Annotated in this window: 359 protein-coding genes, 1 other RNA gene, 1 pseudogene and 1 riboswitch (2 of these 362 running past the window's edge); of the genes and pseudogenes, 169 read left to right on the plus strand and 192 right to left on the minus strand. The window is 72.7% G+C overall.

What is annotated here, in order from left to right; genetic code table 11:
• The 3 genes in view from mukB to mukF are tightly spaced (each overlapping or abutting the next) and all read right to left on the minus strand, a layout consistent with a single transcriptional unit that may run on beyond the window.
• A protein-coding gene (mukB, locus tag WMF43_RS32360) for a chromosome partition protein MukB (protein ID WP_437670685.1) crosses the window boundary here: on the minus strand, window positions 1–1,245 show its 5' end (the start). The gene continues 3,177 nt to the left of window position 1, outside the view; 1,245 of the gene's 4,422 nt are visible here — the first part of the coding sequence; it begins with the start codon at window positions 1,243–1,245; the stop codon falls past the left edge of the window.
• Window positions 1,242–1,931: a chromosome partition protein MukE gene (locus WMF43_RS32365; RefSeq protein ID WP_437670687.1), complete on the minus strand. Its 690-nt coding sequence runs from the start codon at window positions 1,929–1,931 to the stop codon at window positions 1,242–1,244. Before WMF43_RS32365 ends, mukB begins: the two co-directional genes overlap by 4 nt.
• A complete protein-coding gene (mukF, locus tag WMF43_RS32370; RefSeq protein WP_437670688.1) occupies window positions 1,928–3,253 on the minus strand; it encodes a chromosome partition protein MukF in 1,326 nt (441 codons plus the stop codon). Before mukF ends, WMF43_RS32365 begins: the two co-directional genes overlap by 4 nt.
• Window positions 3,254–3,856: 603 nt before the next feature.
• Between mukF and WMF43_RS32375 the strand changes: the two genes are divergently transcribed.
• On the plus strand, window positions 3,857–4,252 hold the full coding sequence (locus WMF43_RS32375; RefSeq protein ID WP_437670690.1) for a hypothetical protein: 396 nt from the start codon (window positions 3,857–3,859) through the stop codon (window positions 4,250–4,252).
• Between the two features lie 521 nt (window positions 4,253–4,773).
• On the opposite strand, the gene WMF43_RS32380 is transcribed toward WMF43_RS32375, so the two are convergent.
• On the minus strand, window positions 4,774–5,109 hold the full coding sequence (locus WMF43_RS32380) for a DUF6968 family protein (protein ID WP_437670692.1): 336 nt from the start codon (window positions 5,107–5,109) through the stop codon (window positions 4,774–4,776).
• A gap of 872 nt (window positions 5,110–5,981) precedes the next feature.
• On the opposite strand from WMF43_RS32380, the gene cas6 reads away from it, so the two are divergent.
• The 4 genes from cas6 to WMF43_RS32400 all read left to right on the plus strand — a co-directional run bounded on the left by cas6 (window position 5,982) and on the right by WMF43_RS32400 (window position 13,161).
• Window positions 5,982–6,902 carry a CRISPR system precrRNA processing endoribonuclease RAMP protein Cas6 gene (cas6, locus tag WMF43_RS32385; protein ID WP_437670694.1) on the plus strand — a complete coding sequence of 307 codons (921 nt, stop codon included), beginning with the start codon at window positions 5,982–5,984 and terminating at the stop codon, window positions 6,900–6,902.
• Between the two features lie 2,561 nt (window positions 6,903–9,463).
• Window positions 9,464–9,775: a hypothetical protein gene (locus tag WMF43_RS32390; RefSeq protein ID WP_437670696.1), complete on the plus strand. Its 312-nt coding sequence runs from the start codon at window positions 9,464–9,466 to the stop codon at window positions 9,773–9,775.
• Window positions 9,776–9,958: 183 nt separating this feature from the next.
• Window positions 9,959–11,299, plus strand: coding sequence for an endo-1,4-beta-glucanase (locus tag WMF43_RS32395; RefSeq protein WP_437670698.1), 1,341 nt, complete (start codon window positions 9,959–9,961; stop codon window positions 11,297–11,299).
• Window positions 11,300–11,649: 350 nt separating this feature from the next.
• Window positions 11,650–13,161 (plus strand): hypothetical protein, encoded by a 1,512-nt coding sequence (locus WMF43_RS32400; protein WP_437670699.1) that lies wholly within the window; start codon window positions 11,650–11,652, stop codon window positions 13,159–13,161.
• Window positions 13,162–13,424: 263 nt separating this feature from the next.
• Here WMF43_RS32400 and WMF43_RS32405 read toward each other — a convergent pair whose 3' ends face one another.
• On the minus strand, window positions 13,425–14,684 hold the full coding sequence (locus WMF43_RS32405) for an outer membrane protein assembly factor BamB family protein (RefSeq protein WP_437670701.1): 1,260 nt from the start codon (window positions 14,682–14,684) through the stop codon (window positions 13,425–13,427).
• Between the two features lie 59 nt (window positions 14,685–14,743).
• On the opposite strand from WMF43_RS32405, the gene WMF43_RS32410 reads away from it, so the two are divergent.
• From WMF43_RS32410 to WMF43_RS32425, 4 genes are all read left to right on the plus strand, one after another.
• The gene (locus WMF43_RS32410; protein WP_437670703.1) at window positions 14,744–16,051 is read left to right on the plus strand and encodes an SGNH/GDSL hydrolase family protein; all 1,308 of its coding nucleotides are present in this window, start codon (window positions 14,744–14,746) and stop codon (window positions 16,049–16,051) included.
• Window positions 16,052–16,536: 485 nt separating this feature from the next.
• Window positions 16,537–16,908 carry a hypothetical protein gene (locus WMF43_RS32415; RefSeq protein WP_437670705.1) on the plus strand — a complete coding sequence of 124 codons (372 nt, stop codon included), beginning with the start codon at window positions 16,537–16,539 and terminating at the stop codon, window positions 16,906–16,908.
• Window positions 16,909–17,096: 188 nt separating this feature from the next.
• A complete protein-coding gene (locus tag WMF43_RS32420) occupies window positions 17,097–18,020 on the plus strand; it encodes a 1-acyl-sn-glycerol-3-phosphate acyltransferase (RefSeq protein ID WP_437670707.1) in 924 nt (307 codons plus the stop codon).
• Between the two features lie 253 nt (window positions 18,021–18,273).
• Window positions 18,274–18,804: a hypothetical protein gene (locus WMF43_RS32425; RefSeq protein ID WP_437670708.1), complete on the plus strand. Its 531-nt coding sequence runs from the start codon at window positions 18,274–18,276 to the stop codon at window positions 18,802–18,804.
• A 110-nt stretch (window positions 18,805–18,914) separates the two neighbouring features.
• Here the strand turns inward: WMF43_RS32425 and WMF43_RS32430 are convergent, their stop codons facing one another.
• Window positions 18,915–19,982 carry a glycosyltransferase family 4 protein gene (locus WMF43_RS32430; RefSeq protein ID WP_437670710.1) on the minus strand — a complete coding sequence of 356 codons (1,068 nt, stop codon included), beginning with the start codon at window positions 19,980–19,982 and terminating at the stop codon, window positions 18,915–18,917.
• A gap of 267 nt (window positions 19,983–20,249) precedes the next feature.
• On the opposite strand from WMF43_RS32430, the gene WMF43_RS32435 reads away from it, so the two are divergent.
• Window positions 20,250–21,839, plus strand: coding sequence for a sigma 54-interacting transcriptional regulator (locus WMF43_RS32435; RefSeq protein WP_437670712.1), 1,590 nt, complete (start codon window positions 20,250–20,252; stop codon window positions 21,837–21,839).
• 31 nt (window positions 21,840–21,870) lie between these two features.
• On the opposite strand, the gene WMF43_RS32440 is transcribed toward WMF43_RS32435, so the two are convergent.
• From WMF43_RS32440 to WMF43_RS32450, 3 genes are all read right to left on the minus strand, one after another.
• Complete coding sequence (locus WMF43_RS32440; RefSeq protein ID WP_437670713.1) at window positions 21,871–22,548, minus strand: hypothetical protein; 678 nt, start codon at window positions 22,546–22,548, stop codon at window positions 21,871–21,873.
• 141 nt (window positions 22,549–22,689) lie between these two features.
• Window positions 22,690–24,516 carry a sigma 54-interacting transcriptional regulator gene (locus tag WMF43_RS32445; protein WP_437670715.1) on the minus strand — a complete coding sequence of 609 codons (1,827 nt, stop codon included), beginning with the start codon at window positions 24,514–24,516 and terminating at the stop codon, window positions 22,690–22,692.
• A 185-nt stretch (window positions 24,517–24,701) separates the two neighbouring features.
• Window positions 24,702–25,781 (minus strand): hypothetical protein, encoded by a 1,080-nt coding sequence (locus tag WMF43_RS32450; RefSeq protein WP_437670717.1) that lies wholly within the window; start codon window positions 25,779–25,781, stop codon window positions 24,702–24,704.
• A 696-nt stretch (window positions 25,782–26,477) separates the two neighbouring features.
• On the opposite strand from WMF43_RS32450, the gene WMF43_RS32455 reads away from it, so the two are divergent.
• Window positions 26,478–26,966 (plus strand): hypothetical protein, encoded by a 489-nt coding sequence (locus tag WMF43_RS32455; protein ID WP_437670719.1) that lies wholly within the window; start codon window positions 26,478–26,480, stop codon window positions 26,964–26,966.
• Window positions 26,967–26,970: 4 nt separating this feature from the next.
• Here the strand turns inward: WMF43_RS32455 and WMF43_RS32460 are convergent, their stop codons facing one another.
• On the minus strand, window positions 26,971–27,396 hold the full coding sequence (locus WMF43_RS32460) for a hypothetical protein (protein WP_437670720.1): 426 nt from the start codon (window positions 27,394–27,396) through the stop codon (window positions 26,971–26,973).
• Between the two features lie 429 nt (window positions 27,397–27,825).
• On the opposite strand from WMF43_RS32460, the gene WMF43_RS32465 reads away from it, so the two are divergent.
• The gene (locus WMF43_RS32465) at window positions 27,826–28,488 is read left to right on the plus strand and encodes a glutathione S-transferase family protein (protein WP_437670722.1); all 663 of its coding nucleotides are present in this window, start codon (window positions 27,826–27,828) and stop codon (window positions 28,486–28,488) included.
• Window positions 28,489–28,497: 9 nt separating this feature from the next.
• Here WMF43_RS32465 and WMF43_RS32470 read toward each other — a convergent pair whose 3' ends face one another.
• Window positions 28,498–28,671, minus strand: coding sequence for a hypothetical protein (locus WMF43_RS32470; RefSeq protein WP_437670724.1), 174 nt, complete (start codon window positions 28,669–28,671; stop codon window positions 28,498–28,500).
• Between the two features lie 55 nt (window positions 28,672–28,726).
• On the opposite strand from WMF43_RS32470, the gene WMF43_RS32475 reads away from it, so the two are divergent.
• Window positions 28,727–30,208, plus strand: a complete 1,482-nt coding sequence (locus WMF43_RS32475) for a hypothetical protein (RefSeq protein ID WP_437670726.1) — start codon at window positions 28,727–28,729, stop codon at window positions 30,206–30,208.
• A gap of 31 nt (window positions 30,209–30,239) precedes the next feature.
• Here WMF43_RS32475 and WMF43_RS32480 read toward each other — a convergent pair whose 3' ends face one another.
• Window positions 30,240–31,148 (minus strand): NmrA family NAD(P)-binding protein, encoded by a 909-nt coding sequence (locus tag WMF43_RS32480; RefSeq protein ID WP_437670728.1) that lies wholly within the window; start codon window positions 31,146–31,148, stop codon window positions 30,240–30,242.
• A 101-nt stretch (window positions 31,149–31,249) separates the two neighbouring features.
• Between WMF43_RS32480 and WMF43_RS32485 the strand changes: the two genes are divergently transcribed.
• Complete coding sequence (locus tag WMF43_RS32485) at window positions 31,250–31,900, plus strand: TetR/AcrR family transcriptional regulator (protein WP_437670730.1); 651 nt, start codon at window positions 31,250–31,252, stop codon at window positions 31,898–31,900.
• 72 nt (window positions 31,901–31,972) lie between these two features.
• Here the strand turns inward: WMF43_RS32485 and WMF43_RS32490 are convergent, their stop codons facing one another.
• Window positions 31,973–34,165 (minus strand): hypothetical protein, encoded by a 2,193-nt coding sequence (locus tag WMF43_RS32490; RefSeq protein ID WP_437670732.1) that lies wholly within the window; start codon window positions 34,163–34,165, stop codon window positions 31,973–31,975.
• Window positions 34,166–34,276: 111 nt separating this feature from the next.
• Between WMF43_RS32490 and WMF43_RS32495 the strand changes: the two genes are divergently transcribed.
• Window positions 34,277–34,516, plus strand: a complete 240-nt coding sequence (locus WMF43_RS32495; protein ID WP_437670733.1) for a hypothetical protein — start codon at window positions 34,277–34,279, stop codon at window positions 34,514–34,516.
• A 13-nt stretch (window positions 34,517–34,529) separates the two neighbouring features.
• Here the strand turns inward: WMF43_RS32495 and WMF43_RS32500 are convergent, their stop codons facing one another.
• The 4 genes from WMF43_RS32500 to WMF43_RS32515 all read right to left on the minus strand — a co-directional run bounded on the left by WMF43_RS32500 (window position 34,530) and on the right by WMF43_RS32515 (window position 37,793).
• Window positions 34,530–35,255: an SDR family oxidoreductase gene (locus tag WMF43_RS32500; protein ID WP_437670735.1), complete on the minus strand. Its 726-nt coding sequence runs from the start codon at window positions 35,253–35,255 to the stop codon at window positions 34,530–34,532.
• A gap of 313 nt (window positions 35,256–35,568) precedes the next feature.
• On the minus strand, window positions 35,569–36,150 hold the full coding sequence (locus WMF43_RS32505) for a hypothetical protein (RefSeq protein WP_437670737.1): 582 nt from the start codon (window positions 36,148–36,150) through the stop codon (window positions 35,569–35,571).
• A gap of 548 nt (window positions 36,151–36,698) precedes the next feature.
• A complete protein-coding gene (locus tag WMF43_RS32510) occupies window positions 36,699–37,088 on the minus strand; it encodes a nuclear transport factor 2 family protein (protein WP_437670739.1) in 390 nt (129 codons plus the stop codon).
• 114 nt (window positions 37,089–37,202) lie between these two features.
• Window positions 37,203–37,793 (minus strand): helix-turn-helix transcriptional regulator, encoded by a 591-nt coding sequence (locus WMF43_RS32515; RefSeq protein ID WP_437670741.1) that lies wholly within the window; start codon window positions 37,791–37,793, stop codon window positions 37,203–37,205.
• 341 nt (window positions 37,794–38,134) lie between these two features.
• Between WMF43_RS32515 and WMF43_RS32520 the strand changes: the two genes are divergently transcribed.
• Both WMF43_RS32520 and WMF43_RS32525 read left to right on the plus strand, forming a co-directional pair.
• A complete protein-coding gene (locus WMF43_RS32520) occupies window positions 38,135–39,607 on the plus strand; it encodes a serine/threonine protein kinase (protein ID WP_437670743.1) in 1,473 nt (490 codons plus the stop codon).
• Window positions 39,608–39,900: 293 nt separating this feature from the next.
• On the plus strand, window positions 39,901–41,193 hold the full coding sequence (locus WMF43_RS32525; protein ID WP_437670745.1) for a serine/threonine-protein kinase: 1,293 nt from the start codon (window positions 39,901–39,903) through the stop codon (window positions 41,191–41,193).
• Window positions 41,194–41,356: 163 nt separating this feature from the next.
• Here WMF43_RS32525 and WMF43_RS32530 read toward each other — a convergent pair whose 3' ends face one another.
• Entirely contained in the window at window positions 41,357–41,857 is a 501-nt protein-coding gene (locus WMF43_RS32530; protein ID WP_437684135.1) for a winged helix-turn-helix transcriptional regulator, read from the minus strand.
• Between the two features lie 92 nt (window positions 41,858–41,949).
• Between WMF43_RS32530 and WMF43_RS32535 the strand changes: the two genes are divergently transcribed.
• Together WMF43_RS32535 and WMF43_RS32540 are read left to right on the plus strand one after the other, a co-directional pair.
• The gene (locus WMF43_RS32535; protein ID WP_437670747.1) at window positions 41,950–42,612 is read left to right on the plus strand and encodes a glutathione S-transferase family protein; all 663 of its coding nucleotides are present in this window, start codon (window positions 41,950–41,952) and stop codon (window positions 42,610–42,612) included.
• Window positions 42,613–42,841: 229 nt separating this feature from the next.
• Window positions 42,842–45,658, plus strand: a complete 2,817-nt coding sequence (locus WMF43_RS32540) for a protein kinase domain-containing protein (protein ID WP_437670749.1) — start codon at window positions 42,842–42,844, stop codon at window positions 45,656–45,658.
• A gap of 39 nt (window positions 45,659–45,697) precedes the next feature.
• On the opposite strand, the gene WMF43_RS32545 is transcribed toward WMF43_RS32540, so the two are convergent.
• The 4 genes from WMF43_RS32545 to WMF43_RS32560 form a co-directional block, all read right to left on the minus strand.
• On the minus strand, window positions 45,698–45,985 hold the full coding sequence (locus WMF43_RS32545; RefSeq protein WP_437670751.1) for a hypothetical protein: 288 nt from the start codon (window positions 45,983–45,985) through the stop codon (window positions 45,698–45,700).
• Between the two features lie 812 nt (window positions 45,986–46,797).
• Complete coding sequence (locus tag WMF43_RS32550; protein WP_437670753.1) at window positions 46,798–47,598, minus strand: Uma2 family endonuclease; 801 nt, start codon at window positions 47,596–47,598, stop codon at window positions 46,798–46,800.
• A 188-nt stretch (window positions 47,599–47,786) separates the two neighbouring features.
• Window positions 47,787–48,233 (minus strand): hypothetical protein, encoded by a 447-nt coding sequence (locus WMF43_RS32555; RefSeq protein ID WP_437670755.1) that lies wholly within the window; start codon window positions 48,231–48,233, stop codon window positions 47,787–47,789.
• A 32-nt stretch (window positions 48,234–48,265) separates the two neighbouring features.
• A complete protein-coding gene (locus WMF43_RS32560; RefSeq protein ID WP_437670757.1) occupies window positions 48,266–49,438 on the minus strand; it encodes a M48 family metallopeptidase in 1,173 nt (390 codons plus the stop codon).
• Window positions 49,439–49,832: 394 nt separating this feature from the next.
• Here WMF43_RS32560 and WMF43_RS32565 point away from each other — a divergent pair, with 394 nt between their 5' ends.
• Complete coding sequence (locus tag WMF43_RS32565) at window positions 49,833–52,562, plus strand: hypothetical protein (protein WP_437670759.1); 2,730 nt, start codon at window positions 49,833–49,835, stop codon at window positions 52,560–52,562.
• Between the two features lie 525 nt (window positions 52,563–53,087).
• Window positions 53,088–54,803 (plus strand): hypothetical protein, encoded by a 1,716-nt coding sequence (locus tag WMF43_RS32570; protein WP_437670761.1) that lies wholly within the window; start codon window positions 53,088–53,090, stop codon window positions 54,801–54,803.
• Window positions 54,804–54,836: 33 nt separating this feature from the next.
• Here WMF43_RS32570 and WMF43_RS32575 read toward each other — a convergent pair whose 3' ends face one another.
• On the minus strand, window positions 54,837–55,799 hold the full coding sequence (locus tag WMF43_RS32575) for a hypothetical protein (protein WP_437670763.1): 963 nt from the start codon (window positions 55,797–55,799) through the stop codon (window positions 54,837–54,839).
• A 178-nt stretch (window positions 55,800–55,977) separates the two neighbouring features.
• Between WMF43_RS32575 and WMF43_RS32580 the strand changes: the two genes are divergently transcribed.
• Window positions 55,978–58,494, plus strand: coding sequence for a hypothetical protein (locus WMF43_RS32580; RefSeq protein WP_437670765.1), 2,517 nt, complete (start codon window positions 55,978–55,980; stop codon window positions 58,492–58,494).
• Between the two features lie 70 nt (window positions 58,495–58,564).
• Here the strand turns inward: WMF43_RS32580 and WMF43_RS32585 are convergent, their stop codons facing one another.
• Window positions 58,565–59,995: a right-handed parallel beta-helix repeat-containing protein gene (locus WMF43_RS32585; RefSeq protein ID WP_437670767.1), complete on the minus strand. Its 1,431-nt coding sequence runs from the start codon at window positions 59,993–59,995 to the stop codon at window positions 58,565–58,567.
• A gap of 295 nt (window positions 59,996–60,290) precedes the next feature.
• Here WMF43_RS32585 and WMF43_RS32590 point away from each other — a divergent pair, with 295 nt between their 5' ends.
• Both WMF43_RS32590 and WMF43_RS32595 read left to right on the plus strand, forming a co-directional pair.
• The gene (locus WMF43_RS32590; protein ID WP_437670769.1) at window positions 60,291–62,996 is read left to right on the plus strand and encodes a right-handed parallel beta-helix repeat-containing protein; all 2,706 of its coding nucleotides are present in this window, start codon (window positions 60,291–60,293) and stop codon (window positions 62,994–62,996) included.
• A gap of 29 nt (window positions 62,997–63,025) precedes the next feature.
• Window positions 63,026–65,728, plus strand: a complete 2,703-nt coding sequence (locus WMF43_RS32595) for a hypothetical protein (RefSeq protein ID WP_437670771.1) — start codon at window positions 63,026–63,028, stop codon at window positions 65,726–65,728.
• 81 nt (window positions 65,729–65,809) lie between these two features.
• Here the strand turns inward: WMF43_RS32595 and WMF43_RS32600 are convergent, their stop codons facing one another.
• From WMF43_RS32600 to WMF43_RS32610, 3 genes are all read right to left on the minus strand, one after another.
• A complete protein-coding gene (locus tag WMF43_RS32600) occupies window positions 65,810–67,240 on the minus strand; it encodes a right-handed parallel beta-helix repeat-containing protein (RefSeq protein ID WP_437670773.1) in 1,431 nt (476 codons plus the stop codon).
• An 80-nt stretch (window positions 67,241–67,320) separates the two neighbouring features.
• A complete protein-coding gene (locus tag WMF43_RS32605; RefSeq protein WP_437670775.1) occupies window positions 67,321–71,736 on the minus strand; it encodes a protein kinase domain-containing protein in 4,416 nt (1,471 codons plus the stop codon).
• 296 nt (window positions 71,737–72,032) lie between these two features.
• Entirely contained in the window at window positions 72,033–72,401 is a 369-nt protein-coding gene (locus WMF43_RS32610) for a 6-pyruvoyl trahydropterin synthase family protein (protein WP_437670777.1), read from the minus strand.
• Window positions 72,402–72,628: 227 nt separating this feature from the next.
• Between WMF43_RS32610 and WMF43_RS32615 the strand changes: the two genes are divergently transcribed.
• A complete protein-coding gene (locus WMF43_RS32615) occupies window positions 72,629–72,919 on the plus strand; it encodes a putative quinol monooxygenase (protein WP_437670779.1) in 291 nt (96 codons plus the stop codon).
• A 59-nt stretch (window positions 72,920–72,978) separates the two neighbouring features.
• Here the strand turns inward: WMF43_RS32615 and WMF43_RS32620 are convergent, their stop codons facing one another.
• Window positions 72,979–73,779, minus strand: coding sequence for a GNAT family N-acetyltransferase (locus WMF43_RS32620; RefSeq protein ID WP_437670781.1), 801 nt, complete (start codon window positions 73,777–73,779; stop codon window positions 72,979–72,981).
• Window positions 73,780–74,582: 803 nt separating this feature from the next.
• On the opposite strand from WMF43_RS32620, the pseudogene WMF43_RS32625 reads away from it, so the two are divergent.
• Both WMF43_RS32625 and WMF43_RS32630 read left to right on the plus strand, forming a co-directional pair.
• A pseudogene (locus WMF43_RS32625) lies at window positions 74,583–75,552 on the plus strand (IS110 family transposase).
• Window positions 75,553–75,899: 347 nt separating this feature from the next.
• The gene (locus tag WMF43_RS32630; protein ID WP_437670783.1) at window positions 75,900–76,769 is read left to right on the plus strand and encodes a hypothetical protein; all 870 of its coding nucleotides are present in this window, start codon (window positions 75,900–75,902) and stop codon (window positions 76,767–76,769) included.
• A 34-nt stretch (window positions 76,770–76,803) separates the two neighbouring features.
• On the opposite strand, the gene WMF43_RS32635 is transcribed toward WMF43_RS32630, so the two are convergent.
• Window positions 76,804–77,910: a zinc-binding dehydrogenase gene (locus WMF43_RS32635; protein ID WP_437670785.1), complete on the minus strand. Its 1,107-nt coding sequence runs from the start codon at window positions 77,908–77,910 to the stop codon at window positions 76,804–76,806.
• A complete protein-coding gene (locus tag WMF43_RS32640; protein ID WP_437670787.1) occupies window positions 77,894–78,583 on the minus strand; it encodes a RibD family protein in 690 nt (229 codons plus the stop codon). Before WMF43_RS32640 ends, WMF43_RS32635 begins: the two co-directional genes overlap by 17 nt.
• A 350-nt stretch (window positions 78,584–78,933) precedes the next feature.
• On the opposite strand from WMF43_RS32640, the gene WMF43_RS32645 reads away from it, so the two are divergent.
• Window positions 78,934–79,623, plus strand: coding sequence for a hypothetical protein (locus WMF43_RS32645; protein ID WP_437670788.1), 690 nt, complete (start codon window positions 78,934–78,936; stop codon window positions 79,621–79,623).
• 123 nt (window positions 79,624–79,746) lie between these two features.
• On the opposite strand, the gene WMF43_RS32650 is transcribed toward WMF43_RS32645, so the two are convergent.
• Window positions 79,747–81,027: an alginate lyase family protein gene (locus WMF43_RS32650; protein WP_437670790.1), complete on the minus strand. Its 1,281-nt coding sequence runs from the start codon at window positions 81,025–81,027 to the stop codon at window positions 79,747–79,749.
• A 447-nt stretch (window positions 81,028–81,474) separates the two neighbouring features.
• Between WMF43_RS32650 and WMF43_RS32655 the strand changes: the two genes are divergently transcribed.
• Together WMF43_RS32655 and WMF43_RS32660 are read left to right on the plus strand one after the other, a co-directional pair.
• A complete protein-coding gene (locus WMF43_RS32655) occupies window positions 81,475–82,059 on the plus strand; it encodes a TetR/AcrR family transcriptional regulator (RefSeq protein ID WP_437670792.1) in 585 nt (194 codons plus the stop codon).
• Between the two features lie 98 nt (window positions 82,060–82,157).
• Window positions 82,158–82,910, plus strand: coding sequence for an SDR family oxidoreductase (locus WMF43_RS32660; protein ID WP_437670794.1), 753 nt, complete (start codon window positions 82,158–82,160; stop codon window positions 82,908–82,910).
• Between the two features lie 15 nt (window positions 82,911–82,925).
• Here WMF43_RS32660 and WMF43_RS32665 read toward each other — a convergent pair whose 3' ends face one another.
• Together WMF43_RS32665 and WMF43_RS32670 are read right to left on the minus strand one after the other, a co-directional pair.
• Window positions 82,926–83,057, minus strand: a complete 132-nt coding sequence (locus tag WMF43_RS32665) for a hypothetical protein (RefSeq protein ID WP_437670796.1) — start codon at window positions 83,055–83,057, stop codon at window positions 82,926–82,928.
• A 141-nt stretch (window positions 83,058–83,198) separates the two neighbouring features.
• Window positions 83,199–83,819, minus strand: coding sequence for a winged helix-turn-helix transcriptional regulator (locus tag WMF43_RS32670; protein ID WP_437670797.1), 621 nt, complete (start codon window positions 83,817–83,819; stop codon window positions 83,199–83,201).
• 87 nt (window positions 83,820–83,906) lie between these two features.
• Between WMF43_RS32670 and WMF43_RS32675 the strand changes: the two genes are divergently transcribed.
• Window positions 83,907–84,476 carry a dihydrofolate reductase family protein gene (locus WMF43_RS32675; RefSeq protein ID WP_437670799.1) on the plus strand — a complete coding sequence of 190 codons (570 nt, stop codon included), beginning with the start codon at window positions 83,907–83,909 and terminating at the stop codon, window positions 84,474–84,476.
• 253 nt (window positions 84,477–84,729) lie between these two features.
• Here the strand turns inward: WMF43_RS32675 and WMF43_RS32680 are convergent, their stop codons facing one another.
• Together WMF43_RS32680 and WMF43_RS32685 are read right to left on the minus strand one after the other, a co-directional pair.
• Window positions 84,730–86,712, minus strand: coding sequence for an ATP-binding protein (locus WMF43_RS32680; RefSeq protein ID WP_437670801.1), 1,983 nt, complete (start codon window positions 86,710–86,712; stop codon window positions 84,730–84,732).
• A 127-nt stretch (window positions 86,713–86,839) separates the two neighbouring features.
• Window positions 86,840–87,676, minus strand: coding sequence for a substrate-binding periplasmic protein (locus WMF43_RS32685; protein WP_437670803.1), 837 nt, complete (start codon window positions 87,674–87,676; stop codon window positions 86,840–86,842).
• A 1,006-nt stretch (window positions 87,677–88,682) separates the two neighbouring features.
• On the opposite strand from WMF43_RS32685, the gene WMF43_RS32690 reads away from it, so the two are divergent.
• Window positions 88,683–89,810 (plus strand): response regulator, encoded by a 1,128-nt coding sequence (locus WMF43_RS32690; RefSeq protein WP_437670804.1) that lies wholly within the window; start codon window positions 88,683–88,685, stop codon window positions 89,808–89,810.
• Here the strand turns inward: WMF43_RS32690 and WMF43_RS32695 are convergent.
• Both WMF43_RS32695 and WMF43_RS32700 read right to left on the minus strand, forming a co-directional pair.
• Complete coding sequence (locus WMF43_RS32695; protein WP_437670806.1) at window positions 89,797–90,915, minus strand: lipase family protein; 1,119 nt, start codon at window positions 90,913–90,915, stop codon at window positions 89,797–89,799. The genes WMF43_RS32690 and WMF43_RS32695 overlap by 14 nt on opposite strands.
• Window positions 90,916–91,273: 358 nt before the next feature.
• Window positions 91,274–91,513: a ComEA family DNA-binding protein gene (locus WMF43_RS32700; protein ID WP_437670808.1), complete on the minus strand. Its 240-nt coding sequence runs from the start codon at window positions 91,511–91,513 to the stop codon at window positions 91,274–91,276.
• 295 nt (window positions 91,514–91,808) lie between these two features.
• Between WMF43_RS32700 and WMF43_RS32705 the strand changes: the two genes are divergently transcribed.
• Window positions 91,809–93,437 (plus strand): long-chain fatty acid--CoA ligase, encoded by a 1,629-nt coding sequence (locus WMF43_RS32705; RefSeq protein ID WP_437670810.1) that lies wholly within the window; start codon window positions 91,809–91,811, stop codon window positions 93,435–93,437.
• A gap of 28 nt (window positions 93,438–93,465) precedes the next feature.
• Here WMF43_RS32705 and WMF43_RS32710 read toward each other — a convergent pair whose 3' ends face one another.
• Window positions 93,466–93,951, minus strand: coding sequence for a hypothetical protein (locus WMF43_RS32710; RefSeq protein ID WP_437670812.1), 486 nt, complete (start codon window positions 93,949–93,951; stop codon window positions 93,466–93,468).
• Window positions 93,952–94,167: 216 nt separating this feature from the next.
• Here WMF43_RS32710 and WMF43_RS32715 point away from each other — a divergent pair, with 216 nt between their 5' ends.
• The 3 genes from WMF43_RS32715 (at window position 94,168) to WMF43_RS32725 (ending at window position 96,760) form a co-directional block, all read left to right on the plus strand.
• Entirely contained in the window at window positions 94,168–94,629 is a 462-nt protein-coding gene (locus WMF43_RS32715) for a PaaI family thioesterase (RefSeq protein WP_437670813.1), read from the plus strand.
• A 32-nt stretch (window positions 94,630–94,661) separates the two neighbouring features.
• Complete coding sequence (locus WMF43_RS32720) at window positions 94,662–95,729, plus strand: pyridoxal-phosphate dependent enzyme (RefSeq protein WP_437670815.1); 1,068 nt, start codon at window positions 94,662–94,664, stop codon at window positions 95,727–95,729.
• A 221-nt stretch (window positions 95,730–95,950) separates the two neighbouring features.
• Window positions 95,951–96,760 carry a fibro-slime domain-containing protein gene (locus WMF43_RS32725; protein WP_437670817.1) on the plus strand — a complete coding sequence of 270 codons (810 nt, stop codon included), beginning with the start codon at window positions 95,951–95,953 and terminating at the stop codon, window positions 96,758–96,760.
• Between the two features lie 44 nt (window positions 96,761–96,804).
• Here WMF43_RS32725 and WMF43_RS32730 read toward each other — a convergent pair whose 3' ends face one another.
• The 4 genes from WMF43_RS32730 to WMF43_RS32745 form a co-directional block, all read right to left on the minus strand.
• A complete protein-coding gene (locus WMF43_RS32730; RefSeq protein ID WP_437670819.1) occupies window positions 96,805–99,084 on the minus strand; it encodes a M20/M25/M40 family metallo-hydrolase in 2,280 nt (759 codons plus the stop codon).
• Between the two features lie 120 nt (window positions 99,085–99,204).
• Window positions 99,205–99,966, minus strand: a complete 762-nt coding sequence (locus WMF43_RS32735) for a glutathione S-transferase family protein (protein WP_437670821.1) — start codon at window positions 99,964–99,966, stop codon at window positions 99,205–99,207.
• A complete protein-coding gene (locus WMF43_RS32740) occupies window positions 99,963–100,658 on the minus strand; it encodes a helix-turn-helix transcriptional regulator (protein WP_437670823.1) in 696 nt (231 codons plus the stop codon). The genes WMF43_RS32735 and WMF43_RS32740 overlap by 4 nt, the downstream gene beginning before the upstream one ends.
• 125 nt (window positions 100,659–100,783) lie before the next feature.
• Window positions 100,784–103,069 carry a hypothetical protein gene (locus WMF43_RS32745; RefSeq protein WP_437670825.1) on the minus strand — a complete coding sequence of 762 codons (2,286 nt, stop codon included), beginning with the start codon at window positions 103,067–103,069 and terminating at the stop codon, window positions 100,784–100,786.
• Between the two features lie 351 nt (window positions 103,070–103,420).
• Between WMF43_RS32745 and WMF43_RS32750 the strand changes: the two genes are divergently transcribed.
• Window positions 103,421–103,711: a hypothetical protein gene (locus WMF43_RS32750; RefSeq protein WP_437670827.1), complete on the plus strand. Its 291-nt coding sequence runs from the start codon at window positions 103,421–103,423 to the stop codon at window positions 103,709–103,711.
• Window positions 103,712–103,757: 46 nt separating this feature from the next.
• On the opposite strand, the gene WMF43_RS32755 is transcribed toward WMF43_RS32750, so the two are convergent.
• Both WMF43_RS32755 and yedA read right to left on the minus strand, forming a co-directional pair.
• The gene (locus WMF43_RS32755; RefSeq protein ID WP_437670829.1) at window positions 103,758–104,798 is read right to left on the minus strand and encodes an SMP-30/gluconolactonase/LRE family protein; all 1,041 of its coding nucleotides are present in this window, start codon (window positions 104,796–104,798) and stop codon (window positions 103,758–103,760) included.
• Between the two features lie 428 nt (window positions 104,799–105,226).
• The gene (gene yedA / locus WMF43_RS32760; RefSeq protein WP_437670830.1) at window positions 105,227–106,411 is read right to left on the minus strand and encodes a drug/metabolite exporter YedA; all 1,185 of its coding nucleotides are present in this window, start codon (window positions 106,409–106,411) and stop codon (window positions 105,227–105,229) included.
• A gap of 211 nt (window positions 106,412–106,622) precedes the next feature.
• On the opposite strand from yedA, the gene WMF43_RS32765 reads away from it, so the two are divergent.
• The 6 genes from WMF43_RS32765 (at window position 106,623) to WMF43_RS32790 (ending at window position 114,597) form a co-directional block, all read left to right on the plus strand.
• Window positions 106,623–108,071: a PLP-dependent aminotransferase family protein gene (locus tag WMF43_RS32765; protein ID WP_437670832.1), complete on the plus strand. Its 1,449-nt coding sequence runs from the start codon at window positions 106,623–106,625 to the stop codon at window positions 108,069–108,071.
• Window positions 108,072–108,279: 208 nt separating this feature from the next.
• A complete protein-coding gene (locus tag WMF43_RS32770; protein ID WP_437670834.1) occupies window positions 108,280–110,013 on the plus strand; it encodes a hypothetical protein in 1,734 nt (577 codons plus the stop codon).
• Between the two features lie 83 nt (window positions 110,014–110,096).
• On the plus strand, window positions 110,097–110,543 hold the full coding sequence (locus WMF43_RS32775; protein WP_437670836.1) for an Rrf2 family transcriptional regulator: 447 nt from the start codon (window positions 110,097–110,099) through the stop codon (window positions 110,541–110,543).
• Window positions 110,544–110,757: 214 nt separating this feature from the next.
• The gene (trxA, locus tag WMF43_RS32780; protein ID WP_437670838.1) at window positions 110,758–111,081 is read left to right on the plus strand and encodes a thioredoxin; all 324 of its coding nucleotides are present in this window, start codon (window positions 110,758–110,760) and stop codon (window positions 111,079–111,081) included.
• A gap of 172 nt (window positions 111,082–111,253) precedes the next feature.
• Window positions 111,254–112,201 carry an STAS domain-containing protein gene (locus tag WMF43_RS32785; RefSeq protein WP_437670840.1) on the plus strand — a complete coding sequence of 316 codons (948 nt, stop codon included), beginning with the start codon at window positions 111,254–111,256 and terminating at the stop codon, window positions 112,199–112,201.
• Window positions 112,202–112,611: 410 nt separating this feature from the next.
• The gene (locus tag WMF43_RS32790; RefSeq protein WP_437670842.1) at window positions 112,612–114,597 is read left to right on the plus strand and encodes a serine/threonine-protein kinase; all 1,986 of its coding nucleotides are present in this window, start codon (window positions 112,612–112,614) and stop codon (window positions 114,595–114,597) included.
• Between the two features lie 93 nt (window positions 114,598–114,690).
• On the opposite strand, the gene WMF43_RS32795 is transcribed toward WMF43_RS32790, so the two are convergent.
• The 9 genes from WMF43_RS32795 to WMF43_RS32835 form a co-directional block, all read right to left on the minus strand.
• Complete coding sequence (locus WMF43_RS32795; RefSeq protein WP_437670844.1) at window positions 114,691–116,244, minus strand: hypothetical protein; 1,554 nt, start codon at window positions 116,242–116,244, stop codon at window positions 114,691–114,693.
• A gap of 13 nt (window positions 116,245–116,257) precedes the next feature.
• The gene (gene sat / locus WMF43_RS32800; protein WP_437670846.1) at window positions 116,258–118,003 is read right to left on the minus strand and encodes a sulfate adenylyltransferase; all 1,746 of its coding nucleotides are present in this window, start codon (window positions 118,001–118,003) and stop codon (window positions 116,258–116,260) included.
• A 113-nt stretch (window positions 118,004–118,116) separates the two neighbouring features.
• Entirely contained in the window at window positions 118,117–118,686 is a 570-nt protein-coding gene (locus tag WMF43_RS32805; protein WP_437670848.1) for a Mov34/MPN/PAD-1 family protein, read from the minus strand.
• Window positions 118,680–119,630 carry a PLP-dependent cysteine synthase family protein gene (locus WMF43_RS32810; protein ID WP_437670850.1) on the minus strand — a complete coding sequence of 317 codons (951 nt, stop codon included), beginning with the start codon at window positions 119,628–119,630 and terminating at the stop codon, window positions 118,680–118,682. The genes WMF43_RS32805 and WMF43_RS32810 overlap by 7 nt, the downstream gene beginning before the upstream one ends.
• Window positions 119,627–119,971, minus strand: a complete 345-nt coding sequence (locus WMF43_RS32815) for a hypothetical protein (RefSeq protein ID WP_437670852.1) — start codon at window positions 119,969–119,971, stop codon at window positions 119,627–119,629. Before WMF43_RS32815 ends, WMF43_RS32810 begins: the two co-directional genes overlap by 4 nt.
• Window position 119,972: 1 nt before the next feature.
• On the minus strand, window positions 119,973–120,251 hold the full coding sequence (locus tag WMF43_RS32820) for a MoaD/ThiS family protein (protein WP_437670854.1): 279 nt from the start codon (window positions 120,249–120,251) through the stop codon (window positions 119,973–119,975).
• Window positions 120,244–121,041, minus strand: coding sequence for a HesA/MoeB/ThiF family protein (locus tag WMF43_RS32825; RefSeq protein WP_437670856.1), 798 nt, complete (start codon window positions 121,039–121,041; stop codon window positions 120,244–120,246). Before WMF43_RS32825 ends, WMF43_RS32820 begins: the two co-directional genes overlap by 8 nt.
• A complete protein-coding gene (locus WMF43_RS32830; protein WP_437670858.1) occupies window positions 121,038–122,120 on the minus strand; it encodes a PLP-dependent cysteine synthase family protein in 1,083 nt (360 codons plus the stop codon). The genes WMF43_RS32825 and WMF43_RS32830 overlap by 4 nt, the downstream gene beginning before the upstream one ends.
• An 11-nt stretch (window positions 122,121–122,131) precedes the next feature.
• A complete protein-coding gene (locus WMF43_RS32835) occupies window positions 122,132–122,587 on the minus strand; it encodes an RrF2 family transcriptional regulator (protein ID WP_437670860.1) in 456 nt (151 codons plus the stop codon).
• Between the two features lie 316 nt (window positions 122,588–122,903).
• On the opposite strand from WMF43_RS32835, the gene WMF43_RS32840 reads away from it, so the two are divergent.
• Together WMF43_RS32840 and WMF43_RS32845 are read left to right on the plus strand one after the other, a co-directional pair.
• Window positions 122,904–124,589, plus strand: coding sequence for an acyl-CoA dehydrogenase family protein (locus tag WMF43_RS32840; RefSeq protein WP_437670862.1), 1,686 nt, complete (start codon window positions 122,904–122,906; stop codon window positions 124,587–124,589).
• A 481-nt stretch (window positions 124,590–125,070) separates the two neighbouring features.
• Window positions 125,071–125,877, plus strand: a complete 807-nt coding sequence (locus tag WMF43_RS32845; RefSeq protein ID WP_437670864.1) for a helix-turn-helix domain-containing protein — start codon at window positions 125,071–125,073, stop codon at window positions 125,875–125,877.
• 57 nt (window positions 125,878–125,934) lie between these two features.
• Here the strand turns inward: WMF43_RS32845 and WMF43_RS32850 are convergent, their stop codons facing one another.
• The 10 genes from WMF43_RS32850 to WMF43_RS32895 form a co-directional block, all read right to left on the minus strand.
• A complete protein-coding gene (locus tag WMF43_RS32850; RefSeq protein ID WP_437670865.1) occupies window positions 125,935–128,031 on the minus strand; it encodes a hypothetical protein in 2,097 nt (698 codons plus the stop codon).
• Between the two features lie 45 nt (window positions 128,032–128,076).
• A complete protein-coding gene (locus WMF43_RS32855) occupies window positions 128,077–129,552 on the minus strand; it encodes a hypothetical protein (RefSeq protein WP_437670866.1) in 1,476 nt (491 codons plus the stop codon).
• Window positions 129,549–131,828, minus strand: a complete 2,280-nt coding sequence (locus tag WMF43_RS32860; protein WP_437670867.1) for a bifunctional metallophosphatase/5'-nucleotidase — start codon at window positions 131,826–131,828, stop codon at window positions 129,549–129,551. Before WMF43_RS32860 ends, WMF43_RS32855 begins: the two co-directional genes overlap by 4 nt.
• A 101-nt stretch (window positions 131,829–131,929) precedes the next feature.
• Complete coding sequence (ptsP, locus tag WMF43_RS32865; RefSeq protein ID WP_437670868.1) at window positions 131,930–134,089, minus strand: phosphoenolpyruvate--protein phosphotransferase; 2,160 nt, start codon at window positions 134,087–134,089, stop codon at window positions 131,930–131,932.
• Window positions 134,086–134,370 carry an HPr family phosphocarrier protein gene (locus WMF43_RS32870; protein WP_104983917.1) on the minus strand — a complete coding sequence of 95 codons (285 nt, stop codon included), beginning with the start codon at window positions 134,368–134,370 and terminating at the stop codon, window positions 134,086–134,088. Before WMF43_RS32870 ends, ptsP begins: the two co-directional genes overlap by 4 nt.
• A complete protein-coding gene (gene rapZ / locus WMF43_RS32875; RefSeq protein WP_437670869.1) occupies window positions 134,367–135,437 on the minus strand; it encodes an RNase adapter RapZ in 1,071 nt (356 codons plus the stop codon). The genes WMF43_RS32870 and rapZ overlap by 4 nt, the downstream gene beginning before the upstream one ends.
• On the minus strand, window positions 135,434–136,726 hold the full coding sequence (hprK, locus tag WMF43_RS32880; protein WP_437670870.1) for an HPr(Ser) kinase/phosphatase: 1,293 nt from the start codon (window positions 136,724–136,726) through the stop codon (window positions 135,434–135,436). Before hprK ends, rapZ begins: the two co-directional genes overlap by 4 nt.
• Window positions 136,723–137,202, minus strand: a complete 480-nt coding sequence (locus WMF43_RS32885; protein WP_437670871.1) for a PTS sugar transporter subunit IIA — start codon at window positions 137,200–137,202, stop codon at window positions 136,723–136,725. Before WMF43_RS32885 ends, hprK begins: the two co-directional genes overlap by 4 nt.
• A gap of 361 nt (window positions 137,203–137,563) precedes the next feature.
• Window positions 137,564–137,929, minus strand: a complete 366-nt coding sequence (gene hpf / locus WMF43_RS32890) for a ribosome hibernation-promoting factor, HPF/YfiA family (protein ID WP_437670872.1) — start codon at window positions 137,927–137,929, stop codon at window positions 137,564–137,566.
• Between the two features lie 211 nt (window positions 137,930–138,140).
• Entirely contained in the window at window positions 138,141–138,485 is a 345-nt protein-coding gene (locus WMF43_RS32895; RefSeq protein ID WP_437670873.1) for a hypothetical protein, read from the minus strand.
• Window positions 138,486–138,762: 277 nt separating this feature from the next.
• On the opposite strand from WMF43_RS32895, the gene WMF43_RS32900 reads away from it, so the two are divergent.
• Window positions 138,763–139,629 carry an oxygenase MpaB family protein gene (locus tag WMF43_RS32900; protein ID WP_437670874.1) on the plus strand — a complete coding sequence of 289 codons (867 nt, stop codon included), beginning with the start codon at window positions 138,763–138,765 and terminating at the stop codon, window positions 139,627–139,629.
• 87 nt (window positions 139,630–139,716) lie between these two features.
• On the opposite strand, the gene WMF43_RS32905 is transcribed toward WMF43_RS32900, so the two are convergent.
• The gene (locus WMF43_RS32905; protein WP_437670875.1) at window positions 139,717–140,772 is read right to left on the minus strand and encodes a serine/threonine-protein kinase; all 1,056 of its coding nucleotides are present in this window, start codon (window positions 140,770–140,772) and stop codon (window positions 139,717–139,719) included.
• A 203-nt stretch (window positions 140,773–140,975) separates the two neighbouring features.
• On the opposite strand from WMF43_RS32905, the gene WMF43_RS32910 reads away from it, so the two are divergent.
• Window positions 140,976–142,007 carry an isocitrate/isopropylmalate dehydrogenase family protein gene (locus WMF43_RS32910; RefSeq protein WP_437670876.1) on the plus strand — a complete coding sequence of 344 codons (1,032 nt, stop codon included), beginning with the start codon at window positions 140,976–140,978 and terminating at the stop codon, window positions 142,005–142,007.
• Window positions 142,008–142,115: 108 nt separating this feature from the next.
• On the opposite strand, the gene WMF43_RS32915 is transcribed toward WMF43_RS32910, so the two are convergent.
• On the minus strand, window positions 142,116–143,777 hold the full coding sequence (locus WMF43_RS32915; protein WP_437670877.1) for an ATP-binding protein: 1,662 nt from the start codon (window positions 143,775–143,777) through the stop codon (window positions 142,116–142,118).
• A gap of 152 nt (window positions 143,778–143,929) precedes the next feature.
• Window positions 143,930–144,373: a gamma-glutamylcyclotransferase family protein gene (locus WMF43_RS32920; RefSeq protein ID WP_437670878.1), complete on the minus strand. Its 444-nt coding sequence runs from the start codon at window positions 144,371–144,373 to the stop codon at window positions 143,930–143,932.
• A gap of 175 nt (window positions 144,374–144,548) precedes the next feature.
• Here WMF43_RS32920 and WMF43_RS32925 point away from each other — a divergent pair, with 175 nt between their 5' ends.
• From WMF43_RS32925 to WMF43_RS32935, 3 genes are all read left to right on the plus strand, one after another.
• Window positions 144,549–145,721 carry a hypothetical protein gene (locus WMF43_RS32925; RefSeq protein WP_437670879.1) on the plus strand — a complete coding sequence of 391 codons (1,173 nt, stop codon included), beginning with the start codon at window positions 144,549–144,551 and terminating at the stop codon, window positions 145,719–145,721.
• Window positions 145,722–146,056: 335 nt separating this feature from the next.
• Entirely contained in the window at window positions 146,057–146,482 is a 426-nt protein-coding gene (locus WMF43_RS32930) for a YciI family protein (RefSeq protein ID WP_437670880.1), read from the plus strand.
• A gap of 54 nt (window positions 146,483–146,536) precedes the next feature.
• Window positions 146,537–147,811 (plus strand): RNA polymerase sigma factor, encoded by a 1,275-nt coding sequence (locus WMF43_RS32935; RefSeq protein WP_437670881.1) that lies wholly within the window; start codon window positions 146,537–146,539, stop codon window positions 147,809–147,811.
• A 422-nt stretch (window positions 147,812–148,233) separates the two neighbouring features.
• Here WMF43_RS32935 and WMF43_RS32940 read toward each other — a convergent pair whose 3' ends face one another.
• Both WMF43_RS32940 and WMF43_RS32945 read right to left on the minus strand, forming a co-directional pair.
• Entirely contained in the window at window positions 148,234–148,971 is a 738-nt protein-coding gene (locus WMF43_RS32940) for a DUF2378 family protein (protein WP_437670882.1), read from the minus strand.
• A gap of 307 nt (window positions 148,972–149,278) precedes the next feature.
• Window positions 149,279–149,824: a DinB family protein gene (locus WMF43_RS32945; RefSeq protein WP_437670883.1), complete on the minus strand. Its 546-nt coding sequence runs from the start codon at window positions 149,822–149,824 to the stop codon at window positions 149,279–149,281.
• A gap of 150 nt (window positions 149,825–149,974) precedes the next feature.
• On the opposite strand from WMF43_RS32945, the gene WMF43_RS32950 reads away from it, so the two are divergent.
• Together WMF43_RS32950 and WMF43_RS32955 are read left to right on the plus strand one after the other, a co-directional pair.
• Window positions 149,975–150,370 carry a VOC family protein gene (locus WMF43_RS32950; protein ID WP_437670884.1) on the plus strand — a complete coding sequence of 132 codons (396 nt, stop codon included), beginning with the start codon at window positions 149,975–149,977 and terminating at the stop codon, window positions 150,368–150,370.
• Window positions 150,371–150,592: 222 nt separating this feature from the next.
• Complete coding sequence (locus tag WMF43_RS32955; RefSeq protein ID WP_437670885.1) at window positions 150,593–151,351, plus strand: M15 family metallopeptidase; 759 nt, start codon at window positions 150,593–150,595, stop codon at window positions 151,349–151,351.
• Between the two features lie 7 nt (window positions 151,352–151,358).
• Here WMF43_RS32955 and WMF43_RS32960 read toward each other — a convergent pair whose 3' ends face one another.
• The gene (locus WMF43_RS32960; RefSeq protein ID WP_437670886.1) at window positions 151,359–151,847 is read right to left on the minus strand and encodes an acyl-CoA thioesterase; all 489 of its coding nucleotides are present in this window, start codon (window positions 151,845–151,847) and stop codon (window positions 151,359–151,361) included.
• A gap of 81 nt (window positions 151,848–151,928) precedes the next feature.
• The gene (locus WMF43_RS32965; protein WP_437670887.1) at window positions 151,929–154,757 is read right to left on the minus strand and encodes an ATP-binding protein; all 2,829 of its coding nucleotides are present in this window, start codon (window positions 154,755–154,757) and stop codon (window positions 151,929–151,931) included.
• Window positions 154,758–154,868: 111 nt separating this feature from the next.
• On the opposite strand from WMF43_RS32965, the gene WMF43_RS32970 reads away from it, so the two are divergent.
• Window positions 154,869–155,960: a hypothetical protein gene (locus tag WMF43_RS32970; RefSeq protein WP_437670888.1), complete on the plus strand. Its 1,092-nt coding sequence runs from the start codon at window positions 154,869–154,871 to the stop codon at window positions 155,958–155,960.
• A 16-nt stretch (window positions 155,961–155,976) separates the two neighbouring features.
• On the opposite strand, the gene WMF43_RS32975 is transcribed toward WMF43_RS32970, so the two are convergent.
• Both WMF43_RS32975 and WMF43_RS32980 read right to left on the minus strand, forming a co-directional pair.
• Window positions 155,977–156,606: a hypothetical protein gene (locus WMF43_RS32975; RefSeq protein ID WP_437670889.1), complete on the minus strand. Its 630-nt coding sequence runs from the start codon at window positions 156,604–156,606 to the stop codon at window positions 155,977–155,979.
• A 160-nt stretch (window positions 156,607–156,766) separates the two neighbouring features.
• On the minus strand, window positions 156,767–158,179 hold the full coding sequence (locus WMF43_RS32980; RefSeq protein ID WP_437670890.1) for a penicillin-insensitive murein endopeptidase: 1,413 nt from the start codon (window positions 158,177–158,179) through the stop codon (window positions 156,767–156,769).
• Window positions 158,180–158,269: 90 nt separating this feature from the next.
• Here WMF43_RS32980 and WMF43_RS32985 point away from each other — a divergent pair, with 90 nt between their 5' ends.
• From WMF43_RS32985 to glmM, 7 genes are all read left to right on the plus strand, one after another.
• Window positions 158,270–159,271, plus strand: coding sequence for a 2-hydroxyacid dehydrogenase (locus tag WMF43_RS32985; protein ID WP_437670891.1), 1,002 nt, complete (start codon window positions 158,270–158,272; stop codon window positions 159,269–159,271).
• 164 nt (window positions 159,272–159,435) lie between these two features.
• Complete coding sequence (locus WMF43_RS32990; RefSeq protein ID WP_437670892.1) at window positions 159,436–160,194, plus strand: CoA transferase subunit A; 759 nt, start codon at window positions 159,436–159,438, stop codon at window positions 160,192–160,194.
• Window positions 160,195–160,216: 22 nt separating this feature from the next.
• The gene (locus tag WMF43_RS32995) at window positions 160,217–160,882 is read left to right on the plus strand and encodes a CoA transferase subunit B (protein ID WP_437670893.1); all 666 of its coding nucleotides are present in this window, start codon (window positions 160,217–160,219) and stop codon (window positions 160,880–160,882) included.
• 11 nt (window positions 160,883–160,893) lie between these two features.
• A complete protein-coding gene (accD, locus tag WMF43_RS33000) occupies window positions 160,894–161,751 on the plus strand; it encodes an acetyl-CoA carboxylase, carboxyltransferase subunit beta (protein WP_437670894.1) in 858 nt (285 codons plus the stop codon).
• Entirely contained in the window at window positions 161,748–163,121 is a 1,374-nt protein-coding gene (locus WMF43_RS33005) for a bifunctional folylpolyglutamate synthase/dihydrofolate synthase (RefSeq protein WP_437670895.1), read from the plus strand. The genes accD and WMF43_RS33005 overlap by 4 nt, the downstream gene beginning before the upstream one ends.
• 83 nt (window positions 163,122–163,204) lie before the next feature.
• The gene (locus tag WMF43_RS33010) at window positions 163,205–164,260 is read left to right on the plus strand and encodes an SDR family NAD(P)-dependent oxidoreductase (RefSeq protein ID WP_437670896.1); all 1,056 of its coding nucleotides are present in this window, start codon (window positions 163,205–163,207) and stop codon (window positions 164,258–164,260) included.
• A 257-nt stretch (window positions 164,261–164,517) separates the two neighbouring features.
• The gene (gene glmM / locus WMF43_RS33015; RefSeq protein WP_437670897.1) at window positions 164,518–165,957 is read left to right on the plus strand and encodes a phosphoglucosamine mutase; all 1,440 of its coding nucleotides are present in this window, start codon (window positions 164,518–164,520) and stop codon (window positions 165,955–165,957) included.
• A 192-nt stretch (window positions 165,958–166,149) separates the two neighbouring features.
• Here glmM and WMF43_RS33020 read toward each other — a convergent pair whose 3' ends face one another.
• On the minus strand, window positions 166,150–167,151 hold the full coding sequence (locus WMF43_RS33020) for an ATP-binding cassette domain-containing protein (protein WP_437670898.1): 1,002 nt from the start codon (window positions 167,149–167,151) through the stop codon (window positions 166,150–166,152).
• Complete coding sequence (locus WMF43_RS33025) at window positions 167,148–168,575, minus strand: sigma-54-dependent transcriptional regulator (protein WP_437670899.1); 1,428 nt, start codon at window positions 168,573–168,575, stop codon at window positions 167,148–167,150. Before WMF43_RS33025 ends, WMF43_RS33020 begins: the two co-directional genes overlap by 4 nt.
• A gap of 362 nt (window positions 168,576–168,937) precedes the next feature.
• On the opposite strand from WMF43_RS33025, the gene WMF43_RS33030 reads away from it, so the two are divergent.
• The 5 genes from WMF43_RS33030 (at window position 168,938) to aat (ending at window position 175,942) form a co-directional block, all read left to right on the plus strand.
• A complete protein-coding gene (locus WMF43_RS33030) occupies window positions 168,938–171,772 on the plus strand; it encodes a carboxypeptidase regulatory-like domain-containing protein (RefSeq protein ID WP_437670900.1) in 2,835 nt (944 codons plus the stop codon).
• Between the two features lie 124 nt (window positions 171,773–171,896).
• Window positions 171,897–172,622, plus strand: a complete 726-nt coding sequence (locus tag WMF43_RS33035; RefSeq protein ID WP_437670901.1) for a hypothetical protein — start codon at window positions 171,897–171,899, stop codon at window positions 172,620–172,622.
• 66 nt (window positions 172,623–172,688) lie between these two features.
• Window positions 172,689–174,011 carry an ergothioneine biosynthesis protein EgtB gene (egtB, locus tag WMF43_RS33040; RefSeq protein ID WP_437684137.1) on the plus strand — a complete coding sequence of 441 codons (1,323 nt, stop codon included), beginning with the start codon at window positions 172,689–172,691 and terminating at the stop codon, window positions 174,009–174,011.
• Window positions 174,012–174,155: 144 nt separating this feature from the next.
• Window positions 174,156–175,157, plus strand: coding sequence for a glycosyltransferase (locus WMF43_RS33045; RefSeq protein WP_437670902.1), 1,002 nt, complete (start codon window positions 174,156–174,158; stop codon window positions 175,155–175,157).
• 62 nt (window positions 175,158–175,219) lie between these two features.
• Window positions 175,220–175,942: a leucyl/phenylalanyl-tRNA--protein transferase gene (gene aat, locus WMF43_RS33050; RefSeq protein ID WP_437670903.1), complete on the plus strand. Its 723-nt coding sequence runs from the start codon at window positions 175,220–175,222 to the stop codon at window positions 175,940–175,942.
• 54 nt (window positions 175,943–175,996) lie between these two features.
• Here aat and rbfA read toward each other — a convergent pair whose 3' ends face one another.
• From rbfA to WMF43_RS33085, 7 genes are all read right to left on the minus strand, one after another.
• On the minus strand, window positions 175,997–176,371 hold the full coding sequence (gene rbfA, locus WMF43_RS33055) for a 30S ribosome-binding factor RbfA (RefSeq protein ID WP_437670904.1): 375 nt from the start codon (window positions 176,369–176,371) through the stop codon (window positions 175,997–175,999).
• Window positions 176,368–176,763: a DUF503 domain-containing protein gene (locus WMF43_RS33060; protein WP_104983964.1), complete on the minus strand. Its 396-nt coding sequence runs from the start codon at window positions 176,761–176,763 to the stop codon at window positions 176,368–176,370. The genes rbfA and WMF43_RS33060 overlap by 4 nt, the downstream gene beginning before the upstream one ends.
• Window positions 176,764–176,773: 10 nt before the next feature.
• The gene (gene infB / locus WMF43_RS33065; RefSeq protein WP_437670905.1) at window positions 176,774–179,968 is read right to left on the minus strand and encodes a translation initiation factor IF-2; all 3,195 of its coding nucleotides are present in this window, start codon (window positions 179,966–179,968) and stop codon (window positions 176,774–176,776) included.
• A gap of 15 nt (window positions 179,969–179,983) precedes the next feature.
• Window positions 179,984–181,153, minus strand: a complete 1,170-nt coding sequence (locus WMF43_RS33070) for a DUF448 domain-containing protein (RefSeq protein WP_437670906.1) — start codon at window positions 181,151–181,153, stop codon at window positions 179,984–179,986.
• Between the two features lie 23 nt (window positions 181,154–181,176).
• The gene (gene nusA, locus WMF43_RS33075; protein WP_104983967.1) at window positions 181,177–182,820 is read right to left on the minus strand and encodes a transcription termination factor NusA; all 1,644 of its coding nucleotides are present in this window, start codon (window positions 182,818–182,820) and stop codon (window positions 181,177–181,179) included.
• Between the two features lie 30 nt (window positions 182,821–182,850).
• The gene (rimP, locus tag WMF43_RS33080; protein ID WP_437670907.1) at window positions 182,851–183,465 is read right to left on the minus strand and encodes a ribosome maturation factor RimP; all 615 of its coding nucleotides are present in this window, start codon (window positions 183,463–183,465) and stop codon (window positions 182,851–182,853) included.
• 320 nt (window positions 183,466–183,785) lie between these two features.
• Window positions 183,786–184,994 (minus strand): phosphoglycerate dehydrogenase, encoded by a 1,209-nt coding sequence (locus WMF43_RS33085; RefSeq protein ID WP_437670908.1) that lies wholly within the window; start codon window positions 184,992–184,994, stop codon window positions 183,786–183,788.
• On the opposite strand from WMF43_RS33085, the gene WMF43_RS33090 reads away from it, so the two are divergent.
• Window positions 184,993–186,045, plus strand: a complete 1,053-nt coding sequence (locus WMF43_RS33090; RefSeq protein ID WP_437670909.1) for an FG-GAP repeat domain-containing protein — start codon at window positions 184,993–184,995, stop codon at window positions 186,043–186,045. The two genes, WMF43_RS33085 and WMF43_RS33090, sit on opposite strands and share 2 nt — an antisense overlap.
• Here the strand turns inward: WMF43_RS33090 and WMF43_RS33095 are convergent.
• From WMF43_RS33095 to WMF43_RS33105, 3 genes are read right to left on the minus strand one after another with little or no spacing between them, the layout of a single operon-like run.
• A complete protein-coding gene (locus WMF43_RS33095; protein ID WP_437670910.1) occupies window positions 186,008–187,864 on the minus strand; it encodes a hypothetical protein in 1,857 nt (618 codons plus the stop codon). The two genes, WMF43_RS33090 and WMF43_RS33095, sit on opposite strands and share 38 nt — an antisense overlap.
• Before the next feature lie 12 nt (window positions 187,865–187,876).
• A complete protein-coding gene (locus WMF43_RS33100) occupies window positions 187,877–188,518 on the minus strand; it encodes a hypothetical protein (RefSeq protein WP_437670911.1) in 642 nt (213 codons plus the stop codon).
• A gap of 15 nt (window positions 188,519–188,533) precedes the next feature.
• Window positions 188,534–190,219 (minus strand): FHA domain-containing serine/threonine-protein kinase, encoded by a 1,686-nt coding sequence (locus tag WMF43_RS33105; protein ID WP_104983971.1) that lies wholly within the window; start codon window positions 190,217–190,219, stop codon window positions 188,534–188,536.
• A 392-nt stretch (window positions 190,220–190,611) separates the two neighbouring features.
• Here WMF43_RS33105 and WMF43_RS33110 point away from each other — a divergent pair, with 392 nt between their 5' ends.
• The 5 genes from WMF43_RS33110 to WMF43_RS33130 all read left to right on the plus strand — a co-directional run bounded on the left by WMF43_RS33110 (window position 190,612) and on the right by WMF43_RS33130 (window position 202,022).
• On the plus strand, window positions 190,612–191,790 hold the full coding sequence (locus tag WMF43_RS33110; protein ID WP_437670912.1) for a hypothetical protein: 1,179 nt from the start codon (window positions 190,612–190,614) through the stop codon (window positions 191,788–191,790).
• Between the two features lie 543 nt (window positions 191,791–192,333).
• Window positions 192,334–194,028: a serine/threonine-protein kinase gene (locus tag WMF43_RS33115; RefSeq protein ID WP_437670913.1), complete on the plus strand. Its 1,695-nt coding sequence runs from the start codon at window positions 192,334–192,336 to the stop codon at window positions 194,026–194,028.
• Between the two features lie 46 nt (window positions 194,029–194,074).
• Window positions 194,075–196,684 (plus strand): TonB-dependent receptor domain-containing protein, encoded by a 2,610-nt coding sequence (locus tag WMF43_RS33120; RefSeq protein WP_437670914.1) that lies wholly within the window; start codon window positions 194,075–194,077, stop codon window positions 196,682–196,684.
• 8 nt (window positions 196,685–196,692) lie between these two features.
• On the plus strand, window positions 196,693–198,222 hold the full coding sequence (locus tag WMF43_RS33125) for a hypothetical protein (protein WP_437670915.1): 1,530 nt from the start codon (window positions 196,693–196,695) through the stop codon (window positions 198,220–198,222).
• Between the two features lie 122 nt (window positions 198,223–198,344).
• The gene (locus tag WMF43_RS33130; RefSeq protein ID WP_437670916.1) at window positions 198,345–202,022 is read left to right on the plus strand and encodes an FG-GAP-like repeat-containing protein; all 3,678 of its coding nucleotides are present in this window, start codon (window positions 198,345–198,347) and stop codon (window positions 202,020–202,022) included.
• Between the two features lie 100 nt (window positions 202,023–202,122).
• Here the strand turns inward: WMF43_RS33130 and WMF43_RS33135 are convergent, their stop codons facing one another.
• Entirely contained in the window at window positions 202,123–204,507 is a 2,385-nt protein-coding gene (locus tag WMF43_RS33135; protein ID WP_437670917.1) for a protein kinase domain-containing protein, read from the minus strand.
• Between the two features lie 836 nt (window positions 204,508–205,343).
• Here WMF43_RS33135 and WMF43_RS33140 point away from each other — a divergent pair.
• The 5 genes from WMF43_RS33140 to WMF43_RS33160 all read left to right on the plus strand — a co-directional run bounded on the left by WMF43_RS33140 (window position 205,344) and on the right by WMF43_RS33160 (window position 210,728).
• Window positions 205,344–207,998 (plus strand): vWA domain-containing protein, encoded by a 2,655-nt coding sequence (locus WMF43_RS33140; RefSeq protein ID WP_437670918.1) that lies wholly within the window; start codon window positions 205,344–205,346, stop codon window positions 207,996–207,998.
• Window positions 207,999–208,059: 61 nt separating this feature from the next.
• Window positions 208,060–208,395, plus strand: coding sequence for a hypothetical protein (locus tag WMF43_RS33145; protein WP_437670919.1), 336 nt, complete (start codon window positions 208,060–208,062; stop codon window positions 208,393–208,395).
• 160 nt (window positions 208,396–208,555) lie between these two features.
• The gene (locus WMF43_RS33150) at window positions 208,556–208,684 is read left to right on the plus strand and encodes a hypothetical protein (RefSeq protein WP_437670920.1); all 129 of its coding nucleotides are present in this window, start codon (window positions 208,556–208,558) and stop codon (window positions 208,682–208,684) included.
• Between the two features lie 259 nt (window positions 208,685–208,943).
• A complete protein-coding gene (locus WMF43_RS33155; protein WP_437670921.1) occupies window positions 208,944–209,678 on the plus strand; it encodes a high-affinity nickel-transport family protein in 735 nt (244 codons plus the stop codon).
• A gap of 84 nt (window positions 209,679–209,762) precedes the next feature.
• Window positions 209,763–210,728: a hypothetical protein gene (locus WMF43_RS33160; RefSeq protein ID WP_437670922.1), complete on the plus strand. Its 966-nt coding sequence runs from the start codon at window positions 209,763–209,765 to the stop codon at window positions 210,726–210,728.
• Between the two features lie 115 nt (window positions 210,729–210,843).
• Here the strand turns inward: WMF43_RS33160 and WMF43_RS33165 are convergent, their stop codons facing one another.
• From WMF43_RS33165 to WMF43_RS33175, 3 genes are read right to left on the minus strand one after another with little or no spacing between them, the layout of a single operon-like run.
• The gene (locus WMF43_RS33165) at window positions 210,844–211,530 is read right to left on the minus strand and encodes a hypothetical protein (protein WP_437670923.1); all 687 of its coding nucleotides are present in this window, start codon (window positions 211,528–211,530) and stop codon (window positions 210,844–210,846) included.
• Entirely contained in the window at window positions 211,527–212,774 is a 1,248-nt protein-coding gene (locus WMF43_RS33170) for an MbnH family di-heme enzyme (protein WP_437670924.1), read from the minus strand. Before WMF43_RS33170 ends, WMF43_RS33165 begins: the two co-directional genes overlap by 4 nt.
• 11 nt (window positions 212,775–212,785) lie before the next feature.
• Window positions 212,786–213,760: an MbnP family copper-binding protein gene (locus WMF43_RS33175; protein WP_437670925.1), complete on the minus strand. Its 975-nt coding sequence runs from the start codon at window positions 213,758–213,760 to the stop codon at window positions 212,786–212,788.
• A 259-nt stretch (window positions 213,761–214,019) separates the two neighbouring features.
• Here WMF43_RS33175 and WMF43_RS33180 point away from each other — a divergent pair, with 259 nt between their 5' ends.
• From WMF43_RS33180 to WMF43_RS33190, 3 genes are read left to right on the plus strand one after another with little or no spacing between them, the layout of a single operon-like run.
• On the plus strand, window positions 214,020–216,221 hold the full coding sequence (locus WMF43_RS33180) for a TonB-dependent receptor (RefSeq protein WP_437670926.1): 2,202 nt from the start codon (window positions 214,020–214,022) through the stop codon (window positions 216,219–216,221).
• Window positions 216,222–216,230: 9 nt separating this feature from the next.
• On the plus strand, window positions 216,231–217,187 hold the full coding sequence (locus WMF43_RS33185; protein WP_437670927.1) for a hypothetical protein: 957 nt from the start codon (window positions 216,231–216,233) through the stop codon (window positions 217,185–217,187).
• Window positions 217,184–218,041, plus strand: a complete 858-nt coding sequence (locus WMF43_RS33190; protein WP_437670928.1) for a hypothetical protein — start codon at window positions 217,184–217,186, stop codon at window positions 218,039–218,041. The genes WMF43_RS33185 and WMF43_RS33190 overlap by 4 nt, the downstream gene beginning before the upstream one ends.
• Before the next feature lie 31 nt (window positions 218,042–218,072).
• Here the strand turns inward: WMF43_RS33190 and WMF43_RS33195 are convergent, their stop codons facing one another.
• From WMF43_RS33195 to WMF43_RS33225, 7 genes are all read right to left on the minus strand, one after another.
• A complete protein-coding gene (locus WMF43_RS33195; RefSeq protein ID WP_437670929.1) occupies window positions 218,073–219,818 on the minus strand; it encodes a protein kinase domain-containing protein in 1,746 nt (581 codons plus the stop codon).
• A 74-nt stretch (window positions 219,819–219,892) separates the two neighbouring features.
• The gene (locus WMF43_RS33200; protein WP_437670930.1) at window positions 219,893–221,122 is read right to left on the minus strand and encodes an NAD(P)/FAD-dependent oxidoreductase; all 1,230 of its coding nucleotides are present in this window, start codon (window positions 221,120–221,122) and stop codon (window positions 219,893–219,895) included.
• 31 nt (window positions 221,123–221,153) lie between these two features.
• Complete coding sequence (locus WMF43_RS33205) at window positions 221,154–221,918, minus strand: class I SAM-dependent methyltransferase (RefSeq protein ID WP_437670931.1); 765 nt, start codon at window positions 221,916–221,918, stop codon at window positions 221,154–221,156.
• A gap of 80 nt (window positions 221,919–221,998) precedes the next feature.
• Window positions 221,999–223,024: a dipeptidase gene (locus WMF43_RS33210; protein WP_437670932.1), complete on the minus strand. Its 1,026-nt coding sequence runs from the start codon at window positions 223,022–223,024 to the stop codon at window positions 221,999–222,001.
• 53 nt (window positions 223,025–223,077) lie between these two features.
• Entirely contained in the window at window positions 223,078–223,395 is a 318-nt protein-coding gene (sugE, locus tag WMF43_RS33215) for a quaternary ammonium compound efflux SMR transporter SugE (protein WP_437670933.1), read from the minus strand.
• Window positions 223,396–223,414: 19 nt separating this feature from the next.
• Window positions 223,415–223,485, minus strand: a riboswitch (guanidine-III (ykkC-III) riboswitch).
• A 118-nt stretch (window positions 223,486–223,603) separates the two neighbouring features.
• Window positions 223,604–224,965: a pectate lyase family protein gene (locus WMF43_RS33220; protein WP_437670934.1), complete on the minus strand. Its 1,362-nt coding sequence runs from the start codon at window positions 224,963–224,965 to the stop codon at window positions 223,604–223,606.
• Window positions 224,966–225,685: 720 nt separating this feature from the next.
• Window positions 225,686–226,423 (minus strand): pyridoxine 5'-phosphate synthase, encoded by a 738-nt coding sequence (locus WMF43_RS33225; protein ID WP_437670935.1) that lies wholly within the window; start codon window positions 226,421–226,423, stop codon window positions 225,686–225,688.
• A gap of 214 nt (window positions 226,424–226,637) precedes the next feature.
• Between WMF43_RS33225 and WMF43_RS33230 the strand changes: the two genes are divergently transcribed.
• The gene (locus WMF43_RS33230; RefSeq protein ID WP_437670936.1) at window positions 226,638–227,747 is read left to right on the plus strand and encodes a THUMP domain-containing class I SAM-dependent RNA methyltransferase; all 1,110 of its coding nucleotides are present in this window, start codon (window positions 226,638–226,640) and stop codon (window positions 227,745–227,747) included.
• Between the two features lie 34 nt (window positions 227,748–227,781).
• On the opposite strand, the gene WMF43_RS33235 is transcribed toward WMF43_RS33230, so the two are convergent.
• Window positions 227,782–229,848 carry a protein kinase domain-containing protein gene (locus tag WMF43_RS33235; protein WP_437670937.1) on the minus strand — a complete coding sequence of 689 codons (2,067 nt, stop codon included), beginning with the start codon at window positions 229,846–229,848 and terminating at the stop codon, window positions 227,782–227,784.
• Between the two features lie 444 nt (window positions 229,849–230,292).
• Between WMF43_RS33235 and WMF43_RS33240 the strand changes: the two genes are divergently transcribed.
• The 3 genes from WMF43_RS33240 to WMF43_RS33250 all read left to right on the plus strand — a co-directional run bounded on the left by WMF43_RS33240 (window position 230,293) and on the right by WMF43_RS33250 (window position 237,799).
• On the plus strand, window positions 230,293–235,278 hold the full coding sequence (locus tag WMF43_RS33240) for a hypothetical protein (RefSeq protein WP_437670938.1): 4,986 nt from the start codon (window positions 230,293–230,295) through the stop codon (window positions 235,276–235,278).
• 389 nt (window positions 235,279–235,667) lie between these two features.
• Entirely contained in the window at window positions 235,668–236,240 is a 573-nt protein-coding gene (locus tag WMF43_RS33245; RefSeq protein ID WP_437670939.1) for an N-acetyltransferase family protein, read from the plus strand.
• 356 nt (window positions 236,241–236,596) lie between these two features.
• On the plus strand, window positions 236,597–237,799 hold the full coding sequence (locus WMF43_RS33250; protein ID WP_437670940.1) for an MFS transporter: 1,203 nt from the start codon (window positions 236,597–236,599) through the stop codon (window positions 237,797–237,799).
• Between the two features lie 101 nt (window positions 237,800–237,900).
• Here WMF43_RS33250 and WMF43_RS33255 read toward each other — a convergent pair whose 3' ends face one another.
• A complete protein-coding gene (locus WMF43_RS33255; protein WP_437670941.1) occupies window positions 237,901–239,115 on the minus strand; it encodes a M14 family metallopeptidase in 1,215 nt (404 codons plus the stop codon).
• A gap of 106 nt (window positions 239,116–239,221) precedes the next feature.
• On the opposite strand from WMF43_RS33255, the gene WMF43_RS33260 reads away from it, so the two are divergent.
• The 3 genes from WMF43_RS33260 (at window position 239,222) to WMF43_RS33270 (ending at window position 242,539) form a co-directional block, all read left to right on the plus strand.
• Complete coding sequence (locus WMF43_RS33260; protein WP_437670942.1) at window positions 239,222–239,755, plus strand: hypothetical protein; 534 nt, start codon at window positions 239,222–239,224, stop codon at window positions 239,753–239,755.
• Window positions 239,756–239,822: 67 nt separating this feature from the next.
• Window positions 239,823–239,972, plus strand: a complete 150-nt coding sequence (locus WMF43_RS33265; RefSeq protein WP_437670943.1) for a hypothetical protein — start codon at window positions 239,823–239,825, stop codon at window positions 239,970–239,972.
• Between the two features lie 116 nt (window positions 239,973–240,088).
• Window positions 240,089–242,539 carry a fused MFS/spermidine synthase gene (locus WMF43_RS33270; RefSeq protein WP_437670944.1) on the plus strand — a complete coding sequence of 817 codons (2,451 nt, stop codon included), beginning with the start codon at window positions 240,089–240,091 and terminating at the stop codon, window positions 242,537–242,539.
• Between the two features lie 6 nt (window positions 242,540–242,545).
• On the opposite strand, the gene WMF43_RS33275 is transcribed toward WMF43_RS33270, so the two are convergent.
• Both WMF43_RS33275 and WMF43_RS33280 read right to left on the minus strand, forming a co-directional pair.
• Window positions 242,546–243,355, minus strand: a complete 810-nt coding sequence (locus WMF43_RS33275; RefSeq protein ID WP_437670945.1) for an OmpA family protein — start codon at window positions 243,353–243,355, stop codon at window positions 242,546–242,548.
• A 15-nt stretch (window positions 243,356–243,370) separates the two neighbouring features.
• Window positions 243,371–243,526, minus strand: coding sequence for a hypothetical protein (locus tag WMF43_RS33280; RefSeq protein WP_437670946.1), 156 nt, complete (start codon window positions 243,524–243,526; stop codon window positions 243,371–243,373).
• Between WMF43_RS33280 and larE the strand changes: the two genes are divergently transcribed.
• Window positions 243,525–244,385 carry an ATP-dependent sacrificial sulfur transferase LarE gene (gene larE, locus WMF43_RS33285; RefSeq protein WP_437670947.1) on the plus strand — a complete coding sequence of 287 codons (861 nt, stop codon included), beginning with the start codon at window positions 243,525–243,527 and terminating at the stop codon, window positions 244,383–244,385. The genes WMF43_RS33280 and larE overlap by 2 nt on opposite strands.
• A 39-nt stretch (window positions 244,386–244,424) precedes the next feature.
• Here the strand turns inward: larE and WMF43_RS33290 are convergent, their stop codons facing one another.
• From WMF43_RS33290 to WMF43_RS33300, 3 genes are all read right to left on the minus strand, one after another.
• The gene (locus tag WMF43_RS33290; RefSeq protein ID WP_437670948.1) at window positions 244,425–245,270 is read right to left on the minus strand and encodes a pyruvate, water dikinase regulatory protein; all 846 of its coding nucleotides are present in this window, start codon (window positions 245,268–245,270) and stop codon (window positions 244,425–244,427) included.
• 103 nt (window positions 245,271–245,373) lie between these two features.
• The gene (dnaJ, locus tag WMF43_RS33295; protein ID WP_437670949.1) at window positions 245,374–246,474 is read right to left on the minus strand and encodes a molecular chaperone DnaJ; all 1,101 of its coding nucleotides are present in this window, start codon (window positions 246,472–246,474) and stop codon (window positions 245,374–245,376) included.
• 88 nt (window positions 246,475–246,562) lie between these two features.
• Window positions 246,563–248,311, minus strand: a complete 1,749-nt coding sequence (locus tag WMF43_RS33300; RefSeq protein ID WP_437670950.1) for a class I adenylate-forming enzyme family protein — start codon at window positions 248,309–248,311, stop codon at window positions 246,563–246,565.
• 48 nt (window positions 248,312–248,359) lie between these two features.
• Between WMF43_RS33300 and WMF43_RS33305 the strand changes: the two genes are divergently transcribed.
• The 3 genes from WMF43_RS33305 to WMF43_RS33315 all read left to right on the plus strand — a co-directional run bounded on the left by WMF43_RS33305 (window position 248,360) and on the right by WMF43_RS33315 (window position 251,787).
• Complete coding sequence (locus WMF43_RS33305; protein ID WP_437670951.1) at window positions 248,360–248,764, plus strand: PilZ domain-containing protein; 405 nt, start codon at window positions 248,360–248,362, stop codon at window positions 248,762–248,764.
• 58 nt (window positions 248,765–248,822) lie between these two features.
• Window positions 248,823–251,069 (plus strand): hypothetical protein, encoded by a 2,247-nt coding sequence (locus WMF43_RS33310; RefSeq protein WP_437670952.1) that lies wholly within the window; start codon window positions 248,823–248,825, stop codon window positions 251,067–251,069.
• 154 nt (window positions 251,070–251,223) lie between these two features.
• Window positions 251,224–251,787, plus strand: coding sequence for a hemerythrin domain-containing protein (locus tag WMF43_RS33315; protein WP_437670953.1), 564 nt, complete (start codon window positions 251,224–251,226; stop codon window positions 251,785–251,787).
• 15 nt (window positions 251,788–251,802) lie between these two features.
• On the opposite strand, the gene WMF43_RS33320 is transcribed toward WMF43_RS33315, so the two are convergent.
• Window positions 251,803–252,912, minus strand: a complete 1,110-nt coding sequence (locus tag WMF43_RS33320) for a hypothetical protein (RefSeq protein WP_437670954.1) — start codon at window positions 252,910–252,912, stop codon at window positions 251,803–251,805.
• Between the two features lie 68 nt (window positions 252,913–252,980).
• Here WMF43_RS33320 and WMF43_RS33325 point away from each other — a divergent pair, with 68 nt between their 5' ends.
• A complete protein-coding gene (locus WMF43_RS33325; RefSeq protein WP_437670955.1) occupies window positions 252,981–253,292 on the plus strand; it encodes a PilZ domain-containing protein in 312 nt (103 codons plus the stop codon).
• 43 nt (window positions 253,293–253,335) lie between these two features.
• Here the strand turns inward: WMF43_RS33325 and WMF43_RS33330 are convergent, their stop codons facing one another.
• Window positions 253,336–254,637, minus strand: coding sequence for a FecR domain-containing protein (locus WMF43_RS33330; protein WP_437670956.1), 1,302 nt, complete (start codon window positions 254,635–254,637; stop codon window positions 253,336–253,338).
• Window positions 254,634–255,590, minus strand: a complete 957-nt coding sequence (locus tag WMF43_RS33335) for an RNA polymerase sigma factor (protein WP_437670957.1) — start codon at window positions 255,588–255,590, stop codon at window positions 254,634–254,636. Before WMF43_RS33335 ends, WMF43_RS33330 begins: the two co-directional genes overlap by 4 nt.
• A 121-nt stretch (window positions 255,591–255,711) precedes the next feature.
• Between WMF43_RS33335 and WMF43_RS33340 the strand changes: the two genes are divergently transcribed.
• A complete protein-coding gene (locus tag WMF43_RS33340; protein ID WP_437670958.1) occupies window positions 255,712–255,834 on the plus strand; it encodes a hypothetical protein in 123 nt (40 codons plus the stop codon).
• A 133-nt stretch (window positions 255,835–255,967) separates the two neighbouring features.
• On the opposite strand, the gene WMF43_RS33345 is transcribed toward WMF43_RS33340, so the two are convergent.
• Complete coding sequence (locus WMF43_RS33345) at window positions 255,968–256,354, minus strand: hypothetical protein (RefSeq protein WP_437670959.1); 387 nt, start codon at window positions 256,352–256,354, stop codon at window positions 255,968–255,970.
• A 101-nt stretch (window positions 256,355–256,455) separates the two neighbouring features.
• Here WMF43_RS33345 and WMF43_RS33350 point away from each other — a divergent pair, with 101 nt between their 5' ends.
• Together WMF43_RS33350 and WMF43_RS33355 are read left to right on the plus strand one after the other, a co-directional pair.
• Window positions 256,456–257,304 (plus strand): purine-nucleoside phosphorylase, encoded by an 849-nt coding sequence (locus WMF43_RS33350; RefSeq protein ID WP_437670960.1) that lies wholly within the window; start codon window positions 256,456–256,458, stop codon window positions 257,302–257,304.
• Window positions 257,301–257,765, plus strand: a complete 465-nt coding sequence (locus tag WMF43_RS33355) for a cytidine deaminase (RefSeq protein ID WP_437670961.1) — start codon at window positions 257,301–257,303, stop codon at window positions 257,763–257,765. The genes WMF43_RS33350 and WMF43_RS33355 overlap by 4 nt, the downstream gene beginning before the upstream one ends.
• Window positions 257,766–257,808: 43 nt before the next feature.
• Here the strand turns inward: WMF43_RS33355 and WMF43_RS33360 are convergent, their stop codons facing one another.
• Together WMF43_RS33360 and WMF43_RS33365 are read right to left on the minus strand one after the other, a co-directional pair.
• Window positions 257,809–261,060 carry a response regulator gene (locus WMF43_RS33360; RefSeq protein ID WP_437670962.1) on the minus strand — a complete coding sequence of 1,084 codons (3,252 nt, stop codon included), beginning with the start codon at window positions 261,058–261,060 and terminating at the stop codon, window positions 257,809–257,811.
• Window positions 261,061–261,263: 203 nt separating this feature from the next.
• On the minus strand, window positions 261,264–262,403 hold the full coding sequence (locus WMF43_RS33365; protein ID WP_437670963.1) for a 6-phosphofructokinase: 1,140 nt from the start codon (window positions 262,401–262,403) through the stop codon (window positions 261,264–261,266).
• Between the two features lie 380 nt (window positions 262,404–262,783).
• On the opposite strand from WMF43_RS33365, the gene WMF43_RS33370 reads away from it, so the two are divergent.
• Complete coding sequence (locus WMF43_RS33370; RefSeq protein WP_437670964.1) at window positions 262,784–264,055, plus strand: lysylphosphatidylglycerol synthase transmembrane domain-containing protein; 1,272 nt, start codon at window positions 262,784–262,786, stop codon at window positions 264,053–264,055.
• A gap of 60 nt (window positions 264,056–264,115) precedes the next feature.
• Here the strand turns inward: WMF43_RS33370 and WMF43_RS33375 are convergent, their stop codons facing one another.
• Window positions 264,116–265,591 carry a Do family serine endopeptidase gene (locus tag WMF43_RS33375; protein WP_437670965.1) on the minus strand — a complete coding sequence of 492 codons (1,476 nt, stop codon included), beginning with the start codon at window positions 265,589–265,591 and terminating at the stop codon, window positions 264,116–264,118.
• 310 nt (window positions 265,592–265,901) lie between these two features.
• Here WMF43_RS33375 and proC point away from each other — a divergent pair, with 310 nt between their 5' ends.
• From proC to rnpB, 3 genes are all read left to right on the plus strand, one after another.
• The gene (gene proC / locus WMF43_RS33380) at window positions 265,902–266,759 is read left to right on the plus strand and encodes a pyrroline-5-carboxylate reductase (protein ID WP_437670966.1); all 858 of its coding nucleotides are present in this window, start codon (window positions 265,902–265,904) and stop codon (window positions 266,757–266,759) included.
• Between the two features lie 614 nt (window positions 266,760–267,373).
• Entirely contained in the window at window positions 267,374–267,652 is a 279-nt protein-coding gene (locus WMF43_RS33385) for a hypothetical protein (RefSeq protein ID WP_437670967.1), read from the plus strand.
• Window positions 267,653–267,820: 168 nt separating this feature from the next.
• Window positions 267,821–268,285, plus strand: an RNA gene (gene rnpB / locus WMF43_RS33390) — RNase P RNA component class A.
• 66 nt (window positions 268,286–268,351) lie between these two features.
• Here rnpB and WMF43_RS33395 read toward each other — a convergent pair.
• Window positions 268,352–269,203, minus strand: a complete 852-nt coding sequence (locus WMF43_RS33395; protein ID WP_104984020.1) for a sigma-70 family RNA polymerase sigma factor — start codon at window positions 269,201–269,203, stop codon at window positions 268,352–268,354.
• A gap of 503 nt (window positions 269,204–269,706) precedes the next feature.
• On the minus strand, window positions 269,707–270,030 hold the full coding sequence (gene erpA / locus WMF43_RS33400) for an iron-sulfur cluster insertion protein ErpA (RefSeq protein ID WP_437670968.1): 324 nt from the start codon (window positions 270,028–270,030) through the stop codon (window positions 269,707–269,709).
• A gap of 363 nt (window positions 270,031–270,393) precedes the next feature.
• Here erpA and WMF43_RS33405 point away from each other — a divergent pair, with 363 nt between their 5' ends.
• The 3 genes from WMF43_RS33405 to WMF43_RS33415 are packed head-to-tail and all read left to right on the plus strand — an operon-like array spanning window position 270,394 to window position 275,910.
• A complete protein-coding gene (locus WMF43_RS33405; RefSeq protein WP_437670969.1) occupies window positions 270,394–271,368 on the plus strand; it encodes a metalloregulator ArsR/SmtB family transcription factor in 975 nt (324 codons plus the stop codon).
• Complete coding sequence (metH, locus tag WMF43_RS33410) at window positions 271,365–275,090, plus strand: methionine synthase (RefSeq protein ID WP_437670970.1); 3,726 nt, start codon at window positions 271,365–271,367, stop codon at window positions 275,088–275,090. The genes WMF43_RS33405 and metH overlap by 4 nt, the downstream gene beginning before the upstream one ends.
• Before the next feature lie 13 nt (window positions 275,091–275,103).
• On the plus strand, window positions 275,104–275,910 hold the full coding sequence (locus WMF43_RS33415) for a class I SAM-dependent methyltransferase (RefSeq protein ID WP_437670971.1): 807 nt from the start codon (window positions 275,104–275,106) through the stop codon (window positions 275,908–275,910).
• 13 nt (window positions 275,911–275,923) lie between these two features.
• On the opposite strand, the gene WMF43_RS33420 is transcribed toward WMF43_RS33415, so the two are convergent.
• The 4 genes from WMF43_RS33420 to WMF43_RS33435 all read right to left on the minus strand — a co-directional run bounded on the left by WMF43_RS33420 (window position 275,924) and on the right by WMF43_RS33435 (window position 279,524).
• Complete coding sequence (locus tag WMF43_RS33420; protein WP_437670972.1) at window positions 275,924–276,628, minus strand: glutathione S-transferase N-terminal domain-containing protein; 705 nt, start codon at window positions 276,626–276,628, stop codon at window positions 275,924–275,926.
• 69 nt (window positions 276,629–276,697) lie between these two features.
• A complete protein-coding gene (locus tag WMF43_RS33425) occupies window positions 276,698–277,399 on the minus strand; it encodes a glutathione S-transferase family protein (protein ID WP_437670973.1) in 702 nt (233 codons plus the stop codon).
• Complete coding sequence (locus WMF43_RS33430) at window positions 277,396–278,394, minus strand: LysR family transcriptional regulator (protein WP_437670974.1); 999 nt, start codon at window positions 278,392–278,394, stop codon at window positions 277,396–277,398. Before WMF43_RS33430 ends, WMF43_RS33425 begins: the two co-directional genes overlap by 4 nt.
• A gap of 299 nt (window positions 278,395–278,693) precedes the next feature.
• Complete coding sequence (locus tag WMF43_RS33435; protein WP_437670975.1) at window positions 278,694–279,524, minus strand: DUF3025 domain-containing protein; 831 nt, start codon at window positions 279,522–279,524, stop codon at window positions 278,694–278,696.
• Between the two features lie 108 nt (window positions 279,525–279,632).
• Here WMF43_RS33435 and allB point away from each other — a divergent pair, with 108 nt between their 5' ends.
• Together allB and WMF43_RS33445 are read left to right on the plus strand one after the other, a co-directional pair.
• On the plus strand, window positions 279,633–280,991 hold the full coding sequence (gene allB / locus WMF43_RS33440) for an allantoinase AllB (RefSeq protein WP_437670976.1): 1,359 nt from the start codon (window positions 279,633–279,635) through the stop codon (window positions 280,989–280,991).
• Window positions 280,970–282,523, plus strand: coding sequence for an allantoicase (locus WMF43_RS33445; protein WP_437670977.1), 1,554 nt, complete (start codon window positions 280,970–280,972; stop codon window positions 282,521–282,523). Before allB ends, WMF43_RS33445 begins: the two co-directional genes overlap by 22 nt.
• 83 nt (window positions 282,524–282,606) lie before the next feature.
• Here the strand turns inward: WMF43_RS33445 and WMF43_RS33450 are convergent, their stop codons facing one another.
• Window positions 282,607–283,044, minus strand: coding sequence for a CHRD domain-containing protein (locus WMF43_RS33450; RefSeq protein ID WP_437670978.1), 438 nt, complete (start codon window positions 283,042–283,044; stop codon window positions 282,607–282,609).
• A gap of 271 nt (window positions 283,045–283,315) precedes the next feature.
• Between WMF43_RS33450 and WMF43_RS33455 the strand changes: the two genes are divergently transcribed.
• Window positions 283,316–284,005: a TetR/AcrR family transcriptional regulator gene (locus tag WMF43_RS33455; protein ID WP_437670979.1), complete on the plus strand. Its 690-nt coding sequence runs from the start codon at window positions 283,316–283,318 to the stop codon at window positions 284,003–284,005.
• A 264-nt stretch (window positions 284,006–284,269) separates the two neighbouring features.
• Here the strand turns inward: WMF43_RS33455 and WMF43_RS33460 are convergent, their stop codons facing one another.
• From WMF43_RS33460 to WMF43_RS33470, 3 genes are all read right to left on the minus strand, one after another.
• Window positions 284,270–285,511, minus strand: coding sequence for a formylglycine-generating enzyme family protein (locus WMF43_RS33460; protein ID WP_437670980.1), 1,242 nt, complete (start codon window positions 285,509–285,511; stop codon window positions 284,270–284,272).
• Between the two features lie 70 nt (window positions 285,512–285,581).
• A complete protein-coding gene (gene uraH, locus WMF43_RS33465; protein WP_437670981.1) occupies window positions 285,582–285,923 on the minus strand; it encodes a hydroxyisourate hydrolase in 342 nt (113 codons plus the stop codon).
• A 58-nt stretch (window positions 285,924–285,981) separates the two neighbouring features.
• Window positions 285,982–287,430, minus strand: coding sequence for a DUF6986 family protein (locus tag WMF43_RS33470; protein ID WP_437670982.1), 1,449 nt, complete (start codon window positions 287,428–287,430; stop codon window positions 285,982–285,984).
• Between the two features lie 277 nt (window positions 287,431–287,707).
• On the opposite strand from WMF43_RS33470, the gene WMF43_RS33475 reads away from it, so the two are divergent.
• Window positions 287,708–289,957: an alkaline phosphatase D family protein gene (locus WMF43_RS33475; protein WP_437670983.1), complete on the plus strand. Its 2,250-nt coding sequence runs from the start codon at window positions 287,708–287,710 to the stop codon at window positions 289,955–289,957.
• Window positions 289,958–290,031: 74 nt separating this feature from the next.
• On the opposite strand, the gene WMF43_RS33480 is transcribed toward WMF43_RS33475, so the two are convergent.
• Window positions 290,032–291,294: a hypothetical protein gene (locus WMF43_RS33480; RefSeq protein ID WP_437670984.1), complete on the minus strand. Its 1,263-nt coding sequence runs from the start codon at window positions 291,292–291,294 to the stop codon at window positions 290,032–290,034.
• Window positions 291,291–293,252, minus strand: coding sequence for a hypothetical protein (locus WMF43_RS33485; protein ID WP_437670985.1), 1,962 nt, complete (start codon window positions 293,250–293,252; stop codon window positions 291,291–291,293). The genes WMF43_RS33480 and WMF43_RS33485 overlap by 4 nt, the downstream gene beginning before the upstream one ends.
• 276 nt (window positions 293,253–293,528) lie before the next feature.
• Between WMF43_RS33485 and hisF the strand changes: the two genes are divergently transcribed.
• Genes hisF through WMF43_RS33500 form a run of 3 tightly spaced genes read left to right on the plus strand, consistent with a single transcriptional unit; the run spans window position 293,529 to window position 297,193 of the window.
• Window positions 293,529–294,359 (plus strand): imidazole glycerol phosphate synthase subunit HisF, encoded by an 831-nt coding sequence (hisF, locus tag WMF43_RS33490; protein ID WP_437670986.1) that lies wholly within the window; start codon window positions 293,529–293,531, stop codon window positions 294,357–294,359.
• The gene (locus tag WMF43_RS33495) at window positions 294,356–296,776 is read left to right on the plus strand and encodes a hypothetical protein (RefSeq protein ID WP_437670987.1); all 2,421 of its coding nucleotides are present in this window, start codon (window positions 294,356–294,358) and stop codon (window positions 296,774–296,776) included. Before hisF ends, WMF43_RS33495 begins: the two co-directional genes overlap by 4 nt.
• 33 nt (window positions 296,777–296,809) lie before the next feature.
• Window positions 296,810–297,193, plus strand: a complete 384-nt coding sequence (locus WMF43_RS33500) for a TerB family tellurite resistance protein (protein ID WP_437670988.1) — start codon at window positions 296,810–296,812, stop codon at window positions 297,191–297,193.
• Between the two features lie 60 nt (window positions 297,194–297,253).
• On the opposite strand, the gene WMF43_RS33505 is transcribed toward WMF43_RS33500, so the two are convergent.
• Complete coding sequence (locus WMF43_RS33505; RefSeq protein ID WP_437670989.1) at window positions 297,254–297,628, minus strand: hypothetical protein; 375 nt, start codon at window positions 297,626–297,628, stop codon at window positions 297,254–297,256.
• A gap of 447 nt (window positions 297,629–298,075) precedes the next feature.
• On the opposite strand from WMF43_RS33505, the gene WMF43_RS33510 reads away from it, so the two are divergent.
• Window positions 298,076–298,282, plus strand: coding sequence for a hypothetical protein (locus tag WMF43_RS33510; RefSeq protein WP_437670990.1), 207 nt, complete (start codon window positions 298,076–298,078; stop codon window positions 298,280–298,282).
• A 1-nt stretch (window position 298,283) separates the two neighbouring features.
• Here the strand turns inward: WMF43_RS33510 and WMF43_RS33515 are convergent, their stop codons facing one another.
• The 5 genes from WMF43_RS33515 to WMF43_RS33535 all read right to left on the minus strand — a co-directional run bounded on the left by WMF43_RS33515 (window position 298,284) and on the right by WMF43_RS33535 (window position 303,733).
• The gene (locus tag WMF43_RS33515; protein WP_437670991.1) at window positions 298,284–299,219 is read right to left on the minus strand and encodes an FAD binding domain-containing protein; all 936 of its coding nucleotides are present in this window, start codon (window positions 299,217–299,219) and stop codon (window positions 298,284–298,286) included.
• Window positions 299,216–299,701 carry a (2Fe-2S)-binding protein gene (locus tag WMF43_RS33520; protein ID WP_437670992.1) on the minus strand — a complete coding sequence of 162 codons (486 nt, stop codon included), beginning with the start codon at window positions 299,699–299,701 and terminating at the stop codon, window positions 299,216–299,218. The genes WMF43_RS33515 and WMF43_RS33520 overlap by 4 nt, the downstream gene beginning before the upstream one ends.
• Complete coding sequence (locus WMF43_RS33525) at window positions 299,698–302,043, minus strand: xanthine dehydrogenase family protein molybdopterin-binding subunit (protein WP_437670993.1); 2,346 nt, start codon at window positions 302,041–302,043, stop codon at window positions 299,698–299,700. Before WMF43_RS33525 ends, WMF43_RS33520 begins: the two co-directional genes overlap by 4 nt.
• Window positions 302,044–302,135: 92 nt before the next feature.
• The gene (locus tag WMF43_RS33530) at window positions 302,136–302,789 is read right to left on the minus strand and encodes a nucleotidyltransferase family protein (RefSeq protein WP_437670994.1); all 654 of its coding nucleotides are present in this window, start codon (window positions 302,787–302,789) and stop codon (window positions 302,136–302,138) included.
• Window positions 302,786–303,733, minus strand: a complete 948-nt coding sequence (locus tag WMF43_RS33535) for an XdhC family protein (protein WP_437670995.1) — start codon at window positions 303,731–303,733, stop codon at window positions 302,786–302,788. The genes WMF43_RS33530 and WMF43_RS33535 overlap by 4 nt, the downstream gene beginning before the upstream one ends.
• Window positions 303,734–303,920: 187 nt before the next feature.
• Between WMF43_RS33535 and WMF43_RS33540 the strand changes: the two genes are divergently transcribed.
• Window positions 303,921–305,843 carry a TRM11 family SAM-dependent methyltransferase gene (locus WMF43_RS33540; protein ID WP_437670996.1) on the plus strand — a complete coding sequence of 641 codons (1,923 nt, stop codon included), beginning with the start codon at window positions 303,921–303,923 and terminating at the stop codon, window positions 305,841–305,843.
• A 1,808-nt stretch (window positions 305,844–307,651) separates the two neighbouring features.
• Here the strand turns inward: WMF43_RS33540 and WMF43_RS33545 are convergent.
• The 11 genes from WMF43_RS33545 to WMF43_RS33595 all read right to left on the minus strand — a co-directional run bounded on the left by WMF43_RS33545 (window position 307,652) and on the right by WMF43_RS33595 (window position 322,972).
• Window positions 307,652–308,965 carry a hemolysin family protein gene (locus WMF43_RS33545; RefSeq protein WP_437670997.1) on the minus strand — a complete coding sequence of 438 codons (1,314 nt, stop codon included), beginning with the start codon at window positions 308,963–308,965 and terminating at the stop codon, window positions 307,652–307,654.
• Window positions 308,966–309,028: 63 nt separating this feature from the next.
• Window positions 309,029–310,360 carry a glutamate--cysteine ligase gene (locus WMF43_RS33550; protein ID WP_437670998.1) on the minus strand — a complete coding sequence of 444 codons (1,332 nt, stop codon included), beginning with the start codon at window positions 310,358–310,360 and terminating at the stop codon, window positions 309,029–309,031.
• A 72-nt stretch (window positions 310,361–310,432) separates the two neighbouring features.
• Window positions 310,433–311,374: a homocysteine S-methyltransferase family protein gene (locus WMF43_RS33555; RefSeq protein WP_437670999.1), complete on the minus strand. Its 942-nt coding sequence runs from the start codon at window positions 311,372–311,374 to the stop codon at window positions 310,433–310,435.
• A gap of 225 nt (window positions 311,375–311,599) precedes the next feature.
• The gene (locus WMF43_RS33560; protein WP_437671000.1) at window positions 311,600–314,422 is read right to left on the minus strand and encodes a VWA domain-containing protein; all 2,823 of its coding nucleotides are present in this window, start codon (window positions 314,420–314,422) and stop codon (window positions 311,600–311,602) included.
• A complete protein-coding gene (locus WMF43_RS33565; protein WP_437671001.1) occupies window positions 314,419–316,323 on the minus strand; it encodes a vWA domain-containing protein in 1,905 nt (634 codons plus the stop codon). Before WMF43_RS33565 ends, WMF43_RS33560 begins: the two co-directional genes overlap by 4 nt.
• Before the next feature lie 5 nt (window positions 316,324–316,328).
• Window positions 316,329–317,291 carry a DUF58 domain-containing protein gene (locus tag WMF43_RS33570; protein ID WP_437671002.1) on the minus strand — a complete coding sequence of 321 codons (963 nt, stop codon included), beginning with the start codon at window positions 317,289–317,291 and terminating at the stop codon, window positions 316,329–316,331.
• 18 nt (window positions 317,292–317,309) lie between these two features.
• A complete protein-coding gene (locus WMF43_RS33575; protein ID WP_437671003.1) occupies window positions 317,310–318,314 on the minus strand; it encodes an AAA family ATPase in 1,005 nt (334 codons plus the stop codon).
• A gap of 80 nt (window positions 318,315–318,394) precedes the next feature.
• The gene (locus tag WMF43_RS33580; RefSeq protein ID WP_437671004.1) at window positions 318,395–320,347 is read right to left on the minus strand and encodes a hypothetical protein; all 1,953 of its coding nucleotides are present in this window, start codon (window positions 320,345–320,347) and stop codon (window positions 318,395–318,397) included.
• 313 nt (window positions 320,348–320,660) lie between these two features.
• Window positions 320,661–321,560: a response regulator gene (locus WMF43_RS33585; protein WP_437671005.1), complete on the minus strand. Its 900-nt coding sequence runs from the start codon at window positions 321,558–321,560 to the stop codon at window positions 320,661–320,663.
• A gap of 147 nt (window positions 321,561–321,707) precedes the next feature.
• Window positions 321,708–322,367 carry a hypothetical protein gene (locus WMF43_RS33590; protein WP_437671006.1) on the minus strand — a complete coding sequence of 220 codons (660 nt, stop codon included), beginning with the start codon at window positions 322,365–322,367 and terminating at the stop codon, window positions 321,708–321,710.
• The gene (locus WMF43_RS33595; RefSeq protein ID WP_437671007.1) at window positions 322,367–322,972 is read right to left on the minus strand and encodes a hypothetical protein; all 606 of its coding nucleotides are present in this window, start codon (window positions 322,970–322,972) and stop codon (window positions 322,367–322,369) included. The genes WMF43_RS33590 and WMF43_RS33595 overlap by 1 nt, the downstream gene beginning before the upstream one ends.
• A gap of 452 nt (window positions 322,973–323,424) precedes the next feature.
• Between WMF43_RS33595 and groES the strand changes: the two genes are divergently transcribed.
• The 3 genes from groES to WMF43_RS33610 all read left to right on the plus strand — a co-directional run bounded on the left by groES (window position 323,425) and on the right by WMF43_RS33610 (window position 326,037).
• Entirely contained in the window at window positions 323,425–323,715 is a 291-nt protein-coding gene (gene groES / locus WMF43_RS33600) for a co-chaperone GroES (RefSeq protein ID WP_104984057.1), read from the plus strand.
• Window positions 323,716–323,747: 32 nt separating this feature from the next.
• Window positions 323,748–325,376 carry a chaperonin GroEL gene (gene groL, locus WMF43_RS33605; protein WP_437671008.1) on the plus strand — a complete coding sequence of 543 codons (1,629 nt, stop codon included), beginning with the start codon at window positions 323,748–323,750 and terminating at the stop codon, window positions 325,374–325,376.
• Window positions 325,377–325,494: 118 nt separating this feature from the next.
• Entirely contained in the window at window positions 325,495–326,037 is a 543-nt protein-coding gene (locus WMF43_RS33610) for a GNAT family N-acetyltransferase (protein WP_437671009.1), read from the plus strand.
• 51 nt (window positions 326,038–326,088) lie between these two features.
• On the opposite strand, the gene WMF43_RS33615 is transcribed toward WMF43_RS33610, so the two are convergent.
• Both WMF43_RS33615 and WMF43_RS33620 read right to left on the minus strand, forming a co-directional pair.
• A complete protein-coding gene (locus WMF43_RS33615; RefSeq protein ID WP_437671010.1) occupies window positions 326,089–326,616 on the minus strand; it encodes a TrmH family RNA methyltransferase in 528 nt (175 codons plus the stop codon).
• Between the two features lie 12 nt (window positions 326,617–326,628).
• Window positions 326,629–327,438, minus strand: a complete 810-nt coding sequence (locus WMF43_RS33620) for a PDZ domain-containing protein (RefSeq protein WP_437671011.1) — start codon at window positions 327,436–327,438, stop codon at window positions 326,629–326,631.
• Between the two features lie 64 nt (window positions 327,439–327,502).
• Here WMF43_RS33620 and asnS point away from each other — a divergent pair, with 64 nt between their 5' ends.
• From asnS to WMF43_RS33640, 4 genes are all read left to right on the plus strand, one after another.
• Window positions 327,503–328,843: an asparagine--tRNA ligase gene (gene asnS, locus WMF43_RS33625; RefSeq protein WP_437671012.1), complete on the plus strand. Its 1,341-nt coding sequence runs from the start codon at window positions 327,503–327,505 to the stop codon at window positions 328,841–328,843.
• 405 nt (window positions 328,844–329,248) lie between these two features.
• The gene (locus WMF43_RS33630; protein WP_437671013.1) at window positions 329,249–330,085 is read left to right on the plus strand and encodes a class II glutamine amidotransferase; all 837 of its coding nucleotides are present in this window, start codon (window positions 329,249–329,251) and stop codon (window positions 330,083–330,085) included.
• Window positions 330,086–330,179: 94 nt separating this feature from the next.
• Window positions 330,180–330,803, plus strand: a complete 624-nt coding sequence (locus WMF43_RS33635; RefSeq protein WP_437671014.1) for a hypothetical protein — start codon at window positions 330,180–330,182, stop codon at window positions 330,801–330,803.
• 41 nt (window positions 330,804–330,844) lie between these two features.
• Window positions 330,845–331,759 carry a patatin-like phospholipase family protein gene (locus tag WMF43_RS33640; protein WP_437671015.1) on the plus strand — a complete coding sequence of 305 codons (915 nt, stop codon included), beginning with the start codon at window positions 330,845–330,847 and terminating at the stop codon, window positions 331,757–331,759.
• 86 nt (window positions 331,760–331,845) lie between these two features.
• Here the strand turns inward: WMF43_RS33640 and WMF43_RS33645 are convergent, their stop codons facing one another.
• The 5 genes from WMF43_RS33645 to WMF43_RS33665 all read right to left on the minus strand — a co-directional run bounded on the left by WMF43_RS33645 (window position 331,846) and on the right by WMF43_RS33665 (window position 337,881).
• Window positions 331,846–332,331: a hypothetical protein gene (locus tag WMF43_RS33645; RefSeq protein WP_437671016.1), complete on the minus strand. Its 486-nt coding sequence runs from the start codon at window positions 332,329–332,331 to the stop codon at window positions 331,846–331,848.
• 115 nt (window positions 332,332–332,446) lie between these two features.
• Window positions 332,447–334,369, minus strand: a complete 1,923-nt coding sequence (locus WMF43_RS33650; protein ID WP_437671017.1) for a beta-ketoacyl synthase N-terminal-like domain-containing protein — start codon at window positions 334,367–334,369, stop codon at window positions 332,447–332,449.
• Window positions 334,366–335,280, minus strand: a complete 915-nt coding sequence (locus tag WMF43_RS33655; protein WP_437671018.1) for a hypothetical protein — start codon at window positions 335,278–335,280, stop codon at window positions 334,366–334,368. Before WMF43_RS33655 ends, WMF43_RS33650 begins: the two co-directional genes overlap by 4 nt.
• Entirely contained in the window at window positions 335,277–337,589 is a 2,313-nt protein-coding gene (locus WMF43_RS33660) for a beta-ketoacyl synthase N-terminal-like domain-containing protein (protein WP_437671019.1), read from the minus strand. The genes WMF43_RS33655 and WMF43_RS33660 overlap by 4 nt, the downstream gene beginning before the upstream one ends.
• Before the next feature lie 25 nt (window positions 337,590–337,614).
• Entirely contained in the window at window positions 337,615–337,881 is a 267-nt protein-coding gene (locus tag WMF43_RS33665) for a phosphopantetheine-binding protein (protein ID WP_044989135.1), read from the minus strand.
• Between the two features lie 86 nt (window positions 337,882–337,967).
• Here WMF43_RS33665 and WMF43_RS33670 point away from each other — a divergent pair, with 86 nt between their 5' ends.
• Together WMF43_RS33670 and WMF43_RS33675 are read left to right on the plus strand one after the other, a co-directional pair.
• Window positions 337,968–338,759: an enoyl-CoA hydratase/isomerase family protein gene (locus WMF43_RS33670; protein WP_437671020.1), complete on the plus strand. Its 792-nt coding sequence runs from the start codon at window positions 337,968–337,970 to the stop codon at window positions 338,757–338,759.
• Between the two features lie 263 nt (window positions 338,760–339,022).
• Window positions 339,023–339,874, plus strand: coding sequence for an RNA polymerase sigma factor (locus WMF43_RS33675; protein WP_437671021.1), 852 nt, complete (start codon window positions 339,023–339,025; stop codon window positions 339,872–339,874).
• 66 nt (window positions 339,875–339,940) lie between these two features.
• On the opposite strand, the gene WMF43_RS33680 is transcribed toward WMF43_RS33675, so the two are convergent.
• A complete protein-coding gene (locus WMF43_RS33680; protein ID WP_437671022.1) occupies window positions 339,941–341,566 on the minus strand; it encodes a flavohemoglobin expression-modulating QEGLA motif protein in 1,626 nt (541 codons plus the stop codon).
• Window positions 341,567–341,697: 131 nt separating this feature from the next.
• On the opposite strand from WMF43_RS33680, the gene WMF43_RS33685 reads away from it, so the two are divergent.
• The gene (locus WMF43_RS33685; protein WP_437671023.1) at window positions 341,698–342,732 is read left to right on the plus strand and encodes an AAA family ATPase; all 1,035 of its coding nucleotides are present in this window, start codon (window positions 341,698–341,700) and stop codon (window positions 342,730–342,732) included.
• A gap of 57 nt (window positions 342,733–342,789) precedes the next feature.
• On the opposite strand, the gene sixA is transcribed toward WMF43_RS33685, so the two are convergent.
• Window positions 342,790–343,311 carry a phosphohistidine phosphatase SixA gene (sixA, locus tag WMF43_RS33690; protein ID WP_437671024.1) on the minus strand — a complete coding sequence of 174 codons (522 nt, stop codon included), beginning with the start codon at window positions 343,309–343,311 and terminating at the stop codon, window positions 342,790–342,792.
• Window positions 343,312–343,430: 119 nt separating this feature from the next.
• Complete coding sequence (locus WMF43_RS33695) at window positions 343,431–345,290, minus strand: MopE-related protein (protein ID WP_437671025.1); 1,860 nt, start codon at window positions 345,288–345,290, stop codon at window positions 343,431–343,433.
• Between the two features lie 348 nt (window positions 345,291–345,638).
• Between WMF43_RS33695 and WMF43_RS33700 the strand changes: the two genes are divergently transcribed.
• From WMF43_RS33700 to WMF43_RS33710, 3 genes are all read left to right on the plus strand, one after another.
• Complete coding sequence (locus WMF43_RS33700) at window positions 345,639–345,836, plus strand: hypothetical protein (RefSeq protein WP_437671026.1); 198 nt, start codon at window positions 345,639–345,641, stop codon at window positions 345,834–345,836.
• 271 nt (window positions 345,837–346,107) lie between these two features.
• Entirely contained in the window at window positions 346,108–346,668 is a 561-nt protein-coding gene (locus WMF43_RS33705) for an SMI1/KNR4 family protein (RefSeq protein WP_437671027.1), read from the plus strand.
• 54 nt (window positions 346,669–346,722) lie between these two features.
• Window positions 346,723–347,760, plus strand: a complete 1,038-nt coding sequence (locus tag WMF43_RS33710) for an RluA family pseudouridine synthase (RefSeq protein ID WP_437671028.1) — start codon at window positions 346,723–346,725, stop codon at window positions 347,758–347,760.
• Here WMF43_RS33710 and WMF43_RS33715 read toward each other — a convergent pair.
• From WMF43_RS33715 to WMF43_RS33725, 3 genes are all read right to left on the minus strand, one after another.
• Window positions 347,741–348,004, minus strand: a complete 264-nt coding sequence (locus WMF43_RS33715; protein WP_012238561.1) for a hypothetical protein — start codon at window positions 348,002–348,004, stop codon at window positions 347,741–347,743. The genes WMF43_RS33710 and WMF43_RS33715 overlap by 20 nt on opposite strands.
• A gap of 85 nt (window positions 348,005–348,089) precedes the next feature.
• Window positions 348,090–349,670, minus strand: coding sequence for a hypothetical protein (locus WMF43_RS33720; RefSeq protein WP_437671029.1), 1,581 nt, complete (start codon window positions 349,668–349,670; stop codon window positions 348,090–348,092).
• Window positions 349,667–350,326, minus strand: coding sequence for a Maf family protein (locus tag WMF43_RS33725; protein ID WP_437671030.1), 660 nt, complete (start codon window positions 350,324–350,326; stop codon window positions 349,667–349,669). Before WMF43_RS33725 ends, WMF43_RS33720 begins: the two co-directional genes overlap by 4 nt.
• 225 nt (window positions 350,327–350,551) lie before the next feature.
• Between WMF43_RS33725 and WMF43_RS33730 the strand changes: the two genes are divergently transcribed.
• Both WMF43_RS33730 and WMF43_RS33735 read left to right on the plus strand, forming a co-directional pair.
• A complete protein-coding gene (locus WMF43_RS33730) occupies window positions 350,552–352,513 on the plus strand; it encodes a thrombospondin type 3 repeat-containing protein (RefSeq protein WP_437671031.1) in 1,962 nt (653 codons plus the stop codon).
• Window positions 352,510–353,382, plus strand: coding sequence for a PPC domain-containing DNA-binding protein (locus WMF43_RS33735; RefSeq protein WP_437671032.1), 873 nt, complete (start codon window positions 352,510–352,512; stop codon window positions 353,380–353,382). The genes WMF43_RS33730 and WMF43_RS33735 overlap by 4 nt, the downstream gene beginning before the upstream one ends.
• 64 nt (window positions 353,383–353,446) lie before the next feature.
• Here the strand turns inward: WMF43_RS33735 and WMF43_RS33740 are convergent, their stop codons facing one another.
• The 10 genes from WMF43_RS33740 to WMF43_RS33785 form a co-directional block, all read right to left on the minus strand.
• Complete coding sequence (locus WMF43_RS33740) at window positions 353,447–354,040, minus strand: polysaccharide biosynthesis/export family protein (RefSeq protein WP_437671033.1); 594 nt, start codon at window positions 354,038–354,040, stop codon at window positions 353,447–353,449.
• A complete protein-coding gene (locus tag WMF43_RS33745; RefSeq protein ID WP_437671034.1) occupies window positions 354,040–355,473 on the minus strand; it encodes a hypothetical protein in 1,434 nt (477 codons plus the stop codon). Before WMF43_RS33745 ends, WMF43_RS33740 begins: the two co-directional genes overlap by 1 nt.
• A gap of 36 nt (window positions 355,474–355,509) precedes the next feature.
• Window positions 355,510–356,085 carry a hypothetical protein gene (locus tag WMF43_RS33750; protein WP_437671035.1) on the minus strand — a complete coding sequence of 192 codons (576 nt, stop codon included), beginning with the start codon at window positions 356,083–356,085 and terminating at the stop codon, window positions 355,510–355,512.
• Between the two features lie 210 nt (window positions 356,086–356,295).
• Window positions 356,296–357,744: an AgmX/PglI C-terminal domain-containing protein gene (locus WMF43_RS33755; RefSeq protein ID WP_437671036.1), complete on the minus strand. Its 1,449-nt coding sequence runs from the start codon at window positions 357,742–357,744 to the stop codon at window positions 356,296–356,298.
• A 208-nt stretch (window positions 357,745–357,952) separates the two neighbouring features.
• Window positions 357,953–358,534: a hypothetical protein gene (locus WMF43_RS33760; RefSeq protein ID WP_437671037.1), complete on the minus strand. Its 582-nt coding sequence runs from the start codon at window positions 358,532–358,534 to the stop codon at window positions 357,953–357,955.
• 6 nt (window positions 358,535–358,540) lie between these two features.
• Window positions 358,541–358,789, minus strand: coding sequence for a hypothetical protein (locus tag WMF43_RS33765; RefSeq protein WP_104984087.1), 249 nt, complete (start codon window positions 358,787–358,789; stop codon window positions 358,541–358,543).
• A gap of 13 nt (window positions 358,790–358,802) precedes the next feature.
• The gene (locus tag WMF43_RS33770; RefSeq protein ID WP_437671038.1) at window positions 358,803–360,167 is read right to left on the minus strand and encodes a tetratricopeptide repeat protein; all 1,365 of its coding nucleotides are present in this window, start codon (window positions 360,165–360,167) and stop codon (window positions 358,803–358,805) included.
• Window positions 360,164–364,567, minus strand: coding sequence for a tetratricopeptide repeat protein (locus tag WMF43_RS33775; RefSeq protein ID WP_437671039.1), 4,404 nt, complete (start codon window positions 364,565–364,567; stop codon window positions 360,164–360,166). The genes WMF43_RS33770 and WMF43_RS33775 overlap by 4 nt, the downstream gene beginning before the upstream one ends.
• On the minus strand, window positions 364,564–366,972 hold the full coding sequence (locus WMF43_RS33780; protein WP_437671040.1) for a tetratricopeptide repeat protein: 2,409 nt from the start codon (window positions 366,970–366,972) through the stop codon (window positions 364,564–364,566). The genes WMF43_RS33775 and WMF43_RS33780 overlap by 4 nt, the downstream gene beginning before the upstream one ends.
• Before the next feature lie 37 nt (window positions 366,973–367,009).
• Window positions 367,010–367,951 (minus strand): hypothetical protein, encoded by a 942-nt coding sequence (locus WMF43_RS33785; RefSeq protein WP_437671041.1) that lies wholly within the window; start codon window positions 367,949–367,951, stop codon window positions 367,010–367,012.
• Between the two features lie 527 nt (window positions 367,952–368,478).
• On the opposite strand from WMF43_RS33785, the gene WMF43_RS33790 reads away from it, so the two are divergent.
• Window positions 368,479–369,099, plus strand: coding sequence for an RNA polymerase sigma factor (locus tag WMF43_RS33790; protein ID WP_104984092.1), 621 nt, complete (start codon window positions 368,479–368,481; stop codon window positions 369,097–369,099).
• Between the two features lie 21 nt (window positions 369,100–369,120).
• Window positions 369,121–370,143, plus strand: a complete 1,023-nt coding sequence (locus WMF43_RS33795; protein WP_437671042.1) for an anti-sigma factor family protein — start codon at window positions 369,121–369,123, stop codon at window positions 370,141–370,143.
• 12 nt (window positions 370,144–370,155) lie between these two features.
• On the opposite strand, the gene WMF43_RS33800 is transcribed toward WMF43_RS33795, so the two are convergent.
• A complete protein-coding gene (locus WMF43_RS33800; RefSeq protein ID WP_437671043.1) occupies window positions 370,156–370,617 on the minus strand; it encodes a TIGR02266 family protein in 462 nt (153 codons plus the stop codon).
• 184 nt (window positions 370,618–370,801) lie between these two features.
• The gene (locus tag WMF43_RS33805) at window positions 370,802–373,519 is read right to left on the minus strand and encodes a glycosyltransferase family 39 protein (RefSeq protein ID WP_437671044.1); all 2,718 of its coding nucleotides are present in this window, start codon (window positions 373,517–373,519) and stop codon (window positions 370,802–370,804) included.
• A gap of 710 nt (window positions 373,520–374,229) precedes the next feature.
• Between WMF43_RS33805 and era the strand changes: the two genes are divergently transcribed.
• Both era and der read left to right on the plus strand, forming a co-directional pair.
• Complete coding sequence (era, locus tag WMF43_RS33810; RefSeq protein WP_437671045.1) at window positions 374,230–375,165, plus strand: GTPase Era; 936 nt, start codon at window positions 374,230–374,232, stop codon at window positions 375,163–375,165.
• Complete coding sequence (der, locus tag WMF43_RS33815) at window positions 375,162–377,036, plus strand: ribosome biogenesis GTPase Der (protein WP_437671046.1); 1,875 nt, start codon at window positions 375,162–375,164, stop codon at window positions 377,034–377,036. The genes era and der overlap by 4 nt, the downstream gene beginning before the upstream one ends.
• A gap of 92 nt (window positions 377,037–377,128) precedes the next feature.
• Here der and WMF43_RS33820 read toward each other — a convergent pair whose 3' ends face one another.
• On the minus strand, window positions 377,129–378,328 hold the full coding sequence (locus WMF43_RS33820; RefSeq protein ID WP_437671047.1) for an ArsA family ATPase: 1,200 nt from the start codon (window positions 378,326–378,328) through the stop codon (window positions 377,129–377,131).
• Window positions 378,329–378,401: 73 nt separating this feature from the next.
• Window positions 378,402–378,947 (minus strand): hypothetical protein, encoded by a 546-nt coding sequence (locus WMF43_RS33825; protein ID WP_437671048.1) that lies wholly within the window; start codon window positions 378,945–378,947, stop codon window positions 378,402–378,404.
• Between the two features lie 71 nt (window positions 378,948–379,018).
• Here WMF43_RS33825 and WMF43_RS33830 point away from each other — a divergent pair, with 71 nt between their 5' ends.
• From WMF43_RS33830 to WMF43_RS33840, 3 genes are all read left to right on the plus strand, one after another.
• Window positions 379,019–379,753 carry a tyrosine-protein phosphatase gene (locus WMF43_RS33830; protein WP_437671049.1) on the plus strand — a complete coding sequence of 245 codons (735 nt, stop codon included), beginning with the start codon at window positions 379,019–379,021 and terminating at the stop codon, window positions 379,751–379,753.
• 70 nt (window positions 379,754–379,823) lie between these two features.
• Window positions 379,824–380,438, plus strand: a complete 615-nt coding sequence (locus tag WMF43_RS33835) for a TetR/AcrR family transcriptional regulator (RefSeq protein WP_437671050.1) — start codon at window positions 379,824–379,826, stop codon at window positions 380,436–380,438.
• A 215-nt stretch (window positions 380,439–380,653) separates the two neighbouring features.
• The gene (locus WMF43_RS33840) at window positions 380,654–382,777 is read left to right on the plus strand and encodes an ATP-binding domain-containing protein (protein ID WP_437671051.1); all 2,124 of its coding nucleotides are present in this window, start codon (window positions 380,654–380,656) and stop codon (window positions 382,775–382,777) included.
• Here the strand turns inward: WMF43_RS33840 and WMF43_RS33845 are convergent.
• The gene (locus WMF43_RS33845) at window positions 382,722–384,008 is read right to left on the minus strand and encodes a serine/threonine-protein kinase (RefSeq protein WP_437671052.1); all 1,287 of its coding nucleotides are present in this window, start codon (window positions 384,006–384,008) and stop codon (window positions 382,722–382,724) included. The two genes, WMF43_RS33840 and WMF43_RS33845, sit on opposite strands and share 56 nt — an antisense overlap.
• A gap of 457 nt (window positions 384,009–384,465) precedes the next feature.
• On the opposite strand from WMF43_RS33845, the gene recA reads away from it, so the two are divergent.
• The 4 genes from recA (at window position 384,466) to WMF43_RS33865 (ending at window position 388,565) form a co-directional block, all read left to right on the plus strand.
• A complete protein-coding gene (gene recA, locus WMF43_RS33850; protein WP_437671053.1) occupies window positions 384,466–385,659 on the plus strand; it encodes a recombinase RecA in 1,194 nt (397 codons plus the stop codon).
• 15 nt (window positions 385,660–385,674) lie between these two features.
• Entirely contained in the window at window positions 385,675–386,193 is a 519-nt protein-coding gene (locus tag WMF43_RS33855) for a SixA phosphatase family protein (protein ID WP_437671054.1), read from the plus strand.
• 387 nt (window positions 386,194–386,580) lie between these two features.
• Window positions 386,581–387,354 carry a hypothetical protein gene (locus tag WMF43_RS33860; RefSeq protein WP_437671055.1) on the plus strand — a complete coding sequence of 258 codons (774 nt, stop codon included), beginning with the start codon at window positions 386,581–386,583 and terminating at the stop codon, window positions 387,352–387,354.
• 239 nt (window positions 387,355–387,593) lie between these two features.
• Window positions 387,594–388,565: an HDIG domain-containing metalloprotein gene (locus WMF43_RS33865; RefSeq protein ID WP_437671056.1), complete on the plus strand. Its 972-nt coding sequence runs from the start codon at window positions 387,594–387,596 to the stop codon at window positions 388,563–388,565.
• 58 nt (window positions 388,566–388,623) lie between these two features.
• Here the strand turns inward: WMF43_RS33865 and WMF43_RS33870 are convergent, their stop codons facing one another.
• Entirely contained in the window at window positions 388,624–389,358 is a 735-nt protein-coding gene (locus WMF43_RS33870) for a hypothetical protein (protein WP_437671057.1), read from the minus strand.
• 138 nt (window positions 389,359–389,496) lie between these two features.
• Here WMF43_RS33870 and WMF43_RS33875 point away from each other — a divergent pair, with 138 nt between their 5' ends.
• The 5 genes from WMF43_RS33875 to WMF43_RS33895 all read left to right on the plus strand — a co-directional run bounded on the left by WMF43_RS33875 (window position 389,497) and on the right by WMF43_RS33895 (window position 394,748).
• The gene (locus WMF43_RS33875; protein WP_437671058.1) at window positions 389,497–390,924 is read left to right on the plus strand and encodes a hypothetical protein; all 1,428 of its coding nucleotides are present in this window, start codon (window positions 389,497–389,499) and stop codon (window positions 390,922–390,924) included.
• Between the two features lie 102 nt (window positions 390,925–391,026).
• Window positions 391,027–392,235: a serine/threonine protein kinase gene (locus WMF43_RS33880; protein WP_437671059.1), complete on the plus strand. Its 1,209-nt coding sequence runs from the start codon at window positions 391,027–391,029 to the stop codon at window positions 392,233–392,235.
• Between the two features lie 108 nt (window positions 392,236–392,343).
• Window positions 392,344–392,811 carry a peroxiredoxin gene (locus WMF43_RS33885; protein WP_437671060.1) on the plus strand — a complete coding sequence of 156 codons (468 nt, stop codon included), beginning with the start codon at window positions 392,344–392,346 and terminating at the stop codon, window positions 392,809–392,811.
• A gap of 276 nt (window positions 392,812–393,087) precedes the next feature.
• Window positions 393,088–393,630 carry a hypothetical protein gene (locus WMF43_RS33890; protein ID WP_437671061.1) on the plus strand — a complete coding sequence of 181 codons (543 nt, stop codon included), beginning with the start codon at window positions 393,088–393,090 and terminating at the stop codon, window positions 393,628–393,630.
• A 296-nt stretch (window positions 393,631–393,926) separates the two neighbouring features.
• On the plus strand, window positions 393,927–394,748 hold the full coding sequence (locus WMF43_RS33895) for an alpha/beta hydrolase (protein WP_437671062.1): 822 nt from the start codon (window positions 393,927–393,929) through the stop codon (window positions 394,746–394,748).
• Here the strand turns inward: WMF43_RS33895 and WMF43_RS33900 are convergent.
• The 3 genes from WMF43_RS33900 to WMF43_RS33910 form a co-directional block, all read right to left on the minus strand.
• Window positions 394,720–395,223 carry a metallophosphoesterase family protein gene (locus tag WMF43_RS33900; protein ID WP_437671063.1) on the minus strand — a complete coding sequence of 168 codons (504 nt, stop codon included), beginning with the start codon at window positions 395,221–395,223 and terminating at the stop codon, window positions 394,720–394,722. The genes WMF43_RS33895 and WMF43_RS33900 overlap by 29 nt on opposite strands.
• 37 nt (window positions 395,224–395,260) lie before the next feature.
• Window positions 395,261–395,914, minus strand: coding sequence for a metallophosphoesterase family protein (locus WMF43_RS33905; protein WP_437684139.1), 654 nt, complete (start codon window positions 395,912–395,914; stop codon window positions 395,261–395,263).
• A 134-nt stretch (window positions 395,915–396,048) separates the two neighbouring features.
• Window positions 396,049–396,786: a hypothetical protein gene (locus WMF43_RS33910; RefSeq protein WP_437671064.1), complete on the minus strand. Its 738-nt coding sequence runs from the start codon at window positions 396,784–396,786 to the stop codon at window positions 396,049–396,051.
• Window positions 396,787–397,172: 386 nt separating this feature from the next.
• Here WMF43_RS33910 and WMF43_RS33915 point away from each other — a divergent pair, with 386 nt between their 5' ends.
• Both WMF43_RS33915 and WMF43_RS33920 read left to right on the plus strand, forming a co-directional pair.
• Window positions 397,173–398,579 carry an NAD-dependent succinate-semialdehyde dehydrogenase gene (locus tag WMF43_RS33915; protein ID WP_437671065.1) on the plus strand — a complete coding sequence of 469 codons (1,407 nt, stop codon included), beginning with the start codon at window positions 397,173–397,175 and terminating at the stop codon, window positions 398,577–398,579.
• A gap of 76 nt (window positions 398,580–398,655) precedes the next feature.
• Window positions 398,656–399,009 (plus strand): DUF1801 domain-containing protein, encoded by a 354-nt coding sequence (locus WMF43_RS33920; protein WP_437671066.1) that lies wholly within the window; start codon window positions 398,656–398,658, stop codon window positions 399,007–399,009.
• Between the two features lie 9 nt (window positions 399,010–399,018).
• Here the strand turns inward: WMF43_RS33920 and WMF43_RS33925 are convergent, their stop codons facing one another.
• Together WMF43_RS33925 and WMF43_RS33930 are read right to left on the minus strand one after the other, a co-directional pair.
• Window positions 399,019–401,451, minus strand: a complete 2,433-nt coding sequence (locus tag WMF43_RS33925; RefSeq protein WP_437671067.1) for a substrate-binding domain-containing protein — start codon at window positions 401,449–401,451, stop codon at window positions 399,019–399,021.
• Window positions 401,452–401,600: 149 nt separating this feature from the next.
• Complete coding sequence (locus tag WMF43_RS33930; protein ID WP_437671068.1) at window positions 401,601–404,015, minus strand: substrate-binding domain-containing protein; 2,415 nt, start codon at window positions 404,013–404,015, stop codon at window positions 401,601–401,603.
• A 120-nt stretch (window positions 404,016–404,135) separates the two neighbouring features.
• Between WMF43_RS33930 and WMF43_RS33935 the strand changes: the two genes are divergently transcribed.
• The 4 genes from WMF43_RS33935 to WMF43_RS33950 all read left to right on the plus strand — a co-directional run bounded on the left by WMF43_RS33935 (window position 404,136) and on the right by WMF43_RS33950 (window position 408,244).
• Window positions 404,136–405,113 carry a fumarylacetoacetate hydrolase family protein gene (locus WMF43_RS33935; RefSeq protein WP_437671069.1) on the plus strand — a complete coding sequence of 326 codons (978 nt, stop codon included), beginning with the start codon at window positions 404,136–404,138 and terminating at the stop codon, window positions 405,111–405,113.
• Window positions 405,110–405,796: a maleylacetoacetate isomerase gene (maiA, locus tag WMF43_RS33940; protein WP_437671070.1), complete on the plus strand. Its 687-nt coding sequence runs from the start codon at window positions 405,110–405,112 to the stop codon at window positions 405,794–405,796. Before WMF43_RS33935 ends, maiA begins: the two co-directional genes overlap by 4 nt.
• A gap of 133 nt (window positions 405,797–405,929) precedes the next feature.
• The gene (locus tag WMF43_RS33945) at window positions 405,930–407,084 is read left to right on the plus strand and encodes a 4-hydroxyphenylpyruvate dioxygenase family protein (protein WP_437671071.1); all 1,155 of its coding nucleotides are present in this window, start codon (window positions 405,930–405,932) and stop codon (window positions 407,082–407,084) included.
• Window positions 407,084–408,244 carry a homogentisate 1,2-dioxygenase gene (locus tag WMF43_RS33950; RefSeq protein WP_437671072.1) on the plus strand — a complete coding sequence of 387 codons (1,161 nt, stop codon included), beginning with the start codon at window positions 407,084–407,086 and terminating at the stop codon, window positions 408,242–408,244. Before WMF43_RS33945 ends, WMF43_RS33950 begins: the two co-directional genes overlap by 1 nt.
• 46 nt (window positions 408,245–408,290) lie before the next feature.
• Here WMF43_RS33950 and WMF43_RS33955 read toward each other — a convergent pair whose 3' ends face one another.
• From WMF43_RS33955 to WMF43_RS33965, 3 genes are all read right to left on the minus strand, one after another.
• Window positions 408,291–409,394: a deoxyhypusine synthase family protein gene (locus WMF43_RS33955; RefSeq protein ID WP_437671073.1), complete on the minus strand. Its 1,104-nt coding sequence runs from the start codon at window positions 409,392–409,394 to the stop codon at window positions 408,291–408,293.
• A gap of 79 nt (window positions 409,395–409,473) precedes the next feature.
• Window positions 409,474–412,791 (minus strand): hypothetical protein, encoded by a 3,318-nt coding sequence (locus WMF43_RS33960; RefSeq protein ID WP_437671074.1) that lies wholly within the window; start codon window positions 412,789–412,791, stop codon window positions 409,474–409,476.
• Between the two features lie 567 nt (window positions 412,792–413,358).
• Window positions 413,359–414,411, minus strand: a complete 1,053-nt coding sequence (locus WMF43_RS33965; RefSeq protein WP_437671075.1) for a DUF72 domain-containing protein — start codon at window positions 414,409–414,411, stop codon at window positions 413,359–413,361.
• 419 nt (window positions 414,412–414,830) lie between these two features.
• Between WMF43_RS33965 and WMF43_RS33970 the strand changes: the two genes are divergently transcribed.
• Window positions 414,831–415,238, plus strand: coding sequence for a hypothetical protein (locus WMF43_RS33970; RefSeq protein ID WP_437671076.1), 408 nt, complete (start codon window positions 414,831–414,833; stop codon window positions 415,236–415,238).
• Window positions 415,239–415,392: 154 nt separating this feature from the next.
• Here WMF43_RS33970 and WMF43_RS33975 read toward each other — a convergent pair whose 3' ends face one another.
• From WMF43_RS33975 to WMF43_RS33985, 3 genes are all read right to left on the minus strand, one after another.
• The gene (locus tag WMF43_RS33975; protein WP_437671077.1) at window positions 415,393–415,725 is read right to left on the minus strand and encodes a hypothetical protein; all 333 of its coding nucleotides are present in this window, start codon (window positions 415,723–415,725) and stop codon (window positions 415,393–415,395) included.
• Window positions 415,726–415,751: 26 nt separating this feature from the next.
• Complete coding sequence (locus WMF43_RS33980) at window positions 415,752–415,934, minus strand: hypothetical protein (RefSeq protein WP_437671078.1); 183 nt, start codon at window positions 415,932–415,934, stop codon at window positions 415,752–415,754.
• A 164-nt stretch (window positions 415,935–416,098) separates the two neighbouring features.
• Complete coding sequence (locus WMF43_RS33985; RefSeq protein ID WP_437671079.1) at window positions 416,099–416,488, minus strand: RNA recognition motif domain-containing protein; 390 nt, start codon at window positions 416,486–416,488, stop codon at window positions 416,099–416,101.
• Window positions 416,489–416,944: 456 nt separating this feature from the next.
• On the opposite strand from WMF43_RS33985, the gene WMF43_RS33990 reads away from it, so the two are divergent.
• On the plus strand, window positions 416,945–417,226 hold the full coding sequence (locus tag WMF43_RS33990) for a cupin domain-containing protein (protein ID WP_437671080.1): 282 nt from the start codon (window positions 416,945–416,947) through the stop codon (window positions 417,224–417,226).
• Window positions 417,227–417,262: 36 nt separating this feature from the next.
• Here the strand turns inward: WMF43_RS33990 and WMF43_RS33995 are convergent, their stop codons facing one another.
• Window positions 417,263–418,159 carry an undecaprenyl-diphosphate phosphatase gene (locus tag WMF43_RS33995; RefSeq protein ID WP_437671081.1) on the minus strand — a complete coding sequence of 299 codons (897 nt, stop codon included), beginning with the start codon at window positions 418,157–418,159 and terminating at the stop codon, window positions 417,263–417,265.
• Between the two features lie 263 nt (window positions 418,160–418,422).
• Between WMF43_RS33995 and WMF43_RS34000 the strand changes: the two genes are divergently transcribed.
• Together WMF43_RS34000 and WMF43_RS34005 are read left to right on the plus strand one after the other, a co-directional pair.
• Entirely contained in the window at window positions 418,423–419,802 is a 1,380-nt protein-coding gene (locus WMF43_RS34000) for an AAA family ATPase (RefSeq protein WP_437671082.1), read from the plus strand.
• Entirely contained in the window at window positions 419,786–420,691 is a 906-nt protein-coding gene (locus WMF43_RS34005; RefSeq protein WP_437671083.1) for a hypothetical protein, read from the plus strand. The genes WMF43_RS34000 and WMF43_RS34005 overlap by 17 nt, the downstream gene beginning before the upstream one ends.
• A gap of 63 nt (window positions 420,692–420,754) precedes the next feature.
• Here WMF43_RS34005 and WMF43_RS34010 read toward each other — a convergent pair whose 3' ends face one another.
• Window positions 420,755–422,203 (minus strand): RNA polymerase sigma factor, encoded by a 1,449-nt coding sequence (locus WMF43_RS34010; protein WP_437671084.1) that lies wholly within the window; start codon window positions 422,201–422,203, stop codon window positions 420,755–420,757.
• 710 nt (window positions 422,204–422,913) lie between these two features.
• Between WMF43_RS34010 and WMF43_RS34015 the strand changes: the two genes are divergently transcribed.
• Window positions 422,914–423,972, plus strand: coding sequence for a hypothetical protein (locus tag WMF43_RS34015; protein ID WP_437671085.1), 1,059 nt, complete (start codon window positions 422,914–422,916; stop codon window positions 423,970–423,972).
• A 90-nt stretch (window positions 423,973–424,062) separates the two neighbouring features.
• Here the strand turns inward: WMF43_RS34015 and WMF43_RS34020 are convergent, their stop codons facing one another.
• The gene (locus WMF43_RS34020; protein ID WP_437671086.1) at window positions 424,063–425,094 is read right to left on the minus strand and encodes a hypothetical protein; all 1,032 of its coding nucleotides are present in this window, start codon (window positions 425,092–425,094) and stop codon (window positions 424,063–424,065) included.
• A 765-nt stretch (window positions 425,095–425,859) separates the two neighbouring features.
• Here WMF43_RS34020 and WMF43_RS34025 point away from each other — a divergent pair.
• Window positions 425,860–426,687: a hypothetical protein gene (locus tag WMF43_RS34025; RefSeq protein ID WP_437671087.1), complete on the plus strand. Its 828-nt coding sequence runs from the start codon at window positions 425,860–425,862 to the stop codon at window positions 426,685–426,687.
• Between the two features lie 122 nt (window positions 426,688–426,809).
• Here the strand turns inward: WMF43_RS34025 and WMF43_RS34030 are convergent, their stop codons facing one another.
• The 3 genes from WMF43_RS34030 to WMF43_RS34040 all read right to left on the minus strand — a co-directional run bounded on the left by WMF43_RS34030 (window position 426,810) and on the right by WMF43_RS34040 (window position 430,027).
• On the minus strand, window positions 426,810–427,559 hold the full coding sequence (locus WMF43_RS34030; protein WP_437671088.1) for a ferritin-like domain-containing protein: 750 nt from the start codon (window positions 427,557–427,559) through the stop codon (window positions 426,810–426,812).
• On the minus strand, window positions 427,556–428,815 hold the full coding sequence (locus tag WMF43_RS34035) for a hypothetical protein (protein WP_437671089.1): 1,260 nt from the start codon (window positions 428,813–428,815) through the stop codon (window positions 427,556–427,558). The genes WMF43_RS34030 and WMF43_RS34035 overlap by 4 nt, the downstream gene beginning before the upstream one ends.
• Before the next feature lie 255 nt (window positions 428,816–429,070).
• The gene (locus tag WMF43_RS34040) at window positions 429,071–430,027 is read right to left on the minus strand and encodes a DUF1028 domain-containing protein (RefSeq protein WP_437671090.1); all 957 of its coding nucleotides are present in this window, start codon (window positions 430,025–430,027) and stop codon (window positions 429,071–429,073) included.
• A 27-nt stretch (window positions 430,028–430,054) separates the two neighbouring features.
• Between WMF43_RS34040 and WMF43_RS34045 the strand changes: the two genes are divergently transcribed.
• A complete protein-coding gene (locus WMF43_RS34045; RefSeq protein WP_437671091.1) occupies window positions 430,055–430,756 on the plus strand; it encodes an ankyrin repeat domain-containing protein in 702 nt (233 codons plus the stop codon).
• Between the two features lie 42 nt (window positions 430,757–430,798).
• Here the strand turns inward: WMF43_RS34045 and WMF43_RS34050 are convergent, their stop codons facing one another.
• Window positions 430,799–431,293, minus strand: coding sequence for a VOC family protein (locus WMF43_RS34050; RefSeq protein WP_437671092.1), 495 nt, complete (start codon window positions 431,291–431,293; stop codon window positions 430,799–430,801).
• Between the two features lie 70 nt (window positions 431,294–431,363).
• Window positions 431,364–432,182 carry a helix-turn-helix domain-containing protein gene (locus tag WMF43_RS34055; protein ID WP_437671093.1) on the minus strand — a complete coding sequence of 273 codons (819 nt, stop codon included), beginning with the start codon at window positions 432,180–432,182 and terminating at the stop codon, window positions 431,364–431,366.
• Window positions 432,183–432,423: 241 nt separating this feature from the next.
• Between WMF43_RS34055 and WMF43_RS34060 the strand changes: the two genes are divergently transcribed.
• Window positions 432,424–432,837 carry a VOC family protein gene (locus tag WMF43_RS34060; RefSeq protein WP_437671094.1) on the plus strand — a complete coding sequence of 138 codons (414 nt, stop codon included), beginning with the start codon at window positions 432,424–432,426 and terminating at the stop codon, window positions 432,835–432,837.
• Here WMF43_RS34060 and WMF43_RS34065 read toward each other — a convergent pair.
• Window positions 432,831–434,030, minus strand: coding sequence for an ADP-ribosylglycohydrolase family protein (locus WMF43_RS34065; RefSeq protein ID WP_437671095.1), 1,200 nt, complete (start codon window positions 434,028–434,030; stop codon window positions 432,831–432,833). The two genes, WMF43_RS34060 and WMF43_RS34065, sit on opposite strands and share 7 nt — an antisense overlap.
• A gap of 189 nt (window positions 434,031–434,219) precedes the next feature.
• Window positions 434,220–435,401, minus strand: coding sequence for a sterol desaturase family protein (locus WMF43_RS34070; RefSeq protein ID WP_437671096.1), 1,182 nt, complete (start codon window positions 435,399–435,401; stop codon window positions 434,220–434,222).
• A gap of 545 nt (window positions 435,402–435,946) precedes the next feature.
• Here WMF43_RS34070 and WMF43_RS34075 point away from each other — a divergent pair.
• From WMF43_RS34075 to WMF43_RS34115, 9 genes are all read left to right on the plus strand, one after another.
• Window positions 435,947–437,605, plus strand: coding sequence for a glycoside hydrolase 5 family protein (locus WMF43_RS34075; RefSeq protein ID WP_437671097.1), 1,659 nt, complete (start codon window positions 435,947–435,949; stop codon window positions 437,603–437,605).
• Between the two features lie 83 nt (window positions 437,606–437,688).
• A complete protein-coding gene (xylF, locus tag WMF43_RS34080; protein WP_437684141.1) occupies window positions 437,689–438,789 on the plus strand; it encodes a D-xylose ABC transporter substrate-binding protein in 1,101 nt (366 codons plus the stop codon).
• Between the two features lie 446 nt (window positions 438,790–439,235).
• Window positions 439,236–441,227 carry a multicopper oxidase family protein gene (locus WMF43_RS34085; RefSeq protein ID WP_437671098.1) on the plus strand — a complete coding sequence of 664 codons (1,992 nt, stop codon included), beginning with the start codon at window positions 439,236–439,238 and terminating at the stop codon, window positions 441,225–441,227.
• A gap of 222 nt (window positions 441,228–441,449) precedes the next feature.
• Window positions 441,450–442,565, plus strand: coding sequence for a phosphotransferase (locus WMF43_RS34090; RefSeq protein ID WP_437671099.1), 1,116 nt, complete (start codon window positions 441,450–441,452; stop codon window positions 442,563–442,565).
• Window positions 442,562–443,092: an adenylyl-sulfate kinase gene (locus WMF43_RS34095; protein ID WP_437671100.1), complete on the plus strand. Its 531-nt coding sequence runs from the start codon at window positions 442,562–442,564 to the stop codon at window positions 443,090–443,092. The genes WMF43_RS34090 and WMF43_RS34095 overlap by 4 nt, the downstream gene beginning before the upstream one ends.
• Window positions 443,089–444,702, plus strand: a complete 1,614-nt coding sequence (locus WMF43_RS34100) for a protoglobin domain-containing protein (RefSeq protein ID WP_437671101.1) — start codon at window positions 443,089–443,091, stop codon at window positions 444,700–444,702. The genes WMF43_RS34095 and WMF43_RS34100 overlap by 4 nt, the downstream gene beginning before the upstream one ends.
• 101 nt (window positions 444,703–444,803) lie before the next feature.
• Window positions 444,804–445,364, plus strand: a complete 561-nt coding sequence (locus WMF43_RS34105; RefSeq protein WP_437671102.1) for a response regulator — start codon at window positions 444,804–444,806, stop codon at window positions 445,362–445,364.
• Between the two features lie 43 nt (window positions 445,365–445,407).
• On the plus strand, window positions 445,408–445,836 hold the full coding sequence (locus tag WMF43_RS34110) for a CBS domain-containing protein (protein WP_437671103.1): 429 nt from the start codon (window positions 445,408–445,410) through the stop codon (window positions 445,834–445,836).
• Window positions 445,837–445,997: 161 nt separating this feature from the next.
• A complete protein-coding gene (locus WMF43_RS34115) occupies window positions 445,998–447,392 on the plus strand; it encodes a sigma-54-dependent transcriptional regulator (RefSeq protein WP_437671104.1) in 1,395 nt (464 codons plus the stop codon).
• Between the two features lie 307 nt (window positions 447,393–447,699).
• Here the strand turns inward: WMF43_RS34115 and WMF43_RS34120 are convergent, their stop codons facing one another.
• The 3 genes from WMF43_RS34120 to WMF43_RS34130 form a co-directional block, all read right to left on the minus strand.
• Complete coding sequence (locus WMF43_RS34120; protein ID WP_437671105.1) at window positions 447,700–448,818, minus strand: branched-chain amino acid aminotransferase; 1,119 nt, start codon at window positions 448,816–448,818, stop codon at window positions 447,700–447,702.
• 260 nt (window positions 448,819–449,078) lie between these two features.
• The gene (locus WMF43_RS34125) at window positions 449,079–449,693 is read right to left on the minus strand and encodes an MBL fold metallo-hydrolase (protein WP_437671106.1); all 615 of its coding nucleotides are present in this window, start codon (window positions 449,691–449,693) and stop codon (window positions 449,079–449,081) included.
• An 81-nt stretch (window positions 449,694–449,774) separates the two neighbouring features.
• Entirely contained in the window at window positions 449,775–450,989 is a 1,215-nt protein-coding gene (locus WMF43_RS34130; RefSeq protein WP_437671107.1) for a hypothetical protein, read from the minus strand.
• Window positions 450,990–451,811: 822 nt separating this feature from the next.
• On the opposite strand from WMF43_RS34130, the gene WMF43_RS34135 reads away from it, so the two are divergent.
• Window positions 451,812–452,897: a serine/threonine-protein kinase gene (locus WMF43_RS34135; protein ID WP_437671108.1), complete on the plus strand. Its 1,086-nt coding sequence runs from the start codon at window positions 451,812–451,814 to the stop codon at window positions 452,895–452,897.
• A gap of 73 nt (window positions 452,898–452,970) precedes the next feature.
• Here the strand turns inward: WMF43_RS34135 and WMF43_RS34140 are convergent, their stop codons facing one another.
• A complete protein-coding gene (locus tag WMF43_RS34140) occupies window positions 452,971–454,857 on the minus strand; it encodes an amidohydrolase family protein (protein ID WP_437671109.1) in 1,887 nt (628 codons plus the stop codon).
• Window positions 454,858–455,830: 973 nt separating this feature from the next.
• Here WMF43_RS34140 and WMF43_RS34145 point away from each other — a divergent pair.
• The 4 genes from WMF43_RS34145 to WMF43_RS34160 all read left to right on the plus strand — a co-directional run.
• Window positions 455,831–457,978, plus strand: a complete 2,148-nt coding sequence (locus WMF43_RS34145; RefSeq protein ID WP_437671110.1) for a TOMM precursor leader peptide-binding protein — start codon at window positions 455,831–455,833, stop codon at window positions 457,976–457,978.
• 512 nt (window positions 457,979–458,490) lie between these two features.
• Complete coding sequence (locus WMF43_RS34150; RefSeq protein WP_437671111.1) at window positions 458,491–458,688, plus strand: hypothetical protein; 198 nt, start codon at window positions 458,491–458,493, stop codon at window positions 458,686–458,688.
• 230 nt (window positions 458,689–458,918) lie between these two features.
• A complete protein-coding gene (locus WMF43_RS34155) occupies window positions 458,919–461,066 on the plus strand; it encodes a TOMM precursor leader peptide-binding protein (RefSeq protein WP_437671112.1) in 2,148 nt (715 codons plus the stop codon).
• A 13-nt stretch (window positions 461,067–461,079) separates the two neighbouring features.
• A protein-coding gene (locus tag WMF43_RS34160) for a SagB/ThcOx family dehydrogenase (protein ID WP_437671113.1) crosses the window boundary here: on the plus strand, window positions 461,080–461,373 show its 5' portion. 480 nt of this gene lie beyond the right edge of the window; the window shows 294 of its 774 coding nt (coding positions 1–294); it begins with the start codon at window positions 461,080–461,082; the stop codon falls past the right edge of the window.

The following is a 461,373-nucleotide window of genomic DNA, read 5'->3' on the forward strand; positions in this document are numbered from 1 at the left end:
GACGGCCTGGTGGTAGGCGCCGGCGCGGCGGTGCAGCTCCTCGATGCCCCGCTGCGCGTGCGCGAGCCCGCCCGCCGCCCGCTTGTAGCCCTCCTGTGCGCGACGGAGCTCCTCGCGCCGTCGCTCCCGCTCCTCGTCGGCCTCGGCGCGCGCGTGCGCCGCGGTCGCGGCCGCCTCCTCGGCGCCGCCGAGGGCGGCGGCGCACCGCTCGAGCGCGCCCGCCGCCGCGAGCGCCTGCCGCACCCGCGCGTGCCACGCGCGCGCGGACTCGAGCACCTGGCCGAGCGCTCCGCGCCGGCGCTCCAGCGCGTCGAGCTCGGCGACGGTCTCCTCGAGCGCGCCCCGCGCGGCGTCCAGCGCGCCGGCGGCCGCGGCGCGCGCCGCCTCCGCGTCGACCACGCGGCGCGACAGCTCATCCGCGCGCTCGCGGGTCGCGAGGAACGCCGCCGCGAACATCGCCTGGCCCGCCTCGAACACGCGGCCGATCTCCTGCTCGAGCCGCCGCGACTCCTGCACCTCGGTCCGCGTGCGCCGGCAGGCGTCGAGGTTGGCGCGCATGCGCTGGAGCGTGTCGGCGAGGCCGCCCTCTTCCTTGAGCAGGAAGGCGCGCAGCTCGGAGGTCAGCGCCCGCGAGATGCCGCCCGTCATGCTCGTCCGGAGCATCTCGTTCAGCTTGTTGCGCTCCTCGTCGGTGCCGAGGCGCAGCGGCGTCACGCCCTGATCGAAGAGCGCGGCGAAATAGTCGCGGGCCGACGCGAACGACTGCAGCCGCCCGCCGAGGCGCGCCGCGCTCTCGCGGAGCTCGGGCAGCTCGGGCACCACCTCGCTGTCGCCCTGGCTCACGAGCAGGAGGTCCTGGAGGCGGACGTCCTCGCCGAGCCCCGACACGACGAAGGGTGTCGGCTCGACGGACGGCTCGCCCTTGCGCTCCAGGTGGACGCCGGCGAGGAGCCGGCGCCCCGACGAGAGGACGACGTCGAGCGCGGCGTACGAGGGGCGGCCGGGCTCCCCGAGCCGCCCCCAGATGCCCTTGTCGCCGCCGGTGGCGCCCGTCTCGCCGAGGTTCGTGAAGCGCAGGCGCGACATGTCCGGCAGGAGGACCACGTACGCGGCGATCATCACCGTCGTCTTGCCGGCGCCGTTCGCGCCCTCGAGCGCCGTGACGTGGCGGTCGAGGAGGTACCGCTCGTAGAAGACCCCCTTCCAGTTGACGAGGGCGAGCGCCGCCGCGCGGGCGCGGCTCATCGGGCGGCCTCCTCGTCCGGGGCGGCGTCCTCCTCGGCGCCCGGCTCGTCGCCGCCGCTCGCGTCGCCGAGGAGCACCTCGCCCCGCGCGACGAGCCGCTCCAGCGCCGCGCCCCGGTCGCCGAGGCCGCGCACGGGCTCGGCGAAGCGCATCAAGGCCGGGCGCAGGCGGAGGCGCGCCTCGTCGAGGACGTCCACGAAGCCGAGATCCGCGAGCCGGCGCAGCGCCTCCCCGACCTGCGCGCGCACCGTCTCCGCGGCGACGCGCTCGTCGTACTTGCGCTTGCGCGGGCTCAGCGTGCGGACGAGGATCTCCGCGCCGACCAGGCCGGAGAGGCGCCCGAGGAGCGCCTCGCGCGCGACGAGCCCGCCGTGCTGGAGCGTCGCCGGGTCGAGGTAGAGGAGCGCGAGCGTCTGGCCGACGAGCATCTCCCCCGACGAGAGCTGCCTCCGCCCGAGCCGATCGCCCGAGGGGAGGAGGTAGAAGTACCCGTCGCTCTGCTGGACGAGCTCGCAGCCGAACCGCCGGTAGAACCCCTCGAGGAGCGCCTGCGCGTCGGCGAGGTAGTCGTAGGCGGTGCCGTCATCGCGGCCGATGTGCCGCCCGCGGCGCAGCATCAGGTCGACCTCGGGGAAGTGCTCGTCCGCGATCGCCGCTTCCAGCGTGAGGAAGGTCGAGTCCCTCACGGCGCACCCCTCCCCTCGACGGCCCAGTCCTCGATCTCGATCCGCTCGAGCACGTGCGCCCAGGGCCGCTCGCGCTCGCTCCGCACCCGCGCGCGGCGGGCGACCGCGGCGGCGATGCGCCCCGCCGCCGCGTAGCGCACGGGCTCGGGCAGGCCGGGGAGGACGCGCGCCGACACCGCGGCGAGCGTCGCCGCGCCCTCGTCCAGGGCCCGCTCGACGAGCGCCTCGATGTCCGCGACGAGGCGCTCGGGCTCGACCCACGCGGGGGCCGCCTCGCGATCGGCGCGAGGTCGCGCCACGGGTGGGCGCTCGACGCGGGCCTCGAGCGGACGGAGGAGCCGGATCGAGGGCGCGCGCGCCGTCACGAGATGGAAGGGGCGCGAGGGCCACGCGGCGAGCTGGTCGCGCAGGCGCTGGCTGAGCGCACGCTCGGGGTCGAGCCGCACGACGTCCCGCAGGTAGCGGTGCACGTACTGGTAGTACTCGGACCACGCCCGCTGCCGCGCGGCTCCCCACGCCGCGATCCGATCGACGTGCTCGATGACGCGCTGCACCGTCGCCTCGGCGTCGGCGTTCGCGGCGGAGATCGCGAGCGTCTGGATCTCCTGCAAGAGGGCGACGAAGTGGTTCGTGTCCCTGAGCAGGATCTCGTTCAGCTCTCGGAGCGTGCTGGTCGTCGTGTCGAGCAGGCTTTGGCAGCGGTCGACGGCGCTGAACCAGTCGGCCGACAGCAGGGTCGCGATCTCGGCCTGCACCTCTTCCTGCTGGGCGTCGAGGCCGCGCTGCCTGCGCTCGATGCCCGAGACGAGGTCGGCGACGGTGACGCGGAGCGGCCCCGCGACCGTGGCGCGCCACGCGCCGTCGCCCTCGGCCTTCCTCGCGGCGGCGAGGATCTCGGCGAGCTGCGCGCGGAGGGTGCCGGTGAGCAGGGTCAGGCTCTCGCGCGTGAGCGCCTCGTCGGCGAGGAAGTACTCGACGACCGCCGCCGCGAGCCTGGTGAGCGCGTATTCGCCCGCGCGCACGAGGCCGGCGCCGTCGACGCGCGCGAGCATCCGCTGCTCGCGGAGCCGCTGGATCGCGTGCGTCGCGCGCTTGCGCGGGTTCTCGGCGCCGGGCTCGACGACGTCGCAGACCTGCTCGAACAGGTCGACGAGGGCGTCCTCCTCGAAGGACGCCAGGGCCGCCTTGTCCGCGCGCAGGTAGAGCCCCGCGAGGAAGCAGAGGTCGACCGTCTTCAGGTCGAGGTTCACCCGGTCGCGCGCGAGGGAGGCGATGACGCGGCTGGGGTCGGCGGGAGGCCTGGTGTCGTGTCCTGGTTCCACGTACCCGTGACCGGCGATGGGGTGGCGGTCATAACGTGGAAGGGATGAAGGGTCAACGTGCCGCCGGGCATGATGGCCTGTCCCGGGGCAGCCCGGCGGGCGCGGCTGCGCCCCACCGCGCCTCCTTCGCTATCACCGCCGGCGACGCGCGCGACCTCGGCCGAGGGCCGGATGCCGCGTTGGCGGCGCGGAGACGTCGCCCGCCGTTCCCATTCCCAGGACCTTGTGGTGGCGTGTCCGCCGCGCGCCTCGGACTCAAGGGCAAACGCCATCGCGGGTGCGCCACATGAAGAAAACGGCCGACTGGGTGTCGCGGTGAGAATTTCCAACACGACAATGGAATGCGACGAAGACTGCGCGCAGGGCTCGATCCCTCCACCTCGATGGCGGATGGAGGCGAGCTCGTGTTCGTCCCACGACCCACGCTCCAACAGGCATGCGGAGCGCCCCATCGGACGAGCGTCCTGAAAGGGATTCCGGCGGTCGCCGTCGCGGAATGACAAATTCGTCGACGGCTCCGGAATGCATGGCCCTGTCCGATCCGGCGCCGATTGAGCTTCGCGCGCGCATTGGGCGTCGCATCCGCTGTACGCTGCGGTCTGGATGCGCGAGAGGGTGTGCGCGCTGGAGACCTCCGCGCTCGTGGCTCGGCTCGAGCAGCTCGGTATCCGGGTGGACCACGACAGGTTCATCGCGGAGACGCCGCGGTTCGGCTCCGCCGTGCGGTGGGCTCGAGAGACATGGCTCCCGTTCGCTCCGGCTCACGCCGACGTGCATGCGCGCGACTTCGTCGCCCTTGCCGCGTGCGAGCTCTGGAAGCGCTGGCGCCCCGAGCCGCAGTCGCAGGAGGGGCTGCACGAGCTGCTGCTGCTCGGTGAGGATCACGCGGATCGTCATGACGACATCACGGCGACGGAGCACTGGATCCGCTTCTGGAGGTGTCTCCGGCCGCTGCTCACGCCCCACTCGTCTGCGATCGTGCCGAGGTGCTGTACGTGACGGGGGAGCGAATCGAGGCGGAGCGCATCCTGCGCGAGCAGATCGAGGCGCCCCCACGAGCGCAGGAGCCTACGTCAGGCTGGCCGAGCTCTGGGCCCCGCACGGAAGCGAGGATCGCGAAGCGATCACCCGCTCCCTCGCGCTCCTTGCTCAGGCAGCCGCGCGACCCGTCAAGGACGCCGCCGACTGGGATCTCGCCGCCCGCGTCAAGGAGCTGCGGACGCAGCTCCGGGCGTGCGGCGGTGACACAGGCAAGGCGGTCACGGCGTAGGCAGCGCATACACCACGGCGCGGTGCGCCGTGGTCGTGTGTTACCTGACGGTGAGCTCGCCGCGCGGGCGAGGCCCGCCTCTATCACCGCGCAGTAACGTCCGCCTGCTCAGTTTCCGGCTGCGCAGCATGCAGACTCGGACCCGGGGTCCGCCCGCCGGCCGGTGCGGGCAACGTGGTCGAGCTCGCCGGCCTGTGTTTCGACATCCCGACCCGGGGGTCGGCGCAGCATCGAGGCGCCTCGCGTACCACTACGTGGAGCGCTGCTTACCTGGCGTCGGCTTCGTCAGTAGCGGAATAGCCGGAAACCAGTGCCAGTCGTCCCCTTGGGCGCTCACCTGACCCAATGTGCCGAGGCCGTCCATCAGGATCGGTATCATGTGCAGCGCGCCGTACAAAGCTTGAAACGCATCTAGCCCTGACCCATGAGAGCGCGTGACCTCGCTACCCGGTCCTCGGATTTCAAAATCAACTTCCCAGCCGCGCTCATGCCTGAACTCCGGCTTCCACAGCAGAACACGGATCGCTTCTTCGGCACCGTCCGGCCGCTTCAGCGTGAGCTCTCGCTCTGCGATGGGGATCTGCATGCGCCGATGGTGCCACCGTCCTCGGCATCGTCAAGCGTCCGTCCTCTGCATACCGCAAGACACCTCCCGTTGCCGAACGTGCGTGCTCTGTCGCGCACTTTCCGGTGCTTACGTGGAATTCTCTCCGAGCAATACAGTTCCCATCGTTCATCGAGCGTTCTGCACGCGTTTTCGCAAGTGACAAATCGGCACGCGGCAACAGCCCTTGCGCGACCTTCATTGTGCTCGGCATGGCATTACCGTTTCGTCCTGGGAGGCGCCACCAGAGCGCCGCACATGAGTTGCCACACGTCCGCTCCATCGTTTACTGCGTTGTCGCATCGTGCTTGTGATGTACGTTCGGGTTCCGGATCCTCTGCTGCGAGTGCTCCAGGTCGAAGGGCACACAACAGCGTGGACGTTGCGAGCGCGGTTTTGAGCATGGCCTGTCCCCCGCTCGCTTATATGAAGCGCAGGTGTGGGAGCGGGAGGGGCATGCGGATTAGGGCGCCTTGCACGGTACCTATGTCCCCGTGAGACTGCCAGGTTATCCACTTGCGACCCGCGGGCTGGAGATATCCGCGGCCACGGCAGCGCGGGAGCGCGTCCTCGCGAGCACTGGCGTCGCCGAGCTGGACCGCTGGATCCGCCGGAGGGCTGTCATCCGCGCCGCCTCTTCGCGCGTTCTCGCGACTTTCGCGACCGGCTCTGCCGCGCGGGCGATCTGGTGAGCGCGGCCTGGTATCGCCCCGCTCCCGCGGTGCTGCCCGGCCCGTGGCAGCTCGCCGCCCAGGCCGTGCTCGGCAGGAGCCCCGTGAGCCGCCGAGGCACCGCTCCTTGACCCTCTTCCCGCGCGTCCCCCGATGGGCCACCCTCGCGCCATGAGGCTCCCCGTGACCGAGCTCGAGGCCGCCTACCGCCCCACCGGCGACTTCCGCCTCCCCCACCACAGCGGGAGCCTCCTGCGCGGCCTCCTCGGCCGCGCCCTCCGGCAGACCGGCTGCGCCATCTCCGACGAGCCCTGCCGCGCCGCGTGTCTCCGCCCGGGTCGCTGCACCTATTCGCGCCTCTTCGACCCTCCCCTCCCGGAGCCGCTTCCTCACCGGCTGCTGCGCGGCGCCACCGAGGCGCCTCCGCCCTTGCTCCCCCTCATTCCCCGCCCCGGCGAGACGCACGCCGATCCCCTCGTCCTCGGCGTTCGTGTGCTCGGCACGCTCGGCGACGACGACCTGCAGCGGCTGATCGCCGCCCTCATGGACATCCCGACCCTCCGGCTCGGCTCTGCCGAGGACCGGATCGAGATCGAGCAGCTCCGCCGGCGTCGCGAGCGCGACTGCACCCTCGAGATCGCCCCCGGCGAGCCGCGACAGGGCCAGCTGCGGGTCACCTTCGAGACGCCGGCGTGGCTCACGCACAAGGGTCGACTCCACACCGCGGCCGACCTCGACTTCTCGTCGCTCTTCCGCCACGTCTATCGTCGGCTGACCACGCTCTGCGCTCTTTACGGCGAGCTCCGTCCCGAGGACGAGGCACGCTTCTCGGAGCTCGATCGGCTCGCCGCGTCCGTGCGGGTTGCCGCCGCGGATCTCCGCGCCGTCCGGTGGGAGCGCCATTCCTGGGAGCGCGAGGCGCGTCACCCCATGATGGGGCTCCTCGGCTCGCTGCTCCTCGAGGGCGCTGTCGGCGTCTTCCAGCCGCTCCTGGAGGCAGCGGCGCTCACCTTCATAGGGAAGTGCACGAGCCATGGCCTGGGGCGGATGCGCATCGAGGTCCCGGACCTCCCGGCGCCGCCGCCACGACGATCTCGTGCGTGAGCGGCTCGCCCGCTATTCCTGAACGTGGATCTCGCGCCATCGGTGCGTTCCAGGGCGTGAGGATCCGACGCGACGACAGCAAGTAGGCATCAGCAGGGGTCAGACCTCTTCAGTGCCTTCTGAGCAGGCATGTCTCGTTCGGAGCAAATCGATCCTCCGCAACGCGAACACCGGCGACGTCTCAAATGCCCTTTGAGCAGGCATGTCTCGTTCGGGGCCTCGGCTGCTGGACAGGGCTCACCGGCCCTGGAAGGGCTTGTTTCAATTCCCTTTAGGCAGGCATGTCTCGTTCGGGGCGCTCGGAGCTCAGCGCCTCATTAAAGCGTTGAACAACGCCGTTTCAATGCCCTTTAAGCAGACATGTCTCGTTCGGGAGATTTTCGATGGGATGATCTGCCCCATGGTGGACCTGTTTCAATGCCCTTTGAGCAGGCACGTCTCGCTCGGGAGGCTCAGAAGTTCGCGGGCGACACTTTCGAATACAGCCTCTGGTTTCAATGCCATTTAAGCAGACATGTCTCGCTCGGGCAAGAGATGTAGCGTGAACCGGCGAGCGACCGTGCCATGGTTTCAATGCCCTTTAAGCAGGCATGTCTCGCTCGGGAGTTGAGCCACTTTTTCCCGCGTTCCTGCCCCCAAATCCCTATTTCAATGCCCTTTAAGCAGGCATGTCTCGCTCGGGGGATATTTTCAAGGTCTCTATCAGTGATTCCCGCATGTTGTTTCAATGCCCTTTAAGCAGGCATGTCTCGCTCGGGGCCGTGGGCGGATATCCCCGCCTACGACTTTCTACCGACCTGGTTTCAATGCCCTTTAAGCAGGCATGTCTCGCTCGGGTGATCGGCGCCTTCCTGCGGCCCGGGACACTGCACTCTCGTTTCAATGCCCTTTAAGCAGGCATGTCTCGCTCGGGGAAGATCCATTCCAGAGGAAGAGCGATCCCAACAAGCTGCTGTTTCAATGCCCTTTAAGCAGGCATGTCTCGCTCGGGCGCGAAACCAGGATCTACAAGGATTTTGGTCATTTTGTTTCAATGCCCTTTAAGCAGGCATGTCTCGCTCGGGCAGCAGAAACACAAAGCTTATGCGGAGTTCAGGAAGGCTGTTTCAATGCCCTTTAAGCAGGCATGTCTCTGTCTCGCTCGGTGCGTGGCACAGATCGGACTCTCCTATGCTAGGGCGGCTCAGTGTTTCAATGCCCTTTAAGCAGACATGTCTCGCTCGGGATTTTGCTTGCTATTGATAGCATGCATTCTGGGGTTCGTTTCAATGCCCTTTAAGCAGGCATGTCTCGCTCGGGTGGCGGAAAGAAGGAGGGCAACTATGTCCTTGTATAAAGGGTTTCAATGCCCTTTAAGCAGGCATGTCTCGCTCGGGCTCCGGTTTCGGGGGCGCGGGAGATTGCTGTGAATAATGTGTTTCAATGCCCTTTAAGCAGGCATGTCTCGCTCGGGTTCCCCTATGCAGGGACAGAGGGAAATGTCGCCGTATTTCAATGCCCTTTAAGCAGGCATGTCTCGCTCGGGACAAATCGCAGTTGGGATCATCATGGGGCCCAGGGTCCTGTTTCAATGCCCTTTAAGCAGGCATGTCTCGCTCGGGAGACCCCTCCAAATCCATAACCATTTCAACCACTTACAGGCAGCATTCCGCTAACCCCTCGCGAACGCAGCGTTCGCTCGCTTCACTTCCGCTCGTCCGACACGGACCACCACCCAAAAATCTTAGTAATTTCGCCCGCTTACGCGATCCGCTAACCCCCCGCCTCAAAACGCCTCTTCCCCGGTTAGCGTCAGCGGCCGACATCTGCCTTGTCAAGGAGCAGGCCCCGCGCCCTCCGTACGGCAGTGTCACCGGAGAACGCTCGGCCGTCAAGTCCCACCTGCCGCGCTCGACCGCCCGACATCCCACCACCGGCCCGGCCGGCGGCGCTTGGCCGCTCCTCCTCTGGTCTCCACCACACTCTTCCAGCTGCTCGCCGAGCCCTTGCGTCACCTCGCCGCTCCCCGTCCGCCCGTCCTTAACTCTCTCGGTCCCCGCAGCAGGCAGACCTCACGCGACGGACACGACCGCAGGACAGAACCGAAGCCGTCGACGCAAAGAGGAGGCCAGGCCTCACGGGGTGCTACTCGCCAGGGGGGCAACGGCCGCGCCGCCCGAGCCGGGAGCTCGTTACATCGTGGAGAGAGCACGAAGCTCATCGAGGCACCCCCTCGATCAACCAACGCAACGAGATGGCTTGAGCCGAGCCTTCCCCGCGCAGCGCCCCCCGCCTCGCCCGCCCCAGGCGCGCGCTACCCCCGCGCCCTCCCGCGCGCTACGTTCCCCGCCGTGAGCGCACCTCGTTCTTCCGGCCCCCGCACTGCGCTGCTCCTCTCCCTGCCCGTGCTCGCCGTCGCCGGGGCGGCCTTCCTTATCCTGAGCGGCAGCGACCGCCCCGAGCCTCCCCCAGCTCGGCCTGCAACCGCGGAGTCCCGCGCGACCCCGCCGCCCGAGAAAGCCGAAACGTCATCTCCCGCACAGCCGCCCCCGGCGGCCTCCGCCCCTCCGGAGGCCGCTGCAATGCAGGCAGAGGTTTCTCCTGACAGGGATCCGGAGTCCCTCGTCATCGAGCGGATGCGCGCCGCGTTATCGCAGAACGCCGAGGAGGTGCTCCGGCTCGACGACGCCGCCTCGCGCGACTTCGGCGCCGACAGCCCGCGCGTCGCCGAGCGGGGCCTGCTCCGCGTGCGCGCGCTCGTGCGCATGGATCGCATCGGCGAGGCCCGCAGCTTCGCGGAGGACCTCGTCGAACGGTATCCTGACGACCCGTCCGCAAAGAGTGCTGCGGCCTACATGGGTATTCACCCGAGGCCGCGCGGGCCGTCCCGCTGAGCCGCGCCGCCGCGGGGTCGCGCCCGAGCATGCTTGTAACGAGAGCGGATCATTTCACCACAACCGCTGAGCCGGGGGCTCGCCGCCAGACCAGGACGTTGCGCAGCAGTTTACGCGCCGAGTCACTGAACCGCTTAAGATTTCGGCTGGTAAATCGAGCGTCTCTTCGCGATAATCCCCTGCATGAAAACTTGGCTTCTCCTCGGGGCTCTCCAGCTCTCTCTGGTCGGAATCGGATGTGGCGGCACGCTCGACGGCGTCAACGACGACGGCGACGGCGGCGGCACGGCGTCGAGCGGCAGCGGCGAACCTGCCGGGAGCGGCAGCGGCGGCCCGGCGTCGAGCGGCAGCGGCGGCCCCGCGGCCACCGGCACCGGCGGCGGGTCTGGACCTGGCCCCGGAGGAACGGGCAGCGGCGGCCCCGCGTCGAGCGGCAGCGGCGGCCCCGTGACCACCGGCGGCGGGCCGGATCCGGGCAACACCTGCACCGAGGTGGACTCCTGTCCGTTCGAGGCCGGGGTCGAGATCGATTGCCGCAAGCGCTTCATGTACGGCGTGAACTACGCCTGGCGCGACTTCGGCGCCGACTTCAGCGGGCAGCGCCAGTGGAGCCAGGCCGGCGTCTCGGGCAAGCGGGACCGCGTGCTCGCGGACCTGCGCGACATGCGCGCGCACGGCGTCGATGTCGTCCGCTGGTGGATCTACCCGCGCATCTACGGCGACGCGCTCGTGATGGACGGGCAGGGCAACCCGACCGGGCTCGGCGGCACCTCGACCCAGGACATCCTGGCGGCGCTCGAGCTCGCCGATCAGGCCGAGGTCAACCTGATGTTCACGCTCTTCTCCTTCGACGGCTTCTACAAGACCTCACACAACCCGCCGAGCGGGCTGTCCGTCGCGAGCCTCGGGCCCATCGTCGCGGACGCGTCGCGGCGCGCCCGGCTCATCGAGAACGTCGTCCGGCCGATCGCGCGGACGGTCGCGTCGAGCCCGCACCGGCACCGCAATGTGGCGTGGGACGTCATCAACGAGCCCGAGTGGGCGATGACCGGGCCGAGCCTCTACGGCGGGGACCCCGCGTTCGAGGGGGACGCCAGCAAGTTCGACCTCGTCACACACGCGCAGATGGAGGCGCTCGCCAAGGAGTCGGCCGCCGTGCTGCGGGCGGAGACGGGCACACCCGTGAGCGTCGGCAGCGCCGCGATCAAGTGGGGCCAGGCGTGGACCCACGCGGACGTCGACTTCTACCAGGTCCACATGTACGGGTGGGTCAACGAGTGGTACCCGTACAACACGCCGCTCTCCGAGTTCAACCTCACCGACAAACCCGTCGTCATGGGCGAGTTCCCCATCAACCTGGTGGACATGGACGTCCAGTACGACAGGTTCGTGAGCGACCTCTACAACATCGGGTACGCGGGCGCGCTCTCCTGGTCATACACCGACGGGAACTTCCCGTGGGCGCCCGCGCGCAACGCGGTGAAGGCGTTCGCCGATCAGCACGCGTGCGAGACGCGCTACTGAGAAACGACCGCTGAGCTCGACAGGCACGCGGCTCCCCCGCGCCGCCACCCAATCCGAGCTCAGCTGTCATGCCGAGCACTCGTCCTGGACGGCGCTCGTTTCTGTCGCGCTGGCGGGATGTTTCACATCCTGGACGGTTTACGTTTCTCCCTTGTGACAGGCTGCCTCAGTGTGGCGCGTTGACACGACATCGGTCGGCGCGTCGCTCGTGAGCTCGCCTCGATTCGTGGATGCTGGTTGGCTGGTCGCACGGGCACGTGGGTTGCTCGGCATGTGGGCCCGCTGCTCACAGGCGCTGCGCGCCGGTGAGCCATCGAGAGTTGTTAACCAGCACCCAATGGGAGAGCGACATGGCAAACGATCGCTACGGATACCGAGGCTTCCGCGACGAGGGGACGCGCGACGAGTGGCGTCATCGGGAAGAGCAGGGCCGCTTCCAGGGACACCAGGATCAGCGCGGCCAGCGCGATCGTGACGACGACCAGGGGTCGTTCGGGCGGGGCTCGTACAGCCGCGGCAACTATGCGAACCAGAGCGGTGGCAGCCGGCAGGGCGAGTGGGGCCATGAGCAGCAGCACGGCCAGCAGCAGCACGGCCATTACGATGGGAGCGACGACCGCTGGCAGGCGGGCGGCCACCAGGGTCAGGATTACCGCGGCGGCTTTGGCGGGCGCGGCCAGGATCAGCACGAGCGTGGCCGCTTCGGCGGGCGCGACGAGGACGAGCGCCGCGGTTACGGGCGGGACAGCTCCTCCTGGCAGCGAGGCGGCCGCGACGAGCAGCACTTCAGCGGCCGGGGAGCGGATGACGAGCGCGGCGGGTTCGGCTCGGCGCACCGCGGGCGCGAGGAGCACCGCGGCTACTACGGCCGAGACGTGACCCGCGGTTACACCGGCCGAGACGAGGGCCAGGGCCGCGACTGGTACGGCCGCGACTACTACGGCCGCGAGGAGAGCCAGGGCCGCGGCTACTACGGCCGCGAGGAGAGCCAGGGCCGCGGCTACTACGGCCGCGAGGAGAGCCAGGGCCGCGGCTACTACGGCCGCGAGGAGAGCCAGGGCCGCGGCTACGGCCGCGAGGAGAGCCAGGGCCGCGGCTACGGCCGCGAGGAGCACCAGGGCCGCGGCTACGAGGGTCAGCAGGGCCGAGGCTTCGAGAGCCAGAACCGCGGTTACGGCCGCGAGGAGCACCAGGGCCGCGGCTTCGAAGGGCAGCAGGGCCGCGGCTACGGCCGCGAGGAGTATCAGGGCCGCGGCTTCGAGGGGCAGCAAGGCCGCGGCTTCGAGAGCCAGAACCGCGGTTACGGCCGCGAGGAGTACCAGGGCCGCGGCTTCGAGAGCCAGCAGGGCCGAGGCTTCGAGAGCCAGAACCGCGGTTACGGCCGCGAGGAGTACCAGGGCCGCGGCTTCGAGGGCCAGCAGGGCCGAGGCTACGGCCGCGAGGAGTATCAGGGCCGCGGCTTCGAGGGCCAGCAGGGCCGAGGTTTTGAAAGCCAGAACCGCGGTTACGGCCGCGACGACTACCAGAGCCGCCACTTCGGCCGCGGCGACGAGCGCGGCGGGTTCGGCGGCGGCCAGCGCGGTCGCGACGAGGACCACGGCTTCCAGGGCCGCGGCGACGAGCGCGAGGGCTTCGGTCGCGGCCAGGAACGCCAGGGCCGCGGCGATCTCTACAACCGCCCGGAGCGCCGCCCGAGCTCCGGCCGCTTCATGGGCGAGGAGATCCAGCCGGGCTACTCGACCCGGACCCACGAGCGCGACGACGTTCACGCGTCGCATGGCCGCGACCGCGACCGCGACCGCTCGTTCGGCGAGAGCCACGATCGCTCCGACCAGCACAACCAGAACCGAACCTGGAACTGACCCCCTCGCGCTGAAGCGTCACGCCCCCCAGCGCGTACCCATCAGAGGCACAGACGACGCCGCGCCCCCGACGCGCAGCCCCCTCCGTGCCTCCCCTTCTCCCTCTTCCTCTCCCCCCGCTCCCCAAGCCGCCCGTCGCCGAGCGGGGCTCGCCCGCACAGGAGACGGGCCCAGATCGGCGTTTTCGGCGCGGAGGCGTACTCCAGTACGCCGAGCACCGAAAACGCCGAGGTGGGCCCGTATCCGAAGCGGGCGAGCCCCGCTCAGAGTTCGGTGCCGAGGGCGTAGCGGATCTGGCCCGTCTTCAGCGAGAGCACGTAGAGCGCCGTCCAGGAGGAAACGAAGATGTCGCTCGCCGACACCGCGAGCCCGGCCACGCCCTGTGTCTTCTTGTGGATCTGCACGTCCCAGAGCCGCTTGCCGGTGGCGCCCTCGAAGCAGGCCATCCGCATCCCGCCGTCCCTGTCCTTCATGTCGTAAGGGATGACGAGCAGCCCGCCGGCATAGGCCGCCTGCTGCGTGGTCACGTTCACGCTGGTGGTGAGCGGATCGACGCCGGGCACGAGCGACATCCAGAGCACCTTGCCCCGGTCCACCGCGGCCACCATCGCGACCTGGCTGCCCTTGTCGCGGCTGCCCAGCAAGAAGCGCGGCCCGGGCTCGCTCGGGACGAGCGCGCGGTGCGCCATGATGCCCTCCACCGCGTGCAACGAGGGCAGCCCGAACGCCGCGAACTGGGACCAGCCGATGATCTGGTAGCCGGGCGCCTCCGCCCCGTCCGAGCTCGGGACCGGCTTGCACGGCGCGTCCTTCGCCAGCGCGCGCTTCGCTCCGCTCGCCGGATCCAGCCCGTGCCGCGCGTCGTCGAGCGTCTCCACCACGATCGTCCCGTCGCCCTGGCAGATCCGCCTCGCCTTCTCGCCGAGCTGCGCCGACCACGACGGCGCTCCGGTGCGCTGATCGTAGGCCTGCACCTTGCCGAGCGCGTCGACCGAGATCACCCGGCCGAGGACGATCGCGCGCCGCGCCTCGTGGCTCGCCGCGTCCTTGCTCAGCACCCCCGCCTTCCAGATCGGCTTCCCGTCGCGCCCGTCATAGGCCGCGATCCACTCGTCCCACTGGGTCCCGACGGGGAGCTTGCTCCGGCCGATCACGTCGGGCGCGCCATCGCCGTTCACGTCGGCCAGCATCGGCCGATCGCTGAAGTAGTAACGGGGATCGTCGCCGACGACGGGCGCGCCCGCGCGCGACGACCCCGGCGAACGCAGGAAGGCGGTCGCGGTCGCGACCGCCCCCGCCGCCAGCACGAGGCCGAGCACGAGCCCGAGCGCGCCCGCCCCCGACGAGGGCGGCGCGACCCGGACCACGTGCATGCCCGGCGGGGGCGGCGCGGCGGCCGGCTTCCTGCCGCGATCCACCAGCGAGCGCGCGCCGCAGTAATGACAGGCGACCGCATCGAGCTCCGGCGCAACCGGCAGCGGAGCGCCGCAGCGCGGGCACCTGGTATCGACGATCCTGGCCATCGCCGCGCATCCTACACGAGCTGTTGTCTACCGCGCCGGCCTGCAGCATCCTCCCGCGCATGACGACATCTGCTTACTCTCATCCCTTCCCCCTCCCGAAGCTCGCCGGCGTGTTGTGCATCGCCTGGTCGGCCCTGATAGGCGCGTGCGGGGACGACTCCACCGGCCAGACCAGCGGCACCGGCGGAGGGGCATCGACCTCGTCGGGCAGCGGCTCGGGCACCGGCGGCAACGACAACCAGGGCGGCAACGACAACCAGGGCGGCAACGACAACCAGGGCGGCAACGACAACCAGGGCGGCAACGACAACCAGGGCGGCAACGGGCCGTCGACCGGCGACACCGTCCGCTTCATCGGGCGCTTCGACACGACCGATCCCGCCGGCCCGCGCTTCTCCTGGCCCGGCAGCGCGATCGCGACGCGGTTCACGGGGACGTCCATAAGCGCTCGCTTCAACGACACGGCGCCCGCGAGCGCGCCCGACTACTTCCAGGTGGTGATCGACGGCAAGCCCGAGGGCGTCCTCGCGGTGAGCAGCGAGGAAGACACCTACGTCGTCGCCGAGGGCCTCGCCGACGGCGAGCACGACCTCTTGCTCCACCGGCGGACGGAGACGCTCGTCGGGGTGACGCAGTTCCTCGAGTTCATCCCGGAGCAGGGCGAGCAGCTCTTGCCGGCCCCGCCGGCGCCCGAGCGCCGGATCGAGGTGATCGGCGACTCGATCTCCGCCGGCTACGGCATCGACGGCCCCGACGAGAGCTGCCCGTTCACGAGCGCGACGGAGAACAACTACCTCGCCTACAGCGCCGTGACAGCGCGGATGCTCGAGGCCGACGCGACGATCATCGCCTGGTCCGGCAGGGGCGTGTACCGCAACTACAACGACGAGAACGCCGAGCCCATGCCGGCGATCTACGGCCGCACCATCGCCTCGGAGGCGCAGCCCGCGTGGGACTTCTCCTCCTGGGTGCCTCAGGTCGTGGTGATCAACCTCGGCACGAACGACTTCAGCATCAATGTCCCCGGCCCCGCGACGTTCAACGCGCCGTTCAAGCAGGCCTACGCGGGGCTCGTCGAGACGGTCAGGGGCCACTACCCCGAGGCCCACATCTTCTGCACCGTGGGCCCGATGCTGAGCGACGGGTACCCGGAGGGCGCAGAGGCGCTGACCAGGGCGCGGACCCTCATCACCGAGGTGGTCGACGAGCGGACGGACGGCGGCGACACGCACGTGCACTACGTCGAGTTTCCCACGCACGACGGCGCCACGAACGGGCTCGGCTGCGACTACCACCCGAGCGTCAAGACGAACCAGCTGATGGCCGAACAGCTCGCCGAGGCCATCAAGGACGAGGTCGGCTGGTAAGACGACGCCAGCGCGGCGCAGGGCCGTCGCGTCGCCCCGCGCCTCGCCGGCCGGCGCCGCAGCCCGGCGCCGACACTCCCCGCTCAGCGCCCGCGACGCCGCGGGCCCCTTCGAGCTCCTCCTCCGACCGAAGGCCCGAACCGAAGGCCTGCGCCTCGCGCTGGACCAGACGCCTGCGCCTCGCGCTGGACCAGAGGCCTGCGCCTCGCGCTGGAGCGAAGGTCTGCGCCTCGCCCCGGGCGTACGTGGCATCGTGTCCCCCCTCCCCATCCCCGGCTGTGGCACGTCGCTACACCTGCGCGCGATCCCGCTGCGGCACGGACGCGGCGGCGACGCCCCGTTGATCGAACCTTCGCCAGAGCGCAGCGCCGCGCTGACGAGGCGGCCTTGGTACATGCGGTGCATCTGTTGAACATCAGAACACCAGACAGGCGGCGCCGCCGAAGACGCGTGGGAGCGCGTGCCGCTGAACCAGGAGATCATCCATGTACAGCAAGCAAGACGGCTCCCCGCGGGCCACCTACAAGAGCCACAGCCGAGAGTTCCTGAAGGACGCGCGCGAGCGGGCGGAGAGCTCGGACGACCGGGACGCGTTCATCCCTGCCCCGAAGGACGGACCGGTGGAGGTGGTGGACGAATTCGCCGAGCAGATCGCCGAGCAGTACCTCGCCTCGGCGACCTCGGGCAAAGGGGACCTCACGGAAGACTACGAGGATGAGCTGGATCCAGAGGAGATCGGCGGCCCCTTCATCATCACCACGGCCGAGCAAGAGATCGCGTACAGCAGGGACTCGATGAACCCCGAAGACGCCGAGGTCGAGCCCTTCCCCCTCGTCACGCGCTCGCCGCTGCCCTGAGCCGCACCCCCTCGACCCGACGCAGGCTCGTGCCGGCAAAACCGACCCGCGACGCAGCGCCCACGCGGCCGGCCGAGCCGAGTCCCCCCGCCCCGACAGCGCCCCCGGATCCGTCCCTCGCCCGGCCCGCGCCGGGATCACCGGCGCGCGCTGGCGCGGCGGGCTGAGCAAAGGTAGAGACGGCGGGCATGGCGGAGTCGCTCGAGAGAGAGCTCGCGCGCCTGTCCGGCGAGGAGATGGTCGCGGCGCTCGGGCTGGGCAGGGCGCCCGCGTGGGTGCGGCGCGCCGGGCGCGCGGCGTTCGAGGTGCCCTCGCGCCCGCTCGGGCGGGTGCTCGCGCGCTTCGACCGGCGCACCGGCGAGGCGGGGATCCACGTGGCGGCGCGGGAGGCGCTCGCGGACTTCGGCGCGCGCTGGATCGCGGACGCGCCGCGGCCGGCGGCGGGCGGGGCGCTGCTCGTCCTGTCCAACCACCCCGGCGCTTACGACGCGCTGGCGCTGATGGCGGCGCTCGGCCGGGCCGACCTCATGATCGTCGCCGCCGAGCGGCGGTTCCTGCGCGCGCTGCCCCACGTGAGCCGGCGGCTGCTCTTCGTGCCGATCGACGGCGCCGGCGGCGCGCGCGAGCTCGCGGCGCGGACCGCCGGCGTGCGCCGCGCCGTGCAGCACCTGCGCGGGGGCGGCGCGCTCCTGCATTTCCCGGCGGGCCGCATCGAGCCCGACCCGGCCTTCCCCGCCGCGGGCGAGGCGCCGCTCGGGGCGTGGCACCCGAGCGCCGGGGCGCTCCTCCGCGCGGCCGCCGCGGCCGGCGGGCGCGTCGCCCTCGCGATCGTCTCGGGGGTGCACTCGCCCCGGGCGAAGCGGCTGGCGGCGACGCGGTGGGCCGAGCGGCGCGGGGTGACCACGCTGGCGCCGCTGCTGCAGATCGCGCTGCCAGGGTTCGACGACGTCGCGGTGAACGTGCGGCTCAGCGAGGCGCGGGACGCGGCGGCGGTGGTGGCGGACCGGCCGGGAGATGACGCGGCGCTGACCGGACGGCTCCGCGACAGGGCCGCGGAGATGCTCGCGGCGGCGGCGGGAGACGGGCCGCGCGCTCCTGGCGAACGCTGGTAAACCGGACACCACGGGAGCCGAGGTGCCCGGCCCCCCAGCGAAGGGGATCGCTCGGGCCTGCGTCCATTCCGGCGAGCAGGCACAAATTGCCACCGAGACAGCGCGTTTTTGGTCGAGCGCTGCAACGAGGGTGTCAAACGAGACAGCATTCCCGTTCGCCTGGGCAATTTGCCATGCACAGAAGCGTTTCCTGGTCGATTTGAAGATTGACGCGTGGATCTCCATCGCTGGATCCTCTCGAGTGAGGATATTCATGCGCAAGATGCTGCTCGCTGTCGTCATGTCGCTCGCGCCGCTCGGATGCGCGAGCGGCTTCGAGCCGCCGCTGGTCGCCGGGAAGATCGTGCTCACGCTGGGATCGCAGCAGCTCTTCCTCGACACGGGGAACAACGGAGAGACCGCGGTCGGCTTCGACGAAGACGAGCCGGGCAGCTGGTACACGGACTGCGGGCTGCGAGATGGCGAGTTCCAGGTGATGATCCACAACGAGGCGATCCGGGAGAAGAAGGGCTTCTGGGGTGTCAACATCCGCGCGGCCGTCGACGCACCTCAAGAGGACATGAACGTGTTCGTCAGCCTGGGCGAAGACTCGCTCAGCGGCGTGTGTCAACTGAAACACACGACGACGAGGGAGAGAGACCCTTATGAAGGCGAGCTCTCCGCCGAGGCGTGCCTCGTCAAGGACCGGAGGGAGGATCCGGACGGCCTGCAGGAGGCCCGCTTCGACGCCTTCATCCGCGCCAAGCAGTGCTTCCTGATCAACGCCGACGGCTCCGCAGACTAGCACCTCGCCCGAGCACCCCGTGTCGCCGCGCGCACCGTCAGGCCCACGGGAGGGGGCCGGACACCTCGCGAGACCCCGAGGCCCCACGACCGAGCTCACCCGGCGCGGCGCTACCCGCCGGACGAGGATCCCGCCCGCAACGCAACGGCGCGCGCGATCGCCGCCCGCACCGCCGCCGCGGTGCCGTCCCAGGTGGGCAGCCCAGCGGACCGGGCCACGGCCGCGCGGCGCATGCTCGCCCGCAGCGGCGCGTCCGAGAGGAAGCGGGAGAGCGCCCGCACGAGGCCCTCGCCGTCGTCCCAGAGCAGCGCCTCGGCGCCGTCCTGCACCACCTCGGCGACGGCGCCGGCGCGGGCGGCGAGCACCGGCACGCCGGCGCGGACCGCCTCGGTGAGCACCATGCCGTACCCCTCGAGCGACGAGGGCAGGATCAGCACGTCCGCCCGGGCAAGCTCGGCGGCGAGCGCGTCGTCGCCGAGCACGCCGAGCGCCGCGACGCGCGCCCGCAGGAAGGCCGAGCCGGCGATCGCCCGGCGCACCGCGCCGCCGTAGGCAGGATCCCGCGCGCCGTCGCCGACGAGCACGAGCGTCGCGGCCTCGCTCCCGATCCGCTCGAACGCCGCGAGGAGCTCCAGCAAGCGCTTGCGCGGGATGAAGCTCCCCACGAACACGATCCGCAGCGGGCCGCCCTCCTGCGCGGCGCAGGGGAGCAGGGCGAGCCGGTCCGCGCCCGGCGGCGCCACGTCGACCCGGGCGAGACCGTGCTCGCGACGGAGCCGCGCCGCGGTCGTCGCGCTCGTCGCGAGGTGCACGTCCGACAGCCGGCTCACCGCCCCCTCGAGCAGCGAGAGCGCCGCGCGCCGCGGGCCGGGCGGGAGCTCCCACGCGCTCAGGTGGTGCACCAGGAGCACGCGCGCGATCCGCCGCGGCAGCGCCGCGAACGCCGGGCCGAGCTCGCGGAAGCAGAGCTCGTCGCCGACCACCGCGGCGGGCGCCGTCCGCGCGAGGCGCCGCGACAGCGCGAGCCCCGAGAGGAGCCGCGAGCGCGGCGCCGGATCGAGCGACACGACCTCGACGTGGTCGCCCTGCGCGCGCAGCCGCTCCACGACGAGCCGGTCGTAGAGGTAACCGCCCGTGATCTGGTCGAGGGCGCCGTAGACGATCCAGGCGATACGCATGGGGCCGCGGTGCAGGAGGCCGGCGTGATAGACGGCCTCGCGGCGCCGGGCAACAGGCGGCCTCGCGGCGCCGGGCAACAGGCGGCCTCGCGGCGCCGGGCAACGCGCGGCCTCGTGGCGCCGGGCAACAGGCGGCCTCGTGGCGCCGGGCAACGCGCGGCCCCGCGCCCCGCGCGCCGCCGTACCCGCCCGGCGCCCCGACCGGGCTCTGCCGCGGGGCGGCGCGCACCGTGGCCAGAGAGCAGGCGCGGGGTGTAGAACGGTACCGTGACGACCCATCGTTCAGGCCGGCATCCGCAGGCCGGGGCGGAGCCCCCGGGCCACCGCGCCGCCGCCGGGCTCCCGCGGCCTCAGGTCGCGCGGGAGCTCACGGTCTTCGCCGGCGACGCGGTCGTCGTCCACCCCCTGCCCGCGAGCGGATCGGTCTCGATCGGGCGCGCCGCCGAGAACGACATCTGCATCAACCACCCCTCGGTCTCGCGCCGGCACGCCGTCCTGCACCTCGGCCCGCCGCTCCGGATCGAGGATCTCGGCGGCACCAACCCGATCTCCGTGCGCGCCTCGCGCGCGGGCCCGGGGCCCACGGCCGCCGAGGCGGGGAAGACCGAGGACATGCGGCAGGTCTCCCGGCAGGCCATCGAGATCGCGCCGGGCGACTGCATCACCCTCGGCTCCGCGCTCGTCGTCGTCCGCCTGGCCGAGGCCGCCGTGAGCGGGCCTCCCGCGGGCCGCGACCCCGCCGCGGCGCCGGGGGAGCACGGCGACATCATCGTCCGGGACCCGGCCATGATCGCGCTCTACGAGCAGGCCTACCTCGCCGCGCCGGGCCTCATCAGCGTGCTTTTGCTCGGCGAGACCGGCACGGGCAAGGAGGTGCTGGCCCGGGCCATCCACCGCCGGTCCTCCCCGGCCCGCGCGCGCGGCCCCTTCCTCGGGCTCAACTGCGCCGCCCTCTCGGAGACGCTCCTGGAGAGCGAGCTGTTCGGGCACGAGAAGGGCGCGTTCACCGGGGCGCTGCAGGCGCGGCCGGGGCTGTTCGAGGCCGCCGACGGGGGCACGGTGTTCCTCGACGAGGTGGGCGAGCTGCCCAGGGCCACGCAGGTGAAGCTGCTGCGCGTGCTGGAGGAGCGCCAGGTGCTGCGCGTCGGCGGCCGGGTCCCGCGCAGCATCGACGTCCGTTTCCTCTCGGCCACCCACCGCGACCTCGAGGCCGAGGTCGCGCGCGGGGCGTTCCGGCAGGATCTGTATTTCCGGCTCAACGGGGTCACGCTCACGATCCCGCCGCTGCGCGAGCGCGCCGCGGACATCGCGCCCCTGGTCCAGCTCTTCGCGGCGAAGGCGTGCAAGGCGTTCGAGCGGCGGCACGTCCCCCGCGCCTCGGCCGAGGCCCTCGCGCTGCTCGAGCGCTACCCGTGGCCGGGGAACATCCGGGAGCTGCGCAACGTGATCGAGCGCGCCGTCATGCTCTGCACCGGGGACACGCTGCTCCCGGAGCACCTGCCGCCCAAGATGAGCGCCGGCGCCGCGCCCCCCGCCGAGAGGGCCGGCGCCGCCGCGGCGGGGCGCGAGGCCGCGGGCGGGGCGCCGGAGCCCGCGGCCGCGGCCGACGCGGGGCCCGCGGCCGCGGCGGACGCGGGGCAGCCCGGCGCGGGGCAGCCCGGCGCAGGGCTGCCGAGCGCAGAGCAGCCCGGCGCGGGAGCGCCGAGCGAGAAGCAGCGGATCATCGAGGCGCTCGAGAAGTGCGCGGGCAACCAGACCTACGCGGCGAGGCTGCTCGGGATCTCGCGGCGCACGCTGGTGTCGCGGCTCGCCGCGTACGACCTGCCGAGGCCGCGAAAGCCGCGCGAGAGGCCCTGACGCCGCCGCTCCACGGCGCAGGCGCCCGCGGTCAGCCCGCGCTGCGGCGCGTAATCCAGCGGAGCACCCTCAGGATCGCGTCGGCCTCGGCGCGCTCCGCGTACTCGCGCGACCAGGAGAGCGTGACGGCGAGGCGCGGGGCGATGTCCGCCGGGCGGACCACGGCCTCGGCACGCACGAACGTCCAGATGTCGCCCACGGTGAAACACCCGAACGCCTCGAGGGGCCCCCCCTCGCCGGCGCGCGCGATGCCCGTCCAGAGGACCGCCAGCATCGCCGCGAGCAGCTGGGGCCGCGGATCGACCGCGTCGATCCCCCGCTTCGCCTCCACCACCAGGAGGAACGGCAGCCCCGGCGCTCCGGCGAGCACGCCCTCCGGCGCGAGCACGCCGTCGACGAGGCCCCCGATCTCGGTGTCCGAGTAGGGATCTTTGGCCGCGATCGGGACCTCGGCCCAGGCGCGCACGTGGTCCATCTCGGCCAGCTCCAGCAGGGGATAGACCGCGCGAGACCACAGCGTCGCCTCGTTGAGCGTCGTCGGCTGCGCGCGCGCGAGCTTCGCGGTCAGGTACCGCAGCTGGCTCAGCGCGGCCTCGTCCGGGGGCTCGACCGCCGCGTCCCACGGGTCGTCCGTCACGCCTCGGCTCGCCAGCGCCGCCAAGCGAGCGATGTCGTCGAGGGTCGCGGAGGCGAGCGACAGCTTCGTCATGGTGACCCAGTACGCTATATCGACGCACACCGGCGGCGGCAACTCGCGCTCTCGAGCCGGGGGGCAGGGCGCGGTCAGCGTGCCCGGCGCAACCGGTGGCGCAGGCGGCCCGGACGGCGCGGAGGTGCGCGCCGCGCCCGCTCACTCGTCGCGGAAGCCGAGGCCGAACCGATCGATGCGCCGCTTGATCATGATCCGGGTGATCCCGAGCTGCCGCGCCGCCTCCGACAGGTTGCCGCGCGCCGCCTTGAGCGCCTCCTCGATGAGCCGCCGCTCGGTCTGATCGAGCGCGGCGAACCGCTCGGCGAGCGACGCGCCCTCCCGCGCGGCCGGCGCCGCGTCCCTCGGGCCCTTGTGGAGGCGCGCGCTCAGGTTGTGCGTGTCCACGATCGGGAGCTCGGCGTCGATGGCGGCGCGCTCCATCTCGTTGCGGAGCTCCCGGACGTTGCCGGGCCAGTCGTACGCCTTCAGCGCGGCGAGCGCGGCCGGCGTGAGGTCGAGCTCCCGCTTCCCCATGCGCGACGCCGCCGCCCGGAGCAGCGCCCGCGCGAGGAGCTCGACGTCCTCGCCGCGCTCCCGCAGCGGGGGCACCGAGAGCTCCACCACGTTGAGCCGGTAGTAGAGATCCTCGCGGAAGCGCTTCTGCGCCATCTCCTCGGTGAGGTCCTTGTGCGTGGCCGACACGACCCGCACGCTGACGTGCACCGGCTTCTCGGCGCCGAGCGGCTGGATCTCCCCCTCCTGGAGCGCGCGGAGGAGCTTGGCCTGCGCGGCGAGGCCGAGGTCGCCGATCTCGTCGAGGAACAACGTGCCGCCGTCGGCCAGCACGAACTTGCCGCGCTTCCGCGCGACGGCGCCCGTGAAGGCGCCCTTCTCGTGGCCGAAGAGCTCGCTCTCGACCATCGACTCCGGGATGGCGGCGCAGTTGAGCGTCACGAACGGGGCCGCCGCGCGCGGCGAGACGTTGTGGAGCGTGCGCGCGACGAGCTCCTTTCCGGTCCCGCTCTCGCCCTGGATGAGCACGTTGGCCGCCGCGGCGCCGTACTTCTGGATCTGGGTCTTGAGCCGCCGCATCGGCTCGCTCGCGCCGATCAGCTCGCCGGCCGGGCCCTCCGGGCCGAGCGCCTCGGCGAGCGCCTCCATCCGGCGGTAGCGCTGCGCGCTCTCGAGCGCCGCGGCCATCAGGTGGCCGACGGCCAGCAGGAAATCGAGGTCCTGCGGGGTGAAGCGCGACGACGGCCGCCGCTCGTCGACGTAGAGGAAGCCGAGGAGGAGCGAGCCGGCGAGGAGCGGGACCGCCATCGCGGTGAGGATCCCCGCGCGCACGAGGGTCTTCGGGGCGTCGCGCTCGCCGCTGTTGTGGACGATGACGCCCTCGCGCCGCGCCGTGACCGCCTCGAGCAGGGTGCGGCTCACGGCGATGTCGTCGGGCCCTGGCTCGCCCGCGCGCGTGCGCGCGAGCCGGCGGAAGCCGCGCGCGCCCGGGTCGGCGAGGCCCACCAGGGCGCGCTCGCAGCCGAGCACGTCGAGGATGGACTGCAGCGCCCGGCCGAGCAGCTCGTCGCGGTCGTCGAGGGTGAAGGCGGCGCGGCTCAGCTCGTAGACGAGCTGGAGGCGGCGGTCGCTGTCGTTCCGCAGGGGCGCGAAGGCCGCCGTGGCCTGCTGGTGGACGAGCTCCGGCTCCTCGTCGTCCCGGAACGTGAGCAGGACGTTGCCGACCTGGACGCGGTCGCCGGCCCGGAGGACGTGGGTCGAGATCTTCGCGGCGTTGACCAGCGTGCCGTGCGTCGACCGGAGATCCTCGACCTGCCAGCCCTGCTCCGACCGGGTGAACCGGGCGTGGAAGCGCGAGACCTGGTGGTCGTCGAGCACGACGTCGTTCTGCTCGCTCCGGCCGAGGCGCAGGCCGTCGTGGAGCGGGAGCGTGTACGACACCTGGCCGGGTTCTCGGACGACGAGGTAAGGCATGGGCGCGCGCGGAGCATTGTCGCCCACGACCGCGGAGCGGCGCAACGACCGGGGATCCGGGCCCCGGCGCCGCCCGGCGCGGCGCCTCAGCCGGCGTCGCCGGCGTGGAGCCCGGAGGGGTCGCGCGCGCCGCCGCGAGCGCGGCAGGAGCTCCGGCGCGCGCGGCGGACGGCGCCGGCGACTGGCTAGTAGGTGGAGCAGCGTCCAGCGTTGCCGGTCCCCACGTTGTTGCAGTAGTAGCAGCCCGACGTGCCGGTGTAGTAGTTGCGCGCGTCGCAGATCTTCCTGCACGTGCCGCTGTAACACTGGTAACCGGCTCCGCAGGTCTCCCCGGAGCAGGCGGCCCCCGCAGGGGTCGTGCCCGGAACACCACAGGTCGCGAAGCTGCCGCCGGCGTACTGGCACGCTTCGCCGGCAGCGCAGCCCGTCTGCGCCAGGAGATCACAGGTCCCCTCCGGGGCCGGCCCCTCGAAGCCGATGTCGCTGTCCGGCAGGCCGAGGCTCATGCAGTTCACCCCGAACGTCCCGCTGCTCACGCGGCAGAACTTGACGCAGGTGCCCTGGTCCGGGTTTTCCGGATCCACCTTGAGGCACTGCGCGCCCTCGACGCACTGATCCGAGGTGCACGGCGAGCCCACCGGCAGCGACCCCGGAGACGCGCAGAACGTGCGGCCGGTCGAGTCGGCGAGGAGGCAGGTCTGCTCCGACGGACAGCCGTTGCCGTAGTAATAGTAATAAGGGATCAGCTCACACTGCCCCAGACCCTCGCTCGACGCGACGTCGAAGCGGATGTCGACCGCGCCGTCGCCGAGGGTGATGGCGCCCTGTCCGGTCGTGAACGTGAACGAGATCTCGGTCGTCGCGGCGGCGCCGACCTCGAAGCTCTGCGGGTTCTGCGAGACCAGGGCCGCCGAGACGGGGGACTCCGTGCCGTCCGCCTCGATCCGGGCGAGCGCCCAGCCGTCCTCCAGGCGGACCGTGTAGGGCCCCTGGAACAGGCTCGCCGTCAGCGCGGTCGCGTACGGATCGCTGTCGGACTCGAGGGTGGCCGCGTGGACCCCGTTCGTCGAGTGGATGGAGAACACGGCGCCCTGGAGGCGGAAGTCGCCGCCCGCCGAGGTCACGAGCGGCAGGCTGACCCTACCGACCTCCTGCTCGCTGTGCGAGTCCACAGGAGACATACATCCGATCGCCGTCATCGCTCCGACGGAGACAAGGAGCGAGAGCCCGAGATGAAACGGCCTGAACTTCATCGTGTGATCCATCCTTCTGCCTGCTCGGCGCGTGGCGTGAGGCCCGACGTCGACCGTCGATCGCGCCGAGGAAAAGGCGGCGCGATCACGCTCGCTGTCAGGCCAGCGTGAAGCGGTGAGAGCCCGTGGTGAAGCGCGGTGTGCCGCGGCTGCCGTCGAGGCGCGCGTGAGCGTCGCGCCTCGCGTGCGGCAGCCATCCCCGCCATCGACTACCGCATCTCGCAACGGCCATGCCAGCGCGGCGGCGGCGGTGACGGGGCCGCGGAGCGCGGCCGCGCAGCCCCGGGATTTCGTGCCGCGCGCGGCGAAGGCGCGGCCGCGCCGGGCGGGGTTCGTGGTCCCGCCGGGGTCAATCCGGAGGTCGGCGCGGGCCGCGCGGGATGCTGGAGTTGATCGTTTGATCGAGCGGATCGATCCGATCGATCCATCCGCCGCGGCCGCGCGACCCCGGGAGCCCACCAGAGGCCGGGCCGCGCGGGGCGCTCCGCGAGGGCGCTGCGCGAGCGCCGGCTCCGGTCGCGCTGGCCCGGCGGTTGCACTGAGATCGGCTCACGCGTGGTTGAAGAGCGGCGGCTGTGCCGCTGATGAACCCACGCGCGGAGAGCGCGGCGCGTTCCACCCCGAGGCGTCCACGATCACGCCCGCGGCGACGATGGACGCGCAGGCGCGCTGCCTGTCTCGGCTGACCCTCACCCGAAGGAGTTGTTCATGGCGATGAAACTGTCGATCCTCGGCCTCGTCTTCCTGACCGGCTGCGGCACCACGGCCACCATCACGCGCGTCAACGGGCCCACGCTCGAGGCCGACGTCGTCGGCGGCGACGCCATGAACGTCTATGTCGAGGGGCCTTCCGGCGTCAACGAGGCCATACCGCGATCCGACATCAAGGACATCGATCACCCTGGCAGCACCGCGGGCGTGCTCGGCGGCGTCCTCACCGCGTACGGCGCCCTCAACGTCGGGGTCGGGCTCCCGCGGTGCGAGACCGAGGGGGCAGCCTTCTGCACCGGCGTCTTCCTCCCGATCAGCATCGGTCTCCCGGTCATGATCTGGGGCATCGCCACGAACGTCGGGTCGAGGTCGGCGGCCAACGAGAGCCCCACCACCGGGCAGCGGGGGAGCCTCTTCGTGGTGCCCACCCATCAGTTCGCAGGGCGGCCGGATACCCCGGGGGTCTCGTTCGGCGGGACGTTCTGAGCCTTCACGAGCCCCCGGAGGCGAGCGCGCGCCGCTTCCATGCGCGGATCAGCCACCAGCCGAAGAGCGCATTGAGCGGGCCCGTGACCGGGAGCGTGGCCTTGGCGAACCACGTCACGTCGCCCGCCATGAGGACGTAAACGAGGTCGGTGAACACCTCCGTGAGGCGCACGCCCGCCACGACGAGCAACCACCATGTCTCCCGTCGCCAGCGCACAAGGGCGATGACCTGAATCAGCAGGAAACCGGTCCAACCGGCGGCCGTCCGGGGCAGGAGCGCCTCCGGGTCGACATAGGCCGCTCCGTGGAAGGCATCAAACCACGCCTGTGGAAAGAAGAACGCCCAGATCGAGAGGGTGAGATCGACGAGGACGAGGGCTGCGAGGAGCGCGGTGATGCGCCGCTCGAGCGCGCGATCGGATGGACTCATGCGCTTCAGTATAGTGCGCACTGGCGCAGGCTCGCGCGTTCAGAAGCAGCGGCGATCCGAGGTGAACATGGTCATTCGCCCTCGACATCCGTGAATCGTTTTGTTTCTCCTTCCCCCTCATCGCGAGCCGGTCGGACCACGCGCTTCCGAGCCGCTCGATGTACAGCACGGACGACGTCCACCCAGCGGCGTCGTCACCGCCGTGACCGAGCCGCCGAGCCGGGCTGCGTGTACAAACTCGAGCCGCACCGATCGAGCTCCGGCTGTGTGCGCCGTGACACGCGCCGAGCGAGGGCCCTGGTGCTTGGAGTTCCGCGCGCCTTGCCGTATCCTACTCCGCATCACGACAACGCCACATCGGCTTTGTCGAAATGCCCTGCGCCGGCGCGTCATCGGCGCATAGGGCCAGCTGGCAGGAGAGGACGATCCATGAAACTGTACTTCAGCCGAAACTTCAATCCACGGGTTGCCGTCGCCGTGGCGCGGCACCTCGATGCACCCGTGGAGTACGTCCACGCGGCTCCTCTCGACCCGTCACAGCAGGAGAAGTTTCGAGCGCTGAATCCGAACCTGCGCCTGCCCATCCTGGTCGAGGGGAGCCAGTCGCTCTGGGAGACGGACGCGATCGCGTGTCGCCTTTCGCAGCTCACGGGCTCGGACTTCTGGCGCACGGGCGCCGCACAACCGGAGATGATCCGCTGGTTGAGCTGGGGCACGCACAACTTCGTCGCCGCGTGCGACAAGGTCCACTTCGAGCGCGTGACGAAGCAGCGTTACGGGCTCGGTCCCATCCGCGACGACGTCGTGGCGGAGGGGCTTTCGGGGTTCGCCGAAGCGGCGACGCTGCTCGAAGAGGTCCTGAGCGGCAGGGACTGGCTCGTCGGCAGCGCGGTCTCGTATGCGGACTTTCGCGTGGCGTCGGTGCTCCCGTTCGCGGACCTCGCCGGGCTGCCGCTCTCGGACTACCCGCACGTCGCGGCCTGGCACGCGCGCCTGTGGCAGCTCGACGCTTGGCGCGATCCGTTCGCGGGGCTCGAGGCCCCGGAGCTCCCGGAGGTTCCGCGCTTCGATGCCGCCGGATCGAAGCGTTAGCCGCTCGGGTCATGGCTCACCCACCATCGCCGAGCGCACCGCCGCCTCGCCGCCAAAGGCCGCGATGCCGACGAGCGGGTTCCAGTACCCGCGGTAGCGGACGATGAGCCCGTCGCGCGCCTCGACGGCGCAGACGTAATGTTGCTCGCGCCATGTGAAGAAAGCGGACCAAAGCGCACGCATTCACGACACGCTCCGACACGAGCCGGTGCTCGCCGGCCGTCGAAGGCAAGCGCGGATGACCGGATGGCCGGATGGCCGGATGGCCGGATGGCCGGATGGTCAAAGCCGATGGGCGCGTGTCGTGATCGTGCTTCCTACGATCTTTCTTTTCCTGCGCAAGGGTCTCGGATATGAAGAAATCATGAGACACTTGCAACAAATCTTCGTATGTTCCATGCTGGCGGCTGTTGCGATGCAGGTGGGTTGTGGCGCGGAGGCGCCGGACGACGTCGAGCAGGCGTCCGAGGTCGGCTCGATCAGCCTCGCCCTCGTCGGGACCAGCGCCACGGGCGCGACGTACCGCCTGTCGAACGCGTGGTTCGATATCTACGGTCCGACGAACCGGCTCGTCTATGGATCGACCGAGACGCCGGTGATCACGGAGGTGCTTCCGGTCGGACGTTATGACGTGTACCTCGAGCAGCACTGGACCCTCGAGCGGTGGATCGGCGCCAGTTACCAGCCCGTTCAGGCGGTCCTGACGTCGCCGAATCCGCAGCCGGTCTTCATCAACGAAGGCGCGACAGCGACGGTCGTGTTCCAGTTCCGCGCCGACGGCGATATCATCACCGTCGGCCAGGGGAGCCTCGACATCGCCATCGGCGTCGACGACACGGCGGCGCCGCGCGAGGACAACGACGCGGCCTGCAGCAACGGCTACGATGACGACGGGGACGGGCTCGCGGATTGCGCCGATCCGGAGTGCCAGTGGATGCCCTGGTGCGTACCGTGGCGCGAGGACAACGACGCGGCCTGCAGCAACGGCTACGACGACGATGGGGACGGGCTCGCTGACTGCGCCGATCCGGAGTGCCAGTGGATGCCCTGGTGCGTAACGTGGCGCGAGGACAACGACGCGACCTGCAGCAACGGCTACGATGACGACGGGGACGGGCTCCCGGATTGCGCCGATCCGGAGTGCCAGTGGACGTCCTGGTGCGTAACGTGGCGCGAGGACACCGACGCGGCCTGCAGCAACGGCTACGACGACGATGGGGACTGGCTCGCGGATTGCGCCGATCCGGATTGCCAATGGCTGTCTGTCTGCGCACCGTGGCGCGAGGACACCGACGCGGCCTGCAGCAACGGCTACGATGACGATGGGGACTGGCTCGCGGATTGCGCCGATCCGGAGTGTCAATGGCTGCCTGTCTGCGCACTGCTGCGCGAGGACACCGACGCGGCTTGCAGCAACGGCTTCGATGACGACGGGGACGGGCTCCCGGATTGCGCCGATCCGGAGTGCAACTGGCTGCCTCTCTGCGCGCCGTGGCGCGAGGATACCGATGCGACCTGCAGCAACGGCTACGATGACGATGGCGACGGGCTCACGGACTGCGACGACCCGGAATGTCAGTGGCTGCCCTTCTGCGCGCCGCCCCGCATCTCGGCACAGTTCACCGACACGCTCGGCGACGACATTCCCGCGATGTGGCCTGCTGAGGAGCCCGCAGCCGGTCATCGCGTGATGGGGCGCGCGGCGCGCTCGGCACGTTGAGAAGGCCGCGCGCCGCGTCCGCGGAGGAGCGTCAGGCCGCCTGCGCTGCGAAGGTGCTCTTTTCCTCGCGCACGAAGGCTTCGAAGCTCTTGGGCCTCCGGCCGCCCAGCGTCTCGATCGTGTCCGTCACCTCGAACCGGACGGGCGTCGTGCGGAGCGCCCGCCACAGCTGGGACAGGTGCTCGACCGCGTGTTGGTTGAGGCCCCGCGCGAGCGCGCCGTCGCGCCACGAATCGTCCGGGATCTCCTGGTAACGGACCTCCCGGCCCAGGACCCGGCCGAAGGTCGCGACCATGTCTCGTAAGGACAGGACCTCGCCGATGACCGGGTAGGAGCTGCCAGGCGGCACCACGGGGCTGGTCAGCGCACCGACGGCGACGCGCGCCACGTCCTCGCCCGCGACCAGCGGGATCACCGTGCTGTCAGGGCCCCAGGGCAGCAGGATCTTCCCTTGCGTCGCGAGGCTCGAGCGGACCAGGGCGCGGACGTTCTCGTAGAACACCGTGGCCCGGATGTGCGCGGCGCCGACGCCGGCCTGCTCGAAGATCTGTTCGGACACGTAGTTCTGTCGCATCCGCGGGCTCGGCGCGTCCGGAGACGAGACCAACATCACCATGTCGATCAGCCGCGAGACGCCCGCCTTGCGCGCGGCGACAGCCATGATCGCGGTCGCGTCGAGCAACCCCGCCTCGACCGGGTAGGCGAAGTAGACGGACGAGACGCCTTGCACCGCGCGCTCCACGGACTGGACGTCGAGGAGGTCGCCGACCACCACCTCGGCGCCGAGGGCGCGGAGGTGGTCCGAGCGCTCGTCGAGCCTCCGGACGAAGGCGCGGACCGGGATCCCGCGCGCGCGCAACATCTCGGTGACGTATCGACCCGTCTTGCCCTGCTGACCACCCGACGCCCCAGTGACGAGAACCACGCCGTTGCTCACCATCGCAGCACCTCCTGTACATGCTCCCACGTCGCTTTGGTACCACCGGGTACCAATCGCTCGGGAACTATGGTACCGTCTGGTACCATGTCAAGGTCGCGGGGATGGCAGCCAGATCGGCATCGAAGCCGCGCCGCAAGGACGCCGACGAGCTTCCGGGCCGCGCGCGCGTCCTCCAGGCGGCGTTCTCGGCGTTCATCGAGAACGGCTACGCGCAGACGAGCACGCTCGAGATCGCCACGCGCGCGCGCGTCTCCAAGCGCGAGCTCTACGCGCTGGTCGGCAACAAGCAGGAGATGCTCGTGGCGTGCATCCGCGAACGCGCCACCCGGCTCCAGGCGCCCGCGGACCTACCCCGGCCGCGGGACCGCGAGACGCTCGCGAGCGTCTTGACCACCTTCGGGACGCAGCTCGTGCGCGAGATCAGCGATCCCGTCGTGGTCGCCGTCTTCCGGCTCGCGATCGCCGAGGCGACGCGCACGCCCGAGGTCGCACGCGCGCTGGACTCCATCGGCCGCGAGACGACCCGCGCAGCCTTGCACGGGATCATGGCCGAGGCCCACGCGCGCGGGCTGCTCGGCGGCCGCCCTGCCGAGATGGTCGAGCGATTCAACGGGCTGCTCTGGGGCGATCTGATGGTCGGTCTGCTGCTCGGCACCACCGATCCGCCGGCACCTCACGAGCGCGCCCGCGACGCCACGGCGGCCTTCCTGCGGCTCTATGCGCCCCCGGACAACGCCGCGACGGCGCGCTGAGGGCGCGGGGGTCCGCAGCGCGAACGCGCGCGGGCCCCGCGATCCGTGGGACGTGGTGGTGATCAGGTCAGCTCATCGGCGCCGGCGAGAGCGCGACGTGCGCGCGGTCATCGCGAGCGCGAGCGCCGCGGCGGCGAGGCCCTCCATCGAGCCGCGCTGCGCCGCGTTTCCCGGTGCAACAGCGCACCCGCCGGACGGCTGAGGTTCACCCGGCCCCGGCTCGGACGACCCTGCTGCTGAAGAGCCGGAGACGTCTGCTCCGCCGGTGCTCGAGGTGCCACCGCTCGTCGAGCTGCCCCCAGCCGTCGCCGAAGAGGCGCTCGTCGTAGCTGCTCCGCCTGTGCCCGCGTCGCCGCCGGCGCCGCCCGTGCCGCCGGCCCCGCCGCTGCCGCCCGTGCCGCCGGAGCCGCCACCACCAGAGCCGCCCTCACCCACGGCACCACCAGAGCCGCCCTCACCCACGGCACCACCAGAGCCGCCCTCACCCACGGCACCGCCAGAGCCGCCCTCACCCACGGCACCACCAGAGCCGCCCTCACCCACGGCGCCGCCAGAGCCGCCCTCACCCACGGCGCCGCCAGAGCCGCCCTCACCGGCGCTGCTCTCGCCGCCCGCGCCAGCGGCGCCACCGACGCCGCCCTCACCTCCAGCGCCGCCGGTTCCCCCCTCGCCGCCAGCGCCACCGGCGCCGCTGCCCCCGCCCGGATCGACGTCGACGCCGAGCAGCGTGTTGCCCTCGATGATGTGCCAGGCGCCGTCACGCCAGCGTGCCAGTCCGCTGTCCGAGCCGATCTCCCGCGGGAAGGCGCCGGGAGCACCCAGGTACCGCGCCGGCGGGTTCACGAACATCACCTCCCCCGTGTCGCTGATGTCGTGGTGCGCGCTGAGGTCGTTCTCGAGCCGGCTCGACGTCGCGAAGAGGCTGATCTGATGCTCCTCGCCCGTCGGGGTGCGCAGCCAGACCTGGTTCGCGCCCAGGGAGCGGCGGATGAAGGCGGCATACCCCGCGTGGAGATGATAGTCCTCTGCACTGCCACGACGCACGCGATCCGAGGTCGTGTCGCCGAGCGGGATGTTGCCGGATGGCGTGAACAGGAACGTGGTGCACGGGCTCCCCGACGGAGGGCACTCCGCCATGGCGATGTTGATCCCGTCCGTCAGCGGCCGCCCCCTGTCGGCCCCGCTCGCGCTCGCACGCGCGAGCTGCGTGCTCACCCCCGCCTCGTACACGTAGAGGGCCTCGTTCCCGTCGAGATAGACGACCCGGCCCGCCTCATCCACGTCGGCCCCGCGCGTCGTCCTGGAGACGAGCTCGGTCGTGCCCGAGATGAGCTCGCGCAGCTGGAGACCCGCGGGCGACGAGAAGACCATGTAGTTGCCCCTCGTGTGCGCGAAGCCGCTCTCCGATAGCGCGCGGAGCTCCCCGTCGCGCCACTCGAAGACGCCTTCCCTCAACTCCTCGTCCTCGATCGGCGTCGCCCTCACGACGGCCCCGGAGGGCGTGAGCGCGCCGGTCGGCGGCCAAACGAACTCGTAGTCCAGGGGGTGTGTCTCGAGGATCGGCGTGACGGCCCGCGTCGCCCGATCGAGCAAGGCGATCCCGCCCTCGGGGTACACGAACAGGAGCCGCGTCGCGTCGAAGTCGAGGATGCGGCCCGGCGCCTCGTCGAGCGCGGACAGCGCCGGGCTGTTCTCGATGAAGATCGGTACGCTGGTCGCGCTGGTCCCCCCCGAGGAGTCCTCGGCGATCACGGTGAGGATATGGTCGCCCGGGGCATGCGCGCTGAGGTCGGCCACCGTGTCGAGGCTCGCGGCGCCGCTCACGAAGTCGAGCACGCCATCGGTGTAGACCTCGATGGCGACGCACCCCTCCGGGCCATCGTCGGTGCACGACGCGGCGATCCGGAGCGCCCCGAGCCCGACCGCCTCGTACGCCGGCGCGGTGACCACGAGGTCGGGAGGGGCATCCTTCGTGAAGATGCGCTGCGACGACGCCGTGGCCCCGGCCGCATCCGTGGCCGTGATGGTCAGCGTGTGAGGGCCGAACGAAAGCGGCGCGGCCGTGAGGTACTCGCGGAAGGTGCTCCCCGAGACGTGCGCCAGCGGAACCGCGGCGCCCGCGTCGATCTGCGCGGTCACGCTCCGCAGCGCGAGCGTCGAGGTGACCTGCGCGCTGGCCTCGAAGATTGCATAATGCCTGGAATTTTCTATCGGCGATGTGATGGTCACCGTGATGGCTGCCCAGGCCAGGCGCGAGGGCAGCATCAGGAGCAAGCATCCCAGAATGACCAGTTGAACGCGTGATGGACGCATGTTCGCTCTTCTCCTCCGTGGCGCCTTGGGTGCGCGCAGGCGAACGAGCATTCAGCCGCTTCGGTGGAGCAGATCGACGCCGGGATCGCGGCGCTCGCCGCTATCCTCCGCGCCGGCCGCAACGCCTTCATCCAGCTCGTCCGCAGGCCGAGCACTAGAAGGCCGTTCACGTTGTTCGAGCGAGAAATGAGACGCCAAGGCGCCAAGGACGCCAAGGGCGCCAAGAAGAAGACAATGCCTGGGCGCCTTGACGGTTCGAAATTCCGCTCGCTTCAGGTGGGTTCAACCCGTTTGTCGCTCTAGGCACGAGGCGCGCTCACCAGGGCACTGGCCCCTTCGCGTCGAAGAACCCGCCTGTCGGACCTCCCTCGTCCAGCGTGGCGAGCCACACCGACGCCCGCGCGCCCTCCTCCACCGGCTGGCCGTGATGACGCGTCATGTCCGTGGCCGTGTAGCCCGGGTCCGCGGCGTTCACCTTGATGCCGGTCTCGCGGAGCTCCTTGGCGAACTGCACCGTCGCCATGTTGAGCGCCGCCTTCGCGGCCGGATAGGCGAGGACGTTGATCCGCGCGTGCTCCCAGCGGGGATCCGAGCTCTGGGTGAGTGAACCGGTCCCGCTCGACACATTCACGATGCGCGCTGCGGGGCGCGCGCGGCGGAGCAGCGGGAGCATCGCCTGCGTCACCGCGATGGTCCCGAAGACGTTCACCTGGAACAGGCTGCGCAGCTCGTCGAGGTTCGTCTCGCTCGGCTTGGTGGTGCCGATCAGCACGCCCGCGTTGTTCACCAGCACGTCGAGCCGCCCGAGGTTCGTCTCGATCCAGCGCGCGGCTTCGGCGATGCTCGCCGGCTCGGTCACGTCGAGGCGCACGAAGCGCGCGTCGAGCCCCTCGGCGCGGAGCCGCTGCGCCGCCTCCTCGCCGCGCTCCGGCGCGCGCGCGCCGACCAGCGCCGTCATCCCGCGCCGGGCGAGCTGCCGCGCCGTCTCCAGGCCAATCCCCTTGTTCGCGCCCGTCACGAGCGCCACCTGCTTGTCGTGCATACCCGTCCTCTGGGCACCACGATAATCTGCGTGGGTCGCCCGGCCGGGAAAAATCAGGCGACGCGCCGCGCGCAGGAGGCACGGGAGCTCGGCGAGGAGCCGATCGACGAACGAGGCGTGGGGAAACGTGGGCATGGGCTGGAGGGGAACGGGGAGGCTTCACGCCGCCTCGTGCCCCGGAGATCCCAGGACACGACGACCCCCGCGAAGAGTTCCCGACCACGCGGGAGCTCGGCGGCCACCCAGGCGGAGCGGCGGGCCCGTCCTTCAACCCAGCCCGGAAGGGCTCATGGAGCTGGGCAACCCGGCGAGATCACCCGTCTCGACGCCCGCCGACCGCGGGCGCGGGGACCGCCGCCGCCTCGGGCGCCGTCGAGCGCTTGTAGCGGCGGATCGCCGATTCCCCGATCGCCCGGGTCGCGGCGGGCGCGGCGAGCGCCCCTGTCGCCACGGCGAAGGCCGGGTTCATCGTCGCCGCGAGGACAGCCACCGGAGCGGCGGCGCAGGCAGCGCAGGTCGCCACCACGGCCGCGAGCTCCTTCACGCGGTCGGATTCGTCGATGTCCTTCCCAAAGAGCAGCGCTATCTCGAGGATCAGGTAGAGGTGCATCCTGGTGAGGATGGATGTGCCGGCGACGAACCCCAGGCCTTCGTACATGATGCCGAACCCGGGGATGATGGCGGGTATATGGACGACGCCGCCCGCGGCGAACGCGATCGCCGCGGTCGATCCGACCAGGTGGCGCGCCTGCTGCTCGGGTGACTCGTCCGGATACATGTGCCGCACGCGGTCCGCCACCTGGCGGATACGGGACTTTCGGAGCCTCAGGACGAAGTAGAGAAAATCATCGATGAACAGGCTCTGCTGACCCGCACGCTGCTGCGCGACTGCCATGGGTTGCTCCTTTTACAGGCCGCTACAGGAACGCCTCAGACGGATTGTGTCCTGACCAGGAGAACGTCGGCGCAACGCCGTTCCTCTGCACGCCGGCGGCGATCGCTGCCGCATGGCGCCGCGACGGCTTCCGCGCTGGTCCTCGCGGAAAGAGGATCGGCGCCACGGCAGACGGCGTTGCGTTCACACGTGATGGCCAGGACACCGAACACGTTGAAACCCCCGAGAAAATGGACCACAGAGGCACAGAGGGCACAGAGTTTTTTATTTTTGTTCCTCTGTGTCCTCCGTGCCTCCGTGGTTCAAATCTCGTCATTCCTGGACGTTCCAAGCTGATCGGTGCTCTAGCCGAGATCCTCCCGGCTACTTCTCTCTCATGCTCGGCCGCCGTGCGAGAGCTGTACCGGTTCTCGTCCACCGCTCCTGCTCTCTTCCTGGTCCCGCGTATCGAAGCAGGAAGAGCCCGCGAAGGCGGACGACGAGCCTGATCCCCAATGTAAGCGGGGCGGCTATCGCGCGCGCGCCGCCGTGCGTGCGAGGCGGCGCGCTCAGAACATGGCGCGGGGGTTCGGCGCGTCGGCCGGGATGTCCTGCAGCACGTCCCAGTGCTCGCAGAAGCGCCCGTCGGCGACGCGGAAGATGTCGACCACCGCGAGTCCGCGCGGACGCCGCGGGTTCACGAGCTTGTAGTGCACCACGGCGTACTCGGCGTCGGCGATCATGCGCTGGATCTCGACCTGCGCGCCGTCGAGCGGCGTCTCGCCGTCGCGGAAATAGGCGATGAAGGCCTCGCAGCCGTTCGTCCCGGGCGCGGCGCGCGCGTCGGGGTTGTGGTCGACGAAGTCGGCGGTCAACAGCGCGCGGACGGTGTCCCAGTGCCTGCCGACCACGGCGTCGTACAGCTCGAGCAGCATCTGCTTGTTGCGTTCGGGGTTCATACGGAGGGGGCGTGCCTTTCTGCACCGGGGGCATGGTCGCTCGCCGGTGCGTGCTCACCCTCGCATCGGGGCGCGCGGCGGGCTTGAACCTGCGCGCCAATCGTCGGGCGCGTGTTAGCGCGCGCGCGCGACCGCGCGGTACACGCTCGGCGGCATGCCCGACGCGGCGCGGAACTCGCGCGCCAGATGGGCCGCGTCGCTGAACCCGTACGCGTGCGCGATCTCGGTGAGCGGCCGGAGCGAGCTGGCGATCGCGACGGTGGCGTCGCGCATGCGCACGCGGCGCGCGAGCGCCGAGGCCGTGGTGCCGTGCGCCGCGAGCCGGCGTTGCAGCGTGCGGACCGACTGGCGCGTGGCGTGCGCGCGTCGAGCCCGTCGCCCAGCGCGAAGACGGCGCCGAGCCCACCGACACGTGCGCGCTCCGCGACGAGCGCCCGCAGCGGCGCCGCAGGGCTGAGGGCCTGCAGGGCGGGGTCGGGCGCGCGCGTGACATGCGCGACGTGCGCGTCGCGCGGGCGGGCGCGCTGCGCGAGGTGGAGCAGCTGCAGGTTGACGTTCTGCGACACGGCGTGTGGGCGCAGCGACAGGCGTGTGGACGGCCGCGCGCGCTCGCGCGAGTGTGGCACCTGCGCGCTCGGGCGGCCACGGTCGCGCTGCGCGCGCATCCAGATCTGGCGGGATCGCGACGATGTTCCCCTCGCGCATGGCCTCCTCGATGACGGTCCGACCCCTGGCCGTCGCGAGGACATCCCGCCGCCGAGCGTACCATGCTCGCGCCGCGGGCGTGTCGCTCCTCGATCACGACCACAGGCTCAGCGCGCACGCGGCCAGCTCGTCGAGCTGCTCCTCGAGGGGGGCTACTCGCAGCGGGCAAGGGCAAGTGGAATGGGAAGGGCATGAAGGCGAAGGTCATGAAGGGGAAGGGCTTTCACTTCAAGGTCTATTGCCGGCGCAGAACGTCTCATGCTATCGTCGAGCCCCCGCCAGGCTCAGCGGGGATGTTTCACCTATCCTCGCACCCGGCATACATTGGAACCTGAACCTCAATGAGCGACGATCCTCAGCTAGCACACTGCACAGCACGAATAGGAACGGTCCTCCGGGGCAAATGGCGCATCGATTCGCTCATCGGCGTCGGCGGGATGGCTGCGGTTTACGAGGCGACACACAGGATCGGCCGGCGCTGCGCGATCAAAATCCTCCATCCGGAAATCGCGGTCTCCAAGGAGCTTCGAGCCAGGTTCGAGCAAGAGGCGCTCGCAGTGAACCAGCTCGGTCACCCCGCAGCTGTCAATGTACTCGACATCGATACGAGCGAAGACGGCTCGCCGTTCATGGTGATGGAGTTGCTCGACGGTGAATCGCTCGGCAAGCGCGCCCGCGGCTCCGGCGGCATCGAGGAGCGCGAGCTGCTCCGCGTCGTCTCAACCGTGCTCGAAGTCCTCGATGTCGCGCACGGGCTCGGCATCGTTCATCGAGACATCAAACCGGACAATCTGTTCTTGACCTCTTCAGGCAGCGTCAAAGTCCTCGACTTCGGGATTGCTCGAATGAAGCAGGGCGGCTCCAACGTTCGTACGCGCATCGGCGCGATGCTCGGGACTATACCTTACATGTCGCCCGAGCAGATCGCCGGTGGCCAAATCGATGGGCGGGCCGACATCTTCGCCGTTGGTGCGACGATGTTTCGAATCCTGACAAAACGCCATGTGCACGAGGGCTCCATGGAAAGCGAGCTCCTCATCAAAATGGCGACGCAGCCTGCGCCTGCCCTGCGCACCGTTGCCCCCTCTGTCAGCCCAGAGGTCTGCGCGATCGTCGATCGCGCGCTCGCGTTCGATCCGTCGCGCCGCTATCCAACGGCCCGCGCCATGCGTGAAGACATCGAGCGAGTTTTGGGCGCAAATGCTACCCCTCACGCGCCAGCCCCGGTGTCGATCCGAGCCGACGTGTCGTCTGCGATCAGCGTCGATGACCCGACGATGGCTGCTCCTGCTCCCGGCCAAGCGATGCAGGCGCCCATGGTCGTATCCGTGCCGCCTCAACCTGCCGCGACCAGCCCGCGAGCGGGCTCGAGTTCGCCATTCTTGATGATTGCGGCGATTGGCTCTTTTGTTGTCGCTGCTTGCCTCGTCGCCGTCTTCTTCGTTGTTCGTTCGCAAGGCTCCGCCGGAGACACCCGCGTGAGCACGGACGATGGGACATCTCAAGAGGCCAAGGCGAGCGACAGCTCTCGCGCGATGGCCACGTCTTCCAGCACCAGCACGCCATCCTCGACCGCTGGGCCCTCATCGACGACCGCTGGGCCCTCATCGACGCGCCGGCCCGTCCCGAATGGCAAGTATCGCCTCCTCATGAAAGACGGCAGATATCCATTTTGCGTCACATCGAAATTAAAACACGCCTATCCTGTACGCACGAACGACGAGGGCGTTAAAGTGTGCAGCGGCACCCCCGAAGGGCCCATCCCGATTGACGACCTCAAAGCCTACCACCCCTCCGAGTTTCAATGGGAATAGATTTGTGAGGAGCGGCAGCCTCATCTCGTACCGTGTCGGCACGCCGAAGAGCGCGCCGCCCCCCAGCTCCCCGATCGCCCGCCCTCGATGTCTTCATCGCGCCTTCAGGGCGGGGCTGGAGCGGGGCTGGAGGCTCCGGCGATGCGGGCGGCGACCAGCGAGCGACGGCTGGACGCGCTGTGGTCATCCTTGTAGGATGATGTCGGCGTACGGAGCCAGATCTACGAACATCGCGGAACTGCACAGCTTTTCCGTGCGGTGGGTGGCTCGAGCATGATGTCCACTCGGAGGCGGTGCGGTTCCTCCGCTCTCAGCACCTTTGTGCGTGTACACTCCTCGGCATGCGAGGGATAATCCCACCCAAGGAGCGCTCAAGCACCGACGACGTCACGGTGCCGATGCCAGGGAGACAACGCGACGCATCCGTCGTTGAGCTCTCAAGCTCGGCGCTCGGGGAAGAGACCGAGACTGCGGCACGGCCGTGGTCGGACGACGCACCCACGCTGGTGCGCTCGGACAACAAAGCGCCAGCGCTGATCGGGAGCTTGATTTCGGAGCGGTACCGCGTCCACGAGCTCATCGGGCAGGGCGGCATGGGAGCCGTGTACCGCGGCGAGCAGGTGCACCTCCGCAAGCAGGTCGCGATCAAAGTCCTCCAGTCGAGCGCCCGGAACCTCCCCCAGATCGTGGCGCGGTTCGAGCGCGAGGCGATCGCGGGGGCGCATATCCAGCATCCGAACGTGGTCTCGGCGAACGACTTCGGTCAGCTCGCGGACCGGTCGCATTTTCTCGTCCTCGAGTATGTCGAGGGCACCCCGCTCCAGGACGTGATCGCCTCGGCGCCGCTCCCCGCGCGACGCGCGCTCCACATCGCGAGGCAGATCGCGTCTGCTCTGGAGGCGGTGCACGCGAAGGGGATCGTGCACCGCGATGTGAAGCCGCAGAACATCCTCCTCGGCGCCCGTGATCAGGTGAAGCTCATCGATTTCGGCCTCGCCAAGGTGAACGTAGAGCTCCTGTCCACCCAAAGCCGCGAGGCCTCGCGCAAAGGACAGGACCTCACCGCTGCCGACCAAGTCCTCGGCACGCTCAGTTATCTCGCGCCGGAGGCCGTGCGCGGCATGGATGCCGTCGATGCTCGCGCAGATCTTTATGCGCTCGGGATGATTCTGTACGAAATGCTGTCCGGGAGAAGCCCGTTCGACGCGAGCGACGGCCAGTCTTCCTTCCGGCAGCGGCTCCTCGAGGATGCGCCCCCGCTCCGCCAGCGCGCTCCGGGATCAGGTATCCGGCCCGACGTGGAGGCGATCGTGATGCGGCTCGTCCACCGAGACCCACTCCAGCGCTATCCGACGGCTACCAGCGTGATCGCGGCCATCGACGGGGCCATCGCGGCGATGGAGGGCGCGCCGAGGCAGATCGATCCGACCGTGACGATGCACCCCGGTGCTCCGGGGCACCAGACGAGCGCGACATCGCCCGCGTCCAGGTGGACCTCGCCGGCGATGCGGCCGTGGCTCGTTGCGTCCATCGTCGTATCGCTCTTGCTCAGCGTCGCGCTCTTGATGGCCATCCTGCTCAGCTGACAGAGACGCAAAAACCGCTCGAGACGCGCGGGCACCCCCGGCGGGTGCAGCCCGGGGGGCGGCCCGCGACGAAGCGGCGCCGCGGCGGCTCTGGGGGATCCGTCGCGTGTCACTCCCTCCTGGTCGTACGCCACGGTCACGTCGTCGCCGAAGGCTGGTGGGCTTAGCAGGCGCGGTGCGCCAGCGCCTTCTCGTAGGCGGCCTGCAGCTCGCCGAACACCGAGCGCGCCGGGCGCGGCGCGCCGAGATGCAGGTGGCGCAGCTCGTCCATGAAGGCGCTCCACAGCGGAGCGCCGCCCTTTTCCAGCAGCTCCGCGCGCACGGACAGCTCCTTGCTCGGGCGCGTGTGGCGGCGGCCCCAGGCGCCCATGTGCGCGAGCAGCGGCACGAGCTGGATGGCCGCTTCCGTGAGGCTGTAGATCCCTTTCTGCCGGTGTCTCGGATCGGGGCGTCGCGTCAGCAGGCCGGACGCGGTCAGGCGCTTCAGCCGGTCTGCGAGGATGTTCGAGGCGATGCCTTCCTCGCTCTGCGCGAGCAGCTCGCCGTAGCTGCGCCTGTTCCCGAACATGACGTCGCGGATGACGATCAGGCTCCAGCGGTCGCCGAGCTGCTCGAGCGTGAGGTTGATCGGGCAGCCGGATCGTCTCGTCTGCGGCACGGCCATTCTCCTGAAACTATCACTTGCAACATGCAAGCGGTAGGCGTAGGGTCCGGACCACTTGCAATCTACAAGTGGTTCGAACCAGGAGTCCCACGATGTCGCTCGTGCTGTACGGTCATCCCTTCTCCTCGTACACGCAGAAAGTGCTCATCGCGCTGTACGAGAACGGCACAACCTTCGAGTTCCGTTGCCTCGGGCCGGATACGCCGCAGCACGCGGCCGAGTGGCTGCGGCGCTGGCCGCTGAGCAAGTTTCCGCTGCTGGTGGACGACGAGCGCAGCATCGTCGAGACCAGCATCATCATCGAGCACCTGCAGCTGGTGCATCCCGGGCCAGCGCGCCTGCTGCCCGCAGATCCGATGGCCGCGCTGGACGTGCGCTTTCTCGACCGCTTCTTCGACCTGCATGTCATGACTCCGGTGCAGCACGCGGTAAACGGTGCGCTGACGGGTGATCCGGGGAAGCGCCAGGAAGGACTGGCCTTTGCTGCGACGAAGCTGGAGCTCGCCTACGCCTGGCTCGAAGGGCAGCTCGCCGGCAGGACCTGGGCCGCCGCTGGCGAGGACTTCACGATGGCGGACTGCGCGGCCGCGCCATCGCTGTTCTACGCGGACTGGACGCACCGGATCTCCGAGGCGTTTCCGGTGCTGCGCGCCTACCGCGCGCGGTTGCTCGCGCGCCCGTCCTTCGCCCGCGCGGTGGAGGAGGCGCGGCCGTTCCGGCCGCTCTTCCCCCTGGGAGCGCCGGACCGGGATTGAAGCTCCGCGCCGCGAGCGCCGGCGCAGCTGCGCGTCGCCTCGCGAGAAGTCCGGGGAGCCGTGACCAGGCAGGGCTTGCCCAGCACGGGCAGCACGGGACAGGGGCGCGAGCGTGTCCCACCCCTCCCCCCTCCCGCCCCGATGTCGCCCCCGGCGCTGCGCCACCGCGCTCCCCCGCCGCACGAACCCGCCGTTCCTCGAAGTTTTCGTATAGGCTGTGTCGTTGATCATGATGCGACACGAGTCGTCAGACCTCGCGACGGCCCCCCATGCACCGCCGGTCCTCGACGCGTCGACGGCGCCTGATGCGCCGCCGGTCCTCTGCCCGCCGACGGCGCCCCACGCGCCGCCGGTCCTCGGCGCGGCGGCGCGCGGCGAGCTCGGCCCGGGTCACGTCATCGCCGGCCGCTACGAGCTCCGCGCCCGCCTCGGCGCGGGGGGCATGGGCTCCGTGTGGCGCGCCCTGGATCGCGCGGTGGAGGAAGAGGTCGCCGTCAAGGTTCTCCTCGCCGACTGGTCGAACGAGCCGGTCATGGTGGCGCGCTTCCGCCGCGAGCTCAGGCTCGCGCGGAAGATCTCCCACCCGAGCGTCTGCCGCGTGTTCGACCTGGGCGAGGCCGACGGGCTGCGCTTCTTGACCATGGAGCTCATCGAGGGCCCGACGCTGCGCGCCCTGCTCGCGGAGGGCCCGCTCGAGCCGAGGCGGGCGCTCTCGATCCTCCAGCAGGTGGCGAGCGGGCTCGCCGCCGCGCACGATCAGGGGATCATCCACCGCGATCTGAAGCCCGAGAACGTGCTCGTACGGCGCGACGGGCGGGCGATCGTCGCGGACTTCGGGCTCGCGCGGGGGGTGCTCGCCCAGCCGTCGACCGTCGGCAGCGTCGCGGGCACGCCCACGTACATGTCGCCGGAGCAGCTCCGCGGCGATCCGCTCGGCCCGACCAGCGACATCTTCTCGCTCGGCATCCTCGGCTTCGAGCTGCTCACCGGCCGCTCGCCGTTCGGCGCGGGCACCCCCGCCACCATCATGAGCGCCATCCTGCGCGACGCCCCGCAGCGCCTCGAGGCGCCGGCGCTGCCCGAGAGCGCCGTCCGCGCGCTCGACGAGCTGCTCGCGCGCGCCATGAGGAAGCGCCCGGAGGAGCGCTTCCCGTCGGCCGGCAGCTTCGAGGCCGCGCTCGGGGCGGTGATCGCGGACCTCTGCCGGCCGATCGACGCGGCGGGCGCGGCGGGCAAGACGCTCCCGAGCGGCCGGCCGTCCCTGTCGTCGACGCTGTCGCCGACGATGGACGCGACGTCTCCAGGCGTCCGGCTGTCCTTGCCGGCGGCGATGGACGCGGCGTCTCCGGGCGGCCGCCCGTCGCCCTCGCGCCGCCGGAGGTGGCGCGGCGCGGCCGCCGTCGCGGCGTCGGTGCTCGGGCTCGCCGCCGTCACCTGGCGCGCGGGAGACGGGGGCCAGGCCGCCTCCGAGCGCGCCGCCCCGCCCGAGCGCCGCGCGATCGACGTGGCCCCGGCACCCGCCGAGGACCCGCGCCCCGCGATCGTGGTGACGCCCTTCGACAACCTGACCGAGGAGGCCTCGTGGGACGGGCTCGGCCAGAGCGCGGCGGAGGTGATCCTCGGCGGCCTGCGCACGATGCCGCAGGTCCGCGCGCTCGGCGCCGCGCGCTCCGTCGATCCGGTGGCCGAGGCGCAGCGACGCGGCGCGGCCTGGGTCGTCACGGGCACCCTCCAGCGCGTGGGGGACGACCTCCGCCTGGCGGCCCAGCTCCGCGCGACCGGCGGGCCGGTCGCGGGCGAGCCGATCGAGATCGACGGCGCCCCGGAGGAGCTGCCGCGGCTGCTCGACGCGCTGCGCGACCGCGCCCTCGACGAGGTGCGGCTCGTGTGGCGGGACCATCACCGCCGCGAGCGCGCCGTCCGCGGGACGAGCGACGCCGCGGCCCGGGCGAAGCTGCTCCAGTACTACACGATGATCGGGCCCGCGCCGCGCCCCCAGCACCACGCCGAGGGCAAGCGCCTGCTCGACGAGGCGCTCGCCGCCGACGCCGGGTACGTGCCGGCCCTCGCGGAGAGGGCGTACCTGCAATCGCTGCACGCGTACGTGCAGAACGAGCCCTCGCTCTACGCGTCGGCGCTCGACGATCTGGCGCGCGCCCTGTCGCGCGCGCCGGACGACCCGCAGGCGCTCGTCATGCGCTGCCGCGTCCTCCAGGTGAAGCGCCAGGCAGGGGACCACGCGACGGACGCGGACAACCAGGCGGCCCTCGACGCCTGCGAGGCCGCGCGCCACGCCGATCCCGGATCGGCGGACGTGCTCATCGCGTTCGCGCGCCTCCACGACGACACGTGCCAGAGCGACCTGGCCAACGGGTTCGCCGAGCAGGCGCTCGAGCTGGATCGCAGCCTGTCGGGGCGTGTCCTCCGGCAGCGCGTGATGCTCGCGCTGCAAGAGGGCAAGTGGGAGATCGCCGACCGGATGTCGCTGCGGCTGGCGGCGTTCGAGGAGGAGCAGCGGGCGCTCGGGGCGCGCGGGATCAGCCGGCGCATGGGCGTCCTGCCGACGCCCGGCGCCCACCTGCTCCGCGCCGCGGTGCTGCTGCGCCAGGATCGGCTGGACGAGGCGCGGGCGGAGCTCGAGGAGGAGCTCGCCGCCGACATGGGGGCGAAGGCGGACGGGCCGTTCGAGGCCGCGTCGATCCGGGGGATCCTGCGCGTCGCGCGGCAGAAGGGGGAGCCCCTGGACGCCCGGCTGGCGCAGCGGCTCGCCGCGCTGGAGCGGCAGCTCCACGAGGGCGCGGCGAAGAACCCGCACGTGGCCGCGTCGGTGGCGGGCGCGTACCAGTGGACCGATCCCGAGGCGGCGCTCGCCTGGCTCGGCCGGATGGGCGCGCCGAGCTCGTTCAAGGAGGCGTTCCACCGTGCGCTCGCCTACCGGATGGCCGGCAAGGACGCCGCGGCGCGCGCCGCGCTCGGGGCGCGCGCGCCGGCCGAGCGGTGGGAGCGCGCCTGCGCGACGTGGCTCGGGTCGCAGCTGTCGCTCTGAGCGCGGCGGCGCGCGTAAGCCGGTGAAATCCTTCGCGGATCAGATGGGATCACAGATCGGGGAGCACATCGCCTGCGGCGCGCGGGCGGGCGCGCTCGGGCGCGGGGCGCGCTGCTCGGAGGGCGCCTCCTCGTCCGCGCCGTCGCTCTCCTCCTCTTCCTCGTCGAGTTCGCAGTCGCTGCCTTCGTCACCCTCGCTCGCCCCGTCACCGAGCGCGCAAGGGGCCTCGTCGCTCGGCGCGACACACGCGGTCATGGACAACATCGGCAGGAGGCCGGCGAGGAAGAGCGCAGACAGGCGGAGGGACTTCAGGATTTGATAGCTCATGATCGCACCTCTCCATCGAGCAGCCGGAGGGCTGCTGCTTGCAGGCTTTTCCACGGGCGATCCGCTCGGCCGAACTGCCGCTCATGAGGTCATGAAGGGCAGCTCGGACCCACGCTGGCCGGCGGCGCTCGTCCTTTCGGACTGGCTCGTTATGAGCGAGCGCCGGAACCCTCGTGAGAGCGGCGTCGTCCGTTCGTCAGCGGGTATCGCACGCGCCGTACCAGGGTTTACCGGCGGTGGCCGCCGGGCCCGGCGAGGCGCGCGCGGGGGCACGTTTCAGCGGAGATTCGGCGCGATCCAGGGGGAAATCGAGGCGCGCGAGGCCGGGCGCGCGCGCCGGGAGGGCGCCTCGACGGGCGATGTTCCCGGCGGGGAGCCGGCTCGGCTGCTCAAGCGATGCGCAGACTGCGTGGATGGGCTTGCGCAAATTGAGAAAGCCGCCTTGCGCACGCGGGCTGCCCTGCGCGCGCCGGCGGCGGCGACGGTCGGCCCGGACCGGGCTCTCCCGTCAATAGGTCATGCGACGAGGCTCCCTCGTGGAACGATGAGAGGCGATGATGCTTGTTCTGCCGCTCTCGATATGAGGTCTCGTGCACCCCTTTCGCGCGCTCGCGCGCGATCCCTCCGCCGACGAGCGCCCGACGCTTTCGCTGCGCAGCTCGCTCGTGCAGCCTGAGCACGCCCGAGCTCATCTCTCCCCATCCGGCCGCGGAGGGAGGCGCTCGGGAGGCCGCATCACGCGCCAGCTTGCGCGCCGCGGTGCCGAGGGGGGCGCGCTGCCCGCCTCGGTCTGGCGCCACAGCTGCGCCGGCTTATCGCCGCGTCCGCCGCTTCCCCTTGGCCTGCGCGAGCTCCGCCCGCAGCGCCGCCACCTCGGCCTGCAGCTTCTCGTTCGCCTCGCGCGCCTTCGCCTCGGCCTCGCGCGTCTTCGCCTCGGCCTCGCGCGCCTTCGCCTCGGCCTCGCGCGCCTTCGCTTCGGCCTCGTCCGGCGTCGGGAGCAGCTCGCGCCCCTCACGATCGCGCGCCAGCCGGAGCATCGGGCCCACCGACGGGTCCTCCACGACGGTCCACCACAGGCCCAGCGCCTCGCACGCGCAGAGATCCGGATCGTCGGGCGCCCGCTCCACGAGGTCGCCGTCGAGCGCGTCCCAGATGCGGATCGGGCGTATCCGGTCGTCGGGATGGAAGCGCACGACCTCCCGGATGCCCGCGGCGCGGTAGCGCTCGAGCTTCTCGTCCCAGTCCGGCTCCCCCTCGTCCGACTCGCTCACGATCTCGACCCCGAGGTCGGGCGCCCCGTGCAGCCACGTCTTCCAGGTGCGAAAGGTCCGGTGAGGCACCCCGAGACGGACGAAGGCGTCCGGGGCGAGGCGCTTCTTCGCGCTCCTCGGGTCCCAGTAGACGAACTGGTCCGAGCCGAGCGTCGCCACCTGCGCGAGCTCGCGCTTGAGGATCAGGTACAGCGCGGTGCGGAGCTCCAGGTGGCGGTTCGTCTCGGGCACTTCTTCGGCCTCGGGAAAGTACACCGGCTCGGGCGGGCGGCTGTAGACGTGCGCTCCCATCCGCCGGCGAGGCGCAGCGGGCGGGCGGACGGTGGGCTCGCTGGCTGACATGGCTGACGCCGAGGGTACCACGACCGCCGCCGCGCGGCATTGCCGGGCCGAAGCAGCGGCTCGAGGCCGGAGGGACGATCCGCGCCTGAGCCGAGCCTGCAGGCGCTCGTGGAGGTGGACTGGGAAGGGCGCGCCGCGCGAGGCAGCGCGGCGCAGGCGGCGCCGCGGGGCAGGTGATCGCTGCCCCGTCAGAACTCGTCTTTCCCGTACTTGCGCTCGTAGGCGTCCGCGGCCACGGCGACGTGAAACGCGCTCGCCTTGAACTCCTCCGGATCGAGGGTGTCGAGCAGGTGGTCGATGCTGGCCACGATCATCAGCTCCGACTTCTTCTCCCAGATCCCGTAACGCGCGAAGAGCACGCTCTCGTTCAGGCGCAGGAGGTCGAGCGCCCGGTCCTTCGAGAGGCCGCTGAAGAGCCCTTTCTTCACGACGAGGCAGGGCGAGAGGATGGTGACGACCTTGTTCGATCCCTCCCGCGAGCTGTCGCGCACGTAGACGGTCTGGGAGCGCCCCTGATCGAGCTGGAACCCCATGCCGAAGTGCATCCTGTCTTCGTCGATCTTGCCGTTGATGCCGGCGAGGGTCGCCACCTCGCTCACGCGCTCCAGGTTCTCGAGACTCTGCCGTAAACCCATGGGTCGTCTCCTTCCTCCGATTCCTCCGAGGCCTATTTCGCGATCATCATGTCCACCGCGGCGGGCGCGATGCCGAGCTCGCCGCCGAGTTTTCGCAGGCGCAGCACCTCGCCCTCCAGGATCGGGCCGTCCTGCCGGGCCATCCCGATGAGCCCACCGACGAGGCGGTGGAGCTCGGCCGCGCTGAGCTTCGTCCGGCGCGCGCGGCGCGCCTCCTGGAAGCGCTGCAGCGCGAGCTCCGCCGCGCCGGCCCCGCCGCGCACGGCCTCGGCGGCGTCCGCGCTCGCCGGCGCGAGCGCGGCGAGGCGCGCGCGCTGCTCCGGCGTCGTCGCCTTGCCGCCCGCGAGCGCGACATAGAGGCTCCCCCAGAACAGGAAGCGCGCGAGGAACGGGTCGTCCGCGTCCGCCTTCTGGGCAGGCTGCGCGTCCATCAGCGCGAGCAGGCGGCGCACCTCGTCGTCCGCGGCGGGGCCCGGCCCGTGCCGCCAGAACGAGAGCAGCGCCCGCAGCCGGAGCGGCGGGAACGGGTGGGAGAGCTGCCATTGGTCCCGGCGCCCGACGTCCACCACCTCGTCGACGAGGTGCTCCCACTGCTGCGCGAGCTCCACCGGGTCGACCTTGAGACCGGGTATGGTGAGCCCGGAGAGCGTCTTGAAGATGGCGTTCGCCGCGACCTCCAGCGAGCCGCAGCACACGAGCCCGGCGCGGTCCGCGCTCACCTCCGCCGCCCGCTGGAACGACAGCACGAGCTGGGCGCGCTCCAGATCCAGGTTGCCGTTCGCGACGAGGTGGTTCGCCGGGACGTCGAGGTGCCCGTACACGGCGTGCCCGAGCTCGTGCCCGATCACGAACTCGAGCTCCTCCGAGGAGAGCGCGCTGACGGCCCCGCTGCTCACGCCCACGAGGAGGTGGCTGCGTCCCTCGGCGACGAACGCGTTGATCTGGGGCTCGGCGAAGACGTAGGCCTCGAGCTCCTTGCCGAGCTCGGCGTGGCGCGACAGGCGCGCGAACGACTGCGCCACGTTCGGCAGGAGCCGCACGTTGACGCGCACCGCCTCGCTCAGGAGCCGCGCCCGCGTCGCGCTGCGCTGGCGCAGGATCTCCGCCCGGTGGAGCTCGCGCTTCACCACCTCGTCGGAGAGGACCTGCTCGTGCAGAGATCGCTCGCCGCTGAACCGCGCTTCGTGAAGAGAGGTGGGCTTCATGGTTGGACTCCGTGGCGGCCGGCAGCGGCGCTGCGGCGCTGAGCAAGGCTGAGCAGCGCGCGTGCCAGGAGACGGCCGGCCGGACGTCGGCGTCGCCCCAGCGCCATTGACGGCGACGCCCGCGGAGGACACGCCCGCGGAGGGGCTCGAGGCCGCGCGGCGCCGCGCAGACGGCTCATCCGGCTCGATCCGCTTGATCGGACGATCACGTCGACAGATCAAGCGACATCCTCCTTCATGGTGCGCGCGGCTCGCGGTGCGCGGCCGGAGCCGACTCTGCTTGAGTCCGCTTGAGCCGATCTCTTACCCGGCCTCCCGGCGTGTGGTGCTTGTACGCCCATGACCGTGATGTAGGCTCGTGAGATCAGCCTTTTCGGACGGATGAAAGGCAACGATGTTGGTCCTACTGCTCTCAATACGATGTTTCGCGCGCTCCCCGGGCGCGCTCGTGCTCTTCGCGCTCGTGGCCGCGATGACGGGCTGCGGGGCCGACGACCGCGCGCCCGGCCCGCTGGGCACCGGCGCGAAGGCGTGCGCTCCCGGGGAGACGCCGCTCGAGGGCGGCGGCTGCCAGCCCGCGGGCCTGCCGCCGGACATGCCGTGCCCGCCCGGGGAGACGCCGCTCGAGGGCGGCGGCTGTCAGCCGGCAGGGCTGCCGCGAGACATGGCGTGCCCGCCCGGGGAGATGCCGCTCGAGGGCGGCGGCTGCCAGCCGGCAGGGGTCCCGCCCGACGCCTGCGGCCAAGGCTTCGCGCCGGACGGGCGCGGCGGATGTGATCCGATCCTCCCCGAGCGGCCGTGTCCGCCGGGGCAGATGGCGATCCCGGGCGACACGTCGTGTCGTGAGGTCGCGCCGTGCGGCACCGGCGACTACGGGCTGATTCCGGTCGATGCCACGACGCAGTTCGTGAACGGCGCCTACGCTGGGGACGACAGCGACGGGACGATGGCGAGGCCGTGGAGACATATCCACGAGGGGGTCGCTCACGCCTCATCGGGGGCGATCGTGGCCGTGGCGGCGGGGACCTACACGGAAGATGTCCAGATCCGCTCGAGGCCGGTACGGCTCTGGGGGCGGTGTCCCAGCCTGGTCGAGGTGGTGGGCGCCGGGGCGAACGTCGCGGCCATCGAGATCCTGAGCCGGGGCGCGAGCCGCTCCGAGGTCCACTCCCTCGCGATCACCGGTCCCGGCGTGGGCCTCGGAACGAGCGGGGCCAGCGACGTGATCGCGGATCGTGTGTGGATCCACGACACGACGAGGTGGGGCATCGACGCGGTGAGCGAGCTCGGCCGGGCGGGCCTCACGGTGAGCGCGTCGCTGATCGAGGCGACGAAGGAGGTGGGCCTGAACGTCACCGGCTCGGACGCGACGATCGACGCGACCGTCGTGCGCGGCGTCCGGGCGCGCAATGCGCTGGACATCGGGCGCGGCATCCACGTCGAAGGCAATCCCGTCAGACAGGGGCGCTCCACGGTCGCGCTCCGCCGATCGCTCCTGGAGCAGAACGACGACCTCGGCGTGCTCGTCTTCGGCTCGGACGCGACGATCGAGTCGACCGTCGTGCGCACCACCCGATCACGCGCCGTCGCCCCGGGCGGGACTGGCATTCAGATCCAGCATGACCCCGCCACGCAAGAGCGCGCGACGCTGGCGCTCCGCGCCTCGGTGCTGGAGCAGAACCACGGCGTCGGCGTGGCCATGGCGGGCGCGGAGGCGACGATCGAGGGCACCGTCGTGCGCGACACCCAGGTGCGCAGCGATGGAGAGCTCGGGCGTGGAATCCACGTCCAGGGAGACCACGACACGAAGGAGCGCGGGACGCTCGCGCTCCGCGCCTCGCTCGTGGAGCGGAACCAGGACAACGGCGTGGTCATCACCGGCGCGGAGGCGACGATCGAGGCGACCATCGTGCGCGACACCCAGCCTTACGAGGACGGGACGTACGGGCGTGGCATCCACGTCGAGGGGGATCCCGCCATACCGGCGCGCGGGGCGCTCTCGCTCCGCGCCTCGCTCGTGGAGCGGAACCATGAGGCCGGCGTCTATATCGAGGGCTCGGAGGCGACGGTCGAGGCGAGCGTCGTGCGCGACACCCAGCGGCGCGGCGACGATCATCACGGGCACGGCATCGTGACCGTGGCGACGCCCGACGGCCCGCGCACGCGCGGGACGCTCTCGCTCCGCGCCTCGCTCCTAGAGCAGAACCATGAGGCCGGCGTGTTCGTCGAGGAGTCGGACGCCTCGATCGACGCGAGCGTCGTGCGCGACACCCAGCCAGGCGCAAAAGGAGCCGCAGGGTACGGCGTCGTGGCGCAGGACGGATCGACCACGCACGACCGCGCGACGTTGGCGGTCCGCGGATCGCTCGTCGAGCAGAACCGCGAGAGCGGCGTGCTCGTCTTCAACTCGGACGCGACGATCGACTCGACCGTCGTGCGCGGCACCCAGCCGCGCAGCGATGGAACGTGGGGGCGAGGCATCGACGTCTCGCTGGATCCGACCACGCGCCGGCGCGCGACGCTGGCGCTCCGTGGCTCGCTCGTGGAGCAGAACCACGAGCTCGGCGTGGGCGTCATCGGCTCGGACGCGACGATCGAGTCGACCGTCGTGCGCGACACCCAGCCGCGCGGCGACGGAAGGGGTGGTGAGGGGATCCGGGCTCAACATGACGAGGTGACGCTGGAGCGCGCGACGCTGGCGCTCCGCGCCTCGCTCCTGGAGCAGAACCACGAGTCCGGGATCATCGTCTTCGGCTCGGACGTGACCGTCGATTCGACCGTCGTACGTACCACCCGGTCGCGGCGCGACGAGACGGCGGGGGACGGAATCGCCGTGGTCTTCAACGGCCCTCCGGCGAAGGTGACCGTCGCGTCGACCCGGATCGAGGAGAACGCCCGCGCCGGCATCGCGAGCTTCAGCGCGGCCGTCCTGCTCGTCTCGAGCGCCGTCCAGTGCAACAGGATCGACCTCGACGGTGAGGACACCTTCGAGGGCCGGCCCTTCACGTTCGACGGCAGCAAAGGAAACCTCTGCGGCTGCGACGACCCGGATCCCACCTGCCCGGTGCTGAGCGCGAAGCTGAGCCCGCCTGACGCCGTCTCTCCCATTCGCTCGGAGCGATGACCGGCAGCGCGATTCACTTCTGCACCCCGCCACGGTCGACGGCGGCCCATGGGAGACGAGCCACGCTCCGTACCAGGCCGGGGCTGGCACCTGACACGCGGCGGCGCGCGGTCTTGATCACATGGATCGATCGACCTGATCAAACGATCAAATCGGGCGGGCCATGCCCGGTCCTGCGACGGAGACCAGCAGCGCGACATCCGGTGGCGCCGTCGTGGTACGCGTGGTGCAGGGCGGAGGCCAAGCCCCTCGGCCGGGGTCGGCGCTGGCTGGAGCTCACCGGCGTCCTCGGCCCGGGAGACCACGATGGCTGGCAGGAAGAGGAAATTGGAGAGGCTCACACGACCCCTGCGCGTCGTCGCTCGACGCGGGGAAGAAGCGCCAGCGCGTCGAGGGGAACGCTCCGCGATCTGCGCGTTGCTCGCGCTCGCCATTGCGGCGGCGGGCTGCGGAGAGGGCGAAGCCCCCGCCCGGTGTCCTGCCGGAGAGTTTCCGGGGGACGACGGGCACTGCCAGGCTGCGGGGGTGCCGCCGGAGGAATGCGGCCCCGGCTTCGAGGCCGACGGGCACGCCGGCTGCGCGCCGATCCTCCCGGAAGGCCCCTGCGCGAGGGGCCAGATGGCGATGCCTGGGGAGATCCATTGCCGTGAGATCGCCCCGTGCGGCGGAGGCGACTATGGGACCATCCCGAGGCAGGACGACCCGACGACCCAGTTCGTGAACGGAGCCTATCCGGGGGACGACAGCGACGGGACGAGGGCAAGGCCCTGGAAGAGCATTCAGGACGGCATCCTCTACGCCAGATCCGGGGCCGTCGTGGCGGTGGCGGCGGGGAGCTACGAGGAGGACATCCACATCCACAACAGGCCCGTGCAGCTGTGGGGGAGATGCCCGGCCCTGGTCGAGGTGGTGGGCACCACGGTGGAGACCGCGACGCTGCGCATCAACTCCAGGAACGCGAACGGCGCCGAGGTTCACTCTCTCGCGATCACGGGGCCGAGCGCCGGCTTCATCACGAGCGGAGCCCGCGACGTGGTCCTCGACCGGGTATGGATCCACGACACGACGCTCTTCGGGGTCGGCACCGAGGACTCGGTCGGTGCGTCAAGCTTCACGGTCAACGCTTCGCTGGTCGAGGCGACGACGGGCGTCGGCATGGGGATCATCGGCTCCGACGCGACGATCCTGGCCACGACCGTGCGGGGCACCCTGCCGTCCAGCGATGGAACGGCGGGTCATGGAATGGAGATTCAATCTCATCCCGCGACCGGAAGCCGCTCGAAGGTGACGATCCGGGGGTCGCTCCTGGAGCAGAACACCATGGCTGGCGTGCTCGTCACGGGCGCGGACGCGGACATCGAGGCGACCGTCGTGCGTGACACCCTGCCCTACAGCGACGGGACGGCCGGTCACGGCATCAGCATCGAGAGGTTCCCCGCGACGCAGCAGCGCGCGAGCGTGACGATCCGGAGCTCGTACGTGGAGCGGAGCCATGAGCTCGGCGTGCGCGTCCAGGGCTCGGACGCGACCATCGAGGCGACCGTCGTGCGCGACACCCAGCCCTACAGCGACGGGACGGCCGGGCGCGGCATCGAGGTTCACCCGGATCCCGCGACGGACGACCGCGCTTCGCTGACGCTGCGCCGCTCGCTCCTGGAGCAGAACCACGAGGTCGGCGTGTTCGTAGGAGGCTCCGACGCGACGATCGAGGCGACCGTGATCCGCGCGACCCAGCCGAACGTCGAAGGAATGACCGGGTATGGCGTCATCGCCGTGATGGATTCGGCGAGGCGCATGCGCGCGGCGCTGACGCTCCGCGGCTCGCTGGTGGAGCAGAACCACGACGCCGGCGTGCTCGTCGCCGGCGCGGACGCGACGGTCGAGACGACGAACGTGCGCGCGACGCGGGCCAACGGCGACGGGAATTTCGGCGACGGGATCGCCGTGCTTTTCAACGAGGACGCCGCCTCCGTCAGCATCGACGCGACGACGGTCGAGAACAACGACCGCGCCGGCATCTCGAACTTCAGCGCGGCCGTCCTCCTCCTCTCGAGCACCGTCCAGTGCAACAGGATCGATCTCAACGGCGAGGACGACGTGGAGGGCTGGCCGTTCACCTACGACGGCAGCAAGGGCAACCTGTTCGGCTGCGGCGCGTCCGTGAGCTCCACGATGGTGGTGCAGAGCTCGCGCCTGAGCGCGCCTCCTCCCATCGCGCCCCTCCGCTCCGCCGAGCGGTAGGCCTCCGCGCGGGCCTCGGTCGCCCGCGGCGGCCTAGGGGGCCGTGTGCCCGAGGGGGAAGATCGGGCTGAGGCAGAACGGGCCAAACCTCGTCGGCGTGCACCTGTCGCTCTCGTTCCGGCAATCGCTCTGCCCGCCGGGGCACGCGTCGGCAGCGAGGCAGTAGCCGTTCTCGACGCGCTTGCCGGTGAGCCCACCGACGGCGACGCACCAGAGCACCGGGGCCTCGCAGTCGTCTTGCGAGGCGCACGCCGGCGCGCAGACCCCCTCGTCGCCGGCGCCGTCCTCCTGGCCCTTGTAGATGCAGAATCCGCGCTCGGGTCCACCGCAGTCCGACGTCGGCGTCGGATCGTTGCTGCCGCCGAGCACGCAGCGGCTCGAGCAGATCGCCGTCCCCTCCTCGAGGGGCGCGCACACGCCCTCGCACTCCGGCGCATCGGCGGCCGGGTCGCACGGGGCTCCCATGGGTCTGCCGGGGCGCGTCCGGTCCACGCACACCGCGAGGGTCTGATCGCAGGCCCGCCCGGGCGGACACTGGCTGTCGTCACCGCAGGTCGGCAGGCAGACGTTCGCGTTCAGGTTGCCCCGCGCGCAGCGGACGTCCTCGCGGCCGTGGCACTTCGCCGGGTCGAGCGTTTCGTTCAGGAACCTGAGCGCGGGCCCGATCGTGCACGAGAGCATGCAGGCGCCGTTCCGGTCGTTCGCGTCGACCGTGCAGAGGGCGCTCCCATCGTCGGAGCATTCGTCATGCGTCGCGCAGCGCTTCGAGCAATAGCCGTTCGCCGGGCCGCCGCCGAAGAGCGGATCGTTCACCTGAGGCGCCATGCAGAACAGGCCTGGCTCGCAGTCCACGTCGGCCTCGCACGCCGCGGCGATCGCGCCGGTCCCCCGGGCGGGGGAGGCGGACGAGCCGTCCGCGCTCGTGGAGCAGGCGGGGCACGCCGCGAGCACGATCCCGAGATGTACTGCAAGGAGCTGCGCGGGCCGATCTCTCATGTTCGGGTCTCCGTCGGGACGCCGTCGCGCCGACCGGGCGCGAGTGTATCGATCATCCGGATCGCTCCGCTTGATCGAACGATCACATCCGAAAGGTCACGCGACCTCCGCCGCGCGGGAACGGGTCGATGGCAGCGGACATGCATGGCCGCAGCGGATACCACACAGGGAGACGACCATGCGTGCATTCTCGTTCTGGACGCGAAGCTCCCCTTGTTCCTGGCGCGCGCTCGTGCGGCTCGCGCTCTGCTTCGCGATCGCGGGCTGCGCGGCGTCCGACGATCCGCCTGGCCCCGCCCCGACGGACGCCGCGTGCCCTCCCGGGACGATGCCGGCCGACGGCGGCTGTCAGGCCGCGGGGCTGCCGCCGGGGGTCACCGCGGGCCTGCCGCCGGACATGCCGTGTCCTCCTGGTGAGGCACCGCTCGAAGGCGGCGGCTGCCAGCCGGCCGGGGTCCCGCCGGAGGGCTGCGGCAAGGGATTCGAGCCGGACGGGCGTGGCGGATGCGACGCGATCCTCCCGGAAGCCCCGTGCCCGACCGGGCTGATGGCCGTACCGGGCGGCACGGAGTGCCACGAGGTGGCGCCGTGCGGCGACGGCGACTACGGGACGATCCCGGTGGAGGCAACCACGCAGTTCGTGAACGGCGCCTATGCTGAAAATGATAGCGACGGCACGAGGGAGAAGCCCTGGCGGCAAATCCAGGAGGGTATCACCCACGCCTCGTCGGGGGCGATCGTGGCGGTAGCAGCGGGAACTTACCACGAAAATGTAATCATTCGTTCCACGCCGGTACGGCTCTGGGGCCGGTGTCCGGCCATGGTCGAGGTGGTGGGCGCTGGGGACCAAGCGGCGACGATCCAAGTGCTGAGAGGAGCCGCGAGTCGCTCCGAGCTTCGCGGCTTCGCGATCACGGGGCCGCAAGCGGGTGTGCTCGCGAGCGGCCCCAGCGACGTGATCATCGATCGCGTGTGGGTCCACGACACGGGAGGCAGGGGGATCGGCGTGCAAAGCGCGCCGACCCCGGCGAGCGTCACGGTGCGTGGGTCGCTGGTCGAGACGACGAGGGATGTCGGCGTGTTCGTCGGCGGCTCGCGCGCGACGCTCGATGCCATCGTCGTGCGCGACACACAGCCGCGCCGCGATGGAGCCTCCGGGTCCGGCGTCGTGCTCGTGCCGGACCCCGCCACGGGCGAGCGCGCCAGCGTGACGCTCGGGACGTCGCTCCTGGAGCAGAATCATGACGTGGGCGTGGCCGCCTACGGGTCGGACGCGAAGATCACGTCGACGGTCGTGCGTCGCACACAGCCGCGCAGGGGCTCCACCGGCGGACACGGCATCGAGGTTGTCGATCGCGGGACCCTGACGCTCGACGCTTCCATCGTGGAGCAAAACCACGGTGTCGGCGTCGGCGTCCTCGGCTCCGACGCCGCGATCCACGCGACCGTCGTCCGCGCCACACAGCCGAGACAAGACGACGACACCCGCGGACAGGGAATATCCGTTCAATTCGACCCCGAGGCGAATGAACGGTCGAGCGTGAGGCTACACGCCTCGCTCCTGGAGCAAAATCATGAGGCAGGCGTGAGCGTCCTGGGCTCCGATGCGACGATCGATGCGGTCATCGTGCGCGGCACGCAGCCCACGAAGTCGGACAACAGAGGCGGACGCGGCATATCCCTCCAGTCCCACGCCGACACCTATGAGCCGTCGCGCGCGACGATCCGCGCTTCGGTCCTCGAGCAGAACCACGACGTCGGCGTGCACGTCGTGGACGCCGAGGCGACGATCGACGCGACCATCGTGCGCGAGACGAGCTTGGACAGCGCTGGACGCGGCTGGGGCATCGAGGTCGTCGGTCTCTCCGACCCCGCTGGCCCGCGCGAGCGCACGGCGTTGACGCTGCGCAGCTCGCTGGTGGAGAAGAACCATGGAGCCGGCGTGATCGTCCAAAGCGCCGACGCCACGATCGAGGGGAGCGTCGTGCGCGCCACCCGGCCGCTCCACGACGGGACATGGGGTAACGGGCTCGTGGTTCAGAACCATGGCATCACGATCCCGACCCTCGTCACGGCGAGCGAGCGCGCCACGCTGACGCTCAGCGCGTCGCTCCTGGAGCAGAACCACGAGGTCGGCGTGCTCGTCGTGGGCGCGGATGCGACCATCGAGGCGACCGTCGTGCGCGAGACCCGGCCACGCAGCGACGGGAGCTGGGGGCGTGGCGTCGAGATCGAGGATGATCCCGTGACCCGCGCGCGCGCCGCGTTGACGCTCCGCACCTCGCTTCTAGAGCAAAACCATGAGGTCGGCCTATACTTGTACAACTCGGACGCGAGGATCGAGGCGACCGTCGTGCGCGGCACGCAGCGGCGGAGCGATGGGACGGCGGGAGATGGAATCGCGCTGGAGTCTGCCGAACAACCGGTCGCGGCGACCATCGCCTGGACACGGGTTGAGTCGAACGCCCGCGCCGGCATCTCGAGCTTCAGCGCGGCCGTCACGCTCACGTCGAGCGTCGTCCAGTGCAATCGCATCGACCTCAACGGCGAGGACGTCGTCGAGGGGCGGAATTTCACGTTCGACGGCAGCAACGAGAACCTCTGCGGCTGCGACATGCCAGATCCCACCTGCGCGGTGCTGAGCGCCAGCCTGACCCCGCCCGCTCCTTTATCGCCCACCCGCCGAGCGCCATGACGCGACCGCCTCTCGCGGCGGCGGGGAGCCGCGCGCGCAGCGCCCGGGCGCCGCGCTCCGCGCCGTCCACTCAGCGGGCGAGGTCCTCGGGGAGCACCTCCGGCGGGGCCGGAACCGGGTACCGCTCCCCCTCGGTCGCCTGCAGCGCGGGGGTGGCCTCCACCACGCGCGGCTGCGAGCCGCCCCTCGTGAAGTTCTGCTGCAGGATCCCGCGCGCCTCGTCGCCGCCGCTCAGCGTAACGTTGCGGAGCATGCCTGTGACCTCACCGTCGATGAGCACGCTGGCGAGCGCGCTGCCGCTGACGATGAGGTCCGAAATCGTCGCTTCCGACTCCGCGGTCCAGACGAGCCCGTGCCCTACATCCTCGGCGCCTGCCTCCGTGCCGAGCGTGGGCAGCGTCTTCAGCCGGGTGTTTGACACCCTGCACCGGCGGATGACGACGCCCCGCGAGGCCCCGAAGATACCGATAGCGAAGCCCTCGTTCTCGTCGAGCTGCGCGTCCTCGATCAGGAACGACTCCGGGATGTTCCGGATCAACAGCCCCATCACGTTGCGGTGGATCTCGACGTCTTCGTCAGGACCGGCGCCGCCGAGCGTCGCCTTGGACCTGAAAGCCAGCACGCCGTACGACGTGCTGTCGTGCACGCGCAGCCCCTTCGCCTCGACGTCCGAGCAGCGCGCGATGGTGAGGCCGCCGCCGTGCCTCCCGGTCTCGAACGCCTCGCCCGGGGCTGTGGCGAGGATATCGAGCCCCTCGATCGACGCCTTGGCGCCGAACAGGGCGACCCCCGCGATGTGGCTCTCGCGCACGATGGAGCTCTTCACGTCGAGCGCCGGCTGCGCGGGCGGCGCGGCGCATTCGCTGCTGCTCTGGACCCAGAGCCCCGGCCCGCCCGCGCCGGCGATCACGACCCGATCGAGGCTCACCGCGAGCGCATCGACCGCGAAGAGGCCATACCGGCCCGCCCCCTCGATCGTGGAGGAGATCACGGCCACGGAGGACCGCGGCTCGACGATGACGGCGCTGCCCGCGCTGCCCCGCACGCGGACCGACGCGATCTTCGCCTCCGTGGCGCCGCGCAGGTGGACGCTCGAGGTGGTCAGTCCTCGAACGACGGCGCCCTCCCCCGCGCCGAGCGCCACCTCCTCGACGGCGACGTCATCGGCCGCTCTCCCCAGCAGGCTCACGCCGCCGGGGAGCGCCACCGCGCCGTACGCGCCCGGCGCGAGCGCGATGCACGATCCGGGCATGGCTTCCGCGGCGGCCGCCTGGAGCTCCGCGTCGCTGCCCGCTCGAGCCACGTCCGTGCACGCGACGCCCTCCGTGCACGTGTCGTCGTCGCAGACGGCGGCCTGGGGCACGCCGGCGCAGGCGCCTCGGATCTCGTTCTCCGTCGCGCACCCGAGCGGCGCGCGCACCTCGACGGCGCCGCAGCCGGCGATCCACGCGAGCCACCCGATGAGCACAATCCCCTTCGCAAATGCAATACAGCCCTGCATGGTGCCAGTCCTCTCCCTGGATTGCCTGCCCCGCCGCCGGCAACCCGCCTGCGGCCACGTCGCGGGACATCGTCACATCGTCCACGTCGTCCACATCGTCATCGTCGCAAGGTCCGGACCAGCACGGGCCTGCACGCTCGGGAGCGCGGCCCGCCGCGCGTGCTCACGGGAGAGAGGCCGCTCCGGCGGCCGCGGGCGCCCCGGAGGTTGCGCGCCGGGCCCCTTGCGCATTTTGCGCAGGTCGCTTGCGCAACGCTGCGCAGACTGCGCGACACCACAGAACAGAAAGGAATCCATGCCTGCATCCCCGCCTGCCACGTGCGTTTTCCCTCCTTCCTGGCGCGCGCTCGTGCTGCTCGCGCTCGCGTTCGTGCTGGCGGGCTGCGGGGCGGACGACGGCCCGCCGCGCGCCGGCGCGCCCGACGCCGACGGCGCCGCGTGCCCTCCCGGGACGACGCCGGTGGACGGCGGCTGTCAAGACGCGGGGCTGCCGCCGGGCGTCACGGCGGGCCTGCCGCCGGACATGCCGTGTCCTCCTGGAGAGACGCCGCTCGAGGGCGGCGGCTGCCGGCCGGCAGGGGTGCCTCCGGAGGCCTGCGGCCAGGGCTTCGCGGCCGATGGCCGGGGCGGCTGCGACCCGATCTTGCCGGACGGCGCGTGCCCGCGAGGGCAGATGGCCGTCCCCGGCGACACCCAGTGTCATGAGGTCGCGCCGTGCGGAGAGGGCGATTACGGGGTGTTCCCGGTCGACGCGACGACGCAGTTCGTGGACGGCTCCTACCCCGGGGACGACAGCGACGGGACGAGGGCGAGGCCGTGGAAGCGCATCCAGCAGGGCATCAACCACGCCCCATCCGGGGCGATCGTGGCGGTGGCCGCGGGCCGATACGTGGAGGACATCTCGATCCGCTCGAGGCCGGTGCGGCTCTGGGGGCGATGTCCGGCCATGGTGGAGGTGGTGGGCACCGGCAGGCAGCTCGCGACCGTCGAGATACTCTACACACGCGCGAGCCGCTCCGGGATTCATCATCTTGCCATCACGGGACCGGGCGCCGGCATCGCGACGAGCGGGGCAAGCGATGTGCTCGTCGATCGGGTCTGGATTCATGACACGACGAGCAGGGGCATCGACATCAACGGCTCGCTGGGTCCGTCGAGCATCACCGTGCGCGCCTCGCTGATCGAGTCGACGAACGAGGTAGGCGTGAACATCGACGGCTCCCGAGCGACGATCGAGTCGACGGTCGTGCGCGACACCGAGCCCCGCGACGACGGGCAGTTCGGACGCGGCTTCCATATCCAGGACGACCCGAGCACACACGAACGAGCGAACGTGACGGTCCGCGCGTCGCTCCTGGAGCGCAACCATGACGCCGGCGTGTTCATCGGCGGCTCGGACGCGACGATCGAGGCGAGCGTCGTGCGCACGACCCGACCGCGCGCCGACGGAAGGTTCGGACGCGGGGTCGTGATCGAGTACGACCCTGACACCGGAGAGCGAGCCGACGTGACGCTCCGCGCGTCGCTCCTCGAGCAGAACCATGACGCCGGCGTGAGCGTCGTCAGCTCGGACGCCATGATCGAGGCGGTCGTCGTCCGCGCCACCCGGCCCGGCAGCGAGGGATGGGGCGCGCGCGGCGTCAGCGTTCATGCTGACGTCACGCCGAACGAGCGCGCGAAGCTCACGCTCCGCGCGTCGCTCCTGGAGCAGAACCATGGGTCCGGCCTGCTCGTCTCGGGCTCGGACGCGACGGTCGAGGCGACGGTCGTGCGCGGCACCCTCCCAGGGATCGGCGGAGCGTTCGGGCGTGGCATCCATGTTCAAAGTGATCCCGAGACGCTGGAGCGCTCGAATTTGACGCTCCGCGGATCGGTCCTGGAGCAGAACCTTGACTGCGGCGCGCTTGTCTTGAGCTCGGACGTGACGGTCGAGGCGTCCATCGTGCGCGGCACCGTGTCGCCCGAAGGTGATCGGCTCGCGGTCGGCATCCAGCTCATGGGGATGGACGATGGGTCCACGCCGCATGAGCGCTCGACGCTGGCGCTCCGCGCCTCGCTCCTCGAGGAGAACGAAGGCAGCGGCGTGCTCGTCCAGAGCTCGGACGCGACGATCGAGTCGACCGTCGTGCGCACTACCCGGCCCGGCGGCGATGACGGGTCCGCTCATGGCATCACGGTTCAGAAACGTGGAATCGATTTGGAAGGCGAGCTCGAGGCGCACGAGCGCTCCACGTTGACCCTCCGCGCGTCGCTCCTGGAGCAAAACTACGATGGAGGTGTGCTCATCGTGAGCTCGGACGCGACGATCGAGTCGACCGTCGTGCGGGGCACCCAGCCCCTCAGCGACGGAACCTCCGGGCGCGGCATCAGCGTTGAATGGGACCCCGAGACGCGCGAGCGAGGGACATTGACGCTCCGCGACTCGATCCTCGAAGAGAACCATGAGCTCGGCGTGTTCGTGCTGAGCTCGGACGCGACGATCGAGTCGACCGTCGTGCGCGGTACCCGTCCGGCCAACAGCTCGAGGGGTGGGAACGGAGTCCACGCGCAGGGAGACGGGCGCGAGAGCGCGGCGCTGACGTTCCGCGGCTCTCTCGCGGAACAGAACCATGACTTCGGCGTGCTCGTCCTGGACGCGCACGCGACGATCGAGGCGGCGGTCGTGCGCGACACCCAGCCGAGCGGCGGCGGTTACGGCGACGGGATCTCCGTGATGTCCAACGAGATCCCCACCACGGCCACGATCACGTCGACGATCGTCGAATCGAACGCCCGCGCCGGCATATCGAACTTCAGCGCGTCCGTCGCGCTTGAATCGAGCGTCGTCCAGTGTAACCGCATCGACCTCAACGGCGAGGATGTCCTACAGGGACAGCCTTTCACCTTCGACTGCGCCAACGGAAACCTCTTCGGCTGCGGCGCCCCGGATCCCACCTGCTCGGTGCTGAGCGCGAGTCTGACTCCCCCTGGTCGCATATCCCCCGCCCGGTCTACGCCATGATGCGACGCCTCATCTATGAAAAGGCAACCATGCCCATGCTCTCCTTCTCGACGCGAGTTTTCCCTTGTTGCTGGCGCGCGCTCGTCCTGCTCGCGCTCTTCCTCATGATTGCGGGCTGCGGCGCGGAGGACGTCGCTCCTCCCGTCGACCCGTCGGACACCGCCCCCGCGGCGTGCCCTCCCGGGACGGCGCCAGTGGACGGCGGCTGTCAAGAGGCGGGGCTGCCGCCGGGCGTCACGGCGGGCCTGCCGCCGGACATGCCGTGCCCTCCCGGAGAGGCGCCGCTCGAAGGCGGCGGCTGCCAGCCGGCGGGCGTGCCACCGGACGCCTGCGGGCAGGGGTTCGAGCCGGACGGGCGAGGCGGCTGCGACCCGATCCTCCCGGAAGGTCCGTGCCCGCCCGGGCTCATGGCGGTCCCGGGGGACGTCGCGTGCCGCGAGGTGGCGCCGTGCGGCGACGGCGATTACGGGACGATCCCGGTCGATGCGACGACGCAGTTCGTGAACGCGGCCTATGCGGGGGACGACAGCGATGGGACGCGCGCAAAGCCCTGGCGGCACATCCAGGACGGCATAGATCACGCGCGGTCGGGGGCGATCGTGGCGGTGGCCGCGGGAAGATACCTGGAGGACGTCCTGGTTCGAGGTAAACCGGTCCGGGTATGGGGGAGATGCCCGGCCATGGTCGAGATCGCGGGCGCCGGGGCTGCGATCGCAACGCTGGAGGTCCTCGATGAGCGCGCGAGCGAGTCCGGGATTCATAACCTCGCCGTTACGGGGCGGCGCGACGGCATCTCCACGAGCGGAGCCGAGCACGTGCTCCTCGACCGCGTCTGGATCCATGACACGACGGGACGGGGGCTTGACATCGAGGCGGCGCTCGGTCCCACCAGCGTCACGACGAGCGCCTCCCTCATCGAGGAAACGAGGGAGCTCGGCGTGCTCGTCTCCGGCTCGGAGGCGACGGTCGAGGCGACCGTCGTGCGCGGCACCCGGCCCTCCAGCGCCGGGGCGGGCGGAACGGGCATCGTCATCCACAACGGCTCGACACGCAACCGGGGTGAGACGACGCTCCGCAACGCGCTCCTGGAGCACAACCGCGGGCACGGCGTGGCCGTCTATGGCTCGGAGGTCACCGTCGAGGCGACCGTCGTGCGCGACACTCAACCGGACGCCGACGGCAGATACGGACGTGGTATCCAGGTGGCTTCCGATGACACCACACACGAGCGCGGCGCCCTGACGCTTCGCACCTCGCTCCTGGAGCACAACCATGAAGCCGGCGTGCTGATCTCCGGCTCAGACGCGACGATCGAGGCGACCGTCGTGCGCGACACCGAGCCACGCAGCGATGGCACGCTGGGGATCGGCGTCGAGGTGGGTCAGGACTCTGCCGCGCACGAGCGCGCGAAGGCCACGCTCCGCGCCTCGCTCCTGGAGCACAACCATGAGGCCGGCGTACGCGTCGCCGGCTCGGACGCGACGATCGAGGCGACCGTCGTGCGCGACACTCAGCCAGACGCCCGTGGGGCGGGCGGAAAAGGGATCACCCTGGCCGACGATCCCGAGACGCACGATCATGCGACGATGACGCTCCGCGCCTCGCTCCTGGAGCAGAACCATGAGGTCGGCGTGCTCGTCATGGGCTCCGACGCGACGGTCGAGGCGACCGTCGTGCGCGGCCCCCAGGCAGCGAGCGACGGCACAGGCGGACGTGGCATCGACATTGTCAACGACCCCGGCACAAAGGAGCGCGCAACGGTGACGCTCCGCGCCTCCCTCCTGGAGCAGAACCATGGGGTCGGCGTGCTCGTCATGGGCTCCGACGCGACGGCCGAGGCGACGGTCGTACGCGACACGCAGCCCGGCGGCGATGAGGGTCACGGCGCGGGGATCCTCCTCGTCGGACTCAAGGATGACCCGAAGCGCGCGACGTTGACGCTCCGCGCTTCGCTCCTGGAGCAGAACCACGGTGAAGGCGTGCTCGTCCAGAGCGCGGACGCGACGATTGAATCGACGATCGTGCGCGACACGAAGCCCGGCGACGATGGCCTGTGGGGCGCCGGGATCGTCATTCAAAAACGCGGAGTTACGGTCCTAGACGACGCCGCAGCACAGGAACGCGCGACGATGACGCTCCGCGCCTCGCTCCTGGAACGGAACCATGACGTCGGCGTGCTCGTCCTGGGCTCGGACGCGACGATGGAGGCGACCGTCGTGCGCGATACCCAGCCAAACAACGCTGGGCAGCGCGGAATTGGTATTACGGCCGAGTGGAGCTCGTCGGATCACGATCCCGCGCGCCTGAAGATCCTCACGTCGTTGCTGGAGCAGAACCACGATATGGGCATAGACGTCTTCAACTCGAACGCGACCATCGAGGCGACCGTCGTGCGCGACACCCGCGCAGAACGCGACGGAACATCCGGGGACGGAATCTCGGTGTTCTCCAGGGGCGCGCCAGCCAATGTCACCGTCAGCTCGACGAGGGTCGAATCGAACGCCCGCGCCGGCATCTCGAACTTCAGCGCGGCCGTCACGCTCACGTCGAGCGTCGTCCAGTGCAATCGCATCGACCTCAACGGCGAGGACATCGTGGAGGGCCAGCCTTTCACCTTCGACTGCGCCAGCGGCAATCTCTTCGGCTGCGACACCCCGGATCCCACCTGCGTGGTGCTGAGCAAGGGCCTGACCCCGCCTGAGCCCATAGACCCCATCCGATCGTCGCGGTGACGCCCCCGCCGCCGGCAGCGGGGGGCGGATGCGCAACATCACCCAGCCTCCCGCCCCGGCGCCTCGCCCCGCGCCCTCCGCTCAGGGCCTCAGGATCTTCGGGACCATGTCCGGCGGCGCCGGGACCGGGTACAGCGCCGTCTCGGCGAGCCGCAGCGCGGGGGTGCCCTCCGCCACGGCGGGTTGCTCGCCGCCGGTCCTGAAGTTCTGCTGCACGATCCCGAGCGCCTCGTCGCCGCCGCTCAGCGTGACGCGGTGGAGCCTGCCCCTCGCCTCGCCGTCGATGAGCACGCTGGCGAGCGCGCTCCCGCTGAAGGTCACGTCGGTGATCGCCGCCTCGGACCGCTCGGTCCACACGAGCCCGTGCCCGACGTCCGCAGCGCCAGCGCTGGCATCCAGGGTGGGCAGCGGCTTCAGCTTGGTCCTCGTCACGCCGGACCGGCAGATGACGACGCCCCGCGACTCCCCGGAGACGCCGATCCCGAAGCCCTCGTTCTGGTCGAGCTGCGCGTTCTCGAGCAGGAACGACTCCGTGACGTTCTGGATCGACAGCCCGATCAGGTTGCGGTGGATCTCGACCTCTTCGTCGGGCCCTGTGCCGCCGATCGTCGCCTTCGACCCGTCGACCAGCACGCCGTACGACCTGCTGGCGTGCACGCGCAGCCCCTTCGCCTCGACGTCCGAGCAACTCGCGATCGAGAGTCCTCCGCCGTACCGGCCGGTCTGGAACTCCAAGCCCGGGTCTGTCGCGAGGATGTCGAGGCCCGCGATCACCGCCTTGGCGCCGAACAGGGCGACCCCGACGATGTGGCTGTCGCGCACGATCGATCGCTTCACGTCGAGCGCCGGCTGCGCGGCCGGATCGGCGCACTCGCTGCTGCTCTCGACCCAGAGCCCCGGCCCGGCCGAGCCAGCGATCACGACCCGATCGAGGCTCACCGCGAGCGGGTCGACGGCGAAGACCCCGTACACGGCGGACCCCTCGATCGTCGAGGTGACCACGGCCACGGAGGACTGCGGCTCCACGATCACGCCCGTATCCGCGCTTCCCCGCACGCGGACCGACTCGATCTTCGCCCCCGTCGCGCCCCTGACCTGGATCATCGAGGTGGTCAGTCCTCGAACGACGGCGCCCTCCCCCGCGTCGAGCGCCACCTCCGTGACGGTGACGTCCTCCGCCGATCTCCCCAGCAGGCTCACGCCGCCGGGGAGCACCGCCGCGCCGTACGCGCCCGGCGCGAGCGCGATGCACGCCCCGGGCATGGCCGCCGCGGCGGCCGCCTGGAGCTCCGCGTCGCTGCCCACCGGGACGACCTCCGCACAGTCGACGTCCCCCGGACACGTGTCGTCGTCGCAGACCGCGGCCTGGGGCACGCCGGCGCAGGCGCCCCGGATCTCGTTCTCCGTAGGGCACCCCTCTTTCGCCTGCGGCTCGTCAGCGCCGCAGCCGGCGAGCGCGCCGAGCGCCCCGGCTAGCACCATCACCCTCGCAAACAAAGCACTGCCCTGCATGATGCCAGTCCTCTCCCTGGATTGCCGGCCCCGCGGCCGGCAATCGCCTGTTAATGCGACTGTTGATGCGACCGTTCTGCCTAATCGGCCTTCGCGATCCCGTGCTCGAGGATCCGCTCGCACTCCTCCGCCCTCTGGCGGAGCTCTCCCTCGGTGAAGTGCGCCGACAGCGACGCCCGCAGCGCCCCGGCCGCCTCGGCGGCCCGGGCGCGCAGGCCGGCGTCCGACGAAGGATCGTTCGCCGCGCGCGCGCATGCTCGGGCAAGGGTCAACGCTGCCTCGCTCAGGTAGACGCGCCCGGCGACCTCCGCGGTCGCGAGCGCCTTGCGTCCCGTTGTAAGTGCCTCCTCCAGCTCCCCGGCGGCCAGCAAGACGTCCGCCAGGTTGCGGTACATCGCTGCAAGGTCCGAGCCAGCGCGGGCCTGCTCGCTCAGGCGCACGGCGCGCCGCGCGTGCTCGAGCGCGGCCGGGAACTCCTTGAGCTGCAGCTCCACCTCCGCGAGGTTGGTGCACGTGACCGCGATCTGGTGCAGGTCCCCGGCGCGCTCCTTGAGCCGCAGCGCCCGGAGGTAGATCGCGCGCGCGCCGGTCCTGTCGCCCTGCATGAACCGCATCGCCCCGACGCCGTTCAGCGCGATCCCGGCGAGGTACGGGCTCGTCGCCTCGGAGATCACCCGCGCCGCCTGCCGGTAGCTCCGCTCCGCGCCCACGAGCCGCCCGCGGCCGAACAGCGACGCCCCCACGCCGAACAGGAGCTGCGCGACGTTCTCCTGCCACCGCTCGTCGTGCCGCTCGATCTTGCGGCACACGCGCAGCCCTTCCCGCGCGGCCGCCCAGCTCGCGTCGGGCCGCCGCTCGCGCCGGTGCAGGAACGCGAGCAGCGCGTACATCGCCGGCGTCTCCTCGACGGCCCCGGCCTCCTTGGCGCGGGCGATCGCGCGCTCGACGAGCGGCCGCGCCTCCGCGGTCGCCCCCCGCACCTTGTGCACGAGCGCGAGCCGGTGATCCACGCGCGCCTCGAAGCGCAGCGCGTCGGCCGCGTCGGCCTGCTCCCCCGGCCGCGGCGCGCCGCCTCGCCGCGCCGGCCGCACGATCCGCGCCCGCGCCTCCTCGTACGTGCGCTCCGCCTCGTCCAGCCGTCCGAGCCGCCGCAGCACGTCCCCGAGGTCGAGCCGCAGCCGCACGCTCTCGCGCCACGGGATCCCCCGCCCCTCGCCCTCGCCTCCGCCCTGCTCGCCTCCGCGCCCGTCGCCTCCGCCCTGCTCGCCCCCGCGCTCGTCGCCCCCGCCCCGCTCGCCCCCGCGCGCGTCGCCTCCGCGCCCCCCGTCGCCGCCCGCGCCGCCCTCCTCCAGCACCTCGTCGTGCAGGTCGCGCGCCCGCTCCAGCTGCCGCAGCGCCTCCGCGTTCTCCCCCAGCGACGCCGCGTGCGCCGCCGCCCGCACGTACGCCGCCGCGGCCCGCCGCGCGTCCCCGCCCCGATCGTAGTGCAGCGCGAGCAGCGCGTGCCCCGCGCTCCCCGAGGCGCGCTCCTCGAGCCACCGCGCGATGACGAGGTGCAGCGGCCGCCGCACCTTCACGCTCAGCATCTCGTACGCCACCTCGTACATCGCCGACTCCGCGAAGACGTACTCCCGCTCTCCCGGGAACATCGCCGACTCGCGCGGCCGGATCAGCTGCCGGTGCCGCAGCTGCGCGAGCAGCTCCGCCGGCGCCGCCTCCGGCGCGCCCCCCGGCTCCGGCCGCTGCAGCCGCTCGAGCGCCCCCTCCCAGAACGTGCGCCCCACGACGGCCGCCTGCGCCAGCATGCTTCGAGGCTCGGCCTCGAGCCGGTCGAGGCGCGCCTGCACGATCCCCTGCACGGTCGTCGGGAGCGCGAGCGCGAGCTCGCCGAGCTGCTCCTCCCGGATCGCCCACGGCTCCTCGCCGCGCGGCTCGATCACGCCCGCGTCCACGAGCAGGTGCAGCGTCTCCGCGAGCGTCAGCGGGTGCCCCTCGGCCCGGTCCGCGAGCGTGCGCACCACGGCCGGCGACAGCGCGGGCACGCGCCGGAGCCAGTCGCGGACCATCTCTTCCATGTGCCGGCGCGGCAGCGGCGCGAGGTCCACGCGCACGTGCCCCGCCTTCCCTTCCCCCCACGCCGGCAGCCGCTCGAACAGCTCGGGCCGCGCCGCGCACACCGCCAGCACGGGCAGGTCCTCCGCGCGCACGAGCAGATCCTCGATGAGGTCGAGGCTCGCGCCGTCCGCCCACTGGATGTCGTCGCAGAGGATCGCGATCGGCGCCGTGTCCGCCGCGAAGCGGAGCAGGCGCGCGACGGCCGCGAAGATGCGCTGCCTCGCCGGGTTGCCCGCCTCGTCGAGCGCCACGGTCGCGGCCTCGTCCGCCTCGCGCGCCCCGAGGATGGCGGCCACCTGGCGCAGCGCGTCCTCGAGGTCCGCCGGCTCGAGCCCCTCCGCCGAGGCGCGGGGCGCCGCCTCTCCCCGCGCGCGCCCGAGCTCCCGCTCCTCGGCGCTCCTCCGCAGCGCGCCGCGCAGCCGGAGCCACCGCATGCCTCGCCGGAGCTTGCGCATCACCACGCCGAGGGGATCGCCCTCGCCGATCTCGAAGCGCCGCCGGATCATCGACGCGACGAGCCCGTAGCTCGTGCTCCGGAGGAGCGGCGACGCCTGCGCCACCATCACCACGAGGTCCTCCTCGCGGCGCAGGATCAGGCGCGCGAACAGCCCTGCGAGCACCCGGGTCCGCCCGACGCCGGGGGCCCCGACCAGCGTGACGAGGCAGGCCCTCTGCTCCGAGAGCACCGTCTCGAGCGCCTCGGTGAGGCGCTGCATCTCCGCGGCGCGCCCCACGAGCTTCGTGTCGACCCCGTGGAAATCCGAGATCGCCATGACCGGCCGGAGCCCGGCGGGGCCGCGCACCTGGTATGCCGGCAGCGCCTCGCTCCGGCCCGCGACCTCGACGGGGGCGAGCGGCTCGATCTCGAAGCGGTTCACGACGAGCCGGTACGTGTCCCGCCCGATCGCGATCGCCCCCTTCGGCGCGGTCTGCTGGAGGCTCCGCGCGGTGGTGACCGCCTCGCCGAGCACCGTGAACCGCGGGCGCGCCCCGCCGCCGGCCGGCTCCGCGAACACGCGCCCCGTGGTGATCCCGATCCGCGCGGACAGCCGCGCGCCCCGGAGCGCCCGCGGCAGCGCCGCGCGCGCGAGCGCGGCCTGCACGCGCAGGGCGGCGTGGACCGCGCGTTCGGCGTCGTTGTCGGTCGCGCGCGGCACGCCGAAGAGGGCCATCGCCTGGTCGCCGCCGGGCAGCTCCTCGACCAGCCCGCCCATGGCCTCCACCTGCTCTTTCACGGCGGCGAAGCAGCGGTCGACGATCTCCTTGACGTCCTCCGGGGCGAGGCGCGCCGACAGCGCCGTCGCCTCGGCGAGGTCGACGAACATCACGGTGCAGACGCGGTTCTCGCCGGTCGCGGGCGCGGCGGGCGCCGTCCGCTGCAGATCCCAGCCCGGCGGCTCGCCCCTCGCGGATGCCGCGGAGCCCGGGGGCGCCGGCGGGAGCGAGGAGGTCGACGCGCCCTGCGCGGCCGTCAGGGCGGCCCACATCTCGCCGAGATCGCGGAACCGGAGCCGCGGGCTGGGCGCGAGCGCGCGCGAGAGGACGGCCTCCACGGCGGGGCTCGCGCGCACCCCGCGCGCCGCGAGGCTCGGCCGGCTGCTCTCCTCGACGGCCGCGGTGTAGAGCTGGATCACGTCGTCGCCGGCGAGCCCTGCCTGCCCCGAGGCGACCTCGAGCAGCACCAGCGCCATCGCGAACACGTCGGTCCACGGCCCTGTCGGCCCGAAGCGCCCGCTGAACTGCTCTGGCGCGCCGTACTGCGGCGTGAACGGCGGCAGCGCCGTGCCCGGCTGCGTGCGCTGGCCGCTCTGCAGCGTGGCCTCGGAGAGCACCTTGGCGATGCCGAAGTCGAGGATCTTCAGGGTCGTGCTGGCCCCGGAGGCCGCGAGGAACAGGTTGGCCGGCTTGACGTCCCGGTGGGACACCTTCTCCTCGTGGGCGATCGCGAGCGCGGCGGCGGCCGGCGCGAGCAGCCGGATCGCGTCGTCGAGGCCCCTCGGCCCCTCGCCGGAGGCGCGGCGGCGCCGCAGGTTGCTGGCGAGCGTCTCGCCTTCCAGCCACTCCATGACGATGTACGGCGTCCACGGCCCGCGCGGCGAGCTGGCGGCCCCGATGTCGAGCGCCTGCACGATGCTCGCGGTCCGCCGCGACAGCCGGTGCAGCAGCCGCGCCTCGGCGCGGAACTGCGCGAGCAGCCGCTCGCGCTCCTGCGCGCCGACGCCCGGGGGGAGCCGGAGGCACTTGACCGCGACCGGGAGCTCGAAGCCGAGGTGCACGCCGCGGTACACGACGCCGAACCCGCCCTCGCCCACGACCGACTCGATGGCGACCTTGTTGTCGAGGGTCGCCCCTGCCCAGCCGAACGGATCGGTCGGTTGCATACCACCCGCCAGCCTACATCGAACCCGTCCCGAGGGGACCGCGCCGTGTTCCCCGGGCCCCGCCCGGCCTGCGCCCGCGCCGCTTCAGCGATCGCGCCCGCGCCGCGTCAGCGATCGCGCTTGACGCGCATGCCGCGGCCGAAGCTCACCGTCCACACCTCCCCGGGCCGGTACGGGTTCCAGAACACGCGCGCCGGCTGGTGGGACCGGCTGGTGGGACGGGCAGGAGGGGGCACGCCAGCGCGTCAGCGCGTCAGCGCCTCAGCGCGCCGCGGCGTCCGGGCTCGCGGCGGACGTTACAGCGCGCGCTCGAAGCCGGCGTACGCCGTCGGCGACTCGCGGACGAGCACCCGCAGCGACGAGCCCGGCAGCGGCGCCTCGTCCGCGGGCAGCTTCGCGATCGCCTCGGCGACGAGCGCGGCCACGTGCTCGGCCACGCGCTCGGTCGTGGAGGTGCGCCCGGGGAAGGCCGGGTGCTCGTCGAGGTTCTGGTAATCGAGCGTGTCGAGCGCCCGGCGCAGCGCGTCGCGCAGCGCGCCGATGTCCATGATGACGTGGTGCGGCCCGAGCGCCTTCGCGTGGATCTCGATGTCGACGGCGTACGTCGCGCCGTGCAGCCGGGTCGCCGGGCCGAAGAACGGGTCGGAGAAGCTGTGTGCGATCATCACATGATCGCTGACGCCGAGAAAGAACATGGGAGACCTCCCTTCTAGCACCGCGCGTCAGATCCCCGGTCAGGATTTTGCCATGGGTACACGACGATGCCGGCCTCCGGGGCGACGGGCGGGTCCGAGGAACATGACGCCGGACCGATGAGTTTCCCGGCGACGGGCGGTCCGTACATCCGGACACTCTGGACAACCATCACTCCTCGGAGAGAAAGGACCACCTCATGCTGATCATCGCCGGCCACCTGGAGGTCGACCCCGACCAGCGCGACGCCTTCGTCGCCGCCCACCAGGACCTCGTCCGCAGGGCCCGTCAGGCCCCCGGTTGCCTGGATCTGGCCATCACCGCTGACCTGCTGGACCCCGCACGGGTGAACAACTACGAGCGCTGGGACTCCCGCGAACACGTGGAGGCGTGGCGCAAGATCGCCGCCTCACCGAAGACCGGGATCGCCATCCTGAACGACCATGTCATGCAGTACCGCGTGTCCGACGTGCGCCCGGTGTTCGGCTGAGCTCGGGCTCGTGGTGTGGGTCCCGCATCGCCGAGCAGGCCCGTGCCAGGCGCGCGGCCTCAGGATGATGGCGGGCTCCACACGTAGGGCGTGGTGGTGGAGACCACGTGAAACCCCAGCCGTTCCAGGATTGGACGGCTGTCCGGCAAGGCGTCCACCTGCAGGTAGCGCAGACCGCGCTCGCGGGCCTGGCGGGTGCGCCGCGCGACGAGGCTGCGGTAGATCCCGCGTCCACGCCACGGCCGCAGCGTGCTGCCGCCCCACAGGCTCGCGAACTCCGTCCCCCGATGGAAGCGCACCCACGCGGCGCAGACGATTTGCCCCTCGGCCTCCGCGACATGGACCGATAGCGCCCTTGGATCGGCTTGCTGCTCCTGCCGCAGGTCGGCAATGAGCCAAGCCCAGTCCCCGCCCCAGACAGCGGACTGCAAGGCGGCGATTCCGTCGAGAGGTTCGCCGTTGTCCAGACAGCGCAGGGTTATCCCGGGGGGCGGCGCCGTGCCGGCGGTCGCAGCGGCGACGTCTTCGACGGCCCCGATGACCAGCGCCTCTTCGGTCTCGGCTTCGAACCCGGCGGCGCGCAGCCGCCCTCCGAGGTCCGCGGGGCGGTCGTAGCCGTACGTCTTCCACTCGAAGCGGCGCCCCAAGCCAGCGAAGTACGACACCTGTTCGGCGATGGCGCCGTCGGCCGTGTCCTCGTCAAGATCGCTCCAGTACACGCCGCATCCCGATGGGATGTCCGGAGGCGCCACCCATCGCACCACCGGTCCAACCCGCTCGACGCGCCATGTCGGGTTGCGCGGCGAGAGGTCCCGCCGCATCTGGGCGTCGAAACGCACGAGGAGCTCGGCGGTACTCACGGCGACCATGATGGGTAACCCGGTAGCGGCGGGGGGTACGTCAACGGGGATGCTGCCATCTTGTTGATCCTTCGCCCTGCCAGTATGACCAGCACGTTCGGCTCGTCCAGGCACGGCGCCCCGGCTCCGCGGCGCGATCGGCGGTCGGCTCGGCCCGCGGCGTCCCTCTGCCGCGGGCACGTCGGCCCGAGGCGCATCACGTCGCGCCGGAAGGCCTCCATGTTGTTACGCTAGGCGCCGAGCGAGCCCAGCGACGCCCAACGGTACGGGTCGTCGGATCGGTACGAGTGATCGTCATCGCTCCTGCGGGCGACGAAGCTGCCGGCGGCCTCCCCGGTCCAGGGGCGACGGCTTCGCCTTCGTCAGGGCAGCGAAGTCCGCGAGGCACAGGCCGAGCCTGGGCCCGTGGTGCGGATCGGGCGCCCGCTGCCCGTGGTCGCGCCTGCATCCGGCCGCGCAGCGATCCACCCCTGCTGCATTTTGTCAGGTCACACGCAGGGCACACAAAAGAAAAAAGACACGGCTCTCGCCGTGTCTTGTATGTGCCGCGAGCGTACTGGATCCACATCGTCGTCGTACCGAGGGGGGCCCTGGGGGGAGACCGGCAACCTGTGGGTTTGTGGACAACTCTCGCGGCGAGCAGCCAGAAAGTTACGCGCGGCAGACCGATCGTGTCTGGGTTGATAGACCGTTCAGAAGCATGGGTCGCCGCGCCGTAGGTCCTGGATGGGCCCGTACGGGTTGCCTGAGGGAAAGCTCGCATCTTTCGCAAGGATGGGCGACTGGGGCCGGATGTTACAGCGATGAAGAGGGAAGGAACTCACGTGGGTGCGTTCGTAGGGATCGACGTCTCCAAAGAGCATCTGGACTGGGCGGTGCACGGCGAGAACGCTGGCGGACGGCTTGCGCATGACGAGGAAGGCCTGCAAGAGCTGGTTCGCCGCCTTCGCGAGCTGCAGCCAGCGCGGATTGTGCTGGAAGCCACGGGAGGCCTGGAAATGGCCGTCTTGGCAGCGCTCAGCGTTGCCAGCCTGCCCGTGGCTGTGGTCAACCCGCTTCAGATCCGCAACTTTGCGCGCGCCACCGGCCGGCAGGCCAAGACCGATCGGGTCGACGCCAAGTGCATCGCGCACTTCGCCGCCGCCGTGCAGCCGCCGCTGACGCCCATGCCCGAGGCAACGACCATCGAGCTGGGACTGCTGCTAGCACGCCGGCGCCAGCTGGTCGCCATGATCGTGGCGGAGAAGAATCGCCTCTCCGGCCTGCTCGGCCCGCGCAAGGTCGCGCGGGTCGTCGCAAGCATCGAGCTCATGATCACGATGATCGAGAAGGAGCTGCAGGATCTCGACGACGAGCTCAAGATTAAAATCGAGCAGAGCCCGCTCTGCCAGGAGGGAGAAGGACAAGCTGCTCCGCTCGGTGCCCGGCGTGGGGCCTGGAACCTCACGCACGCTGCTGCTCGACCTGCCTGAGCTGGGAACGCTCAACCGCAAGCAGGTCGCGGCGCTCGTGGGCGTAGCCCCGTTCAACCGCGACAGCGGCAAGGTCAAGGGACGGCGAGCGATCTGGGGCGGACGCGCCTCGGTGCGCTCGATGCTGTACATGGCCAGCGTCACCGCTGTGCGATGCAACCCCGTCATCCGTGCCTTCTACGACCGGCTGCGCGCTGCCGGTAAGCCGTACAAGGTCGCCATGACGGCGTGCATGCACAAGCTGCTGACCATCCTCAACGCGATGGCGAAGGCAGCACGGCCCTGGCAAGTTTCTATTTGACAAAGAACACGGCTGCTTCTGAGTGGAGGCGCCGGGAATCGAACCCGGAGGCGAATCTGCGGGGCGGATTGCGCGATAGATGCAGCGATCGCCGCGTCGGACGCGTCGGACGCGTCGGAACGGTGTCCGAGGCCGCAGAGGGCTCGACCCCTCTCTTACCCGAGTGCCCTCTCGTGGAGCCCCGTGCCCTGGCGTCGAGGCACACGCAGGTCACACGGCGTGACGACCCCAGGGCACTGCCCGGAATTCAAGAGCAGGAGGCGGCAGCTCCGGCCCCTGCGCGAATCACGCATGGGCCTGGTACGCCGCCAGCAATCCAGATGCCCGTACCTGCCCGAGAGACCCCGATGCCCTCAGTGACCCACGAAGCCTTGGTGGAGCTGTTCAAGAATCGGCCGACGCTTGCTGCCGAGATGCTGCACGACGCGCTCGGCCATCCGGTGCCGGCCTTCACGGAGGCACGCGTCAAGTCCTCCGACCTCGCCGAGATCGTTCCTTCGGACCGCCGCGCGGATCTCGTCGTCGTGCTTGTGGGCGAGCAGCAGCGGCCCGCGATGGCGATCGTGGTCGAGGTGCAGCTCGGCACGGACCCGGACAAGCCGTATGTCTGGCTCGTGTACCTCGCCCAGACGAGGGCTCGGCACCGCTGCCCGACCCGGCTGCTGGTCGTGACGACCGACCCGGAGATGGTTCGCTGGTCCTCGCGGCCCATCGACACCGGCCACCCCGGCTTGACGCTGACGCCGCTCGTGCTCGGGCCTGGGGGCGTCCCGGTCGTCACCGATCCCGAGCAGGCGAAGGCAGCGCCCGAGGTGGTCGTGCTCTCGGCCATGGCGCACGGGCAGAGCGATGCGGGGGAGGCGATCGGCGTGGCGTTCCTGGCAGCCGCAGCCGGGCTCGATGAGGAGCGCCGCGCCGTCTACGGGGACCTGGTGCTATCCTCGCTGAACGCAGCGGCGAGACGAACGTTGGAGGCGACGATGAAGGCCGGATACGAGTTTCAGAGCGAGTTCGCGCGCAGCTATGTAGCGAAGGGGGAGATCAAGGCGAAGGCGCAGGCCGTGCTCGCCGTGCTGGAAGCCCGCGGGTTGGAGGTCCCCGCCGAGCTACGGGAGCGCGTCCTCGCGAGCACCGACCTCGCCGAGCTGGACCGCTGGATCCGCCGGGCCGCGCTCGTCAGCGACGCCAGGGAGCTCCTCGCCACGACCGGCTCTTGAGCAGACACCGCGGTCCTCCCTGTTGCCGCTCAGGCTAGCTGATCGTTCCCGCACCGACGCGCTGCGGCCCATAACAAAGCACCGTTTGCAGCCGCGCGCCGGGCTCTTCGGCGAGCTTCTGGTAGACCGACGGCGCCTCGTCGAACGGGACCGGCGGGTCCAGCAGGGCGTCGAGCGCCGGGTCCTCCAGGAGGGCGCACACGAGCGCGAAGCGCCGCGCGTGGTCCCAGCGCGGCGCGCGCTCCGGCGGTATGCTCGAGACCTGGCTCGCCCGGAGGCGCAGCCGCCGGCGGTGGAACTCCGCGCCGAGCGCGACCGGGCTCGTCCGCGCCCCGTAGAACGACGCCACGGTCACCGTGGCCTCGCGCGCCGCGTGCGCGATCGCCCGGTCGAGCTCGGCGGGATCCCCGGTCGCGGCGATCACCACGTCCGCGTCGCCGCGCGGCCGGTCCTCGTCGGGCCGGATCGCCGCGGCGGCGCCGAGCGCGAGGCCGGCCTTTCGCCGCCGCTCGCTCGGCTCGACCAGCCGCACGGTCGCGCCTGCGCGCCGCGCGAGCGCCACGACGAGCAGCCCCACGACGCCGCCGCCGAGCACCACCACGTTGTCCCCGAGCCCCACGCCGGCGTCCCACACGCAGGTGATCGCCGTCTCCAGGTTGGCGGCGAGCACGGCGCGCTCGCTCGGGACGGCGCGGGGCAGGGCGCGGGCGGCGCCCGGCCCGAGCCGGTGCGCCTCGCCGTGCGGCGCGAGCGCGAACACGCGGTCGCCCAGCGCGAGCGCGGCGCCCTCGCCGCGCGCGACGACCTCGCCCACCCAGGCGTAGCCGTAGCGGCGCGGGTAGGTCGGCGCGCCGGGCGGGTCGAGCGACGGGTCGAACGGCGTCGGCCCCTCGCCGCGGTAGAGTAGGAGCTCCGTCCCCTGGCTCACGCCCGACGCGAGCGCGCGCGCCACGACCTCGCCGGCCCCGGGCTCGCCCGGCGGGGCGCCGGGCCGCACTTCGACGACGCGGGGCCGGACGAACCACAGCTCCCGGGGTGCCGGCGCGGGCACGCCGGGTGACGCGGGCACGCCGGGCGGCGCCGGCGCGTCGGGCGGCGCCGGCGCGTCGGGCGGCGCGGCCGCGTCAGTCGGGATACCCAATGTCCCCTCGCAGGAGCACGTTGCCTCCGAGCAGCTCGACCGCCGGCTCGCGCAGGTCGATCGCCGACGCGAGCGGCGCCTCCCCCAGCGCGCCGACCGCGGGGATCGCCGTGTCCCCGAGCAGGCGCGGCGCGATCTCGACCTCGGCGCGGTCGGCGAGCCGCGCGCGCAGGAACGACGTCAGCACGATGCCGCCCCCCTCGACGAGCAGCCGCCGCACGCCGCGCGCGTGGAGCTCGGCCAGCGCGTGCGGCAGCGAGACGCGGCCGCAGTCGGTCGCGGGCACGAGCACGACCTCCGCGCCGCGCTCCTCGAGCCGCGCCCGCGCCCCGTCCGTCGCGCGCCCCGCCGCGCCGACGACGAGCACGCGCCCGGCCGCCGGCTGGCCGTTGCCGGACGCCGCGAGCAGCCGCGCGCGGTCGGGCACGCCGAGCGCGCTCGCCAGCACGACGCGCATCGGCTGCGGCCCCGCGCACGCGCGCACGGTCAGCAGCGGGTCGTCGATCATCACGGTGCGCGCCCCGACCAGCACCGCGTCGTGGTCCGCGCGCGCCCGGTGGGCGTGCTCGATCCCCGCGGGCGTGCTGAGCGCGACGCGCTCGCCCGGAGTCGCGATGCGCCCGTCGAGCGTCTGGGCGAAGTGGAGCGTGACCAGCGGGCGCGGCAGGATCATCGCCCCCTCGCGGGTGCGCGCGCGGCGCGGGCGAGCGGGGACGGCGTCGCCGTTCCGGGCCGAGAGCGGAGCCTCCGCGTCACGGCGTCACTCTAGTCCAGAACGCTCGATCCGGGGAGCGGGGCCGCCGTCTCCCGCCCGGCCGCCCGCCTGACGCCGCGCCTCGCTTGCGGCGCCGGGCCGCGCCTCCTTGCGGCGCCGGGCCGCACCTCGCCTCGCTTGCGGCGCCGGGCCGCACCTCGCTTGCGGCGCCGGGCCGCGCCTCGCTTGCGGCGCCGGGCCGCGCCTCCTTGCGGCGCCGGGCCGCGCCTCGCTTGCGGCGCCGGGCCGGGCGCTCTAATCGCGCCACGATGCTCATCGGCTGGCCTGAGCTCTCGGCGCGCTGCGAGCGCGCGGGCATCCCGCTGCGCGGCGGCTTCCACCCCGTCGCGGAGGACGGCGTCCCGGCGGACGGCGCGCGCGGCGCGGGCACGCTCGTCCTGCTCGGCAACGCCGGCCCGTCCATGTGGCGCGCGTTCTCGGCGGCGCGCGCGGCGGCGCCCGGCCTCGCGCTCGACGACTGGACGGCCGCGGTCGTCTCCGCGCTCGCGGCGGGTCTCGGCGCGGCCGCCCTGTTCCCGTTCACCGGCCCGCCCTACTGGCCTTTCCAGCGCTGGGCTCAGCGGGCCGAGCCGGTCTACCCGTCGCCCCTCGGCATCCTGATCCACCCGCGGTTCGGCCTCTGGCACGGCTACCGGGCCGCGCTCGTCTTCGCCGAGCGGCTGTCGCTCCCGCCGCGCGACGACGCGCCGAGCCCCTGCGCGTCCTGCGCCGACCGGCCTTGTCTGACCGCCTGCCCCGTGTCCGCGTTCTCGCCCGGCGCCTACGACGTCGCCGCCTGCGTCCGCCACCTCGACGTGGACCCGGGCGCGGCGTGTATGACCGGAGGGTGCCAGTCGCGCCGCGCGTGCCCCGTCGGGCAGGAGCACGTCTATCTCGACGAGCAGCGGCGCTTCCACATGCGCGCGTTCCGTCGCGCCATGCCGCCCGCGGCAGGTTGATGCCCGGCGCGCGCGGCGCCGGGCGGATTGACGGGCAGGGACAACCTCGCTCGCGCGCCGACGCGGGGCAGCCGCGCGAGCCGAGATGGCCAAAGCCCCCGCGGCGGCCGAGTTCCTCGTGCGCTACGGGTACCCCGCGCTGCCGGTGTCGCCGTGGGTGAGCGCCTCCCAGGTGATCTGCACGTTGGTCACGTCCCTGCTGTTGCCGGACTGCCCCCGGATGCGGTCGCGCACCTTGCGGCTCTCGGGCATCGTCTGGCCCTCGCGTCGGACGTAGTGGTTGTAGACGAGCTCCCAGACCGGGACGTCCTTGACCTTCAGCTCGCCGCCGCAGAGCGAGTCCTCTACCTCCACCTTGATGTCGGTCGCCGACGGAGACAGGTTCAGGAGCCTCGCCACGTACTCGAAGGACGCCTTGATCCGCTCCTCTTGCTCACCGTAGAGATCGACGCCCTGGAGCCCCGCCGTCTCTGCCGCGTAGACGGTCGAGGCGAGCCCCATCTGTGTATGCGGCAGATCGCGGCACGTCTCCTGCGTGTGGCCGGATCGCCCCGCGAAGTCGGACTGGCCGTACCAGAGCTCGATCAGCTTGGCGTCGGTGCTGTACCCCGGCGGGCGCTTCGGCAGCCGGCCGTCGCTCGCCAGGTAAACGTTGTAGGGCACGCGCTCGCGCCACATGGCGACGCCGCGATCGAACAGCGCGCGATCGTCGTTGTAAATGCCGATGTTGATCATCCCGTCCGCCATCGACAGGTTCCAGTTCGCCTGGTAGCCCCATCCGTCGCGGATCTTGGGGACGAGGACGTCGTTGAGCATCCGCCCGAGCCGCGCGGCCTCGCTCTCCGGCCATCCAGCGCCGGCGTGGCGGAGGATCTCGGCCGAGCGCGGGAACAGCTCCGCGAGCCAGGCGGCCTGCAGCGGACCGTTGTTCTGGCCGGGATCGGTGCGCACCTTGGCCGGGTCGAAGACGAGCTCCTTCAAGGTCGACGACCAGGCGTTCAGGATCGAGATGGCGCTGTCGGCGTACGCCCGGTCCCCGGTGTAATACCAGATCAGGGTTTGCGTGTACGCCGCGACGGCGTCGTCGCGCGACGCGGTGCAGCCCTGATCGAGCGGGTTCGATCCGTTGCCGCACTTCATCACGTCGACCGGGTGAGGCGTGTACGGGAGCCGCCCGTACCTGGTTCCCTTGGCCTTGTCGAAGTCGCCCTTCCACGGCTGCTGTCCAGCGGCGATCTTGGCCTTCACGAAGTCGAGCTGACCGCGCGACACGAGGACGCCTGGATGGCTGAAAGCCGCAGCGCCGCCGGAGTCTGCCGCCGCGGCGCTCTCGTCCCCGTCGCCGCTGGAGGCCGCCGGGTCACCGTCCGACGCCGATTCAGCGGCCCTATCGAGCGAGCTCACGCACTCCTCCCCCTCGCAGGCGCCTCCCGACGCGGTCTCCGTGGGGGCCAAGCACGCGCTGGGAGCAGCGACGACGGCGAGCAATGGAATCATAAGGTAACGCATGAAGTGAGTATATGGGCAGCCCGGATCGATGCCAGATGAATATACACCCTTCATGCTTCTTCATTGCGCTTGCAGCAAAAAGTTCTCTCATCCAACAAGCGGCGTGTTCGCGTGGGCTACGCCGGCGTCTTCGCATGCACAAGCGCGCCTCCTCACCTACACGCGTCGCCCTCGCGCTCATCTGCCCGTGTTCGTGCGGATGAACGCGGGCGGCGGCGCCGACCTCGGGGTCGTCGCGGACGCCGATCGCCCCCCCGCCGCCCGCCGTGAAGGGCTGCCCGCGGCCCACGAAGGGCCGACATTTTTCTGGACTTTTCAGTCCAGAACCATCATGCTCTCTCCGTGGCCCGTCCCAAGGAGTTCGATCGCGACGAGGCGCTCCGGCGCGCCATCCCGGTCTTCTGGGAGAAGGGCTTCGCCGGCACCTCGACCGAGGATCTCGTCCGCGCGATGGGGATCGGCCGCCAGAGCCTCTACGACACCTTCGGCGACAAGCGACGGCTGTTCCTCGAGGCGCTCCGCGCCTACAACGCCGACAGCGTCGCCGCGATCATGAAGAAGCTCCGGGCCGGACCGACGTCGCTCGCGGCGATCGAGCGTGTCCTCATCGATCTCGCCGAGGCGCGCGACAGGGCGCGATCGCTCGGCTGCATGGGCGTGAACGCCGTCTGCGAGCTCGCCCGCGACGACGACGAGGTGCGCGCGCTCACCGCGACCAGCGCCACGCTGCTCGAGGCCGTGCTGAAGGACGCCATCGACGAGGGCATATCGAAGGGCGACATCGCCCGCGGCATCGACAGCCGCGCGGCCGCTCGCTTCCTCGCGGCCACGCTCAGCGGGATGAAGGTGCAGGCCAAGGCCGGCGCGAACGCCGAAGCGCTCCGCGACGTCGCGGCCTTCGCGGTCCAGAGCCTGCGCCCGCGCTGAACGCGCGGCGCCCGCTCGGATCGCGCCATCGTCGCGCCCTATTCTGGACTGATTGTTCAACAATAACAACGACACCTCATGATGCGAAGGAGCTGAACATGAACGACGACATCGGGCCGCTCGCAGGAAAGAAGACGATCGTCATCGGCGGGTCGCGCGGCATCGGCGCCGCCGTCGTGAAGCGCCTCGCGCGCGACGGCGCGGCGGTCGCTTTCACCTACGTGAGCAGGCCGGATCGAGCGCGGGAGCTCGTCGCGGCCGTCGCGTCCGAGGGCGGGCGCGCGATCGCCCTGGAGGCCGACAGCGCCGACGCGAGCGCGCTGGAGCGCGCGATCGCCGAGGGCGCGGCGGCGCTCGGCGGGCTCGACGTCCTGGTGAACAACGCCGGCGTCCTGATCTTCGGCAACGCCGACGAGTACCGCCTCGAGGATTTCGACAGGATGTTCTCCGTCAACGTGCGCGGCGTGTTCGTGGCCGCGAAGGCCGCTGCGCGCCACCTCCCGCACGGCGGGAAGATCCTGGTCATCGGGAGCAACACGGCCGAGCGCGCGATGATGGCCGGCTCGGCCGTCTACGGGATGACGAAGGCGGCGGTCGCGCGGCTCGTGCGCGGGCTGGCGTGGGATTTCGCCCCGCGCGGCATCTCGGTCATCAATGTCCAGCCCGGCCCGACGACGACCGACATGAACCCATCGGACGGTCCGCACGTCGACTGGGTGCGCAGCGCGAGCCCCGAGAAGCGCATCGCCGATCCCGACGAGATCGCGCGTTTCGTCACCTATCTCGCCCGGCCCGAGTCGACCTACATCAACGGCGCGAGCCTGACCATCGACGGAGGCTTCTCGGCGTGATCGGGCAGCGCTCGGTCATCCTCTCGGCATCTCCATGCCGCCGATGTACGTGAGGATCCCGGAGAGGTTCGCCAGGGTCTCTTCGCCCACGAAGCACAGCTGCCCGAGGTCTTCCCGGGAGAGCTGCGCGCCATCGGCGGTCGTCACGGCGCCGAGCAGGGCGCCGTCGCTCGTCGTGTGGCGCCTGGCTGCCCGCCCCTCGCCCTGACTCCCAGCAGCGACGAGCCGTTCAGCTTCGGCCGCGCGACGAAGCTCGACGCCGGACCGACCGGCCCCTCGCTGGGGCGCTCAGGCGGGCGCGGGGCGCGCGAACGCGCCGAGAAAGCGCGTCGCGAGGGCGGTGTCGCCGGCGATCTCGACCCCGCGCGGCTCGCGTCCCGCGAAGACGACGGCGCGGAGCGCGCGCGCGGTTGTGGTGATCGTCGCGTCGGGCGCCTCCGGCTCGCCGCGCGCCACCGACAGGGCGCCGCACGTGATCTCGACCGAGAACGGCTCGCCGTCGAGGACGACCGCGAGCCTTCCGCGTGAGAGCGCGCCGGGGTCGAACGTGGTGCGGAGCGCGATCATCAGCGCGCTCGGGCTGAGCTCGCCCTGCGGCAGAGGGGCTGCCCGACTTCCCCAGCGGGCCAGCGACACGAGCACGGGCTCGAGCGCGCGCCCCCGGGGCGTGAGCTCGTAGACCGTCGCCGCGACGGGCGGCGCGAGCGCGCGCCGCTGCACCACGCCGGCGTCCTCGAGCTCCCGCAGCCGCTGCGACAGCACGTTGGGGCTGGCGGAAGGGAGCCCGGCGCGCAGATCGGTGAAGCGCCGCGGGCCGAGGAGGAGCTCGCGCACGACGAGGAGCGCCCACCGCTCTCCCACGCGGTCGAGAGCGCGCGCGATCCCGCACGGATCCTGGTAGCTACGCATGGGGTCCACGATGCAGTTTGACTTCAGGACCGTCCAGTCCTAATTTAGGACTACCACCTGCCAACGAGGTCGCGCGAGGAGATTGCGATGAGAAAGCTGACGGTGTTCGAGAACGTCTCGCTGGACGGCTACTTCGTCGATGTGCGAGGCGACATGAGCTGGGCCCACGCGTCCTCCGCGGGTGATCCAGAGTGGGCGCGCTTCACCTCGGAGAACGCGAGGCGCGGCCGGGGCACGCTGCTCTTTGGCCGCAAGACCTACGAGCTCATGGCGGGCTTCTGGACGACCGAGACCGCGCGCCAGCAGATGCCCGAGGTCGCCGAGGGCATGGCCCGGATAGAGAAGCTCGTCGTCTCGCGCACGCTCGAGCAGGTCGGCTGGACGAACGCCTCCCTCCTCCGCGGCGACCTCCTGGAGCGGATCGCCGCGATGAAGCAGGGCAGCGGCGAGCCGATCCTGGTGATGGGGAGCGGCACGATCGTGGCGCAGCTCGCGCGGGCCGGGCTCATCGACGGCTACACGTTCGTCATCGTGCCGATCCTGCTCGGCGGCGGCCGCACCCTCTTCGAGGGCCTCGACCACCCCATCGGGCTCCGCCGCGTGTCCGAGCGCACCTTCGAGAACGGCAACATCGTCGCGACGTACGAACCGAGGTGACGTTCGCGCCGAATGAGCACGCGCGCCACGGCGCGGCGACTCGGCGTTTCGGCCGCCCTCGGAGCCGCGCTCGCGGCGCCGGTCCCTCGGGGATGAGGTGGCGGCACGGGTCGTTCACGAGGCCATTGGTCGGCTGCTCGGGCCGCCGTCACCTCGCCATCGCAACGCGACTCTACGCGGGCGGCTGTCTTCCACGAGGGCGCTCCGGAACGCGGTCCGCGGAGCGCCCACTCCACAACGAAGCAGGTCCCACCTACGCGATGCGGACGTGCCGATCCTCCAATGCCTTGCAAAGCTGTGCGACTTGGTAGCCTTGCGCCAGTGAGCGCATCTGCCGGACCCAGGGCCCGCAGGGCGAACTCTCTGCTTCAATCCTCTGCAGCTCAGCCAGCAGTTTGGGAATGCGGCCTCGTTTGGCCAGATCCAAGAGCAGCGCAACATCTCGCTCTTGCGGCGGCGTGAGCGGCCCGAGCTCCGCGCCAGCTCCCGCGATCGCAGGGATCGTCTGCCCCTCGGCTTCGGCGCTGCTTTGTCCCCCGGATCCGCGGAGGATCCAGGTGAGGCCCAGGTGCTGCTGGAGCGCATCGAGCAAGGCTCGTGCCTGCACGGGTTTGGGCAAGAAACCATCGCAACCGGCGCTCAAGCTTTTGTCCCGCTCCGCGCCGGTAATGCTTGCTGACGACGCGAGGATCACGATGTCGCGAAGCTCGGGATGACGCCGCAGACGCCGCGTCGTTTCGTAGCCGTCGATGCCCGGCATCGCCAGATCCATCACGATCAGAGCCGGTTTGCCCTCTTTGCCCTCGAGGACCAGCCGGAGCGCGGTCTCGCCGTCTTCGGCCTCCATCAGCGTGAAGCCGACCGGGGTGAGCAGGTCGCGCACCAATGCACGGTTTTCCGTGTTGTCATCGACCACCAGGATCTTCCGACGTTCGCCCTCATAGCCAGCGACCAGCTCCCACGACAGCGCTGGCGTCGCGGCAGTCACGGTCCCCTCGGAGAAGCACAACGTGACGGTGAAGAGGCTCCCCTGGCCGAGTCGGCTTTCAACCTCAATCTGGCCGCCCATCTGTTCCACGATCTTTCGGGTGATCGCCAGGCCGAGGCCGGTGCCTGCGGCGCGTGCCTGCTGATCCCCCACCTGCTCGAAGGGCTCAAAAATGCGAGCCAGGTGTTCGTGGGCAATTCCAGGGCCCGTGTCTTCGATCTGGAAGCACAGCCGCAGCTCGGACGGATTCATCTTCGCGGCCGGCGCGCCCTGCACCTCGACGCGCAATGTCACCTGGCCTTGCTGGGTGAACTTGATAGCGTTACCCAGCAAATTGAGCAGCACCTGCATCAGGTGCTTCTCGTCAGCACGAATCGTGCAATGAGGACTGAGATCCCACGCATGATGCAGCGTCAAGCCCTTCGCCTGGGCGCTCACCTGGCACAAGCGGATAACCGTATTCAGGAGGCTCGGCAGGTGCACATCCCGAAGCACCAATTCCATCTTGCCAACTTCGATCTTGGCCAAATCAAGCACATCGTTGATAAGCATCAGAAGATGGTCGCCCGACTTGCGAATGATGCGCACTCCGTCATACGCGTTCGGCGGCAGGCCCGTCATGCGCTCCAGGATTTGAGCGTAACCAAGAATCCCGTTAAGCGGCGTGCGCAATTCGTGGCTCATGCTGGACAAGAAGTAGCTCTTGGCGCGACTGGCGGACTCTGCTGCTTCCTTGGCTTGAGAGAGCTTCTGTGCCTGGACCAGCAACTCATTGGACTGCTTATCCAGGAAGCGGTTCGATTTCAGCAGCGACACCATCAACCAGACCACCATCGAGACAAGAGAAATCAACACCAGCGCAACGAAGTTCATATAGATCGTAGCGCATCGCCAGCGCGCCGATATTGCTCCGATCTTCGCCCCGGCATACTCGAGATTTTCCGTGAGCTCATAAGTCGGGATCAGCTTTGCGGAAATCAGCAGAGACTCGAGCTCACTGCTCCGTTCGCCTGGAATGTCAATGAATATTTGCTGGTTATGATCGCGAATCCATATATGACTATAGTCGTTCGACTTTGCCGCCAAGCGCAGGTAGGATTCAGTTGGCTTCGGATCCAGGCTCCAGAGGGAATATGCGACCGCGCTGGCATGTCGAGTGAGCTCCTCTCTGGCATTCGCCAGGGCGCGGAGCTGGTTGACGGTGACAAACACGCAAAAGCAGGCAGCAGCGACGCCGGCGATTGTCACGGTTGTGAGGCTGAGGTCCGGGCGCAAGGGGTTCCGACGAGGCGCTCCGTCAACAGATCTGACAGCTGTACTTTCCATCATATTACTCACGCGCCATCGCCTTGCCGCCAGCTGTCATTAGCACGATCTAGTTACTTGCTTTCATGTAACGCTGATCAGCCATGATCGCGTCGAGCGTGCCATCGGCGCGAATCAGCTGAAACCCTTGATTCATCGTTCTCACGATCTCCCACGGTCGTTTCGCTTTCCTTGAGACCAAGTAGTAATTCCAGTTCCTGCTGACTGGAGGCTGCATGAATTCCACTTCGTTCACATGAGGAACGAGCTGCGACTCATTCTTCATGTAATACTCTGCTGTGTACTTATCGATCATCACGAGATCGAGCCGATCTTCGATGAGCATTCTCAGGAGCGAGGCTTCGTTTGGTACGCTTGTTTTTTGCAAGTAGGAAGCATTCTCGAATCCCTGCTCATAAGTGTACTCAGCGACCACGCCGATCCGGTACGGCGCGAGCGGTCGGTAAGTCTTGTCCATGTCTTCCGAATGAACGGAATACGGCAAATTGCGATTCTTCAGCTTGACGAATCCGGAATAGGTTTCCCAGAGCGGGTCACTGTATATAAAATGCTCCTCCCGCTTCTTTCCATAATAGTCTGAGCCAAGGACGTCGACGTCTCCGTTTTCAGCAAGAATGACGGCGCGCTTCCATGGGTAGAATTTGATGTCGGCCTGGTAGCCGACCCGTTCCAGCGCAGTGCGTAGCGCCACGGAGAAACAGCCTCCCCCCTCAAGCGACTCACCGTGAAAAGGGAGCCAATCGGTGGATGCGATCGTGATGACGGGTCGCCCGTTCGCCCCGGTGGTTCCTTCTCTCTCTTTCGAGTCATGTGTGATGGATACCGGTGATGGCTCCCATCGGGACCATAAGAACAGGATGACTGCTGCGACCAGGGGAACCGCCACGCCCAGAATTATTTTGGACCTCACTGTCCCTACCTCCATGGCGCGGGCTTGGCCCGCAAGCCAAGCGGAGCGCTGCCCCGCACCTGGCGGGGGCTACGGCCCTTCGACCCCGAGACAGCACCGTGGTCCTCGCTGCGCTCGGCGGCGTGGTTGCCGTCAGAAGGGTCGGCAGCAACGCGCTCGCTGTGAAGCACGGCAGCGAGCCTTTTGCCCACGAATGCCCGCTCCAGCGGCTGCCAAAAGACGGGCCGGCCCAGCGTCCAACGGCCATACCCCCGCCCGCATGGCCTCGAGCGTGCCAGTCGCGAGCGCAGCCAAGAAGCCAACGACTTCCTCTGCCGGAACTGCGAAAGCATCCAGCTTTCCCCCCCCAGGTCGCGAAAGTATCACACTTCAAAGCCATCATGTACTGGATTCTCGTGAGCGTGACGGCGTGGGACGGCGTGGTAGGCAAAACTACAGTCAGTCACGCGCCTGCGCAGGGGGCGTCGCGCGAAGAGGCCGCCGGAGCTGAGGAGGAGACGGCGGGTCTCCTGCGCGGGGCGCACGAGTCGTCGTCGTCGATGCCATGCTCGCTGGCCCGGGGCGACGCTGCCGCCCTGCCGTGGTGGACGCTGAAGCTTCTAAAGACGGCCAGTTGAGTTAGCGCCGCAACCGTCTGCCCCGACACGGGGCAGCTCCGCTTTTCCACGCGGAGCGAGCAGCTCGATCTCGGCGTCTTCCGGGTCGCCTGCTACTGAGCCCCCGCCCCGACGATGGCACATGGGGCGTGGCAGGCGGCAGCGCCGGGCGGTCCACATCAGCCGTGGCGTTCCCACCTGCGGCGCTTGCACGCTCGCGGCGGCGCCGCCGCGTCGCCTCGCGTCCCATCGACTCGTCGCGCAGCCGAGGATCTTGCCGTCCGTGACGAGGACGGATAGGGATGGAGACCCGGGCGGGATCAGGCAAGCTCGGCGAACGAGTGACGGCGAACGAGTGACGGCGAACGAGTGATGGCGAACGAGTGATGGCGAACGACCCGCTCATCTTGATTGTGGACGACACCCCAGCCAACCTCGATGTCCTCTGCAATTTGCTCATAGGCGCGGGCTTCGAGGTCGCGGCCGCCACGAACGGCAGCACGGCCGTCGCTCTGGCCGAGCGAGATCCGCCAGCGCTCGTCCTCCTGGACATCGAGCTGCCTGGAATCGATGGATTCGAGACGTTGAGGCAGTTCAAGGAGAACCCGACAACCCGTGAAATCCCGGTCATCTTCATGACTGTGCGCACCGACAGCGCGAGCAGGGTCCGCGGGCTGCGCGCCGGCGCCGTCGATTACGTCACCAAGCCGTTCGAGGCCGAGGAGATCCTCGCCCGCGTCAACGTGCACGTCGAGCTCCAGGCGCTGCACCGGAAGCTGGCCGACAGCCACGCGCACCTCCTCCAGGAGAACCGTGAGCGCGCAGCGGCCCAGGCGTCGCTGACCGAGCTGACCCACGATCTCGAGCAGCGGGTCGAGGCGCGCACGGCCGAGCTCGAGCGTGCGCTGCGCGCGCTCGAGGAGGCCCGGGCAGAGCTCGAGAAGGCGAACGAGGCGCTCCAGCGGGAGGCCGCGGTGCGCGCCGGCGAGCTCCGCGACGTCAAGGGGCAGCTCGAGTCCGAGCTGGTCGAGCGGCAGCGGTCCGAGCGGGAGCGGCTGGCGCTCCAGGACGAGATCATCGCCGTGCAGCGGGCGAGCCTCGCGGAGCTCTCCACGCCGCTCATTCCGATCACCGACACGGTCATGATCATGCCGATGATCGGGACGATGAGCGAGGAGCGCGCCCAGCAGATGCTCGAGACCGCGCTCTCGGGGGTCCACACGCACGGCGCAGAGGTCGTGCTCATCGACGTCACCGGCCTGAAGCTCGTGGATACACACGTCGCGAGCATGCTTGTCCGGACGGCGGACGCCCTCCGCCTGCTCGGCGCGCGGGCGGTGCTCACCGGCATCCGCCCCGAGCTGGCGCAGGCGCTGAGCGGCCTCGAGTTCGACCTCGGCGACATCGTCGTTCGCGGCACGCTGAAGGGCGGGATCGCGTACGCCCTCGACCGCTCGACGGGGCACGGCTCAGGCGTCAGCGCTCGGCGCGATGCCTCGACTAGTCGAACCTGAACCGGAAGAGGGCCGGCTGGCTCGTGCCCTGCTGCGACGCCCTCACGTAATTGGCCGGCGAGTGGTCGCCCCACGAGAAGGGCACCGGGATCCAGCTGATGATGGGCAGCTGTTGCTTGACCCAGGCGAACACGCCGACGGCCGCGCTCACGAGGATCGTGCGCGTCTGGCTCACGGCCTTGCTCTCGTACGTCCATCCCTCGCCCGCCGAGCGGTACTCTCTCCCGACGTGCGTGAAGCGCCCTGTCGAGAGCGGCGGCAGGCGCGGCACGATGTCGTTCGCGTAGACAAAGCGAAAGAGCCTGTCCCCGAAGAGCTCTCTGGCTCTGGCAGCGAAGACCGAATCGCCGACCATCGGCTGCCCGAAGGTATAGACCCCGCGGAGGAGCCGCCGGATCTCGCCGTACCTGCCGTCCGTGAACAGCCGCGCGGCCGCGAGGAGCGCCATCGCTGCGCCCAGGCTATGTCCGGTGATGTAGAACGCCTCCAGCTTGCCCGGAGCCTCCGGGGTGGCCCCGGCGTCCACGCTCGACGCGGCGCCCGCGCTCGACCCGTCGTCGGGACGCGGGCAGCCTCCGGTGACCGGTAGGACATCCTGGACGTTCCGGCCGCGCAGCGCCGCGTCGAGGTGCCTGGCGATGACATCCCACATCACCTCGATGTTGTTCGCGAAACCGCCATGGACGCGCCCGAGCGCGAAGAACCGCTGCGACGCGACGCTCGCGTCGGTGAGCCAGTTGAAGATGTTCCCCGGCTCCGTCCCCTTGATGCACAGGATGAGCAGCCGCCTGCACCTGCTCTGGATGAAGGACACGTCGCTCGCCAGGAAGAGCGCGTTGTTCTGCACGCTGACCCGCTGAATATCCCACTCGCCGTAGACGGCCATCGCCTTCATCAGCGTGTCCGGGTCCGAGTACATCCACGCCGACGCCAGGGACAGGAGCAGCGTGGCCTCGGCGTCGGGCTCGCCGAGCGCCGGATCCACGCGCAACAGCCGCTGGATCATGCCTTGATCGGCGGCCGGGCCGATCGCGGCGTCCGGTTCGGAGGCCGCCGGAGGCCCCAGCACCTCCCGAGGCGGCGTGGCAACGATGGAATCCGTCATGAGCCCTCCCGTCATCGAGCTGCCTAGACTGGCAGGGACGCCGCCTCGCGCGAGCCGGACGGGCGAGCGTCCTGCGGCGCGCGGCGCGCGCCCTCGGCAGGTCTACCGCCGGCGAACCCTCGATGCCAACGGCGGCCGCCACGGCGCGCGCCGATCCACGAGAGTGGATGGCGACCAGGGCGGATGGGCGCCCGGACGCTCCGCCGCGCGACCATCCTGAACGGAGCCGCCTCGCTGCGCCTGACGACAGCCTCGCCGCTCTCGCTGCGCCGCGGGGCCGACCCCTGCGGATCGAGCCCCGCGCCGAGTCCCGTCGCGCGCCGCCGTCGAGGGCAGCCTCAGGCCGCGCGCCGCTGGATCACGCGGGCCTCGTCTTTCGCGCCGGCGTGCTGGCCTGCGCGACGAGGAAACCCGAGTCCTTCAGCGTCTCTAGAATCGCGTCGTCGATGCCGGCCACCTGCTTGATCTCCTCCCAGCTGCTGAATCCCCCCATCTCCTCCCGCCGCTCCACGATGATCTGCGCGCACTGTTCGTTCACCTGGAACGTCCGCTGCAAGTCCTCTGCGCTCGCCCGGTTGATGTCGATCTTCTCAGCCATTCTTCCCCCTTCGCGCCGGGTTGGTGGCCACCGCGGCCTCGGCGCGCGGAGAGCGTTGGGCAGCGCGCCTTTGGCCGGGAGGGGCCTGGCATGGCCGAATTGCTGGACGGTCCCCCACGGCCGCTCGGCGCGGCGCGACCTCCCCTGGGGATCGCCCGCGCGTCTTCGCCCGCGAGCCGCTACCCTGCGCTCCAGGGGGGCAGCGCCGCGCCTTCGCGGCGCGCTTCACCGTCCCCTTCGCTCCGACCGATCCCGACCGACCCCGCGCCCCGCGCGGGACAAGGAGGCACCGCCCATGCTCGCCGGCCGCATGATGGATTACCCGCTGACGCTGACGCACTTCCTCGATCGGGCGAGGACCTACCACGCCCGCTCCGAGATCGTGACCCAGAACCCGGACAAGACGCTCACCCGCGCCACGTACGCCGATCTCCACCGCCGCGCCTCGAAGCTCGCGCACGCCCTCGCGCGGCTCGGCGTGCGCGAGGGCGACCGCGTCGCGACGCTCTGCTGGAACCACGCGCGGCACCTGGAGCTCTACCTCGGCGTCCCCGCCCTCGGCGCGGTCGTCCACACGCTCAACCTGCGCCTCCACCCGAACGAGCTCTCGTACATCGCGTCGCACGCCGAGGACAAGGTCATCGTCGTCGACCGCTCGCTGCTCCCGCTCTTCCGCAAGTTCGCGCCCCAGGTCCGCTGTATCCAGCGCGTCCTCGTGATCGGCGACGACGGGCCCGTGGACGACGACGGGCTCGACTACGAGGCGCTGCTCGCGCCCGAGCCGGACGACTTCGACTTCCCGCGGCTGGACGAGCGCTCCGCCGCCATGATCTGCTACACGTCCGGCACGACCGGCAACCCCAAGGGCGTCGTCTACAGCCACCGCTCGATCGTCCTGCACACGCTGGTCTCGTGCATGCACGACGCGCTCGGCTTCCGCGAGAGCGACGTCGTGCTGCCGGTCGTCCCCATGTTCCACGCGATGGCCTGGGGTCTGCCGTACGCCGCGGTCGCGACCGGCGCCAGGATCGTCCTCCCCGGCCCGCACCTCGACCCCGCGTCGCTGCTCGACCTGATGGCCAGAGAGCGTGTCACGTTCGCCGCCGGCGTCCCGACGATCTGGCTCGGCATCCTCGCGCTGCTCGACGAGCACCCGAAGCGCTGGGATCTCTCGTCGCTGCGCGCGACGGTGATCGGCGGCTCCGCCGCGCCGCCCGCGCTCATCGACGGCTTCCTCTCCCGCCACGGCATCGAGGTCACACACGCCTGGGGCATGACCGAGACCAACCCGCTCGGCACCGTCGCCCGCCTGCGGGGCAGCCTCGACCTGGACCCGGCCGCGTCGCTCGCCACGCGCGCGTCCCAGGGCTTCCCGGTCCCGTTCATCGACCAGCGCCACGTCGGCCTCGACGACCGGCCGCTCCCCTGGGACGGCGAGACCATGGGCGAGCTCGAGGTGCGCGGCCCCTGGGTGGCCTCGTCGTACCTCGGCGGCGAGGGGGAAGACCGCTTCACGAAGGACGGCTGGTTCAAGACCGGCGACGTCGTGACGATCGACGCCGCGGGTTACATGCGCATCACGGATCGGGCGAAGGACGTGATCAAGTCGGGCGGCGAGTGGATCAGCTCGGTCGCGATCGAGAACGCGCTGATGAGCCACCCCGCCGTCCTCGAGGCCGCCGTGTTCGCCGCGCGCCACCCGATCTGGGGCGAGCGCCCGCTCGCGGCCGTCGTGCTCAGGCAGGGCAAGGTGGTCTCGAAGGACGAGCTCCACGCCCACCTCGAGCCCCGCTTCGCGAAGTACTGGCTCCCCGACGACTACCTCTTCCTCGAGCGCATCCCGCGCACCTCGACGGGCAAGTTCCAGAAGTCGAAGCTGCGCGATCAGTTCGGCGATCTCCTGGAGAAGAAGGCCTCCGGCTGAGACAACGAACCACTGGAATCAGCGACCGTCATGGCACCACGCGAGCACGCCACGACGCCAAGGACCAGGATTCCCTCCAGCTGCGCGATGCCAGACTGGATTTCGCGCTCGTGATCCCCTGCTGAATCGACTCCTTGATGGCCCGCATGGTGACCGGCGGCGCCGGCTCCTCCTGGGTCAGCGCGCGGTACAAATAGTGCCCCAGGAACCTCGTGAGCGCCGCCGCGGTGAGGCCGTGCGTCACCGCGCCTGCGATCGGGACGAACCCGAGCGCGATGTCGGAGCCAAAACGCAAAAGCGCACCTCCCCAGACGATCTTGTGCACCCGTCTCCACGGCACGTCCCAGATCTCCACCCCCTGCATTTTCGCCATCCTGATCGAGAAACAGTAGTGGATGGGGACTATCACGAGCTCGTCCACCCCGGGCACAGGATGGGTGATGACGCTCACGGCAGCAGAGAGCATGGCGTACCTGCGCGTCAGGTGATGGATCTCGGGCGTCATGAGCGCCATGTGGAGATGAGCACCCCGGACCGCAAGCGCTCGCCGCCGAGAGTCGGACGAGCGCCGTCTCCCGTCGTCGGCGCGGTCCCAAACTGGCCAGCACGTCCCGAACGACGAGCCGCCGCACCACACGAGACCGCGCCTCGGCGCGCTCACGGGCGCGACGAAGGCCCCGTCCGAGGCGCGCCGCCCGCCACGTCGAGGGCCCATGCTAGGCTGCGCCGCATGGCCGAAGCGCCCCCCGAAGACTTCGCCGCCGCGCTCAACGCCGCCGGCCTCGACGGCTGGATGGCCGCCATGGGCCTCCAGCTGACGCGCGCCACGCGTGACGAGGTCGAGGCCGAGCTCACGATCGGCCCGCAGCACCGGCAGGCCTACGGCATCGTGCACGGCGGCGTCCACGCGGGCATCGTCGAGACGCTCGCGTCGATCGGCGCGGCGCTCCACGCCTTGCCGGAGGGCCGCTCGATCGTCGGCGTCGAGAACCACACGAGCTTCCTGCGCGCGGTCCGGTCGGGCCGCCTCCGCGCCGCCGCGCGGCCGATCGACCGCGGCCGGCGCACCCAGGTCTGGGAGGTCTCGGTCCACGACGACGACGGCCGCCTCTGCGCCTCCGGGCGCGTGCGCCTGCTCGTGCTGGAGCCGGACGCCGTGCTCGCCGGCCAGCGCCCCGGCGTGCCCGGCTGACCGCGCCGCCGCCGTCCCCTCGAGGTGCCGTCTTGCACGACACAGCCGCTCTCCTGACAAAGCTCGACGGCATCCCCCGGCTCGGCTGGATCCGCGACCCCTCGCCCGTGACGGCGCTGCCGCGGCTCGCCTCCGCGCTCGGCCTCGAGTACCTGGGCGTCAAGCGCGACGACCTCTGCGAGCCGTTGCACGGCGGCATGAAGGTGCGGAAGCTCGACTACTTGCTCGCCTCGCCCCCCTTCGCGACCGCGGCGGCGTGGTCCGCGGCGGGCGGCATCGGCTCGGGCAACATCGCCGCGCTCGTCGCCGCGGCGGAGCGGCTCGGCCGCAGGGTGCACGCGCACCTCTTCTGGACCGACGTCTCCGAGGGCGTGCTCGACAACCTCGCCTTCACCGCCTCGGGCCCGGCCTCGATCCGCTTCTACCCGTCGCGGCTCGCCCTCGCGCTCGCGCGCCCCTGGCTCTTCCTGCCCCTCCGCGCGCGGGACGGCGACGGCGCGGCCGTCGTGCCGCTCGGCGCCACGTCGCCGCTCGGCATGCTGGGCCCCGTACGCGCCGCGCTCGAGCTCTGCGCCCAGGTCCGCGCCGGCGAGCTCCCCGAGCCCGCGCGCGTCTACGTCCCGCTCGGCTCCGGCGGCGTCGCCGCCGGCCTCGCCGCCGGCCTCGCGCTCGGCGGCCTCCGGTCGCGCGTCGTCGCCGTGGCCGTGGTCGAGCGCATCCTCGCCTCGCGCCTGCGCCTCCGCGCCCTCGACGCCGCCCTCCGCGCCTTCCTCGACCGCGCCGGCGTCTCGCCCCTGCCCCCCACGGCCCCCATCGACCTTGTGCACGGCCACGTCGGCCGGAGGTACGGCTCGCCCACGCCCGCCTCGCTCGCCGCCTGCGCGCTGCTCGCCGAAGGCGGCATCCCCCTGGAGCCCGTCTACACGGGCAAGGCCATGGCGGCACTGCTCGAGGACGCGCGGCGCCGCCGGCTCGGCCCGGTGCTGTTCTGGCACACCGCGCGGCGCAGCCCCCTACCCCGGCCGCCCGGCTACCACGAGCGCCTCCCTCCTGCGCTGTCGCACCGGCTCGAGCGGCTCTCCGACGCCTGGCAACGTTAGAAATCTACAACCAAGCGTGAATCCCTATCGCGACGCCCTGCCGCCGTCGCGCGTTGAAGGTGGATTGTGAACCACCGCGGCGAGCCGACGCGATAAGATCGAGCTCTCATCTGCGTCTGCCGCCGCTGATTTCCGTGGCCGCAACGGCGCATCATGCACGAAAAAGGAGACTTTGTATGCTTCAGCCGTTGCGTTCGAGGGGGTGCGTGCCACTGGCAGCGTTGCTGCTGTTGGCCGGTGTCGGCTGTGGTGGTGGCGACGGCAACAGCAGCTCAAACGGGGCCGGCGGCGGCGGCGCGGGCGACCCCGGCGGCAGCACGGCGGACGTCTCCTTCGGCATGGGCGTGGGCGGAGCGGGCCCGGGCGGCGGCACCGACGCGTGCGGCCCGAACCTCACGGGCATCGTGCGCGATTTCCGCGCCTACAACCGGGAACAGCGCACCGGGCACCCCGACTTCGAGACGATCAACGGAGACGGGCTGAAGGGCATCGTCGAAAACCAGCTCGGCGCGGACCGGAAGCCGGTCTACGCGCACGAGGGGCGCACCGAGCACACGACCGGTCCGGAAGAGTTCAATCAGTGGTACCGCGACGTCGAGGGGGTGAACATCCCGATCGAGTTCACCATCACGCCCACGGTCGACCAGAGCGGCATCGCCACCTACAAGAACAACGCCTTCTTCCCCATCGACGGGAAGGGCTTCGGGAACGAGGACCGGGAGCACAACTACCATTTCACGTTCGAGCTCCACATGACGTTCAAGTACCAGGGCGGCGAGGTGTTCGAGTTCACCGGCGACGACGATCTCTGGGTCTTCATGAACAACAGGCTCGCCATCGACCTCGGCGGCCTCCATCAGTCCCAGAGCGACACGCTCGTCCTCGACGAGAAGGCCCAGGAGCTCGGGCTCGTGATCGGCGAGGAGTACCCGCTCGACTTCTTCCACGCCGAGCGGCACACGACCGAATCGAACTTCGCCATCCAGTCGTCGCTCGCCTTCACGAACTGCGAGCCGATCTTCGTCGACTGAGCGGACGGGGCTCCGGGGAGGCGCCGCGCGGGCGGCGCGATGCCCTAGAGCGAGAACGACTGGCTGACAAACGTCGCGTCGGCGATCCGGAACGGCGCCCCCATGATCTCCCTGGGCCGCGGCGCGCGCACGAGCTCGCCGGGGAGCTCGTAGCTCCGGTCCACGAGCCGGATCTCGATCGGCCCGGAGTCCGCGACCTCCAGCGACCACTCGACGCCTCCCGGCGGCAATCCCATGTAGGTGAACCCCCAGCGCGCCGTGACCCCGCGGCCCGGCTCCTCCACGCGCCGGCCGTCCACCTCCGCGCGGAGCACGTCGGTCGGGGACGCCACCGAGGCGAGCAGCCAGGGGGCTCCCCGGGACGACGCGACGCGGAGCCGGAGCGACCGCACGCCGCCGCGCGTGGCGTCGCCGAGCACGGTGAGCGAGGGCGTCGCGAGGGCGAGGGCCGGCGCCTCGCTCTGGCGGGTCAGGGTCACGAACGGCACCACGAACGAGGGCGGCTGCGCGCGCTCGGCCGGGAAGAACGACGCGGTCCACGGGTCGAGGTCCCGGTCGGCCGAGAGCCAGTGGGCCCGGCCGGCGGCGCCGTCGAGCGCGTACGCGAGGCTCGCCGGCCGGGGCCGCGCCTCGGTGAAGCCGCCGGACGCGCAGGCGAAGGCGAGCGCCGCGAGGCCCGGGAGCGCGAACCCGAGCGAGAGCGACCGCGCGCGGCCGCCGCCGAGGAGCTCGGCGTGCGGCAGGAACAGCCCGAAGACGAGCGCCACGCCGAGCGCCGCCACCGCCGCCATGGGCAGCCCCAGCGCGACGAAGAACAGGTACGGGCCGGGCGCGGCGATCGCGACCGACGGCGCCGCGGCGGCGACGAGCAGCGCGGCGTCGGCCGCCGTGGGCGGGGCGTCGCCGCGCCGGATCGTCGCGACGGCGAGGCCGAGCAGGGCGAACACGAGCGGCCAGGCGAAGTAGAAGCTCGCGCCCGGCATGGCGAGGCTGGTCGCGGCGAGGAGCACGAGCCAGAGCAGCAGCGCGCCGAGGGCGAGGTCGCACGCGCCGACGCGCCGCCGGAGCCCCCGGTAGATCGCCGCCGCGACCGCGAGCGCGACGAGCGCCAGCGCGACCCGGTAGGCGGGCGCGTTGTACGGCTCGAACGGCATCACCCGCAGGACCGGATGCACGCGCCGGAGGGCCCACGCGAGCCCGCCCGCCGCCGCGGCGGCGCCGAGGAGCATCGCCAGAAAACCGAATAATCCCGAGAAGATACCGCCCACGGACGCCAGCCTCCGCGCGCGCGCGGCGGCCGCCACGGCCGCGAACAGGCCGGCGACCAGCGCGGCGATCGGGGTCGCCCAGGCGAGCGGGTACGCGACGACGTGGGCGCCCCACGTGTTGAAGTACACGGCGTCCTCGCGGCCGGCGCCGCGCAGATCGAGCGCGCCGAAGCGCCGCGCGAGCGAGAGCGCGTAATCGCCCGCGTGCTGCACGCTCCGGAGGTCCAGGTTGCCCACGGTGTCGGAGGGCGCGTGGTAGTGCGCGGCCCCGTCGCTGAAGGCGAAGTTCAGGCCGGGGATGCCGGCCCGCTTGAAGACGCTGAGGTCGGTGCTGTGGCCCATGCGCCGCGCGACCTCGGGGAAGAGCGACGAGGCCACCGGGTAGGGCGCGGCCCCGGCGAGCTCGCGGACGGGCCAGGCGTCGCCGGGCCCGGTCTCGAACATCGCGACGACGCCGCCGGCCCCGCGGGCGTCGAAGTTGAGCGCGACGCCCACCTCGCCGCGGAGCGGGTGCTCGTCCATGAACGCCTTGCCGCCGAGGACGCCGCCCTCCTCCGCGTCCGTGAAGAGGAGCAGCACGTCGTTCCGCAGCGGGGCGCCGCTCTTCAGCGCGCGCAGCGCCTCCAGGAGCGCCGCGACGCCGCTGCCGTCGTCGCCGGCCCCGGGGCTGCCGGGCACCGAGTCGTAGTGCGCGACGAGCGCGACCGCCCTGGTGCTGTCCGCGCCGCGCAGCCGCGCCACGATGTTCTCGACGTGCGCGGCGTCGTACGGCAGGCCCCACATCCTGCTGAGCACCGAGGTGCTCTGGACCTCCGCCTCGACGCCGAGCCGCGCGAGCTCCGCGAGCAGGTAGTCGCGCGCCCGCCGGTGCCCCGCGGACCCGGTGGGGCGCGGCTCCGCGGCGATCCGCTCGAGGTGCACCCTGGCCCGCTCGGCCGAGAACACCTCGGGCGCGGCGCTGGCCGGGACGACGGGCGGCGGGGTCAGCTGCGCGATGCGGAGCGCGACCAGCGCGAGGAGGGCGAGGGCGACGGCGAGGCGGTGCGGCCAGCGCATGTCAGCGGTCGTACCACGGGGCTCGCGCCGCGCGCGCGACCGGCGGCGCGGCGCCTCACGCCGCGCGCGACCGGCGGCGCGGCGCCCTAAAGCCTCGTGCGACCGCCGGCGCGGCGCGCATCACGCTGCGCGCGCGGCCGGCGCCGCCGCGTCGCCCGACGTGCGCGCGTTCACCCGGTCGAGGTACGCGCTGAGCGCCGCGCGCCGGCGGATGGCGCCCTGCTGCCACGGCGTCAGGTCGGCGCGGAGGTTGTGCAGGTGGGCGAAGATCGCGAGGTCCGCCACCGACAGGCCGCCGCCGATCCAGAACCCGTCGCGCGGCGCGCGGGCCTCGAGCCGATCGAGCAGCGCCTCGAAGCGCGCCCAGCAGCGCTCGGCCCCGCCGGACCAGACCTCCCGCGCCACGAGCGCGCCGAGCAGCCGCCGCCGGACGATCCCCGGGAGCACCGCGCGAAGCGGGGCCGGCATCCCGCCGAAGAACGTCTGCCTCGCGGCCGGCCAGTTGCGCTCGTCGGCCCACCGGGCCGCGACCACGAAGCCGCTGAGGCTCGCGTCGGCGAACTCCTCCCAGAGCCACGCCTCCGCCTGGGCCGCGCTGTCGCCGCTCACCAGGCTGCCGGGCACCATGGCCTCGATGCGCCGCAGGATCTCGGTCGAGTCGCAGACCGGCTCGTCCCCGATGAGGAGCACCGGCACCTTCCCCGCGGGGTTGTACCGCTTGAAGACGCCCGGGTGCGCGCCGTGGCGGCGCGTGTACGGCAGCCCGGCCACCCGGAGGGCGCGGTGCACCTTCACGCAGAACGGGGAGTAGCTCTCCAGCCCGGGGACGCCCGGATCGGCGAGCTCGCACAGGGTGAGCGGGGGGTTCGTCGTGGTCGTCATGGGCTCTTCTCCATCTCTGCGTCTCTGTACACGAAGAAGTCGCGCAGGGTCTGCCCCGGCGTCTCCTCGAAGCGCGCCTCGAGCGCCTCGAGGTCGCAGATGCGGTCGAGGCGGAAGCCGCGGAACTCGGCGCGCAGCTCGCACCAGGCCGCGAGCGACCAGCCCGTGCCCCAGAAGAAGAGGCCGAGCGGGCGCACCGTGCGCGTCGAGCGGGCGCCGTCCGCGCGCGTGTAGCCGAAGCGGAGCTTGCGGCGCTCGCTCACGGCGGCGCGCAGCGCGGCGAGGTGCGCCGTGGCGCCCTCGGGGATGTGGAAGCTCGGCGCGAACAGCGCGCTCTCGGCGACCTTGGGGCGCAGCCGATCGGGCAGCGCGGCCTCGATCCTCGCGAGCGCGCGCTCGGCGGCGCGCACGAGCGCCGGATCGGACCAGCTCGCGACCATCCTCGCGCCGAGCACGAGGGCCTCGATCTCGTCGCCCTGGAACATGAGCGGCGGCAGGTCGAACCCGCGGGGGAGCGCGTAGCCGACGCCCGCCTCGCCCTCGATCGGCACGCCCGACGCGATGAGGTCGCGGATGTCGCGGTAGATGGTCCGCTCCGAGACCTCGAGCTCCTCCGCCAGGCGCGCGGCCGTCGTGACGCGGCGGCGGCGCAGCTGCTGGACGATCTGGAACAGTCGGTCGGCTCTCCGCATGGTGCGTCCATTCGTGACGGCGCGGCGCGGCGCGCCCGTGCGCCGCGCGCCGTTAACGAGCGCAGGAGGACTTTAGCCCGGGGCTCCCGCCGAGCGGGGCGTCAGGAGCCCCGGCGCGCGCCGCCTCACCGCGCCGCGGGCGCGGCGCCGGGCCTCGCGCCGCCGCTGCCCTGCGGAGGGTCGTCCTCGGGCCTGCGCGCGAGCCGCACCGCCGCGCGGCGGTAGATCTCCGCGAGCGGCGCGCGGTGCGCGGCGAGGAGGAGCGCCGCCCCGGCCAGCCAGAGGAGCACGAGCGGCGCGAGCGCCGAGGCCGTCGTGTAGACGAGCACGGGCCGGAAGGCGCGATCGCGCGTGACCAGCTCGCGGCTCACGTAGAGGCTCCTCGCGGAGCTCGGGAGCGACAGCGCGACCGGCGTCACCCCCTCCAGCACGGCGCCCCCCGGCGCGAGGGCGCTGCCCCCGCCGCCCTCCTTGTTGTCCTTCCTGCTCACGGCCGCGGGCGCCGATGCCACGCTGGCGTCGTACGACGACTCCGCCACGCTCGAACCGCGCGACACCGAGAGCGCGAACAGCCCGATCAAGAGCGCCAGGCCGCCCGCCGCGACCAGCACCACGAGCGCGACGGCGCGGCCCGCCCCCCGGAGCAGCCGCGCGGCGAACCACGCCGCCACCGCGGTCGCGAGCCCGACCAGGAGCGCCACGTACAGGGCGGGCGACAGGAACCACAGCCCGGCGAGGACCACCCCGCCGAGCGCGCGCAGCGAAACGAGGCCCCCGCGCCCCCGCGCCGCGCGGGGGCGCACCGCGATCCACGCCGCCACGAAGCCGAGCACCACCGCGACGGCGTCGCCCGCGTCCGCGAACCACACCGGCCGGTCGCCGCCGAGCAGCGCGAGCGGCACCACGCGCTCGGGCAGCCCGACCGTGAGGGCCACCTGGCTCGCCGTGAGCGGGTAGCTCGGCATCGGCAGCTCCATCGTGCCGCCGAGCGGCCGCACCGCCGCCTGCGTCAGCGACTGCACCTGGAGCGTGTGGCTCCCGGTCTGCAGCGGCACGAGGATCTCCTCCGCGGCCGCGCCCTGGTGCATGATCCGCTGCGCCTTCGCGTCGGTTGCGAGGTAGATCGGCCTCCCCCCGGGCGCGTAGTTCAGGTAGTCGATGCCGCTGTTCTCGTAGGTCAGCGCGTCGTCGGCGACGAGGTCGCCGCGCTCGGTCAGGACCACGGTGCGCCGGTGGCCGCGCACGACCGCGGCGAGCACCTCGACGCTCGCGAGCGGCTCGACGGCGACCTCGACGCGCTGCCCTCGCTGCACGAGCAGGAGCCGCGACGTCGCCTGCGTCTGCGGGATCGGCGACTCGGCCGCGTCGACCTGGCGCGCGTCGCCCTTCACGGTCAGGCGGTGCTCCGCGTCGGACTCGAACAGCCACCACTCGTAGGCGGAGCGCGGGTCGGGCGTGAAGGTGCCGACCTTGGGGAGCGTGCCCGTGATGGTCACCTCCGCGGCGCGGCCCGAGGTGGGCAGCACGAGCTCGCTGCCCTCGACCCGGAAGCCGCCCGCCCCGGAGACGTCGAGCACCTTCTCCCCGAACGCGAGCGGCAGGCGCACGACGCCGAGATCGTTGCCCGAGCGCAGGACGAGCCGGTACTCGAACCCGATCTCCCGCCCCACCCGCACCGCGCGCGAGAGCTGGAAGACCGTCGGCCCGGCGCTCTGCGCCGCCGCGCCCCCGTCGGGGCTGAAGTGGAGCGTCGCCCCCGAGAGCCCCGAGAGCCGCGCGCCCTCCGCGACCGTGCCGCCCGTGACGTCGGCCTCGAGCGCGTTCAGCGGTCCGGGGATGACGAGCGTGAGGTCGCCGTCGAGCGTCAGCGTGCCCCGGAGCACGAAGCGGCGCGCCGCCGTCCAGAGGTAGTAATGGTCCCCCTCGAAGCTGATCGGCGCGGCCTCGCGGCGCGACGCGGGCCTGCCGTCGTCGAGCGCGGCCTCGACGCGCACGTGCGCCGGCGGCCCGAAGAGCGGCACGGCCACGGGGCCGTCCGCGAGCACGCCGCCGGTGAGCTCGAACTGGAGCGCCCCTTCCCCCACGACCCCGGTGATGCGCAGCCGATCGAGCGCATAACATCGCTCGGTGCACCGCCCCGGCCCGCGGCGCTGCTCGACCCAGCGAGAGAGCGTCTCCAGCTGCCCTGCCCACGAATCGGGCGCGAACGACGTCGGCCCCGCGTCTCTCGACGCAGGCGCCGCCGAGCGGGGCGCCGCGCTCGGCCCGGACGCCCCGCCCGGAGGGGCCGCCGGCGGAGGCTCGGCGGCTGCTTGCCCCAGGGCCGGCGAGGGGATCGCCAGCAGCAGCAGCACAACAAGGAGCCGCAAGAACCTCGAAGGCGCGGCTTCGTTCCAGCGCACGAGCGACATAGGGAAACTCCTTCCTGACTGATCTGCTGAGCGAACGCGGCGACCGCCGCATGTCCTCATCAAACAACCGACCGAAAAGCGACTGCAACAAAAGCGACATCGCGCCTTGACAGATAACGCATCGCGTCGTAACAGTGTGGCCGCGACGTGACCGTGCTTCAGCGACGCTGCGATCGCGGCTTCGTTCGCGGGCATGGTCACGCCGCGGGGGTCCCTCGCTCCAGTGCACATCGCGTCCAGCGGGCCCGCGGCAGCGGGCGACGCGCGGAGCACGGGGGCCCTGGGCGCGATTCATCATCTCGGGACGTCCGCGGCGATCGCGGGGGGACAACCCGACGAGGGAGGTAGATCATGAGTGAGACCCAGAGCATCACGGAACCCAGGGCGGAGAACAGCGTAAACGGGACCGCCGCCCAGGCGGGGCAGGCTGAGTCGAGCGCCTCCGGGCCTGCGGCCAAGGCAGCGGCGGTCGTCGAGGCGCTGCGCGGGCTGGGGACGTCATGGGCGGAGGTGGCCATCGGTTACGGCAAGGTCGCGCTCGAGGGCGCGGCGCGCGCGCTCGAGCGGACGGCCGGCAAGCTCGGCGATCTCCAGGGCAAGCTCAAGAAGGGCGACGTCGCCGCGGCCGAAGGCGCCCGCTGAGCGCCCGTTCCGGCGCGCCGTGCTCGGCGCGTCGCCGCGGCGCTCATCAGGGCGCTCGCGGCGGCGTCGGGACCGGCGCGCCGTTGATCCCGGCGCGGACCGCGTAGATGGCGCCTTGCGCGCCGCCGACATAAAGGGTCTTCGCGTCGAAGCCGGGGCCTGATCCGAACTGCGCGTTGGCGACCCCCGTCGGAAAGCTCGCCAGGAGCTCCGGCTCCCCTGCGGCGTCGCCGCCGGCGTCGAGCCGCACGCGGTAGAGCCGCGCCCCCCCGCTATCGACGGCGTAGAGGTGACCGCATGAATCGAGGGCGAGCCCCTCGAGCGCGGCCCCCTGCACGGCGGTCACGAGCGACGGCGGCTCGCCCGGCGCGGCGACATCGATCTTCCGGATCTCGCCCGCGGCCGTGTTCGTGTAAAAAATGACCCGCCGCCTTGGATCGAAGACGATCCCGTTCGGCCGGTTCACCTCGGGAGCCCCGCTCGCGATCACCTCGACGGTGGCGTCCGGTTTGAGCCGGATCACCCGGTTGCCGGCGCGCTCCGTCGCCCACACGTTGCCTTCCGCGTCTGGCGAGAGTCCGTTTGGCTCCGCGAGCCCGTCCACGTAGTCGCTGACGATGCCCGACGTCGAGATCTGGACGACGGCGCCCTCGTTCGGCCGCGCTGCCACGAGGGTCCCGTCGGCCCGATACCGCAGCCCGAGCACGTTCCCTGGCAGGTACGCGAAGTTGGATGTCTGTCCCGTGGAGGCATAGCGGATGAGGTTCGATCCCTGCTTGGCGACGATATAGCCTTGTCCGTTGAAGGCGAAGTCCTCGCTGCCGCTGAACACGTCGGTGACCAGCGTCGGCTCGACGATTCCGGTCAGCAGCCCTGGGCACTCCTCCACCTGGACGTGCCCCCCTCCGCCGCCCGCTCCCCCTCCGCCGCCCCCTTCCCCGCTGCCGCCGGCTCCTCCCCCCGAGGATACGCTCGTCGTGCCCCCGCCCGCCCCTTCTCCCCCCGCCGCCCCGACCGCGCCGCTGCACGCCGAGGTCGCGCCCGAAAGGAGCAGCGCCCATCCGAGCAGCCGGTGACCTCTCTTCATTTACTCGCCTCCTGGCAGCGCACACTACACGGCGTCTCTCTCATTGCCTACCGCCGAGGCCTCTCCCTCCCCGGCGCACGGCAATTCCCCCCATCGCCCGCAGCCCCCGCGCTCCCCTTCTCGATACCAACGCAAGCGCCGGCGGGGGGGCCGCGCTCGCCGACGTGGCGCGGGCGGGCGCGCCGAGCACCGAGCGAGGTGCCATAAGCCCCCAGGTGGCTCCACGTCCCAGGCGCGCCTCATGTGGCGCGCAACACAACGTCTCCGCTGGCGTGGCCCGAAGCGAGACATGCCGGGTGGTGTTCTCAGCGCGAGCTCCCTCGCCCCGGTCTTGCCGATTGGCCAGCGCCCGCCCGCGCCACGTCGGCGAGCGCGGCCCCCCCGCCGGCGTGTTCGGCTGGGATCCCCCTCCCCTCCCGCCCCGGCCGCTACCGCCCCGGCCGCGCCCTCGACACGATGACGACCCCCACGCCGATGATCGCCGCCGCCGCCCACGTCGCCGCGGACGCGCGCTCCCCCCCGAGCCAGATCCCGAGCGAGATCGCCACGATCGGGTTCACGTACGCATAACTCGTCGCGATCGCCGGCCGCGTGTTCCTGAGCAGGAACGTGTACGCGCTGAGGCCCACGATCGACCCGAACACCGCCAGGTACCCCAGCGCGAGCAGCGACCGCGCGGACGCCCCTCCCGCGAGGTGCTCCCCGGAGAGCGCGCTGATCCCGAGCATCACCGCCCCGCCCGCCAGCATCTCCGCCGCGACGGCCATCGGCCCTTCCGGCAGCGGCAGCGACCGGCTGTACACCGAGCCGAGCGCCCACGACACCGGCGCCAGCAGGATGAGCAGCGCCCCGGCGTGCTCCGCGTGGAGGGCGCCCCCGGCGTGGAGCAGCGCCGCGCCCGCGAACCCCACGAGGAGCCCGACCCACTCCCCCCGCGACACCGCCGCGCCCGCCGAGCCCGCCGTCGACGCGCCGCGCGCGCCGCGCGCGCCCTGCACGGTCGTGATCAGCGCGACCCAGAGCGGCACCGTGGAGACCACGACCGCCGCGACACCCGAGCTCACCCACTGCTGCGCCACGACGACGAACCCGTTGCCGCAGACGAGCAGCAGCACCCCGACCCGCGCCGCCGCGCCCCACTGCCGCGGCGTCGGCCGCGGCGCCCCGCGCAGCCGCAGCGCCCCGTAGAGCAGCGCGCCGGCCACCGTGAAGCGCGCCCCCGCCAGCAGGAACGGCGGCAGCGTCTCCAGCGCGACCGCCATCGCGAAGTACGTCGAGCCCCAGATCAGGTACACCGCCGCGAGCGAGAGCAGCACGAGCCAGCTCCCCCGCGCCCGATCGAGCGCCGCGCGCACCGTCTTCCCTGCCTCGCCCGCCGCCACTGCGATCTGCGCCGGCTCGAGCGCCTCGACCACGAGGAGCCCGCGCCCGGCCCCTCCATAGCTGCTCCCCGCCTCGAGCACCACGTCGTCGGGATCCCCCTCGCGGGTGACCCACACCGAGCCCGCGGTACAGCTCAGGAGCAGCGGGCCGCCCTGGAGCCGGTGCGTCCACAGGCCCCCCTTCCCGAGCTCGATCCGCGCCGAGCGCGCCATACGCGCCGTGCGCGCCATACGCGCCGTACCCTGGAGGCGCGACCGCGCCTCCGATACAAGTGAGGTCAATTCCATGCCGGGAGCTTGGGTCCGCCCGCTCGACCGGCACAGAGGCAGTGCTCCCCGCATTGAGGCCAGCACAGTTCCGGAAAACCCCGACTGTGCTGGTCTCGCCGCCCGCTCGCTGTGCTGGTACCGCAGCGCCCGGCCGGCTGTACAATGTCCCCTCGTGCAGGCGCCCATCGAGCAGCAGGACGAGGCCCACCTCTACGACCGCGTCGCCGCGCACATCGCCGACCTGATCGCGCGCGGCACGCTCCGGCCCGGCGACAGGATCCCGTCGGTGCGGCGGCTCAGCCGGCAGCAGGGCGTCAGCGTCGCGACCGTGCTGCAGGCGTACCTGCAGCTCGAGAACCGCGGGCTCATCGAGGCGCGCCCGCAGTCGGGCCACTACGTCCGCGCCCGCCGGGTCTCGGCGCTGCCCGAGCCGCGGGCCGCGCGCGCCAGCAACACCGCCACGCGCGTCAGCGTGAAGAGCCTCGTCTCGAAGGTCTACCGGGCCTGCCGGGACCCGCACATCGTCCCGTTCGGCGCCGCGTGCCCGAGCCCCGACCTCCTGCCCACCGACAAGCTGAACCGCATCCTCGCCGCGATCGCGCGCGGCGCCGGCGGCGCCGGCGTCGCTTACGACCCGCCGCCCGGCCTGCCGGCGCTCCGGCGGCAGATCGCCCGGCGCTCGGTCGAGTGGGGCTGCGCGCTCTCCCCGGACGACATCGTCACCACCGTCGGCGCCATGGAGGCGCTCCACCTCTGCCTGCGCGCCGTCGCGCGCCGCGGCGACACCGTCGCGCTGGAGTCGCCGGCGTACTACGGCCTCCTCCAGCTCATCGAGAGCCTCGGCATCCGGGCGCTCGAGGTCCCGTCGCACCCCCGCACGGGCATGGACCTCGACGTGCTCGAGGAGATGCTCGGCCGCCACCGCATCAAGGCGGTCTTCGCCATCCCGAACTTCAACAACCCCCTCGGCAGCGCCATGCCCGACGAGGCGAAGGAGCGGCTCGTCGCGATGCTCGCGCGCCGCGAGATCCCGCTCATCGAGGACGACATCTACGGCGACCTGCACTTCGGCGACGTCCGCCCCCGCCCGGCCAAGGCGTGGGATCGCAAGGGCCTCGTCATGCTCTGCTCGTCGTTCTCGAAGACGATGGCCCCCGGCTACCGCGTCGGCTGGACGGCGCCCGGCCGCTTCCGCGACGAGGTCGAGCAGCTCAAGTTCGCGCAGAGCGTGGCGAGCGCGACGCTGCCGCAGATGGCGATCGCCGAGTTCCTCGAGAACGGCGGGTACGACCACCACCTGCGCGCCCTTCGGCGCCGCCTCGCCTCCCAGGTCGCCCGCATGAGCGAGGCGATCGCCGAGCACTTCCCCGCCGGCACCCGCGTCTCGCGCCCCGCGGGCGGCTTCGTGCTCTGGGTCGAGCTGCCGCCCGGCACGAGCGCGCTCGCCGTGAACGAGCGCGCGCTCGACCACGGCATCAGCGTCGCGCCGGGGCCGATCTTCTCGGCCAAGCACCGGTTCTCGAACTACATCCGGGTGAACTGCGGCTACCCGTTCTCGGATCTCATCGAGCACGCGGTCCGCACGCTCGGGCGGCTCTGCGCGGAGTCGACCGACGCTTGAGGCGCGCGGCCGACGCGGGCGCCGACGCGCGGCCGACGCGCGGCCGACGCCTGGAGGCGCGCGCCGACACCTGACGCGCGCGCCGACGCCTGAGGCGCGGCCGACGCCTGACGCGCGCGCCGATCCCCGGAGGGCGCGCCCTGGATGCCGCGGCCGCCCTGAAGTAGAACCTGCTGTCTCGCTCAAGCGCCCCGACGAGCCCACGACCTTGCGTCCCGGACACCTCGCGCCCTTGCCTTCGCCCGCGCCCTCTCCCCGGCCCGCCCGCGCGGCCCTCGCCCGCGCGGCCCTCGCCCTCGCGGCCCTGCTCACGGCCCTGCCCGCCTGCCGCATCGGCGCGCCCGCCCAGGCCGGCGCGCCGGCCCCCGAGGCGCTGCGCGCGCTCCCGGATCGCATCGACGGGAACACCCTGCTCGGGAGGGACGCCGAGCGCGCCGCCCTGGCGGGCGCGGGCCCGCTCCGGGTCCTCGGCGCCGACATGGTGTCCGACGGCGACCGCCTCGGCGCCTTCGTCGAGGTGCCCGCGCGGGAGTGCATGCTCGCGATGGCGCGCGTCTCGCCCACGATCGGCGACGTCGACCTCTTCGCCTTCGAGGACGACGGCAGCGCCTTCTCCACGGACGAGGCCGCCGACGCGCGCGCGTCCGTCCTCGTCTGCCCGCCACACCCGCGGCGGCTCTACGTCATGGCGCGGGTCATGTCCGGCGCGGGCGCGGTCAGCGTCGGCGTGCAGAGCGTGCCGGTCGAGGCGGCCGAGGCGGTCGCCCGCGCCGTCGGCGCGCGCGGCAAGGACGACGAGAGCGGCCGCCTCGAGTCGTGGCCCGGCCTGGAGGCGAAGGTCAGGGCGCACCGCGGCGCGATCGGCGCGCGCTGGGAGGACGTCCGGCGCATCGCGCTGCCCGTCGGCTCGCGGACCGCGAGCCGGATCGGCGCCACCCTGGAGGGCGGCCGCTGCCTCGACGTGCTCGTCTCGCCGAGCGACGAGGTCGCCTCGCTCGAGGTGGTCGCCGAGGACGAGACCGGCAGGATCGTCGCGCGCGCCCGCGAGCGCGGCCAGGATCGCGAGCTGGTCCTGTGCGCGACCGTCTCCTTCGAGCTCTCGATCGCGGTCCGCTCGCGCGGCACCCAGGGCCTCGTGGCCGTGGTCATCGGCCGGTCGCAGCCGGGCGCCGAGGCGGAGATCTCCGGCGCCACCCCGATCGAGCGCGTCACCGAGGGCCGCGAGCTCGCCGAGGTGCGGGCGGCCCACGACCGCGCGCTTGCGGGCCGGGGCTACGGCGCGCCGCGCGTGTCGACCGGCGCCGCGCGGCTCGGCAGCCGCACGACGCTCCCGATCGAGCTGCCGGCCGGCTGCGCCCGGATCGACGTGCTCGCCGGCAGGCCGCTCGCCGACGTGCTCGCCGAGCTCTGGAGCGACGCCCACGCCCTGCTCGGCCGCGCCCGGGGCGGCGCCCGCGCGACGCTCTTCACCTGCGGCGCCGGCGGCCACGCCCGCCTCGACGTCGAGTCGATGGCCCAGCCCGGCCCCTTCGCCGTCGAGGTCCGCAAGGAGCCCAAGGCCCCGCCGGCGCTCGTCGCCCACCCGCTCGCCGCCGCGCGCCTGCTCGGCCGCCTCGCCGCGGTCGGCCTCGTCGACGCCTCGGCCGCCGCAGGGGCGCAGACCGTCGCGCTCGACTCGGCCCGCCTCAAGATCCTCCCGCTCCAGATCCCGGCCAACACCTGCGCCGAGGTCATCGCGGCGCTCGACGCCGAGGGCGCGGGCGTCGACCTGCGGCTCGTCGACACCTCGACGGGCGAGAGCTCGCTCGCCCGCGCCCGCCACGTCGTCTCCGACAGCCGCTGCGCGGGCGCGGCGCCCGTCCCCGCCTCGATCGAGCTCCGGCTCGCGGCCGGCAAGGGCGACGCCCTCGTGCTCACCCGCACCTCGCCCGGCGCGCCCTGACCCGCACCTCGCCCAGCGCGCCCTGACCGGCGCCTTGACGAACTGCTACCTCGAAGCGCACAGTTCCGCTCGGGGGTCCCTCGATGTCTTCGGGTCGCTTCGCCATCGCCACGCACGCGCTCGCGCTGCTCGCGCAGGCGCAGGTCGACGAGAGCTGCGCGAGCGACGCGCTGTCGGCGAGCATCAACACGAACCCGGCGTTCCTGCGGCGCATCCTCGCCCGGCTGTCGCAGGCGGGGATCATCGAGGCGCGGGAGGGCCGCGCGGGCGGCTACCGGCTGGCGCGGCCCGCGAGCGCGATCCGGCTGAGCGACGTGTACGCGGCCGTCGAGCCGGACGGCGCCATCGCGCCGAGCCCCTGCGAGCCCAACGCGAAGTGCCCGATCGGCGCGGGGATCCGGCGGGCCTTCGACGAGGTCGCCGAGGCGGCCAACGCCGGGCTGCTGCGCGGCCTCTCCGAGAAGACCGTGGCCGACATCGCGCTCCGCGCGCAGCGGCTCGGCCGGCCGGCGCCGCCCAGGGCCGGCTGACCGCGTCCAGCCGCGGCTGAGCGGCTGCGCGCGCCGCGCGCGCCGCGCTGCCGCCGCGACGGCCGGGGATCGGCCCCTGGCGCAAACTGAAACCAGACTTATAACAGTTCGTGCGAGGGTGGCTGTCTCGCAGGCCGGCGTCGCGCCGGCGCACCGCAATCGCAGCGCAGCCAGAGACCGACCCATCCCCGACACGCACGGAAAGGACAACGTCATGGCCAGCAAGAACGTCGTCGAGGTCAACGATCTGAATTTCGACAAGGAGGTCCTGCAGACGGACACACCGGTGCTCGTGGACTTCTCCGCTTCCTGGTGCGGCCCCTGCAAGCGGCTCGCGCCCGTGGTCGACGAGATCGCCGACGAGACGGCGGGCCAGGTCAAGGTGGTCAAGCTCGACGTCGACGAGTCGCCCGCGGCCGCGCAGCGGTTCGCGATCCGCAGCCTGCCGACCGTGATGGCCTTCCGGAACGGCGAGCCTGCAGGCACGCACGTCGGCCTCACCAACAAGAAGACCCTGCTCGCGCTGCTCGGACGCTGAAGCGCGCTGAAGAGCGCTGAAGCGCGCTGAGCCCGCGCCTCGGGCCTGGTCCCCGCCCGCGACAGCGCAGCGACGGCGCGCGGCTCCCACCGCGGCGCCGCCTCGCCGGGGGCTTGACACCCTTGCGGGCTCTGGTCTCCTAGCCTCGCGCGGGGCGCCCACCCGCCGGCCCATGAACCACGACCCCGAGGACAGCGCCGCGCCGGAGGACGAACTCGCCGCGTTGCGGCGTCGGGTCGCGGACCTCGAGGGGCAGGTCGCCGCGCTGCGGGACCGGGAAGCCACGCTGCGTGAGCGGCTCGTGGAGCAGTCCGCGCTGCTCGACGAGCTCCCTGCCATCGTGTCCCTCAAGGACCGCGAGCACCGGTTCCTCATCGCCAACAAGGCGTTCACCGAGACGTTCGGGCTCTCGTCCCGCCAGATCCTCGGCAAGAACGACTTCGAGCTCTTCCCGCCCGAGACGGCGCGCACCTACGTGGAGAACGACGAGCTCACCATGACCGCCGGCGCGCCGCGCAGGAATGTGGAGCTGCTCGGGTCCCGCGCGGACGGCACCCCGCTCTGGACCATGGAGAGCCACATCCCCCGCCGCGACGTGAACGGCGAGGTGATCGGCCTGCTCTCCGTGCTGATCGACATCACCGATCGCAAACAGGCCGAGGCGGCGCTCCAGAAGACGGAGGCGGAGCTCAGGGCCGCCCTGGCCCGCCAGGAGCAGCTGTTCGCGACCATGATCGCCATGTCGGCGCCCGTCTTGCCGATCCACCGCGGCATCCTGATCCTGCCGCTCGTGGGGCACATCGACGCGGCCCGCAGCAGCCACATCGTCGAGGCGCTCCTGTCCGCCGTCGAGCGCCACGCCGCCGGGCACGTGATCGTCGATCTCACCGGCGTCCCGGTCGTCGACGAGGCGATCGCCGCGCACCTCGTCCGCGCCGCGAGCGCGCTCCGGCTGCTCGGCGCGCGCAGCGTCTTCGTCGGCATCTCGCCCGCGATCGCCCGGACCCTCGCGCACCTGGAGGTCGACCTCGGCGGGATCACCGTGCTCGGCGACCTCCAGGCGGGCATGGGCCACGCGCTCGCCCAGACCGGACACGCGATCCGCCGCGTCGCCCTGTAGGACGATCACGGCGCAGGCGCTCACGCTGCGCCGCCATCACACCTCCGCTGCCGCAGACCGACGCGCGCCGGCAGCACACTGCCCGCTCGCGCATCCTCGCACCTTCACCTCACGAGCGCGGCGATGCGTGCTCTGGCTTGGTGTTCTGCGTCGCACCGGCCGCGCGGTCGCACCTGCTGCGCAGGGCGCGGCGTCGTCGGCGGGCCTCGCTCGCGCCCTGCTCGCCCTTTTCCATCGATGCAGCACCCCGTTGACATCACCTCCCGATACGAGATCCTGCGTTCAAGGAAGCCCAGCAACCCGCAATGCTGCTCGCGGCCGTCTGTCGAGGTCGAGGGTCGTCGCGCGGAGCCCTGCCGGTGTGGGGTTTTGCTGCCACGGCGTGACCGAGCCTGGCTTCCCGAAGGCCAATGGCTCTGTTCGACGACGATTTCGAGACGCTCGAGCAGCTCCCCGAGATGCGAAAATCTCGCGGCAAGGGCGGGGATCCCCACGGCCAGAGCCCGACGCCCGTGAACCCCGGGCGCGCCCGCGCGGAGCTCTCGGAGCTCACCGGCGACGACCCGCGCTACGAGGTGCGCTCGCTGCTCGGCGTCGGCGGCATGGGCGAGGTCCACTTCTGCCGGGACCGCCGCATCGGCCGCGACGTGGCGATGAAGGTCATCCGCGCCGAGCACCAGGGCGACGCCACGCTCCGGCACCGCTTCATCCGCGAGGCCCGCGTGCAGGGCCAGCTCGAGCACCCCTCGATCGTGCCCGTCTACGACCTCGGGGTCGACCCCAAGGGCTCGGCGTACTTCACGATGAAGCGCCTCCGGGGCCTCACGCTGGCGAGGATCCTGAACGAGCTCCGCGAGGGCGACGCCGCGGCCGTGCAGAGCTTCTCGCGCCGCAAGCTGCTCACCGCGTTCTCCTCCATCTGCCTCGCCGTGGACTTCGCGCACTCCCGCGGCGTGCTCCACCGCGACCTCAAGCCCGCCAACATCATGCTGGGCGACTTCGGCGAGGTGTACCTGCTCGACTGGGGCGTCGCGAAGCTCATCGACACGCCGCTCCAGACGCTCGACATGGGCGAGGATCCCATGAGCACGCGGACCATCCCGGGCGACGTGCTCGGGACGCTCGGGTACATGTCGCCGGAGCAAGCGCAGGGGTGCGTCGACACGCTCGACCCGCGCAGCGACGTGTACTCGCTCGGCTCCATCCTGTTCGAGCTGCTCACGCTGAAGCCGCTGCACCCGAAGAAGGACCGCAGCGAGATGCTCGACTCGCTGATCCACGGCGCCGACGCGCGGGCGTCGGTGCGCGCGCCCGAGCGCGAGGTGCCCCCGGAGCTCGACGCGATCTGCGTGCGGGCGACGCGGCGCGACCCGGCCGACCGCTACCCGTCGGCGCGCGCGCTCTACGAGGCCGTCGAGGGGTTCCTCGACGGCGACCGGGACGTCGAGCTGCGCCGCGACCTCGCCGCCCGGCACGCGGGCATGGCCGAGGAGAAGGTGCTGCAGGCGCTCGCCGGCGGGCAGGACGCCGAGAGCGCCCGCAAGACGCTGCTCAGCGAGGTCGGCCAGGCGCTCGCCCTCGACCCGTCCAACGAGCGCGCCCTCGAGACGCTCCGGCGCATCCTCACCGAGCCGCCGCGCGAGATGCCGCAGGAGGTCCTCGCCGAGCTGGACGCGGCGGCCGCGGCGCGGCACCGGCTCCAGCTCCACGCCGGCATCCGCGCCGAGCTGCTCGCGACCGCGATCGCGACGGCGGTGGCCGCGCTGTGGCTGGGCGTCCGGGACTGGAAGATCTTCGGCTTCATCCTCGGCTTCACCGCCCTCGCGGCGCTGATGAAGTTCGTCGCGATCCGGGTCGTCCACCGCCCGTCCGCGCAGTGGTACGCCTACGCCGGGTTCGTCTTCAACGTGCTCAGCTTCCTGTGCATCGGGCGCGGCTTCGGGCCGCTGCTCTTCATGCCGATGCTGCTCGTGATCTTCACCTACGGCAACTCGCTCACGTACAGGACGGCGTACCGCGTCGCCATCGTCGTGACCGGGTGCCTCGCGCTGCTGGCCGCCGTGTGGGTCGAGTACGCGGGCCTCGTGCCGCGGTCGTACGAGTTCAGCGAGGGCGCGATGATCATCCTGCCCCAGGCCGTCGCGCACTCGAAGATCCCGACGATGACGGCGCTGACGCTGACGACGCTGTTCATGCTCGTCGTGCCGGCGTTCATGATGGGCCAGCACCAGCAGGCGCTGCGGGACGCGGAGCGGCGCGCGTTCCTCCAGGCCTGGCAGCTCCGCCAGCTCCTGCCGGAGCGGGCGCAGTCGGGCGCCGTGGCCGGCCCGAGGTCGGAGCAGGTGACCCGGCGAAGCGCGAAGGCGCCGCAGCGCGACGGAGTGAGCCGCCGCTGACCGCGGGGAGCCCCGCTGAAGGCGGCAGCCGCCGCCCAGGCGGCGCCGACAACACGTAAGCCGTCGCTAACGCGTCAATCGCCGCGGCCGGCGTCAGTCCATCGGCCAGACCGCGAGGACCCAGACCGGCGCGCTGCCCCGCGCGGACACGCGGAGGGCCGCGCTCTCCTCGATCTCGGAGCAGAACGCCACGCCGGCGCCCTCGCCGTGCTCGCCCGCGTCGTCGCGCGCGGCGCGGTCGCCGATCTCGGCGGAGATGCGCAGCCCGCGCGGCTCGCCCCGGGCCACCGCCGCCGCCGCGAAGTAGCAGCGGCCCGGCTCGACCTGCACGGGGACGAGCGTGTCGCCCTGCGCGCCGACGGCCTCGGCGATCGGCTGCGCGCGGGGCTCGGGCGCGCGGCGGCGGCGCAGCGCGGCGGCCAGGCCGCCGCGGGCGCGCGCGCCGAAGTGGCCCGGCACGAGCGTCGGCATCGGCCACATCGCGTCGGAGAGCACGACCTTCACCGGCCCCGCGGCGCCCAGGAAGGGCACCTCCACCATCGCGGGCTCGCCGAGGCAGAAGTCGAGCCGCGCGTCGGGCGCGTCGGACCGGTCGCGGTCGAGCACCCGCCCCGTGCCCACCTCGCGCGCCTCCGCGTCGAGATCGGTCGCGCGGCGCACCGTGGCGGTCGGGACCTCGGCCAGCAGATCGAGCCGGTGGCAGCCCTCCGCGAGCTTGACCGAGAACTGCCCCGTGCCGACGACCGAGGCGCGCAGGTCCGTCTGCACGACCCGCGCGGCCCCCTCCGCGCGCGCGCGGCGCGCGGCCCGCGCGATCCGCGGATCGATCGGGCCGGGTTCGGCCGGCCGGCCCGGATCGCCGCGCGGCGCGACCGGACCGAACACCCGCTCCGGGAGGATCGACGCGATGCGCTCGGGCGGGCCGCTCGAGGCCGCGACGACGACGTCGAAGGCGCCGCGCGGCGAGAGCACGTCGACCACCACGCGGCGCAGCCCCTCGCGCGCGGGCCCGCACCGCGTGATCGTCGCGGCCCCGGCGACGCTGGGGACGCGGCGCTCGCTCTCGCCGTCCTCGCCCCGCAGCCGGTGCACGAGGTCCTCCAGGGCGGAGAGGTCGCCGGCCGGCGCCTCGGGCTCCAGCGTGAACTCCACGATGCGCGACGCGACGAACGCGACGGTGAGGCACTCGTCCTCCGGCGTGCCCTGCCCGCCGCGCCCTCCGGGCGTGACGCTCGCGCCGCCTGCGCTGCGGGCGCCGCGACCGGAGGCCGCGGCGGGCGCGCCGCCGGCCCTGCCCGCCGCGGCGGGCGCGCCGGCTGCGGCGGGCGCGCCGGCGCGCGGCGGCGCAGGCACCGCCACGACCCGGGCGCGACCGTGTTCGACGAAGATCGGGGGCAGCCGCGCAACGCGCGCCCCGGAGAGCGACCACATCCGCGCGAGCCGCGCGGCGTCGTCGCTGAGGTCCGCGCGCGCCGGCCCCCCGAGGGAGAGCCCGGCGAGCGCGGTCAGGAGGGACAACGCGGCGGCCGCGCCGCGTTGCCCACGCGGCGCGCGCTGGTCGCGCTGGTCGCGCGGGCCGCGCGGCGCGTCGGGCGCGTCGACGCCCGCCCGGCGGGCGCGCTCGACGACGCCGCGCGCCGCCGCCATCAGGCTTCCGGGCCTACGACGACGTGCGCATCGCCTCGATGAGGATGCGCGCGACCTCCGGGCGGGAGAACTCCGGCGGCGGCAGCTCGCCCCGCTGGAGCAGCTCGCGCACCTTCGTCCCGGACAGGTTGACCTGCGTCGACGCGTCGCCCGGCGCCGTCTTCGCGGTGGCCATCGCTCCGACCACCGTCGAGTAGAACGCGTTCTCGAAGTTGAGCGTGACGATGCCGAGCTCGCCGGGGCTGAAGGCATTGAAGATCTCCTGCGCGTCGTACGTGCCGTAGTAGCTGCCGACGCCGGCGTGATCGCGCCCCACGATGAAGTGCGAGCAGCCGTAGTTCTTGCGCGCGAGCGCGTGGAAGATCGCCTCGCGGGGCCCCGCGTAGCGCATCGCCGCCGGGTAGATCGAGAGCAGCACGCGATCCTTCACATAGTACTTCGCGATGAGCTCCTCGTAACAGCGCATCCGCACGTCCGCGGGGATGTCGTCCGACTTCGTCGCGCCGACGAGCGGGTGGATCATCAGGCCGTCGCAGATCTCCAGCGCGGTCTTGGTGATGTACTCGTGCGCCCGGTGGATCGGGTTCCGCGTCTGGAACCCGACGATGCGGCGCCAGCCCTTCTCGGCGAAGTACGCCCGCGTCACCGCCGGGCCGCGGTCGTACGCCGGGAACGGCGACTCGATCGGCCGCTCGAGCACGCGGATCTCGCCGCCGATATACACGGGGCCCGTGCTCATCAGGTACGCGACGCCCGGGTGCTTCGTCTCGGTCGTCCGGAACACCTCCTGGGCCTCGAGCTCCTTGTTCGGCCGCCACTTGTCGTTCACCTCGATGACCGCCACGATGCGGCCGTCGCGCGCGCGGAGCGCCGCCTCCGAGCCCACGCGGATCCCCTCCGCCGCCTGCTCCGAGACGGCGAGCGTGATCGGCATCGACCACGGCAGGCCGCTCTCGAGCCGCATCTCGCGCACGACGCGCAGGTAGTCCTTCGAGTTCATGAAGCCGCGCAGCGGCGAGAACGCGCCGATCGCGATCATCTCGACGTCGCTCTCCGTCCGCTCGTCGAGCTCGATCGCCGGAAGCCCCTTCGCCCGCTCCGCGAGCGACGCCTTCTCCGCGCCCTCGGCCCACCGGTTCACGAGCTCCCCGCCGTGCGGGGCGATGAGCCCGCGGGCGCCGCCCGCGGCCGCGCCCGCGGCCGCCGCGCCGGACACCGCGACCGCGGCGCCGCGGCGCGGCACGTACCCGAGCTCCTCGAGCTTCGCGAGGATCTTGGCGAGGCTCTCCTCCTTGGTCTCCTTGTCCGTGTGGACGACCACCTCGGCGTTCTCGGGCGCCTCGTACGGATCGTCAATCCCCGTGAAGTTCTTGATCTCGCCGGCGAGCGCCTTCTTGTAGAGCCCCTTCGCGTCGCGCTCGGCGAGCACCGGGATCGCGCACGAGCAGTACACCTCGACGAAGCGGGGGATCTGGGCCCGCTGCTCGTCGCGGATCGCCTTGTACGGGCTGATGGCCGCGGTCATCGCGCACGCGCCCGACCGCGAGATGAGCTTGGCCACATATCCGATCCGCCGGATGTTCGTGTCGCGGTCCTCCTTGGAGAACCCGAGGCCCTTCGAGAGGTTCGTGCGCACCTCGTCGCCGTCGAGCACCTCCACGTGGACCGAACGGGCGCGGAGCTCGGCCGAGAGCATCGCCGCGAGCGTGCTCTTGCCCGCGCCGCTCAAACCGGTGAACCAGACAACAAAACCTGACATTTTAGGCAACTCCTTCGATGATCAAGTGACTGGAAGAGACTCGGCCGCGCTGGGCCATCGGGATCGGATCCCCTGCACGTGACGCTGGAAGCGAGGACGGCGGGCGGTTCGGTTCACTCGACGACGGAGAACGTCGACGCGACGAACGCGGCGCCGTCCCACACGAAGAGGCGGTGCTCGGCGATCGAGGGTTTGCCCTCCGGGCGCCCCTCGCCGGAGCCGCCGCGCACGCTGGTCACGAGGAACGCGAGCGGGAACGCGGGGCCGGGCCCCATCACGATCTGGCCGCCCTCCTCGGCGGGCGGCTCGCCGCCGCTCATCATGGCGGCGTCGGTCGGGCTGAAGTAGGCGCCGGCGTCGAGGTGCGAGTGGTACAGCACCTTGACCGGGCGGCCCTCCGCGGCCCCCCGCTCGACCGCATCCGAGAAGCGCTTGCCGTTGAAGTCGAAGAACGTGCGCGCCGTCCGGAAGTACCGCTCCGGATCGACGGCGTGGAGCTTGTTCGCGATGTTCTCCATCCGGACATGCTCGTCGCAGAGCAGCGGCTCGCCCGCGGGCCCCTTCAGGTACCCGCACGCCTCCTCGTCACGCGCATACCCCGCGAGCGCCTCCTCCTCGACCGCCTTGAGCACACTCGCCTTCAAGACCACCCCACCGGTGGTCCACGGGTGCGACATCACCATACGTATCGCTTCTCCCATTTCATGGGCGCAAAATAGCGGTCGCCCCGGTCCGGGACAATCGCGACCACACACCCGCCCTGCTGTTCGCGGTGCAGGCGCTTCGCCACCTCGACGGCCGCGAACACGGCGGCGCCGCCCGAGTGGCCGACGTGCAGCGCCTCCTCGCGCGCGAGCTGGTCGGACATGTCCCAGCCCTGCTCCGTCGTGATCCGCATCGTCTCGTGGTACGCGCCCTCGTCGTGGATCGCGGGCACGAGGGAGCTCGGCAGGTGCTTGAGCCCCTCCAGCCCGTGCAGCGCGTCCGCGGGCTCGACCGCGATGCAGCGGATCGGCCGCCGGTGCTCGCGCAGCCGCCGGCTCGTCCCGACGATGGTGCCGCTCGTGCCGACCCCGGCCACGAAATGCGTGATCCGGTCGCCGACCGCCTCGAGGATCTCCCGCGCGGTGCCGTGGTAATGGGCGAGCGGGTTGTCCTCGTTCGAGTACTGGTCCGGGTAGAAGTACCTCTCCGGATCCTTCGCGACCAGCTCGCGCACGAGGCGGATCGCGCCGTCGGAGCCCTCCATCGGATCGCTGAAGATGAGCTCCGTGCCGAACGCGCGCGCGATGTCCTTGCGCGCCTTGGACACGTTCGACGGCATGACGAGCGCCACCTTGAAGCCCATCGCCGCCCCGAAGAGCGAGTAGGCCACGCCGGTGTTGCCGCTCGTCGAGTCGATGAGCGTCTTCTGGCTCGTGAGGCGGCCGTCCGCGGCGGCGCGGGTCATCATGCGCAGCGCGGCGCGGTCCTTCACGGAGCCGCCGGGGTTCGAGAACTCGAGCTTGGCGTACACCTCGACCGAGGGCGCCTCGCGGCCGACGCGCGCGAGGCGCACGAGCGGCGTGTCGCCCACGGCGTCGACGACCGACGCCATCCGGCGGGAGCGGACGAGCGAGTGCCTCACGACGGCCCGCCCTCCTCCCCGCCCTCCGGCCGCGCCCCCGCCGGGGCGGCGCGCCTGCCGACCGCGAGCGCGGCCCGCATCTCGGCGAGCGCCGCGCGCGCCCCGGCGAGCACGGCGCTCGCGGCCGGCGCGGCGACGAGCTCCCGGGGCGCGAGCGCGGCGACGTCGATCGCGCCCTCCGCGAGCGCGCCGAAGCCGGCGCCGCGCGCGTAGCGCTCCGCCACCTCGTGCTCGAGCGACGCGCCGCCGAGCACACGCGCCGTCGCCTCCCCGAGCCTCGCCTGCCCCTCCGGGCCGATCTCCGCGAGCAGCACCTGGCGGAGGTAGCGCGGGTCGTCCACCTCAGCCCCCGGCGATCGCCGGCACGATCGCGATGTGATCGCCGCCCTTCACGGGCGTCTTCAGCCCGTCGAGGAACCGGATGTCCTCGTCGCCGACGAAGATGTTCACGAAGCGCCGCACGCCCTTCTCGTCGAGCAGCCGGTCGCGGATGCCCGGGTAGCTCTGCTCGAGGTTCTCGATGATCTCGCCGACGGTGCCGCCGGCGGCTTTGACCTCGTCCTGCCCGCCCGTGAGCGTGCGGAGCGGCGTCGGAATGCGGATGGTCGCGGTGTCAGCCATGGTCTTGATCTCCAGTGTTGAGGTGGGACGGGGCGCCGCCTCCGCGGTCCCCGTCAGCGCACGCGGTGACGTAGCGCGAAGCGTCGATGGTCGAGATCGCGGCGCGGTCCCCGCATAACGCACAGGCGGGCCGGGCCGCCACGGGGACGCTCCGCAGCACGTCCGCGAGGCCGTCGTAGGTCGCGATCCGGCCGTACACCGAGGCGTCGCCCGCGAGGATCGCGAGCGCCCGGTCGGCCGCGATCGCGCCCGCGACCCCGCACACCGGGCCCGCGACCCCGGCCGTCGCGCAGCTCGGCGCGTCGCCGGTCGGCAGGTCCTCGAAGAGGCAGCGGTAACAAGGGCCCCCGGCGCCCGACACCGCCATCACGGTCGCGCGCCAGCGGATCGCGGCGGCGTGCACCACCGGCGTGCGCGTGAGGTGGCATACGTCTGCGAGGAGGAACCGGGTGGCGAAGTTGTCGGTCGCGTCGACGACGACGGAGACGCCGGGCAGCAGGGCGGCCGCCGAGCTCGGGGTGAAGCGGCCGTAGCGGCGGTCGACGCGGAGCGCGGGGAACCTCCGGCGGAGCGCCTCGGCGAAGGCGTCGAGCTTCGGGCGGCCGATGTCGTCGTCGTCGTACAGGATCTGCCGGTGCAGGTTGGTGATCTCGACCTCGTCGTCGTCGGCGACCCGGAGCTCGCGCAGGCCGGCCGCGGCGAGCGCGAGCGCCGCGGGCGCGCCGATCCCGCCCGCGCCCACGAGCAGCACGCACCCGGAGATCGCCGCGCCGCCGCCGCCGCCGCTCATCGGAAGTACTCGTCGAGGCTGAAGTAGCGCTCGCCGGTGTCGCAGAGGACGGTCACGACGTTCGCGTCCGGGCCGAGCTCGCGGGCGACGTCGAGCGCCACGCGCACCGCGGCGCCGGCGCTGATGCCGACGAGCAACCCCTCCTGCCGGGCGAGCGCCGCCTTCGTCTCGTACGCGGCGCGATCGCTGACCGTGCGCACCTCGTCGACGACGCTCGGGTCGTAGTTCGCGGGGACGAACCCCGCCGCGAGCCCCTGGATCTTCGTGGGCCCGCGCTCGCCGCGCGAGATCGTGGCGCACGACTCGGGCTCCACCGCGATGACGCGCGTCGCGGGGCGCACCCGCTTGAGCACGCGCCCGACGCCGCTCACCGAGCCGCCCGTGCCCACCCCGGCCACGAGCGCGTCGATCTTCAGCGACTGCCGCGGACCGGGGCTCCGGCCGGGCGCGTCGAGGTCGGCCATGGCGTGCAGGATCTCCCGCGCGGTCGTCTCGGCGTGGACGCGCGGGTTGTCGGGGTTGTCGAACTGGCTCAGGATGAGCGCGCCCGGGATCTCGGCCGCGAGCTCGCGCGCCTTCGCGATGGCGCCCTCCATCTGGAGCTCGGGCTCGGTGAGCACGACCTCGGCGCCGTAGGCCTCGAGCAGCTGGCGACGCTCGAGGCTCATGCTCGCCGGCATCGTCAGGATGCACCGGTAGCCCTTGGCCGCGCACACGATCGCGAGCCCGATCCCGGTGTTCCCCGAGGTCGGCTCGATCACCACGCCGCGGGCGCCCGCGCCAGCGCTCTCGTGGCCCGGGCGGAGCTGCCCGCGCGCCTCGGCGCCCTCGATCATCGCGAGGCAGATCCGGTCCTTCAGGGAGCCGCCCGGGTTGTGCTGCTCGGCCTTGCCGAAGACGCGCCCGCGGGGCGTCTCCGCGTCGACGCGGCGGATCTCGAAGAGCGGGGTGTCGCCCACGAGGTCGAGCACGCTCTCGACGACGCGCGGGTGCGAGGGCAGCGGCGGGAGGGCGCCCGCGTCCGCCGCGGCGCTGCCGCGGACGCCGGGGGAAGGGGCGGTCGGGTCGGGATGGCTCATGGGTCTCGGGCTCAGATCACGTAGGTCGATCGCTCCGGCCGCCCCTTGCGGCGCACGCCGAGCTCGACGCCGCGCTCGCAGACGTCCGCGATCGACACCGCGTCGAAACAGCGCTCGATCGCCGTCGCGAGATCGTGGAACACGGACGTGGGCGGGTCGGGGGGCGCGCTCTCCGGGTCGCCGTCGTCGTCCGGCGCGATCACCGCGACCGGCCCCTCGAGGGCGCGCACGACGTCGCCCAGGCTGATCTCGCTCGCGGGCCGCGCGAGGTGGTAGCCGCCGCGCGGGCCGCGCTTCGAGCTGATCAGCCCGGCCTTCTTCAGGTCCTGGAAGATCTGCTCCAGGAAGCGGGCCGGGATCAGCTCCCTCTCCGAGATCTCGCGGATCTGGGTCGGACGCCCGTCGTTGTGGAACGCGATATCGAACAATGCGCGCACACCGTAGCGACCCTTGTTCGAGAGCTTCACCGGCAGTCCTATGCATTGGTGCATCGGGGAAGTCAAGAACAGCATCGGGACGCTTCTTCACGTGGATCCGCGTGCGACAGGGCACCACATTGCACCGCAGGGATCGGCTGTCACGTTGAAATTGACAGCAGAGGTTCAGCGTTCGCTCCATCGTCGCGACGCGGGCTCGGCTTCGTGGTTGAACCGGACGCGATGGGTTCAGTAGCTTCGAGTCCAGAGGCTGCGAGTCGCCGTACCTGCCCTCAGCGCGGCGCGAGATCTCACGCGTCCGTGTCGGATCGTCCGGGCCGCGGCGCACCAACCTAGGAGTCGGCCTGTGGCTTTCTACCAAGACCCCCCCACGCTCGGGAACCAGTACGACGACGACCGGGTGCTGCGGTCGTACCTCGCGCGCGCGCTGCCGCGCGAGGTGGCCGCGGCGATCACGCCCTCGCTGCGCGAGATGGGCGAGCTCGCGGGCGGCCGCCTGTACCACATGCAGCTCGCGGACCGGCTGAACGAGCCGACGCTCACGTCGTTCGACGCGTGGGGCAAGCGCGTCGACGAGGTCGAGGTGACGCCGCTCTGGAAGGAGGCGGCGCGGATCGCGTGCGAGCACGGCGTGGTCGCGGCGGCCTACGAGCGGGCGCACGGCGCGTTCTCGCGGGTGCACCAGTTCGCGCTCGTGTACCTGTTCGATCCGTCGAGCGACATCTACACGTGCCCGCTCGCCATGACGGACGGCGCGGCGCGGACGCTGCTCGCGAGCGGCAACCGCGCCCTGATCGACCGCGCGGTGCCCCGGCTGACGAGCCGCGACCCCGCGGCGGCCTGGACATCGGGGCAGTGGATGACGGAGCGGACCGGCGGCTCGGACGTGGGGATGACCGAGACCGTGGCGCGGCCCGGGCCGGGCGGGGATTACCGGCTCTACGGGACGAAGTGGTTCGCGTCGGCCGCGACGTCGCAGATGGCGCTCGCGCTCGCGCGGCCCGAGGGCAACCCGGAGGGCAGCCGGGGGCTCGCGCTGTTCTACGTGGAGCTCGCGGACGCGGCGCGCCGCGAGGGCGTCGTGATCCAGCGGCTCAAGGACAAGCTCGGCACCCGCAAGGTCCCGACGGCCGAGCTCGCGCTCGAGGGCGTGCTCGGGACGCCGGTCGCGGGCCTGACGAACGGGGTGCGCGCGGTGGCGCCGATGCTCAACGTGACGCGCACCTGGAACGCGGTCAGCGCGATCGCGGGGATGCGCCGGGGGCTCGCGCTGGCGCGGTCCTACGCGCAGGGCCGGGTGCTGTTCGGCACGCGGCTCGCGGACAAGCCGCTCCACATGGACACGCTCGCCGCGCTCCAGGCGGAGTTCGAGGGGGCGTTCCACCTGACCTTCCGGGCCATCGAGCTGCTCGGGCGCGAGGAGACGGGGTCGCTCACCGAGTCCGAGGCGAAGCTGCTGCGGCTGATCATCCCGCTCGCGAAGCTCACGACCGCGAAGCAGGCGGTGTCGGTGCTGAGCGAGGTGCTCGAGGCGTTCGGGGGAGCGGGCTACGTCGAGGACACGGGCCTTCCGCGGCTGCTCCGGGACGCGCAGGTGCTCCCGATCTGGGAGGGCACGACGAACGTGCTCGCGCTCGACGCCCTGCGCGTGATCCTGAAGGACAGCTCGCTCGACGTGCTGGCCGCGGAGGTCGCGCGCCTCCTCACGGGCGTCGTCGAGCCGAAGCTCGCCGAGGCGGAGACGGCCGCGTCGCGCGCGGTGTCCCACGCGCGCGCGTGGATCAAGGAGATGAACGGCACCGACCGCGCCGGCCTCGAGGCGGGCGCCCGCCGGGTGGCGCTCACGCTCGGCCGGGCCCTGGAGCTCGCCCTGCTCGTGCGCCACGCGGCGTGGGCCATCGACCGCGAGCGCAGCCGGACCGCGCTCGCCGCGGCGGTCCAGTTCGCGCGCAACGGCGTGGACTGCATCCGCGACCACGACCCCGACACGATCGAGGCGCTCGCCGAGATGCGGCCGAAGTCGGCTTCCTGAACACACGACCCACGTTCGACCACTGAACAGACCACGTCCGGATCGGGTGGTGGCTTCCGGCTGCCGGGGTCCGTTCCGCCTCGCCACCGGGGCTGCGTCAATTTTTCCTTCGCGTCGCCGGCTCCGGACGCTCGGATTTTGTACCAATAAATTCGACGAGTTGCAGAGTTAGCCACAACCCGCTGCCGGACGGGATTTGTCCTAGCGGTGCGCGAAGGCACTAGACGGAACTATCTGAACGGGTATACAGTAATACGTACTTGAGGCGCTGAACGTGTACCCCACAGGGAGGGGTGCGGGCGGTCCGGTCCACACACGGCGACCGGCGCCGCCGGCCCGATCTCCCTGATGGGCGAGATCCGCCTGCGGGCGCCGGCGCCTGCGAGGGACCTCGTCCGCCTGCCGGACGGATCGGGCTCGCGCAGCCCCGGGGCACGTGTGCGGCGCGGGCGAGCGCACAGACGAGCTGCGAAGGGGCGAGATGAAGACGCAATACACGCTGCTGTCCGGCGAGACGGTCGAGTTCCCGACGCCGACCGGCGAGCTCGACGTGTTTCTGCGCCGGGTGCTCTTGGCGGCGACGGATCCGGCGGTGTCCGAGGCCGAGCTGAACGACCTCGTGCTCGGCCCGGAGAACCCGCTGCTCGACAAGACGGCCGTCGTGGGCCGGAGCGTGGCGACGGCGGACGTGTACCGCGACCCCCTGTTCCACGTGATGCTCGACTGCATCGCGCGCAAGCGTCTGCCGGCGCAGCCCGCGGTGGCGGCGCCGCGGACGCGGTACACGATGACGGTGCCCGAGGCGGCGCAGCAGCTCGGCATCTCGGAGAGCGCCGTGCGCCAGGCCATCTACGCGAGCCGGCTGCGCGCGAGCAAGGAAGGGGGCACCTACTACCTGGACCCTCACTCCGTCGCCAGCTACCGCGTGAGCAAGCGCGGGCCGCGGCGGCAGGACCAGCAGGCCAAGGGGCGGCCCGGCGCCACGCTCGACGCGCGCATCGGCTCGGGGCCGGACGCGAGCTTCCGCGTGAAACACAGCCGCGACGAGTTCGAGCTGACCGAGCGCCGCGGGCCGGAGTGGACGGGCATGATCCCGTCCGGGTGGCGCCGCATCGCGATCCTCGGCACCTCCAAGGAGCTCGCGCGCTACTGGGAGATCGAGCCCGCCGAGGGGGAGAGCGTGCTGCATTTCGAGGGCTTCTACGTCCGCGGGGGCTTCCGCGTCGTCGAGACCGTGAGCACCACGCAGCGGGCCGTGGCGGCGTTCAAGGCGTTTCAGCCGCGCTGACCGCGGCGCGGTGCGCGGTCGGCGCGCGGTCAGCGTACCGGCGCGGCGCCCGCGAGCTCAGTAACGCGCCTGGACGCTCACGCCGCCGCCGAGGAAGTCGGGGCTGACGAAGGTGCGCAGGGCCAGCGTGCCCTCGGAAGGGTCGCGCTCCATGAACGTGCCGTTGTTGTCGCGCACGTACTGGACCCACGCGACGGCCGAGAGGATCCGGCTGATGTCCCACCGGAGGCTCGCGCGCGCCTGGAAGACGGGCACCCCCGGGCGGTTGTAGGGCAGGATGGAGTAATTGCCCTGCTCGCGCACGAGCACGGTGCGCGCGATCGGCGCGCTGTAGGCGTCGAAGGAGGTCGTCTTGAACGTCGCGGGGAACTGGAGCCCGGCGCCGAGGCCGGGGGTGAGCCGCGCCGATGGGATGTAGTAGTCGGCCGCCGCGGCGAAGAAGAGCTCGTCGGAGGTCGAGGCGCCGCGGGTGTCCGGGATCGTCTGGAACGGGATGAAGCTCGGCTGGTTGCGCAGCACGAAGGGCAGATCGCGGTAGATGCCCGTGAGGCTCGCGCGCACATACCCGGTCTTCATGACCGCCTGGAGGGCGGCCGCGCGGGCGGACTGGAGGGTCGTCGCGCCCGCGGACTCGAAATCCTTGAGGTTCTGGGCGAGGTTCGAGGCCTCGAGGCTCACCGCCCATGTGGTCTTGCCGGGCGTGTAGGACTCGGGCTTGAAGATGATCTGCGGCCGGTTCGGGTCGTTGCGGTAAAGCAGGAAGTCCACCGACTGCGGGATCGGCTCGTTCTTCGTGTGGGCGACCACGCGGGCAGAGGCGCCGAAGGTGTAGACCGGGTCGCCCGCGACGTCGGGCCACTCGAACCTGCCCTGGTTGAAGTAGCCGGCGCCGAGGTCGACGTGCACGTAGGGGTGCACATCGGCGCCGGCGCCGGCGAGAAACCCGTAGTTCGTCTGCGCGATGCGGATCTCCTCGGTATCGCTCGTCCCGGGGGTGAGCACCTCCTGGACCTGGGTCAAGCTCGCCACCTTGAAGCCGGCAAACACGCTGAACCGCTCCGCGTCGTACTGGATCTTCGCGCCGGGGGCGGTGCCGATGATGCGCGGGAAGATCGATTGGTTGATCGACGCGTTCGTGCCGCCCCACGAGATGTCGTAGAGATAACCGAGGCGGAACCGGTCGGTGTCGAGCGGCCAGAGCGTGATGCCGAGGCCCGTCTTGCCGTCGGGGTTGCCGTCGGTGTGATAGAAAGCGCGGATGAACGAGCCCGCGTCGTAGAGCGCCTGATTGACGTTGTTCGTGTTCCTCGACAGGGCGGCGAGGTCGATGCGCAGGACGAGCGAGGCCTCGGTGTCCAGCCGCTCGATGAACGCCGGCATCTTTTTGTAGAGCGCGAGGTGGGTCAGGTTCTCGCGGCCGCTGAAGCGGGAGTTCAGGTTGTCGAAGAAGAGGCGGTATTGCTTGCGGTCGCCGACGCTCAGGTCCGGCGAGATCGGCTGGGCCTGGCCGGTGTCGTGCAGCAGGTCGTCGTCGCCGAGCGTCCAGGTGAGGCGCGTGTCCATGGCGTCGCCCACCCGGACGGGCAGCTCCTCGGTGGAGCGCGCCGCCGGCGCGTCGGGGAGCTGCGCCGCCGCGGTCGCGCGCGGCAGCGCGGGGGCCGCGGCGGGGGCCGCGGCCGGCGAGGGCGCGAGGGCGGCCGGCGCGGTGAGGGCGGCCGGCGCGGGGGGCGGGCGCAGCGCGGCGGAGCGCGCCCGCGCCTCGTCGGCCTGGGGGCCGCCCGCGGCCGCGACGGCGTCGTACTCGGAGGCGGCCACGTCGGTCCGGCCCTGCTGCTCGTGGCAGGCGGCCAGCTCGAAGAGCAGCTCGGCCGGGGGCGGCCCCGGCGCCCCGGCCTGCGCGGAGGCCACCGCCGCGGCGTGCGCCTTCAGGAGGAGGGCGCACGCGCCGTCGATGTCCCCGAGGGCGCGCGCGCCGCGGGCCCGGTCGCGCAGCTGCTCCGCGGTCTCGTCGGCGCGCGCCGGCGCCGCCGCGGGCGCTGGCTGGCCGGGCGCCGGCTGACCGGGCGCCGGCTGGGGCTGGGCCAGCGCCGGCGGCGCGAGGGTGAAGAGCAAGGCCGCGGAGACCGCAGGGGCGAGGAGCGCGCTTCGATGCATGGCGAACCGTGGAGTTCCTTGGGGCTGAAGTGAGCCGGCGCGGCGCTAGTTGGTCTCCGCGTCGTTGTCGTCGAGGCTGCGCGCCCGCACGCAGGCTTCCTTCGAGGGCTTCGGGGCCGGCACGCAGCCGGACGCCTCGCAGGCGAGATCGTCCGGACAGCGGGCCTCGATCGTCCAGTTGAGCGATCCGCCCGAGAAGTTCCGGAGCGTGCCGGTCACGGCGCCGAGCACCTCGCCCCGGTGCGAGGTCGGATCGAACGCGCTCACCGTGCCCGTCTGGACCTGGATCATGCTCGATCCATTCGAGATCTTGTAGTTCCCGCGCGCGGAGTACCCCGTCCACTCGCTGCACTCGGGATCGTCCGAGCACGCGTTGGCGCACCGCCCCTCGGAGGCACTCGCGAAGTCGATCTGGCCGTCGCCGTTGAGATCGCAGTTCGACCGGTCCGGGGCGAAGGAGCTTCCCGTCGCGGGCTTCGGGCCGAAGTTCGCGCTGATGTGGTAGCCCTCGACGCGCACGAGGCCGCTCTCGAGGCGCTCCATGGCGACCGGATCGGCGATCGTCGGGGCGTCGAGCACCCGGGGCTCGGGCACGGGGCACTCGTCCCCCGACCGGAAGGGCGCGATCTCGTACGAGGGGAAGGAGAGCTCGGTGAATCCGAAGAACTCGTTCACGGTGCCGGCCAGGTACTCGATCCGGTCGCAGACGCGCATGTTGGCGGGCGTGTTGAAGTTGAACGCGAAGAGGTGGTTGTACCCGCCGTCCGCCCCGGTCAGGTCGGTGACGTAGAAGCCGTCGCTGGCGACGCGCGTGACGACGACGCGCCGGGGAGCGGCGGTGTTGATCTGGATCCCCTCGAACGCATACGGCGTCGTGGAGCCGCCCCCCTGGACGTCGGCGATCGTCGGCAGGGCGTAGGCGACGGGCTGCGAGTTGCCGGCGCTGAAGGAGCCTTCCTCCTCCGTGTCGTCGTCGGCGAACGCGCACCCGGGGTCGGCGGGGAAATCGACGAGCACGTCGCCCGGCGCGTCGTCGTTGAGGCCGTTGGCGCAGACCGGCTTGCGGCCGCGGGGGGCGGGCTGGTAGCCGATGTCCTCGACCCAGAGCCGGGTCGGACCGTAGACGGCGGTCACGCGGACGACCCCCGACGCGACGCCGCCCCGGAGGCGGATGTTGCGCCCGACGGCGGCGCCCTCCTCCTCGGACGCGACGTCGATCACGGCCCCGGGCTCGACGCCGAGGCGGACCATGCCGTCGAAGGGCGCGGGGCGGCCGGCCGGGTCGCGGGCCTCGATCGTGAACGCCCACTCCTCCGCGGTGTCGCCGCGGTTGGCCGGCAGGGGCAGCGCGGCCGGGGGCGGCGGCGCGCCGTTCACCGACACGACCTCGACCCGGAAGCTCGACACGCCGGTGAGCGGCCCGCCGTCGCCGCCGCACCCGGCCAGCGCCGCCGAGAGGGCCGCGGAGAACGTCGCGGAGAGCGCCGCGGAGAACGTACAACCACGCGCCGGCGGCCTCACTGGCCCACCATCCGCAGGCGGCCGTCGGAGAAGTTGCCGAGGCGCCGGTCGACACACGCGAGGTACTTGCACTGCTCGCCGGCGGCGCTGCACGGGGCGAGCGCGCTCTCGCACTGCCGGCGCACCTCGGCGGTGGGCGCCGCGGCGCAGACGTCGCGCTGGTAGGCGGCGACGTCGTCGCGGCAGCTCCTCAGCACACACGCCCCCTTCGAGCAGGGCGCGTCGCCGGTCCGGCACGACGGGCCCTCGACGACCGACTCGGGGCACGCGCACACGTACCCCTCGCCGAGCGCCTCCTCGCACCGCTCGTCCCGATCGCACGAGACGAGCTCGCCGCGCTCGTCCGAGCCGCACGGGCGCCCGGCGCGGAGGTAGTCGATCAGCGCGTCGCGCTGCTGCACCTGCGTGTCGAACTGGGTCGTGTTGCGCTGGAGCACGCGGAAGCCGCTGCCGCCCTGGGCGAGGTAGTTCGACGTCGCGAGCTCGTAGGTCGCGATCGGGTCGATCGGCTGCCAGCACCGGTTCGCCTCGGGGTCGCAGCTGCCCACCTCGCGCCCGGGGCAATCGGCGTCGCCGTTCGGGCACGGGATCGGCGGCTGGTAGGCGCCGATGTAGATGTGGCTCGCGACGCCGGGCGCGGAGCCCTGGTCGCGGCGCGCGGTGCAGTCGATGACGACCCGCGCGCCCGCGATCTGCGCCTGCGACACGCACCCGCGGCCGCTCGAGCGGCGCGCGACGAAGTCGAAGAGGTCCTGCACCTCCAGGCCGGAGAGCTGCATCTTCGAGATCGAGTTGTCGAAGGGGAAGATGTTGAACATCTGCTCGACCGTCACCGGGCCGGGCACGAGATCGGCGCGGATCCCCGTGGTGTTCGTGAGCGCGAAGTCCGTCTGGATGCCGAGGCGCAGCCACATCGCCGCGGCGATCAGGTTGCCGAGCGGCGAGTCGCCGCCGCTCGTCGAGACGCGGCGCGAGCCGTCCAGCGCGTAGCCGACCAGGAGATCGAGGCTCGCGAGCGCGTCGAGCCCCTGCGCGTACGGCTCGAGCACCGCGCTGACGATGGGGTCGGCGGGGACGTTCTCGGTGACCGGGAAGAGCTCGTACCGCTTCGAGAGCACCTCGTAGCCGTTCAGCGGGTCGTGGCCGGCGCCGAGCTCGGAGGGGTCGTTCGAGAGCACGAGATCGAGGCGGCCGACGTACTTCGCGAACGCCCCGGAGTGCGCGAGCACGACGTCGCGCGGCGCGCAGTAACGCCGGATTTTTTCGCCTTCGCCGGGGTGCGTCTCGTCGTTCAGGAGGATGTAGTGGCTCTGCTTCTCCTCGTCGTAGTACCGCGAGCAGTCGCGGACCTGCTTCGGCGGCTGGAGCACGATGTGGTTGTGCCCGCCGAGCACGACGTCGATGCCCGTCGTCGTCTCGATCATCCGCTCGTCGACGTCGAGGCCGAGGTGGGTGACGAAGACGATGACGTCCACCGTGGGGCGGAGCAGATCGATGTAGAACTGGGCGACCTCGGTGGTGTTCAGCGGGGTGATGCCGAGCCGGTTCGGCGACTCGAAGATCGAGGTCAGGCTGGAGAGGTTGCCCATGCCGATGACGCCGACCCGGAGGCCCTCGAGGTCGAACACCGTGAACGGCTGGAGGACCGCGCCGAGCGGGGAGGCGCCGGGCTGCGCCGGATCCTCGAGCAGGTAGTTCGCCGCCAGGACCGGGAAGCCGGCGTTCTGCTGGATCTGGATGCCGAGGTTCAGCGCGCCGCGGTCGAACTCGTGGTTGGCGACGATCATGGCGTCGACGCCCATCGCGCCGAGCGTCCGGATCTCCGCCTCGCCCGAGTAGAAGTTGAAGATCGGCGCCCCCTGGAAGCAGTCGCCGCCGTCGAGGTGCAGCACGCGCGACGAGCGCGCGCGCTCGCGGCCGATGATGTGGGACATCCGCGCGGCGCCGCCGACGTTCGCGATCCGGGTCGCCTCGCCGAGGCCGAGCCCCGCGTCGACCTGGCCGAGCTGCAGGCTGTACGGGAAGAGCCGCGAGTGGATGTCCGACGTGTGGAGCAGCGTCAGGTGCACCTGCCCCGCGATCCGCGTGGGCGGGCGCTCCTCCTCGCAGCCGGCAGCGCCGGCGACGCAGAGCCCGAGCGCCGCCGCGGAGGCGAGGAACGCGCGCGACGCCCGGGTCCAGAGGGGCGGTCCGCCGCGCGACCGGGCCGCGCCGGGAGCCTCGGAGGGCAGTGCCGCGGCCGCCGGGGCCGCGCCCATGGCATTACGGGACTTCATCCAGCGGCGCCACGCTAGGAAGCCCTTCCCGGGAGCTCAAGTGAAAAGGAGGTGAAGGAAACGACGGTGAACGCGGCGAGACGGTCACGTTGCGATGCAGGTCACTTCGTGTCGCGCTCTCCCGTGAGCAGGTCGTAGAGATCCGGCGCGAACGCCGCGGCGACGCAGCACTCGACCTCCTCGGCCGTGGCGCAGGCGAGCGCCTCGGCCGCGACCGCCTCGGCCTCGGCGACCGAGATGCGCCGGAGCGTCTCCTTGATCTCCGGGATCGCCGCGGCCTCCATGGAGAAGTCGCGGATGCCGAGGCCGAGCAGGAGCAGCGCGGCGAGCGGGTCGCTCGCCATGGCGCCGCAGATCGAGACCGGGCGGGAGAAATCCTGGCCCGCCTGGATCACCTTCGCGATGAGCCGGAGGATCGAGGGATCGAACGGCGAGGCGAGGTACGCGAGCGAGCGGCTGGTCCGGTCGACCGCGAGCGCGTACTGGATGAGATCGTTCGTCCCGAGGCTCAGGAACGCGGCCTCGCGCGCGAAGTGGTCGACCATGATCGCCGCCGCGGGGACCTCGATCATCACGCCGAGCGGGATCTCGTCGGCGCAGGCCTGCCCGCGGGCGCGCACCTGCTCCTGGGCGCGGTGGAGCAGCGCGCGCACCTGCCGGAGCTCCCCGAGGCCGGCGACCATGGGGATCATGATCCGCACGTCGCCGTAGGCGGAGGCGCGCACCATGGCGCGCAGGTGCTCGAGGAACACGTCGGGGCGCGAGAGCGCGAGCCGGACGGCGCGGAGGCCGAGCATGGGGTTCATCTCCGGCGGCACCTGGAAGGTGGAGACGAACTTGTCGCCGCCGATGTCGAACGTGCGCAGCGTGACCGGCTTCGGGCGGAGCGCCTCGACGACGGCGCGGAAGATCTCGAACTGCTGCTCCTCGGAGGGCGGCGACTTGCGGTCGATGTAGAGGAACTCGGTCCGGTAGAGGCCGATGCCGTCGGCGCCCTGGTCGCGCGCGAGGATCGCCTCGGCCGGGAGCTCGACGTTGGCCCGGAGCGACACCTTGACGCCGTCCTTCGTCTGGGGGGCGCGGTGGCGGGCCTCGGAGAGCTCCTTGGCGAGCGCGACGTGGCGCTCGGCGCGGGCCCGCGCCTCCGCGAGCTCGGCGGGGCCCGGGCGCACGACGACGGTGCCGCGCAGGCCGTCGATGGCGACGAGGTCGCCCGTGGACACGCGCTGGAGCACGTCGCTGACGCCGACCACGGCCGGGATCTCGAGCGCGCGGGCCATGATCGAGGTGTGGCTCGTGCGGGTGCCGACCTCGGTGACGAAGCCGACGACCGGCTCGTCGACCATGGCGGCGGTGTCGGCCGGCGACAGGTCCTGCGCGATGAGGATCGTCGGGCCGGAGAAGCGCGGCAGCGCCGCGCCGAGGGTCGCCGGCATCGGGCTCTGCAGGGCGGCGAGGTTGCGGGTGGAGAGCGGCTCGGCGTCCGAGGGCGGCGGGTCCGCCGGCGGCGGGACGCTGAAGGCGCGCAGCAGGCGCTCGCCGACGAACGTGACGTCGTGGCTGCGCTCGCGCAGGTACGGGTCGTCGAGCGCGGCGAAGCGGCCCGCGATCGCCTCGCACGCGACGGCCACCGCCCACTCGGCGCAGCGCCGCTCCTCCGCGACCTGGCGCTTCACGGCGTCGGCGAGGCCCTCGTCACCGAGCATCAGCAGGTAGGCCTCGAGGATCGACGCCTCGGCGCGGTGGTGGTTCTCGACGCGCTTCGCCATGTCGCGCAGCTCGTCCTGCGCGCGCTCGACCGCGGTCTGGAAGCGCTCGAGCTCCTTCTGGATCTCGGCCGACCGGATGCGGCGGCGCGGGTGCTCCGCCTTGGGCGCGCCGATCACGACGGCGGTGCCGATGGCGACCCCGGGCGACCCGGCGATGCCCCGCAGCGTCTCGGTGCCGCGGGCGCTGGGCACGATCGAGTCGTTGCGCGCGCCGGGCGCCATGGAGTCGGTGCGCGCGCCGGGCACGAGCGAGTCGCCCCGCGCGCCGGGCACGAGCGAGTCGCCCCGCGCACCTGGCGCCGCAGAGTCGCCCCGCGCCCCCGGCGCCGCAGAGTCGCCCCGCGCGCCGGGCACGAGCGAGTCGCCCCGCGCGCCAGGCACGAGCGCGTCGCCCCGCGCGCCCGGCGCCATCGCGTCGCCTCGGGCGGCGTCCACGGGGACGGGAAGATCGTCCGGGATCCCCTCGGAGAACGCGCTCGGGCCGCGCGTCACTCGGGCTCTCCGAAGCGCGACGCGATGAGCTCGCCGATGGCGGCGACCGCCTCGGCGGCCTGATCGCCGGTGGCGCGGACCTCGATCTGGGTGCCCATCGAGCCGCAGAGCAGCAGCACCCCCATCACGCTCTTGGCGTTGGCCGACTGCCCGTCGGGACCGGACAGCGAGATCTCGCAGTCGTACCGCCCGGCGAGCTGCACGAGCTTCGTCGCGGCGCGCGCGTGCAACCCCCGTACGTTGATGATGGTAAACCGCTTCGTCACCGCCTCGGTCGTCACCGCTCGCCCCCCGTCACGCTCTTTCCCGATGCCGGGCGAGGCTCCGGCGCGGCCGCCGCCGGCTGCGCCCGCCGGAAGTCCGTGCTCACGGCCCCCGCCGTGCCCTCACCCGCAGCCGAGGGTACTATACTCCCGCTCGCTCGAGCGACGTCCCGATGCACGACCGTGATCGGGAGGCCCGTTTTCCGCCTCAGGCTGTCGCTGAGGACGTTGGTGAGCACGACGGAGCGGTGCCGGCCCCCGGTGCACCCGATGCCGACGGTGAGGTAGCTCTTCCCCTCGTTGGCGTAACGCGGCATGCAGAACGCGAGCAGCTGCTCCGTCTTGGAGATGAACTCGAGGGCGTCCGGGTTCTTCAGGATGTACTCGCGGACCGGCTCATCATTGCCCGTCAGCTCGCGCAGCCCGGGGACGAAGTACGGGTTGTCGAGGAAGCGGACGTCGAAGAGCAGATCCGCGTCGAGCGGGATCCCGTACTTGAAGCCGAACGACAGGAAACGGGTCGACATGAGGGGCGCGTCGACCTTCGCCGGCCTGAGCCGCTCGATGACGACGCGGCGCAGGTCGTGCGTCGACAGGCGCGTCGTGTCGAGCTCGATGGTCGCCCTGCCCCGCAGCGACGCGAGCCGCTCGCGCTCGAGCAGGACGCCGTCGAGCATCGCGATGGCGCCGCTGCCGCCGGTCGTCAGCGGGTGAGGGCGCCGGGTCTCGCTGAACCGCCGGAGCAGCGTCTCGTCCGAGGCGTCGAGGAAGAGGATCACCACGTCGCGCCCGACCCGGATCGAGTCGAGCGCCGCCGTGGCGCCGGCGAGGAACGAGCCCACCCGGACGTCGATGCCGAGCCCGATCCGGGTGATCCCCCCCGCCTCGCACGCCTCGACCGCCGGCCGCACGAGCGAGGTGGGCAGGTTGTCCACGCAGAAGAAGCCGAGATCCTCCAGGGCGTGGAGCGCCGTCGACTTGCCCGCGCCGGACAGGCCCGTGACGACGACGACGCGCGCCGTCGAGCCCTCGGGCTTCGGCGGGGCGGACGGCTCGTGGCCGCGCGGGTCGCTCGGGCCGCTCATCCTCGCCTCCTCGGCCGCGGCAGGCTCACCGACGACTCGGTGGCGTCGAACCCGGAGCCCGGGCGGCTCGGGAGCGGCGGCGGCCGGCCCCGGTCGACGGGCGGCCGGAAGGCGCTGCTCGGCGGGTTCGGCGGGTCCACGCCCAGGGGGGGCGGCGGCGGCCGGGGCGGCGCCGCGGCCCGCGGGGCCCCCTCCTCCGCGACCTTCACCGGCGGCGGGACCGCCGACTCCTCCTGGGCGCGCTCGCGGAGCAGCTCGCCCTCGACGTTGCCGAAGAACTCGCGCGCCGCGTGGAACCCGGCGTTCTTCAGGAGCTCGTTGCGGGCGGCCACCTCGAGGATCGACGCCATGTCGCGGCCGGGGCGCACCGGGATGACGAGCTCCCGGATCTTCACGCCGAGGATCGTGTGGTAGCGCTCGTCGAGGCCGAGCCGGTCGTACTCGGTGTCCTTCGACCACTCGACCAGCTTCACCACGACGTCGATCCGCTTGCGCTCGCGGATCGAGGTCACCCCGAACAGGTCCTTCACGTTGAGGATGCCGAGGCCGCGCACCTCGAGGTGGTACCGGAGCAGCTCCGCCGGGGCGCCGAAGATCATGCCGGGCGGGCGGTAGTCGCACTCGACGGCGTCGTCGGCCACGAGCCGGTGGCCGCGCATCACGAGGTCGAGCGCGCACTCGCTCTTGCCGATCGCGCTCGATCCCATGAGCAGGAGGCCCACGCCGAAGACGTCGACGAGCACGCCGTGCAGGCGCAGCCGCGGCGCCAGGCGGTCGTCGAGCAGGGCGTGGAGCGCGGTGATCGTGACGCTCGACCGCACCGCCGAGACGAGCAGCGGCGTCCCGGTCTCCTCCGCGCACTGCGCGAGCTCGGGCACGGGGAAGAAGCCGATGCCGGAGCTGTTGGTCTCGAACGGCTGGTCGCCCTGCGTGAGGATGACGCAGCACAGGCCGAGCTCGAAGAAGCCGCGCAGCGAGCGGAGCCGGTCGTCGCGGGAGAGCTTGTGGAGGAACGAGAGCTCGGTCTGGCCGAGGATCTGGACGCGCGTCGGGACGATGCCGTGGAAGTGGCCGACGAGCGCGAGCCCCGACTTCTGGATGCGGGTGTTCATGATCGGCCGGTCGAGGCCCGCGGCGCCCGCGAGCAGCGTGAGCTCGATGCCGAGCCCCTCGTCGGCGATCAGGCTGCGCACCGTGAGGGCGGGGCGGTCCAGCCGCGCGCCCGGCGGCTGCGGCGGCGCGGGCCCGCGGCCGCCTCCGTGATGTCCGGTGCCGCTCGCGCCGCTCATGACGCCGACCTCCCTTCCTCCGCCGCGATGAGATCGAACGCCGCCCGCCCGGTCGAGGCGCCGAGCAGCCGCTTCCTGAAGGTCTCGTCGCGCAGGAGGCGGGAGATGCGCGCGAGCGTCTTCAGGTGCTCCCCGGTGGCCCGCTTCGGCCCGATCACGGCGACGAGGATGGACACCGGCGCCCCGTCGATCGCGTCGAAGTCGATCGGCTTCGGGCAGAGCAGGACCGCGCCGATCAGCCGCTCGATGCCCTCCATGGCGCCGTGGGGGATGGCCACGCCGCTCCCGACGCCGGTCGACTGCAGGCGCTCGCGCTCGGCGAGCACGCGCTCGATGTCCTCGCTCTTGACCCCTTGCTGCCCTGTCGCGAGCAGGGCGGCCAGCCGGCGGAGCGCGTCGGCCTTGGAGCGGACGAGGCCCTCCTGTTCGCTGGCGACGGATACCTGGTGCGCGGTCAAGATGTCGCAGACTTGCATGCTGATTTCGGCGCTCTGGCGAGGTGGGAGGGCTCTGGGATAGCGCACATACACCGCCGGCGCGGAGCTCGGCGAGGGCCGAGCGTGCCGACAGGACCATCGTACCCTGGGGACCTCGGGTACGCGACTCAAGGACGCTACCGCGGCGCGATGTCCCGGAGAGCCGTGATCTTCAGCCTCGCCGCCGGCCGGGGGCGACCGCCGCGCGCAGCGTCCGGGGCAGGGTCCCCGGGCCGGCTGCGCGCGGGGGTGCGCGGCCTGCCCCCGCGGCGGCGAGCGCCCTCCGCGACCTCAGCGGCGAGCGCCCTCCGCGACCTCGGCGGCGAGCGCCCTCCGCGACCTCAGCGGCGGGCGGGGCGGCTCACGATCGGGAGCGCGCCGCCGCCTCCGCTTCCCGCTCCACCTCGGCGGCGTACTCGCCGGCGCTCGTGCCGCCGCGCTTGCGCGCCATGGTGTGCCCCTTGCCATCGCGGATCTGCCGCTCGAGCTTGTCGTGGACCCGGTCGATCGAGGCGTACATGTCCTCCCCCCGCTCGGTGGCATGGAGCGCCACGCCGCCCGCGGAGACGCGGACGTCGGCGACGTGTTCCAGCCCCTCGACCGAGAGGGTCACCTGAGCCGTCATCGCCTGCCTTAGGAACTTCTGGAGCTTGGCGACCTTCTCGTGGGCGTACTTCTTGACGGCCTCGGTACCCACCATGTGGCGGAACGTGATCGTGATGTTCATCGGGCCCAGCCTTCCTTCCCTGACGCGTAGAGGAAACAATCGACTGCGTCTACAGAGCACCCCGTCAGCACGATAGTAACACCGCTGTAGAGGTCGGGTCTGCTCTTAACGAGGCTGGCCTTCCGTTTTGTTCGTTGGTGCTCCCACGCTCACGACGCGGCGCGCAGCGCTCAGGCCGCGCGCTCCTCCGCCGGTTCACCGGTGCAGCGGGTCAACGGGCCCTGGCCCGGCCCGCGTGCTCCATGGCCCGGCGCACCGTGTGCGGGGCGTGCCCAGAGGCCTGCGAAACCTCGACGACGGTGGGCTTTCGTCCCAGCTTGGCGGCGAGCTCCCGCGCGCTGACGAGGACGGCCCGCAGCACGGCGATGTCGTCGTCGTCGAGCGGCTCGGCGACGCGGAGCCCCTCGGCCTCCAGCCGATCGATGATATATTCCACCGCCTCGTACGAGACCGCCCGGTGGCCCACGACCTCCGCGATGTCGTTGAGGTCCACCCGGCCGGTCGGCCGATGGCGCCTGAGGAGCTCCTGGACGATGACGTCGATGGCGTTCCGCACGGGGCCAAGGTGGCACCGCCGCGCACGCCGCGCACGCCTGCTCCGCGCCTCTCGCGGGCGCGTCTGCCTGCCCCCGCGCGGCCGAGGTGGGCGGCTGGCTGGCTGGCTGCCTGCCCGCGCGCGGGCAGGCAGCCAGCCAGCCGCGCCCGCGAGAGGCGCGGAGCAGGCGCAAGCACGGGAATGACGACAGCGATGTTTCCGCGGGGATACGCGGAGATATGCTAAAACCATCCGCTCATCCGGCCGGCAGGCTTCATGCAGGCCACAGGAGATCTCGATGCGCTGGGCTCCTCCCGATTCCCGTTCACGCCATGCGATCCGCGACCACATCGAGGCGAACCTCGATCCGGTCGCCGATCATCAGGAGATCTGCTTCCTGTCGTCGTGTTATGAGTTTCCCTGGGACACGACGCGCTCCCTGGAGCTCGCGCTGCTGCGCGTCTTCGGCCTCTCGCGCAGCTCGGCGCTCCTCGTGCAGACAGGCGAGCTCCTGGAGAGGACGCAGAAGCGGTATGACGATACGGTCCTCATCCTCTCCGAGATCCTGGAGAACGGGCATGACAGCGAGCGCGGCCGGGCGGCGCTGCGCCGCATGAACCGGCAGCACCGGCGCTACACCATCCCGAACCACGAGTACATCTACACGCTCTCGACGTTCGTCTTCGAGCCCATCCGCTGGAACGAGCGCTTCGGCTGGCGCAAGCTGCTCGACAAGGAGAAGCTCGCGGGATTCCATTACTGGCAAGAGGTCGGGGCGCTCATGGGCATCAAGGACATCCCGCCGACCTACGAGGCGCTCGAGCGCTACAACGTGGCGTACGAGGAGGAGCACTTCCGGTTCTCGGAGGACAACCGGAAGCTCGCCGTCACGACGCGCGATCTGCTCCTGAGCTGGGTCCTGCCGAGGCCCCTCTGGCCGCTCGGGGCGCGGGTGATCCACGCGCTCCTCGACGAACGCATGCTCGACGCGGTCGGGCTGCCGCGGCCTTCGCCGGCGGAGCGGCGCTTCGTCGAGGCGGCCCTCCGCGCGCGCGGCCTCGTCATGCGGGCCTTGCCCCGGCGCGGCGCGCCTCGCCTCATCACGAAGCAGAAGCACCGCGCCTACCCGGACGGCTACCGCGTCGAGGATCTCGGCGCGCATTGACGTGCGCGGACGGGCGCGGACGGACGCGGACGGGCGCGCGCCGGCCCCCGCCGGGGCCGGCGCCGCCGGGCGCGCCGCGCGCCCGGGTCAGGGCAGCTGGCGGCGCAGGAACTTCAGGGCCTCTCGCGCCGCCGGGCTCACGGGCTCGTAGAGGTCCGGGCTCTTCCCGAGCGGCGCGCCGATCGGCTCGCCGGAGCGGACGCCGAGGATGCGCTCGACGTCCTCCAGGAGCGACTGCATCGAGTCGAAGCGGTTGCGGGGCAGCTTGCGCAGCGCCGTCGCGACCAGCGCCTCGATCCGGGGGTCGACGCCGGGGCGGATCGCGCTCAGCCGGGGGGCCTCGGCGCAGGCGTGCTGGGCGACCACCAGCACGTCGTCCGGCGAGGAGAACGGCAGCTGGCCGGTGAGCATGCGGAACATCGTCACGCCGAGGGCGTAGACGTCGGTGCGGCCGTCGACGGGGTCGGCGAGGGCCTGCTCCGGGGCCATGTACGGGACCGTGCCGAGCACGATGCCCGCCGCGGTCGCGGGGCCGGAGCGCAGCTTCGCGAAGCCGAAATCCATCATCTTGAGCACGCGCGGGCCCGCCTGGGAGCGGACGAGGAACATGTTGTCCGGCTTCACGTCGCGGTGGATGACCCCGGCCGCGTGCGCGGCCGAGAGCGCCGACGCCGCCTGCCGGATCAGCGGCAGCGCGACCGCCTCGCTCATCATCCCCTCCCGGCGGAGCAGGGCGCCGAGCGACTCGCCGGTGAGGAGCTCGAGCACGATGAACGGCGCCCCGTCCTTGCGCTCGCCCGCGTCGAGGACCTTGATGATGTTGGGGTGCCCGATCTCGGCGGCCACCTCGAGCTCGCGGAGGAAGCGCTCCCGCTGGCCCCGGTCGACCGCGAAGGAGTGGTTCAGGATCTTGACCGCGACCTGCTCCTTCGTGCGGCTGTCCGCCGCGAGGTACACGCGCGACATCCCGCCGGCGCCGATGAAGCCCTGGATGACGTAGCGATCCTCGAGCACCGCGCCGAACTGCCGCGTCGGCTTGGCGGGCGGCGCGGCCGAGAGCGTCTGGACGAGGCGAGCGCCGTCCTCCGGGCAAAAGCCGTAGGAGAGGTCGGTGTACGCGCGGTGGCAGCGCGGGCAGATCATGGGCGCGCCTCATGATGGCGGCGGGGGCGGGGATCCTCAAGGGGCCTCACGCGCCGTCGAGGGATTGGGAGCGGCGGCGACGGCGCGCTAGCGAGGACGAATTTCGTGGGCCCGGCGGGGTGGATCGCCGCGCGGACCTCGACTATGCGTGCGGCACCCCCCTGGCCCACGAGACGATTCAACCCGAGGCAGAGAGACAGCCCGTGACCTCACAGAAGCAACCCGCGACCCTCATCCCCGGCGACGGCATCGGCCCCGAGATCGTGGAGGCGACGCTGCGCGCCCTCGACGCGCTCGGCGCGCCCTTCGAATGGGAGACGTGCGTGGCCGGAATGGCCGGCGTCAAGGAGTCGGGCGACCCGCTCCCGCGGGCCACGCTCGACAGCATCCACCGCACGCAGCTCGCGCTGAAAGGGCCGCTCGAGACGCCGATCGGCGGCGGATACCGCTCCTCGAACGTGCGCCTGCGGCAGGAATTCAAGCTTTTCGCCAACGTGCGGCCCGCGCGCACGCTGATCCCGGGCGGGCGTTACGAGAACATCGACATCGTCCTCGTGCGGGAGAACCTCGAGGGGCTCTATGTCGGCTTCGAGCACTACATCCCGATCGGCAGCGACGAGCACGCGGTGGCGATCGGCTCGGGCGTGAACACCCGCGTCGGCTCGCGCCGCATCGCCGAGTTCGCGTACGACTACGCCGAGAAGCACGGGCGCAAGAAGGTCGCCATCGTGCACAAGGCGAACATCATGAAGGCGCTCACGGGCATCTTCCTGGAGACGGCGCGCGAGGTGGGCAAATCGTACGAGGGCCGCGTCGCCACCGAGGAGCGCATCGTGGACGCGTGCGCGATGCAGCTCGTCTTGAACCCGTGGCAGTTCGACGTCATCGTCACGACCAACCTCTTCGGCGACATCCTCTCGGACGAGATCGCCGGCCTGATCGGCGGCCTCGGCATGGCGCCGGGCGCCAACATCGGCCAGCACGCCGCGATCTTCGAGGCGGTGCACGGCTCGGCCCCGGACATCGCCGGCAAGGGCGTCGCGAACCCGATCGCGCTCATGCTCGCCGCCGGGATGATGCTGGATCACGTCGGCCAGCTGGAGCTCGCCGGCCGCCTGCGCGCCGCCATCGACGGGGCGCTGAACGCCGATGGGGTGCGCACCCGCGATCTCGGCGGCAAGGCGGACACGAAGACGCTCACCGAAGCCATCGTGGCGCGCATCCAGAACGGCTGAGGGTCGGCGCGCGGGCGGGCGGGCGCGTGGGCAAGAGACGCCGCGCGCTGGAGGCGCGGCCCGCGCTGACCTCGCCCCGGCGCACGCCCGGGGCGCGCCGCGGCGAGGTCAGCGACGGCTCGCTGGCTCGTCCGAGAGCGGCAGCGCGACGTGGAACGAGGTCGTCTCATTGGGCTCGCTCCGCGCCCAGATCCGGCCGCCGTGCGCCTCGACGATGCCTCTGCAGATGTAGAGCCCGAGGCCGGTGCCGAGCGGGGCTTTCTTGGACTTGCCGGACGAGAGCCGCTGGAACCGGCGGAAGAGCCGCGGCAGATCGTCGGGGTGGATGCCCGGGCCGCGGTTCTCGATCGCGATCTCCACCTCGGCGTCGCGGCGGCGGAGCTGCACCCGGATCGCCGCGCCGGGGTCGCCGTACTTGTCCGCGTTGGCGAGGAGGTTTCCGAGCACCTGGTCGATGCGCGCGGCGTCGATGTCGACGAGCGGCACGTCCTCGTCGGCCGTCAGCTCGACGGCGCGCCCAGGCCGCTCCGCCACGGCGAGCTCGACCGCGGCGCGGAGGAGGGCGCGCAGGTCTGCCGGCCGCCGCTCGAGCGAGAGGCGCCGCGCCTCGATCTTGGAGGCGTCGAGCAGGTCCGCGGCCATGCGCTCGAGGCGCCGGACGTTCGTCAGGATCCGCTGGCCCCACGCCGCCGTGTCGGCGAGCTCCGGCCGGCGCGACAGCATGCCCGCGTACGTGGCGATGGCGGTGAGCGGCTGCTTGAGGTCGTGCGCCACGATGGACGTCCATTCCTCGCGGAGCCGCTCGCGGTCCGTGAAATAGGTGACGTCCTCGTAGCTGGCGACGGCCCCGACGTTCGCGCCGCGGGCGTCCCGGATAGGTCCGGCGCTCACGATGACGGGGACGTAGCTCCCGTCCGGCTTCCGGAACCACAGCTCCTTGCACGTCGTCCCCTCGCCGCGCGCCGCGCGCACGAGCGGCATCTCGTGGCGCAGGAGCGGCCGTCCGCCCACGTCGCACAGCAGCACGCGCGGCGTGTCCCAGGGCGTCTTGAGCGGGTGGGGGCCGCCGCAGAGCTGCTCGCAGCGGCGGCTTGCGAGGAGCGAGCCGCCGCCGCGTTCGTCGAAGATCGCGATGGCGACGGGGAAATCTTGGATGACACTGTGCAGCCATTCCCGCTCCGCCGCGAGGCGGCGCTCCGCCTCGCCGATCGCGGCCGCCGCGCGCGCGGCGCCGCTGAGCGCGAGGGCGAACAGCGCGGAGAGGGCCTGCACGCGCGGGAGGAGCTCGTCGAGCGGCGCGCTGCGGCCCCCGAGGGCGCACGTGAGCACGCCGAGCAGCCGATCCGCGTGGAGCAGGGGCGCGGCCAGCACCTTGCTCGGCCGGGCGTCGGCCGCGAGCGCGCGCAGGTCGGACGAGCCCTCGCAGGCCTCCGGGTCGATCGACCCGAGCTCGACGCGGCGGCTCTCCGCGGCGCGCAGCGTGGCGGGCGGAGGGCGCGTGAGGTCCTCGAGCACCCAGGCGAGCGCGCCCGGCTGCCCGGCGGAGGCGAGCAGCCTGGCCGGCTGCGCGTGGTCCACCGGCGCGCCGTACAGGAGCGCGAGATCGGCGCCGAGCAGCCGGGCGGATTGCTCGGTGATGGCGGCGTGCAGCGCTTCGGGCTCGAGCTTCCCCGAGAGCGCGGACGCCGCCTCGGAGACGGCCTCGGCGAGCTGCGCGGCGGCGGAGGCGGGCTCGCCGTTCGTGCCCCACAGCCGGTCCTGCTCCGACATGTCCGTCGCGCCTCCCTGGATGCATGGCCTAGCATCCGCGCCGGGTCGTGGGGGCTGTCCGGACTCGAGGGAGCGTTCGTTCCGCGCTGGCGCGGGGTCGTCGGGCGCGGGAGCTCGGCGCAGAAGGTCCGTCGAACGCCGGCTGGATGTCGTCAGCGGGACGGATCGAAGCGGCGCTTCGCCCAGCTCACGAGCGCGCCGGCGTCCCGGGTGCGCGTGGCGCCGGGCGCGCCGCGGCGCTTGCGCCAGTCGCCTTCGCGGACGCGCCGGCACCCTGCCGCCTGCTCCACCGAGAGGAGGTACGTCTGGACCTCCCGCCCGTCCGCGAGGCGGATGGCGGCGCGCCGGTGCAAGACCGGGTGTCCCCGGTGCACGTCGAGCGCGGCGAGGGCGGCCGGCTGCAGGGCGTAGAGCTCACCGGACACGGCGACGAGGCCGCCGGGGACCAGCGCGCCGGTGGATCCCAGGTCGACCAGCGCGTACTGGGGCGGCGTGGTCGCCTCCCCGAGCGGGCGCGCCGACGCGAGCCATTCGTGCTGGTCCTCGCCTTTCATGAGGTTGTCGTAGACGAAGAGCACGATGTCGTTGGTGGTCATCTGGCGTGGTCCTCAGGGCCGCGCTCGTCGGCCCGGCTCGGACCCTCGCAAAGCGCGGTCGCGCGCGCAAGGCCGGCCAGCACGTCGAGCCCGCCGGTGCGGCGCGCGCCGGCGGGACCCGCGCGTTCTGGTCTACCATCCGCGGCGCGCTGCCCGGGTGCGCGCAGGAGGTTCCATGCTCAAGGCGACGAAACACAGGCCCCTCGCAACGACGATCACCGGCTCCCTGCCGCGGCCGTCGTGGTACGTCTCCAACCTCGCTGGCCGCCGCTTTTCGATGGCGATGGCCGATCTCGTGTTCAGGGAGCAGTACACCGACGTGCTCGCCGCGCACGTCGTCGATCAGAGCAGGGCAGGCATCGACATCCTGACCGACGGCGACGCGCGGTTCGACATGGATGTCGGGGGCCGCTCCTGGTTCAGTTATGCGGCCGAGCGCATGGAGGGCCTGGAGGATCCTGGGCTACGCCCGCAGCCCTGGACGTCGCCGAGGGAGAGGACGCCGGGCGACATCCTGCATGAGGTCATGGAGGCCCGCCTTCCTTTCTATGTGCGCGGGCCGGTCGGCCGCGGAGGCCTGGAGTACGCCCGCGTCTGGAAGACCGCGCAGCGGATGACCGCCAAGCCGGTGAAATTCGGCACCTGCAGCGGACAGCTCCTCGAGGCTGTCGTCCTCAACCAGCATTACGCGAGCCGGCGCGAGCTCCTCTTCGCCATTGCCGACAGCTTCAACCAGGAGCTGCACGATCTCGCGGACGCGGGCTGCCCCATCATCCAGATCGAGGAGCCTTTGCTCCATTACGTCGCCGGGGTGGACGAGGGGGCCGAGCTGACGACGGGGCTCTATATCGACGCCTTCAACCGCGAGGTCGCCGGGCTGCGCAAGAAGACGGAGGTCTGGGTGCACACGTGCTGGGGCAACCCGGCCGCGCAGCGGGTGGAGGTCGCCACGAGCGGTTACGAGGCCTCGCTGGAGCTCCTCGATCGGCTCGACGTCGACGTCATCACGTTCGAGGCCGCGAGCGACGGCGGCGCGGCGCTCCCGGCGATCGGCAAGATCATCAGCAAGGACAAGAAGGTGTGTGTCGGCGGCGTGCACCACCGCAGCCTCGAGGTGGAGACCCCCGAGCAGGTCGCGTCGATCATCCGCAAGGCGCTCCGTTTCATCGAGCCGGAGCGGCTGATCATCAGCAGCGATTGTGGCTTCGGCCGGCAGGGCATGAGCCGGATGCACGCTTTCCACAAGATGGTGTCCCTGGTGCGCGGCGCGAACCTCGTCCGTCGCGAGCTCGGCCTCGAGGAGGCGCCGTGCCTCGCGGCGGAGCCGCGCTACTCCCTGCTCGTGTAACGCCCCGCCGAGGGGCGCGGGGCCTGCGCTGGCCAACACGTCGCGGCGACGGCAGAGCGGCCGGCGTCGGGAGGCGGCAGGGGCCGCGCCGCGCAGGCCCTCGCCGCGCGGGCGCCCCCCTGCCCGGCATGGCCGGCGCCGCCGGGCAGGGGGCGCCCGCGCCCGTCGAACGCGATAAAATCAAGTGATACCGGCTACTTGCCAGCGCCGTAGAAAAAAGTTTGATCGGCGTGTCGATCTCGCCGCCCCTCGTTCGTCGCGACGGTAGAGACAGGGCCCACACCGGTCGCGACGACCCGGGAGCCAGCGTCGAACACCAGGAAGGAGACACGGCGATGCGATTCATGATCCTGATCAAGGCCACCAAGGACAGCGAGGCGGGTGTCCTCCCGAACGAGCAGCTCCTCACCGAGATGGGGAAGTACAACGAGGAGCTGGCGAAGGCCGGCGTGCTGCTCGCGGGCGAGGGGCTCCACCCGAGCACGAAGGGCGCGCGCGTCAGGTTCTCGGGCGACAAGCGCACGGTGATCGACGGCCCCTTCGCCGAGACCAAGGAGCTGATCGCCGGCTTCTGGCTCTGGGAGGTGAAGTCGAAGGAAGAGGCGATCGAGTGGGTGAAGCGCTGCCCCAACCCCATGTACGAGGACTCCGAGATCGAGATCCGCCAGGTGTTCTCCCCGGAGGACTTCGCCCCGAGCGACCCCTCCGGCGAGCTCAGGGCAGCGGAGGCGCGCCTGCGCGCGCAGACGGAGAAGAAGTAGCCGCGGCGCTCGTCGGGCTTGCGCCGGCGGCGGATGGTGCTCTGATCGGCCGCCGTGGCGGCCTCCGATGTCCATCGCGCGATCCACGCGGTCTTCCGGATCGAGTCGTCCAGGCTCATCGCCGGCCTCGCGCGGATGGTGCGCGACGTCGGGCTCGCCGAGGAGCTCGCGCAGGACGCGCTCGTCACCGCGCTCGAGCGGTGGCCGGAGTCGGGGGTCCCGGACAACCCGGGCGCCTGGCTCATGGCCGCCGCGAAGCGCCGCGCGATCGACGAGCTCCGCCGGAGCAAGCGGATCGAGCGAAAGCACGAGGAGATCGGGCACGAGATCGGGGCGCAGCAGGCGCCCTTCGCGCCGGACCTGGACGCCGCGCTCGACGACGACGTCGGCGACGACCTGCTGCGCCTCGTCTTCACGGCCTGTCACCCCGTCCTCTCGACCGAGGCGCGCATCGCGCTCACACTCCGCCTGCTCGGGGGCCTCACCACCGAGGAGATCGCGCGCGCGTTCCTCGTCCCCGAGCCGACCGTCGCCCAGCGCATCGTCCGGGCCAAGCGGACCCTCACCGAGGCGCGCGTGCCCTTCGAGGTCCCCCGCGGGGCCGAGCGCGCAGCCCGCCTGTCGTCGGTGCTCCAGGTCATCTACCTCATCTTCAACGAAGGCTACTCGGCGACCGCCGGCGACGACTGGATGCGCCCCGCGCTCTGCGAGGACGCGCTGCGCCTCGGCCGGATCCTGGCGGAGCTCGCGCCGGACGAGCCGGAGGTCCACGGCCTCGTGGCGCTCATGGAGATCCAGGCGTCGCGCTCCCGGGCGCGGGTCGGGCCGTCGGGGGAGCCGGTCCTGCTCCTCGATCAGAACCGCGCGCGCTGGGACCACGTCCTCATCCGCCGCGGCCTCGCAGCGCTCGAGCGCGCCGAGGTGCTCGGCGGCGCGCGCGGCTTCTACGCGTTGCAGGCCGCGATCGCCGCCTGCCACGCGCGGGCGCGGACGGCGGACGAGACGGACTGGGCGCGCATCGCCGCGCTCTACGGCGTGCTCGCCGCGCTCGCGCCGTCACCCGTCGTGGAGCTGAACCGCGCGGTCGCGGTGTCCATGGCGTTCGGCCCGGCCGCGGGCCTCGAGATCGTCGACGCGCTCCGCGCGGAGCCGTCGCTCCAGGGCTATCACCTGCTCCCGAGCGTGCGCGGCGACCTGCTCGCGAAGCTCGGCCGCCTCGACGAGGCCTGCGCGGAGCTCGAGCGCGCGGCGTCGCTCACGCGGAACGCGCGCGAGCGCGCCCTGCTCCACGAGCGCGCCGCCGCGTGCGCCCGCGCCCCGTCGCACTGACGAAATCGATTCGCCTTGGCGCACGATCGGCGCGAGCCCTCCGTCTCCTTACCACCGTCCCGCCCGCCCCCACACCTCGCGCAACGGGAGCCCGTTCCCTCTCCCACCGTTTCCCCTCGGCTCTCCCGCCCCCCTACCCCCGTAGCGCCGGCGGGAGGGTCAGCGCGGCGGGGGCGGGTGGGCGCGCCCAGCACCGACCGAGGTGCCATAAGGTCTCCGACCTCTCGACGTCTCAGGCGCGCCTTGTGTGGCGCGCACCATAACGTCCCAGCTGGCGAGGCCCGAAGGGAGACATGCCGGGTGGTGTCCCCTGCGTAAGCTCCCCCGCCCCAGTCTTGCCGATTGGCCAGCGCCCGCCCGCGCCACGTCGGCGAGCGCTGACCCACCCGCCGGCGCGTTCCGCCGGCAGGGCGGTCTCCGTCTCACCAGCTGACGACGAACTGCAGCGCGTCCCCCCCGCGCACGTCCACCGCGATCGTCGGTCTGGTCCCGTACCCCATGACGAGCGCCTCGAAGTTCCCGAGCGGGTATTCCAGCACCCCGCGGTAGCCGAGGATGTCGATCTGCACCTCCGACGCCCCGAGCTGCCGCGCCCGCGCCGACGGCCCTTTCACGAGCGCCCCGAGGCTCCCCGTGTACCGCATCAGCGCCGCCCCCGGGTCGGTCGCGAGGTGCATCGTGATCCGCCCGAGCGCGCTCTCCGCGAATGCCGTGAGCTGCTGCCGCGCCACGCGACGGTAGGCCTCCCGCGAGCTCCGGTTCGGGTGCGACAGCCGCGCCGCCGCGTCGTACAGCCGCAGGAAGTCGCGCAGCGGGTAGTCCGAGAACGGCAGGTAAGCCCCGCCCCGCGGCGTGCTCGAGAGCGTCGGCGCCACCTGCGCGAAGCGCTCCCCGAGCTGCGACACCAGCGCGTTGAAGAACATCCCCTTCATCGCGTAGAAATCGGGGACACTCGCCATCACGGCGTCGATGTCGATGTTGCCGAGGAGCGGATCGGCCGGCCGCACCTCGAAGGAGGCGCCGCTCGGCCCGAGGAGCGTTCCCTCCCCGACCGGCGCGCTGGCCGGGATGACGCTCCGAGGAAGAGAGCGCTGGACACCGCTCTTCGGAACCGGCGTCTCACTTGCTGGACGGCGCTGGTCGCTGCGGACCTCTTTCATGATGGAGCTCGCGGCGAAAAAATTCTCAACCCAGGGGCCACTTGCGGAATTCACCGCAGCAGAGGGAGTACTTCCGCCCTTTGCAACGGTCATGCCGTCTGCCCCTGAACGCCTCCACGCGCGAACGCGGGGGTTCACTGCGAATTTCCCTTGCACAGATGCAACGACGCTTCAGCAGTGCAACCGGCCGCGATGACAGCAGCAGCGCGCGCTCTCCGCTCTGGCCGAACACACACGTGGGCCGAGGTACATCACGGCGCGATCATCGCTGCTCGGCGCGAATCAAGTCGGTCTGCGTCATCGCGCGTCAGCGCACGGGAAGGCCGAGCTCGCGCAGCTCTGCCTCGCGCAGCGGGAGCTCCTCGGCCATGAAGAACTCGTCGAGCTGCGGCGGCTTGACGCGCGTGCCGGCGAGCATCGCGTGCGCCTGCCCGCGGTGGTGGATCTGGTGGACGAAGAGGTGCAGCAGCACGCTCCCCACGCGATCGACCTGAACGTGATCCCTGCGCTGGATCTGCACCTCGCCGTCGAGCGCGGCGTCGTCGGGGAGCTGCTCGCAGAAGGTGAGGAGCCGGCGATCGGCCTCGCGTTGCGCCTGGCGCAGCGCGGCGAAGTCGGTGAATCGATCCATGTCCGCGAAGAGGGAGAGGCCGCGCCCGCCGCGCTCGAACGCATCGAGGTAGTACCAGTCGACGAACAGGATGTGCGTGAGCGTCTTGTGAATCGACGGGAAGAAGCTGGTGCGCTCGGCCGTGAGCTCGGCGAACGTGAGCTCGGCGCACGCGCGGTGGAGCCTGTGGTTCGACCAGGCGTTGTTCTGGGCCATGGCGCGGAAGGTCGCGAGGGTCTTCATGCGCGGAGTATCGCCCGGCGCGCGCCCGACCACGGCCCGCCTCGAGGTCGACCCACGCCCGCGCCCGGCGCTCTCCTGACAGCACGTTGTCAGGAGGGCCGCCGTAGGGTGCCAGTGCGCGCGGGCGGACGGCCCGCGAGGAGGACGACCATGACGACGAGGTTCAGCGGCGCGATCGTGTACGTGCCCGACGCGGTGGCGACGGCGGTGTTCTACGAGCGCGCATTCGGCATCGAGAGAAAATTCGTCTCAGACGGGAGCGATTACTGCGAGATGCAGGGCGACTTGCCGCTCGGGTTCGTGCGGGAGGACTTCGCGCAGAAGAACCTCCCCGAGTTCGCGAGGAACCGGCCCAGGGCGCCGGCCGCTGGATTCGAGATCGCCCTCGTCAGCGACGACGTGGACGCGGCGTACAAACACGCGGTGGCGGCCGGGGCAGCGCCCGTGCTGGAGCCGCAGAACAAGCCCTGGGGCCAGCGTGTCTCCTATGTCCGCGACCTGAACGGCGTGCTCGTCGAGATCTGCTCGCCGTGGAGCACCCCGTGAGCGCCGCCGCCGCGCGCTGCGCCCCCTCTCCATGAGGGCGCAGCGTCCCTCTTCATGAGCGCCACCGGACGCGGCAGCACCCCTCTTCATGAGCGCCACCGCACACGGCAGCACCCCTCTTCGTGAGCGCCACCGCACAGCGCTCTCCCGCGATCCCGGTCGGGATCACAGGGAGGACACAACCTCTTGCCGCCTCCGCTGCCGCCTGCTTAACCTGCGCGCGTGAATGCGAACGCCCGGACACGGGTGCACCTGCTCGTCGCTGCGGCGCTCGCCCTGCTCGCGATCGGGCCGCTGGGGATCGGCGGCGGGCCTGTCGCGGAGGCCAAGGAGGGCGCCCGCGGCAAGGTGAAGCAGGTCGAGTGCCGCCCGCAGAGCCCGCAGAAGTTCCTGAAGCGGCGCACCTTCGTCCGCAAAGGCATGCTCGACCCGAAGAAGCACGCCAAGGCGGTGCGGTACCTCGCCGAGCACTACGGCCACGTCGAGACCGAGGAGACGCGGCGCTACAACCCCGAGAGCGCCTTCTCCCAGGCGACGACGGTGCGGTTCATGGGGCTGCCGCTCTCGATCCACGAGCGGGTCGCGCCCCTGCTCACGTGCGTCGAGAAGCGGATCCGCGCGACGTGCACCCGCAAGAAGCGCTACACGCCGCAGGCGGTGGGCGGGTTCCGCACGGCGAACAGCTACCGCGGCGCGGAGATCTCGAACCACCTGTTCGGCATCGCGATCGACATCGATCCGGAGCGGAACCCGTGCTGCGGCTGCGTCGACCCGTGGCCGACGAGCCCGCTCTGCCAGGAGAAGAAGCGGACCGCCTACGAGCGCACGGCGCTCACCCGCTGCTGGATCCAGGCGTTCGAGCGCTACGGCTTCGACTGGCTGGGCCACGACGACCTCGAGGACACGATGCACTTCGAGTTCCTCGGCGACCCCGACCGCATCGACGGGCGCAACAAGACGAAGAACAAGAAGAAGAAGTAGGGCGCGGTCACCCGCGGCCGGCGCCGCGCCGGGAGAGGCGGCGCGCGCGCCGCTCGGCCGCGGCCTCGGCGAGGCGGCGGTCCTCGTCCGTCTCCAGCCGGAGCGGCGGCACCGCGGTCGGCTTCAGCGACGCGTCGACCGCCACGAACGTGACGAACGCGGTGACCGTGGGCCAGACGTCGCCCGTCGCCGCGTCCTCGCCCTCGACGCACACCAGGATCTCGAGCGACGTCCGGAAGGTGGCCGTCACCCGCGCGGTCAGGCGGACGACCTGCCCGACCTTGATCCCGCGGTCGAACGAGAGGTCGTCGATGCCGGCGGTGATCACCGTGCTCCCCGTGTGCCGCTGCGCGCAGATGGCGGCGCACAGGTCGATCCAGGCGAGCACCTGCCCGCCGAAGATCGAGCCGAGCGCGTTCGCGTGCGTCGGCAGGACGTACTCGGTCATCGTCGTGACCGACTCGGCGGCGCGCTTCTCTTTCTTCTGGGCTGTCACCCGGCAGGCCTATCACGGGCGGCCCCCCGCGCCAGAGCACGCCGGCCCGGCCCCCCTCTCGGAGGCGGCCGGCGCGGGCGGTCAGTCCGCCCGGGCCCGGCCGGGGACGGGGAGGACCGGGTACGTCGGGTCGTCGGGCGAGGGCGCGCGGCCCGGGCCCGACGCGAACGCCGACCTCGGCGGGCCCGTGGGGAGCGTGGGGTCGTCCTCGAAGCGCGCCGACGAGATCTTGAGCCGCGCGAAGATGGCCTCGGCCCGCTCGTTCATCGTCACCGCCTCGCGCCGCGCCGCCATGTTCGCCACGAAGCTGCGATCGGTCGTCAGGAAGCGCGCGTAGGCCTGGAACGTGCGCGCGAGCTCGAGCTCGTTGCCCGTCTCCTCGAAGATGCTCACGGAGCGCGCGAAATAGGCGCGGGCGCTCTTCGTGTGCGCGCTGCCCCAGCCGCCCGCCGCGGTGATCTCGCCGAGCGTCCGCAGCGCGACCCCGAGGTGGACCTTGCTCCGGACCGAGGCGAACAGATCGACCGCGCGGCTGATCGAGTCGCGCGCCTTCTCGAGATCGCCGCGCAGGAGGTAGGCCTTGCCGAGCCCGCGCCGCACCTCGGCGAGGCCGAGCCGGTCCCCGAGCTCGTCGCAGAGCTCCTCGGCCTGCTGCAGCACGCGCACCGCCTCGTCGGGATCCCCGCTCCGGTAGTAGGTCTCGCCGATGTTCGTCAGGATCAGCGCGATGCGGTTGCGGTCGCCGACCTGCCGCGCCACGTCGAGCGCCTCCTGGAAGAGCTCCAGCGCGCGGCGGTGATCGCGCTGATCCTGGGCGATGGCGCCGAGGCTGTTCAGGCTCATCATCACGCCGACCAGGTCCGAGATCTCGCGCCGGATCGCGAGCGAGCGCTCGAAGATGCTGAGCGCCTGCTTGAACTCGCCCGAGTCCTGCAGGGCGAGGCCGAGGTTGTTCAGCGAGAGCGCGATCGAGCGGCGGTCGCCCATCCGCTCGCGGCGGGCGAGCGCGTCGCGCAGCCACTTCAGCGCCTCCTGGTACTCGCCCCGGAGCCAGTGCAGCTTGCCGATGTCGTCGATGGTCGACGCGATCCCCCGCTCGTCCCGCGCGCCCTCGAACAGGCGGAGCGCGGTCGTGAGGTGCTTGCCCGCCTCGTCCAGCGAGCCGCTGTCGCGGTAGAGCCGCCCGATGCGGTTGTGCGCGGCGCCGCCCTTGCGCCGGTTGTCGAGCCGGTAGGCGAGCGTCAGCATCTCGCGGAAGGCGGCGAGCGCGTCGTCGATCCGCCCGGCGAGCTGGAGGACGTCGCCGTAGTCGTGCAGGGCGTCGATGCGCCGCGCGACGTGCGCGTCGCCGAGCAGCGACAGCCCGCGCGCGTAGTGCTCCGCGGCCTTCGCGTTCGAGTAGCGGCCGCGCGCCACGTCCCCCGCGTCGAGCAGCGACAGCCCGGCCCGGACCGCGTCGCCGATGCGCTCGCGGTGCGACGCGAGCTGCGCGAGGAACTCCTCGCTGGCGCGCACCGCCACCTGCTGCTCCAGCCACTCGGCGATCGCGTGGTGGTAGCGCCGCTGGGTCGCGGCGCTCATCCGCCGCTCGAGCACCTCGCGCTCCTTGTCGTGCACGAACACGTACTCGTCGGAGCCCGCGAAGCTCGACTCGCTCTGCTTGCGCAGGTAGCCGCGGTCGCAGAGCGAGCGGAGCGCGGCGTTGATCCGGTCGAGATCGAGGTCGCTCTGCTCCTCGCCCCACAGCTCGGGCGCCGGGCAGCCGGCCCGGCCGAGCACGAACAGCGCGCCGCTCCAGAACACCGGCCCGACCGTCGCGGCCTGCTCGAGCAGCTGCCGGCCCTCGTGGTCGAGCGCCGCGAGGCGGACGTCGACGGCGTCCTCGACCGTCATCGGCAGGCGCGCGGTCGACAGCTTCCCGAGGTGCACGCGCCAGCGCGGCTCGCCCTGGGCGCCCGGCGCGAGCTCCTCGAGCACGCCCTGGTCGTGGCAAATGCGGACCATCTGCTCGAGCAGCGCAGGGTTTCCGCCCGCGAAGGCGCACGCCGCCTCGACGAGCTCGGGCGGCGCGCCCGCCTCCGCGCCGGCGCCCTCGGCGCGCTCGGCGCCCTCGGCGCCCTCGGCGCCCTCGCCCCCGCGCAGCACGCAGGGCGCGAGCAGCGCGCGCGCCAGCTCCGCCGCCCGGGCCTCGGGGAGTGGCGTGAGCTCGATGAGCGCGTGGCGCCGCTCGCCGAGCTTGCCCCAGTCCTCCTGGCGCGTGAGCAGCTCCGGGCGGCCCGCGCAGACGATGAGGATCGGCCCCGAGAGGTACTCGATGAGGTAACGCAGCAGGGCGAGCGCGTCGTCGTGGGCCGCGTGCAGGTCCTCGAAGACGAGGCACATCGGGCCCTGGGCGGCGTCGGCCTCGAGGAACGCCTTCAGGACGGCGCGGCGGATGAGGTCGGCCTGCGCGGGGTCGTCCTGCACCGCGCGGGTGAGCGGGCTGTCGCCGAACGCGAGCCCGATGAACTGGCCGAGGAAGTAGATGACGTCCCCGACCTTGCGGTCGCCCATCACGTGCGCGACCTGCGCGCGGACCTCGGCGCGGGCGACGTCCTTGTCCGTCCCGTCCAGGAGGCCGAAGCGGGCGCGCAGGAGCCGCGCGAAGATGCCGTACGGGCTCGCCACGTCGCGCGCGCTGCCCGAGTAGACGCGCAGCGCGCCGGCGTCGCGGCGCCGCCGCTCGAGGAACTCGCGCGCGAGCCTGCTCTTGCCGATGCCCGGGGGGCCGACGAGCGTCACGGTCCGGGCGGCGCGATCCCGCTCGACCGCGTCGAGCGCGCGGGCCAGCGCCGAGAGCTCGGCCTCGCGCCCGATCAGCGGCGCGGGGGCGGGCGGCGCCGCGCCAATTGCACTGTCCTCTCGGCTCATCTGCCAGGCCTCCACGTCCTCGGCTGCCGCAGCTCGGGGACGATGTCTGGAGCCTATACCAGGTTCGGCTTCGGTGGCGTGTGCGGTAAGCTCCATGAAGTGGAGGACGAGGTGACAGGAACGCCGCGGAGCGCGGCGAGCACGGCGCGCGACGCCGCCGAGATCCGCGGGCGCATCGCGGCCTGCTTCAGCCTGATCGAGCTGCGCCGGTTCGCCGACGAGCTCGGCGTGACGGGCGTCTCCTGGGATCGGGGCATCAAGGAGGCGACGCACGAGCTCGTGCGCCGCTTCGAGCAGCGGGGCGAGCTCTGGTCTCTCGTCGCACACCTGCGCGACGCCCGGCCGCTCGTCGAGTGGCCCGACATGCGCACGGTGCCGCCGCCCTCCTCGATCGCCCACACCGCCGCAGACATCCCGCGGCCGGCGCCGCTGCCGAAGCTCACGCCGATCCCGGTGCCGACGCCGGCCGAGATCGCGACGCTCGCGCCGCCGATCCCGCCGACGACGCGCACGCCCGTCACGCCCGCGTCGCCGTTCGCCGCGGCGCCCGTGGTGGGCGCCGGTGCGCCGGCCGCGCGCGCGCCGGGCGCCGCGCGCGCGCGCGCGCCAGCGACGGCCGCGCGCCGCATCGATCCGCGGCTGCTGCTCGCGGCGCTGGGGCTCGTGGTGGCGAGCCTGGTCGTCGCCTTCCTCATGGGCAGGGCGTCGAGCGACCCGGCCGACCCGGCCGCGGTCGCGGCGCCGTCGAGCGACGCGCCGCCGGCGCCCGCGCTCCGGCCGGAGGGCCTGGCGACACGCGTGGTGGCCGCCGTCGATCGGCGGATCGAGAGCGTGGCGCGGGTGTGCGAGATCCCGCCGGGCCCCGCGGACGAGGTGATGCGCCGCGCCTTCGAGCGCTGCGGGCCGGCGCTCCCTCCTCCATCGCAGCGAGCGGCCGCGGGCGGGTCGCGCGACGCGGCGGAGGCGGCCCCGGCCGGGCAGGACGTGCGGCCGCCGCCGCCCTCCGCGGCAGAGCCGCGCGCGCCCGAGGCCGGGGGCAAGGCCGGGGCCGGGTGTCTGGGCGCGTGCGAGCGGCGACACCGGGCGTGCAGGGCGACCCAGTGCGGCCGCGAGCCCACGCAGGGCAGCCAGTACCAGCGTTACCAGAGCTGCCTGTCGGACTGCCTGGAGCAGGCGTCGAAGTGCCGCCTCGGGTGCCTCTGAGCGTCGATGCGCGGGGTTACAGGGGCGGCCGGCTGCGCCGCATCACGCTGACCGTGGCGGTCGGCTGGTGCTCGGGGCAGCCGGTGCGGCCGGCGCGGCTCGGATCGAAGTCGATGCGGAGGCAGGTCTTGCAGACGCAGAGGTAGGCGTCGTGGAACTCACGAAAGTTCAGGATATCCGCCGCCAGTAGGCTGAGCACGATGTCGCTCAGCGGATCCTCCGCGCGCGGACACGGCTCCCAGACGCCGGGGTCTCCGGCGCAGCGCACGCGCCCTGCGGCGACGGCGGCGGAGAGGAAGCGGTCGTCCGAGGCCGGCGGCATGAAGGCCCGGAGCGAGGTGAGCACGCGGAGCCGCGCCGCGTCGACGAGCTCCCCGAGCTCGGCCTCGTCCGTGCCGGGCGGGGCCGAGGGATCGAGCGCCACCGGCTGGGAGAAGCCTTCGGTCACGCTGGTGGGGCGGCGCGGCATCCGGCCGATCGCCACGAGGTGCTTGTCGAACCAGGCCGCGAGCGCCGGCGCGGTGCGCGGCGGCTTGTCGATGAACGTCAGCGCCGCGAGGAGCGCGCGCCGGTCGTGGCCGCTGGACACGAGGGAGGGAGTGGATGGGAGCGTGGGAACCGAGGTGTGCGAGTCTGCTTGCCGCATGAGCACCCCCTATCCGTCCCAGTCTGCATGAGGTCTTCTGCCCGGGTCTAGACGACAAAATTCGTGGATGCGAGATTACGGGACTTCCTGTAACGCCAGGCGTCACCCGCCCTGAACTGGCGGGCGATGAGCCGGAGCGCGGCGCCGGGGTGCGGGAGGCTCAGTCGGTGATCTTGAGCGCGCCGCTGTCGTCCAGGGCGCCGCTCGCGTCGGCGCCGTCCGAGTCCGCCTCGACCTCCTCCTGGGACGCGGATGGCCGAAGAAACGACAGATCGAGGCCGCCGAGGGGCTGCTGCGCGGCCGCGCGCGCCGCCGCGAGGGGTATCGCGTCTGCGGCGCTCGCGCGGAGATCGCGGCGGTTCGCGCTCGAGTCGCGGCGCCCTGCGCCCGGATCGCGGCGCTCTGCCGGCCCCTCGCGGCGCTCTGCCGGCCCCTCGCGGCGCGGGTCCGCGGGGCGCGCGCCCTCTCGCTTCACGGGGCCCTGCCGGGTCGAGCCGGCCTCGCGCGGCCGCTCCGGCGCCGGGGCGGCGGGCGCCTTCCCGGGGATCGCGGCGGGCGTCCGGAGCGCCTTCGGCGACCTCGCCGCCCTCGCGAGCCGCGCGCGCGTGCGGAACGACGGCGCGTTCTTCGCGAGCTCGATGCAGCTGCCCCGCATGGCGCGGGGGCAGGAGATGCGCACGTGCATGTGGTCGTCGTGCGGCTCCGCGCCGGTCGGCTGCATCATCGCGAGCTGGGCGCGCACGACCAGCGCGCGGGAGACGCCGATCCGCTTCGCGTGGGCGATCAGCGCGGACCGCAGCGGATCGCTGATGAAGATGTGGCTCACGTGGGCGCGGGGATCCGTGAGCAGGTGCTGCACGAGCAGCCAGTTGCGCGCCACGTCGAACCGCGCCCCGGGCACGGTGGTCGAGGCGAGCCCGGCGTTGAACCGGAGGAAGGTGCGCGCGTGGGCCTGCCTGCCGCGCGCGTCGAGGGCGTAGAAGCCGAGGTCGACGTCGCGCCCGCTCTCGTGGGAGCCATGGCGGTGGACCTCGCCGCCGCGCTCGCGCGACAGGTCGCCGACCTCGAGCACGGCGCCCGGGTAGCGCCGGGCGACGCCGCGCGCCGCGCGCTCGACCATGCCGACGAGCGCCGGCAGCCCCCAGCGGACGTCGGCGTGCGCGTAGGCGGGCACGACGCGGATGTCCTTGCGCGAGGTGTCGAGCCGCACGCCGCCCTCGAGGCGCCCCTCATTCGGGTGGCCGACCGACGAGGCGGGCGTCCGGGGCGCCGCCTTGGCCGCCGCGGGCTCGCGCGATCTCGGGCCGGCGCCGGCGCGGGGGCGGTGGGCCTTCTCCGGCGCGACCGTGAGGTGGGCGCGCGGCGCGGCGGCTCGCCCACGGGCGGCCGCGCCGCCGGATGGACCGGACGCGCCGGCGCGCGCGCGGGCGGGTCCGGCGGCGCGCGCGCGGGCCGGTTCGGCGGCGCGCGCGCGGGCCGGCGCGGCGGGCGCGTCCGGCGCGGCGGCGGCCGTCCGGAGGTCGGAGATCGAGAGCGCCAGGATCGCGAGCAGCACGGGGAGCGGTCGGGGCACACCGGTGCGTTACGGAATTTCGTCGGGGAGGGCCAAGAAGGCGGTGCGCCCGCCGCGCGCCGGCTACCGTGCGTGCCGAGAGGACCCCCCATGAAGATCGCCGTCTTCGACACGCAACGCTACGACCGCCAGGCCCTCGAGGAGGCCAACCGCGGCCACGGCCACGAGCTCGCGTTCTTCGAGCCGCGCCTCGTCCGCGAGACGGCCTCGCTCGCCACGGGCTTCGACGCCGTCTGCTCCTTCGTGAACGACCAGCTCGACGCGGCCACGCTCGAGCTCCTGCGCCGCGGCGGCGTCCGCCTCGTGGCGCTCCGCTCCGCCGGCTTCAGCCACGTCGACCTCGCGGCCGCCGCGCGCCTCGGCGTGCCGGTGGTCCGCGTGCCCTCGTACTCGCCGCACGCGGTCGCCGAGCACGCCGCCGCGCTCGTCCTCGCGTTGAACCGCAAGATCTACCGCGCCCACGCGCGCGTCCGCGAGGGCAACTTCTCGCTCGACGGCCTCGTCGGCTTCGACCTGGTCGGCAAGACCGTCGGCCTCGTCGGCACCGGGCAGATCGGCGCCGCCGCCGCGCGCATCTTCCGCGGCTTCGGCTGCGCCGTGCTCGCGTTCGACGCGCGCCCCGACGAGGCCCTCGCGAGCGACGTCGGCCTCCGCTACGTCTCGCTCGACGACCTCTACCGCGACGCCGACATCGTGTCGCTCCACGTCCCCCTCTCGCAGGGGACGCGCCACATCATCGACGCCGCCGCGCTCGCGAAGATGAAGCGCGGGGTCATGCTCATCAACACCGGCCGCGGCCCGCTCATCGACAGCAAGGCGCTGATCGACGCGCTCAAGACCGGGCAGGTCGGCGCGGCCGGCCTGGACGTCTACGAGGGCGAGGAGGGCATCTTCTTCCACGACCTCTCGAACCAGGTCCTCAAGGACGACGTCCTCGCCCGGCTGCTCACCTTCCCGAACGTCCTCATCACCGCGCACCAGGCGTTCCTCACGCGCGAGGCGCTCGCCGCGATCGCCGAGACCACGCTGGCGAGCGTCACCGCCTTCGAGCGCGGCGAGCCGCTCAAGAACGAGGTCCGCGCGCCGGCGTGACGCCGCGCCGGCCCGACGACACCCGGACGACACACGCGGCGCGGGGAACCCCGGGACAGGCGTGATGCCGGCAACGCGCCGTCGAGCCCTACCGCGTCGCGTCACGCGGGGGCGGCAGCGGAGGCTTTTGCCTCGGGGCCAGTTGGGCTACCTCTCGTGCGGCCATGGACAAGGTCTACAAGAGCGCGCGGGAGGCGGTGAAAGACATCCCCGCCGGCGCCACGATCCTCGCGGGCGGGTTCGGCCTCTGCGGCATCCCGGAGAACTGCATCGCCGCGCTCCGCGAGCTCGGCACGAAGGATCTCGTGGTCGTGTCCAACAACTGCGGCGTCGACGGCTTCGGGCTCGGGATCCTGCTCCAGAACCGCCAGATCCGGAAGATGATCTCGTCGTACGTGGGCGAGAACAAGGAGTTCGAGCGGCAGTACCTGAGCGGCGAGCTCGAGGTCGAGCTCACGCCGCAGGGCACGCTGGCCGAGCGCATCCGCGCCGGCGGCGCCGGGATCCCCGCGTTCTACACCCCGACCGGGGCCGGCACCGCGATCAGCGACGGCGGGCTCCCGGTGCTCTACAGCCCCGACGGCACCGTCAAGCGGTACTCCGAGAAGAAGGAGGTCCGGCGGTTCGACGGCCGCGACTACGTGCTCGAGCCGGCCATCCGCGGCGATTACGCGATCGTCAAGGCCTGGAAGGGCGACCGGTTCGGCAACCTCGTCTATCGACACACCGCCAAGAACTTCAACCCGATGATGGCGATGGCGGCGAAGGTGACGATCGCCGAGGTCGAGCAGATCGTCGAGGTCGGCGCGCTCGACCCGGATCACATCCACACGCCGGGGATCTTCGTGCACCGGATCTTCCAGGGCGAGCGCTACGAGAAGCGGATCGAGCGGCGCACGACGCGAAAGGCGCCGGCGGCCTAGCCGCGCGGGGACAGGGGACACGATGGGACTCACGCGGGAACAGATCGCGCAGCGCGCCGCCCTGGAGCTCAGGGACGGCTACTACGTGAACCTCGGCATCGGCATGCCGACGCTCGTCGCCAACTACATCCCCGCCGGGATCGAGGTGGTGCTGCAGAGCGAGAACGGCCTGCTCGGGATCGGCCCCTACCCGCTCGAGGGCGCCGAGGATCCGGACCTCATCAACGCCGGCAAGGAGACGGTGACCATGCTCCCCGGCTCGGCGATCTTCTCGAGCGCCGAGTCGTTCGCGCAGATCCGGGGCGGCCACATCGACCTCGCGATCCTCGGCGCGATGGAGGTCTCCGAGAAGGGGGATCTTGCGAACTGGATGATCCCCGGCAAGATGGTGAAGGGGATGGGCGGGGCGATGGACCTCGTGGTGAGCGCGAAGCGCGTCGTCGTCATCATGGATCACGCGGCCAAGAACGGCGCGCCGAAGATCCTGAACGAGTGCGCGCTGCCCCTCACCGGGCGCGGCGTCGTCCACCGCATCATCACCGATCTCGCCGTGCTCGACGTGACGCCCGAGGGGCTCGTGCTGCGCGAGGTCGCGCCCGGCGTGAGCGCCCGAGAGGTGCAGGAGAAGACACAACCAACCCTCCGGGTCCCCTCCGACGTGAAGGAGATGGACCTCCGGAGCGCCTGAAGGTTCGCCCGATGACCTGGCCCGAAAAGACCCTGCCGACGACCGACGCGAGCGAGAAGCGCTCGCTGGGAGCGGGCGTATTCCGTCGCTGCGACGAATGCGCGCACACGATCGACGCCGCCGAGCTCGCGCGCACCTTCGAGGTGTGCCCGCAGTGCGGCCACCACCACAAGCTCGACGCCGACGGATGGCGCCGGCTCCTGCTCGACGACGGCGAGCTCGCGCAGTGGGACGATCACCTCGTCCCGAACGACCCGCTCGGGTTCAGCGACGGCAAGAGCTACCGGGATCGCGTCGCCGCGCTCCACAAGAAGATGCGCGCGCGGGAGGCGATCGAGATCGGCAAGGCCAGGCTGAGCGGCCGCGACATCGCCTACGGCGCGTTCGTCTTCGCGTTCATGGGCGGGAGCATGGGCTCCGTGGTCGGCGAGAAGATCACCCGCCTCTTCGAGCGCGCGACGCGGGAGGAGCTGCCGGTGGTGCTCCTCCAGTCGTCGGGCGGCGCGCGGATGCAGGAGGGCATCCTCTCGCTGATGCAGATGGCGAAGAGCGTCGCCGCGCTCGAGCGCTACCGCAAGACGCGGCTGCCGTTCATCTCGGTGCTGCTGCACCCGACCACGGGCGGCGTCGCGGCGAGCTTCGCCTTCCTCGGCGACGTCAACATCGCCGAGCCGAAGGCGCTCATCGGGTTCGCCGGCCCCCGGGTCATCGAGAACACGATCCGGCAGACGCTGCCGGCGGGCTTCCAGCGCGCCGAGTTCCTGCTCGACCACGGGATGGTCGACGCCATCGTGCCGCGCCTCGAGATGAAGGCCTGGCTCTCGACGGCGCTCCAGCACCTCGCGGGCGGTCGCCGGGCGCGGCGATGACCTCGGCGGCGCCGCGGCTCCCGGCCTTGCTCGAGGCGCTGGGGCAGCGGGCGCCGCGGGGGATGGTGCTCGGGCTCGACCGGGTGCGCGAGGCGCTCGCGGCGCTCGGCGACCCGCACGCGGCCGTCCCGGCGGTGCACGTCGCGGGCACCAACGGCAAGGGGAGCGTGTGCGCGATGGTCGAGTCGGCCGCGCGCGCGGCCGGGCTCCGCACCGGCCTGTACACGTCCCCGCACCTGTCGCGCTTCGCCGAGCGCATCCGCGTCGAGGGGGAGCCGATCGGCGACGCGGCGCTCGAGCGCGCGCTCTCGGCCGCGCTCACGCAGGTCCCGTCGCCGCTCACGTTCTTCGAGGCGCTGACCGTGGCCGCGTTCGTGGCCTTCCGCGACGCGCAGGTCGACCTGGCCGTGCTCGAGGTGGGCCTCGGGGGGCGGCTCGACGCGACCAACGTGCTCGCGGCGCCGCTGTGCACGGCGATCACCTCGATCGCGTTCGACCACGAGGCGATGCTCGGCCCGACGCTGGCCGACATCGCCCGGGAGAAGGCGGGGATCCTGAAGCGCGGCGCCCCGGTCGTGCTCGGCCCGCTCTCGCCGGAGGCCGACGCCGCCATCGAGGCGGTCGCGCAGGCGGCCCACGCGGGCCCTCGCTTGCGCGTGACGCGGGCCGATGACGACGCGGAAGGCGACGCGGCCCCGCACCTCGGCGCGACACGCGCTGGGGGCGGCGCACGCGCGGGCGAGATCGTGGTCGGGCGGGCCCAGGCCGGCGGGCGGGCCGTGCACATCGCCGGACCGGGTGGCCGCGCGCTCGAGGTGGCGCTCGGCCTGCGCGGGGCGCACCAGGCGGAGAACGCGGGTGTTGCCTGCGGCGTCGCGTGGCAGCTCGCTGATCGGTGGCCAGAGATCGAGCGGGCGCTGCCGGTGGGGCTCGCCGGCGCCCGCTGGCCCGGTCGGCTGGAGCGGATCGAGACGAGCGCCGGCCGCGTCCTGCTCGACTGTGCGCACAACCCGCACGGCGCGCAGGCGCTCGCGGCCTGGCTCGACGAGGAGGGCCCCGGCGCGGCGCACACGGCGCTCGTGTTCGGGGTGATGGCGGACAAGGGGTGGGGCGAAATGCTACAGACGCTCGCCCCGCGCGCGCAGCGGCGGTTTTATGTGACGCCGAAGGGCCGCGACGCCGCGCCGCTCGAGGCGCTGCGGGCGATCGCGCCGGGCGAGCCGATCGGTGACCCGCACGCGGCGGTGGCGCGGGCGCTCGAGGGGTCGCCGCCCGGCGGGCTCGTCGTGGTGGCGGGCTCGATCTACCTGGTCGGCGAGGTGCGGTCGGCGCTGCTCGGCGTCACGCCGGACCCGACCGTGGCGCTCTGAGCGGGGGCGGCGCGCGCGATGTGCAGCGCTCGCCGCGGGGACCGCCGCGCCGCGCTGGCACGGGCGATGCCGGATCCCGCGGCATGGCATCCAGAAAACGACGGCGTTCGCCGGTGCTCTTCCCTGCGGCAGGCCTCGGGGCGGCCGCGATCGCGCGGACCGCGTTCCGGGCGCTGCGGCGGCTCAACCTGCACGGTCGGGTCGTCATCATCACGGGCGGCGCCCGCGGGCTCGGGCTGCTGCTCGCCGAGGAGTTCGGCCGGTGCGGCGCCCGGGTGGCGATCACCGGCCGCGACGCCGAGGCGCTCGATCGGGCGGCGCGTCGGCTGCGCACGCTCGGCGTCGAGGTGCACGCGGCGGCGTGTGACCTCGGCGACCGGGCCGCGGCCGAGGCGTTCATCGACGGCGTGGTCCGCGCCTTCGGCCGGATCGACGTGCTCGTCAACAACGCCGGCGTGATCCAGGTCGCGCCGATGCAGGACCTCCGCGTCGAGGAGCTCGACGAGGCGATGCGCTCGAACTACTGGAGCGCGGTCCACGCGACGCTGCGGGCGCTCCCGCACCTCCAGAAGCAGGGGCGGGAGGGGCGCGTCGTGAACATCGTGTCGATCGGCGGGCGCGTCGCGCTGCCGCACCTGCTCGGGTACAACGCGTCGAAGTTCGCGATGATGGGCTTCTCGGAGACGATCCAGGCCGAGCTCTCGCGCGGCGGCGCGGACGGCCCGCGCGTGACGACGGTGATCCCCGGACCGATGCGCACGGGCTCGATCTACAACGCCGAGTTCGGCGGCGACGAGCCGCGCGAGTTCGGCTGGTTCGGGCTGGCGTCGTCGCTGCCGATCGCGACGATCGACGCGCGGCGCGCGGCGCGGCGGGTGGTGGCCGCGGCGCGCGAGGGGCGCGGCGAGGTGAAGCTCGGGCTGTCCGCGCACCTCCTGAGCTGGGCGCACGGGGTCGCGCCCCAGACGACCGTCCGGCTGATGGGCTGGGTCAACGCGCTCCTGCCGAAGCCGCAGGGCACCACGGGGACGACGCGGGGGCGGGATCTGCGAGCCCCGGCGCAGAGGTCGGTGTTGCTGCGCCCGAGCAACGAGGCGGCCCGGCGCAACAACGAGGCGCCGCCGGAACAGGCGCGGTGAGCGCAGGAGACCGAACGCGCGTGGAGCCCACGACGCGCGCGTGGTGAGCCCACGGCGCGCGCTTGGTGAGCTGCCACGCCGCCGAGGCGCGGCGCGCTGCCGCGTGGCTGAAACATGGTGAGCCGACGAGGCGCGGACGCGGTGCGGCGAACGTCACGACGCAGCGACCGCGCCGTGCCAGGTCGCGATTGGCCGTAGGCCGTCTTGGCAAAGGTTGCTAAGGGTGGTCTCCTCAGCCCCAACTACAGAGAGGGACCGTGCCGAAGCACACGAAGAAAGATCATGAGACCGCTCCGTCGGCGACGGGCGAGCCGCAGAAGCAGTCGTCAGGCCGCAAGCTCTTCGGCACCGACGGGGTGCGCGGCGTGGCCAACCAGCCGCCGATGACGCCGGAGATGGCGCTGCGGCTCGGGCGCGCGATCGCGTTCGTCGCGAGCCGCGGGAAGTCGCGGCAGGTCCGGGTGGTGATCGGGAAGGACACGCGGCTGTCCGGCTACATGCTCGAGACCGCGATCGCGTCCGGCGTGTGCGCCATGGGCGGGCGCGTGATGCTGAGCGGGCCGATCCCGACGCCGGCCGTCGCGCAGATCACGCAGAGCATGCGGGCCGACGCCGGGGTCGTGATCAGCGCGAGCCACAACCCGTACCAGGACAACGGGATCAAGATCTTCGGGCCCGACGGCTACAAGCTGCCCGACGCGGAGGAGGAGGAGATCGAGCGGCTCATGGAGAGCCACGAGCTCGACGAGGCCCGCGTCGTGGGGGCGGCCATCGGCAGCGCGGTGAAGCTCGACGACGCGCGGGGGCGGTACGTCGTCTTCTGCAAGAACACGTTCCCCACGGCGCTGTCGCTCGACGGCGTGAAGATGGTGGTCGACGCGGCGCACGGGGCCGCGTACCGGGTCGCCCCGTCGGTGTTCACGGAGCTCGGCGCGCACGTGACCGCGCTCGGCGTGAAGCCGAACGGCCGCAACATCAACCGCGACACCGGCGCGCTGCACCCGGAGCACGTGAAGGCGGAGGTGCTGAAGCGCGGCGCGTCGATCGGCATCGCGCTCGACGGCGACGCGGACCGGGTGATCATGGTCGACGAGCGCGGCGAGGTCGTGGACGGCGACGCGATCATGGCGCTCTGCGCGCTCCGGATGCTGCGCACCGGCAAGCTGCCGCGGAACACGATCGTGACCACGGTGATGTCGAACCTCGGCCTGGAGCGCGCGCTGAAGTCCCAGAACGGGCACGTCGTGCGGACGGCGGTCGGGGACCGGTACGTCGTGGAGGCGATGCGGAACGGCGGCTACTCGTTCGGGGGCGAGCAGTCGGGGCACCTCATCTTCCTGGACCACGCGACGACGGGCGACGGCATCGTGGCGGCGCTGCAGGTGCTCGCGATCATGGTCGAGGAGGACAAGCCGCTGAGCGAGCTCGCGTCGAAGGCGATGCAGCGGGTGCCGCAGGTGCTCGAGAACGCGACGTTCGTGACCCGGGTGCCGCTCGACAGCATGCAGCGGACGCGGCTCATCGTGGACCGCATCGAGAAGACGCTCGGGGACCGGGGGCGCATCCTCGTGCGGTGGAGCGGGACGGAGCCGAAGCTGCGCGTCATGGTCGAGGGGGAGGACGCGGCGGCCATCGGGGCGTACGCGCTCGAGATCATCGAGGCGGCCAAGCAGGACGTCGCGGGGGCTACGGCGTAGGGAATTCCGGTGGCTCGGCCCGGGGAGGGGGTGATCGCCGGGTGGGGCGGGGGCCCCGCCGAACTCGCCTTGGACAGTGCGCCGGAGGCGCACTGTCCAAGGCTCAGACACGGCCCATCCCCCGCCCCACCCGGCGATCACCCCCTCCCCGGGCCTACGGAATTTATAAGGTCGCGGGGGTAGCGGACGCGGCTAGAGCGCGCGGCGCATGAAGAGATCTTCGAGGGTCTCGCGGCGAGGGGTGACCTCGACGATCTGCGCGCCGGCGGCGAGGGATTGCTCTAGCACCTTGTGCACGTGCGCCTCGCCTTGCACGTCGACCACGGCGACGTCGCCGCGGCGCGAGGTCGCGAAGCCCATCGTGGCGAGCTGGGCGAGCAGGGCGTCGGTGGCGCCGGCGAGCGTGATGTCGGTGCGCAGGACGTCGCCGCGGAGGAGCTGACGGATCGCGCCGCTCACCACCACCTGGCCCTCGCGCAGGATCGCCACGCGGTCGCACATGGCCTCGACGTCGCTGAGGATGTGCGTCGAGAAGAAGATCGTCCGGCCCTGGTCGCGCTCCGCGAAGATGAGATCGCGCACCTCCTTGCGACCGACCGGGTCGAGGCCGCTCATGGGCTCGTCGAGGATCAACATCTCGGGGTCGGAGACGAGCGCGGCGGCGAGGCCCGTGCGCTGGAGCATCCCCTTCGAGAGACGGCGCACCTGGCGGTCGGCGGCGTACGCGATCTTCACCTGGTCGAGCACCTCCGCCGTCCGGCGGCGCAGCGGGGCGCCGGACATCCCGGAGAGACGGCCGCAGAGCTCCACGAACTCGCGGGGGGTGAGGTAGGGGTACACGTACGGGTTCTCCGGCAAGAAGCCGATCCTCCGCCGCGCCTCGGGCGACGGCACGCGCGCGCCGAACAGGTACGCCTCGCCGCCGGTCGGGGCGATGAGGCCCGTCAGCATCTTGATCGTCGTCGTCTTGCCGGCGCCGTTCGGGCCGAGGAAGCCGAAGATCTCGCCGCGGCGCACGCCGAAGCTCACCCCCTTCACCGCCTCGACCGCCTTGCGGCGCAAGAAGCCCACCCGGAACGTCTTCAAGAGGCCGCGGACGTCGATCAGCAGCTCGCCGTCCGCCGCCCCCTCGCCGGGGACAGGCGGCGCAGCGCGGCCGTCGCTCCGCTCGGCCGTCGTCGCGGCCCCGATCATGCGCCCTCCTCGCCCTCGTGATGCTCGCCGAGCGGCGCGTCGCCCGGCCGCGACCGGCCGCGCGCGCTCACCGCGCTGTACTCGTGCAGCTTGTACTGGATCTTGCGCGGGCTGATGCCGAGGATCGTCGCCGCCTTCGAGGTGGAGCCCTTGCACGCCTCGAGCGTGCGCAGGATCGCGTAACGCTCCAGGTCGTAGATGGTGCTCCCAGGGATGCGCGGCATCGCGTCCACCGCCTCGGCCGGCTCCGACGACATCTGCACCGGCAGGTGGCGGAGCTCGATGCGCGGGCCGTCGCACAGCACCGCCGCGCGCTCGATCGCGTTCTCCAGCTCGCGCACGTTGCCCGGGAACGCATAGCCCGTCAGCGCCGAGAGCGCCTCGTCCGTGAACCCCTCGATGCGCTTGCCGTTCTCCTGCGCGTAACGGCCCAGGAAGAACGTCGCGAGCTCGGGGATGTCGCTCCGGCGCTCGCGGAGCGGCGGGATCTCGAGCGTGACGACGTTCAGGCGGTAGTAGAGATCCTCCCGGAACAGGCCCTCGGCGATGCGCTGGCGCAGGTCGCGGTTCGACGCGGCGAGGATCCGCACGTCGACCTTGAGCGTCTCGTTGCCGCCGACCCGCTCGAACGTCCGCTCCTGCAGGAAGCGCAGGAGCTTCACCTGCGTGGCGAGCGGGATCTCGCTCACCTCGTCCAGGAACAGGGTGCCGCCGTTCGCCTGCTCGAAGCGGCCCTCGCGGCGGCCGACGGCGCCGGTGAACGCGCCGCGCTCGTGGCCGAAGAGCTCGCTCTCCAGGAGCGACTCGCTCAGCGCGGCGCAGTTCAGCCGGACGAGCGGCGCCTTCGACCGCGGGCTCGCGCGGTGGATCATCTCGGCGATGAGCTCCTTGCCCGTGCCCGTCTCGCCCACGATCAGCACGCTCGCGCGGCTCGGCGCCACCTGCTCGACCAGCCGGAGCAGCTTCGCCATGCTCGCGTGGCTCGCGATCACGTGGCCGAACGCGTTGCGCTCGCGCAGCCGCTCGCGCAGCCGCGAGTTCTCCTGGAGCAGCCGCGCCCGCTCCACCGCGCGCTCGACCACCACCGCGAGCACCGAGAAGTCGAGCGGCTTCGTCAGGTAGTTGTACGCGCCCTTCTTCACCGCCTCGACCGCGCTCGAGATCGTGCCGAACGCGGTCATCACGACGAAGGTCGCGTCGGGCAGCGCGACCTGCGCCTTCTCCATCATCCGGATGCCGTCGAGCCCCGGCATCTTGAGGTCGGTCAGGACCACGTCGGGCGCGAACTCCTCCAGCTTGCCGAGCGCCTTGAAGCCGTCGGCCGCGGTCTCCGTCGTGTACCCCTCCTCGCGGAGGATCTCCGAGAGCGCCGCGCGCGCGTTCGCCTCGTCGTCGACGATCAGGATGCGCCCCCGGGATGCCATGAGCGCTTTCCTAGCATGCGCCTTCGCAGAAATGGGCCCGGCTCGGCCTCCCGCCTCGGCGCGGCCGGGGCGCGGTCGGGGCGTCGGCACGCGCTGGCCGAGCACGTTTGCGACCGGGTCGCCGGCGCGGCGGAGCGCCGCCCGCGCCGCGCCGAGAGGCGCGCGGGAGCGCCGGGCGATCGGGCGAAGGCGTGCGGGGACGCCGCGCGGATCGCGCTGCGCGGGGCCGTATGGCGCGGCTCTGCCGCTGTCGAAACCGCTGTTTCGCGTGCCGCCCGGAGTGATACAACGGGCCGCGCGCGAGGTCTCTGCCGTCCCGATTGGCGGGCGTTTCCTTGATCGGCCTCGCGGACCGAGGCTCGATGCATACGCTTCTGAAGGTGTTTGCCGACAGGCCCAGGCGCGCTGCGCTCACAGCGCTGCCGCTCGTCGGCGCTCTCACGCTGGCGGGCGCTGCCGGAGCGCAGCAGCCGCAGCCGCCCTTCGGACCGCAGCCGCCTCCTGGCCAGCCGACGCCTGGGCCTTTCGGACCTCAACCGTTCCCCGGCCAGCCCGGCCCCTTCGGGCCGCAGCCGCCCCCGGGCGACGCCCCGCCGACGCAGTTCGGGCCGCAGCCGCCCCCGGGCGACGCCCCGCCGACGCAGTTCGGGCCGCAGCCCGGCTTCCCGGGCGACGGCGCGACGCAGTTCGGCCCGCAGCCTCCGGGCGGCCAGGCGCCGGACGCGAGCTTCTCGTTCGGCGCGCAGGCGTCCGCGGGTGATCAAGGCGCCCAGGCGAGCGCGACGGCGACGAGCTCCGCCGCGCTGGACGAGCAGGCGCGCGCCCTCTCGCTCATCGAGCAGCCGAACCTGTGGGGCTCGACCGGCCTGCTCAGGACGTCGTACGCGGGCTCGGGCGCCCCGGGGACCTTCCGGGTGTCGTTCCTGCTCGACTGGTTCTCGACGAGCAACTTCCTCTGTGATCCGAGCGAGTCGACGCCCGCCGGCGAGCCGATCACCTGCGGCCCCGACGCGCAGCCGGACTCGGCGAGCCACGTGGGGGCGTTCTTCGCGCTGAACGCGACCCCCCTGCCCTTCCTCGAAGGGTACGCGTCGATCCGCACGTTCGCGAACGCGAACGATCAAGGCCGCCCGCGGCTCCTTCAGGTGCTCGGCGACACGACGCTGGGCGTGAAGGGGTTCACGCCCACGAAGATCGGCAAGTACTTCACCTTCGGCGGCGAGGCGCAGCTGCTGCTCTTGAACGGGACGGGCGACGTCGGCCTCGCCGGCGGCGGCACCAGCGCGGCGTTCCGCGGGCTCGCGTCGCTCGATCTGCGCAAGCCGGACGGCAAGGGGTTCCCGCTGCGGGTGAACCTGAACCTCGGCTACAAGCTCGACAACTCCGGCATCGTCGTGAGGCAGGTCGAGGAGGAGCGGGCCAAGGCGTTCCGGGACGGCCGCGAGCGGCAGCCGATCTCGCGCATCGAGCGGTACGGGCTCGGCATCAACAAGGTCGACTTCTTCCAGACCTACCTGGGCGTCGAGGTGCCGCTGCCGAAGGTGCAGCCTTACCTCGAGTACACGCTCGACATCCCGGTGAACCGGCAGGGTTACGAGTGCCACACGAGGAGCGTGGCGCGCGGCGACGTCTGCCTCGGGCTCGACGATTTCTCGTCGCCCGATCCGCAGAACCAGGGCGGACCGGGGTACGCGGCGGTGCCGTCGCGGCTGTCGATCGGCGTGCGGGCGACGCCGTTCGAGAAGGCGTTCCGCGGGCTCTCCGGGCACGCGGCGTTCGACCTCGGCCTGTCGGCGACGTCCGTGTTCATCGAGGAGGTCGCGCCGCAGGCGCCGTGGACGCTCTATCTCGGGATCGCCTACGCGTACGACACGAAGCAGAAGGAGCCGCCGCCGGCGCCCGCGCCGCAGATCATCAAGGAGCCGCCGCAGCTCGTGCCGGCGCCGCAGAGCTTCGCCCGCGGCTTCGTGCACGAGCAGAACAAGCCCGACGCGCCGGTGGCCGACGCCATCGTGACCGTCGAAGGCGTCGCCCAGCCGCCCTACGCGACCGGGCCGGACGGCCGCTTCCTCACGCGGCACCTCGAGCCGGGGACGTACACCTTCAGCGTCCGGGCGAACGGCTACAAGCCGGGCACGTGCCAGGCCACGATCTCCGCCGGCGGGGCCGCGCCCGGACAGCCCGGCGCCTTCGGGCCGCAGCCGGGGCAGCCCGATCCCTTCGGCGCACCGCCCGGACAGCCCGGCGCCTTCGGTCCGCAGCCTGGGCAGCCCGGCGCCTTCGGACCGCAGCCGGTGCCCTTCGGCCAGCAGCCCGGGCAGCCTGGCGCCTTCGGACCGCAGCCTGGACAGCCTGGCGCCTTCGGACCGCAGCCTGGCGCCTTCGGACCGCAGCCTGGGCAGCCCGGCGCCTTCGGACCGCAGCCGGCGCCCTTCGGCCAGCAGCCCGGGCAGCCCGCGCCGTTCGGGCAGCAGCCGGGGGTTCCCGGCGCGGCGCCGATCCCGGCACAGCCGCAGGGGCCGACGTTCGTCGATGTCGATTGCTCGCTGGAGGCGCTGCCGAAGACGGGCAACATCGTCGGGACCGTGAAGGACGCCGAGAGCGGCGATGCGGTCGCCGGCGCGACGATCCGGCTCACCGACGCGGCCGGCCGTGAGCAGACGGCGACGACCGACGGGAGCGGCGCCTTCCGCTTCCCCGACCTGCCGGCCGGCGCGGTGACGCTCAAGGTCGAGGCGCAGGGCTACATGAACCACGTCAACCAGGCCGACGTCCGGACGAGCGAGGACACGCGCGCCGCGCTCACCGTGAACAAGCGGCCGAAGGTCTCGCTCGTGAAGGTGCAGGGCAACGAGATCAAGATCTCGCGGCAGATCCACTTCGAGACCGACTCGGCGAAGATCCTCGGCGACTCGAACGCGCTGATGGAGGAGATCGCGGACGTGCTCCAGCGCAATCCGAACATCCGCAAGGTCGAGATCCAGGGGCACACCGACAACACGGGCGGGCGGGAGCACAACCAGACGCTCAGCGAGGCCCGGGCGAACTCGGTGCGGACCTGGCTGATCCGGGCCGGCGTGGACGGCGGGCGCCTGCAGGCGAAGGGCTACGGGCAGGACCGGCCGGTCGCGCCGAACGTCACGCCCGCGAACAAGGCCAAGAACCGGCGCGTGCAGTTCATCATCCTGGAGAAGTGAGCCCGGGCCGCCGCGCAGCGCGCGGCCCCGGCGCGAGGGCCGCCGCGCAGCGCGCGGCCCCGACGGGAGCGCCGCGCGCCCGGCGTCGCTTGTCGGCGCGACTGCGTTGCGATAGCGGAGGCGCATGAGAGAGCGGGTCGTCGTGGTCGCGCTGGCCATGGGGATGGGGTGCGCGGCGCCCAGCCCGGCGCCGGACGCGCGGCCGGCCGAGAGCGCCGCGCCGGCAGGGAGCTCCGCGCCGGCAGGGAGCGCCGCGCCGGCGGCGAGCGCTGCGGCCGGGGCGGCGGCGCCGCGGCCGGGCGAGGACGCGGGCGCGCCGGAGCCGCCGGCGCGGGATGCAGGCGCCGGCGCGGCCGCGGGCGGAGAAGCGGCGGACGGCGGCGCCGAGGCGGACGCAGCGGCGGCCTTCGCGGCGGACAACAAGATCAAGCCGCCGCTCGAGAGCGAGGAGCTCACGGCGCGGGCGCAGGGGCTGTTCGACGCGATCGTGAAGAACGAGCCGGCGCTGGCCGACCCGTTCTGGTTCCCCAAGGAGCCGTTCATCCCGCTCAAGGACGTGAAGGACCCCGGCAAGTACTGGGACAACCTCCACGCGGCCTACGTCAACGACGTGAAGGCGACGCACCGGAAGCGCAAGAGCTGGGAGGGCGCGCGGTTCGTCGGCTTCGAGGTCGGCTCGACGCCGAAGTGGGTGCCGCCGGGCGACGAGGTCAACAAGATCGGCTACTTCCGATCCCTCCACGGCAAGCTGAAGTACGAGATCGACGGCAAGCCGGCGAGCCTCGACGTCCACACGATCATCTCGTGGCAGGGCCGCTGGTACATCACGCACCTCGGCAAGTTCAAGTAGCGAAAGGCGACCGCCCCCCGCGCGGCGCGGCGAGCCCGCGCGCATCGGGAGGACCAGGGGAACGTGATGGAGCAAGCAGAGCGCGGCGCGAGCGGGCTGAGGGCGCGGTACGACGCCGTCCGGGCGTTCACCGAGGCGCTGTGCGCGCCGCTCTGCCCCGAGGACTACGTCGTCCAGTCGATGGCGGACGCGAGCCCGGTGAAGTGGCACCTGGCGCACACGACCTGGTTCTTCGAGACGTTCGTGCTCGGCCAGAGGGCCGGCTACGCCCCCTTTCATCCGCAGTTCGGATACCTCTTCAACTCGTATTACGTGAGCGTGGGAGAGCGGCACAGCCGGCCGCGGCGAGGCGTCCTGTCGCGGCCGACGGTGGAAGAGACGTACCGCTACCGGCGCTGCGTGGACGAGCGGATGCGCGGGCTGCTCGGCGAGCTCGACGCGGGCCTCGCCGGCGACCTCGCGTTCGCGATCGAGGTGGGGCTGCACCACGAGCAGCAGCACCAGGAGCTGATCCTGACCGACCTGAAACACGCGATGGCGCAGAACCCGCTGCGCCCCGCGATCTACCCCGGCGCGCGCGCGGGCCGGTCGGGCGGCGCGGCCGGGGAGCTCCGCTACGTCGAGCACGGCGAGGGCGTGCGCTGGATCGGCCACGAGGGGGCCGCGTTCGCGTTCGACAACGAGTCCCCGCGGCACCGCGTGTTCGTGGGCCCGTTCGCGCTCGCGGATCGGCCGGTGACGTGCGGGGAGTACCTCGCGTTCATGCGGGACGGCGGGTACTCGCGGCCGGAGCTGTGGCTGTCGAGCGGCTGGGACGCCGTCGTGGCGAACGGGTGGGAGGCGCCGCTCTACTGGGAGCGCCAGGGCGGCGGGGTGCAGCTGTTCACGCTGCACGGGCCCCGCGAGGTCGACGTGGAGGAGCCGGTCTGCCACGTGAGCTACTACGAGGCCGACGCCTATGCGCGGTGGGCCGGCGCGCGGCTGCCGACGGAGGCCGAGTGGGAGACGGCGGCGCGCGAGGCGCTCGCCGGCGAGCACGGGGCCGCCGGCGGCGGGGCGCACGGCGAGGCGACGCGTCACGGGAACTTCGCCGACCGCGGGCGCTACCACCCGGAGCCGCCGGGCCCTCCGCCGCGGCAGGGCGCCCCGCGGCAGCTCCTCGGCGACGTGTGGGAGTGGACGTCGAGCGCGTACGCGCCCTACCCCGGGTACCGCCCGTGGCCCGGCGCGCTCGGCGAGTACAACGGCAAGTTCATGAGCAACCAGCTCGTGCTCCGCGGCGGCTCCTGCGCGACCCCCGAGACGCACGTCCGCGCGACGTACAGGAACTTCTTCCCGCCGGACGCGCGGTGGCAGATGAGCGGCATCCGGCTGGCCCGCGACCTCTGACGCCGGGCCGCGGCGGCGGCCGGCGATCTCGGACGCGGTCCGCGGAGGCGGCCGGCGGCCGGCCCGGCGCGGCGGCGGCCGCCGCGCGGGCGGCGTGAGCCCCTTCTCCTGGACGCTGCGGCGCCGCGCCGCCATCGTCTCGGCGTGGCGCCGCTCGTCTCCGTCTTGCTCCCCTACCGGCAGGCCGAGGCGACCATCGAGGAGGCGCTGGAGAGCGTGCTCGCCGAGCGCGACGTCGACCTCGAGGTGATCGCGGTGGACGACGGCTCGACGGACGGCGGTCCGGCCCGGGTCGCGCGCATCGCCGGGCGCGACCGCCGCGTGCTCCCGGTCGCGACGGGCGGCGTGGGGATCGCGCGCGCGCTCGCCCGGGCGGCGGGAGCGGCGCGCGGCGAGCTCCTCGCGCGCATGGACGGCGATGACCTCTCGGTCGACGGGCGCCTCGCGCGCCAGGTCGAGGCGCTCCGGCGAGATCCGCGGCTCGCCGTCGTCGGCGCCCGCGTCGAGGCGTTCGCGGCCGGGCCGGTGGGCGAAGGCATGCTGCGCTACGTGGCGTGGCTGAACTCGATCGTCACGCCCGAGGAGCACGCGCGGGAGATGTTCGTGGAGTCCCCGCTCTGCCACCCGTCGGTGATGCTGCGGCGGAGCGCGCTGGAGCAGGTCGGCGGCTTCCGGGAGGCCCCGTGGGCCGAGGACTACGACCTGTGGCTGCGCCTCGACGCCGCGGGCGCGCGGATGGCGAAGATCCCGGAGCTCGGCCTGCGCTGGCGGCACCGCGAGGGCCGCGCGACGTTCGCGGATCCGCGGTACGCGATCCAGCGCTTCCTCGAGGCGAAGGCCCACTACCTGGCGAGCAAGCTGGGACGGGCGCGCCCCGTGGCGGTGTGGGGCGCGGGCAAGACCGGCCGGCGGCTGGCGAGGGCGCTCGCCGGGAACGGCGTGCGGCCGGAGCGGTTCGTGGACATCGATCCGCGCAAGATCGGCCGGATCGCGCAGGGAGCGCCGATCGTCGACCCGTCGGCGCTCACGCGCGGCGCGCAGACCGTGGTGGTCGCCGTGGGCGCGCGGGGCGCGCGCGCGCTGATCCGCGATCACCTCGCCGGGCGCGGCTTCGTCGAGGGCTCCGACTATGTGTGCGCCTCGTGAGCGCGCGCCCGGCGAGTATTTGCAAGCGCGCGATCTGATGGGAGGATTCTCCCAGGACAGCGATGCGCATCCCGGTGCTCACGAGCCGCCTCGAGTTCCCGCCGCCCGAGCGCGCGACCCCGGAAGGGATCGTGGCCGTGGGCGGCGAGGCGTCGCCGGAGCGGATCCTGGCCGGCTACCGCCGGGGCATCTTCCCGTGGCCCCACGAGGGGCTGCCGCTGCTCTGGTTCTCGCCCGATCCGCGCTTCGTCCTGCCGCCGCGCGAGGCGCACATCCCGCACTCGCTGCGCAAGCGGGCGCGGCGCGGCGAGATCGAGGTGCGGACCGACACCGCGTTCGTGGACGTCATGCGCGCCTGCGGCGAGGCGCCGCGGCCAGGGCAGGACGGCACGTGGATCACCGAGGAGCTCATCGCCGGCTACGCCGCGCTGCACGCGGCGGGGTACGCGCACAGCATCGAGGCCTGGTCGAGCGGCCAGCTCGTCGGCGGCCTCTACGGCGTGTCGCTGGGGCGGATGTTCTTCGGCGAGTCGATGTTCGCGCGCGCCCCCGACGCCTCGAAGGTCGCCTTCGCGACGCTGCTCGGGAACCTCGTCGCCTGGGACTTCGCGCTGGTGGACTGCCAGGTGTACACGGACCACCTCGAGCGCTTCGGCGCGGTGGAGTGGCCGCGGCGCGAGTTCCTCCGGGCGCTCAAGCTGGCGCTCGACGCGCCGACGAAGATGGGCCCGTGGCGCTTCGACCTCGACCCCGCGCAGGCGATCGAGCGGCTGATCCCGAGGTGACCGCGGGCGAGGTCCGGCGCGTTCAGCGCGGCCCGCGGCGCCCTGCGCGCGAGCCTAGGACCCCTGTCCGCCCGAGCTGTCCTTGATCTCCCGGAGCAGGTCCTCGACCCGCCGCTGGGCGTCGATCCCCTCGTCGTAGAAGAAGCGCAGCGTGGGGACCACGCGCAGCCCCATGGTCCGCGCGACGTCCCTGCGCAGCCGGCCCGACGCCGCCTCGAGCCCCTTGAGCAGGGCGCGGCGCGCCGCCGCGTCCTCCACCCCGAGCTCGTTGCGCACGTAGATCCTCGCGCTCTGCAGGTCGTCGGTGAGCTCCACCCGCGACACGAGCACGCCCGCGAGCCGCGGGTCGCTCAGCTCCCGGAGCAGGCTCGAAAGATCCTCGCGGAGCCGCTCGGCGACGCGCGTCGCCCGCTTCACCATGCCGCTCATTCGTCGTCCTCTTCGCCCTCGATCATGTCCGAGGGCGCTCCCAGATCGTCCATCTCGCGCCCGAGCGCCTGCTCGATGCCGCCCTGCACCCCCGTCCCACCCTCGCCGAAGGGCACGATCTCCGTCGCCCGATCGGTGAGGACCGCGTGGGGCAACGACCCGGCCATCGCGGCCACGTCCGCGAGGACCCTGTCGCACATGGCCGCGGAGTTCGAGACCACCGCGACGCCCAGCGTGGCCCGTCGCGGATCGTCGAGCACGCCGACCTCGGCGATCGACACGCGCATCCGCGACTGCGCCCGCTCCTTCAAGGAGCGCACCACGCTGCGCTTGTCCTTGAGGGAGCGGGCCCCGACGATATCGAGCCGGAGACGGAGGACGCCGACGAACATCTAGGCGGGCTCAGAGCTTCGTCTTGATCTCTTCGATCTCGAAGCTCTCGATGATGTCGCGCTCCTTGATGTCCGAGTAGCCCTCGAGCGAGATGCCGCACTCGAACCCCTCGACCACCTCGCGCACGTCGTCCTTGAAGCGGCGCAGCCCCGAGAGGCGCCCCGTCCAGACGACGACGTTGTCGCGGATGAGGCGGGCCTCGGCGGTGCGCTTGACCGAGCCGCTCACCGCCATGCAGCCGGCGACCGTGCCAGCCTTCGTGATCTTGAAGACCTGGCGGACCTCCGCGCGGCCGAGGACCTTCTCCACCTTCGTCGCGGGGAGCAGGCCCTCCATCGCGCTCCGGATGTCGTCCACGGCGTTGTAGATGATGTTGTAGAGCCGGATCTCGACGCCCTCGCTCTCGGCCAGCGCGCCCGCCTTGCCGGCCGGGCGCACGTTGAAGCCGACGATGATCGCCTTCGACGCGACCGCCAGGTTGACGTCGCCCTCGGTGATGCCGCCGACGGCGCCGTTCACGATGGTGACCTTCACCTTCTCGGTCGAGAGCTTCGCCAGCGCGTGGATGATCGCCTCGACCGAACCCTGCACGTCGGCCTTGATGATCAGCTTGAGCTCGAGCTGATCCGCCTCTTGCAGGTTCTTCGTGATCGACTCGAGCGAGACGCGCGAGTCCTGCGGGATCAGCGTCTTCGACGCCTTCTTGCGGCGGGTCTCGGCGATCTCCTCCGCGGTCTTCCCGTCCTTGACGGCGTGGACGGGATCACCCGCGCTCGGCACCTCGTTCAGGCCGAGGACCTCGACGGGCGTCGCCGGGCCGGCCTCGGCGACGGAGCGCCCGAGCTCGTCGGTCATCGCCCGGACCTTGCCCCACGCGCTGCCGGCCAGGACGATGTCGCCCGTGCGGAGCGTGCCGTCCTGGACCATGACGCGCGCGACCGGACCGCGGCCGCGATCGAGCAGCGCCTCGATGACCGTGCCGCTGGCCCGCTTCTTCGGGTTGGCGCGGAGGTCCTGCACCTCGGCGAGCAGCAGGACCGACTCGAGGAGCTGGTCGATGCCGACGCCCGTCTTCGCGGACACGCTGCTGAACATCGTCTCGCCGCCCCACTCCTCGGGCTGCAGCCCGAGCGAGGCGAGGTCGCGCTTGATCTTGTCGGGATCCGCGCCCGGCTTGTCGATCTTGTTCACCGCGACGATGATCGGCACCTTGGCCGCCTGGGCGTGCGAGATCGCCTCCTTGGTCTGTGGCATGACGCCGTCGTCGGCCGCGACGACCAGGATGACGATGTCCGTGAGCGAGGCGCCGCGCGCGCGCATCGCCGTAAACGCCTCGTGGCCCGGCGTGTCGAGGAACGCGATCGTGCCGCGCGGCGTCTCGACGCGGTAGGCGCCGATGTGCTGCGTGATCCCGCCCGCCTCGCCCTCGGCGACCGTGGCCTTCCGGATCCGGTCGAGCAGCGACGTCTTGCCGTGGTCGACGTGACCCATGACGGTGACGATCGGCGGACGGATCTCGACGTCCTCGTCGGTGTCGGTCCCCGCCTGCATGGCCGCGGTGAGCGTGTCCTGCTCGCTGACGGCCACGTCCTCGACGCTCCAGCCGAACTCGCTGGCGAGGATCTTCGCGGTGTCGGCGTCGAGCGTGCTGTTGATGTTCACGCCCGTCATGCCCATCGACAGGAGGCGCATGAGCACGTCCGTCGCCTTCAGGCTCATCTTCGCGGCGAGCTGCTGGAGGCTGACCTGCTCCTCGATCTTGATGACCTTCTTGTGCGAGGCCATCTCCTGCGTGGAGACCTGGACCGGCTTGCGCGGGAGAGAGCCGCCCGGGCGCTGCCGCCCGAACTGCCCGGGGCGAGCGTTCCTGCCGCCCATCGGCCGGCCGCCAGGGCCGAAGCTGGGGCCACCGGGGCGCGCCTGCTGGGCGTTGGCGCGCGGATCGTAGGTGGTGCGCCGCGGCTGCGGCGTGCCGGTGCGGGCGGCGGGCATCGTGACGCCAGGGCGCCCCTGCCACACCTCGATGCCGGTCTTCGGCGGCGAGGACGGGCGGCGCGGCGGCTGCGCCGGCGCGTTGGCCGGCTCCTCCGGCTTCGCGGCAGGCGTCGACGCGGGCGGCTGTGTCGGCCGTGACGTCGGCGTGCGCGACGCGGCGCCCGCCGGAGCCGAGGGCTGCGGCGACGGCGCGGACGACGGCCGCTGAGGCGCGGCGGTCGACGGAGCGGGCCGCGAGGCAGCCTGCGCCGGCGCAGCGGGCGCTTGCGCGGCGGGCGCCGCGGGCTTGGCCGGCGCCGCAGGGGCGGGCGCCGCAGCCTTCGCCGGCGCCGCCGCAGGCGCGGCAGCCTTCGCGGGCGCAGCGGCGGGCGCGGGCGCAGCGGCAGGTGCAGCCGCCGCAGGTGCAGCCGCCGCGGCAGGCGCGGGCGCAGCGGCAGGCGCAGCCGCCGCAGGTGCAGCCGCCGCGGCAGGCGCAGCCGCCGCAGGCGCGGGCGCAGCGGCGGCCACAGGCGGCGCTGCTGCGGCCGCGGGGGCGGGCGCCGGCTCGGGCGAGGCCGCCCTCGGGGCTGGCGCCGGCGTCACTGCGGGCGCCGGCGTCGCCGCGGGCGCGGCCGCGGCGGGCGCGGGCTGCGCGGGAGCGGCGGCCGCCGGAGGCGGCGGCGCAGCCGGAGCGGGCGGCGCGGCGGGCGCGGCCGCGGCGGGCGCAGGCGCGCTGGGCGCGGCAGGCGCGGGAGCGGGCGCGCTCGCAGCGACCTGCGGCTCGGGGGCGGGCGCCGGAGGCGCTGCGACGGGAGCGGCGGGCGGCGGCGGAGCGGGGCGGCGGACCGGCGCTTCTTCCTGAGCAGCACGCTCGGGCGGCGGAGAAACCGATGCGGGCGGCGCTGCGGGCCGGGCGGGTGTCGCCTCCGGGGGCGGCGCGGCGCGCACGGGCGCCTCGGCCGGCTCCGACGCGCGGCCAGGCGAAGAAGGCTCGGGCTCGGCCCCGGGCCGCGCGCGGCGCTTCACCACCGTCGGGCGGATCCGCTCTTCCACCACCTCAGGCGACTTCTGCCGCTCGAGGTGCCGCTTGACCCGCTCGACGACGTCGGACTCGACGGCGCTCATGTGATTGCGCACGTCGCCTATACCCATGGACTGGAAGAGCGCGACCAGCGTCTTCTGGTCCATGTTGAGCTGCTTGGCGACCTCGTAGACCCGGACTTTGCTCATGCACCTCGCTCCACGTTAACCAATCCGCCTCACCCATCCACGCGGGCGACGATTTGCGGCCACTCTGTCCACCGTCGAGGCGCGTCCGGCAGAACCGGACTCCGCCCACCTGCCCCCGACCGCGCCGCCGTTCCCGGTCTCCGGAGCAGCTGCAAGAAGCCGACCGGCGCCGCCCGTCGGTGCCGGCTGTCCCGCGCGGCTCGCGGGCGCGCCCTCCGGGCTGCCAGGTTGTCCCGCGGCCGCCTCGGGCGCCGGGCGAGGGCCGCGCTTCGAAGGCCCGGCGTTCGCCCCTGCCCGCTCGGGTCGACGGCGAGGCTCCTGGCCGCCACGGCCAGGCGCCGTCCTCGTCGGCTCCGGGCTGCCGGCCACCTCCGCCGAAGGAGCGGGCGCGTTGCGCGCCGGGCGCCCTCTTCGACCGGCGCCGGCGCTGCCGCGCCCCCCTGCCTCCGCGGCGTCCTCGCCCCGCTCCACGCGCCCGCAGGTGTCCACGATGTGGACCGCGCGCGCGACGGCGTCCGCGATCGACGCCGAGGAGATCGCCATCACGGCGACCCCGCGCTCCCGGGGGCCGCCGGCCAGCGCGCCGAGCGCCTGCTTGCTCCCCCACGCGACGGCGCGCCCCTCGGCGACCGCCCGCCGCACCTCCGGCAGCTCGGCTCCGGCCGCCGCGTCGCACGCGACCAGGACGAGCGCAGCCTCGCCCCGCGCGCACGCCCCGGCGACCGCATCGGCCCCGATCGCCGCGCTCTGGGAGCGGACCGCGGAGCGGATCAGCCCCTCGAGCCGCCGCTCCATCGCCGCGCGGATGGCGCGCGCCAGCGAGGCGGTCGTGAGCGGCTCCGCGCCCTGCGCGGCGTCGTCGCCGGCGCGCTCCGCGGCGCCTTCGGCCAGAGGGCCCACGATCGTGTGGACGCGCCCCTTCGCGGAGCGGGCGAGGCCCCGGGCGACCGCGCCCGCGAGGCACTCCTTCCGCGGATGGACGTGCGCGCCCCGACCGAACCCGCCGTCCCCCGGATCGACCGCGATCACGCCGCCGGGACCGAGGATGAGACGGACGAGCGAGCGGGCGCCGCGGGCGTCGCCGACATCGACGCGCTCCCCGCAACCGACACACGTGCGCGCCCGACCCCTCTCCGAGGGCTCGCGCTCACCCGTGCCGTTCTGTCTGCTCGCCTCTGAATCCATCCTCGATCCTCTCACCCCTCGCGCTAGGCGTGCCTCGCCTCCGCCGCGCGGCGGACATCCGCCCGCGCCGCGTCGAGCACCTTCTGCTCGCTCTCCACGAACTCTCGCGCGCCCTGCTTGATCGCGCGCGCCTTCTTGATGCCGAGGCCGGTGCGGATCGCCAGGCGATCCTCGTCCTCGCGCAGCAGATCCTCCACGCTGCGGTAGCCGGCCTCCTCCAGGAGGACCACCGTCCGGTCGCCGACGCCGCGGATGAACAGGAGGCGCTCGCGGTCGGTGAGCGGCTCGGTGCGCGAGCTCGCGGAGCGGATGCGCTCCTGCCGGAGCCGCTCCATCGTCGTGTCCGACTGCGACTTGATCCGCTCGGCGACCTCGGCGCCGCCGAGGCCAGGGATCGCCGCGAGCTCCTCGACCGACGCCTCGCTCACCTCCTCGAGGGCGCGGAAGCCGAGCCGGTACATGGACTTGGCGATCTGCTCCGTCACGCCGTCGATCTGCTGGAGGGCGGAGATCGCCTCCTCCTCCATCTGCTTGAACTTGGTCTCGCTGATGATGTCGAGCTTCCAGTTGGTCAGCTGCGCGGCGAGGCGCACGTTCTGGCCCTTGCGCCCGATCGCGAGCGACAGCTTCTCGTCCGGGACCACGAGCTCCATGCGCCCGTCCGCCTCGTCGACGATCACCTTGTGCACCTCGGCCGGCTGGATGGCGGCGATGACGTAGCGCGCCGGATCCCGGTCGAACGGCACGATGTCGATCTTCTCGCCGCGGAGCTCCTGGACCACGGCCTGCACGCGCGACCCCTTCATGCCGACGCACGCGCCCACCGGATCGACGTCCGCGTCGCGGCTCGTCACCGCGATCTTCGAGCGGGCGCCGGGTTCGCGGGCGACCGACACGATCCGCACGATGCCCTCGTAGATCTCGGGCACCTCCGCCTCGAACAGCTTCTCGACGAGCCGCGGATCGGAGCGGGAGAGGATCACCTGCGGGCCGCGCGCCTCGCGATCGATGTCCTTCACGTAGGCGACGATGCGATCCCCCGGCCGGTACGTCTCGCGCGGGGTCTGCTCGCGGAACGTGAGCACGCCCTCGGTGCGGCCGATGTCGACGATGATGTTGTTGCCCTTCTCGAACCGCCGCACGATGCCGCGGATGAGCTCGCCCTTGCGATCCTTGTACTCGTTGAAGATGAGATCGCGCTCGGCGTCGCGGACGCGCTGGAGCAGGACCTGCTTCGCCGTCTGCGCGGCGATGCGCCCGAAGGTCGTGCGGCCGTGCTTCAGCTTCAGGATGTCGCCGTACTCCTTGTCCTGATCGCGCGCCTTCTCCGCGTCCTCGGGGCGCCAGAAGACCTGGAAGCCGAGCTCCTCGCCCAGGGTCGCGTCGAGCTTGAGCTTGTCCACGTCAGCGATGGAGATCTCGCGCTCCGGCTCGGTCACGGCCTCGACCACGGTCATGTACTGGAAGAGGTCGATCTGCCCGGTGTCCTCGTTGAAGCGCGCCTCGAGCTCGCGGGTCGGGCCGAAGACGCTCTGCGCCGCCTTCAAGATCGCGGCTTCGATCGTCTCGACAAGGATCTTCTTGTCGATCCCCTTCTCCTTCGCGACCTGATCGAGGATGCTGCCGAGGCTCGTCTCCGAGGTCGGCATCGCTGCCATCGTTGCCATGACGTCCCTGTCTCCTGATCTTTCTTCTCTCTACTTGCGCTTCTCGGAGCCGCGCTCGCTCCGCTTTGAGCCAGGCCGCGGAGGCGGCTCCGACTCCGTGGCGGCGTCCTTGCCCTGCCGCTGCTGCCGCTTCTTGGGCTTGGGCTGAGGCGTGAGCTCGAAGACGAGGCGCGCCTCCACGACATCCGAGAACGGGACCTCGATCCGCTTGCCGTCGACCGAGACCGCGACCTGCCCCTCCGGCGCCTCGAGGAGCTCTCCCCGGAGCAGCCGCTGGCCGTCCGGCGCCGGGCGAGACAGCTTCACCTTCGCGATCCGACCGAGGAAGCGGGCGAACTCCGCAGGAGTTCGCAGCCGCCGATCGAGGCCCGGAGAGCTGACCTCGAGGTTGTAATGATGGGCAATCAAGTCCTCCACGTCGAGGACCGAGGAGACGTCGCGCGAGACATCGGCGCAGTCCTCCAGCGTGACGCCGCCGCCAGCGTCCGCCGTGCCCTCGCGCTCGATCGTCAGCCGCAGCGTCCAGCCCGCCCGCTCCGTGGTCCACTCCAGATCGACGAGCACGACCCCGTGCGAGGCGAGCACCGGCGCGATCGCGTCGCGGACACGCCCGAGATCAAAGGTGGACCTGGTCGAAGACTCCATCGGTTGCGGCATGTGAGGGTCGTCACCGTTGGCGGATCCGGGGTCTTCGGCGCCATGGACCCCGAGCGACGCTGCCCGACGCCCCTGCGCCAAAAAAAAAGAGCCGATTCCCTAACTGGGAACCCGGCTCGCGGATCCGCCTAGTTGTCGGCGGACAACCTAGTCGAATGCGGGCCCTCATGCAAGGGGGGATACGGGCCCCCCCGCGCGCGTCCCGCCCAGCGCCGAGCATCCCGGGAGCCGGGAGTTCCTCCAGCCGGGGCGACCTCTCCGCAAGGGCCCGAGCCCGCGGCGCGCGGCGACGGATCGCGCGAGCCGCCTTACGCCAGGTTCGGCAGCGCGACGATATCCACGTGCAGGACCTCCTCGAAGGCCGCGATCTCCTTGAGGCAGGCCTCGCTCGGCCGGCCGGAGACCCGCATCTTCGTGCACGTCGCAGTGGCCCCCTCGAAGACGGTATTCGAGATCTCCTCGATGTTGATCCCATGCCGTTTCATGACGCTCAGCGTGTTCGCGAGGACGCCGACCTTGTCCATCATCCGGACGACGACCGCGTAGCGGGCGGGCGACGTCGCGCAGATGTTGACCACGTTGGGCAGGTCCTCCTCCGTCATGAAGGAGCGGATGATCCGGGCCGTCTCCAGGGCGATGGCGCGCTGGGCCTGCTCCGTCTGCGCGCCGATGTGCGGCGTCCCGTAGACGACCCCTCGCCCGAGCAGGCGCGAGGCGACAGCCCCCACCTCCTTGTCCGGCTCGCCGGCGAAGACGTCGAGGCCGACCCGCAGCCCCTTGCGCGGGACGAGCTCCTCGAGCGCGCCGAAGTCCATCACCTCGGGGCGCGCGGCGTTCACGACGATGGCGCCGTCGGGCAGCGCCTCCAGGACCCGTCGGCCGATGATGCCGCGGGTCTGCGGGGTGGACGTCAGGTGCACCGTGAAGACGTCCGAGCGGGAGGCCAGCTCCTCCAGCGTCCGGGCGTAGCCGACATCCAGCTTGGCGGCGCGCGCCGGCGTCAGCGAGCGCGACCAGACGTGCGGCTCGAGCCCGAACGCGCGGGCCCGCAGCAGCACCTCGCGGCCGATCGCGCCGAGCCCCGCGATGCCGATCCGCCGGCCGAACAGGCCCCGGGCCGCCGAGTACCTCGTCTTCTCCCAGCGCCCGGACCGGAGGTCCGTCGTCGCGTCGACCAGCCGGCGATCGAGCGCGAGGATGAACGCCATCGTGAGCTCCGCGACCGCGGTCGCGTTCTTGCCAGGACAGTTCGCCACGTAGATGCCGCGCGCGCTCGCCGCCGCGACGTCGATCGTGCTCACGCCGACGCCCGCCCTGACGATCAGGTTGAGCTGCCGCCCGGCCTCGATCGCCTTCGCCGTGACCTCCGTGGAGCGGACGACGAGGATGCCGATCCCATCCAGGGCCGCAGGCAGCGTGTCTTTGGTAAGCTCCGGCCGGGACTCGATCTGGATCCCGAGCACCTTGAGCTCCTCCAGGGCCGCGAGATCCATTTTGTCGGCGACTAGCAGGCGCATGCGGACCGGAACCGTAACAGAAAAGCTCGCGCTGACGGTGGGCGTTCTGGTCCTCTCCTGCGCCAGCGATCACCAGGTCTCCCCCTGGGGCGCCGCCCGCAGGCCGCCCCTCTCCGTGTACGTGGCGCCGCCCGACCTCGACGCGCACCTCGGCGCGATCGACGTGGAGGCGGCCGAGCTCGGGCTCTCGCTCGAGGTCGAGCTCCGCGGGGCGCTACCTCGCGGCGGCGGCGAGGTGGTGGTGCGCAGGTACCGCGGGACCGACGCGCTCGGGCGCCGCACCTCGGCGGTCCGTGTGGCCACGCCCCGCGGCGTGGTCATGGCCGCAGGGCCGCTCGAGAGCGGGCGCGTGGACCGCAGCCAGGCCACCGAGCTCGTGCCGTCGCTCCTGCCCGGCCCCGACGCGGACGCGGCGCAGCAGCTCGGGCTGTTCCGCTCCGGGACCGACCTCAACCGCGACGGCGCGCCGGACGTGGTGCTCAGAAACGAGGCGGGGGAGCTGGAGGTCTGGGCCGTGCAGCCGCTCGGCGCCGCCCGGTACACCGTCGAGCTCGCCGTGCCGCCGCGGTTCGCGCTCGACGTCGACCGCGATGGGTCGCTGGAGCTCGCCGGCCAGGTGCCCGTCGACGAGGGCGATCCCATCCGGCCGGATCTCGTCGACGTCGCCGGCTTCGAGGGCGGCCGCTACACGCACCGGAGCGGCGCGGCGCGCGCGTTCCACGAGGCGCGCGCGGGCGGGCCCGGCGCGGGCGGCGCCGGGCAGGGCAAGCGACCGGAGCCGCCGATGGACGATGCCGTCCGCCTGCGGCGCGCGCTGGAGCAGGCCTGGCACGCGCTGCTCGCGGGCAGACCGGCGAAGGAAACGCTCGCGGCGCTCGACCGGGAAGCGGTGCCGGCCGCCCTCCGGGAGGTGTTCTCGGTCCACCGGGCGAGGGTGGCCGACGTGGCCCAGGCGAGCGCGAGGGGCGCGCCGGCAGAGGAGGCGCCGACCCCGCCGCGCGGGACGCGCGCGCCTACTCGTCCGCAGGAGGCATCGGGAAGGCCTGACTGAACGTGACGACGATGTCGCCGGGCAACGCGTCGGGCTCCCGGTAGCCGCGCGTCAGCGGGAAGCCCCAGTCGGCGCGCATGACGACGCGGTTGAGCTGCGGGAAGAGGAGGCGCACCCCGAAGCCGGCCGACGTCTTCACGGCGAAGTCGTCGTAGCCGTCGAAGGCGTCGCCCGCGTCGGCGAAGGCCGCCCCCGCGAGCTGGCACGACCAGACCTCCACGGGGCGTGTCCGGAGCTCGAGGTTCGCCGAGAACACGTCCTCGCCGATGAACGCCCGCGTGGGGTACCCGCGGAGCCGCGTGTCGCCGCCGAGCACCGACCTCTGGTTCAGGTAGTTCCGGTAGCGATCGAGCAGCCGCACGTCGAGCACCAGCCGCCCGAGGCCGAAGCTCGGCGTGTGCACGCGCGCGCGCGCCTCGATCGAGGCGTCGGAGATGCGGGAGCGCTCGAGCTCCGTGACGCTCTCGACCACGACGCGCGCGAGGCCGTCGCCGAGCGGGACGGTGTACGCCGCGGCGGCGGCGATCCCGAGGAAATCGCGGGACGAGTTGAGCGCGGTCGTGACCGGGTAGATCCGGATCGCAACGTCGTGGCCCAGCCGGTAGTCCTCCTGCAGCGCGAGCGTGTTGACGTCGAGCGTCCGCAAGAAGCCCGTCGCGTACGTGGCGTACTTGAAGATCGGCGCGATGCGGACGTCGCTCACCGGCATCTCCACGCGCTCGAACTCCGCGAGCGCGGCCGGAGCCACGCCCGGGATCCCGTCCTTGCGGTAGACCTTGCGGCTCGCCTCGATGCCCACCGAGAGGTCGTGCTTCACGCCGCGGGAGGCCGCCGCCGCGACGCCCCGGCCGGCGCCCGCGCCCCGCCCGCCGAAGCTGCGGGTGAGGAGGTAGCTGCCGACGAGGAGGTCGCTCCGGTAGGTGTACGGGATCTGGTCGTCCCCCGGCGTCGCCTCCGCGTCGAACGCGGCGAGCTTCGTGCCGACGAAGCGGCGGGTCACCTCGTTGCGCCAGCCGATCTGGGTCTCCCAGGCCCACTCCGCCTCGGTCGCGTAGAGCGGCTGCCCGTAGACGAACGCGCCGGTGGAGCCCTCGAGCTCGCCGCTCTCCCGGCCGAGGATCGCGTTCACCTCGGCCCGCAGCCGCACGTGGCTGCCCCCGATGCGCGGCATCGAGTAGATGCCGCCGAGCGAGAGCGCGCCGGGATCGAGCTCGAGCTGCGCCGCGACGGCGTGGTGGGTGCCGAGCAGGTTCTGCTCGGCGGGCTGCAGGAACAGGTACTCGAGCTGGCCGCCGGCGATGCGGTAGTTCGAGTTGAGGCGGAGGCTCCAGACGTCCTTGGTGACGACCGCGACCCGCACCCGGTCCGGCGCGCTGCCCCGCAGCGCGAGGACGAGGACCAGCGACAGCTGGCTCAGGTCGCGCAGGTTGCGCGCCGACTCGTCGGCGAGCGCCTGCGCGTACGGCCGCCCCGGGGCGAGCAGCACCTCGCGCCGGATGACGTGCGGCCGCGAGAGCGCGTGGAACCAGTTCAGGAACGCCGGCGCGGGGTCGCGATCCTCGATCACCTCGAGCGGGACGACGTCGATCGCCTCGACGAGCTTGCCCTCGGGGGCGGGCTCCAGCGTGGCGCCGAGGCGCGCGAGGGCGCGATCGATCGTGGCGCTCTCGTAGCTCGAGTAGCCCTCGTGGCGGCGAGGCTCGGGCGGCGCCGCCGACGCGTGCTGCTGGGCGCGCGCCGGGCTCGCGCCGGACGGCGCGGCGATCGCCAGCGCGAGCGCGATCGCGAAGCGCACCCTCGCGGTCGACGCGCTACGCACGGGCCGCGCGCCTCAGAAGGACTCGGTGGGAGGGTACGTCGCCATGACGTTGATCCGGTACTTCACGTACTGGTGCGGGATCGTCCCCCAGTCGGGCGTCGGCATCGCGCGCCGCACGCAGCGGATCAGCTCCTTCGTCTTCCCGCGGATCGCCTTCGTCGTCGACTTGCCGGCGTAGAGGTTCGTCCGCTTGCGCCGGAAGTCCATCTCAAGGACGAAGCTGACCGTGGTGGTCTCCTTGCTGGTGGGGGCGCACGGGACGTTGTCGCGGATCGCGCGCGACAGGGCGTCCTCGAAGAAGGTGACGTGATCGCACCGCTCGGGCGGCGTGGTGCCCGGGCCGGGGTTCTCGCACTTGATCGTGGTGAACGGCGAGAGCGTGACGCCCGCGGGCAGCTCGGGCCCGGCGTCGGCGAGCGCCCCCGCGTCCGCGGCGTAGGCGCCGGCGTCCGCCATCGCGGCGTCCGCGGACGGGATCGGCTCCGGCTTGGGGCGGCGCCAGAGGTAGAGCGGCACCGCGACGAGGATGAGCCCCGCGACGAGCGCGATGATGATCTGGAGCCGCACCGGGCGCTCGCCGCCGCCGCGACCGAGGTAACGGTACGGCGAGGGTTGAGACGGCGGGCTGGACGGGAACGGAGGCCGGCTGTTCATCGGGCGCGTTCGGGTTCAGTCGATGAGCGTCCGCGCAGGGCGCCCGGGCTCGCCCTTCACCAGCGTCGCGCCGAGCTCGAGCGTCTCGGGGAGCATCCCCTGCACCTGCGCGACCACCTGCTCGACCACGTGGCGCGCCTCGTCGATGCTCGGCCCCACGATCGAGACAACGAACTTGAGCGGCCCCGTGCGGCCCGCGACGGCCGGCGTCAGGCTGAGCAGGAGCATCTCGGTCAGATCGATCACCCGCTGCGCCGCCTTGCGCAGCGCGAGCATCTCCAGGATGGTCGGGCGCTCGCTGACCTGGCGGTTCGGGCCGCGCAGCTCGTAGCGCGCGACCTGCATCGGCACCTCGGCCCAGTCGGCGAACAGGCCGTCCTCGTCGATCGCCTTCATCAGGTGCTCGCGCACGAGCAGGCCGGTGAGGCCGTCGCGCTTCGCGAGGTACTGCTTCGCGCGCCGGTGCTGCGGCGAGTCGGGGCCGAACGTCACGAGCTTCATCCGGCACTCGCCGACCTGCACCTCCCCGCCGTGCAGCAGCGAGACCTGCGTCTTGCGCTCGTAGTTGAAGTCCGCGTACGTGCCGTTCGTGCTGCCCTGATCCTCGATGAGCCACGAGCCCGTCTGCCACTTCAGGATCGCGTGCGCCCCCGAGACGGTCGCCTCGGGCACGCACAGGCTCTGATCGCTGCGCCGGCCGAGCGCGAGCTTCGTGTCGTGCAGCGGGAGCAGCGACCCGACGATCTCGGGCGCGTTCGTCGCGTACGTCACGAGCAGCGACTGCGCCCCGGGGGTGAAGTTCAGCTTGAGCGCGCCGCCCGGCGGCGGGCCCGGATCGAGGCGCTCGCGCGGCAGCTGGATCGGGCTCGTCGTAAGCTGCGACGGGTTGAAGAAGCGCATGTGCCGCGCCTGCGGCCGCATCGACGGGTCCTCGTTGAGGCCGCGGAAGATCTGCCGCACCTCGTCGATCGACAGGCCCGCCGGCACGTCGAACATGATCTGCTGCTTCATCGTCTTGAGCCGCGGCTTGTAGCCGGGCTCGGGGACGCGGCAGGTCCACATCTCCCAGAGCGTGAGCGCCATCGCGTACACGTCGTCCTCGGGGCTCGCGCCGCCGTTGCGCAGCCGCTCGGGGGACATGTAGTTCGGCGTGCCGCCGTCGGGCGGCGCGCCCGGGCGGCGCGCCGAGGCGCGCGCGCGCTCCTGGGCGAAGCCGAAGTCGAGGATCACCGCGCGCCCCTCGGAGACCATCACGTTGCCCGGCTTCAGATCGCCGTGCACGAGGCCCTGCGCGTGGATCGCCGCGAGGCCGTTGCAGACCTCGCTCGCGATCTTGCGGAACTCGTCCGCCGAGTAGCCGCCCTGGGCCTTGCGCTTGCGGATGTGCGTGTGGAGCGTCTGCCCGGGGATCTGCTCCATCACGAGGATGGGGCCCCAGGGGCTCGGCGCGAGGTCGTGCACCCGGCAGACGTTCGGGTGGCCCACCGAGCGCGCGAGGAGCAGCTCCTGGCGGAGCGCCTCGTCGTCGCCGGGCATGCGCGACTCCTCGCGGACCACCTTGAGCGCCACGGTCTGCTGCGTCGAGCGATCGAAGGCTAGGAAGACCTCGCCCATGCCGCCCTTACCGAGGCTCTGACGGATGTCGTAACGATCGTTGATGACCGTTCCGGCAGTAATGGGAGGAGGGGGTGTCTTGGTCACGGCCCGCGGTGGATAAAAGGAGCACGAACCGGAGCGTGCCCGGCACCGGCTGCGGCGCACAGCGTCGTCCATCTGAACGTGGATCGCAACGGTCCTTCGGGGGGACCTGCAGGACACCGCACCATGCCGGCCGCCGTCCCGCTGGTTTGGGCCGAGATCGCCCCTCCGGACGTCCGGGCTGCCGGGATCTCTTGACGATGGCCGCCGATTTGTTTACGCGAGTCCGCCGGCCCGCCGGCGGGCTCGCTGGCCCGGCGTTCGGGCCACGCCGCGCGCCGGGCCAGCGAGCCGGCGAAGCCGCGGCAGCAGCCGAGGCTCCGCCGCAGGCGCGGAGCCCGGAGCCGGCGTGCGTGATCGTCGGACCGCAGCGCCGCGGATCCTCGGAGGCAGCGATGCGCTGGTACGGCTGGAGTCATCAGGGGAGGAAGGACCTCGTCGCGGCGGCGCTCTGCGCGGCGGCGGCGCTCGTGCAGGGCTGCGGCGACGATGGAGACGGCGGCGCGGGGGCGTCGGCGAACGGAGACGGCGGCGGCGGTGGGGGCTCGAGCGCCGGCTGCGTCGACGCGCGATCCCACGAGGCGCTCTTCTCGCTGGTCGATCCCGGGTGGTGCGCCGTCGCCGTCCACACGACGGACGAGGCGCTCGGCTACGCGTCGTTGACGTGGGGCCGGCACGGCGGGCCGATGCTCGTGCGGAGCGACGCGCAGGGCGCGGTCGAGATCGTGCGGTTGACGCCGCCGGGCGGGGCGGGCGGAGAGCTCGCCGCGGCGCGCTCGGCGGTCGACGTCGACATCCCGGAGGGCGCGTTCCTCGGCGGGCAGGCGCTGGACCTGCCCTTCTTCGGGTGGACCGCGATCTCGTGGACCAGCGCGTTCCCCGACACGCTCGGGGAGCTCCTCCTGCTCGACGAGCGCGCGGCGGTCGCGGCGCGCTACGAGGTGAACGGCCTCTTCGCGGCCGCGGCCGTCGAGGGGCGCTTCCTCCACACGGGGCTCTCGCCGCTCGGCGATCCCGCCGCGGGCCCGAACGGCCTCTACGCCGCGGACACGTGCGGCGCGGCGGGGCAGGACGCGCGGCTGCTGCCGGAGGGGGACTCGAGCTGCGCGGCGCCCGCGGCGGTCGCGGCGTGGGGCGACAACTCCGGCCCCGTCGCCGCCGACCTCCGCGGCAACGTGTTCGCCGTGCTCCCCTCCTCGGACGGAGCGCAGCAGGCGCGCGGCTTCGCGGCCGCCGCGATCGCGCGCGGCGCCGGGCCCGCGGAGGGCGACGCCCTCTTCACCCTGCCGGGCGTGGGCACAGGCCTCGCCGCCATCGCGCCCGAGGGGAGCGCGCCCGGCCTCCTCGTCTTCCAGCCGGCCAGTAGCACGCCGTACGAGCCCCTCGCTGCGGTCGCGGTCCCGTACAGCGCAGACGGCGGCCGCGTGCAGACCGACGGTGAGCCCCGCACCTTCATCGAGCTCGCGACGCCCGGCACGTCGATCTCCCTCCTGGCGGACGAGAAGAACCACCTCTGGATCGGGGGCCCGCTTCCGAACGGAGGGTTCCTGTTCGCGGTCGCCGCCCGCCGCTGAGCCGGTCGCCGCCCGCCGCTGAGCCGGTCGCCGCCCGCCGCTGAGCCGGTCGCCGCCCGCCGCTGAGCCGGTCGCCGCCCGCCGCTGAGCCGGTCGCTGCCCGCTGCTGAACTGGTCGCCGCCCGCTGCTGAGCCGCTCTCCGATGCGGCTCTCCCACGCGTTCACGGCGCCGCAGCACGGGTGACCCGCCCGCGACTCCGTCCATGAGCCCCGCCGACATCACGCTGGCATCACACCGGAACGATGTCCGCACGAGCTCCAGTGTGGACGATCCAACCGGTCCGGTGCCGGTGGAACGCCTCGCTCCGATACACGGGCAGGCGTCTGAGCGCTCTGGATGCCAGCGCACGTGCCGTGCGTGCGTTCACCCTCTCCGTGCCGGCCGTCCGGACAGCAGCGCACCGCACCGTGCTCCACGCATTTCATCCGCGTGCAGCGGCACGGCAGATTGACACATCAGAGCTGCCTCAGTCACACTGCATGCGAGGCGGCTGCTGTGTGTCCAATCTTCACCTCCTCCGCTGCCCGAGGAGAGGCACGACATGCCTGATGGCCGACAGCGAGAGGTAACCGGCGGTTCGAGGCCGTCGAGGTCTGCCGCGCCTGATCCGCTGCTAGGGCGTGTCATCAACGGCCGCTTCAAGGTCGTCAGCGTCATCGCGCGCGGCGGCATGGGGAAGGTCTACAGGGCGGAGCAGGCGCCGCTCGGCCGTATCTGCGCGCTCAAGGTGCTGAGCCCCAAGTACGACGGCGACCACGATCCCGAGTTCCACCGGCGCTTCTTCCTCGAGGCGTCGACCGCGGCGAAGCTCTCGCACCCGAACACGGTCACCGTGTTCGATTACGGCCACACCGACGACGATATCTATTACATCGCGATGGAGTACATCGAGGGGAAGACCCTCCACCGCGTGCTCCGCGAGGAAGGGCCGTTCTCCGAGGCGCGCACCGCGCACATCGCCCGCCAGATCGGCCGGTCGCTCCGCGAAGCGCACGGGCTCGGCGTCGTGCACCGCGACCTCAAGCCGGGCAACGTGCTGCTCGTCGACCACGAGGACGAGCACGACCACGTGAAGGTGCTCGACTTCGGGCTCGTCAAGGACACCGAGAGCGGCGAGGACCTCACGCAGCAGGGCCTGTTCATGGGCTCGCCGAAGTACATGGCGCCCGAGCAGATCACGAACGGCGGCGTCTCGGGGCGCACCGACATCTACGCGCTCGGCGTGATGATGTACGAGATGCTCTCGGGGCACGTGCCCTTCGACAAGGGCGCGAGCGTCGGGACGTTGATGTCGCACGTGAGCGATCAGGTCCCGCCCATGCAGACGTACAACCCGCGCCTCGCCGTCTCGCCGGCGATGGCGGCGATCGTCTACCGCTGCCTCGAGAAGGATCCGGCGCTGCGCTTCTCGTCGATGAACGAGCTCGTCGCCGCGCTCAAGCTCACCGAGGGCGGCGTGGCCACACGCGGGGCCGGCGACAGCCTCCCCGTGCTCGCCGGCCCGGGCGCCGCGGGCCACCGCTCGTCGATGCCGTCGCTCTCGACGACGGGCGACATCCCGGGCATCTCGTCGCCGAGCTCGTCGCCGCCCGCCAGCACGGCGGTCACCTACACGGGCCCGCTCGGCACCGAGACCACGCTCCAGCAGCCGTCGCCGCCCGTCTTCGTCACCCCCTCGATCACCGACTCCATGGGGCCTCGCCCGGCGCCGTCCCCGGAGGAGCTCGCCACGCTCGCGTCCGGCGCGAGCCCGGGGCGGAGGCTCGCCCCGTGGGCGATCGCCGCGGTGCTCGCGGCGGGGGTCGGCGTCGCCGCCGTGGTGGCGTCGCGGCCCGAGCCCGCGCAGCCGGCGAGCGCGGCGAAGGGCGAGCCGAGCGCGGCGACCACGCCGCCAGCGGCGACGACGGCCCCGGCCCCGACCGCAGCGGCCGCCACGCCGCGCGCGCTGCGGATCGAGAGCGCGCCGCCCGGCGCGGCGGTCCGGGAGGGCAACAAGGAGCTCTGCGCCGAGACGCCGTGCGAGATCACCTGGCGGGGCGCCGCGGCCGAGCCCGCGTCGGAGCACGAGCTCGTCTTCGAGAAGAAGGGGTTCAAGGCGGCGACGGTGCGCGTCTCCGGCGCCGAGGAGAAGGTGCGGGCGAAGCTCGACCCGGCCGCGACCGCGCCCGCCGCGACCCCGATCCGACCCCGATCGAGCGCCTACAAGCCAGATCCGTACAAGAGCAATCCTTACTGACGGGCGCGCGAGCGCTCCCCGGCCCCGCTGAGGACAGGGCGAACTCATGTCGTCTCCCGATTCTTGCTCGCAGGGCCATGAGGGCGCCGCCCCGGCGCTCGCCTCGACGCGCGGCCGCGCGGGCGGCGTCCGCGCGCGGAGGCTCTCCGCGTGCGCCGTCCTGGTCGCCGCGATCGCCGCCGCGCGCGGCGCGCGCGCCGACGCCCGCACCGAGGCGCGCCTCCACTTCCGGGCGGGCATGGACCTCATCGCCCAGAAGCAGTTCGACGAGGGGATCAAGCAGCTCCAGAAGGCGAACGAGATCCTCCCGCACCCGAACGTCGTCTTCAACATCGCGCGCGCGCACGCCGAGGCCGGCAACATCGAGCAGGCGATCGCCAGCTACCGCGAGTACCTCGCGAGCGATCCCCCGGACCGGGAGCAGGTCGCGCGGATCCTCGAGCAGCTGGAGCAGCGCCTCGCCGCGCAGCGCGCCGCGACCGCCCCGGAGCCGCAGCCGCCGCCGGCGCCCGCCGCGCAGCCCGCGCCGGCGCAGCCCGCGCCGGGCGAGGCGCCCGCGCAGCCCGCCGGGGCGCCGCCCGCCGCGCCGGGCGCGGGCGCCGCGGCGGCGCGGCCGGCGCCGGGCCGAGGCGCGGCGGGCGAGACGTCGAGGATCGTCGGCGCGGCCCGCACCGAGGACGTCTATCAGGAGACCGTCGTCACCGCGTCGCGCGGCGCCCAGAGCCCGCTCGACTCCCCGAACTCGACGACCATCGTGACCCGCCAGGACATCCGGCTCTCGGGGATGACGCGCATCCCGGAGCTGCTCCGGCGCGTGGCGGGCATGGACGTCATGCAGATCACGGGCGGCGACGAGAACGTCTCGATGCGCGGCTTCAACAGCCGCCTCGCGAACAAGCTCCTCGTCCTCGTGAACGGGCGCACCGTCAAGAACGACGTGCTCGGCTCGACGTTCTGGGAGGCGCTCTCGATCGACGTGGATCAGATCGAGCGCATCGAGGTGGTGCGCGGCCCCGGCTCCGCGCTCTACGGCGCCGACGCCTTCGCCGGGATCGTCAACATCATCACGATCGAGCCCGGCGCCGGGAAGAGCGGCTTCCGCGCCGGCTACGGCGATCACCAGCAGGGCTACGGCTCGGTGTGGGCCTCCGCGCGGGAAGGCGACTTCGCGTACCGGCTGTCCGCGGGCTACACCCGCTACCCCCGCTGGACGCGCGAGGTCGCGGACGACCGCATCGACCTCGAGACGAGCGGCCAGGACCAGGACCTCGGCGCGCAGAACGTCCGCATCGACCTGCGCGCCTCGCAGCGGCTCGGCCCGCGCCGCGAGCTCGAGGTGGGCGCCGGCTACGCGCGGAGCGAGCTCGACATCTACGGCATCGGGCCGTTCAACGACTACAACCTGGAGGTCACGAACGCGGACGTCGCGGTCGCGTACCTCAGCGAGAACCTCAACGCGCGGACGTACTACTCGCTCCTCGACGGGGCCTCGCAGCTGAACGCCGCGTACCTCGGGCACACCCTGTACGCGGGGCGGCCGCTGCAGCACATCGTGAACGCGGAGCTCGAGTTCGTGAAGTCGCTGCGGGCGCCCGCGCCCGTCGCGCACGACTTCCACATCGGCCTCGGCTACCGGCTCAAGGCGACCGAGTGGAGCTACCTCGACGACGACACGCCGATCGAGAACCACGCGTCGGTGTTCCTCCAGGACTCGATGCGGCTCGGCGAGCGCTTCACCATCGTCGCGTCGGGGCGGCTCGACTACGTGCCTTACCTGGAGCGGCTCATCCCGTCGCCGCGCGGCTCGTTCATCTTCAAGCCGACGCCGCGCCAGGCGATCCGCGTCTCCGGCTCCACGGCCTTCCGCTCGCCCACGGCCCTCGAGGCGTACGTCGATCTGCCGATCCAGCTCGCGCTGCCCGGCGTCGAGCTCCTCTCGACCACGCGCGCGCCGGTCCGCTCCGATTTCATCCTCGATCCGGAGCAGATCATCACCGCCGAGGCGAGCTACCTGAACCAGCAGAGCGACTACTTCGAGTTCGAGGTCACCGCGTACTACAACCGCGTGAGCAACCTCATCGTGCTCGCGGAGCCGCAGCCCACGACCCTCTCGCAGCGCGCGGAGGGGCTCGGCGGGCTGAACCCGGAGACGGGGCGCTACACCTCCGGCTTCGGCGGCTTCGAGAACCAGTGCGACGTCTACCACGTGGTCGGCGGCGAGCTCGGCGGCCGGCTCTACCCCGTCGAGGGGCTCGACCTGTTCGCGAACTACGCGCTCAACCTCTCCGAGCAGCAGCGCCCCGGCGGGTGCAGCGCCCTCGAGGACAAACGCACGAGCCAGCACAAGGTGAACGCGGGCGTCCAGGTCCGCACGCCCATCGGCGTCGACGGCGAGATCACGTTCCACTACCAGTCCGCGCAGCAGTGGGCCGAGCAGGTCCCGGCGGGGACCGTGATCGCCACGAACATCTACCCGCTGCCCGCGTACACGCTGCTCAACGCGCGCCTCGGCTACCGGTTCCTGAAGGACCGCGCCGAGATCTCCGCGACCGTGTTCAACGCCCTCGACGGGCTCGGCGAGCAGCCGCTCCAGATGCACCCGTTCGGCAACCACATCGGCCGGCGCTTCATGGGATTCTTCAGGTACTCACTCTAGGCACCTCCATGCTCGGACCCAGCCCCCGCACCGGCCTGCTCCTGCTCGGCGCGCTCGTCGCGGCCCTCCCGGGCTGCGAGGAGGTGGACGTCTCCATCCCGCTGCCCGCGCAGAGCGGCCCCGCCGGGGTGCTCGACGGCACGGTGACGTACACCGGCCCGCGGCCCTGCACGAAGGGCGGCCACGTCGTCGGCGCCGCCATCGTGCTCGGCTTCGACACGCGCCTCCTGCCCCCGCCGGAGGGGCTCGGCACGTCGGCCGCGAGCATCGACGTGATCCCCGGCGACGAGCTGTTCGGAGGCCTGGGCGCCGCGCTCGATCTGGCCTCGGATGGCTGCCCCGGGCCGGACGACCCGCACGTGACCGTGAGCGCCACCTGGATGTTGTCGCCGCTGCCCGCTGGCACCTACCAGGTCCGCGGCTTTTACGATTACGACGGAGATTTCGACCCGACGTTCGGCATCACCAACCTGCCGACCCAGGGCGACGTGGCCGGCGGCGCGATCGAGAACGCGGCCGAGGTGCTCGCCGGCGCCGCCCCGCGTTACCGCGCGATCGCGCTGCCGTCGGGCGGCGGGGGCGCCATCCCGGAGACGGGGGCGCGCGTCAGCGGGATCGCGGTCGCGCTCGGCGCGCCGCTCCCGCTGGAGCGGCCGATCTTCCACGTCGCGGAGCTGCTCGCGCCGTCCGGCACCACGGAGCGCCCCGAGGAGGTGGTCATGGCCGCCGACTTCCAGCTGGACACGTTCAACCCGGCGAACCCCGGCGGGACGGAGGCGTCGCTCCTGCGCCTGCGGCTCGCCGCCGGGCTGCCCGAGGCCGAGGTCGCGCGCGCGGCGAAGCCCCCGCTGTCGCTGCCGGTGGGCGGCGAGGCCGCGCCGGTGCTCGTGTACGCGCGGCAGGACGTGAACGGCGACGGAGCGATCGACGGCGAGGACCACGTCCTCGACTCGGCGCTGATCCCGGCGCTCTTCCCGATCTCGGTGTTCTCGAAGCTGGGCGGCGACGCCGGGCTGGCCAGCCAGGCCGCGCCCGCGGTCATCCTCCAGGGGCTCACGATCTACGACGATCTGCTGACGACGGCCTTGCTCGGGCCGGAGCCGCTGAACGAGCCGCGGGAGAGCGCGCTCATCGGCGTCCGGCCGGCGGCGCTCTGCCTGCGGCCGACCGAGCCGGAGCGGGGCGGGGTCCTGGTGCTCAGCCACAAGACGGACAAGGGCGGCAGGGACATCCTCCCCGCGCGGGACGTGGAGGGGGTCGAGAAGGCGCTGTCGGCGCAGTTCGGGACCGCGATCAAGATAACGTACGGCTGCCTGCCCGAGGGGCGCTACGCGCTCAACCTCCTCTACGGCACCGGCCAGGCCTGGACCGTGCCCAACGAGGCCGGCGTGTGCGCGCCGTCCGAGGCCGCGCCGTCCGCCGACATCTGCGGCCGGCGACCCCGCCTCGCGTCGCAGGACGTCGTGCTCCGCATCGGCCCCCCGGACGACCCGGCCTACTGCGACGAGTACCCGACCCCGCCGCTCTGCCAGCCCTGAGCGCAGGCGCCGCCCGCGGTCGGGGTTCCGCCGCCTGCGGTCGGGCTCCGCCGCTCGCGGTCGGGTTCCTGCTGAGGAGCCGCGGCGCCCGCGCGCGCGGCGACCGATGGTAGGGTCACGCCATGCGCTGTGCTCGCTTTTCTTCGCTTGGTGTCCTGGGAGCGCTCGGCGGCGCCGCGATGGGCGCGCTCGTCCCGTCCGACGCCTCCGGCGGCTGGCCGCCGCCCATGTCCGCCAGCGCGGCGGACATGGCAGACCCCGCGAACTGGCCGAACGATCCCGCCTACGGCTACTCGGCGACGCAGAGCGGGCAGTGGATCCATTACTCCTTCCTGCCCACCCCGAGCGGGAGCGTCCGCCCCCGCCCGGAGGAGTCGGCCGCCGGCATGTCGATCGATCTCGCCTGGCGGCTCACCCAGGGGGACCCGGACGTCAGGATCGCCGTCACCGACTCCGGCATTCTCTGGGGCGAGGTGGACCTGCTCGAGAAGGCGTGGATCAACCACGGGGAGCTCGCGCAGCACAAGCCGACACGCGCGGGCGGCGAGCCCTGCGGCGGCGAGGGCGCGCTCGCCGGCTTCGACTGCAACGGCGACGGGATCCTCACCGTCGCGGACTACAAGGACACGCCGGCGCTGTCGTCCGGGGGGGCCCCGGACGCGCGGCCCGCGGGCGACAAGAACAGGAACGGGCGGCTCGACGCGGGCGACCTCATCCTCCTCTTCTCGGACGGGATCGACGACGACCGGAACGGCTACGTCGACGACATCGCGGGCTGGGACTTCGTCGACGACGACAACGACCCGTCCGACGACACCCGGAGCGGCCACGGCACCGAGGGCGCGAAGACCGCGGCGGCGCAGACGAACAACCAGGTCGGCGGCGCGGGCGTGTGCCCGAGGTGCAGGTTCATCCCGCTGCGCGTCGGCGACAGCCACGTCGCCGACGCGCAAAACGTCGCCAAGGCGATCCTCTACGCGGCCGACGCGGACGCCGCCGTCGTGCAATGCCCGGTGAGCGCGGTCGACAACACGAGCTTCCTCCAGGAGGCGCTCGACTACGCCCACCGCGAGGGGACGCTGGTCGTGACGTCGGTGGGCAACGTGAGCTCGCGGCACCACGGCGCGCTCGCGATCAACAACCACACGCTGCCCGTCGGCGCCGTCCGCCACGACGGCGAGAGCGTCACGGCGTCGACCACGTTCATCGACGCGGCGCCGTGCTCGAGCTTCGGCGGCCAGAGCCTGCTCTCCGGGTCGAGCCCCGGCTGCGCGAGCGAGGCGGCCGCCGGGGTCGCCGGCGTCGCCGGGCTGCTCTACTCCCTGGCCCTCGAGAAGGGCGTGGTCCTGTCGCCCGGGGAGATGCGGGGCCTGCTCGTCGCGAGCGCGGACGACATCTCCGTGCCGGAGTCGCGGGAGGCGGGCTCGCCGTTCCGGTGGTCGCAGCCGGGGTTCGACCAGCGCTTCGGCTTCGGGCGCGTCAACGCGAGCCGCGCCGCGGAGGCGATCGCGCGCCGGCGCATCCCGCCCTCGGTCGACATCACGTCGCCGCGGTGGTTCAAGGTCCTCTACAAGGATCAGGTCCAGGGGCCGATCCGCATCGAGGGCACCGTCTCGGCGAAGCGGGCGAGCGCCTTCGATTACGCGGTCGAGTGGGCGCCCGGCGCAGCCCCGCGCGACGAGGACTTCCGGCTGATCCGGGGGGAGGCGAACGTCGACTCGGCGATCACCATCGGCAACGACGGCCCGATCGCCTCGCTCGACGTGCGCACCATCGACACGGCCCACGTGCGCGACGCCGACAGCCCCCGCGGCGAGAACGATCGCGCGATCACGGTGCGCATCCGCGCGACCGCCCACTACGGGGGCGACATCGGCGAGGTGCGAGGCGAGGCGCGGCGCACGTATTACGTCGTCGACGGCGATCCGACGCTGGTCTTCGGCTTCCCCTTGCACATCGGCGACAGCGGCGAGGGCAGCCCGAAGCTCGCGGACCTCGACGGCGACGGCCTCCGCGAGCTCATCTACCCGAGCGCCGGCGGCGCGCTGCACGTCCTCGAGGTGACGCTGGAGGGGCCGATGCCGCGGGAGCAGTTCCCCTTCCTGACGGACCGGATCGGCGGCCTGGACGACGATCCCGCGGCGGGCCCGAGCGCGCCGAGCTACCTCGGCGCCGCCGCGTACTCGAGCGCCGGGGTGGAGCCGAAGCTAGGCCGCGAGCCGATCCTGAGCGCGCCCGCGATCGGGGATCTGGACGGCGACGGCGCGCCGGAGATCGTGTTCTCCACCTGGCCCGGGAAGATCTACGTCATCGACGCGCTCGGCGAGCTCAAGGACGGCTGGCCGAAGCGCCTGCCGGAGGTCGCCCGCTGCTCCTTCACCCCCGGCACGCCGGTCGATCCCGGCGCGCCGACGGCGGCGCCGTGCAGCGCCGCGCGCGCCGCGCGGGGCGCGCTGGCCTCGCCGGTCCTCGCGGACCTCGACGGGGACGGCCGGCTCGACGTCATCCAGGCCGCCTTCGACGGCAAGGTCTACGCGTTCGACGCGCGCGGCGAGGCGCTCCGCGGCTGGCCGGTGGAGGTGCACTACGAGGGCCCGCTCGCGAAGGAGCCGGCGCGGAGCCGCCTGCTCGCGACGCCCGCGGTCGCCGACTTCAACGGCGACGGGCGGCCGGACCTGCTCGTCGGATCGAGCGAGCGGCTCGGCGCGGACGGCCAGGCCGGGGCCGTCTACGTACTCGACGCGCGCGGCGAGGACGCGCCGCCGCCCGGGCCGGTGCTCGCGGGGTGGCCCGTCACGCTGGCGTCTCGCTCGCTGGCCGCGCTCGCCGTCGAGGGGATCACGGCCTCGGGCGCGATCGGGCGGTTCGGCGGCGCGCTCGCGGGCGTCGTCCACGGCAGCGGCGCGCTGCCGCTCGTGCTCCCGGCCTCGCCCGGCGCGCAGGAGGATCTGCTTTCGCCGCCCGCTGGCGCGCTGCCGCCGTCGCAGGGTGGCCCGCAGGCCGGGCTCGACCCGGCCTTCGGCCCGCTCTCGGCCGCCGCCGGCGCGCAGGGGATGCTGCCGCTGCTCTCGCACCCGTCGCTCGGCGACGTCGATCAGGACGGCACGCCCGACGTCATCGCGTCGGGCGGCTCCGAGGCGGTCCTGCTGGGCCTCGCGGGCGAGCGCGCGCCGGGGCCGCCCGGGGCCCACCTGCTCGCCGTCTGGAGCGGCAGCTCGGGCGCGATGCTGCCGAGCGCGCCGTTCGTGCTCGAGGATCACGCGCTCTGGAACAGCCAGGCGGTCGTCGACCTGAACGGGGACGGCTACCCCGAGGTGCTGACCGGATCGAGCGGCTACTTCCTCCACGCGTTCGACGGGTGCGGCCGCGAGCCGCCCGGGTTCCCGAAGTTCACGGGGCAGTCGATCGCGACGACGCCCGCGGTGGGCGATCTCGACGGCGACGGGTCGCTCGAGGTCGTGGTGGGCACCCGCGACGGCTGGCTCTACGCCTGGCACACCGAGGCGACGGAGGACGCGACCGTCGCCTGGGAGAGCGTCCACCACGACAACCGGAACACGGGCAACCTCGAGACGCCGCTCGAGCAAGGCGGGCAGTGGAGGGCCGCGCGCCCGCTCACCGCCGAGATCTGCGCCGGGCCGCCGCCGGAGGAGCCGGTGCTGCTGCGGCTGGGCGGCGGCTGCGCGTGCGCGGTGCCGGAGAGCGCGGCGCGGCGCGGCGGCGACGGCGGCGCGGGCGCGGGGCTCTGGGGGGCGCTGCTCGGGGCGGCGGCGCTGTGGTGGAGGCGGCGGAGGGCGTAGCGCCGGGGCGGCGTCCACGCGGCCTCGTTTCGCGCTCGCCGCGCGGCGAGGCTGCCGGGCCGCCGCCGCGGCGACCGGGGCCGCACCTCCGTCGCGCGGCTCAGGTCCACCCGACCTGCAGCACACACGCCCCCGCGCCGCCGGAGCCGCAATGCAGCTCGACGAGGCGGGTCGTGTGGCCCGACGTGGAGAGCAGGGCGCGCAGGAAGCCGCTCGTGTGGCGGCACATCACCGGCGCGAGCCCCTCGGGGAGCCAGAGCTCGACGCGCGCGCCGTGGGTCGAGGTGCGCTCGACCTGGAGGCGCCCCCAGGTGTGGAACCGGCGGAGCAGCGGCCCCGCGACCTCCAGCAGCGCCTCCGGCGTGCGCGCGACCTGGAGCCGGTTCAGCATTTCCGGGAGCGCCGCGCGCGCGAGCGCGGCGCCGAGCGCCTCCACGCCGCCGGGGTGCTCGCCGCCGAGCGCGCGCAGGTAGGCGACGAGGGGCGCCGCCGGGTAGAGCGCCGCGTCGTCGACGGCGGCGGCGAGCGCCTCGCGGTCCTCCGGCACGAGGTGCGCGCGGAGGTCGGCCTCGCCCGCGGCGCCGAGCCGCCGCGCCGCCTCGACCACGGAGAGCCGGAAGACGAGGCCGCGGCTCTGGGGCACGCCGTCGGAGGGCGCCGAGGTCGGGCCCGGGGCGCGCTCCTCGGGGCTCGCGTGGAGCGCGGCCGCGAGCGCGTCGGCGAACGCGACGGGCGAGGCGAGGCGCCGGGACGGCTCCGGATCCAGCGCCCGCGCGAAGAGGGCGTCGACGGCGGGGGAGAGCCCCGGCCGCGCGCGCGAGGCGGGCGTGATCTCCCCGCGCTGCTGCAGGATCAGGGTGCCGATCGAGCTCGCGCCCTGGAAGGGCGCCATCCCCGTCAGCATGGCGTAGGTGACGGCCGCGAGGGCGTACGTGTCGAGCGACGGCTGCGGGTCGGCGGCCTCGGGGATCATCTGCTCCGGGGCCGCGTAGCCGTAGGTCCCGCCCACGAGGTAGGGCCTCCCGCTCCCGAGCCGCAGCCCGAGCCCGAAATCGATGAGCACCGCCCGCTCGATCCGCGTGTCGAGCAGGATGTTCCCCGGCTTCACGTCCGCGTGCACGTACCCCTCGGCGTGCATGCTCGCGAGCGCGCCCGCGATCTGGCGGACGACCGCGGCGACCTGGTGGAGGGGCATGAGCCCGCCGTGCGGCGCGCGGTCGGCGATCTGGCGGTGGATCGACTCGCCCTCGACGTACTCCAGGATGAGGTACATGCGCGCGCCCTGGAGCCTCCCCCAGCCGTAGAGCTGGACGATGCTCGGGTGCCGCAGCCGCACGAGCGCCTCGGCCTCGCGGAGCAGCGCGCCGTCGTCCGGCTCGGTCAGCACCTTGAGCGCGACGAGCTGGCCGAGGAGCTTCTCGCGCGCGAGGTAGACCTGCGACTGCCCTCCCGTGCCCAGGACCGCGGTGATCCAGTACTTGTCGTCGACGAGATCGCCGGGGGCGAGCCGCGGGGGCGGATCGCCGCCGTCGGCCGCGGCGCGCTGCGCGAGCGCCGCGACGCTCTCCGGCGCCCGCGGCGACGTCGCGCGCTCTCTCGCCTCGGTCACCGGGGGCGAGAGGCCGGCGCGCCGCGCGAGCTGCTCGCTCACGAGCCGGGCCGCGAGCTGGAGGGTCGCGACGCTGGCCGCGTCGAACTGCCGGGGCTCGCCGGAGACGGCGCACACGCTCCCGACGGCGCCGACGCCCTCCAGGACGACGGGGAACCCTGCGTACGACCGGACCAAATTCATGGCGACGAGCGGGTTCTCCGACAGCGCGGGGTGCTCGCGGGCGTCCTCGACGATGAGCGGGGCGTTGTCGCGCGCGACGTGCTGGCAGAACGACCACGATCGCAGCGTGCCTCCGGCGATGGAGAGGTCGCGGGGGAGGCCGGTCGCGCCGATGAAGAGCTGCCTCGCGGAGTCGATGATCGTCACGACGCTGACCGGCGTGCCCACGCCGCGCGCGACGAGCTCGGCGACGGCGACGAGCTCGGGGTCGGGCATCGTGCTGCGCAGGCCTCGCCGATCGAGCTCGCCGTCGCGCGCGGGGTCGTCGAGGGGATCGGGGGTCCGGGCCGCGTCGTCGCGGCTCAAGGTGGAGGCGTCGCGCTTCCGGAGGAGGAGCGCGTTGAGGAGCGCCTCCGCGGTCGCCGGTTTGTGGACGACCGCGGCGACGCGCGCGCGGATCTTGTCGAGGAAGGCGCGGAAACGGGAGGTGACGATGAGCGGGGCGGGCGGCGGCGTGGGATCCGCCGCGCGGGCCCAGCCCTCGCGGACGGCGAGATCCAGGTCGGCGACGATGGCGTCGGCGGCCGCGACGTCCTCGGGGGCGGGGCGCGCGCCGGGGGGGATGCGCACCGACCAGCCGGCCGACCGCAGGACCTCGGCCATGTAGTCGCGCTCCGTGGCGATGGGCTCCAGCAGCAGGACGGTGCGTACCATGGCGATGACATCGCCAGCGTATCTCGCCGGGGGGGCGGGAGGCGCAGAGCATGTGTCGGGCGGGATCGAGGCGGGCGGGCGCGGCGTTGGCGGTGAACGGAACGAGCTGCGGAGTTGGGGACAAGGGATGACGGAGGGTGTGTTCCGGGTAACCGGGGCGGGGTCGGGGGTATCCTGGTTTGCGCAGACCTTCATCGGCCCACGCGCGCCGGTGGCTTCGCACGGTGGAGGATCGCAGGGGCAAACGCAGGAGGTTCGCCGTCGGAGAGCGGCACGCTCTGTCTGTCGTCTGTCGTCTGTCGTCTGTCGTCTGTCGTCTCCCGTCTGTCGTCTGTCGTCTCCCGTCTGTCGTCTCTCGTCTGTCGTGATCGTGATCGTGATCGTGATCGTGATCGCTTTGACCGTTGCCCCTCTCACGAGGGCGTCGCTGGGGAACGAGAGACGGGATGATCGAGCACGATCACGATCACGAAAGACGATCACGAGAGACGAAAGACGATCACGAGAGACGAAAGACGATCACGAGAGACGAAAGACGATCACGAGAGACGAAAGACGATCACGAGAGACGAAAGACGAAAGACGAAAGACGAAAGACGGGGGACGAAAGACGACGGACCGGTGGCGCTAAGGGCTACGGATGGCGAAGGCGAGACGGAATCCGGAAACGCGCTCGCTCCCGGAACCTCTCCTCGGGGCGGCTGTCTACCCCCACGCGACGGACAGCCGGCGGTATCGACCGGCCCGCGTCGCCTGCACAGCGCGGCTCCTTGTGATCCCTGCCGTGCCTCTCTCGACGTGAGCGCGCCGCTCCTCGCGGCGCACAGGGGAGATCCATGCTCAACGCGAACACCACCCACGCGCCCCCCACCCCCGAGCCCGCGGTGCGCTCCGTGGAGCTCCTCCTCTCCTGGGGCACGACCATCCTCTTCATCGATCACCTCACCCCTCCGCGCGCGTTCGACCTCGGCGAGGGCCGCGAGGACGGCCGCCCGTGCGACGTCTTCCTCCCCGAGCGCGTGCTCGGCGCGCGCCGAGCGCCCCTCCTCGAGGTGGGCGCCGACGGCCGCGTGCGCTTCGTGCTGCTCGGCGCCGCAACGGGGATCCTCACCCTCGGCGGCACCCCCCTGTCCGCCGCCGAAGCGCGGGAGCGGCACGCCGACGCGACGAGCCCCTCGCTCCCCGGCGCGGTGCTCGTCCCCCTCCCCGCGCACGCCCGGATCGACGTCGAGATCGCCGGCGTCCGGATCCAGGTCGGCGCGGACGCCGCCGCGGGCGAGCGAGTCCGCCGCTCGCTCGTGAGCTGGAAGAACCTCGCCCTGCACGCCGCCTCGGCGGCCCTGCACGCCGGCCTCCTCGGCGCGCTCGCCCTCTGGGCTCCACGCGCCGCGGCCCCCGCGGACGGCATGACCGAGGACCAGATCGCGCTCGTGCAGCGGTACCTCGCGTCCGCGGACGAGCGCGAGCTGCGCGCCTCGCTCGATGAAGAAGCCGCCGCGGAGGCCTCGCGCACCGCCAACGAGGGCGGCACGGGGACGAGGGCCAAAGGCGAGGAGGGATCCACGGGGGACCCGGCCGCACGCTCCTACACGATGGGGAACATGTGGGGCGTGACGGGGCCGCGCGAAGGCCCGCCTCCGCTCGCCGAGCGACAGCTGGCCCTGCGCGACGCCGCGGAGTTCGGGATGATCGGCCTGCTCAACGCCGGGGCCGGCGGCGATCCGAACGCGCCGACCGCGGCGTGGGGCCACGACGGCTCCCCCGGGGGCGCAGGCGGCGCAGGGCTCCCGCTGGACGGCATCGGAGGCTCCTCCGTCGGCGGCGGGGGGCTCGGGCTCAGCGGGATCGGCACGATCGGACACGGCGCGGGCGCGGGCGCGGGCGCCGGCCAGGGCTTCGGCAGCGGGCGCGGGCGCGCCGGCGGCGACCCGAACGCCGCGACCGCCTCGGCGCTCGCCGCGTCCGCTTACGGACCCGCGCCCGAGATCCCCCTCGATCCGAACGGCCGCTTCGCCACCACATACCGCCCAGGGGGAGGCCACCTCGCCGCGTTCGAGGCCGCCGTGGCCCGCGGCGTCGTGCCCGCCGAGGAGCGCGCGCTCATCAGCGACGTCGGCGCCCGTTACGCCCCCGCGATCCCGATCGAGCCCGGCAAGGCCCTCGGGCTGCGCGTCGACCTGGAGCGCGGCGCGCTCGCCCCGGGCGGAGGCGGCTTCCACCTGCGCCTCGCGCTCCGCTCCGCCGCGGCCGCGCCGGCCGCGCGGCCGCGCCTCTCGGTGCACCTCGTGCTCGATACGAGCGGATCGATGGCGGGCGAGGCGATCGCGAGCGCCCGCCGCGCCGCGCAGGCGCTCGTCGATCGCCTCGCGCCCACGGACGACTTCTCGCTCACCACGTTCTCGAGCGGCGCCGACGTGCTGATCGAGGACGGCCCCGTCGGCGCGCGCCGCGAGAAGATCCGCGACGCCATCGCCGGGATCAGCGAGGGCGGCGGCACGAACATCGGCGCGGGGCTGTCGCGCGGATACGCCCAGGCGAGCAGGCCCGGCATTCCCGAGGACGCCGTGCGCGTCGTGCTGCTCGTCTCCGACGGCCGCGCGACGAGCGGGCTCACCCGGCGCGACCAGCTCGCGTGGCTCGCGCTCGACGCGTTCCAGCGCGGCATCCAGACGAGCGCGATCGGGCTCGGCGGCGACTTCGACGGTGAGCTCATGAGCTCGGTCGCGAGCGACGGGGCGGGCGGCTACTATTACCTGCGCAATCCCGATCAGATCGCGCAGGCGCTCTCGACCGAGCTCGACAAGCGCCTCGACCCGGTCGCGACCGCGGTCGAGGTGCGGCTCCGCCTGAAGGGCGGCATCGACCTGCTGCGCGTCTACGGATCGCGCCGTCTCAACGAGGCCGAGGCGTCCCGCGTGCGCGCCCAGGAGGTCGCGGCGGACGTCGCCGCGCTGTCGCGGCACCGGATCGCGGCCGATCGCCGCGAGGACGCCGAGGGCGGCATGCGCTTCTTCATGCCGGTGTTCGCCCGCGATGACCGGCACGCCCTGCTGCTCAAGCTGAGCGCCGGCCCGGGCGCGGGCAAGCGGGCCGTGGCGACCGTCGAGATCAAGTACAAGGATCACCTCGCCAGAAAGAACGTGATCGAGGAGATCCCGATCGAGGTGCGTTATGCGGACAGCGACGCGGCGAGCGCGGCGTCCGTCGACGCCTCGGTGGCGCGGACGCTCCAGGGGTTCGCCGCGGGCGAGGCGCTCGCCGAGGCGGCGGCGCGCGTCGGGCGCGGCGACCGCGGCGGCGCCGCCGCGCTGCTCGCCGAGCGCGAGGGCATCCTCCACGAGGCCGCGGCCCAGCTGAAGGAGCCGCTCTTCCTGGAGGACGCGTCCCGCCTCGCGCGCCTCCGCGCACACATCGGCGCAGACCATGGACTCGGCGAGCCGCTCGTGCTCGCGATGCTGCTGGAGACGGCGGGCCGATCCCTCCTGCACTGATGCGCAATCGCGGCGCACTTACGGGCGTCGACCGCGGTCAGGTGGTACCCTGAGCTCGGCCATGACAGAGAGAGTCACATCGACCGGCCGCGCTGCGCTGCGAGAGTCGCTGCTCCAGTTCTCCGCCTTCGCCGACGCGCTCGAGTCCCGTGCCATGCGCGAGGCGATCGAGGCCTGCATCACCGTCCTGGACGCCCCAGGCCCGCTCGATAAACGTGTCCTGGCCCCCTGGCTCAAGGTCGTCCACGAGCGCGCGGCAGAGGTGTTTCGGCAGGGCATCCGCGAGACCACGGGGACGCTGCGCGAGCAGATGGAGCATGGCTTGAAGCAAGCTGAAGAAGACGCCATCTGGATGCAGCAGGCGATCGACGCGCTGAGTCAAGAACGCTCGAACTAGTCTGCTGGGCGGAGACGACGCCTGGTGAACGGTGGATGGAGGTGCTGGCTACAAGGACCCTGGATTGGTTAGGGCACGCCGAAGCAGAGCTCGCAGAGAACGGATCTCCTCATGAGAGGAGCACGCCATCAGCGCCGTGCGCATGTTCTGCTGAGCTCTCATGACGGTGTGGCGAAGCGTCGTTTTCGGATCGAGATCGCTGGTCTTTCTCGAGCTGCCCAGGGAGCGCACCGGGAGCTTCCGTCCGCCGGGCGAGGTGGACGACGAGGTCGAGCTCTGCAGGGGGTGATCGCGGGTCGGCGCAGCGGACATGCTGGGCTGAGATGACGAGTCCAGCGGCGCGATCGCCGGGGTGACGGCGCGACGACGGTGGACGATGGCGATCTCCTCCATGCGGGTGGCGATCACCTTCTCCCGGCCGCAGGCGCGCGCACATTCTCCCGGCTGCAAGCGCGCGCACGAGGCCGGCGGGTGGCGCCGGGCCCCCTGTGGGCGATGCGGCCACGAGAGCGTAGCACGGCGCACGCGGACCGTGCTACGAACGCAGCATGATCGCCTCGGCGTTCCCGTTGTTGCTCCTCGGCTTCTCCCTCGGCATGCGCCACGCGACCGACGCGGATCACGTGATCGCGGTGGCGACGATCGTGAGCCGGGTCCGGAGCCTCGGCGTGGCGCTGCTGATCGGCGCGATGTGGGGTCTGGGCCACACGATCACGCTGATGGTGATCGGCGGCGCGATCCTCGTGTTCGGGCTGGTGGTGCCGCCGCACGTCGGGCTGGCGATGGAGCTCACGGTGGCGCTGATGTTGATCAGCCTCGGGCTCTACCATCTGACGCGGCTCTACCGGGCGGTCCGGCGGGGCGAGCCGCCGGCGCAGGGGGCGGAGCACCACGATGGCCACCGGCACGACCTCGGCTGGGCGGATCGTGTGTTCGGCGGGTCGCGCCTTTACGTGAGCCTGCGGCCGCTGCTCATCGGGGTGGTCCACGGGCTCGCGGGCTCGGCGGCGGTGGCGCTCCTGGTGCTCACCACGGTGCGGGACCCGCGCTGGGGCGTCGGCTACATCGCGCTGTTCGGCGCGGGCACGGTCGCCGGGATGATGCTGATCACCGGCGTGCTCGCGCTGCCGTTCGCGTACACGCGCGCCCGCTTCGGCGGGATGCACCGCGCGCTCGGCGCGGCCGCGGGCCTCCTCAGCGTGGGGTTCGGCCTGTTCCTGGCTTACGACATCAGCATCGGGTCCGGCCTGTTCACGGCGAACCCGCAGTGGACGCCCGGCTGAACGCGCGCGGCGGAGCGCGCCGGGCGCTCGCGTCACGCGGGATCCCTGGCCAGCCTTGTGAGGCACGGAGCTAGGATCGCTCCCATGCCCCCGCAGCGAATGCTCCTCGCCGCCGTCGCCTTCCTCGCGGCCTGCCGCGGCGCTCCGGCCGGCGGCGGCGCTGCCTCCGCCGACCCGCCCGCCGCAGCGGCGACCTCCGCGCCCGCTGCGGCGTCGCCGTCGGCCTCGCCGGCCGCAGACCCGGCCGCGGCGTCGGCGGCCCCGGCCCCGGCTCCCGCTTCCGCGGCCCCGTGCGGCGCGCTCGGCTGCCTCGCCTTCGACAGCCCGGCGCAGGCGTTCGCCCACGTCCTCCGGGGCGGTCCGCGCGTGCTCGCCGTGGGCGAGCCGCACGCGCAGCAGGGGTCCGAGGGCATCCCCTCGGCGACCCGGCGCTTCACGGAGCTCTTCCTGCCGGCGCTCGCCGGCCGCGCCTCCGACCTGATCGTCGAGCTCTGGATGGCAGACCCGCGCTGCAACAAGGAGAAGGTGGCGCAGGTCGCGAAGGAGCAGAAGGCGGTCACCCAGAGCCAGGCCAAGGACAACCAGGGCGAGTTCCTCGCGCTCGGCAACGAGGCGAAGCGGCTCGGCATCCAGCCCTACCTGCTCGAGCCCTCCTGCGAGGAGTACGACGCCATCGTGCGCGCAGGGCCGGACGCGGTGACCGCGATGCTCGAGATGATCGCGCGCCTCACCGCGGCCAGGGCGAAGGCGCTGCTCGCCCGCGACGCCGCCTCCGGCAAGATGGTGATCGCGTACGGGGGCGCGCTGCACAACGACGTCGCGCCGAGGCCGGGGCGCGAGCGCTGGAGCTTCGGACCGGAGCTGTCCGCGTTCACGGGCGGCAAGTACGTGGAGCTCGACATCATCGTCCCCGAGTTCATCAAGGACTCGGAGACCTGGCGGGCGCTGCCCTGGTATCCCCACTTCGATCGGGAGAGGCACCCGGACAAGGCGGTGCTCTTCAACCCCACGCCGGGCTCGTACGTGCTCATCTTCCCGCGCTCGTCCTGAGGCTGCCCCCGCGACCGGCCAGCGGGCGGCGCGGGGCGCCCATCGCGCGGGCGCGCGGGGCGCCCATCGCGCGGGCGCGCCGCGCACCCATCGCGCGGGCGCGCCGCGCGACGGCTCAGGGCGTGATGGTGAAGGTCACCGGCTCGCCCTCGAACGGGCCTCCGCCCGGCGCCACGCGGTTGCTCTCGAACACCGCGTTGACCACATTGGCCGTGATCGGCCCGCCAGCCGATCGGAGCTTGTCCCAGGCCGCCGCGTCCGGCGTGTAGCTCAGCTCGGTCGTGAACACGCGGAGCAGCCCCTCGCGCTCGGCCGTCGAGAACACGAGGAAGTACGCGCGCCCGTTGACCGGCGTGCCGTGGGCCTCTGCCGCGCGCGCCGGCCCGAGGAGCGCCGCGAGCTCCGCCCAGGCCCGCGCGCCGGCGCCGAGCTCCCGCCCCGCCGGCGCGGCCGCCGCGAGACGCAGCGCCGGCGCGATCCGCGGCGCCGACCCCTGCGCCGCGCCCGCGACGTGGAACGTCAGCTCCGGCGCGGCGTCGCCGGGGAGGGTCGCGCCGCCCTCGGGCGCGTCGAAGACCGTCGCTTGCGAGGGCTCGGTCTTCGGCGCCACCGCCAGCAGCGCGACCAGCGCCTCGTCGGTCGCCCCGCCCTCGAACACGACGTCCTCGATCTCCGGCCCGGACGACGAGTGATCGTCCTCGTGGTCATGGCCGCCGCACGCCCCCGCGTACATCGCCCCGGACAAGGCCGCGGCCAGCGCTGGAATCAGGAGCGCGCGACGCGCAGTTCCCCTCAGGTTCATGGCTCCTCCGCCCAGGGATCCGCGAAGCGCGGGTCCTCCAGAAACTCATCGTCGGTCAAGCTCTTCAAGAAGGCGATCACGTCTGCTCTCTCCTCTTCCGTGAGAGCGAAGCCGCTGATGAGCTCGCTCTTGTACTTGTTCTCGCTCCCCACGCCGGCGTTGGGGCCGGACTCGATCGTGCGGCCGCCCGCCGCGTAGTGATCGAGCACGCCCTCGAGCGTCTCGATGCTGCCGTCGTGCATGTAAGGCGCCGTGACGGCGATGTTGCGCAGCGTGGGCGCCCGGAACCGGCCCATGTCGGCGGCGTCGCCGGAGACGTCGAAGACCCCGGCGTTCCCCTGGGGGTAAGCGCCGGTCCCGCCGATGTTGTAGAGCCCCGTGTTGTGGAACATCACCTCTCGGAACGTCGTGCCGTCGTGCTCCACGGAGTCCGACAGGTTGAACCCGCCGTGGCAGTGGAAGCACTCGAGCTTCTCGGAGAAGAAGAGTTCCTTGCCGCGCAGCGCCGCCTCCGACATCCCCGAAGGATCGCCGCCGTAGGTGTACCGGTCGTAGGGCGACCGGTACGAGAGCAGCGACCGCTCGAATGCCGCGATCGCCTTCGTGATGTTGACGAGCCGGATGGGGTCGTCGTCCTCCGGGAACGCCTCGGGGAAGAGGTCCTGGTACAGCGGCTCGTCCCGCAGCCGCTCGATCAGCTCCTCCTCCAGGCCCGCGAGCCCGAGCTCGACCGGCGTCTCGCCGAACATCGGCAGGAGCGCCTGCTCCTCGAGCGAGTCGAGGAGCGGATTCCCCCAGGTCAGCACGGTGAGATAAGCGACGTTGACCAGGCTCATCGAGCCGCGCGTGTGCATCTGGCCCGTGGACCCTGCAGCGCTCGGGAGGCCGTCGGTGAACGCGATCTCCTGGCGATGGCAGGAGGCGCACGAGTACGTGCCGTTGCCGGACAGGCGCCTGTCGTAGAAGAGCCGCTTCCCGAGGTCGACCTTGACGGCGGACATCGGGTTGTCCTCCGGGACCTTCGGCACCGGGTAACCTGGCGGCAACCCCCAGTCGTAGGCGACGGCGTCCGATCCCCCACCGCCCGCTCCGCCCCCGCCGCCCTGACCCCCGGCGCCAGGCTCCGGTGACCCGCCCGCGCCCGGCGTCGCTGCGTCGTCGCCGCAGCCGCCGGAGAGGGCCGCGACCGCGGCGAGGAGCGACGGCGCGACGAAGCGGCGAAGCATGATTCCAAGGACCGACATCGGCATGACTCCTATTCTACCCGGAAGAACGCCTGCTGGTCAGGGTGCGCCGATCCGTCGTCGAGGTCGATCCCGAGCCGGACGAACAGCGGCGTACAGTCAGCGTCTGTCGGGTCCGACATGCACCCGGGCGGACCGCCGGCGTTCGCGCTCAGATCGCTGTCCTGCACGAGAGCCGCGTAGTCGACGACCACCTTCGTCGCGAGCGGGTCGACGCCCGTGAGCACGACCTCCGCGACGTTCGGTCGATCACACGCGCTCACCCCGCCGTTCTCGCCGGGGATGCAGCCCGTGCTCCCGAGGTGCAGGATGAACGGGACCTCTCCTTCCACGGAGACGCTGTCGATCCGCACGAACTTGTACCCGGCGTTCCAGCCCCAGAACAGCCCAGACAGGTTGAGCGGCGACGCCGCCACCGACGCGTCGCCGTGGTTGAGCTCGAACGGGACTCCCAGCTTGAACGACAGCCCGTCGTACTCCCCGGCCGGGACGGTCCCGCGCACCAGGCCGTTCGTCGGCTCCGTCCCGTTATCGCAGCTGCCCGACTTGTCCTCGAAATCCAGGAGGACGACATTTTGATACTGCCACAAGCCGTCCTGATCGAGCGCGACCGGAACCTCCTCGCCGTCGGCGCGGCGCAGGCGGACATCGTGGATGTAGAGGCGGAAGTCGGTGAGCCTCACTTCCGTCGCCGCGACGCCGGCGGTGTAGGTCTCGCTGCACGAGAAGACCTCGTCGCGGACGCGGCCTTCGAACTGCAGCTCCACCGCGGTCGTGCCGTCGCCGCCTCCGCCGCCGTTCCCTCCAGCGTCGCCGTCACCGCCGCCGCCACCGTCTCCTCCGCCGCCGCCGCCGTCGCCGGCCCCCGTGGAGCTCGACGCGCCGTCGTGAGGGTTCACCGTCTCCCCGCCACTGCAGGCCACGAGCGCGAGCGCCGCCCCCGTCAGAAGAAACAAGTGCCGTGTTGCACGCAGACCGGATTTCATGAAGAGGCCTCCTGAAGAACGCCGCGCGACACGCTAGGCCACGCTGCAATGAATTTGGAATGCGACATCTTGTCGCAAGTCGCGGGCGCGATCCGCCCCAGAGCCCGAGTCCGACTCGAAGCGAATCCGCGGCCGAACCGGCGCCGTCCCGGCTCGCCTGGAACGTCCAGCAGACCCGATGGACCGCTCCCGGACGAGCGTTCCGCACGCGAGCCGTAGCACGAGCCGAAAAGATCGTGCTACGGTCCCGCCCGGCTGGATGCAACCCGTCTTGCGAAGGGCGCTCGCGCCGCTCCTTATCACCGCGACCACTTGGCCGGCGAGCGCCAGCGACGGCGCCGCGCCGTCGCCCGGGGCGGCCGCAGCCGAGGGGCCCGCCGTCGCCGCAACCGAGGGACCCGCCGTCGCCGTAGCCGACGGCTCGCCGGCCTCGCCGGGGGGCGGCGAGCCCGCCGGTCAGGCGGCCGGCGGCGACGCGCCGGTCACCGTCGTCGTGCGGGGCGCGGCGCCGCCGCGCAGCGCGTCCGAGTCGGTCCGGGAGCGGGCGGAGATCCGGGCCGCGCCGCACCACACCGCGAGCGACGTGCTGCAGCTCGTGCCGGGCGTGTTCGCCGCCCAGCACGGCGGCGAGGGCAAGGCGCACCAGATCTTCTTCCGCGGCTTCGACGCGGCGCACGGGCAGGACATCGAGATCTGGGTCGCGGGCGCGCCGGTCAACGAGGTCTCCAACGTCCACGGGCAGGGCTACGCCGACCTCCACTTCGTGATGCCCGAGGTCATCCGCGAGCTGCGCGCGCAGCCGGGCTCGTACGACCCGCGCCAGGGAGACTTCGCCGTCGCCGGCACGATGCGCTTCGAGCTCGGCTACGACGAGCCGGGGATCACCGCGACGGCCGGCGCCGGCTCGTTCGGCGCGCGCCGGCTCTTCCTCGCCTACCACCCCGAGCAGGCGGACGAGGCCACGTTCGCCGCCTTCGAGGCCCAGGAGACCGACGGGTTCGGCCCCGCCCGCGCCGCCAGCCGGGCGTCGCTCGTCGCGCAGGCCGTGCTCCAGCCGTCCGAGCGGATCACCGCGCGCGTGATGGCCTCGGCGTTCGCCGCGCGCTTCGGCTCCGCCGGCGTCCTGCGCCTCGACGACCTCGAGCAGGGCAAGGTCGACCGCTTCGCCTCGTACGACCCGAAGCAGGGGGGCGACTCCTCGCGCGCGCAGCTCGTGCTCGACGTGCGCGCGCCCGGCGGCCGCGGGGAGGGGCTCTCGATCGCGCCGTTCGTCGTCCTGCGCTCGCTCCGGCTGCGCTCGAACTTCACCGGCTACCTCGCGGATCCCGTGTCCGGGGACGCGACGCAGCAGCTCAACGAGGCGCTCACGCTGGGCGCGGTCGCGTCGTACCGCCTCCGGTTCCCGCTGCTCTCCGAGCGCGACGCGCTCGAGGCGGGCGTCGTCGCGCGCAGCGACTGGATCAACCAGTCGCAGCGGCGCCTCGCCGCCGTCGACGACCGGCCGACGGCGACGCTCGTCGACGCCCGGGTGCGCGCGACCGACCTCGCCGGCTACCTCGACGCGTCGATCCGGCCCGCGCGGCGGATCGAGCTGCGCGGCGGGCTGCGCGTCGACGGGCTCGCGTTCCAGGTCGTCGAGGGCGCCGCCGAGGCCGCGCAGGCGCGCGGCGCGCAGGGCGTCCACGTGGGCGGCAAGGGCACGATCGACGCGGCGCTGCTGCCCGGGCTGCACGCGCTCGCCAGCGTCGGCCAGGGGTTCCGCTCGCCGCAGGCGCGCAGCCTCGGCGACGGCGAGCGGACGCCGTTCACGCGCGCGCTCTCCGCCGAGCTGGGCCTCCGCTACGCGGACGAGCTCGCGCGGGCGTCGGTCGCGCTCTTCCACGCGCGCCTCGGTGAGGATCTCGTCTTCGACGAGGCGACGGGCCGGAACGAGCCCGTGCCCGCGACAGCGCGCACCGGGGTCGCCCTCGACGCCGTCGCGCACCCCGCGCCGTGGCTCGTGTCGAGCGCCGGGATCACCTACACGCGCGCCGCCTTCACCGCCTCCGGCGGGCGCGCCACGTGCGGCGACGCCTACGCCGCGGGCGACCTCCTGCCGTTCGTCCCGCAGGTCGTCGCGCGCACCGATCTCGCGGTGACCCCGCGCCTCGGCGCGCTCTTCGGCCGCCCCCTGGAGGCGCGCGCCGGCGCCGGCGTGACGCTGCTCCACCGCCGCCCCCTGCCGTGCCGGGAGCTCGGCCGCGACGCGCTGCTCGCCGACGTCACCGCGCACCTCCGCTACCACCGCGTCGAGCTGGGGGTCGACGTCCACAACCTCCTCGACGCGGCCTGGTTCGACGGCGAGTTCGTCTACCCCTCGAGCTTCACCCACGGCGCCGCGCCCGATCGCCTGCCCGCGCGGCACGTCACCGTCGGCGCGCCGCGCAGCTTCTTCGCCTCGCTCTCCCTCTACCTAGGCTGAGGTTCCTCGATGGTGTCCTTCCCCGTTCCTGGCACACGTTGGCGCCGCCCGGCGCGTCCCGCGCAATCGGCGCAATCGGCGCAATCCGCGCGACCCACGCATCCCGCGCGCTCCGCCGCGATCCTCGCCGCCGCGGCGCTCGCGTCGTCCGCGCTCGCCGCCGGCTGCGGCGCGGACGACGCGACGGGCGGCAGGCGCCTCACGCTCGCGACGCAGATCGCCCCCGACGCGGCGTCGGTCGCGCCGTTCACGAACGCGCTCGGCTGGACGGTCACGCTGTCGAAGGCGCACCTGTCGGTCGGGCCGCTCTACTACTTCGAGGGCGCCCCGTTCACGGCGCGGCGCGAGGATCCGGGGCGCGGCGTCGCCCCCGCGCTGCTCGAGCGCCTCGCCCGGTGGGCCGTGCCCGAGGCGCACGCGCACCCGGGCCATTACCAGGCCGGCGAGGCGAGGGGCCAGATGACGGAGGCCACCTCGGTCGACCTGCTGCGGGGGACGACGGCGCTCGCGGACGCGGACGCCGTGAGCGGCGTGGTGCGCTCGGCGCGCTTCACGTTCGGCGCGCCGCCGACCGGCCCGCTCGCCGGCGCGCTCGAGGGGCGCGTGGTCGTCGTCGAGGGGCGCGCCGAGAAGGGCGACATCACGCGCGCTTTCCGCGCGCGCGCCGCGGTCGAGGACGTCCTCAACGCGGCCGGGGAGCCCGCGGTCGAGGGGTGCGTCTTCGAGGAGGTCTTCGTCGACGAGCCCGGCGTCGTCACGCTGGTCGTGAAGCCGGCGGTGTGGCTCGACCAGGTCGACTTCGAGGAGGCGGCCGCCGGCGAGGAGGGCGAGGAGGGCGCGGACGGCGCGCCGGTCGATCTCCCGCCCGGGAGCCAGGCCCAGCGCGGCTTCACGCGGGGCCTCAAGAAGGGGACCGCGTACACGCTCTCGTTCACGCCCAGGTCCCCCGAGGAGGAGAAGCCATGAGGAACATCGAAAGAATGTGCGCGGCGGCCGTGTCGCTCGCCGCGGCGGTGCTGGCGGGCTGCAGCGGCGGCGACGCGTCGGGGACCGGGAGCGTGGCCTTCTCGACGTGGGGAGAGGCCTACATCGAGGAGCAGATCCCGGCCAGCGATCTCGAGGACGGCTGGAGCATCCGCTACGAGAAGTTCCTGCTCGTCCTCAGGAACGTGACCGTCGCCGACCGCGACGGCAACGTCGGGGCGACCATGCAGGGCTCGATCCTGGTCGATCACACGAAGCCCGGCCCGAAGCCGGTGGCGACGTTCGAGGGCCTCGAGGCGAAGCCCTGGGAGCGCGTCTCCTTCGAGATCAGCCCGCCCGACGCGGACACGGCGCTCGACGGGGCGACGGAGGAGGACCGGGCGCTCCTCCTGGACGCGGGCGCGTCGGTGCACGTCGAGGCGACCGCGCGCAAGGGCGACGTCGAGAAGCACATCAACTGGACCTTCACCGCCGCGACCCGCTACGCCGAATGCACGGGCGAGAAGGACGGCAAGGAGATCGAGGGCGTGCTCGTGACGAACGGCGGCACCGACCTCGTGGAGCTCACGATCCACGGCGACCACCTCTTCTACGACGACCTCCAGGCCGCGGCGGCGAAGCGCCGCTTCGGGCCCATCGCGGCCGCGGACGCCGACGACGACGGCGCGGTCACGCAGGAGGAGCTCGCGGCGGTGCGCCTCGTCGCGATCGAGGAGGGCCCCTACGGCACGGGCAGCGCCGGCGACGTCAACGACCTCGGCGCCTTCGTCGCGGAGCTCTCGCGCACGATCGGGCACTTCCGCGGCGAGGGCGAGTGCGTCTCCGGCGACCTGTGACCCGGCCCGGCGGCCCGGCCGCCCGGCGCGATCACTCGATCGCGACCGTGGTCGAGACCGCCTGGAGCTCACTGCCGTCGAAGGGCGGCACCCGCGCGGAGCTGAGCAGCATCTGGGCGCAGAGCGCGGACGGGGTCGCCGCGATCTGCGGATCGGTCGAGACGCGCTGCACCGCGCCCGAAGGGTTGAAGAACACCCGCGCCGTCACCGCCTTGGGCCCCGCCTTGCCCTTGCAGTGAATCCGCGCCCCCGCCGCTTTCTGCTGCAGCGACGCGTGGGCGGCGGCGTGATCGAACGGCCTCGCCGCGCTCGGCGCCGCGGTCGTCGCAGGTGCGGACGCCGCCCCGGACGCCGGCGCCGACGCGGACGCGGACGCCGGCGCCGACGTCGGCGCGCCACGCTCGGGCGACGGGCGCGTGGCCCTCGGCAAGGCCGCCGGCGCCGGCTTCTGGTCGACGGCCGTCGCCTCCTCGCTGCCCGCCGGCGCCGGCGGGCGCACGGCCTCGCCGCTGCCCGGGTCGGGCGCGGCGAGGCTCGCCGGCTCGCGCTCGGGCGGGCCTTGCGGCTCCGGGACCTCGCGCTGGCCGCCGGAGACGTAGAACGCGATCGCCGCCGCCGCCGCGCCGCCGAGCAGGGCGACCGCCAGCAGCGGGAGCCCCCACCTGCCCTTGCGCGGGCCCTCCGCCGGCGCGGCGCTCGCCGGCGCCGAGGTGGGCGACGCGCCGCGCGCGGTCGCGTCGACGGCGTCGACGGCGCGCGCGCGCTGCGACTCCGGCGCCCCGGCCGCCCCGCTCGCCGCGCCTCGCGAGGCCGGCGCTCCCCCCAGCGGTCCGGCCGGCGGCCGCGAGCTCATCACCGCCACGGGGCGCACGCTGCGCGGATCGATGAAGAGCGCGGGCCGGAGCGCGTCGAAGGCGTCCTGCGCCGTCGGGAACCGCTGCGACGGGTCGCGCGCCACGCAGCGCGCGAACCAGGCGTCGAACGGGTGCACGATGCAGCCGGCGCGCCCGAGCGCCGTCGCGCGCATCGACGCCAGCTCGATCGGCTCGAGCAGGATCTCGCGGAGCAGCACGGGCATCGCGATGCCCATCGGATCGTTCGCGGCGCGCCAGTACATGCGCCCCGTGAGCATCGCGAACGCGATCAGCCCGAGCGGCCACACGTCGGTGGCCGGCGTGATCGCCGCGCGCGCCTCGGTCTGCTCGGGCGCCATCCACAGCGGCGTCCCGAGCGACGCGGTCGCCATCGTGCTCGCCTCCGCGGCGATCCTCGCGATGCCGAAGTCGAGGACCTTGACCGACCACGGCGCCGTCGCGCTGTGCGACTTCGCGAGGAAGATGTTCTGCGGCTTCAGATCCCGGTGGACCACGCCGGCCCGGTGGGCGGCGCCGAGCGCGTGGCAGAGCTGCCGGAAGATGTCGTAGAGATCCTGCGGCGAGAACAGGCCGCACCGCTTCAGCCGCGCCGCGAGGTCCTCCCCCTCGAGCAGCTCCATCGCGAGCCACGGCACGCCGCTCGCCTGGTCGACTCCCGCGCCGATCACCTGCACGACGTGATCGCTCTCCACGAGCGCGCCCACGCGCGCCTCCTGCTCGAACCGCTCGCGCAGCCGGGGGTCGGCGCAGAGCTGGGGGTGCATCAGCTTGAGCGCCCGCAGCTTGCCAGTGCTCGTCTGCTCGGCGACGTACACGGCGCCCATACCGCCGGCGCTGAGAGGCCGAACGATCCGGAACTCTCCGAAGAGCATCCCGGCCGCCGGCTGGAACGGCACGGTCATATGGCCGCCGATGCTAGCACGCTCATCCTCCAGCGCGGTGCGCGCGCTCGCGGCGCCGCGCCGCGAGCTGCCCGTCACGTCGAGGCCGCGGCGCGCGGCGGCAGCGAGGAGAGGAGCCGCTCGATCCCGATCCGCCCCACGAAGAGCGCCCCGGTCGACGCGGCGCGGAGCGCGCCCAGCGCCGGCTGGCGGGCGCCGGCGAAGTGGCGCATGCCGAAGCGCAGGAACGACGGCTCGTCGCAGAGGTAGCGCTCGATGCGCTCGCGCGGCGCGCCGTAGAAGCCGCGCATCACCCGGCGCCGGAAGCGGATGTCCAGGCCGAACAGCGAGCGCGCGACGCGCTGGTTCCAGTCGTGGAAGCGGAGGTCGCGGGCCTCGAGCTTCTCGGCGAGGTACGCGCCGGCGAGCGCGCCGTACGCGATCGCCTGGGCGATCCCCTCCCCGAGCATCGGATCGATGCCCGCGGCCTCGCCGACGAGCAGCGCCCCCGGCCGCGCGATCGCGTCCCCCCGGTCGAGGCCGCGCTCGGCGAAGCGCTTCTGCCGGTAGCGGTCCGGGTCGAGGCCGAGGGCGGAGAGCCGGCTCCGGAGCACGCGCTCGGCGTCGGGCGCGGGGCGCCCCGCGGCGACGGCGCCCCCGTGCAGCACGTACGCGCCGCGGCAGACGAGCTCCCGCCCCCCCACGATCGTGGGGAAGTCCCAGAGGTACCCGGCGAACGATCGATCGCGCATCTCGAAGTGCAAGAGATCGCGCGCGCGATCGCCCGCGACCGGCTCGGTGTCGACCTCGACGGCCTGCGCGCGCAGCCGGCCGAACGGCAGCCCCATCGCGCGGCGGACGACGCTGCCGACGCCGTCCGCGCCGACGGCGACGCGCCCGTGGAACGCCCCGGCCGAGCTCTCCACGAGCGCGCCCCGGGGCCCCAGCGAGAGGCCCGTGACCCGCGCCCCCTCGACGATCCTGACGCCCCGCGCCCGCGCCGCGAGCGCGAGCGCGCGATCGAACTCGGCGCGGCGGACGACGCGGCCGATGTTCCCCTCGCGCAGCGCGACCTCGCCGGCCTGGAAGGCCGCGCTGACGCCGCTCACCGCGACCGAGGGCACGTCGATCGTCACCCCGATGGTCGAGAGCGCCTTGTCCGCGCGCCCGCCGAGCCCGCCCGCGCAGCACTTGTCCCGCGGGTACCGCGCCTTCTCGAGCACCACGATCCTGTCGGCGAGCGCCGGGCGGTGGTGAGCGAGGAAGAGCGCCGTGCTCACGCCTGCCGGCCCGCCGCCGACGATCACGACTTCGTTCGCCGCCATGCGGCGCCCGCTCTAGCACGGCGCCGCGCCGTCAGCGCCGCTCGTAGGAGGCCACCAGCGTCCGGTACGGGAAGCTGAACGTGCTCTTGCCCGCGAGGTCCGGGTGGGTCGTCGCCAGCTCGCGGACCTCGCTCAGGACCGAGTACCGCTCCTGCACGGAGAGCGCGGCGATGTAGCTGATCGAGGCGGCGCGCTCGAGCAGCCCGTCGATGTCGAGCTCCTGCATGTGGGTGAACTCGCGCTCGCCGAGCGGCGCGAAGAGGCGCGTCTCGGCGAAGGACCGGCGCCACGCCCCGATCCTGTGGACCGGCGCGTCGCGGCCATAGCGATCGAAGATCTGCGAGAGGCGCGCGACCCAGTCGACGCGCTCGTCCCGGAGGTTCCAGAGCAGGGCGAGGCGCCCCGTCGGCCGCAGCACGCGGTGGATCTCGGCGAGCGCCAGGTCGCCGTGGAACCAGTGGAACGCCTGCGCCGCGACCGCGGCGTCGACCGTCGCGTCCGCCATCGGGATCGCCTCGGCCACGCCGTCCACCACGGTGGCGGACGGGACCATCTGCATCAGCTTGCGGCGCATCCCCTCGACCGGCTCGAGCGCGATGAGCCGGGCGCCCGTCGGCACGAGCAGGCGCGTGAGCTTGCCGGTCCCGGCGCCGAGATCGATCACGGTGCTCGAGGCGTCGATGCGCAGCGTGTCGCGGAGCAGCTCGAGCGCGACGCGCGGATACCCGGGCCGCCCCTTCTCGTAAGCGTCAGCCGCGGTCGCGTAGCCCTGAGCAGCGAGGCGATGGACGGTCATAAGCTGCATCCGCTCGGCGTGGAGGTGACGTTGCGCAGCGCCGGAGCGACCACCCACCCCGACGGTCCCGTCGAGACAACCTACGCAACCGCGCGCCCGGTTGGAAGTGGGTTGTCGCTCAAAATGCGCATCACGTTGCCCCGCAGCAGCTTGCCAATCGCGCGCTCGCTGAGGCCGGCTCGAAGCAGCGCATCCGTCAAGAGCGGAAGGTGCGCGGCGTCACGGAGATCGCGAGTTGGAACGATGAAGCCGTCCCAATCGGACCCGAGGGCCGGGGTGTCCTCGCCGGTGACGTTGATGATGTGGAGGAGGTGCTTGACCACGGGCTCGAGCCCGTCTCCGCCGAGGTACTGCGGACAGAAGATGATCCCGATGCACCCTCCCCGATCGGCGACGGCGCGGAGCTGTTCGTCATCGATGTTGCGCCAGTGTGCGAACGCGCCGGCGACGCCGGTGTGGCTGACGATGGGCGGGCGGCGCGCGAGCGCGCAGGCCTCGAGGAAGCCGGCCCGGTTGATGTGGGCGAGGTCGACGATGACGCCGAGGTCCTCGGCGCGGCGCACGACCTCGCGTCCGAACGGGGTGAGGCCGTGGCCGTCCTTGCGGCCTCGGCCGAAGGCGGGGTACGCCGCGTCGTTGGCGCTGAAGTGGCAGAGCCCGAGGTACCGGACGCCGCGCCGGGCGAAGCGCTCGAGCGTCTCGAGCTCCCCTTCGAGCGCGTGTGCCCCTTCGACCCCGAGCAGCGCCGCGACGGCGCCGCGGCCCCTCGCCGCCTCGATGTCCTCGACGGTCCGCGCCTTGACCAGGCGCCCTGGTTGCGCGCGGATGGCCTGCTCCAGCAGATCGATCTGATCGTCGATGACGGCGGCGAGCCCGCGCCGCTGCCCGATGGGCAGCGACACCAGGCCGAAGAACTGCGCGCCGACGCCGCCCTCGACGAGGCGGGGCACGTCGACGTGCCCGCCCAGGGCGGCGAACGGCAGCGGCGGCTCGTGGCGCTCCTGCAGGTCGTAGCCGACCCAGCGCGACCACATCAGGCTGTCGGCGTGGAGGTCGATGGCGGGGAACTGCGCGTGCAGCGCGCGGGCTTCGGGGCTTCCGTGCATGCCCTCGAGGCTAGTCGAGCCCCGGCCGTCTGGCAGCGGCCGCGGCGGGGTCCTCACGGGCTCGTCATCTTGAGCCCGAGGAGGGACACGATGAGCAGCCCGAGGAAGCCGAGCCGCGCGGCCGTGGCGGGCTCGTCGAAGAAGAGGACGCCCGTGATCGCCGCCCCGGTCGCGCCGATCCCGGTCCAGACGGCGTACGCCGTGCCGATCGGCAAGGTCCGCGCGGCGACCGCGAGGAGGTACACGCTCGCGGCGATCGCGGCGATCGTGAGCGCGCTCGGCAGCGGCCGGGTGAAGCCCTGCGTGTACTTGAGCCCGACCGCCCAGCAGACCTCGAGCAGGCCTGCCAGGACCAACACCAGCCATGACATGACGACCCTCCGTGATGCGGGTGCGTCGTCTTATCCTGACCGGGTACGGCGCGTCTCGTCCGGGGCGCTCTCCTCCCGGGGAGCGTCACCGGAGACGCTAGCAGGACGGTCGAGCCGCGCAATACGAGCGAACACGGCTCTCTTGCGACGCTCTTACGGCTCTCTTGCGGCTCTCTTACGACGCTCTTACGGCTCTCTTACGACGCTCTTACGGCTCCTCTTCGCCCTGCGTCACGAAGCGCGCCGCCGCCTCGCTGATCAGCGCCTCCGCCCGCTCGTTGATGTACTCCTCGATCGCGGTGTATCCGGACGGCATCACCTGGCTGTGGTCGGTTCCGCTCGCCGGGTCCAGCCCGTGCGCGCGCTCCCACGCGTCCGGCATCCCGTCCTTGTCGCCGTCGGCGGGGGCCGTCCCGGGGCGGAGTCCCTCCATCAGGTTGTTCACGTAACGCGCCCCCCACGCGCCGTCGCGGCGCTTCGTGTTCTCCACCACCCCTCTCGTCACGACGTCGTGTGGCAGCGCCCCCGCCTGCGCAAGGACGAGCGGGGTTACGTCCTCCGCGCGGTGCGTCGTCACGCGGGCGTACCCTGGCACCTCGCGCGCGAAGTCGAACTCCGTCGTCGCGCGGTACGACTCGGGTTTGTTGAGCCGGCTGAAGCTCGGGTGGGCGTACGGCCTCTGCCATGGATTGCTCACGACGCCCGTGAAGTTGCCGGGATCGTCGATGTAGTTGTCGGCGAGGAAGTACTTGAGGTTCGCGCCGGCGCTGCCGTCGAAATAGAAGGGGATCAGCTGGTCGCTCGGCCCCTTGATGTAGGTGTTGCCCACGATGTTGAAGTGCCCGCTCGCCGCGTTGTGGTGAACGAACCCGTGCCTCACGTTGTAGGCCACGTTGTTGCGGATGTCGGCGGGCCCGTTCGCGACGGCGGGGCACCTCGCCTTGTGGTGGGCGAACAGGTTGTGGTGAATCGTGATCCGGTGTCCGTCGGGCCCGTTGATCAGCCCGTAGTTGTGCGCCCCCTCCGGGTGCCCCGTGGTCGCTGACGACTCGATGGTCGACCACTGGATCGTCACGTCGTCCGCCTCATAGAGATCGACGGTCTCGTCCACGCCCCAGGCGATCGACACGTGATCGAGCATCACCTTCGAGTTCAGCGAGAACTGCGCTCCGTCGAACTGCTCCCCGGCCGAGCCCGTGTGGACGGGCCGGACGCGCAGGAATCTTACAATGATGTTGTTCACCGAGCTTGAGTACCTGGAGAGCAGGCGTCCGTGCACGGTGATGCCCGCGCCCGGCGCCGTCTGTCCGGCGATCGTCACGTCTCCATTCCGTACGACGATGTCCCCCTCGATCACGCCGCTCACGTCGAAGACGATGATGCGCGGCCCGGTCGCGTCGAGCGCGGCCTGGAGGCTCCCCGCCCCGCTCGCGCGGAGGTTGGTGACCTTGATGACGCGCCCGCCGCGCCCTCCCGTCGCGACGGCCCCAAACCCTTCTGCGCCGGGGAATGACGGCAGCGCGCTGGCCGGCGCCGCCGCTGCGCTGATCGCCAGCGCCGCCGCGACCACACACCCGAAGCGCCGAGCGCCCTGTGCTCCGATGGAAGAACAAGTAGGAAGAGTTGTCATGACGTCTCGCTCCCCTTTCGTACGTCTCTGACCGCAAGCGGTAGTGAGATGACCCTAAAGACATCTCCCATCGATTGCAAACGCTAATTGCCAGCCTGTACGACAGGGCACATCAAAACCACTCACGCAAATTCAACTCGCCAACCAGACACCCCTCAATCTATCCTGCGCTCGCAGCGCCCGAGCGGGCTCATGGCATCACCGCAGACTCCCACCCTCGACGACATCAGGCCCAAATCCCGAGCAAAACAGCGCCACAACAAAACTACACACCCCACCTCATCGAGCCCTCGACTCCCGCCGATCTCCAAGCCCCCTTATTCATCCTCGACTCCCACCCATCGGGTCGACCGCCCCTCCCCTCATCCCCCCAAGACCCAAGACGCACGCGCCGGGGGGTGGGTCCGCGCGCGCCGACGTGGCGCGGGTGGGCGCGATCGAGCACCGACCGAGGTGCCATAAGGCTTCAGGGCGCTCCACGCTGCAGGCGCGCCTTATGTGGCGCGCACCATAACGTCCCAGCCGGCATGACCCGAAGGGAGACATGCCGGGCGGTGTCCCATGCGCAAGCTCCCCCGCCCCAGTCTTGCCGATTGGCGAGCGCCCACCCGCGCCACGTCGGCGCGCGCGGACCCACCCCCCGGCGCGTCCGACTTGGCTCTACCGCGCCTTCTCGTACCGTCCTTCGACGGCCATCAGGTAGTCGGCCACGGCCTGCCGCATCCCGACCTCCAGCGCGTGCGCCGTCAGGTAGTGTCCGATCGACACCTCCTGGATCTCCGGCGCTTCTTTCACGAGCGGCCCCAGGTTCTCCGCCGTGAGGTCGTGCCCCGCGTTCACCCCCACCCCCGCCGCCGCCGCCGCCTTCGTGGTCGCGACCACCTTGTCGAGCTCCGCGCGGTAGTCCCCGCGCTCGAACGCCTGCGCGTACGGCCCTGTATAGATCTCGATCCGGTCCGCCCCCACCTCGGCGACCGCGGCCACCACCCCCGGATCCGCCTCCACGAAGAGGCTCGTCCGGATCCCCTCTTCCTTGAGCCGCTTCACGACCGGCTGGAGGAGGAAGCGCCACTTCGCGACGTCCCAGCCGCGGTGCGAGGTGACCTCCCCCGGCGTGACCGGGACCAGCGTGCACTGGGTCGGCCGGAGCTCGAGCGTGAGGTCCAGGAACTCTTCCCGGATGTCGCCCTCGAAGTTCGTCTCCACGGTCGTGATGTGGCGAGTCACCGCCCGCGCGTCGTCCGGCGTGATGTGCCGCCGATCGGCCCGCGGGTGGACCGTGATGCCGTGCGCCCCGTAACCGACGATCTTCTGGGCGAAGGCGAGCACGTTCGGCGCGTCATGCCCCCGCGAGTTCCGCAGGAGCGCGATCTTGTTCACGTTGACGCTGAGCTTCATCGGATCCTCTCGCCGGGTGGTGCGTGGCCTTCGGGGCGTCGCTATACACGATCGACGCCCGAGCCGCATGGCGCCGCCGCTCCCCGCGCCGGCGCCCCCCGCGCCCGGCCGTCGGCCCTGACGGCAGCCCTCGTGGAGGCGCCCGCGCGGCCGCCCGCCCCCGGGCGTGTTCGTGAGGGCCGCCGCCCGGCCTATCGGCTACAAGCCCGTCGCCATGGACTTCTTCGCGACCGCCGCCAAAGGCACCGAGCCCGCCCTCCGCGACGAGCTCCGCGAGCATCACTTCCGCGGCGTCCGCGCCGACCGCGGCGGGGTCCACTTCGCCGGCGCGATCGACGAGGGGTTCCGCGCCTGCATCGAGCTCCGCACCGCCGTCCGCGTGCTCGCCGAGCTCGCCTCGTTCGACGCGCCGAGCGGCGACGCCCTGTACGACGGCGTCGCCGGCGTCGACTGGGCCCCTTACCTGAGCCCGGTCCACACGCTCGCCGTGCGCGCCTCCTGCCGCTCGAGCGCGCTGACCCACACCCAGTTCATCGCCCAGCGGACGAAGGACGCCATCGTCGACCAGATCCGCCGCCGCGTCGGCGCCCGCCCCTCGGTCGACCTCGAGGACCCCGACCTCGCCCTCTTCGTCCACCTCGTCCGCGACCGCGCCACGCTCTACGCGGATCTCGGCGGCGCCGCGCTCCACCGCCGCGGCTACCGCACGCACATCGGCGGCGCGCCGCTCAAGGAGACGCTCGCCGCCGCGCTGCTCCGCCTCTCCGGCTGGGACCGCGCCCGCCCCCTCGTCGATCCGATGTGCGGCGCCGGCACCATCGCCCTCGAGGCCGCGCTCTGGGCGCGGGACATCGCCCCCGGCCTGCGCGCCCAGCGCTTCGGGTTCGAGCGGTGGGCCTGCCACGATCAGGCGGCCGCGCAGCGCGCGACCGCCCTGCGCGACGCCGCCCGCGCGCGGATCCGGCCCGGCGGCCCCCCGATCCTCGCCGCCGACATCGATCCGCACGCCGTCGACACCACGCGCGGCAACGCCCGCATGGCCGGCGTCGAGATCGAGGTCCGCTGCCAGCCGGTCACCGCGCTCTCGAGGACCGAGCCGCCGGGCCACGTCCTGACGAACCCGCCCTACGGCGAGCGCCTCCCCGGGACGTCGGCGCTCTACCGCGACATGGCGGCCGCGTTCTCGCGGCTCGCCGGCCACCGCGTCGCCATCCTCGCCGGCACCGAGGACATCGAGCGCGCGATGCGCCGCCGCCCCGAGCGCTCGCTCACCGTGTTCAACGGCCCCATCGAGTGCCGGCTGCTCACGTACGACATCCCCTGATCGCCGCGCCGCGATCTCCGCGCCCGCGCGCCCGTCAGAGGAGGCGCATGAGGAGGACCATCGCCGCCGCCGTGAGGATCATCCCGGCGACGAAGCCGATGATCAGCCCGCGCTTGCCGGCGAGCCAGCTCGCCTCCGGCGCGGTCGCCGGCGGCCTCTGGGACGCATGGGGAGCGACCGGCGCCGCCGAGCGCCGCTCGCCGGGCGCCCCCGAGCGCCGATCGCCGATCGGGCTCCGCGACATCACGGTCGAGGCGAGCTCCAGCGGCACCGGCGCCGCGCTACCGGCGGCGCTGCTCGCCTGATCTGCCCCCGGCGCGCTCCCGGCGAGCTCTGCGCTCGTCGCGCCCGGCCCCCCGCTCACCGCGCCGGGCCACCCGGGCCCCGACGCCTGGAGCTCGCCGGGCTGCGCCGTGGGCTGCTGGCTGTCGATCGGGTCGTAGGGCGAGGCGATCCGGAGCGTGGCCGCGACGCGCCGGGATCTCCGGTCCCACGCGGCGGCCGCGCCGGCGTCGAACTGCGGGCTCTGCGGCGTCACCGGCGGCGCGGCCGGCGCGGAGTCGATGCGCACCAGGCCGATCTCGGCCCGCTTCTCCGGCGTGCCCAGCCCGAAGTCCTCGGCCGAGCGGAGCGTCGCCTTCACGTCGCGGCCCGGCGGCGTGATGTCGAGCTCGTCGCCCTCGTCGTACGAGGCGGTCTGGACGCGGACCTTCGCGGGGGCCATGAGCTCCTCCCGGCGGACCATCGTGAGCGTGCTGTCCTCGTCGCTCGGATCGTCGAACGAGCTCGACCCGGCCAGGCCGTTCCCGGAGAGCAGCGCCTCGCTCTCGCTCTGCGACCAGGAGGGGAGCTGCAGCGAGATCTCCGGCACCGACTCCCCTGCCCACCGCTGCGGCGGAAAGCCGACGGTCGAGTCCGCGCCCGGCGCGTCGAGGGTCAGCGGCAGCTCCGCCGGCGGCGAGCGGAGCAGCACCGGCGGCGGCGGCCTCGGGTCGGGACCGCTCGAGCCGGACACGAGCGTCCGGGCCGACTCGATCGACACGTCCGCCATCGCCTCCAGCGCCGCCAGCACCGCGGCCGTGGGCTGCGGCGCGCTCGGCTCCGGCGGCAGCGTCGAGTCCGGCGCCCGCGCCGGCAGCACCTCGCGCGGGAGCAGCGAGCTCGGCTGCCGGCGCGAGATCGGCCCCAGCCCCACCGCCGTGTCCGGCAGGTCGACGAGCAGGCTCCGCAGCGCATCGCCGAGCTCGCGCGCCGTCTGGTGCCGGTCCACCGGCAGCTTGGCGAGCGCCTTCACGATCAGCGCCTCGAGGCGGCGATCGATCCCGGGCGCGCTGCCGCTCGGCGCCGGCACCGGCGCGTGGATGTGCAGCGTCGCCGTGTGGAGCGGCGTCTCGCCCTCGAACGGCAGCCGCCCCGTGACGAGCTGAAACAGCAGCACCCCGCACGTGTAGAGGTCCGCCCGCGGATCGATCGGCAAGAGCCCGCACTGCTCGGGCGACATGTATGCCGGAGTACCGATAAAGGTCCCCGCGCGCGTGACGACGGACATGGGATCGAGGTGCAGCTCGGCCTCGTCGCTGGATGAGACCGTATCGAGGATCTTGGCGATCCCGAAATCGAGCACCTTCACCCGCTCGCCGTGGGGGTGCGAAGGGTCCGCGATCACCATGATGTTCTCGGGCTTGAGATCGCGGTGCACGACGCCCATTTCGTGGGCCACCGCGAGCGCGTCACACACCTCGGCGAGGATGCGGGCCGCCCGCGCCTGGCCCACGGCGCCGTGGCGCTCCAGCAGCACGTAGAGGTCGTCCCCTGCGAGCAGCTCCATCACGATGTAGCTGAGCGCACCTTCCACCCCGTACTCGTAGATCTTGACGGAGTTCGGGTGCTTCACGCGCGCGGCGGCCTTCGCCTCCCGTTGGAACCGCCGGACGAACGCGCGATCGGCGGTGAACTCCGGGTTCATGATCTTGATCGCCACCCGGCGGGGCTCGGCGTCGCGCTCGGCGACGAAGACGCTGGCCATCCCGCCCTCACCGAGGAAGCGCGTGATCGTGAACCGCCCGGCCACCTTCCGGCCGAGGAGAGCCTCCTGCCTCATGCGCCCGGCACCCGCCGGCGGCCGCGCCGATCGCCCGGGAAAGCGCGGCGGCCAGCGATGTCCGCGCGCCTACGCGACCCGCGCCGTCGATGCGAGGGGGAGTCCACGCGGCGACCATACCAAAGAACGTGACAGCGGACGACTTGTCGGCCCCCAGCGGTCTCGGCAGCCCGGGAGGCGCAGCGCCGGCGCGCCCGCGCCCCGCCGCGCCCGCCGCCGTCACCCCGGCAACGCCGCCCGCCCCCGGGCTCATCGGGCAGCAGTTAACTCTTTAACGCCACCCCCGGTGCAAATGTGCGACAGGTGCTTAACTTATCGAAAGAGCTAGCCGTCGAGGGTTGGCAGCGTTCTTGCCTGGGGGGTTTTGCCTCGCGACGCGCCGCGTGCGCCGCGAAGGGCCGGCTTGTGCATCGGTCTCGACAGGCAGCTTCCGGAGGATCGTTGATGAATCGAATTTGTAAGCGTGCGGTGCTTCTCGGCGCCACCGCGCTGACCGTCATCGGGGCGGGCTGCGCGGAGGAGCGGGACGGCATCGACAGGGTGCAGAAGAACGCGCTCCCTAAGTCGTTCTTTGTCGGGGACGATCTGAAGGACATCGCAGACGACCCCGAGTTCTACATGCGCGGGACGATCGTCGACGTCGGGTACGGCGCGGCCCAGGACGGCCTCTTCACGTCGACCTACGCGCAGCCCGTCTCCCGGATCAAGTGGGAGATCACCGAGAACCAGCTCAACGCCCGGCTCGCCTACGAGCGCATCGAGGGGACCGACGGCAAGGGCAACTCCTACAACGGGCTCACCAAGAAGGCGACGAACGACGGGCAGATCGTCGCGAGCTACGCGATCGAGTCGCACTTCGACATCATCCACGAGTACAACCCGACGACCGGCGAGGAGTCGAACGTCCGCGTCGAGAACACGACCGACCGGCCCTGGTACGAGCGTGAGCACATCCGCGTCGACTGGTCCCGCAACCTGGCCACCGACGCCTACAACTTCGACACGCTCTCGCAGCTCGGGCTGTACGGAGGGGTCGAGTACGAGCCGCTCGCCTACTACGTCAGCGAGGAGGACGGCGAGCCCCACGCCGACGCCCCGCACTTCGACGCGGAGAAGAAGAGCTACTTCGACGTGACGACGAAGGCGTTCGCCACGCCCGCCATGCTCGACCTCTCGAGCCTCGGCTGGGGCATCGACAAGTACCCGGCCTGCATGCTCCCGGGCGACTTCGCCGGCGGCACCGACCCGTACGGCAACTGCAACCCGGTCGAGATCACGATCCGGCACTCGTTCAAGAAGGTCGTCGACACCGACTACGAGCCGGTCGATTTCGACGGCGTCCGGTTCCAGGCGTTCGGCATCTTCAACTTCGACTACCGCTACGGCTACGAGCGCAACTACGGCCTCGTGGACAACCAGTGGCGGCGCTTCGCGGCCCGCTACAACCTCTGGGAGCGCAGCCACTACTACGCGAACCCGGAGACGATGGAGGGCGCCGTCGCCTGCGCGACGAAGGAGACGACCGCCAGCGCCGGCCTGCTCGCCGACCCGAACCGCGACGAGAACAAGGACGGCACCGCGGACGAGTGCGAGGCGGTCACCGCCGCGGCCGGCCCGGGCTCGCAGTGCGACGTGTACAAGCAGAAGTGCACGCTCCCGTACGCCGAGCGGCAGGCCGTCACCATCCCCTGGTACATCGGCGGCAACACGTCGGAGGACCTCTTCGAGGCGACCAACTGGGCCGCCGAGGAGTGGGACCTCGCGATGAAGACGGCGATCCAGACGTCGCGCCTCGTCGAGTGCAGGAAGACGGGCGGCGAGGGCTGCGAGGCCAAGTTCCCGATGTGGAAGGGCCAGCAGGACGACATCGACGAGGCGATCGCGATCTCGCGCGACCTGAACGCGTGCCGCCGCGCGAGCGGCTGGGACGCGGCGCAGTGCGACGAGGCGGCCAGGGCGGCCGTGGCGGATCTCTCGGCCCGGCGCGGCAACGACCAGGCGACGCTCGCGATCGGCGCCGTCGCGACGATGCCGTCCGTGATCGTGCTCTGCCACAACCCCGTCGTCGCGGGCGATCACCCCGCGTGCGGCGACGAGGGGCTCGCCCCGCGGCTCGGCGACATCCGCTACAACAGCGTGCTCATCATCGACAAGCCGCAGACCCCCTCGGCGTGGGGCATCATGGTCGACGCCGACGACCCGATCACGGGCGAGAAGGTGGCCGCCAGCATCAACATCTGGAGCCACGTCACCGACAGCGCGGCGCAGCAGCTGCTCGACCTCGTCCGCTACATCAACGGCGAGCTCCCGACCTCGGAGATCACCGAGGGCAAGTACATCCGCGACTGGGCGCAGGCGAGCCGCGTCGCGGGCGGCGGCCAGGCCCCCGCGATGACGAAGCAGGAGGTCACCTCCCGCCTCGCGAGCGCCACGAAGCTCGACCCCGAGCAGTACAAGCAGCTCGTCCAGCAGGGCGCGTCCTCCCAGCTCAAGGCGGTGCTCAAGCCGATGAAGGCCCAGCTCGCCGACGTCGCGGTGCGCTCCGACGTCGCCTCCCCGCAGCAGGCGGTCGTCGCCTCGCGCATGAGGGCGGCCCGGGGCAGCCTCGCCGAGGCGGAGCTCATGAACCCGGCGATGCTGCAGCGCTCGGGCATCCCCGCCGGCATGCCGGTGGAGGGCCCGCTCGCCGCCGCCGCCTCGCCGCTCGCGATGAACAACCCGAAGGTGCAGTCGCAGCTCCGCCGCATGCACGACAACGCGCTCGCCGAGCGCGGCGCCTGCATCCTGCACGAGGCGCCCGAGGCCTCGGCCATGACGGGCATCGCGGAGGCGCTCCGCGAGAAGTTCCCCGTCGGCGAGAACGAGACGGCCGCGGAGCGGCAGGGGCGGTACGAGCGGATGTTCAAGTACATCCAGCGCCGCTACCAGTACGCGGTCATCGCGCACGAGATGGGGCACTCCGTCGGCCTCCGGCACAACTTCGTCAGCACCTACGCCTCGCTCTTCTTCCGGCCGCAGTACTGGCAGCTCCGGACGAACAACGGCAAGGTCAAGACGCCGTGCGAGGGTGAGGCGGGCGAGAACCCGGAGCAGTGCGTCGGCCCCCGCTACTTCGACCGGCTGACGGACGAAGAGCAGAAGAACATGATCTGGATGTTCCAGCACTCCACGGTCATGGACTACCCGGGCGACGTCTCGCAGGACCTGGTCGGCCTCGGCGCCTACGACTTCGCCGCCGCGCGCTTCTTCTACGGCGACACGGTGAGCGTCTACGACAACGGCGACCGCAACTACCAGGCCGGCGGCAAGATCGGCGGCGGGATCCTCGCGGCGACCGACAGCTTCGGCGGCCTGGCCGGCATCAAGTACGGCACGTACGCGAAGGGCGACGACAGCGTCACGGACTTCCACTACTCGCAGCTGCAGGCGCAGTACAAGCTCATCGACAACTGCTACGACGTCCCGACGACGCCGCCCGCGAGCTGGAACGAGGCCGTCGACGGCAAGTGGCACCAGGTGGCCGACGGCGGCATCGTCACCGTCGGCGGCGAGACGAAGCGCTGCCGCCAGCAGCCGGTCGATTACGTCGGCTGGAAGCAGCTGCGCAAGCCGCAGCAGGGCGAGACCTCGCTCGAGAGCTTCCGCGGCGGGCCGGCCGTCGACCCGCAGGGCCGCGTCCGCGTGCCCTACGCGTTCGCGAGCGACAACTGGGCCGACACGGGCAACGTCTCCGTGTTCCGCCACGACAACGGCGCCGATCCGTACGAGCAGATGATGTTCCTGATCACCTCGCAGGAGAACAGGCACATCTTCGACAACTTCCGGCGCAGCCGCACGACGTTCAGCATCCGCGCCGCCGCGGATCGTTCGTACAGCCGCTACAACGAGAAGCTGCTCGGCATCGCCGGCGGGATCGGGTTCTTCGGGACGATCTACCAGGATCTCGCGACGAACCAGGGCCTGTCGTTCGACAGCCTGTGGCCGCTGCTCGTGGACGGCAGCCTGCAGGAGAACGTCATCGCCGCGACCGTGGCGTTCGACCACTTCGCCAGGCAGCTCTCGCGGCCTGAGGAGGGTCCGCACTACCTGCGCAACGTCGAGGCCTACGTCTCGACCGACCCGTGGTCCGAGTGGGGCGTCCTGCGCTCGGAGAAGGACGGCGACGACTACGGCGCCGCGACCGACTTCAGCGGCTTCGGCGGCACGACGAACAGCCCCGTGCTGGTCCAGATCCCGAACGGCTCGACCGGCTACATGAAGGACATCGGGTTCGGCGGCCACCCGCTCGAGAACGCGAACTCGGAGGAGAACGGCGACTTCGACACCGACTACACGATCAACGCGGGCAGCTACTACGACAAGATCAACGCGGCCATCCTGCTCTCCGAGTCGGAGGACCGGTTCGTCAGCAGCTCCCGCCGCGACTTCTACGACGCCCGCTTCCGCGCGGTCGGCATGGCCGACGTGCTGCCCGACGGCTACCGCCGCCTGATCGCGAACGCGCTCACCGGCGACCGCTCGCTCCTCGCGCCTCGCCTCGAGGCCGACGAGAACGGCAGGCCCGTGCTCGACGCGCAGTCGACGGATCCCGATCCGCTCGCGAAGGAGTTCCCGGCGCGCCCGATGGGCTGGGTGAGCTGGTGGCCGACCGAGGGGCCGAAGGTCTGCTTCCCGACCGACGGCAAGAACCTCTGCACGAACTACCTCGGCGGCGACTTCAACCCGGAGGAGGTCAACCGGACCATCGCCGTGGATCCGCAGGTCGGCTGGGAGGTGCAGAAGTTCCTGATCGCCTGGACGCTCGCGTACATCCCCGCGAACGGCAAGACGAACTGGCTCGACATGATGCGCGTCTACCGCCTCGGCACCGACTCGGACCCGGGCTTCGAGCAGCGCATCGAGTGGCAGGATCCGACGTCCGGTCAGGTCTACTATGCCCGCACGTACGGCATGGAGTGCCTCTTCGGGGCCGGCGCGGACAGGACGGCCTGCGAGGAGTCCGGCGGCAAGTGGGTGCAGAAGGGCATCGCGGCCCGCGTGCTCGAGTACGCCAACTTCCTGACGGCGAAGGGCTACGAGCTCGATCCGGAGTACGACGGCAGCTTCGTCCAGGGGGATCCGGCGTACACCGCCGGGTACGGACGCGGCTTCAACAAGTACGGCCGCGCCATGGTCATGCACCACCCGGACGGCACCGCGGTCATCGTCCCGGATCCCGCGGTCAAGGACCTGAACCCGAGGAACGGTCAGCTGGAGCCCGTGAAGCCGTGCAATCAGGGCAACGACCCGCCGTGCACGCAGCTCACCATCTACAAGAACCACTACGCGTACGAGCTGAAGGGCTACAAGTCGGTCCCCGACTACATGCTCCAGATGATGGCTCAGTTCGGCCTCGCCCTGCCTGACCAGCTCGGCGTGTTCCCCGACTGATCCACGCCTCGCTGCGCCGGGGCCCCGCGGGCGGGGCCCCTCCCCTCTCAGCTCCCCCCCTCTCAGCTCCCCCCCTCTCAGCTCCCCCCCTCTCAGCTCCCCCCCGCTCACAGCTCTCCCTCCCAGCATCCTGAGCCTGCGCAGGCAGCACCCTGCGCAGGGCGCCCTCCGGGCCGAGCGCCTGGACCGATCGCGCCGGCGGCGTCCCGGAGGCTCCGCCAGGGCGCGCTCCAGGGTGTAAAGTTCCAGGGCTACGTCTTTTTCCTCATCCCCGCCCCGCTGCGCCCTCCACCGCAACGCGCCCCGCGCGCCGCGGTTACCCCGCCGCTTTCCAGGTCGCACCGGCCCCGTGACCGCATTACGCTTCACGGCGCGGCGCGCGCCGCGGCATGGCCCTCTCCCCCGCCCTCCCCTCCATCGCTCCAGCGCAGCGCGCGGACGCGCGGGCCTTCGCGGCCTATCTCATCGAGCATGTGGCCGAGTCCGGCCGCCGCGGCGCGCCCCATTTCGCCGTCGCGACGTCGCTCATCCCGGAGGAGGTCGAACAGAACGCGCTCGACCGCTGGAGCAAGGCGCTCGACGAGCCGCTCTGGGGGCGGGCCTGGCTGCTCCGGTCGAGCGACCTGCGGCCGCGTGTCATCGGGCACATCGAGCTGCGGGGCGGCCGGGTCCGGGCGGAGGGCCACCGCGCCGTGGTCGCGATGGGCATCCTCGCCCCGTACACCGGGCAGGGGCACGGCCGGCGCCTGCTCGAGACGGCGATCGCCTGGGCCCGCGACAAGGCGGACCTCTCGTACCTCGACCTCGGCGTCTTCTCCAACAACGAGCGCGCCAGGCGGCTCTACACGCGGATGGGCTTCGTCCCGGTGGGCACCCGCGAGGACGCGTTCCGGGTGGACGGCATCATCCTGGACGACATCCAGATGACGCTCGCGCTCCACGGCCCCGCCACCGGCAGATGACACTCGCGCTCCACGGCCCCGCCCCCACGTGCCGGCCGTACATGCGTGGGGGCGCTGGACGGGGGCGGACGCGCCGGTTGAACGACGCGCCCTTGCCAGCCGCCTCGCCCGCCGCGCGGCGCGCCCCTGACGGACGCCGCATCCGCCGAACCGCACGCCCCTGACGGGCCGCCGCTGGCCCGGGGCGCGGGCAGGCGGGGCTCCGGCGAGCGGTCAAGGGTACCCATCGCCGCGCAGATGGGTCATGACGATGCCGCCGTCCCGGGCCCTGCCTGCCGATCCGGCCATTCGCCATCCGACGGCGCGCGGGCTGCCCGCGGTCGCCGTACCTCAGCCCGCCGCAACCGAAGGCCACCATGCTCCGCTCGCCGCTCCTGCCGATCTTCCTGACCGTCTTCGTCGACGTCCTCGGCATGACGCTCGTCCTGCCGCTGCTTCCTTTCTACGCCGAGCACTTCGGCGCCACGCCGCTGGTCGTCGGCATGCTCGCCGCGAGCTACGCGGTCTGCCAGCTCGTCTCCGGGCCGATCCTCGGGCGGATCTCCGACCGGGCGGGCCGCAAGCCGACGCTGCTCGCGAGCCAGCTCGGCACGTTCGTCGGCTTCCTGGTGCTCGGCTCCGCGGGCTCGCTCTGGATGCTGTTCCTGGGCCGGATCATCGACGGCCTCACGGCCGGCAACCTGACGATCGCGCAGGCGTACATCAGCGACGTGACCCGGCCCGAGGAGCGCACCAAGGCCTTCGGCCTGATCGGCATCGCCTTCGGCGGAGGGTTCCTGCTCGGCCCGGCCATCTCGGGGTTCCTCGCGCACCGGTTCGGGTATGCGTCCCCCGCCTACGGCGCGGCGGCGCTGTCGCTGACGTCGATCCTCCTGACGGCCGCGGTGCTGCCCGCGAAGCCGCGCGTGCCGTCGGCCTCGCCCGACGCGCCCGCGACCGCGTCCGCCCGGCCGGCGCCGATGGGCCGCGGGAACGCCTTCCGCCGGTTCTTCGACCGGCCGCTCCCGCGCCGCCGGCTGCTCGAGTTCTTCGCGTTCTCCCTCTCGTTCTCGACGCTCATCGGCGGCCTCGCGCTCTTCCTCGAGCGGCGCTTCCAGTTCGACGTCGAGAAGACGGGCTACCTCTACGCCTTCTCCGGCCTCATCGGGGGGAGCATCCAGGGCGGCCTGATCGGCCGGCTGGCGAGGCGGTACGGCGAGGAGCGGCTCGCGCTGATCGGCTTCGCCTCGATGGTGGCCGGCTACGGCCTGCTCGGCGTCGCGTACAACCTGCCCACGCTGCTGCTGCTCGTGGCGGTCGCGGCCTTCGGCGCGGCGGTGGTGCGGCCGAGCATCGCCACGCTGCTCACGAAGAGCGTGGGCCGCGACGAGCAGGGCGCGGCGCTCGGCGTGAGCCAGTCGCTGGCGAGCATCTCGCAGATCGTCGGCCCCATCGGCGCCGGCTGGCTGATCGAGCACCGGGCGCTCGCGGCGTACGGCCTGATGGCGGCGAGCTTCGCCGCCTGCGGCATCTTCCTCGGCCTGCAGAAGATCCCCGCGGGCGAGCCGGTCGAGTCCTGAGCGGCGCGCTCAGGCGCGCGCGCTTCGTTGAGGGCGCGCGCGCTTCATTGAGGGCGCGCGCGCTTCATTGAGGGCGCGCGCGCTTCATTGAGGGCGCGCGCTCAGGCGCGCGCGCCCCTCACGAAGGGCAGGACGGCCTCGACGAGCGGCGGCGCGACGTCGGCGGGCTTCCTCGGGTTGTACCACGCGAACGGCTCGACGAGGCGCGACGGGCGCAGGCCGAGCCTGCCGCGCGAGCACTCCACGAGCAGCGACAGCGCCCCGTGGCGCTCGTGCAGCCAGTCGATCTCGAGGCCCGCCTTCCGGATCCACCAGGCGAAGCGGACGTACGACATGGCGCGGTACGGCCGGCGGTCCGCGGCGCGCGCGATGCGCAGGGCGAAGGCGCGGTGCTCGACGGCGTCGGCGACCGGCCAGCGGCGGTTCGCGGGCGGGTACAGCACCGCGCCGCCGGCGCTGTGCAGCGAGAGGGCGCGGTCGATGCGGCGCGAGGACAGCGCGTGCGCGAGGGCCTCGACCTCCGGCTCGCTCGCCGGGCGGCTGCCGGGCGAGACGACGAGCCCGATGAGGCGCTGCACGAGGCCGCGCTCGTACCAGCCGGCGTCGAAGTTCCGGTTGAGATCGACGCCGCGGGCGTTGCCGCGCACGTACCGGTGGCGCCCGGCGCGCAGGTTCATCTCGACGCGGAGCAGGCCGTCGGGGTTCACGATGGGGACGGCGAAGATCGACCGGTCGCCGAGGTCCTCCGCGGCGAGGCGCTCGAGCAGCGCGAGGTGGGCCTCGACGCCGATCCACTCGAGCGGGTGGATCCCCGAGAGGATGACGGTCGTCCGCGCGCGCTCGCGCGGCCCGGCCCCGCCGGTCCTCTCCCCTCCCGGCGGGCCGAAGCGCCCGGTCCGTTCGTTCGCTGTCGAGGTCGCGCCGTGGCCTGGCGCCGGCTCGTCCGCGCCGCCGCCGTGCGCGCCGTACGCTGCTGAGCGGCCGGCGCCGTTGAGCGAGCGCCCTTCACCGTGGGCAGGCAGCGCCGCCGAGCCCACCCCTCCACCTTCCCGGTAGCCGACGCCGCCGACCGGGCTGCCCGCGCCGAGGTGCACGGCGAACAGCGGCTCGCCGCGGACCGAACGTCCGATGAGCGACAGCCGCGCCCCGCGATCGGCGAGCCGGTCGAGCGCCTCGAGCAGCTCTCCGTACCCGCGGTAGGCGCCGAGACCGCGGCGATCGAGCAGCCGCGACAGGGGCGTTCGACGGTGCACGAAGAGGGCGGCCCTCAGGGCTGCCCGGCCTTGCTCTCCCGACCCCTGATCGGACTTCGGCATGCAGGGCTCACCTTTACCCCAGACAGCGGGGATCATAGAGCATTGGTCGCGCCTTCGCCGCTTCGGATCAGGCCAATTCCGGATTACGGTGACAGCGGGCACACCGATGGACTTCGATGACAACGGCTGGGTGGTGGGACGGATAGAGCCGCTGCCGACGAGCCATGGCTGGTCGCTGCTGTCCCCGGAGCCGGAGGCGCGGATCGACGAGCACCGCTGGGCACACCAGGCGCGCGCCTTCTTCGGCGCGGAGCTCACGCTCGTGCAGAAGAAGGTGTACCCGTCGGGCTCGACGCCGATGGTCGACGCGGTGGAGGTCGACGTGGCCAAGGCGGGCGGCGCGCCGAGCCGGGTGCTCGTGTTGACGGTGCCGCTGGATCGCGCGCCTGCGGTGAGGGCGGCGGCCGCGGCGGGGGTGCGCGCGATCGGCGGGGCCGGGTTCGACGCGCTGCTCGCGCGCGCGCGGAGGGCCTGGCAGGTGCGCGAGCCGCCGGTCGCCGGCGGCGACGCGCGCGCGCCGCTCGCGCTGGCCGCGGTGCTCGCCGCCGTGCTGCTCGCGCCCGTGGTGCCGCCGGGAGAGGCGACCATCTTCGGGGTGAAGGGGGCGCGCGAGCGGCTCGAGCGGCTCGGCTGGCGCTGAGGCCGCGCGGCGCAGCGACGTTGCTTTCGCGCCCACAGCCCTCATCGGCTACGAGCTCCGCCACCCCATGTCGTCGATCGCACCCCGGCTCGTCCCCAAGGCCACGCTCGCCGACCTCGAGGCGCTGCCGCCGACCTGGCCGCCGTTCGACGCGCTGGAGATCGATCTCGCCGCCTGGTGGGAAGGCATCGCACTGGAAGAGACGCCGGAGCGGTAGCGGGGCCCGCCCGCGCGGGGCCCACCTCGCCGCGGGGCGCGCGCCGCGGCGGGTGAAGGTGGCGCCCCGTCGCGCCCGTGGCGGCTTCCGCGCGCGCTTGTACTAGCTTGCGCGCCGTGCGCTCCCGCTTCCCGCTCGTGGCCGCCCTGTTCTTCGTCTCCGGGGCGACCGGCCTCCTCTACGAGGTCGCCTTCTCCAAGCTGCTCGCCTACGTCTTCGGCGCCACCGCCTACGCGGTGAGCACGGTCCTCGCCGCCTTCATGGGCGGCCTCGCGCTGGGCGCGCACCTCGGCGGCCGCCACGCCGCGGCCGCCCGCCGCCCGCTCGTCGTCTACGGCGTGCTCGAGGCGATCGTCGGCGCCATCTGCGCCGTCTCGCCGTTCCTGTTCGAGGCGCTGACCTCGGCCTACGTCGGCGTCGTCCGCGCCGCGCCGGACTCGCTCGCGCTGCTCACCGCCGCCCGCGCCGCGCTGACCGCCCTGGTCGTCGTCGTCCCCACGGTCGCGATGGGCGCCACGCTCCCGGTCCTCTCGCGCATCCTCCGCGCCGGCGCCGCCGCCGGGGGCTCGCTCCCCTCCGAGCACGACGCCGCGCGCCGCCTCGCCGCGCTCTACGCCATCAACACGGCCGGCGGCGCGGCCGGCGCGCTCTCGGGCGCCTACGTCGTCCTCCCGCACCTCGGCATCCGCGGCGCCCTCTGGTCCGCGGCCGTCGCCAACCTCGCCCTCGGCGCGATCGCCGTCGCCGCCGGCCTCCGCGGCCCGGCGCCCGGCCTCTCCGAGGCCGCCCCGACGCAGCCCGCGGCGGCTCGCTCCCCGGGGTCGCACGCCCCGGGCGCCGCCCCCACCGCGACCACCCCCACCGCGACCGCCCCCACCGCGACCGCCCCCGCCGCGACCGCCCCCGCGGAGCCGCCGTTCCTGCTCGCCGTCGCGTTCGCGTCGGGCTTCCTCGTCTTCGCCGCCGAGGTGATCCAGACGCACCTGCTCGCGCTCCTCATCGGCAACAGCGCCTACGCCTTCGGGCTGATGCTCGCCGTCTTCCTCGTGTGCCTCGCCGCCGGCGCCGCGCGCTCGCCCGCCTTCGCCCGCCGCCACGGCGAGGGCGCGCTCTGGCGCGGCCTCGTCGCCGCGGCCCTCTCGCTCGCCGCCACCATCCCGCTCTGGGACCAGCTCCCGTGGATCTTCGCCTTCGCCGGCAACCACGTCCACGGGTGGGCCGGCCGGGAGGTCTGCCGCGCCCTCGCCGCGCTCGCGATCCTCGCGCTGCCCACGTTGTGCATGGGCGTCACCTTCCCCCTGCTGCTCGCGCGCGCCGCCGCGCACGCGGACGTCGCCGCGCGCGTCGGCAAGCTGACCGCCGCGAACACCCTGGGCACGATCGCCGGTTCCATCGTCACCGGTTACCTGATCCTGCCCGCGCTCGGCTCGGAGCGCGCCCTCCTCGCCGTCGCCCTGGCCTTCGCCGTCATCGCCGTCCTCACCGCCGCGCGCACCGGCGCGGATCTCCCGCGCGCCCTCGCCATGGCCGCGGCCGCGGCCGCCCTCGCCGCGCTCTCGCCCCGCTGGGACATGGCCCGCCTGACGAGCGGCGCGAACGTCTACTTCGCCATGGGCCCGCGGCCCGAGCGCATCGACTTCGTGCGTGAGGACGTCCACGGCGGCGTCACCACCGTCGCCCACCGCGCCGGCATCACCACCATGTACACGAACGGCAAATTCCAGGGCGACGACGGCCCGGAGATGACGGCGCAGCGCCGGTTCGCGCACTTCCCCTCGCTCTTCGTCCGCGACCCGCGCGCCGCGCTCGTCATCGGGCTCGGCACGGGCACGACGACCGGCACCCTCGCGGCCTACCCCTTCGAGCGCATCGACGTCGCCGAGATCTCCCCCGCGATCGTCGAGGCCTCGCGGCGCTTCTTCGCGGGCCCGAGCCTCGGCGCCCTCGACGACCCCCGCGTGCGGCTCTCGCTCAACGACGGCCGGAACGAGCTGCTCGTCGCCCAGGACCGCTACGATCTCATCGCGATCGAGCTCACCAGCGTCTGGTTCGCGGGCGCCGCGAGCCTCTACAGCCGCGAGTTCTACGAGCTGGCCCGGTCGCGGCTCACCCCGGGCGGCGTCCTCCAGCAATGGGTGCAGCTGCACCACATCCGGCGGCGCGAGCTCGCTGTCGTCGTGCGGACGATGCGCAGCGCCTTCCCGCACGTGGCGCTGTTCGTGGGCGGCGCGCAGGGCATCCTGGTCGCGAGCGCCGAGCCGCTCGTCGCCTCCGCGGCGCGCCTCACCGCGCTCGAGGCGCGCCCCGCGCTCAAGGCGACGCTCGCCGGCGCCCAGCTCGCGGATCTGCTCGGCGATCTCGTGGCGTCCGGCGAGGACCTCGACCGTCTCATCGCCGACGCGGCCGAGGACGGCGGGCCGATCGTGTCCACGGACGACAACCTCTACCTCGAGTACGCCACGCCGAAGGGCAACGTGCTCCCGTACGGCGCGTCGCTCGACGCCTCGCTCGCGCTGCTGGAGCGGTACCGGACGCGGGCGCCCCGCGCGCGGCACCTCGCCCCGTGAGGCCGCTCAGCCCCCGCCCGGAGGCGCGCCCTCTTTCGCCGGCGCGCCCTCCTTCGCCGGCGCGGCCGGCGCGGTCGGCTCGACCGGCGGCGCCGCCTCGCCCGGCGGCTTGATCTGGACCGGCTTGATCTCGTCGCCGGTCGCCACGAACGCCTTGCGGGGCGGTGGCGCCGGCCGCCTCGCGGCCTGCTCGTCGCGCAGCTTGCGCTCCTCGCGGCTCAGCACCTCGAGCGCGAGCCCGCCCGCGTACGGGTCCTTGCCCAGGAAGGGGCGCCCGTTCACCTCGGCCACGTGGAACTCGACCCGGCGGTTCTCGCTGCGCCCCGCCGCGATCTCGTTCGGCCCGAGCGGCCGCGACTCGCCGAAGCCGACCGCGATGAGCCGGATGCTCTCCACGTCGTGATCGACGAGCCAGTCGGCGACCGCGACGGCGCGCTTCGCGCTGAGCGCCTGGTTGTGCTCCTCGCTCGCCCGCGCGTCGGTGTGCCCCTCGATCCGCAGCCGCGTGACCTCGGGGTGCTCCTTGAGGAACTGGAGCAGCGTCTCCAGCGTCTTCTCGCTGCCCGGCCGGATCACCGCCTTGTTCGCGTCGAAGACGATCTTGCCTTCGATGTAGACCTGGCTCTCCCCGCCCTTCTCCGACCACGGCTTCTCCGGGTACCAGCGCGGGAGCGCGCGCTGCTCCTCGGCGCGCGGCAGATCCCGCGGCGGCAGCCGGTTGTCCCCGCACCCCTGGCCGGCCTGCGCGGCGGCGATCGCCGCCGCGACCGCGAACGGCATGGCGGCGCGCCCTGCCTGCTTCCTCTTCGGATCCATCTCGCCCTTAGCGTGTCAGAACCGGCGCTCGAACCGCAAGTAACCTGGCGGAGGCGGGCCGGAGGCGGCCCGTCGGAGCGCGCCGCCCGCGCCGCCCGCGCCGCCCGCGCCGCCCGCGCCGCCCGCGCCGACCGGCGCGCCGGGCGGCGTGTGGTAAGGAAGCGTCGCCATGTCCGCGCCGTCCATCACGCCCGAGGGCCCTGCCGTCGATCCCAAGCTCGCCGGGCTGCGCTCCCGCCTCCGGGAGCTCGGCTCCGTCCTCGTCTGCTACTCCGGGGGGGTCGACAGCGCCTTCGTCCTCGCGGTCGCCCACCAGGAGCTCGGCCCGCGGGCCGTCGGGATGACCGCGGTCTCCCCGAGCCTCGCGCCGGCCGAGAAGGAAGAGGCCGTGGCCATCGCCCGCCTGATCGGCGCCGACCACCGGCTGGTCGAGTCCTCCGAGATCGAGGACCCGCGCTACGTCGCGAACAACCCCGACCGCTGCTTCCACTGCAAGAGCGAGCTCTACCGGATCGCGGCGCGAAAGCGGGCCGAGTGGTCGCTCGCGGCGATCCTGAACGGCACCAACACGGACGACCTCGGCGACTACCGGCCCGGCCTGGAGGCCGCGCGCGAGGCGGGCGTCCTGAGCCCGCTCGTCGAGCTCGGCTTCAGCAAGGCCGACGTGCGCGCCGGCGCCGCCCGCGTCGGCCTGCCCATCTGGGACAAGCCGGCCGCCGCCTGCCTCTCCAGCCGCATCCCCTACGGCACCAGCGTCACGCGCGAGCGGCTCGCCCAGATCGGCGGCTTCGAGGCGGCGCTGCGCGGCCTCGGGTTCCGCCAGGTCCGCGTCCGGTACCACGACGAGCTCGCGCGCATCGAGCTCGACGCGGGCGAGCTCCCGCGCGCCGCCGAGCCGCCGGTGCGCGCCGAGATCGTGGCCGCCGGCAAGCGGCACGGCTTCCGGTACGTGACACTCGACCTCGGCGGCTACCGGATGGGCAGCCACAACGAGGTCCTCGTGGGCCGCGCCCTCAAGATCGTCAGCTGACCGCGCGGCCAGCGTGCCGCGCGCGGCGCGCGAGGAAGGTCAGAGCAGCGTCGCGTGCGCGGCCCTCGCGCGCTCGTCCCGCTCCTTCAGGTGGTCGAGGATGATCACCGCGGTCTCCTCGATGGCGCGCCCGGTGACGTCGACCACCGGCCACTCCGGGTGCGCGGAGAAGAGCCGGCTCGCGTACTCGAGCTCCTGCCGGACGTGCTCGCGCATCGCGTAGTTGGTCTCGGCGGGCATCCCGAGCTGACGCAGTCGGGCCTGGCGGATCTCGCAGAGCTGGTCGATCCCGATCGTCAGGCCGATGATCCTGTCCTGCGGCGCCTCGATCAGCTCGATCGGCGGCGGGACGCCGAGCACGAGCGGGAGGTTCGCGACCTTGAGGCCGCGCTGCGCGAGCAGCGTCGAGAGCGGCGTCTTCGACGTCCGCGAGACGCCGACGAGGACGATGTCCGCCTTCCTGAAGTTCCGCGGCTCCTTGCCGTCGTCGCTCTTCACCGCGAACTCGACCGCCTCGATGCGCCGGAAATACTCCTCGGTGAGCGGGAGCATCGCGCTCGGCAGGTTGATCGGCTCCCGGTCGAGGAACGTGCCGAGCCGGACGATGAGCGAGCCGATCAGGTCGATCGCCTCGATGTTCAGCTCGGCCGTGGTGGCGTGCACGAACTCGCGCAGCTCGGGGCTCACGACGGTGAACACCACGAGCGCGCCCTCCCGCGCCGCGCGCTCGAGCACCGGCCGCGCGGTCTCCGGCGTGCGCACCCGCGTGTGCAGGCGGATCTGCACGCCCGCCTGCGGGTACTGCAGCAGCGCGGCGCGCACGGTCTTCTCCGCCGTCTCTCCGGTGGAGTCGCTCAGGACGTCGATGAACTTCGGCTTCTCCATGTCCGATGCTCCCGTCGCCATCTCGGCGGCCCGGGCAGCGAGGCAGGGCTCGTGCCTCGACGCGCTTCGCGCCGCGGAGGATCACTCGGCGGCGCGCCGCACGTCAACCAAACAGCCCCTTGAGCTTGTCCATGAACGAAGCCTGCTGCGGCTGCACGTTCTCGCCGAGCTCCTTCGCCAGCTGGGAGATGAGCTCTTTCTGGCTCGCGGTGAGCTGCGTCGGCACCTCGACGCTCACCTCGACCAGCTGGTCGCCGCGCCCGCCGACGACGCGGCGCGGTATTCCCTTGCCCTTGATCCGGAGCACCGAGCCCGGCTGTGTGCCCGGCGGGATCCGCAGGCGGCCCTTGCCGTCGAGGGTCGGGATCTCGAGGTCGCCGCCGAGCGCCGCGCGCGCGAACGAGATCGGCACGGCGCAGACGATGTCGTCGCCGACGCGGCGGAAGAACTCGTGCGGCGCGACGCGGATGGTGAGCTCGAGGTCGCCCGGCCCGCGGTCGGGGCGGGCGACGTTGCCGCCGCGCTCCACGAGGCGCGTCGCGCCGTTCTCCACGCCCGCGGGGATGGTCACCTCGATGGTCTTCTGCTTCGCGGCGAGGCCGGCGCCGCGGCACGTCCTGCACGGGTCGGTCACGATCCGGCCCGTGCCGCGGCACCGCCCGCAGGGGCGCTCGATCGCGATCGGGAGCATCCCCTGCTGCATGCGGACGCGGCCGCGCCCGCCGCACGCCGCGCAGCGCTCGGTCGCCGCCCCGGGCGCGGAGCCCGAGCCGGCGCAGTCGCTGCACGCCTCGACGCGATCGTAGGTGATCTGCTTGGTGCAGCCGAACGCCGCCTCCTCGAAGCTGATCCGCACCTCTTTCTGCAGCGTCCCGCGGTCGCCCACCCGGATGCCGAGGGCGCCGAGCAGGTCGCCGAAGATGGCGTCGAGGTTGAGGTCGTGCATGTCGAACGGGACGCCCTGGACCCCCGAGCCCGCGGCGGCGCCGACGGCGGCGGGGCCGAACCGGTCGAACGCCGCGCGCTTCTGCGGATCGCTCAGGATCTGGTACGCGGCGTTCAGCTCCTTGAAGCGGACGTGCGCCCCCTGATCGCCCGGGTTCTTGTCGGGGTGGTGCTGCGCGGCGAGCCGCCGGAAAGCGCTCTTGATCTCGTCCTGCGTGGAGGAACGCTCGACGCCCAGTACCTCGTACGGATCGCGCACGAGGTGCGAAATAGCATCGATCGCGCCCCCGGGACAGCGGCTACCGGGGCGCGCCGCCGGTGGTGTTCCCCGCGTCTTCCCCGCGTCCCTACCCCTGCTTCCCGTCGGCCCCGGCCTGCTTCCGCTCGGCTCCGGCGAGGTCGCGCTTCATCACCTTGCCCGTCGGGTTGCGCGGCAGGGCGTCGAGGAAGACGAACTCGCGCGGGACCTTCGGGCCCGCGAGCCGCGCGCGGCAGTGCGCCCGGAGGTCGTCCTCGCTCGCGCTCGCGCCGGGGCGCAGGGCGACGAACGCGCGCGCGCGCTCGCCCCAGGCCGGATCGGGCACGCCCACCACGGCGGCCTCGGCGACCGCCGGGTGGTCGTGGAGGACGGCCTCCACCTCCGCGGGGTACACGTTCACGCCGCCCGAGATGATCAGGTCCCGCTTGCGTCCCTCGATGTGGTAGCAGCCGCGCGCGTCGCGGCGCGCGAGGTCGCCCACCGAGAAGTACTGGCCCAGCATGGACTCGCGCGTGGCGTCCGGATCCCGGTGGTAGCCGGAGACGAGCAGCGGGCTCTTCACGTACAGCTCGCCCACCTCGCCGTCCGCGCGCGGCCTCCCGTCCTCGCCCACGAGCAGGAGCTCGCTGCCGGCGACCGGGCGCCCGATGGTGCCCGGCGACGCGCGCAGATCCTCGGGGCTCGCGATCGTGACGATGCCGGTCTCGGTCGCGCCGTAGAAGTTGTAGAGCTTGTCGCCGAACACCCCCATCACCTCGGCCGCGAGCGCCGGCGGCAGCGGCGCGCCGCCCGTGAAGATCGCGGTGAGCGACGACGTGTCGTACGCCCGGAGGCGCGCCGCCCCGAGCTCGAGCACGCGGTGGAGCATCGTCGGGACGACCGCCGTGGTGGTCACGCGGTAGCGCTGGATCGCCTCGAGGAAGAGCTCGGGCCGGAACTCCGGGAGGATCACGACCGTCGCGCCGAGCATGAACGACATGTTGACGAAGCCGAACGCCGTGAGGTGGTAGAGCGGGCAGACGGCGAGGTGCACGTCGCCCGCGCGCATCGGGGTCGCGCCGATCGCCCCGAAGGCCGACATCACGATCCCGCCGCCGAAGCGGCGCACCGCGCCCTTCGGCTTGCCGGTGGTGCCCGACGTGTACATCACGACCGCGGCCTGATCGCTCCGGTCCGGGGCGGCGCCGCCCCCTTCGACGAGCTCGTCGAGGTGCGCGAAGCCCGGGACGCGCCCGCCGACCGCGATCATGTCCTCGCGCGCGATCCCCTCGAGCCGCGGCGCGGCCTCGCGGATCATGTCCGCGACGTCGGCGTCGAACAGGAGCAGGCGCGCCCCGGAGTGGCCGGCGAGGTAGGCGAGCTCCGCGGGGGTCGACCGCCACGACGCCGTCACGGCGGACCAGCCGACGCGGGCGATCGCGACCTGGCTGATCACGAACTCCGGGCGGTTCTTGAGCGCGACGAGCGCGGTCGCGCCCGGTCCGATGCCGCGCCGGTGGAGCGCGAGGCCCAGCCGATCGATGCGCTCGTTCAGCTCGAAGTAGGAGTAGGCCCGGTCCTCGGCCGGCCCCCTCGCCTCTCCCTCCGCCGCGCCGGGCGCGAGGCTCCGCGGGTCGATGACCGCGCTCCGGTGCGGGCTGTTCGCGGCGTAGAACCGGAACACCAGCGACGGGTTCGCCTTGCCGCGCGCGAGCTCGCGCGCGGCGACCTTGAGCCCCGGCCAACGCAGCGCGGCGAGCAGCCCGGTCTGCGTCACCGCCCGTCCGGCGACGAGGACCTCCTCCTTGAGCGCGCCGATCCGGCGCCGCCCGGCCGCGAGCGCGTCACGAACCGCCATGGCCGGCGACTTTACTCTGGCTTGCGCCCGCCGTGATAGGGTGGAGCGGTGACGGAGAATGACCGCCGCTCAGCCCGGCGCGCCGCGATCGAGCTGAGCGTGGAGTACAAACGGCTCAACACGTTCTTCGCCGATTACACGCGCAACATCTCGAAGGGCGGGACGTTCATTCGCACAGATCGCCCGCTCGCGATCGGCACCGAGTTCGTGTTCGCCCTCTCGATCCGCGGCCTCGCCGAGCCCCTCCGCCTGCGGGGGCGGGTGAAATGGATCGTGATGCCCTCCGAGGCGACGGAGGTGTCTCCGCCGGGGATGGGCATCGAGTTCCAGTACGCGAGCGAGGCGGAGCGGGCCGCGACGGAGTCGGTCGTCGAGCAGCTGATGATGAGCGAGCTCGGCGAGACGCTCGCGTCGAAGCTGCTCGGCAGGCGGGTCGGCGAGGGCTCGCGGTAGCGCTGTGCCCCGGTCGCCGGGGATGCGCGCGCGCGTCGCCCGTGTACACTGCCCCGCAATGTCGCTGCCGACCTTGCTCCCCCGGCGCCGTCTCGCTCGGGGCCTCGCCGCGCTCGCGCTCGCGCTGTCTCCCGCCGCCTGCGGGGCCTCCGGCTCGCCGGGGGCGAAGGGGCCTCCCGGCGCCGCCGAGGGCCGGGTCGCGCCGGTCGACGTCCGCGACGCGGACTTCTCCGCGAGCCTCTACACGATCGTGCGCGACGGAACGCCGGGCGCGCAGCGCACAGGGCTGCTCGTCGGCGTGATCCGCAGGCAGCTCGCGCACGCCGCGGCGCGCTTCAACGCGGGGCAGCCCGACCGGGGCCTCGCGAGCGTGCTCGGGGCGCTCTACCTCGTCCGCCCCGGCGAGGGCCGCGCCGAGATGGTCGACGCCGTGGGCGAGCGCGCCCTCGCCGGCGCGATCGAGCGGCTGAGCCCCCGCGGCGACGAGGGGCGGGTGCGGGCGCTGATGGAGCTCCGCGCCGCCACGCTGCCGAGCGGCAGCCGGGCGCGCGCCGAGATCGACGAGCACCTCGCCGCGCTGGACCGCTGGATGAAGGACACGCGCACCGGCGGGCCGCTCGAGCAGCTCGGCATGGAGCAGCGCGCGTCGGTCTCGCGCGCCCTGATCGACAGCCGCCCCGAGTCGATCCAGCGCGCCGCCGCCGCCACCGCGGCCTGGATCGACCGGGCGATCGAGTTCAACATCGAGTTCCGGCAAGGGGGAAAGCGGCCGGAGCGCGACGAGGCGGTCGAGGCGGCGCGCGCGCTGGAGTCGGGCGGCGCGAGCATGGCCGCGCTGTTCCTTCGTTACGGGGACGCGAAGGGCGCCATCGAGCAGATCGACCGCACGAGCGCGCGCCGCGTCGTCCCGCCCGGCCTCTACGAGCGGGTCAAGGCCGCCGCGTCCGCCGACGACGCGGCGTCGTGGCAGGCGCTCGCCTCGGCCTTCGCCCACCACGAGGCGCAGGAGCGCGACGCCGAGACCGGCATCTCCCAGGACCTGCTCGACGGGGCGCTCTGGGGCACGGCGCTCGAGGCCTACCGCCGCGATCCGCTGAGCCAGGACAGCGCCGCGTTGCTCTCCCAGGTGATGATCCGCCTCGGGATGTCCGAGGCGACGCCGCTCGTGGTCGGCGGCGCGCTCGGGGACCGGCCGAGCCCTGACGCGCTCGGCGCCGCGCTCGGGCTCGTGCTGAGCGCGCTCGCGGAGGAGGCGTCGACCGACGATTTCGACGCCGCCCGGCGCACCTACAGCGCCGCGGGGCCGCTGCTCGTGCTCGCCGATCGGGCGGCGCGCGGCGGCGGCGGCGTCGACCCGTCCGGCGCGCGCGTCCGCTCGCTCATGGCGTCGCTCGAGCTGCGCGCGGGCAACCTCGCGGCCGCGCTCCCGCTGCTCCGCGCGGCGACCGCGGCCGAGCCGACGGTCAACGGCCTCACGGTGCTCGCGATGGCCGAGCGTCAGGCGAGCGAGCCGCAGGCCGCGCTCGAGGACGTGCGGCGGGCGCTGGGCGCGCCGGACGCGCGCTCCGCGCCGCTCGAGGTCATCCAGGCGCACCTGCTCGCCTTCGAGCTCCACCGCGACGCGGGCACGCAGGACCGGGCCAAGGAGTCGCTCGACGCCGCGCTCTCGGCCGCGCTCGACGCGCGCCAGCGCGCCCGGGATCCCGGCGCGAAGGCGCGCGTCGAGCGGATGCTCGCGCGGATCCTCGACGGCTACGGCGACGCGAAGGGCGCGGGCCGGGCTTACGAGCGGGCGTTCAACCTGGTGACGGCCGAGCCGCCGCAGCTCGGGGCGACGATGCTCGACGCGGTCGGGCGCGCGCTCGTCCGGCGCGACCTCCCCGCGGCGCGGCGGGCGCTGAAGCGCGCCCTCGAGGCGAACGTGGACGAGGACGACCTCGTCTACGGCGGGCTCTGGGTCTTGCTGCTGGAGCGGTCGATGGGCGTCGCGACCGACGGCACCGCCGGACGTGCGCTCGAGGCGGCCACGAACCGCGCGACGTGGACGGGGAAGCTCGCCGCCTGGGCGAACGGGAGGATCAGCGACGCGGATCTCGCCAAGCTGGCCCAGAGCGCGGCGCAGCGGGTGGAGGCGCAATTTTACACCGCGATGGCCCGGAAGGCCGCCGGCGACCCCGGTGCGGACGAGCGGCTCCGGACGGTATCGAAGAGCCCAGTGGTCGATCTGCTCGAGGTGCACCTCGCGCGCGAGATGCTGACCACCGAGCTGCGCCCTGCGCTGCCCCCCAACGTGAACCTGCCCTGAAGGTGCGATGTCGCCCCCGTACGCCGGCCGAGCGCTGGCCGGGGGTGGCGGGGATGTAGGGCGCGTGCACCTCCACGTGGCACGGTGGGCGCGGGCGCCTCGCCCGGGTGAAAAAAGTTCCCAACGGCGAGCGCTCTTGCTCAATCATCGCGGGATGCCCGATGACCGGATCGATCCGCTCGAGAAGCTCGCCGCCGCGCACCGGAGCTTGGAAGAGAACCTGAACGACATCGAGCGCGCCGCGCGCGGGCTCGGCGATCCGCGCGGGCGCGCCGCCGCGCTCGAGGGGCTCTCCGGCGTCATCGCGTACTTCGAGCGCTCGATGATCCGGCATCAGGAGGACGAGGAGCGCTCGCTGTTCCCGAGGCTGGCGGTGCTGGAGTCGCTCGCGCCGACGCTCGAGCGGCTCCGGAAGGAGCACAAGGCGCACCAGCGCGCGATCGACGAGCTGCGCGCCGCGATCGAGCGAGACGGCGGCGCCGGCGCGGCCCTGGAGGTCCCGCAGCTGGTCGACCGCCTGCGCGCGGACTACCAGCGCCACATCGCCTGCGAGGAGCAGGAGGTGTTCCCGGCCGCGCGCCGGTTCCTCCAGCCCTCCGCCATGCACGCGATCATGAACGAGATGGAGACCCGCCGCGGGCGTGGCGGGCAGGGCAACCCCGCCAAGGGCATCAGCGGCCGCCCCCATCGGCCTGGCGGCCTCCGCCGCGGCCCGTAGCAGCGCCGCGCAGCGCTAGAGCTGGTCGTCGCGCGTGCGGCCGAGCGCCGCGCGCAGGTAGTTCTGCGCCCGGAGCGCGTAGGCGCCGTCGGGGTGCTCGTCGAGGTGGCTGCGGAACGCCTCGGCCGACTGCACGAACTTGCCCAGCCGGTAGAGGGAGACGCCGCGGGCGAGGTGCTTCGGGTAGGCGGGGTCGAGCGCGGCGAGCTCGTCGATCTTCTTGAGGCGATACTGCTCCTCGGCGCGCCGCGCCTCCGCCTCGCGGAACGCCGCCGCCGGCGAGCGCGGCCCCGGCGCTCCCGCCGGCGCATCCTCGAGGGGCGACGCCGGCTCCTCGCCGGCGGGCGCCGCGAAGCCCTTTCCGCCGGCGCCGACGCCGAGGGGGTGCGAGAGCAGGAAGCTGAACAGCGCCCGCTCCTCGTCGAGCGCTGGACCGAAGGGGGCTCGCTGGACGCCGACGACGGCGCTCCAGCGCTTCTTGAACAGCACGCCGAGGACCGTGCCGTCCATGGAGACGCGGCGCGCCGCGCCGCCGCCGCGCCGCTTCGCCTTCCCCTCCTCCAGCCAGGCGTTCCGGCGGAGCAACCCGACGAAGTTGCCCCCGAGCTCGCGGAGCTCGTCGGTCTCCTCGCCGGTCGCCTCGAAGCGGCGCACCTCGCGGAGGAACGAGCTCAGCTGGTACGCCCGCAGCCGGAGCACCGCTTCATCCCCTTGAGCGAGCGCCGGTCCCACCGCCGCGAGCACGCGCTTGCGTGCGGCGAGGAGCTCGGCCTCCGTGTGGTCTGCGTCGGCGTCCACGACCCCGAACGCGCGGAACGCCGAGCCGAGCTCGCGCACCTCGGCGTCGAGCCCGAGCCGCTCGGCCTCGCGGGCGCGCGCGGCGTCCGCGTCCCTCGCGCGGGCGAGGGCGCGCGCGTCCGCGAGCGGCAGCGGGAGATCGGCGGGCTCGACCGGGCGCGGCACCGCCAGGATCGCCGCGGAGGCGGCGATGAAGACGGCCACGAGCCCCGGCTCCCAGCCTTCGAGGTGCCTCTTCCATCCGCGGCGCGCTCCCGGCGCGGCGCGGGTGAACCGGGCCGAGCGCGGCTCCCCGCGCTTGACAGCGACGCTCTCGGCTCGCGACATTGATCGTCTCCTCCGCGCTCCAGAATAACCCGGCGCGCGGCGCTACCAGGCCGCGCACCACGCCAAGGATGACCGTGCGAGATCACCGCAAGCACCCGCGCAAGCCCATCGAGCTCTCGATCGCGTTCCGGCTCGGCGACGGGCCGCGCGTCGAGGCGAGATGCCGCGACATCAGCCTGGGCGGGATGTTCATCGAGACGACCGCCCCGGCCCCCTTCGGCGCGAGCGTGGAGGTCTTCCTGTCCCTGGAGGGCCTGAAGCAGCCCGCCGCGATCCCGTCGATCGTGCGGTGGACCACGCCCGAGGGGATGGGGGTGCAGTTCGGGGTGATGGGTGCGCGGGAGACCTACGCGCTCACGCAGCTCCTCAGCGAGCTCTGACGGCGGGGCTCGCCGCGCGGCGCCGGCGCGGCGGCGGTCGCGCTCAGTCCTCGATGGTCAGCGGGATGTCGATCTGCTGCGGGCCGCCCGCGAAGCGCCCGCGGTAGAGGGCCTCGGCGCAGGCCTGCAGCGCAGGCCGGAGGGGCGGGTTGAAGCGAAGCCCGGCGACGCTGCCGTCGGAGCGCACGGAGATGCGCAGCGTCGAGACGACCGACCGCCGGACCGAGGAGGATCCGCCGGCGGTCTCGCGCGCGAAACAGCTCGCGAGCGAGGCTTGCACGGAGGCAGGCGTGAGCGCGGGCGGGAGAGGCGACGCCGACGGTTGCGGGGCGGGCGCCTCGGGGGCGGGCGCCGGGTCGGCGGGCAGCGGCGGCGCCGAGGCAGCATCGACGGCGGGCGCAGCAGGCTCCGCGGCCGCGTCGACGATCTCCGGCTGCGCGGGGTCATCGCTCGGCGGACGCGCCGCGTGGACCTCGGCGGCCGCGCGGGGCGAAGGGGGCGGCGGCGAGGGCGGCGGGGCCGCGGCGGCGGTGGCGGCGCTCTCCGGCGGCGGGGGGCCCGGGAGATGGCGGGCCGCGGTGTCCCCGTCGAGCGAGAACGTGCCGCGCGACGGACCGACGAGCAGGTGCTCCGCCGCGCCGCCGCGGGGCGCAGCAGGGCCGACCGCGACCGTGCCGTGCTCCACGTCGACCTCGACCCGATCGTCCAGGCGGGTGACGGTGAACAGGGTGCCGCGCACCGCGACGCGCGTGCCGCCCACCTCGACGGCGAACACGTCGGCGGGCCTCTCCTCGGGCGCGCGCGGGACGACCTCGGCGCGGAGCGAGCCGCGCTCGAGCGCGAGCACGTGGCCGCGCCCCGCCGCGCCGACGGCGCGCACGACGGCGCGGCTGCCGGGCAGGAGCGTCCACCGCAGGACGCCGACGTCGACGAAGGAGACCTCGGACGCCGCCGCCTCGACGGAGTCGCCGGGCCGGAGGGCGCGATGGTCCAGATCGCCGCGCGCGCCGGCGCTCCCGGGCGCCGCGGGCATCTCCGCGAGATCGCGGGCGCGCGGCGCGGTCGAGGCCGTCTCGACGGGCGCGGCGGGGCGCCGCACCACGAGCGTCACGGCGAGCGCCAGGGCAGCCGCGACGGCCGCGACCAGGAGCGCGCGCCCGAGCGGAGCGCGCCGTCCCCGTCCATCACCCGGCGCCGCGCGGTGGACCGGGGCGGGGCGCTCGCGCTCGATCCGCGCGAACAGCTCGCGCTCGATCGAGTCCCAGCACGGCTCCGGTGGTTGTTCGGCGCGGAGCAGCCGCTCCATGTGCTCGCGTGCCCGATCGTACTGCTTTGCGCCGCTCACATGTCCTCCGCGTCCACTGCTGCCTGATCCGCCGCGGAAAACCCCGCCGCAGCGCCCCCCACCGAAACCTGCTCGCGCGTCGCCCGCGGGCCGGACGCGCCGTCCGCCTTGTCGTCGCCGCCCTGCGCCAGCTCGGCGGCGAGCTGGGCGAGCGCAGGCTCACCGCGCATCATCTCCTCGATCTCGCGCCGCGCGTAGAACAACCGCGTGCGGACCGTCAGCACCGGCGCGCCGACGATCTCCGCGATCTCCGCCGGCGCGATCCCCTCGAGCTCGTGCAGGACGTACACGATCCGCTTCTTCTCGGGCAGGCGCGCGATCACCCTCCGGAAGGCGTCGATCCGGCGCGCGCGCGCGGCGTCCTCGTCCGGGAGCATGCCGCCGTCGACCTCGAGCTCGGCGCTCGGCTCGCCGGCGAACACCGGCCGGCTGCGCGCCGCGCGCCGGACCATCAGCACGGCGTTCACCGTCACCCGGTGAAGCCAGGTCGTAAATTTCGACTGTCCCCTGAATTCTCCCAGGCTCCGGTGCACCTGGATGAACACTTCCTGGATGACGTCCTCGGCGTCGGCGGTCGGTCCGAGCATCCTGAAGACGAGCCGCGCGACGTCGCGCCGGTACCTGCGGAAGATCTCTGCGAAGGCGGCCGGGTCGCCGCTCTGGAAGCGGCGGATCAGCTCGCTCACATCGTCGGGCTCGGTCACGGGCGGAAGCCTAGCCGCCCGTTCGGGCGTCATGGGGCTCGACGGCGACACGACCAGCGCGGGGCGGCGGAAGGGATCGTCCCCCGCGCGCACCGCGTCCACCAGACGCGCCAGCGACAGGCGAGCCTCCTCTGCCCTCCGCACGAGCAGGTCGTCGCCAAAGGGGTCCGGCGCGCCCCAGCCCAGGGAGGCGAACGACCGCGAGAGGTGCGCCCAGACTGCGTCCGTCTCGACCGCCACGGTACCCACGAAGGCCTTCGATGCGGCGTCCGGCCCGATCATTCAGCGCGGCGCGCGCACCGTCGTCCCGTCGCTCGGAGGTCGCCCGGAGAGAGATTGCCCGACGATCCCGTCCGGAGACGCACAAAACTTGGTCCTCGAGGCATATCGGCGCGACCTTCAGCGCATGATTCTCATCGCCGTGTCGCTGACCGTGGCCCTCGTCGCTGCCGATCTGCTCGAGCTGAACTCCCGCCGCCGGGATCGCCTGTAGGACGACCGGCTCGGTCCAGGGGAGCTTTGAAGAGGCGGCCCGGCGAGAGCCCGCGTCGCCCTCAGGACGACGCGCCCTCAGGCCGGGCGATGCGGGAGGTCGTGGGAAGACGTCCGGGTCGCCCCCGGCCAGCCTATCCTGCGGCCTCGGCCCCCTCGGCCGCGGCGCCACCCTTCTTGGGCAGGTCGAAGAGCGCTGACAGCGCCACCTGCTCCTGCTTCTTCTGCTCCAGGATCCGGTTGACGGCGCGCAGGACGCGCGTCTTCGCGGGGCCGCTGATCGGCTTGCCCTGCAGCGCGGCGTTCAGCGTGCGGTCGGTCACCGGGCGGCCGCTGCGCGGCTTCTTGGTGCCGGCGGCCTCCTTCTTCTTCGCGGCGTCCTCGCTGCCGCGGGCCAGCCGCTTGGTCAGGCGGATCGCCCGATCCTCCGGCTGAAGCCGCTCGATCTTGACCGACGCCGCGATGATGCGGCGGGGGTCGATCTTCTTTTCCTTCAAGAAATCTTCGATCTTGGTGCCCATCGTCGTCACTTGCCCCGAAAGGGCGGCGACCCTATCACGGGCCGCGCCGCTGTGCATCTGCGACGTTTACCCTTCGCGTCGCCCTGGGGTAGCTTGTCGCGGTGACCACGCTGCCCGAGCTCGACGAAGCCGCCCGCGTCATTCGCCATCACCTCCCGGCGCGACCGAGCGTCGGCGTCGTGCTGGGATCGGGGCTCGGGGGCTGGGCGGACGAGCTCGCGGATCTCGTGAAGCTGCCCTACGCGGACATCCCCGGGATGCCCCGGCCCGCCGTCGCGGGGCACGCCGGGATGTTGTGCGCCGGCCGCGTCGGGGACGTGCAGGTCGCCTGCCTGCAAGGGCGCGCGCACCTCTACGAGGGGCACGCGCTGGCGAAGGCCGTCTTCGGCGTGCGCGTGCTCGCGCGGCTCGGCTGCCGCGCCGTGCTCCTGACCAACGCGGCCGGCGGCATCCACCACAGCTTCGCCGCCGGCGACCTCATGCTGATCACGGACCACCTGAACCTCATGGGCGTGAACCCGCTCGTCGGGCCGAACGACGAGGCGCTCGGCAAGCGCTTCCCCGACATGACCTACGCCCACGACCCGCGGCTGCTCGAGCTCGCGAGGGCGGCCGCGAACGACGCGGGCGTCACCCTGCGCGAGGGCGTCTACGCCGCGCTGCTCGGACCGACCTACGAGACGCCCGCGGAAATCCGCATGCTGCGCACCCTCGGGGCGGACGCGGTCGGGATGAGCACGGTCCCGGAGATCATCGCGCTCCGGCACATGGGCGTCCCGGCCGCCGCCATCTCGTGCATCACGAACCTCGCCGCAGGGCTGACCCAGCGGGAGCTCGACCACGCAGAGGTCGAGGAGACCGCCAGGGCGTCGCGCGCGCGGTTCTCGGCGCTGCTCTCGGCGTGGGTGCGCCGCGCGGGCGAAGGCGCCGCGGCCGGGAGCGCGTCGTGAGCGGCGCGGCAGAGGGCCCCGGCGAGGCGCCGACCGTCGCCGACGCGGCGCAGGAGATCGACTGGGCGGCGCTCGATCGGGCGGCGCTCGCCGTCCGCGAGCGCGCGCACGCGCCCTACTCGGCGTACGCGGTGGGCGCGGCGATCCTCGTGCGCTCCGGCCGCGTGTTCGCCGGGTGCAACGTCGAGAACGCGTCGTACGGGCTCACCCTCTGCGCGGAGCGATCGGCCATCGCGCAGATGGTCGCGGCCGGCGAGCGCGATCCGATCGCCCTCACCGTCGCCACGATCGGGCCCCTGCTCGGCAGCCCGTGCGGCATGTGCCGGCAGACGCTCGCCGAGTTCGCCCGCGACTTCCCGATCCGCCTCATCGCGGCCGGCAGCGGGGGCGCGCCGGCGCGGACCACCTCGCTCGCAGCGCTCCTGCCGGACGCCTTCGGGGCGGCAGCGCTCTCGCGCTGATCGCCCCTCGGCCCGGCCGGAGCGCCGTCCAGCGAACGCCGGCTCAGTCGAGCGGCCGCGCCTCGGCCTGCTCGATCTGCGACAGCGCGGACGCGAGCGCCTGGCGCGCGCGCTCGAGCGAGACCCGATCCTCGCCCCACTTCGAGCGGGCCTTCTCCAGCCGGGCGCGCTCCGTCGCGAGCTCCTCGGTGAGCTTCTCGCTCTGCGTGTGCCAGGTGTCGCGCTCCTCGGTCCGGTGCGAGAGCTGCGCGGCGAGCTCGCTCTCCCGCCGCTCGGCCTCGGTGAGGCGGCCCTGGAGCGTATCGAGCGCGCGGGCCCGCTCGTCGAGCTCGCCCAGCAGGCGGTCGCGCTCCGCGCCGGAAGCGGCGAGCTCGCCCGCGCGCTGCTCGAGCTGCTGCGCGAGCTCCGCCGCGCGGGCCTCGAGGGACGCGACCAGGTTGCGCGACTGACCGAGCTCGGTCGAGAGGCCGCGGGCGATCTCGTCGAGCTCGCGCCTGGCCGCAGCCCAGGCCGCCTCCCGCTCGGCGAGCTCGGCCTGGTGCGCGTCGCGCAGGCCGGCGAGCGCCTGCGCGTGCGCCGCCTCGGCCTGCGCCTGCCGATCGGCGGCGCGCGCCTCGATCTCGGCCACCCGCGCCCCGTGCGCCTGCTCGGCGGCGCGCGCGGCCTGCTCTCGCTCGTCGAGGAGCTCGCGCTCCCGCGCCGCGAGCCGCGCCGCGGCCTCCTCGGCCTGCGCCGCGAGCGCCCGCGCGTGCTCCTCGGCCTGCGCCGCGAGCGCCCGCGCGTGCTCCTCCGCCTGCCGCTCGCTCGCGCGCGCGTGCTCCTCCGCTTGCCGCTCGCTCGCGCGCGCGTGCTCGGTCCGGAGGCCGAGCAGCTCGGCCGCGTGCTCGCGATCGCGGCGGTCCACCTCGTCCGCGTGCGCGCGCCGCAGCTCCTCGATGGCGGTCGCGTGCTCGCCGCGCAGCGCCTCGACGGACGCGGCGTGCGCGCGCCGGAGCTCCTCGACGGCCGCGGCGTGCTCGGCCTCCCGCCGATCGAGCGCGGCGACCTGCTCGGCGCGCACCCCCTGCAGCGCGGCCGCGTGCTCCGCGTGGAGCCGCTCGACCGCGCCGGCATGCTCCGCCCGGAGCCCGTCCATCGCGGCGGCGTGCTCCCGCTCGCGCCGATCCGCGTCGCTCGCGTGCTCGCGCCGGAGCGCTTCGATGGCGGCCTCGTGTTCGCTGCGCGACGCCTCCGCCGCCGCCGCGTGCTGCGCGTTCAGCCGGTCGATCGCCGCGGCGTGCTCCGCCCTCAGCCCATCCAGGGCGGCGGCGTGCTCCGCCCGGAGCCCATCCACGGCCGCGGCGTGCTCCGCCCGGAGCCCCTCGGCGAGGGCGGCGTGCTCGGCGCGCAGCCCATCCATGGCCGCGGCGTGCTCCGCCCGGAGGCCGTCCGCCGTGGCCGCGTGCTGCGCGTTCAGGCGGTCGATCGCCGCGGCGTGCTCGCTCGCGAGCCGCTCGGTGGCCGCGCGGTGCTCGGCGGCCTGCTGCTCCGCCCGCGCGGCGTGCTCGGCGATCAGCCGTTCGCTCTCCGCCCGCTGCGCCGCGAGCGCCTGGTCGAAGCGCTCCCGCTCCGCCTGCGCGGCCTCCTCGGCCTCGCGCCGGGCCGAGAGCTCGACGGCGGCGATCGCCTGCGCGCTCTCCTCCGCCGCGGCGCGCAGCGCCTCCGTGTGCGCCGCCTCCGCGCCCATCAGCGCCTGCCGGGCCGCCGAGAGCTCGGCGTCGCGCGCGGCGATCTGCGCCTGCAGCTTCTCGGCGCGCGCCCTGAAGTCGTCGGCGCGCTTCGCGGCGAGCTCCTTGTCGGCCCGCAGCGACGCGACCTGCCCGCCGAGATCCTCGCTCGCGCGCTCGAGCTCCAGGATCCGGTCGACCTGATCGGCCTTCTCGCGCTCGAGCGACAGCGACTGGTCGCGGAGCTCCAGGAGCTCCTTGTCCTTGCGCGACATCTGGTCGCGCAGCGAGAGGATCTCCTTGTCCTTCTTGTTCAGCGCCTCGCGGAGATCGAGGAACTCGCGGCTCGACACCGCGCCGGGCTTGGCGCTGGGGGCGCCCGCGGCGAGCTTGGCCTTGAGCTCGTCGAGCTCGCGCCGCAGGCGGGACGCCTCCTGGCTGGCCTCGTTCCCCGCGGCGAGCTCGCCCTCGAGGCGGAGCGAGGTCGCGCGCGCGGCGGCCACCTCCTTGGTGAGACGGACGATCTCGTCCTTGGACCTGTCCAGCTCGACGCGCAGGCGATCGATCTCCCCCGAGTCCACGTCGGAGCGGGGCGGGGGCGGCGCCGGGGTCAGCCGCCCGCGCTCGGAGACCGGCGCGCGGTACGCGGCGATCGGCGAGCTCACGGGCGGGGGTACCGAGCCGGGCAAGGGCGCGGACACGGGCGCCCGCGTCGAGGTCGGCGCCAGCGTCCCGGTCGGCGCCAGCGTCCCGGTCGGCGCCAGCGTCCCGGTCGGCGTCCGCGTCGAGGTCGGCGTCCGCGTCGAGGTCGGCGTCCGGACCGAGGGCGCAACCGAGCTCCGGGTCTCGGTCCGCTCTTCCTCCTCGTCGCGGATCAACCGGGTGAACGCGCCGCCGATGAACTCCTCGATGTCCTCGTCCGACCTGCCGGACTCTGACCTCGCCGTGGCGCCCGGCGCGGGCCGCGGCGGGCTCGACCCACGGGCGCGCGGATCCGGCGGGGCGACCGACGGGGGCCGCGGCGGGCTCGACACATGGGCGCGCGGGGCGGGAGGGGCGACCGACGGGGGGCGAGCAGGCGGCGGGGCGCTCGGGGACACACCGTTCGAGCCCACGGCCGCCGTGATGATCGTGGGATCGCCGGAGTCCTCGTCGATGTCGGCGTCGAGCACCTCGGCCTCGTCGATCATGATCGGATCGACCTCGCCGTCCGCCGCGTCGAGCGGGACGTAGTTGCGGATGTGCTCGAGCAGCTCGCCGAACGCGATCGGCTTGTGGATGTAGTCCTCCGCGCGCGTCCTGAGCTTCCGGTGCTGCTCGAAGGTCTCCTCGCTCGACTCGCTCGACATGATGACGAGCGGGACATCCTTGAGCTGCGCGTCCTTCTTCAGCTTGTTGCAGACCGAGAAGCCGTTCATGCGCGGCAGCTCGATCGACAGCAGGATGAGGTCGGGCCGATCGGAGAGCGCGGCCTGCAGGCCGACGTTGCCGTCGTCGACGACCTGAACGGTGCAGCCCAGGCGGCCCAATTCCGTGCGGAGCTCCCCGGCGAACGCCGGATCGCTCTCAAATACGAGGACTTTCGTCATGTTCCGGGGTGTGCGCGGGTTCGGAGGGGAACCCAAGATATCGGCCCCCTTCGACGAGTGTCAAACACGAGGCGGACAACGCCGATCAGGCCGTCCGGCCGGCAGGCACGCGCGGTGATCCGGCGTGGCCCGACGTGGATCGCGCAGGGTGGAGGAGCTCGGGATCGCCGTCGCCGCGGGGTGAGCGCGCGGCGGCGGTCGCCTCACGGGCGCGCAGGTCGGCGCTCGGTGAAATGGCCGGGCGGCTCGTCGCCGAAGCACAGGCCCATCTCGCGGGCCGAAACGACGGCATCCGAGTCGAGCGGCACCGTCTTCGTCTTGCCGGCGACCTCTTCGAGGGGGACCAGCTCGATCCGGTTCGCCCGGAGCGCGACCATGCCGCTCTTGCAATCCTGCGCGAGGAAGCGGGCCGCGGCCGCGCCGAAGCGGAGCGCGAGCAGGCGATCGGCGGTCGTGGGCCAGCCGCCCCGCTGGAGGTGGCCGAGCACCATCGAGCGCGCCTCCTTGCCGGTGCGGGCCGCGAGCTCCTTGGCGACGCGCTCGGCGACGCCCCCGAGCACCGCGGTGCGGCGGAAGGAGTCGCCCGCGTCCTTGATGGTCAGCTCTCCGCCTTCCGAGTACGCCCCCTCCGCTGCCACCACGATGGAGAAGCGGCGCCCGCGCGACTCCCGCAGGTGGATCTTCTCGGCGATCGCCTCGTACCGGAACGGGATCTCCGGCATCAGGATGGCGTCGGCTCCCCCGGCCATCCCGGCGTGGAGGGCGATCCAGCCCGCGTGCCGCCCCATCACCTCCACGACCATGATCCGCTCGTGCGCCTCGGTCGTGGTGTGGAGCCGATCGAGCGCCTCGGTCGCGATGGACACGGCCGTGTCGAAGCCGAACGTGAGGTCCGTGCAGCAGACGTCGTTGTCGATCGTCTTCGGCACGCCGACGACCAGGGGCAGCCCGCACTGGAGGAGCTGGTGCGCGATGCGCATCGAGCCGTCGCCGCCGACGGCGATCAGCGCGTCGAACCCCTCCGCGCGGAACCGCCGCACGAGGTCCTCCGACCGATCGCGCGGCACGAGCCCGTGCTCGCCCGGCGTCGGGTAATGGAACGGATCGCCGCGGTTCGCGGTCCCCAGGATGGTCCCTCCGAGGTGCGCGATCCCCCGGACCCGATCGCGGTCGAGCCGGAAGAGCCCGTCCGGCGAATCGTCGAGCAACCCGCGGTACCCCTGCCGGATCCCCCAGACCTCCCACCCGCGCTCGATCGCGCCGAGCGTGGCCGCGCGGATCACGGCGTTGAGCCCGGGCGCGTCGCCGCCGCCCGTACTGATAGCGATCTTGCGTGCCGCCATGAGGCGCGCAGCATTGCGAGCCCTCCCCGCCGACGCAATAGACATCGATCGGCCTCAGGCTCGAAAGGCGCAGCGGGCCGTGACAGGCGCGCTGCGCCTCGGCGACGAACGACGTCGCAGCGAGGCGCCCGGGAGGACGAGCGCTCCCGCGAAGCCGGCTTCGCACCCGCGACACACGTGTGCCTCGCAGGCGAGAGCGCAGCGGCTGGAGCGACCGCCGCGACCGTCAGCGGGGCCGTCATGGCCGAGCGGTCGCCGATCTCGCCGCCGCGACCGCTGGGGAGCCATCGCGACCGGACGGCCGCTGGCCTCGCCGCCGCAACCGCCGCGGACGAGGTATAGGCCATGCCCATGCAATTCCCCCGACGGCGTGGCCGCGTATGAACCGCGCGACCCTGATCCGAGGCATCCAGATCATCATCACGCTGACGCTCGCGTCGTTCGCGTACGTGATCTACAGCGGGGTCGAGAGCAAGCAGGCGAGCTTCGCCGCCGGGCTCGCGCACGTGCGGCCGGGATGGCTGCTCGTCGCCGCCGTGCTGGCGCTGCAGGAGGGCGTGTTCGGGGGCCTCAGGATCTGGGTCCTCGGGCGCGTGCTCTGGCCCGAGCTCCGCCTCCGCAGCGCGGTGCTCTCGGAGTTCGTGCTGATGTTCTGCGCCGGCGTCACGCCCGCCCAGGCGGGGGCGGCGCTGTCGCAGGTCGCCGTGCTCACCCACAGCGGCATGCGGCTCACCGAGGCCGCCACGGCCGAGCTGCTCACCGTGTCGTGTACGGTCACGTTCTTCCTCGTCACGGCCGTGGTCATCTTCGTCCTGCGACGGAGCGGGATGCTCGTGCCGCAGGGGGGCAGCGAGCTCGACTGGCTGCTCTACATCAGCTTCGGCCTGTTCGGCGCGCTGGCCGTCGCGCTGGCCGTCGCGGCGGCGTACCCGCCGCTGCTCAAGGCGCTGGTCCGCGCGCTGTCGCGGCCGCTCGGGGCGGCGCTGCGCGCCGGCCTGCGGGCCGCCCAGCGTGTGCCCGGGCTGAAGGCCCGCGCCGACGCCGCGCTTGCCGCGCCCGGCGCGACGACCGGGCGCCTGCTGCGGAGCGTGGACGAGTTCCACGCCGGGGTCCGCATCTACCTGCGCCGCGGCAAGCGCGCCTATGCCGCCGCGCAGCTGCTCACGTTCGGCTTCTTCTGCTCGCGGTTCGCGGTCGCCTACTTCGTCCTGCTCGGGCTCGGCATTCCGACCGAGCCCGCGACGTTCGTCGCGGTAGGCCCGCCGATCGTGCAGGTCGTGCTGATCCAGGCGCTGCTCAACTTCGCGCTCTACCTGAGCCCGACCCCCGGCGCGAGCGGCATCGCCGAGCTGAGCTCGGACAGGCTCATGTCGCCGTGGATCCAGGGCGTGTACGAGCTGCCGTACCTCGTGCTCTGGCGCTTCCTCACCCTGTTCCTCTGCATGTTCGTGGGAGGCGCCTTGATGTTCCGCTACCTCGGCCTCGGCGTGCTCGAGCAGCGCATGAAGCAGGCCGAGGCCGCGAAGCGCGCGCTCGACGAAGAGGCGGCGCGCGCCGCAGCCGAAGAGGCGGCGCGCGCCGCAGCCGAAGAGGCGGGGCGCGCGCCGGCGGAGCGCGACGGGCGGGCCGCGCGGCGGCGGGGCGTGGGATGAGGGGGTGATCCGGCGCGGCGCGGCGCACGTCGACCGCGCCGCGCCGCGTGGGAGGCGGGATCAGCGCGCGCGGATGGGCACGGCCGCGAACTGGATCACCTTGCCGCGGCGCACCTTGAAGAGCGCGACCGACCCGTCCTTCGCCTTGGCGATGGCCGCGCGGAGGCCAGCGGCGTCCTTGACGGGGGCGCCGTTGACCTCGAGGATCACGTCGCCGACCTGGAGCTCCTCGACGTCGCTGCCCTGCGCGAACCCGTCGACCCGGACCCCGCCGCCGGCCACGTCGGAGATCTGGATGCCGAGCTTCTCGGCGCTCTGCTGGCGCTCGGGGCGGGCGCCCTGGGCCGGCCGGGCGCGGTTCGCGTCGTCCTCCTCGTCCTGGAGGGCGTCGAGCTTGGCCACGACCTCCTGCCGCTTGTCGGCGCGCAGCAAGGCCACCTTGATCTCCGAGCCGGGGGCGTTGCGCGCCACGTTGCGCCGCAGCTCCTCGGCGTGGAGGATCTGGACGCCGTTGACGGCGACGATCACGTCGCCCGGCTTGATGCCGGCGCGCGCGGCCGCGCCGCCGGGCTCGACGTCGGCGACGAGCGCCCCCTTCGGCGCGTCCAGCTTGAGCGCGGTCGCGAGATCGCGCGTCACGGGCTGGAACAAGAGGCCGAGCTTGCCGCGCTCGACGAACCCCTTCTCGCGGAGCTGCGGGAGCACGTCCTTCAGCGCGTCGACCGGGATCGCGAAGCCGATGCCGTTGGCGCCCGCGCGGATGGCGGTGTTGATGCCGACGACCTCGCCGCGCCAGTTGAAGAGCGGGCCGCCGCTGTTGCCCGGGTTGATCGAGGCGTCGGTCTGGATGAAGTCGTCGTAAGGACCCGCGCCGATCGCGCGCGCCTTCGCGCTCACGATGCCGAGCGTGACGGTGTGGCCGAGCCCGAACGGGTTGCCGACCGCGAGCACGTGCTCGCCGACGCGCAGCTGCTCGCTCGACCCGAGCGGGGCCACGGGCAGGCCGGTGGCGCCCTTCAGGTGGAGGAGCGCGAGGTCGAGCTTGGGATCGCGGCCGACGACCTCGGCCTCGAACTCCCGCTCGTCGGCGAGCCGCACGCGGACGCCGGTCGCGTCGTGCACGACGTGCTCGTTCGTCACGACGTAGCCGTTCGGGTCGATGACGAAGCCGGTGCCGAGCGCCGTCTGCGGCGGCCGCTGGCCGCGCGGGCCGAGCCGGCCGCCGCCCTGCGGGCCGAAGAAGAAGTCGAACGGATCGAGCCCCTCGCGGCCAGGGGACTCGTGCGTCGTCGTGATGTTGACGACCATCGGCCTGACCCGCTCGGAGAGCGCGGCGACATCGAAGGTGGCCGGCACCGGCGCCGGCGGGAGGGTCACCGTCGCCACGGGCGGCGTGGTGGGCGCCGCATCGGCGGCGACCTGGGTCGAAGGAGGCGTGGCGTGAGCCTGCTGGCCGCACCCGCCGAGCGACAGCGCGGCGATCGAGAGCAGCGCCAGGGCCGATGCGCGGGAGCGAGGGGAAACCGCTTGAATCATGGAATCTCCGTCGGGCAGTCGAAGGGTCCCGTCTTGCGATTGGCGAACATGGGACCGACTGCGTTCATTCCGCCGCAGAAATAACCCCCTCAAGCCCGCTGACAAGGGCGCTCCCGGCGCGCCGGCGCGGCGAATGGACCGGGCAGCGGACGCGGCGCGCGGCCTCCGTGCCCAGCGGCGACGCGCGCCCCTGGAGCGCCGCGCCTGCCGCGCCGTCCCAGGCGCCGCGCCGCCCCGGGCGGCGGCGCCGTCGAGATTTGAGCCGCGCGCTGGGAAGGGCTGCTAGGGTGCGCGCTCCTGGAGGCGAGGCATGCGGAGCGACGAGGGGCGGCTGCGAGAGCGCAAAATCGGGTTTCTTGGCGGCGGCAACATGGCGGAGGCGCTCATCCGGGGTCTGCTCCAGGGGGGCGCCGTGGGCGCCGAGCAGATCCGGGCGAGCGACGTCAAGGGGGATCGCCTGACATTCCTGCACGAGCGCTACGGCATCGAGGCCACGGACGACAATGACGCGCTCTGCCGCTGGGCGGACGTCCTCGTCATTGCGGTGAAGCCGCAGATCGTCGACCGCATCCTCGCCCCGATCGCGGCGGGGCTGGGCTCGAGCGATCTCGTCATCTCGGTCGCGGCGGGCGTGCCGATCGACGCGATCGAGGCCCGCCTGCCGGAGGGCGCGCGCGTCATCCGCAGCATGCCGAACACCGCCGCGATCGCGCTCGCCGGCGCCACGGCGATCTCTGCCGGCAGCCACGCCACGAGCGACGACGTCGAGATCGCCCGCGCCCTGTTCCAGGCGGTCGGCCGCGCGGTCGTGCTCGACGAGACGCTGCTCGACGCGGTGACCGGCCTGTCCGGCAGCGGGCCCGCGTACGTGATGTTGATGATCGAGGCGCTCGCCGACGGCGGCGTGAAGGTCGGGCTCGGCCGCGACGCGGCGCTGCTGCTCGCGGCGCAGACGGTGTACGGGGCGGCCAAGCTCCAGCTCGAGACCGGCGAGCACCCCGGCCGCCTGAAGGACATGGTGACGAGCCCCGGCGGCACCGCGATCGCGGGGCTCCACACGCTGGAGTCCGGCGGCCTGCGGCGCACCTTGATCGACGCCGTCGAGGCCGCCTCCAACCGATCGGCCGAGCTGGGCGCGCAGATGGCGAAGAAGCTCCGCCGCACGTAGGCACGGGCCGTCGCGGCCGCAGCAGAACGGCCGGCCCTCCCCGCACGGATCGCGCAGCCTCGGCTGGCGCGCAGCCGTGGAGAACGGATATCGCATCAGGAGCACTCCATCGCCGCGGCCGAGCAGCACTGCCATGCTTCTCGACAAGCGCCTTGTGGTGCATGCGCTCTCTCGTCAGAGCACAAGCGCTTTGACGGATTCCCACTCTCCCGCCCGGCTCCCCGGGCGACCAATCCTGGCAGCCGCTCACCTGCCCGGAGGAGCTGCGGGGGAGGACGGGCGACTCGCCCGTGTGCCGCGCCTCCCCTGCGGAGAGGCCGCGCCGGCGCTGGCGACGTGTTCGATCCGCGCGGGCCCGAGCGGCGGCGATGTGTGCGGCGCGGCTCCCGTACCGCGCCTCCCTGATGTATAAGGGGTGCGTGCTTCGCCCCTGTTCGCTTCTCGCTCTCGCCGCCCTTGCCCTGTCGCTCGCCGCCTGTGGCGGGGACCTCGAGGAGGGCTGCCTCACGGGTCCCTGCGGCCCCGACACCAGCTCGGCTCCGCCCGACGACGGCAGCACGCAGGATTGTTCGGGAACACCGGATACAGGGTCTCTCCCGTGCGGCGTCTACGATGTGCTGAAGGCGAAATGTCACAGCTGTCACACATCGCCACAGCAGGGTGGGTTCGTCTTTCCGCTGCTGACGTTCGAAGACACCCGGGTCGTCACCAACGACGGCATCGTGCGCGCGGACAAGATCAAGACCGTGGTCGAGGCGGGGCGTATGCCGCCCCCTCCCGCCGCGCTGACCGCGGAGGAGAAGCAAGTGGTGCTCGACTGGCTGGGCGTCTGCGGGCAACCCGAGCCGGAAGGACAAGGGTGCGAGTGCACCACGCCGGAGGCCTGCCCGTAACCCGCGCCCCGGGGCGGCCGCCGGACGCTCGCCGCCCCGCCGGCCGGAGCCGTACCGCGCGCGGCGCCTGAGCTGCGCCGTCCGAGCCGCGGCGCCTGAGCCGCGGCGCGCCGCACGCAGCGCGGAGGTGTTGGCGATCGGCCCCCTCTTGATTATGGTCGCCGCGTCGCAGCGGGGCAGACGATCGCCGGCGGCCGGGGAAACCCGGGCGCGGGAGGAAAGTCCGAGCTCCACAGGGCAGGGTGCCGGGTAACGCCCGGTGAGAGCGATCTCGAGGAAAGTGCCACAGAGAACAGACCGCCGCGCCGCGCGCTCCGCGAAGGGGAAGAGCCTCCTGCCCGCAAGGGCTGCGCTCCGAGCCTCCGCCGGCGCGCCGCGCGGCAAGGGTGAAACGGCGGGGTAAGAGCCCACCGCGCCCTTGGCAACAAGGGCGGCACGGCAAACCCCACCTGGAGCAAGGCCGCGTAGGGAGGCGTCCGCGACGGCGAGAGCCGCCGCGGCGAGGGTTGCCCGCCCCAAGCCTCCGGGTTGGCTGCTGGAGACGCGCGGCGACGCGCGTCCTAGAGGAATGATCGTCGGCGCAACGGGGGCGACCCCTCGCGCAACAGAACTCGGCTTACGTCCCCTGTGACCGCGAAGCCCCGCCCCGGCGGGGCTTCGCGCTTTTGTGCTCGCCTGGCGCTCACCTGTGGCATCGCGCTACGCCGCGAGCGGCTGCAGGCGATCGCGCAGCTTCTTCTTCGCGCGGGCCTCCAGCTGTCGCGCCCGCTCGCGCGAGACGCCGAGGCGGCGGCCGATCTCGGCGAGCGAGAGCTCCTCCTCCGGGTCGGCCATCATCCGCGTCTCGACGATGTACCGCTCGCGCGGGTCGAGGTTCTCCACGGCCTGCGTGAGCCGCTCGCGGAGCAGCGCCCCCTCCTCGGCCCGGGAGAAGCGCTCCTCCTGGTCCTGATCGTCGGCCGGCAGCGTGTCCACCAGCGACCGGGCGCCGTCCTCGAACACCTTCGTGTCGAGCGAGACGTCCCGGGCCTCGAGCCGGTGGGCCATCTCCAGCACCTTCTCCGCGGGCGCGCCGAACTTCTCGGCGAGCAGCCGATCGCCCTCCTCCCCCTCGCCCACGAGGCCCGCGATGCGCGCCCGCTCCCGCCGCAGCCGGAAGAACATCTTCGAGCGGAGCGGGCCCGAGCCCACGCCGACCAGGCTCCAGGAGTGGATGACGTGGTTCAGGATGTACGCCCGGATCCAGTAGGCTGCGTAGGTCACGAAGCGATTTCCACGGTCGGGGTCGTACTTGCGGATCGCATGGACGATCCCGAAGTTCCCCTCGGCGATGAGGTCGGCGAGCGGGATCCCGTACCGCCGATAGCTGATCGCGATCGAGACAACATGCCTCAGGTTCGCGAGCGCGAGCGCAGCCGCAGCCTGCTCGTCGCTCTGTTCCCGCCACCGTCGAGCGAGCTCGACCTCTTCCTCGCGCGACAGCTCCGGGATCTGCCGCACATGCGTGATGTAGCGCGATACCGCGCTGGCTTGATCTCGGGACGTTTGCACAGGGTTTCCTTCGGGGTCAGATGACCCCGGTTCAATTGATGAGGACAGCAAAGGCCGTGCCTCGACTCCTGCGGCCGAGCCCGGCACACGCCGGCCCCCGATCGCGTTGTTCGTTGCGGCGCCACTTGCCGCCGCAGCGGTTGGTTCGAGATTCCGAAGGGAGCAGCCCACCAAGGCTGCGATGCAGTTGGCATGCCGCCCCGGGCGGGCAGCTTGTGCACCGTGGCGCGAAGCCGCGGCGCACGAGCAATCCGGCTCGCCCGCGCGAGCACGGAGAGAGGGGTGAGGGCTAGAAAGCCAGGAGGTGGTCGATGCCCCGAGCGGTCACGCTCAGACCGGCGGTGTGCATCCCACGTCGACCGCTCCTAGCGAGGTGGCGAGGAGTGGAGCGCGCCTGGACGGAAGGGCCAGGCGCAGGGGGGAAATTCGAGAAGAGCGGGCTGAGGCGTCGAATCCGACGGAATCCGACGGAATCCGACGGACTCCGACGGACTCAGACGCAATCAGACAGAGAACGAAGAGCCGCAACCGCAGGTGCTCTTCACCGACGGGTTGCTGAACTTGAAGCCGGAGCCGTGGAGGCCCTCCACGTAGTCGATCTCGGTGCCGTCGAGGTACTGGTAGCTGAGCGGGTCGACGTAGAGCTTGATGCCCTTGTCCTCGAACTCCTCGTCGAACTCGGTCGGCTTGTCCTCGAAGTACAGGTCGTAGGAGAAGCCCGCGCACCCGCCGCCCACGACCCGCAGGCGCAGCCCCTGCCCCAGCAACGCCTCCGCCGTCGCAATCTCCATCACCTTCTCGGCTGCCTTGCTCGTGATCGTGATCATCTTGGATTCTCCTCTGCATCCTTGGTCCGGCCAGGTCGGCTGGTCCAGCCCTGAGGAGCTGTTCGCTCGCGGGAGGACGGGCCGCGCGGTGAGCCCGGCCGGCCGTGCCCTGGCGTAGGGTGCCCAGGGCTTGGCAAGGATACGCACCTTCAGCGATGTCCGCCAGTACCTCCACCCCCGTCGGGTACGGAAACGCCCGGACCGTTCGCCCGCTCGTCCGTATGGCGTGCGGCGTGCGGCCTCGCCACCTCGGCGCGCTGTGCCTCCGAGGACCGCCGGCCTCGCCCGGCAGCAGGCGCCGCTTGACGCCGGCGCCCGGGCCCGCCAGGGTACCATCCGTTCATCCGGATTGGGAGATATCGCTTGCCGGACCTCAGCGCCACCACCGAGCTCCTCCGGTTGCTCGGCGACCCGACCCGGGTTCGCCTGCTGGCGCTGCTCGGCCGCGAGGAGCTGACCGTCGCGGAGATCACGGACGTCACCCAGCTGGCGCAGTCGCGCGTCTCGACGCACCTCGGAAAGCTGCGGGAGGCCGGGCTCGTCAAGGACCGGCGCGACGGGGCGTCGTCGTTCTATGCGCTGAGCCGCGGGGCGATGCCCGAGGAGGCGCGGCGGATCTGGGCGCTGCTCGAGCAGACCACGGAGGACCCGCTGATCGAGCAGGACCGCGAGCGCGTGCGCGACGTCGTGCGGGCGCGCGCCGGCGGGGCGAGCTGGGCCGACTCGGTGGCCGGGCGCATGGAGCGACACTACTCGCCGGGGCGGACGTGGGAGGCGTCGCTGCGCGGGCTGCTGGGGCTCCTGTCGCTCGGCGACGTGCTCGACGTCGCCTCCGGGGACGGCGCGCTGGCCGAGCTCGTGGCGCCGCGGTGCCGCACGATGACCTGCCTCGACTCGAGCGAGACCGTGATCGAGGCGGCCCGGGGGCGCCTCGGCCACCTCGGCAACGTGCGCTTCGCGCGCGGCGACCTGCACGAGCTGCCGTTCGAGGAGGCCTCGTTCGATCAGGTGATGCTGATGAACTGCCTGACGTTCGCCCGCTCGCCCGCCCGCGCGATCGCGGAGGCGGCGCGGGTGCTGCGGCCGGGTGGCGCGCTCGCCGGGGTGACGCTGAAGACCCACCGGCACGAGGTCGCGGCCACCACGTACAGCCACGTCCGTTTCGGCTTCGAGCCGCGCGAGCTCCGGGCAATGCTCGAGGCCGAGGGCCTCGCCGTGGACGCCTGCGACGTGACCTCGCGCGAGAAGCGCCCGCCGCACTTCGAAGCGATCTCGATCCACGCCCGCCGCCCGGCCGCACCCGCGCCGAAGAAGCCCAGGAGAAGAGCAGAACCATGAATGGAAGCGAACGCCCCGCGCAACTCGAAGCGCTCCTCGACACCCGGATCCTCTGCCTCGACGGGGCGATGGGCACGATGATCCAGCGCTACCGCCTGGGCGAGGCGGACTACCGCGGCGAGCGCTTCCGCGACCACGAGATCGATCTCAAGGGCAACAGCGATCTGCTCGTCTTGACGCGGCCGGACGTCATCGCCGAGATCCACGGCGCGTACCTCGAGGCCGGCGCCGACATCATCGAGACGAACACCTTCACCGGAACCTCGATCGCCCAGGCCGACTACCGGCTGGAGCCGATCGCGTACGAGATCAACCTGACCGCGGCGCAGATCGCGCGGAAGGCGGCCGACGGGTGGACGGCGCGCACGCCGGACAAGCCGCGCTTCGTCGCCGGCTCGATGGGGCCGACGCCGAAGACGCTGTCGATCTCGCCGAGCGTGAGCGATCCGTCGTTCCGCGCGGTCAGCTTCGACGAGCTCCGGCGGGCGTTCGCCGAGCAGGTGCGCGGGCTGGTCGACGGCGGGGTCGACCTGCTGCTCGCCGAGACGTTCCTCGACACGCTGAACATGAAGGCGTGCCTCGTCGCGATGGAGGAGGTCTTCGCGGAGAAGGGGCGGCGCCTGCCGGTCATGCTCAGCGTCACGATCACCGACCGGAGCGGCAGGACGCTGGCCGGGCAGACGATCGACGCGTTCTGGACGAGCGTGGAGCACGCGAAGCCGCTCAGCGTGGGCCTCAACTGCGCCCTCGGCGCGAGCGACATGCGGCCGTTCCTCGTGGACCTCGCGAAGGTCGCGCGGTCGCGGGTGAGCTGCTACCCGAACGCGGGGCTCCCCAACGCCTTCGGCGAGTACGACGAGCTCCCGGAGACGACGTCGCGGCTGCTCGCGGAGTTCGCGGACAGCGGGCTCGTGAACATCGTCGGCGGCTGCTGCGGGACGACGCCGGATCACATCCGCGCGATCGTGAAGGCGCTCTCGGAGCGCGCGCCGCGGCAAGTGCCCGCGGAGCGCGACGGCTTCGGGCGCTTCAGCGGGCTCGAGACGCTCGTCATCCGGCCCGACACGAACTTCCTGATGATCGGCGAGCGGACCAACGTGACGGGCTCGGCCCGGTTCATGGAGCTCATCAAGAAGGGGGATTTCACGACCGCGCTGGAGGTGGCGCTCGACCAGGTGCGCGGCGGGGCGAACATCCTCGACGTGAACATGGACGAGGGCATGCTCGACTCCGAGCAGGCGATGACCACGTTCCTGAACCTCATCGCCACCGAGCCGGAGATCGCCCGCATCCCGATCATGATCGACAGCTCGAAGTGGTCGGTCATCGAGGCGGGGCTCAAGTGCATCCAGGGCAAGGGGATCGTCAACTCGATCAGCCTCAAGGAGGGGCCGGAGGACTTCCTCACGAAGGCGCGCACGATCCGGCGCTACGGCGCGGGCGTCGTGGTGATGGCCTTCGACGAGACCGGCCAGGCCGAGACGGTGGAGCGGAAGGTCTCGATCTGCCAGCGCGCGTACAGGCTGCTCACCGACGAGGCCGGCTTCGACCCGCAGGACATCATCTTCGATCCGAACATCCTCGCGATCGCGACGGGCATCGAGGAGCACAACGACTTCGCCAAGAACTTCATCGAGGCGACGCGGATCATCAAGGCGACCTGCCCGGGGGCGCGCGTGAGCGGCGGGGTGTCGAACCTGTCGTTTTCGTTCCGCGGGAACAACGTCGTCCGCGAGGCGATGCACTCGGCCTTCCTGTACCACGCGATCCGGGCCGGGATGGACATGGGCATCGTCAACGCGGGGCAGCTCGCGGTGTACGAGGAGATCCCGAAGGATCTGCTCGAGCGGGTGGAGGACGTGATCTTCAACCGGCGGTCCGACGCGACCGAGCGGCTCGTCGAGTTCGCGGAGCAGGTGAAGGGCAAGGGGAAGAAGAAGGAGCTCGACCTCGCGTGGCGGGAGGCGACGGTCGAGGAGCGGCTGTCCCACGCGCTCGTGAAGGGCCTCGTCGACTTCATCGAGGCCGACGTGGAGGAGGCGCGGAAGAAGTACGAGCGGCCGCTCTCGATCATCGAGGGGCCGCTGATGGACGGGATGAAGGTCGTCGGCGAGCTGTTCGGCGCCGGGAAGATGTTCCTGCCGCAGGTGGTGAAGAGCGCCCGGGTGATGAAGCGGGCCGTGGCCTACCTCATGCCGTTCATGGAGGCCGAGAAGGCGGCGTCGGGCGGCGCGTCGTCGCAGGGCAAGGTCGTGATGGCGACCGTGAAGGGCGACGTGCACGACATCGGCAAGAACATCGTGGGCGTGGTGCTCGGGTGCAACAACTACGAGGTGGTCGACCTCGGGGTGATGGTGCCGCAGGACAGGATCCTGGAGACGGCGCTCGAGCAGAAGGCGGACATGATCGGGCTGAGCGGCCTGATCACGCCCTCGCTCGACGAGATGGTCAGCGTGGCGCGCGAGATGGAGCGGCGGGGCATCCGGCTGCCGCTGCTCATCGGCGGGGCGACGACGAGCCGGCAGCACACGGCGGTGAAGATCGCGCCGGAGTACGGCGGGACCGTGGTGCACGTGCTCGACGCGTCGCGGGCCGTGGGCGTGGTGTCGAGCCTGCTCGACCAGGCGAACCGGGGGGCGTTCGACGCGCAGAACCGGGAGGAGCAGGCGAAGCTGCGCGAGCTGTTCGCGAGGAAGCGGGCGAAGCCGCTCGTCACGCTCGCCGCCGCGGACGAGGGGCGGCGCAAGATCGCGTGGCGGCCCGAGGACATCGCGGCGCCGTCGTTCACGGGGCGGCGCGTGGTGGACGACGTGCCGCTCGGCGAGATCGCAAAGTACATCGACTGGACGTTCTTCTTCACGGCCTGGGAGCTCCGGGGGCCGTTCCCGCAGATCCTGGAGCACCCGCAGTACGGCGAGGCGGCGCGCGAGCTGTTCGAGCACGCGCAGAAGGTGCTCCAGCGGATCATCGACGGGCAGCTGCTCAAGGCGCGGGGCGTCTACGGCTTCTGGCCGGCGAGCGGGGAGCAGCGGGACATCGTGCTCTACGAGGACGGGGGGCGAGCGCGGGAGCTCGTCCGGTTCAACATGCTGCGGCAGCAGCAGGTGAAGGCCGCGGGCCCCGGCGGCGCCGAGGAGGACGGCGAGAAGGCCGCGGGCGGGGAGCGGCCGCACCTGTCGCTCGCCGACTTCGTGGCGCCGAGGGAGAGCGGCCTCGCCGATCACGTGGGGGCGTTCGCGGTGACGGCGGGGCTCGGGCTCGACGAGGTCGTGCGGGCGTACGAGAAGGACAAGGACGACTACAGCGCGATCATCGCGAAGGCGCTCGCGGACCGGCTCGCGGAGGCGTTCGCGGAGCTCTTGCACGCGCGGGCGCGGAAGGAGTGGGGGTACGGCGCGGGAGAGGCGCTGACGAACGAGGAGCTGATCGCGGAGAGATACCGCGGGATCCGGCCGGCGTTCGGGTATCCGGCGTGCCCGGATCACACGGAGAAGCGCAAGCTGTTCGCGCTGCTCGACGCCCAGGCGGTCGGGATCGAGCTGACCGAGACGTGCGCGATGATGCCGGCGGCGAGCGTGAGCGGCATCTACCTGGCGCACCCGGAGGCGCGGTATTTCATGGTGGGGCGCATCGGCAGGGACCAGGTCGAGGACTACGCGAAACGCAAGGGGATGGCGGTGGAGGAAGTGGAACGGTGGCTGTCGCCGAACCTGGGTTACTGATAGGGGGTCGTCCATGAACGAGACCGACTGGTTCGAGCTGAACCGCGCCGCCTGGAACGCGCGCACCCGCGTGCACCTGGCCTCCAAGTTCTACGATCTGGCCGCCTTCCGCGCCGGCGCGACCTCCCTCAAGCCGATCGAGCTCGAGCAGGTCGGCGACGTGCGCGGCAAGTCGCTCCTCCACCTCCAGTGCCACTTCGGCCAGGACACGCTCTCCTGGGCGCGGATGGGCGCGCGCGCCACCGGGCTCGACCTGTCCGACGAGGCGGTCAAGGCCGCGCGCGCGCTCGCCGAGGAGCTCTCGCTGGACGCGCGCTTCGTCGAGGCCAACGTCTATGACGCGCCCGCGGCGCTCGGCGGCGAGACGTTCGATATCGTGTTCACCTCGTATGGCGTGCTCGGGTGGCTGCCCGACATGGATCGCTGGGCGCGCGCGGCCGCGGCGTGCCTGAAGCCCGGCGGCGTGCTGCACCTCGTCGAGTTCCACCCCGTGGTCTGGACCTTCGACGACGCGTTCGAGCGCGTCGTGTACGCGTACGACGGGCACGGGGAGCCGATCGTCACCGAGCAGACAGGCACGTACGCCGACCGCGACGCGCCCGTGAAGCTCAAGGAGGTGGGCTTCAACCACGGGATCGGGACGGTGGTGACGGCGCTGCTCGGGGCGGGCCTCACGCTGGAGCGGCTCCGGGAGGTCGACTGGTCGCCTTACGACATCTTCCCGGACATGGTCGAGGGGCCGGCGGGGCAGTTCCACATGCGGAAGTTCGGGCGCCGCCTGCCGCTCGTCTACGCGCTCGCGGCGCGGCGTAGCCCCTGAGCGACGCGGTCGCTCAGGCCACCATGGCGCGCAGCGAGACCGCCCGGCCGAGGCCGCCGTAGAGGTCCTGGACGCGGGCGAGCCACGGGAGCAGCGGATCGTCGCCCTTGAGGAGCGGGGCGGTGGCGACCACCGCGATCCAGAGCAGGAAGCCCGCGGCGATGTAATCGGCGTAGCCGGGGTGTGCCCCCGAGAGGAACGGCGCGCCGCCCTTGAGCGCGAGCCGGACCGAATCGAGGCCCGCGCGCGCCGCCTCGATCCGCTCCGCGCGCCCGCTGGCCAGCTCCTCCAGCGTGCAGCCGATGAGCTTCTCGCGGCTCTGCCGGAAATAGTCGCGATCCTGGTCGAGCACGCAGTCGTAAACATCCTTGAGGTAGCTCAGGAGGATCGGCCTGGCGACGCTCGCGACGAGGCTGGTCTCGACGAACTGACAGAGCGCGCGCTCGGCAGGCGAGCCGAACAGCCACGGCCGGTCGGGGTACTCCTGGTCGAGGTAGTCCGCGATGGCCCACGAGTCGCTGACGGTCTTGCCGCGGTCCTCGAGGATCGGCACGGTCTTGTGCGTGCCGCCCGCGACGGCAGGGATGTCCGTGAGCGCGACAGGCACGGTCTCGAACGGAAGGCCCTTGTGGGCCAGCGCGTACTTGGCCCGCCAGCAGAAGGGGCTCGGCCGGCGGTCGTCGCGCGCGTGGAGGTCGTACAGTCGAATCGAGGTCATGGTGGCGGCAACCCTGGGGGCGGCCCCTCACGGCCGCAAGGCTGCCGCAAGGTCATGGCACCCCCGCCCTCAGGGCCGCGCCGCGGCCGCCGTCGTGTACGAGCTGCCGGCGGGCGCCCTGATGTGCGGGTTCCTCTCCACCTCCTCGGCGGCCGCCGAGGACCAGCGCGCCATCGCGGGGAGCGAGGTGATCACGACCGCATACACGCGCGCGACCTCGTCGATCTCGACATCGTACGAGAGCAGGCGCGTCACCACGGGCGCGAACATCGCGTCCGCGATCGAGAAGGCGCCGAAGAGGAACGGGCCGCCCTGGCCGAACCGGGCGCGGCAGTCGCGGAAGATCTCGAGGACGCGGGCGACGTCGCGGGCGGCGCCGGCCGAGACGTCGGGCCGCGGGTACCGACGCGCGATGTCCATCGGCAGCTCCCGGCGCAGGTCGGCGAAGCCGGCGTGCATCTCGCAGCTGACCGCGCGCGCGACCGCGCGGGCCTCGCGCCCTTCGGGCCACAGCCGCGCTTCGGGGAAGGCCTCGGCCACGTGCTCGCAGATGGCGAGCGACTCCCAGACGACGAGATCGCCGTGGCGCAGCACCGGCACCTTGCGCGTCGGCGAGTGCTGGGCCACGCGGTCGACCCAGTCCGGGAGCTCGTAGGGGATCACGTGCTCCTCGAACGGGACGCCGGCGTGGGACATCGCGAGCCACGGCCGGAGCGACCAGGACGAGAGGTTCTTGCTGCCGATGTACAGGTGAAGCGGGGCGGTGCTCATCGTCGTTTCTCCTTGGTTTTTCGGTTCTTGCGGGCGGCTTCGGGCGCGCTCCCGCCCTCGCCCGGGCCCTCCCTGGAGGGCGGCGCAGGGCGAGCGTCGCGCGCATCGCGCGCATCGCCAGAGAGGACGGCGCGCTCCTCGGCGAGGGTGCGCGCGATCGCGTCCAGCACGGCGCGGACGCGGGGCGCGTGCTGGAGGTCGCGGTGCACGGTGAGCCAGACGGCGCGGCGGGGCTCGTCGGGCAGGGCGACGCGCGCGAGGTCCGGCTCGAGGTCGCCGATGAAACATGGCAGGAGCGCGACGCCGAGGCCGGCGCGCGCCGCGCCGAGCATGCACGCCGTGCTGTTGCTCCGGAACACGCAGGGGCCCCCGGCGGCCATGCGCTCGAACCAGACGTGCTCCGGCGGCATCGCGCCGGGCGCCTCGATGCCGATGCGCGCGTGCGCCGGGAGGTCGGCCGCCGTGGGCGCGCCGCGGCGCTCGATGTAGCCGCGGGCAGCGTAGGCGGCCCAGCCGACCACGCCCGCCTTGCGCACCACGAGGCCGCCCTCGGCCGAGCGGAAGAACCGGACCGCGATGTCCGCCTCGCGGCGGGAGAGGTCGAGCGCGCGGATCGAGGTCACGAGCTCGATCGAGATCCCCGGGTGCGCCGCGTGCAGCGCGCCCAGGCGGGGCGCGAGGAAGCGGCTGCCGAACGCCTCGGCGGCCGTGACGCGCACGGTGCCCGAGAGGCGCTGGTCGCGCCCGAGGCTGCCGCGCTCGATGGCGAGGATCACCTCCTCGACCCGCGCGACGTCGGGGATCAGCGACAGCCCCTCGCTCGTGAGCGCGTACCCCGACGGCGACCGGACGAAGAGCCGGACGCCGAGCGCCGCCTCGAGCGCCTCGACCCGTCGGCCCACGGTGGTGTGATCCACGCCGAGCGCGCGGCCCGCGCCCGCGAGGGAGCCCTCCCGGGAGAGGGCGAGGAGATACCGCAGGTCATCCCAGCTCATCACGTTGCGAGCCTCCAGCCACGCCGCGACCGAGCATGCGCCGCCCGGAGCGTACCGGGGAGGCGGCAAATGCGCGCGCCGGTTGTGCAAAAATGCACAGCCCAGCTGCGCGTGAATGCACCAAGTCGGGCTGGGATGCAAAACGCCAAGGACGCCAAGGACGCCAAGGACGCCAAGAAAGCAGGGAGATAGGAGAGGACATGCCCGGACCACCTCTTCCCCCTCTCCTCTTGGCGTTCTTGGCGCCTTGGCGCCTTGGCGTTTTTTCTTCTGATCCGGGGAAACTTCCCGCAACCGTATTAGGGCGCGCCGCCTAAGACACCCTCGTCGAGGGGGAGCCGGCCGAGGCGCTCCGGGTGGGCGAAGTCGCCGGGCGAGCGCAGGGCGTCGCCGAGGCGCGCGTCCGCGAGCGCGACGAGCGCGTCCGGCGCCGCGGGCAGCGGCCCGTCGCACGGGAGCGGCTGCGCCAGCGCGAAGATCGGCGGCCCGCCCTGCTGGAGCAGGCTCTCGTAGAGCGCGTGGCCGAAGATCAACACCGCGGCGTCGCGCCGCCGCACGGCGTCGCGCACCTCGTCGGCCGAGCGCCGGAGGTCTGCGGGATCGCCCGGCAGCGGCGCGCAGCGCGCGTCGTGGAGGAGCAGGAGCCCGCCCTCGTCGAGGAGCGCGAGCCCGTCCAGCTCGCGGGTGCGCGCCGGCGGGAGCGCCGCGGCGCCGGGCTCGAGGCGCGCGGCGACCGCCCGGTGCTGGCGGGCGTGGAGCTCGGCCTTCGCGCGCGGGAACGCGGCCCACACCAGCATGTTGAGGAAGTCGTGCCAGTTGCGCGGCCGCGTGGGCACGCAGCCCTCGACGTGGATGCGCGCGTCGTAGAGCGCCGAGGGGTCGACCGGCCCGCGCCGCCCGCGCCGCCTCGGCCGCGGCGCCTGCTCCACGAAGCGCACGGGGAACCCCTCGCCGAGCGCCCGGTTGTAGTCGCCCACCGAGGGCCAGGCGGCGAAGGCCGCGAACGCCGCGGCGCTCCGGCGGATCGGCCAGAAGAGCGCGCTCTTCCCGGGGAAGCCCGGCTCCCAGGGGAGATCCCTGCGCCCGGGCGCGCCGCTCGGGCGCGGCGCAGCTCGGCCCGCGGCGCTCACGCCGGGCGAGCGTAGGATCCGCGCGGGGGGAGCTCAAGCGGGATCCCGGAGGACTCCGGTTCTTCCTGGGAGCGGGGGTATCGCGCGATCTGGTACCCTCACCTCCCGATGACGCCGGACCTCATCGTTCGCGGGCTGCGGGTGATCACCGAGGGGACCGTGCGGCCGGCCTCGGTGCACATCCGGGGGGGCACGATCGTCGACGTCGCCGGGCACGGCGAGGTGCCCGAGGGCTGCCCCGTCGTGGACGCGCCCGCGGGCGCGGTGGTGATGCCCGGGCTCTGCGACGCGCACGTGCACATCAACGAGCCCGGGCGGACCGAGTGGGAGGGGTTCGAGACGGCGACGCGCGCGGCGGCCGCGGGCGGCGTCACGTCGCTGGTCGACATGCCGCTGAACAGCATCCCGCCGACGACCACCGTGGCGAACCTCGAGGAGAAGGCGCGCGCGGCGGAGGGCCGGTGCCGCGTCGACGTGGGCTTCTGGGGCGGCGCCGTGCCGGGCAACGCGGGAGAGCTGATCCCGCTGCTCGAGGCGGGCGCGCTCGGCTTCAAGTGCTTCATGGTCGACTCGGGCGTGGCGGAGTTCGGCCACGTCGCCGAGGCGGATCTCCGGGCGGCGCTCGCCGTGCTCGCGGGCACGGGGGCGCCGCTGCTCGTCCACGCGGAGCTGCCCGGCCCGATCGACGCGGCCCGCGCGGCGATCGCCGGGCTCGATCCGCGGACCTACGCCGCCTACCTGCGCTCGCGGCCGCGCGAGGCGGAGGACCAGGCGATCGCCCTGCTCGCGTCGCTCTGCGAGGCCACGGGCGCGACGGCGCACGTGGTGCACCTCTCGTCGGCCACGGCGCTCGACATCCTGAGGCGGGCGCGCGATCGCGGGGCCGCGCTGTCCGCCGAGACGACGCCGCACTACCTCCACTTCGCCGCCGAGGAGATCCCGGACGGCGCGACGCCGTTCAAGTGCGCGCCGCCGATCCGGGAGCGGGAGAACCGCGAGGCGCTGTGGGCCGCGCTCACGGGCGGGCTCATCGATCTCGTGGTGTCCGACCATTCGCCGTGCACCCCCGAGCTCAAGCGGCTCGAGGCGGGCGACTTCGACGCGGCCTGGGGCGGGATCTCGAGCCTGCAGCTCGGGCTCTCGATCGTCTGGACCGACGCGCGCCGCCGGGGCATCCCGCTCGAGCGGCTCGCGGACTGGCTGTGCCGGGGGCCGGCGAGGCTCGCCGGGCTGCGCCGCAAGGGAGAGATCCGGCGAGGGTTCGACGCGGATCTGGTGATCTGGGATCCCGAGGCGAGCTTCCGGGTGGAGCCGCCCTCGATCCAGCACCGCCACAAGGTGACGCCGTACGCCGGGGAGGAGCTCCACGGCGTCGTGGAGGCCACCTACCTCCGCGGCGAGAAGGTCTACGAGCGCGGCAATTTCCCCGGAGAGGCGAGAGGGCGATGGCTGAAGCGAGAGGGGTGACGGCGCCGGCGTTCGCGGAGGCGATCGACCTGGCCTCGGAGCGCCTGGGGGGCGCGGTGCTCGCGGCGAACGACGAGTTCTTCGCGCCGAAGGAGAACCTGCTCAAGGCGAGCAAGCCCGTGTTCCTGGAGCACGAGTACACGGACCGCGGGAAGTGGATGGATGGCTGGGAGACGCGCCGGCGCCGGACTCCCGGGTTCGACTGGTGCCTTGTCCGGCTGGGGCTGCCCGGGATCGTGCGCGGGGTCGTCGTGGACACGGCGTTCTTCCGGGGCAACTACCCGGAGCACTGCGCGATCGAGGCGTGCGCGGCGCGGCCGGACGCGCGGGTCGAGGAGCTGCTCGATCCGGGGGTGCAGTGGGTCGAGCTCCTGCCGCGGTCGCCGCTCCGGGGCGACGCGCAGAACACGTTCGAGGTGAGCTGCCCTGTCCGGGTCACGCACCTCCGGCTGAACATCTATCCGGACGGCGGGGTGGCGCGCCTCCGCGTCCACGGCGACGCGGTCCCCGACTGGCGGCGGCTCGACCGTCCGGGCGTGGAGATCGACCTCGCGGCCGTCGAGAACGGCGCGAGCGTGCTCTCGTGCAGCGACATGTTCTTCGGGGTGCGCCACAACCTGATCATGCCCGGGCAGGCGGCGAACATGGGAGAGGGCTGGGAGACGCGCCGGAGGAGAGGGCCGGGGTACGACTGGGCGCTCGTGGCGCTCGCGGCCCAGGGCGAGATCAGCCGCATCGAGGTGGACACGAACCACTTCAAGGGCAATTACCCCGACAGCTGCATGATCGAGGGGATCGACGCGGCGGGGCGCTCCGCGGCGGAGCTCGCGGGGGCCGGCGACTTTCGAGAGATCGTGCCGCAGACGAAGCTCCAGGCGCACACGCGCCACCTCTTCGAGGAAGAGATCCGCGCGGCGGGGCCGTTCACGCACGTGCGGCTGAACATCTATCCCGACGGGGGGGTGAGCCGACTCCGCATCTTCGGGAAGGCGACCCGGGCCGGGGCGGCGGAGCAGCGGCTCCGCTGGCTCAACGCGCTCACGCGGCGCGAGGCGGAGGCGGAGCTCCGCGTCGCGTGCGGGTCGACCGCGTGGGCGTCGCAGATGGCCGACGCGCGGCCGTTCAGCGGCGAAGCGCACCTCCTGGCCACCGCCGGGCAGGTCTGGGGGCGCCTCGGGCGCGAGGACTGGCTCGAGGCGTTCCGAGCGCACCCGCGCATCGGCGAGACCAAGGCGCAGGTCGAGGACCGGGAGACGAGCGCGGCGGCGCGGCGGTTCTCCAGCCAGGAGCAGGCAGGGGCCAGCGGGGCGGATCAGGAGACGCGGGAGGCGCTCGCGCGGCTCAACCGGGCTTACGACGAGAAGTTCGGGCACATCTTCATCGTGTGCGCGACCGGGAAGAGCGCGGGGGAGATGCTCGAGAACCTGCGCGAGCGGATCGAACACTCGGCGGAAGAGGAGATCGGGATCGCGGCGGACGAGCAGCGGAAGATCACGGAGATACGGTTGAGGAAGCTGATCCGCGGGGGGTAGCGGGAGGCGGCGGCGCCGCGCGGCACGCGCCGCCGGGCGGGGCCCGCGCTCGGCGCTCGACGCCTGGAGGGGGACGACCGGGATCAGCGCGAGAGCTGGCCGCGCAGGGCGCCGTCGGGGAAGTCTGCGTTACGGACGGCGACGTAGTGGCTGGAGGGGTCGTCGAGGAGCGCCCGGAGGGCGTCGGGATCGGCGCTCACGCAGCCGGCGGAGCTGCCGCCGGTCGGCGGCATCAGCACGATGAGGCCACGGCCGGTATGGCCGGGGGAGCCCTCGTGGATGCGGGCGGCGAGCGCGGGCGCGATCGCGGAGACCTCGAGAGAGAAACAGATCTCGCCACGATCGGGGTCGAGCGTGAGCCGGGCCGTGCCGCTCCCGTCCAGATCGCCAGGGCCAGGGACCTCGTCGTGTCCGGTCAGCGCCGCCGTGAGGGGGCGGGCGGGGCGCTCCGGCATCGCGGCGCGCAAGAGCGCGGTCGCGAGGAGGACCGCGCCCAGAGCGGACATCGTGAGAGGCTGCATGTCTACCTCCTGCACATCCCGGGGATGCGCAACCCGAGGGCGACACGAAGCAAAGGGAACGCCGGCAGGCCGCGCGCCGGCGCGCGTCCAGCACGTCGGACGAGGGCGCGCCGGACGAAGAAGCCATCGACGGACTCGAGGCCTCGGGAGCGCCGCGCCGCGGACGATGAATCGACGACGCCGGCGCCGCGCGCGGCCGCGCGTGGAGCGGAGTCGCGACTTCTGCCGAGATTGAACCGGGATCGACGGAAGCGTAGAGTGTCCCTCACTCATGCTCTCGTCCCGAAGGCCATCCCGCGCCGCGACGTCCCCGCGCGGGGACAACAAGCCGCCGCGGCAGCGGCTCGACCTCGACGCGCGACGAGCACAGCTGCTCGCCCTGGGGCTCGATCTCTTCAGCCACCGAGCCTACGACGACGTCTCGATCGACGAGGTGGCCCAGGCCGCCGGCATCTCGAAAGGGCTGCTCTACCATTATTTTCCGACCAAGCGCGACTTCTACATCGCCGTGATCCGCGAGGCGGCGCGCGAGCTCGTGGAGCGCTCGCTGGCTGTGGACGACGTGCCGGAGCCCGCCGAGCGCCTGCGCACCGGGCTGGACGCCTACCTCGCCTACGTCGAGCGACAGGGCATCACGTACGCGGCCATCTTCCGGGGCGGCATTGGATCCGACGCCGAGGTGCTGGCCATCATCGAGGAGACGCGCAGCCGCTTCCTCGAGAAGCTCCTCGCCGAGGCGCCGGTCGCCGAGCGGCCTCCGGCGCTCCGGATGGCGCTCCGCGGGTGGATCGGGTTCGTCGAGGCGACGAGCCTCGACTGGATCGAGCGGCACGAGCTCGACCGCGCGTCGCTCCGGGACCTGCTCGCCGACCTGCTGCCGGAGGTGGTGAGGCTCGCGATGGTCCACGCGGGCGCGGCGGGCGCGGGGGCCGCCGGACCGGCGGCGGAGACCCCGGCGTGACGACCGCCGGTCAGCCGCCGTGGAGCCGGCCAGGGCATCGGGGTTGACGGCGAGTCCGCCTTCTGCCAGGAGACGACCGCACGCGCGGCGCAACGAGCCCGGCGGAGAACCCCGATGAGCACAGAGACCCCGAAGACCGAAGGCGACTGGACCATGCCCAAGCTCATCGCGCTTGCGGCCGCAACGCTCACCGTGGCCTTCACGGTCATCTACCTCATCTCCCCCTGATCAGCGGCGAGCGCGCGAGCGCGGGGGACACCCCGCTCAGAGACGCCTCACGCAGCGGAAACCGAGGCCGTCGGTGACATCGGCCGGATCCCAGGGCATCCGGGAGACGGTGGACACGTCCTCCGGCTCCGGCTGCCACCAGCTCCCGCCGCGGATCACCCGCTCGGTACCGCTCGCGACGTTCGCGCAATCGCGGCACGACGGCGGGTACGATCCGTCGTAGTCCAGGACCCACTCCCACAGGTTCCCCGCGAGATCGGCCTGCCCCCACAGGCCATCCCCTCTCGGCGACTTCGACCCGACCACCTCGCTGCGCGAGACGTCGAACACGGCGTACGTCGCGTTCGGAAACGCGTTGCCCCACGGGTACTCCCGCTGCTCGCTCCCTCCGGCGGCGGCGTAGTTCCACTCCGCTTCGGTCGGGAGCCGCCCGCCATCCCAGGCGCAGAAGGCGAACGCGGCGAACCAGCTCACGCAGCTGATCGGCCGGGCCTCGTTCTCGCCCGCGTCATCCGTCCAGCTGTGCAAGCCCGGCTTGCACTTGAGGCTCGCCCTCAGGGCGGCCTGGTCCGCCGGCAGGTGGGAGCGCCAGGCGGTGTCCCAGCCGCTCCCCGCGATCGCAGGGTGAGCGCCCGCGCCCGCGGCAGGACGGCTCTCGGGGTACACCTCGACGAACCTCCGGAAGCGGCCGACCGTGACCTCGTACCGGTCCATGCGAAAGCCGCTCACGTCCGCGGGATGGCGCGGATCGTTGTCGCGGTGGTACGCGCCGCCCATGACGCGCGGGCTCGCGCAGCAGGGCTGGTCCCGGCCCGGGCCGCAGGTCTCGCCCGCGCCGGGCCCGCCCCCGTCGCAGCTCGGCGGCGCGACGCACGACCCCGCGCCACACCACCCGGCGCAGGCGACCGCCCGCCACCGCCCGTCTTGCCCGCACACCTCCGCGCGCTCGCCGGCACAGCGCGCCTCCTCGGGAGCACACTCCGAAGGCTCCACCGGGCCAGCGCCGCCGCCGCCATCACTCGCCGAGCCGGCGCCGCCACCACCTCCGGCGCCGGCCTCGCCGGCCTCGCCGCCCCCTGCCGTGGCGCTCGACCCTGCCGTGGCGCTCGGCCCCCCCGCGGCGCCGCCGGCGCCCGTCCCGCCATCGCCGCTCGATCCGGTGAAGTTCCGATCCTCGGGCGGGCAACCCGACCAGAACGCCGCCGCCGCGACGACACACAGACCGGCGACGCGCCGGTGACCCTGCCCCTCACCCGACCGAGCCCTCGAGATCTCCATCACTTCCCCCTCACAGGCGGGCGCCGTTGCCGGGCGCCGGCCATGGGATGTCGCCCGCGCGCGCGGGCGCTCAGCTGCCGCGGTACGTCGTGTAACCGTACGGGCTGAGCAGCAACGGGACGTGATGATGCTGCGCCGGGTCGCGGATGTCGAAGAGGATCGAGACCGTCGGATAGAAGCTCTCCGAACCCAGCGCCGCGAAGTAGTCGCCGGTGTGGAAGGTCAGCCGGTACGTGCCCGCGATGGGTCGCTCGCCCGGGGGGAGCAGCCCGCGCTGCCGGCCGTCGTCGTCGGTCGCGCCCCGGCCGATCTCGCGGTAGCCGCCGGCCTCGCCGACCTCCAGCACCACCAGCACCCCGCGCGCCGGACGGCCCCGCGACGTGTCAAGCACATGCGTCGTGATCGCGCTCATCGATCGCCTCCGCGGCCCGCGGGTCCCCGCGGCGCCGCCCTCCGCAGGAGCTCTCTTATCACGCGCTCCGGCGCTCCACGATCGCCTGGAACGAGCGGCCCCGGAGCTCGCCCGGGGCGAGGCCGGTCCGCTCCGCCGCCTCGGCCTCGGTCAGCGCGCCGGCGCTCGTCGCACGCAGGAAGAAGTTCAGGAGCCCCTGCCCCGTCGCGGCGTCGTCGAACACCGTCCCCGCGACCGTGGCCTGGGCCGCCCGATCGACGAAGCTGCGCAGCCGCTCGGCGGTCGCCTCGACGCCCTCCAGGAAGAAGGCGTAAACGGCGGCGTAACGCACGGGGAGCTCCGCCGGGTGGAGGTCCCAGCCCTGGTAGATGCCGCCCTCGAGCGCGCGGCGGACCTGCGTGTACTTCAGCCGCCACGCCCGCTCGACGGCGCGCTGGTTGTCTTCGAGCTGCCGCGGCGTGAGCGGCGCGCGGTGCGGCGCGACGGGCAGGATGTTGCTCGCGCCGTCCGAGAGCCGGAGCCCCGAGCCGGCCAGGACGATTTGCATGACGTGACGGGCGAAGTCGCACGCGGGGTGATCGAGGCGCTGATGCGCGGCCGTGATCTCGCAGCTCGCCGTGTAGTCGTAGGCCCCGAAGTGCGCCCCCGCGCACCGGCCCCGGGCCGCCTCGATCAGCCGGGGCAACGCGACCTCGCCGCGCGGGCCGATGATCGCGGCCGTCGTCTCGACCATCAGCTCCAGCTGGATCGAGCCCGCCGGGAGCCCCAGCGCGGCCTCCAGCGCGTCGAGCGCGTCCGCCAGCGCGGCCACCTGCTCGGGCGTGCTCACCTTCGGCAACGTCACGACGAACCCGGGCGGGAGCGCGCCGCCCGAGGCGGCGACGAGCGCGGACAGGAAGATGTCCAGCGTGCGCAGGCCGCGCTCGGCGGACGCCTCGGTCAGCGACTTGATCCGGATCCCGAGGAACGGCGGCAGGCCGCCCGCGGCCATGCCGAGGGCGACCTCGCGCGCCGCCGCGGCGGCGTGCTCGTCCTCCTCGCTGCCAGGGCGCACGCCGTAGCCGTCCTCGAAATCGATGCGCAGGTCCTCCACGGGCTCGCGGCGGAGCTTGTCGAGCACGCGCGTGTACACGCCGTGCGCGAGCAGCGCCGGCCCGGACGGCCCGGGCGCGGGGGCGGCCGCGACCCCGCCGGCCTCGATCGCGGTCGAGAGCGCGAGGGCGTCGGCGTGCTGCGCCGGGAGCGCCTCGGCCCCGGGGAGGCCGATCGCCCGGGCGAAGGCGGCGAAGTCGGGCGCGCGCTCGGCGAGGGCGCGGAGCGCGACCGCCCCGAGCTTCCGGGCGGTGTCGGCCTTGAACAGGTGGGCGCCGCCATAGACGGTATGGACCGGCTGGCGAGGCGACTCCGACGCGCCGCGCGGGCCGGTGCGGTCGAATACAGAATGCCCGCTGCGGGCGCGCGCGAGCGCGCCGCGCAGCGCTTCAGGGGAGAGGCTCGTCTGGAACATGGTGTGCTTTCCGCAGGTCAGGCGCCCACGAGACGCCGCCTGACTCGGCACGTCAAGCGGGGCTGGCGCGCGCTGCTCGCCGCGGCCGGCGCGGTGCGGCGCGGTGCGGCGCGATCCGGCGCGGTCCGGCGCGGTCCGGCGCGCTACCGTGCGGCACGGCGCGGTCTCGCGCGGCGCGTGATCGATGCGCGCGGACGGCCGGAGCCAAGGCGATGCGGGGCGCGGCCGTTGCGTGCCCCGCGCCCGGGGTGTATCCGTCGTTTGAGGATTTCAATCGATGATGAGACGCCGAGACTTTCTTCGCGCAACCCTGGTAACCGCTGGCTCGGTGGTCGTGCCGACGGCCTGCTCCGACGGGGGGACGACCCCCGGCGCGTGCAACGTGCTCGAGGACGACACGTTCTTTCCCCAGTCGGTCGCCTCCGGCGACCCGAAGCCCGACAGCGTCGTGCTCTGGACCCGGCTCGTCGACGGGGACGTGCAGGAGGACCTGAACCTCGCGCTCGTCGTCGCGCTCGACGCGGAGTTCACTCAGCTCATCGAGCTCAATTCGACCGCCACGGGCCAGCTGGCCGCCGGGTCGGGCAGCACGCGGGCCCTCGTCACCGCCAGGGCGGAGTACGATCACTGCGTCAAGGTCAAGGTGAGCGGCCTGAGCCCCGGGACGACCTATTACTACCAGTTCTACTACACGACCCGGGAGCGCTGTTATGGCTCGCGTGTAGGGCGGACGCGGACGGCGCCGGCGCCCGACGCGGACGTGCCGGTCCGCTTCGCCTTCGTCTCGTGCCAGGACTACATCGGTCGCCACTACAACGCCTACGCGGCGCTGGCGAAGCAAGAGCTCGACTTCGTCGTCCACCTCGGAGACTACGTCTACGAGACGACCGGGGATCCCGGGTTCCAGGAGACGGCGGGAGAGCGCAAGATCGCGTTCTCGGACGTGGACGGCGCGCTCGCGCTGACCGCGGGGGGCAACGAGACCTACTACGCCGCGAAATCGCTGAGCAATTATCGCGATCTCTACAAGACCTACCGGACGGACCGGGCGCTCCAGCGCGTGCACGAGCTCTTTCCGATGATCGTCGTCTGGGACGATCACGAGTTCTCCGACGACTCCCACGGCGCGACGGCGAGCTACTTCAACGGCCTGAAAGACGAGAAGGACGAGGGCCGGCGCAAGGCGGCCAACCAGGCATGGTTCGAGTACATGCCGGTCGATTACCCCGCTGGCGAGAGCTTCCAGTACGACAGCACGGCCAAGTACCCGGACGACCTCACCATCTACCGGGACTTCACCTTCGGGAAGCACCTCCACCTCGTCATGACGGATCTCCGCTCGTACCGCGCGGATTACCTGATCCCGGAGGACGCCTTCCCGGGGAAGGTCATCGCGCAGCAGCGGCCGCTCGAGACGCTGCTCGGCGAGCTGCCCACCAACGCGAGCCCCTACCTCGAGATCGACTCCTTCAAGGACGGGCTCTACCGGGACGTGCTGCAACAGGCCGCGACCGCGCTCGGGTTCGACCCGAGCTTCGGGTACACCCAGGAAGAGGGATCTCGCCTCATCAGCACCACCTTCATCAACATGCTCGTGACGGCGATCAACGAAGGGAGGAGCGAAGCGGAGCAGGTGCCCCTCCTCACCGAGTCCGACATTGCCGGGCTGGACCGCGGGTACTCCTACCTGGACCTCGGGAAGACGGCGTTCTACAGCGAGATGGGCTCGCGCTACGTCGTCGTCAAGGACGCCTTCGACGCGATCTCGCAGCTCACCCTCATGGACGATCCGGATCGCGACGCCGTGATGGGCGCGGCGCAGGAGGAGTGGTTCCTGAGGACGATGAAAGAGTCGAAGAGCACCTGGAAGGTGTGGGGCAACGAGTACTGCCTTTCACAGCTCGCCGTCGACCTCACCGACTCTCTCCCGAAGCCGCTCAACCGGCGCTATTATCTGAACTGCGACGCCTGGGACGGCTTCCGCAGGCGGCGGGACGCGCTCATCGCCTCGCTCGCGGAGCACGGCAACGTGGTGGCGATCACGGGCGACATCCACGCCTTCCTCGCGGGGACGCCGGCCGTGGGACCCGCCGTGGAGGGCGAGCTGCCGAAGAAGATCGTGGAGTTCGTCGGCTCGTCGATCTCGTCGACCACGCTGCGCTCGATGCTGCTGGGACAGGTGAAGAACCACCCGGTGCTGAAGGACGTCCCCATGGTCGAGAACCTCGCCGACGGCATCGACGACCAGCTCATCAATCCGATCAATCCGTACCTCTACTTCAGCGACGCCACGAGCAACGGGTTCTGCGTCGCCGAGGTGAGCGAGAGCGAGTTCGTGGTGAGCATGCACCTGCTCCCCGAGGCCGCGCTCGCCGCGCCGCTGTACCAGGAGAGCGACGTGGCCACGCTCGAGCAGGAGATCACGATCAAGCGGTTCAAGACGAAGGCGGGCGAGGCCGAGCTGTACATGGAAGACGGCGACGCCTGGAAGAAGTGGGATCCTGCCACGCTGACCTGGGTCTCCTAGCCCAGCGGCCCGCATCAGCGGCGCGCGGCGCGCGGCGCGGGCGGCGCGCGGACGCCCGGAGGGGCGCGCCGGGCTCAGCGCGCCAGCATCACCACGGTACCGTCGCGGCAAGCGACCGCCATCCGCTCCTCGCCGGCAGGGACGACGGCGACCGGGGCGGAGCAGACCCGCTCCGCGGCGACCGAGACGCTGCCGTTCGCGTCGACCACGCCGGCGCGGCCGCCGGCGCGCGCGAAGCCGACGCGGCCGTCGCGATCGATCACGACCGGCGGGCTCGGCTTCGCGTCCGCCGGGCCGAGCAGGCCCGAGAGCCCCGCGTCGGGCGTCGGCGCGGCCGGAGGCCTGTCGACGGCGATCCGGATCGCCTCGTTGCCCGCGGCGTCGACCCCGAGCAGCAGCCCGGCCGACGAGAGGACGAAGGCCACGTCCCGGGCGCCGACCGCGGGCGGCCCGTCGAGCGCGCCGAGGGCGCTCCCGGAGCGGACGCTCGTGGTCCCGGTCGGCAGATCCAGCGCGACCAGACGGCGGCCGTCGACGACCGCGAGCAGCGTCCGGGCGTCGGCGAGCGCGGCGCCGCGCCGAGGGGTGCCGCCCAGCGCGCCGAGCTGGCGCGGCGCGCTCGGCGGCCGCCAGCTCAGCACCGCGCCCGACTCGGTGGTCACGAGCGTGCCCTGGGGGCCGGCGAGCAGGGCGCCGGTCGCGCGCTCCGCGATCTCGGCGCGCGCCCGCACGCTGCCGTCCGGGGCGAGCTCGACGAGCGCGCGCCCCGCGGCCGCCACGAGGCCGCCGTCGTCCAGCGCGAGCGGCGTCACGTCGGCGTCGCGCCCCCGGAGGCCGAGCGGCACGGAGAAGCGCACGCCGCCCGCAGGCGTGAGCCCCCAGACGAAGCCGGACGAGGTGATCAGCGCGAGCGTCCCGTCGCTGGTGATCACGGCCGGCGCGAGCGGCGCGCTGTCGCCGATGCGCACGCGCCAGCGCTCCCGGCCGTCCGCGCCGAGCTTGACGACCTCGGGGACCGTCAGCGCGACGACGAGATCGCCCCGGGCGTCGGCGAGCGGCGCCGTGTCGATGCCGCCGCGGAGCTGCTTGCGCCACGCCTCCTGCGCTGGGAACGGCAGCCGCGCCGGCGAGCGGCCGGTGCGGCGCGCGTCGAGCCGCTCGCTCGGGGCGAAGCCGCGGGGCGCGCCGACCACGAGGGTGTACGGCCGGCTCGAGTCGACGCCGTCCGCGAGGGCGAGCGGCGCCGCGGCGGGGAGCAGGGCCGCGGCCGCGACGAGGCCGGCCCGCCGCGCGCGGCGCGGCCAGCGCGGGCCGCGGTCGCCGCGCGCGGCGCTCACCGGGCCCCCTTCAGGGTGAACTCGACCCACACCTCGGGGATCTCGCCGCCGCCCGGCGCGGCGAACGGGGGCGCGACGCTGCCGTACGCGGTGAGGAGGTCGCCGCGCTGGGCGGGGTTCTCGGCGCCGTGCACGAGGCGGACCTTGCACCCGGAGAGCGCGGCCGGGTCCGCGCCCGCGGCGGCCGCACCCGCCTTGCAGCCGGAGGCCTGCGACACCGAGAGCAAGAGCAGCGTCGAGTACCCCTGCCGGCGCGTCTCGAGCACCTCGCCGCTCAGCGCGATCGGCTTGCCGACGTGGGCCTTCCCGCCGGCTACGAGCTCGGCGTAGCCGATGGCGCCGCGGCCGGCGAACTCCTTCGCGGCGGTCTCGAGCCGGTCGACGCGGCGCACCGCGATCTTCGCGATGCGCGGCGCCATCCCCTCGACCTTCGCGCGCACCTCGAACTGGGTCGCGCCCACGGACGAGACGTTCATCACATGCGCAAAAGTGCCGTCGGGGTGGATCGCGATCGGGTGCGTGCCGGCGAAGAGCTGCGCCCCACGGGCCGTGCGACCGGCCAGCGTGAAGCTCTCCTTGTCGATGACCACGCTCGGGCCGGGCGCCTCGATGGTGAGCGGGGCGATGCCGACCGCCACGCTCACCATGCCCTGCTCGCGCGGGCCGTCGGGCGGCGTGACGGTGTACGGCACCTGCCGGCTCAGCGTCTTCGCCTCGTCCGAGAGCCCCGTCACCGCCTCGGTGACGTCGATCGACTCGATCGCGCGGCCGCTCGCGAGCGCGATCTCCTTGCCGTCGAGGACCACCTGCGTGCCCTTGCTCGCCTCGACCACGACCTGGATCGAGGGGCGCTCGCCCTGGAGCGTGCCGAGATCGGGGCGGATGCGGTAGGCGACGTGGATCGAGACGCCGACGGTCTCGTCGCGGCCCCGCCCCGGGCGGTCGATGGCGACCTTCATGCGGTTGTCGCCGACGGAGAGCGGGTTCTCGAGCGGGATCTGCGCGACGCCGCCCGCGGTGATCGCGCGGCCCTCGCCGATCGAGACCGCGGTGCCGTCGGGACAGCTCTCGCAGCGGAGCTCGATGATCTCGCGGCCGCGCGCGTCGGTGCGGGCGCGCGCGGTGACCGGCGGCGCGCTCGGCCAGAGCAGCGCGAACAGCACCGCGCCGAGCGCGAGCACGCCGCCCGCGGCGACCACGGCGACGGCGCGCCGCGACGTGCGCGGGCGCTGCGGGGTCGGCGGGGGCATCCGCGGCTTCAGCCGGTGCGGGCGCAGCAGCACCTGGTTGCGCAGCGCCTGGGCGCGGACGCGCACCGGCGCGATCGTCGCGCCGAGCTCTCCCGCGGGCTGGTACCTCGAGTCGAGGTCGGGCTCGGTCTCGGGCGGGGCGCCGGGCGTGAGCGGCGGGGCGCCGGGCGCGCGTGACGCGACGCCGGGCGCGAGCGGCGCGAGCCCAGGCGCGAGCGGCGCGACGCCGGGCGCGAGCGGCGCGAGCCCGGACGCGCGCGGCGCGACGCCGGGCGCGAGCGGCGCGATCCCGGGCCGGGCCACGCCGACGAGCGTGCGGGAGGCGCCGGGCGGCAGCGCCGGGCCGCGCGCCGCGGCGACGCCGGGGGCCAGCGGCACGGTGTCGTCGATGATGACGGGCGAGCTCGGCACGGGGAGCGCGCCCGGCAAGGGGAGCGCGTCGGGGCGCCCGACGGCGGCGGCCGCCGCCGGGGTCCCCACGACGAGCGTGCCGCCGGACAGGCGCGGATCGGCCGCCGCGGGCGGCGGGCCGAGGCGGCCGACGGGCATGCCGACGAGGGTGCGGGAGATGACGCCCGGCCCGCCGGCCATGGGCGGCGGCGCGGCCCTGCCGTGGTCCGCGGCGCCCGGGTCGGCCGGGGCGGAGGACAGGCGCCGGAGCTCCTCGGGAAGCGCGACGCCGACCATGGTGCGGGTTGCCGGCTTCAAGCCGTGAAAACCCGCGGCTCCGCCCGGCGGCGCGAGCGCCGCGCCGCAGTGCGGACACGCGATCGAGGGCTGTGGCGTGGGTTTCCCGCAGTGCGGGCAATGCATGGCGCCATGGTAGCGAGGATCGGCGGCGCGGTCAGTCGTCGGTCGCTCCGGCGCGCGCCGGGGCGGCGCCCGGGCCCCGCGTTCGCGCCGGGCGGGCGCCTGCGCGCCGCCCGCGCCGACGCCCCGCGCAACAGTTGGCCCTGAGCCGGCGCATACGCTAACGCGGACGTCATGCTCGCGAAGCGCATCATCCCGTGCCTCGATGTCAAGGACGGCCGCGTCGTGAAGGGCGTCCAGTTCGTGGGGCTGCGGGACGCCGGCGATCCCGTCGAAGCCGCCCGTCGCTACGACGCCGAGGGCGCCGACGAGATCACGTTCCTCGACATCACCGCCTCGCACGAGAAGCGCGGGATCCTGCTCGACGTCGTGGCGCGCACCGCGGACGTGCTCTTCACGCCGCTGACGGTCGGCGGCGGCGTGCGATCCGAGGACGACGTCGAGGCGCTGCTCCACGCGGGGGCCGACAAGGTGGCGATCAACACGGCCGCCGTGAACGATCCCGACCTCGTTCGGCGGGCCGCGGCGCGGTGGGGCACGCAGGCGATCGTGGTGGCGATCGACGCGCGCCGGATCCCGGATCCCGCGCGGGTGGCCTGGACCGTGGTGACCCACGGCGGCCGGCGGGACACGGGGCGCGACGCGGTCGCGTGGGCGGAGGAGATCGTGCGCGCCGGCGCCGGCGAGCTGCTCGTCACGAGCATGGATCGCGACGGCACGCGGGACGGGTACGACCTCGCCCTGACGTCCGCCATCGCGCGCGCGGTGCCGGTCCCGGTGATCGCGTCGGGCGGCGTCGGGACGCTGGATCACCTGCGGGCCGGCCTCGTCGAGGGCGGCGCCGACGCCGCGCTCGCGGCGTCGATCTTCCACGACGGCGAGTACACGATCGGCGAGGCGAAGGCGTACCTCGAGGCGGCGGGCGTGCCGGTCCGGCCGCCGCGCGTGGGCGCGGCGGTCGGGGGCAAGCCGGGCGGCGCGGCGGCCCGGGGGCGGTCGTCGTGAGCAGCGCCTGCGTCACGCTGGAGGAGGTCATCGAGGCGGCCCACGCGCGCTGCGCGTCGCTGGCCCCGGAGACGTCGGGGTACCTCGCGCTCGCGGTCAGCGACGCGACGTCGCGGCTGCCGCTGCAGATCGAGGATCGCGCGGTGCTGCTCACGACCGAGGGCACGGTGACGGTGCGCTCGCGGGGCGAGCCGGTGGCGCCCGTCGAGGCGGCGCGGCTCCTGCGCGACCTGCTTGCGCGGCTCCTGGCCGCGTCGGCCGGGAGCGTGCCGAACCTCGCGGCGACGGCGCGCGCGCGCCCCGAGCCGGACCGGGATCCGGTGGCGGTCGCGCGGGAGCTCGAGGCCGCGCTGATCCCGGTGAACCGCAACGCCGCGCGGCGCGCGCTGGCGCGGCTCGCCCGCGAGACGTTGCGCGCCAAGGACGCCGGCCGGCTGAGGCGCGCGCGCGGCGGAGGCCAGCCGAGCGCGGCGGCGGCCGCGACGGAGCGGCCGGCGCGGGCGCCGGCGGTGCCGGCGCGGGCCGCGGAGGATGCGACCTGCGTGAATGCCGCCGTCGCGCCGCTCGCAGGGGCGGCCGGCGCGCCGCTCGCGAATGTGGCCGCCGCGCCGGCGGTCCTCGAGCTGACGCTCAGCCCCGGGCCGGTCGCGCCGGCGGTCCTCGAGCTGACGCTCAACCCCGGGCCGGTCGCTGGTGAGACGACCGCCGGGCTCACGATCCCGGCCTCCGCGATCTCGAGCGCGTCGGCCGAGCCGATGCCGGTCGATGCCGCTCCGCCGTCTGCGCACGTTGCGGAGAGCGTCGAGCAGGCCGAGGTGTCTCCGGAGCCGACCCCTACCGTCGTGCAGGCAGCGGTCGTGGAGATCGAGGCGGAGAGCGCGCCGGCAGAGCTCCCGGCCATCCCGGAGCTGATCGAGCCCCCGCGGCCGATGGCTCCCGTCGCGCCGATCGCCACGGCGGCGCCGGGCTCGGCGACGGCGGCTGCCGCCGCCCCTGGGGGCGAGCGCGCCCTGCCGGGGCCAGAGGCCGTCGCGTGCGATGCGGCCGCGTGCGGCGAGGCGTTCACGAGCCCGGAAGGGATCGAGGCGATCCTCGTCGAGCTCTCCCCCGACCCCACCGGCGTCGTGCCGCTGTCGCAGGAGCCGACGCCGACCGTGGCGACGGCGGTCTGGACGGACATGGCGGAAAGCGAGGGCGGTGCGGAGACGAGCGTGGCCGGAGCGCCCGCTTGTATTGCCGAGGCCCAGGCGAATGCCATCGAGACTTCGCGCGCCCCGGCCGTCGCTGTCCTGAGCGAGCGAGAGCCTGCTCGGTTCGACCAGGAGCCTGCTCGGTTCGACCAGGAACCTGCTCGGCTCGACCAGGAACCTGCTCGGCTCGACCAGGAACCTGCTCTGCTCGACCAGGAACCTGCCCTGCCCGACCAGGAACCTGCTCGGCTCGACCAGGAACCTGCTCGGCTCGACCAGGAACCTGCTCGGCTCGACCAGGAACCTGCTCGGCTCGACCAGGAGCCTGCTCGGCTCGACCAGGAGCCTGCTCGGCTCGACCAGGAGCCTGCTCGGCTCGACCAGGAACCCGCGCTGCAGCTCACCCCCGCCTACGGCGCCTGGCCCTTCGCGGATCGCAACGAGCTCGCCGCCATATCCGCAGGTCGCCGTGCGAGCGTCGCGCCGCTCGACGAGACGCCGGCGGCGCGGCACACGCTGCCCTGGCCCCTCCCAGCGGGGCGCGGCGAGGTCGCCCCGTCGGGTACAGCCCCAGCAACCCCGGTGGCCGAGTCCGCGCGCGCCGAGGCCTCGCCGATCTCCGGCGCCGAGCCCCCCGCCACGGCGCCGCCCGCCGCCGCGGCGCCGGCGCCCACGCCTTGTCCGCCCGGCCTCGCCCCCGTCGACGCGATCGTGTGGAGCGCCTCGCGAACCGCCCGGACCGCGCCCTCTCCGGACGGCGCCGACGCCGGCGTCTCCCGCGTCGACGAGCTCGTCGCCCGCTTCGTTGCGCGGTCGGAGCGCAGCGCGCAGCGCCGCGCCGCGCGCAGCATGAAGGTGCTCGCCGGGCTCGATCCCACGCTCACCCCGCCCCCGGTCGCAGCCCTCTCCGCAGACGCCGCGCGCTCGACCCGGGCCCTGGGCTCGCCCTCCGCGGAGGCGCCGCGGGCCCCGCGCTCCGTTCCGTCCGAAGGCGCTGCGCTCGCAGCCCCACTGGACGAGACCAGCAGGCCGCCGGCGCCCCTCGTGGCACCCCGCCGGAGGGGTCTGTCCCTGTGGCTCGCGCTCGTCGCGCTCGCCCTGCTCTGCGCCGGGCTCGCCGGCACGTTGCGGCCGGGGCTCTTCGCCTCGCTGGCGCATCCGCTCGCGCGAGGCGCGCTCGACGGCGCGCCGCGCGCGGATGCGCAGCCCCTGCCCGCTCACGATTGACGCTGCCCTGGAGGAGCGACGAAACTCGTCGCCATGCAAGAGCAGAGCATGGCGATCGTGAAGTCGCTCGTGAGCGTGGCGTGGGCGGACGGCGAGTTCCACGACGCCGAGCGCGAGATGGTCGAAGGGCTGATCGCGGCGTTCGAGGCGGACGAGGACCAGGCCAAGGAGATCCGCGCCTACGCTGCCCAGAAGAAGACCCTGGACGACGTGCCCGTCGGCGAGCTCAGCGCCGACGACCGCCGCGCGCTGCTCCAGCATGCGGTGCTGCTCACCTTCGTGGACGGCGAGCAGCACGACGCGGAGAAGCAGTACCTCGCCGCGCTCCGCAAGAAGCTCGAGATCCCCGAGCTCGAGTCCGAGGAGATCGTCAAGGCGGCGGAGGCCCGCGCCAAGCGGCTGATCACCCTGCTCTGACGCCGCGGCCGGCGGCCGCCGCCGGCCCTTCCATGGCGGAGCTTACCGGGGCTCCCGGGATCAGCGCAGGCCGCCGCCCTGGCCGGCGGGCTGGCCGAGCTCGCCCATGTTCCGGAACCCGAACCCCGAGACCAGGTTGACCACCCGGTCGGCGATGCCCATGCCGCGCGACAGCAGCTTCGTCCTGTCCCGCACGGCGGAGCCCACCCGGCGCATCCAGGCGAGCTCCTCCTCGTTCATCGGCCCCGCGTCGAGGGCGGCGAGCGCCTGATCGAGCTGGCTCGAGTCCCGCGCACCCGCCCAGCAGGCGTTGATGTCGGGGCTCGACGCGCGCTCGACGTCTCGCCCCGAGACGCCGTAATTCGACGCGATGCCGAGCGGCACGACGTCGAGGCCGCTGCGGTTGAGGCGCACCGGAGACCAGGATCCAGCCATGCGTCGAGCATCACCCAGGCCGCGGGTGCGATCCAGGATCTTCCATGCCGGAATCGCCCCGAAAGCACGCCACCGCTGAGCCGATGCCGGCGTGCTCCTCGACGCACCTCGAGCCGGAGATCGTCAGGTCTCCTCTCGTCATCGTCAGGTCTCCTCTCGACGGGGAGCACACCTCGCCGCCGCGCGCAGCGACGAGGTCGCGCCAGCACGTCAGCCTGCACGGCGACGTCCCGGCATCGTGAACACGTCCCAACGGTGCTTCTTCCTGGCCCTGCCCAAAGAGAGTGAATACACAGGGCGCGGAGCTCAGGGGTGCCCCCTGAGCAGGGCGCCGGTCACCGTCGATCGGGCTTCCACGCGATGTTGCAGCCGCGTCGCCAGCGCGTCGCCCCTTCAGCGCATCTTGCCGCCGCTCACCCGTCCCGGAGCGTTCATCGAGGAGTGCTTGTGAAATACGACATCGGCATGATCTGCCCAGCGTGCGGCGGCATCACCATCCTTCAATCCGGCGACAACGCCCCGCGGCGCTGCGCGCACTGCCACGACGCGGATCCGCCGTCTGCGCCGCGCCCGTGGCGCGAGCGGCCGGCGCGCTCGCGCGCGCGCGGCCGGCGCCCCGAACCCGAAGCCGCGCAGGGCGGCGCGCCGGAGTGAGTCAGACCGGCGCGCCGAGCTGCCGGAGCAGCTCGCGCACGACGCCGCGCGCGCAGTGCTCCCGGTAGGCCCGCGTCGAGCGCACGTCGTCGATGGGCGAGATGTCCTGCGCCACCGCCGCGTCGACCTCGGCCGCCGTCAGCTCGGCGAGCGGGCGTGACAGGCAGAGCGCGCGCACGTGCGGCAGGAGCGCCGTCGTGGGCGCGACCGACGCCATCCCCAGGCCGAGCCGCGAGAGCCGCCCGGCGCGCACCTCGGCCACCGCCGCGAGCGCGACCTTCGAGATCGCCTGGGCCCGGCGCGCCCCGATCTTCCGCCAGTACCACGGTGATCCCGGCTCGGGCAGCGCGATCTCCACCGCCACGATCACCTCGTCGGGCGCGCGCGTCGTGCGCTTGTAGCCGGTCTGGAGCGCGCTCATCGGGATGCGCCGCTCCCCCCGGACGCTCTGCACCACGACGGTCGCGTCGTAGGCGGCGAGCGCGGCCACGCCGTCCGCGGCCGGCGACGCCGTGGCCAGGTTGCCCCCGAGCGTGCCGCGCGCCTGGATCTGCACCGCGCCGACGTCGCGGCTCATCCGCGCGAGCAGCGGCGCTCGGCCCAGGATCACGTCGCTCCGGCGCATCTCCAGGTACGTGGTCGCGGCGCCCACCCGGAGCGTGTCGCCCGCGAGCGAGATGCCGCGCAGGTCCGCGAGCCGGGACACGTCGATCACGAGCGGCGGCGACCCTGGACCGGCGTCCGCGGTCGGCCCTGCCGCGCCCTGCGCGACGACGTCGAGCGGCGGCCGGAGCTCCTGCTCGACGACCCAGTCGGTGCCGCCGGCCAGGAGCGCGACCGGCGCGCCGCGCGCGGCCTGCTCCGCCACGAGCTCGCACAGCGCGCCGAGCCCGGAGACGCGGCGCATCTCGAGCAGGGGGAGATCCGCGAGGCTCACGGCCCGGCCCCCCCTGCCCCTCCGCGCCGCAGCGCCGCCGCGGCGCGCACGCTCTCGACGATGCGCTGGTAGCCCGTGCAGCGGCACAGGTTGCCGGCGAGCGCCTCCCGCACCTCGGGCTCCGACGGGTCCGGGCTGCGCGCGAGCAGCGCCTCCGCGGCGAGGAGCATGCCCGGCGTGCAGATCCCGCACTGCGCCCCGCCCTCCTCGATGAAGCAGCGCTGGAGCGGCGACAGGTGCCCCGCGCCAGCGAGGCCCTCGACCGTCGTCACGCGCCGCCCCTCGCACTGCCCGACCGCGACGAGGCACGCGTTCACGGGGTCGCCGTCGAGCAGCACCGTGCACGCGCCGCACTCGCCCTCCGCGCACCCCTCCTTCGTCCCCGTGAGCCCGAGCGGCCCCCGGAGCGCGTCGAGCAGCCGCGAGAGCGGCGGCAGATCCACCTCGCGCGGCGAGCCGTTGACCACGAGCGAGATCTTCACGCGCGCCCCCCCTTCCCCGCTGGCGACGGCGCGGCAGCCCCGCGCGCCGCCTCGAACAGCCGCTCCGGCGTGAGCGGCAGCGCGCACGCGGCGATCCCCGTCGCGTGCTCCACGGCCGCGGCGATCGCGGGGGCGCCGCCGTCCATCGGCATCTCGCCGATGCCCTTGGCCCCGCCGCCCGGACCGAACGGGAACGGCGCCTCCACCAGGACCACGTGGAACGGCGGCGCGTCGAGCGACGTCGGGATGATGTAGTTCGTCATCCGCGGGTTCTTGATCTTGCCGCCCTGCCAGACGATCTCCTCGGAGAGCGCCCAGCCGATCGCCTGGAGGGTGCCGCCCTCGATCTGCCCCTTGCACATGACCGGGTGGATCGCCTTGCCCACGTCGGTCGCCGACCAGAAGTCGACGACCGTCACCTCGAACGTGTCGAGGTCGACCTCGACCTCGGCCACGTCGCAGGCCCAGCCGAAGCAGGGGTACGCGTCGCCCTTGTACGCCTCGTCGTCCCAGCGCACGTAGCCCGGCGGCTCGTACTGCTTCACCGACGTGACCTGCCCCTCGCGCGCGAGCAGCCGATCGGCCGCCTCCTCGAACGACAGCTCCACCGGCGGCGCCGCCTCCCCGGACGGCCCGTCCGCCGCGGCGCTCGGCTGCCGCGCCGCCGCCTGCTCCGCGCGCACGCGGCCCGCGATCTCGCGGGCCGCGGCCTCGAGGATCGAGCCGACCACCATCACCGTCCGCGACGCCACCGTGGGGCCCGAGTCGGGCACCGACGTCGTGCACGGCACCGCGAACTCGATCCGATCGAGCGGCAGCCCCGCCGCGTCCGCGGCGATCTGCCGGAACACCGTCTCCGTCCCCTGGCCGATGTCCGTCGACGCCGTGCGGACGCGGAGCCGCCCGCCGGGCGCGAGATCCAGCGCGAGCTTGCCCTTCAAATAGCGCTCGCCCGACCCGGTGAAGCCCGCGCCGTGCATGAACACGGAGAGCCCGACCCCGCGCGCCACGCGCCCCCGCACGACCGGCCCCGCCGCGCGCTTCTGCGCGTAGCCGCTCGCCGCGACCGCCTTGGCGATGCACTCCTCGCCCGCGACGCTCGCGTGCAGCACCTGCCCCGTCGCGGTCGAGTCGCCGGGGCGCAGCACGTTCTTCGCCTTCAGGTCGAGCGGATCGCAGCCGAGCTCGCGCGCGACGCGGTCGAGGTGCCGCTCGACGGCCCAGATCGTCTGCGGGGCGCCGAAGCCGCGGAAGGCGCCGTTCGGCGGGGTGTTCGTCGCGACCGCGGTCGCCTCGATCCAGACGTCCTCCCAGCGGTAGGCGCCCGCCGCGTGCAGGGCGCCCCGCGACAGGACCACCTGCGACAGCGTCGCGTAGGCGCCGCCATCCATGAGGATCCGGATCTTCAGCGCGCGCAGCGTCCCGTCCCGATCGCAGCCGCTCACGACCTCGCAGGTCGCCGGGTGGCGCTTCGTCGTGGCCTCGATGTCCTCCGTGCGGTCGTAGATCATCCGCACCGGCCGGCCGCTCTTCTTCGCGAGGAGCGCCGCGTGGAGCGCGATGATCGACGGGTACTCCTCCTTGCCGCCGAAGCCGCCCCCCGTCACCGACTGCGTGATGTGGACCCGGTCGGGCGCGAGCCCGAACGCCTTCAGGAACGCCTTCTGCACGTAGAACGGGCACTGGATCGAGCCCGTCGCGTGCGCGCCCGCCTCGTCCCACCACGCGATGACCCCCTGCGGCTCGATGTAGAGCTGCTCCTGGTGGTGCGTCGTGTACGTCCCGGCGACGACGACGTCGCACCGCGCGAGCGCCCCGTCGATCGCGGCCTCGCCGCGCTCCCGGTCCACCTCCGCGCGCCCCTTCGTGATGAGGTACCGCTTGATGACGTTATCGGCGCCCCAGATGATCTCGTCGCCCGCGAGCGCGGCGCGCGCGTCGAGCACCGGGGGCAGCGGATCGATGTCGAGCGCGACGGCGTGGACCGCCCGCGCGAGCTTCTGCCGATCCGCGCAGCCGAGCAGGACGATCGGCTCGTACGCGTGGTTCACCTTGCCGGCGCCGAGGATCGGCTGATCGTCCAGGATCAGGGCGACCACGTTGACCGGCACGTCCTCGGCGAGCACCACCGTGACGTCGCTCCAGTCGAACCCGGGGTCGAACCGCACCCCGCGGAGGATCCCGCGCGGCACCGGGCTGCGCACGGTCCGCCCGAAGATCTCCCCCGGCATCGCCGGCAGATCGTCGACGTAGCGCGACGCGCCCGTGACCTTGGGGGGCCCATCGGCGCGGGGCACGCTGGTCCCCACGGCCGGCGCTGTCGCTGGAGGGCTCGTCGCCATGGCTATGTTCCTCCTTTGTCGACGATATCCCGGTCCCCGGGGCGGCGTCGACCTGCGCGCGCCGCGCAGGCGGCCGCGACCGTGGGCCGCCTTCAGGCCAGGAAGCGCGGCGGGCCCCCGAGCACCCGGATCACGTCGAGCGGGACGTTCAGGTCGAGCAGGACCCCCGGATCGTCGACCTCCTCGTCCACGCACCGGTCCCCGAGCGCCTTGAGGTGATCCCGCAGCGGCGGCGGATCCGGCTCGAGGTAGCGCTGCAGCCCCTCGGCGCGCAGCACCACCGGATGGCCGCCGCGGCCGTTGTGCCTCGGCCGCACCGCGAGCGGCGGCGCGCCGGTCGACGCGCCGGCCGACGCGCCGCCCGCGTCGAGCCGGGCGAGCAGCTGCGCCACCGTGGCGGCGCTCGCCGGCGGCACGTCGACCGGGGTCACGACCACGGCGGCGGCGTCGCCGATACGCGGCGCGGCGACGGCCAGCGAGCCCGCCGGCCCGAGGTCGTCCGGGGCGGTCCAGGAGACGAGGTCGACGCCCGGCCGGACGTGGGCGAGCAGCGCGTGGAAGATGGCGCTGCGCACCACCACGAGCACCCGCGCGCTCTCGGCCGCGAGGCGCGCCTCCGCGTGCGCGATCGCCAGCGGCCGCTCGGGGCCCCCCTTCGTCGCCGCGGGCCATGCCAGGAGGGCCTTCGGCCCGCCGAGCCGCCTGCCCGCGCCCGCGGCGAGCACGATCGTGATCACCTGCTTCATCCAGCCTGCTCCTCCCCCGCCGGCGCGGGCGCGGCCAAGGGCCACCGCGCGCGCTGCCGCCCCGCGCGCCAGGCGATCAGCTCCGCCGCGAGGGCCACGCTGATCTCGCCCGGGGAGCGCGCCCCGATGTCCACGCCGACCGGCATCCTGACCCGGGCGACGTCGCCCGCCGGCACCCCCTTCGCCTCGAGCCGCGCCCGCGTGCGCGCCGCCTTCGCCCGGCTCCCCACCCCGCCCACGAAGCCGAAGCCGCGCGCGAGCGCCCACTCGATGGCCGCCTGATCGAGGCCGTGATCGTGCGTCATGACGACCGCCGCCGCCTCGCCGAGCTCGCTCGGCATGTCCGCAATCACCTCGGGGTCGTCGTGCTCAGCGAGCACGAGCCGCACCTGCTCGCCGACGAGCGACGACGGCAGGGGCCCCTGCGCCGCGCCGGCCGCCGCCGGATCCGCCGCGACGAGCGCGGTCGGCGGCACGCGGGCGGGGTCGGCGGCGGCGGGGCGCGCGTCGCAGAGGGTGACCCGGAAGCCGAGCGAGGAGAGGAGGGGCGCGGCGAACGCGCCCACGTGCCCGGCGCCGATCACGAGGACGTGCACCGCGGGCAGCATCGGCTCGATGAGGACCTCCACCGAGCCGCCGCAGCACATGCCGAGGCTCGGGCCCAGGCGGAACGTCTCGACCTTCGGCGCGCTGGCGGGCTCGTCGAGCGCGCGCGCCATCATCCCGAGCGCCGCCCGCTCGACGGCGCCGCCGCCGATCGTGCCCACCGCGGTGAGATCCTCGAGCAGGCAGAGCTTCTGCCCGGGCGTCGACGGCGCCGAGCCGTGCCGCGCGACCACCGAGGCCAGCACCACGCGCCGCCCCGCCTCGAGCGCCCCGAGCGCCGCGCGCAGCACCTCGTGCGGCGACGCCGTCCGCGGGATGACCTGGCTCAGATCCGGCATGGTGCAACTCTAGCGAGGCGGAGCCCGAAACGAGAGCGCCAAGAGGCGCGGCGCCGAAAGAGCTTGCCGGGACGCCGCGCTTGTCGCGAAAGTCGGGCGCGCGCGGCGCAGGGCGCGCCGGCGCCCCGGGATCCGGCCGGCTGGAACTGCCGGAAAGCTGAACGAAACCGCATTGATCCACGATTCCATGAGCCCCCCCGCGACGCCCGATCCCGATCTCCAGCGCGCCCTCTCCGATCCCGGCTTCACGCCGGGCCGCCGTCACTTCGCCGCCCTGCTCGATCTGCTCGCGGCGGCCGGCGAGCCTGCAGAGCTCGCGGAGCGAGCGCTGCGCCGCGCCGGCGCGGCCGCGCTGCCGGCCACGATCGAGCGCGCCGATGGCGCGGCGCCGGCGCTGCGGGCGCCGCTCACCCGGCTGGTCGGCAAGCTGATGGCGGCCTCGCCGATCGAGCCCGAGGCCGCCGCGCGGGCGCGCGACTACCTGCTCGCGCGGCTCCGCGACGACGACCGCCGCACGCGCCGCATGGCGGCGGTGGCGCTCGGCAAGCCGGCCGCGGCCGAGGCGGGGCGCTCGATCGTCGAGGCGGCGCTCGCCGAGGCGGCGCGCGGCGAGCGCTCGCCCGACGTCCGCCGCGCGCTGATCGACGCGCTGGGCAAGGTCGGCGGCGACGCCGCGCTCGGCGTGCTGGCCGAGCTCGGCGGCGACGAGGACGTCGCCGGGGCGCGGTCGCGCGCCGAGCTCCTCGCCAGGAGGACCCTCTCGCGCGGCGAGCCCTCGGCGATCGCCGGCGACCGCGCGCCGGAGCGCCCCGTCCGCGTGGCGGTGCGCTGCCGGCGGGGGCTCGAGGAGATCCTCGCCGAGGAGCTCGCCGCGCTGGATCTCGGCGCGCCCGGCGGCGCGCTCGCCCCGGAGATCCGGAGCGATCCGTGCGGCGGGACGCGCGTGGAGGTGACGCTCAGCGGCCGCCTGGACGTCCTGTTCGGGGCGCGCACGATGCTGTCCTTCGCGCTGCCGCTGCCGCTCAGGAAGCTCGCGGCGGAGGGCGACGTCGCCGCGGCGGTCGCCGAGCGGCTGCTCTCGCGGGAGGCGCGCGACGCCCTGCGCCGCTTCACGGTGGGCGCGATCCGCTACCGCATCGACTGGGCCCGCGGCGGCAAGCGCCGGGCGGCGGTGTTCCGCGTCGCCACGGCGGTCGAGGCGGAGGCGCCGGAGCTCGTGAACGATCCGACCCAGAGCACGTGGGATGTGGTCGTCTACGAGGGCGACGACCGGATCCGGGTCGAGCTCGCGCCGCGCCTGCCCGACCCGCGGTTCACGTACCGCCGGGGCGACGTGCCCGCGGCCTCGCACCCGACGATCGCGGCGGCGCTCGCGCGCATCGCGGGGGCGCGCGCCGACGACGTGGTCTGGGATCCGTTCGTCGGCTCGGGCCTCGAGCTCTGCGAGCGCGCCTTGCTCGGGCCGTACCGGCGGCTCGTGGGCTCGGACCGCGACCCCCGGGCCCTCCAGGTGGCGCGCGAGAACCTCGAGGCCGCGGGCGCGCGCGGCGCGGAGCTCCTCCAGCGCGACGCGAGCGGCCCGCCGCCCCCGGGCGACGCCCCGACGTTGATCCTGACGAACCCGCCCCTCGGGAGGCGCGTCGAGCGCACGGGAGACCTCGACGCCATGCTCGACCGCTTCGTCGAGGGCGCCGCCCGCGCGCTGGCGCCGGGCGGCAGGCTGGTCTGGATCTCGCCGTTCCCCGAGCGGACGGAGGCGATCGCGCGCCGCTCAGGCCTCCGGCCCGAGGTGCTGCAGCGCGTGGACATGGGCGGGTTCGACGCCCAGATCCAGAGCTTCCACAAGCAGGCGCCCCGGCAGCACGCGAGCGGCGACCGCGGCGACCTCCGGCGCGGAGACGGCGGCGGGCGCGCCCTTGCCGGGCGCCGCGGGCGCGGCGCCCAGCAGGCCGAGCCGCGCGGCGAACAGCATCGCCCCGCCCGCCAGGAGGAGCGCCACGATCACCGCGATGATGATCCCAAGCCGCCCCGAGCGGTCGGGCGGCGGCACATCGCTGACAAATCCGCCGCCGTCGGACCGCCCGAAGGGCGGCGACGCCGGCGCGGTTGATCCTGGCGCCGGCTCCCGGGCTGGCGCCGCGCTCGCCTGCGCGGCGAGGGCGCTCCTCGGAGGTGGCGACGCCTGCTGCGGCGGGCTGGGGGCGCTGGCGGCAGCGCCGATCGGGCCGATCGGTCCGCCAAAGGCCGCGTCGAGGCCCCCGGGCGTGGACACCGCCGGCGAGCCGGCGCCCCGCTCGAGCGGCGCCGCAGCGGCGCGGCTCGGCTCCGCCGCGTCGGCGAGCGGCGGAGGAGCTCCGTGCAGCGCCGCCAGGGGTTGCTGGGGGGCGGGTGTGGCCGACGGCGCCTCGCGCGACCGCGTCGGGACGTCGTCCTCGTCGTCGTCATCGACGTCGTCGATCAACGTGGGCGCATCGAGCGTGGGCTCGTCCAGGAAAGCCTCGTCCGGATCGACGGGGCCACGCGCCGCGCCGACCTGGGGGTGCTCTCCCGTCAGCGGCTCACGCCCGGCGGGCGGGCGCTCACGCCCGGGGAACGGCGCCGCGGGCGGCTCCGCGGGACCTGCCCCAGCAAAGCCCGCGCTCGTGCCCGGGAAGCCGGCGCGCCCGACCTGGGCCAGCCGGTGCGCGATGGACGCCGTCCCTCCGGCGCGCGGCGGGGTCACCGGGGTGTTGCCTCCGTGGAGGTCCAGGGCCGGCGCCTCCCGCATGAGCGTCAGGCCGTCGTCCTCGGCGTCGCGATCGAGGCTGACCGACTGGGCCAGCGGGACCGCGCCCACGCCCGGAGCCCACCCTCGCGGCGCCGGAGCGCGCCCTCGCGACACCGGAGCGGCGGCGGCCGGGGCGGCGGCCGCTGCTCTGGGCGCCGGGGCGGCGGCCGCTGCTCTGGGCGCCGGGGCGGCGGCCGCTGCTCTGGGCGCCGGGGCGGCGGCCGGGACGGCGCCAGGCCGCGTCGCCCCGCCGGCATACGCCGCCGGAGGCGGCTGGCGCTCGGCCGGAGCAGGCGGCGGGGGCTGGCCGGCGGACTGCTCCAGCAGCGCGCGCTGCGCGATGATCTCCGTGAGTTGGGCCGAGCTCAGCGGCGAGACGCGCATCAGTGTGCGCACCTCGTCGTCGTCCTCGTCGTTCGTCGAGTCCTCGTCGTCGAGCGGGAGCAGGGTGCGCACCGCGGGATCGGGGTGCCACTCCTCGAGGGCGCGCCGGAAGGCGGCGGCGTTCGTCGTGCGGGCGGATCGATCGCGCAGGAAGGCGTCGTCGAGGATGCGCTGGAGGTCGTCGTCGCCGACGTCGAAGACCGCGAGCGGCGACGGCGAGGTGCTCGCGATCCGCTGCCGCGTCTCGGCGTCGCTCCCACCGCCGAACGCGCTCGTCCCGGTCAGCACCTCGTAGAGCGTCGCCGCGATGGCCCACACGTCGTCGCCCGGCGAGAGCGTCCCGCCGGCGATGCGCTCGGGCGACTGGTAGGCGATGCGGCTCGGCGTCTGGCGCAGGTCCGCCAGGATGGCCTTCGAGGTGCGATCGACCGCAGCCGTGAGCACACACTCGGGCGAGATGGCGCCGTGCGCGACGCCGAGGGCATGCAGCGCCTCGATCCTCTTCGCGAGGCGAATGGCCCAGCCGACGGCGTCGAGCTCGTTCAGCGGGCCATCGCGCAAGATCCGAGTTGCAAGCGTTTCCACTTACGAAGCCAGCGTAGTACCGGTCCGCCGAAGTTTGTACCTGGATCCGCGTGCAGCGCGCACCCCGGACGGCCAATTCCCGGGGACGTCCCCCGCCGCGAACGTTCGGGGGCGGGACCCCGGAGCGGCGGCGTCGCTCGGCGGCCGCTCGCAGCGCGCGGAGGGCCGCGCCGCCGCTGCCCTCACGACCGCTCGCCCCCGGCGGCGTCGGTCGGCACGATGCGGACGCGGCGTACCCTCCGGCCGGCGACGTCCATCGCCACGAGCGTGTAGCCCTCGCACTCGACGCGCTCGCCCGCCTCGGGCGGGTGCTCCAGCCGCCCCAGCATGTAGCCGCCGACCGTCTCGACGGTCTTCACCTCGGGCCGCAGCACGATGTGCGCGTCGCGCTCCAGGTCCGCGAGCAGCACGCGGCCGTCGACGTCGACGATGCCGCCGCCGCGGCGGTGGATGGGCGGCACCTCCTCGTCGTTCTCGTCCCGGATCTCGCCGACGATCTCCTCGATGAGGTCCTCCATCGTGACGAGCCCGATGAACTCGCCGGACGCCGAGGTGATGATCGCCACCGGCACCTGGCGCGCCTGCATCTCGAGGCGGAGCCGCTCGACCGAGGTGTTCTCGCGCGCGAAGATCGGCTTGCGCAGGAGCTCGGCCACGCGCGTCGCGCGGCGGCGGTGGCTCAGGACGTCGAACAGGTCGCGCAGGTGCAGGTAGCCGAGCACGTTCTTGCCCTGCTCGTCGAGCACCGGGTACCGGGAGTAGCCCGCGTCGGCCACGACCCGCACCGCCTCGTCGATCGTCATGTTCGCGCGCAGCGTCGCCGCGTCGGAGCGGAGCGACATCACGTTCCTGGCGGTGCGCCGGCGCAGGTCGAAGATGCGCACGAGCATGCTGCGCAGCGCCGGATCGAGGCCCGCGGGGCTCTTGGTCAAGAGCAGCCGGAGCTCCTCCGAGGTGTGCGCGATCTCCGCCTCGCCGACCGGCTGGAGCCCGAAGAGCCGGACGAACCCGTTCGCCATCGAGTTGAGGGCCCAGATCACCGGCCACATGAGCACGAAGAACCCGTGCAGCGGCCGCGCCGCCCAGAGCGTCACCTTCTCCGTGCGCTGGATGGCGAGCGACTTCGGCGCGAGCTCGCCGATCACGGTGTGGAGCGCCGTGATCACGATGAACGCGATGCCCACCGCGACCGCGTGCGCGCCGATCCCCGACCAGGCGCCGAGCGGCGCGAGCAGCGGCTCGATGAGGTGCGCGATGGCCGGCTCGCCGATCCAGCCGAGCCCGAGGGACGCGAGCGTGATGCCCAGCTGGTTGGCCGAGAGGTACTCGTCGAGCCGCTGCGACATCTGGAGCGCGAGCCGGGCCCGCGCGTCGCCCTCGCGCACGAGCTGCTCCAGCCGCGTCGGCCGCATCTTCACAATGGCGAACTCGGAAGCGACGAAGAACGCGTTCAGGAGCACCAGCAGCGCGGTGCCTAGGAGATAGACAAACGTCATGCCGGTCGACGTGCTCCCCCGGGTACGAAAGACGCCCCGCGCCGTAGCGGCGGCGCGCCGTCCCTAGATCCTCGCACGATCGAGGATCTTGCTGCGCAGCTCCGGGTCGTCGTTGCTGAGCCCATGCACGAGCGCGTCGGCCGGGCACTGCCCCTTGGCGACGAGCGCGCCGATCCGCTCGAGGTGGACGCGCTCGTCCTTGCCGTTCTTGTTCAGGCGCGCGCGCCGCTCGAGGCCGCCCGAGGCGATCGTCAAGAGCTGCTCGGCGATCGCGGCGAGCGGCTTGCCGCGGAACGTCGCGCGGAGCGCGCGCTCGGCGATCATCGGGCGCACGGCCTCGAGCTCGTCGAACCGGAAGCTCTCGGAGAGCGCGTCCGCCTCGTCGAGCGCGCGCGCGTCGTACAGGATCCCCGTCCAGAGCGCCGGCAGCGCGCAGACCAGGTTCGCCGGCAGCGAGTCCGCGCCGCGGACCTCGATGGTCCGCTTCAGCCTGACCTCCGGGAAGAGGGTGTTGAGGTGCATCTCCCAGTCGGCGCGGGTGGGCCGATGCCCCTGGAAGCCGTTCTCCAGGAAGTCGCGGAACGTCTGCCCCGTGTTCTCGACCACGGCGCCGTCGCGCTTGAAGAGGAACATCGGCGCGTCGACCGCCCAGGCGACGTAGTCCGAGAAGCGCCGGCCGCGCTCGAGCACATTGCGAACCAGCCCCTGCCGCGAGGCGTCGACGTCGAGCCAGACCTTGGCGCGGAAGCTCCGCCCGCCGAACAGCGCCCCCTCGTAGAACGGCGAGTTCGCGAAGATCGCCGTCACGAGCGGCGAGAGCCGGAGCGCCACGCGGAGCGCGCGCATCGCCCCCTCCTCGCTCGCGTAGTCGTAGTTCGCCTGCACCGTGGCGGTGCGGCGCATCATGTCGAGGCCGTGCGCGCCGCGCGTCGGCAGGTAGCGGCGCATGACGGCGTAACGCGCCTTCGGCACCCAGGAGAGATCCGCCTGCGACGCGAACGGGTGGAACCCGATGCCGAGCCAGACCACGCCGAGCTCCGCCGAGATGTCGCGCAGCTCCGCGAGGTGCCCGCTCATCTCCATGCAGATCTGATGGATGGTCTCGAGGGGCGCCCCGGACAGCTCGAGCTGCCCGCCCGGCTCGAGGGTCACCGACGCGCCGGCCCGGGCGAGCGCGATCAACGGACCGCCGGGCGTCTCGTGCTCGGGCGTCCAGCCGTGGCGCTCGACGAGCGCCTGGAGCACCGCGAGCACGCTCCGTTCGCCCTCGTACGGCATGGCGGCGCCCGTCTTGGCGTCGACCCCGAACTTCTCCGCCTCGGCGCCGATCCGGTGAAGCGACTCGGGCTTGATGGCTTCGTGAAAAGGAAACAGCAGATCGTCGAACGTCTTCAACGGTTCAGATCTCGACTCGCTCGCCTGGCTTGCGTCGGCCATCGTCACGCTTCCGGTTGGGTTGGTCCTCGGCTATAGCGCACGCCTGAGCAGGGATGCACGCTGCGTTGTCCGGAGCAGCTTCGCGAGCGCACCGAGGTGCGCCAGCGTCGTCCCCGCCCCGCCGCCGAGCATCCGCGCGCCTGCCTCGATGAGGCGCATCGCCGACGCGGCCCAGGCGTCGCATACCTCGGCGGGCGCGAGGCCGTCGGCCGCGTCCCCCTGCGAGGGTTCGGCGCTCAGGAGCAGCCCTACCTGCACCTCGTGGGCGATGCCCTCGAGGCGCCGGAGGACGCTGAGCCCGAGCTCGGCGGACGCGACCTCGAAGAGCAGCGCGTCCGCGCCGCTGTCGAGCGCTGCCCGGGCGACCTCCTCGAAGCCCTCTCCGTCGGGGGTGCGCCCGGCGCCGTCGATCTCCACGAGGGCCCAGGTCGCCAGCTGCGTCGCGCTGGCGTTGACCACCGCCGCGCGGCGCGCGAGCCGCGCGACCGCGGGCGAGACGCTCGCCGCCTGCGCCGGCTCGAAGCCGCACGCCACGAGGATCTCGCAGCCGGCTGCCGCGAGCCTGGCCGCGTGGATGGCGTAGTCCTCGGCGATCCGATCGACCATGGGAGCGCACGCAGTGTGCCCCAGGATACCAGCGACGGCCACGCGTCGCGCGGCAGCGCCCGCCGCCTCGGTCGCCAGCTCGACCGCGGTTCCGGTCAGCGCCGCGGCGCGGAACGCCATGCCGATGGGCGCCAGGGCGCGCGTTGTCGTCGCGGACGTGCACGCCCGGACGACGTCGATCCCCAGCGCGATCTCCTGCTCGTGGAGCTCCGCGACCGCGCGCGGCGATTCACGGAGGAGCCGACCGAGGGCGGTGTTGGAGGAGACTGCAGCGCCCCGGCAACGCAGCGATGCGAGCGGATCGCCGCTGATGATGAGCGGACGACCGACCGGAGGCCGTGAGGTGGAGGCCTCGAGCGCGTTCACGTCCTTCGCTGCTTTCCAGGGCTCCTCCACCACCGGCCTATAAGGGGAAACTAGCCCAAGACGGCCCTTCCGCGTCGCGAAATGGTGCGGGCCAGCGGGCTGGAGCACAGCGTTCCATGCAGCGAGGTCGGGGGCGCCCTGACAGGCGCTCGGCCGTGCCGGGCGTGGTCCCCGAGCGGAACAGGGGATCAGCGGTCATGCCGGGTCCGGACGCGGCAGGGCCCATCACACGGCGGGCAGGCTCCGGCCGCCTGCCCCGCGGCCCCGGCGCGCGACGAACTTCCGGTCGAAGAGCCGTACCCGCCGGACGAACAGGTCGAGCAGGAAGACCGCCATCGCGGCGTAGATGAACCGTTGCCAGAGCTCCTCGTGGAAGGTCACCTTCTCCCCGGCGGGGTCGAAGATGGCGGCCACGGCGCTCGGGTCGACCCCGCCGCCGGTCGACGTCGCGGCCTTCTCGAGCGTCGCGAGCTCCGGCTCGAAGCTTGCGTACTCCCGGGGGTACGGGTTGGAGACGTGGCCGTAGCTGACCGCGACCGGGCGCAGCGATCCGTCCTCGGCCTCGCGCAGGTGCTCCGCCCGCAGCAGGAACGAGCCGTACCGATCCAGCGCGAGCGCCGTCTCGTACCGCCCTGGCGCGGTTTGCCGCATGTCGACGACCCGCGTCGCCCCGCCGGGCTCGGGCCCGATGATGCTGAGCCGGGAGGTCAGGTTGTTCTCGAACCGATCGTCCGCGCCGAAGGCGTCGACGGACGCGCGCAGCTCTCCGTCCACGATCTCGGCCTTCATGTCGAGCTCACGCCGGTGCTTCTGGCGCATGTGCTCGTGGACGAGCTGCCCCCAGAACTTCTCGAAGCCTGGCCACCGCAGCCACTCCACGGCCCAGCGCGCCTTCACGTCGCTCGTCCAGGCCAGCGTCCACCCGAGGCCGACGCGCCACCGCGCCAGGATCGGCTCCTCGGTGTCGCTCGTGAGCAGCTCCTGCGCCGGCGATGGCTTCAGCTTGGTCGAGACGTAGCCGTGCAGGTTCGGCGCGGTGCGGATGTCGACGCCGCGGAGGAACGCCGCGTCGCCCACCTGGGTGACCGGGAACCACTCCTCGACGGCGGCGGCGCGCGCGATCATCTCGGTCTCCTTGGTGAAGATCCGCGGCAGGTTGTTCGGATCGGGGACCGCGTGGAAGCGCCCCCCGCCCACGTCGGCGATCATCTTGAGCAGCTGCTCGTCGAGATCGTTCCCCAGCCCCACGGTCGTCACCGTGATCGACTCGGCGATCATCGCGGACACGAGGTCCCGGATGCCGCCGGTCGGCGCCTTGCCGTCGGTGAGCAGGATGACGTGCTTCTTGCGCGCCTGCGTGACCGTCATGTCCTGGTAGGCGGCGTCGAGCGCGGCGAAGATCTCGGTCCCGCCGCCCGGCTGGATGCGCGCGATCTCGCCGGCGATGCGCGATCGGTTCCGCGCGGGCTGCATCTTGACGTAGCGGGTCGGGGCCGAGTCGAAGGCGATCACCTCGATCAGGTCGTCCGACGACAGGACCCCCGCGGTCGCCTTCGCGGCGGCCTTGGCCATCTCGAGGGGCAGCCCGGTCATCGACCCCGAGCGATCCATGACGAGCGCCATCGCGACGCTCGGCATGTCCTTCTTTCGCTCGTTATCCATGCGCACCGGCAGGATCCGCTCGATGGTGGTGCGGTACCAGCCGCCGAGGCCGTACCCCGACTCGCCGCCGGCGAAGAGGAACCCGCCGCCGAGATCGCGCACGTAGCTCTCGATGATCTCCTGCCCCTGGAGGCTGAGCGCCTCCTTCGGGGTGTCGGACACGATCAGGAAATCGTAGCGCTCCATCTCCTTGAGCGAGCCCGGGAAGCCGGCCGGCGGCCTGACGTCGACGTCGAGCTGCTGCGCGGTGAGCGCGCTCGAGAGCGGCCCCGCGTGCTGCGGCGTCCCCTCGATGTAGAGCACCGACGGGCGCCCCGGGACGTCGATGGTGGTCGCGTACCGGTTGTTCTCCTTGAACTTGTCGTCCGCGATCTGATCGAGCTCGAGCGCGTAGGTCACCTGCCCCGCGATGCGCACGACGCTCTTGAACATGACGTCGTTGGGCCCCGCCTTGAGCTCGAGATCCCGCACGCCCTCGAGGCCGTTCAGCGCCTCGCCCTGGAACAGGCGCGCCCGGGCTTTGGTGGCGCGGCTCGCGTAGATGTCGGCGTGGATCTCGAACGTCTCGCCGACCTTCACGCGGTCCGGCATCCTGAGCTCTCGCAGCGCGACCTCGGGCGGCGCGGGCCGCCGGTACGGGATGGCGAACAGCCGCACCCCGAAGTCCCGCGCCCGGTTCGCCTCGGCGAGCACGTCGCCGTCGGTCTGGACGCCGTCCGACATCAGCACCGCGCGCTTGAGATGACCGGGCGGGTACAGCCCGTACGCGAGCTGCAGCGCCGCCTGGAGGTTCGAGCCCGCGCCGAGCTCGCCGCGCTGCCCTTTCTCGTCGACGTGGCGCCCGATGGCCGGCGCGCCCCGCTCCGCCTCGCGGCCGGCCGCCGCCCCGGCCGGGCGCTCGACGAGCCGCGGCCGGCGCGCGAAGGTGATCACCTTGATGACGCCGTCCTCCGGCTTCTCGGCGAAGGCCTTGTCGAGCGCCGCGCGCGCGTCGTCGAGCGCCTCGTCCGTGACGGAGTCCGAGACGTCGATCAGGTAGATGGTGGCGACCTTCTCGGTCGTCGCCGTCCGCGCGAGCCGCGACAGCCCGAGGGCGATCAGCGCGACGAAGGTGATCCTCAGCACGACCGAGATCACGCGCTGCGGGAGGGGCAGGTCGGCGAGCGACCCCGCGAGGACGCCGACGAACCAGGGCGCGAGCAGGAGCGCGCCGAGCATCTTCGGGTTGAGGAGCTCGTACGTCACCCCGCCGCGCACCCACGTGAGCGTCGGATCCGGGTGCAAGAGCACGTACTTCCGGTACGCCCAGAACAGGAGCCCGCCGAGCGCGGCGCAGGTGATCGCCCACGCGACGACGCGGAGCTTGCGGCCGCTGAACGCGCTCACACCGTCACCCTCCTGTGGTACGTGAACCACTCGATCGCGGTCACGAGGAGCACCGCCGCGAGCAGGTAGACCCAGATCTCCCGGCGGACGCCGATCTTGAACTCGCTCACGGCGCCCGCGCTGCGGCCGTCGACCTTGAGCTCGGCGGCGGGGGCGATCGCGCTCTCCTCGGGCGCGGAGAGGTTGGCGGCGAACATGCTCTCCTCCTCGGCGCCGCCGGCGCCGACGCGCAGCGTGTAGAAGCCGGCGTGTTGCCCGAGGAACACGGCGCGCCCGTCCTGGATCGGGACGGCGCGCTTCGTCCCGTCGGGCTGCTCCAGCGTGGCCGCCTCCGCGGACGAGGACGCCGGGATGTGCCAGACGGCGCCCGTGCGGAACGAGGAGATGTAGCTCGTGTCCTCCTCGACGAAGTTGTTGATGGCGTTCAGCAGGAAGAGCGGCCAGGCGATGCGGAGCGGGAAGTCGCTCTCGCGGACGTCGAAGCCGAGCGCGACGAACTTCACGCCGCTGCGCCGCCCCTCGATGAGCAGCGGCCCCTTGTAGCTCCGCCCGACGACCCTGTCCTCCTTTTCGACCTTGAGCACGTGGGCGCGCGCGACGTTGACGTCGCTGAGCGCGGTGTACCGGAGGAGCGGGTGCTTCGCGTCGAGCTCGTCGAAGCCGAGGCGGTAGTTCGGGTCGTCGTCCACGACCTCCTTGCCCACCTCGAACGGGAGGTTCGTCCCGGTCGGGTCGAGGTAGAGCAGGCTGCCGCTGCCCGGCGCGACCGTCGGCGCCACGCCGTCGAAGATGGTCACGTCGAACGTGGAGGCCGCCGGGTAGCGCTGCGGCTCGACGTACGTCACGTCGAGGTACTCGTCGAGGAGCAGCGCCGCCTCGAGGAACATGTTCCCCGCCGTGACGACCTGGACGCGCGCGCGGCGTCGCTCGGGGAGGAGCGCGTAGGCGCGGTTGTCCGCGGGGAGATCGTCGGAGCCGCCGTCCGCCATCGCGAGCTTGGCCTCGAGCGTCTTCGAGGCGCCGGAGAGGTTCGGGTAGAAGCGGGGCAGCTTCTCCTTCGGCTTCAGCCGGAGGCGCGTCAGGTCGGTGAGCTGGCCGTCTCCGAGCAGCGACAGCTCGAGATCGAGGGGCTCGTCGCTCGTGTTCGTGACCTCGAGCATCACCTCGTAGCGGCTCTTGTCGAGGGGGTAACGACGCACCGAGAACTCGGTGATCGCGGCGTTCCTCGACCCCTTGCCGATGGGCAAGAACGACAGCTTGATGTCGCCGAGGCGCACCGGCCCGCCGGGGTCGACCGGCTCGCCCAGGGCGCCGTCGCTCGCGACGATGATCTCCGGCGACGGCAGCCCGATCAGGGTGTCGCTCGCGAAGCGCAGCGCGCGCGCGAAGTCGGCGGTCGCGTCGGTCGGCTTCACCGCCGCGACGGCGGCCTCGAGCTCCGAGATCTCCCCGGTGAGCGTGGACAGCGGCGTGACCGCGGCGTCCATCTGCGCCAGCAGCATGCGATCGCTGCCGGAGAGGCCGCGGACCATCTTCCTGACCTCCTCCTTCGCGCGCTCGAGGCGCGAGGGCGCGACGTCGACGGCCTGCATGCTCGCGCTCGCGTCGATGAGGACCACGATGTTGCGCCCCTCGACGAGGTTCGCCTCCGGGCGCGGGTCCCCGAGCGCGAGCAGGAGCAGCGCGAGCAGCGCGAGCTGGAGCAGGAGCGACAGCAGCCGCTTCAGCTGCGAGAACAGGCTCGTCGCCTCCTTGTCCCGGAGGACGCGCTCCCAGATCTTCGAGAACGGGACCGCGACGGGCCGCCGGCGCAGCTTGAGGATGTAGAAGACGACGACCACCGCGCCGGCGAGCGCGCCGATCTGGAGCAACGTCTGCAGCGGGACGCCGGTGAAATGCATGGCCGCTACCGGAGGAAGCCGCCCCTGCGGAACACCCGCAGGATCAGCTCGTCGAAGGGGACGGAGACGTCGGCGCGGAAGTAGCTCACCTGCCGCGACGTGCAGAAGCGGCGGACCTCGTCGAGGTACTGCTCGTAGGCCTGGGAGTAACGCTCGAGCACCTTCGGGGTCACCGTGACCTCGCGCTCGTCGCCGGTCTCGCAGTCGTAGACGCGCACGTCGCCCCGCAGCGCGGGCCGCGCCTCGCGCCCGTCGACGATGTGGAGCACGAAGGGCTCGAAGCGGTTGTACCGGAGCACGTTGATGCCGCGCTCGAAGCCGTCCGGATCGTAGAGGTCGCTGAGGACGACGGCGAGCCCGCGCCGCTTGTGCTGCGCCACGAACGTCTTCATCGCCTCGCCGAGATCGGTCGGGCCGTCCGCCCGCGCCTGCCCGAGGAAGCGGAAGATCCTGAAGATCCGGGCCTTGCCGCGGGTCGACTGCATGCGCCCGCTGATCTCGTCGGTCGCGGTGACGATCGCGATCCGGTCGAGGTTGGCGAGGCCCACGTAGGCCAGCGCCGCGCAGAGGCGCTTCGCGTGCCGCAGCTTCTCGCCGTCGCCGAACGCCATCGACGCCGACGTGTCCACGATGAAGTAGATCGAGAGATCTTCCTCCTCCTCGTAGAGCCTGATGAGGAGCCGATCGAAGCGCTGGTACGCGGCCCAGTCGAGGTACCGGAAGTCGTCGCCGGGCGCGTAGTCGCGGTGATCCGCGAACTCGACCCCGGAGCCGGTCTTCTTGGTCCGCCGCTCCGCGCGCATCGCCCCCGAGAAGACGCGGCGGCTCACCATCGCGAGGTAGTCGAGCTTGCGCTGGAACTCGTCGTCGAAGAGCTCCTCGTCGGAGGCGCCGGCGGACAGCGCGGAGCGCCCGGAGATACGCCGGAGCGGGGCCGCGGCCCTCTTGAACGCGTCGAGGATCCCCATGCTACCTTCGGCGATGCCTCATTTGCTCTCCGGCAAGTGCTTGAGGATCGCCTGCAGCACCTCGTCGGTCTTCACGCCCTCGGCCTCGCCTTCGAAGTTGAGCAGCACGCGGTGGCGCAGCGCCGGCAGCGCGCACGCCCGCACGTCGTCGACGGACGCCGCGAAGCGCCCCTCGAAGAGGGCCCGGATCTTCGCGGCGAGCAGGAGCGCCTGCGCCCCTCGCGGCGACGCCCCGAACTTCACGAACCGCTTCACCATGTCGAGGCTGTCCCCCTCGGTCGGGTGCGTGGCCTGGAGGAGCCGCACCGCGTAGTCCTGGACGTGCTTCGCCACCGGCACCTCGCGGACGAGCCGCTGCATGGCGACGATCCGATCCCTGTTCAGGACGGGCCGCACCTCGGCCGCGCCGGTCCCCGTCGTGCGCTCGAGGATCGCGTTCAGCTCGTCGCGGCTGGGGAACGGCACGTGCAGCTTGAAGAAGAACCGATCGAGCTGCGCCTCGGGGAGCGGGTACGTCCCCTCGCTCTCGAGGGGGTTCTGGGTGGCCAGGACGAAGAACGGCTCCTCCAGCGTGTAGCTCTGCCGCGACACGGTGACCCGGTGCTCCTGCATGGCCTCGAGCAGCGCGCTCTGCGTCTTCGGCGTCGCCCGGTTGATCTCGTCGGCGAGGACGATGTTCGCGAAGATCGGCCCCTTGCGGAACGAGAACGAGCGCTGCCCGCCCGCGCTCTCGTCGATGACCGTGGTGCCGATGATGTCCGCGGGCATCATGTCGGGGGTGAACTGGATGCGCGAGAACTGCAGATCGAGCGCCTCCGCCATCGTCCGCACGAGCATCGTCTTGCCGAGCCCCGGCACGCCCTCGAGCAGCGCGTGCGACCCCGCGAGCATGCACGTGAGCACGCCGTCGATCACCTCGCGGTTGCCGACGATGACCTTGCCGACCTCCTCGCGCAGCTCGCCTATGCGCGCGCCGAACTCGCTCACCTCGGCGCGCGCTGCTTCCTTCGTCTTCTCGGCCATATCATCCTGCTTCGAGCCCGCTGTCGCGGAGCGTCCGTAAGCGTCCGTAGAGGCGCGGTCGTTCGAGCCGCCGGCTCGACTCACTCGCGCGGCCTGATGAGCTGGAAGTACCGGTTCACGTAGAACCGGTATCCGTCAGGGATCTGGTCCTTGTTGATCTGCTGCTCTGCGACGGTGTGGTACTGCGTGAAGACCTTCTTGTAGCCGGTCCCCTTGAACCCCCGCTCGGCGGCGCTGAGGATGACCTCGCTGTTCGACGGCCCCTGCTGGGTGTCGAGCCCCTGCGCCTGGACGTCCTGGGTCCCCATCTTCGGGTCCGTGCGCTGGCCGGCGATCTCGCCGCCGCGGCCGGAGCCGGCGCCGTCGCCCCCGGGCTGGTTGCCGCCGTTGCTGTTGCCCTGGCCCTTGCCCTCGCCGTCCTGCCCCTGGCCGGCCCCGCCGCCGGGCACCGGGATCTTCTTGCCGCCGGGCCCGATCACGAGCTCCTGCCCCTGGCCTTGCCCGCCCTTGCCCTGGCCGCCCTGGCCCGACTGCCCTTGCTGGCCCTCTTGCCCTTCCTGCTCGCCTTCCCCTTGCCCCTTCTGCCCCTGCCCCTGCTGCTCGTCGCCGCTGCCCTGGTTGCCGCCGCGCGCGCGCTTGCCGAACCGGAGCATCCGCGCCATCCGCTGCTTGCCCCCCTGCCCCTGCTGGCGCAGGAGCTCGCGCAGCTCTTCGAGCCGCTGGCGCAGCTCCTCCTTCTCCTTCTCAGACATCTCCTCCTGCTGCATCCGGTTGATGTCCTCGGCGGCCTGCTCCAGGTCGTCCGCGGACATGCCCAGATCCCTCAGCAGGTCCTCGGCGGCCTTGGCGAGCTCGCGATCGAGCCGGTCGAGCTGGCGGCCGGTCCGCTCCTGCTGCTCGGCCTCGCGGTCGAGCCGCTCCAGCTCGCGCTCCTTCTTCTTGAGCAGCCGCTCCTCCTCGGACTTCTGCTGCTCGTTTGCGGGGGCCTTCTGCTTCTGCTTGAGCAGCTGCTCGCGCACCTCCGCCCGCTTCTCGTTGATCGCGGAGAGGGCCTCCTTGCGGCGCGACGCCGCCTCGGCGAGCGCCTTGCGCAGCCGCTCGAGCTCGGCCTTGTCGAGCTTCTGCTTCTTGTCCCGGAGCTTCTCGGCGAGCTCCTTCAGATCCTTCTTCGCCTGCTCGAGGTCCTTCTTCTGGAACGACTCCCCGGCGCTCTTCGTCAGCTCGCTCTTCTTGAGGTCGGCGCCGGTCTCCTTCAGCGCCTCCTCGAGCGCCTTCAGATCGGCCTCGGCCCCCTTGAGGAGCTCGCGCTCGATCGCTTCCATGCGGCGGAACGCCTCGGTCCGCTCGAGGCGCTTGTTGGCGATGTCCTCGATGAGCTGGTTGAACCGCTCGACCGCGGCCTTCATCTCCGGGCTCTGCTCCTGCCGCTCGAGCGCCTTCGCCGCGTCCTTGAAGAGCTCGATGTCGTCGGGCGACATGGTGAGCGCGTCGATGGTCGGCGCGACCGGCGCCTCCCGCCGCGGGGTGCGCACCTCGAGCAGCGCCACCGCGAGCAGGCCGAGGCCCACCGCCGCCGAGGCCCCGAGATCGCGCGGGAACGCGAGCGGCGCGGCGCCGGCGGGGCGCAGCGCGGCGGCGTGCTCGCAGGCGTCGTCGATCGCCGCCTCCATCATCGCGGTCCGCTGCTCCGGGGGCAGCGCCTCGAACGCGAGGGCGTTCGTCAGGCGGTCGTGGAGGCCGTGGTGCCGGTCGAGGGCCGCCGTGCCGGCCCGCGGAGGCAGGCGCCGCAGCATCGCCACGACGACGGCGGCCAGCACGAGCAGGCCCGAGCCGAGGAGGATCTGCCGCGCCCGCGGCTCGCTCAGGTGCCCGGGCAGCGCCTTGTGGACCGCGAGCGTCCCGGCAGCGACCGCCAGCGCGACGGTGAGCGCGCTCGGCAGCGCGCGGAGCGCACGCCCGAAGCGGAGCCTGAGCTCGACCACGAAGGCGGCCCTGCGGATACGGTCCAGGTGGGTGGTGCGAGAGTCGCTCACGGTGCTCGGCGCTCCGGGCGCCCCCCGCGGGGGCCCTCGAGATTGAAACGTCGCGGCATTGTACCTGCTGACGGGTCACGCGCCCGAAAGTTCCGGGGCGGAGCCCGGAGGAGCGCGAGGCCGATACGCGCGGCAAACCCCGACGATTCCCGGCGCGCGGCGGCGTCTTCGCTGCCCGCGTGCCGTCGGCGGAGCGCGGAGGCCACGCCTCGGTGATGAGCCGGACAGACCTCGCGCCCGGCCGAACAGCCGGGCGCGCACATGCGTGGGAGAGCGGGATCAGGCGCGGCGCGCGGCGCCGGCCCGGGTAGGACTACTTCGCCGTCTTCTTCTTGGGTGCCGCCTTCTTGGCAGCCGTCTTCTTCGACGCCGCCGGCTTCGCGGCCGTCTTCTTCGACGCCGCCGGCGCCGCGCCCTTCTTCGACGCCGGCTTCGCGGCCGCCTTCTTCGACGCCGCCGGATTCGCGGCCGCCTTCTTCGATGCCGCCGGCGCCGCGCCCTTCTTCGACGCCGTCGACTTCGCGGCCGTCTTCTTCGACGCCGCCGGCGCCGCGCCCTTCTTCGACGCCGCCGGCTTCGCGGCCGTCTTCTTCGACGCCGGCTTCTTCGTCGCGCCCCGCTTCGACGCCGCCGGCTTCGCGGCCGTCTTCTTCGTCGCCGCCGGGGCGCCGTTCGCCGTCGACCTCTTCCCGGCCGTCGCGCGACCCCCGGAGGCTTGCGTCGGGCGCGGCGGCGGCTCGGATTCGACCTCCTCCACGTCGTCGCCCCCCTCGTCCTCGAGGCTCGCCTGGCCCTTGCTGCCGTTCGATCCGGGCAGCGGCTTCGCGTACCGCGCGAGCGTCTCGCGGACGCGCTCGTCGAGATCCGCGAAGTCGAACGGCTTGTTCAGCCAGGCGTCCGCCGCGAAGAGCGGCGAGGTCATCTCGTTCAGGTTCTCGCCGATCCCGGTGAGCATGATGACCCCGGTGCTCGCGAAGGGCCGGCCGTCGGACGTGTCGCTCTTCAGGCGCTTGCAGATCTCCCAGCCGCTCATGCCGGGCATCATCACGTCGAGGATCACCAGATCCGGCCGGTGCTCGTTCGCGAGGTCCCAGGCGGCATCGCCCTCGGAGGCCTCGATCACCGAGAAACCGAGGTTCCTCAGGTGACGTGCAACAAGGCTCAACATCGCCGGCTCGTCTTCGGCCACCAGCACGCGGGGCGGCGGCAACATGCTCGCGGAAGGCATCGTAGATGCGGATGAGAGTACGTGCGCGCGAACCGGTCAAGAGAGAACGCTTCGCTGCTGCGGCTTCTCAGGCCAGACGGCGGGGCGAGCGCGCCGGCCGACGCGGCGCGCTCGCCGCTCGCCGCTCGCCGCTCACGCTGCACGCGCGAGGGCGATTTTTTCCGTCTGCCCCGCCGCGTAGAAGCGGCGGAGCGCGGCGAGCATCTCGGCGTGCCGGCCGCGGCGGGCAAACTCCGCCTCGATTCGGCCCGCGAAGCGCGCCGCCAGCTCGTTCGCGATCCGGTAACGATCACCCGCCTCCGTGCCCGGGGGATCCGTGAAGGTGATCCGCTCGAACAGGTGCGCGCGGATCCGCGCGGCGCGCTCGGGCGCGAAGCGCCCCGGGCCGGCGGCCTCATCGCGGCGCCGGAGCGGCGGGCCCGGGAGCTCCACCTCGTCCGCCAGACCGCCGTGGACCAGCAGCACGTACTTGTCGACCTCGGCCTGGAGCTCGAGCTCGAGCTGCGTCGTCGGGAGCTCCCTGCGCGCCCGCTCGGCCACGTAGAGGAAGTGGCTCACCCCCTCGACGATCTGGCAGATCTCGTCGAACGTCCCCTGCCGCCCCCGCGTGATCGCGCGGCGCGGCAGGTGCAGCGCCACCTCGAGGTCGCCGCCTGCGTGCCGGATCAGCAGCGCCTCGCGCGCCCCGCCGTCCGTCGGCCGGATGAAGTCATCGACGGCGGGCGCGTCGTCGAGCCCGTACGTCCGGGCGAGGTGCTGCTGGATCCGGGCGGGAAAGGTCTCGCCCTCCATCAGTTGAGCCCGCCCGTGCCGCGGGACGGCACGAGCCCGCGCGCCCCGAGCTCGTCGGCCAGGCGGCTCGATCCGGTGCGAAGCCAGCGCTCGTACAGCCGGAGCACCGCTCGCTCGTCGCGGGCGCCCGAGGCCATCGTTCCGTCGGCCACATCGTTCAGGACGCTCACGAACCGCTCGAACTTCTCGGCCAGCTCCGAAAGAACATCCGGCCCCTGGCCGACGCGCGCGTTGAGGCGCAGCATAGCGGCGGCATGGTGGTAGGCGGTCGACCCGACCCCGACCACGTAGCCGCGGTCGATCCCCTTGAGCTCGATGTGGCCGCCGAAGAAGCCGACCGCGTAGAGCACGCCGTCTCCAAGGTTGCGCAGCCGCTGGAAGCGCTCGGCGCCGGTGGCCTCCAGGGCGTCGCGCAGCAGAAAGGTCAGAGGCTGGTTGAACGTGGATCCGGCGTGCTCATCCGGGTGAGCGAAAGCACAAAGCAGGCTGACGAGGTAACTGGACGCCGCCTCGGTCGCGGCGACGTTCCTCACGCGGAGCGCCTCGTCCACAACCTCCTGGAAGTAGCGGGTCATGCTCGGGGACACGGAGATCGCTTGGCTCACGGGGGCACCTCACTTGCGCGGGTGCCCTGGATACCGACGTAACCCGGGCCACCGCGCGCTCAGGTCAACCAGACACGTCCTGTCGGCCTCCGTCGGGCTGAAGAACGTGAGGGCGCCGCGTCATCGTGCTGCCGCTTGATCGCCCTCATGCCCTCACTTTAGCCCGCGAGCCTCACCGAGCCCAGCTTCACGTCCCGCACTTTCCTTGCGATCTCCAGGACTTACAGCCACCCTCGGGCCTGGCTGCTAACGCGCGAAGCCCCGGTCTCTGCCGCGCTTGACACGCCCGAGGGGGTGGCTATCTTCGGCGCCGCTCGCTAGCACTCGTCGGAAGCGAGTGCTAGCAAAGTGCCCAGACTGCAATCGTGGGGACCTCGCGGCTGCCTGTCCGGCTGCCTGGTGGCCCTGCCGTTTCGTGGGACGCGGCGCTCGTCCCCGGAGGATTCGCAAGCATGAAGATTCGACCGCTCCAGGACCGCGTGATCGTTCAGCGCGTGAAGGAAGAGGAGAAGACCAAGGGAGGCCTCTTCATTCCGGACACCGCGAAGGAGAAGCCGATCGAGGGCACGGTCATCGCCGTCGGCAACGGCAAGGTCGGCGAGGACGGTACCGTGCGGAAGCTCGACGTCAAGGAGGGCGATCGCGTCCTCTTCGGCAAGTACTCGGGCACCGAGGTGAAGATCGACGGCGAGGAGCACCTCATCCTCCGTGAGGACGACATCCTCGGCGTGATCGAGAAGTGACGCGGGCGACAGCAGGAACTTAGGAGAGACACATGGCAGCCAAGGAAATCATCTACAACGAGTCCGCCCGCAGCATGATCCTCGCGGGCGTCAACGCCCTCGCCGACGCCGTCAAGGTCACGCTCGGCCCGAAGGGGCGCAACGTCGTCATCGAGAAGAGCTTCGGCTCGCCGACGGTCACCAAGGACGGCGTCACCGTCGCCAAGGAGATCGAGCTCGAGAACCGCTTCGAGAACATGGGCGCCCAGATGGTCCGCGAGGTCGCCTCGAAGACGAGCGACATCGCCGGCGACGGGACGACCACCGCGACCGTGCTCGCCCAGGCGATCTACCGCGAGGGCTCCAAGCTCGTCGCCGCGGGCCACAACCCGATGGAGATCAAGCGCGGCATCGACAAGGCGGTCGAGGCGATCGTCGAGCACCTCCGCGGCTCGGCCAAGCAGACCAAGGACGCGAAGGAGATCGCGCAGGTCGGCACGATCAGCGCGAACGGCGACGAGACGATCGGCAAGCTCCTCGCCGACGCGATGGAGAAGGTCGGCAAGGAGGGCGTGATCACGGTCGAGGAGGCCAAGAGCGCCGACACGACCCTCGACGTGGTCGAGGGCATGCAGTTCGACCGCGGCTACCTCTCGCCGTACTTCGTGACCGACCCCGAGGCCATGAAGGCGACCCTCGAGGACGCGTACATCCTCATCTCGGAGAAGAAGATCTCCAACATGAAGGATCTGCTCCCGGTGCTCGAGGCGATCGCGAAGAGCCAGAAGCAGCTCCTCATCATCGCCGAGGACGTCGAGGGCGAGGCGCTCGCGACCCTCGTCGTGAACAAGCTCCGCGGCACGCTGCACTGCGCGGCCGTGAAGGCGCCGGGCTTCGGCGACCGCCGCAAGGAGATGCTCAAGGACATCGCCATCCTGACGGACGGCCAGGTGATCGCGGAGGAGCTCGGGCTCAAGCTCGAGAACGTCACGATCAGCGACCTCGGCCGCGCCAAGACGGTCATCATCGACAAGGACAACACCACGATCGTCGGCGGCCAGGGCAAGAAGGACAAGATCAAGGCCCGGCAGCAGGAGATCCGCGCCCAGATCGAGCACACCACGAGCGACTACGATCGCGAGAAGCTCCAGGAGCGGCTCGCGAAGCTCGTGGGCGGCGTCGCGGTGGTCAAGGTCGGCGCCGCGACCGAGACCGAGATGAAGGAGAAGAAGGCCCGCGTCGAGGACGCGCTCCACGCGACCCGCGCGGCCGTCGAGGAGGGCATCGTCCCGGGCGGCGGCGTGGCGCTCATCCGCGCGCAGAGCTCGCTCGAGAAGATCCAGGTCAACGACGAGCAGCGGTTCGGCGTGAACATCATCCGCCGCGCCATCGAGGAGCCCCTCCGCCAGATCTCCGCCAACGCGGGCGAAGAGGGCTCGATCGTCGTGCAGAAGGTCCGCGAGGGCAAGGACTCGTTCGGCTACAACGCGGCCTCGGGCGACTACGGCAACCTGCTCGAGATGGGCGTCATCGATCCGGTCAAGGTCGTCCGGTCGGCGCTCCAGAACGCGGCCAGCGTCGCCAGCCTGATGCTCACGACCGAGGCGCTCATCGCTGAGCGGCCGAAGGAGGAGAAGCCGGCGGCCGGCGGCGCCCACGCGGGCCACGGCCACGACTTCTGATCGAGGTCCGGGCAGCTAGCCTGGCGGGCGAGGGCCGGCTTCCCCTGGGAAGTCGGCCCTTCGTCCTTTCGACTTCCGGCAGGCGGCGACGCGTGATCTGATCCGCCGCAGGTTCGCGATGAGCACCCTTACCACCGAGCGCCTAGAGCTCACTCCGGTCTCGCTGCCCCTGCTCGAGGCGGTCATCCGCGGGGATCGCCGCGAGGCCGAGGCCCTGTCCGGCGCGCGATTCCCCGAGGCCTGGCCGGGGCGCGCCCTCGTCGAGCGCGCCTTCAGCTCGCCGCTCGACCGGCTGCGCGAGGACCCGGACGCCTTCCTCTGGGGCACGCGGCTGATGGTGACGCGCGAGCAGGAGGAGCGCGTCGTCGTCGGCAGCGTCGTGCTGAACGGCCGGCCCGACGGCACCGGCACCGTGGAGATCGGCTACGGCGTGGAGGGCAAGTCGCAGGGGCTGGGCTACGCGACCGAGGGGTCGCGCGCCGTCCTGCACTGGACGCTGCAGCAGGCGGGGGTGACGCGCGTGATCGCCACGACGCCGTCCTGGCACCGCGCGTCGCTCCGGGTGATCGAGAAGCTCGGGATGCGCCCGGCCGGGACGCTCGAACACGACCTGCTCGGCGAGCTCCTCGTGTTCGAGCGCTTCCGCGAGGTGCGCGCGTAACACGCCACGCGCCGCGCGCCCGGGCGCGGGCCGCCCCTGGGCCGGCGCGGGTCACGACCCCGCGCGCGTCACGCCCCCGCGCGGGTCGCGCCGCCGGGCCCACTCGCACATGGTCATGCCCGCGGCGATCGCCACCGGGTACGAGTGGTTGATCCCGTACATGGGGATCGCGATCACGTCGTCGCACGCGTCGAGCAGCACCCGCGGCAGGCCGTCGTCCTCGCTGCCGAAGAGGAACACGAGCCCGTGCGGCAGCGGGGCCTCCCAGAGGGTCCGCCGCGCGTGGTCGCGCTCGACGCCGATGAGCGGACGGCCGCGCGTGGCCTCGAGGAAGGCCGCTTCGTCGGGGCACTCGACGAGGGTCTCGTACTTCTGCATGCCCATCGCGGCGCGCTCGTAATAGGGCTCGGTTCCGATCAGGAAGATCTCCCGCACGAGGAACGAGTGCGCGACGCGGATGATGGCGCCGATGTTGAACGGGTTCTTCGCGCGGCAGACCGCGACCGAGAAGTCGTTCCGCAGCGGCGCGAGCTCCTCGCGGATCTCCTGGGTGGTCAGCCCGAACGGCGGGATCTTCACGGCGCCGGGCCTCTACTCGACCGGCCCGAACGCGTCGAACAGGGGGTAGATCGGCCCCTCCTGGACCCGGATCCGCTCCGTCGTGCCCGTTCCGTGCTTCACGAGGAGGGTGAGCCCTCCGCGCGGCACGGCGTCGAACACGCGCCGGATCTCGCGCACGGCCATGCGCCGCACGGGGCGCCCCGCGATCTCGAGGACCTCGTCGCCTTTGCGGAGCCCGGCGCGCTCGGCGGGCCCTCCCTCGATCGTCCGCGAGATGAACGCGGAGCCCGAATGCAGCTCGTACCAGAGGCCCAGGCCGACCTTGGCGTGGGCCGGCTGGAACGCCAGGGTCAGCGAGCCGCCCCCGTTCAGCTCGGCCAGGATCTCGCCGGCGGCGCGTTGTGTGTCGGTCACGCGACTGAACTCGCGGACCCCGATCGGCTTGTCGGCGAGCGGGTTCTCGTCCCAGACCTCCACCCGGAGCCGGTCCTCGGGAAGGACGCGGAAGTTGCCGCTCGGGCCGCCGGGCCAGGTCGGCTCCACCGTGTCCGGCTGCGCGGCCGTCCGGAAGATCTCGACGTCGTTCACGAAGATGCGGGCGTAAGGGTCCGGAAGCCCCCCTTGGTCCCAGGATCGCCCGTCCCGCGTCCGCTCCGGGATACGCGCCCCGAGGACCCGGATCCACCGGACGTCCTCGGGCGGCGGCGGGTGGAGCTCCTGCCCTTCCGGGGGCACGCGGAGCGGGCTGGCGAGCTCCGGGTAGAGAGCCGAGCAGCCCGCAGCAGCGAGCAGCACGAGGAACGCGGGCAGGCAGAGCGCGCGGCGCCTTCGGAGAGCCAAGATGACGCCATTTTTGGCCGGAGCCGGGGTCAGCCGCAACTAAACCGTGCTATTTCGGGCTCCCATGCAGGACCTGCCCGTCATCGCTACCAGCGACCTGAGCGCGCACGTCGGCCGCACCGTCGTGCTCCGCGGATGGCTCTACAACAAGCGCTCGAGCGGCAAGCTCCACTTCCTCGAGCTGCGCGACGGCTTTGGCGCCGTCCAGTGCGTCATGGCGAAGGGCGACGTCGGCGACGAGGTCTTCGCGGCCGCCGACAAGGTCGCGCAGGAGAGCGTGCTCGAGGTCGCGGGCGAGGTGAAGGCGCACCCGAAGCGGGCCGGCGTCTTCGAGGTCGTCGCGTCCGGCTTCCGCCTGCTCGGTCCGACTGTCGGCGAGTACCCCATCTCCCCGAAGGAGCACGGGACCGACTTCCTGATGGATCACCGCCACCTCTGGCTGCGCTCGCGGCGGCAGCACGCGATCCTGCGCGTGCGTCACACCATCATCCAAGCCATCCGCGATTTCTTCGACGGGCGGGGCTTCACGCTCGTGGACGCGCCCATCTTCACGCCGAACGCTTGCGAGGGGACGAGCACGCTGTTCGAGACAGAATACCACGGGGACAAGGCGTACCTCACCCAGTCCGGGCAACTCTACATGGAAGCGGCGGCGGCCGCGTTCGGGAAGGCCTACTGCTTCGGCCCGACGTTCCGCGCCGAGAAGTCGAAGACCCGCCGCCACCTGGCCGAGTTCTGGATGGTCGAGCCCGAGGTCGCGTTCATGGACCTCGAGGGCGACATGGACCTCGCGGAAGACTTCCTCTGCTTCATCGTCGAGCGTGTCCTCGAGCGGCGCCGCCCCGAGCTCGCCGTGCTCGAGCGCGACGTGGCGAAGCTCGAGGCCGTCAAGAAGCCGTTCCCGCGCATCCGTTACGACGAGGCGGTCGCCATCCTCAACGAGGCGCGCGCGGAGAAACGTAAAACCGCGGGAGAAGCTGGAGTTCAGGATTTCCCGTGGGGCGAGGATCTCGGCGGCGAGGACGAGACGATCATCTCCAGCCGGTACGATCGGCCCGTCATGATCCACCGCTATCCGGCGGAGGTGAAAGCCTTCTACATGAAGCGCGATCCGGCGGACGACCGGCTCGCGCTCTGCGTCGATGTCCTGGCGCCGGAGGGTTATGGCGAGGTGATCGGGGGCGGGCAGCGCGAGGACAACCTCGCCACCCTCGAGCGGGCGATCGAGGTCCATAAGTTGCCCCCCGAGGCGTTCAGCTGGTACCTGGACCTCCGCCGGTACGGCACATTCCCGCACGCAGGCTTCGGGCTAGGCGTCGAGCGGAGCGTCGCCTGGATCTGCGGCCTCCCGCACGTGCGCGAGACGATCCCGTTCCCGCGCATGCTGAATCGCCTCGCGCCGTAATACCGGCGGGGCGGCTGGACGCCGGCGCGCGTCGTGGTCACGGCGCGACGCGCCACGAGCGCGTCGACGCGGCGGGCCAGCGCGAGAAAGCGCCTGAGGCTAGCCGCTCCCCGCGCGTGGGAGATCGCCACGTGATGAGCGATGGGTAAGAGGTGACACGACAGCACAACGCGCAGCGGGCAGTGTGGTCAAGCCGTGCCCGCAGCCAAGCTCGCCGCGGGGGATCCGTTTTTGCTCCGCTTGCAAGGCGACTCTGTCGTATCAAGAAAGCATAGGGCGCAACCAGCGACCCCGCGCTCACTCGGCCTACCGACGGAGCCACCCCTGCTTGCAGATGAGGGAGCGCTCTACCGGCAAGCCGGGCACTGCCCCCGCCTCCCCGACCCACTTCGCGAGGACAACGCTATGGCTCGTCTCGTCGGCTTCATCGGTAACCGTCCGGATCTCGGCGCGCGTGCGATCGAGCTCGAAGATCGTGCCCTCACGGTTCGCCGGAAGGCGGGCGTGATCCCCGGCTGGGGCGTCGGCTTCTACCAGGGAGGAGAGATCCTCCTGAAGCGCCGGCCGATCGACGATCGACCCGAGATCAGCCTGGTCGACATGACGGGCGACGTGCGCGCCGACATCCTCGTGGCGCACGTCCGGGCCGCGACGGTCGGCAGCCTGCGCACCGAGAACACGCACCCGTTCCGCTACCGGCAGTGGCTGTTCGCCCATACGGGCACCGTCGAAGGGTTCGCCCGGCTGCGGGCTCAGCTCAGCGACTCGCTGCCGCAGTTCCTCCAGCGCGACGTCCGCGGGGAGACCGACAGCGAGATCCTTTTCCACCTGTTCCTCTCCTTCCTCCACGACAGCGGCCAGCTCGACCGGCCCAACGTGGACGCGGCGAGCGCGAGGGCAGCGCTCCGGTCCTCCATCGCGCTCGTCGACCGGCTCTGCGCGGAGGAGGGCGCCGGGCCGAGCGCGATGAACATCGTGGTCACGAACCCGGAGTACCTGCTCGCGGCCCATGGCGGCACGACGATGGCGTACCGCATCTACCAGGGCAACGAGGACATGGAGCGGCTGCTGAGCGACGGCGGCCTCGGCCGGATGCGCATGCCCGACTATGCCGCGAGCCGCCTGACGCTGGTCGCGTCGGACTTCGATGAGGACCAGGTCCCCGCGGGGTGGACCCACGTCGGGGAGCGTGCGATCGTGACGTTCACGCGCGCCGATGAGCCAGCGATCGAGTCGATCTGAACGCCGCCGTCGCCCGCGTCGGGCGCACCTGTCGCCGGCCGGCGCCCCTCACCCCTCGCAAGCGCCGCCAGCGCGTCCTTCCTTGCTCGCCGCCGTGCTCGGCGCGTCCCTCCTGGGCTGCGGGCTCGGAGGCTCAGCGTCGTTTCCCTCCGCCTCCGAGCTCCCCGACGAGCGGCGCCGCCCTGACGGCGTGGCGATCGATCCGGCGAGCACCCCTCCGCAAGCAGCGAACGAGGCCGACGCCGGCGACAGCGTCGTGACCTTGCGGACGCCCCTCGGGATCGGCCTGGCGCTGGACGTCGTGGCCGAGTTCTTCAAGCGGGTGGTGACCGAGGACAGCGAGGCCCTGGGCGAGCTGCTGACGGGCGACGCCCTCGCGATCCACACAGGATCGGGCGGACAGGGGCAGCCGCCGAGCGCCGGGCCGTGGTGGGAGCAGCGGTTCCGGAGGCTCGAGTACGAAAAGCTCGCCGGGGAGCCGATTTATCGGGAATCGGAGCTCCAGGTCTTCCGGGCGGAGGACGTGCTCGCAGCGCCGCAGCACCCCGCGATTCAGCCGGAGACGCTCGATGATCAAGACGTCGTGATCCGGGTGCCGATCACGACCGCGCGGATCGCGGCCGACCGGCTGCTCGGCGACGAGATCGTGGTCTGGCTCCGCCGCGATGGCCCCCGTTTCAAGATCTACCGACTGCTCGAAGACTTCCAATTACAGTAAGCTTTGCGCCTGTGCCGCATCTCCGACAAGATCAGGTCCCGATGAGCCGGCTTAAGGTCGCATTCGTGGGCTCCGGGGGAGCCGCGCGAGGCCTGACCCACCTGGGTGTGCTGAAGGCCTGCGAGGAGCTGGGGATCCACCCAGAGATCTACGTGGGCGCGGGGGCGGGCGCGCTGGTCAGCGCGACCTACGGGCAGGACATCCCGCTCGACGTGCTGCTCGACGGGTACCGCCTCCCGTGGCGCCGCCGCCATCGAGGACCTCGCCTCCACGTGTCGAGCTTCTTCGGGGCGCCGTCCCTGCGCGACGTGCTCGATCCAGGGTACCTCTGCTCGGGCGTCTTCTCGATCGATCGGCTCGAGCGCTACGTCCGGCGCACGTTGCCCATCAACGACTTCCGGCAGCTGCCGCACTCGGTCTACGTGACAGCGGTCGACGTGGACAGCGCCAAGCGCGTCGTGTTCGGGCCAGGTTATGACGAGGTCACGCCGATCAGCCAGGCCGTGGCCGCGAGCTGCTGCGTGCCCGGGCTGTTCCGGCCGTACCGGATCAACGGTCGTTACCACCTGAGCGGCGAGGTCATCCGGACGCTCTCCGCCGACGTGGCGGTGAACGCGGGCGCGAACATCGTGATCATCTCCAACGTCTACCGCCCCGAGGAGCGCGACGAGTCGCGCCGCTCGGTCGGGAGGAGCGGCGCGCTCAGCGTCATCCGGCAGTCGCTCAGCATCCTGCTGAGCGAGAAGGAACGCCGCGGTGTCGAGCTGCTCTCCAAGCTCTACCCGCACGTCACCTTCCTGGACGTGGCGCCGGCGATCGGGCGGTACAGCTACATGAACCGGTTCGCCGCGAAGCCGCTCGTCCTGCGCGGCTACCGGACCGCGCTCCGCGTGCTCGCCGCCGCGAAGGAGAAGGGCGTCTTCGACGCGCCCTCGTCGAAGCGGGCGCTCAACTAGCCAGCCGGAGCGCTCTCCGGGACGACGGCGCCGCTCGGGTGTGATGCGCCGCGGACGAGCGGCGCGCTGGCCGGCCCTCGATCGACCTACATCCCCGCGAGGATGCGGTACTCGTCCTGGAACTCCACGAGCTCGAGGCGGTTGTCGTCCACCTTGCGGCGCCACTCCTCGCCCTTGCGACCCGGGATGCGGTAGCTGGCGCTGTAGGTGTAGTCGACGTAGATGACGTCATCCTCCTTGAGGACGCGGCGGTAGCGGATCTCGTAGCGGATCGCGCGCGCATCCTGGAACTTGCCGGTGAGGTACGCGCGCAGGCCGGCGTAATCGAGGTCGTCCGCCGCGTCGATGTTGCCGCCGTCCTCGTAGTACTTGGGCGAGGCGAGCTGGAGCAGCGCGCCGACGTTCTTGCTCTCCACCGCGTTGCGGTACTTCTCGCAGAACGAGATGATCTTGCGGTTGTCTTCGCTGTCCTCGACATCCGTGTTCGGGATGTAGTGGGTCGCGCAGCCGGCGAGGACGGTCGAAGCGACGACGAGGAACGAAGCGACGGCTTTTGTTTGGCGGCAGAGCATACGCAGGAAGGACAACGCCCGGAGGGACCCGGGGATTCCAGCGGAGACCTTGCCAGATGGGGGCACAGATCGGCAAGCGAAGCGATCACGAACGCCGCGGATGACGCGGACGGGCCTAGCCGTCCTCACCGAGCCCGAGCCAGCGGAGGAGGGCGAGGTGGCCGACCGACCCTTCGTGGTCGACGGTGAGGTCCGGATCCACCTCCCGCAGCCGCCCAGCCTCGCCCGGCTCCGCCTGGAGAAGGAGCGCGACGGCGCCGCTGGAGAGCGCGCGGGCGGCGTCGAGGACGCCGGCGGCGTCGAGCAGATCACGCGCGACGGGCCCCGCGTCGTCGGCGGCGAGGACGACCATGCGGTCCGCGTCGGACATCGCGACGAGCTCGGCCGCGGCGCGGAGCGCCTCGAGCGCGCCGCCGAGCCCCGCGCCGACCGCGAAGCTCGGCCCCGTGAGCTGATAGACGATGGCGCACTCGCCCGCGATCGCGTTCGGCGAGGTGGCGGGGAAGAGGCGCGGCTCGACGTAGCGGGCGCCGCGCGCGCGGCGGCGGGCGTCGTAGATCTCGTTGGTGTCGATGGTGGCGAGCGCCTGGCCCGCGACGATGCCAGCGCCGCGCAGGGCGTCGGCGCCGACGACGGCAGCGAGCGCCGCCACCGCGGACAGACCGAGCCGGCAGAGCGCGTCGAGGCGCGCGAGCCGGTCGCGCGCGACGCCGGTCGCCTCGGCGAGGCGCCCGAGGTCGAAGCCCGTCACGCGCGCGTGGGCGCGGAGGAACACGGGGCGGGCGCGCCGAGGGCGACGCCCGCTCGCGGGCTTCGTGATCAGGAGCGCGGCGTTGGCGCCGCCGAACGCAGCCGAGAGCTTGAGCGCCGCCTGGAGCGGGCGCGGCTCGGCGCGCTCGAGCAGGACGGCCGGCGCGTCGGGATCGAGCTCGCCCTCGGACGCCGCCGGCGGGGCGATGGACGCCCCGAGCGCGGCGGCGGCCGCGAGCGCCTCGAGCGCGCCCGCGGCTCCGAGCGTGTGCCCGATCTGCGCCTTGAACGGGTGGACCACCGGCGGAGAGGGACAAGCGCGCGGCTGCTCCTCGGAGGGCGCCGGCGGGCCGGGCGCAGCGAAGAGCGCGGCGATCGCGCGCGACTCCATCGCGTCGTTGTAGGGCGTCGCCGTGGCGTGGGCGCTGACGAGCCCGACGCGCGAGGCAGGCCACCCGGCGTCCGCGAGCGCCGCCGCGCCGGCGCGCGCGAGCCCCGCGCCGGTCCGATCCGGGGCGGTGATGTGCACCGCGTCCGTGGACGCGCCGAAGCCGGCGACGCGGAACATCACCGGCGCGCCCCGGCGCCGATCCTCGCGCACGAGCGCGAGGACGGCGGCGCCCTCGCCGAGCGCCATGCCGTCGCGGCCGATGCGGAAGGGGCGAGGCCTGGACGCCGTGGTCGCGCGGAGCGCCTCGAAGCCGGCGGCGACGAACACGCTGAGGGCGTCGTAGCCGCCGGCGAGCACGAGGTCGCAGGCGTCGCGATCGAGCCAGCGGAGGCCGAGGCCGATCGCCAGGGTGCTCGCGGCGCACGCGGCGAGCAGGTGCGTGCGAAGCGGGATCCGCCCGAGCCCGAACGAGGCGAGCGCCTCGTCGAAGGGCGCGAAATAGGTCGCGCCGCGGGCGAGCGCGGCGAGCGCGCCGGGCGAGGCGCCTTCGGCCCGGGCAGCGAAGTACCGCTCCGCGGTGAGCATGCCGCCGCTGGACGTCCCGAGGGCGATGCCGATGCGCTCCTCGCGCCAGCCCGGGCGCACGCCGTCGAGCGCCGCGAGCGTTTGGGACAGCGCCGCCTTCAGGAGATCCGCGGCGCGATCACGGCCTGCAGCGACGCCGAGCTCCGCGGGCGCGCGCGCCGAGAGCGGCCGCACGAGGCCCGCGCGCGCGAGCTCCGCGTCCTCCGCGATGGCGACGGGCGCCGGCTCGCCGACGCCGGGGACGCGGTAGGCGTGGGGGCCGAGGCCGAGCGCGGAGACCGCGCCCGACGCGATCACACACGCGTCGCTCATGAGCCTCCGCCTGCCTGGAGGGCGTCGGGATCGACGAAGGCGCGCGGATCCGGGGCGCGCTCCCGCTCCTCGGCCTCGCAGATCACCGTGACGAGCAGCCCGGTCGAGGCCTGCGCGTAGCGGACGTTCCCGCAGCCCATGCCCTCCGCGATGACGACCTCCTCGTCGAGCAGGCGCCGGCGCGCGCCGCCCGCGGTCGACCAGGTGGTGCGGCGCGCGCCGAGCAGGCCGCGGTCGTTGATCCGCAGATCGATCACGGCGTCGCCGTCGCGCAGGACGAAGGTGTCCGTGCCTCGAGAGCGCTCGTACCAGAGCAACGTCCCCGCCGCTGGACGGAGCATCCACCAGCGGAGGAACTCGACAGGCAGGCCGCGGAGCGAGGCGCGCGGGGTCGAGGCGTCGCCGCGCTTCAGCAGATCGAGCGCGGGGACGGCGAAGCGGAACCGATCGCCGCGCGTCCACAGATCGAGCGCGGTGGTGCCGCCCGGGCCGAGGAGGATCATGCGGAGCGCGCCCTCCGGCGCGAGGCCCGCGGCGAAAGCCGCGCGCTCATGCCCGCGCGTCGCCGGCGGCGCGATCGCGATCGCGCCGCGCGCCTCGATCAGCCTTCGCGTGTGGGGCTCGAGCAGCGCCAGACGGACGCGCAGGGTGCGCGGGCCAGCCCCCTCGACCTCGCGGCGGAGCGCGGCGAGGCGCCGGCGCCCGTCGCGCCACGCGCCCGCGCCGCCCGGCGCCGCGGACGGGTCGACCGGCGAGCGAGGCAGGAGCCGCGCGAGCTCGGCGTCGAGCGCCCCGCCGCGCCGGGCGACCGGCGCGGCGCAAGCGGGAGCGCACGACAGCGAGAGGAGCAGGCCCGCGGCGCGCGCGAGGCGGCGTCCCCGACGGCCTGGCGCTGCGCGGGGCGTCGTCACGCGTCGCCGGGCGCAACCAGGAGGATCGCGTACCCGCGATCGGGCGCGCCGCCCAGGATGAGCACGCTCGCGAGGGCGCCGCTCGCGAGCGCCGCGACGGCCGCCGCCGCAGCGAAGCCGCCGGCCCCCTCGTGCTCCCCCGCGCGCGACGCCAGCGTGGAGCGCGGCACCTCGGCCCACGGAGTTCCGTGCAGGCAAGCGACGATGCGCTCCTCCTGCCGCCCGATGAACACGGCGGCCGGCGACGGGACGTCGCGCGGCGCTCGCGGGGCGCCGTGCGCGGCAGGTCGGACCGGCGCGGGCGCCGGCGCGCTCGCGAGCATCCCGGCGCCATCGCCGCGCCAGGAGCTCCACCACGCGACCTCCGCCACCGGGCGCGCCCCGCGCTCGCGCACCGCCGCGTCGCTCTCGAAGAGCAGCACGGCGGCGCCCTCGCTGCGCGCGCCGGAGCTGACGACCTCCGAGCAGATCGGCCCGAGGCAGCGCTCGATCATGGGGCTCGCCTCCTCGACGCTGCCGGCGGCGATCGCCTCCCCTTCCCCGGCCGTGATCAGCTCGATCGCCGTGACCATCGCCGCCTCCGCGGTCGCCCCGAGGTCGGCCATGGCGAACACCGGCCCGCGGAGGCCCAGGTAGATCGAAGCGTGCCCGACCGGCGACGACGGGACCAGGTTCGGGAAGTCGGCGGGGCTCGCGTACTTCGCCCCCTTGTCGTAGATGCGCCGCATGTACGCCGTCGAGGCGTCGACGCTCCCGAACGAGGCGCCGACGATGGCCCCGGGGAAAACGCGGCTCGGCGCGGCGTCGGCGGACGAGGCGCTCGCGCCGGCGTCGACCTGCGTCGCCCCCCCGAGCCCGGCGTCCGCGACCGCCGTCAGGATCGCGGCCGTCGTCAGCCTGCCCGCGCGATCGAGCCGCCGGGCGCGCGCGAGGTCGAGGTGCGCGCCCGTGTTGAAGGTGATGGGCCCCTCGGCCGGAGGAGGTCCCGGCTCGAGGTAGGCCGCGCCGCCGCGAGACGAGAGGACGCCGAGCGGGCCGATCGTCGCGGCCGCGGTCACGACGACCGAGCGCCGCGGCGGCGCGCTGCCGGCGCCGAGCGGAGGCGGGAAGCGATCGGGCTGCGCGAACACGAGCACGCTGTCCGTCCCGCCGAAGCCGAACGAGTTCGACATCGCCGCCCGGATGGGCGCCTCGCGCGCCTCCGTGAGGTGCACGAGCCGGCACTCCGGATCGACCTCCTCGAGGCCGCCCGTCGGCGGCATCACGCCGCGCGCGATGGCGAGCGCGGTGATCGCCGCCTCGACCGCGCCCGCCGCGCCGAGCGTGTGCCCGATCTGCCCCTTCGAGGACGAGACGGCGATGCGCTCCACCTCCGGGCCGAGGCACGCGCGCAGGGCGGCGCTCTCCATGACGTCGTTCAGGGGCGTCGCGGTGCCGTGCGCGTTCACGTAGTCGAGGTCGGAGGGCGTGAGCGCCGCGCACCGCAGCGCGTCGCGCATGACGCGCGCGGCGGTGCGCCCCTCGCGCTCGGGGTTGGTGATGTGGTGCGCCTCGGCGCCGGTCGCCCAGCCGCGGAGCTCGACGATCGGCTGCGCGCCGCGCGCGCGCGCGGCGTCCTCCGGCTCGAGGAGCAAGAACGCCGCAGCCTCTCCGAGGTTCAGCCCGGCGCGCCGTCGGTCGAACGGGCGGCACGGGTCCGGATCCACGGCGGCGAGCGCGCCGAAGCCGGTGTACGTCAGCCGGCAGAGGCCATCGGCGCCGCCGGCGAGGACGCAGCTGGACAGGCCCGCCCGGAGCCAAGCGGCGGCGAGCAGGATGGCGTTCGCGCCGCTGGAGCAGGCGCTGCAGATGCTCCGCACCCGGCGGAACGGGCCGACGGCGGCGCGGACGTGGTCGGCCGTCGACGAGAGCGGATGCGAGAGCATGCGCTTCAGCGGCGCGATCGCGCTGGGATCATGAGACAACCAGGCGAGGAGCTCCTCGGTCTCGAACATCCCGGCGGTCGTCCCGCCGACCACGAGGTCCACCGGCCGCGCCCCGGGGTCGACGCCTGCATGCGCGAGCGCCTCGCGGGCCGCGAGCACGGCCATCGCGTCGGTCCGCGACCACCCTTCCGCCTCGCCCGGCGGCGCGACCTCCTCGGGGGAGAGGCCGCGCACCTCCGCGGCGATGCGCGCGCGCGTCCCCGGGATATCGAACAGCGAGAGCGGCGCGAAGGCCCGATCGCCGGCGATGAGCCGGTCCATCGTCGCGGTCGCCCCGCGCCCGAGGGGCGAGACGACCCCGACGCCCGTCACCCAGATTCGCACGCTCGAACGGCTCTCTGCGGCGCGATCACGCCGCCGCGGTCGACTTGATGATGTGGGCGACGAGCGCGTCGACCGACGCGAAGATCGGCCTCGCCTCGTCCCCCTCGGGGATGCGGACGCCGAAGCGCTCCTCCACGCTCATGGCGAGCTGAAGCGCGTCCAGCGAATCGAGGCCCAGCCCCTCGCCGAACAGCGGCGCGGCGTCGTCGATGTCGGCCGGCGTCTTCCCCTCGAGGTTGAGCTCCTCGACCATGAGTTCTTTCAACTTCTGCCGCACGTCCTGCGCGTTCATGAGCACGTCCCTGCGGGGTAGCACAATTCCGCGCCTTTCTACCAGAGGGCCGCACTTTTGTCTGTCGGTTTGGTAAATGAGCTCCCATGGCTCTCGTCGACTACGCCACCTCTGCCGGCGTCGCGCTGCTGACGCTCAATGACCCGCCCGTCAACGGCTACACCCACGAGATGATGAAGGACCTCGATGCAGCCATCCTCGAGGCCCGCTTCGACAACGACGTGCATGTCATCGTCATTACCGGGCATGGCGAAAAGTTCTTCTGCGCCGGGGCGAACATCAGCATGCTCCGCGAGTCGGATCCGACGTTCAAATACTACTTCTGCCTCCACGCGAATGAGACGTTGAGCCGCCTCGAGCACACGCCGAAGCTCTGCATTGCAGCGCTGAACGGCCACACGGTAGGGGGCGGGCTCGAGATCGCGATGGCGTGCGACCTCCGGATCGCCCGCAAGGGCGCCGGCAAGATCGGCCTCCCCGAGATCACGCTCGGGGTGCTGCCGGGGACGGGCGGGACGCAGCGGCTGGCCAGGCTCATCGGGAAGTCCCGCGCCATCCAGCTGATGTGCGAGGGGCAGACGTTCGATTTCGAGACGGCGCTCTCGTACGGCCTGGTCAACGACGTCTGGGAGACGGCATCCCACGACGAGTTCATGGACCGGATCCTCGCCTACGGTCACACGTTCACGCTGCCGGACCGCGCGGCGCTGGCGGTCGGACGCATCAAGCGCGCCGTGCAGACAGGCTTCGAGGTAGGCCTTGAACAGGGGCTCGCGCTGGAGCGTGAGCTTCAGGCGGAGCTGTTCGCGTCCGAGGACGCCCGCGAGGGGCTCGCCGCGTACATGGAAAAACGAAAGCCGATCTTCCAGGGCAAATGAGCGAGCTCTGCCGCGACAACGCTGCACCACGTCGTCGCCCTTCTGCCTGGACGTTATCTGCTCGTCGCACGACCGGCTCGCACCTCGAGACGACGTGCGCGCTCGCGGGCCTGACGAGCCCGCGGCAACATGAGCCGGGTGCCTCTCCCCGTGAGCAACCGGCGCTCAAGGTTCATACTGTTAATTAGATTACATTTCGCGCCGTTCTTTTGACGGTCTGACGATTTTGAAATCAGCAGGCGTTGCTGTACGTAAGTTCAGGCATGCAACAGCCTCTTGAGCACGCGCTGCATCTCGTGCGGCCCAGCTTCGAGACCGTGTACACCGTTGGCCTGTCGTTCCTGCGTCAAGCGCTTCGCTGGTTGGGGGTGGCGGAGCGCGACATCGACGACGTCCTGCAGGACGTCATGATCGCTGCCTACCATGCCCTCGATGGCTTCGATCCAGGGCGCAGCGCAGGCGAGGAGCCCTCCGCCCCTCACCTCCCCGCGCATGGACCGGGCCCGGCTCACGGCGCTCCTCCTCGCGCCGCGACGCCGCTCTGGGAGCCCCTGAAGCGCTGGCTGTTCGGCATCGCGTGGCGGCAAGCAGGCCATTACCGCGACCGCGCCTACCGGCGGCGAGAGGTGGCGGTAGGGGCCGGGACGAGCTGGCCGTTCGACCAGGCGGACCCGGGCTTGAGCTCGGAGCAGCTGCTCGCGCGCGAGCAGCTGGGCCAGCTCGTCGGCCGGCTGCTCGGAACGCTCGATCTCGATCGGCAGCGCATCCTGATCCTGCACGACCTTCTCGAGGTCCCGATCGCCGACATCGCGCGCGAGCTGATGGAGAAAGAGAACACGGTGCGCAACCGGCTCCGGCTCGCCCGGCAGGACTTCCGCGTGGCGGTGAAGCGCATGAACGCCGAAGAACGGCGCGCGCTCGGCGGCTGCCTGAGGCTCCCGGTCGCGGAGCGCTCCCGAACGGTAGACGCGGAGGCGCTCTTGAGCGCCGCACGGACCATCCCCGAGGTGCCCGACCCGACCCGGCGCAAGCTCTGGATCGCGGTGACACGCGCGATCGGCGCCGCGCACACGGCCGGCTCCGGCGCGCCCCCCTACGCAGCGCCGCCGCTGTGAACCTCCTGCCGCCGGCCCCCGCCGCGCGGACGCCGCCCGAAGCAGGCAGCACACGCCCCGAGCGGCTCAGTGATCCAGCATCCTGCCGTAGTGCTCGGCGATCGCAGTGCTCCCGAGGCGGGAGAAGAAGGAAGAATAGCAGATCCAGATCGCCAGCCCGTTCATGTCGTCGAACATCGGCGGGAGGTACGGCGGCGGGCGGACGATCCCATCGGTCACGTGCGCATACAGGATCGGGACGTCCTCGTGCGCGACCTTCCCCACGAAGAGGAACGGGATGAGCATCGCCCGATCGTGCTGAATGGCGGCGCGCATGAACGCGTAGTTGAGGACAATCCCTTTGCAGTAGCAGGCGTCCTTCGTGAACGGCGCCCCCCCCTCGAGCAGGCCGCCGCGGAAGACGCGCCGAGCATTCTGGAAGCACTCTTCTTCCTCGTAGCCCTCGGTGCGGTACCACTCGAACACGTCGAGGAACGACGCGCCATCCTCCGCCTTGTCCACCGCGAGGATGCGGTCGTTCAGCTTCTTCGCTCGGCGGGGAGTGCTCCTGAAGGTGAGGATCTCGACCAGGACCGCGAGCCCCTCCTGGACGGCCGTGGTGCGCGGCGGCCCCTTGGCCAGCCACCGCGCCACCGGCTGCGCCTGTCCGTTCAGGCTCGTCGCGACGTGGACCCACCCCTCGTGCGCCTCGAGGATGTCGACGTCGCTCTTGGAGAACATCGCGCCGCTCCGGATCTTCACGTAGTCGCTGCCGGCGGCGGCGTCCGCCAGGAGCGAGTCGTCCACCTGCACCCGGATCGACGCGCCGCCGAAGAAGCGGTCGAACCGGGCATTCAGCTCGATCGCCGCCATCTCCGCCGTGATCTCGCGCTGCTGCGGCGGACCGAGCCGCTCACCGCCGATCGCCGTCAGGAGGTCATAGAGCACGACCCCCATGTCCCGCACGCTCGTCTTTCCGTCGGGCAGCTTGTCCTTCGGGGAACCGTAGAGCTCGCGGGAGAGGGTGTAGAACGCCTTCGTGCCCCGCCCCATGAGCATGCGGACGGCCTGCCGGTACTCGTCCGCGGTCGTGCGGAGGATCTGCCCGAGCCGGTCGCGCTTTCCGAGCTCGCGCTCGGCGTCGCGGAGGATCTGCTCGATCTCGCGCAGCTTGGCCTCCGGGTCGAACCCGAGATCCTCCGCGTAGCTCACCCTGGGCAGCTCGCGCTGCCTCGAGCGGAGGAACTGCTCCTCGACGTCCGCATCCCATCGGAGCGCCTGAAGGATGCGGATCGGCCGCTGCGCGTCGAGCACACGCTGGGCGAGGTTCGCGAGGATCTCCTTGTAGGAGCGCCACGGCCCGGAGACCGGCGAGAGCGGCGCGCGCGGGATCGGCTCGTCGCGCAGGCTCAGCGACTCGAGCGGAGCCGACGGCGCCGCCGCGTTCGCTCCGCTGCCTTCGTGAGGGCCGCCTCGCCCCTCCGCCCCGGCGTCGCCCTCCGCCCTCGCGTCGCCCTCCGCCCTCGCGTCGCCCCCCGCCCCCGCGTCGCCCCCCGCCCCCGCGTCGACCCCCGCCCCCGCGTCGACCCCCGCCGCGCCGGCGCCGTTGCCGCGCGGGGCCTCCGCGGGAGCGCCTGCCGCGAGCTCGCGCTGAGCTTCTCCGTCCGCTTCGTGCGCCTCCCTCCTCTCCCGGGCCCCAGAGCTCTGCGCCATGACCCTCGATTGCTAACACCGGCTCACCTGCCGGATCAAACCTCACCCGAGCAGAACACGCGCCGCGGAGGGCGCGGGCTTCGCCCGGTCCTTGTCGGCATCGCGGCCTCGGGGTACGAGCCCTGCCTCATATGAGCGACCCCGAGCACAGGAAAGACGCCGCGCTGGCCGCCGACGAGGAGTCGAGCTCCCTCTCGGACGCCGCGCTCCTCGAGCGCACCGCGGACGGGGCCAGGCGGCTCCGTGCGGCGATCGCGGCGGCGGTGGTCGGGCAGGACGAGGTCGTCGAGGCGATGCTGATCACGCTCGCCGCGCGCGGCCATGCGCTGCTCGTCGGCGTCCCGGGCCTCGCCAAGACGCTGCTCGTCTCGTCGCTCGCCAAGGCGCTCGACCTCAGCTTCGGGCGCGTCCAGTTCACGCCGGACCTCTTGCCCGCCGACATCACCGGCACCGACGTGCTGCACGAGCAGCACGGATCCCGGAGCCTGCGCTTCCAGCCCGGGCCCATCTTCCACAACCTCGTCCTCGCCGACGAGGTGAACCGCACGCCGCCGAAGACCCAGGCCGCGCTGCTCGAGGCGATGCAGGAGCGCAAGGTGACCGTCGGGACCACCACGCACGCCCTCCCCGATCCCTTCCAGGTGTTCGCGACGCGAAACCCGATCGAGCAGGAGGGGACGTACCCCCTGCCCGAGGCGCAGCTCGATCGGTTCCTGCTCGAGATCCACGTCACGTACCCGAGCGAGGCCGAGGAGCGCGAGGTCGCGCGGCGGACGACGTCGGGCAAACCGCCGGCGATCGAGGCGGTGCTCAAGGCGGCGGAGGTGCGGGCGATCGGCCGCCTCATCCCGAGGATCCCGGTGACCGACGAGGCCGTGGATCTCGCGGTGCGCCTCACCAGGGCGACGCGGCCGGGGACGGAGCGCGCGGCGCAGGAGGTCCGGGACTACGTGCGCTACGGCGCAGGCCCGCGCGGCAGCCAGGCGCTCGTGATCGCCGCCAAGGCGCGCGCGGCGCTCCGCGGCGAAGCGGCCGCGGACGTGGACGACGTGAGGGCGCTGCTCATCCCCGCGCTGCGGCACCGGATCGTGCTCTCGTACCGCGCGGAAGCCGACGGCGTGCGCGACGTCGACGTGCTGAGCGCCGTCGAGCGATCGGTGCGCTGAGCACCGCCCCGAAGGGCTCAGCCCGTCGGCGCGGGGCGCCGCGTCGCGCGGCGGTCGCTAGCGGGACCGAGGCGCCTGTTGCGGCGCCTCCTTCATCGGGTTGACCGCCTTCATGGCCTTCACATCGAGGGAGAAGCGACAGACCCCCGGCCCGCGCCCGTCCCAGCTCACCGCCACGACGCCGCTCTTCTTCAGGCCCGTCCAGCCGACGTCGCCGAGCAGCGAGGTGACCAGGGTCGACAGGGACGGCTCGTGCCCCACGAGCGCCAGCGGCTGCGGCCCCTGATGCTGCGAGAGCAGCCGCAGGAGCTCGGCGGTGTCGCGCGACGGAGAGAGCTCGGCGACCACCGAGACCTCGGCCGTCAGCTCGGCGGCCTCGGCGAGGATCTCCGCGGTCTGCACGGAGCGCACGAGGGGGCTCGTCCAGATCGCGGCCGGGCGTCGGTCCTTCTGCTTCGCGAGCCACCGGGCGACCCGACGGGTGACCTTGCGGCCCTTGCCAGTCAACCAGCGACCGGCGTCGCCCAGCTCAGGCGCGTCATCGACGGCCTGGCCGTGACGAATGATGAGGATCTCCATGCGCAGACCTTAACCTGCCGAGCCGCCAGCGGGGGAGCGCCGCGCGCGGGGAATAAACGCAGCCGCCGGCAGGGGAGCGCCGCGCGCGGGGAGCGAGCGGGAGCGCCGCGGCGCGCCCGTCAGAACTCGCACTGGTGCGTCGTCACGTTGCAGTGCGACCCAGGAGCAACGAACGGGCAGATGCTCCCGAAGAAGCTGTCGCACGGCGGGCCGCAGCTGTACGAAGTGTGCGTGTAGCAGATCTGTCCACCGTCGCAGTCGGCGTCCGAGGCGCACCGGCAGTTGAAGTCGTCGGGGATCCCGTTGCCGTTCTCGTCGGCGCCGTCGCAGCACTCTGTCACGTAGAAGTCGCTTGCGCTGCAGTCCTCGTCGGCACAGTCGATCGCGCCGTCGCAGTCGTTGTCGAGCCCGTCGCTGCACGCGGCGGTTCCGAACTCGGGGCCGGGGTCGGCTCCGCGGGCGCAGCGCCGGCAAGGGCCGAAGGTGGCGCAGCCGGGATCAGCGCAGTCGACGTAGTGATCGCCGTCGTTGTCCAGCTCGTCGTTGCAGACCTCGGGCGGGTTCGGGGCGATCTCGACGTTGAGCACGAAGGGCCCCTCGTTCGCGCCGCTCGCCGGATCGATCGTGAAGCCGTCGAGGAAGACGAAGTACGTGCCCGGGTACAGGATGGTGAAGTCGATCAGGGAGGACCACGCGGCGCCGCCGCTGTCGTCGTCGCAGGCGATCTCCCGACCGGAGTCGCAGATGCCGGTGCGGACGTAGAGCACCGAGTCGAAGCTCGATCCGACCGAGTCGAGGTGCACGCGCGACGGCGCGGTGAGCACGAAGTAGAAGACCGCCTCGCCGGCGTCGCCGCCGCACGCGCCGCGGGTCTCGCTCACGTGGCCGGTGGTGTCGCCCGTGTAGGTCCCGGTCCCGGGGATGAGCTTCGGGGACAGGCAGTTCGCCTGCTGGAGCACGCACCTCGGGTTGCTCGCGCAGTCCGGATCCTGGCAGTCCACGAGGGCGTCGCGGTCGTCGTCGAGGCCGTTGTTGCACTGCTCCGGCGTCGGCGCGCAGCGCGGCGCGAAGGTGCAGGCCGTGTCCGCGCAGTCGACGCGCTCGTCGCAGTTGTTGTCGATGCCGTCGTCGCAGATCTCCGGCACGCAGACGTCGCAGGCCGGCGCGTTGATGCAGTGCGGGTCGGCGCAGTCGACGCGCCCGTCGCAGTCGTTGTCGACGCCGTCCTGACACCGCTCCGGCGAGCCGGGCGGGATACACGCGCAGGGGAAGACGCCGCGGCAGTCCGGATCGCCGCAGTCGACCAGGAGGTCGCAGTCGTCGTCCGCGCCGTTGTCGCAGCGCTCTCCCTGGATCGCGCAGCCGCACAGCGCGTCGGAGCCGCAGTCGAGGTCGTCGCAGTCGAACGCGCCGTCGCAGTCGTCGTCGAAGCCGTTGCCGCACTTCCCGAGTTCGCTCGCGGAGCATCCGCAGGCGGGGGTGCCGGCGCAGTCCACGTCGAAGCAGTCGACGATGGTGTCGCAGTCGTCGTCGACGCCGTTGTCGCAGCGCTCTCCGGCGGGGCTCGGCGCGCAGCCGCAGGTCTCTGCAGCGGCGCACGCGGGGTCGAAGCAGTCGGCGACGCCGTTGCAGTCGTTGTCGGCCGCGTCCGTGCAGATCTCCGGCGCGCCCGGCCGGACGGACGGGTTGACGTCGTTGCAGTCGCCCCCGCCGCAGATCGCCGGGCCCTCGCCGTCCCCGTCGTCGTCGCGCGGGCGGTGCACGCAGCCGCCCTCCTCGCACGCGTCGCTGGTGCAGGCGTCGCCGTCGTCGCAGTCCGTCGGGCCGCCGCACGCCGGCGCGCCGCCAGCGCCGCCGTTACCGCCGCCGCCGTTCGACGACGTCGACACGTCCGCGCTGGTGGTGCTCGCGGCGCCGCCGGAGCCGCCCCCGCCCGCGTCGGGGAGCTCGAGGAGGCTCGTCCTGCCGCAGGCTCCCATCGAGGCGGCGAGGGCCGCGAACGCCCCCGCCGCGAAGAGACATCGTCGGAACGTTCGGGGCCACGACGGCTCCCTCCCGACCCCTGCTGAAGAGCCCGGCTTCATCTCTCACCCTCTCGCACCGGCCGCATGGGCCCACGCTTCAGCCCACTCTACACGCCTGCGTTTCCAGAGAAGCAAAGTTTGAGCCCCCGGCGCCCCCGTGTCGCTGGATGGAGGAGACCCGTGCCACGGGCGACACAACTGAAAAATTCTTGCAAGAACGAATGATGGTGCTGGTGCTGCGGTCCTTCCCGGGAGCGACTCGGGGCAGTTGCGGGTCGATGCTTCCGCGTGTAACGAGGCCCGGTGGGAGCGCAGCTCCAGATCGAGTACGAACGTCCGCCTCCTGGGCTTCAGCGCGGCCGTTATCCTGCGCCATCCTGGGCCATCCTGGCGATCGGCGCCGCCGTGGTGCTCGGGGCGGTCGTCTTCCTGATCCGGCGGGCGCGCAGCGCGTCGCGCGCGAGGAAGGGGGGCGAGCCGCCGGTGTCGCGGCGCCGGTGAGAGGCGGGCGCCCGGGTCGCTCCCCGCAAAGGATCGACCGCCGGTGCGATCGCAGGTTGACACCCGGCAGACCGGACCGGTAGGCACCATTGAGGGACGCGCTCCCGGTCGGCTGATGTAGAGTGCCGCCCGAGCGGGCGACGAGCCCGCAACAACCGGGGCCCAGGACGCGGCGTCAGCGACGCCCCGCTGGGTCCCGAAGGACGCCGCGCAAACTGCGGCCCGTGGGTACATGGCACCGATCGAACGTGGCGTTGAGCTTGTACAGCGCGTGATCGCGCAACTGAAGAAGCGCCCTTCCAGCCATGCCGCCGTGGGAGCGAGCCAGGCGGCCCTCGACGCGCTCGAGTCGAAGCTGATGGTCGAGCTGCCGCCCACGCTGCGGGCGTTCCTCGAGTTCGATTTCACGTTCGCCAGCCTGGGCCCCCGGTTCAAGGGGCGGCATCGCTTCGGGAAGGATCCCTCGGCGCCGCGGCCGAAGCTCACCTCCGTGCGCAAGCTGGCCGAGGCGAAGACGGACCTCGGCTGGACCGAGTCGCGGCTCCGGGGCAAGGTCGTGCGGCTGCCCAACCTCGCCGGTCAGCCGTGGAACGCGCTCTACCTCGGCGAGGCCCGGCGCGACGGCGAGCTCGTCATCCTCGGCCTCGACAACGAGGACACGAACGTCCGGGTGTTCCCGCGCTACACGGCGTTCGACCTGTACCTCGTCGAGCAGTGCGGCCTGGCCAGGCTGTCCGAAGGGCATCGGCTGGAGGATCTCGAGTCGCACGTCGCGCTCAACCCGGAGCTCGGGACCGCCGAAGAGGACGACGAGGGCGATACGGAGTATTGATCACGCCCGAGCCGCCGCCTCCAGGCCGGCCCCGCTCGGCTGCGGACGAGGCCCGTGACGAACGCGACGGCTGACGGAGCGGACGCGATCCACCTCCAGGTGGTCAACGGAGACCCCCGCGACCGGCTCGACAAGCTGGTCGTCCACCTGCTCGAGCGCGCCGGCCGCGCGACCTCGCGGGCGGCGGTGCAGCGATGGATCGCCGCGGGGCGGATCCTCGTCGACGGGGAGCCGGCGCGCGCGTCGATCGCGGTGCGCGCGGGCGCGGCGATCGAGGTCCGGCCGGAAGAGCCGCCGCCCGCGGCCGCCGCCGCCGAGCCCGAGGTGGCCGTGCCCGTGGTGTACGAGGACGAGCACCTGCTCGTGATCGACAAGCCGCCGGGCCTCGTCGTGCACCCGGCGCCCGGGCACGGCTCGGGCACGCTGGTCAACGGCCTGCTCGCGCTGCCGGGGTTCGCCCTGGCGCCCGCGGACCCGCGCGATCCGATGGGCCACGTCCGCCCGGGGATCGTGCACCGGCTCGACCGAGGCACGAGCGGGCTGCTCGTCGTGGCCAAGGACGAGCGCACGCGCGAGGCGCTCAAGGAGCGGTTCGCCAGGCACGCGATCGAGCGGGAGTACGTCGCGATCGCGGTCGGCGAGGCGCGCGACGCCACGTACGACACGCTCCACGGACGCCACCCGACCGACAGGCTCCGCTTCACGTCGTGGCCCCGCGGCGAGGCCGGCGCGACGGGGGCGAGCGCGCCGCGCCGCGCGGTGACGCACGTCCGGGCGCTCGAGCGGCTCGGGGGCGCGGCGACGGTCGTGGCGTGCTCGCTCGAGACGGGCCGCACCCACCAGATCCGGGTCCACCTCGCCGAGCGCAGCAGGACGCCCGTGCTCGGAGATCCCCTCTACGGCAAGCCGCCGAAGCGGCAGGACGTGCGGGCGATCGCCGAGGAGCTCGGGCGGCAGGCCCTGCACGCGCGCGTGCTCGGGTTCATCCACCCCGCGACGCAGGCGCCGGTGCGCTGGGAGAGCGCGCCGCCGGCGGACATGCAGCGGGCGCTCGACCGCCTGCGGAAGCTCGCTACCAGATCTTCGATTTGATGTGGCCCTTGGACTTGATCAGGATGTCCACGAGGGCGCGGTCGTAGAAATTCTTCTGGTAGAGGTCGGGCGAGACGCGGCTCTTGTAGAGCGCGCGCCCCTCCTCGATCTCCTCGGACAGGACGGTGAAGAGGTCATCCTGCTGGATGCCCTGCACGATCTTCTCCTCGTTGTAGAGCGAGAGATCGCTTGCGATGGCGCGCGCCAGGCGTCGCGCAGCCTCTTCCGTTTCAATCAAGGGCATCGGTCTCTCCTCCAGGGTTCACGGGCCGGGGGCACGCGCTCCCGAGCCGAAGGGCGCCTAGGATGCAGCAGCGCGGGCGGCGCTGTCAAAGTCGCTCGTCTCTTGGGCCGCGCGGCGGCGCGAAGACCGCGCCGCCCGCTCCCGACGGCGCGCCGGCGCGAGGCGGGTCCGAGCTCTGCCGCGTCGCGGCGAGCCCGGCGAGCCCCGAGAGCAGCGGGAACGCGACGAGCGCGTAGCGGCCCGCGCCGAAGAACACGGCGTGCGTGAGCGCCGTCGCCGCGAGGACGGCGAGCGCGGCGCCCGCGAGCACCGGCGCCCGGAGCAGCGCGCGCCCCTGCAGCGACGCGAGGGCGAGGAGCGCGACGTAGCCCACCCAGGCGTGCACGTGCAGCGCGGCGGCGACCCCGACGGCGAGCAGCGCGAGCCGGGCGACCGCGAGCGCGCGCGGAGCGAGCGAGGGCCCGGGCGCGCGGCCATCGGGCGCGCGCGTGTGGGCCGCGCGGCCATCGGGCGCGCGCGTGTGAGCCGCGCGCGCAGCCCACACGAGGGCGAGGAGGAGGACGACGCGCTCGAAGACGGTCTCGACGGCGCCGAGCGCTACCTTGTGGGCCTCGCCGAAGGCCGCCGGGTTCGAGGCGTGCAGGTACCACCCGGCGGCGCCGCAGTAGTCGAACGTCGCGGCCAGCTTGCGCGGCACGAGCCCGAGCCAGGCGCCCGGGTGCTGCGCGATGAAGCGGCGCGCCTCGCGGCCGAAGCAGGTGTCCTTGCCGGCCTCGTCGAAGACCTCGCGGCACGCCTCCGGCACCTGGATCGGCGCCCAGGCGCCGGTGGAGGCCGGGTCGGCGCCGATGAGCAGGTTCCAGCCGCCGTTCACGCTGACGAGCGCGCACTGGTTCATCCGCGCGCAGTTGCGCGCGGTCCAGGGCGCGCAGACGAGGAGCGCGGTGATCAGCGTCAGCAGGATCGGCGCCGCGCCGCGCGCCGCCCGCGCCCGGAGCGGCGCGCCGTCCGGCGGGGCGAGCGCGCGAGGGGAGCCGCCGGGCAGCGGGCCCGAGAGCGCGAGGACGGCGAACGCGGGGGCGAGCACGAGCGCCTGCGGGCGGACGAGGGTGGCCGCGCCGACGAGCAGGCCGATGACGGCGAACGGGGCCAGCGCCGGGCGGCGATCGCGCGCCCACGCGGAGGCCCACGCGGCGCAGGCGACCAGCGATCCCGTGACGCCCTCCGTCATGAGGGCGGGGGTGTACGCGACGAGCCCCGGATGGATCGCCACGAGCGCGCCCGAGAGCGCCGGCACGGCGCGCGACCGCGGCGCAGCGCGGGCCGCGAGCCTGTGGACGGCGAGCGCCGCCAGCGCGCCGAGCGCGGCGTTGAGCAGCATCGCGACCGCGGGGTGCGCGCCGACCAGCGCGTACAGCGCGCCGACGGCGCCCGGGTAGCCGACCGGGTAATGCGCGGCGTACGTGACGACGCCGTCGGGCCACAGCCACGTGTAGCCGAGCCCCGCCGCGATCCGCTCGGCGATGCGCTGGTAGTAGGTGCCGTCGGCGGTGGGCGGGAAGCGCCCAGCCGCCCAGGCGACGACGGCGACCCGCGCGGCGAGGGCGAGGGCGAAGACGGCGAGCGCGTCGCGCCGGCGCGCGCCGGCGAAGGCGTCGCCGCTCATGAGCCGCGCGGACGGGGCAGCGGGAAGCGCGCGAGCAAGCCGGTGGCCCGCAGCGCCGCGATCACCTCGCACGCGGGCAGACCGACGACGTTGGAGTAGGATCCGTCGATGCGCGCGACCGCGAAGGCGCCGAGGCCCTGGATGGCGTAGGCGCCGGCCTTGTCGAGCCCCTCGCCGGTGGCCGCGTACGACGCGACCTCGTCGTCGCCGAGATCGCGGAAGCGCACCTGCGTCGTGACGGTCTCGGCGTGGAGCGGCCCGTCGAGACCGGGGGTGGCCCGAGGAGCGAGCTCGACCTGGCCGCCGCCGGCGATCGCGAAGCGCGTCCACACCTGGTGCTCGCGGCCCGACAGGGCGCCGAGCATGGCGCGCGCGTCCGCTTCGTCCCGCGGCTTGCCGAGGATGGCGTCGCCGAGGATGACCGCGGTGTCGGCGACCAGGACAGCGCCGGCTCCGGCCGCCTGCGCCAGCCGACGCGCGGCCTCGAGCTTGGCCAGCGTGACGCGCTCCAGGTAGGCCGCGGGCGCCTCGCCGGGGCGCCGCGTCTCGTCGACGTCGGCCGCCGCGACGCGGAGGGGCAGGCCGAGCGTGGTCAGGATCTCTCGCCGGCGCGGCGAGCCGGAGCCGAGCAGGAGCGGGTGCGCGTCGTCGATCATGGGCGTGCTGGCGGCGGGGGCGCCGGCCCCGGCGGGCGTGGTCCTAGCACGGCCCGGAGCGACCGCGGAATGCAGCGCAGCCCGGCGCCTCGGGCGCCCTCTGGATCGCGCCGAGACGATTGCTGTTTTGACTCTCACCCGGTCAGTAGTAGAGGGTCGGGCGCGATGCGCGCCAACCGGAGGGTGCCAGCACGATCGAGCCTCCCGCTGCTGGTGGCCTCTGGGATGTTCGCGGCGGGTCTCCTCCCGGCGACGGCGCGCGCGGACGAGTGTGCGCCCGCCCATGGGCTGTCGGGCTGCATCGACGCCGACAACCTCTGGCCTCACGCCGGCGGCGGCCCCTTCCTCGCCGTGGGGAGCACGGCGACGGCCCCGAGCGCGAAGGCCTCGTTCGGCCTCGTGGCGAGCTACCTGTCGAGGCCGGTGGGCCTGCGCGCCAGCTCGCCGGACCCCGGCGGGACGATCATCCACGCGCTGGACAACATGGTCGACGCGACCTTCCTGTGGTCGCTCGGGCTCACCGATCGCCTCGAGGTCACGATCGCCGCGCCCGTCACCCTGTACCAGGACGGCGCCGGCTTCGCCGATGTCCTCGGCACCGACAAGACGCTACCGCGCAGCGTGCTGCGCGACGCGCGCCTCGGCGCCGCGCTCGCGATCGTGCCGCCGCCCCGGCGCGGTCCGCTCGACGGCTTCTCGCTCGCCGCGCGCGCCGAGCTCGCGCTGCCCACCGGCGATGAGACGGTGTTCGCGAGCGCCGGGACCGTCACGTTCGCGCCGAGCGTCGCGGCGGCGTACCGGCTCGACAGGCTGCAGATCGGGGCCGAGATCGGGGCGCGGCTCCGCGGATCGAGCAGGCTGGCGGACGCCGAGATCGGCTCCCAGCTCCTCGGCGCGCTCGGGGCCGCGTACGACGTGCTGCCGGGCCGCTGGCTCACGGCGAGCGCCGAGGTGTTCGCCCTCGGCACGCTCGCCGAGCAGCCCGGCGGGGGCGGGGCGCTGGTGCCGGCCGAGTGGATCGTCTCGGCCACGAGCGCCCCGCTGCTCGCCGGCGATGTGTCGCTGTCCGCCGGCGGCGGCGGCGCCGTCCCCGTCGCCTCCGAGGGCGCGCTGACCGCGCCGCGCTTCCGGTTCAACCTGGCGCTCCGGTACGCGCCGACGGGGCGCGACGTGGACGCGGACGGCGTCCTGGACCGCGACGACCAGTGCCCGTCCGCCGCGGAGGATCGCGACGGCTTCCAGGACGGCGACGGCTGCCCCGAGGACGACAACGACGGCGACCGCATCCCCGACGGGCGCGACCAGTGCCGGGACGAGCCCGAGACCATCGACGGCTTCCAGGACGGCGACGGCTGCCCCGACGCGGACGACGACAAGGACGGCGTCCCGGACGACACCGACAGCTGCCGGAACGCCGCGGAGGATCGCGACGGCTTCCAGGACGGCGACGGCTGCCCCGAGGACGACAACGACGGCGACGGGATCAAGGACGAGCGCGACACGTGCCCGAACGGCGCGGAGGACGTCGACGGCTTCAGAGACGGCGACGGCTGCCCGGATCCCGACAACGACATCGACCAGGTCCCCGACGCCAGCGATCAGTGTCCGGACGAGCAGGAGGATCGCGACGGCTTCCAGGACGGCGACGGCTGCCCCGAACGCGACAACGACGAGGACGGCGTCGCCGACGCGGCCGACGCGTGCCCCACGACCGCCGAGACGATCGACGGCACGGCGGACGCCGACGGCTGCCCCGAGCCGAACGGCAAGTCCCTGCCGCGGTGGTCCGGCGATCAGGTCGCGCTGGACGGCCTTGTACGCTTCCCTGCGGGAAGCGCGCGTGTACCGCCGGCGCTCGCGTCCCAGCTCGGCATGATGGCCCAGCTCCTGCGCGGGCGGATGCCCCTCGATGTCGTCATCGTGGAGGCCTACCCCGATCGCGCGGGCGACGTGTCGGCGCGCGCGGTGGAGCTCGCCGGCGCGCGCGCGAGCGCCGTCAAAGAGATCCTCGCCGGGGCCGGCATCCCGGCGGACCGGATCACCGCCGCCGCCGGCGACCCCTCAGCTACGCGCGCGCCGGGCGCGCCCCAGATCGAGATGACTGCCACCCGGGCTCGGCGCCCGGAAGCAACCCCCCGCGCGCCGGGCGCGTCCTCCTCGTCGACCGGAGAGAAGAAACTGCGATGAACGTCCTCGAGGCACGCCGTGCCCGTCATTTGATCATCCGCCTCGATCGGGGCGAAGAGCTCCCCGCTGCCTTGGTGCGCGCCCTCGACGAGGTGGAAGCGCGCGCCGGCTGGATCCAGGGAACAGGCTCGCTCGAGAGGGCGGAGATCGCGCTGTTCGATCAAGCCTCCCGCACCTACGCGAAGGCGCGGGTCCTCGACGGTCCCTGCGACGTGGTGGCGCTCTCGGGGAGCATCGCGCAGCAGCAGGGCGAGACATCGCTCCGCCTGTCGGCCACGCTCGCCCGGGAGTCCGGCGTCGGCCTGCAGCTGGCTGGCGGCGAGCTCGTGTGGGCGCGCGTCTACGGGCTCGAGCTCCACGTCACCACGTTCGACGACCTGCCGCTCGTGCGGACGCCTGACGAACGCACCGGCCTCCTGCAGCTCGCGGCCCAGTCGACCACCCTCCCTGCGCCCGCGAGTGAGCCGCCCCGCGCCGCGCCCCCTGCGCCGGCCGCGGATCCTCCGCGCGCCGCGCCCCCGGCCGTCGCCGTCGAGGCTCCCCGCGCCGCGCCCCCGGCGCCGGTCGTGGATCCTCCGCGCGCCGCGCCCCCGGCCGCTGCCGTCGAGCCTGCCGCCGCGCCGGTGCTGCAGCGACCGGTCCGTCCTCGCCAGGAGGAGGAGACGGTGTACCCGGAGGTGGGCGACAGCGTGACCCACTTCCACTTCGGCGAGTGCATCGTGATCAGCTCGGACGGCGAGCGGATCCGCCTCCGCCAGGAGCGCGACGGCCGGGTGCGCGAGGTCTCGCTGACGATGCTCCGCATCGAGCCGCCCACCGTGGACCCGGCGACCGGCAGGAAGCACTTCCGCCTCGCACGCAAGAACTGAACGGCCTCGCGCGCCACCTCGGCAGGGGGCGGCGCGCGATCAGGCGGCGCTCGGCCGCTCAGGCTCAGAAGACGCGCTGGGCGACGTTGATCGAGTCCCCTGCCTGGAGGGGCACGTCGGGGATCTTGTTGTCGATGATGTCCTCGACCGAGACGACGGCGAACACCGTCTTCCCCTGGGACTTCCGTCGGATCGTGACGCGATCCTTGTTCGCGATGCTGTTGAACCCTCCGGCCATCGAGATGGCGCGGAGCAGCGTCATGCCGGGCTGGAGCGGCAGGGACCCGGGCTTCTGCACCTCACCGAGCACCTCGACCCGCTTCGAGTTGTACTCCCGGATGCTCACGCTCACGCTCGGATCGGTGAGGATCTGCCCCTCCATGAGCTTCGCGCGCACGAGCTCCGCGAGCTCCTGAGGCTCGAGGCCCGCGACCTTGAGCCGCTTCACGTAGGGGAAATCGACCGTCCCGTCCGGCGCGACCGTGAACGTCGAGGGCAGCTTGTCCTCGCCGACGATGCGGAGCTCGAAGACGTCGCCGACACCGATGGTCGTCGCCTCCACGGGAGGCGGCAGGTTCACCGGCTCAGGCTGGCGCGACGAGCAGGCGGAGATCGCCAGCGCGAGCAGGGCGGCCAACCACCGACCAGGACGCCGCATCACATGAACCAACGCACGCCAAGGTAGGCCTCGAACTGCTGCCAGCCAAGGGAGTTGTTCGCACGAACGAGTTCGCCGGTCGCTCCGTCACGCTCGGTGGTCGAGAGCGAGGTGCTGCTGACGTTGTTGCCGTACCGAACGGTCGAGTTGATCCCCAGCGAGTCCCCGATCCGGTACTCGCCGAACAGCGAGGCATCGATGCGGACATCCGTCCAGGCCGGCTCTGGCTCGATGGTGCCGAGCCCCGGCGCGCCCGTGTCGCCGGACCCCGGGATGGCGGGATAGACGAGCGCCGCCACGCCGCCGTCGAGGATCACCAGGAAACGCCCGCCGAAGAAGTAGGTCAGCTTGAGGTAGCCGCGATCGCGCTCGAAATAGGTCGAGAGAAAGCTGTCATGAAAGTCGCGCGTGAAGCCGGCCGACAGCGAGGAGAGCGCGAGCGTCGCCGCCGCCGGATCCGTGGACGGGTTCGGCGTCAAGAACCACTTGAGCTCGAATTGACCGATGACGCTGTCGAAGTCGTTCACGACATCGACCTGACCCTCCGACGAGTAGAAGCTCGCGCCCCAGCCGGCCATCGCGAGCAACCCGAACGACGGTGTCACGAGGCCGTTGAGCCCGATCTGCGCGCGAAGGGGGTGAGAGGAGCGCTGGATGGTCGGGTTGGGGTAATTGACGAACCCGAGGGACGCATCGTAGATGAGCGCGGTGCGCGGCAAGAACCGCCAGCGGCCCCGCGTGCGGATCGAGTGGTGCAGGTTCGTCAGGCCGCTGAACTCATCGACCTCGAAGAACGTGCCGAGGAAGCGGTACCCCAGCCGCCAGTCGAGCAGCCCTCCGCCCGGCGTCCACACGAGCTCCGCCCCCGCGTCGGCGTTGATCCGCCGGAAGCTCTGGTTGGAGATCCCCAGATCGGAAGACGCGATGGTCCGGCCGAGCGACCCGTCGAGGACCACGGACCACGGGCGCTGGGGCAGGATGGTCAGCGTGGCGTCGAGCAGGCCGCCGACGTTCCTCTGCTCGCTCATCCGTTCCTGCCCCCTCTCCATGCCGGAGACCGGGAAGAACTCGTCGTAGGTCGCCGAGATGCCGCCGCGGAACTCGACGTCGGGCGGGGGCGCGCCGGGCGACACCTCCTGGCGCTGCTGGCTGAGCGTCGAGAGCGAGAAGGACGGCGTTATCCGGAGCCGCATCGAGCCCACAGGCCCGACGTCATCCGAGCCCGCCTGGTCGTCCTCGGCCCTGCGGAAGAAATTGGAGTCATAGCCGAACTCCGCGGCGATCCCCGGATGAAGCTCGAGATCGCCGGCGCGTATCCCGATGCCCTCGGTGTAGCGACGATCCTTCAGCCAGGGTTGATCCTGAGCGGAGGAGAGCGCCGGGGACAGGGTGATTGTGAATACGGCAGCGGCTATGGTGTCACGAAGTTTCATCGCCTATTGGGCAGTGGCATCGAGAAAGGCTGGCGCCTACCTAAAACAGCTACTGCACGCAGGCGGCTCGATGATGATCTGATTGACGGGATACTCCGAAGGATCCTCCTTGGGGAGGTTCGGATCGATCGTGGCCGTGACGGCGCTGTCGCCGATGAAGCCGGCCTCCTGGCCGATGCATTGATTGGCCTCGGCGGTCAGCTGCTCCGTCCGCTGCCTCAGCACCGTCAGGATGGTGAACTCATGGTTGGAGAGATCGGCGTCGCGGCGGTTCACCGCGAGCTCCAGGCCCTGCCGCCGCTCGCGGGCGGAGCGGATGGCGACGTCGATCTGATTGAGCTTGTCGTTCAAGCATAACGTCTTCACGACGTCGCGCTGCGAACGGGCCGTTTCGAGCTGGCGACGAACCGACGTGCGGGAACCGTCCATCCGGGCGAGGAAGGTGTCGCTCTGCGCAAGCTGCTCAGCCGGGGATAACGTCACCTGCCGCGCAAGGCCCGCGGACGCATCCGGCGGAGGCGCCGTCTGCGCCTGCGCAGCGGCGATGCCGTGGCCGATCACGGCCGCGATCAACGCTGCTGCTGCAAGGCCGGGGATCTGTTCGCGCTTCATCGATGACCTCCGAAAGTCAGGCCCGCGGAGTATAGAGGCGGGCAGACGTAATTGTCAAAACGCAATGAGCATGCCGAGCAGGCAGCAGACGCCCGTCAGGTGAGTCCGTACGAGGTCTCCCCTGGTTTGGGTGCGCGGCGGAGGCGCGCCATTCAACTCGAGCAAAACGGGGCGGAGGCTGTCACCCTCGGCCCGGGTCGGAGTTCGGGGCTACTGGCTGACGAAGGTGACAGGGATCACCACCGTCGCGCCGCCGCCCTCGGGCGGCGCGAACTGCGCGCTCTGAACGCGCGCAACAACGCAGGAAATCACCGTCCCGGAGAGGTTGGAGCCGCCCGAGGGGCTCGCGGAGAGCACCTCGCCATTCGGGCCGATCTTCGCGGTGATCTTCACCGAGCCCTTCATGCTCGGATCTTCCTGGAGCCCTTTATTATAGCAACGGCGGAATCCGGCGGCCATCCCGGCGACGACCGAGGACGCGTTGGAGACGCTGCCGCCGGAGACGGCGGCGCCGCCGACCTGGGCGTTGCCGACCGGTCCCTTGACGACCTGCGTCGAGCCGGCCGTCGCCGGGCCGCTGGTCCCGGTGTTGCCGATGCTCGCGAGGCCGCCGCCGCCGGCCGCGCCGGGCCGCACCGTGCCGCCCCCGGCGCCGCCCATGTTCAACCCTGCCACAGCGCCCTTGCCGACGCCGGCGCCCGAGGCAGCCGCGTTCTCGAGCAGGCCGAGCGGCACGTCCCCCGAGCTCAGCACGTTGGCGGTCGCGTTCCCGCTCGAGTTGAGCGCGCCCAGCATCTGCATGTCGAGCTGCGCGAGCTCGTTCGTGAGCGCAGCCGCCTTGGCGTCGCTCATGCCCCCGGAGCCCTTCCCGGGCGCGGCGGCTGCCCCCTTGTTCCCGCTGCCGGCCGACGCCTTCGGGGCCTCGGCGACGGGCGCCGCCGTCGTGGCCGGCGCGTCGACCGCCTCCTTCGGCTGCTCGACCGGCAGCGGCGGAGGCAGCTGCTTCACGGACTCGAGCAGCTGCGCGACGTCGACCTCATCGTCGACGATCGGATCCATCCAGTCGGAGTAGATCGATCCGACGGCGCCAAAGTGGAAGAGGAACGAGAACGCCGCGATGATCGTGGTCGTCCAGTCGATATCGTTCGCGATCCCCGACTTCACCGAGACGGGCAGCTGCGGCTTCGGCTGCACCGGCGGCGGCGCGACGAACTGGAAGAGGAACGTCGTCTCTCCCACGACGATCTTGCCGCGCGCCTCCTCGGTGAGCTGGACCTGGTACGCCTGGGCGTTGCCGGTGGCCACGCGCTTCGCCGACGACTTGAGCGCGGCGAGGTCGGAGACGCCGGATTTGAAGGCGACCCGGCCGGTCATGCCGTCCAGGAAGTTGAGGAAATACTCGCCCCCGACGAGCTCGAAGAGGCGGAAGTTCGGGGGGATGCTCTTGCTCGGGATGACGAACAGGCTCTTCTCGCTCGGGCCGATGGTGACGTGGGTGCGCTGCTTGATGACGCGCTCCTCGATCACCGTCCCCTCCTGAACCAGGCCGATCCTGAGGACCTTCGGGCCAGTCGCCTGCGGGATCGCCCGCATGACCGCGGTCATCTGCCCAGGTTGCCCGGGGCGCGACGGGGTGGGGAGCGGGTGCTGCTGGGTCATTCCAAGGGCCTCCGAGAAAGGGGGGACGAAGCGGGGGCCGACGCTGACTGCGATCGGCAGGCGGAGCGGCGGCCCGAGGCCCGGAAGGCACGGCGCGGGCCGAGCCAGGGCCCGCGGGAGACGCGCTGCGCAGCTGACGACACCACCGGCGCGTGAGGGTACACGGACGCCGCGGGGTGGTCCAGGAGAGCGAGCGCGCGCGGGGCGCTCACGAGGGCGCGCGACGCGCGCGGCGCGGCCGCTCGGGGGTCGCCCCGGCGGCGCGGTCGAGCGGCCCCAGGGCGGCGTCGACGAGCGCGTCGATCGCCTCGCGCTGGCGCTCCGCGGCGGCGCGGCCGGCGCGGCCGGCCGCGGCCGACGCGATCGCGCCGGCGGCCCCCGCGCCGAGCACCAGCGCGAGGGCGGACGGCCCGGCCTGCGCGAGGTAGGACAACGTGGCCAGGAGCAACGCGCCGAGCGCCGACAGGCGCGCCGCGGCGGGAGGCCACCCGGCGGCGAGATCGAGCTGCTGCTCGACCTCGACGAGCAGATCGTTCGCCGCCGCGATCTTCGCGCGCGGGCCTTCGGCGGACATCACCGCGAGGGCGAGGCGGCGCTCCCAGCTCTCCGGCGGCGATCGCCTCGCCAGCTCGGGGAGCCTCGCCTCGCCAGGGAGGGCGCGGAGCGAGCGCGCGAGCGCCCTCGCGTCGCCCGAGGTCACGCGCGCGACCTGCCTCGGGTACCGCCACGAGACCGCCGCACAGGCGCCGCTCGCCGCGAGCGACAGCGCGAGGAAGAGCGCGGCGGACACCGCGGCCTAGAACGGCTCCTTGAAGATCGCCTGCTCGATGCGATCCAGGAAGGGCTGCCGCAGCTCGGCGAGCGTGAGCTTCGGCTGGATCCGGCTCACGTCCACGGCGGCGATGGGCTTCTGGATGCGGCCGGTGATCGTCACCTCCGCGAGCGTGATGACCCCGCGCTGCTTGCCCTTCTCCTGCGCGCCGGCGCGGTCGCCGTGGCAGAGGATCGCGAGCAGCACCGAACCGAGCGCGAGTGCCTTGTACATGCTCATGGTCTCCTCACCTGCTGGTCGCGGCGTCGGCGGCGACGCCTCCGTCCGCCTCCGCGGCGGGCGGCGTCGGTGTCGCGGGCTGCGCTGCGGCCGCCGCCGCGTTGAGCTCGCCCTCCTTGAGCTTGGCGCGGTTCAAGAGCTCCTCCGAGTCGTCGCGCTGGCCCTTATTGCGCAGCTCCTGGAACTTGGTGAGCGACTTGATCGCCTCCGCCACCTGCTGCTTGGGCGTCATGCCGGGGACGCTGGGGGCGAACAGATAGAGCAGGCCGAGGTCGTAGTGGACCTGCGGCAGGTTCGGGTTGCGGGCGAGCACCCAGTCGAACTCGCGCTTCGCGTCGGCGTAGCGCTCGAGCAGGCGGTACGCGTCCCCGAGGTTGAGGTGCGCGGCGAGGTGCTCGGAGTCGAACCGGACGGCGCCCTCGAGCAGCGGCAGCGCTTCCTGGGCGTTGCCCGCCTCGAGCAGGAACGTCGCGAGCTGGACGCGCGCCTCGACGAGGTCGGGGCGGCGCGCCACCGCCTTGCGGAACTCCTCGATCGCCGCGGCGCGTTGCCCCTGCTCCCGGTAGATCAGGCCGCGGAGCAGCAGCGCCTCGGCGTTGTCCCTGTCGCGCGGCGGGTTCTCGCTCACCGGCTCGAACCCGTCCAGGATCGCCTGGAGCGCGTACAGGGCCAGATCGAGGCGCCTGTTCCGGTAGTGATCGCGGGCGATGATGACCATCGCCGGCCGGTAGTCCGGGTTGATCTTCAGCGCCTCCTGCGCGATGCGCTGGGCCGAGCCGGAGTCCTTCTGGAGCGACTTGATCTCCGCGAGCGTCGCGGCGACGGCCGCCGACTTCGGCATCTGGCCGCGCTTCTCGTTGAGGAGCCGCTCGGCCTCGCCGAGCTGGTCCTTCCGGGCGAGCAGCATGGCGTACGCGATGATGGCGGGCTCGTAGTCCGGCACGATCGTGAACGCCTGGCGGTAGCTCGCGCCGGCGGCCCCGTCGCGCAGCCGCTCCTGCACCACGCCGAGCGAGTAGAAGGCCTGGTGCGCGCGCGGATCGGCCTGCGTCGCCTGCGCGAACAGCGCCCGCGCGTTCGCGAGGTCGCCGCTCGCGAAGGCCTGCAGGCCGCTCTGATAGAGCGCCGCCGCCCGGCCGTTCATGGCCGGGTGCGCCGCCTGGGCCGGCTGATCGTACGGACGTGCCGAGCTCGGCGCATCGTTCATACCGTACGGCAAGGGCTGGCCGGGCGGCTGGGGAGCGCCGACGGGCCCGGGCTGGGTGGGCGCCTTGGGCGGCGGCGTCGCCTCGTCGCCGCAGGAGACGGCGGCGAACGGCGACAGGACGGCGAGCAGGCTCGCGAAGGCGGCGGCGTGGAGGCGGCGCTTCATGGAACGACCGGCAGGGGCAGGGGGAGGCCGTCCGGCGCGAGCGGCGGGGTCATGCCGGGCCGCGTGCGCAGGAAGAGGCCATCCTTGTATTCGAACGGGCGCTTCGTCTCGGGGTCGATGATCCCCTGGCTCCACTCGCGGAGCTTGGCGTCGCCGAGGATGTCGGTGAAGAACGCGAGCCGCTGGATCGCTTGGTCCACGGCCGGATTCCGCACCTTCCACGCCTTCGCCCAGACCACGGACTCCACGTAGAACTTGACCATCGCCTTGTCGGCGTCGTTGAGGAGCCGCTCGCGCGCGGCGCGCCACTGCTCGCGCCGGTTCTGGCGGAGCGCGTCGGCCGTCTCCTGGAGATCCTCGCGATCGCTCGTCTCGGCGAGCTTGAGCAGCTTCTCTTCCTTGTCCGTGTAGAGCTTGAGGCCCGGCGGACGGGCGTTGTAGAGGCCGGTGCGGCAGGAGTCGTAGAGCGATCCCTGCCGCGCGCGGGCGGCCACCGACCAGGGCCGCGACTCGTAGGCGGTGATGACCTCCTGGAGCTCCTTCCAGTACCGGTCGTTGGCCTTGGCGACGTCGGCCTCGAAGGCGCGCTTCACCTGGTCGATGACGCCCTCGTAGCGGTGGTGCCCCGTGTCGTAGTCGAACTCGGCCTTGACGCGCTCGTCGATGGCCTTGTAGGCGCACTCCGCCGCCATGTCGGCCTGCACCGACCCGAGGACCTTCGTCTTGTCGGCGGCGGTGGTCCGGAAGGACGTGAACGCGTTCGTCGTGTTCTTGCACCAGTCTCGCGCCTTGGGATCGCCGCCGGCGGCGCGCATCTTGGACGCGTGGTAGGCCGCCTGGACGACATACCCGCTCGCGGCCGGGTTGTTCTTGTTGGCCGCGTAATAGGCCTCCATCGACTGCGACGCCTTGAGGCGCGCGGCGCGGTTCGGGCCGTCATCGGGCCCCTGCTCGTCCCACGCCTTCAGGTCCGCCGACGCGACGAGGAAGTCGATGTCGGCCTTCTGCTCGGGGGGCGGGTTCAGGCTCATGAAGGTGGCGCGCGAGGCGGCCATCTTGTCGCGCTCCCCGATGTTCGCGTAGAGCAGCACCGAGTTCCGGGCCGCGTCCCGGCGCGCCGCCTGCTCGAACCGCGTGTTGCGGGCGATGGTGTCGTAGGTCTCGGCCGCGCTCCGGTAGTTGAAGAAGAGGACGTACGCGGCGGAGAGCGCGTCGTACGCCTGCTTCAGGTACTTCACCCGCTCGGCGTACCGCTTCGGGTCGGGGTTCTTCGGGGGGTTCGCCTCCGGGTCTCCCTTCTCGAGCTTCGCGAGGTTCTCCTCGTTTCCGTACTCCTTGATGAACAGGGAGTACATCGCGATGGCCTGGTCGTAGTCGCCGACCTGCTTGTAGCAATAGGCCCCGTTCATGGCGGCCTCCGGCGCCTCGTCCCGGGCCGGCGCCTTCTCGAGCGCGACCTTGTACAGGGCCGCGGCCTCGCGCCAGGCGGCGATGCGCGCTGGGCCGTCCGGCATCTTCTCGGCCTTCTCGAACGCGCGCGCAGCGTCGATGTAGTAGCCGCGGGAGATCGTCGGCCGGGCGATGTCGCCCTCCTTCAGCTTCTGCTCCTCGCTGACAGCGCAGCTCCGCGTGAGCGCCGCCTCGGCGAGCTTGCGGCTCTGCTCGACGTTGTTCTCGAGGTTCGACATCGTCGTGAGCCGCTCCCACGCCTTGTAGCCGAACTCCGTCTTGCCGCACTGCTCGTTGTAGATGGGCTCGAGCCGCCGCCGCGCCTCGGCGAACTGGCCGTACAGGAAGTAGTAGTCGGCCGCCTGGAACGCGTAGAGATCGATGTTCCTCGGGGCGTCGAGCGCCGGGGGGACGCGCTGGATGTACTCGTCCCGCGCGGTGACGTTGGCCTGGACCTCCGGCGGCAGCGGCTCGGCGATCACGCGCTGCTGGTCGCCCTCGCCGACGATCTTGACCTTGTCGCGCGGCTCGATGCCCTCGGCGCCGTTCGTCCGCTGGAAGGTCTTGTGCCGGTCCAGGAGCGCCTGGTGGGCCGTGTCGACCACCATGTACGCCGCCGGCTGCAGGTACTTGTCGTCCTCGTTGGAGTCCCGCACGCTGATCGCGGCGCGCCTCGCCACCTCGACCTCGTCCCGCGTGGGCGAGCGATCCATCGCGACCGAGATCACGACGATCATGTGGTGGGCGTCCGCCAGCCAGTAGCGGCTCTCGTACGCGTCGGGGGCGTTCTCGTCCTGGCTCAGGTAGCCGGCCCAGCCCTGCGCGGCGAGGCGGTACTCGCTGAGCGCCCGCTCGAAGATCGGGTCGCGCGACTCCTTCTCGCCGGTGCTCAGCGCCTGCTGCACGAGGGCGCTGCCCGCGTTCGTGTGGTCGGCCGCGGCCCGGCGGAGCCCGCCGCGAACCAGCCGCTCGGCGGTCTGGATCGCCTCGGGATCGTCCTTGTTGGCCTCGACCCACGGCGTCATACCCACGTACTGGGCGAGCTTCGTGCGCGCCTCGAGCGCCTTCGCCGAGTTCAGCGCCCGCTCGGCCGTCCCCTCGCGCGACTGCGACGTGAGCGTGTCGTAGATGTCCGCGATCTGGTTCTGGACCACGGGCGCGTCGCGGTGCATCGGCCACTTCTTGAGGAGGATCTCGCTCACCTCGATCGTGTTGCGGTACTGGTTGAGCTCCTTGAACTCCAGCGCGAGCGCCTTGTAGATCTCGACCGTCCACTTCTCGTCCTGCGGGATCAGCTTGGGATCCTGGACGCGCTCGATGGCGATCCGCATCTTCTGCTCGGCCATCCGGGGGTCGGTCTCGACGTCGAGGACATCGTTCCTCGGGACGTAGGGCTCATCCGGCCCAGGCCCGACGAAGTCGAGGTACGTGAGCGAGCCGGCGATGTAGGTGTATGCTTCCGCGCGGAAATCCGCGCCGGGATCGCCCGTGAGCTTCTCCTGTTCATCGGTATAACGGAGCAGCTCGATGAACTGGCGTACCGACGTCTCGTACCGCTGCTGCTTGAAGTACGTCCACGCGAGCTTGTACATCGCGACGCCGTGGACGGGGGGCTTCTTGTACTTGATCGACTGGCGGTACGCCGACTCGGCCCTGTTGTAGTTGAACGGGCCGCCGGCGCGGTCGATCTCGTTGAAATGGTAGTCGCCGATCTGCCACCAGACCTCGGCGATGTAGCGGGGCTCGGCGCCGAGCGCCGTCTTCTGCGGGATCGGCTGGCACTCGTCCGGGTAGGGGTTGACGTAGCTGGTCTCGTCCTCGACGGCGGCCGCCTGCGCCTTGCCCTGCCTGCGGGCGGGCTGGATGGCCCGGTTGCGCGGCGTCGGGCCGATCGGCGTCGGGTGGCGCGCCTCCCAGCCGGTCCAGTAATCCGGGTCGTGGTCCTGGGGGAGCGCGCCGACGGTGTCGCGCGCCGGGTCCTTCGGGTCGGGCGCGACGGGATAGGGATACCTGTTGTGGCAGACGAGCGAGCGCCACACCTGCTGCGCCTCGGGGAACCGGGCGGAGTCGTTCAGCGCGTGGCCGAGGTAATAGTAGATCCCGGCGAGCTCGCGGTACTGCGGGAACTCGCCGATCACGCGCTTGTAGAGCGCGATCGCGGGGAGCAGCGCCGCGCTGAGGTCGTCGCTCACGTCGGTGTCCGTGCGGGCGCGCTCCTCGTAGAGCGCGGCCAGGCGGAACATCGCGTCGGGGGTGTTCTCCGGGTGGGCGTTCGGGCCGCTATAGCGCTGGACGAACACCTCCAGCCGGCGGATCGCCTCTTCCCGGGCGTCGCGCAGCCCCTTCTTCTCCGTCTCGATCTCCCGGTCGAGCGCGGAGAGGATGCGGCGGCGCCGATCCTCGTAATGGTGCTGCACGATGCGGGTGATGGCGCTCCGGTAGTCGCGGGCCGCCTTCTCGTAGGCGGCCGCCTCCTTCTCGAGCGCGGCGAGCGCGGCGAGCTGCGCGGGCGTGGGCGGAGGAGGAGGCGGCGCCTGCTTGCGGCCCGTCGACATCGGCGGCGCGAAGGAGGGCACCACCGGGGCCGCCGCAGGGGCGGGGCTGGACGCCGCAGGAGCCGAGGCGCCGGCCGCCGCAGGGGGTGCGGCCCCAGCTGCCGCAGGGGGCGTGGCGCCTGCCGCCGCAGGGGACGTGGCGGTCGGCGCCGCGGCGGGGACGGCGGACGTGGCCGGCGCGGGTGGACCACCCGGCTGGGAGAGCGCGAGGGGCGCGACCGCCAGCACCAGGGCGAGGCTCGCGAAGCCGAGCGCGCCGCGCGGGCGACGGCGCCCGACGCGCGCGACGCCGAGCAGACCGCCCGCGGCTCCGGGCACGAGGATCCGCGCCTCCGATCCAGCGCGCAGTGCCTCACGGATCTGCGGCGCGCTCGCGCCGCCATGCTCCTTGCTCACTTCTCGTCCTCCGGATCGCCGCTGTCGTCGAGGACCTCGTCGAGCTCCTCCTTGAGGAGCCGGTCCTCCCGGGCGCGCTCGACCTGCAGGCTGCGAACGCGCGTCATCTGCTCCTCGCGCACCTCCCACGCCTCCTCGGTGATGCCGACGTCGGCGCGCAGGATGATGTTCTTCAGCCGGTCGCGGACGAGGCCGAAGTTCCGCATCGCGACCTCGCCGACCACGAGGCGCGCCTCCCTGTCGAGCGCCTCGAGCTGCACCGAGTAGTGCACGACGCTCGCCGTCTCCCGGCTGACCGTCTGCCGGAGGCCGGCGGACCGCTGCGCGACCTCGGCCTCGATCTCCCGGAGCGCCGCCTCGACCCGCGCGTCCGCCGCGTCGCCGGCGCGGAGCACCGGCGTGATCCGCCGCGCGTACGCCGCGAGATCCTGGCCGCCCGCGCCCGCCGACGCGAGCTCGACCTCGCGGGTCAGCGCGTCGCGGTAAGCCCTCCGCACCTGCGCGTCCTCGATGAAGCGCTGATCGCCGAAGCCGACCTGCACGCGGCCCGCGCTGACCTGCCGGCGGAGCACGTCCGACTGCTGGCGGTAGCCCGCGAGGTCGCGCTCGTTCTGCGCGAGCTCGTGCTCGAACCGGGCGATGCTCGCGGGATCCCGGACGACCCCGGCCTGCGGCCCCTCCCGGAGCACCCGCCGGAGGCCGTTGATCGTCGCCTGCAGCGTGTCCATCTGCAGCGTCAGCTGCTGGAGGCGCTGCGACTGGGTGTTCCACTGCCGGATCGCCTGCGTCTCGCGCTCCATGAAATCGGCGTCCGTGACGGGCACCTGCGCGAGGCGCTTCTCCAGCGCGCGGCGCCGCGCGCGCACGCTCCCGATCTCGCCGGAGAGCGAGCCGTCCTCGACGTCATCCATGCCCTGGCCCAGCGCGAGGCGCGCCAGCGCGACCCGGTTGAGCAGCGAGAGCGCCCGCTCCTCGCCGGCCTTGAGCTCCGGGAACGCGCGCACCCGGTTGGGCGAGCTGAGCACGGCGTTCAGCTTCTCGATGAGCTCGTTGGACTGCTTGATCAGATCGCGGCAGAGGTTGATGTCGTCGATCACCGCGAACGCCGCCGGACCGTCCTCCGCCTCGCGCGCCCACTGGACCGCGAGCGGCGGGAGCGAGACGTTCGTGTCGAGCGCCTCGAGCTGCTCCTGGCTGAGCTTGTCGTAATAGACGGCGGGATCGCTCGTCGAGCCGAGGAACGCGTCCACGCGCGCGCGCATCGGGTCGTAGGTGGCGCGCACCCCCTCGTACACCTTCAGCGCCTTCTCGAAGCGGCCGGCGCGGAGCATCAGGTCGCCGCGGAGCAGCGAGCCGTCCGCGATGTTCTGGCTGTCGGGCTCGGCGATGGCGAGGATCTCGAGCGATCGCTGGGCGCGATCCACGTCGCCCAGGCGCACGTACACCCAGGCGAGCTCGTAGAGCATGGTCCCGAACTCGGGCGAGACGCGATCGATGTGGCCGTACGCCTGCACCGCCTGCGCCCACTGATCGGCCTCGTAGAAGAGCCGCCCGATCGCGAGCCACGAGAGGTCGATCACGCGCCGGTGCTCCGGGGTGTCGGGCGGCAGCTGCGTCACCTTCTGGAACAGGTCGATCGCGGCGACGTAGCGCGTCTTCGGCACGGCCGGGGGCGCCTCGCCCTCCTTGAGCGGCTCGGCCGGAGGCGTCGCCTCCTTCACCGCGATCAGGCCGAGCAGGTACCTCGCCTGGTGGAAGTACTCGCTCTGCGGGTCGACCGCCCCGAGCGCTGCCTTCGCGCCGCCGAAGTCCCGCTTCACGTACAGGCCCTTGCCGCGCGCGTACGAGAGGGCGCTGCCCGCCGCGGCGGACGGGACGTTGTTCATCGACGCGAAGACGGCGTCGAGGGCATCGTAGTCCTTGATGCGGAGGCAGATGTCCACGAGCCGGCCGAGCGCCTTCGCCTGGTAGGCGGCGAAGCGCGGCTCGGAGCCGCTCGCGACGATGCGCAGGAAGACGCGGCGGGCCGAGAGGTACTGCTTCGATCGGAAGTACGTCTCGCCGAGCATCGCGAGCGCGTCGGGGAACGCGGTCGGATGATCGGGGTACTTCTCGATCACCTGGTTCAGCACGTTGGCCGCGCGCTCGTAGTCCCTCGATCCCATCAGCAGGGCGGCGTCCGCGATGCGCTGCGCCGGGGAGCGCTCCTCGCCGCGCGACTTCTGGATGGCCGCCTGGACGGCGCCGAGCTGCGAGGAGACGGTGCTGATCTGCTGCGACGCGCTCGTGTAGGCGCGCTCGGAGTCCAGCGCCCACGCGCCGCCCGGGGCCGCGGTCGTGGCCGCGCCGAGCGTGAGCAGGCCAAGCAAGGCAGGGAATACCCGCGATCCGGAGTCCCAGGTCATGACGACTTGTCCTAACGAGCTCGATCCTACTGGCCAGCTACTTACTACCCGCGGCGGCCGGCTGCCCGGAGGCATCCGAGAGGCCGCTCACGATCTTCTCGACGAACCGCACGGCCGGGCGCTCCTCGAGCGGGGTCGTGACCCCGCCCTTCTCGAACGCGACGGCCTGGAGGTTGATCGTCTTCCCCTCGACCGCCGTGAACGAATGGCTGGAGCGCACCTCGAAGCGGTAGCCGCGCAGGTAGGAGAACACCCCGTAGCCGTTGCCCTGCAGGTTCACGAGCACCTGGAGGGTGTGATCCCCGGGCGGGACGGAGCCGTTGAAGATCGGGATCTCGGTCTGCTCCGCGAGCGCGCCGGACTGGTCGGTCTTGTTGTACTGGACGGCGCCGTCCAGCACGATCAGCACGCGGGTCACGCGGAACGCGGTCGACAGCTCGTTGTTGAACCGGATCGAGGCCCGCGAGCCGGCGCCGCCGCCCGAGAGGATCGTGTCGCTGAGGAGCGAGAGCCGCGTGTGGCTGCGGCGGATCTGCTCCTTGAGCTCGTCGATGCGCTGCTCCAGATCGCGCAGCCGCACCGCGTAGGTGGGGCCGTCCATCGGCGCGGCACCGGCGCCGGCGCCGGGCGCTGCGGTCGTGCCGGCGCCGGGCGCCGTCGTCGCGGTCGTGCCGGCGCCGGGCGCCGTCGTCGCGGTCGGCGCTGCGGTCGTGCCGGCGCCGGGCGCCGTCGTCGTGGCCGGCGCTGCGGCCGCGCCGGCGCCGGGCGCCGAGGCCGCGCCAGCGCCGGGCGCCGAGGCCGCGCCAGCGCCGGGCACCGAGGCCGCGCCAGCGGCGGGCGCTGTCGACGCGGCGGGCGCCGCAGCGGCGGCAGGGGGAGCGGCTTTGCCCGTCGCGCCGCCCGGGCTCTGCGCGAAGACGGGCATGGCCATCAAGAAGGAGGCCGCCACCCCCGCAGCCAGCATCCTGTTAAGTCCCATCGAAAGGTAACCTCATGGTTTTACCCTCGTCGGAGAGGGGGGCGACCTCACGCCCGGTGCGGGGGAGTCTAGTGGCGGCGGGCTTCCGAGCGCAACGACCTGGACAGCGTTCGCCACCCAGGCGATGCACCAGGTCCTGCGACGGCGCGGGGCGCGACAGCATGCTGCCAGGATCGTGCTGACGCCTTCGTACGGCGCGCACCGACGGCCCGCGCCGTCCAGCCGAGGGCGCGCTGCCCCCGCGCAGCCGCGCCGCCCGAGGGCGCGCCGGCGCCGGCGACGGCGACCGCGCGCTGCCGCCGGCGCGAGCGCCGCTCCGGCGCGGCCCTCCTCGGCGGCAGGCGAAGGGGGCTCGCTCGCTCGGGGGCGGATCCGCTAAGGTGCGCTTGTGTCAGGGGAAGGAGAGCGCCTCAGATCTTCGAGCCGCGCTGCGCGTCCGATCCGGCGTCGCGGTCGTCGCCACGAACCCCCCGTCGCTCGGGCCGCCGAGGGAGCTCCGCAGTGGCTCGGCCGCTCCGGGAGCTAGAATGGTCCCGATTTCTCGAGAGGAGGTCACGGACGAGGCCCTGATGATGCGTTTTCAGGGCGGGGACCGCGCCGCGTTTGCCGGGCTCGTCCGGCGGCACAAAACTCCCATCTACAACTTCATCCTGCGGCAGGTCCGCGGGCCTGCGGTCGCCGAGGATCTGGTGCAGGATGTGTTCGTGAAGATCGTGCAGAGCGCCTCCGACTTCAAGCACGAGGCGAGGTTCACCACGTGGGCCTACGCGATCGCGCGCAACGTCTGCATCGATCACCTGCGCAAGATGTCGCTCCGGCGCCACCCATCGCTCGATCAAGCCTCCGGCGACGGCGGCGACGGGCCCACGCTCGGCGAGCGGACCGCGGATCCGGCCCCCCGCGCGGCGGTCGACCGGGTCGCGATCGGGACCGAGATGGGGCAGCTCATCCTGCGCGCGGTGGAGGGCCTGCCGCACGAGCAGCGGGAGGTCTTCCTGCTCCGGGAGATCGGGCACGTCCCGTTCAAGGACATCGCCCAGATCGTCGGGGTGCCCGAGAACACGGTGAAGAGCCGCATGCGCTACGCCCTCGAGCGCCTCCAGGAGGCCCTCTCGGAGTACGAGGACTACGCGAGGGCGCTGCGCTAGCGCTCCGGAGTCGAGCTGTCTATGGACTGCGAGAAGTTCGATCAGCACGTGATGGACGCGCTCTACGACGAGCTCGACGAGCTCACGTACGCGGCCATGAAGCGGCACATGGACAGCTGCGCGCGGTGCGCCTCGGCGTTCGCGGGGCTGCGCGCGGCCCGCGACGTCGGCGCGCTGCCGCTCGAGGAGCCGAGCGAGGACCTCGAGGCGCGGATCCTCGACGCGGTCGAGGTCGCGCAGAAGAAGACGCCGTTCCGGCGCAAGGCGCTCCGGGCGCTGGCCTGGGCCGGGAGCCACGCGATGCGGCCGCAGCTGGCGATGGCGGCGCTCTTCGTGCTCGTCATCGGCTCGAGCTTGCTGCTCCTCCGGCCGAAGACGGGCATGGCGCCCGTGCGGGTCACCGAGTGGGGTCAGCCCGCGTCGGAGCAGATCGAGCCCCCGAGCGCCGCCGCGCCGACCGCCTTCGCCGCCCCCGCCCCGGAGGAGGGCGAGGGCCGACGCGCGGCCGAGGCGAAGGCGAGCGAAGCGCCGCGGCCGGTCGACGCAGCGAAGGAGAAGGGCGAACGCCCGAGCGGAGATGCCGAGGGCGGCGCGGTCGCCGCGTTCCGGGAGGCGCAGGCGCTGCAGCGCAAATCGGGCTGCTCGGCCGCGCTCGGCAAGCTCGACGAGGTCGGGGCGCTGTACCCGGGCACGTCGGCCGCGCACGCCGCGATGTGGGAGGCGGCCCAGTGTTACCAGCAGGCCGGGGACACCGAGAAGGCGCGCGAGTTGCTGCTCGCGCTCCGCTCGACGAAGACCTACAGCGACCGCGCCGAACGCGCGATCCAGACCCTCGACGGGAGCCTGGCCGCCGCGCAGGCGCAGAACGCCGCGCCGGCGACGGTCGGCCGCGCCGCGGCGAAGCGCACCATGCCGGCGGCGGCGGCGCCGCCGCCGGCGAGCGCGCCCGCCGCCAGCGCAGCCCCGGGCTTGGCCGACGCTCCGCCGCCGGCCGAGCCCGCCGCGGCCGAACGCCCGAGCGAGGCGTTCGACGCCGCGCGCTGACGGGCCCCTGCGTCAGTTCGATCGCACCGGCGCGTCGCGGAGGTAGGCGATCGTCCTGATCGTGCCGACGATTCGCTCGCGGTCGTCCGGTGTGAGATCCACGAAGCGGATCCCCATGCCGGGGTTCGGGTTGTCGTGGAGGGGGCGCACCTCGTTGATCCACTGCACCGTTCCCTCGAGCACGTACGAGCCGTCCGCCCCCGGCGGCGCGAAGCGGAGCGTCAGCCGCGTGCCGATCGAGAGGGGCTGCGTCGTGCGGACGAAGATGCCCATCTCCGAGATGTTCGCGATCGAGGCATAGAGAAAGGTGTCATCGGTCTCGCAGTCCACGAGCCACGTGACGTCGATGCGCTCCGACGAGCGCCGGTCGAGCGAGTCCGGGTCGGGGGCGTCGCACTCGGCCTCGTCGGCGTGGTGCGAATCCCCGTAGGCGCCGGTCTGCGCGCGGGGTGCCGAGGAGGGGCCGCCATGCATGCCGGGCGGATGGTTCGAGTTACCACGTCCCCCGCTCATGATCCTGCGACTAGCCGCTTTCCGCACGCGCGTCGAGGGCGCTCGATGAGGAGCAACGCCCGATCTCGCCGTCGGGGTGCGACCTCAGCGGCGCAGCGCACGCGGCGCCGCGGCCGCGGGGCGCCCCTTCCCCATCGGCGGCGGCTCAACGCACGCGGACCACGCCCCCGCGAATGCGATTTTCGTGCGCGGGACCACGCGTCACCTCGAAGCGCGCGTCGCCGGAGAAAAAACCGAAGTACAGCGTGTAATCGCCCGGGGTGAAGTTGGGCTCGAGCTGGAACGTGTGATCATCCACGAGGATATCGCCCGGTTGCCACAGGCTCAGCGGGTAGCGCCCCTCGAGCACGGGATGGTCGCCGTTGTAGCGGCGCTGGAACCCGTCGATGTGGACGAACATCTTCCAGTTGCCGACGACCGGGCGGTGGACCCGGAAGTAGGTCCGGAGGTGATAGGTCTTCTGAGGGATCACGCTCGACACCTTCCGGCCGTCGTCGTCCGTCAGCTCCCAGCCGAGCACCTCCAGCTGGTCCTCGAACATCGCGTCGATCGGGCTCGCGGGCGCGGGGGGCTCGTCGAGCACGACCTGGGCGAGCCAGCTCTGGTTGGGGCGGTCGCCGAGCTCGTTCGAGGCGAGGAGGATCTGGCTCGAGCGGCCGTCGAGCACCGGCAGGTTGCGCTCGTAGCGCTCGCGGAAGAGGCTGTTCAGCTTCGGCAGCTCGTCGGCCTTCACGACGAGCCACCGGCGCGCTGCGGGGGCGGGGTCTCGCGCGGCCGCGTCCTCCCCGGCGGAGGTGGTGAGCCACGCGAACGCCGCCGCGGCGTCGCTGAACGAGGCGACGTCGCCGCCCTGGTAGTAGGCCGCGGCGCGGCTGCGGACGCCCAGCGTCGCGAGCGGCTCGCCGGGCTTGCGCAGCGACTCGTAGGACTCGAAGACCTCCTTCGGCGAGAGCTGGGCGGCGAGGGCCGGGTAGTACCAGAAGCTCAGGAGGGAGCCGGCGACGAGGCCCGCGAGCAGCGTGCCGAGGGCCCGGGGCACGGCCGCGCGCGCGACGACGAAGCGGAACGTGTCGCGCGCGGCGATGAGCAGCGCGGGGCCCGCCGCGAGCAGCAGCGGCAGCGCCCACCAGGCGTTCACGAAGGCGGCGGCGACGTGGTTCGGCATCCTCGCCACGGGCGCCCACCCGATGCGCTTGCCGATGAAGAGCATCGCGCCCACGCCGACGAGCGCCGCCTCGAGGACGATCAGCAGGAAGAGCAGGTTGCCGCTCCAGATGCGGGCGAGCGCCGCGGCGCCGTCGCGGTAGTCGCCCGCGAGGCGCCGCGCCCAGGCCGGGAGGCTGCGGTCGATCTGGCGCGGCTGCTCCTCGAACCAGGTGAGCGCCACGAGGCCGGCGAAGGTGAGCAGGACGAGGCGCATCGCCGAGGCCGCTTCGGCCTCGAAGCTCTTCGGGAAGATGGGCTTGTCGACGGAGAAGACGCTGAGCGCCCGGTCCGGCGAGAGGAGGAAGTCGCGGTAGAGGACGAAGGCGAGCACGGCGCAGCCGACGGCGAGCGCCCGCGACGAGGGGGCGCCGCGCTCGAGGTCGCGGATCGCGAGCGCGGCGACGGCGGCGAGGAGCGCGGGGCCGCTGAACGGGAGCGCCCCGGCGTGCGGCGCGAGCAGCGCGAAGGCGCCGTAGGCGAGCGCGGACGTGACGACGAGCGCGATCCGGACGCCGGCCTCGCGACCTTCGCCGGAAGCGACCTCCGCGTCCCCTTGCGGCTCGGGGGCGCGGAAGAGCCTGCCGATGGCGAACGGCAGGAAGGCGCTCCACGGGAAGAGGGCGTGCCCGAGCTGGCGGATCGTGAGATCGAAGGTGGACTCGACCGGCGGCTTCTTCAGGAGCGCGACGCCGAGGTCGCGGGGGAGCGGCGCGCCGGCGCTCGACCCCGCGAGCACGAGGAGGCCCTTCGCCGCGGCGGCGAGGCCGAGCAGGAGCGCGGCGGCGCCCGCGACGTCGCCCAGCGTGAGCCGCGGGCGCTCCGGAGCGGGCCACGCGCCGGACGTCCGGAGCACGATCCAGGTGAGGCCCGCGCCGAGCGCGGGGACGGCGACCCCGATCAGCAGGCCGCGGCTGAGGTAGCCGGCGGCGAGGCCGAGCGCCGCCACGGCGAGCCACGCCGCAGGCGCGACCAGCGCGCGGCCCGGCCCGCGGCGCGCGCCCTCGAGCAGCGCGCCGGTCAGCCCGCAGAACGCCATCGCGAGCGCGGCCATGGTGACGATGTCGCCGAGCATCGTGCGGGCCTGCATCACGTAGAGCGGCATCGTCACGAGCACCGCGACGGCGTACACGCCGGCCTTGCGATCGACGAGGCGCGCGAGGAACTCGTGGAGCGCGAGCGCGCCGGCGAGGCCCCACAGCGCGAGCGGGAGGCGCCCGGCCCAGTCGTGCAGGCCGAACAGCCGGAAGCCGAGCGCCATCGAGGTGAACCCGAGCTCGCCCATCCGGAGGTCGGTCAGGGTCGGCAGCGCCCCGGGGGCGTCCGCCAGGTCGAGGCCCCGCGCGCCGAAGACGTGGATGGCGACGCGGCGGGCGAGGTCGGCATTGTCGAGCTCGTAGGGATCCCAGATGCCGCTCGTGCCGAGGAGCGGCAGCAGCGCGAGGGCCGCGAGCGCGAGGGCGGCGAGCCGCGCCGGGCCGCCGCGCCAGGCGCGCGCGGCGCCGCCGCCGGGCCGCTCCGCGGCCGGCGCGCCGCCGGCCCGGAGCGGGCCCTCCTCACGGGGCGGCGCCTCGGCGTGCGGCGGGGCTTCGCCCGCGTGCGGCTCGAGGACGGCGGGCGGGGCTCCGTGATGTGGGTCCCCTCGGTGGACGCTCGACATGCGAGGCATCCCCTTACCGCCTTCGCGCGCGCGTGACCACGGATCGCAGGGAAGCGTTTGTAGCCACCCGTGTCGTCTGCTATCGCGCGGCGGTGGTGAAAGGCCCTTCCAAGAGCGCGCCCCGAGGCGTGAAAGCGCGCCCGCATGCGCCGAAGCCGTCCCCGGCCGCCGGAGCTCCCCGTCCGGCGGCGCGAGGCAGCCGCCGGGCGGAGCAGCCGGATCAAGAGCCCCGGACAGGTGATGTGACGAGCTCGCCGGCGCGCGAGGCGCCGCCGCGGGAGCGGAAGCCACTCGCCGCCGAGAGGTCGCGGCGCGCGAGCCAAGGCGGCGGCGCAGGGCCGGCCGCCGAGCGCCGCGGCGCAGGCCCGGCCGCCGGACGGGGCAGCGCCAGGCCGGCCGCCGAGCGCCGTGGCGCAGGGCCGGCCGCTGAGCGCCGCGGCGCAGCGAGGACCGCCAAGCGGACCGCTGCGCCGCGCTCACCCGACGTGGCCCGCGACCCGGCGGAACGAGACGCCCGCCCGGGCGAGGGCGGCGCCCCCGCGGAACGAGACGCCCGCCCAGGCGAGGGCGCAAAGAAGCGCTCGGCCCCGAAGCCGGCGGCGAGCGCGCGAGGCGGCGGGAAGCCGCGGAGCGCGCAGCAGAAGAGGAAGAGCGCCGGGCCGAGATGGACGGAGGAGGCGGACGCCCCCCAGCAGAAGCGGTCCGGGCGGGTGGCCCTGGTGGGACGGCCGAACGTCGGCAAATCCACGCTGCTCAACGCGGCGCTCGGCCACCCGCTCGCGATCGTGTCGCCGACGCCGCAGACGACGCGCGACGCCATCCTCGGCGTCGTGCACCACGGCCCGGCCGAGATCGCGCTGCTCGACACGCCCGGCCTGCACCGGCCTCGCACCGAGCTCGGGCGCGTGATGAACCAGGCCGCGCGGGAAGCCGCGCGGAGCGCCGACGTGATCGTGTTCGTGACGGAGGCGCCGGATCCGGCGCGCCTCCGGGGAGGCGCCACGAAGGACGGCGAGCCCGCGCGGCCGCTCGCGCCGCACCCGGGCGACCTGACGCTGCTCGCGGACCTGGGGAGCGAGGCGCCGGTGGTGCTGGTGCTCAACAAGGTGGACCGGATGCGGGACAAATCGCAGCTCTTGCCGCTGCTCGAGGCGCTCGCCAAGCTCCGGGAGTTCGCGGCGGTCGTCCCGATCTCGGCGCTGCGCGACGACGGCGTGCAGCGCGTGCTCGACGAGGTGGCGAAGCTCTGCCCCGAGGGCGAGTGGGGCTTCGCGCCCGACGAGCTCACCGACAGGCCGACGCGCTTCTTCGCCGCCGAGTACGTGCGCGAGCAGATCCTCCGCGCGACGAAGGAGGAGGTGCCGCACGCGAGCGCGGTGCAGATCGAGCGCTACGTCGAGCCGACCGGCGGCGGCGCGCTGCACATCGACGCGACGATCCACGTGGAGCGGCCCGGGCAGAAGAAGATCCTGATCGGCGCCGGGGCGGAGCAGCTGAAGCGGATCGGCACGCAGGCCCGGCTCCGGATCGAGGAGCTCGTCGGGCGGCAGGTGAACCTCAAGCTCTGGGTGCGGGTGACGCCGGCGTGGCGCGAGTCGCTGGAGCGGCTGGAAGAGCTCGGTTACAACAAGGGAGAAGCCTCGTGAGCGCGGCAAAAGCAGCTCGTCCCAGACCGACGAAGCGCGGCGAAGCAGCCGCCGGAGGTGGCGTCCGGGCCCCCAGAAAGGCGGGGAGTCCCGAGCGGAAGGCCGCCGGCGCTCCCGCCAAGAGCGGCGGCGCTGCCAGGAAGGCCGCCGGCGCTCCCGCCAAGAGCGGCGGCGCTGCCAGGAAGGCCGCCGGCGCTCCCGCCAAGAGCGGCGGCGCTGCCAGGAAGGCCGCCGGCGCTCCCGCCAAGAGCGGCGGCGCTGCCAGGAAGGCCGCCGGCGCTCCCGCCAAGAGCGGCGGCGCCGCCGGCAAGGGCGCCGCGTCTGCCGCCAAGGCGGCCGTCGGCTCGACGAGGCGCGGCGCCGAGGCGCCCAGCAAGAACCGCGTCGCCTCGCGACAGGGAGGCCGCAACGCCGAGGAGGAGCGCGAGGATCTCGCGGCGGCGCCGGAGGACGGCGCGCTCGACGACGGCGCGCTGGACCCGGAGGCGCTCGCGGCGGCCGAGGAGGAAGCCGCGGACGAGGCGCCGCCGCCGCCGAGCCCCTCGTTCGGGATCGTGGCGCTCGTCGGGCGGCCCAACACCGGCAAGAGCACGCTGTTCAACCGGCTCGTCGGCAGGCGCGTCGCGATCGTGCACGACGAGCCGGGGGTGACCCGCGACCGCCACTACGCCGACGTCACCTCGCGGGGACGGCGGTTCACGCTCGTCGACACCGGCGGGTTCGATCCCGAGAGCGACGACCCCATGCGGCAGGGGATCAAGCGGCAGATCGACCTGGCCATCGCCGAGGCCGACGTGATCGTGTGCGTGCTCGACGCCGTGACGCCGGTCACGCCGTCCGAGCACGCGGAGCTCGGCCTGCTGCGCCGCGCGGGCAAGCCCGTGATCTACGTCGCGAACAAGGCGGACTCGTCGCGCGCCGAGGCGGAGGCGGCGGAGCTCTACCGGCTCGGCATGGAGCGGCTCATCCCGATCAGCGCCCTCCACGGCCGCGGCATCTCCGATCTGGAGATGGCCATCGAGGCGGCGCTGCCCAAGGAGCCCGTGGCGCCGGATGCGTCGGCCGAGGGCGCGCTCCGCGTCGCCATCGTCGGGCGGCCGAACGCCGGCAAATCATCGCTCGTGAACCGCATCACCGGCGAGGAGCGCATGCTGGTCGACGCGCAGCCGGGCACGACGCGCGATCCGATCGACACCCTCACCGAGCGCGACGGCAAGCGGTTCCTGCTCATCGACACGGCCGGCATCCGCCGCAAGTCGAAGGTCACCAAGGAGGACAGCGCCGTCGAGGCGGTCAGCGTGCTGCACGCGATCCGCGCGATGGAGCGGGCCGAGGTCGTCGTCCTGCTCTGCGACGCGGCCGAGGGCGTGGCCGAGCAGGACGCGAAGATCCTCGGGCTGGCGGTCGACCGGGGCCGCGCCATCGTGATCGGCCTCAACAAGGCGGATCTGCTCGACCGGAAGGCGCTCGCGAAGGCGGAGGAGGACGCCCGCGACAAGCTCTCCTTCGTGCCGTGGGCGCCGGTGGTGCAGGTGAGCGCGCGCAGCGGGCGCGGCGTGGCGAAGCTGGTCGAGACGGTGTCGCGGGTGGCCGACGCCTACCGGCGGCGCGTCCCCACCGGGGAGCTCAACCGCTTCTTCGAGCAGATCCTCCTGACGCACCCGCCGCCCACCCAGGGAGGGCGCGCGCCCCGCCTGTTCTTCGTCACGCAGGCCGAGACGTCGCCGCCCCTGTTCGTCGTCGTCGCGAGCGATCCCGAGAAGCTCCACTTCAGCTACCGGCGCTACGTGGCGAACCAGCTCCGGCAGACCTTCGGCCTCGAGGGCGTGCCGGTCCGCGTGAAGTACAAGGAGCGGAGGCGCCGAGGCTAGGCGCATCCGCCGCTGCAGCGCTCGGGCGCCCCTGCCGGGCGCGCCCCCCCTGACGGCCTCGCTCAGCGCGTCACGGCGCCTCGCTCAGCGCGTCACGGCGCCAGCACGTCGGCGATGCGCGCGAGGCGGGTGACGTCGTGAATGTCGTAGGGGAACGCCGGGACGTCGGCGCGGAGGCTGCCGCCGCTCTGCTCGTCCTCGAGCGCCGCCTCGAGGGCGATGAGGTTCAGCTGGTCGAGCTTGCCCATGCGGCTCTCGTCCGCGGCGGCCTGGAGCAGGCGCTCCGCGGCGCCGGGCGCGAGCGCGAGCCCGGTCCGGTCGAGCGCGGCGGCGATCTCGGCGGCGCCGGGGAGGTCGCCGTAGACCGGGTGGACGCGGTTCACCACGAACGCGTCGCGGCGCATCTGCTGGTCCCGCAGGCGCTCGGCGAAGTACAGCACCTCGCGCACGCAGAGAGGATCGGGCGTCGTGACGAGCACGTACGCCACGTCCGGGCCGCGCAGCGCCGCGGCCACGGCGTCGGCCCGCTGCTTCCAGCTGCCGAAGACCGCGTTCATCTCGCTGATGAAGCTCGCGATCTGCTCGAGGAAGCCGCTGCCGGTCAGCTTGCCGATGCCCCTCAGCACCGCGGCGGTCGAGCGCGCCAGCAGGTTGAGCGACAGCTTGCCGGAGCTCTGGAACGCCTGCACGAACCACCGCGTCGCCGCGCTGTCGATGGCGCCGACGAGCCGCTCGGGCGCGTCGAGGAAATCGAGCGCGTTCGCCGTCGGCGGCGTGTCGAGCAGGATGAGGTCGTAGCTCGGGTCGCTCCGCACGGCGTAGAGCTTCTCCATCGCCATGTACTCCTGCGTGCCCGCGAGCGACGTGGAGATGTACTTGTAGAGGACGTTGCCGAGGATCCGGTCGCGCTGCTGGGGCGACGGGGCGAGCGACTCGATCAGGCTGTCGAACGTCGACTTCGTGTCGAGCATCATCACCGTCATGGATCCGGGGACGTCGAGCCCCGCCCTGGCGAACAGCGCGGGCTCGATCGTCTGCGCCTCCGTCTTCATCGCCTCGAGCCCGAGGCTCTGCGAGAGGCGGCGCGCCGGATCGATCGTCAAGCAGAGGACGCGCTTGCCCCGGCGGGCCGCGGCGAGGCCGAGCGCCGCGGTGGTGGTCGTCTTGCCGACGCCGCCGCAGCCGACGCAGAGGATCACCCTGCGGGAGGCGAGCAGCGGGGCGAGGCCGGCGCCGTCCGCCCGGAGGGGCGCGGCGGCGGGCGCGGGAGATCGAGGGGGAGGGCCGGGCATGGCGCGCGACCGGAGGCCGCGGCCCCTTGTAGCACGAAGGGCAGCGGCCGCGCACGGCGGCGCCGGCGGGCGCTCAGGCCGCCGCGCGGAGGATGCGCAGGCAGCCCTCGGCCGCCCGCGCGATGGAGGCGCCGCGCTGCGCCGTGCCGCCGCGGCCGCAGAGCAGCACCTCGGCGCCCGCCAGGGAGAGGCTCTGGACCTCGACCTCCGCGCTGAGCGCGGCGATGCGCGAGCCGACCGCCGCGTTCTGCACGGCGTCCGGGTTGGCGAGGAGGGGCGCGTAGGCGGCGAGCTCCTCGCACGCCGGCCACGCGCCCGCCCCCGCGACGAGGCAGCCGCTGTCGTCCACCAGGACCACGACGTCGAGGTTCGCCTCGGTGCGGGTCGTCGAGAGCTGGTAATGCAGCGCGGTGATCGGATCGTCGCTGCGGCGGCGCCGCCGCTCGGAGGTAGGGGCGCCCTCCTCCAGGGACGACGCGCCCTCCCCCGCCGCCGGCGGCGCGCCCGGATCGATCGCGCGCCCTGCGCGGCCGCCCGCCCCGTCACCCTGCTGGCCTGCCGAGCAGCCGTCCGACCCGAGCTGAGGCATGAGCTGCTGGTTCGATAACGACAACGACACGAACACCTCCTCGACGCGAAGCATGGTCGTAGCGCGCTGGGGCGGCCAACTTTGCTAAGGTCGGATCCACCATGCGCGGCTTCATCGATCTCCACTGCCACTGGGTCGCGGGCATCGACGACGGAGCCCGCAACGTCGAGGAGAGCCTCGCGCTGCTCACCGCGCTCCGCGGCGCCGGGTTCGACACGGTGGTGGCGACGCCGCACATGCGCCCCGGGATGTTCGACAACACCCGGCAGAGCCTCCTGGCCGCCTACGACGCGACCTGCGCCGCGCTGCGCGGCGCGATCGATCCAGGCGAGCTGCCCGCCGTCGCCCTGTCGTCGGAGCATTTCTTCGACGACCTCGTCTTCCAGCGCCTCCTCGACGGCAGCGCCCTCCCCTACCCGGGCGGCCACGCGGTGCTCGTCGAGTTCCCGAACCGGAGCTTCCCTGTCCGGATCGCCGACCGGATCTTCGATCTCAGCCGCCGCAAGCTCCGCCCCGTCATCGCCCACCCGGAGCGCTACGACCCCGTCGCCGCCGATTTCACGTCGCTCGATCCGCTGCTCGACGCGGGCGCGGTGCTCCTCCTCGACGTCGCGGCGCTCACCGGCAAGTACGGCCGCGCCCCCCGCCGGACGGCCGAGCTGCTGCTCGAGGAAGGGTACTACTACGCCGCGTGCAGCGACGCCCACACCGCCAGGGACGTCCCCGAGGTGCGCGACGGCATCAAGGCCCTCTTCGCCCGGGTCGGCGAGGAGGAAGCGACGTTCATGCTCGTCGACGGCCCGCGCGCGATCCTCGAAGGGCGCGTCGACCCCTGAGGTCCGCGCCGCCGCTCCTTGACGGGGCGGCGCGCCGGGTTATAAGTGAACGACCTGTTCATTATTCGCCATGGCGCAGTACCTCAAGGACGACGTCCAGGAGAACATCGCCGCTGCCGCGCTGACGGTCTTCGCGCGGAAGGGGTACGAGGGCGCGACCATGGCCGAGATCGCGCGGGCGGCGCGCATCTCGACGGGCAACATCTACCGTTATTACGAGAACAAGGACGCGCTCTTCTACGCCGTCGTGGACGAGGGCTTCGCGCGGGCCTTCACGCTCCTCCTGCGCCGCCGCGTGAAGGCGCTCGACGGCGTGGACGACATGAGCACGCTCGCGCCGGCGGCCGCCTACCACCTCGCGGCCGAGGAGCTGCTCCGCTTCTGCCTCGAGAACCGGCTCCGCGTCGTGATCCTCCTCGGGCGGGCCGGCGGCTCCACGTACGAGCGGTTCGCCGAGGACACCGTGCAGAGCCTCATCCAGATGGCGCTCGATCATTTCCGCTGCTTCCGCCCGCACCTGGAGGTGACCGAGGCGATGCGGTTCAACCTGAACCAGATCTACCGCAGCTTCCTCGGCACCATGGTGAGCGCCCTGGCGAGCTTCGAGGAGGAGGCCGCCATCCGCGAGGCCATCGACGGCTACTCGAAGTACCACCTCGCCGGGCTCAAGAGCTTCTTCGCGTGAGCGTCCCTTTCCCTCTCGTTTGCCCGTCGTCTTCCCTGTCTTTGTCCCTGTCCTGTCCCTGTCCTGTCCCTGTCCTGTCCCTGTCCTGTCCGTGTCCTGTCCGTGTCTGATTCCCTCTCTGCCCGTCCGCTTGTCTCAAAAGTGAACCTATCGTTCATTCATCGTCGTGAGATCAGCGCCCTCGCCGCGGCGAGGGGCGCACGGAGGCCCTCTCTATGATGGAAAGCAGGCTGGATCTGCCCGCCCCGGCGCGCGCCGTCCTCGAGGAAGAGGAGGCGCTCCTCGAGCGCGTCCGCGCCGCGCTGGAGCGGGCGCGGGCGCGCGCGACGCGCCCCGCGGCGCCGCGCGATCTCCGGTCCGTCGCGGCGCTGCGGGAGCTCCGCGACGAGGCCGCCGCGGCGTCGGCCGACGATCTGCCGGCGGTGCTCCTCGAGATGAGCGTGCGGCATCGCCTCATCGAGCAGGAGACGAAGGAGACGCTGCCCGACCCGCTCTGCCCGTACCTCGCCCACCTCCGGGTCGACGAGGGCAAGGGGGCGAAGGACTACCTGCTCGGCCAGGCGACGTTCCTGGACCCGGCGTCCGGGGTCCGGATCCTCGACTGGCGCGTCGCGCCCGTGGCGCAGATCTTCTACCGGTACCGCGAGGGCGACGAGTACGAGGAGACCTTCCCGGGGCGCGTCGCCGAGGGGATCGTGCGGGCGCGCCGGATCGTGGTCCTGGAGCGCGGCGAGCTCACCGGGATCGTCGGCGACGGGCTCGTCCTGACGCGGCGAGGCGACGGGCGGTGGACCCTAACCGACCGCGCGGCGCTGGCCATGCAGCCGGGGGGCGCCGGGACCGCCGCGCGCCCCGGCAGCCTCGGCGTCGGCGTCGGCGCCGCGGACCGCGCGAAGGCCCCGGACGTCACCGCCCTGCTCGACGCGGATCAGTACGCCGCGGTGAGCGCGCCGCCGGAGCGGCCGCTGCTCGTGCTCGGCAGCGCCGGGAGCGGCAAGACGACCGTCGCGCTCCACCGGCTCGCCAGGATCGCCGCGCTCGACCCGGCGCGTTACCCGCTCTCGACCATGAGCGTCGTCGTCCCCGAAGAGGGGCTCGCGCGCCTGTCGCGCCGCCTGCTCGCGCCGCTCGGCGCGGGCGAGGCCCAGGTGAAGACGCTCGACGCCTGGTCGTCGGCGACCGCGCGCGCGGTCTTCAACCCGCGCCGGCCGATCGCGCTGTGCACCGACCCCCCGGCGCTCGTCTCGAGCCTCAAGCGCCACCCGGCGCTCTACCGCGCGCTGCGCGAGCGCTTCGCGCGGCTCGCGCCGGCGAGCACGACGCTCGACCGGCTGCGCCGCCGCCTCGCGGACGCCTTCACGGATCGCGGGTTCCTCGAGGAGGTCGTCGCGGCCTCGGGCGGGGATCTGCCGCGGAGCGCCGTCGAGGAGACCGTCCGGCACACGATGCTGCAGATCGCCGAGCCGCTCGACAAACAGCTCGCCTCGATCACCGTGGCGTCGATGAAGGAGGCGATCGACGGCCGCGCCATCGCCGAGGGCACGCCGGACGAGCTCGCCGGGACGCTCGACGTGGACGACCTGCCGATCCTCCTGTTCCTGCGCGCGTGGCGCAGCGGCCTCGACGCGGCGGGCGGGTCGCACCTCGTGCTCGACGAGGCCGAGGACTTCTCGCTGTTCGAGCTGTTCGTCATGGGCAAGCTCCTCGGCGAGGCGCGCAGCGTGACGCTCGCGGGCGACGAGGCGCAGCAGACGTCCTCGAGCTTCGCCGGCTGGGACCCGGCGCTCGCCGCGCTCGGCGTGGGCGCCGCGGCGACCTGCCGCCTCGCGGTGTCGTACCGCTGCCCCCGGCCGGTGACGGAGCTCGCGCGGCACCTCCTCGGCAAGCTCGCGCCCGAGACGCCCGCGCGCGTCCTGCGCGACGGCGCGCCGATCGGGTTCTTCCGCTTCCCGGGCGAGGCGCCGGCGCACCTGTTCCTCGCCGGCGCGCTCCGCGACCTCATCGACCGGGAGCCGCGCGCCTCGGTGGCCGTCATCGCGCGCGACGCGGACGCCGCGCGGCAGCTCCACGCGCTCGTCGCGGAGCTGCCGGAGGCGCGGCTCGTGCTGGAGGGGGAGTTCTCCTTCGAGCCGGGCATCGACGTCACCGACGTGGACAGCGCGAAGGGGCTCGAGTTCGACTACGTCGTCGTGCCCGACGCGACCGCGGCGGCGTACCCGATGACCGACGAGGCCCGCCGGCGGCTCCACGTCGCGGCGACGCGGACGTCGCACCAGCTCTGGCTCATCGCGGGCGCGGCCTGGTCGCCGCTGCTCGAGGGCGCGGCGGAGGCCCGCTGACGTCCCCCGCGGCGGAGTCCGCGCGCAGCGCCGCGGGGACCACGCGATCGGTCGGCGGGAGCGGGCAGTCCCGCACCGCCATCGCCCCGGCGAGCGCCCCCCCGAGGACGGCCGCCCCGAAGGCCCACGCCGCCTGCGCCCACCGCCGCGCGGACGGCGCGGGCTCGGTCTCGTCGCCCGGCGCGGGCGGGGGGTTGAGCGACTCGAGCGCCGCGCGCAGCTGCTGCGTGCGGAGGTGGGACGCGCCGCCGAGGAGCTGGCCGATCCAGCCGGCGACCAGCGCGTCGTTGCCCGGGTGCGCCGCGCCGGGGACGGCCTCCTCGAGCGCGCGCATCAGCTGCGCCGCGGTCGCGGTGCGCGCGGTGGGCGACTTGGCGAGCGCCTCGCAGACGAGGCGGTCGAGCGCCGGCGGGATGGGCTCGCGCGGAGGCGGCGCGCTGAGCCGCTCCGCGAACCCGCGGCGGGACGGGACGGCGCGCGACGACAGCGGCGCGGCAGGCCGCTCGCTCGCGATGTGGGTGATCGTGCTCTCGCTGTCGTCGGACTGGAAAGGATGGGCGCCCGACAGGAGCTCGTAGAGCAGCACCCCCACCCCGAAGAGATCGGCCCGGCGATCACACGGCTGCCCGCGCAGGTGCTCCGGCGCCATGTAAGGAGCGCTGCTCCTGAACAGGAGCACGCCCCCCTCGCCGCCCGGCGCCGGGAAGGCGCGCGGGCGGACGCTGCGGGCGGCCTCTGGCCAGCGCTCCGACAGCCGCTCTTCCTCGAACCTGGCGACGCCGAAATCGATCAGCCGAACGAGCCCCTCCGACGTGATGAGGACATTGTCCGGCGACACGTCGTAATGCACGAGCTCGTGCGGGTTGCCGAGCTCGTCCCGCAGCTCGTGCGCGGCGTCGAGCGCCGCGCACATCTGGTAAGCGATCCTGGCCGCGGCGAGGACCGGCGCCGGTCGCCCGCGCGCGGCGCGCAGCACCGACGAGAGGGGCTCCCCGCTCACCCACTCCATGACATGATAGAGTGTGCCGTCCTGCTCGCCGACGTCGACGACGGGGACCACGTTCGGGTGCCGGATGCGCGCCGCCAGCGCGGCCTCCTCCAGGAACAACCGCACGGCGTCCGGGTCCGGAGAGCACTCCGGCAGGAGCACCTTGATGGCGAAGAGCTTCTGAAATCCATGTTCGCGCCTGAGCCGAGCCGCCCAGACCTCGCCCATGTCGCCAGCGGTCACCCGCAGGACGAGCTCGTACCGGCCCAGGCAAAAGCCCGGGTAAAGACCCCCACCGCCCCCCACGCTGAATGTCTGGCCCGGGGAGCGGGAAATCGCCAGTGTTCAAGCTGCCTGCTTCCTCCGATTCTTGTCTGGCTTGTGCGACTCCGCGCGAGCCAGGAACACCGCTCCGCCCAGGCCGTGACCGCCTCGCCCGGACGTGCTCCGCCGCAGGCTCGAGCCGGCCGACGGGTCCGGCCGCCGCGGCGGGAGAGCGCGGCGGAAGAGGGCGCGCCGGGCTCGCCCGGCGGCGCCGCTGCACGGACGTTGTCGGTCCTATCCGGGGTCCGGGGGTCTTGCTTCCTGAACAACCGGACAGTAAAGGTCTGCCGAAATCTGTTGCCCCGCGCGTCGGGGATCCGGCTCCCTGATCCCCTTCGGTCTCCCCTCCCTTCGGCCCCCTTCCCCAGAGGTACGCATGAGTGACGAGAAGAACACCAAGCAGAAGTCTGCCGCCCTGGAGCTCGCGATCGCGAGCGTCGAGAAGGAGTACGGCAAGGGGGCGATCATGCGCCTCAAGGACGGGCAGACGCTGCACGACGAGGTCGCGGCCGTGCCGAGCGGCTCGCTCGGGCTCGACATCGCGCTCGGCATCGGCGGCTACCCCCGCGGCCGCATCGTCGAGATCTACGGGCCGGAGTCGAGCGGCAAGACGACCCTCACCCTGCACGCCATCGCGGCGATCCAGCGGGCGGGCGGGACGGCGGCGTTCATCGACGCCGAGCACGCCCTCGACGTGAACTACGCGAAGAAGCTCGGCGTGAAGACCGAGGAGCTGCTCATCTCCCAGCCCGACTACGGCGAGCAGGCGCTCGAGATCGCCGACATGCTGGTCCGCTCGAACGCGGTCGACATCATCGTCGTCGACTCCGTCGCGGCGCTCGTCCCCAAGGCGGAGATCGAGGGCGACATGGGCGACAGCCACGTCGGCCTCCAGGCCCGGCTGATGAGCCAGGCGCTCCGCAAGCTGACCGGGACGACCTCGCGCTCGCAGTGCCTGCTGATGTTCATCAACCAGATCCGGATGAAGATCGGCGTCATGTTCGGCAGCCCCGAGACGACGAGCGGCGGCAACGCCCTCAAGTTCTACGCCTCGGTCCGGCTCGACATCCGCCGCATCGGCGCCATCAAGGAGGCCGCCGCGGGCGGCAAGGAGCCCGCCGTCGTCGGCAACCGGACCCGCGTGAAGGTCGTGAAGAACAAGATGGCTCCCCCCTTCCGGGAGGTGGAGTTCGACATCCTCTACGGCCAGGGCATCAGCCACAGCGGCGACGTCATCGACCTGGCGACCGAGGCGAGCATCATCGAGAAGAGCGGCTCGTGGTTCTCTTTCCAGGGCGAGCGCATCGGCCAGGGCCGCGAGAACGCCCGCACCTACCTCGAGCAGCACCCGGCGGTGCTCGAGAAGATCGAGTCGATGGTCCTCTCGAAGCACGGCATCTCGCGCACCGGGTCGAGCGCCGCCGCCCCCGCCGCGGGGCACGGACCGGGCGCCGGCGCGGCGAACGGATCGAAGGGCGGGGCGAGCGCGGCCGAGCCGCCGGCGGGGCGGGGTCGCGAGGCAGCCCCGTCCGGCCAGGACACCCGGCGCGCCCCGGGCAAGACGAACTGACGCCGGGCCCGCGGCATGCCGATGCAGCTCTACGTGATGCGGCACGGCCCGGCGGAGGACCGGGCGGCGACCGGGCGGGACGCGGATCGCAGGCTCACCGAGGAGGGGCGCGAGCGCGTGCGCCTGGTCGCGGCCGAGCTCCACCGGCTCCGGGGCGGCGCCCCGCTGCCGCGGCTGCTCGCGAGCCCGCTCGCGCGCGCCTGCGAGACCGGCGAGATCGTGGCGGAGGTCTGCGGCGTGCCGGAGGTCGAGGTCCGGGACGAGCTGTCGCTCGACGCCGGCCTGCCGCTCGCGCTCGTCGCCGCGCTCGCCCGAGGCGGCGCGGACGCGCTGCTGGTCGGCCACCAGCCCAACGTCGAGCACCTGGTCCGCACGCTCGTCGACGCGCCCGGTCAGGGCGCGACGGGCCTGGTGCTCCGCGGCTTCTGTACTGCCCTGGTCGTCGCGCTCGAGCTGGTCGCGCCCGAGCCCGCCGCGCGCGCGCAGGTCCGCTGGCGCGTGGGGCAGATCCTCGACCCCCGCACCTTCACCTGAGCGGCGGGCCGCGGGCCATGATGCGCCACGGCGTGGAGGGAGCGGCGTCCGAGGCGGAAGGCGGCGCGGGGCTCACGGCTGACGCGCGGCGCGGCCCCGCACGCGGCCCCGCATCAGGCAAGTACTTGAATTTACAAGGGAATCCAGGAACGCCGGGGCGCGGCGGCCGGGGCGCCCGGCGCCGCCCGTGGGGTGGGCCGGTCCGCGGCTTACATAGCCATAAAAGTGAGTGATTTCGAGGACTTTGGCCGCTCGCTTGACAAGGATCCCACCCGAGAATACGCCCAAACAAGGAGGATTGAGATGGCGGGACAGATGGCCTTCCCCTTCGCTCAACCCCCTCCAGGCCGTCTGATGCGCGCCGGTGGGAAGAGCGCATCGGCTTCGTTGTGGCCGCGTGTCTCCCGGGCCGTCGTCCGGGTGCCCGATCCCCGGCACCATCCGATCGACATCGACCTCCCGGCGGGCCAGCCGCAGATCTTCGTGCACGAGGGGGCGCGGCAAGCGCTCATCCGGCGGCTGGAGCTGGCCCAGAAGCGGCCGGTGCTGCTCTCGGTCACCGACAACTTCCGGCAGATGATCTCGTCCTCGCTGCGCGAGGGCATCCTGCAGGCGCGCGTCCACCACATGTTCCTGGACGCGCCGGCGGTCGTTCAGGAGGCGCTCGTCCGGTACGTGGTGAACCAGGACCGGGCGGCGTCGCTGGTGGTCGGCCAGTACATCGACGAGAACGGGCACCGCATCCGGGCGAGCCGGCCGGTGAGCACGCCGCTCACGACGCAGGGGAAGACGCACGATCTGCTGAGCCTGTTCCAGAAGCTCAACCACACGTACTTCAACGGCGCGGTCGACGCCCTGATCACCTGGGGCAAGCGGACCAGGGCGCGCAAGCCGCGGCGCACCATCAAGCTGGGGAGCTACTCGGCGATCGAGCGGCTGATCCGCATCCACCCGGTGCTCGACCGGCCGTGGGTGCCCCGCTACTTCATCTCCTACGTCATCTACCACGAGATGCTCCACCACGTGATGCCCGCGAGCCACGGCAACGGGCGCCGGATGCTGCACCCGCCGCAGTTCCTCGCCCGCGAGCGGCTGTTCCGCGACTACGAGCGCGCCCTCGCCTGGGAAACGGCGCACGTCGGCAGGCTCCTCCGGACATGACACACGCCGCCCCGCGGACCCCGGCGGCAGGAACGACAGGCCAGCGCTAGGGGACGCCCGGAGGGACGCCGTCGAGGGGGACGGGGCCCGGACGGGGCCCCGCTGGATTCGATCCCCTCGGAGCGACGAACCATTGCGCGGAGACCCCTGCCGGCTCTAAACCGGCGGACCCTCTGCCCGGGCCGCGCGTACGGCGCCGCACGGGCGACCCCGTAACCTAGAAATTGTGGAAGGCCAGCGTGCAGGAGATTGTGACCCAGGAAGCGAGCCCGAAGCGGGCCATGGAGGCGCTCGAGTGGGCCGTTCAGCGAGCGGAGAAGGCCGAGGTCGAGCCCTCTGGGGCGGCCTCCGAGCTACGCCCCTCGCCCAGGGTGATCTCCGGGCGCCCGGCCGACTTCAAGGCCGCGGCCTCCCTGTACCTGCCGGACGTCCGCAAGCTGCTCGACCGGATCATGATGAGCGAGGACGCCGAGAGCGGGCTCGACGCCCTGCTCGAGTCGGGCGCGCTCGCCGCGATGTTGCCCGAGGTCGAGGCGATGGTCGGGTTCGGCGACGGGGAGTGGCGCCACAAGGACGTGTGGAAGCACACGAAGCAGGTCGTGCGCCAGGCGGTCCCCCGGCTGGAGGTCCGCTGGGCGGCGCTGCTCCATGACATCGGCAAGACGAGGACGCGCTCGATCTCGCCGACGGGGGAGGTCCATTTCTTCGGCCACGCCGAGGTGGGCGCGCGCATGTTCGACAAGATCGACCGGCGGCTGCCGCTCTTCGCGAAGGAGGCGCCGCTGAAGAGCAGCATCCGCTTCCTGATCCTGCACCACCTCCGGGCGAGCCAGTACGACCCGTCGTGGACCGACAGCGCGGTGCGCCGCTTCGCCAAGGAGATGGGCGGCTGCCTGACCGACGTGCTCGACCTGTCGCGGGCGGACATCACCACGAAGCGGCCCGAGAAGAAGCGGAAGGGGCTGAAGCAGATCAGCGAGCTGGCCGAGCGGGTGCTGAAGATCCAGGAGGAGGACGCGGTGGTGCCGCCGCTGCCGAGCGGCATCGGGGACGCGATCATGCAGGCGTTCGGGATCCCGCCGTCGCGGCGCATCGGCGAGCTCAAGCGGGCGCTGGAAGAGGCGATCGACTCGGGCGAGGTGGCGTCGCACCAGGAGTCGGAGGTCTACCTGGCGTTCCTCCGGGACAACGCGGCGCGCTTCGGGCTCTGAGGGCGCCGGAGCGGGGCGGCTCGCTTCCGGCTCTGACGGCGGCGAAATCGGGGGGGCGTCAGGAGAGCGGCGCGCTGCAGGTGACGCAGCGGGAGGGGACGCCGTCCTTGTGGTAAAGCTCGCCGCAGCGGCCGCAGAGGCGGGCGTCGGCCTCGAAGGCGATCAGCTTGTCGCTGGCCTTGCAGCGCAGGCCGGCGACCTGGGGCGGCTCCAGCGAGCGCTGCTCGCCGGCGGCATCGTCGGGCGGCGGGAGCGCGCCCTCCTTGATGTCGGCCGCACGCTCGGGGATGCGCCGCCGCACCTCGGCCAGGACACGCGACGCCGCGGGGAGGTGCGTTCGTAGCGGGATGGCGATGGCGGTGCCGCTGCCCTGAACGGTGAGCGCATCCTCCGAGAGGAGCAGGCCCGTGACCTCGTGCCAGCCGATGCGCTCGATCTCGGTCGGTCCGTTCTCGAGACCCACCCCGGCGTCGCCGACACGGAGGGGCTTCAGCGACCACTGACCGAAGAGGCCCGCCGCGCCGCCGAGGAGCACCGCGCCGACGAACAGGTACGGCGCGTACGGGTGCGGCCCCGCCTCCTCGGCGCGGAACCACTGGCCATAGACGGCAGCGCCGGCGAGCAGCGCCGCGACGGACATGCCGAGCAGGGTGAGGCCGAGCGCGAGCGATGCCTTCGGCTCGAACCGCCGCTCGCTCCGCGGATCGGTCCGCTGCCGCAGGTGGAGCTCGCCCCCCTGCCCCGTGGACCCCGAGCCCTTGCGCTTGCGCTTCACCGTTCTGTCGGCTGCCATCGGCGGCTTCCTATCGGAGGAGACGCCAGGACGCAAAGGGGCTCGGCGCGAGCAGCCACCCGGACCGGCGCAGGAGGCCCCCCCGGAGGTCGGCACGGACGAGGCGCAGGGCGGGGAGGGAGCGGTATGCTGGCGGCGATGACCTCGATGTCCGGGGCGGCGACCTACGCCCTGCCCGCGCTCGCCATCGGGCTCGCGGCGATCGTGATCCTGGGGCCGGGCGCGCGACGTATGGCCACCGGCGCGCGGATCTGGGGGGCACCCGTGGCCGGCGGCGAGGCGCTGGCGCTGCGCATCGAAGGGGTGCGCCGGCTCTACGGGGCGAGCGACCCGGCGGAGCTCCGAGGGCTCGAGGTGAACGCGACCTCCGCGGGCGCGCCGCTCGAGCGATGGACCGGGGCGACCGGCAGCGACGGCATCGGCGAGGCGCTGCTGCGCGCGCCCGGCGGGCTGAAGGAGCCGGTCGCCGTACAGGTCGCGACCCGCGCGGGCGAGGTCCTGATGGAGGGGGAGGTGCCGCTGCTCCCGCCGCCGGCCGCGACGGAGCCGAGCGCGCTGCCGGGGGCGGCGCGCGGGGAGCTCCGCCTGCGGGTCACGGCGGCGCGGGGGACACTCGCGGCGCCGTTCCCCGAGGTGGTGCACGTCGTGGTCGAGACCGAGGGCGGGGCGCCGGGCGCGGGGGTCCGCGTCGAGGCGCGCGCCGCCGGGGCGGAGCTCGAGGGGCAGGGCGGCGGCCCGGTGGAGCGGCTGGCCGGCGCGAACGGCGCGGTGGAGCTCGCGCTGAAGCCGCTGTCGCACGCCGTCGAGCTCACGCTGCGCGCAACGCAGCCTGCGGGCACATCTGCCGGACCGCCGGACGCGGCCGGCGCGGCCGACGTGGACGCGGCCGCGCTCGGCACCTGGGACGGGAGGCTGCCCGTGATCCCGGGCGCCATCTGGCTCGATCCGGACGGGCTCTCGGGCGAGCGGCCGGCGCTCCGGCTTGTCTCGCCCGCGCCGAAGCCGCGGGCGTACGTCTCGATCGGCAGCACGCGCGGCCGGCTCGTCGGGGCGATCGTGCCGCTCGCGCCCGACGGCGCGGGCTTCTTCTCGGGAACGCTGGCGCTCCCGGCAGGGCTCGGCGCGGAAGGCTGGGCGGTGATCGCGGGCGATCCCTACGAGCAAGGCGCAGGCACGGTGGCCTGGCCGCTCTCGCGCGCGGGCTCGACGTCGCAGCAGCGCGTGCAGCTGCTCGCGGACGGCATGCCGGCGGCCGAGGCGCGCGAGCAGGCCCGCGCGGAGAGGGCGCGGCGCGCGGGGCTGCTGGTGCTAGGCGCGGCCGCGGTGACGCAGATGCTGCTGCTCGCGCTGCGATCCCGGAGCGCGCGGCGCCGCCTGGAGCAACACCTCGCCGCCGCCTCGGGGGGCGAGAGCGAGGACGGAACCGCCGGGGCGCCGCTGTCCCGCGAGGATCGCGGCCGGTTGCTCGCCGCGGCGCGCGCCGAGCCGCTGCTGTCGGTGCTCGCGCTCGCGGCGCTCGTGGGGCTCTCCTTCGCGGCGGTCGCGGCGCTCGCGACGTTCCGGTGACACGCGGCGCGGCGGCGCGGCGGAGATTTCATCCGCGGCGTGCCCCGAGCCGCTAGACTGGACCGGCGGGACGGGACGGGGCGAGAGGACGACGAGCAGGGCATGTCGGAGCAGCAGCGGTACAGGGTCATCAAGCGCCTGGCCTCGGGAGGCATGGCGGAGGTCTTCGTCGCCGAGAGCGCGGGGATCGAGGGCTTCAAGAAGCAGGTCGCGATCAAGCGCGTCTTGCCGCAGCTCAGCAAGAAGGAGCAGTTCATCGCGATGTTCCTCGACGAGGCGCGCCTCTCGGCGCACCTCTCGCACTCGAACGTCGTGTCCGTGTTCGACATCGGCGTCGGCGACGGGACCTACTTCATCGTGATGGAGTACGTCGACGGCGCCGACCTCAGGGCCCTGCTCGAGCACCAGAAGAAGGTGGGCCGGCCGATGAGCGTCGAGGTCGCCGCGTTCATGGCCGCGAAGATGTGCCAGGGCCTCGCCTACGCGCACGACCTCTCGACCGCGGACGGCAAGCCGCTCCAGATCGTCCACCGCGACATCACCCCCGCCAACGTGCTGATCACCCGCTACGGCGAGGTGAAGATCGTGGACTTCGGGCTCGCGAAGGCGTCGAGCCAGCTCGCCGAGAGCGACGCGGGCATCATCAAGGGGAAGTTCGGGTACCTGGCGCCGGAGACGGTGCTCGAGCAGGGCGTCGACCAGCGGGTCGACATCTTCGCGCTCGGGATCATCCTGTGGGAGATGCTCGCCGGGCGCCGGCTCTTCCTCGGCGACTCGGACTACATCACGGTGCGGCTGGTGCGCGACGCGGTGATCCCCTCGCTCCAGCAGATCAACAGCGAGGTGCCGCGCGAGCTGGAGCAGATCATCCGCCGCGCGCTCGCCCGCGACCCGGCCGCCCGCTACCGCACGGCGCGCGAGCTCGGGCGCGACCTCACCCGCTTCCTCTACCGCTTCGGCCGCCCGGTGAGCGAGGACGACGTCGCCGCGCTCGTCGAGCGCGCCAAGGGCGGGCCGGCGCGGGCGGTCGACGGGACGCAGAAGATCGCCGAGCTCATCGACATGATGCTGCTCGAGTTCAAGTCGCTCACGAAGGAGCCGACCGCGGGCGGCGGCAGCGGCCTCAGCCTGCTGCCGAGCATCGACTCGGCCACGAGCCTGCTGCACGGGCCCGAGGACGAGGGCTCCCGCCCGCGGAGCGAGGCGCCCCTCGGCGGGCTCGCCGACGAGCTGGAGGGGCCGGAGTCGATGCACCAGGACGAGTCGTCCTCGTCGGTGGCGGCCTGGTTCCGGGGCTTGATCCCGCGCTGATCCCGCGCGACAGGGAGAGGGCGGGCGCGCCGCAGCGCGCCATCGCCACCGTCACCCGTCAGCAGCCGAGGGGCGCCGCCTCCGGCCCACAGGAAAGGCCAAGAGAAGATGAGCGTTGAGATTGGAAAGCCGTTCCCGCGCTTCGCCCTGCCGAACCAGGACGGCAAGACCTTGAAACTCGAGGATTTCGCGGGCAAGTGGCTCGTCGTCTACGTCTATCCCAAGGACGACACGCCGGGTTGCACCATCCAGGGCAAGTCGTTCACCGCCTCCAAGGAGGAGTTCGACAACGCCAACATCGCCGTGGTCGGCGTCAGCGAGGACGACGTCGCGTCGCACAAGAGCTTCTGCAACAAGTTCTCGTTCACCATCGACCTGCTCGCCGACACGAAGCACGAGCTCCTCAAGGCGGCGGGCGTGGGGCAGAGCGATTACAAGGGCACCCTGTACTGGGACCGGACGACGTTCGTCATCGATCCGCAGGGCGTGCTGCGGAAGACGTACCTGAAGGTGAAGCCGGACGGGCACGAGCGGGCGCTGCTCCAGGACATCGCGGAGCTCAAGGCGCAGGCCTGAGCCGACAGGACCCCTCCGGGGCCGGGCCGCCGTCTGGCCCGCACGCCGCGCGCGCCGCGCGACCGAGGAGGCCTCTCGCGGGGCGCGCGTTCCCCTGCGCGGCGTGACCGACGCTCGGGGATGCATAACGAACGCGACGAACGCGACGAACGCAACAAACGCTCACAGCGCGCGCAAAGAACAATCAAGGACAAGGGCGGGGACCAGGACGGCCTGGCTGCGCAAAGAGTGCTCTCGCTGGATTTGCGGGGATCGTGCCCCTATCCTGCCGCCTTTGTGGTCGCTCGCCCTCCCTCGACGCCGGGTTCCGTCGCGCCGCTCGCGGCGCTGGTCGCGTTCGTGACAGCAGCGCTCGCGGCCGCGTTCGCGGCGGGCGCATGCGACGGCGAGGGGGGTGGCGGCCCGGGCGGCTCGGGCACGGGGGGCGCAGCCCCATGCCCGACGGGCGTGGAGGCGATGTTCACCATCACCGTGCGCGCCCCGGGCGGCCCCGTCCCGCCGGACACCACCGTTCGCGTGGCGTGGAGCGCCGCGGAAGAGCCCACGTTCGTGCTGAACGACCCGACCACGTGGAAGACGATCGAGGAGGCGAACCTGGTGTGCGCCGTCGAGCGCGAGAAGCCTCCTCCCGAGGCGCTCCCGGAGCTGGTCTGCGCGTTGTGGACAGCAGGGGTGACGCGGCTGGAGATCTCGGGGACAGGGTACGAGGACTTCGAGCAGACCCTCACGCCCGTCATGAGCGAGGAATGCGAGGGGTTCCTCCCCCAGAAGGTCGATATCGAGCTCGTCCCCGCGGTCGACGGCGGCGTCGCCGAGTAGTGATCGGCGACCTAGTGCACTCCTGGTGATCGGCGTCGACTCGTGCCCACCGGCCCTTGCTCCAGCACGCCGGTGAACGTGGCTTTTCATCATGGGTCCTCCAGGGGCGCCGAGCTGCGGGTGCTCGCGGCGCGCACACCCGCGGCCGGCCGCTGGCCGCCGGCTCCCCCCGAGCCCACCCGGGCGGGTGAGGCTCGGCTGGCCGCCCTCTACCGCGGGAGCGTCGCTTCCGGCGCGCCACGACGTATCCTTCACGCCCCGCCGCCCCCGTCGACCCCAGCCAAGGCCGGTGATCCATGCCGACGAACGACCCCGATGACCAGCTCGATCAGCTCTTTCGCGCGCTCGACGCGAGCCCTCGCTCGGGCAGCGTCTTCTTCCCCCGGCTCGACCGGACGAGCCCGCCCGCGGGCGCGACGGACTACGATATTCCGGTCGACCCCGGGGTCGCCGTCGGCGCGCGCTGGCACCTCGCCGACCCGCGGCAGCCGACCGTGCTCGCCTTCCACGGCAACGGCGAGACCGTCTCCGATTACGACGACATCGCCGAGGCGTGGCGCGAGATCGGCCTCAACCTGTTCATGGTCGACTACCGCGGTTATGGCTGGAGCGGCGGCCGGCCGACGCTGCGCTCGCTCTACGAGGATCCCGCGAAGGTGTCCGACTTCTTCCTGCGGGAGCTCGCCGACAAGAGCCGCGCGGCGGGCCTCGACCGGCCGCCGAAGCCGCTGCTCTTCGGCCGCTCGCTCGGCAGCTCGCCCGCGTCGCGCATCGCCGCGCAGCGCGGCGACGCCTACCGCGCCCTCGTCCTCGAGAGCGGCTTCAGCGACGTGCGGCAGCTGCTCGCCCTCTTCGAGATCCCGCTCGGCGATCTGCGGGACGAGGCGCACCGCCGCTTCTCGAACCCGGAGCTCCTGAAGCACGTCCAGATCCCCGTCCTCGTCCTGCACGGCGCGCTCGACAGGCTGCTCCCGCCGGATCACGCCCGCGAGAACCACGCCGCCGTCCCGCACGATGAGAAGGCCCTGCGCCTCATCGACGGCGCCGGCCACAACGAACTCCTCGGCTTCGCGCAGGCCTATTTCGGCGCTATCCGGGCCTTCCTGCAGGAACACTGAGCGGCACGATCTCGGCCGTCACCCGGGCCCCCTGCACGATCAGCCGCGCGACCGACAGGGGCAGCTTGAAGCGGCGCGGCCCCGCGCTCCCGGGGTTGAGGAACAGCACCCCGCCCTCCTCCCGGATCGCCGGCCGGTGCGAGTGCCCCGCGATCACCGCGGCGACCGGCGCCGCGCCGGCGCCCCGCGCCAGCTCCTTCACGTCGTGCAGCATGAACAACGTCGCGTCCGCCACCCGCACGGTCGCCCGCTCCGGCAGGCCCTCCGCCCAGCGCCCGCGATCGTTGTTGCCCCGCACCGCCGTCACCGGCGCGATCGCCGAGAGCGCCGCGAGCACCTCGGGGCCGCCCACGTCGCCGGCGTGCAGGATCAGCTCCGACCCCGAGAGCGCGGCGAGCGCCTCCGGGCGCACCAGCCCGTGCGTGTCCGAGATGACGCCGACCCGGTGCTCCCGCTGCCCTCCCCGCTTCGTCATGCGCGCTCCCGAGCGATCATGAGCCGCGCCCTCGCCATCACACCTCGACCACGAGGAACGACCTCCCCGTGAGCTTCCTGAGCAGCGGCATCGCCACGTTGTAAACCGGGGTCCCCTTCGGCGTGCGCCCCGCGAGCGAGCCGTGGTGCGCATGGCCGTGGAAGACCACGTCGGCGCCGTACAGGTCGATCGGCGCGGCCAGCCGGCTCGTCCCGAGGAAAGGCCTCAGCTCCACGTTCTCGCCGACGGTCGTGTCGAGCACCGGCGTGTAATGCATGATCACGAGCCGCTTGTCGCTGTCCAGCTGGGACAGCGCGGCCTCGAGCTTCAGCGCCTCGGTCACGGCCTCCTGCACGAAGGACTTGAGCGGCTCCTCGCCGAACGCCTGCAGCGTCGCGCTCCCGAACCCGCCCATGAAGCCCTTCACGCCGGCCACCCCGATGTCCTCGCCGAGGAGAAGGTGATCCCCGTCGAGCACCTCGACGCCCGCGTCGCACAGGATCCGCGCGAGATCGGCGCCGGCGCCGCGGTCGTGGTCATGGTTGCCGAACACGGCCGCGCAGGGCACCGTGAGCCCGGCGAGCGCGTCCGCCAGCACCTTCGCCTCCTCGGGGAGGCCGCGGTCGGTGAGATCGCCGCAGAGCACCAGCATCTCGGCCTCCGCGTTCACCGCCTTCACGAGCTCGCGCATCCTGCCGCCGTGCTCCGGCCGGCAATGCAGGTCCGAGGAGGCGGCGACGCGCCGCCGCCCGCCGCCGCCCTCCCCCCCTGCCCCGCCGGAGCCCACGACACCCGCCTGCGCGGCCGCGCCGCCGTCGCCGACGCTCATGACGCCGGCCTGCGCGGCCGCGCCGCCGCCTCGACCTCCACCTGCGGCCCGCAGGGGGCCGCCAGGAGCCCGAGCTTCTCGTAGTCGAGGCTGTACTGCTGCCGGCTGATCAGGTTCCCCCGGCAGACCCGCTGCGGCTCGTCGCCGGCCCGCGTCTGCTCCACGGTGCGCCGGCAGAGCTCCTCCATGAGCCACGCGGGCACCCGGCTCCGGGCGCCGGGGTAGACGAAGCGGTACAACGTGAGGTGCGCGAACAGGACCTCCCAGTGCGGGCCGAAGCGGCAGAGGAGCCGCTCCCACGAGAGCTCGTCGCCGCACGTGTAGATGAGGTGGTTCACGTCCGCCCCGTCGTACCGCTCTCGCTCGTCCACGAACGCCTTCGTGAAGATGATCTCCTCGGCCGGCGCGATCAGGCAGGCGTGGCCCAGGATCGTGGCCGGGCGCGCGTGCTCGAACCAGGAGCCGTCCACCGCCGCCAGGCCGTTGCCCGACGAGAAGATGAGATCGATGTACCGCGCGCCGGCGTACGCCTTGCCGATCCACCGCGGGTCGAACAGCTCCGTCGTGAAGCCCGCCCGCTCCAGCGCCCTGAAGGCCGCCGGGAGATCCCGCTCGGTCAGCATCAGGTCGAGATCCTTCGTGTCGCGGAAGAGGCCGGTGTACGCGAAGAAGGCGTACGCCCCGCCCACCATGAACGGCACGCCGGCGGACAGGAGCGACTCCAGCGCCCTCACCCTCACCTCGAGCTCGCCCGCGCAGGAAAGTGAGCCGGCGGCGTGATCACCCGCCAAAGGAGCGGGCCCCCCGCGCTCGCCAGCGCTCGCCACCCGCGAGGGCACGGCGCGCGCGGAAGGGGATCCGCTGCTGCGGACCATGCCCCTCTGCGTGCGGACCATGCCCCTCAGCGTAAGGAACAGGAGGGGCAATGGCGACCCCTCCCTTCACACGACGCCGCGACCATCACGAGGATGCGGCAAGTCGGACGGACTCATCCGGGTAACCGTTGCGCGAGGAGGCAGGTCTGGCTCAAGCTCGCCTGCCGGCATCACTCGGCACGGCACGCTCTGCGCAGGCAGGGACGGGGGCGCGGCCCCCCGCGCTTCGAAGAGGAGGCACACTCGTGAACACCGCCATCGCGACGATCAATCCGGCCACGGGAGAGACGCTGGAAACGTTCGAGCCCCTCACGTCGGCGGCGCTCGAGCAGAAGGTGGCGCGCGCGCACGCGGCCTTCCGCAGCTTCCGGCGCACCCCGATCGCCGAGCGGGCCCAGAAGCTCCGCCGCGCGGCCGAGATCCTGGACTCCGAGAAGGAGCAGCTCGGGCGCACGATGACGCTCGAGATGGGCAAGACCATCGGCTCCGCCGTCGCGGAGGCCCAGAAGTGCGCGGTCGCGTGCCGCTACTACGCCGACAACGCCGAGCGCCTGCTCGCCCCCGAGGAGGTCGCGACCGACGCCGGCAAGAGCTACGTCGCGTTCCAGCCGCTCGGCGCGGTGCTCGCCATCATGCCGTGGAACTTCCCGCTCTGGCAGGTGTTCCGCTTCGCCGCGCCGGCGCTCCTCGCGGGCAACGTCGGCCTCCTCAAGCACGCCTCGAACGTCCCCCGCTGCGCGCTCGCCATCGAGGACATCCTCCGGCGGGCCGGCTTCCCGGAGGGCGTCTTCCAGACGCTGCTCGTCGGGACCGACGCCGTGCCGCGGCTGCTCGCCGATCCCAGGATCGCGGCCGCGACGCTCACCGGCAGCGAGGGCGCGGGGCGCAGCGTCGGCGCCGAGGCGGGCAAGCACCTCAAGAAGGTGGTGCTGGAGCTCGGCGGCAGCGATCCGCTGATCGTCCTCCCGAGCGCCGACCTCAACGCGGCCGTCGGGACCGCGATCAAGGCGCGCATCATCAACAACGGCCAGTCGTGCATCGCGGCGAAGCGCTTCATCGTGCACGAGTCGATCGCGCCGGAGTTCGAGCAGCGCTTCGTCGCCGCCATGCGGCGCCTCCGGGTCGGGGACCCGATGGATCCGTCCGTCGACGTCGGGCCGCTCGCCACGGCCCAGGTCGCCGCCGACCTCGAGGAGCAGGTGCGGGCGTCGGTGGCCGCGGGCGCGCTCCTCCTGACCGGCGGCAAGCGGCTGAAGGGGCCCGGCAACTACTTCCCGCCGACCGTGCTCACCGACGTCCAGAGCCCCTCGCCCGCCGCCGACGACGAGCTGTTCGGCCCGGTCGCCGCGGTCTTCCGCGTCAGCGACCTCGACGAGGCCATCCGCATGGCGAACTCCACCCGCTTCGGGCTCGGGGCGAGCGCCTGGACCCGCGACGCCAAGGAGCGCGATCGCCTCATCGACGAGCTCGAGGCCGGCCAGGTGTTCATCAACGGGATGGTCGTGTCCGATCCGCGGCTGCCGTTCGGCGGGGTCAAGGCGTCCGGCTTCGGCCGCGAGCTCTCGTCGTACGGGCTGCGCGAGTTCGTGAACATCAAGACCGTCTGGATCGCAAAGGACGAGCGGCCGCGGGGCCTGCCGGCAACCGAGTAAACGGAGTAGACCGAGTAGCCGGTTGCGTCCTCGTGGGCCCCGACCTACCGTCGTCGTCGTGTCGGACGATCCGGCCGTGGCCGCGCTGCTGAGCGAGTACCCCCCCGAGGCGCAGCAGCTCACCCAGCGCGTGCGCAAGCTGCTCCTCCGGCTCATCCCCGACGTGACCGAGCACGTGATCCCGGGCTGGCGGATCGTCAGCTTCCGCATGGGGCAAGGGCATGAGCACCAGATCTGCTGGCTCGCCCCGCAGCGCATCGGCGTGAACCTCGGCTTCGAGCGCGGCGCGGACATGCCGGATCCCGACGGCCTGCTCACCGGCAGCGCCAAGCAGGCCCGCAACGTCCGCATCCGCTCGGCCAAGGACGTGGACGTCCCGAAGATCGCCGCGCTCGTCGCGGCGGCCGTCGCGCTCCACCGGGACCGCTGAGGGCGCCGCTCAGGGGGACCGGTAGACGACCCGGCCGCCTGTCTTGGCGAGCGCGTACGAGAACCCGAGCTCCAGCGTGGAGCGCGTCACGATCGAGCCCAGATCGAGCCCCTGATCCACCATCAGCCGCGCCGCCTCGGGCGCGATCCCGACGAGCACCACCTCCGTCCCGAGCAGGCCGGCGGCGCGCGCCGCCTGCACGAGGTGGTTCGCCGCGCCCGCGTCGACGACGGCCATGCCGGTCACGTCGATGATCACGACGCGCGCCTGGTGCTCGGTGATCTCCCGCAGCATGGCGTCGATGAAGTGGCCCGATCGCTGCGCGTCCAGCGTGCCGACGATCGGCATGACCAGGACGCCGCGCGCGATGGGCACCGCCGGGCTCGACATCGTGGCGATCGTGTCGAGCAGCGCCTCCTGGCGGCGGCTCAGCGCCTCGAGCGCCCTCGTGCGCTCCTTGATCCGCGAGAGCAGCCGCGCGTTCTCGATCACCACGGCGGCCACGGAGGCGACGCGCTCGAGCAGCGCGAGGTCGGCGGCCGTGCAGGCGTCCTCGCGCTCGCTGTGCAGGACGAGCGCCCCGAGGACGGCGGCCCGGGAGCGCAGCGGCACGCACGCCAGCGTGCGCGTCCCGAGCTCGCGGGCCTCGGCGACCTCCTCGAAGCCCTCGCGCTCGCGCGAGGCGGGGTCGACGACGAGGGGGCAGGCCGAGCGCATGACCCAGCCGATCAAGGAGCCGCGCCCGGCGTGGATCTGCCGCTCCTGGACCGGGAGCATGTGCTCGGCCATGCCGATGACCAGGATCTTGTGCCCGCGCTCGCGCGACGGATGGTCCGGGCTCCGGCTCGCGCTCCTGCGGGTCGAGCTCATGGCGAGGTAATCCGAGACGGCGATCGTGCGCTCGGTGCGCTCGAGGGTGACCACGTCGACGCCGGTGTCGATGCAGCGCGACGCCGGCGCCTCCGCGAGGACCGCCTCGACCCCTCGCGAGATCGCCTCGTCGAGCACCTGCACCGCCCGGTAGCCCATGTCGTGCTCGCGCTGGACGATGGCGGCGTGGATCACGCCGTCCCGGAGCATGGCGTAGGTGGAGGCGACGAGATCGAAGGCGATGATCTTGACGTCCCCGACCCTGCCGAGCCGCTTCGCGGCCAGGCCGAAGCTCGGGCCGTTTTCGCTGCACACCCCGAAGGCGCCGGCGATCCCGGGGTTCTCCTCCAGGGTGGCGGCGGCGAGCCGGATGGCGCGCTCCACGTCGTACAGATCCTCCGTGGGCGGGTCGACGCGGAGCGCCGTGCCGGCGACGCCGGCATAGAAGCCCTCGAGGCGGAGGCTGCTGTTGCGCGCCGTCATGGTGGAGATCTGGGCGGCGACCCGGCCGCCCTTCGGCAGGAGGCGCGCCATCATCTCGCCCGCGATGCGGCCGGCCGCCGCGTTGTCGGTGCCGATGTACAGCATCGCCCGGCTGCCCTTCGCGGGCGGCGCGTCGATCGCGATCACCGGGATCCCCGCCTCCGCCGCGCGCTGGATCGCCGGCTCGAGCGCCTCCGCGTCGGTGGGCGCGACCGCGATCCCCTTCACCCCCTCCCGGATCGCCTCCTCGATGAGCGACGCCTGCGCCGCGGGGCCGCTGGTCCTGCCGACCTTGAACTCGACGTCGACGCCGAGGTCGCGCCTGGCCGCCAGCACGCCGTCGCGCACGTTGTTCCAGTACCCGGTCATCGGCCGGCGCGGCGCCTCGTAGACGCGGAGCGCGAGGTCCACGTCCGCCGCGCGCGCGCCCTGGCCCGGGTCCTCCTGGATGAACAGATCGATCGTGGTCCACTGCGGGCCGAGCTGCACGCTGCGGATGCCGTCGCCGACCGTCCTGATGAGATCGACCGGGTCCACCGCCTCGGCGACGGCGCCGAGCACGTCCTCCAGCAGGCGCAGCTCCCGCGCGGTCTGCGCCTTCTCGTCGAAGAGGCCGTGGCGCTCGAGCGCGAAGCCCGCGCGTTCGGCGAGCAGGTCGAGGCGCGCGCGGAGCGCGTCCGAGAGCGGCGCGGCGCCGGCCGGCTGCTCCAGCGCGAGGTAGGCGCTCGGCGTGCCGTAGAGGTGCACCGGCGCGACGACCATGGAGGCGCCCTCCGGCACCCAGCCGGACGCCTCGCCGGCGGCGGGCAGGTGCGCTCGGTACCACGCGGCCGCGGAGCAGACGCACGGGCCGCGCGCCGCCTCGGGCGCCGCCGCCGGCCCGATCGGGTCCGACGCGGTGAGCGCCCCCGCGTCGTGGGGCGCGCGCGCCTCGGCCGGCAGGACGCCGTCGAGCCCGACGGCCGCGCGGTAGACGAGGCGCTCCCCCGCGCGCACGAGGAGGCTGCCGCGCCGCGCGCCGGGCAGGAGGGCGACGGCGCTCTCGACGAGGTGATGAAGTGTCGCGACGATATCCAGTCCGGAGTTCATGCAGCTCCGCTCAGCCGGGCGGTTCGAGGAGGCGCAGCGCCGAGGACTAGCAGGCCGCGACTGCGCTCCCGCTGTCAAGGGATGCCGTCCGATAACGTCGCGGCGATGACCGTTGCGCCGGAGGTGCCGAACGCGGCGCGACGGCGGCTTCAGGTGCGATAGACGACCCGTCCGCCCATCTTGCGGAGCGCGTAGGAGAACCCGAGCTCCAGGGTGGATCGGGTGACGATGCCGCCCAGATCGAGCCCTTCGTCGACCATCAGCCGCGCCGCCTGGGGCGCGATGCCGACGAGCACCACCTCGGCCCCGAGCAGCGCGGCGGCGCGCGCGGCCTGCGCGAGGTGGCTCGCCGCGCTGGCGTCGACGGCCGCCATCCCGGTGACGTCGACGATCACGACGCGCGCCTTCTGCTCGGCGATCTCCCGCAGCATGTCCTCGAGGAAGCGGCCGGCGCGCTGCGCGTCCAGCGCGCCGACGATCGGCATCACCAGGACGCCGCGCGCGATGGGCACGACCGGGCTCGACAGCTCGGCGATCGTGGCGAAGAGCGCCTCCTGACGGCGGCTCAGCGCCTCGAGCTCGCGCGTGCGCTCCTTGAGCCGCGAGAGCAGCCGCGCGTTCTCGAGCACGACGGCGGCCACCGCGGCCACGCGCTCGAGCAGCGAGAGGTCGCTCGCCGAGCAGGCGTCGGCGCGCGCGCTGCTCAGGAGGAGGACCCCGACGACCACGTCGTGGGAGATCAGCGGCACGCCCACCAGCGTGCGCGCGCCCTTGCTGCGGGCCGCGGCGACCTCGGGGAGGTGCTGGTGCTCGCCCGACGCGACGTCGATGACGAGCGAGCCCGACGAGCGGATGACCCGGCCCACGAGGGACACCTCCTCGACGGGCAGGTCCTCGTCGTCGACGATCCGCTCCGTCTCGGCGATGCCGATCACGAGGAGCTCGAGCGGGCGCTCGTGGGCCTCGCCGGGCCTGCGGGTCCCGCTCCGGCGGGCGGAGCTCTGGGCGAGGTGGTCCGCCACGGCGATCGAGTAGGGCGTGCGCTCGACGGTCACCACGTCGACGCCCGTGTCGACGACGCGCGACGCCGGCAGATCCGCGAGGGCCGCCTCCGCGCCGCGCGTGGCGACGTCGTGGAGCGCGAGCACGGCGCGGTACGCCATGTCGTGCTCGCGCTGGACGATCGCGGCGTGGATCACGCCGTCGCGGAGCATCGCGAGCGTGGACGTGATGAGGTCGAAGGCGACGATCTTGAGGGCCCCGCTCCTCCCGAGCTCCATCGAGGCGACGCCGAAGCTCGGGCCGTTCTCGCTGCAGACCCCGAAGGCGCCGGCGATGTCGGGCCGCGACTCCAGCGAGGCCCTGGCGAGCTCGAGCGCGCGCGCCTGCGTGAACTGGCTCTCCGAGGGCGGCTCCATGCGGATCGACGTGCCGGCGACCGCCTCCCGGAAGCCCTCGAGGCGCTCGCGGACGTTGAGCACCGTCGTGGAGACGCACTGGGCGGCGATCGCGCCGCCCTGCGGCAGGAGCCGCAGCATCATCTCGCCCGCGAGCCTGCCGGCGGCCCGGTTGTCCGTCCCGATGTAGAGCATCGCGCGCGTGCCCTCCATGGGCGGCGTGTCGATCGCGACGACCGGGATCCCCGCGTCCGCGGCGCGGCGGATGCTCGGCTCGAGCGCGACCGGGTCGATGGGCGCGACGGCGATCCCCCGCACGCCCCGGCGGATCCCTTCCTCGATGAGCCTGCCCTGGGCCGCGGCGCCCTCCGCCCGCCCGAGCTCGAACCGCACGTCGGCCCCGAGATCGTGCCCCGCGGCCATCGCGCCGTCGTGCACGTTGTTCCAGTACGACGTCATGGGCCGGCGGGGCGCCCGGTAGATCCGGACCGTCCGACCGGCGCGGGGCGCGCTCCGCGCGTCGTCGAGGAGGGCCAGGTCGATCGCGGCCCACTGCGGGCCCGTCTGCGCGCTCCGGATCCCGTCCGCGATCGTCTCGATGAGCTCGACGACGTCGACCGACTCGGCGACGGCGTTCAGCACCTCCTCGAGCAGGCGGATCTCCTGCGCCACCTGCGTCTTCTCGTCGAACAGGCCGCGCCGCGCGAGCGCGGCGCCGACGCGCTCCACGACGGGCGAGAGCAGCGCGCGGCCCTCGCTCGAGAGCTGCGCGGCGTCCGGCTGCTCGAGGGCGAGGTAGGCGCCCGGCGACCCGAACAGGTGCACCGGCACGATCAGCACGTGCGCGTCCGCGGACGGCCAGCCCGGCGACGCCGCGACCTCGGGCAGGTGCGCCCGGTACCACGCGGCCGCGGCGACGAGGCACGGGCCGCGCGCCGCCTCGGGCGCCGCCGCGGGCCCGTGCGGAGCGGCCCCGCTGACCAGCCCGCCGTCGAGGGGCACGCGCAGCGCGCCCGGGAGGACGCCCTCGAACCCCACCGCGGCCCTGTGGACGAGGCGCTGGCCCACGCGCACGAGCAAGCTGCCGCGCTGCGCGCCGGGCACGCTGGCCACGGCGCGCTGCACGAGACGACGGAGCGCTTCAAATACGTCCAGCCCGGTGTTCATACGGTTCCGTTCAGCGGGCCGCTCGACGCACGGGCGCGGGAGCAGAGGGGCCGAACCTTAGCAGGCGTGAGCGGGCTCGTGCTTGTCAAGCGAAGACGATGGGAGCACCGTAGCGCTCCCATGAAGCTCGCCTCCCTCCGCGGCCCCGGCCGCGACGGCTCGCTCGTGGTCGTCCGCAGCGACGGCCTGGCGTACGCGCCCGCAGGGGCCGCGATCCCCACGATGCAGGCCGCGCTCGACGGCTGGGAGCGCGCCGAGCCCGCGCTCCGCCGCCTCGCCGACGAGATCGAGCGCGGCGCGGCGCCGGTGTCGCCGCTCGCGCTGGAAGAGCTCACCGCGCCGCTGCCCCGCGCGTACGAGTGGATCGACGGTTCCGCGTACATCCACCACATCGTCCTCGTGCGCAAGGCGCGCGGCGCCGCGCCGCCCGAGACGCTCACGACCGACCCGCTCGTGTACCAGGGCGGCTCCGGGGTGCTGCTCGGCCCGACCGACGACATCGTCCTGCGCGACCCGTCGTGGGGGCTCGATTTCGAGGCCGAGGTCTGCGTCGTGCTCGGCGACACCCCGCAGGGCACGACCCGCGACGAGGCGCACCGGCACATCCGCCTCTTCCTGCTCGCCAACGACGTGACGCTGCGCAACCTCGTGCCCGCGGAGCTCGCGAAGGGGTTCGGGTTCTTCAACTCGAAGCCCGCCACGGCGTTCTCGCCGTTCGCGATCACGCCGGACGAGCTCGGCGATGTGTTCCGCGACGGGCGCGTCCACCTGCGGCTCCGCTCGACGTACAACGGCGCGCTGATCGGCGATCCGGAGGCCGGCCCCGAGATGCACTTCTCGTTCTTCGACCTCATCGCGCACATCGCGAAGACCCGCAGCTTCACCGCGGGTACCCTGCTCGGCAGCGGCACCGTCTCGAACCAGGATCCCGCGCGCGGGGTGTCGTGCCTCGCGGAGAAGCGCATGATCGAGGTGATCGAGCACGGCGCGGCCGTGACCCCCTTCATGAAGCCAGGAGACACGATCATGATCGAGATGCTCGACCGTGCGGGCAAGAGCCTCTTCGGGCGCATCGCGCAGCGGGTGGTGGCGGGATGAGCGGCGCGGCCCCGCCGGCGTCGCTGACGCTCTACGGCTACTGGCGCAGCTCGTGCACCTGGCGCGTGCGCATCGCCCTCGCCCACAAGGGCGCCCCGCACGCCTACCGTCCCGTGAACCTCGTGCGCGACGGCGGCGAGCAGCTCCGCGACGACTACCGGGCCAAGAACCCGATGGCCCAGGTGCCCCTGCTCGAGTTCGAGGACGGGGGCGCCGTCCGGCGCGTGGCCCAGTCGCTCGCGATCATCGAGCTGCTCGAGGAGTGGTTCCCCGCGCCGCCGCTCCTGCCGCCGCCGGGCGAGCTGTACCTGCGCGCCAAGGCGCGGCAGCTCGCGGAGATGATCAACTCCGGCACGCAGCCGATGCAGAACACCGCCACGCTGCGGTGCGTGAAGGAGGAGCTCGGCGGCGACGAGCGGGCCTTCGCCCGGCGCTTCATCACGTCCGGCCTCGCCGCGTTCCAGGCGGCGGCGGGCGAGCTCGCCGGGCGGTTCTGCGTGGGGGATGAGGTCTCCCTGGCGGACGTCTGCCTCGTGCCCCAGCTTTACAACGCGCGGCGCTACGAGGTCGACCTCGCCCCGTTCCCCACGCTCACGCGGATCGAGGCGGCATGTCTGGCGCTCCCGGCCTTCCAGGCGGCCCACCCCGACCGCCAGGCCGACGCGGTCGCCGCGAGCGCGTGACGCGTGGCCGCCGCGGGCGCGCAGCGCTTGGTCGCCGCGGGCGCGCAGCGCTTGGTCGCCGCGGGCGCGTAGCGCTTGGTCGCCGCGGGCGCGTAGCGCCCAAGGCGTCGCCCCTCACACGACGGAGGACCGGATGAGCAAGGTGGAGTCGATCGGCATCAAGAGGGTGGAGGCGCTGCACTACTACGTGCGCGACCTCGAGCGGAGCCGCAGGTTCTACACGGAGAAGCTCGATTTCCAGGAGACCGGCGCGAGCTCGCCGGAGCTCACCGCGGCGGCGGCGCAGCGGTCGGCCGTCTTCCAGGCCGGCGAGTGCACGATCGTCTGCTCGCAGCCGATCGGCGAGGGCGGGCGGGCGTGGCGGTACCTGCGCAAGCACCCCGACGGCGTGGGCACGATCGTCTTCGAGGTGGAGGACATCGCGCGCGCCTTCCGGCTGCTCGACGGCCGCGGCGGCACGCCGATCGACGAGATCCACCGGGCGGCGGACGGGGACGGGACGTACGCCTCGTTCTCGATCACGACGCCGTTCGGCGACACCACCTTCCGCTTCGTGGAGCGGCGCGGCTACCGGCCGCTGTTCCCCGGCTGCGCGCCGCACGACGCGCCGCGCGGCGGCCACAACCGGCTCGGGATCGCCCGGTTCGATCACATCACGTCGAACTTCCAGACGATGGCGCCCGCCCTGCTCTGGATGGAGCACGTGCTCGGGCTCGAGCCGTTCTGGAAGATCGCGTTCCACACGGACGACGTCGCCAAGGCGGCGGAGGGCCACGGCTCGGGCCTGCGGTCCGCCGTGATGTGGGACCCGGTCTCGGGCGTGAAGTTCGCGAACAACGAGCCCTACCGGCCGCACTTCAAGAGCTCGCAGATCAACATCTTCAACGAGGAGCACCGCGGCGACGGCGTGCAGCACGTCGCGCTCGCCGTGGACGACATCCTCCTCACCGTGCGCGAGATGCGCGCCCGCGGGGTGGAGTTCATGCCGACCCCGGCCGCCTACTACGACCTCCTGCCCGAGCGCCTGCGGCAGCTCGGCGTCGACCAGATCGACGAGGACGTCGCGGCGCTGCGCGAGCTCGAGATCCTCGTCGACGGCGACGGGGCGAGGTCGTATCTGCTCCAGATCTTCCTCAAGGAGTCGGCGGGCACGCACCGCGATCCCGACGCCGGTCCGTTCTTCTTCGAGCTGATCCAGCGCAAGGGCGACCGCGGGTTCGGCGCCGGGAACTTCCGGGCGCTGTTCGAGAGCATCGAGCGGCAGCAGCGGGCGGGAGGGCAAGGCTGATGCTCGACCGCGTCGCCGTCGGCAGCGTCCCTCGCAAGCACCACATCGCCCACCGGAGCGAGGCCGGGGCCCTCCGCTACGAGCAGTGCCTGACGCGGCAGGGCTTCGACGGTCCGTACACGATCGCCTACCACGAGGGCCGCCCGCACGAGCACCGCGCCGCCCCGGCCGCGCATGGCTTCGCGCTGCCGGTCGCGGCGCCGCCGCGCCCGCTCGCGAAGCGGCACTACCTCTCGCAGGAGCTGCCGCGGCGGGGCGGCCCCGCGATCGACTGCCGCGTGCCGCTCCTCTTCAACGAGGACGTGGTGCTCGGGCTCGCGCAGCCGGACGCCGCCGACCCCGTGTACTTCGCGAACGCCGACGCCGACGAGCTCTTCTTCATCTTCCGCGGGGGCGGCCTCCTGCGCACGATGCTCGGCGATCTCCGCTTCGAGCAGGACGACTACGTCGTCATCCCGAAGGGCCTCTTCTACCGTTTCCTCCCCGACGCCGCGCCCCAGCGGTGGCTCTCGATCGAGGCATCGGACGTCCACCTCCCGCGGCAGTGGCGCAACGAGGTCGGCCAGCTGCGAATGGACGCGCCCTACTCCCACCGCGACTTCCGGCGACCGACGTTCGCCGGGCCCCTCGACGAGGGCATCCGCTCGCTCGTCGTGAAGCGCGGCGGCGCGTTCCACGGGTTCACCTGCCCGCGCTCGCCGCTCGACGTCGTCGGCTGGGACGGGACGGTGTACCCGTTCGTGTTCCCGATCCTGAGCTTCCAGGCGCGCGTCGGCCTCGTCCACCTGCCGCCGGACTGGCACGGGACGTTCGCCGCGCGCGGCGCCCTGATCTGCAGCTTCGTCCCGCGCCCGGTCGACTTCCACCCGGAGGCGATCCCCTGCCCCTACCCGCACGCGTCCGTCGACTGCGACGAGTTCCTGTTCTACTGCCGGGGCAACTTCACCTCGCGCCGCGGCGTCGGCCCCGGCAGCATCTCGCACCACCCGGCCGGCGTCCCGCACGGGCCGCACCCCGGCGCGTACGAGGCGAGCCTCGGGGGCCGCGAGACCAGCGAGCTCGCGGTCATGCTCGACACCACGCGCCCGCTCGCGGCCACCCCGGCCGCGCTCTCCGTGGAGGACCCGGGCTACCAGGACAGCTTCATCGCCGGCGCGTAATCTTGCGTCGGGGGGAGCGTCGCGGGGCGCCGCGGCGCGCCCTCCGCTACTTCGGCATCTTGCCGAGCCGCTCGAGCAGCGCCCGCACGAGCAGGGGCCACGCGACGGTGGCGTCCGCGTACACCTCGGCGAAGCGGCCGCCCTCGTGCGGGGGCACGAACTTCCCCCAGCTCACGCCCTCGGAGTAGGTGCAGCCGGAGAGGCCGCCCCAGTGCACGGGCTCGGGGCAGATGCGGACGCCGTACTGGAACCGCGGGTGGTCGACCTCGATGTCGAGGCGGTCGCCGACGATGTCATAGAACGGCGCGACCTGCTGGGCCCAGTTGCGCGGGACGCCGCCGCCGATGGTGAAGATGCCGAGGCGCTTCTTCGTGCGGACGAGGCGCGCGTAGCTCAGGAGGTCGAGGAACGGGTTGTACGAGGGCGGCACGGCCTCCTTCCACACGTCGAAGCCCGGCTTGTCGCCGTGCTGCGCCTTGACCTTGCGCAGCATCCACGTCGCGACGTCGAGGCCCATCTCGCTGTCGGTGAAGGCCGGCACGTAGACGGGCACGTTGTGGAGGTACGCGCTCCGGAGCACGCCGGGCGACTCGCCCATCTCGGCGAGCGCCTTGCCGAGCTGCCGGCAGATGATCTCGCTCGACCAGGGGGACCCGGTGTCCAGCTTGTCGAGCTCCTTCCGGACGAAGACCTCGATGGCGTTGAGGTTCTTCTCCATCTCGAGCGTGTCGTAGACCCGGTTGTACCCCTTCTCGAAGTACGTCTCGTCGGAGATGGCCGGGTTCGCCTTGTAGTGGGTCAGGCCGACCGCCTCGCTCAGCCCGTGCGCCATCAGCGCGCCGGTGCTGATGATGCAGTCGATCATGCCGGCCTCGATCATCCGGACGATGACGACGCCCATCTTGGCGACGGTCATCGCGCCGGAGAAGGTCGCCACGACGAGGCAGTCCTCGTCGCGCGTCATGGTCTCGAGCACGTCGCACGCCTCGCCGAGCGCGCGGCCGCTGAACGCGGTCCTGCTCATGGCGCGGAGCAGGTCGTCGAAGGACGCGACCTTCAGCGGGTCGAGCGCCTCGAGCGGGAGGAGCTGGTCTTCAACGCCATCGCTGAGGTGGCGGTGCGAGGTGCGCGGGGCCTTCGGTGAGGACATAGCGCGCGAGATATAGCCGCGCGGGGGCCGGGGCGTCGAGCCCTGAAGCTCCTCGCCTCGGGGCGGCGCCGGGCTGGGCTCACGGGCGGAGCGGCAGCGAGCACGCGAGCCGGCGCGCCGCGCCGCCGGGCCCGCGCGCGCCGCCTTCGGCGCGGCGGGCCGCGAAATCCGCGCGCACGAACGCGAGCGGGCCCGGGCCGGCCGCGGCGCCCGGCGGCCGCTCGGGCCGCGCCTCGGGCTCGATCAGCGCGGCGATCTTCGCCACGCAAGCGTCACCTCCCGACACACGGACGTCATACACCGCCGCGCGCGCGACCGCGGCGTGGCCGTCGACGGTCGCGGGGGCGCTCGCGCGATCCAGCAGGAAGCGCGCGCCGCGGGGCCGCGCGCCGCACGCCGGCAGGCGGGTGAGCTCGCGGCGGACGTTCGGCACGACGTCCCAGCCGTCGAGCGGCAGGAGCGGCGGGGCCTTCGCGGGCGACGCCGCCGCGCCCGCCGCAACCGCCGCGCCCGCCGGCGGCGCGGGCGCCGGGGCCTTCGCGGGCGCGGGCGCCGGGGCCTTCGCGGGCGCGGGCGCCGGGGCCTTCGCGGGCGCGGGCATCCCCGCCGCGCCCGCCGCGCCCCGCTCAAGCGGCGGGATCGGCACCGTGCGGCTGAGCGCCAGATCGCGGAAGCTGAGCAGCAGCGGGACGCCGTCGCGCGTCGGCTGCCCGAGCGAGCGCGCGCCGCGGCTCGCGAGCGAGGCGATCGGCCGCGGGGCGCCGCCGGACGACCAGACGACGAGCGACGTGTCGCGGAGCCACGCGATGGGCCCGTCGGGCTCCTCGCCGAGCGCGACCTCCGCCTCGGGCATCAGCTCCTGCGGCACCTCGGCGACCTCGGCGCCGCGCCCTGGCCTCGCGCGGATCAGCAGGTCGCGGCCCGCGGCGCGCACCCCGAAGAGGATGCGGTCGCCGAGCGCCGCGAACCGCACGAGGACCACGTCGCGGCCGACGCCCTCCGGGGCGGGGCCCGTCCACGAGCGCACCCGGCCCTGGAGCTCGGTGGGGTCCAGCCAGCGCAGCGTCCATGTCGCCCTGGGCGCGCGCGCGGCGTGGTCCGTCGGGCCGGCGCGCCCGGCCGCGACGGCGGGCGCGTGCACCTCGAGCGCGGCGACGGTGGAGAGCATGCCCCAGCGCCGATCGCTCACCGACGAGAGGCGCCGCTCGCCGTTCGACGCGGGCTTCGCGTCCTTCGTGACGATCTCGAGCATCTCCTGCGCGGTGCTCGGCGGCGGCACGCCCGGCGGCGCCGGCGGCGGCCCCGGCTGCGTGGTGCAGGCGAGCGCGCGCTCCGGGCGCGCGGGCTCCGGGCGCTGCGGCAGGAGGGGCCCGGCCGGCTGCGCCGGGTCGGCGGGGGGCGCGCCGGCGCCGGGCGGCGCGGCGGCGTCGGGCGGCGCGGCGCCGCCGGGTTGCGCCGGCCCCCAGCCGACGCGGAGGTGGGCGTCGATCTTGAGGCCGACCTCGTTGACCGCGAGCACCCCGGGCTCGTCGAGCAGATCGCCGAGGTGGGCGACCGCCTCCGCCACGCGGGCCGGCGTCTCGACGGGCGCCCACGTGCGCCCGGCGTCGGTCGACGCGAGCACCTGCCGCTCGCCGACGGCGACGCCGTGGCCGGCGTGGATCACCGCGTGCGCGGCGCCGCCCAGGCGGACCCGCGACGGGTCCCCGCCCGGCGGCAGGACGACGGCGGTGAGCTCGCCGCCCTCGCCGGCCACCACGAAGGACAGGGCGCGGTCGCTCCCCTCCTCGATGGGGCTGACCACATGGATGTCGCCGCCGTCGCCGCGCAGCCACCCGAGCGGGATCAGCGGCTGCTCCCTCCCCCGGGCGTCGATCACGGCGATGTGCGGCCCGCCATCGACGCCCGCCGCGCGCTCGCCGGCGCCTTCGCCGCGCGGCGGCGGGTCCCCGTCCTCGCGCGGCGCGCGGTCGCTGTCCCAGAGCCCGCGCACGATCGCGATCCGGCCGTCGGCGAGCGGGCCCGCGCCGCGCCAGCGGATGTCGGCGCCCGGGTGGACCGTGATCCACCGCCCTCCCGGCTGGCGCACGCACGCGGTGCCTTCCTCGTCCGCGTCGCACGGGGCGAGCAGCATCGCGCCGCCGCTCGGGGACACCCGGAGCTCCGCCTCGCCGCTCCGCAGGACGGCCGGAGGCCCGGCCACGGCCGGGGGCCCGCCGGCGAGCGCGACCTCCAGCACGCCGAAGGGGTCATGGAGCGTGTCGGAGGCCTGCTCGCCGAGCGCGCACGCCACCCACGCCGCGCGCCCGGCCCGGCCGACGCCGCAGGCGCTCACCCAGCTGCCGCGGCCGATGGGGTCGAGCGCGCGCAGCGTGCCGGAGCCGAGGTCCACGCGGGCGAGCAGGCCGTGGCTCGCGGCGATGGCCTCGCCCGCCCCCGCGGCGGCGCCGCTCGCGATCGCGGCCTCCAGCGGATCGCGCCCGGTCTCGTGGATCCAGCGGAGCAGCGGCGCGCCCGCGCCGGGCCCGGGCGCGCTGCGGGGCGGCGCCGGCGCGAGCCGCGCCTCGGCGACCTGGACGAGCGCCTCCCGCGCCTCGGCCGGCAGGGTCGCGCCCTGCGACGACGCGATGAGCTCGCCGTCGCGCAGGCGTAGCCCGGAGATGCGGAGCGCCGCGGCCGGACCGTCGCCCTGCTGCGCGCCCCCGGTCGGCGCCGGGGCGACGAGGCGCCAGGTCGCGCCGCCGTCGGCCGTGACCGCGAGCCCTGCCGCCTCGAAGAGCCCGGCCCCCTGCTGGAGGTCGCGGAACGCGATCGCGCGGAGCGGCAGCGCGGGCAGGCCCGGGAGCGCCCGCGGCTGCCCTGTGTCGACGTCGAGGAAGCTCGGGAGGTCGGAGCTCGCGTCCCAGACGGCGACCGCGGAGGGCCCGCCGCCGATGCGCAGGATCTCGGTCTCGGACCGGGCGAGCAGCGCGGGTGTGCCGAGCGGGTCGTCGAAGCGGTACACGCCGTGGACCCCGCGCCCGACGAGCCGCGCGCCTGCGGCGGCGGGCACGACGGCGAGCTCCAGGAGGGGCTCGGGGCACGGCGCGGTCTCCGGCCGCACCGCGCCGTCGTCGGCGACGAGGACGCGCCGGCCGCCGAGCAGCGCGATCGTGCCGCCGGCGACCCGGGGCCCGACCGCGGTCGCCCCGCTCGCGTCGATCCAGCGGGCGGGCGCGGCGTCTGGCGGGGGCGACCCGGCCGGCGGCGCGGGCGCGCGGCGCTCCCCCGGCGTGGCGCGGGGCGGCGCGCTGCCGCAGCCGGCGAGCGCGAGCGCGGCGAGGAGCGCGGCGGCGCGCTCGGGCCTTCGGGTCGGCGCTGCGAGGCGGGGAGCACCCGCCGCTCGGGGCTGGCTCATCGCGGCGGAGCCTACCCCGGAACGGCGGCCGCTTCTCCTCGTGCTCCTCACCCCCGGGCGTAGGCTGGAGGTCGTACCGCCTGGCACCTTCACGCTCAACCGGCCTCGTCCGCAGCTTGCGTCGCCAGGGCTCTGCGAACCGTCGAAACGATCGCCGCCTGGCACTCTCTATGGGGTCGTCACCGGCGTTGCCTCTTGCATCATGCGTCCGTCAGCAACGACGGCTGAGACGGAGAGCGTCGCAAAAATCAATGCATCAGAGGCTAGCGTCTAGACCGACAACCGGGTTGAAGCGCTTGAAACGAGCAGAATTTCGAAACGCCAAGGACGCCAAGGACGCCAAGGACGCCAAGGACGCCAAGGACGCCAAGGACGCCAAGGACGCCAAGGACGCCAAGGACGCCAAGGACGCCAAGAAAAAGATATCATCTTGGCGTTCTTGGCGCTCTTGGCGTTCTTGGCGTCTCATCTCTCGCTCGATCAACGCGATAGCCGCCGCGCCCCGCGGCGCAGCGCCGGGCTCGCCGATGGGCACCTCGACGCAACACCCGTGGAGGCGACGCCGGGCTACTCCGCCGCGTCGACCTGGCGGGCGGCCCTCTGGGCGAGCAGCGCTGTCAGCCCCTTGGCCCCGAGCACCGCGTAGTCGGACACGCAGTTGTTGAAGATGACGTGCACGCGCTCCGCCTCGCCGGCAAGCCGCTCGACCGCCTCGGCCCACGGCTCGAGCTCCGCTGGATCGTAAATGTACCGGAACTTCTCGGAGACGCTGACCGAAACATCCCATGTCGCCGCGCGCCGGCCGTGGAAGCGCACCACCGCGAGGCGCGGATCGGCGACGAGGGTGGTCGCCGGCATGCTGTTCGCCTTGCCCTGCGGCTCGTCGACGTTGACATAGAAGGCGCCGATCTCCCGCAGGAAGCCGGCGACGCGCTCGATGCGGTCGGGCGCACCCCAGGAGGCGTGCCGGAGCTCGACGGCGAAAGGGAGCCCGTCCATGCGCGCGCGGCAGTCCTCGATGACGCGCACGTTGCCGCGCGTGGCCGTGAACCACGGAGGGAACTGGAAGAGCACGTACCCGAGCTTGTGCGCCTGACGCAGCGGCGAGAGCGCCCGCCGGAAGCGCTCCCAGAGGAGGTCGGCGACCTCGCCCGGCAGGTCCTCGGGATAGAGCCGCCGCTTGTCGACGAGCGCCGCGGGCAGGGCGCGCTGGACGTCCGCGGGGAGCCGGGCGGGCTCCACCGGATGGCGCGTGAGCGGCGCGAACGCCTTCATGTTGAACACGAAATCGGGCGCCGTCCGCTGGACCCACTGCTCCGCGAGCGCCGGGCTGGGGAGCGCGTAGTAACTCGAGTTGACCTCGACCACCGGGAACTGGGACCCGTAGAACCTGAGCCGCTGCTCCGGGCTCGACACGCCCTTCGGGTAGAATCGCTGGCTCTTCACCAGGGTAGGGTCGGTCCACCCCGCGGTCCCGGCAAACACACGGCCGAAGCGGGCGGGCAGAGGCGCACCTTCCGCGAGCGCGAGCGCGCGCGAGAGCCGCTCCACCTCGTCGTCGTCGGCCTTCGTCTCCCCGCGAGGCGACCGCGACGGGTCGCTCAGAGCTTCCGAGTACATGACAAGAGATGCATAAGGCCGGTCCACGGCAATGGAAGCGATCTCCGGCTGCAGATCGGACGTAGATCGACACGGCTGGCCGAAACGGCGATTCACACCGCATTCCGGTCAGCGCCCTCGGGTTCTCACGCGAATTGCGCGAGAGGGACCGCGACGGGCGGGCTCGTCGCGCTCGGCCTCCGGCGCGGCGAGCTGTTCGGCGATCGGGTGTCCTCGGCGGATGCACGCGTGAGCCCACGCGAGCATGGGAGGGAGCGTGAGATGAAATCACCCCACGTCGCGCGGCGACCACACCGCGGCTCTCGCGGGGCGACACCTGCCGGCTGAGCCCAGATTATGCAAGCGCCGACCCAACCTGTGCGCTATACTGAGGATGCAGGGGCGAGGTGCATTCCTGCGCGACAGGGCAGAGGTGGTAGATGTATTCAGCGAATCGCCGCAGGAACGTCGAGCGCGAGGAGCGGATGCTCCTCCGTGGGAAGCGCGAAGAGGCGGCTGGCAAGCTCCTCCAGAAGGTTCCGGACCTGGCGAGCCTGAGCCTGGACATTCGCGAGACCCGGTCCAACGGGAGCACGAACGACACGCAGTACATCCGCCGTGTCGTCGTCGAGCACGCACATGCGCTGTTCGAGATGCCGTGCTCGTACTCGTCGTGCAGCAATGGCGGCTACGATGCCACCCAGCAGATCCTGGCCGCCCTCACCTCGCGCACCCCGCGCTTCGAGGGCGAGACGGTCTGTCGCGGGAGCTGCGGCGGCGATTTCTGCTCCAGGGTGCTCCGGTACACGGCGACGGCCACGTACCGGCCGCTCCCGGACGTCTCCTGAGCCGACGGCGCCTCCCTGGTGAGCCCGCCGCGCCTCCCGGGCCGGTGGTCGACGGGACCTCGCCGCGGCCCGCCGGCACGTGCGCTTCCGGAGGGACGTATCGCGAGCGAGCTCGACGGATGATCGAGCCACGCAGCAGGTCGTCAGGCGGAGTTTACGGCGCCTCGGGCTCGAGGTGCCTGCGCCATTCGACGCGGGCGCTCGCGTAGGCGGTCCGGGCGGCGAGCTCGCGCTCCACGCCGGTGATGGGGGACATCTTGCGGTGACGCAGCTCGCCGGGGAGGGTGTTCTCTACCTGGAGCCGCGCTTCCCGCAGCGTGCCGGGCCATCCGCCGGCGACGGGGCGGCCTTCCCGGTGGAGATCTTGTCGCCACCGGCTGGCCCACGTTTGACCCAGCGCGACGGCGCTCTGTTCGATGAACGTGCGCCGCGCGTCCGTCTGGGCCGAGCCTTCAGCATCGGTGTCCGGCCCGGACGGGGCGCTCACAGCGCCTTCGCTCGCTGGAGCGCGGTTCACTCGACGGCCGGCGGCTGGGGGCCCGGGACGATCCCTGCGATGTCCGGGTCTTCTCCCGGCGCACCGCTCGCCTGGGGTTCCTTCTCCCTGCGGCGCGCGAGGCGATTTGCGTCTTTCTCGCGCTGCTTTTCCTGGCGTGCGCGTTCCTTCTGCCGCTTCAACGCTCCCTGCTTCTGCATGCGGAACCAGGCCTTTCGGCGCCATCCGGCGCGTTTTCAGAGACAGGCGCGGCGACGCGCGAGCGCCGCCGCGCCGCGAGCGAGATCAGTGACGAGGTGAGACGGATACGACGAAGCAGAGACAGGCGCGGCGACGCGTGAGCGCCGCCGCGCCGCGAGCGAGATCAGTACCGGTCGCGCCCGCCGCCGCCGCGGCCGCCGCGGCCGCCACCGCCGCCGCCGTAGCCGCCGCCACCGCCGTAGCCGCCACCACCGCCACCGCCGTAGCCGCCACCACCGCCGCCGCCGCCGCCGAAGCCGCGGGCCGGGCGCTCCTGCGCCTCGTTGACCTTGAGCGCGCGGCCGTCGAGGACGGAGCCGTTGAGCTGCGAAATCGCGCTGTTCGCGGCCTGGGCCGAGCCCATCGTCACGAACGCGAAGCCGCGCGGCTGCCCCGTCTCGCGATCGGTCGGCATCGCGATCTCACGGACCTCGCCGGCCGCGGCGAACGCGGACTCGAGCGTCTCGCGGGTGGTGCTGAACGAAAGATTTCCTACGTAGAGACGATTTCCCATGGGATCCTGCTTGACTTACGGCTTTCTGTTGCGCCAGAAGGCGCTCTCGGCCTGCCATCCGATGAAGCCGTAGCGGATCGAACGGAGACGTGCCGCGCGGAACGTCCGCGCAAGCACACGGTGCGTCGTCCAGTCGTCCGAGCGCGCTGCAGTCTCCCTCGTGGGCGAGGGAAGAGGGAAAGCGTCGTGTCGAGGGCCAGGGACGTTCGTGAGGGAGAGCAACCTAGCCCGGCGAGGCTCCCACCGCAAGCCTGCCGTTCCGTCTTTCTCTTTTGAGCCGCAATCGGTGCCGTCAGCGAGCGAGAGCGCGCCGCCGCGCCCGTGTTTGATCGCTCGCGTCCGGCTGGCGCGGAGAAGTCAAGCCGCGAACGTGAGACGACGTGCGCTGGCGACGGGTGGACCCGGCGCCGCGAGGAGGGCGCGACGGTCCGCTGGGCCTCGTGCAGGATGAACCCCATGGATACGGCGATGCGCGATGACGTGCTGGAGCGCTGGCGAGCGCGCGGCTTCCACGGGGGGCTCTGGACCGATCCACCGGGCCGGGTGTGGAAGGACTATGTTCACGGTGAAGATGAGCTCTTGATGGTGCTCGAAGGCGAGCTGGAGCTGGGGCTCGGGGGCCGGAAGGTGGTGCCCCGCATCGGCGAGGAGATCGAGATCCCGGCCGGCGTGGTGCACACGGTGCGCAACGCGGGGCGGACGACGGCCCGCTGGCTGTACGCGTACGGGAGGCTCTGACGCGGCGGACGGCGCAGCGGCGCGCAGCGGCGCGCCTCAGCGCGCCGCGAGCTCGGCTGTGGCGGCGGGGTCCTGGGGTGTGGGCTCGCTCGTCACGGCGCCGGGCGCGACGGGGGCGGCGCTGTGCGCGAGCCAGAGCCAGAGGACGAGGGCGCCGAGCGCGATGCGGTACCAGCCGAACGGCGCGAGGCCGAAGCGCTTGAGGTAGCGGAGGAAGACGGCGATCACGAGCAGGGCGACCACGAAGGAGACGGCGAGCCCGACGGCGAGGGCGGTGGCGCCGCCGGGCGCGTCGAGCAGCGCGCCGCCGTTCTTGGCGAGGTCGAAGACGGTCGCGGCGCCGAGCGTCGGGATGGCGAGCAGGAACGAGAACTCGGCGGCCGCGGCGGTGGTGAGGCCGGAGAGCTGACCGCCGACGATGGTGGTCATCGAGCGCGACGCGCCCGGCCAGAGCGAGAAGCACTGCGCGAGGCCGATCGCGAACGCGCGCTGGAGCGTGACGTCCTCGAGGCGGCTGGCGCCCGGCGCGGGCCGCCGCGCGCGGACCGCCTCGACGGCGATCATCACGGCGCCGCCGACGATGAGCGCGACCGCCACGGGCCCGGGGCCGAAGAGGTACGCCTTGATGGCCTTGTGGAAGAGCAGGCCGACCAGCGCGGCGGGGAAGAAGGCGAACGCGAGGGCGAGCGCGAGGCGGAGGCTCTCGGGATCGCGCCGGAGCATGCCGCGCGCGGTGTCGGCGAGGCGCGCCCGGAAATAGACGACCACGGCCAGGACGGCGCCGAGCTGGATCACGATATCGAGCGTCTTGGCCGCCTCGGTCTCGTGGCCGAGCCACGCGCCGAGCAGGATGAGATGACCGGTGGACGAGACGGGGAGGAACTCGGTCAGGCCCTCGAGGACCCCGAGAAGGACGGCATCGAACCAGAACATTGCGCCGAGTCTAGCCGGACACGGGCGGCGGGGGGGCGAGCGCGCGCGTCGGATCGGGGCACGATCCGGTGTCAGCGGGGCCCAGGGCGCGGGCTCTTTGGGCTTGACATCCCAGGATCGTCTTGGAATTCCTCCTCCGCTCCCTCGAGGCCCGGCGCGGGTCTTGCCGGCCGGCCCGTCCTGGTCCCTGTGATCACCCCGTGGTAACAGCCGCGGACTCCCGCGGCTCAGCCAGGAGCAGCCTCAAGGAGGCCGTCGACCCGATGAAGATCACCTTCTCGAACCTGGGAACGATCAAGCGGACGACGCTGGATCTTGCGCCGCTGACGGTGATCATCGGGCCCAACAACTCGGGGAAGACGTACGTCGCGTATGCGACGTACGGGCTGTTTCCTCACGACGCAGATTCGTGGACCATTCGTGGCGCTCTCCCGACGCGTTCCCTCCGAGCAGACCCGCTGCGCATCCCCATTGACAAACGCTTCAACGATACCATCGCTCGTACCGTCGACGCGCGAGCGCAACGGCTCCGGGAGGGACTGGACACCTTCTTCCAGGACTCCAGCGGCAAGCTCTTCTCGACCACCACGCTCGCGCTGAACATTGAACCGACCGAGATTCGAGCTGCCGTAAAACATGCTGTCGAGCGATGGGAGGATCCCTCATCGATCTCGCTCGAGGACGATGTTGTCCAGATAGTCGACACTCACAGAGGCGGGATGACCGCCTACCCCAACTGGTATAATTTCGTAGATGCTGTGCTTCGCGAGCTGTTGCCTAACCCGCTTCTCCTGCCCGCGGAGCGCAACGCGTTCATCATCACCTACAAGATGCTCGCGAACAGGCGCTACAAGCTCCTCAAGGACGCGCAGCGGGAGATCTTCGCGAAGCGCAGCGTTACGAGACGCCAGATCGATCTGCTCCGCGAGCAGGGCGAGGTCCGCTATCCCAGGCCTGTGGAGGACTTCCTCGACTTCCTCACCGACGTCGAGCTCTCGGCCCGCCCGCCCGCGCGCGGCAAGGGCCCCTTCCAGGCCCTCGCCGATGAGATCGAACAGAAGATCCAGCGCGGAAACAAGACGCGCTTCAAGCAGACCCGCCTCGGCGGCCAGGAGATCAAGGTCGACGTGAAGCGCGGCCTCAGCATCGACCTCTACAACGCGTCCTCGTCGATCAAGCAGCTCGCGCCGCTCTTACTTTACCTCCGCTTCCGCGCGGCGCCCAACGACTTCCTCATCATCGACGAGCCCGAGATGGGCCTGCACCCGGAGTCCCAGGCCCGCCTCCTCGAGGCGCTCGCCATCCTCGTGAGCCTCGGGGTGCGCGTCCTCGTCACGACGCACAGCCCGTACATCATGGCGCATCTCAACAACCTGGCGCACGGCGACGTCGAGCACCCTCGCCGGCTCAAGGCCCAGGCTCCCGAGCTCTACCTCGGTGACGAGCGCGCCTTCCTTCCCATGGCCAAGATCAGCGCCTACGAGATGCGCGACGGCGAGCTCCGCTCCCTCAAGGATCCTGACTACGGCGTCCGCTGGGATACGCTGAGCGACGTCTCCGTCGACCTCCAGCAGAAGTTCTTCGCGATCGACGAGAAGGGGAGCCGGGAGAAGAGGAACCGGGGCCGTGGCGAAGAAGAGTAAGGCTCCGCGCGACCTCCTCGCGGCCAAGGGGGACAAGCTCGACTGGTCTCGCTTCAACTTCCTCGAGAACCTGCTCGTGTTCTGTGGGCTGGCGACGCGCAGCGTCCCGCCCGAGAGCGGCGTGCAGTTCCAGATCAGCTCGGTGGTCAAGAAGGACGGTATCTGCCTGCTCTTCGCGATCGACCGCAAGCGAGATCCCTTGATGCCGGCGGCCGGGATCAAGCCGGACTACCTGGCGATCCATGTGACGTCCGAGCGCTGCCTCTGCACCATCATCGAGATGAAGGGCCGCGACCAGAAGAACCTGGAGCACGGCATCGACCAGATCAGGGCGCTGCGCGACATGCTCCACAAGGAGGCGGCAGAGCGCCTGCCTGCGACGTGCAAGATCAAGTTCCAAGGCATCCTGCTGGCGCCCCACAACGCGCAGCTGCCGCTGCCGAGGCTTCAGAAGGAAGCGAAGGCCGGGTTCACGATCCTGCCGATCCGGTATACCCACAAGGCCGAGCTGTCCCCGTATGTCCGCAAGCTGAACGCGCTCACGGAGCAGTACGTTCACCAGAAGCTCCCGCGGGAGAAGGACGAGCTCAACCTCATCGAGGCGTTGCTCGCGCGCTGCGCCCTCGACGTGCGCATCAAGGACGACTTTCACGCGAGGCATGTACGCTCCCATCGGGAACGCGCAGGCATCTACCTGAACTACGCTCATCCTCACGGTCCCGCCGAGGTGTACCTTGCGCTCGCAGCGAACAACGGCCGCGCGGTCCTCGCCGCGCCGGAGCCGGCGAGCGCCTTCGTCGACGAGGTCCGCTCCGAGCTCGACCGCCTCAAGCTCGGCTGGGCGAAGAGGATCGAGCGCCGCACGTTCGCGGCGCCCGGCTCGTCGTGATGCCGTGTGGCCTTGTCCGCTCACGCTTGCTCGGCGCGTCCTGAGAGGAACGCGGTCCGGTCCTCACGGGTCGACCAGCGCGTCCTCGATGGCGGCCAGGTACGCGCTCCCCGGAAAGATCTCGCGGAACCGGGCGGCGCGCGCCGCGGCCTCGGCGCGCCGGCCGGCGTGGGCGAGCGCCTTGATTGACAGCGCCTCGCGCTGCTGAGCTCTCGGGCTGCGCGGGTAGCGCCGCCCATGCCGATCGAGCGCCGCGAGCGCCTCGGCGGCGTTTCCCGCCCCGAGCGCGGCGACGGCGCGCTGGATCAGGTGGATGTCGATGTCGTCGCTCGGCGAGAAGGCGCCTGACGGCGGCGCGACGGCCGCCCTGGGCGCGCCGACAGCAGCGGTGGCGGCGGCGGGGGCCGGCCCCCCCGCCGCTGAAACAGCCGGGACCGCGGCGATCGCGGCCGTCGCGCCCGGGATGCTCGGCGCGACGGGGGCCCTGTCGCGCGCCAGGGCGACGTCCGTCGGGGCGGCGCGCGGGAGGACCGCGTACAGCGCGCCTGCGCCCGCGCCGGCGCCGCCCAGGAACAGCGCTGCGCCGGCCGCGGCGAGCTTCGCGCGCGCGCTCGTGGTGCCCGCCTGCGCGAGACGCGTCGCCGAGCCTTCCGCTTCCTTCGCTGGAACGACCTCCGCCGCGCCGTGCCGGAGCGGGAAGCTCTGCGCACCCGGGGCGGCCGCTGCCGCCGCGGTGGCGACCGCGCCCCCGGCGCCGCCCTCGGAGGCCAGGAGCGGCTGCAGCCGGGCCCATACGAGCGCGCCGAACGCTTCCGGAAAATCGAGCACGGCCTCCCCGACCCTGCGGAGCAGCGCCCCTTCTGCCAGGGCGAACGGCGCGACCACGAAGCCCACGCGGCGGATTCCGAGCGCCTCCCGATCGCGCGCGCTCAGCCGCCTGACCGCGGCGACGAACTCCCTGCGGGCGTGCCGCAGCCGGTCCCATGCCGCGTTCTCCGAGATCTGGAACGCCTCGGCGATGTCGCGCATGGCGACGTGCTCAATCTCGTACAGGACGAAGATGGCCCGCCGGTTGCTCTCGGTGCGGATGCGCTGGATGAGCCCCCGGACGATCCGCTGCGTGTCGGCCTGCGCGAGGCGCTGCTCCGGGTCGAGCCCGGGGTCCACGATGTCCATGCTCCCGGCGTCGTCGCGCAGGAGCAGCTCCCGCTGGTTCCGGGCGAGCTGCAGGTGGCGCATGGCGGTGTACGACGCGATGCCGGCCACCCACGACTTCATGGCAAACCGAGGGTCGTAGTCCCCGAGGCGCCGGTGGACGACCAGGAACACCTCGTGGGCCACGTCGGGGAGGTCGCGCGACGGAACGCCGACCCGCCAGAGCACCCGGAGGACGTAGGAGAACAGGGTGCTGTAGACCTCCTCGAAGGACGGCCGGGGCGGCGCTGCCGCGGAGGCGAGGGCGGGGTCGGGCTCGGGCGCCGGCGGGGGTTGGCTGGATCGTGACTCGCTCATCGTTGCGCATTCCCGGGACGGGGCCTGGGCTGTGGCGAAATCGTCCGCGGAGTCAGAAAAAGCTGGGCGGAGGTCCTCATCGCCGGCGCAGGGACAGCTGCGGCCTCGTGGTGGACGTTGGCGATCCGGACGTACTGCGGCTCGAACCTGGACGGCCCAGGGGCCGTACCGGACGAGAGGACGCCCGTTGCAGCATGAGGCGACTCCCGGCGGGAGCCGGGGCAGGAGACCAGCTGCGAGGTTCCAGGCATCGGTTCGCAGTACAGGGACGAACGCCGACAGCGTTCCGGAAGCGCTCCGGCTCCGTACCATTACGGAGAACACGATCCAGTTATCATCAAATCGACAACAACCTCAGAGACGACACATGGTCGGCTGTACAGACGAACACGAGAAAGCGCGGGCTCACGTCCCGTGAGGTGTAGAGCTCAGCCTTCGCATGGCGCTGAGGACTTCCCACCGCGCTCGCGTCGTGCTCTACTATCACAGATAGCCTTACACATGGTGGCTCGCCGATCGGCGAGGGAGACAGGGCGATGGGCGAGCCGAATCGGCGCGTGAAGATGATGATGGCGGTGACCTGCGGTGCTGCGCCATTCCTGCTTTACGCATTGGCCGCAGGCTGTGGCAGCGGGGAGGAGGCGTGGGCCTGCCCATGGGACCCCGTGCCTGGATTCAAAGATAGCCCCTGCCTCGTCACGGAAGAGCCCGTGGACGCTGGCGACGATGGGGACGCTTGCGGCGATGCCGGGGATGCCTGCGGGCACGCGGACGCCGGGTTCGACACGACGACGTTTCCGGGGCTCGATCCGGTCCTGCCGGAGGCATGCCAAGGGCAGTGCGTGCCACAAGCACCGCTCGGCTGGTCCGAGCCGGCGCTGCTCTGGATCGGCCCGCCAGACCGAGCGCCGGGTTGCCCCGCCGCCGCGCCCACGCTCGGTTATGAAGGCCACGCCGACTTCACGGCGGCGCCGCACCCGTGCCCGGCCTGCCTGTGTGACCCGCCGGACGCCTCGTGCGAGCTGCCGGCAGCGTGGAGCGCCTATGCCGGTTTTCCCTGCGATGTCCCCGGCGCCCCCGAGACATCGTTCGCGGCCCCTGACGGATGGGACGGCGCGTGCACCTCGGCGGACGCCATCGCCGCCGGGCAGATGTGCGACAGCGCGGCGTGTGTGCAGTCGCTCCAGATCCCGGCGCCCAGCGTGCTCCCGGGAAGCTGCGCACCGAGAATCGCGGACGGACCAGGAGTACCGCAGGAGCCCGGAGCGGCCGGGAGCTTCGCGACCCTCGCGCGGGCGTGCATTGGCACTGCCTTTGCTCCGTGCGCCGATCCCGGGATGACCTGTGTCCCGGCACCGCCGACCGGGGATGCCGCGCCGCCCGAGGGATTCCTGACGTGCATCCATCACGAAGGGGAACAGGAGTGCCCGGCAACCTACCCCGACCGGCACATCTTCTACGCCGACGTTGAAGACACACGCGGCTGCGCCCCGTGCGCCTGCGCCGAGCCAGCCGGGGCGACGTGCAGCGTCCTCGCGTCCGCGTTCAGCGATGGCGCGTGCTCGCAGTTCGTCGTCGGCGTTGTGGTGAGCTCCGAGGCCCCGATCTGCAACGGCGTCGTCCCTGGGACAGCGCTCGGGAGCAAGTCCGCGCAGGTCGTCCACCTCGACCCGGGAAGCTGCGAGCCCACCGGCGGTGACTTGACGGGCGACGTCGAGCTGATCGGAGCGGCCACGTTCTGCTGCCGCCATGATCCAGTGCCTGCTTGAGGCAGGAAGCTCCGGGCGGTGGGAGCGATCACCCGCTCAAAGCCTCCCGTGGCTCGCTCGTGCCCGAGGTGGCCTGAGATCGAACGCGGCTCAGAACGAAGCGACGAGGCGGAAGGATGCGGCACTGGCCGTGGTCGCCACGGACCACGGTGCCCCCTGCGGGAAATGAAGACGCAGCGCCATGACGTTGGCCACGAGGTCGCTGGTGAGTTGTCCGGCAACGTGGTCCGAGAACGACACCTCCAGCCCACCACGGACCCCAAGCCCAGTATAGGGCGTGACGGCCTCGCCGACGAAGTTGACCATGCCGAAATGCCGCACCCGTCCCGCCGTGACGAGCGCGCACCCGAAGAACCAGGCCACGTGTCCGCAGGGGACAACGGAGCCGCCCAGCGAGGACACGCCGAAGAGGCGACCCCGGTACGGCTCGGCGGCGACCGGAAGGTGCGCGTGCCCCTCCAGCGAGAGCGAGAACGATGACCATCGGACGCTGGCGAGCCCGGAGAACCCAACCGCCAGGGCCGGCGCGAAGCTATCGGCGAGCAGCACCCCCGCGCCGATCTGAAAGCGCGGCCAGCCGAACGACAGGCCCGGGCGCGGGGCGGACCGAACCGGGGGAGCGGGTGGGCACGGCGGTACCGGCTCCGGCGCTGTCTGCGGATTCGCCGCCAGCGCCCGCGGGGTGGGCGCCTCCGGGGACGGCGCCGGGAGCGGCGGCTCAGGGTCCTTCGCCGGCCGCGACGGGTGCAGCAGCAGGATGGCGAAGGCGGTGCCCACGTCTTCCACGAGCGCCCCGCAGGAGGCGTTCGTGATCACCTGGCTGCCGAGCGGCCGGCCGTCGCGCTCGTACAGCGCGATCTCCGCCGTGATCTCGCGCCCGCTGCGCCCGAGGATCACCTCCACCCGCCGGCCATCGCCGGCCAGGAACGGGTCGGTCCCTCCGAGCTGCGCCGCGACGACGTCCCGGAGGGCCTGCTCGTCGGGGCAGCCCTCCGTACCAGGGCCGCGCGTGTAGACGAGGCGCGTGCCGCCCGGCGGGACCTGGCCGAGGGCCGCCGGCGCGACCAGCAGCGAGCCTGCGGCAAGGCTCCACCGGGCGGCGATCTGGACGAGGGGGCGCAAGGGACTCCGCTCACACTTCCGCCACCGGCGCCCTGGACGCGCCGGAAGGTTGCGCCCGGATGCGACCAGCGCCGGGTGGAGCGACAAACCACGACCCGCCATCGACCATGGAACTTTCCACGCGGGAGCCCCTCCACACCCGGCCTGGCGGTCGCACGATACCTCGAGGTCCGCGGAACATCTCGAGCACCCGCGCCGAGATGCCCTCCGGCCTGTTGAACGGGTCGGCGACCTTCCGAAAGAAGCCGATCGGCCTGCACCGGCGCTGCGGCGACCCGTTCCGAGCACCCCTGCGGCATCTCCGAGCAGGTTGGCGACCCGTCGCCGAACCCCCGGAGCCTCCCCAACACGTCGGCGACCCGTCGCCGAACCCCCGGAGCCTCCCCAACACGTCGGCGACCCGTCGCCGAACCCCCGGAGCCTCCCCAACACGTCGGCGACCCGTCCTGGATGCCTCCGGGCATCCCCGGCGCGCGCGCGAGGCGTCCGGCAAGCCTGAAAGATTCCCGGCTCGCGCCCACCTCGATTTCTCGCCGCGCTCCCCTGCCCTCGCAACAGGCGATCGTGGTCGGAATCGCCCGGAGCGCCCTCACGCGAAGGAGCGAAGGCCGGGAATGGATTCGCCTTTTCTTCCCGTCTCAGTCCAACTCCGCCCCTCGCCCGAGAAGCACCTTTCCATCATCGCCGCACAGCCGCGCAGTCGACAGCACGTTGGCGACAGCAGAAGCGCTGGACGTAAGACAGTCGCCTTCATAATGTCGCACGATGGACCAACCGTTCGATGCATCCGTTTACGTCCGCGCCCCGATCATCAACATCGCCAACGGCGTGACCCTCGCCAATGCGCTGGTCGCAGCCTGTCCGGAGGCGGCGCCCGAGAACGTCGGCAAGGCGTGCACTAAGCTGAAGGCCGCCGCCGAGGCAGGCCAGAAGGCGCTCACCGCCCGCCGGCGCGAGAACGGCGCGCTCACCGAGGAGGACAGCCGGGTCCTCGACCGCGAGGCCGACGGGAGCTTCGGGGCGCTACGCATGCGCCTCGTCGCCTATTCGATGCTGCCGGCCGAGCGCTTCCCCGGGGCGCGGCGCGCAGGGGAGCTCGTCAAGGAGCTCTTCGGCGATGACGGGCTCGCGTTCCTGACCGCCGAGTACTCCGTGCAGAACACCGTCATGGCCTCCATCGTCGAGCACATCCAGGAGGCGAATCTCCAGGGGGAGATCGACGCGCTCGCCGGGCCCGAGTTCCTCCAGCAGATCGGCAACGTCCTGCCGCGCTACGACACGATGGTGCGCGACAAGCTGCAGAAAGAGGTCACCGCGACGTCGAACCTCGCCGCGGTCGTGCGCGCCATCCAGTTTGCGATCGTGAGCTACGCGACAAAGGTCGCCGGCATGGCCGATGAAGACGATCCCGCGACGATCGAGGCCGTCAGAAAGGCGCTGCGCCCGCTCGACGCCCACCGCGAGGGCGCCGCGCGGAGGGCGCAGGGCGGGGCCAAGGTCGATACGACGAGCGGCGCGCCGGCCGTGCCGGCCGTGCCGCCGGCGACGGAGGCGGGAGCCGAAGGCGCCGGCGAGCCGAGCGCGCCGGTCTGATCTGCTGACGGCGCCAATCCGTGACCAGCCGTTGATGTCGTGGAGAACAACCGAGTTGGAGCGCTGCCGGGGAGCGCAGCGGAGAGGCGGGGGACGCGGAAGGGGCGTGGCTCAGCGCGCGATCACGCGCTCGCCATCAGGCCGTTGCCCTCCGCCCTGGCCTTGAGGGACGCCTTGATCCAGGTCCGCACCTGCATGAGGTGCCGCGCCTCGGCGGCGCGCGCCGCCTGGAACTGCGCCACGACGTTCGGGTCGTTCAGGCCCTGGACGAGATCGATGAGCACGTCCCACGCGTCGTTGTCGGTGAGCTCGGCGACGAGCATCGCCTCCAGCGCGTCGGCCAGGTTGGTCCTCGGATCCGTGACCACCTTGATGAGGCCGCAGGACGCGACGCCGTGCACGTCGGCAAGCGGCGTCTCGGCCGTCGGATCCGCGCCCAGGTGGCGGATCACCGTGGCGACCATCAGGAAATGCTCCGACTCGTCCTTGTAGATCCGCTCGATCTCCTCGCGCGTCGGGCCGCCCTCGAACGAGCCGAGCGCGTCGAACTTCGCCAGCACGGCGTTCCATAGCCGGCTCCCGGCCCGCTCGAAGGCCAGGCGCTCGCCCAGCTTGTCGAGCAGGACGAGCGGCGCCTCGCCCTTCAGCGCCTGGAGCGCCGTCTTCACCGCGCCCTTGAGCGTCCCGGGGGGCGGCATCGTCCCGACCCGCTCGTCGCGGCGCGCGTAGTGCGCGAGGACGTTGGCGATCGCCGACTCGTCGCCCGCGCTGCTCGGCGGCATGACCGTCGCCCCCGCGATGACCTCCTTCGCGTCGATCGGCGACATGTCCATTCCGGTCCGGTTCATTCCAGCGGTCGTCTCGGTCTTCATGCTGACCTCACCTGATGGGCCTTCGCTCCGTTGCCGTTCGCGCCATTACCGTTCGCGGCATTCGCGTGCGTCCCGTTCGCGCCGTTCGCGGCCGCGCGGAGCGAGAGCTCCGTCCCCGGGACCCACACGTACCCCGCGGCCACCGCCTCGGACGGCGAGCCGCTCGCGTTGAGCCGATCGCGGTAGGCGAGCGTCTGCGGCGACTCCGGGATCTGCCTCGGATCCACGATGTTCTTGCCCACCGCGCGCAGGTGCACCTCGCCCTTCAGCACGCGGCGCACGAACTCGCGCTGGCTCGCGAACTCGATGGGATCGGGCAGCTCGGCCGGCAGGAGCTCCGCCGAGTCGCGCTTCTCGATCCGCTCGAACAGGTCGCGCACGTGCCGCAGGTGCCCGAGCTCGTAATCGACGAACCGCTCCCAGATCGCCCGGATCCGGGGGTTCGACTCGGACTTCGCACAGCTGTAGTACGTGTAGACCTCGTTCGCCTCGTGGAGGAGCCACTTCTCCATCCAGCTCTCGTTCGGGTCGATGATCGACTCGTACTGCGTGACGTGCTGCTCCTCGATCGAGGCGATCTCGGCGTAGAGCTGCCGGGCCATCGGATCCGCGAAGGTCGGGCCGACGTTCATGTAGTAGTCGTGCGTCTGGTGCTCGGACGCCATGATCGTGAGCGCGTGGAGCTTGGTGAGCGGCTTGGCCGTCCTCCGGTCGTAGGGCGCCCGCAGGTCGTCGTCGGGGTGGCGGTGCTCGACGCTGGTCGGCCGGCCGGGGCAGATGTCCGTGTAACACTGCAGGATGTTGTTCGCGTCCTTGCCGTGCACCCGGTCCATCAGCGCCGAGTAGCGGTACAGGTGATCGAAGTCCTCGAGCATCCCGAACCGGTAGACCTGGGCCAGGTAGTCGTCGGGCTCGGCCAGCGCGACGGCCGCGGTCACCTCGATGGCCACCTGCTCGAACCCGATGGTCGTCTCGAGCACGGACAGATCGCCCGGCAGGAGCCAGTTCACCATCGTCTGCTGGTGATGCTCGACGCGGCGGATGCGGGCGAGCTCCTGCTGGAGCGGGCCGTTCATCCGCGCGCACGCGTGCGAGAAGCGCACCGCCTCGGACTCGATGCCGTTCATCAAGATGATCCGGACGCGGGTGAACGCGTCATCGTTCAGCTTGCTGTGCGGGATGCCGACGAGCTCGCGCCAGTCGAACTGCTGCTTGTCGAGGGGAGTACCCCTCTCGTTGATCAAATCAAGTGCCACCTTGACCTCCAGTCCTGGATAGTGGTCGCGCTCGCGAGACTGCAAGAGATGCTCCACCCGCTGCACACCGGCGCCCACGCGCCCGCGGCGCCTCGGCTTGAGGCACTTGGCCACAGCTGGTGCACTTTGGCTGGGATTTATCTCCCTGCGCTCATCACGCGCGCATACTCCATGCACGCAACGTGCATGCTTGGCGGGCTCAGCGACGTTGAGCGGCGAACGTCTGGACTCCGCTCCTGAGCTCGCCGAACCGCGTTATCGAGCGCGGCGCCGCCACGCGGCGAGCGCGGCCGCGAGCAGCGCGAGCGGCGGCAGGAGCGCGCGACCGGCCGTGCCGGACGCAAGACAACACCCGCTCGGCTGCTCGCTCGTGCCCTGAGGGCCGAGCCCGGTCGCGGCGGAGCTGCTGCTTTCGCCGGCGTCGGCCGCGGCGGGCGCGGGGCACGGGTGCGCGGCGCGCCAGGCGTCGAACTGGCGGCGCAGCTCGGGCAGCGGGCTCTGCGCCACGAGGTCGAGCACATCGAGCTTCAGGTAACTTCCGGCCGGCTCGCCTTCGCGATCGACCTGGAGAAAGGCGTTGTCCGAGGGGATCCCGTGCGGGCCGGTGCAGCGGCGGTCGCCCTCGCCGTTCTGCCCGCCGGCCTCGAGGGCGCGCATCAACCGGTCCGCGAGGTCGCAGCCGTCTCCCTCGAACGCGGCGGCCGCCTGGTCGAGCACGCGCCCGCTCGTGAGCAGATTCCCCTGCACCGAGTAAACGAAGCTGCCCACCGAGCCCTGCCGGTCTTCCTTGTAGTCGTCCGCGCTCGCGCCCGTGTACCCCGCGGCGCGCCCGAGGAGGTCGACGATGGCGTACTGTCGCACCTCGGGTGAAGGATCGATGTCCCTGCTGGTGATGATGGAGAGGATGTGCTCGGGGTCGGTGTCCATCGACAGCAGATCGATCGCCTGGGTCTTGCCCCTGAAGCGGGGAGCGTCGAGGTAGGCCTGGGCCGCGATCACCCCGTGTCCGGGCGATGTGCCATAGACGATGCCCAGCCCCTCCGGGAAGCTGGGCGCGATGGGTGTCACACACGAGGTGACGGCGCCGCCGACTTGCCGGCTGGCCTTGTCGGCGGCCACGATCGAGTACGTGGCTCCGGCCGGCGCGGGCCAGAGCGCAGCGAGCGCCGCGAGCGCGAAGGACAGGGGTGCGGCGGATCGGACGCGGAGCATGGTGCCTCTTCGTCTATGCTCGGCTGCATGGAGCACCCGTTCAAGTTCGGCGCCCTTTACCGCGTGCGCAAGTCTTTTCGCGCGCCCCGCGACGAGTTCAACGCCGGGGATACGCTCGTGTACTGGCGCGACGCGTACAGCCACCACGAGGGGATGAGGGGCTATTTCTTCAGGGTCCCCGGGTCGGGTGGCGTCCGCTCGTGGGACGTCAGCGCCGGCGAGGACGTGGGGGTCTGGGCCGAGCTGTTCCAGCAGGTCTCTGCGCCCGCGCGGCTCGTGGTCGCCGCCGAGGGGGGCGACGTCGCCGAGGCGCGCGCGGCGCTCCTGGAGGGGGGCGCGCCGGTGGACTCGCTGACGGTCGAGCTCGCCGCGGAGAAGGCGGTGCTGGGCGGGCACGCGGCGGTGGTCGAGCTCTTCCTCGGCGCGGGCGCGCTCTCGCCGGCGCAGCGCGAGATCGCGCTGCACCTCGCGGCCGGCGCCGGGCGCGCCGCGATCGTGCGGGCGCTGCTCGCGGCGGGCGCGGCCGCGGACGCGCTCGACGGCGGGGGGCAGACGCCGCTGATCCACGCGGCGTGCTCGGGCGACGCGGAGACGGTCGCGGCGCTGCTCGACGGCGGCGCGGACGCGGGGTTCGTCGCCCGGAGCGGGGTGACGCCGCGGAGCCTGGCGGCGGCGCGGAGCCACGGCGCGGTGGTCGCCTTGCTCGAGCGCGCCGGCGCGCAGACGTGAGCGGCGGCGGGGTGTGGTGGAGGGCGGGCGCGGGCCGGGTCGTCAGCCGTCGCTCGGGCCCTGCTCCTCCCACCACTTCGCCATGCGCACCTGCATCTCCTCGACGGGGACGTCCTCGAGGAAGGTCGACACGATCCACTGGTGCCCGAAGGGGTCCTCGATCCTGCCCTCGCGGCGGCCGTAGAACTGGTCCTGGATCGGGTAGATGACCTTCGCGCCCGCCTCGACGGCGCGCGCCGCGACCGCGTCGGCGTCGTCGACGTTGAGGTTGAGGACGATCGGCGTGCCGCCGAGCGACTTCGGGCCGCGCGCGTTCCACTCGGGGGTCTCCTCGGCGATGCTGAAGATGGAGTCGCCGATGACGAGCTCGGCGCAGACGATCGCGCCGCCGAGCTTCGGATCCGTGAGGCGAAACCGCTCGGTCGCGCCGAACGCCTTCTTGTAGAACGCGATGGCGTCGGGCGCGCCGGCGATGACGAGGTGCGGCACGACGGTGTGGTAGGGGGACGGCTGGGCGGGGTTGGGTCGCTTGCTCATGGGGAGCAAGATGGCCGCGGGGCCGGGGCGGGTATTGTAAAAACGAGGCGGCGAGGACGAGGCGGCCGGCTCAGCCCCCGAGCGGGACGTGGTTGCGCTCGCGGCGCCGCGCCGTGTACTCGGTCGGGGTCAGGCCCGCGAACGCGCGGAAGTCGTGGATGAAGTGCGCCTGATCGTAGTAGCCGCACGCGGCCGCGACGCCCGCCCACGAGACGCGCTCGCCGCGCTCGATGGCCGTGAGCGCCTGCTGGAAGCGCCGCACGCGGCAGTACCGCTTCGGGGTGAGGCCGACCTGCTCGGTGAAGCTGCGGATGAACCGCTTCGGGGGGATGCCGAGCTGCCCGGTGACGTCGCCCACCGTGTACGCGCGCTCCGGGTCGGCGAACGCGGCGAGCGCGAAGGCGACCGCGGGGTCGCGCTCGCGGCTGCGGTCGAGCCGCGCGGCGAGCGCGGCGCCGAGGGCGCGGAGCTTCGCGTCCGGCGTGGGCGCCTCGAGGACACGCTCGCGCACGAGGGCGGCCTCGCGGCCCCAGAGCGCGTCGAGCGAGACGTGGGCGCCGCCGAGCGCCTCGACCTCGGGGCCGAAGAACGAGTAGGCGCCGCCCGGCGCGAACTCGGCGCCGACGATGAGCCGCTGCTCGGCCGTGTCGATCGTGAAGTGCTCGGCGTGGGCGCCGCAGAGGGCGACGCCGCTCACGCGGTGGCAGCGGGAGGCGCCGTCGCCGTCGTACCAGCGCAGCTCGTCCTCGGCGAGGTTGATGAGCAGGCTCACCGAGCCGTTGGGGAGCACGCGCTCGAGCAGGTCGGGGAGCTCGGGGGCGGCGTAGTACCAGAGCAGGGAGATGAAGCGGCCGAGGGGGGGAGGCGGGGCGTACGTGACGAAGTGCATGGCGGCTTGTGAGGGAGAGGATGCCATGAGCGGAGCGGGCATGGGAGGGAGGCCGCTCCGGGGGGCGCCGTGCCGGGGCCGATCGGCGTAAGTGACGCCCCGCACGCGCGCGCTGGAGGTGGCGCGGGTGCTCTCCAGAGCACCGGAGAAGCCGTCGATGGTAATTTTGAGTGGCCCAACGGAAGGCTCGACGGCCTCGCTGGACTATGGTGTCGTTCATCCGAAACACGAGGAGAACACCATGCCGCGCGTCATCCACTTCGAGGTCCACGCCGACGATCCCCAGCGCGCCATGCGCTTCTACGCCGACGTCTTCGGCTGGCAGTTCGAGCGCTTCGGCCAGATCGACTCCTGGACCGTCAAGACCGGCGACGCAGCGAGCCCCGGGATCGACGGCGGGCTCATGCCCCGCCGCGGGCCGCGGCCGCCCGAGGGGCAGCCCGTGAACGCCTATCCATGCACGGTCGAGGTGGACGACATCGACCTCTACCTGAAGAAGGTGACGGCCGCGGACGGCAAGAACGTCGTCCCCAAGATGGCGATACCCGGCGTCGGCTGGCTGGCCTATTGCCATGATACGGAAGGCAACGTCTTCGGGCTCATGCAGCCGGATCCGAGCGCCCAGATCGGACAGCCCGCCTCGCCGGCTCAGTAGGGCGGGAGCATCCTCCGGAACCCGTGCCCCAGCGCCAGCACCAGGAACAGCAGGTTGCGCGCGGGCAGGATCGGCCAGAAGAGGCCGAGCGGCCCTTCCGTCCTGGAGGAGCGTTCTTCCGCTGAACCCGCCGCAACGCCTGCAGCGCCCGCTGCAGTAGCCGCAGTCCCCGCGGCGCCCGCGTCGCCCCCGGCCCCCACGTCGCCCCCAACCCCCGCGCCGCCGCCCGGGAACGCCCGCGCGAGCCGCGCGCCAAGCCGCCTCATCCACGCCACCGATCGAGGGTAGTCGGCGATCCCGTTCACCCACGCCTCCGGGATCGCGCGCGCGCCCAGCGTCGCGCCCGCGAGGCCGCCGACGATGGCGCCCGTGCTGTCGGCGTCGCCGCCGAGCAGGATCACGTCCTCCACCGCGCGCCGGAAATCGCCGGGGTGCGCGAGCCAGCAGAACAGCGCCGCCGGCGCGGTGTCGAGGATGAAGCCGCTCACGCCCTGATCGAGCCCGAGCGCGGCGGCGAACTCCTCCGCCGAGGCGCGCCGGGCCAGGTGCTCCGCCGCGCAGTCGAGCCGGCGGCGGAGCTCCACGTCCGCGACGCGGTCGCGGAGCGCGGCGAGCAGCTCGGCCGGGTTCACCTGCTCGGGCGTGCGCGCCGCGGCGTACGCGGCGGCGAGCGCGAGGATCCGCGCGCCCTCCTCGGCGCGCGGATCGGTGTGCGTGAGGCGCGTGGACGCGCGCACCAGAGGCTCGATGCGCGACGGCTCATGCGCGAGGCTCGCGCCCAGGATCGGCGCGCGCATCGCGGCACCGTTGCCAGCGGAGAAGACGCCGCTCCGCTCCGGGGAGAACCCGAGCCAGAGCTTGGCGATCGCGCGCAGCGTGGCGAGACCGACGCCCGCGGGCAGCGCGGCGAGCCAGCCGCGGAGCCGCCACCCGAGCGAGCGCGCGAACCGGCCGGCGTCGCCCGGCGCGGCGAGCAGGGCCTGCGCGGCCATACACGCGTGCTCGGCGTCGTCGCTGATCATCCCGCGGCCGAGCACGAAGCGGTGCTCGAGGGGCGACGCGCCGAACAGGCGCGCGGCGCGGCGGCGGGAGAGGCCCTCCCGAGGGACACCGAGCGCGTCGCCGACCGCCGTGCCGAGGAGGACGCCGGTGAGCCGGTCTTCACGATCGATGGGTGTCGTCGCAACAAGCATACGGACACGCTATTCACGTCCTGTGCCGGAGCGGCGCCGCGGCATTCCACGGCCGCCGGGTGCAGCGCGCCGGCAGCGGCCTGTCTGGATGGCGAGGCGCCGGGCGGATCGCGACATCGTGTCAGCCGCGCCCCGCGCCCCGCGCCCTCACAACGTGCGATCGTCAGCCGCGCGCCGCGCCCCGCGCCCTCACAACGCGCGATCCGACGGCGCGCACGGCGGCGCGCCGGCCCGCGACGCTGCCCAGGCCGGCGCGCTCGGCACGCCCTCCTGCGGCGGCGCGGCGGGCGCCTCGCCCCTCGCCAGCGCCGGCGCCGGCCGGCTCCGGCCGTCGAGCAGCACGCCGGCCGCGGTGAGCGCCGCGAGGACCGCGATCGCGCCCGCCCAGAGCGGGCCGGGGGCGAGCGCCGGCGCATGGTGGAGCAGCACGAGCGCGCCGAGGAGCGCCGCCAGGAAGAGCGCCGCCGCGGCCGCGCGCGACGCCGGCGGCCGCTCCGGGTCGTAGACGGCGTAGCCCGGGTCGGTGCGCAGCGGGCCCTGCTCGGGCGGGGACGCCTCGGACCGGAAGCCCGGCGGCCGCAGCAGGACGAGCAGCTTGCCCGAGAGGCGCGGCTCCGCGGCCGCCATGCGCCAGAGCCTCCGCCACGGATCGACGTTGGCGCGCAGCGCGCTGAAGCTGCGGAGCGGCTTGACCACGCCGTAACGCGGCGGCGCCTCCTCCCGCCGGAACGAGCCGAACAGCCGGTCCCACACGATGAGAACACCGCCGTAGTTCTTGTCGAGGTACTCCGCGTCCGCGCCGTGGTGCACGCGGTGGTGCGACGGCGTGTTGAACACCAGCTCCAGCGGGCCGAGGCGGTCGACGAGCCGCGTGTGGATCCAGAACTGATAGAGGGTGTTCAGCGAATACGTCGTGACGAGCACGACCGGCGGGAAGCCGAGCAGGGCGAGCGGCCAGTAGAACGGCCAGAAAAAGGCGCGCTGGAGCCAGCTCTGGCGCAGCGCGACCGAGAGGTTGTAGTCCTCGCTCTGGTGGTGGACCTCGTGGGCCGCCCACAGGAAGCCGACCTCATGGCCCGCGCGGTGCGCCCAGTAATAACAGAAGTCGACCGCCACGAAGCAGGCGAGCCAGACCGCGGGCGAGCTCGGTGAGAGCCGGACGAGCGCGGCGCGCTCGAAGAGGAGCGCATAGACGAACACGCCGGCGCTCACCAGGGCAACGACGGTCTGCTGCCCGACCCCGCACGAGAGGTTCGCGATCGCGTCGGAGAAGCGGTAGTCGCGGCGCCCGCGGCGGCGGGCGAGCCAGAGCTCGACGCCGATGAGCGCGAAGAAAGCCGGCACCGCGAGCAGGATCAAGTTCGGCGTCACGCACCGCCTCCCGAGCCGCCGCGCAGCGGAGCGGCCCGCGGTCCATCCTACCCTGAACGTCCCGGAGGCGCTCGGGAGATGCCTTCCATGGGCTCGTCTGAGCGGCGCGCGCTGCCGGCCGCCGCCCGAGCCGACCCCACGTCGACCGCCCCGCCGCAGCCCGCATCGGCCATCTGCCATCCGGTCGGGCGGCAGCATCCGCTCGCGCCCTGCCACCGCCGCGCCACACCGCTGCGCCCTCGCGCGCCGACGCCGCCGCCGCGTCGTCCCGAGCGGCGCCCGCGGCGCCCCTCCCTATTGACGCTGAACCGATTAAGTGGTCTGCATGCGCCCGGGTCAATCGCAGCGCAGCTCGGTCCGATGAGCCTTCGAGACGAGCCGCGGCGACGCACGTCCAGAGGACGGCGACCGCACGGACGGAGAATTGTATCGGCGCAGGAAACGACCGACCCCTCGGTCACCTCCGGCGGCCAGGACCCAGGCCGCCGCGAAGGCTCCGCGCCGTCGCTCCTGAGGAACGACACTCCACTTTCGTCGAGGAAACGATGATGAAAAATACCTTGTTGCTCGCCCTGGGTTTGCTCTCGCTCGCCGCGTGCTCCTCGGAAACGACGGACCCCGCGTCCTCGGAAGGCGCCGGCGGCACCGGCGGCACCGGCGGCGCCGGCGGCGCAGACGCCACCGGGACCGGCGGCACCGGGACCGATGGCAGCGGCGCAGCGGGCGGCGGCGGCGGGGACGGAACGGGCGCGGGCGGCGGCGGCGCGGCCGTCGACTGCGCCGCGAATGCCGAAAAGTGCTACGTCCGCGTCGACGGGAGTAAGTTCACGCTCGACGGGAAGCCGTACAAGTACATGGGCACGAACTTCTGGGCCGCACCTTACATCAGCCTCGAGCGCCTGCGCGCAGAGCTCGACATCCTGGCGGCCCAGGGGGTGCTGAACCTCCGGATCATGGCGCTGAGCGAGGGCGACATCCCCGATTCGCAGAAGAACAACACGGAGTTCGGCCCGCAGCGGATCACGCCGGCGTCGTCCGACGCGCCGTGCGCCGACGAGAAGCTGGACGAGTACGTGAGCCACCTGAAGACGGTGCTCGACGAGGTCCACAGCCGCGGGATGAAGGCGGTGATGACCCTCAACGACTGGTACCACTGGTCGGGCGGGATGCCCCAGTACATCAAATGGGCCTACGAGCAGCCCGAGACCACGTGCGGCAAGAGCTACGAGCAGTACCAGGTCGGGCTGACCCACCCGACCTCGGGCGAGCCGCTGCTCGCCGCGGGCCACCACGTGCCGTTCTCCGCGTCGACCCGGTTCCAGCCCGGCACGGGCGACGACTGCCAGATCGTGCCGCGCGGCGCCACCTTCGAGATCCCCCACCCGAACACCATCACGCCGGCAGGCCCGGCCTGGGACGACCAGCAGGACATCTCGACCCTGTTCCTGTGCAACACGAAGGCGCAGGAGTTCTTCTATAACCGCGCCGAGCCGCTGATCGAGGCGCTCAAGGACCACCCGGGCATCATGGCGTGGCAGCTCGCGAACGAGCCCCGGTCCTTCCAGGGCTGGAGCGCGCTCTTCAAGCTGTGGGTCCAGCGGACCGCGAAGTTCATCAAGGACATCGATAAGAACCACCTGGTGTCCATCGGCTCCGAGGGCGAGCTCTACATGTGGGGCGCCTACGCCAACAGCGACTTCCGCGAGTTCCACGCCGTGCCCGAGATCGACTACCTGACGTTCCACATCTGGCCCGAGAACTGGTCGTGGTACGATCCGTCCCTGCCGATCGACAGCGACGACGCGACCGGGCTCGACGCCGCCATCGCCGAGAGCAACGAGTTCATCGAGACCCAGCTCGCCCACGCCAAGGCGCTCGACAAACCGGCCGTGCCCGAGGAGTTCGGGCTCGCGCGCGACGACAAGGCGCAGCCTGTAAATTCGACCGTCGAGAAGCGGAACAAGTACTATGCGACCGTCTTCGCCGCCGTCGCCGAAAACCCCGAGCTCGCCGGTGTCAACTTCTGGGCCTGGGGCGGCACCGGGAGGCCGGCGGGCAACCCGAACGCGTTCTGGCGCTTCGGCGAAGACTACATCGGCGATCCGCCCCACGAGATCCAGGGGTGGTACTCGGTGTATGACAGCGACACGGACACGCTGAACCTCATCATGCAGTACGCTGACCAGATCAACGCGACCCCGTGAGGACATCTCCGGCGGTCCCATCACCCTAGCCCCATATCCTGCACAGACCGGAGGTCACCTTGATTCGTCGTTCTGCCTTTCTCATGGCGCTCTTCTCGCTCGCGATCTCGGCCGGCTGCTCGAAGCCGTCCGAGGGCGACGCGACCGCGGGCAAGACCGAGGACAAAGCCGCGAAGGGCGCGGACGCCAAGCCCGCCGACGCGAAGCCCGGCGACAAGAAGAAGATCACCATCGGCTTCTCGATGGACACCCTCAAGGAAGAGCGGTGGCAGCGCGACCGCGACCTGTTCAAGGCCAAGGCCGAGTCGCTCGGGGCCACCGTGCTCGTGCAGTCCGCGAACAGCGACGACGCCCTGCAGAACTCGCAGGCCGAGAACCTGCTCACGCAGGGCGTCGACGTGCTCGTGGTCGTGCCCCACAACGCCAAGACCACGGCCACCATCGTCGAGTCGGCGCACAAGCAGAACGTGCCCGTCATCGCCTACGACCGGCTGATCCTCGACTCGGACGTGGACCTCTACGTGTCCTTCGACAACGTCCGCGTGGGCGAGCTCCAGGCCGAGTACCTCGTGAAGAAGCACCCGACGGGGAGCTACGTGCTCATCGGCGGCTCCCCCACCGACAACAACGCGAAGCTCTTCCGCGAGGGGCAGATGAACATCCTGAAGCCGCTCGTGGACAAGGGCGACATCAAGGTCGTGGCGGACCAGTGGGCCAAGGACTGGCAGCCGGTCGAGGGGCTCAAGATCACCGAGAACGCGCTCACCAAGAACAACAACAACGTGACCGCGGTCGTCGCGTCGAACGACGGGCTCGCGGGCGCGGCCGTCCAGGCGCTCGGCGAGCAGAAGCTCGCCGGCAAGGTCGGCGTGTCGGGGCAGGACGCCGAGCTCGCCGCCTGCCAGCGCATCGCGGCCGGCACGCAGGGCATGACCGTCTACAAGCCGATCAAGCTGCTCGCCGACAAGGCCGCCGAGCTCGCCATCAAGCTGGCGAAGAAGGAGCCCGTCGGCGAGAAGACGCAGACGGTCAACAACGGGAAGAAGGACGTGGCGAGCGTGCTCATCGCGCCGATCGCCGTGGACAAGGACAACCTCGCCTCCACGGTGATCGCCGACGGGTTCCACAAGGTCGAGGACGTCTACAAGGACGTCCCCAAGGAGCAGTGGCCGGCGGCGAAGTAAGCGCCCCCAGCCTGGACCGCGCTGCCCGGCGGGCGGCCTCCGCCCCGCGGGCGGCGGTCTCCACCCCGCGGGCGGCCTCCGCCACGCGGGCGGCGTCCTCCGCCCCGCGGGCGGCGTTGCCGCGCGCGGGCCGCGGCCGCCCCCCTCCCCACGACACAAGCAGGAGACGAGCCGCGCCAGCGGGTCGCGCCGTCACCCCGGCATCAAGGCGGGACGGCGGGAGGAAGATCCCCCTGCTCCTCGTGTCTTCCCGAGATCCCGCTGTTCCTCGTCTCTTCCCGTCGTCATGAGAGGCCCTCCGCCGAGGATCTGACGAATCCGGATCCTCGTGCATGGTCATCCAGGCGCCCAGATCCGGAGCTGCCTGGATTGCTCGGATCCCCTCGCCCGTCATGATGCCCCGTGTCCGCAGCGTGGCTGTGAGGCAAGGAGATGCGATGTCCTCCATGAAACGACGACAGCTCCTCCGGCAGGGTTTGGCCGCGACGGGCGGGTTCTTGGTGCTGCGGCGGGGCGGTCTGGCGAGGGCGGTCATCGAGGCGTGTCCGATCGTGCGGGCGCAGGGGCCGACCCTGCGCGGATCCGACGTCGCCGCGCACCGGTACACCCGCCCGCTGCTCGTCCCGCCCGTCATGCCCAGGGCGAGCGTGAGCTACACGCTCGGCACGCGCTTCGATTACTTCGATTATTACGAGATCGCTGTCCGGCAGTTCGCGCAGCACGTCCTGCCGCCCGGCCTGGGCCTGCCCCCGACCACGGTGTGGGGGTACGGGTCGCTCCGCCACCCCGAGACGTTCAGCTACCCGGGGTTCACCATCGAGGCGAGGTGGGGGAGGCCCGTGCGCGTGAAGTGGATCAACGACCTCAAGGATCCAGCGACCGGCCGCTTCCTCCCGCACCTGCTCCCGGTCGACCCGACCCTGCACTGGGCCAACCCGCCCGGCGGGCTGGCAGGCCGCGACGCGCAGCCCACCTTCACCGGCGCATGCGAGCCCGGGCCGTACCGGGGCCCGGTGCCGTTCGTCACGCACCTCCACGGCGCCGCGGACGTGCGCCAGGAGAGCGACGGATATCCCGAGGCCTGGTACCTCCCCGCGGCGGCCGACATCCCCGAGGGATACGCGGGGACCGGCACCTTCTACGATTACTACCGGCGCACGTCGCCGCTCGGACATCTCTGGGAGCCAGGGGCGGCCGTGTTTCAGTACCCGAACAACCAGCCGGCGACGACGCTCTGGTATCACGATCACACGCTCGGCCTCACCCGCCTCAACGCCTACGCAGGCCCGGCCGGCTTCTACCTGCTGCGCGGCGGCCCGGACGATCTCCCGCCCGGCATGCTCCCCGGACCGGCCGCGGCGCCCGGCGACTGCGACTGCACTGGACCGATGACGTACGAGATCCCGCTCGTGATCCAGGATCGCTCCTTCAACGACGACGGGTCGCTCTTCTACCCGGACACGCGCGGGCTCCCTCCCGATCTCGCCGATCTGTACATCCCGCGCGGCGACATCCCGCCGATCTGGGTCCCGGAGTTCTTCGGCGATGTCATGGTCGTCAACGGCCAGGCGTGGCCGTACCTCGAGGTCGAGCAGCGGCGTTACCGCTTCCGCATCCTGAACGGCAGCAACTCGCGGTTCCTGATCCTGCAGATGGAGAACGATCTCCCGTTCTGGCAGATAGGCTCCGACGGAGGGTTCCTCCCCTCCCCGGTGGAGCGCGCCACCCTCTCGCTCGGGCCGGCCGAGCGCGCGGACGTGATCGTGGACTTCAGCCGCGTCCGCGCCGGCGCCGCGATCGTCCTGCGCAACCTCGGGCCGGACGCGCCCTTCGGAGGCAGCATGTCGACCCCGGCAGACCCGGCGACCACAGGGCAGGTGATGCAGTTCCGCGTCGTCCCGGCGACGAGCGCGGACACGAGCACACCCCCTCACCGGCTCCGGCTGCCGCAGCTCGCGCGGCCCGGAGCCGCGGGCGCCGTACGGCGGGTGTCCCTGAACGAGGTGAGCTCCGCGATCGATCCCGACGCCGGCCCGCGGGCAGCCCTGCTGGGCACCATCGAGCCGCCTCCAGAGGCAGGCACGCCGAGGCCGCTCTTCTGGCACGATCCGATCACGGAAAACCCGGCCACAGGGTCGACCGAGATCTGGGAGATCTACAATTTCACCATGGACGCGCACCCGATCCATATCCACGAGATCCAGTTCGAGGTCGTGGATCGCCAGCCGTTCGGCGGCGCGTCACGCCCGCCGGAAGCGGGCGAGACGGGCCTCAAGGACACCGTGATCGCGCCGCCCTCGGAGATCACGCGGATCAGGGCGACGTTCAACAGGCCCGGCCGGTTCGTGTGGCATTGCCACATCCTCGAGCACGAGGACAACGAGATGATGCGGCCCTATCATATCGGGCGCGTCCCCGACGATCTCCCGAAGCGCTGATCCACGCCTCGCCCGGCGCGGCGCACGCTTCGCGCGGGGGCGCAGGTTCTGCGAGCGCGCCCGGCCCGGCCCGGCCCCCGTCGACCACATCCCCGCGGGCGCCGGCTCGGTCCGCGATCCCGCCGCGATCCGCGGTGCGGCAGGACCAGGCTCTTCAGGCACGCGGCCTGCTTCTTGCTCGTCCGGTGACCACGTCGCCACGTCCAGCTCCAGGAGGAGACCATGAGTGCCCAGGCGCTCCCGCCCGAGTCCGATCCCTCAGGCCCGATTCGCCAGCTCGTCGAGGCGGCCTTGCCGGATGTGCGGGTCGTGGAGATCACCACCATGGGACCTGACGGCAGCTCGAGCCACGACCCGACCGAGAAGGCTGCCGGTTACGGCGCCCCCCGCCGGATCACCGTGGCGGGGCCAGACGGCTCGCAGCGGAGGCTGGTGCTGCACACGTCGACCGCGAACGAGTTCGGCCACGATCGGCGGTCGGATCGCGCGGGGGATATGCTGCTCGCGTTCGACACCTTCGGGTCCATCCCGGCGCATGTCGAGGTCGTGGACGTCGGCGCGTTGACCCGCGACCGCCGCTTCCTGTCGCTGCGAGAAGCGGGCGAGTTCTACCTCTTGACCACGTACGCGGAGGGGCGCCTCTACGCGGCGGATCTGCGCCGCGTCGCGGAGGAGCGGCGCGCCGGCCCGGAGGACCTCGCGCGCTGCGAGGCGCTCGCCAGGTACCTGATCGAGCTCCACGAGGCGCCCGGCGCGCAGCCGGGCAGCTACCGCCGCGCGGTGCGCGACCTCGTGGGCCACGGCGAGGGCATCTTCGGGATCATCGACGGCTACCCGGACGACGTGCCCGGCGCGCCGCCCGGGCGGCTCCAGGCCATCGAGCAGCGCTGCGTGGAATGGCGATGGAAGCTCCGCGGCCGGGACCTACGGCTCGCGCGGACCCACGGCGACTTCCACCCCTTCAACATCGTGTTCGACGAGGCGTCGCGGCTCACCCTGCTCGACACGAGCCGCGGCTCGCAGGGCGATCCCGCGGACGACGTCACCTGCCTCGCCATCAACTACGTCTTCTTCGCGCTGGACGCGCCCGGCGCCTGGCAGGGCGGCCTCCGCGCGCTGTGGCGGCGGTTCTGGCAGGTGTACCTCGGCTGGGGCGGCTCCGCGGGCCTGCTCGAGGCGGCGGCGCCGTTCCTGGCGTGGCGCGGGCTCGTGCTGGCGAACCCGCGGTGGTACCCTGCGGTCACGCAGCGCGCGCGGGACGCGCTGCTCACCTTCGTGGAGCGCGCCCTCGACGCCCCGCGCCTCGACCCGGAGGAGGCCGAGAGGATCTTCGCATGAGCGGCGCCGTCGTCTGGATCACGGGGCTGCCCTCGTCCGGCAAGTCCACCCTGGCCGAGCGCGCGCGCCGCGCGCTCCTCGGCGAGGGCCGGGCGAGCTGCGTGCTCGACGGCGACGAGGTCCGGGGCGCGCTCGTGCCGAGCCCCGGCTACGACCCCGAGGGCCGCGGCGCGTTCTACGAGACGCTCGCGCGCCTCGCGGCGCTGCTCGCGCGGCAAGGCATGATCGTGATCGTGGCCGCGACGGCGCACCGCCGCGCCTACCGGGAGCGCGCCCGCGCGCTCGCGCCGCGGCTCGTCGAGGTGTTCGTGGACGTCGATCCGTCGGTCTGCCGCGCGCGCGACGCGAAGGGGCTCTACCGGGCATCCGGGGCGGGGGACGTCGGCGCGCTGCCCGGCGCGGACCTCGAGTACGAGGCGCCGGCCTCGCCGGACATCGTCGCGCGCGGCGGCGAGGACGAGGCGGCGCTCCGGGCGATCGTGGACAGGGCGAGGGGCTGGTCTCGGGCCGCGGAGGCCGGCGCGTGACCGGCTCCGGCGCGGAGCCCGCCCGCGAGACCCTCTTCGAGGAGATCAAGCGGTACGTCCGCTTCGGCGAGGAGGACGCGCGCTGGCTGGCCGCGCTGCGCGCGCACGCGGCGCCCCATTTCCCGCGCATCGCGGACGAGTTCTACGACCGCATCCGCGAGCACGAGGACGCGCACGCGGTCTTCGCCGGCGAGGAGCAGGTGGAGCGGCTCAAGGCGTCGCTCGTCCGATGGATGACGAGGGTCTGCACCGGCCCCTACGACGCGGCGTATTTCGAGGAGACCGCCAAGATCGGCCGCATCCACGTGCGCGTCGGGCTGCCGCAGCGGTACATGTTCACGGCGATGGCGCTCATCCGCCTCGCGCTCGGCGAGATCGCCTCGAGCGCGCCCTTCGCCTCGGACATCCCGGTCCGGGCGGCGCTGGCCAAGATCCTCGACCTCGAGCTCGCGATCATGCTGGAGACGTACCGCGACGATTTCCTCGCGCGGGCGCAGCGCGCCGAGCGCCTCGACCGGGAGGAGGTGGGGCGCACGCTCGCGCGCACGGAGCACCGGTACAAGAGCGCGGTCGAGCTCGCCAAGGTCCTCGTCGTGGGGCTCGACGCGCGCGCGGTCGTGCGGCTCTTCAACCGGGAGGCCGAGCGGATCACGGGGCTCGGGCGGGAGGAGGTGCTCGGGACGCCGTTCGTCGAGGCGCTGCTCCCCGAGGAGGTGCGCGCGGACCACGGCGCCCTGGTCGAGGAGCTCGCCGCGGGCCGCGCCGCCGGCGCGGACGTCCTGGAGAGCAGCGTCCGCACGCGCGCGGGCAAGATCCGCGACGTGCGGTGGCAGCTCGCGTACGCGCCTTCCGCGGCGGACGACGAGGTCGTCCTGTTCGCGATCGGGCAGGACACGACCGACGAGAACGCGCTCGCCGCGCGCGTGCGCCAGAGCGAGAAGCTCGCCGCGGTGGGGACGCTCGCGGCCGGCCTGGCGCACGAGATCAGGAACCCGCTCAACGGCGCGCAGCTCCACGTGACGTTCCTCGAGCGGGGGCTCGCGCGCGCCGGCATGAGGGACCCGGACACCCTCGAGGCGATCAAGGTCGTCCGCGAGGAGATCCGCCGCCTGTCGACGCTGGTGAGCGAGTTCCTCGATTTCGCCCGGCCGAAGCCGCTGAACCTGGAGCCGGCGTCCCTCGTCGCGATCTGCGAGCGCGCCGCGCGCATCGCCTCGTCGGACGCCGCCGGCGCCGCGGCCGAGGTGAAGGTCGACTTGCCGTCGGCCGACATCGTGCTCGACCTCGATCCCGCGAAGATGGAGCAGGTCCTCTTGAACCTCCTGCGCAACGCGGTCGAGGCGGCGGGGGCGACCGGCGGCACGGTCGTCCTCCGGGCCCGGCGGAAGCCGCGCCACGCCGTCGTCGAGGTCGAGGACGACGGGCCCGGGATCACGAGCCCGGAGGCGCCGATCTTCGACCCGTTCTACTCGACGAAGCCGAACGGCACCGGGCTCGGCCTCGCCATCGCGCACCGCATCGTCACCGACCACGAGGGCGCCATCGAGTTCCAGAGCCGCGCGGGCAAGACGATCTTCCGCGTGACGCTCCCGATCCGCCTCGCCGGTTGATCGCCGGCCGTCCGACGAGCCCGGCGGATCGGGCCTGTCGCCCCGGGCGAGGGCCGCGGGCCCGTCAGGCGTCTGGCACGCAAGTTGGTAGAGCTCCCGGCGTGGAACCACGCAGCGCCGAAGCGCCCCTGATCCTGCTCGTGGACGACGACGTCCGCACCGCCCGTTTGCTCGTGCGCCTCCTCGAAGACGACGGCTTCCGGGTGGAGCTGGCCACCGACGGCGCCCTCGCCATCGCGCGGCTGGCCCGGCGGCCGGTGCCCGACATCCTGGTGACGGACTTCCGGATGCCCCACGCCGACGGCCTCGCGGTGGCGCGCTTCGCGCGGTCGCTGCGGCCGTCCCTCCCGATCTTCGTGGTCACCGGTTATCCCGAGCTCGTGGCGAGGCTCGGCCGCGGCTTCGCGCCCGAGGCGGTGGTGCACACGAAGCCGGTCGACTACGCCGCCCTGAGCGGCGAGCTGCGCTCCAGCGCGGCGTCGATGGCCGCCGCCGCTGCGCCGCCGAGCTTCCCGGCCCCGCCTGAGCCGGTGAGCGCGCCCCTCGCGGCGAACGGCTTGCGCGCGCGCGCAGCCCTTGCGAAGGGGCGCCGCCGGGCTCGGCCGCGGCGCCGGGCGCGGCCGGATGGCGCAGGACATGCAACGTGCGCTGGGCGTCGGTAGGACGAGGGTCGGACCGGCAGAGGCTCGCGCGGAGGATAAAGAGATGTCGCTCAGCCGCTTTGAACATGGTGCCGTGAGCGCCGAGCTCACGGAGTCGGTCACGGACGTCGCCCGCAGGATGCGGGAGTTCCGCGTCGGCTGCGTCGTGGTCACGCACGGCGCGCGCGCCATCGGCATCGTCACCGACCGCGACCTCGTGCTGCGGGTGATGGCCGAGGCGCGCGATCCGGCGACGACCGTGGTCTCGGACGTGGTGACGTACGATCCGACGACGCTCCAGCAGACCGACAGCATCGAGACGGCGCTCCGCCTGATGCGCGAGCGCGGCGTCCGGCGGCTGCCGATCGTGCGCCACGACGGCAAGGTGACCGGGATCGTGACGGCCGATGATCTGACCGTGATGCTCGCCGCGGAGCTCTCCGATCTCGGCGCCGGCATCCGCGGCAACGTCGAGGCGACCGAGAGCCGCTGAGACGACCTCCTTCCAGCGCTCCAGACGACGTGCAGTCCGCGCAGCGGCGCGGATTTTGCGTGTTCCCTCCGGCGTTCGTGTGCCTGCCGCCTGCCGCCTTCGAACGGGGTCGCGGGGCCGCGGAGACGCGATATCCTGGGCTGGACCTCGGAAGGAACGGCATGAACGCGGAGAAGAAACAGGGCGCGCGGGTGCTCGTCGTGGACGACGAGGCGAGCGCGCGCTCCGGGCTGGAGAAGCTCTTGCGGCAGGAGGGGTATCTCGTCGATGCGGCGGCCGACGGGGTCGAGGCGCTCGAGGTCGCGGCGGAGCGGCCTCCGGCCGTCGTCGTCACCGATCTGAAGATGCCCCGGATGGATGGAGTCGCGCTGCTCGGCAAGCTGCGCGAGCAGGACCCGGACGTCCCGGTGATCGTCGTCACCGCGTTCGGCGACGTGTCCTCGGCGGTGCAGGCGATGCGCGCGGGCGCCGAGGATTACCTGACGAAGCCGGTCGACTTCGACGCGCTGCTGCTCGCGATCGAGCGCGCCCAGGAGCGGAGCGCGCTCCGGGTCGAGGCGGAGAACCTCCGCCGGCAGCTGCGGGAGCGCGAGGGCGAGGGCGTGGAGGGCCTCATCGGGGCGAGCCCGGCGATGCAGAAGGTCTACCGGATGGCGCGGCAGGTGGCGGGCGCCCGGGCGACGGTGCTCATCACGGGCGAGAGCGGCACGGGCAAGGGGGAGCTGGCGCGCGCGATCCACGCGAAGGGCTCGCGCGCGAAGGGCCCCTTCGTCGCGCTGCACTGCGCGGCGCTGGCGGAGTCCCTGCTCGAGAGCGAGCTGTTCGGCCACGAGCGCGGCGCGTTCACGGGCGCCGACCGCCGCCGCGTCGGCCGCTTCGAGCAGGCGCACGGCGGCACGTTGTTCCTCGACGAGGTCGGCGAGATCCCCCCGTCGACGCAGGTGAAGCTGCTCCGCGTGCTCCAGGAGCGGGCGTTCGAGCGGGTCGGCGGCAACGACACCGTCTCGGTCGACGTGCGCCTCATCGCCGCGACGAACCGCGATCTCGCCGCCGCCGTGCAGGAGGGCCGGTTCCGCGAGGATCTCTACTACCGCCTCAACGTCGTCCACATCGACATGCCGCCGCTGCGCGTCCGCGACACCGACGTGCTGCTCCTGGCCAACCATTTCCTCCGGCGCTTCGCCGCCGAAAACCGCCGTAAAATCGAGGGGTTCGCCGACCGCGCGCGCGCCAAGATCGTCGCGCACCGCTGGCCCGGGAACGTGCGGGAGCTGGAGAACGCGATCGAGCGGGCGGTCGTGCTCTGCGAGGACACGCTCATCGACGAGGAGCACCTCCCCATCGACATCGCCCCGGTGGCGAAGGGCGCCTTGCGCATCCCCGGCGCGACGATGGCCGAGATCGAGCGCTACGCCATCCTGTCGACCCTCGAGGCCACGAACGGCTCCACGACCCGCGCGGCCGAGCTCCTGGACATCAGCATCCGCACCATCCAGTACCGCCTCCACGAGTACGGCATGACCACGAAGTCCAAGCGTTCCCCCGCCGCCGACTGACCCTCTCCTCCACCGTGAGCGCCGGCGGGTGGGTCCGCGCGCGCCGACGTGGCGCGGGCGGGCGCGCCGAGCACCGACCGAGGTACCATAAGGCCCCTGTCATCTCGACGCCTCAGGCGCGCCTTGTGTGGCGCGCACCATAACGTCCCAGCCAGCATGGCCCGAAGGGAGACATGCCGGGCGGTGTTCTCTGCTTCAGCTCCCCCCGCCCCGGTCTTGCCGATTGGCCAGCGCCCGCCCGCGCCACGTCGGCGCGCGCGGACCCACCCGCCGGCGCGGCCCGCTTGGCAGGCCCCCGGCGTCCGCGTCAGACCACGGCGTGCATCCAGCCGTACCGGTCGGGCGCCAGGCCGTGCTGGATGTTGAGCAGCGCCTCGCGGAAACGCGTGGCGACCGGGCCGGTCTCGTTGTTGTGGAGGGTGAAGGTGCCCTCGCGGGACTTCACCGCGCCGATGGGCGTGATCACCGCGGCCGTGCCGCACGCGAACGCCTCGGTCATGCGGCCTTCGCGGACCGCCGCGCGCCACTCGTCGAAGGTGACCTTGCGCTCCTCCGCGCGATAGCCGAAATCACGGGCGAGCTGAAGGATGCTGTCGCGGGTGATGCCCGGGAGGAGCGTGCCTGTCAGCGCCGGCGTCACCAGCACCGGACGACCGCCCTCCTCGTAAACGAAGAAGATGTTCATCCCGCCCATCTCCTCGACATAACGGCGCTCCACCGCGTCGAGCCACACCACCTGCGCGCAGCCCTCGGCCGCCGCGTTCATCTGCGCGAGCAGGCTCGCCGCGTAGTTGCCGGCGAACTTCGCCGCGCCCGTGCCGCCCGGCGCCGCCCTGACGAAATCCTCCGAGATCCAGACCGTCACCGGCTTCACGCCCTGAGGGAAATACGCGCCGGCCGGGGACGCGATCACCAGGAAATCGTAGGTGCTCGCAGCCTTCACCCCGAGCGCCGCCTCGGTCGCGAACATCAGCGGGCGGAGATAGAGGCTCTCGCCCACCGGCGTGGGCACCCACGCGCGATCCTGGCGGATCAGGGCGTCCACCGCGCCCACGAACAGCTCGACCGGCATCTCCGGCATCGCGAGCCGCCGCGCAGAGCTGTTGAAGCGGAGCGCGTTCGCCTCCGGCCGGAACGTCTTGATGCTCCCGTCCGGCTGGCGGTACGCCTTGAACCCCTCGAAGATCGCCTGACCGTAGTGCAACACCGACGCCGCAGGATCCAGCGTGAGCGGCGCGTAAGGTTTGAGCTGCCCCCTGAGCCAACCCTTGCCCGCAACGTACGGGATCACGACCATGTGCTCCGTGAACAGGCGCCCGAAGCCGGGGTTCTGTATCCGCGCCGCGCGCTCGGCGTCGTCGAGAGGATGCGGCGTGGGGAGGATCTCCAGATCAAGCTTCGTGGCGGGCGCGCTTTCGGTGCTCATCGGGGCTCAACTTCCGCGACGGACAGCGGTCGGCCCGGGCAGGTGAGCCGTTACAGTCGCCGTCGTGTGGCATTTTTCGGAAGAATCCCGGCGGGATGCAAGCATTTTTTCGCGATAGAACCAGGCGATCGAGCGCAATCGTACACAGTCGCGCGCAGTCGCGCGCAGTCGCGCGCGCTCTGACGTCCTCGGGCGGACGCGCCGCGGCGGCGCCCGAGCCCGCCCCGCCGGCCGCTCAGCGCACGAGAGCCGCGGGCGCGTCAGCCCTTGAGAAATGGGTTTCTGTCGCGCTCCTCACCGATGGTCGTGGAAGGGCCGTGTCCGGTCACGACCCGGGTCGACGGGTCGAGCGTGAGCAGCTTGCGGCGGATGGATGTGAAGATCGCCTGCGCGTCGCCGCCCCACAGATCGGTCCTGCCGATGCTGCGCCGGAACAGGGTGTCCCCGGTGAACGCGACGGCGCCCGTCGCCGCCTCGACCAGGAACGACACGCTGCCGGGCGTGTGCCCGGGCGTGTGCAGCACGTGGACGTCGAGCCCGCCCGCCTTCACGACGGCGCCGTCGTCGAGGTCGCCCTCCATCTCGCACGCCTCGGGCAGCGCGATGCCGAGCATCGCCGCCTGGACGGGGAGCATGTCGTAAAGGAAGCGATCCCCCTCGTGGATGCGCGCCGCGGCGCCCGACCAGCGCTGGAGCGGCGCCGTGGCGCCGACGTGATCGATATGGGTGTGCGTGTGCACGATCGCCGCGACCTTCGCGCCCGCCTTCTCGAGGCGCCCGCGGATCTCGTCGAAATCGCCGCCGGGATCGATGACCACCGCGCCCTTGCTGGCCGGGTCGACGAGGATCGAGCAGTTGCACCCCAGCGGACCCACGGGAAATGTCTCGAGCAGCACAGCGCGAGCTTGTAGCACGCGCGCGCGCCGCTGGGGCCGGGTCGTGTCGCGCCCCGCGCGCTACTTGCGCGCGCTCATCACGGAGCCGTCCGTGCCGAGGCCGTTGGTCCAGTAGACGCGCTCCGCGTCGAGCGCGATGCCGTAGGGCGACGGCTCCCCCGCGACGAACGCCCCGAGGATCCCGTTCGGCCACAGCTTCATGATGTTCGGCGAGGTCGGGTCGGTCCAGTAGACGCCCGTCCGATCGGCGGCGATGCCCCTCGGGTTGCCCAGCCCGGTGGCGATCGCCGTGGGCTCCCCGGCGCCGTCCTTGGGGGCGCGCATCACGTTGCCGGTCGTGCTGGTCGTCCAGTAGACGTGCGTCGCGTCGAGCGCGATCTCGCGCACCTCGCCCTGGTCGACCGCGATCGTGGTGAACGGGCCCTCGCCGTCGGAGTCCTTCGGCGCGGACATGACGCGGCCGCCCTGGGAGCGCACGGTCCAGTAGACGTGCGTCTCGTCGACCGCGAGCGCGTGCGGCGTCCCCGCGCGGCTCCAGAGGGTCGTGAACGGCCCGTTGCCGTTCGAGTCCTTCCGCGCGCGGACCACGGCGCCGCTGCGCTCGCGGTTCGTCCAGTAGACATACTCGTCGTCGAGCGCCACGCCGAAGGGCGCGGCCTGCGCCGCGGCGATGACCACCGGCTCCTCGCCTCCCCCGATCACCGCCCTCACGATCTGGCCGGTGCTCTCGCCGCTCTCCCCCTGGTTGGCCCAGAAGACGTGCGTCGCGTCCGCCTTGATGTCCGCCGGCTGCACCTGCTCCTCGGCCAGGGTGATCGTGGCGTCGCCCTCCCGGGACCACTGCATGACCGAGCGGCCATTGCCGTTGGTCCAGAACAGATTGCCGCCGGAGGCGGCGATGAACAGCGGATCCCGCAGGCCCACGGCGTGGGTCCGGGGCGCGACGCAGCTGCCGTTCTGGCAGCTGCCCTCGCACTCCACCGGGCACGTCCCGCAGTGCAGGGCGTCGCCCATCACGTTGACCTCGCAGGTGCCCTCGTCGTCCCCGTCGCAGTTGACGTAGGTGTCCCCGCAGACCGGCGGCTCCACGACCACCGGACCTTCGCCGCCGCCCCCGCCGCCTCCACCCGCCCCCGCCTCGCCCGCGCCCCCCGCCGCACCTTCCCCGCCGGTCGCGCCGCCCTCGCCGCCGCCCGACGACGTGGGCGCACCTCCCGCCCCGGAGGCGCCGGTGACGAAGAGGTTCGCCGCATCGGGCTCGGAACAGGCAGCCACGGCGAGTCCGACGGACAGCGCGACGAAAACGGTGCGACACAATGTGCTCTGCATGGAAACCTCCACTCATAGAGGCTACACGAGCTTGTTCGCGGAAAGCACCCGTGGCGTCTCGCATTCTCCTCGCGTTCGTCCACACACGGCAGGCGCCGATGTGGGGAGTCGGCCGCGGTGCAGCCAGGGCGATCCAGCGCGTCCAGGGCGCCTGACCGCTCGCACCTCCACGCGTGGCGTCGCATCTCCTCGGCGGCTGTCGCCGCTCCGAGCGGCGCATGTCGCCCCTCGCGCGGGGGACGACTGACCACGACAACGCGGCGAGCGAGCGGCCTCCATCCACGATCCGCCGGCCGTCCACGCGGGGTGACGGTGGGGATCGGACCCTGAAGGCCGGAGGCGCGAAGGCGGAAAGAAGAGATCAATGGTTCTCCCGCCTCCCCGCTTCATGGGAGCTCTCTCCGGTCGAGCGCGCCGACGACCCCGCGCGACCGCGCGGCGAGGCCCGCGCGGCCGAGCCACGCGGAGGCCCGGCCAACCTCGCGCGCACCTCACCCGTGTTGCACGATCTCCATGCTCGATGCGGGCGGGCGGGCGACGCCGCGGCGGGGCTCGCTCGCCGTGGCGGGGGCGACCGCGGAGATGGCGCTGAGCGCAGAGCGGCGCTACCCTCGGGCGCCGGGTGCCAGAGCGTACGATGCCAGCGAGGGTGGACGCACCGTTCCGCCGCCGAACGCCGTGCGCGTTCAGCGCGCCGGGTCGCGCCCTGCGCCGCCGCGCGGGCCACGCGGGCCGCGCGCGGGCGCGTCGTCCTGGAGGCGCGGCGTCATGAGCGGGAACGTGTACCTCGCGGGGGGACAGGCGAGCTCCGCGGCGCACGAGCGGGCCATGTCGCTCATCGGCCGGACGCTCGTCCACCGGTACCGCATCGAGGAGCTCGTCGCGATGGGCGGCATCGCGGCCGTCTTCAGGGCCAAGAAGCTCGCGACCGGCGAGGACGTGGCCGTCAAGGTGCTCCACCCGGACGCCGAGGAGCTGCCGGAGCTCATCGAGCGCTTCGAGCGCGAGGCCATCGCCGGCCGCCACATCTTCCACCCGAACGTCGCGGCGGTCTACGAGATCAACCAGCTCGACGACGGCGCGTGGTTCATGGTGATGGAGTTCATCCGCGGCATCACGCTGCGCAAGCTCATCGACAAGGGCCCCATCCCGGCCCCGCGCGCGGCGAACATCGCGCGCCAGCTCGCGACCGCCCTGAACGCGGCGCACGACTTCGGGATCGTGCACAGGGACGTCAAGCCGCTCAACATCATGGTCCTCGACGGGCCGGAGGAGCGCGTCCAGCTCATCGACTTCGGCCTCGCCAAGGTCCCCATGGAGCAGTTCTCGCTGCCCGCCGGCGACGGCGCGCGCCGCTCGCTCACCAACGCCGGGGTGCTGCTCGGCACCGTCGCGTACATGGCGCCCGAGGCCGCGCTCGGCATGCGGTCGGTCGACCGGCGCGCCGATCTCTACGCGCTCGGCGTCATCCTGTACGAGATGCTCGCGGGCAAGCACCCCTTCACCGCGACCGAGCCGTCGGCGCTGTTCGCGCAGCACCGGGGGACGCCGCCGCCGCCCATCGCCGAGCGCTCCCCCGGCATCGTCGTCCCGTTCGCGCTCGAGTCGGTGGTGATGCGCCTGCTCGCGAAGGACCCGGACCACCGGTACCCGCACGCGCGCGCGGTGCTCGTGGCCCTCGACGCCGCCCTCCAGAAGATGAGCCGGCAGGAGGCGATCAGCGTCGCCCCGGGCAGCCTCAAGGCCGCGGCGAGCTTCATCGGGCGGCGCTCCTCGCGCGCGATGCTCGCCGGGGCGGGCCTCTTGTTCTTCACGATCGGCAGCGTGATCGCCTGGCTGCTCGCGTCGCGGTGATCGCGCCGCCGGGGCGCCCTTCAGGGGACCGGCGGCGGCGCGGGAGGAGCGGCGGCGCCGCCGCTCCGCGGGCCTACTCGCACACGCCCACGGGCAGGCCCGCGAAGCCGGAGTAGTCGACGCACTTCTTGCCGCCCGGGCACGGCGCGCGGCCCGCCTCGCGCGGGTCGCAGAGGGCCCTGCAGGTGTTCGAGGAGCCATCGCACACGCTGCCGGCGGCGCAGAGGCCGGCGGCGTCGCACGGCTCGCCGTCCGAGCCCGCGCCGGCGTACCAGCACGAGGTGGAGCCGTTGCCCCAGAACATGCAGGCAGCGCCGTTCTCGCAGCCCTGCTGGAGCGGGTCGCAGCCGTCGCCCTCGACGCAGGTTCCCCCGGTGGGCGAGCGGTCGTCGAGCAGGCACGCGCTGCCCGGCGCGCAGCCCGCGGAGGCGCTGCAGGCCGCGGCGCAGGTCTGATCCGGGCCGCACGCGAGCCCGGGCGCGCACTCCGACGCCGCGAGGCACGTCTCGCCGCGGCCGGCGCCGGTCGTGGGCTTCCGCGCGAGGCTCGTCTTGCGGGGCAGCGCGAGCGCGTCGCGATCGAGGAGGACGCCCGCCCTGTAGACGCGCGACACCCGCGCGAGCGCGCCGATGTCCGCGAGCGCATCGCCGTCGACCACGACCACGTCCGAGCGCGCCCCCTCCTCGAGCCGCCCGAGATCGGGGCGCCCGAGCACGTCGGCCGCGGCGCGTGTGCCCGCGACGAGCGCGTCGAGCGGCGGCATCCCGGCCTCGACGAGCAGCGCGACCTCGCGGTGCAGGGCGAGGCCGTGGAAGACGCCCGGGTTGCCCGCGTCGGAGCCGGCGGCGACGGTGACGCCGGCCTGGTAGCAGGTCAGGACGTTCGCGAGCGCGTTCTCGCGCGATTGCCTGATGCGCTCCCGGAACGGCTCGGTCGCGATGTCCCCGAGCTGCGCCGGGTCGCGCAGGGCGGCGATCACGCCGGCCGGCACGTCGTCCCCGATGCGGGGGTCGTCGAGCTCGCTGAGCGCGCCGCTCGCCGTGCGGTAGAGGCCATCCGTCACCGCGAGCGTCGGGACGACGACGACCCCCTCGGCGGCCATGCGCCGCGCGAGCTCGGGCGAGATCCGGTCCTGGTCCGGGATGTGCGCGAAGCGCGTCACGCCCGCGCCGAGCGCCGCCTCGATGTCGGCGCTCTCCGCGGCGTGCGCGATGACGCGGACGCCGGCGGCCTCGGCGGCGGCCTCGACGGCCGCCATCGACGCGGTCGTCAGGTGCGGGAGCGACCTCGATCTCCCCGACTCGAGCACGATCTTGATGAAGTCGGGGGCCCTCGGGAGGAGCTCCTCGAAGGCGCCGCCGACGTCGGCGGGAGAGTCGATGAAGATGCAGAAATCGCCGGGCGGGCTGCCGTGGTAGCAGGGGTGCCCGCCGGTCGGCGTGAGCAGCGGCCCGGCGGCGAAGAGCTCCGGCGCGAGGATCTCGCCGGCGTCGATCCGCGCTCGCTGCTCGAAGATGACGTGCTGGGACGAGCCGAGATCGAGGTACGAGGTCACGCCGGCCCGGAGCATCGCCTTCGTGTGGTCCTCGAGGTGGAGCTCGACGTCGAAGTAGCCGTAGGGCCCGGCGACGCTCAGCGAGTGCACGTGGAGATCGATCAGCCCGGGGAGGACGGTCTTCCCGGTCACGTCGACCACCTCGCCGTCCGCGGCCTCGATCTCGCGCTCGTCGAAGAGGACCTGCCGCACCCGGTCGCCCTCGATCACGACCGCTCCCCTGCCCGCGCGCGTGCCGTCGAACACCGTACCGCCCTTCAGCACGGTGCAGCCCGCACACCCCACCTTCGCCAGGTCGACGGTCGAGGAGCCCTCCTCGACGCCGCAGCCCGCGAGCGATATCGACGCAGCAAGGGCACAGTAAGCGAGACAACCAGTCGCAAGATCGAGCGAAGTACGACGCATAACACTCCTTTGCCGATGGGCGCCGAGCGCCAAAGAGAGGGAGGCGCGCCGGGTACCGGAGGCGGCCTCAAAAGGCAACTGAGCGAAGCGTCGATTCGCGCCGCCGCGGGTGCGCACGCGCAGCGCGCCGGCCTATCCAGGGTTGTTCGACTCGGCGCCAGCCGGGAGAAGCACGATGGCCGGAACCAGCGAGAGGAGCGAGCACGCGCGGCCCCGCGCGACGATCAGGAGGCCCCGGGCAGGGCCGCGGCGCTGGCCGGCCTGGATGGCAGGGAATCGCGTTCAATATTCCGCTGTTCGATCATGAGGCGTCGCTTTGACAAAGGGCCTCCGCGTACCCCAATCATCCGTGGGAGGTTCTGCCATGAGCGATTCAAACAGCACGGATGACGCACCGAAGACGCTGGAAGTGACGATCAAGGAGATCCGCAACGCCATCGACGATTTGTCGGGCAGGCTGGATGCAATGGAAACGCCGACTCCGGCCAGCTACCAATGTCGCTGCGGCGGCGGCTGCGGCGGCGGGTGTCGCTGCGGCGGCGGATGCGGCGGCGGATGTCGCTGCGGCGGCGGATGCGGCGGCGGGTGTCGCTGCGGCGGCGGATGCGGCGGCGGGTGTCGCTGCGGCGGCGGATGCGGCGGCGGGTGTCGCTGCGGCGGCGGATGCGGCGGCGGGTGTCGCTGCGGCGGCGGATGCGGCGGCGGCTGCCGCTGCAGCTAGCCCCGAGGTCGGCGAGGGCGCGCGAGGGCTCCCCAGGAAGCCGAGGAGCACGGAAGATCATCCAAAGCGTCTTCCCGTCTTCCTGGGATCGCCCGCGATTGCGCCAGCTCGCTCCTCGGCCGCCGCAAGGCGGTCCTCGCCTCGGGTTATCGGAGCATCGCTCCTCCGGGCTCAGCATCGAACCTCTTCAACGACGGCCGACCGCGGCTGGGTCGATCCCTCGCCGCGTCGCCACTTCTCTGGAGTTCTCGCGTGGCCATCCGACTGCCCACATCATCGACCGCCGCTTCACCGCTCGAGGGCACCGCCCCGCCTGCGCCCGAGGAGGCGCGCGAGGCGCTCGCACGATCGCGCGTGCTCGTGGTCGGGCTGGAGCCGTGGGGCGCCGTCGCGACCATCGAGCTCGCGTCGGCGGGCGCAGGCGCGCTCCACGTCCTCGACGACAGGACCGTCACGGTGGACGATCTCGGCCCCTTCGCCGAGGCGGATCTCGGGAAAGAGCGGGCTCCTTCGCTCGCCCTCGCGCTGTCGCGGATCGCTCCCCGGTGCGCGGTCACGTCGGGGACGCTGCTCGCGGCCGCGGGTCGCCCGCTCGTCCTGGAGGACACCGGCTGGGACCTGATCCTCGCGTGCGTCTCGAGCGACGAGCTCCTCGTGCTTCAGGGCGTCGCCCGCTTCGCCCACGGCGCCTCCGTCGTGTCGCTCAGCGCCCACCTCGAGGGGCTCGACGCGGTGATCGGCCCGGCCGTCGTGCCCGGAGAGACCGCGTGCTGGGAGTGCTGCCGTCTCCGGCGGCTCGCGACCAGCCTGCAGCCCGAGGCCGATCACGCGCTGCAGGCGTCGCTCCTCGCCGAGCGCCCGGGCCCCCGCGCGCGCACCTACCTCGCGCCGATGCCGGCGTTCCTGGGCCACGCCGCCGCGCTCGCGGCGGTCGATCTGCTCGTCCGCCGGGGCGCGTCGCGGCTCGCGGGCCGGTTCATGGTGCAGAACCTGGTCGATCCGGAGGTGTCGCTCCACGCCGTCCTGCAGATGCCGTGGTGCCGGATCTGCGGCGGCGCCGCCGGCGCCCGCCGCGCCGGGGCCGCGCGAAAGGGCTCGACGGTGCGCCTCGCCGGCGTGCGCGACCCCGCGGATCTGCGCCGGCTGCTCGCCGGCGTCGTCGACGCACGCGCGGGCATCGTCCAGCACCTCAGGCTGAACGCGACGAGCCCGGCGCTCGCCCCCGAGACGCCGTTCACCGCCACGGCGATCCTCAGCAACTACACCGACGGCGCGGCGCACGCGCACCGCTGCGAGGAGCCGGAGGCCGGCACCGGAAAGGGCGTCACGGTCGTCGAGGCGCTGATCAGGGCGGTGGGCGAGGCGGTCGAGCGCTACTCTTCCGGGCTGTTCAACAAGGAGGAGCTCCTCCACGCCCCCGTCGCCGAGATGAAGGGCGACTTCATCGCCCCAGACCGGCTCTGCTTCTACGAAGAGGCGCAGTATTCCCAACCCGGGTTCCCTTATGCGCCGCTCGATCCGGCCACGCCGATCGAGTGGGCCCTCGGGTACTGGCTCGACACCGGCTCTCCCGTGCACGTCCCGGCGCTCCCGGCCTATTACAGCTACTGCGCTCCGCCCGAGGCCTACTTCTGCCAGGTGACCTCGAACGGCCTCGCCGCCGGCGCGACGCTCGAGGACGCGGCGATGGGCGCCGCGCTCGAGCTCATCGAGCGCGACGCCTTCATGATCTCCTGGCTCGCCCGCCGGCCGGGGCGGCGGATCCTGCCCGACGACGCGCTCGACCCCGAGGTGCAGGAGATCGCGCGCCAGCTCGAGGAGCGCGGCGCCCGGCTCGAGCTTTACCTCCTCGAGGCGGGCGTCGCGGTCCCCACGGTGATGTGCGTGGGGTACGGCGACGGCAAGCGCTGGCCCGGCGCCGTCGTCTCGCTCGCCGCCCACCTGAGCCCCCGCACGGCGATCAGGAAAGCCATCCTGGAGCAGGGCCAGATCTGCGGTTACGTCTTCCGCCTCATGACCGGCGAGGAGGTCGCCATCCCCGAGCGGCCGGAGGACGTGCGCATGCTCGAGGACCACGCGGTCTACTATATTCCGCCGAGCCGCGCCGGAGCCTTCGCCTTCCTCCGCGCGGGCCCCACGGTGACCGCCTCGCAGCTCGAGGAGCCGGAGGAGATCTCGCTGTCCGAGCTCACCCGGCGCGTGACGGCGGCGGGGCTCCGCGTCGCGATCGTCGACGTGACGTCGCCCGACCTCGCGGCGACCCCGTTCCGCGTCGCCCGCGCCCTCGGGCCCGACTTCCAGCAGATCCATTTCGGCCAGCACGCCGCGCAGCTCGCCAATCCGCGTCTCCGCGCGATGGCGCCGCACGGGATCAACCCTGATCCCCACCCGATGGCCTGAGGGAGGGCACCAGGGCAAGGAGATTTCAACGCAAAGGCGCAAAGGCGCAAAGCAGAATTTCTCTGTATCTTTGCGCCTTTGCGTTAAAAATCTCTCTTCTCTCGCCTTGATCCCTGCCAAGACTTCTGACAGTCGGAACTAGCCGGGACCTCATCACATCGCTGATCCCTCGTTGCGGGAGGTCGTGCCGAGCTGCTCGGCCCGAGGAGGCCAGCTCGGGCCTACCCTCTTCGCGCAACCGGGGACGAGCTCCGGGAACGCTGTGAGCGATGGATAATCGAGTCAGCCTCCTCGGTGGCCGGCGTGGCCGTCGATTGACGAAGAGCGTTTACACGCCCCACATATGTATGTGGAGGTTTCACCATGAGCGACTCGAACGACACGAAGGATCTGGACCTGTCGGTAAACGAGATCCGGAGCGCGATCAACGATCTTACCGGACGGATGGATGTAGCAGAACGAAATGAGCCGGCCAGCCGCAATTGTTTTGGCTGCTACCCGTCCTGCTATCCATGTTATCCGTCCTGCTACCCCTGTTATCCCTCCTGCGGTGGCTGTCACTGCGGCGGCTGTCGCTGCGGCGGATGCAGGTGCGGCGGCTGTCACTGCGGCGGTTGTCGCTGCGGCGGATGCAGGTGCGGCGGCTGTCGCTGCGGCCACTGTCGCTGCGGCGGATGCAGGTGCGCATGATCTCGCGCCGCGGCAGGTGACGTCGAGCGAGGGTTCTTCCGGGAAGGCAAGGAGGAGAGAGCTTCCGAGAACACCACCTCCTCCCGGGATGCCTCGACAGGGCGCGGCGAGCTCGCATGACGCCCGCCCGTGAAGGCGCCTCTCATCCACCCTCGCCGGCGCACCGCTCTTCTCGGAGGGAGCATCGAACTCATATCCGAAGACACCGCGCGGCGCATCGACACGCCGCCGGTGTTCCCCTGGAGCTATCATGTCCGCTCGACCGCCCAGCGCATCCACCGCAGCGCCGCCGCTCGCAGGGAGCGGCCCGCCTGCGTCCGAGGAGGCGCGCTGTCTGCTCGCGAGATCGCGCGTGCTCGTGGTGGGCCTCGCCCCCTGGGGCGCCGTCGCGGCCGTCGAGCTCGCGGCCGCCGGCGTCGGCGCCCTCCACCTCCTCGACGACGGGAAGGTCGCGCCGGACGATCTCGGCCCCTTCACCGAGGCGGATCTCGGGCAGGAGCGCGGCGCGGCGCTCTCCCTCGCGCTGTCGCGGCTCGCTCCCCGGTGCGCGGTCACGTCGGGGGCGCTGCTCGCCGCCGCGGAACGCCCCCTCGTCCTGGAAGACACCGGCTGGGATCTGCTCCTCGCCTGCGTGCCGGGCGACGAGCTGCTCGTCCTGCAGAGCGCCGCCCGCTTCGCGCACGACGCCTGTGTCCCTTCGCTCAGCGCCACGCTCGACGGGCTCGACGCCGCGATCGGCCCGGCCGTCGTGCCCGGCGAGACCGCGTGCTGGGGCTGCTGCCGCCTGCGGCGGCTCGCGACCAGCGATCACCTCGAGGCCGATCGCGCGCTCCAGGCGTCGCTCCTGGCGGAGCGCCCGCGGCCCCGCGCGCACACCTTGCTCGCGCCGATGCCGGCGTTCCTCGGCCACGCCGTCGCGCTCGCGGCCCTCGATCTGCTCGTGCGCCGGGGCGCGTCGCGGCTCGCGGGGCGGCTGCTCGTGCAGAACCTCGTCACCCTGGAGGCGTCGCTCCACGCCGTGCTGCGGGAGCCCTGGTGCGCGCTCTGCGGCGGCGCGCGGCGCGCGGGGGCGACGGCGGCGCCCGGCGGCGCCGGCGTGCCCCTGACCAGCGCGCGCGACCCCGCCGAGCTCCGGCGGCTCCTGGCCGGCATCGTCGATGCGCGCACGGGCATCGTGAAGCGGCTCAGCCTGAGCGCCCCGATCCCGGCGCTCACGCCCGAGACGCCGCTCACCGCCGTCGCTTTCCTCAGCGAGCCGGTCGAGGGCGCGCGCTGCGCGGGCCCCCCCTACGACGGGCCGAAGTTCGGCTCCGGCAAAGGGATCACGGCCGTCGAGGCCCTGATCAGGGCCGTGGGCGAGGCGATCGAGCGCTACTCCGCCGGGCGCTTCAAGGTGGACGAGCTGCTCCGCGCCCCGGTCGCCGAGATGGAGGGCGACTTCATCGCGCCGGAGCGGCTGAGCCTCTACGCCGACGAGCAGTACGCAGCGCCCGATTTCCCCTTCGCGCGGCTCGATCCGGCCACGCCCATCGACTGGACCCTCGGGCGCTGGCTCGACACCGGCGCCGTCGTGCGCGTGCCGGCGCTCCCGACCTACTTCGACTACTGGGCTCCACCCGAGGCCTACTTCTGCCAGGTGACCTCGAACGGCCTCGCCGCCGGCGCGACGCTCGAGGACGCGTCGATGGGCGCCGCGCTCGAGCTCATCGAGCGCGACGCCTTCATGATCTCCTGGCTCGCCCGCCGGCCGGGGCGGCGGATCCTGCCCGACGCGTCGATCGACCGCGACGCGCAGGAGATCGTCCGTCAGCTCGAGGAGCGCGGCGCCCGGCTCGAGCTCTACCTGCTCGAGGCGGGCGTCGCGGTCCCGACGGTCATGTGCGTCGCCTACGGCGACGGCGCGCGCTGGCCCGGCGCCGTCGTCTCGCTCGCCGCCCACCTGAGCCCTCGCACCGCGATCAAGAAGGCCATCCTGGAGCAGGGCCAGACAGGCAGGTATGCCGCCCGCCTCCTGACCGGCGAGGAGGTCGCCATCCCCGAGCGGCCGGAGGACGTGCGCACGCTCGAGGACCACGCGGCCTACTACGTCCCTCCGGGCCGCGCCGGAGCCCTCGCCTTCCTCGGCGCGGGCGGCGCGGTCGCCGCCGCGCAGCTCGAGGAGCCCGGCGACGTCTCGCTCTCCGAGCTCGCCCGGCGCGTGACGGCCGCGGGGCTCCGCGTCGCGATCGTCGACGTGACGTCGCCCGATCTCGCGGCGACCCCGTTCCGCGTCGCCCGGGCCCTCGGGCCCGACTTCCAGCAGATCCATTTCGGCCACGACCTCGCCCGCCGCGGCAACCCGCGCCTCCGGGCGACGGCGACGCACGGAATCAACCCCGACCCTCACCCCATGGCCTGAGAGAGAGAGCACCATGACCAGGAGCAAAGAAGCGGATATTGCGCGGCTCTATCAGCTCCACTCCTCGCACGTGAGGTCGCGGCCGCTCGAGCCGCCGTTCGACGAGGACGTCCAGCCGGGTTGCTTCCGCACCTACGTCGGCTCGCAGCGAACGGCGCTGCCCGGGCGCGATTTCGCGCTCGACGCGCCGCTCGGCGCCGTGCTGGAGCGGCGGCGGTCGGTCCGCGAGTTCGCCCTCAGGCCGATGCCCCTGGAAGCGCTCGGGCGGCTCCTCCACGCGAGCTACGGGGTGCGGGGCGCGCGGCAG

Origin of the sequence: Sorangium sp. So ce131, assembly GCF_051519095.1 — a bacterium.
Taxonomy (GTDB): domain Bacteria; phylum Myxococcota_A; class Polyangia; order Polyangiales; family Polyangiaceae; genus Sorangium.

Coding starts and splice junctions, on each gene's coding strand:
- WMF43_RS32755 (WP_437670829.1), bottom strand. CDS start 104,798: ATGAAGAGAGGTCACCGGCTGCTCGGATGGGCGCTGCTCCTTTCGGGC.
- WMF43_RS32600 (WP_437670773.1), bottom strand. CDS start 67,240: ATGCAGGGCAGTGCTTTGTTTGCGAGGGTGATGGTGCTAGCCGGGGCG.
- WMF43_RS33235 (WP_437670937.1), bottom strand. CDS start 229,848: ATGAGGCAGGAGGCTCTCCTCGGCCGGAAGGTGGCCGGGCGGTTCACG.
- WMF43_RS32775 (WP_437670836.1), top strand. CDS start 110,097: ATGTCTTCGGGTCGCTTCGCCATCGCCACGCACGCGCTCGCGCTGCTC.
- WMF43_RS33535 (WP_437670995.1), bottom strand. CDS start 303,733: ATGCCGGATCTGAGCCAGGTCATCCCGCGGACGGCGTCGCCGCACGAG.
- WMF43_RS32785 (WP_437670840.1), top strand. CDS start 111,254: ATGAACCACGACCCCGAGGACAGCGCCGCGCCGGAGGACGAACTCGCC.
- WMF43_RS33140 (WP_437670918.1), top strand. CDS start 205,344: ATGCTCAACGCGAACACCACCCACGCGCCCCCCACCCCCGAGCCCGCG.
- WMF43_RS33120 (WP_437670914.1), top strand. CDS start 194,075: ATGTCGTCTCCCGATTCTTGCTCGCAGGGCCATGAGGGCGCCGCCCCG.
- WMF43_RS33130 (WP_437670916.1), top strand. CDS start 198,345: ATGCGCTGTGCTCGCTTTTCTTCGCTTGGTGTCCTGGGAGCGCTCGGC.
- rbfA (WP_437670904.1), bottom strand. CDS start 176,371: ATGAGCGGCATGGTGAAGCGGGCGACGCGCGTCGCCGAGCGGCTCCGC.
- WMF43_RS32405 (WP_437670701.1), bottom strand. CDS start 14,684: ATGGCCAGGATCGTCGATACCAGGTGCCCGCGCTGCGGCGCTCCGCTG.
- WMF43_RS33195 (WP_437670929.1), bottom strand. CDS start 219,818: ATGACCGTGCCGTTCCAGCCGGCGGCCGGGATGCTCTTCGGAGAGTTC.
- WMF43_RS32615 (WP_437670779.1), top strand. CDS start 72,629: ATGCTGATCATCGCCGGCCACCTGGAGGTCGACCCCGACCAGCGCGAC.
- WMF43_RS33790 (WP_104984092.1), top strand. CDS start 368,479: ATGGTCCCGATTTCTCGAGAGGAGGTCACGGACGAGGCCCTGATGATG.
- WMF43_RS33160 (WP_437670922.1), top strand. CDS start 209,763: ATGCCCCCGCAGCGAATGCTCCTCGCCGCCGTCGCCTTCCTCGCGGCC.
- WMF43_RS32450 (WP_437670717.1), bottom strand. CDS start 25,781: ATGGATCACACGATGAAGTTCAGGCCGTTTCATCTCGGGCTCTCGCTC.
- WMF43_RS32790 (WP_437670842.1), top strand. CDS start 112,612: ATGGCTCTGTTCGACGACGATTTCGAGACGCTCGAGCAGCTCCCCGAG.
- WMF43_RS32465 (WP_437670722.1), top strand. CDS start 27,826: ATGAAACTGTACTTCAGCCGAAACTTCAATCCACGGGTTGCCGTCGCC.
- WMF43_RS32990 (WP_437670892.1), top strand. CDS start 159,436: ATGGACAAGGTCTACAAGAGCGCGCGGGAGGCGGTGAAAGACATCCCC.
- hisF (WP_437670986.1), top strand. CDS start 293,529: ATGCTCGCGAAGCGCATCATCCCGTGCCTCGATGTCAAGGACGGCCGC.
- WMF43_RS33590 (WP_437671006.1), bottom strand. CDS start 322,367: ATGGAGGGCGAGACCTTTCCCGCCCGGATCCAGCAGCACCTCGCCCGG.
- WMF43_RS33740 (WP_437671033.1), bottom strand. CDS start 354,040: ATGCGGCGTCCTGGTCGGTGGTTGGCCGCCCTGCTCGCGCTGGCGATC.
- WMF43_RS32940 (WP_437670882.1), bottom strand. CDS start 148,971: ATGAAAGAGGTCCGCAGCGACCAGCGCCGTCCAGCAAGTGAGACGCCG.
- WMF43_RS33830 (WP_437671049.1), top strand. CDS start 379,019: ATGCGCGGCTTCATCGATCTCCACTGCCACTGGGTCGCGGGCATCGAC.
- WMF43_RS33990 (WP_437671080.1), top strand. CDS start 416,945: ATGGATACGGCGATGCGCGATGACGTGCTGGAGCGCTGGCGAGCGCGC.
- WMF43_RS33900 (WP_437671063.1), bottom strand. CDS start 395,223: ATGACGAAGCGGGGAGGGCAGCGGGAGCACCGGGTCGGCGTCATCTCG.
- WMF43_RS33085 (WP_437670908.1), bottom strand. CDS start 184,994: ATGCGCCTGCTAGTCGCCGACAAAATGGATCTCGCGGCCCTGGAGGAG.
- WMF43_RS32640 (WP_437670787.1), bottom strand. CDS start 78,583: ATGATCCTGCCGCGCCCGCTGGTCACGCTCCACTTCGCCCAGACGCTC.
- WMF43_RS32560 (WP_437670757.1), bottom strand. CDS start 49,438: ATGAAGCCCACCTCTCTTCACGAAGCGCGGTTCAGCGGCGAGCGATCT.
- WMF43_RS33070 (WP_437670906.1), bottom strand. CDS start 181,153: ATGGATTCAGAGGCGAGCAGACAGAACGGCACGGGTGAGCGCGAGCCC.
- WMF43_RS32915 (WP_437670877.1), bottom strand. CDS start 143,777: ATGTCGGAGCAGGACCGGCTGTGGGGCACGAACGGCGAGCCCGCCTCC.
- WMF43_RS32415 (WP_437670705.1), top strand. CDS start 16,537: ATGTACAGCAAGCAAGACGGCTCCCCGCGGGCCACCTACAAGAGCCAC.
- WMF43_RS34060 (WP_437671094.1), top strand. CDS start 432,424: ATGCCGCGCGTCATCCACTTCGAGGTCCACGCCGACGATCCCCAGCGC.
- WMF43_RS33985 (WP_437671079.1), bottom strand. CDS start 416,488: ATGGGAAATCGTCTCTACGTAGGAAATCTTTCGTTCAGCACCACCCGC.
- proC (WP_437670966.1), top strand. CDS start 265,902: ATGCGGAGCGACGAGGGGCGGCTGCGAGAGCGCAAAATCGGGTTTCTT.
- hpf (WP_437670872.1), bottom strand. CDS start 137,929: ATGAACATCACGATCACGTTCCGCCACATGGTGGGTACCGAGGCCGTC.
- WMF43_RS33170 (WP_437670924.1), bottom strand. CDS start 212,774: ATGTCGGTCCTTGGAATCATGCTTCGCCGCTTCGTCGCGCCGTCGCTC.
- WMF43_RS32595 (WP_437670771.1), top strand. CDS start 63,026: ATGCCCATGCTCTCCTTCTCGACGCGAGTTTTCCCTTGTTGCTGGCGC.
- WMF43_RS33820 (WP_437671047.1), bottom strand. CDS start 378,328: ATGCCCGGCCCTCCCCCTCGATCTCCCGCGCCCGCCGCCGCGCCCCTC.
- WMF43_RS33805 (WP_437671044.1), bottom strand. CDS start 373,519: ATGTCGAGCGTCCACCGAGGGGACCCACATCACGGAGCCCCGCCCGCC.
- WMF43_RS32455 (WP_437670719.1), top strand. CDS start 26,478: ATGGCGATGAAACTGTCGATCCTCGGCCTCGTCTTCCTGACCGGCTGC.
- WMF43_RS33565 (WP_437671001.1), bottom strand. CDS start 316,323: ATGCATTTCACCGGCGTCCCGCTGCAGACGTTGCTCCAGATCGGCGCG.
- aat (WP_437670903.1), top strand. CDS start 175,220: ATGCGCATCCCGGTGCTCACGAGCCGCCTCGAGTTCCCGCCGCCCGAG.
- WMF43_RS32710 (WP_437670812.1), bottom strand. CDS start 93,951: ATGGCGCTCATGACGCCCGAGATCCATCACCTGACGCGCAGGTACGCC.
- WMF43_RS32690 (WP_437670804.1), top strand. CDS start 88,683: ATGGCGAACGACCCGCTCATCTTGATTGTGGACGACACCCCAGCCAAC.
- WMF43_RS33855 (WP_437671054.1), top strand. CDS start 385,675: ATGCCGATGCAGCTCTACGTGATGCGGCACGGCCCGGCGGAGGACCGG.
- WMF43_RS33670 (WP_437671020.1), top strand. CDS start 337,968: ATGGCTCTCGTCGACTACGCCACCTCTGCCGGCGTCGCGCTGCTGACG.
- yedA (WP_437670830.1), bottom strand. CDS start 106,411: ATGGCGCGCACGGCGCGTATGGCGCGCTCGGCGCGGATCGAGCTCGGG.
- WMF43_RS32805 (WP_437670848.1), bottom strand. CDS start 118,686: ATGGTGATGTCGCACCCGTGGACCACCGGTGGGGTGGTCTTGAAGGCG.
- WMF43_RS32545 (WP_437670751.1), bottom strand. CDS start 45,985: ATGAGCTATCAAATCCTGAAGTCCCTCCGCCTGTCTGCGCTCTTCCTC.
- WMF43_RS33375 (WP_437670965.1), bottom strand. CDS start 265,591: ATGATTCAAGCGGTTTCCCCTCGCTCCCGCGCATCGGCCCTGGCGCTG.
- accD (WP_437670894.1), top strand. CDS start 160,894: ATGACCTGGCCCGAAAAGACCCTGCCGACGACCGACGCGAGCGAGAAG.
- WMF43_RS32575 (WP_437670763.1), bottom strand. CDS start 55,799: ATGAGAGATCGGCCCGCGCAGCTCCTTGCAGTACATCTCGGGATCGTG.
- WMF43_RS33970 (WP_437671076.1), top strand. CDS start 414,831: ATGTATTCAGCGAATCGCCGCAGGAACGTCGAGCGCGAGGAGCGGATG.
- WMF43_RS33585 (WP_437671005.1), bottom strand. CDS start 321,560: ATGTTGCCGCCGCCCCGCGTGCTGGTGGCCGAAGACGAGCCGGCGATG.
- recA (WP_437671053.1), top strand. CDS start 384,466: ATGAGTGACGAGAAGAACACCAAGCAGAAGTCTGCCGCCCTGGAGCTC.
- WMF43_RS33325 (WP_437670955.1), top strand. CDS start 252,981: ATGACCGTGCGAGATCACCGCAAGCACCCGCGCAAGCCCATCGAGCTC.
- WMF43_RS33035 (WP_437670901.1), top strand. CDS start 171,897: ATGAGAGAGCGGGTCGTCGTGGTCGCGCTGGCCATGGGGATGGGGTGC.
- WMF43_RS33260 (WP_437670942.1), top strand. CDS start 239,222: ATGGACTTCGATGACAACGGCTGGGTGGTGGGACGGATAGAGCCGCTG.
- WMF43_RS33430 (WP_437670974.1), bottom strand. CDS start 278,394: ATGAGCTGGGATGACCTGCGGTATCTCCTCGCCCTCTCCCGGGAGGGC.
- WMF43_RS33895 (WP_437671062.1), top strand. CDS start 393,927: ATGCCGACGAACGACCCCGATGACCAGCTCGATCAGCTCTTTCGCGCG.
- WMF43_RS34110 (WP_437671103.1), top strand. CDS start 445,408: ATGTCGCTCAGCCGCTTTGAACATGGTGCCGTGAGCGCCGAGCTCACG.
- WMF43_RS33755 (WP_437671036.1), bottom strand. CDS start 357,744: ATGACCCAGCAGCACCCGCTCCCCACCCCGTCGCGCCCCGGGCAACCT.
- WMF43_RS33150 (WP_437670920.1), top strand. CDS start 208,556: ATGACGGTGTGGCGAAGCGTCGTTTTCGGATCGAGATCGCTGGTCTTT.
- infB (WP_437670905.1), bottom strand. CDS start 179,968: ATGAGCAAAGTCCGGGTCTACGAGGTCGCCAAGCAGCTCAACATGGAC.
- groES (WP_104984057.1), top strand. CDS start 323,425: ATGAAGATTCGACCGCTCCAGGACCGCGTGATCGTTCAGCGCGTGAAG.
- WMF43_RS32750 (WP_437670827.1), top strand. CDS start 103,421: ATGAGTGAGACCCAGAGCATCACGGAACCCAGGGCGGAGAACAGCGTA.
- WMF43_RS32950 (WP_437670884.1), top strand. CDS start 149,975: ATGACGACGAGGTTCAGCGGCGCGATCGTGTACGTGCCCGACGCGGTG.
- WMF43_RS33240 (WP_437670938.1), top strand. CDS start 230,293: ATGAATCGAATTTGTAAGCGTGCGGTGCTTCTCGGCGCCACCGCGCTG.
- WMF43_RS34010 (WP_437671084.1), bottom strand. CDS start 422,203: ATGAGCGAGTCACGATCCAGCCAACCCCCGCCGGCGCCCGAGCCCGAC.
- WMF43_RS34095 (WP_437671100.1), top strand. CDS start 442,562: ATGAGCGGCGCCGTCGTCTGGATCACGGGGCTGCCCTCGTCCGGCAAG.
- WMF43_RS33320 (WP_437670954.1), bottom strand. CDS start 252,912: ATGTCGCGAGCCGAGAGCGTCGCTGTCAAGCGCGGGGAGCCGCGCTCG.
- WMF43_RS33610 (WP_437671009.1), top strand. CDS start 325,495: ATGAGCACCCTTACCACCGAGCGCCTAGAGCTCACTCCGGTCTCGCTG.
- WMF43_RS32900 (WP_437670874.1), top strand. CDS start 138,763: ATGCGCTGGGCTCCTCCCGATTCCCGTTCACGCCATGCGATCCGCGAC.
- hprK (WP_437670870.1), bottom strand. CDS start 136,726: ATGAGCGGCGCGAGCGGCACCGGACATCACGGAGGCGGCCGCGGGCCC.
- WMF43_RS34000 (WP_437671082.1), top strand. CDS start 418,423: ATGAAGATCACCTTCTCGAACCTGGGAACGATCAAGCGGACGACGCTG.
- WMF43_RS33650 (WP_437671017.1), bottom strand. CDS start 334,369: ATGAGCGACGCGTGTGTGATCGCGTCGGGCGCGGTCTCCGCGCTCGGC.
- WMF43_RS33880 (WP_437671059.1), top strand. CDS start 391,027: ATGTCGGAGCAGCAGCGGTACAGGGTCATCAAGCGCCTGGCCTCGGGA.
- WMF43_RS34065 (WP_437671095.1), bottom strand. CDS start 434,030: ATGCTTGTTGCGACGACACCCATCGATCGTGAAGACCGGCTCACCGGC.
- trxA (WP_437670838.1), top strand. CDS start 110,758: ATGGCCAGCAAGAACGTCGTCGAGGTCAACGATCTGAATTTCGACAAG.
- WMF43_RS33925 (WP_437671067.1), bottom strand. CDS start 401,451: ATGAACTCCGGACTGGATATCGTCGCGACACTTCATCACCTCGTCGAG.
- WMF43_RS32460 (WP_437670720.1), bottom strand. CDS start 27,396: ATGAGTCCATCCGATCGCGCGCTCGAGCGGCGCATCACCGCGCTCCTC.
- sat (WP_437670846.1), bottom strand. CDS start 118,003: ATGTCAGGTTTTGTTGTCTGGTTCACCGGTTTGAGCGGCGCGGGCAAG.
- WMF43_RS33135 (WP_437670917.1), bottom strand. CDS start 204,507: ATGGTACGCACCGTCCTGCTGCTGGAGCCCATCGCCACGGAGCGCGAC.
- WMF43_RS33840 (WP_437671051.1), top strand. CDS start 380,654: ATGATGGAAAGCAGGCTGGATCTGCCCGCCCCGGCGCGCGCCGTCCTC.
- WMF43_RS32430 (WP_437670710.1), bottom strand. CDS start 19,982: ATGCGTATCGCCTGGATCGTCTACGGCGCCCTCGACCAGATCACGGGC.
- WMF43_RS32515 (WP_437670741.1), bottom strand. CDS start 37,793: ATGCGCGAGGGGAACATCGTCGCGATCCCGCCAGATCTGGATGCGCGC.
- WMF43_RS32475 (WP_437670726.1), top strand. CDS start 28,727: ATGACCGGATGGCCGGATGGCCGGATGGCCGGATGGCCGGATGGTCAA.
- WMF43_RS32530 (WP_437684135.1), bottom strand. CDS start 41,857: ATGGCCGTGCCGCAGACGAGACGATCCGGCTGCCCGATCAACCTCACG.
- WMF43_RS33230 (WP_437670936.1), top strand. CDS start 226,638: ATGGACTTCTTCGCGACCGCCGCCAAAGGCACCGAGCCCGCCCTCCGC.
- WMF43_RS33245 (WP_437670939.1), top strand. CDS start 235,668: ATGGCCCTCTCCCCCGCCCTCCCCTCCATCGCTCCAGCGCAGCGCGCG.
- WMF43_RS33090 (WP_437670909.1), top strand. CDS start 184,993: ATGCGGACCGGAACCGTAACAGAAAAGCTCGCGCTGACGGTGGGCGTT.
- WMF43_RS32425 (WP_437670708.1), top strand. CDS start 18,274: ATGCGCAAGATGCTGCTCGCTGTCGTCATGTCGCTCGCGCCGCTCGGA.
- WMF43_RS32440 (WP_437670713.1), bottom strand. CDS start 22,548: ATGACGAAGCTGTCGCTCGCCTCCGCGACCCTCGACGACATCGCTCGC.
- WMF43_RS33460 (WP_437670980.1), bottom strand. CDS start 285,511: ATGGAGATCTCGAGGGCTCGGTCGGGTGAGGGGCAGGGTCACCGGCGC.
- WMF43_RS33800 (WP_437671043.1), bottom strand. CDS start 370,617: ATGCATGGCGGCCCCTCCTCGGCACCCCGCGCGCAGACCGGCGCCTAC.
- WMF43_RS32420 (WP_437670707.1), top strand. CDS start 17,097: ATGGCGGAGTCGCTCGAGAGAGAGCTCGCGCGCCTGTCCGGCGAGGAG.
- asnS (WP_437671012.1), top strand. CDS start 327,503: ATGCAGGACCTGCCCGTCATCGCTACCAGCGACCTGAGCGCGCACGTC.
- metH (WP_437670970.1), top strand. CDS start 271,365: ATGAATGGAAGCGAACGCCCCGCGCAACTCGAAGCGCTCCTCGACACC.
- WMF43_RS33250 (WP_437670940.1), top strand. CDS start 236,597: ATGCTCCGCTCGCCGCTCCTGCCGATCTTCCTGACCGTCTTCGTCGAC.
- erpA (WP_437670968.1), bottom strand. CDS start 270,030: ATGATCACGATCACGAGCAAGGCAGCCGAGAAGGTGATGGAGATTGCG.
- WMF43_RS34025 (WP_437671087.1), top strand. CDS start 425,860: ATGGACCAACCGTTCGATGCATCCGTTTACGTCCGCGCCCCGATCATC.
- WMF43_RS33575 (WP_437671003.1), bottom strand. CDS start 318,314: ATGGCCGAGAAGACGAAGGAAGCAGCGCGCGCCGAGGTGAGCGAGTTC.
- sugE (WP_437670933.1), bottom strand. CDS start 223,395: ATGTCATGGCTGGTGTTGGTCCTGGCAGGCCTGCTCGAGGTCTGCTGG.
- WMF43_RS32630 (WP_437670783.1), top strand. CDS start 75,900: ATGCCCTCAGTGACCCACGAAGCCTTGGTGGAGCTGTTCAAGAATCGG.
- WMF43_RS33995 (WP_437671081.1), bottom strand. CDS start 418,159: ATGTTCTGGTTCGATGCCGTCCTTCTCGGGGTCCTCGAGGGCCTGACC.
- WMF43_RS32670 (WP_437670797.1), bottom strand. CDS start 83,819: ATGCGTAGCTACCAGGATCCGTGCGGGATCGCGCGCGCTCTCGACCGC.
- WMF43_RS32715 (WP_437670813.1), top strand. CDS start 94,168: ATGGCCGAAGCGCCCCCCGAAGACTTCGCCGCCGCGCTCAACGCCGCC.
- WMF43_RS33715 (WP_012238561.1), bottom strand. CDS start 348,004: ATGCCCTTGATTGAAACGGAAGAGGCTGCGCGACGCCTGGCGCGCGCC.
- WMF43_RS33450 (WP_437670978.1), bottom strand. CDS start 283,044: ATGCAGCCTCTCACGATGTCCGCTCTGGGCGCGGTCCTCCTCGCGACC.
- WMF43_RS33210 (WP_437670932.1), bottom strand. CDS start 223,024: ATGCACGGAAGCCCCGAAGCCCGCGCGCTGCACGCGCAGTTCCCCGCC.
- WMF43_RS33720 (WP_437671029.1), bottom strand. CDS start 349,670: ATGAGCGGCGACGCCTTCGCCGGCGCGCGCCGGCGCGACGCGCTCGCC.
- WMF43_RS33100 (WP_437670911.1), bottom strand. CDS start 188,518: ATGAACAGCCGGCCTCCGTTCCCGTCCAGCCCGCCGTCTCAACCCTCG.
- WMF43_RS32590 (WP_437670769.1), top strand. CDS start 60,291: ATGCCTGCATCCCCGCCTGCCACGTGCGTTTTCCCTCCTTCCTGGCGC.
- WMF43_RS33540 (WP_437670996.1), top strand. CDS start 303,921: ATGAGCCCCCCCGCGACGCCCGATCCCGATCTCCAGCGCGCCCTCTCC.
- WMF43_RS33345 (WP_437670959.1), bottom strand. CDS start 256,354: ATGGGCACCAAGATCGAAGATTTCTTGAAGGAAAAGAAGATCGACCCC.
- WMF43_RS32945 (WP_437670883.1), bottom strand. CDS start 149,824: ATGAAGACCCTCGCGACCTTCCGCGCCATGGCCCAGAACAACGCCTGG.
- sixA (WP_437671024.1), bottom strand. CDS start 343,311: ATGGAGATCCTCATCATTCGTCACGGCCAGGCCGTCGATGACGCGCCT.
- WMF43_RS33030 (WP_437670900.1), top strand. CDS start 168,938: ATGCATACGCTTCTGAAGGTGTTTGCCGACAGGCCCAGGCGCGCTGCG.
- uraH (WP_437670981.1), bottom strand. CDS start 285,923: ATGAGCGCGATCACGACGCATGTGCTTGACACGTCGCGGGGCCGTCCG.
- WMF43_RS32480 (WP_437670728.1), bottom strand. CDS start 31,148: ATGGTGAGCAACGGCGTGGTTCTCGTCACTGGGGCGTCGGGTGGTCAG.
- WMF43_RS33630 (WP_437671013.1), top strand. CDS start 329,249: ATGGCTCGTCTCGTCGGCTTCATCGGTAACCGTCCGGATCTCGGCGCG.
- WMF43_RS33525 (WP_437670993.1), bottom strand. CDS start 302,043: ATGGCGACGAGCCCTCCAGCGACAGCGCCGGCCGTGGGGACCAGCGTG.
- WMF43_RS32565 (WP_437670759.1), top strand. CDS start 49,833: ATGTTGGTCCTACTGCTCTCAATACGATGTTTCGCGCGCTCCCCGGGC.
- WMF43_RS33885 (WP_437671060.1), top strand. CDS start 392,344: ATGAGCGTTGAGATTGGAAAGCCGTTCCCGCGCTTCGCCCTGCCGAAC.
- rapZ (WP_437670869.1), bottom strand. CDS start 135,437: ATGAGCGGCCCGAGCGACCCGCGCGGCCACGAGCCGTCCGCCCCGCCG.
- WMF43_RS33905 (WP_437684139.1), bottom strand. CDS start 395,914: ATGCGCGAGCTCGTGAAGGCGGTGAACGCGGAGGCCGAGATGCTGGTG.
- WMF43_RS34050 (WP_437671092.1), bottom strand. CDS start 431,293: ATGAGCAAGCGACCCAACCCCGCCCAGCCGTCCCCCTACCACACCGTC.
- WMF43_RS33110 (WP_437670912.1), top strand. CDS start 190,612: ATGCGCTGGTACGGCTGGAGTCATCAGGGGAGGAAGGACCTCGTCGCG.
- WMF43_RS34155 (WP_437671112.1), top strand. CDS start 458,919: ATGTCCGCTCGACCGCCCAGCGCATCCACCGCAGCGCCGCCGCTCGCA.
- WMF43_RS33155 (WP_437670921.1), top strand. CDS start 208,944: ATGATCGCCTCGGCGTTCCCGTTGTTGCTCCTCGGCTTCTCCCTCGGC.
- WMF43_RS34030 (WP_437671088.1), bottom strand. CDS start 427,559: ATGAAGACCGAGACGACCGCTGGAATGAACCGGACCGGAATGGACATG.
- WMF43_RS33960 (WP_437671074.1), bottom strand. CDS start 412,791: ATGAGCCAGCCCCGAGCGGCGGGTGCTCCCCGCCTCGCAGCGCCGACC.
- WMF43_RS33665 (WP_044989135.1), bottom strand. CDS start 337,881: ATGAACGCGCAGGACGTGCGGCAGAAGTTGAAAGAACTCATGGTCGAG.
- WMF43_RS33470 (WP_437670982.1), bottom strand. CDS start 287,430: ATGTTCCAGACGAGCCTCTCCCCTGAAGCGCTGCGCGGCGCGCTCGCG.
- WMF43_RS33370 (WP_437670964.1), top strand. CDS start 262,784: ATGAACCGCGCGACCCTGATCCGAGGCATCCAGATCATCATCACGCTG.
- WMF43_RS32555 (WP_437670755.1), bottom strand. CDS start 48,233: ATGGGTTTACGGCAGAGTCTCGAGAACCTGGAGCGCGTGAGCGAGGTG.
- WMF43_RS33745 (WP_437671034.1), bottom strand. CDS start 355,473: ATGAAACTTCGTGACACCATAGCCGCTGCCGTATTCACAATCACCCTG.
- WMF43_RS33955 (WP_437671073.1), bottom strand. CDS start 409,394: ATGTCCTCACCGAAGGCCCCGCGCACCTCGCACCGCCACCTCAGCGAT.
- WMF43_RS33770 (WP_437671038.1), bottom strand. CDS start 360,167: ATGAAGCGCCGCCTCCACGCCGCCGCCTTCGCGAGCCTGCTCGCCGTC.
- WMF43_RS32860 (WP_437670867.1), bottom strand. CDS start 131,828: ATGAAGTCCCGTAATGCCATGGGCGCGGCCCCGGCGGCCGCGGCACTG.
- WMF43_RS32490 (WP_437670732.1), bottom strand. CDS start 34,165: ATGCTGCCCTCGCGCCTGGCCTGGGCAGCCATCACGGTGACCATCACA.
- WMF43_RS33735 (WP_437671032.1), top strand. CDS start 352,510: ATGAACGTCCTCGAGGCACGCCGTGCCCGTCATTTGATCATCCGCCTC.
- WMF43_RS33180 (WP_437670926.1), top strand. CDS start 214,020: ATGCAACCCGTCTTGCGAAGGGCGCTCGCGCCGCTCCTTATCACCGCG.
- WMF43_RS32510 (WP_437670739.1), bottom strand. CDS start 37,088: ATGAACCCCGAACGCAACAAGCAGATGCTGCTCGAGCTGTACGACGCC.
- WMF43_RS33965 (WP_437671075.1), bottom strand. CDS start 414,411: ATGTACTCGGAAGCTCTGAGCGACCCGTCGCGGTCGCCTCGCGGGGAG.
- WMF43_RS33545 (WP_437670997.1), bottom strand. CDS start 308,965: ATGACGTTTGTCTATCTCCTAGGCACCGCGCTGCTGGTGCTCCTGAAC.
- WMF43_RS33930 (WP_437671068.1), bottom strand. CDS start 404,015: ATGAACACCGGGCTGGACGTATTTGAAGCGCTCCGTCGTCTCGTGCAG.
- WMF43_RS32400 (WP_437670699.1), top strand. CDS start 11,650: ATGGCAAACGATCGCTACGGATACCGAGGCTTCCGCGACGAGGGGACG.
- WMF43_RS32380 (WP_437670692.1), bottom strand. CDS start 5,109: ATGCAGATCCCCATCGCAGAGCGAGAGCTCACGCTGAAGCGGCCGGAC.
- WMF43_RS32925 (WP_437670879.1), top strand. CDS start 144,549: ATGCTCAAGGCGACGAAACACAGGCCCCTCGCAACGACGATCACCGGC.
- WMF43_RS33945 (WP_437671071.1), top strand. CDS start 405,930: ATGAGCAAGGTGGAGTCGATCGGCATCAAGAGGGTGGAGGCGCTGCAC.
- WMF43_RS34090 (WP_437671099.1), top strand. CDS start 441,450: ATGAGTGCCCAGGCGCTCCCGCCCGAGTCCGATCCCTCAGGCCCGATT.
- WMF43_RS34040 (WP_437671090.1), bottom strand. CDS start 430,027: ATGCTCCGCGTCCGATCCGCCGCACCCCTGTCCTTCGCGCTCGCGGCG.
- WMF43_RS32485 (WP_437670730.1), top strand. CDS start 31,250: ATGGCAGCCAGATCGGCATCGAAGCCGCGCCGCAAGGACGCCGACGAG.
- WMF43_RS33190 (WP_437670928.1), top strand. CDS start 217,184: ATGAGGAACATCGAAAGAATGTGCGCGGCGGCCGTGTCGCTCGCCGCG.
- WMF43_RS33420 (WP_437670972.1), bottom strand. CDS start 276,628: ATGACCTCGATTCGACTGTACGACCTCCACGCGCGCGACGACCGCCGG.
- WMF43_RS32885 (WP_437670871.1), bottom strand. CDS start 137,202: ATGCAAGTCTGCGACATCTTGACCGCGCACCAGGTATCCGTCGCCAGC.
- WMF43_RS33570 (WP_437671002.1), bottom strand. CDS start 317,291: ATGGGGATCCTCGACGCGTTCAAGAGGGCCGCGGCCCCGCTCCGGCGT.
- WMF43_RS32500 (WP_437670735.1), bottom strand. CDS start 35,255: ATGCACGACAAGCAGGTGGCGCTCGTGACGGGCGCGAACAAGGGGATT.
- WMF43_RS33020 (WP_437670898.1), bottom strand. CDS start 167,151: ATGATCGGGGCCGCGACGACGGCCGAGCGGAGCGACGGCCGCGCTGCG.
- groL (WP_437671008.1), top strand. CDS start 323,748: ATGGCAGCCAAGGAAATCATCTACAACGAGTCCGCCCGCAGCATGATC.
- WMF43_RS33025 (WP_437670899.1), bottom strand. CDS start 168,575: ATGGCATCCCGGGGGCGCATCCTGATCGTCGACGACGAGGCGAACGCG.
- WMF43_RS33185 (WP_437670927.1), top strand. CDS start 216,231: ATGGTGTCCTTCCCCGTTCCTGGCACACGTTGGCGCCGCCCGGCGCGT.
- WMF43_RS32830 (WP_437670858.1), bottom strand. CDS start 122,120: ATGAGCCATCCCGACCCGACCGCCCCTTCCCCCGGCGTCCGCGGCAGC.
- WMF43_RS32850 (WP_437670865.1), bottom strand. CDS start 128,031: ATGCATCGAAGCGCGCTCCTCGCCCCTGCGGTCTCCGCGGCCTTGCTC.
- WMF43_RS34135 (WP_437671108.1), top strand. CDS start 451,812: ATGAGCGGGAACGTGTACCTCGCGGGGGGACAGGCGAGCTCCGCGGCG.
- WMF43_RS32965 (WP_437670887.1), bottom strand. CDS start 154,757: ATGAGCCGAGAGGACAGTGCAATTGGCGCGGCGCCGCCCGCCCCCGCG.
- rimP (WP_437670907.1), bottom strand. CDS start 183,465: ATGGAGTCTTCGACCAGGTCCACCTTTGATCTCGGGCGTGTCCGCGAC.
- WMF43_RS32445 (WP_437670715.1), bottom strand. CDS start 24,516: ATGCCTTACCTCGTCGTCCGAGAACCCGGCCAGGTGTCGTACACGCTC.
- WMF43_RS33060 (WP_104983964.1), bottom strand. CDS start 176,763: ATGTTCGTCGGCGTCCTCCGTCTCCGGCTCGATATCGTCGGGGCCCGC.
- WMF43_RS32505 (WP_437670737.1), bottom strand. CDS start 36,150: ATGGCAGTCGCGCAGCAGCGTGCGGGTCAGCAGAGCCTGTTCATCGAT.
- WMF43_RS33750 (WP_437671035.1), bottom strand. CDS start 356,085: ATGAAGCGCGAACAGATCCCCGGCCTTGCAGCAGCAGCGTTGATCGCG.
- WMF43_RS32645 (WP_437670788.1), top strand. CDS start 78,934: ATGCTCATCGGCTGGCCTGAGCTCTCGGCGCGCTGCGAGCGCGCGGGC.
- WMF43_RS32825 (WP_437670856.1), bottom strand. CDS start 121,041: ATGAGCGGCGGCGGCGGCGGCGCGGCGATCTCCGGGTGCGTGCTGCTC.
- WMF43_RS33950 (WP_437671072.1), top strand. CDS start 407,084: ATGCTCGACCGCGTCGCCGTCGGCAGCGTCCCTCGCAAGCACCACATC.
- xylF (WP_437684141.1), top strand. CDS start 437,689: ATGGCGCTCTTCTCGCTCGCGATCTCGGCCGGCTGCTCGAAGCCGTCC.
- WMF43_RS32920 (WP_437670878.1), bottom strand. CDS start 144,373: ATGACCACCAACGACATCGTGCTCTTCGTCTACGACAACCTCATGAAA.
- WMF43_RS32975 (WP_437670889.1), bottom strand. CDS start 156,606: ATGCGGCAAGCAGACTCGCACACCTCGGTTCCCACGCTCCCATCCACT.
- maiA (WP_437671070.1), top strand. CDS start 405,110: ATGAGCGGCGCGGCCCCGCCGGCGTCGCTGACGCTCTACGGCTACTGG.
- WMF43_RS33725 (WP_437671030.1), bottom strand. CDS start 350,326: ATGATCGACGACGCGCACCCGCTCCTGCTCGGCTCCGGCTCGCCGCGC.
- WMF43_RS33530 (WP_437670994.1), bottom strand. CDS start 302,789: ATGAAGCAGGTGATCACGATCGTGCTCGCCGCGGGCGCGGGCAGGCGG.
- WMF43_RS33935 (WP_437671069.1), top strand. CDS start 404,136: ATGAAGCTCGCCTCCCTCCGCGGCCCCGGCCGCGACGGCTCGCTCGTG.
- WMF43_RS33875 (WP_437671058.1), top strand. CDS start 389,497: ATGACCTCGATGTCCGGGGCGGCGACCTACGCCCTGCCCGCGCTCGCC.
- WMF43_RS33685 (WP_437671023.1), top strand. CDS start 341,698: ATGAGCGACCCCGAGCACAGGAAAGACGCCGCGCTGGCCGCCGACGAG.
- WMF43_RS34120 (WP_437671105.1), bottom strand. CDS start 448,818: ATGAGCACCGAAAGCGCGCCCGCCACGAAGCTTGATCTGGAGATCCTC.
- WMF43_RS33730 (WP_437671031.1), top strand. CDS start 350,552: ATGTTCGCGGCGGGTCTCCTCCCGGCGACGGCGCGCGCGGACGAGTGT.
- WMF43_RS33005 (WP_437670895.1), top strand. CDS start 161,748: ATGACCTCGGCGGCGCCGCGGCTCCCGGCCTTGCTCGAGGCGCTGGGG.
- WMF43_RS32520 (WP_437670743.1), top strand. CDS start 38,135: ATGAGCGACGATCCTCAGCTAGCACACTGCACAGCACGAATAGGAACG.
- WMF43_RS33425 (WP_437670973.1), bottom strand. CDS start 277,399: ATGAGCACCGCCCCGCTTCACCTGTACATCGGCAGCAAGAACCTCTCG.
- WMF43_RS32730 (WP_437670819.1), bottom strand. CDS start 99,084: ATGCGCTGGCCGCACCGCCTCGCCGTCGCCCTCGCCCTCCTCGCGCTG.
- WMF43_RS33165 (WP_437670923.1), bottom strand. CDS start 211,530: ATGAACCTGAGGGGAACTGCGCGTCGCGCGCTCCTGATTCCAGCGCTG.
- WMF43_RS33765 (WP_104984087.1), bottom strand. CDS start 358,789: ATGTACAAGGCACTCGCGCTCGGTTCGGTGCTGCTCGCGATCCTCTGC.
- WMF43_RS33695 (WP_437671025.1), bottom strand. CDS start 345,290: ATGGGAGCCTGCGGCAGGACGAGCCTCCTCGAGCTCCCCGACGCGGGC.
- WMF43_RS32610 (WP_437670777.1), bottom strand. CDS start 72,401: ATGATCGCACACAGCTTCTCCGACCCGTTCTTCGGCCCGGCGACCCGG.
- WMF43_RS32820 (WP_437670854.1), bottom strand. CDS start 120,251: ATGGCTGACACCGCGACCATCCGCATTCCGACGCCGCTCCGCACGCTC.
- WMF43_RS32375 (WP_437670690.1), top strand. CDS start 3,857: ATGCGCGAGAGGGTGTGCGCGCTGGAGACCTCCGCGCTCGTGGCTCGG.
- WMF43_RS33835 (WP_437671050.1), top strand. CDS start 379,824: ATGGCGCAGTACCTCAAGGACGACGTCCAGGAGAACATCGCCGCTGCC.
- WMF43_RS32390 (WP_437670696.1), top strand. CDS start 9,464: ATGCAGGCAGAGGTTTCTCCTGACAGGGATCCGGAGTCCCTCGTCATC.
- egtB (WP_437684137.1), top strand. CDS start 172,689: ATGGAGCAAGCAGAGCGCGGCGCGAGCGGGCTGAGGGCGCGGTACGAC.
- WMF43_RS32930 (WP_437670880.1), top strand. CDS start 146,057: ATGCGATTCATGATCCTGATCAAGGCCACCAAGGACAGCGAGGCGGGT.
- WMF43_RS33290 (WP_437670948.1), bottom strand. CDS start 245,270: ATGGAGAAGCCGAAGTTCATCGACGTCCTGAGCGACTCCACCGGAGAG.
- WMF43_RS34150 (WP_437671111.1), top strand. CDS start 458,491: ATGTTATCCGTCCTGCTACCCCTGTTATCCCTCCTGCGGTGGCTGTCA.
- WMF43_RS33785 (WP_437671041.1), bottom strand. CDS start 367,951: ATGGGACTTAACAGGATGCTGGCTGCGGGGGTGGCGGCCTCCTTCTTG.
- WMF43_RS33310 (WP_437670952.1), top strand. CDS start 248,823: ATGTCGCTGCCGACCTTGCTCCCCCGGCGCCGTCTCGCTCGGGGCCTC.
- WMF43_RS32550 (WP_437670753.1), bottom strand. CDS start 47,598: ATGTCAGCCAGCGAGCCCACCGTCCGCCCGCCCGCTGCGCCTCGCCGG.
- WMF43_RS32735 (WP_437670821.1), bottom strand. CDS start 99,966: ATGACGACCACGACGAACCCCCCGCTCACCCTGTGCGAGCTCGCCGAT.
- WMF43_RS33475 (WP_437670983.1), top strand. CDS start 287,708: ATGATGAGACGCCGAGACTTTCTTCGCGCAACCCTGGTAACCGCTGGC.
- WMF43_RS32605 (WP_437670775.1), bottom strand. CDS start 71,736: ATGCAACCGACCGATCCGTTCGGCTGGGCAGGGGCGACCCTCGACAAC.
- WMF43_RS33505 (WP_437670989.1), bottom strand. CDS start 297,628: ATGGCTGGATCCTGGTCTCCGGTGCGCCTCAACCGCAGCGGCCTCGAC.
- WMF43_RS32660 (WP_437670794.1), top strand. CDS start 82,158: ATGAACGACGACATCGGGCCGCTCGCAGGAAAGAAGACGATCGTCATC.
- WMF43_RS33205 (WP_437670931.1), bottom strand. CDS start 221,918: ATGACCGTCCATCGCCTCGCTGCTCAGGGCTACGCGACCGCGGCTGAC.
- WMF43_RS32535 (WP_437670747.1), top strand. CDS start 41,950: ATGTCGCTCGTGCTGTACGGTCATCCCTTCTCCTCGTACACGCAGAAA.
- WMF43_RS33780 (WP_437671040.1), bottom strand. CDS start 366,972: ATGACCTGGGACTCCGGATCGCGGGTATTCCCTGCCTTGCTTGGCCTG.
- WMF43_RS33680 (WP_437671022.1), bottom strand. CDS start 341,566: ATGGCGCAGAGCTCTGGGGCCCGGGAGAGGAGGGAGGCGCACGAAGCG.
- WMF43_RS34045 (WP_437671091.1), top strand. CDS start 430,055: ATGGAGCACCCGTTCAAGTTCGGCGCCCTTTACCGCGTGCGCAAGTCT.
- WMF43_RS33455 (WP_437670979.1), top strand. CDS start 283,316: ATGCTCTCGTCCCGAAGGCCATCCCGCGCCGCGACGTCCCCGCGCGGG.
- WMF43_RS32745 (WP_437670825.1), bottom strand. CDS start 103,069: ATGTCGCTCGTGCGCTGGAACGAAGCCGCGCCTTCGAGGTTCTTGCGG.
- WMF43_RS33145 (WP_437670919.1), top strand. CDS start 208,060: ATGACAGAGAGAGTCACATCGACCGGCCGCGCTGCGCTGCGAGAGTCG.
- WMF43_RS33795 (WP_437671042.1), top strand. CDS start 369,121: ATGGACTGCGAGAAGTTCGATCAGCACGTGATGGACGCGCTCTACGAC.
- WMF43_RS33315 (WP_437670953.1), top strand. CDS start 251,224: ATGCCCGATGACCGGATCGATCCGCTCGAGAAGCTCGCCGCCGCGCAC.
- WMF43_RS33415 (WP_437670971.1), top strand. CDS start 275,104: ATGAACGAGACCGACTGGTTCGAGCTGAACCGCGCCGCCTGGAACGCG.
- WMF43_RS32700 (WP_437670808.1), bottom strand. CDS start 91,513: ATGGCTGAGAAGATCGACATCAACCGGGCGAGCGCAGAGGACTTGCAG.
- WMF43_RS33255 (WP_437670941.1), bottom strand. CDS start 239,115: ATGCCGAAGTCCGATCAGGGGTCGGGAGAGCAAGGCCGGGCAGCCCTG.
- WMF43_RS33115 (WP_437670913.1), top strand. CDS start 192,334: ATGCCTGATGGCCGACAGCGAGAGGTAACCGGCGGTTCGAGGCCGTCG.
- WMF43_RS33175 (WP_437670925.1), bottom strand. CDS start 213,760: ATGAAATCCGGTCTGCGTGCAACACGGCACTTGTTTCTTCTGACGGGG.
- WMF43_RS32705 (WP_437670810.1), top strand. CDS start 91,809: ATGCTCGCCGGCCGCATGATGGATTACCCGCTGACGCTGACGCACTTC.
- WMF43_RS34115 (WP_437671104.1), top strand. CDS start 445,998: ATGAACGCGGAGAAGAAACAGGGCGCGCGGGTGCTCGTCGTGGACGAC.
- WMF43_RS32540 (WP_437670749.1), top strand. CDS start 42,842: ATGATGCGACACGAGTCGTCAGACCTCGCGACGGCCCCCCATGCACCG.
- WMF43_RS32410 (WP_437670703.1), top strand. CDS start 14,744: ATGACGACATCTGCTTACTCTCATCCCTTCCCCCTCCCGAAGCTCGCC.
- WMF43_RS34075 (WP_437671097.1), top strand. CDS start 435,947: ATGATGAAAAATACCTTGTTGCTCGCCCTGGGTTTGCTCTCGCTCGCC.
- WMF43_RS33640 (WP_437671015.1), top strand. CDS start 330,845: ATGAGCCGGCTTAAGGTCGCATTCGTGGGCTCCGGGGGAGCCGCGCGA.
- WMF43_RS32795 (WP_437670844.1), bottom strand. CDS start 116,244: ATGGCGGCGGCGCGCGGCGTCGTCGAGCGCGCCCGCCGGGCGGGCGTC.
- WMF43_RS33265 (WP_437670943.1), top strand. CDS start 239,823: ATGTCGTCGATCGCACCCCGGCTCGTCCCCAAGGCCACGCTCGCCGAC.
- WMF43_RS32675 (WP_437670799.1), top strand. CDS start 83,907: ATGAGAAAGCTGACGGTGTTCGAGAACGTCTCGCTGGACGGCTACTTC.
- WMF43_RS33365 (WP_437670963.1), bottom strand. CDS start 262,403: ATGGCGGCACGCAAGATCGCTATCAGTACGGGCGGCGGCGACGCGCCC.
- WMF43_RS32985 (WP_437670891.1), top strand. CDS start 158,270: ATGAAGATCGCCGTCTTCGACACGCAACGCTACGACCGCCAGGCCCTC.
- WMF43_RS33200 (WP_437670930.1), bottom strand. CDS start 221,122: ATGGCGGCGAACGAAGTCGTGATCGTCGGCGGCGGGCCGGCAGGCGTG.
- WMF43_RS34055 (WP_437671093.1), bottom strand. CDS start 432,182: ATGCACTTCGTCACGTACGCCCCGCCTCCCCCCCTCGGCCGCTTCATC.
- larE (WP_437670947.1), top strand. CDS start 243,525: ATGTCCGCGCCGTCCATCACGCCCGAGGGCCCTGCCGTCGATCCCAAG.
- allB (WP_437670976.1), top strand. CDS start 279,633: ATGACGCCGGACCTCATCGTTCGCGGGCTGCGGGTGATCACCGAGGGG.
- WMF43_RS32395 (WP_437670698.1), top strand. CDS start 9,959: ATGAAAACTTGGCTTCTCCTCGGGGCTCTCCAGCTCTCTCTGGTCGGA.
- WMF43_RS32845 (WP_437670864.1), top strand. CDS start 125,071: ATGAAGACGCAATACACGCTGCTGTCCGGCGAGACGGTCGAGTTCCCG.
- WMF43_RS33500 (WP_437670988.1), top strand. CDS start 296,810: ATGCAAGAGCAGAGCATGGCGATCGTGAAGTCGCTCGTGAGCGTGGCG.
- WMF43_RS33125 (WP_437670915.1), top strand. CDS start 196,693: ATGCTCGGACCCAGCCCCCGCACCGGCCTGCTCCTGCTCGGCGCGCTC.
- WMF43_RS34085 (WP_437671098.1), top strand. CDS start 439,236: ATGAAACGACGACAGCTCCTCCGGCAGGGTTTGGCCGCGACGGGCGGG.
- WMF43_RS32580 (WP_437670765.1), top strand. CDS start 55,978: ATGCGTGCATTCTCGTTCTGGACGCGAAGCTCCCCTTGTTCCTGGCGC.
- WMF43_RS32995 (WP_437670893.1), top strand. CDS start 160,217: ATGGGACTCACGCGGGAACAGATCGCGCAGCGCGCCGCCCTGGAGCTC.
- WMF43_RS33010 (WP_437670896.1), top strand. CDS start 163,205: ATGGCATCCAGAAAACGACGGCGTTCGCCGGTGCTCTTCCCTGCGGCA.
- WMF43_RS33870 (WP_437671057.1), bottom strand. CDS start 389,358: ATGGCAGCCGACAGAACGGTGAAGCGCAAGCGCAAGGGCTCGGGGTCC.
- WMF43_RS33300 (WP_437670950.1), bottom strand. CDS start 248,311: ATGGCGGTTCGTGACGCGCTCGCGGCCGGGCGGCGCCGGATCGGCGCG.
- WMF43_RS33980 (WP_437671078.1), bottom strand. CDS start 415,934: ATGCAGAAGCAGGGAGCGTTGAAGCGGCAGAAGGAACGCGCACGCCAG.
- WMF43_RS34140 (WP_437671109.1), bottom strand. CDS start 454,857: ATGCGTCGTACTTCGCTCGATCTTGCGACTGGTTGTCTCGCTTACTGT.
- WMF43_RS33675 (WP_437671021.1), top strand. CDS start 339,023: ATGCAACAGCCTCTTGAGCACGCGCTGCATCTCGTGCGGCCCAGCTTC.
- WMF43_RS33360 (WP_437670962.1), bottom strand. CDS start 261,060: ATGACGAAAGTCCTCGTATTTGAGAGCGATCCGGCGTTCGCCGGGGAG.
- WMF43_RS33280 (WP_437670946.1), bottom strand. CDS start 243,526: ATGGCGACGCTTCCTTACCACACGCCGCCCGGCGCGCCGGTCGGCGCG.
- WMF43_RS32740 (WP_437670823.1), bottom strand. CDS start 100,658: ATGCGGAGAGCCGACCGACTGTTCCAGATCGTCCAGCAGCTGCGCCGC.
- WMF43_RS32905 (WP_437670875.1), bottom strand. CDS start 140,772: ATGATCTGCCCGCGCTGCCACCGCGCGTACACCGACCTCTCCTACGGC.
- WMF43_RS33275 (WP_437670945.1), bottom strand. CDS start 243,355: ATGGATCCGAAGAGGAAGCAGGCAGGGCGCGCCGCCATGCCGTTCGCG.
- nusA (WP_104983967.1), bottom strand. CDS start 182,820: ATGGCAACGATGGCAGCGATGCCGACCTCGGAGACGAGCCTCGGCAGC.
- WMF43_RS33225 (WP_437670935.1), bottom strand. CDS start 226,423: ATGAAGCTCAGCGTCAACGTGAACAAGATCGCGCTCCTGCGGAACTCG.
- WMF43_RS33445 (WP_437670977.1), top strand. CDS start 280,970: ATGGCTGAAGCGAGAGGGGTGACGGCGCCGGCGTTCGCGGAGGCGATC.
- WMF43_RS33645 (WP_437671016.1), bottom strand. CDS start 332,331: ATGCTCTGCCGCCAAACAAAAGCCGTCGCTTCGTTCCTCGTCGTCGCT.
- WMF43_RS32470 (WP_437670724.1), bottom strand. CDS start 28,671: ATGCGTGCGCTTTGGTCCGCTTTCTTCACATGGCGCGAGCAACATTAC.
- WMF43_RS32585 (WP_437670767.1), bottom strand. CDS start 59,995: ATGCAGGGCTGTATTGCATTTGCGAAGGGGATTGTGCTCATCGGGTGG.
- WMF43_RS32695 (WP_437670806.1), bottom strand. CDS start 90,915: ATGACGGATTCCATCGTTGCCACGCCGCCTCGGGAGGTGCTGGGGCCT.